This is a genomic window from Bradyrhizobium sp. USDA 4353, assembly GCF_054063215.1.
In genome coordinates, this window is record NZ_JBSSGB010000001.1 from 7246947 (window position 1) to 7584742 (window position 337796).

Annotated in this window: 299 protein-coding genes and 9 pseudogenes (1 of these 308 only partly in view); 126 read left to right on the plus strand and 182 right to left on the minus strand. The window is 66.1% G+C overall.

Translation table 11 applies throughout. The annotated features are described in order from the left end of the window. The 6 genes from ACVILH_RS32635 to ACVILH_RS32660 all read left to right on the plus strand — a co-directional run. Window positions 1-350, plus strand: the 3' portion of a protein-coding gene (locus ACVILH_RS32635) for a DNA-3-methyladenine glycosylase I (protein WP_456716564.1). The gene continues 277 nt to the left of window position 1, outside the view; only the last 350 of its 627 coding nucleotides appear in the window; its start codon lies beyond the left edge, outside the window; the stop codon is at window positions 348-350. Continuing rightward, complete coding sequence (locus ACVILH_RS32640) at window positions 347-964, plus strand: YfbR-like 5'-deoxynucleotidase (RefSeq protein ID WP_456716565.1); 618 nt, start codon at window positions 347-349, stop codon at window positions 962-964. The genes ACVILH_RS32635 and ACVILH_RS32640 overlap by 4 nt, the downstream gene beginning before the upstream one ends. A gap of 1 nt (window position 965) precedes the next feature. Further along, window positions 966-1205, plus strand: coding sequence for a hypothetical protein (locus tag ACVILH_RS32645; RefSeq protein WP_456716566.1), 240 nt, complete (start codon window positions 966-968; stop codon window positions 1203-1205). Continuing rightward, complete coding sequence (locus tag ACVILH_RS32650) at window positions 1202-1426, plus strand: hypothetical protein (protein ID WP_456716567.1); 225 nt, start codon at window positions 1202-1204, stop codon at window positions 1424-1426. Before ACVILH_RS32645 ends, ACVILH_RS32650 begins: the two co-directional genes overlap by 4 nt. A 120-nt stretch (window positions 1427-1546) precedes the next feature. Then, on the plus strand, window positions 1547-2053 hold the full coding sequence (locus ACVILH_RS32655; protein ID WP_456716568.1) for a tyrosine phosphatase family protein: 507 nt from the start codon (window positions 1547-1549) through the stop codon (window positions 2051-2053). Between the two features lie 208 nt (window positions 2054-2261). Next, the gene (locus ACVILH_RS32660; protein ID WP_456716569.1) at window positions 2262-4943 is read left to right on the plus strand and encodes a DUF2339 domain-containing protein; all 2682 of its coding nucleotides are present in this window, start codon (window positions 2262-2264) and stop codon (window positions 4941-4943) included. A gap of 10 nt (window positions 4944-4953) precedes the next feature. Here ACVILH_RS32660 and ACVILH_RS32665 read toward each other — a convergent pair whose 3' ends face one another. The 6 genes and pseudogenes from ACVILH_RS32665 to ACVILH_RS32690 form a co-directional block, all read right to left on the minus strand. Beyond that, window positions 4954-6639, minus strand: coding sequence for a methyl-accepting chemotaxis protein (locus tag ACVILH_RS32665; protein WP_456716570.1), 1686 nt, complete (start codon window positions 6637-6639; stop codon window positions 4954-4956). A 194-nt stretch (window positions 6640-6833) separates the two neighbouring features. Next, entirely contained in the window at window positions 6834-8522 is a 1689-nt protein-coding gene (locus tag ACVILH_RS32670; RefSeq protein WP_456716571.1) for a methyl-accepting chemotaxis protein, read from the minus strand. A gap of 709 nt (window positions 8523-9231) precedes the next feature. Then, window positions 9232-9465 (minus strand): DUF6894 family protein, encoded by a 234-nt coding sequence (locus ACVILH_RS32675; protein WP_456716572.1) that lies wholly within the window; start codon window positions 9463-9465, stop codon window positions 9232-9234. A gap of 181 nt (window positions 9466-9646) precedes the next feature. Next, window positions 9647-10309: a hypothetical protein gene (locus ACVILH_RS32680; protein ID WP_456716573.1), complete on the minus strand. Its 663-nt coding sequence runs from the start codon at window positions 10307-10309 to the stop codon at window positions 9647-9649. 114 nt (window positions 10310-10423) lie between these two features. Then, window positions 10424-11411: pseudogene (acuI, locus tag ACVILH_RS32685) on the minus strand (acrylyl-CoA reductase (NADPH)). A 65-nt stretch (window positions 11412-11476) separates the two neighbouring features. Then, complete coding sequence (locus ACVILH_RS32690) at window positions 11477-12724, minus strand: MFS transporter (protein WP_456716574.1); 1248 nt, start codon at window positions 12722-12724, stop codon at window positions 11477-11479. A gap of 366 nt (window positions 12725-13090) precedes the next feature. Between ACVILH_RS32690 and ACVILH_RS32695 the strand changes: the two genes are divergently transcribed. Further along, window positions 13091-14689, plus strand: a complete 1599-nt coding sequence (locus tag ACVILH_RS32695; protein ID WP_456716575.1) for an L-aspartate oxidase — start codon at window positions 13091-13093, stop codon at window positions 14687-14689. Between the two features lie 20 nt (window positions 14690-14709). On the opposite strand, the gene ACVILH_RS32700 is transcribed toward ACVILH_RS32695, so the two are convergent. From ACVILH_RS32700 to ACVILH_RS32710, 3 genes are all read right to left on the minus strand, one after another. After that, window positions 14710-16182, minus strand: coding sequence for a cell wall hydrolase (locus ACVILH_RS32700; protein ID WP_456716576.1), 1473 nt, complete (start codon window positions 16180-16182; stop codon window positions 14710-14712). Between the two features lie 744 nt (window positions 16183-16926). Continuing rightward, the gene (ppdK, locus tag ACVILH_RS32705; RefSeq protein ID WP_456716577.1) at window positions 16927-19890 is read right to left on the minus strand and encodes a pyruvate, phosphate dikinase; all 2964 of its coding nucleotides are present in this window, start codon (window positions 19888-19890) and stop codon (window positions 16927-16929) included. Between the two features lie 111 nt (window positions 19891-20001). Next, window positions 20002-20157: a DUF3096 domain-containing protein gene (locus ACVILH_RS32710; RefSeq protein WP_006613564.1), complete on the minus strand. Its 156-nt coding sequence runs from the start codon at window positions 20155-20157 to the stop codon at window positions 20002-20004. A 259-nt stretch (window positions 20158-20416) separates the two neighbouring features. On the opposite strand from ACVILH_RS32710, the gene ACVILH_RS32715 reads away from it, so the two are divergent. Next, on the plus strand, window positions 20417-20779 hold the full coding sequence (locus ACVILH_RS32715) for a DUF1236 domain-containing protein (RefSeq protein WP_456716578.1): 363 nt from the start codon (window positions 20417-20419) through the stop codon (window positions 20777-20779). 520 nt (window positions 20780-21299) lie between these two features. Here ACVILH_RS32715 and glyS read toward each other — a convergent pair. From glyS to ACVILH_RS32750, 7 genes are all read right to left on the minus strand, one after another. Next, a complete protein-coding gene (glyS, locus tag ACVILH_RS32720; protein WP_456716579.1) occupies window positions 21300-23543 on the minus strand; it encodes a glycine--tRNA ligase subunit beta in 2244 nt (747 codons plus the stop codon). A gap of 3 nt (window positions 23544-23546) precedes the next feature. Then, on the minus strand, window positions 23547-23978 hold the full coding sequence (locus ACVILH_RS32725; RefSeq protein WP_456716580.1) for an endonuclease domain-containing protein: 432 nt from the start codon (window positions 23976-23978) through the stop codon (window positions 23547-23549). A 504-nt stretch (window positions 23979-24482) separates the two neighbouring features. Next, entirely contained in the window at window positions 24483-25418 is a 936-nt protein-coding gene (locus tag ACVILH_RS32730; protein ID WP_456717146.1) for a glycine--tRNA ligase subunit alpha, read from the minus strand. 122 nt (window positions 25419-25540) lie between these two features. Next, a complete protein-coding gene (locus ACVILH_RS32735) occupies window positions 25541-25732 on the minus strand; it encodes a hypothetical protein (protein WP_456716581.1) in 192 nt (63 codons plus the stop codon). Between the two features lie 106 nt (window positions 25733-25838). After that, window positions 25839-26756, minus strand: coding sequence for a S49 family peptidase (locus ACVILH_RS32740; RefSeq protein WP_456716582.1), 918 nt, complete (start codon window positions 26754-26756; stop codon window positions 25839-25841). A 242-nt stretch (window positions 26757-26998) separates the two neighbouring features. Then, window positions 26999-27760 (minus strand): tRNA1(Val) (adenine(37)-N6)-methyltransferase, encoded by a 762-nt coding sequence (locus ACVILH_RS32745; protein WP_456716583.1) that lies wholly within the window; start codon window positions 27758-27760, stop codon window positions 26999-27001. Continuing rightward, the gene (locus tag ACVILH_RS32750; RefSeq protein WP_434857035.1) at window positions 27753-27980 is read right to left on the minus strand and encodes a putative signal transducing protein; all 228 of its coding nucleotides are present in this window, start codon (window positions 27978-27980) and stop codon (window positions 27753-27755) included. Before ACVILH_RS32750 ends, ACVILH_RS32745 begins: the two co-directional genes overlap by 8 nt. A gap of 103 nt (window positions 27981-28083) precedes the next feature. On the opposite strand from ACVILH_RS32750, the gene ACVILH_RS32755 reads away from it, so the two are divergent. Beyond that, entirely contained in the window at window positions 28084-29094 is a 1011-nt protein-coding gene (locus ACVILH_RS32755) for a polyprenyl synthetase family protein (protein WP_456716584.1), read from the plus strand. Window positions 29095-29574: 480 nt separating this feature from the next. On the opposite strand, the gene ACVILH_RS32760 is transcribed toward ACVILH_RS32755, so the two are convergent. From ACVILH_RS32760 to ACVILH_RS32775, 4 genes are all read right to left on the minus strand, one after another. After that, entirely contained in the window at window positions 29575-30687 is a 1113-nt protein-coding gene (locus tag ACVILH_RS32760; RefSeq protein WP_456716585.1) for an IS4 family transposase, read from the minus strand. 903 nt (window positions 30688-31590) lie between these two features. Next, complete coding sequence (locus ACVILH_RS32765; RefSeq protein ID WP_456716586.1) at window positions 31591-32493, minus strand: 4-(cytidine 5'-diphospho)-2-C-methyl-D-erythritol kinase; 903 nt, start codon at window positions 32491-32493, stop codon at window positions 31591-31593. Between the two features lie 181 nt (window positions 32494-32674). Beyond that, window positions 32675-34471, minus strand: a complete 1797-nt coding sequence (locus tag ACVILH_RS32770) for a tetratricopeptide repeat protein (RefSeq protein WP_456716587.1) — start codon at window positions 34469-34471, stop codon at window positions 32675-32677. 244 nt (window positions 34472-34715) lie between these two features. Further along, a complete protein-coding gene (locus ACVILH_RS32775; RefSeq protein WP_456716588.1) occupies window positions 34716-36374 on the minus strand; it encodes an electron transfer flavoprotein-ubiquinone oxidoreductase in 1659 nt (552 codons plus the stop codon). Between the two features lie 306 nt (window positions 36375-36680). Between ACVILH_RS32775 and ACVILH_RS32780 the strand changes: the two genes are divergently transcribed. Then, entirely contained in the window at window positions 36681-37496 is an 816-nt protein-coding gene (locus ACVILH_RS32780; RefSeq protein WP_456717147.1) for a uracil-DNA glycosylase, read from the plus strand. Between the two features lie 112 nt (window positions 37497-37608). On the opposite strand, the gene ACVILH_RS32785 is transcribed toward ACVILH_RS32780, so the two are convergent. The 3 genes from ACVILH_RS32785 to ACVILH_RS32795 form a co-directional block, all read right to left on the minus strand. Next, the gene (locus ACVILH_RS32785; protein WP_456716589.1) at window positions 37609-39117 is read right to left on the minus strand and encodes a glycosyltransferase family 39 protein; all 1509 of its coding nucleotides are present in this window, start codon (window positions 39115-39117) and stop codon (window positions 37609-37611) included. 205 nt (window positions 39118-39322) lie between these two features. Next, entirely contained in the window at window positions 39323-40174 is an 852-nt protein-coding gene (locus tag ACVILH_RS32790; RefSeq protein WP_456716590.1) for a ribonuclease HII, read from the minus strand. An 87-nt stretch (window positions 40175-40261) separates the two neighbouring features. Beyond that, a complete protein-coding gene (locus ACVILH_RS32795) occupies window positions 40262-41437 on the minus strand; it encodes a PA0069 family radical SAM protein (protein ID WP_456716591.1) in 1176 nt (391 codons plus the stop codon). Between the two features lie 191 nt (window positions 41438-41628). Between ACVILH_RS32795 and ACVILH_RS32800 the strand changes: the two genes are divergently transcribed. The 4 genes from ACVILH_RS32800 (at window position 41629) to ACVILH_RS32815 (ending at window position 46475) form a co-directional block, all read left to right on the plus strand. Beyond that, complete coding sequence (locus ACVILH_RS32800; protein WP_456716592.1) at window positions 41629-44046, plus strand: phosphoketolase family protein; 2418 nt, start codon at window positions 41629-41631, stop codon at window positions 44044-44046. A 190-nt stretch (window positions 44047-44236) separates the two neighbouring features. Further along, window positions 44237-44809, plus strand: a complete 573-nt coding sequence (locus tag ACVILH_RS32805) for a glycosyl transferase (RefSeq protein ID WP_456716593.1) — start codon at window positions 44237-44239, stop codon at window positions 44807-44809. A 64-nt stretch (window positions 44810-44873) separates the two neighbouring features. Continuing rightward, on the plus strand, window positions 44874-45833 hold the full coding sequence (locus ACVILH_RS32810) for a bifunctional helix-turn-helix transcriptional regulator/GNAT family N-acetyltransferase (protein ID WP_456716594.1): 960 nt from the start codon (window positions 44874-44876) through the stop codon (window positions 45831-45833). A gap of 138 nt (window positions 45834-45971) precedes the next feature. Further along, window positions 45972-46475, plus strand: a complete 504-nt coding sequence (locus ACVILH_RS32815; protein WP_456716595.1) for a hypothetical protein — start codon at window positions 45972-45974, stop codon at window positions 46473-46475. A gap of 30 nt (window positions 46476-46505) precedes the next feature. On the opposite strand, the gene moaB is transcribed toward ACVILH_RS32815, so the two are convergent. Next, window positions 46506-47066, minus strand: a complete 561-nt coding sequence (moaB, locus tag ACVILH_RS32820; protein WP_456716596.1) for a molybdenum cofactor biosynthesis protein B — start codon at window positions 47064-47066, stop codon at window positions 46506-46508. Window positions 47067-47081: 15 nt separating this feature from the next. Then, on the minus strand, window positions 47082-48005 hold the full coding sequence (gene ypfJ, locus ACVILH_RS32825) for a KPN_02809 family neutral zinc metallopeptidase (RefSeq protein ID WP_456716597.1): 924 nt from the start codon (window positions 48003-48005) through the stop codon (window positions 47082-47084). A 386-nt stretch (window positions 48006-48391) separates the two neighbouring features. Here ypfJ and ACVILH_RS32830 point away from each other — a divergent pair, with 386 nt between their 5' ends. Then, the gene (locus ACVILH_RS32830) at window positions 48392-49525 is read left to right on the plus strand and encodes a DNA methyltransferase (RefSeq protein ID WP_456716598.1); all 1134 of its coding nucleotides are present in this window, start codon (window positions 48392-48394) and stop codon (window positions 49523-49525) included. Between the two features lie 3 nt (window positions 49526-49528). Here ACVILH_RS32830 and ACVILH_RS32835 read toward each other — a convergent pair whose 3' ends face one another. The 9 genes from ACVILH_RS32835 to mutY form a co-directional block, all read right to left on the minus strand. Further along, window positions 49529-50566 (minus strand): hypothetical protein, encoded by a 1038-nt coding sequence (locus ACVILH_RS32835; RefSeq protein ID WP_456716599.1) that lies wholly within the window; start codon window positions 50564-50566, stop codon window positions 49529-49531. A gap of 427 nt (window positions 50567-50993) precedes the next feature. Next, window positions 50994-52646, minus strand: coding sequence for an EF-hand domain-containing protein (locus ACVILH_RS32840; RefSeq protein ID WP_456716600.1), 1653 nt, complete (start codon window positions 52644-52646; stop codon window positions 50994-50996). 140 nt (window positions 52647-52786) lie between these two features. Next, window positions 52787-55354, minus strand: a complete 2568-nt coding sequence (locus ACVILH_RS32845; protein ID WP_456716601.1) for an HWE histidine kinase domain-containing protein — start codon at window positions 55352-55354, stop codon at window positions 52787-52789. Then, window positions 55351-55941, minus strand: coding sequence for a biliverdin-producing heme oxygenase (locus ACVILH_RS32850; protein ID WP_456717148.1), 591 nt, complete (start codon window positions 55939-55941; stop codon window positions 55351-55353). Before ACVILH_RS32850 ends, ACVILH_RS32845 begins: the two co-directional genes overlap by 4 nt. 105 nt (window positions 55942-56046) lie before the next feature. Beyond that, window positions 56047-56667 (minus strand): glutathione S-transferase family protein, encoded by a 621-nt coding sequence (locus ACVILH_RS32855; protein WP_456716602.1) that lies wholly within the window; start codon window positions 56665-56667, stop codon window positions 56047-56049. 78 nt (window positions 56668-56745) lie between these two features. Further along, complete coding sequence (locus ACVILH_RS32860; RefSeq protein ID WP_456716603.1) at window positions 56746-57144, minus strand: c-type cytochrome; 399 nt, start codon at window positions 57142-57144, stop codon at window positions 56746-56748. Further along, a complete protein-coding gene (locus ACVILH_RS32865; protein ID WP_456716604.1) occupies window positions 57141-58610 on the minus strand; it encodes an outer membrane protein assembly factor BamB family protein in 1470 nt (489 codons plus the stop codon). The genes ACVILH_RS32860 and ACVILH_RS32865 overlap by 4 nt, the downstream gene beginning before the upstream one ends. A 237-nt stretch (window positions 58611-58847) precedes the next feature. Continuing rightward, window positions 58848-59843, minus strand: a complete 996-nt coding sequence (locus ACVILH_RS32870) for an MBL fold metallo-hydrolase (RefSeq protein WP_456716605.1) — start codon at window positions 59841-59843, stop codon at window positions 58848-58850. A gap of 959 nt (window positions 59844-60802) precedes the next feature. Next, window positions 60803-61897 carry an A/G-specific adenine glycosylase gene (gene mutY, locus ACVILH_RS32875; protein WP_456716606.1) on the minus strand — a complete coding sequence of 365 codons (1095 nt, stop codon included), beginning with the start codon at window positions 61895-61897 and terminating at the stop codon, window positions 60803-60805. Between the two features lie 115 nt (window positions 61898-62012). On the opposite strand from mutY, the gene ACVILH_RS32880 reads away from it, so the two are divergent. The 5 genes from ACVILH_RS32880 to smc all read left to right on the plus strand — a co-directional run bounded on the left by ACVILH_RS32880 (window position 62013) and on the right by smc (window position 67583). Next, window positions 62013-62297: a type II toxin-antitoxin system RelE/ParE family toxin gene (locus ACVILH_RS32880; protein WP_456716607.1), complete on the plus strand. Its 285-nt coding sequence runs from the start codon at window positions 62013-62015 to the stop codon at window positions 62295-62297. After that, complete coding sequence (locus tag ACVILH_RS32885) at window positions 62269-62589, plus strand: HigA family addiction module antitoxin (RefSeq protein ID WP_006612421.1); 321 nt, start codon at window positions 62269-62271, stop codon at window positions 62587-62589. The genes ACVILH_RS32880 and ACVILH_RS32885 overlap by 29 nt, the downstream gene beginning before the upstream one ends. Window positions 62590-62607: 18 nt before the next feature. Further along, window positions 62608-63087, plus strand: coding sequence for a DUF721 domain-containing protein (locus tag ACVILH_RS32890; protein WP_456716608.1), 480 nt, complete (start codon window positions 62608-62610; stop codon window positions 63085-63087). A 130-nt stretch (window positions 63088-63217) separates the two neighbouring features. Continuing rightward, window positions 63218-63874 carry a DsbA family protein gene (locus ACVILH_RS32895; RefSeq protein WP_456716609.1) on the plus strand — a complete coding sequence of 219 codons (657 nt, stop codon included), beginning with the start codon at window positions 63218-63220 and terminating at the stop codon, window positions 63872-63874. A gap of 244 nt (window positions 63875-64118) precedes the next feature. After that, the gene (gene smc, locus ACVILH_RS32900) at window positions 64119-67583 is read left to right on the plus strand and encodes a chromosome segregation protein SMC (protein ID WP_456716610.1); all 3465 of its coding nucleotides are present in this window, start codon (window positions 64119-64121) and stop codon (window positions 67581-67583) included. Between the two features lie 6 nt (window positions 67584-67589). Here the strand turns inward: smc and ACVILH_RS32905 are convergent, their stop codons facing one another. After that, window positions 67590-68204 (minus strand): hypothetical protein, encoded by a 615-nt coding sequence (locus ACVILH_RS32905; protein WP_456716611.1) that lies wholly within the window; start codon window positions 68202-68204, stop codon window positions 67590-67592. Between the two features lie 31 nt (window positions 68205-68235). Here ACVILH_RS32905 and ACVILH_RS32910 point away from each other — a divergent pair, with 31 nt between their 5' ends. From ACVILH_RS32910 to ACVILH_RS32935, 6 genes are all read left to right on the plus strand, one after another. Continuing rightward, window positions 68236-69225 carry a small ribosomal subunit Rsm22 family protein gene (locus ACVILH_RS32910; protein WP_456716612.1) on the plus strand — a complete coding sequence of 330 codons (990 nt, stop codon included), beginning with the start codon at window positions 68236-68238 and terminating at the stop codon, window positions 69223-69225. Window positions 69226-69402: 177 nt separating this feature from the next. Then, on the plus strand, window positions 69403-69810 hold the full coding sequence (locus tag ACVILH_RS32915; RefSeq protein WP_456717149.1) for a COG4315 family predicted lipoprotein: 408 nt from the start codon (window positions 69403-69405) through the stop codon (window positions 69808-69810). A 179-nt stretch (window positions 69811-69989) separates the two neighbouring features. Further along, window positions 69990-70547 (plus strand): LemA family protein, encoded by a 558-nt coding sequence (locus tag ACVILH_RS32920; RefSeq protein WP_434876949.1) that lies wholly within the window; start codon window positions 69990-69992, stop codon window positions 70545-70547. A gap of 33 nt (window positions 70548-70580) precedes the next feature. Beyond that, a complete protein-coding gene (locus ACVILH_RS32925) occupies window positions 70581-71774 on the plus strand; it encodes a M48 family metallopeptidase (RefSeq protein WP_456716613.1) in 1194 nt (397 codons plus the stop codon). 264 nt (window positions 71775-72038) lie between these two features. Then, a complete protein-coding gene (locus ACVILH_RS32930; protein WP_041756285.1) occupies window positions 72039-72800 on the plus strand; it encodes a P-loop NTPase family protein in 762 nt (253 codons plus the stop codon). A 56-nt stretch (window positions 72801-72856) separates the two neighbouring features. Continuing rightward, a complete protein-coding gene (locus ACVILH_RS32935; RefSeq protein ID WP_456716614.1) occupies window positions 72857-73525 on the plus strand; it encodes a hypothetical protein in 669 nt (222 codons plus the stop codon). Window positions 73526-73868: 343 nt separating this feature from the next. Here the strand turns inward: ACVILH_RS32935 and ACVILH_RS32940 are convergent, their stop codons facing one another. From ACVILH_RS32940 to ACVILH_RS32950, 3 genes are all read right to left on the minus strand, one after another. Then, window positions 73869-74408: an adenine phosphoribosyltransferase gene (locus ACVILH_RS32940; RefSeq protein WP_434868552.1), complete on the minus strand. Its 540-nt coding sequence runs from the start codon at window positions 74406-74408 to the stop codon at window positions 73869-73871. Window positions 74409-74482: 74 nt separating this feature from the next. Next, entirely contained in the window at window positions 74483-76645 is a 2163-nt protein-coding gene (locus ACVILH_RS32945; RefSeq protein ID WP_456716615.1) for an anthranilate synthase component I, read from the minus strand. Between the two features lie 739 nt (window positions 76646-77384). Further along, window positions 77385-78437: a hypothetical protein gene (locus ACVILH_RS32950; protein ID WP_456716616.1), complete on the minus strand. Its 1053-nt coding sequence runs from the start codon at window positions 78435-78437 to the stop codon at window positions 77385-77387. Between the two features lie 396 nt (window positions 78438-78833). On the opposite strand from ACVILH_RS32950, the gene ACVILH_RS32955 reads away from it, so the two are divergent. Continuing rightward, a complete protein-coding gene (locus ACVILH_RS32955; RefSeq protein ID WP_456716617.1) occupies window positions 78834-79028 on the plus strand; it encodes a hypothetical protein in 195 nt (64 codons plus the stop codon). A gap of 44 nt (window positions 79029-79072) precedes the next feature. On the opposite strand, the gene ACVILH_RS32960 is transcribed toward ACVILH_RS32955, so the two are convergent. The 4 genes and pseudogenes from ACVILH_RS32960 to petA form a co-directional block, all read right to left on the minus strand. Continuing rightward, window positions 79073-79747 (minus strand): dienelactone hydrolase family protein, encoded by a 675-nt coding sequence (locus tag ACVILH_RS32960; RefSeq protein ID WP_456716618.1) that lies wholly within the window; start codon window positions 79745-79747, stop codon window positions 79073-79075. Window positions 79748-79850: 103 nt separating this feature from the next. After that, a complete protein-coding gene (locus ACVILH_RS32965) occupies window positions 79851-80183 on the minus strand; it encodes a YnfA family protein (protein ID WP_456716619.1) in 333 nt (110 codons plus the stop codon). A 406-nt stretch (window positions 80184-80589) separates the two neighbouring features. Beyond that, window positions 80590-82660, minus strand: a pseudogene (locus tag ACVILH_RS32970) (cytochrome c1). A gap of 62 nt (window positions 82661-82722) precedes the next feature. Beyond that, complete coding sequence (gene petA, locus ACVILH_RS32975; RefSeq protein WP_085962816.1) at window positions 82723-83253, minus strand: ubiquinol-cytochrome c reductase iron-sulfur subunit; 531 nt, start codon at window positions 83251-83253, stop codon at window positions 82723-82725. A 282-nt stretch (window positions 83254-83535) separates the two neighbouring features. On the opposite strand from petA, the gene ACVILH_RS32980 reads away from it, so the two are divergent. The 6 genes from ACVILH_RS32980 (at window position 83536) to ACVILH_RS33005 (ending at window position 89035) form a co-directional block, all read left to right on the plus strand. Further along, window positions 83536-84012, plus strand: a complete 477-nt coding sequence (locus ACVILH_RS32980) for a tRNA (cytidine(34)-2'-O)-methyltransferase (protein ID WP_456716620.1) — start codon at window positions 83536-83538, stop codon at window positions 84010-84012. 2 nt (window positions 84013-84014) lie between these two features. Next, a complete protein-coding gene (gene queE, locus ACVILH_RS32985) occupies window positions 84015-84647 on the plus strand; it encodes a 7-carboxy-7-deazaguanine synthase (RefSeq protein ID WP_456716621.1) in 633 nt (210 codons plus the stop codon). 17 nt (window positions 84648-84664) lie between these two features. Beyond that, window positions 84665-85030, plus strand: coding sequence for a 6-pyruvoyl trahydropterin synthase family protein (locus ACVILH_RS32990; RefSeq protein ID WP_456716622.1), 366 nt, complete (start codon window positions 84665-84667; stop codon window positions 85028-85030). Between the two features lie 217 nt (window positions 85031-85247). Continuing rightward, on the plus strand, window positions 85248-86135 hold the full coding sequence (hemF, locus tag ACVILH_RS32995; protein ID WP_456716623.1) for an oxygen-dependent coproporphyrinogen oxidase: 888 nt from the start codon (window positions 85248-85250) through the stop codon (window positions 86133-86135). A 31-nt stretch (window positions 86136-86166) separates the two neighbouring features. Further along, entirely contained in the window at window positions 86167-86886 is a 720-nt protein-coding gene (locus ACVILH_RS33000) for an HAD family hydrolase (RefSeq protein ID WP_456716624.1), read from the plus strand. A 208-nt stretch (window positions 86887-87094) separates the two neighbouring features. Continuing rightward, the gene (locus ACVILH_RS33005; RefSeq protein WP_456716625.1) at window positions 87095-89035 is read left to right on the plus strand and encodes a diguanylate cyclase; all 1941 of its coding nucleotides are present in this window, start codon (window positions 87095-87097) and stop codon (window positions 89033-89035) included. 39 nt (window positions 89036-89074) lie between these two features. On the opposite strand, the gene ACVILH_RS33010 is transcribed toward ACVILH_RS33005, so the two are convergent. From ACVILH_RS33010 to ACVILH_RS33025, 4 genes and pseudogenes are all read right to left on the minus strand, one after another. After that, window positions 89075-89968 (minus strand): LysR family transcriptional regulator, encoded by an 894-nt coding sequence (locus ACVILH_RS33010; protein WP_456716626.1) that lies wholly within the window; start codon window positions 89966-89968, stop codon window positions 89075-89077. Between the two features lie 286 nt (window positions 89969-90254). After that, a pseudogene (locus ACVILH_RS33015) lies at window positions 90255-92496 on the minus strand (molybdopterin cofactor-binding domain-containing protein). A 12-nt stretch (window positions 92497-92508) separates the two neighbouring features. Continuing rightward, window positions 92509-92955: a (2Fe-2S)-binding protein gene (locus ACVILH_RS33020; protein ID WP_456716627.1), complete on the minus strand. Its 447-nt coding sequence runs from the start codon at window positions 92953-92955 to the stop codon at window positions 92509-92511. A 173-nt stretch (window positions 92956-93128) separates the two neighbouring features. After that, window positions 93129-94022 carry a LysR family transcriptional regulator gene (locus tag ACVILH_RS33025; protein WP_456716628.1) on the minus strand — a complete coding sequence of 298 codons (894 nt, stop codon included), beginning with the start codon at window positions 94020-94022 and terminating at the stop codon, window positions 93129-93131. A gap of 102 nt (window positions 94023-94124) precedes the next feature. Between ACVILH_RS33025 and ACVILH_RS33030 the strand changes: the two genes are divergently transcribed. From ACVILH_RS33030 to ACVILH_RS33045, 4 genes are all read left to right on the plus strand, one after another. After that, window positions 94125-95141, plus strand: coding sequence for a zinc-dependent alcohol dehydrogenase family protein (locus ACVILH_RS33030; RefSeq protein WP_456716629.1), 1017 nt, complete (start codon window positions 94125-94127; stop codon window positions 95139-95141). Window positions 95142-95152: 11 nt separating this feature from the next. Then, entirely contained in the window at window positions 95153-95605 is a 453-nt protein-coding gene (locus ACVILH_RS33035; protein ID WP_456716630.1) for a cyclophilin-like fold protein, read from the plus strand. Between the two features lie 119 nt (window positions 95606-95724). Next, window positions 95725-96120: a (R)-mandelonitrile lyase gene (locus tag ACVILH_RS33040; RefSeq protein WP_456717150.1), complete on the plus strand. Its 396-nt coding sequence runs from the start codon at window positions 95725-95727 to the stop codon at window positions 96118-96120. 135 nt (window positions 96121-96255) lie between these two features. Further along, window positions 96256-97383, plus strand: a complete 1128-nt coding sequence (locus ACVILH_RS33045; RefSeq protein ID WP_456716631.1) for a hypothetical protein — start codon at window positions 96256-96258, stop codon at window positions 97381-97383. Window positions 97384-97404: 21 nt separating this feature from the next. On the opposite strand, the gene ACVILH_RS33050 is transcribed toward ACVILH_RS33045, so the two are convergent. From ACVILH_RS33050 to ACVILH_RS33075, 6 genes are all read right to left on the minus strand, one after another. Further along, a complete protein-coding gene (locus ACVILH_RS33050) occupies window positions 97405-98181 on the minus strand; it encodes a TSUP family transporter (RefSeq protein ID WP_456716632.1) in 777 nt (258 codons plus the stop codon). Between the two features lie 250 nt (window positions 98182-98431). Next, window positions 98432-98626 (minus strand): hypothetical protein, encoded by a 195-nt coding sequence (locus ACVILH_RS33055; RefSeq protein WP_456716633.1) that lies wholly within the window; start codon window positions 98624-98626, stop codon window positions 98432-98434. Window positions 98627-98727: 101 nt separating this feature from the next. Then, on the minus strand, window positions 98728-99981 hold the full coding sequence (locus tag ACVILH_RS33060; RefSeq protein ID WP_456716634.1) for a CCA tRNA nucleotidyltransferase: 1254 nt from the start codon (window positions 99979-99981) through the stop codon (window positions 98728-98730). Beyond that, a complete protein-coding gene (locus ACVILH_RS33065; protein ID WP_456716635.1) occupies window positions 99978-100241 on the minus strand; it encodes a DUF6111 family protein in 264 nt (87 codons plus the stop codon). Before ACVILH_RS33065 ends, ACVILH_RS33060 begins: the two co-directional genes overlap by 4 nt. After that, window positions 100238-100900 carry a CoA pyrophosphatase gene (locus ACVILH_RS33070; protein WP_456716636.1) on the minus strand — a complete coding sequence of 221 codons (663 nt, stop codon included), beginning with the start codon at window positions 100898-100900 and terminating at the stop codon, window positions 100238-100240. The genes ACVILH_RS33065 and ACVILH_RS33070 overlap by 4 nt, the downstream gene beginning before the upstream one ends. Before the next feature lie 8 nt (window positions 100901-100908). Further along, on the minus strand, window positions 100909-101511 hold the full coding sequence (locus ACVILH_RS33075) for a DUF1285 domain-containing protein (protein WP_456716637.1): 603 nt from the start codon (window positions 101509-101511) through the stop codon (window positions 100909-100911). A gap of 264 nt (window positions 101512-101775) precedes the next feature. On the opposite strand from ACVILH_RS33075, the pseudogene ACVILH_RS33080 reads away from it, so the two are divergent. From ACVILH_RS33080 to ACVILH_RS33105, 6 genes and pseudogenes are all read left to right on the plus strand, one after another. Further along, a pseudogene (locus ACVILH_RS33080) lies at window positions 101776-102775 on the plus strand (AAA family ATPase). Beyond that, on the plus strand, window positions 102775-103698 hold the full coding sequence (locus tag ACVILH_RS33085) for a DUF58 domain-containing protein (protein ID WP_456716638.1): 924 nt from the start codon (window positions 102775-102777) through the stop codon (window positions 103696-103698). Before ACVILH_RS33080 ends, ACVILH_RS33085 begins: the two are co-directional and overlap by 1 nt. Next, window positions 103695-106517 carry a DUF4159 domain-containing protein gene (locus ACVILH_RS33090; protein ID WP_456716639.1) on the plus strand — a complete coding sequence of 941 codons (2823 nt, stop codon included), beginning with the start codon at window positions 103695-103697 and terminating at the stop codon, window positions 106515-106517. Before ACVILH_RS33085 ends, ACVILH_RS33090 begins: the two co-directional genes overlap by 4 nt. A 145-nt stretch (window positions 106518-106662) precedes the next feature. Beyond that, the gene (locus ACVILH_RS33095; protein WP_456716640.1) at window positions 106663-108726 is read left to right on the plus strand and encodes a hypothetical protein; all 2064 of its coding nucleotides are present in this window, start codon (window positions 106663-106665) and stop codon (window positions 108724-108726) included. 200 nt (window positions 108727-108926) lie between these two features. Beyond that, the gene (locus ACVILH_RS33100) at window positions 108927-109298 is read left to right on the plus strand and encodes a DUF2946 family protein (RefSeq protein ID WP_456716641.1); all 372 of its coding nucleotides are present in this window, start codon (window positions 108927-108929) and stop codon (window positions 109296-109298) included. Between the two features lie 160 nt (window positions 109299-109458). Continuing rightward, window positions 109459-111783 (plus strand): TonB-dependent receptor domain-containing protein, encoded by a 2325-nt coding sequence (locus ACVILH_RS33105; protein ID WP_456716642.1) that lies wholly within the window; start codon window positions 109459-109461, stop codon window positions 111781-111783. 130 nt (window positions 111784-111913) lie between these two features. Here the strand turns inward: ACVILH_RS33105 and ACVILH_RS33110 are convergent, their stop codons facing one another. The 4 genes and pseudogenes from ACVILH_RS33110 to ACVILH_RS33125 all read right to left on the minus strand — a co-directional run bounded on the left by ACVILH_RS33110 (window position 111914) and on the right by ACVILH_RS33125 (window position 115338). Then, window positions 111914-112426, minus strand: a complete 513-nt coding sequence (locus ACVILH_RS33110; RefSeq protein WP_456716643.1) for a GNAT family N-acetyltransferase — start codon at window positions 112424-112426, stop codon at window positions 111914-111916. 93 nt (window positions 112427-112519) lie between these two features. Then, window positions 112520-113687 (minus strand): annotated as a pseudogene (locus ACVILH_RS33115) (M20 aminoacylase family protein). Between the two features lie 106 nt (window positions 113688-113793). Next, window positions 113794-114726, minus strand: coding sequence for a glycosyltransferase family 2 protein (locus tag ACVILH_RS33120; protein ID WP_456716644.1), 933 nt, complete (start codon window positions 114724-114726; stop codon window positions 113794-113796). Between the two features lie 48 nt (window positions 114727-114774). Next, a complete protein-coding gene (locus tag ACVILH_RS33125) occupies window positions 114775-115338 on the minus strand; it encodes an NUDIX domain-containing protein (protein ID WP_456717151.1) in 564 nt (187 codons plus the stop codon). A 76-nt stretch (window positions 115339-115414) separates the two neighbouring features. Here ACVILH_RS33125 and ACVILH_RS33130 point away from each other — a divergent pair, with 76 nt between their 5' ends. Further along, entirely contained in the window at window positions 115415-116299 is an 885-nt protein-coding gene (locus ACVILH_RS33130) for a metallophosphoesterase family protein (RefSeq protein WP_456716645.1), read from the plus strand. Between the two features lie 5 nt (window positions 116300-116304). Here the strand turns inward: ACVILH_RS33130 and ACVILH_RS33135 are convergent, their stop codons facing one another. Both ACVILH_RS33135 and ACVILH_RS33140 read right to left on the minus strand, forming a co-directional pair. After that, window positions 116305-116853, minus strand: coding sequence for a hypothetical protein (locus ACVILH_RS33135; RefSeq protein WP_456716646.1), 549 nt, complete (start codon window positions 116851-116853; stop codon window positions 116305-116307). Window positions 116854-117095: 242 nt separating this feature from the next. Next, window positions 117096-117302 carry a DUF4170 domain-containing protein gene (locus ACVILH_RS33140; protein WP_006612464.1) on the minus strand — a complete coding sequence of 69 codons (207 nt, stop codon included), beginning with the start codon at window positions 117300-117302 and terminating at the stop codon, window positions 117096-117098. A gap of 195 nt (window positions 117303-117497) precedes the next feature. On the opposite strand from ACVILH_RS33140, the gene ACVILH_RS33145 reads away from it, so the two are divergent. Next, window positions 117498-118943 carry a helix-turn-helix domain-containing protein gene (locus ACVILH_RS33145; RefSeq protein WP_456716647.1) on the plus strand — a complete coding sequence of 482 codons (1446 nt, stop codon included), beginning with the start codon at window positions 117498-117500 and terminating at the stop codon, window positions 118941-118943. 904 nt (window positions 118944-119847) lie between these two features. On the opposite strand, the gene ACVILH_RS33150 is transcribed toward ACVILH_RS33145, so the two are convergent. Continuing rightward, on the minus strand, window positions 119848-121794 hold the full coding sequence (locus tag ACVILH_RS33150; protein WP_456716648.1) for a caspase family protein: 1947 nt from the start codon (window positions 121792-121794) through the stop codon (window positions 119848-119850). Between the two features lie 7 nt (window positions 121795-121801). Continuing rightward, a complete protein-coding gene (locus ACVILH_RS33155) occupies window positions 121802-122008 on the minus strand; it encodes a hypothetical protein (RefSeq protein WP_456716649.1) in 207 nt (68 codons plus the stop codon). A 542-nt stretch (window positions 122009-122550) separates the two neighbouring features. Between ACVILH_RS33155 and ACVILH_RS33160 the strand changes: the two genes are divergently transcribed. Together ACVILH_RS33160 and mdoH are read left to right on the plus strand one after the other, a co-directional pair. Continuing rightward, window positions 122551-124056, plus strand: coding sequence for a glucan biosynthesis protein G (locus ACVILH_RS33160; protein ID WP_456716650.1), 1506 nt, complete (start codon window positions 122551-122553; stop codon window positions 124054-124056). After that, window positions 124044-126173: a glucans biosynthesis glucosyltransferase MdoH gene (gene mdoH / locus ACVILH_RS33165; protein ID WP_456716651.1), complete on the plus strand. Its 2130-nt coding sequence runs from the start codon at window positions 124044-124046 to the stop codon at window positions 126171-126173. Before ACVILH_RS33160 ends, mdoH begins: the two co-directional genes overlap by 13 nt. Window positions 126174-126186: 13 nt before the next feature. On the opposite strand, the gene ACVILH_RS33170 is transcribed toward mdoH, so the two are convergent. Continuing rightward, entirely contained in the window at window positions 126187-127485 is a 1299-nt protein-coding gene (locus ACVILH_RS33170; protein WP_456716652.1) for a TadE/TadG family type IV pilus assembly protein, read from the minus strand. 305 nt (window positions 127486-127790) lie between these two features. Between ACVILH_RS33170 and ACVILH_RS33175 the strand changes: the two genes are divergently transcribed. The 3 genes from ACVILH_RS33175 to ACVILH_RS33185 all read left to right on the plus strand — a co-directional run bounded on the left by ACVILH_RS33175 (window position 127791) and on the right by ACVILH_RS33185 (window position 130104). Next, window positions 127791-128207 carry a hypothetical protein gene (locus tag ACVILH_RS33175; protein WP_456716653.1) on the plus strand — a complete coding sequence of 139 codons (417 nt, stop codon included), beginning with the start codon at window positions 127791-127793 and terminating at the stop codon, window positions 128205-128207. Window positions 128208-128378: 171 nt separating this feature from the next. Beyond that, complete coding sequence (locus ACVILH_RS33180) at window positions 128379-129554, plus strand: zinc-dependent alcohol dehydrogenase (RefSeq protein ID WP_456716654.1); 1176 nt, start codon at window positions 128379-128381, stop codon at window positions 129552-129554. A gap of 13 nt (window positions 129555-129567) precedes the next feature. Further along, window positions 129568-130104 (plus strand): hypothetical protein, encoded by a 537-nt coding sequence (locus tag ACVILH_RS33185; protein WP_456716655.1) that lies wholly within the window; start codon window positions 129568-129570, stop codon window positions 130102-130104. A 24-nt stretch (window positions 130105-130128) separates the two neighbouring features. On the opposite strand, the gene ACVILH_RS33190 is transcribed toward ACVILH_RS33185, so the two are convergent. Continuing rightward, complete coding sequence (locus ACVILH_RS33190) at window positions 130129-131019, minus strand: hypothetical protein (RefSeq protein WP_456716656.1); 891 nt, start codon at window positions 131017-131019, stop codon at window positions 130129-130131. 268 nt (window positions 131020-131287) lie between these two features. Here ACVILH_RS33190 and ACVILH_RS33195 point away from each other — a divergent pair, with 268 nt between their 5' ends. The 8 genes from ACVILH_RS33195 (at window position 131288) to ACVILH_RS33230 (ending at window position 137200) form a co-directional block, all read left to right on the plus strand. Beyond that, window positions 131288-131776 (plus strand): hypothetical protein, encoded by a 489-nt coding sequence (locus tag ACVILH_RS33195; protein ID WP_456716657.1) that lies wholly within the window; start codon window positions 131288-131290, stop codon window positions 131774-131776. A gap of 152 nt (window positions 131777-131928) precedes the next feature. Beyond that, on the plus strand, window positions 131929-133569 hold the full coding sequence (pgm, locus tag ACVILH_RS33200; RefSeq protein ID WP_456716658.1) for a phosphoglucomutase (alpha-D-glucose-1,6-bisphosphate-dependent): 1641 nt from the start codon (window positions 131929-131931) through the stop codon (window positions 133567-133569). Between the two features lie 112 nt (window positions 133570-133681). Continuing rightward, the gene (locus ACVILH_RS33205; protein ID WP_456716659.1) at window positions 133682-133927 is read left to right on the plus strand and encodes a hypothetical protein; all 246 of its coding nucleotides are present in this window, start codon (window positions 133682-133684) and stop codon (window positions 133925-133927) included. Window positions 133928-134124: 197 nt separating this feature from the next. Beyond that, the gene (locus tag ACVILH_RS33210; RefSeq protein WP_456716660.1) at window positions 134125-134367 is read left to right on the plus strand and encodes a hypothetical protein; all 243 of its coding nucleotides are present in this window, start codon (window positions 134125-134127) and stop codon (window positions 134365-134367) included. A 48-nt stretch (window positions 134368-134415) separates the two neighbouring features. Further along, window positions 134416-134631: a hypothetical protein gene (locus ACVILH_RS33215; RefSeq protein ID WP_456716661.1), complete on the plus strand. Its 216-nt coding sequence runs from the start codon at window positions 134416-134418 to the stop codon at window positions 134629-134631. A gap of 229 nt (window positions 134632-134860) precedes the next feature. Then, window positions 134861-136096, plus strand: a complete 1236-nt coding sequence (locus ACVILH_RS33220; protein WP_456717152.1) for a lytic murein transglycosylase — start codon at window positions 134861-134863, stop codon at window positions 136094-136096. Between the two features lie 22 nt (window positions 136097-136118). Further along, a complete protein-coding gene (locus ACVILH_RS33225) occupies window positions 136119-136349 on the plus strand; it encodes a tautomerase family protein (protein ID WP_456716662.1) in 231 nt (76 codons plus the stop codon). An 83-nt stretch (window positions 136350-136432) separates the two neighbouring features. Beyond that, window positions 136433-137200, plus strand: a complete 768-nt coding sequence (locus tag ACVILH_RS33230; RefSeq protein WP_456716663.1) for an SDR family NAD(P)-dependent oxidoreductase — start codon at window positions 136433-136435, stop codon at window positions 137198-137200. Window positions 137201-137260: 60 nt separating this feature from the next. On the opposite strand, the gene ACVILH_RS33235 is transcribed toward ACVILH_RS33230, so the two are convergent. Next, window positions 137261-138679: an ABC transporter substrate-binding protein gene (locus ACVILH_RS33235; RefSeq protein WP_456716664.1), complete on the minus strand. Its 1419-nt coding sequence runs from the start codon at window positions 138677-138679 to the stop codon at window positions 137261-137263. A 268-nt stretch (window positions 138680-138947) separates the two neighbouring features. On the opposite strand from ACVILH_RS33235, the gene ACVILH_RS33240 reads away from it, so the two are divergent. Then, complete coding sequence (locus tag ACVILH_RS33240; RefSeq protein ID WP_456716665.1) at window positions 138948-139451, plus strand: DUF1993 domain-containing protein; 504 nt, start codon at window positions 138948-138950, stop codon at window positions 139449-139451. A 144-nt stretch (window positions 139452-139595) separates the two neighbouring features. After that, entirely contained in the window at window positions 139596-140693 is a 1098-nt protein-coding gene (locus ACVILH_RS33245; RefSeq protein WP_456716666.1) for an alkene reductase, read from the plus strand. A 240-nt stretch (window positions 140694-140933) separates the two neighbouring features. On the opposite strand, the gene ACVILH_RS33250 is transcribed toward ACVILH_RS33245, so the two are convergent. Further along, a complete protein-coding gene (locus tag ACVILH_RS33250; protein WP_456716667.1) occupies window positions 140934-143309 on the minus strand; it encodes a TonB-dependent receptor in 2376 nt (791 codons plus the stop codon). Between the two features lie 308 nt (window positions 143310-143617). Here ACVILH_RS33250 and ACVILH_RS33255 point away from each other — a divergent pair, with 308 nt between their 5' ends. Next, the gene (locus ACVILH_RS33255) at window positions 143618-144253 is read left to right on the plus strand and encodes a response regulator transcription factor (RefSeq protein ID WP_456716668.1); all 636 of its coding nucleotides are present in this window, start codon (window positions 143618-143620) and stop codon (window positions 144251-144253) included. 118 nt (window positions 144254-144371) lie between these two features. Here the strand turns inward: ACVILH_RS33255 and ACVILH_RS33260 are convergent, their stop codons facing one another. Further along, window positions 144372-144728 carry an EF-hand domain-containing protein gene (locus ACVILH_RS33260; protein ID WP_456717153.1) on the minus strand — a complete coding sequence of 119 codons (357 nt, stop codon included), beginning with the start codon at window positions 144726-144728 and terminating at the stop codon, window positions 144372-144374. A 646-nt stretch (window positions 144729-145374) separates the two neighbouring features. Continuing rightward, a complete protein-coding gene (locus ACVILH_RS33265) occupies window positions 145375-145596 on the minus strand; it encodes a hypothetical protein (RefSeq protein WP_456716669.1) in 222 nt (73 codons plus the stop codon). 100 nt (window positions 145597-145696) lie between these two features. Here ACVILH_RS33265 and ACVILH_RS33270 point away from each other — a divergent pair, with 100 nt between their 5' ends. After that, window positions 145697-146593, plus strand: a complete 897-nt coding sequence (locus tag ACVILH_RS33270; protein WP_456716670.1) for a hypothetical protein — start codon at window positions 145697-145699, stop codon at window positions 146591-146593. 51 nt (window positions 146594-146644) lie between these two features. Continuing rightward, entirely contained in the window at window positions 146645-146986 is a 342-nt protein-coding gene (locus ACVILH_RS33275) for a hypothetical protein (protein WP_456716671.1), read from the plus strand. A gap of 51 nt (window positions 146987-147037) precedes the next feature. Here the strand turns inward: ACVILH_RS33275 and ACVILH_RS33280 are convergent, their stop codons facing one another. From ACVILH_RS33280 to ACVILH_RS33375, 20 genes and pseudogenes are all read right to left on the minus strand, one after another. Then, complete coding sequence (locus tag ACVILH_RS33280; RefSeq protein ID WP_456716672.1) at window positions 147038-147964, minus strand: TonB family protein; 927 nt, start codon at window positions 147962-147964, stop codon at window positions 147038-147040. Continuing rightward, window positions 147961-148386 (minus strand): TonB system transport protein ExbD, encoded by a 426-nt coding sequence (exbD, locus tag ACVILH_RS33285; RefSeq protein ID WP_456716673.1) that lies wholly within the window; start codon window positions 148384-148386, stop codon window positions 147961-147963. Before exbD ends, ACVILH_RS33280 begins: the two co-directional genes overlap by 4 nt. 3 nt (window positions 148387-148389) lie before the next feature. After that, on the minus strand, window positions 148390-149166 hold the full coding sequence (gene exbB, locus ACVILH_RS33290; protein WP_456716674.1) for a tonB-system energizer ExbB: 777 nt from the start codon (window positions 149164-149166) through the stop codon (window positions 148390-148392). Between the two features lie 334 nt (window positions 149167-149500). Beyond that, entirely contained in the window at window positions 149501-151243 is a 1743-nt protein-coding gene (locus ACVILH_RS33295; protein ID WP_456716675.1) for an ABC transporter substrate-binding protein, read from the minus strand. A 126-nt stretch (window positions 151244-151369) separates the two neighbouring features. Further along, on the minus strand, window positions 151370-151699 hold the full coding sequence (locus ACVILH_RS33300) for a DUF2160 domain-containing protein (protein ID WP_456716676.1): 330 nt from the start codon (window positions 151697-151699) through the stop codon (window positions 151370-151372). A gap of 191 nt (window positions 151700-151890) precedes the next feature. Then, window positions 151891-152697: a carbohydrate ABC transporter permease gene (locus ACVILH_RS33305; RefSeq protein ID WP_456716677.1), complete on the minus strand. Its 807-nt coding sequence runs from the start codon at window positions 152695-152697 to the stop codon at window positions 151891-151893. Then, a pseudogene (locus ACVILH_RS33310) lies at window positions 152694-153600 on the minus strand (carbohydrate ABC transporter permease). The gene ACVILH_RS33305 and the pseudogene ACVILH_RS33310 overlap by 4 nt, the downstream one beginning before the upstream one ends. Before the next feature lie 3 nt (window positions 153601-153603). Continuing rightward, window positions 153604-154683 carry an ABC transporter ATP-binding protein gene (locus tag ACVILH_RS33315; RefSeq protein WP_456716678.1) on the minus strand — a complete coding sequence of 360 codons (1080 nt, stop codon included), beginning with the start codon at window positions 154681-154683 and terminating at the stop codon, window positions 153604-153606. A gap of 12 nt (window positions 154684-154695) precedes the next feature. Then, complete coding sequence (locus ACVILH_RS33320; RefSeq protein ID WP_456716679.1) at window positions 154696-155778, minus strand: ABC transporter ATP-binding protein; 1083 nt, start codon at window positions 155776-155778, stop codon at window positions 154696-154698. Beyond that, window positions 155775-157328 (minus strand): glycerol-3-phosphate dehydrogenase, encoded by a 1554-nt coding sequence (gene glpD / locus ACVILH_RS33325; RefSeq protein ID WP_456716680.1) that lies wholly within the window; start codon window positions 157326-157328, stop codon window positions 155775-155777. Before glpD ends, ACVILH_RS33320 begins: the two co-directional genes overlap by 4 nt. Before the next feature lie 153 nt (window positions 157329-157481). Beyond that, complete coding sequence (locus ACVILH_RS33330; protein ID WP_456716681.1) at window positions 157482-158315, minus strand: DeoR/GlpR family DNA-binding transcription regulator; 834 nt, start codon at window positions 158313-158315, stop codon at window positions 157482-157484. Between the two features lie 159 nt (window positions 158316-158474). Next, a complete protein-coding gene (locus ACVILH_RS33335) occupies window positions 158475-158666 on the minus strand; it encodes a hypothetical protein (protein WP_456716682.1) in 192 nt (63 codons plus the stop codon). Window positions 158667-158898: 232 nt separating this feature from the next. After that, window positions 158899-159141, minus strand: a complete 243-nt coding sequence (locus tag ACVILH_RS33340) for a hypothetical protein (protein ID WP_456716683.1) — start codon at window positions 159139-159141, stop codon at window positions 158899-158901. A 366-nt stretch (window positions 159142-159507) separates the two neighbouring features. Then, entirely contained in the window at window positions 159508-159927 is a 420-nt protein-coding gene (locus ACVILH_RS33345) for an acyl-CoA thioesterase (protein ID WP_456716684.1), read from the minus strand. A 40-nt stretch (window positions 159928-159967) separates the two neighbouring features. Then, window positions 159968-160591 (minus strand): flavin reductase family protein, encoded by a 624-nt coding sequence (locus ACVILH_RS33350; protein WP_456716685.1) that lies wholly within the window; start codon window positions 160589-160591, stop codon window positions 159968-159970. Between the two features lie 40 nt (window positions 160592-160631). Then, window positions 160632-161240 carry a TetR/AcrR family transcriptional regulator gene (locus tag ACVILH_RS33355; protein ID WP_456717154.1) on the minus strand — a complete coding sequence of 203 codons (609 nt, stop codon included), beginning with the start codon at window positions 161238-161240 and terminating at the stop codon, window positions 160632-160634. A 23-nt stretch (window positions 161241-161263) separates the two neighbouring features. Next, window positions 161264-164404 (minus strand): efflux RND transporter permease subunit, encoded by a 3141-nt coding sequence (locus tag ACVILH_RS33360; protein WP_456716686.1) that lies wholly within the window; start codon window positions 164402-164404, stop codon window positions 161264-161266. Between the two features lie 155 nt (window positions 164405-164559). Then, window positions 164560-165666, minus strand: a complete 1107-nt coding sequence (locus ACVILH_RS33365; RefSeq protein WP_456716687.1) for an efflux RND transporter periplasmic adaptor subunit — start codon at window positions 165664-165666, stop codon at window positions 164560-164562. A gap of 252 nt (window positions 165667-165918) precedes the next feature. Then, complete coding sequence (locus ACVILH_RS33370; protein WP_456716688.1) at window positions 165919-170517, minus strand: autotransporter domain-containing protein; 4599 nt, start codon at window positions 170515-170517, stop codon at window positions 165919-165921. A gap of 205 nt (window positions 170518-170722) precedes the next feature. After that, the gene (locus ACVILH_RS33375) at window positions 170723-172069 is read right to left on the minus strand and encodes an MFS transporter (protein WP_456716689.1); all 1347 of its coding nucleotides are present in this window, start codon (window positions 172067-172069) and stop codon (window positions 170723-170725) included. 201 nt (window positions 172070-172270) lie between these two features. On the opposite strand from ACVILH_RS33375, the gene ACVILH_RS33380 reads away from it, so the two are divergent. Next, the gene (locus ACVILH_RS33380) at window positions 172271-172675 is read left to right on the plus strand and encodes a ribosomal maturation YjgA family protein (RefSeq protein WP_456717155.1); all 405 of its coding nucleotides are present in this window, start codon (window positions 172271-172273) and stop codon (window positions 172673-172675) included. Here ACVILH_RS33380 and ACVILH_RS33385 read toward each other — a convergent pair. Further along, window positions 172660-173826: a winged helix-turn-helix domain-containing protein gene (locus tag ACVILH_RS33385; RefSeq protein ID WP_456716690.1), complete on the minus strand. Its 1167-nt coding sequence runs from the start codon at window positions 173824-173826 to the stop codon at window positions 172660-172662. The two genes, ACVILH_RS33380 and ACVILH_RS33385, sit on opposite strands and share 16 nt — an antisense overlap. 73 nt (window positions 173827-173899) lie before the next feature. Then, complete coding sequence (locus ACVILH_RS33390; RefSeq protein WP_456716691.1) at window positions 173900-174130, minus strand: hypothetical protein; 231 nt, start codon at window positions 174128-174130, stop codon at window positions 173900-173902. A gap of 376 nt (window positions 174131-174506) precedes the next feature. On the opposite strand from ACVILH_RS33390, the gene ACVILH_RS33395 reads away from it, so the two are divergent. Further along, window positions 174507-175160: an OmpA family protein gene (locus ACVILH_RS33395; RefSeq protein ID WP_456716692.1), complete on the plus strand. Its 654-nt coding sequence runs from the start codon at window positions 174507-174509 to the stop codon at window positions 175158-175160. Between the two features lie 3 nt (window positions 175161-175163). Here the strand turns inward: ACVILH_RS33395 and ACVILH_RS33400 are convergent, their stop codons facing one another. Together ACVILH_RS33400 and ACVILH_RS33405 are read right to left on the minus strand one after the other, a co-directional pair. After that, complete coding sequence (locus tag ACVILH_RS33400) at window positions 175164-176762, minus strand: response regulator (RefSeq protein WP_456716693.1); 1599 nt, start codon at window positions 176760-176762, stop codon at window positions 175164-175166. A 111-nt stretch (window positions 176763-176873) separates the two neighbouring features. Continuing rightward, window positions 176874-178210 (minus strand): annotated as a pseudogene (locus tag ACVILH_RS33405) (phospholipid carrier-dependent glycosyltransferase). A gap of 327 nt (window positions 178211-178537) precedes the next feature. Here ACVILH_RS33405 and ACVILH_RS33410 point away from each other — a divergent pair. The 3 genes from ACVILH_RS33410 to zigA all read left to right on the plus strand — a co-directional run bounded on the left by ACVILH_RS33410 (window position 178538) and on the right by zigA (window position 183227). Beyond that, window positions 178538-179965 (plus strand): MATE family efflux transporter, encoded by a 1428-nt coding sequence (locus ACVILH_RS33410; RefSeq protein ID WP_456716694.1) that lies wholly within the window; start codon window positions 178538-178540, stop codon window positions 179963-179965. A gap of 253 nt (window positions 179966-180218) precedes the next feature. Then, window positions 180219-181445 carry a pilus assembly protein TadG-related protein gene (locus ACVILH_RS33415; RefSeq protein ID WP_456716695.1) on the plus strand — a complete coding sequence of 409 codons (1227 nt, stop codon included), beginning with the start codon at window positions 180219-180221 and terminating at the stop codon, window positions 181443-181445. A gap of 576 nt (window positions 181446-182021) precedes the next feature. Then, window positions 182022-183227 (plus strand): zinc metallochaperone GTPase ZigA, encoded by a 1206-nt coding sequence (zigA, locus tag ACVILH_RS33420; RefSeq protein WP_456716696.1) that lies wholly within the window; start codon window positions 182022-182024, stop codon window positions 183225-183227. A 245-nt stretch (window positions 183228-183472) separates the two neighbouring features. Here zigA and ACVILH_RS33425 read toward each other — a convergent pair whose 3' ends face one another. Beyond that, window positions 183473-183997, minus strand: coding sequence for a cupin domain-containing protein (locus ACVILH_RS33425; RefSeq protein WP_456716697.1), 525 nt, complete (start codon window positions 183995-183997; stop codon window positions 183473-183475). A 146-nt stretch (window positions 183998-184143) separates the two neighbouring features. Between ACVILH_RS33425 and ACVILH_RS33430 the strand changes: the two genes are divergently transcribed. Further along, window positions 184144-184359 carry a CsbD family protein gene (locus tag ACVILH_RS33430; protein WP_006614896.1) on the plus strand — a complete coding sequence of 72 codons (216 nt, stop codon included), beginning with the start codon at window positions 184144-184146 and terminating at the stop codon, window positions 184357-184359. A gap of 491 nt (window positions 184360-184850) precedes the next feature. Here ACVILH_RS33430 and ACVILH_RS33435 read toward each other — a convergent pair whose 3' ends face one another. Together ACVILH_RS33435 and ggt are read right to left on the minus strand one after the other, a co-directional pair. Further along, on the minus strand, window positions 184851-185318 hold the full coding sequence (locus ACVILH_RS33435; RefSeq protein WP_456716698.1) for an FKBP-type peptidyl-prolyl cis-trans isomerase: 468 nt from the start codon (window positions 185316-185318) through the stop codon (window positions 184851-184853). A gap of 1034 nt (window positions 185319-186352) precedes the next feature. Next, window positions 186353-187939 (minus strand): gamma-glutamyltransferase, encoded by a 1587-nt coding sequence (ggt, locus tag ACVILH_RS33440; protein WP_456716699.1) that lies wholly within the window; start codon window positions 187937-187939, stop codon window positions 186353-186355. A gap of 132 nt (window positions 187940-188071) precedes the next feature. Here ggt and trhO point away from each other — a divergent pair, with 132 nt between their 5' ends. Further along, window positions 188072-188851, plus strand: a complete 780-nt coding sequence (gene trhO, locus ACVILH_RS33445) for an oxygen-dependent tRNA uridine(34) hydroxylase TrhO (RefSeq protein WP_456716700.1) — start codon at window positions 188072-188074, stop codon at window positions 188849-188851. Beyond that, window positions 188838-189065 carry a SlyX family protein gene (locus tag ACVILH_RS33450; RefSeq protein WP_456716701.1) on the plus strand — a complete coding sequence of 76 codons (228 nt, stop codon included), beginning with the start codon at window positions 188838-188840 and terminating at the stop codon, window positions 189063-189065. The genes trhO and ACVILH_RS33450 overlap by 14 nt, the downstream gene beginning before the upstream one ends. Before the next feature lie 13 nt (window positions 189066-189078). Here ACVILH_RS33450 and ACVILH_RS33455 read toward each other — a convergent pair whose 3' ends face one another. Continuing rightward, window positions 189079-190989, minus strand: coding sequence for a diguanylate cyclase (locus tag ACVILH_RS33455; protein WP_456716702.1), 1911 nt, complete (start codon window positions 190987-190989; stop codon window positions 189079-189081). A 170-nt stretch (window positions 190990-191159) separates the two neighbouring features. Continuing rightward, window positions 191160-191396: a hypothetical protein gene (locus ACVILH_RS33460; protein ID WP_456716703.1), complete on the minus strand. Its 237-nt coding sequence runs from the start codon at window positions 191394-191396 to the stop codon at window positions 191160-191162. Window positions 191397-191582: 186 nt separating this feature from the next. Between ACVILH_RS33460 and hemE the strand changes: the two genes are divergently transcribed. Then, window positions 191583-192629, plus strand: coding sequence for a uroporphyrinogen decarboxylase (gene hemE / locus ACVILH_RS33465; RefSeq protein ID WP_456716704.1), 1047 nt, complete (start codon window positions 191583-191585; stop codon window positions 192627-192629). 4 nt (window positions 192630-192633) lie between these two features. Here hemE and hemC read toward each other — a convergent pair whose 3' ends face one another. The 3 genes from hemC to ACVILH_RS33480 form a co-directional block, all read right to left on the minus strand. Then, the gene (hemC, locus tag ACVILH_RS33470) at window positions 192634-193611 is read right to left on the minus strand and encodes a hydroxymethylbilane synthase (RefSeq protein WP_456716705.1); all 978 of its coding nucleotides are present in this window, start codon (window positions 193609-193611) and stop codon (window positions 192634-192636) included. A 15-nt stretch (window positions 193612-193626) separates the two neighbouring features. Beyond that, complete coding sequence (locus tag ACVILH_RS33475) at window positions 193627-195252, minus strand: GMC family oxidoreductase (RefSeq protein WP_456716706.1); 1626 nt, start codon at window positions 195250-195252, stop codon at window positions 193627-193629. Between the two features lie 93 nt (window positions 195253-195345). Next, entirely contained in the window at window positions 195346-196536 is a 1191-nt protein-coding gene (locus ACVILH_RS33480; RefSeq protein ID WP_456716707.1) for an acetate/propionate family kinase, read from the minus strand. Window positions 196537-196708: 172 nt separating this feature from the next. Here ACVILH_RS33480 and ACVILH_RS33485 point away from each other — a divergent pair, with 172 nt between their 5' ends. Further along, complete coding sequence (locus ACVILH_RS33485) at window positions 196709-197749, plus strand: uroporphyrinogen decarboxylase family protein (RefSeq protein ID WP_456716708.1); 1041 nt, start codon at window positions 196709-196711, stop codon at window positions 197747-197749. Window positions 197750-197887: 138 nt separating this feature from the next. Then, window positions 197888-198529, plus strand: a complete 642-nt coding sequence (locus tag ACVILH_RS33490; protein ID WP_456716709.1) for a hypothetical protein — start codon at window positions 197888-197890, stop codon at window positions 198527-198529. 3 nt (window positions 198530-198532) lie between these two features. Here ACVILH_RS33490 and ACVILH_RS33495 read toward each other — a convergent pair whose 3' ends face one another. From ACVILH_RS33495 to ACVILH_RS33525, 7 genes are all read right to left on the minus strand, one after another. Next, the gene (locus ACVILH_RS33495) at window positions 198533-199513 is read right to left on the minus strand and encodes a PDR/VanB family oxidoreductase (RefSeq protein ID WP_456716710.1); all 981 of its coding nucleotides are present in this window, start codon (window positions 199511-199513) and stop codon (window positions 198533-198535) included. An 11-nt stretch (window positions 199514-199524) separates the two neighbouring features. Then, on the minus strand, window positions 199525-200280 hold the full coding sequence (locus tag ACVILH_RS33500) for a GntR family transcriptional regulator (protein WP_456716711.1): 756 nt from the start codon (window positions 200278-200280) through the stop codon (window positions 199525-199527). A gap of 5 nt (window positions 200281-200285) precedes the next feature. Beyond that, window positions 200286-201329 (minus strand): aromatic ring-hydroxylating dioxygenase subunit alpha, encoded by a 1044-nt coding sequence (locus tag ACVILH_RS33505; protein WP_456716712.1) that lies wholly within the window; start codon window positions 201327-201329, stop codon window positions 200286-200288. A 182-nt stretch (window positions 201330-201511) separates the two neighbouring features. Beyond that, the gene (locus tag ACVILH_RS33510) at window positions 201512-202207 is read right to left on the minus strand and encodes a hypothetical protein (protein WP_456716713.1); all 696 of its coding nucleotides are present in this window, start codon (window positions 202205-202207) and stop codon (window positions 201512-201514) included. Window positions 202208-202294: 87 nt separating this feature from the next. Continuing rightward, window positions 202295-202903, minus strand: coding sequence for a nuclear transport factor 2 family protein (locus ACVILH_RS33515; protein ID WP_456716714.1), 609 nt, complete (start codon window positions 202901-202903; stop codon window positions 202295-202297). Window positions 202904-203770: 867 nt separating this feature from the next. Then, window positions 203771-204454 carry a hypothetical protein gene (locus ACVILH_RS33520; protein ID WP_456716715.1) on the minus strand — a complete coding sequence of 228 codons (684 nt, stop codon included), beginning with the start codon at window positions 204452-204454 and terminating at the stop codon, window positions 203771-203773. Between the two features lie 8 nt (window positions 204455-204462). Further along, on the minus strand, window positions 204463-204627 hold the full coding sequence (locus ACVILH_RS33525) for a hypothetical protein (protein WP_456716716.1): 165 nt from the start codon (window positions 204625-204627) through the stop codon (window positions 204463-204465). Between the two features lie 135 nt (window positions 204628-204762). On the opposite strand from ACVILH_RS33525, the gene ACVILH_RS33530 reads away from it, so the two are divergent. Beyond that, window positions 204763-205242 carry a VOC family protein gene (locus tag ACVILH_RS33530; RefSeq protein ID WP_456716717.1) on the plus strand — a complete coding sequence of 160 codons (480 nt, stop codon included), beginning with the start codon at window positions 204763-204765 and terminating at the stop codon, window positions 205240-205242. A 31-nt stretch (window positions 205243-205273) separates the two neighbouring features. Here the strand turns inward: ACVILH_RS33530 and ACVILH_RS33535 are convergent, their stop codons facing one another. Then, entirely contained in the window at window positions 205274-205993 is a 720-nt protein-coding gene (locus ACVILH_RS33535) for a class I SAM-dependent methyltransferase (protein ID WP_456716718.1), read from the minus strand. A gap of 575 nt (window positions 205994-206568) precedes the next feature. Between ACVILH_RS33535 and ACVILH_RS33540 the strand changes: the two genes are divergently transcribed. From ACVILH_RS33540 to ACVILH_RS33570, 7 genes are all read left to right on the plus strand, one after another. Beyond that, complete coding sequence (locus tag ACVILH_RS33540) at window positions 206569-208317, plus strand: hypothetical protein (protein ID WP_456716719.1); 1749 nt, start codon at window positions 206569-206571, stop codon at window positions 208315-208317. Between the two features lie 109 nt (window positions 208318-208426). Beyond that, entirely contained in the window at window positions 208427-209389 is a 963-nt protein-coding gene (locus ACVILH_RS33545; protein WP_456716720.1) for a PDR/VanB family oxidoreductase, read from the plus strand. Between the two features lie 5 nt (window positions 209390-209394). Next, window positions 209395-209598, plus strand: coding sequence for a hypothetical protein (locus ACVILH_RS33550; RefSeq protein ID WP_456716721.1), 204 nt, complete (start codon window positions 209395-209397; stop codon window positions 209596-209598). A gap of 267 nt (window positions 209599-209865) precedes the next feature. Further along, entirely contained in the window at window positions 209866-211500 is a 1635-nt protein-coding gene (locus tag ACVILH_RS33555) for a nitroreductase (RefSeq protein ID WP_456716722.1), read from the plus strand. Window positions 211501-211579: 79 nt separating this feature from the next. Continuing rightward, window positions 211580-212317 (plus strand): ankyrin repeat domain-containing protein, encoded by a 738-nt coding sequence (locus ACVILH_RS33560; RefSeq protein ID WP_456717156.1) that lies wholly within the window; start codon window positions 211580-211582, stop codon window positions 212315-212317. Then, window positions 212314-212631 (plus strand): hypothetical protein, encoded by a 318-nt coding sequence (locus ACVILH_RS33565; RefSeq protein ID WP_456716723.1) that lies wholly within the window; start codon window positions 212314-212316, stop codon window positions 212629-212631. The genes ACVILH_RS33560 and ACVILH_RS33565 overlap by 4 nt, the downstream gene beginning before the upstream one ends. Window positions 212632-212652: 21 nt before the next feature. Then, the gene (locus tag ACVILH_RS33570; protein WP_456716724.1) at window positions 212653-212892 is read left to right on the plus strand and encodes a hypothetical protein; all 240 of its coding nucleotides are present in this window, start codon (window positions 212653-212655) and stop codon (window positions 212890-212892) included. A 363-nt stretch (window positions 212893-213255) separates the two neighbouring features. On the opposite strand, the gene ACVILH_RS33575 is transcribed toward ACVILH_RS33570, so the two are convergent. Then, window positions 213256-213705, minus strand: a complete 450-nt coding sequence (locus ACVILH_RS33575; RefSeq protein ID WP_456716725.1) for a Rieske (2Fe-2S) protein — start codon at window positions 213703-213705, stop codon at window positions 213256-213258. Between the two features lie 191 nt (window positions 213706-213896). Here ACVILH_RS33575 and ACVILH_RS33580 point away from each other — a divergent pair, with 191 nt between their 5' ends. Continuing rightward, window positions 213897-214541, plus strand: coding sequence for a glutathione S-transferase family protein (locus tag ACVILH_RS33580; RefSeq protein WP_456717157.1), 645 nt, complete (start codon window positions 213897-213899; stop codon window positions 214539-214541). Between the two features lie 5 nt (window positions 214542-214546). Here the strand turns inward: ACVILH_RS33580 and ACVILH_RS33585 are convergent, their stop codons facing one another. Both ACVILH_RS33585 and ACVILH_RS33590 read right to left on the minus strand, forming a co-directional pair. Further along, a complete protein-coding gene (locus ACVILH_RS33585; RefSeq protein WP_456716726.1) occupies window positions 214547-216265 on the minus strand; it encodes an ATP-binding protein in 1719 nt (572 codons plus the stop codon). 25 nt (window positions 216266-216290) lie between these two features. After that, window positions 216291-217898: a flavin monoamine oxidase family protein gene (locus ACVILH_RS33590; RefSeq protein WP_456716727.1), complete on the minus strand. Its 1608-nt coding sequence runs from the start codon at window positions 217896-217898 to the stop codon at window positions 216291-216293. 135 nt (window positions 217899-218033) lie between these two features. On the opposite strand from ACVILH_RS33590, the gene ACVILH_RS33595 reads away from it, so the two are divergent. From ACVILH_RS33595 to ACVILH_RS33620, 6 genes are all read left to right on the plus strand, one after another. Beyond that, window positions 218034-218438 carry a nuclear transport factor 2 family protein gene (locus ACVILH_RS33595; protein ID WP_456717158.1) on the plus strand — a complete coding sequence of 135 codons (405 nt, stop codon included), beginning with the start codon at window positions 218034-218036 and terminating at the stop codon, window positions 218436-218438. Between the two features lie 173 nt (window positions 218439-218611). Next, on the plus strand, window positions 218612-218992 hold the full coding sequence (locus ACVILH_RS33600) for a hypothetical protein (protein WP_456716728.1): 381 nt from the start codon (window positions 218612-218614) through the stop codon (window positions 218990-218992). A gap of 2 nt (window positions 218993-218994) precedes the next feature. Next, window positions 218995-219513, plus strand: coding sequence for a hypothetical protein (locus ACVILH_RS33605; protein ID WP_456717159.1), 519 nt, complete (start codon window positions 218995-218997; stop codon window positions 219511-219513). A 92-nt stretch (window positions 219514-219605) separates the two neighbouring features. Beyond that, window positions 219606-219767 carry a hypothetical protein gene (locus ACVILH_RS33610; RefSeq protein ID WP_456716729.1) on the plus strand — a complete coding sequence of 54 codons (162 nt, stop codon included), beginning with the start codon at window positions 219606-219608 and terminating at the stop codon, window positions 219765-219767. An 82-nt stretch (window positions 219768-219849) separates the two neighbouring features. Beyond that, window positions 219850-220437, plus strand: coding sequence for a cysteine dioxygenase (locus tag ACVILH_RS33615; RefSeq protein ID WP_456716730.1), 588 nt, complete (start codon window positions 219850-219852; stop codon window positions 220435-220437). Continuing rightward, window positions 220397-222013 carry a rhodanese-like domain-containing protein gene (locus ACVILH_RS33620; RefSeq protein ID WP_456716731.1) on the plus strand — a complete coding sequence of 539 codons (1617 nt, stop codon included), beginning with the start codon at window positions 220397-220399 and terminating at the stop codon, window positions 222011-222013. The genes ACVILH_RS33615 and ACVILH_RS33620 overlap by 41 nt, the downstream gene beginning before the upstream one ends. A 73-nt stretch (window positions 222014-222086) precedes the next feature. Here ACVILH_RS33620 and ACVILH_RS33625 read toward each other — a convergent pair whose 3' ends face one another. From ACVILH_RS33625 to ACVILH_RS33760, 28 genes and pseudogenes are all read right to left on the minus strand, one after another. Next, window positions 222087-222239, minus strand: a complete 153-nt coding sequence (locus tag ACVILH_RS33625; RefSeq protein ID WP_456716732.1) for a hypothetical protein — start codon at window positions 222237-222239, stop codon at window positions 222087-222089. A gap of 14 nt (window positions 222240-222253) precedes the next feature. After that, window positions 222254-223726 (minus strand): putative sulfate exporter family transporter, encoded by a 1473-nt coding sequence (locus ACVILH_RS33630; RefSeq protein ID WP_456716733.1) that lies wholly within the window; start codon window positions 223724-223726, stop codon window positions 222254-222256. Between the two features lie 230 nt (window positions 223727-223956). Then, on the minus strand, window positions 223957-226314 hold the full coding sequence (locus ACVILH_RS33635; RefSeq protein ID WP_456716734.1) for an ATP-binding protein: 2358 nt from the start codon (window positions 226312-226314) through the stop codon (window positions 223957-223959). Then, a complete protein-coding gene (locus tag ACVILH_RS33640; protein WP_456716735.1) occupies window positions 226311-226667 on the minus strand; it encodes an Hpt domain-containing protein in 357 nt (118 codons plus the stop codon). Before ACVILH_RS33640 ends, ACVILH_RS33635 begins: the two co-directional genes overlap by 4 nt. Continuing rightward, a complete protein-coding gene (locus ACVILH_RS33645) occupies window positions 226664-227959 on the minus strand; it encodes a PP2C family protein-serine/threonine phosphatase (protein WP_456716736.1) in 1296 nt (431 codons plus the stop codon). Before ACVILH_RS33645 ends, ACVILH_RS33640 begins: the two co-directional genes overlap by 4 nt. Next, window positions 227956-228594 (minus strand): ATP-binding protein, encoded by a 639-nt coding sequence (locus ACVILH_RS33650; protein WP_456716737.1) that lies wholly within the window; start codon window positions 228592-228594, stop codon window positions 227956-227958. Before ACVILH_RS33650 ends, ACVILH_RS33645 begins: the two co-directional genes overlap by 4 nt. A gap of 6 nt (window positions 228595-228600) precedes the next feature. Beyond that, on the minus strand, window positions 228601-228900 hold the full coding sequence (locus ACVILH_RS33655) for an STAS domain-containing protein (RefSeq protein WP_456716738.1): 300 nt from the start codon (window positions 228898-228900) through the stop codon (window positions 228601-228603). 9 nt (window positions 228901-228909) lie between these two features. Further along, window positions 228910-230034, minus strand: coding sequence for a methyl-accepting chemotaxis protein (locus ACVILH_RS33660; RefSeq protein ID WP_456716739.1), 1125 nt, complete (start codon window positions 230032-230034; stop codon window positions 228910-228912). Window positions 230035-230037: 3 nt separating this feature from the next. Further along, window positions 230038-231096 (minus strand): protein-glutamate methylesterase/protein-glutamine glutaminase, encoded by a 1059-nt coding sequence (locus ACVILH_RS33665; RefSeq protein ID WP_456716740.1) that lies wholly within the window; start codon window positions 231094-231096, stop codon window positions 230038-230040. 10 nt (window positions 231097-231106) lie between these two features. Next, on the minus strand, window positions 231107-231748 hold the full coding sequence (cheD, locus tag ACVILH_RS33670; protein WP_456716741.1) for a chemoreceptor glutamine deamidase CheD: 642 nt from the start codon (window positions 231746-231748) through the stop codon (window positions 231107-231109). Next, window positions 231745-232569, minus strand: coding sequence for a CheR family methyltransferase (locus tag ACVILH_RS33675; protein ID WP_456716742.1), 825 nt, complete (start codon window positions 232567-232569; stop codon window positions 231745-231747). The genes cheD and ACVILH_RS33675 overlap by 4 nt, the downstream gene beginning before the upstream one ends. Before the next feature lie 55 nt (window positions 232570-232624). Beyond that, a complete protein-coding gene (locus ACVILH_RS33680; protein WP_456717160.1) occupies window positions 232625-234982 on the minus strand; it encodes a methyl-accepting chemotaxis protein in 2358 nt (785 codons plus the stop codon). A 56-nt stretch (window positions 234983-235038) separates the two neighbouring features. After that, window positions 235039-235569 (minus strand): chemotaxis protein CheW, encoded by a 531-nt coding sequence (locus tag ACVILH_RS33685; RefSeq protein WP_456716743.1) that lies wholly within the window; start codon window positions 235567-235569, stop codon window positions 235039-235041. After that, on the minus strand, window positions 235559-237613 hold the full coding sequence (locus ACVILH_RS33690) for a chemotaxis protein CheA (protein ID WP_456716744.1): 2055 nt from the start codon (window positions 237611-237613) through the stop codon (window positions 235559-235561). Before ACVILH_RS33690 ends, ACVILH_RS33685 begins: the two co-directional genes overlap by 11 nt. Further along, complete coding sequence (locus tag ACVILH_RS33695) at window positions 237604-237969, minus strand: response regulator (RefSeq protein WP_257169951.1); 366 nt, start codon at window positions 237967-237969, stop codon at window positions 237604-237606. The genes ACVILH_RS33690 and ACVILH_RS33695 overlap by 10 nt, the downstream gene beginning before the upstream one ends. A 1-nt stretch (window position 237970) precedes the next feature. Further along, entirely contained in the window at window positions 237971-238291 is a 321-nt protein-coding gene (locus tag ACVILH_RS33700) for an STAS domain-containing protein (protein ID WP_456716745.1), read from the minus strand. Window positions 238292-238811: 520 nt separating this feature from the next. Continuing rightward, window positions 238812-240002: a multiple monosaccharide ABC transporter permease gene (mmsB, locus tag ACVILH_RS33705; protein WP_456716746.1), complete on the minus strand. Its 1191-nt coding sequence runs from the start codon at window positions 240000-240002 to the stop codon at window positions 238812-238814. A 21-nt stretch (window positions 240003-240023) separates the two neighbouring features. Further along, the gene (mmsA, locus tag ACVILH_RS33710; RefSeq protein ID WP_456716747.1) at window positions 240024-241574 is read right to left on the minus strand and encodes a multiple monosaccharide ABC transporter ATP-binding protein; all 1551 of its coding nucleotides are present in this window, start codon (window positions 241572-241574) and stop codon (window positions 240024-240026) included. Between the two features lie 133 nt (window positions 241575-241707). Continuing rightward, window positions 241708-242778, minus strand: a complete 1071-nt coding sequence (gene chvE, locus ACVILH_RS33715; protein WP_456716748.1) for a multiple monosaccharide ABC transporter substrate-binding protein — start codon at window positions 242776-242778, stop codon at window positions 241708-241710. 125 nt (window positions 242779-242903) lie between these two features. Beyond that, a pseudogene (locus tag ACVILH_RS33720) lies at window positions 242904-243786 on the minus strand (SMP-30/gluconolactonase/LRE family protein). 2 nt (window positions 243787-243788) lie between these two features. Beyond that, entirely contained in the window at window positions 243789-244868 is a 1080-nt protein-coding gene (locus tag ACVILH_RS33725) for an aldose epimerase family protein (protein WP_456716749.1), read from the minus strand. Between the two features lie 3 nt (window positions 244869-244871). Then, on the minus strand, window positions 244872-245798 hold the full coding sequence (locus ACVILH_RS33730; protein WP_456716750.1) for a Gfo/Idh/MocA family protein: 927 nt from the start codon (window positions 245796-245798) through the stop codon (window positions 244872-244874). Window positions 245799-245801: 3 nt separating this feature from the next. Continuing rightward, window positions 245802-246731, minus strand: a complete 930-nt coding sequence (locus ACVILH_RS33735; protein ID WP_456716751.1) for a dihydrodipicolinate synthase family protein — start codon at window positions 246729-246731, stop codon at window positions 245802-245804. 9 nt (window positions 246732-246740) lie between these two features. Next, entirely contained in the window at window positions 246741-248477 is a 1737-nt protein-coding gene (locus tag ACVILH_RS33740) for an IlvD/Edd family dehydratase (protein WP_456716752.1), read from the minus strand. After that, window positions 248474-249217 carry a FadR/GntR family transcriptional regulator gene (locus tag ACVILH_RS33745; protein ID WP_456716753.1) on the minus strand — a complete coding sequence of 248 codons (744 nt, stop codon included), beginning with the start codon at window positions 249215-249217 and terminating at the stop codon, window positions 248474-248476. Before ACVILH_RS33745 ends, ACVILH_RS33740 begins: the two co-directional genes overlap by 4 nt. After that, a complete protein-coding gene (gene yjfF / locus ACVILH_RS33750) occupies window positions 249214-250239 on the minus strand; it encodes a galactofuranose ABC transporter, permease protein YjfF (protein WP_456716754.1) in 1026 nt (341 codons plus the stop codon). Before yjfF ends, ACVILH_RS33745 begins: the two co-directional genes overlap by 4 nt. Next, the gene (locus ACVILH_RS33755; RefSeq protein ID WP_434857213.1) at window positions 250239-251228 is read right to left on the minus strand and encodes an ABC transporter permease subunit; all 990 of its coding nucleotides are present in this window, start codon (window positions 251226-251228) and stop codon (window positions 250239-250241) included. Before ACVILH_RS33755 ends, yjfF begins: the two co-directional genes overlap by 1 nt. After that, entirely contained in the window at window positions 251225-252775 is a 1551-nt protein-coding gene (locus ACVILH_RS33760; protein WP_456716755.1) for a sugar ABC transporter ATP-binding protein, read from the minus strand. The genes ACVILH_RS33755 and ACVILH_RS33760 overlap by 4 nt, the downstream gene beginning before the upstream one ends. On the opposite strand from ACVILH_RS33760, the gene ACVILH_RS33765 reads away from it, so the two are divergent. Continuing rightward, on the plus strand, window positions 252774-252899 hold the full coding sequence (locus ACVILH_RS33765) for a hypothetical protein (protein ID WP_456716756.1): 126 nt from the start codon (window positions 252774-252776) through the stop codon (window positions 252897-252899). The two genes, ACVILH_RS33760 and ACVILH_RS33765, sit on opposite strands and share 2 nt — an antisense overlap. Here ACVILH_RS33765 and ytfQ read toward each other — a convergent pair. The 6 genes from ytfQ to ACVILH_RS33795 form a co-directional block, all read right to left on the minus strand. Continuing rightward, window positions 252893-253858 (minus strand): galactofuranose ABC transporter, galactofuranose-binding protein YtfQ, encoded by a 966-nt coding sequence (gene ytfQ, locus ACVILH_RS33770; RefSeq protein ID WP_456716757.1) that lies wholly within the window; start codon window positions 253856-253858, stop codon window positions 252893-252895. The genes ACVILH_RS33765 and ytfQ overlap by 7 nt on opposite strands. A 246-nt stretch (window positions 253859-254104) precedes the next feature. After that, window positions 254105-254749, minus strand: a complete 645-nt coding sequence (gene eda, locus ACVILH_RS33775) for a bifunctional 4-hydroxy-2-oxoglutarate aldolase/2-dehydro-3-deoxy-phosphogluconate aldolase (RefSeq protein WP_456716758.1) — start codon at window positions 254747-254749, stop codon at window positions 254105-254107. Beyond that, window positions 254746-255642, minus strand: a complete 897-nt coding sequence (locus tag ACVILH_RS33780; RefSeq protein WP_456717161.1) for a sugar kinase — start codon at window positions 255640-255642, stop codon at window positions 254746-254748. The genes eda and ACVILH_RS33780 overlap by 4 nt, the downstream gene beginning before the upstream one ends. A gap of 47 nt (window positions 255643-255689) precedes the next feature. After that, the gene (locus tag ACVILH_RS33785) at window positions 255690-256721 is read right to left on the minus strand and encodes an L-idonate 5-dehydrogenase (protein ID WP_456716759.1); all 1032 of its coding nucleotides are present in this window, start codon (window positions 256719-256721) and stop codon (window positions 255690-255692) included. Between the two features lie 52 nt (window positions 256722-256773). Next, the gene (uxuA, locus tag ACVILH_RS33790; RefSeq protein ID WP_456716760.1) at window positions 256774-257970 is read right to left on the minus strand and encodes a mannonate dehydratase; all 1197 of its coding nucleotides are present in this window, start codon (window positions 257968-257970) and stop codon (window positions 256774-256776) included. Between the two features lie 105 nt (window positions 257971-258075). Then, the gene (locus tag ACVILH_RS33795; RefSeq protein ID WP_456716761.1) at window positions 258076-259272 is read right to left on the minus strand and encodes a mandelate racemase/muconate lactonizing enzyme family protein; all 1197 of its coding nucleotides are present in this window, start codon (window positions 259270-259272) and stop codon (window positions 258076-258078) included. A gap of 187 nt (window positions 259273-259459) precedes the next feature. Between ACVILH_RS33795 and ACVILH_RS33800 the strand changes: the two genes are divergently transcribed. Then, entirely contained in the window at window positions 259460-260836 is a 1377-nt protein-coding gene (locus ACVILH_RS33800; RefSeq protein WP_456716762.1) for an MFS transporter, read from the plus strand. 15 nt (window positions 260837-260851) lie between these two features. Here the strand turns inward: ACVILH_RS33800 and ACVILH_RS33805 are convergent, their stop codons facing one another. The 6 genes and pseudogenes from ACVILH_RS33805 to ACVILH_RS33830 form a co-directional block, all read right to left on the minus strand. Then, window positions 260852-262267 (minus strand): FAD-binding oxidoreductase, encoded by a 1416-nt coding sequence (locus ACVILH_RS33805; RefSeq protein WP_456716763.1) that lies wholly within the window; start codon window positions 262265-262267, stop codon window positions 260852-260854. Between the two features lie 342 nt (window positions 262268-262609). Continuing rightward, on the minus strand, window positions 262610-264310 hold the full coding sequence (gene nikE / locus ACVILH_RS33810; RefSeq protein ID WP_456716764.1) for a nickel ABC transporter ATP-binding protein NikE: 1701 nt from the start codon (window positions 264308-264310) through the stop codon (window positions 262610-262612). 14 nt (window positions 264311-264324) lie between these two features. Next, window positions 264325-265185: an ABC transporter permease subunit gene (locus ACVILH_RS33815; RefSeq protein WP_434857263.1), complete on the minus strand. Its 861-nt coding sequence runs from the start codon at window positions 265183-265185 to the stop codon at window positions 264325-264327. A 2-nt stretch (window positions 265186-265187) separates the two neighbouring features. Beyond that, window positions 265188-266220 (minus strand): annotated as a pseudogene (locus ACVILH_RS33820) (ABC transporter permease). A gap of 440 nt (window positions 266221-266660) precedes the next feature. After that, window positions 266661-268280 carry an ABC transporter substrate-binding protein gene (locus ACVILH_RS33825; protein ID WP_456716765.1) on the minus strand — a complete coding sequence of 540 codons (1620 nt, stop codon included), beginning with the start codon at window positions 268278-268280 and terminating at the stop codon, window positions 266661-266663. A 97-nt stretch (window positions 268281-268377) separates the two neighbouring features. Then, window positions 268378-269793 (minus strand): NAD(P)-binding domain-containing protein, encoded by a 1416-nt coding sequence (locus ACVILH_RS33830; RefSeq protein WP_456716766.1) that lies wholly within the window; start codon window positions 269791-269793, stop codon window positions 268378-268380. 209 nt (window positions 269794-270002) lie between these two features. Between ACVILH_RS33830 and ACVILH_RS33835 the strand changes: the two genes are divergently transcribed. Beyond that, window positions 270003-270899, plus strand: coding sequence for a LysR family transcriptional regulator (locus tag ACVILH_RS33835; protein WP_456716767.1), 897 nt, complete (start codon window positions 270003-270005; stop codon window positions 270897-270899). Window positions 270900-271231: 332 nt separating this feature from the next. Here the strand turns inward: ACVILH_RS33835 and ACVILH_RS33840 are convergent, their stop codons facing one another. The 3 genes from ACVILH_RS33840 to hydA form a co-directional block, all read right to left on the minus strand. Next, window positions 271232-271993, minus strand: a complete 762-nt coding sequence (locus tag ACVILH_RS33840) for an SDR family oxidoreductase (RefSeq protein WP_456716768.1) — start codon at window positions 271991-271993, stop codon at window positions 271232-271234. Window position 271994: 1 nt separating this feature from the next. Continuing rightward, window positions 271995-272966 (minus strand): NAD-dependent epimerase/dehydratase family protein, encoded by a 972-nt coding sequence (locus ACVILH_RS33845; protein ID WP_456716769.1) that lies wholly within the window; start codon window positions 272964-272966, stop codon window positions 271995-271997. Window positions 272967-273204: 238 nt separating this feature from the next. Then, entirely contained in the window at window positions 273205-274674 is a 1470-nt protein-coding gene (hydA, locus tag ACVILH_RS33850; protein WP_456716770.1) for a dihydropyrimidinase, read from the minus strand. A 128-nt stretch (window positions 274675-274802) separates the two neighbouring features. Between hydA and ACVILH_RS33855 the strand changes: the two genes are divergently transcribed. After that, window positions 274803-275462, plus strand: a complete 660-nt coding sequence (locus ACVILH_RS33855; RefSeq protein ID WP_456716771.1) for an aspartate/glutamate racemase family protein — start codon at window positions 274803-274805, stop codon at window positions 275460-275462. 396 nt (window positions 275463-275858) lie between these two features. Here the strand turns inward: ACVILH_RS33855 and ACVILH_RS33860 are convergent, their stop codons facing one another. Both ACVILH_RS33860 and ACVILH_RS33865 read right to left on the minus strand, forming a co-directional pair. Next, window positions 275859-276785: an N-carbamoyl-D-amino-acid hydrolase gene (locus tag ACVILH_RS33860; RefSeq protein ID WP_456716772.1), complete on the minus strand. Its 927-nt coding sequence runs from the start codon at window positions 276783-276785 to the stop codon at window positions 275859-275861. Window positions 276786-277047: 262 nt separating this feature from the next. Next, window positions 277048-278277, minus strand: a complete 1230-nt coding sequence (locus ACVILH_RS33865) for an amidohydrolase family protein (protein WP_456717162.1) — start codon at window positions 278275-278277, stop codon at window positions 277048-277050. Between the two features lie 255 nt (window positions 278278-278532). On the opposite strand from ACVILH_RS33865, the gene ACVILH_RS33870 reads away from it, so the two are divergent. The 3 genes from ACVILH_RS33870 (at window position 278533) to upp (ending at window position 281897) form a co-directional block, all read left to right on the plus strand. Further along, the gene (locus ACVILH_RS33870; protein ID WP_456716773.1) at window positions 278533-279789 is read left to right on the plus strand and encodes a GTP cyclohydrolase II; all 1257 of its coding nucleotides are present in this window, start codon (window positions 278533-278535) and stop codon (window positions 279787-279789) included. Window positions 279790-279804: 15 nt separating this feature from the next. Further along, complete coding sequence (locus tag ACVILH_RS33875) at window positions 279805-281028, plus strand: URC4/urg3 family protein (protein WP_456716774.1); 1224 nt, start codon at window positions 279805-279807, stop codon at window positions 281026-281028. A 239-nt stretch (window positions 281029-281267) separates the two neighbouring features. Further along, entirely contained in the window at window positions 281268-281897 is a 630-nt protein-coding gene (gene upp / locus ACVILH_RS33880; RefSeq protein ID WP_257169913.1) for a uracil phosphoribosyltransferase, read from the plus strand. A gap of 148 nt (window positions 281898-282045) precedes the next feature. Here the strand turns inward: upp and ACVILH_RS33885 are convergent, their stop codons facing one another. The 7 genes from ACVILH_RS33885 to ACVILH_RS33915 all read right to left on the minus strand — a co-directional run bounded on the left by ACVILH_RS33885 (window position 282046) and on the right by ACVILH_RS33915 (window position 288856). Beyond that, complete coding sequence (locus ACVILH_RS33885) at window positions 282046-282675, minus strand: hypothetical protein (RefSeq protein ID WP_456716775.1); 630 nt, start codon at window positions 282673-282675, stop codon at window positions 282046-282048. A 502-nt stretch (window positions 282676-283177) separates the two neighbouring features. Then, window positions 283178-284551, minus strand: coding sequence for an amidohydrolase family protein (locus tag ACVILH_RS33890; protein ID WP_456716776.1), 1374 nt, complete (start codon window positions 284549-284551; stop codon window positions 283178-283180). Beyond that, complete coding sequence (locus ACVILH_RS33895; protein ID WP_456716777.1) at window positions 284548-285441, minus strand: polysaccharide deacetylase family protein; 894 nt, start codon at window positions 285439-285441, stop codon at window positions 284548-284550. The genes ACVILH_RS33890 and ACVILH_RS33895 overlap by 4 nt, the downstream gene beginning before the upstream one ends. Continuing rightward, on the minus strand, window positions 285428-286246 hold the full coding sequence (locus ACVILH_RS33900) for an ABC transporter substrate-binding protein (protein WP_456716778.1): 819 nt from the start codon (window positions 286244-286246) through the stop codon (window positions 285428-285430). The genes ACVILH_RS33895 and ACVILH_RS33900 overlap by 14 nt, the downstream gene beginning before the upstream one ends. 6 nt (window positions 286247-286252) lie before the next feature. Next, window positions 286253-287020 (minus strand): amino acid ABC transporter ATP-binding protein, encoded by a 768-nt coding sequence (locus ACVILH_RS33905; RefSeq protein ID WP_456717163.1) that lies wholly within the window; start codon window positions 287018-287020, stop codon window positions 286253-286255. Next, window positions 287017-287871: an amino acid ABC transporter permease gene (locus tag ACVILH_RS33910; RefSeq protein ID WP_456716779.1), complete on the minus strand. Its 855-nt coding sequence runs from the start codon at window positions 287869-287871 to the stop codon at window positions 287017-287019. The genes ACVILH_RS33905 and ACVILH_RS33910 overlap by 4 nt, the downstream gene beginning before the upstream one ends. Window positions 287872-287881: 10 nt before the next feature. Next, complete coding sequence (locus tag ACVILH_RS33915; RefSeq protein ID WP_456716780.1) at window positions 287882-288856, minus strand: N-carbamoyl-D-amino-acid hydrolase; 975 nt, start codon at window positions 288854-288856, stop codon at window positions 287882-287884. Here ACVILH_RS33915 and ACVILH_RS33920 point away from each other — a divergent pair. Both ACVILH_RS33920 and ACVILH_RS33925 read left to right on the plus strand, forming a co-directional pair. Next, window positions 288855-289010, plus strand: a complete 156-nt coding sequence (locus ACVILH_RS33920) for a hypothetical protein (RefSeq protein WP_456716781.1) — start codon at window positions 288855-288857, stop codon at window positions 289008-289010. The two genes, ACVILH_RS33915 and ACVILH_RS33920, sit on opposite strands and share 2 nt — an antisense overlap. Beyond that, window positions 289007-289993, plus strand: a complete 987-nt coding sequence (locus ACVILH_RS33925; protein ID WP_456716782.1) for a LysR family transcriptional regulator — start codon at window positions 289007-289009, stop codon at window positions 289991-289993. The genes ACVILH_RS33920 and ACVILH_RS33925 overlap by 4 nt, the downstream gene beginning before the upstream one ends. A 179-nt stretch (window positions 289994-290172) precedes the next feature. On the opposite strand, the gene ACVILH_RS33930 is transcribed toward ACVILH_RS33925, so the two are convergent. Beyond that, the gene (locus ACVILH_RS33930) at window positions 290173-290415 is read right to left on the minus strand and encodes a hypothetical protein (RefSeq protein WP_006612869.1); all 243 of its coding nucleotides are present in this window, start codon (window positions 290413-290415) and stop codon (window positions 290173-290175) included. A gap of 391 nt (window positions 290416-290806) precedes the next feature. On the opposite strand from ACVILH_RS33930, the gene ACVILH_RS33935 reads away from it, so the two are divergent. Then, window positions 290807-291241: a DUF2267 domain-containing protein gene (locus tag ACVILH_RS33935; protein WP_456716783.1), complete on the plus strand. Its 435-nt coding sequence runs from the start codon at window positions 290807-290809 to the stop codon at window positions 291239-291241. Window positions 291242-291252: 11 nt separating this feature from the next. Here the strand turns inward: ACVILH_RS33935 and ACVILH_RS33940 are convergent, their stop codons facing one another. The 6 genes from ACVILH_RS33940 to ACVILH_RS33965 form a co-directional block, all read right to left on the minus strand. Then, window positions 291253-293166, minus strand: a complete 1914-nt coding sequence (locus ACVILH_RS33940) for a VWA domain-containing protein (RefSeq protein WP_456716784.1) — start codon at window positions 293164-293166, stop codon at window positions 291253-291255. A gap of 3 nt (window positions 293167-293169) precedes the next feature. Then, window positions 293170-293979 carry an AAA family ATPase gene (locus tag ACVILH_RS33945; RefSeq protein WP_456716785.1) on the minus strand — a complete coding sequence of 270 codons (810 nt, stop codon included), beginning with the start codon at window positions 293977-293979 and terminating at the stop codon, window positions 293170-293172. Window positions 293980-294039: 60 nt separating this feature from the next. Beyond that, window positions 294040-295386 carry a cbb3-type cytochrome c oxidase subunit I gene (locus tag ACVILH_RS33950; RefSeq protein WP_456716786.1) on the minus strand — a complete coding sequence of 449 codons (1347 nt, stop codon included), beginning with the start codon at window positions 295384-295386 and terminating at the stop codon, window positions 294040-294042. 39 nt (window positions 295387-295425) lie between these two features. Beyond that, window positions 295426-295878 carry a c-type cytochrome gene (locus tag ACVILH_RS33955; RefSeq protein ID WP_257169900.1) on the minus strand — a complete coding sequence of 151 codons (453 nt, stop codon included), beginning with the start codon at window positions 295876-295878 and terminating at the stop codon, window positions 295426-295428. A 102-nt stretch (window positions 295879-295980) separates the two neighbouring features. Then, window positions 295981-296244, minus strand: a complete 264-nt coding sequence (locus ACVILH_RS33960; protein WP_456716787.1) for a cytochrome C oxidase subunit IV family protein — start codon at window positions 296242-296244, stop codon at window positions 295981-295983. 3 nt (window positions 296245-296247) lie between these two features. Continuing rightward, window positions 296248-296826 (minus strand): cytochrome c oxidase subunit 3 family protein, encoded by a 579-nt coding sequence (locus ACVILH_RS33965; RefSeq protein WP_456716788.1) that lies wholly within the window; start codon window positions 296824-296826, stop codon window positions 296248-296250. A 120-nt stretch (window positions 296827-296946) separates the two neighbouring features. On the opposite strand from ACVILH_RS33965, the gene ACVILH_RS33970 reads away from it, so the two are divergent. Then, window positions 296947-297102: a hypothetical protein gene (locus ACVILH_RS33970; protein WP_009028352.1), complete on the plus strand. Its 156-nt coding sequence runs from the start codon at window positions 296947-296949 to the stop codon at window positions 297100-297102. A 52-nt stretch (window positions 297103-297154) separates the two neighbouring features. Further along, entirely contained in the window at window positions 297155-297343 is a 189-nt protein-coding gene (locus ACVILH_RS33975; protein ID WP_456716789.1) for a hypothetical protein, read from the plus strand. Between the two features lie 5 nt (window positions 297344-297348). On the opposite strand, the gene ACVILH_RS33980 is transcribed toward ACVILH_RS33975, so the two are convergent. Continuing rightward, the gene (locus tag ACVILH_RS33980) at window positions 297349-297594 is read right to left on the minus strand and encodes a hypothetical protein (protein ID WP_456716790.1); all 246 of its coding nucleotides are present in this window, start codon (window positions 297592-297594) and stop codon (window positions 297349-297351) included. A gap of 298 nt (window positions 297595-297892) precedes the next feature. Here ACVILH_RS33980 and ACVILH_RS33985 point away from each other — a divergent pair, with 298 nt between their 5' ends. From ACVILH_RS33985 to ACVILH_RS34020, 8 genes are all read left to right on the plus strand, one after another. After that, entirely contained in the window at window positions 297893-299311 is a 1419-nt protein-coding gene (locus ACVILH_RS33985; RefSeq protein ID WP_456716791.1) for a M20 family metallopeptidase, read from the plus strand. Window positions 299312-299333: 22 nt separating this feature from the next. Then, a complete protein-coding gene (locus tag ACVILH_RS33990; protein ID WP_456716792.1) occupies window positions 299334-300893 on the plus strand; it encodes an amidase family protein in 1560 nt (519 codons plus the stop codon). A 258-nt stretch (window positions 300894-301151) separates the two neighbouring features. Next, the gene (gene modA / locus ACVILH_RS33995) at window positions 301152-301919 is read left to right on the plus strand and encodes a molybdate ABC transporter substrate-binding protein (protein WP_456716793.1); all 768 of its coding nucleotides are present in this window, start codon (window positions 301152-301154) and stop codon (window positions 301917-301919) included. A gap of 26 nt (window positions 301920-301945) precedes the next feature. Further along, complete coding sequence (modB, locus tag ACVILH_RS34000; RefSeq protein ID WP_456716794.1) at window positions 301946-302635, plus strand: molybdate ABC transporter permease subunit; 690 nt, start codon at window positions 301946-301948, stop codon at window positions 302633-302635. Next, window positions 302632-303726, plus strand: a complete 1095-nt coding sequence (modC, locus tag ACVILH_RS34005) for a molybdenum ABC transporter ATP-binding protein (protein ID WP_456716795.1) — start codon at window positions 302632-302634, stop codon at window positions 303724-303726. Before modB ends, modC begins: the two co-directional genes overlap by 4 nt. A 206-nt stretch (window positions 303727-303932) precedes the next feature. Next, complete coding sequence (locus tag ACVILH_RS34010; RefSeq protein WP_456716796.1) at window positions 303933-304796, plus strand: xanthine dehydrogenase; 864 nt, start codon at window positions 303933-303935, stop codon at window positions 304794-304796. Window positions 304797-304807: 11 nt separating this feature from the next. Continuing rightward, window positions 304808-305359 (plus strand): DUF2478 domain-containing protein, encoded by a 552-nt coding sequence (locus ACVILH_RS34015; protein WP_456716797.1) that lies wholly within the window; start codon window positions 304808-304810, stop codon window positions 305357-305359. Between the two features lie 36 nt (window positions 305360-305395). Continuing rightward, on the plus strand, window positions 305396-305818 hold the full coding sequence (locus tag ACVILH_RS34020; RefSeq protein ID WP_456716798.1) for a winged helix-turn-helix domain-containing protein: 423 nt from the start codon (window positions 305396-305398) through the stop codon (window positions 305816-305818). On the opposite strand, the gene ACVILH_RS34025 is transcribed toward ACVILH_RS34020, so the two are convergent. Beyond that, window positions 305727-306206, minus strand: a complete 480-nt coding sequence (locus tag ACVILH_RS34025) for a TOBE domain-containing protein (RefSeq protein WP_456716799.1) — start codon at window positions 306204-306206, stop codon at window positions 305727-305729. The genes ACVILH_RS34020 and ACVILH_RS34025 overlap by 92 nt on opposite strands. Before the next feature lie 21 nt (window positions 306207-306227). Next, window positions 306228-307475: a phosphoglycerate dehydrogenase gene (gene serA / locus ACVILH_RS34030; protein WP_456716800.1), complete on the minus strand. Its 1248-nt coding sequence runs from the start codon at window positions 307473-307475 to the stop codon at window positions 306228-306230. Window positions 307476-307763: 288 nt separating this feature from the next. Here serA and ACVILH_RS34035 point away from each other — a divergent pair, with 288 nt between their 5' ends. Then, the gene (locus ACVILH_RS34035) at window positions 307764-310418 is read left to right on the plus strand and encodes an alpha/beta hydrolase fold domain-containing protein (RefSeq protein ID WP_456716801.1); all 2655 of its coding nucleotides are present in this window, start codon (window positions 307764-307766) and stop codon (window positions 310416-310418) included. On the opposite strand, the gene ACVILH_RS34040 is transcribed toward ACVILH_RS34035, so the two are convergent. The 5 genes from ACVILH_RS34040 to ACVILH_RS34060 form a co-directional block, all read right to left on the minus strand. After that, window positions 310415-312313, minus strand: a complete 1899-nt coding sequence (locus ACVILH_RS34040; RefSeq protein WP_456716802.1) for an FUSC family protein — start codon at window positions 312311-312313, stop codon at window positions 310415-310417. The genes ACVILH_RS34035 and ACVILH_RS34040 overlap by 4 nt on opposite strands. Continuing rightward, window positions 312310-312765 carry a MarR family winged helix-turn-helix transcriptional regulator gene (locus ACVILH_RS34045; protein ID WP_456716803.1) on the minus strand — a complete coding sequence of 152 codons (456 nt, stop codon included), beginning with the start codon at window positions 312763-312765 and terminating at the stop codon, window positions 312310-312312. Before ACVILH_RS34045 ends, ACVILH_RS34040 begins: the two co-directional genes overlap by 4 nt. A gap of 201 nt (window positions 312766-312966) precedes the next feature. Next, the gene (locus tag ACVILH_RS34050; protein WP_456716804.1) at window positions 312967-313467 is read right to left on the minus strand and encodes a hypothetical protein; all 501 of its coding nucleotides are present in this window, start codon (window positions 313465-313467) and stop codon (window positions 312967-312969) included. Beyond that, the gene (locus ACVILH_RS34055) at window positions 313467-313814 is read right to left on the minus strand and encodes a DUF3147 family protein (protein WP_456716805.1); all 348 of its coding nucleotides are present in this window, start codon (window positions 313812-313814) and stop codon (window positions 313467-313469) included. Before ACVILH_RS34055 ends, ACVILH_RS34050 begins: the two co-directional genes overlap by 1 nt. Continuing rightward, a complete protein-coding gene (locus ACVILH_RS34060; protein ID WP_456716806.1) occupies window positions 313811-314170 on the minus strand; it encodes a phosphatase PAP2 family protein in 360 nt (119 codons plus the stop codon). The genes ACVILH_RS34055 and ACVILH_RS34060 overlap by 4 nt, the downstream gene beginning before the upstream one ends. A 130-nt stretch (window positions 314171-314300) precedes the next feature. Here ACVILH_RS34060 and ACVILH_RS34065 point away from each other — a divergent pair, with 130 nt between their 5' ends. Further along, complete coding sequence (locus tag ACVILH_RS34065; RefSeq protein WP_456716807.1) at window positions 314301-314453, plus strand: hypothetical protein; 153 nt, start codon at window positions 314301-314303, stop codon at window positions 314451-314453. 71 nt (window positions 314454-314524) lie between these two features. Here the strand turns inward: ACVILH_RS34065 and ACVILH_RS34070 are convergent, their stop codons facing one another. After that, on the minus strand, window positions 314525-315163 hold the full coding sequence (locus tag ACVILH_RS34070) for a 2-dehydro-3-deoxy-6-phosphogalactonate aldolase (protein WP_456716808.1): 639 nt from the start codon (window positions 315161-315163) through the stop codon (window positions 314525-314527). Further along, the gene (locus ACVILH_RS34075; RefSeq protein WP_456716809.1) at window positions 315160-316095 is read right to left on the minus strand and encodes a 2-dehydro-3-deoxygalactonokinase; all 936 of its coding nucleotides are present in this window, start codon (window positions 316093-316095) and stop codon (window positions 315160-315162) included. Before ACVILH_RS34075 ends, ACVILH_RS34070 begins: the two co-directional genes overlap by 4 nt. A 124-nt stretch (window positions 316096-316219) precedes the next feature. Between ACVILH_RS34075 and ACVILH_RS34080 the strand changes: the two genes are divergently transcribed. Genes ACVILH_RS34080 through ACVILH_RS34090 form a run of 3 tightly spaced genes read left to right on the plus strand, consistent with a single transcriptional unit; the run spans window position 316220 to window position 318460 of the window. Further along, complete coding sequence (locus ACVILH_RS34080) at window positions 316220-316993, plus strand: DeoR/GlpR family DNA-binding transcription regulator (RefSeq protein ID WP_456716810.1); 774 nt, start codon at window positions 316220-316222, stop codon at window positions 316991-316993. A 31-nt stretch (window positions 316994-317024) separates the two neighbouring features. Then, entirely contained in the window at window positions 317025-318257 is a 1233-nt protein-coding gene (locus ACVILH_RS34085) for an MFS transporter (protein ID WP_456716811.1), read from the plus strand. After that, window positions 318221-318460: a DUF378 domain-containing protein gene (locus tag ACVILH_RS34090; protein ID WP_456716812.1), complete on the plus strand. Its 240-nt coding sequence runs from the start codon at window positions 318221-318223 to the stop codon at window positions 318458-318460. Before ACVILH_RS34085 ends, ACVILH_RS34090 begins: the two co-directional genes overlap by 37 nt. A gap of 48 nt (window positions 318461-318508) precedes the next feature. Here ACVILH_RS34090 and ACVILH_RS34095 read toward each other — a convergent pair whose 3' ends face one another. Next, on the minus strand, window positions 318509-319471 hold the full coding sequence (locus tag ACVILH_RS34095; RefSeq protein WP_456716813.1) for a cation diffusion facilitator family transporter: 963 nt from the start codon (window positions 319469-319471) through the stop codon (window positions 318509-318511). A gap of 117 nt (window positions 319472-319588) precedes the next feature. Between ACVILH_RS34095 and ACVILH_RS34100 the strand changes: the two genes are divergently transcribed. After that, complete coding sequence (locus ACVILH_RS34100) at window positions 319589-320110, plus strand: nucleoside deaminase (RefSeq protein WP_456717164.1); 522 nt, start codon at window positions 319589-319591, stop codon at window positions 320108-320110. Between the two features lie 63 nt (window positions 320111-320173). Here ACVILH_RS34100 and ACVILH_RS34105 read toward each other — a convergent pair whose 3' ends face one another. After that, window positions 320174-321295 carry a hypothetical protein gene (locus tag ACVILH_RS34105; protein WP_456716814.1) on the minus strand — a complete coding sequence of 374 codons (1122 nt, stop codon included), beginning with the start codon at window positions 321293-321295 and terminating at the stop codon, window positions 320174-320176. A 558-nt stretch (window positions 321296-321853) separates the two neighbouring features. Between ACVILH_RS34105 and ACVILH_RS34110 the strand changes: the two genes are divergently transcribed. From ACVILH_RS34110 to ACVILH_RS34150, 9 genes are all read left to right on the plus strand, one after another. Next, window positions 321854-323422, plus strand: a complete 1569-nt coding sequence (locus tag ACVILH_RS34110; protein ID WP_456716815.1) for an ABC transporter ATP-binding protein — start codon at window positions 321854-321856, stop codon at window positions 323420-323422. Next, the gene (locus tag ACVILH_RS34115) at window positions 323406-324497 is read left to right on the plus strand and encodes an ABC transporter permease (RefSeq protein ID WP_456716816.1); all 1092 of its coding nucleotides are present in this window, start codon (window positions 323406-323408) and stop codon (window positions 324495-324497) included. The genes ACVILH_RS34110 and ACVILH_RS34115 overlap by 17 nt, the downstream gene beginning before the upstream one ends. Beyond that, window positions 324484-325401: an ABC transporter permease gene (locus ACVILH_RS34120; protein ID WP_456716817.1), complete on the plus strand. Its 918-nt coding sequence runs from the start codon at window positions 324484-324486 to the stop codon at window positions 325399-325401. The genes ACVILH_RS34115 and ACVILH_RS34120 overlap by 14 nt, the downstream gene beginning before the upstream one ends. 81 nt (window positions 325402-325482) lie before the next feature. Then, on the plus strand, window positions 325483-326562 hold the full coding sequence (locus ACVILH_RS34125; RefSeq protein ID WP_456716818.1) for a BMP family ABC transporter substrate-binding protein: 1080 nt from the start codon (window positions 325483-325485) through the stop codon (window positions 326560-326562). A gap of 150 nt (window positions 326563-326712) precedes the next feature. Further along, window positions 326713-328308 carry an ABC transporter substrate-binding protein gene (locus ACVILH_RS34130; protein WP_456716819.1) on the plus strand — a complete coding sequence of 532 codons (1596 nt, stop codon included), beginning with the start codon at window positions 326713-326715 and terminating at the stop codon, window positions 328306-328308. 108 nt (window positions 328309-328416) lie between these two features. After that, window positions 328417-329427: an ABC transporter permease subunit gene (locus tag ACVILH_RS34135; protein WP_456716820.1), complete on the plus strand. Its 1011-nt coding sequence runs from the start codon at window positions 328417-328419 to the stop codon at window positions 329425-329427. Then, window positions 329424-330335 (plus strand): ABC transporter permease subunit, encoded by a 912-nt coding sequence (locus ACVILH_RS34140; protein WP_456716821.1) that lies wholly within the window; start codon window positions 329424-329426, stop codon window positions 330333-330335. Before ACVILH_RS34135 ends, ACVILH_RS34140 begins: the two co-directional genes overlap by 4 nt. 27 nt (window positions 330336-330362) lie before the next feature. After that, window positions 330363-331391: an ABC transporter ATP-binding protein gene (locus tag ACVILH_RS34145; protein WP_456716822.1), complete on the plus strand. Its 1029-nt coding sequence runs from the start codon at window positions 330363-330365 to the stop codon at window positions 331389-331391. Next, a complete protein-coding gene (locus ACVILH_RS34150; protein ID WP_456716823.1) occupies window positions 331388-332365 on the plus strand; it encodes a peptide ABC transporter ATP-binding protein in 978 nt (325 codons plus the stop codon). Before ACVILH_RS34145 ends, ACVILH_RS34150 begins: the two co-directional genes overlap by 4 nt. A 9-nt stretch (window positions 332366-332374) precedes the next feature. Here ACVILH_RS34150 and ACVILH_RS34155 read toward each other — a convergent pair whose 3' ends face one another. Continuing rightward, window positions 332375-333721: an 8-oxoguanine deaminase gene (locus ACVILH_RS34155; protein WP_456716824.1), complete on the minus strand. Its 1347-nt coding sequence runs from the start codon at window positions 333719-333721 to the stop codon at window positions 332375-332377. A gap of 140 nt (window positions 333722-333861) precedes the next feature. On the opposite strand from ACVILH_RS34155, the gene ACVILH_RS34160 reads away from it, so the two are divergent. Further along, window positions 333862-334689, plus strand: a complete 828-nt coding sequence (locus ACVILH_RS34160; RefSeq protein WP_456716825.1) for an FAD binding domain-containing protein — start codon at window positions 333862-333864, stop codon at window positions 334687-334689. Beyond that, window positions 334686-337400 carry a molybdopterin-dependent oxidoreductase gene (locus tag ACVILH_RS34165; protein WP_456716826.1) on the plus strand — a complete coding sequence of 905 codons (2715 nt, stop codon included), beginning with the start codon at window positions 334686-334688 and terminating at the stop codon, window positions 337398-337400. The genes ACVILH_RS34160 and ACVILH_RS34165 overlap by 4 nt, the downstream gene beginning before the upstream one ends. Window positions 337401-337426: 26 nt before the next feature. Here ACVILH_RS34165 and ACVILH_RS34170 read toward each other — a convergent pair whose 3' ends face one another. Beyond that, window positions 337427-337735: a hypothetical protein gene (locus ACVILH_RS34170; RefSeq protein WP_456716827.1), complete on the minus strand. Its 309-nt coding sequence runs from the start codon at window positions 337733-337735 to the stop codon at window positions 337427-337429. Between the last annotated feature and the right edge of the window lie 61 nt (window positions 337736-337796).

Consider the following 337796-nt stretch of genomic DNA (forward strand, 5'->3'; position numbering starts at 1 on the left):
ATGCCGGCATCGTGCGCAACCGCGCCAAGATCGAGGGCGCGATCCTGAGTGCGAAATCCTGGCTCGACATCCAGGACAAGGGCCCCGGCTTCTCGAAGCTGTTGTGGGGCTTCATGGACGGCGCGCCGAAGGTGAATCAGTTCAAGACCACCGCGAGCGTGCCGGCCTCGACGCCGCTGTCGATCAAGATGTCGAAGGAGCTGTCCGCGCGGGGCTTCAAGTTCGTCGGCCCCACGATCGTCTACGCCTTCATGCAGGCGACCGGGATGGTCAACGATCATCTCGTCACCTGCTTCTGTCACGAGACCTGCAGCGGCAAGCGCCGCACTCCCCGCCTCAAGATCAAATGACGACCAAGACGCCCGACAACGGGCACGACCGCGTCTGGCAGCGCATGCTATCCGGCCGGCGGCTCAACCTCATCGACCCCTCGCCGCTCGATGTCGAGATCGCCGACATCGCGCACGGCCTGGCGCGCGTGGCGCGCTGGAACGGCCAGACGTCGGGCGCGCACATCTTCTCCGTGGCGCAGCACACGTTGCTGGTGGAGATCGTGATGCGCGCGAAGAAGCCGAACATCGATGCGAAGCTGCGGCTCGCGGCGCTGCTGCACGACGCGCCGGAATACGTCATCGGCGACATGATCTCGCCGTTCAAGGCGGTGCTGGGCGGCAGCTACAAGAGCGTCGAGAAGCGGCTGCTCGGCGCCATCCACATCCGCTTCGGCCTGCCGGCCGAGCTCGCGCCGGAGATCGAGCGGCAGATCAAGGCCGCCGATCGCGGCTCAGCCTATCTGGAGGCCACTCGTCTGGCGGGGTTTTCCGAGAGCGAGGCGAAGAAGCTGTTCGGCCGCGATCCCGGCCTGCCGGAGGCGACCGTGACGGAGTACCTGACGCCCTGGAGCGCGGCCAAGGCCGAGAAACGGTTCCTGACCCGCTTCAACCTGGTGCTGGAGTCGTGCTGAGATGCCGCTGACGCCGGACGAGCGCCGCAACGAGCGGCTGAGACTGGCGGCCAACTGGATGAACACGCTGGCGACCGCGATCGTCACCGCCGGGACGTTCGTGCCGCTCGCCCAGTTCGTCTATGGCGTGCTGCCGCCGGGCACCCCGGCCGGGCTGATCTATGGCTCGGGCGTGGTTTGCATTGCGACCGGAGTTCTCCTACATTTGCTGGGTCAGTGGATCCTGGGAGGTCTTCGATGACCACGCACCAGCTCGTTGCCCTGAGCTTCCCGCTCCTGACCGCCCTGGCCGTCGCCATGGTGGCCCTGCTCGTGCGCCGTCCCTGGGCCGAGAAGCCGATCGAGGTCGCCTCGCCGAGCCGTGAGCGCGTGCTGGAGCATCTCGAGCGCCTCAACGCCGAGATCGAGGGCAAGGCGCATCTGGTGCGGCAGGAGCTGCGGCAGCTCAAGAACACCCGCTGAGCCGCGCCGGCGCAGGAAGGCGCCGGAGCGGGACATATGCGCCCGCCCGACAGCTGACATCCAAAACGCGCTTTTGCCCTTGTGTCGCCGTTCGTATAATCGGGCGTCCAAAGGCACCTCATGATCCACGTCTGCTCACTTGCCGCTTTGCCCGAGACCGTGCGCCTGACCGGCGCCAGTCACGTGCTGACCATCATGGCCAATGTCGAGCAGGTGCAGCGGCCGGAGAGCATCCGCCCCGAGAACCATCTGCGGGTCTCGGTCGACGACATCACCGAGGAGCTGCCGGGCTTCATGGCGCCGAACGACGAGCACGTCACCCAGGTGCTGGAGTTCGTGCGCGGCTGGGACCGCGCCGCGCCGCTGGTCATCCATTGCTATGCCGGCATCAGCCGCTCCACCGCGAGCGCGTTTGCGGCCGCCTGCGCGCTCAACCCGCAGCGCGACGAGCTCGACATCGCCTGGGCGATCCGCCAGGCCTCGCCGATCGCCTCCCCCAACCGGCTGATCGTCAGCCTCGCCGACCGCGCGCTGGGCCGCCAGGGCCGCATGGTGCGCGCGCTGGACGCGATCGGCCCGGGCGCGATGATGGTCGACAGCCAGCCGTTCCGCATCGACCTGGAATGAGCTGCCCGATTCCGATGCGCCGAGTAGCTTCATACCGGCGCGGCTTGAACTTCCCTCGCGCGGTTTGACACTCAAGGAACTGCAGCCATCGTGACGGCACGCACCTGCCGTGGTCCGATTCGCTGCGCGACCGCTCCGGGCTTGCAAGGCCCTCTGTTCCCTCTCCCATGACGCCGGCGGGCGCCATCGATGTCAGGACTGCGACGGGATGTTCGACTGGCCTCTGGACTGGATTGCCCTCCTGATCGCGTTCGCGGCGCTGGTCGTGGCACGAAAAACCTCCGTTCGGCTGACGGAGGTGGAGGCCCGACTCAGCAGGCTGGAAACGGCTCCCCGCATGGCCGCGCCGGAGGTGTCGACCGCGCCGTCGCTCCATCCGTTCCAGGAGGCCGCCGCAGCCCCGTCGGTGCCGCCGCCGCTGCCCGAGGCCGCGGAGCCTGCCCTGCAGTCCGCGGCGATGACGAGCGACGCGGAGGCCGATCAGCCGCCGTCCTTCGTCCCGCCCTTGCCGCAAGCCCAAGCCGGCTTCGAGGAGACCATCGGCACGCGCTGGGTGGTGTGGATCGGCGGGCTGACGCTCGCGCTCGGCGGCTTCTTCATGGTGCGCTATTCGATCGAGGCCGGCCTGGTCGGCCCCGAGGTCCGCGTCGCCCTCGGCGCATTGTTCGCCGCAGCACTGCTGGCGGCCGGCGAATGGACGCGGCGCAGAGAGAGCATCTCGCAGATCGCGGCGCTGCCGATCGCCAACATCCCGGCGATCCTGACCGCCGCCGGCACGGCGGTCGCCTTCGCCACGATCTACGCGGCGTATGCGCTGTATGACTTCCTGGCGCCGGCGATCGCCTTCGTGCTGCTCGGCCTCGTCGCGCTCGGCACGCTCGCGGCGGCGCTGCTGCACGGCCCGGCGCTGGCCGGTCTCGGCCTCGTCGCCGCCTTCACGACGCCGGTGCTGGTCTCCACGGGCCAGCCGAACTACTGGGCGCTGTACATCTACATCGCGATCGTCACGGCGGCCGCCTTTGCGCTGGCGCGCGTGCGGCTGTGGCGCTGGCTGGCGATGACCACGATCGGGCTGTCGTTCCTGTGGACCCTGCCCGGCCTCGATGCCGGCGTCGAGACGGTGGCGCCGCACGTCTTCCACGTCGTCACAGGTTTTGCGCTGGCCGCGCTGATCGTCGTCTGCGGCTTGCTGTTCGGCCCGGCGGCCGACACCGACGAGATCGAGCCGATCTCATCAGTAGGGCTTGCCGTCTACCTGCTCGGCGCGATGCTGATCGTGCTCGCGAGCTTCCATGATGGGCTGGCGCTGATCGGCTTCACGGTGCTGATCGCGGCCACGCTCGCGGTCGCCTGGCGCGCGCCGAGCGCGACCGGCGCGGTCGCAGCAGCCGCCGGCACGGTGTTCCTGGTGTTCGCCGAATGGGCGCTGCGCGACAATCCGGAGCTGCTCGTGCTGCCTGGCGGCGCGCTGCCCGGCATGGGACCGAACCCGCTTGGCGCCTCCGTGACGTCGCATCTGGTGACGGCGGCCATCTTCGCGCTCGGCTTCGGCGGCGCCGGCTTCCTGGCGCAGGGCCGCGCGCACAATGCGGTCGTGCCGGTGGTGTGGTCGGCCGCCGGCGTGTTCACGCCGGTCGCATTGCTGGTCGCATTGTATGCGCGCATTGCGCATCTCGACCGCTCAATCCCATTCGCGATCCTCGCGGTCGTGCTTGCGGCCGCCTTTGCCGCGGCAACCGAGCTCCTGACGCGGCGCGAGGAACGGCCGGGCCTGTCGGCCTCGATCGCGCTGTTCGCGACAGGCACGCTCGGCGCGCTGGCGCTGGCGCTGACCTTTGCGCTGGAGAAGGGCTGGCTGACGATCGCGCTCGCCTTGATGTCGCTCGGCACCGCCTGGATCTTCGAGAACCGGCCGATCCCGTTCCTGCGCACGCTGGCTGCGGTGTTCGCTGGACTCGTCGTGTTCCGGATCGGCTATGACCCGCGCATCGTCGGCGCCGATGTCGGCACCACGCCGATCCTCAACTGGCTGCTGTGGGGCTATGGCGTGCCGGCCGCGTCGTTCTGGGGCGCGAGCATTCTGATGCGCCGCTATGGCGACGACGCGCCGTTGCGCGCGGTCGAGGCTGCGGCAATCCTGTTCACGACGCTGCTGGCGTTCCTGGAGATCCGCCATGCCGTCAATGACGGCGACATGCTCGCGGCGCCGTCGCTCGCCGAGATCGGCCTCGACGTGTGTGTCGCGCTGGCGCTGGCGATCGGGCTGGAGCGGCTGCGCGAGCGCAGCGGGAGCGTCGTTCACAATATCGGCGCCGTCATCCTGACCGGCTTCGCCGGCAGCGCCACTCTGCTCGGATTGCTGCTGTTCGAGAACCCGATGATCTCGGACGTCACGATCAAAGGCGGCGTGCTCAACATCCTGATCCTGGCCTACGCCTTCCCGGCCGTGCTGATGCTGCTGCTGTCCTACGCGGTCGCAGCCCGGCGTCCGCCGGCCTATGGCAACACGCTCGCCGCCGGCGCGCTGATCCTGGCGCTGGCCTATGTGAGCCTGGAGATCCGCCGGATCTATCACGGCCCGGATCTGACGAGCGGCGTCACCAGCGCAGCCGAGCAGTACACCTACTCGATCGCCTGGCTCGCCTTCGGCGTGGTGCTGCTCGGCATCGGCATCGTCGTATCGTCGCAGCGCGCCCGCCTCGCCTCGGCGATCGTGATTGCGCTGACCATCCTCAAGGCCTTCCTGGTCGACATGTCCGCGCTGACGGGCGTGTGGCGCGCGCTGTCCTTCATCGGCCTTGGCCTGGTGCTGGTCGCGATCGGCTGGCTGTACCAAAAGGTGCTGTTCCGGCGGCAGCAGCAGGCGCCGCCGGCCGAGCCGGCGGCGTAGTCGCGCGCGATTAGGCTGCGCGCACCGATTGCAGGAACGAGGCGACCTCGCGCTTGAGCCGGTCGCTGTCTGACGCCAGCGACTTGGCGGCGTCGAGCACGTGCGCCGACGCCTGCCCGGTCTCGGAGGCGCCGCGCTGCACGTCGACGACATTCGCCGAGACCTGCTGCGTGCCATGCGAAGCCTGCTGGACGTTGCGCGCGATCTCCTGGGTCGCGGCGCCCTGCTCCTCGACGGCCGCTGCGATCGCCGAGGAGATTTCCGACAGACGCTCGATCGTGCCCGAAATATCGCGGATGGCGCCGACGGACTCCTGCGTCGCGGCCTGGATGCTGCCGATCTGCTGGCCGATCTCGCCGGTCGCTTTCGCGGTCTGCTCCGCAAGCGCCTTGACCTCGGAGGCGACAACAGCGAAGCCGCGGCCAGCTTCGCCGGCGCGCGCGGCCTCGATCGTCGCGTTCAACGCCAGCAGGTTGGTCTGGCCGGCGATCGAGTTGATCAGCTCGACGACATCGCCAATGCGCGCGGCGGCCTTCGACAACTCGCCGACGCGGTCGTTGGTCTGGCGCGCCTGCGAGACGGCCTCCTGCGCCATGCGCGCGGATTCCTGCACCTGGCGGCTGATCTCGGTGATCGAGGACGACAGCTCCTCGGTGGCGGAGGCCACCGACTGCACATTGGTCGAGGCTTCCTCCGAGGCGGCGGCGACCTGGGTCGAGATCTCCTGCGAGCGCGTGGCGGTCGAGGACAATGCGCCGGCCGAATGCTCGAGCTCGGTCGAAGCCGACGACACCGTCTGCACGATCTCTCCGATCGTATTCTCGAACTGCCGCGTGATGTTGTCGACGCGGCGGCCGCGCTCGATCTTGGCCTCGGCGTCACGGGCGGCGGCAGCATCCGCATCCCGCTTGGCGATCAGCGCCTCCTTGAACACCTGCAAGGTGTCGGCCATCGCGCCCATCTCGGTCGGCTCGCCACGATGCGGCACCTCGGCCGACAGATCGCCCTGGCCGAGCGCCTGCATCGGCCTGATGATCGAGGCGATCCCGGAGGAGACGTCGTGGACAAGATAGTAGCCGACAGCAATGCCGGCGGCGACAGCGCCTAGAATGATCGAGGTCACGACCCAGAAAGTGGTGTTGTAGCCGTCGGCAGCATCGCGCGTCGCGATCTCCGCACCCTTGTCGTTATAGTCGATCGCCTTGGTTAGAATCTCCTCCTGCGCGGCCGCGGCCGCGCCGGGGAGCTTGAACAGCGCATCGACATCATCGGGCAGCTTGCCGATGCTCTTGCGCGAAACCTCGAGCACCTTGTCGGCTTCGGTGGTGTACTTGTCCCAGGCCCGCGTCCAGGCTTCATAGATCTCGCGCTCCTCGGCGCTCGATATCAGCGGCTGATAGGCCTTGATGTCCTTCTTCACCTTCTCGAGAACGTCGGCCATGCGCTTGTCGTTGTTCGCTTTCGCCTCGGGCGTCAGTGCCATGACATGGGCGCGCAACGTCAGCCGATACACGTTGATGTCAGCACGCAATGCGCCCAGCGCGCGCACGCTCGGCAGCCAGTTAGTTGCGATGTCGACGGTCCGCTCGTTGATCGCGCGCATGCTGCGGAGCGATAACACGCCCAGGCCCGACATCACGATCAGCATGAAGGCGATCACCGAGATGATCTTTAGGCGAATGGAAAGCTTTGACACGACTGATCCCTCCGAGAATTCCCGTCTCGCACCATCGGCCGTGTCGATCCGGACACAGCACCACTGCCGGGTCGGACGCCGCCGCGGCGAAACGAAAAGGCGGCAACTGCTGGGGCGCAGTTTACCGCCATGTCCGCAAAGTTCCGTTAATTGTCGAAAGTCGTACTAATACGGTGTTAGGTGATGCAGCGCGATCAGGCTGCGCGCACCGATTGCAGGAAAGATGCGACCTCGCGCTTCAGTCGGTCGCTGTCAGCTGCCAGCGATTGCGCTGCGGAGAGGACATGCGACGACGCCTGGCCCGTCTCCGACGCGCCGCGCTGAACGTCGACGACATTCGAGGAAACCTGCTGCGTTCCCTGCGAGGCCTGCTGCACGTTACGCGAGATTTCCTGGGTCGCGGCGCCCTGCTCCTCCACGGCCGCAGCGATCGCCGAGGAGATCTCGGACAGCCGTTCGATCGTCGTGGAGATCGCACGGATGGCGCCGACGGACTCCTGCGTCGCGGCCTGGATGCCCGAGACCTGCTGGCCGATCTCGTCGGTGGCCTTTGCGGTCTGCTCGGCGAGCGCCTTCACCTCGGAGGCGACGACGGCAAAGCCGCGGCCGGCCTCGCCGGCGCGCGCGGCCTCGATGGTCGCGTTCAGCGCCAGGAGGTTGGTCTGGCCCGCGATGGAGTTGATCAGCTCGACGACGTCGCCGATGCGGGCTGCCGCCTTGCTCAGCTCGCTGACCCGATCATTGGTCATGCGGGCCTGGTCGACGGCTTCGGTGGCCATGCGGGCCGATTCCTGCACCTGACGGCTGATCTCGGTGATCGATGAGGACAGCTCCTCGGTGGCCGACGCCACCGACTGCACGTTGGTTGACGCTTCTTCCGAGGCGGCGGCCACCGCCGTCGAAATCTGCTGCGAGCGCGTCGCCGTCGACGACAAGGCGCCGGCGGAATGCTCGAGCTCGGTCGAGGCCGACGACACCGTCTGCACGATCTCGCCGATCGTCGCCTCGAACTGACGCGTGATGTTGTCGACGCGGCGGCCGCGCTCGATCTTGGCCTCGGCATCAGCAGCGGCGAGCTCGTCCGCCTCCTTCTTGGCGATCAGCGCTTCCTTGAATACCTGCAACGTGTCAGCCATCGCGCCGATCTCGGTCGGCTCGCCGCGGTGCGTCACCTCGGCGGACAGATCGCCCTTGGCGAGCTCCTGCATCGGCTTGATGATCGAGGCGATGCCTTGCGAGACATTCTTCACCAGATAGATGCCGACGGCGATGCCGGTGATGACGGCGGCGGCAATGATCGAGACGACCAGCCAGATCGCGCGCGCGAAGCTGTGCGCGGCCTGCCGCGTGGCCTCCTCGGCGCCCTTGTTGTTGAACTCGATGTCCTGGACGAAGTACTTGTCGGCGTCGCGGGCGATCGCGGCTGCAGATTTTTCCAGCAGCTCGGTCGCCTCGCGCGGAATCTTTCCGACACTCTTGCTGGACTCGGCCATCACCTGCTTGACCGCGACGACATACTTTTCCCAGGCTTGCACCCAATTGTCGTAGATCGCGCGCTCCTCGGCCGAGGTGATCATCGGCTCGTAGGTCTTGCGGTCCTTGTTGATGGTTTCCAGGATTCCGTTGACGCGCTTCTCCGCCGCATCCTTCGCCTCTGCCGTTTCCGACATCACATGCGCACGCAGCGCGATGCGCAGGAGATTGATGTCGGAGCGCAGCTCGCCGATCGCGCGCACGCTCGGCAGCCAGTTGGTCGCGATGTCAACGGTGTTGGCATTGATCGACTGCATGCTGACCACCGCGAGCGCACCGAGCCCGCACATCGTGACGAGCATGAAAGCGATGACCGAAATAATCTTTGTACGTATGGACAATTTTGACACGGATGACCCCAGCTGACTACGCATTCGGCCGATTCTCGCAGCGCCAAGGACAGCCCGAACGTTCAGGTCTGCGCTGCGCGGCGTCGAGGTCAGAGAATCGGGAGCCTCCGAAACGGCGAGGTCTCATTCGGCTCTGACGGTGTCATTGGGTGCGAAACAGGCTTATCGGGAGTTAATTCCGAGCCCGTAAGACTACTGACAAATGCATATAAAATGCACACCGCGCTGACCGCGCGGTGTTCTGAAACCGATGACGATGCGCCAAGCGTAGTAAGACACCAGTCGAGGTATCGCAGGAAGCAAGACCTTCGATCTCACGCCGGGCTGATCGTTCAACTTGTGGTATGCCACAGATCTTTAAAGGCGAGTTAATCTGCAACCAGAAATCGCGGACGGCGGCGGCACACGGGATAGCAGGCAACGTTCTCAGAGCAGCACCTCATGCTGAGCTACGAACTAACAGCCCATGGCGACAGGATGCAGTTTGTTACGGTCTCCTGGCGAGCACTTAGGGACGGTGGATGGTTCGGGAGGCCGCCAGGCTGACGCTTAGAGAGGACGAGACGCCGCGTCTGGATGCAGCGGCAGTGCCGAGCTCTTCGGCCTGCTCGCATCAAGCGTTCGGGCGCGAATGCTGCAATTTAAGGGAACGCCGGCGAGGCCGCCGCGGCCAGATCAGGCCCGTGCGAATCGTCCGGCACGACGGCGATCAGGCGACCGCTTCGGACACCAGGCGGATGCGGAACACCGGCTGCTTGGCTTCGTCGAGCAGCTCCATCTGCCACTCGGCCCCCTGTTGCAGCGTCTTCGAGATTCCGCCGATCAGGTCCGAGCAGACTGCGGTCAACTCGTTCCAGGCGGTCTCCCGGTTGGCGAATTCATAAGGCTGATCAGCAGCGCCGGAATAACGGCCCTGGCTGATGCGAAAGAAGTAGAGCGACATTAACGACCCTTTCCAGTGGGCCACCCCCCCGGTCGAAAACTGCAACGTGAGTCGCTACCGAGGCATGAATCAAGCGGTCCGTACGATTACGGCGCAATGACCACTACCGTGCGCTCGATCAGGAGGAGATTGATCTATGTTAATTGCAGCGCGTTTTTCAAAAGGATACGTGAACTAACAACTAATCAGTCGACCGGCGCAGCTCCGATGCGGCATCAACCTTCGCGTTTTCGGACTTCGCGCTTTCGGACTTCGCGTTTTCAGATTTGGCGTTTTCAGATTTGGGCGCGTCGGGCTTCGCGGATTCCGCTTTCACCGGCTCGACCTTGCTGCGCTCCACGCGCGGCGTTTCCACCCGCGCGGCGACCTCCGTATGGGACGGATCGGCAGCGGCGGGCGCGGCTGCACGCGGGCCGCGTGGACGCGCAACGGCACGCGCCATCAGCATGGTCGCGCCGCCCTGGTGCTGGAAGTCACAATAGGCGAAGGCGCCGAGACCCGAGACCGAGCCGCGGAAGCTGCGCTCGTCCTTCTTGTCGAGATTGAAGCACGGCTCGAACGGCATGCCCTTGATCGAGGCGCAGACATTCTCGCCGCGGATCTGCAGAGTGTTGCCGGGCAGGCGGATGTGACGCACCGGTCCCGAGCCCGCAAACTGCACTGCGCCGGCGGCGCCCATGTCGTCGAGAAGGCGGCCCGCGCCGCGGGTGCCGTCGACGCAGGTGAATGCGAACACCTTGCCGGCCACGAATTTGCGCGCCTCGTCGGCCGTCATCGATCCCGCGATCGCGGGCGCGACCATGGCACCAACCGCAACGGTCCCCAGCAATAAACGCGCGAGCATGCTTCCAACTCCCACTTAACCCCACACAGCGGGTAAGGCGGTATCTTTACCCCATGCTTACCATACCAACCATGGCAACAATGGAGCATCATGGTTTGAAAAGTCTGAACATCCTCAGGATATCCTTACCACGGTGCGGCCGCGAACCTGGCCTGCGAGGATCTGAGGTCCCAGCGAGGCGACCTCATCCAGGGCGATTTCGTGAGTAATTTCAGACAGTTTTGAACGATCCACGTCGGTTGCGAGGCGCGCCCAGGCAGCCCTGCGGGCGGGCAACGGGCACATCACCGAATCGATGCCGAGCAGGCACACGCCGCGCAAGATGAACGGGGCGACCGAGGACGGCAGGTCCATGCCGGCGGCCAGGCCACAACCGGCAATGGCACCGCCATACTTGGTCATCGACAGCAGATTGGCCAGCGTATTGGAGCCGACGCTGTCGATGCCGCCCGCCCAGCGCTCCTTGGCCAGCGGCTTCGCCGGCCCGGACAGCTCTTGGCGGTCGATGACCTCGGCGGCGCCGAGCGATTTCAGATAATCCGCTTCGGCAGGACGTCCGGTCGAGGCGATGACGTGGTAGCCGAGCTTGGCCAGCACGGCCGTGGCCACCGAGCCCACGCCGCCGGCTGCGCCCGTCACCACCACTGGGCCGCTGGCGGGGGTCAGGCCATGCTTCTCCAGCGCGAGCACCGAGAGCATCGCAGTGAAGCCGGCGGTGCCGATCGCCATGGCGTCGCGGGCCGAGAGAGCCTGCGGCAGCGCCACCAGCCAGTCGCCCTTGACCCGGGCCTTCTCGGCGTAGGCGCCGAGATGGGTCTCGCCCATGCCCCAGCCGGTGCAGATCACGGCGTCGCCGGGCTTCCAGTCCGGGTGGCTCGACTGCTCGACCGTGCCGGCGAAATCGATGCCGGCGATCATCGGGAAGCGCCGCACCACCGGCGCCTTGCCGGTCAGCGCCAGGCCGTCCTTGTAGTTCAAGTCGGACCACTCGACCTTGACCGTGACATCGCCATCCATCAGCTCGGCTTCGTCGAACTGCGTCAGTGCGGCCGTGGTCCCCCTTGTCGGCCTTGTCGATCCGGATCGCCTTGAACGTTCCCACAGCGGCACTCCCTGCGCTTTGTTCGATTTCAGGCCATGTTTAGCGAAACGGACCGTCGGCGCAACTCAGGTTGCCGGCACCGCCCGCGCCACCGGCTTCTCGACGATCGGCAGGTTGATCAAGGCCGAGAGCACGCCGAACAGGATCGAGAGCCACCAGATCGGCGTGTACGAGCCGTAGCGCTCGAACACGATGCCGCCGAGCCAGACGCCGAGGAAGCCGCCGACCTGATGGCTGACGAAGGCGAAGCCGTAGAGCGTGGCGAGCCAGCGCGTGCCGAACATGATCGCGACCAGCGAGGAGGTCGGCGGCACCGTGGACAGCCAGGCGAGCCCCGACACCGCGCCAAAGGCGATCGAGCTGGCCGGCGTGATCGGGAACGAGATGAAGGCGAGGGTTGCCAGCGCGCGGGTGAAGTAGATGAAGGACAGGATGTAGCGCTTCGGCAGCCGGCTCTGCAGCCAGCCGACGCTGAGCGAGCCGATGATGTTGAACAGGCCGATCGCCGCGATCACCCAGCCGCCGACCTGCGCGGACAGGCCGCGATCGACCAGGAACGCCGGCAGATGCACGGTGATGAAGGCGAGCTGGAAGCCGCAGGTGAAGAAGCCCAGCACGAGCAGCACGTAGGAGCGGTGGCCGAACGCCTCCATCAGCGCGGTCGTGAACGATTGCTGCTCGGCCTCGGTCGGCTTGGCCTCGGCCGCCGGCGGCGTCGCCACCGCGAGCGACAGCGGCAGGATGAACAGCATCAGCACGGAGAACACCGTGAGCGCGCTCTGCCAGCCGAACTGGTCGATCAGCGCCACGCCGAACGGAGCAAACAGGAACTGGCCGAGCGAGCCGGCCGCCGTGCCGGCGCCGAGCGCGAGGCCGCGCCGCTCCGGCGGCAGCAGCTTGCTGAAGGCCGACAGGATCAGGTTGAACGAGCAGCCGGACAGGCCGAACCCGACCAGCACACCGGCGCCGATATCCAGCGACAGCGGCGTCGTCGCGTAGCGCATCATCAGCAATCCACCGGCATAGAGCAGCGCGCCGACGCAGATCACGCGCATGACGCCGAAGCGGTCGGCGATGGCGCCGGCGAGCGGCTGGCCGAGCCCCCACAGCAGGTTCTGCACGGCGACCGCGAGCGCGAACACGTCGCGGCCCCAGGCGAATTCGCGGCTCATCGGCTGCACGAAGAAGCCGAGGCTGGAGCGCGGGCCGAAGCTGAGCAGCGCGATCGCACAGCCGCAGACGATGATGACGAGCGGCGTGCGCCAGCCCTGCGCGCGGGAGGCCGTGCCGAGATCGCCTGCCTGTATCGACATCACTGGTCCTCCCCTGCTGCGCTGCGCATCGTCGGCGCATCCTCAGGGGTTAATGCATTTGCATTGAACTCCCAAGCTCAAAAGCAGGAACTCAGCCATGAAAAAAATCGATGACGCATCGCGTCATGACACCGCGTCATCCATGATGAGGTTCCATCGATGAAACTCATGCAGCGCACCAGTATAGCGGGACTATTTCCATCGCAATGCGCGAGTGAGCAACGACGATTCACGCTTCACGGGAGCGACCGTCAGAACGGCCGCGATTTGTCGCCAAACACCTGTAAACAGCGACCGATGTCTCTGAAGAAGCACTAACTGGTCGCTTGGTACACATACGCACCGAATGTGGAATTTGGACAGCCTATGGACCATGACCAGATCGAAACGACGGGCGACGTGGTGATCGTCGGCGCCAGCGTGGCAGGACTGTTCTGCGCGCTGAAGCTCGCACCGCGGCCGGTCATCTTGATCTCCGCGACCGCGCTCGGCGAGCCGGCGTTCGGCGCCACGATGCAGGCCGATATCGCAGCCGCCGTCTCTCCCGGCGACAGCCCCGAAGCCCATGCGGCCGACATGATGGCCGCCGGCGCCGGCCTTGTCGACGAGGTCGCAGCGCTCGAGCTCGCTCGCGACGGTCTCGCCCGAATCGAGGATCTGCTGAGTCTCGGCGTTGCGTTCGATCGTGATCCCAAAGGGGGACTGGCGACGTCGCGCGCGGCAGCGCATGCGGCGCGACGGATCCTCAGCGTCCGTGGCGATTTCACCGGACAGGCGATCGTCGGCGCGCTGACCGAGGCGGTGCGCGCGACGCCGTCGATCCGCGTGATCGAGGGACATGTCGCGGACGCGCTGCTGACCGAGGGCGGCGCGGTGTGTGGTCTGCAGTTGCGCAAGACCGGCGATGGCGCGGCCGCGCCGGTGGTGGTGGCCGCGCGGGCGGTCGTGCTCGCGACCGGCGGCGTCGGACATCTGTTCGCCACGACCACCAACCCGGCTCACGCCAACGGCACCGGCCTTGCGATCGCCGCGCGCGCCGGCGCCGTGATCGCCGACCCCGAATTCGTGCAGTTCCACCCGACGGCGATGACGACCGGGCAGCATCCGTCACCGGTGGTCAGCGAGAGCCTGCGCGGCGCCGGTGCGATCCTGGTCAACCGGCGCGGCCAGCGCTTCATGCTGCCGCGCCATCCGCTGGTCGATCTCGCGCCGCGCGATACGGTCGCACGCGGCATCCTGGCGGAGATCGCAGCCGGACGCGGCGCGTTCCTCGATGCGCGCGACGTGCTCGATGACGACGTCGCCGAGCGCTATCCGATGCTGCACCGGGCCTGCGCCGCTGCCGGGCTCGACCCGACCCGGCAGCCGATTCCGGTGGCCCCGGCGGCGCACTTCCACATGGGCGGCATCGCGGTCGATCGCCGCGGCCGCAGCTCCATCGACGGGCTGTGGGCGGCCGGCGAAACCGCGGCGACCGCCACCGATGGCGCCAACCACATTGCCGGCAACGCGCTGCTCGCCGCCTTGGTGTTCGCCAACCGGATCGCCGAGGACATCTCCGGCCGCGCCTTTGCGACCCGCCCTGCCCTGCAGCACGTTGCCTTCGCGGACCCCGCGGGCGCCGATGCCACGCTGAACGTGAAAATACTGCGCGAGATCATGACCAGCCAGGTCGGTGTGATCCGCGACGAGGAAGGGCTAGCCGAGGCCGTCGGCACCATTGCGAAGCTCGAGCGCGACAGCGTCGACCCGGCGCTGCGCAGCATGGCGACGGCCGCGCTGCTGATTGCCACCGCCGCCTGGAGCCGGCGCGAAAGCCGCGGCGCGCATTGCCGCGCCGATTGCCCGGCCGAGAATCCGAGCTTCGCGCAGCGGACCATGACCACCCTCGCCGCAGCGCGCGAGATCGCCGACGAGATCGCGGCACGGCCGACGGTGCGATTGCCGCGGTCGCTCAGCGCGTAGCGCTTGGCGCGGCAATCGATCTAGCGCCGCGTCCAGTTCGGATTGATCTCGGCCTCGCTCTTGGCGGCCTCGGTAAGCTCGGCCGAAATGGCCGCGGTCTGCTGCGGCGTACCCCAGCTCGGCGCATCGCTGCCGTCGCCCCAGCGCTTCGGGCGGTAAAAGGTGTGGACGCCGAACTTGTACATGCGCTTCATCTCGGCGACCCAGGACGGCCGCACCCAATAGGCATGGTAGTGCGTCGACTTGCCGACCTCGGGCAGCCAGATCAAGCCGTCGAGCATCGCCTTGGCGATCTTCTTGGCGCGGTCCCACATCTCGGGCTCGCGCACCACATCCGCGACGTTGTCGCAAGCGAAGGTGAACTGACAGGCGAAGTGGCGGTATTTGTTCTGGTAGACGACACCGCACACAGTGGTCGGATAGTAGCCGGAGAACGCGCGGTTCAGCACCACCTGCGCCACCGCGATCTGGCCGCGCACGGCCTCGCCACGCGCTTCGAAATACACCGCCTCTGCGAGGCACTTCTCGGACTTGAAGCGCGCCTTGTCGTTGGTGAGACCGAGGCGCTCCGCAGGCGTTCGCGCGCGCTGATTGTCGGTGTTGACCTCCCCTTTCGGCGCGACGCTTTCGCCGCCGTCGCCGGCCTTTACGACGTCCTCCGAAGGCTGCGACAGCGCCGCCATCGGCTTTAGGTCCGGATCCGGCATCACGATCAGCGGCGCCTCGCCGGGCTGCCAGGTTTCCATGCTGCCGGCGACGCCGCCGAGCGAGGTCGTGCCGAAATACAGATTGGCGGTCTTGATGTTCAGGCCGTCGGCGGTCGGCGCGCTCTCGGCCGGCAACTCGGTCGCAGGCTTGAGATCGCCCGAGGGACGCACGTCCGGCTTCGAAGCGTCGTACTGAGACAGCGGCGGCGCGCTCAACGCTTCCTGCAATTCGGGATCGAGTGCAGCGCGCGACGCCGGCGCTTCGGTCGGAGCTTCGCTTGTCTTGGCGCCGAACACCGATGAGTTCGAATCGGGCGCGGCCGGCGCTGACGGCGCGGGCTCCGTCGGTGCGCCCTCGACGGGCTCGGCGGTCTCGCTGGATGGCGCCGGCGTCGGCGGACGCACCACGAGACGATCGCCCTTCAGCGTGCGATCGACCTTGGGAAAATCCGAGGACTGATAGCGCGGCGGCACCTGCAGCGCCGGATTGCGCGGCGTCGTGCTGCCGGTGATGTCGAGGCCGCGGCCGCTGAGACTTGCCAGGCGAATGCCGCCTTGCGGCGTCGAGGTTCCGATCGGAAGCCCGAAGCTGTAGGTCGCAACCTGAACGGAGGCCGCAGCCGAGGACACACGCTTCTGCCAGCGCTCGGCGACGCCCGGCTGGCGGGCGAGCTGAGAAGCGATGTCTTGATACCCGGTCTCTGTCGGCATCAGAGCGAAGACGCAGAGACCGAGTCCGAAGGACGCAACACGCGCGCCCTTCGGCCCGGGACGCAGAACTAACATCGATACGCTCAACGCAACGCTACGCTACTCACTCGACCGAACGACAGTGCTTCCGTGCAATTCGATCTGTCATGTTCGTATCGGGTTTAGGTTGCCGAGGAGTTAACCCGCGTTGCATGTTTGAAACATGCAAGCGGCGAGGTTGTGCGGCGCGTTGCGATCGATCTGCGTGGTAAACAGCGGCGTGACGAGAGTGGTGAAGATTCTGTCAACGAACGTGGTGAATGAATTTTTGCGGCGTCGATGAGATCCGATGCGTCGCTGCGAGATGGTCGTAGGAGGAACATTGCGACGTGAGACATCGGGCGGCAACAACAGCCGAGACAATGCGTGCAAGCGCCGTGCGGCTCCTTGCTGATGTGAGCGCGCTCGTTTTGTCGAGGCGATCGCGCTTGCTGCGCGCGAGGTGTGCCCCCTCTCCCCGTTCTTCACGGGGAGAGGGTCGGGGTGAGGGGCAGCCGCACGGGCGGTGCAGCTTCTCTGCTTGGAGCTGACCTGTAAGCTCGCGGATGACGACAAGTCCACCTTAGATATCTTCGATACTGTCTCGTTTGTGCCCGTCCGATGGGCCGCCATCTGGGCGTCGTCGGTGCCATGCCCCTCACCCGGATTGCTGCGCAATCCGACCTCTCCCCGCAAAGAGCGGGGAGAGGTACACCGAGCGCGCCGCGCGGCTGGTGGCACAAACCAAACGAAAAAGGCCGGCAACTCGTGCCGGCCTTCATCAGTTCAGTTCGAACCGCATCACGCCTGGCTGGCGATCTCCTTGCCGAGCGCGGATTGGGCGGCGGCGAGGCGGGCGATGGGGACGCGGTAGGGCGAGCACGAGACGTAGTTCATGCCGATCTTGTGGCAGAACGCCACGGACGCGGGATCGCCGCCATGCTCGCCGCAGATGCCGACCTTGATGTCGGGCCGCGTGGCGCGGCCGCGCGCGACGCCGATCTTGACGAGCTCGCCGACGCCGTCGCGGTCGATGGAGATGAACGGATCGATCTCGAGGATGCCCTTGGCGACATAGGCGCCGAGGAAGCTGCCGGCGTCGTCGCGGCTGATTCCATACGTGGTCTGCGTCAGGTCGTTGGTGCCGAACGAGAAGAACTCGGCGGCCTCGGCGATCTGGCCGGCCATCAGGGCGGCGCGCGGCAGCTCGATCATGGTGCCGACCTGGTACTCCAGCTCAGCGCCGGTCTCGCGGATCACGGCCTCTGCCATCGCATCGATGCGCGCCTTGACGAGGTCGAATTCGGCCTTGGTCGCGATCAGCGGCACCATCACCTCGAGGCCGACGGCCTCGCCGGTGCGCTTCTCGGCCTCGACCGCGGCCTCGAAGATCGCGCGCGCCTGCATCTCGGCGATCTCCGGATAGGCGATGGCGAGACGGCAGCCGCGGAAGCCGAGCATCGGGTTGAACTCGGAGAGCTCACGGGCGCGGTCAGCGAGCCGGCGCGGATCGGTGTTCATCGCGCGTGCGACCTCTTCCACTTCCGCCTGCGTGTGCGGCAGGAACTCGTGCAGCGGCGGATCGAGCAGACGGATGGTGACCGGCAGGCCCTTCATGATCTCGAACAGCTCGACGAAGTCGGCGCGCTGCATCGGCAGGAGCTTGGCGAGCGCGGCACGGCGCTCCTGCTCTTCCTCCGAGAGGATCATCTCGCGTACCGTGCGGATGCGGGTCTCCTCGAAGAACATGTGCTCGGTGCGGCACAGGCCGATGCCCTCGGCGCCGAACTTGATCGCGGTGCGCGCATCCTCAGGCGTGTCGGCATTGACGCGCACGCCGGTCTCGCGCACGGCATCCGCCCAGCCCATCAAGGTGCCAAACTCGCCGGACAGCTCCGGCTCGATCATCGGCATGCGCCCGGCGAGCACCTGGCCGACCGAACCGTCGATGGTGATGACGTCGCCGGTCTTGAAGGTGCGGCCGCCGATGCTCATCGTGCCGCGGCCGTAGTCGACGCGGATGGTGCCGCAGCCGGAGACGCAGGGCTTGCCCATGCCGCGCGCGACCACCGCCGCATGCGAGGTCATGCCGCCGCGGGTGGTGAGGATGCCTTCCGCGGCATGCATGCCGTGGATGTCCTCCGGCGAGGTCTCGATGCGGACCAGGATGACCTTGCGGCCGTCGGCCTGCAGCTTGGTCGCCTCGTCCGACGAGAACACGATCTCGCCTGAGGCGGCACCCGGCGAGGCCGGCAGACCGGTCGCCACCACGTCCCGCTTGGCGGCGGGGTCGATAGTCGGGTGCAAGAGCTGATCGAGCGAGGCCGGGTCGATGCGCAGCACGGCGTCGTTCTCGGAGATCAGTCCTTCATTGGCGAGCTCGACGGCGATGCGCAGCGCCGCCTTGGCGGTGCGCTTGCCGCTGCGGGTCTGCAGCATCCACAGCTTGCCGCGCTCGACCGTGAACTCCATGTCCTGCATGTCGCGGTAGTGCTTCTCGAGCAGCGTGTAGATCCGCGTCAGCTCGTGGAAGGCTTCGGGCATGGCGACTTCCATCGACGCCTTGTCGGAGCCGGACTCGATGCGCGCGTCCTCCGTGATGTCCTGCGGGGTGCGGATGCCGGCGACGACGTCCTCGCCCTGGGCGTTGATCAGGAACTCGCCGTACAGCTTGCTCTCGCCGGTCGAGGGATTGCGGGTGAAGGCGACGCCGGTCGCCGAGGTGTCACCCATGTTGCCGAACACCATGGCCTGGACGTTGACGGCGGTGCCCCAGGATTCCGGAATGTCGTGCAGCTTGCGATAGGTCACCGCGCGCGCATTCATCCAGGATGAGAACACCGCGCCGATCGCGCCCCACAGCTGGTCGTGCGGGTCCTGCGGAAACTCCTTGCCGGTCTCGTGCGCGACGGCGTCCTTGTACTTGCCGACCAGCATCTCCCAGTCTTCCGACGAGAGGTCGGTGTCGAGCTGATAGCCCTGGCTGTCCTTGAAGCTGTCGAGGATGTCCTCGAAATGATGGTGCTCGAAGCCGAGCACGACATCCGAGTACATCGTGATGAAGCGGCGGTAGCTGTCGAAGGCGAAGCGGCGGTCGCCGGACAGTGAGGCCAGCGCCTCGACCGTCTGGTCGTTGAGACCGAGATTGAGCACGGTGTCCATCATGCCCGGCATCGAGGCGCGGGCGCCGGAGCGCACGGACACCAGCAGCGGGTTTTCCGGATCGCCGAACTTCTTCCCCGTCAGCTTGCCGATGTAGTCGAGCGCCTTGTCGACCTGCGCCTGCAGCTCCTTCGGGTAGGTCTTGTCGTTGGCGTAGAAGTAGGTGCAGACCGAGGTCGGGATGGTGAAGCCCGGAGGCACCGGCAGCCCGAGATTGGCCATCTCGGCGAGGTTGGCGCCCTTGCCGCCGAGCAGATCGCGCAGGCCGGCTTTGCCCTCGGCCTTGCCGTCGCCGAAGGTATAGACCCACTTGTTCGGCTTGATCGCGGTCACCGCGCTCTTGGCTGCCGGCTTTGCAGCGGCCTTTGCGACCGGCTTGGCAGCAACCTTGGCGGCGGTCTTCGCCGGCTTCTTCGGAGCGGTTTTCACTGGCGCTTTCGGCGCCGTCTTCGCAGCAGACTTGGCGGGCGCCTTGGCAGCAGGCTTCGGCGCCGTCTTCAGCGCCTTGCGCGGCGGGGCGAGCGGAGCGGCCTTGGCCTTACCCTGCTTGGAAGGCTTTGATTTCGCTGCGACTTTCTTAGACTTCGCTACCGCTTTGGCCATGAGATGGTTCGATCCGCAAATGGGGAGGAGAAATCGCGCGCCTTACACCACTTTGGGCGCTGCGGCGCAAGCACAGAGGTTCCCGACCTTGGGACTAGAGGCCTCTCGGGACTAGAAATGGAGCCACTTCAAGAGGCCCATGCCGATCAGGCCGTTGAGGATCAGGAAGATCGCAACGATGAAGTTCAACAGGCGCGGCATGATCAGGATGAGGACTCCGGCGATCACGGACATGATCGGCGAGATGTGGGCAACGGTCAGATGCATCGACGGACTCTGAATGGATGGAAAGACGAGCAGAAGGCGATTCGATTGCGCGGACTTTATCCCGGCCGATCGTGGCGGAATAGGAGACGCACGGCGCGGGTTCCGGTTCCCCATAAGGAGGAACTGCCGCGAAAATGCCTCGGGTTCCCCGGGGAACGATGACCACGGGCTGGCATTGGGAGGCAGGTACCGGCGCGCCTGCCGGTTGCTCATTCAGCGGATCAACATCCCGCGGATCAACTTGCAAGGAGTCCTGCTCATGCGAACCTACCTCACGCCTGCCAAGGTCACCCTTGCCGCCCTCGTGGCCGCACTCGTGATCCCCGTAGCGGCGCAGGCCCAGTCCTACACCGTGGGCCGCGGCGTCGTGGTCGAGGAAGACGCTCCGATGATCACGGTCGAGCGTCGCCCGGAATTCCGCGAATATGTCGTGCGCGAGCGCGTTCCCAACTATGTGATCCCGGATCGCGTCGTTGTGGGGACCGTCCTGCCGGAGTCGGGTGTTACATATTACGACGTTCCCGAGCGCTTCGGTGCGACACCTTATCGCTACACGGTGGTGAACGGCGAAACTGTTCTGGTCGAACCGCGATCGCGACGGATCATTCAGGTGGTTGAGTAGTTATCGAGACGCATTTGGTCGCCAACGCCCCCGCAAGCGGCCAGATGTAAAGGCCCTGCCCGGTCCCCCCCGCCGGGCGGGGCTTACTTTTTGAGGCGGTGGAGCTGATCGCGAGCGATCCCGGCTCATCGTTGCAGAGATCAAGCGCAAACAACGAGCTCGGTGCAGGTGACTGTGCCCTCGCCCCTTGCGGGAGAGGGCATGTAGGACAGTTCCGCAAGCTCGCTTAGGTGAGGGGTATCTCTCCACGAGCATCTCCGGCGGAGAGATACCCCTCACCCAACCGCGTGCGAGGATGGGCCGTACATGCCCTCTCCCGCAAGGGGAGAGGGCGCTGCATCTGGCAGCTGAAACTCATGCGTAGTTTGTAGGGTGGGCAAAGGCGCGCCCCTGCTGTCTCCACTCGCGGATCGCAGTGGCGCCGTGCCCACCATCTTGCGTCGGAGCATGCCGCCCGATGGTGGGCACGCTGCCGCCTGACGGCGGCTGCTTTGCCCACCCTACGCAGCGTGCGCGTGGCTCAGCCCTCGATCTTCGAGAAGTCCGCGACCGCACGGGTCGCGCTGCGGATCTCGTTCAGCAGCTTGAGCCTGTTCTCGCGGATCGCGGCGTCGTCGTCGTTCACCTTCACCTTGTCGAAGAACGCATCGACCGCCGGACGCAGCTTGGCCATCGCGCGCATCGCCGCGGCGAAATCCTCCTTGGCGACGGCAGCGCCAGCTTCCGCGCCGACCTCGCCGATCGCCTTCGCCAGCGCCTTCTCCTCGTCGAGCTTGTAGAGCGCCGCGTCGGCAGCGCCCTCGAACTTGCGCTTGTCCTTCTTCTCCTCGATGGCGAGGATGTTGGAGGCGCGCTTGGTGCCGGCGAGCAGGTTCTTGCCGTCGTCGCTGTCGAGGAACTTGCCGAGCGCTTCCACGCGGCGAACGACCATCAGCAGGTCATCCTGGCCGCCGAGCGCGAATACGGCGTCGACGAGATCATGGCGGGCGCCCTGCTCGCGGAGCTGCACCTTGAGGCGGTCGACCAAGAAAAGCATCAGGTCGTCCGCCTTAGGGGCAAGATTTCCAACCGGAGATGCCTCCGGCTCCCCCAACGCATGCGCCTCTTCAACCAGTCGTTTTGCTTCAGCGAACGGAGCAAGCCTCACCCGCACCGCCAAATGCTCCTTAAGGCTCGCATACGAAAATTCTCGGACGTCAGCTCCCCGCCTCTGGGCCTCCAAGATCGCTGCATGAGCAAAGATCAACGGATACATCCTGAGCCGAATGTTAGCATTGACCAGTATGCGGAGCACTCCCAACGCTGCTCTTCGTAGGGCGAAGGGATCTTTCGAGCCTGTGGGCTTTTCGTCGATAACAAAGAATCCAACAAGCGTGTCGAGCTTATCGGCAAGCGCCACCGCGACTGACACCGGATCCACCGGCACGCGATCACCCGGCCCCTGCGGCTTATAGTGCTCCTCGCAGGCGGCGGCGACCGAGGCATCCTCGCCTTGGGCTAGTGCGTAGTACTTGCCCATCAGACCCTGCACTTCCGGAAACTCACCGACCACCTCCGTCAAGAGATCGGCCTTGGCGAGCTTCGCGGCACGCGCAGTCTTCGCGGCATCAGCGCCGACCAGCGGCGCGATCTCGGCGGCGAGCTTCTCGATGCGCGCGATGCGCGCGGCCTGCGTCCCGAGCTTCTCGTGGAACACGATCTGCTCGAACTTCGGCAGCCGGTCCTCGAGCCTGGTCTTGAGGTCCGTCTCGTAGAAGAACTTCGCATCGCTCAGCCGGGCGCGGATGACGCGCTCGTTGCCGGCGATGATGGTCTTGCCGCCGTCGGTCGCCTCGATGTTGGCGGTCAGGATGAATTTCGGCGCGAGCCCGCCCGTCTTGGGGTCGCGCACCACGAAGCATTTCTGGTTGTTGCGGATGGTGGCGCGGATCACCTCGCCGGGGACTTTGAGATACTCCGGATCGAACGAGCCCATCAGCACGACAGGCCATTCGACGAGGCCGGAGACCTCGTCGAGCAGGACCTGATCCTCGACCAGCTCATAGCCTTGCGCAAAGGCGAGCTGCTTGGCGTCGGTGACGATGGTGTCCTTGCGGCGCTGCGGATCGAGCACGACCTTGGCGTCGAGCAGCTTGGCCTCGTAGTCCTCGAAGCGGCGCACCTTGAACGCCGCGGGTGACAGGAAGCGGTGGCCATAGGTGGTCTGCCCGGCCTCGATGCCGTCGATCGCGAAGCTGACGACGTCAGGCTCCTCGGTCTCCAACCCAAACGTCGCCGTGATCGCGTGCAGCGGCCGCACCCAGTTCAGCGCACCCGGTGTCTGCGAGCGCTTGCCCCAGCGCATCGATTTCGGCCATGGGAAGGTCCTGATGATCACGGGCAACATCTCGGCGAGCACGTCGAGCGTGGCGCGGCCGGGCTTCTCGATCAGCGCGACGTAGAAGTCGCCCTTCTTCGGATCGCGCTGGATCGTCGCCTCGTCGAGCGAGGACAGGCCGGTCGCTTTCAGAAACCCCTGGATCGCCGCATCGGGACCGCCGACGCGCGGACCCTTGCGCTCCTCTTTCAGATCCGCCTGCCGCGCCGGAATGCCGTGCACCGTCAGCGCCAGCCGCCGCGGCGTCGCGAACGCCTTGGCGCCTTCATAGACCAGGCCCTCCGCCACCAGCTTGTCGGTCACCAGACGGCGCAGATCGTCGGCCGCCTTGGCCTGCATGCGCGCGGGGATTTCTTCGGAGAACAGTTCGAGGAGAAGATCGGGCATGTCTCAAGCCTCTCCGCGCGAGGGGTCACCCTCCCCTGGAGAGGGAGGGTCGCCTGCCCTGGGCAGGCGGGGTGGGGTGGCCGCGAGCACGGTGTGAATGGCTTCTAGCACTGCCTCAGTCCTGGTCATGACGTCGTTGTTCCAAAATCGCAAAACGCGATAGCCTTCCGAGTTGAGCCAGCGCGTCCGAGCCTCGTCGCGCTGCATGTTTGCTTCCTCGCCGTGCTGCGAGCCGTCGACCTCGATGGTGAGGCGACGAGCCAGACAGGCGAAGTCCGCAACATAGGGACCGATGACGACCTGCCGTCTGAAGTGAGTCCCTTCGATCTCCAGACGCCGCAGATGACGCCACAGGATGTCTTCCGCCGCCGTCGTGTTGTCGCGTAGCCGCTTGGCGGTTTGGCGTTTGAAATCGCTGATCGGCCGTTTGCCCATCTCGCACCTTCACCCCACCCCGCTCGCCCGCTTCGCGCGCGATCGACCCTCCCCCTCCAGGGGAGGGTGATCTTGTCTTGGCTCCCATCCCGGCCCCAGGACCACCCTCCCCTGGAGGGGGAGGGTCGATTGCTCATGCGATAAGCATGAGCAATCGGGGTGGGGTGACAGTCTATCCATCATCAACACTGCCCGAGCCGAGAGATCACCCCACCCCGGCCCGCGTCTCGCTTCGCTCGATCGCGCGCCGACCCTCCCCCTCCAGGGGAGGGTGATCTTGTCACCCAACCACGAGCACAGGACCCACCCTCCCCTGGAGGGGGAGGGTCGATTGCTCATGCGACAGCATGAGCAATCGGGGTGGGGTGACAGTCTATCCATCATCAACACTGCCCGAGCCGAGAGATCACCCCACCCCGGCCCGCGTCTCGCTCCGCTCGATCGCGTGCCGACCCTCCCCCTCCAGGGGAGGGTGAAGAGCCGGCCTCCGCAACTAACAATGACTCAAGCCCCTGCCCCGCCCGCGTCCGTGTGCAGCCAGGCTTCGCCGCAGGCCTTGGCCAGCTCGCGGACGCGCAGGATGTAGCTTTGGCGCTCGGTGACGGAGATGACGCCGCGGGCGTCGAGCAGGTTGAAGACGTGGCTGGCCTTGATGCACTGGTCATAGGCCGGCAGCGCCATCAGGTGCTCTTTCCGATTACCCTCACGCCAGCCGGCATCGAGATATTTGCGGCAGGCGCCCTCGGCCATCTTGAACTGCTCGAACAGCATGTCGGTGTCGGCATGCTCGAAATTGTGCCGCGAATATTCCTGCTCGGCCTGCAGGAAGACGTCGCCATAGGTGACCTTCTGATCACCGTCGCGGCCGTTGAAGTTCAGGTCATAGACGCGGTCGACGCCCTGCACGTACATCGCCAGGCGTTCGAGACCATAGGTGAGCTCACCGGCGACCGGCGCGCATTCGAAGCCCGCGACCTGCTGGAAATAGGTGAACTGCGAGACCTCCATGCCGTCGCACCAGCACTCCCAGCCGAGGCCCCAGGCGCCCAAGGTCGGGCTTTCCCAGTCGTCCTCGACGAAGCGGATGTCGTGCACGGCGGCGTCGATTCCGATCGCGGCGAGCGACTTCAGGTACAGCTCCTGAAGGTTCGGCGGCGACGGCTTCATGATCACCTGGAACTGGTAGTAGTGCTGCATCCGGTTCGGATTCTCGCCGTAGCGGCCGTCCTTCGGACGCCGCGACGGCTGCACATAGGCCGCGTTCCAAGGCTTCGGCCCGAGCGCGCGCAAGGTCGTGGCCGGGTGGAAGGTGCCCGCGCCCATCTCCATATCGTAGGGCTGCAGGATCACGCAGCCCTGCTCGGCCCAGAAGCGTTGCAGGGCCAGGATGAAGCCCTGGAACGAACGTTCGGGGCGCATGTGCTGTGGCAGCGAATCCATCGTCGGCATCGGTCTTTCGCGGGTCTGAAAAGCGCGCGGACCGTATCGGCGAGGCCTCAAGGAATCAAGGCAATGGGGCGGATAAAACGGCGGCCAGAGCCGCCGTTTCGGAGCAGGCGAGGTCAGCCCGGCCGGTAGGCGCCCGTCACGGGATCACGGCGCAAAGTCTTGATCTCGGCGGGCTGCGCGACCTCGGCGGCACGCGCCATCCGCATCTCTTCCAGCTCGCGGTTGATCTTCTGAGCGGTCTTGTAGGCCCAGCGAACCGCGGCAAGCCCGCCCAGCATACCCGCGAAAGCGACGAATGGCGGCATTGGTCGATCCTTGTTCATGGAGAGCCACCCCGATTCGTATTCTCGCTGATCCCGGTTCCCCCTGCAATCCGGATTACAGGGGGCAAAATGGCGCGGCCTTGAGGCCTCAGAAGCCGAATCGGGCCCAGATCGCCCGGGTTTCAGCGGCGGAGATCAGCTCCTCGGCCAGGCCCGACCAGCCGAGGCCCCAGCCTTCCACGGCCAGGCTGCCGGCGCCGGCGGATTTGCGACCCAGCAAACCCGACAGCAGGCCGCCGGCCGGCGCCACCACCGGCATCGCGACCTTGTCGCCGAAGCGGGCGCGCAGCACGGCGCGGAGGTCGCCAATGGCATCCGCCAGGCCGAGCGTCACGGCGGTCTCGCCGGCCCAGTACTCGCCGGTGAACAGCACATCGTCGGCGCCCTTCAGCTTCGTGGTGCGGCTCTCCTTGACCAGCGAGATGAACAGCGCGTGGATCTCGCGCTGGATCTTCTTCAGCCGCGCCACGTCGTCGGGATTCTCGGGCAGGAACGGATCGAGCATCGCCTTGTGCTCGCCGGCCGTATAGAGCCGGCGCTCGATGCCGATCTTCTTGATCAGGTCCTGCAGGCCGAATGAGCCGCCGACGACGCCGATCGAGCCGAGGATCGAGGACGGATCGCAGAAGATCTCATCGCCCGCGCAGGCGATCATGTAGCCGCCGGACGCGGCGACGTCCTCGACGAACACCAGCACGGGAAGCTTCTTCTCCGTCGCGAGCTGGCGGATGCGCAAATAGATCTGGCGCGACTGCACCGGCGAGCCGCCGGGCGAGTTGATCACCAGCGCCACCGCCTTGGCGTTGCGCATCGAGAACGCCCGCTCCAGCATCTTGGCGACACCGGCCAGCGTGAGCCCTGGCCGCAATGGCGTCACCGCGCCGATCACGCCGGACAGGCGGACGACGGGCACCACCGGCGCGCCGCGCAGCCGCGCCGGCAGCAGCGCCTTCAACCGATCAAAAGGCCCTTCCGCAGCGGCAGGTTGTGTCAAAGTGTCCGACATCCAGTTACCTCGAATTTACCATTTTTTATCGCCCCGCTGCCATTCAAAGGGCTGGAACAAGCCTTGCTGTGTCCCGGGCAATTGCACGGCTGATCACGATACAGAGTGCGGCGGAGGAATTCATGAAGGTCTACCTGTTGATGCTGCTGATCGGTACTCTCTTGACGGCGATCCGTTTCACGTCGGTAACAGAACGCCGCTCCGAGGCGCAGACACACTAACGCCAGACCCCGATCAACCGTTCAGGGGGCGGCCAGAGCCAACGCCCCCTGCCCCGTCAGCACACGCGACACGTCGTCATTTGGCACACCTGCCGCTTCATTGAGCATCACCCCTGGCAGAATCCGGGTCGGTGCCCGCCCTCCCTTAACGGCCCGCACCAGGATGCGGATTGCAGGCTTTCCAGCCTGACCATGCACCGGCTGCAGCGCCAGGCTGCCGAAGCCGCGCGCCAGCGCCGCCAGCACCTCGCTCAACCCGTCGGCCCGCCAGATCAAGGTCAGCACGCCCCCGGATTTCAGCATCCGGCGCGCGGCATGCGTCCACTGCTCCAGCGTGGTCGCCGTCGCCATGTGCGCACCGGCGCGCGCGGCATCGGGCGAGGCGCGGTGATGCGCGGCGTCGTGAAACGGCGGATTCATCAGCACGACATCGACGCTGTCCGGCCCAAGGCCCGCTGCGGTAAACGCAGCGGCATCGGCGGCGATGTCCAGCACAGCCACCTCGGCCCGCAGGTCATTGGCATCCGCATTGTCGCGCGCGAGCGCCGCCAGATGCGGCTCCCGCTCCACCAGCACCAGCGCGAGGCCATCCACACGCCGCGCCAGCGCCAGTCCCGCGGTGCCGACGCCGGCGCCGAGATCGACGACGCGATCGCCCGGCCGTGCGGCGGTCGCCGCCGCCAGCAGGATCGCGTCGTGGCCGGCACGATGGCCCGAGGTCGGTTGGCGCAGCCGCAGGCGGCCGCCCAGCACCATATCCTCGGAGATGACCGCGTCACTCATCCGGGCGCAGCTCGTGCGCCAGCCCGGCCTCGGTGAGCAGCCGCCGGGCCTGCAGGTTGTCGTCCTCATGCACGAGGATTCGCCGCGGCAGGATGCCGAGTGAGCCCTCTATGATGCTCATGTTCTGATCGAGCACGAGGTGGTGGATGTCAGCGCCGTCGAGCAGCGCCCCAACCGCCGAAACCAGCACGATGTCGTTGGTCCGAACCAATTCCTTCAATCGTTATGTCTCCGTGCAGGTCAAGGTTCCGTGTCCCGCCCTTGCCGCCTGCGGCCGCAGTTTCTATTGTCGAACCCTGAAGATAGCAAAATTGGAGACCAGCGTGGCGGTTATCGTACCTTTCGAAAGTCCATCGGGCGCTTCCATCGATGGGCTGGTCGGTCTGGTCGCGGCCGACATGGAACGAGTCAACGCCACGATCCTGTCGCGCACCGGCTCTGACGTGACGATGATCCCGGAGGTCGCCAATCATTTGATCTCCTCCGGCGGCAAGCGGCTGCGGCCGATGCTGACGCTGGCGATGGCGCATCTCACCGAGTATGCGGGGGACGGCCACGTCAAGCTCGCCGCCGCGGTCGAGTTCATGCACACCGCGACGCTGCTGCATGACGACGTGGTTGACGAAAGCGAAATGCGCCGCGGCAAATTGTCCGCGCGCATGCTGTGGGGCAACGAGGCCAGCGTGCTGGTCGGCGACTTCCTGCTCGGCCAGGCGTTCCGCATGATGGTCGAGGTCGGCTCGCTGCGCGCGCTCGACATTCTCTCCGCGGCCGCCGCCACCATCGCCGAGGGCGAGGTGATGCAACTCGCCGCCGCCAAGAACACCGCGACCACGGAGGACGAATATCTCGCCGTGATCCGCGGCAAGACGGCCGAATTGTTCGCCGCCGCCTGCGAGGTCGGCCCGGTGCTCGCCGATCGACCGAAGGCTGAGCAGACCGCGTCGCGCTCCTTCGGCATGAATCTCGGTATCGCCTTCCAGTTGGTCGACGACGTGCTCGACTATGGCGGCAAGGCTGCCAAGCTCGGCAAGAATGTCGGCGACGATTTCCGCGAGGGCAAGATCACCCTGCCCGTCGTGCTCGCCTTCCGCCGCGGCAGCGACAGCGAGCGCGCCTTCTGGATCAAGTCGCTGGAGCGCGGCGAGATCAATGACAGCGATCTCGATCACGCCATCGGCCTGATGAACAAGCACCGCGCGCTGGAGGACACGATCAGCCGAGCGCATCATTATGGCGCCATGGCCGTGGACGCGCTGGCGCTGTTCCCGGCCTCGCCGATGAAGACGGCGCTGGAGCAGGTCGTGGCGTTCTGTTTGGCCAGGTCGCATTAGTTAGGTCGTCTGCTTCTCCACCGAGAGTGTTACGTCCCGCGCAGGCGGTGCCCGTGACTGCGCCCTCGCCCGCAAGGGAAGAGGGCACTGTATCGCGCAGCCGTTTCGCAGATGCTTATGAGTTATTCCGCAGTCCGTCGGGTCGCATTAGTTGCGAGACCTTCTGCCTCGTGGCCCTATGCCCACGCATGCAGTGCCCGTGATTGCGCCCTCGCCCCTTGTGGGAGAGGGCATGTAGGACAGCGCGGCAAGCGCGGTTGGGTGAGGGGTATGTCTCAACGAGCTGAGCTCGCGGAGAGATACCCCCATTGGCGCTAACTTACCAAATTATCGCTTGGTATTCTCGTTTTCTTGGCGGCTCTCGAAGATGGCGTTGAATGTTTCGCGCGGCGGCGCGCAATGTTTGCACGTCGGGCTTGGGGATGACAGCGTCGATGAGGGCCTCGACGATCAAGCGTGATAGGCGCCAGGCGCCGTTCTTCACGCGGCCTTCCGGCGGGGAGAGTCACCGAGATGTTCCGCGATGAGCGGCTCGGTCAGCAGGGCCAGCAGAAGATGGCAGAGGATGTGTGCTCTCGCGCTCCTGGGATCCTCGCCCGGTGGTCGCGCGAGGCCGATACTGCTCTTGAGATGCTTGAAGGCGATCTCGATACGCCACCGCAATCGATAGAGGCTGCTGATTGCTGGAAGTGGATATTCATCGCGATCGAGCGAGGTGATGATGATGACCCATTCGGCTGCGACCAACGTCTCGGGCTGCAGCTTGCGGCCCATGTCTCGTGCTCGGCGCGTGATCTTTTCGATCGTGGCATCGCGCGCCTGCTTGGGCTTTCGGATCGCCACCAGACGCAATGCAATAGGCTCTTTCGCCGAAGCCTTGATCCAGACGGGCCGATCAATCAATCCCTTGCCACGTGACCTTTTAAGCAGAGCAATGACATCGAGTCGGTTCGCGTCAGCGTCGAGCCAACGTGCGCCATTCCATTTGGCGCGCACGACGATATCGGCGCCTTCAGCAAGCACCTTGGCGATCCGGTCGGGCTGCAGATAGGCGCGATCGCCGACACGTATCTCGCCCGCCACGACATCGGCGCGATCGATGACCTCGCCCTCGCTCTCGTCCGTCAATTCGAAGGCGGTAAAGCGCTCGCTAGCCAGATCGAAGGCAGAATGTATCCGCCATACGCCACCGGATTCTCGATCATTGCGGCCGGCCTTTGCCACCGCCGTGGCATCGACAAGACGAACCGGTCGGCCTTTCGCTGCGGCCAGGCAGGTCTCACCTGCGCTCCCAGCGAGCAGCCGGCAGACCAGTTGTTCGAGCCAATCCGCCGAGTTGCGTAGCCGCTTGAGAAGCGCAACATTCGACAATGAGGCAAGCCCCATCGCCTCAGCCCAGGCGGCGGTCAATCGCAGCCCGCGCGTTCCCCAACAATACGCCAGCACCAGCCGCAGCTGATCAACGGCGCATTCAATCTTGCGGGCCCGTCTGAAAGCCCCAAATTGCCGAGCCTCATGCTCAAGCAGGTCAGCACCGCCCAACCGAGCGATGGTGCGCAGCCATTCGGCGTTTGAAAGCGATTCGTCAGTCACTCGACCGAAGAATCATCAGTTTCAGGCAGCAAAATGGTAAGTTAGCGCCAATGAGAGATACCCCTCACCCCACCGCGTGCGCTGATAGGCCGTACATGCCCTCTCCCGCAAGGGGCGAGGGCACTGCATCGCGCAGCCGTTTCGCAGACGCTGATGAGTTAGTCTGTAGTCCGTATGGCCGAATTAGTTGCGAGACCTCCTGCCTCGTGGCGCTATGCCCGCACATGCGATGCCCGTGAATGCGCCCTCTCCCCTTGCGGGAGAGGGCATGTAGGACAGATCAGCAAGCTCACTTGGGTGAGGGGTCTCTCGCCGCGAGTTAAGCTCGCGGAGGCATACCCCTCACCCAACCGCGTGCGCTGATGGGCCGTACATGCCCTCTCCCGCAAGGGGAGAGGGCGCTGTATCACGCAGCCGTTTCGCAGATGCTGATGAGTTCGTCCGCAGTCCGTATGGCCGCATTAGTTGCGAGACCTCCTGCCTCATGGTGCTATGCCCGCGCGTGCGGTGCCAGTGAATGCGCCTTCTCCCCCAAGGCGAAGCGAAGCTTCGCCAGGGCGGGAGAGGGCACTGTATCACGCAGCCGTTTCGCAGATGCTGATGAGCTCGTCCGCAGACCGTAGGGCCGCATTAGTTGCGAGACCTCCTGCCTCATGGTGCTATGCCCGCGCATGCGGTGCCAGTGAATGTGCCCTCTCCCCCAAGGCGAAGCGAAGCTTCGCCAGGGCGGGAGAGGGCATGCAGGACAGATCAGCAAGCTCGGTTGGGTGAGGGGTATCTCTCCGCGAGCTGAGTTTGCGGAGGCATACCCCTCACCCAACCGCGTGCGCTGATAGGCCGTACATGCCCTCTCCCGCAAGGGGAGAGGGCGCTGTATCACGCAGCCGATTCGCAGCTAATTAGTCAGCTCAGCGTGCCCGCGTGCACCCACCACTCGGGATGAGCAGCGGCGATCGCAGCGCCGGCCGCCTTCGCATCAGCCTCGCGGCCATAGATCGCAAAGCAGGTCGCGCCCGAGCCGGACATCCGCGCCAGCAGCACGCCGGTGCTCGCGCGGAGCGCATCGAGCACGGTGCCGATGATCGGCTGCACCTTTAGCGCCGGCGGCTCGAGATCGTTCTTCACCTGGTCGAGCGCGGCAACCCAATCGTTGACGGAAGCGCCGGCATTCGGCCAGGATGGCGCGGTGAGAACGTCGGTCACACCGACCAAGAGATCGCCCGGCTTCAGCCCGAGCGCCTGGAACACATCCTTTGTCGCCACCGGCACACGCGGATTGATCATCACACAAGGCAAAACCGGCAGCGCGAGCGGCTGAAGATTCTCGCCGACGCCGGTCATGGTGCAGGCGCGCGAGGGCACGCAGACCGGCACGTCGGCGCCGGTCTTCAGCGCGACCGCCTGCAAGCGCGGGTCATCGAGGGACAGTCCGTTGAGCTTCGCCAGCAGCCGCAGTGCCGCGGCCGCATCAGCCGAGCCGCCGCCGATGCCGGCCGCGACCGGCAGCACCTTCTCCAATGTGAAAGCGCCGAGCTTCAGCCCGGGCACGGCCTCGGCCAGCAGCCGCGCGGCCTTGATCACGAGGTTGTCGGAGGTGTCGCCGCAGGCGTCGGCCAGCGGCCCGGTCGTGGTCAGCGACAGCTCGGGCCCCGGCAGCAGCGTCAGCTGGTCGGCGCAGTCGGCAAACGCAACGACGCTTTCGAGATCATGATAGCCGTCGGCGCGGCGGCCGACGACGCGCAGCGTGAGATTGACCTTGGCGCGGCCCTGCTCCTGCAGCGCGCCGGTGACCGTGGACGCCAACATCGGCGCAATGCCCCCAAGCTCTCAAGTGGTGGAGATCCGGCAATGCTCTCGGCCCGGAGCCGAAACGCACGGAGCCGTCACCACGACACCTTCATCAAAATCAATCCGGGCTCCCCGGCAAGCCGAGGAGCCCGTGATGGCTTCACATCGTGATCGGTAGGACCTAACCGCCCTTTAAGATCTAACCGCCCTTGCCGTCGTCCTTCTTGGCGTCGGCCGGCGTATCCTTGGTGTCGGCGCTGGCGGCGGCCGGCGCCGGATCGTCGGTCAGGCCGTTCTGGATCTTGGCCTCGATCTTCGGCAGCTCCTCGGCCTCCGGCTTCAGGTCGCGGGCATGGGCCCACTGGAACTTGGCTTCCAGCTTGCGGCCGATCTTCCAATAGGCGTCGCCGAGATGGTCGTTGATGGTCGGATCCTCGGGCTTCAGGTCGATCGCGCGCTCGAGGTTCTTCACCGCCTCTTCGTAGTTGCCGATGCGATAATAGGCCCAGCCGAGCGAATCGACGATGTAGCCGTCGTCGGGGCGCTGCTCGACGGCGCGCTTGATCATCTTCATGCCTTCGTCGAGATTGACGCCCTGGTCGATCCAGGAATAGCCGAGATAGTTCAGCACATGCGGCTGGTCGGGCTGCAGCTCGAGCGCCTTGCGCATGTCGGCCTCGGCCTTCGGCCACTGCTTGGAGCGCTCCAGGCAGATGCCGCGATAGTAGTAATAGACGCTGTTGGCCTTGTCGTTGTTGGCGGGCAGCGAATCGACGCCGAGCGAATAGGTCTTGGCGCAGTCCGCGAACTTCTTGCGGCCGCGCTCGATGTTACCGAGCGCCATGATGGCTTCGAGATCCTTCGGATCCTGCGCGATCACGTCCTTGAGGATCTTGATCGCATCGTCGCTGCGATCGGCGCTGTCGAGATCGGTCGCGAGCTGGATCTGCGCATTGCGCTTCAGCGGCGAGCTCGCCGGCACCCGCTCATAGACCTTGATCGCCATCTGCGGCTTCTTCACCGTCTCGTAGAGATCGGCGAGCGACAGCAGCGCCAGCGGATGATTCGGCTGCAAATGCAGCGCGAGCTGCAGATAGACCAGCGCGAGGTCCTCGCCGCCGCGGCGGCTCAACGTCGCGCCGATGCCGTACAGCGCCTCGGCGGCGCCGGCCTGCGGCGAGTCGACCAGCGACGGCAGCTTCTTGCCGGCCTTGGTGTCGCGCAGGCCTTCCTGCACCAGCGGATGACGCGCGAGCTTCTTGTCGAACGCCTCATAGATCGCGGTGGCGGACGCCGCATCCTTGTTGCGCGACAGCCAGTGCGCGTAAGCCTCGGTGATGCGCAGCATCGAATCGTCGAGCTTGTAGGCGCGCTCGAAGCGGGCGCCGGCTTCCTTCTCCTTGCCGGCGAGCTCCAGGATCATGCCGGCGTGGAGGTCCTTGAACAGCGGGTACCATTCCGGACCGGTCAGCTTGTCGATGTTGGCGACCGCGCCCTTGGCATCGCCCGCGCCCGCGGTGGCCCAGGCCGACAGCAGGGTGGCGACGAGGTCAGTGATCGGGCCGCGCACCGACTGATTGATGTTGTTCTGCGCGGCGGCGTATTTCTTCTGCTTGATGTCCTGCACGCCCATCACGAGGCGGGCGATACGGTTGGACTTGTCGACCGTAAGCACACGCTCGGCGAGCTTGACCGCTTCATCGATATCGCCGTCTGCAACCGACGAGATGAAGGCGCGATCGAGCAGCTCGTTGTTCTTCGGATCGCTGCGCAGGGCCGAGCGATAGAACGCGGCGGCCGAGGCCGCGTCGCGCTCGACGCTGGCGTGGCGGGCGGCGAGATAGCTGCCCGAGGTGGTGAGCGACTTCAGGTCGACGCCGGTCGGAAACTTCGCGGCGGTGTCCGCCGGATGATCCGGCGTCTGGGCCATAACGGCACCGGGGAGCAGCAAGGCGGCAATAGCAATGGCGGTCCAGCGATTGCGAATGGATAACATCACGGTGCGCTCTGGTTGTTGGATATGGATTGGTCGTATCGGACACGAACCCGGTCGGCCGCTCGTCAAGGCGCCGACAATGCCGCGTTTGGCGGCCAACCGCAAGGATTTGCAGGATATTCGGGTCAGCCGGGAGCCCCTTTGGCCAAGGTCTCCTGCGACAAACCGCGCCAAGATGGCCGTATCGTGGCCGGCTGCCCCCGCCGGGGCAGCCGGCTCACGCAATCGTGCGTTAACGCAGGGCTTACATGGCCTCGTAGTTCGGCCCGCCGCCGCCCTCCGGAGGAACCCAGGTGATGTTGCCGTTGGGGTCCTTGACGTCGCAGGTCTTGCAGTGGACGCAGTTCTGCGCGTTGATGACGAAGCGCGGGCTGGTGCCGTCCTCCACCCACTCATACACGCCGGCCGGGCAATAGCGGTTGGACGGGCCGGCATAGACGTCGTGCTCGGAGCTTTTCTGAAGCGCCATGTCGGCGACCTTCAGGTGCACCGGCTGGTCTTCCTCGTGATTGGTGTTCGACAGGAACACCGAGGACAGCTTGTCGAAGGTCAGCTTGCCGTCCGGCTTCATCGATGGCCGCGGCTGGTGCGCCTTGGCGGGATCGAGCGTCGAGCGATCCGGCTTGACGTGCGACTGAGTGCCGAACAGCGAGAAGCCCAGCGTGTTGCACCACATGTCGAAGCCGCCGAGGACAACGCCGAGCACGGTGCCAAACTTCGACCATAGCGGCTTGACGTTGCGGACCTTGAACAGGTCCTCGCCGACCGGCGAGCCGCGCCAAGCGTTCTCGTACTCGACCACTTCGTCATTGGCGCGGCCGGCGGCCAGCGCCGCATTGAGATGCTCGGCGGCGAGCATCGCGCTGCCCATCGCATTGTGCACGCCCTTGATGCGCGGCACGTTGACGAAGCCCGCAGCGCAACCGATCAGCACGCCGCCGGCAAACGACAGCCGCGGCACCGACTGATAGCCGCCTTCGGTGATGGCGCGTGCGCCATAGGCGAGGCGCTTGCCGCCTTCGAACACGCCGCGGATCGACGGATGCGTCTTGAAGCGCTGGAATTCCTCGAACGGCGACAGATAGGGATCGTCGTAGTTCAGGTGCACGACGAAGCCGACCGCGACCAGATTGTCGTCGTAATGATAGAGGAACGAGCCGCCGCCCGTCTTCATGTCGAGCGGCCAGCCGAACGAGTGCTGGATCAGGCCCTTCTTGTGCTTGGCGGGATCGATCTGCCAGACCTCCTTGAGGCCGATGCCGAATTTCGGCGGCTCGCTCTTGGCGTCGAGTGCGAACTTCGAAATCAGCTGCTTGGACAGGCTGCCGCGCGCGCCTTCCGCAAACAGCGTGTACTTGCCGAGCAGCTCCATGCCGCGCGTGAACGAGGCCTTCGGCTGGCCGTCCTTGCCGATGCCCATGTCGCCCGTGGCGATGCCGCGCACCGCGCCCTGCTCGTCATAGAGCACTTCCGTCGCCGCGAAGCCCGGATAGATCTCGACGCCGAGCGCCTCGGCCTTGCGCGACAGCCAGCGACAGACGTTGCCGAGCGAGCCGATGTAGCAATGATGGTTGTCCATCAAAGGCGGCATCGCGAAGGCCGGCAGCGAGACCGCGCTGCTCTCGGTCATCCAGAAGAACTTGTCGACCTGCACCTGGGTCTTCAGCGGGCAGTCGTCATCGGTGCGCCAATCCGGGATGAGCTTGTCGAGCGCGGTCGGATCGATCACGGCGCCGGACAGGATATGTGCGCCGACCTCGGAGCCCTTCTCGACCACGACCACGTTGAGATCGGCATTGAGCTGCTTCAGCCGGATCGCAGCGGTCAGGCCCGACGGGCCGGCGCCGACGATGACGACGTCGAACTCCATGGATTCGCGCGCAGGTAATTCTTCGGTGCTCATCTCTCTCGATCTCAAGGCCCGGCTGATGCAGCTGGATGTGGCCCTTGCCGCCCCCTGGCGCAAGCAAAGGTCAAACCCGAGAGCTGCAACAGCGACAATGACTTAACTAGGGTTCCTCAAGGCGTTCGCGTTTCGCTGGAGGTGGGTCCTGAGGGGAGCGAAGGCGGCCGCCGGAACACTAGGGCGTTCCGTCCCTTTTTTGGGTTATTCCAAGCTCTTGTTTCCGATTTTTCGGGGCAGGACAACCACGTAAATGCATTCCGCCATGCGCCGGGACAGCGTAGACTGTCGCAGTTGACGATCATGATGACGCCCGAGCCCCTCCCCGACATCCGCCAGCTGCTCGCCTTCTATCTGGAGGCCGGGGTCGATTGCGCGTTGGCCGACGAGCCGATCAACCGGCTGGTCGAGCCTGAACCAGTGCCAGCGGCCGCGCCTGTCGTGCGGCAGGCTGCGGCGCAGTCCGGCCGCCCAGCCGCGCCAGCGATCATTCCACCGCGCGGAGAACCGCCGCCCCCGCCGGACGCGGCGATCGCCTCGGCGCGCGAGGCGGCGCGCACGGCGTCCACGCTTCAAGCATTGCGCGAGCTGTTGGAGAATTTCGACGGTTGCGCACTCAAGCAGACTGCATCGCGGCTGGTGTTCGCCGACGGCAATCCGGAGGCCCGCATCATGCTGGTCGGCGAGGCGCCGGGCCGCGACGAGGACATCGAGGGGCTGCCCTTCGTCGGCCGCTCGGGCAAGCTGCTCGACCGCATGATCGGCGCCATCGGGCTCGACCGCACGAAGGTCTACATCGCCAATGTCATCCCGTGGCGGCCGCCCGGCAACCGCACGCCGACGCCGCAGGAGACGCAGATCTGCCTGCCCTTCATCCGTCGCCAGATCGAGCTGGTCGATCCCGACGTGCTGGTGACGCTCGGCAACCCCTCGACCCAGGCGCTGCTCGGCACCACCGAGGGCATCATGCGCACGCGCGGCAAATGGCGCGACTATGACACCGGCAAGCGCACGATCCGCGCGCTCGCCACGTTCCACCCCGCCTATCTGCTGCGCTCGCCATCCTACAAGCGGCTGTCCTGGCAGGATCTGCGCGCGATCGCGGCGGTGCTGGCGGTTTGACCTCCGACCTCTCCGCGTCATTGCGAGCGAAGCGAAGCAATCCAGAGTCCCGCTCACGCCCCTCGATTGCGTCGTCGCTGCGCTCCTCGCAATGACGGAGAGTGTGGAATTCCTACTGCCCCTTCGGCCGCACAATCGCCCAGCCGATGCGCAGCACCGGCTGGCGGCCGTTGATCAGCCAGTCGAAGCTGCGCGGCACTTCGGGCACCAGGCCCGGAAAGCGCTGGACCAGGTCCGGCGGCGGCGTGCCGGCGGTGTCGGAGGCGCGCCAGACCACGATGCCGCCGCTCTCGGCGAACTTGGCCGCCGTGATCCACGGCGTCCGCTGCGGGGTGGCATCGAGGAACAGATGCGCGCGGCGGCGCCCGAGCGCGACGAGGCCGGCGAGCTGCGGATCGCCCGCGACCGCCTGTAGCCGCTGATTGGTCCTGCGCTCGAAGCTCTCGACGAAGAAGCGGGAGATGTCTCGCGCCGGCATCGAGGTCGCGACCTCGCCGTCGCCGAGCACGGGCTGCACGACGACGTTGCCGGCGACGAGCACGGCGGGCGCGGCGACCGCGGCCGCCCAGACCACGCGCAGCAGCCGCTGCCGGCGCAGATAGATCAGGTCGCCCGAGGCGACGACCAGGGCCAGTCCGACCATGCTCAGGCTGACGGCGGTGCCGCCGAGCACCGTCGGAAGACCGAACAGGCCGGAGATCAGGCTGCCGGCCAGCGCCGGTGCGATCGCGAAGCAATAGACGAAATCGCGGGCGAGCGGCGACACGGCGCGGCGATAGATGATCGGCGCATCGGTGTCGCCGCGGCTGACCCAGCTGGCGTCGAGCAGGACGAGCAACAGCATCGCGGCGATCGCGAGCAGCAATCCGCCGGCGATCGCCAGCCAGTGCCAGCCACGGGCCGACAATTGTGCCAGAATCGGCAGGACCGGCAGGCCGACGCTGTCGGAGCGCAGCACGAAGATGAGGTAGGGCAGCGCCAGCGCCAGCACGACGAGCAGCGCGAACAGCGGATCGAACGAGCGCAGCACGCGGCGGCCCTGGGCGGTCGACACCGCGAAGCCGGCCAGCAGCAGCAGCAGGCCCGCCGCGGCGGGCGTGGTCAGCAGCAGGAGGCCGGCTTCGATCGACCAGGCGAACCAGGCATTGCGCCGGCCCTGCCCGAGAATTCGCCAGCTATGCAGCAGCAGCAGCGCCCAGAGCGGACGCGCCAGCACATCGGGACCGAATTCGAGCGTGGGCGCGCCGAAGGCCGTGATCGTCATCGTGAGCAGCACGGCAAGCACCGCCTGCTGGCCGCCGACGATCGAGCGCGCCAGCAGATAGATGACCCAGAGCGCCAGCGCCGAAGACAGCACCGCGAGGACGTAGACGCCGAACAAATGATTTCCGGCGGCGCGATAGGCGATGTCGGCCAGCCAGAACGACAGCGGCGGCCCGAGATCGGTGCCGACCTGGTATTCCCTGCCGAACGCGATGGTGGTGGCAAGCTGGCCGGGCGGGCTGCGATAGAACAGCACGGCCGTGCCGAGCCACATCAGGGCCTGGCACAGCACCACGATGACGACGACCAGCCGCGGCCTTGCGCGGATCAGTTCGACAACCAGGGACGTGAAACGCATGAACGGCTGGTTCGCTTGGCTGGGTCGCTTGGGACGTCGAGGAGGCCGGCAGGACCGTCCCTCATCCGCAGCCGCGTTGTCCGGCGCCCGCAATCGATACCGCACGATTTGGGCGCACAACACCGCCCGCGCTGCGAGGAGTGACACTTCGTGCTGGTTCGCTAGCTCAAGCTTTAAGACCGCGGCGCGGTCGAGGCAACCGGCATCAGACTTGAAGGGTGATTTCGGTCGAGGTCACCACCGTGATCTCCGCGAACAGATCGGGCTCCGGCTGCACGGCCGACGGCTGATGCTTCTGCCGGGCCGCAACCACCGGCGCAAACAGGCTGCGGTGATGCACGGAGGGACCGAGCCGGTCGAGGGCCGCAAGATGCTCCGGCACGCCATAGCCCTTGTGCTGCTCGAAACCGTAGCCGGGGCAGTCCTGCGCCAGCGCGCACATCAGCCGGTCGCGCGTCACCTTGGCGACGATCGAGGCCGCGGCGATCGACATCACCAGCCCGTCGCCGCCGATCACCGCCTCGCAGTTGCAATCGACATCGATGCGGTCGCGTCCGTCGACGAACACATGCTTCGGCGCCTCCGGCAGCGCCCTCACCGCCCGCGACAGCGCCCACAGCGAGGCCCGCAGAATGTTGTCGCGATCGATTCGCGACGGCGACGCAAAGGCCACCGCGAAGGCCGAGGTCTTGCAGATCTTGTCGAACAGCGCCTCGCGCTGCTCTGCGCTCAGGCGCTTCGAATCGTCGAGGCCTTTGGGAATGCGGTTGGGATCGAGAATCACGGCAGCAGCGACCACGGGGCCGGCGAGCGGTCCGCGGCCGGCCTCGTCGCAGCCGGCGACGGGCCAGATGCCCTGCTTGAGCAGCGCTCTCTCGCGCCGGAAGCTCGGCGGCGCCACCGCGATGACGCCCTTGCCGAGCTTGGCGCTGCCTTTACCTGCCGCGCTCACCGCGGCCGACTTGGCCGCAACTTTCGCGGCAGTGCTCTTCTTTGCCGCGCCGGCTGCTTTCGCCCTGCCCGGCTTTTTCGCTAGGTCCCGAATCATGAGTCGCATCGTGCGAAACGGCCCAACCCAGCGCAACCCGAACGAACCTCAATTCCCCGCTATTCCCACCTGCATGGTTCCGAACGGAGGTTCGCGTCAGAACAAGCTCAGCTGCTGTCCGCCGCCTTTCGGCCGCACGAAATGATCCGTCGTCAGCTTCGTCCGCCGCTTGTTCAGCCCGAGCTTCTCGCAGGCGATCTCGAAGCGGCGGCCGATCATCCAGGCCATCGGTCCGGTGCCCTTCATCCGCGTGCCCCATTGCGAGTCGTAGTCGCGGCCGCCGCGCATGTCGCGGATCAGGGTGAAGACGTGGCGATAGCGGTCCGGATAATGCTCCAGCAGCCATTCGCGGAACAGATCACGCACCTCCAGCGGCAGCCGCAGCAGCACGTAAGCCGCTTCCTTGACCCCGGCATGAGCGGCGGCATCGAGGATGCGCTCGATCTCGCTGTCGTTCAGCGCCGGGATGACCGGCGCAACCATCACCGTGGTCGGAATGCCGGCCTTCGACAATGCCTGCAGTGCCTCCAGACGCTTGGACGGCGTCGACGCCCGCGGCTCCATGGTGCGCGCCAGCTTGGGGTCCAGCGTCGTCACTGATATCGCCACCTTCGCCAGGTTCTTCTTGGCCATCCGCGCCAGGATGTCGGCATCACGCATCACCAGCGCCGACTTGGTCACGATCCCGACGGGATGGCCAACCTTTTCCAGCACCTCGAGGATGCCGCGCATGATCTTCCGCTCGCGCTCGATCGGCTGGTACGGATCGGTGTTGGTGCCGATCGCGATCATCCGCGGCTCGTAGCCGCTGGCCGCCAGCTCCTTTTCCAGGAGCGCCGGCGCGTCCGGCTTCACGAACAGCTTGGATTCGAAATCGAGCCCGGGAGACAGGCCGAGAAAGGCGTGGGTCGGCCGCGCGAAACAATAGACGCAGCCATGCTCACAGCCACGATACGGATTGATCGAGCGATCGAAGCCGATATCGGGCGAGTCGTTGCGGGTGATCACCTTGCGCGAGGTGTCGGTCGCGACCGTCGTCTTGAACGGCGGCAGATCTTCGAGGCTCTGCCAACCGTCATCGAAGACAACACGGGCCTCCGCCTCGTAGCGGCCGCTCGCATTGGATTGTGCACCCCGGCCGCGGCGCCGGCCCCGTTCAATGGCGACCGCGAGCTCGGGAAAGTCCTCATGACCTGAGGAAGGCGCGCCCACCGGCTCGGAGGGCACCGTGACCGGTGGGCGCTTGAGGGCATGTGAAGATGCTCGGCTCATGACCAAGACATAGCACAAAATGAGAACATAACAAGAATAAAATAGAACGAAGATACAGGCGCGCGTCTGAGCTTGCGCAAGGCCAGCCATCACATTCCCGTTCTATGCTCGGGCTGCGCTGGAACGGGATGGTGCCGCGTTACTCTCATCTCAGCTCCCGCAGGCGCGAAGCGGAAGGCAAGCGAGGTCCCATGCAGATCAGTTCTCCCCAACAGACCAACCCGGCCGACGATCTCGATCTGCTCGACCGCTACTGGCGCGCCGCCAATTACCTGTCGGTCGGGCAGATCTACCTGCTGGACAACCCGCTGCTGCGCGAGCCGCTCAAGCCGGAGCACATCAAGCCCCGCCTGCTCGGCCATTGGGGCACCACGCCCGGGCTGAACTTCATCTACGCCCATCTCAACCGCGCCATCGCCGCACAGGATCTCGACGTCATCTATGTCTGCGGCCCCGGTCATGGCGGCCCGGGCATGGTCGCCAACACCTATCTCGAAGGCTCCTACAGCGAGATCTATCCCGACATCACGCGCGATGCGGACGGCTTGCGAAAGCTGTTCCGGCAGTTCTCCTTCCCCGGCGGCATTCCGAGCCATGCGGCGCCGGAGACGCCCGGCTCGATCCATGAAGGCGGCGAGCTCGGCTACGCGCTGGTGCACGCCTATGGCGCCGCATTCGACAATCCCGACCTGATCGTCGCCTGCGTGATCGGCGACGGCGAGGCCGAGACCGGCCCGCTCGCCGCATCCTGGCATTCGAACAAATTCCTGAGCCCGGCACAGGACGGCGCGGTGCTGCCGATCCTGCACCTCAACGGCTACAAGATCGCCAACCCCACGGTGCTCGGCCGCCTAGGCGATGCCGAGCTCAAGTGCCTGTTCGAGGGCTATGGCTATGCGCCGCTGTTCGTCGCGGGCGATGAGCCCAAGGCGATGCACCGGCAGATGGCCGACGCACTCGACGTCGCGCTCGCGAGCATCCGCTCGATCCAGCAGAACGCCCGCCAGCCGGATGCGGTGCTGCAGCGCCCGCGCTGGCCGATGATCATCCTGCGCAGCCCGAAGGGCTGGACCGGACCGAAGGAGGTCGACAGCCTCAAGGTCGAAGGTTTTTGGCGCGCGCATCAGGTGCCGATCGCAAATCCGCGCGGCAAGCCGGACCACCTCGCGCTGCTGGAAGCCTGGATGAAGAGCTATCAGCCGGAGACGCTGTTCGACGCGCAAGGCCGGCTCGTGCCGGAGCTGCAGGCGCTTGCGCCACGGGGAACGCGGCGCATGGGCGCCAATCCGCACGCCAATGGCGGGCTGTTGAAGCGCGAGTTGAAGCTGCCGGACTATCACGCCTTCGCGGTCGAGGTGCGCTCCCCCGGCGAGACCATCGCGGAAGCGACGCGCGAGCTCGGCAAGTTCCTGCGCGAGGTCATCAGGCTGAATGCTGACACGAGAAACTTCCGCATCATGGGCCCGGACGAGACCGCCTCCAACCGGCTCGACGCGGTGTTCGACGTCACCGAGCGGGTCTGGATGGAAGGCATCGAGCCCTACGACGTGCATCTCGCGCATGACGGCCGCGTCATGGAGGTGCTGAGCGAGCATCTCTGCCAGGGCTGGCTGGAAGGCTATCTGCTCACCGGCCGCCACGGCTTCTTCTCGTGCTACGAGGCCTTCATCCACATCGTGGATTCGATGTTCAACCAGCACGCCAAATGGCTGAAGGTGTCGCGCCATCTGCCATGGCGGCGGCCGATCGCCTCGCTGAACTATCTGCTCACCTCACATGTCTGGCGGCAGGACCATAACGGCTTCAGCCACCAGGATCCCGGCTTCGTCGATCTCGTCGCCAACAAGAAGGCCGACATCGTCCGCATCTACTTCCCGCCCGATGCGAATACGCTGCTGTGGATCGCCGACCACTGCCTGCGCACCTATAACCGCATCAACGTCATCGTCGCCGGCAAGCAGCCCTCGCCGCAATTCCTGTCGATGAAGGAGGCCGCCGTGCATTGCGACGCCGGCATCGGCATCTGGCCATGGGCCGGCACGGGACCCGCCGACGCCGAGCCCGATGTGGTGATGGCGTGCGCCGGCGACATCCCGACATTGGAGACGCTCGCCGCGGTCGACCTGCTGCGCAAGGCGCTTCCCGACTTGAAGATCCGCGTCGTCAACGTCGTCGATCTCATGACCCTGCAGCCGGACACCGAGCATCCGCACGGCCTCAGCGATCGCGATTTCGACAGCCTGTTCACGACCGACAAGCCGGTGATCTTCGCCTATCACGGTTATCCGCATCTCATCCACCGCCTCACCTACAGCCGCACCAACCATGCCGGCATGCATGTGCGCGGCTTCATCGAGGAAGGCACCACGACGACGCCGTTCGACATGGTCGTGCTCAACGAGCTCGATCGCTTTCATCTCGCCATCGAGGCGATCGAGCGCGTGCCCGGCCTCGCCGTGTCGGCGGCGCATGTGAAGCAGCGCTTCCGCGACGCGCTGATCGAGCACGCCCGCTACGTCCGGGCGCATGGCGAGGACATGCCGGAGATCCGCGACTGGATCTGGCCAAACAGCGCGGGCGGCACGACGCCCGCCCAGGCTGGCGACTGAGGCCTGCGACTGAGCCAGCCGAGCGCGAGCCGCCGCAGCGCCGCATCTTGAAATAGCGGCCGTTCGGGCGTTGCGCGAACGGACGGCGCTGGCCGCCTGCTGCAAAATTCTGCAGTGCAGCGGGCTGATTCAGTTATGACAAGATGATAACAAGAGAACCGGAGGTACTGCCAACGAAGATGCCAGGTTCATGCTGAGCGTGATCATTCCGACCGAAGGGGTCGAGCAGACCGCCGTGGCCACGTTGTCGGCGCTGGTGCCGGGCGCCGCGGCCGGAATCGTCACGGAGGTGCTGCTGATCGACCGCTCGGCCGATTCCAGCGTGATCGAGCGGGTCGCTGACGTCGCCGGCTGCCACTTCATGAAGTTCGAGGGCTCGCATGCCGCAGCGTTGGCGGCGGGCGCGGCGCAGGCCCGCGCGCCCTGGCTGATGTTCCTGCCGGCAGGCGCCGTGCTCGATCCCGGCTGGATCGACGAGACCATGCAGTTCGTCCAGAGCGTCGCGGCCGCCGGCCGCCCGCTGGCCGGCGTCTTCCGCTACGCCCGCTCGCCCTATGCCGCCGTCAGCCTGCGCGACCGCCTGCGCTCCGTCGCCCGCGCCCTGATCGGCCCGCTCGGCGACCAGGGCCTGCTGATCGCCCGGGAGCATTACCGGCAGGTCGGCGGCTACCGGCCGGACATCAAGCAGGCGGAGACGCGGCTGCTGCGCCAGCTCGGCCGCTCCTCCCGCACCATGCTGCGCAGCCGGATCGTGATGGTCTGAGGGTCACGCAGATACTTGCCAAAGTCAATCATTTGATTGACAATGGCAAATATCGGAGGCGCTCATGAATCCTGCTCGATCGGACAGCCAACTCGTTGACGCGGAGGTCGCGGACCATCAGGTCGCCGCCGTCCGCGCCTTTAACCGCTTCTACACCCGCAAGCTCGGCGCGCTCGACCAGCATCTGCTGGACAGCCCGTTCTCGCTCGCCGAGGCGCGCGTGCTCTATGAGCTGGCGCAGCACGCGGCGATCTCGGCCAAGGAGATCGGCCTCTCGCTCGGCCTCGACGCCGGCTATCTCAGTCGCATCATACAGAGCTTCGACGAGAAGGGCCTCATCAGCCGCACGCCGCTGCCGTCGGATCGAAGGCAGCAGCAGCTCGGCCTGACCGCAAAAGGGCGGCAAGCCTACACCCGGCTCGATCGCAGCTCGCAGAAGGAAATCGCGGCGATGCTCGCGCCGCTCGCCCCGGCTCTGCGCGACCGGCTGGTCGGCGCGATGGCGACCATCGAAGGCGCCCTGGAGCCGCAACAGCCGCAGCGCTCTCCGGTGCTGCTGCGCAGCCACCGCCCCGGCGACATCGGCTGGGTGGTCTCCCGGCACGGTGCCGTCTATACCGAAGAGTACGGTTGGAACGCCACGTTCGAGGCGCTGGTCGCCGAGATCGGCGCGCAGTTCATCCGCAATTACGATTCCACCCGCGAGCATTGCTGGATCGCGGAATTCGCCGGCGAGCCGGTCGGCTCGATCTTCCTGGTCAATGGCGGCAACGGTGTCGCCAAGCTGCGGCTGCTGCTGGTCGAGAAGAAGGCGCGCGGGCTCGGTGTCGGGCGCGCCCTGACCGAGCAATGCATCCGCTTCGCGCGCGAGACGAACTATACGACGATCGAGCTGTGGACGCAGAGCATCCTCACCGCGGCGCGCGACATCTATGCCCGCGCCGGATTCCGCAAGATCGCCGATGAGCCGCACGCGATGTTCGGCGTGCCGCTCACCGGCGAGACCTGGCGGCTGGAGCTTTAGCCGCGCGGCTCGCCGCCCATGACAATCGCCAGCATCTCGAAATCTCGTCCACAACATGCTGAAGCCGACGATTGCGAAGATCCCGCGCGCCGCTAGTATGCCGCGAAATTGGAGCGGGTGTCAGCAGTGATGGATTTGATGGTGCGATCGAGGTTTGCGGCGCTGCTAGCGTTGTCTGTGGTGTTTGGGGCCGAGGGGGGGACGGCGGCTTACGCCGCGCCGCAGGACGAAGCGGCCAAGCAACAGGCGCCCAAGCCACACGCGTCCAAGCGACAAGCGAACAAGGGACAGGCCGCCAAGGGACAAGCGCCCAAGGGCGACGCAACGGTCGAGATCACGCGGACGACCGACCTGCTCTATCTCGGGGTGAAGGCGACGGTGGAGATCAACGGCGCCGAGGTGGCGAGCCTTGGCCGCGGCGAGAGCTACAGCGCCCCGCTCGCGCCGGGCGCCACGACGATCACCGTCTCGGCCTGGTCCTCGCCGGGCTCGTCGAACATTCGGTTCGACGCCGAGCCCGGCAAGGCCTATCGAATGGTGGTCGGTCCACGCGGAAATAATTTCGGGGCCAGCCTGGTGGGCGGCCTCGTTGGCGCGGCGATCGAAGGCGGCGGCGCCTTCGAGATCGTGCCGGAGAAGTGAGCCGCTGAGGCGGCCCGAGGCCGTATCGCGTCAGGCCGTCGCACCCTGCGCCTTCGGCCGGCGCAGATGCTCGTCGAGCCGCGGCATGATCTCGACGAAGTTGCAGGGCCGCGTGCGGTAGTCGAGCTGAGCGGCGAGGATGCCGTCCCAGCCATCGCGGCAGGCGCCCGGCGAGCCCGGCAGGCAGAAGATGTAGGTGGCGCCGGCGACGCCCGCCGTGGCGCGGCTCTGGATCGTAGACGTGCCGATCTTGGCATGGCTCAGCAGGTGGAAGGCGATGGAGAAGCCGTCCATCCGCTTCTCGAACAGCGGCTCGATCGCCTCCGGCGTCACGTCACGGCCGGTGAAGCCGGTGCCGCCGGTAGTGATGATGACGTCGACGCCGGGGTCGGCGATCCATCCTTTCACCACGGCCCGGATCTTCTCGACATCGTCGGTGACGATGTCGCGCGCGGCGAGCGTGTGGCCCGCGGCGGTCAGCCGATCGCTCAAGGTGTTGCCGGACTTGTCGTCGGCGAGCGAGCGCGTGTCGGACACCGTCAGCACGGCGATGTTGAGGGGAATGAAGCTCTTGCTCTCGTCGATCGCCATCGTGACTCGCCCTCCCTAGAGCTGCGCGTTCGCGGCGAAGGTATTGCAGGCCTGCACCGTGCCCTGCTGGTAGCCGATCATGAACCAGCGCTTGCGCTGCGCGGCCGAGCCGTGCGTGAACGAATCCGGCACCACGCGCCCCGTGGCCTTGCGCTGCAAGGTGTCGTCGCCGATGGCGGACGCCGTGGTCAGCGCCGCATCGATATCGCCATCCTCGAGGAAGCCCGGCCGCTTCTTGGCCTCGCGGTTGACCCAGACGCCAGACAGGCAATCCGCCTGCAACTCGACCTTGACCTGCAGCGCATTGGCCTCGGCCTTGTTGTCCGCCTGCTGCTGCATCCGCGTCACGCGCGGCAGGATGCCGAGCAGGTTCTGAACGTGGTGCCCGGCCTCATGCGCGATGATGTAGGCTGCGGTGAATTTGCAGGCGTTGCCCGAGCAGCCGCGGAAACGGGTCTCGACCTCGCGGAAGAAATTGGTGTCGAGGAAGATCTGCTTGTCCGGCGGACAATAGAACGGCCCCATCGCCGACTGCGCCATGCCGCAGCGGCCGCCATTGGTGCTGTTGCGAAACAGTACGATCTTCGGCCCGGTGTAATTCTGCCCTGAGGACTGGAAGATCTCGCTCCAGCGGTCGTCGATCTCGCCGAGCACGCCGGCGATCATGTCGCCCATCTCGTCCTTCGGCGCGCCGCTCTTGCCCGCGGAGCGACGCTCGGTCTGATAGCTCGGTGCGCCGCCATGGCTCATCATCTCGGCGCCGCCGATCAGGATGCGCGGGTCGATGCCGAAGGCGTAGCCGATCAGGCCGAGCACGATGATGGTGCCGATGCCGAGCCCGCCGCCGCCGATCGGCAGACCCATACCGCCGCCCATCCCGCCGCCTTCGTCGCGACGGTCGTCGATGTCGTCGCTGCGACGGAAATCATCGTAACGCATGGCGGCCTTTCCTCACTGTGCTTGCGCAGCTCTGCGCGAAAATCCCAACGCGGCAAACAGGTAAAATTTCCACTGTGTTAATCAATATCCCGCCCGGCAAGTTTTGCCTAGCTCCGCCAAATAAACTGGCGCACGCGCCGCACCGCGACAGTCGCTGCTCTCATGCGGGACAGGGAAAAAGCCGTTCGCGATCGACACGTTGCGGAGCGACGGCGGCGCACCGATGAATGCCGCTTCATCGCCAGTGCGCGTGATGAACATGGTTGCAGAGATACGAAAAATTTTCCCGGTTAAGTCCATTTTTACTTTGCCCGGTCAATGTGTGGGCAGTCGGTTGTTAGGTCCCGCGTCGCCGACAGCGTCGCCTGAGTCAGAGTTCTTGAGTCATGGTAGAGTCGCGTCGCGGGGCGTCTGCAAAGGCGCCCCGCACTAAATTTCAGCCCCTTGAAGAGCACCGAATCATTGTCGGCGACTGCGTCGCCGAGATGTCGAAACTGCCGGCCGCATCCGTCGACCTGGTGTTTGCGGACCCACCGTACAATCTGCAGCTCAAGGGTGAGCTCAAACGTCCCGACGAATCGCAGGTCGATGCCGTCAACGACGAGTGGGACAAGTTCTCCTCGTTCGCCGCCTATGACGACTTCACGCGCGCTTGGCTGCTCGCCGCGCGCCGCGCGATGAAGCCGAGCGCGACGATCTGGGTGATCGGCTCCTATCACAACATCTTCCGCGTCGGCGCGATGATGCAGGATCTCGGCTTCTGGATCCTCAACGACATCGTCTGGCGCAAGTCGAACCCGATGCCGAACTTCCGCGGCCGCCGCTTTACCAACGCGCATGAGACCATGATCTGGGCCGCGCGCGACGAGAAGGCGAAGGGCTACACGTTCAACTACGAAGCGCTGAAGGCATCCAATGAGGACGTGCAGGCGCGCTCGGACTGGCTGATTCCGCTGTGCACCGGCGAGGAGCGGCTGAAGGACGGCGACGGCAAGAAGGTTCATCCGACGCAGAAGCCGGAAGGCCTGCTCGCCCGCGTGCTGCTGTCATCCTCGAAGCCCGGGGATCTCGTGATCGATCCGTTCAACGGCACCGGCACCACCGGCGCCGTGGCCAAGCGTCTCGGCCGCCGCTACATCGGCTTCGAGCGCGAGAAGGTCTATGCGGAAGCGGCCGAACGCCGCATCGCAGCCGTCGAGCCTCTGCCCGAAGCGACGCTGGCGCCGTTCATGACCGCGCGCGAGGCACCGCGGGTGGCGTTCGCCGAATTGATCGAGCGCGGCATGATCGCGCCCGGGGCCAAGCTCGTCGACTCCAAGCGCCGCTACGGCGCGCTGGTGCGCGCCGATGGGGCGATTATGCTGGGCGACAAGGTCGGATCGATCCACCGCATCGGCGCCGTCGCGCAAGGGCTGCCGGCGTGCAATGGCTGGACGTTCTGGCACGTCGAGACGAAGGGCGGCCTCAGGCTGATCGACGAGCTGCGCGCCGAGGTCCGCTCCGAGATGAGCGCCGCCTGAGGCTCACGACCTCTGGCGGGCCTGGCCGGAATAGCGCGCCAGGAGGTCCTCGACCTCGTACTGCTCGTCATAGCGCGCGTCGTCGCGCGGCACGACCGAGACCTGCCTGACCCGCTGCGGCTCGCGGCGCGCAAGCCCGGGATGGAAGCTGTCCACCGGCGGCAGATGCATGCGGTCGAGCTCCGGCTCCGCCGGCCAGCGCGACACCCGCCGCGCCGCCACGGGCTCGAGACGCAGCTGCCGCTTGGCACGCGCCCGCGCCAGCAGGACGCTGGTCGAAAATCCGGCCACCGCAACCGCGCCGAGGAAGGCAAACAGCCGCGTGCGCGCGGCGTCGTCATTGATCCCGCTAACCGACATCATCGGAGCTGCTTCGGCCACCGTTTGCGAGGTCGTGACCGGCGCAGCGGTGTCGGTCGTTGCAGCATCGCTCGTCGCGGCCGCAACGGTGTAGGACTGCGATCGCGGCGCCGGCGCGGGCTTTGCCTGCAGCGTGTCGGATGAATCGGGCCAGCGCGTCGCGACAGCCGAATCGCTCGGCGCTGCAGCGCTCGTCTCGGTCGCTGGCGCCGCGCTCATCGGCGCTGGGGCCGCAGGCGCCGCCGCGGCGGAGGGCGCCGGAGCCGGCGCAGCCGGAAATGCGGCGACCGGCGGGAACACTGCGGCGGGCCGCGTCGCCGCGCTCGGCATCGACGCCGCAGGCTTCACCTCGTCGCCGGTTTGATTCGCCGACGATTGAAATTCCGCGCGCGCATCGGCCGCGGACGACGACAGCGCCGTGCGATCCCGATGCGAGGCCAGTTTGCGCGTGGTGAGCGAGGCGCCCTGCCCCGCGCGATCATCCTCGCGAAGATACCAGCACTGCTTCTTGGTCGCGCGATCGACGCGATAGAACCAATGCTTTCCCGCCGGAGTCTCGCCAGGCTTCGCCAAACATTCGTCAGCAGCCGATGCCGGTTGAAGCTCGACTGTCACCGCAGCCGCTCCCACCAGCACGGCAGCAGCAACATACGGCAACACATTCGCCGTTCGATTCGTCATCAGTCCTCCGACGATTCAACGCGCCCCCGTTGCGCCGTTTCGGCGATGACTTCGTTCGGAATAAGGCTGCCGAGGTTCCATTTGTCGAAACAATGTTAGAACGGCGGTGTCCTTTGGATGCGTTCTAATTTTTTTGGGCTGTTTTGTCGCAGCAACAGCGGGAATAGGACGCGAAGTGCCCGCTCAGTTCGCGTCCCCGCGTTGGCGACAACACGCGGATGTGAGACGGACCGCACAAGAAAAATCATGCATGCCACTCACCGCAAGCGGCTCGCGAAAGCATTCGCGACGCACGAACGCCGATGATGACATCAAGCATCTTCAACTTGCGCCCTACGCGAAGAGAACGTTCCGCGCAGAGGTTGATGACCTGGAGCGAAGCGCAAGCGATTGCGCATCGGCTTCGTCTCGCGACGCGCGCGAGCACTCAGCGCGACCGACAGATCCCGCCCTTGCTCTCGCCGGTCTCCTCGACCACCACGCAGGAATGACCGGGATCGCCGTCGGGATAGGGCGTGCCCTTCATGACCAGGAACGTCACCGAATGCGCGCCATAGAGCCCAGCCGGAAAACGGATCTTGCTGCGCACGATATATTCGCCGCTACGGTTCTCGCTGAGCGCGCCGGACGCGAGCAGTTGCACGATGCCGGCCTGCGACGGCAGCACCTCATAGGGCATCGCGGGGGCAGAGCCGACCACGCTCTTCGGGTCGATCTCCATCACGCCGCCGGGAAAAAATCGCATCATTTCGTCGCGGGCGCGGCTCGGCCCCATCTGGATGGTGGCGTTGCCGCCGCTGCCGATGATCGTCAGCGAGCCCTCGCGCTTGCGGATGACCAGCGACCCGTCGCGCTCGTCGCGCGTCGTCTCGATCTTGCCGGATGGCGCCGAGAAGGAGCTGACGGAATATCTCGCCGCGAGCACGTCCGGCGCCTTGCCGGTCATGCGGCGGACGGCGCCTGCACTCACCAGCGAGCCACTCGACGGTGCCTCCGAGAAATAGCTGAGACAATTGGATCGCTTGAGGAAGCTGACCCGCTCCGCCGGCACGCCGGTCACGCCGGCGAGCGGTGCCGCTTGTGGATCGGAGCCGTTGGCACCGGTCTGCATGCTGCTCGCCACGATCCGCTCGACCCGCTCGACCGCGCCGGAGACCTGCCAGATCGTGGCACGATGCGTCGAAACGACGAGGTAGAGCGGCTCATTGCCGGGCTCGATGACGATGCGGCCAGTGCGCACTTCGACGTCCTGCGACTTGAGCGTGACGTTCGACAACGCCTCCGCCTCGTAGCCGCTGAACAACATCACCTTGGCGTTGTCGGAGGCGGCCGGCAGCTCGCAGCCGGCTTTTTCAGCCTCTTCCTTCTTCGCAGCGGTCGCACGGACCAGGCTTTGGCTGTAGTCGGTCGCCTCCTGCTGCGAGATCGTGCCGTTGCCGTCGGCATCGACCTTGCGGAACAGCGCTTCGCCGGCGCTGAGATAGTCCTGCAGCGTCACCTCGTCCTTGCCGGCGGCATCGAGCACCTGGCGGACGCGAGCGCTCTGGCCTCCGCTCGGCCGTTGTCCCGCGGCCGACTTTGCGGCCTCCGCGATCGAGATCTTGCCGTCCTTGTCGGCGTCGAACGCCATCAGCCGCTGAACGGTGCTGTCGATCTGCTTGTCCGGAGAATAGCTGGAATTGATTTTCTGCGACTGCGCCAGCTGAAATCTCAGCTCATAGCGCATCAGCCGGCGGATCTCGTCCTCGGTGACGAAGCCGTCACCATCGACGTCATAGCGCATCACGCCTTGCACGGCCTGGATTCGCGCCTGAGCCGCTTCCATCGTGGCGTGCAGCTCGACGTCGCGCGTGCTGAGCCGGCCGTCGCCGTCGGCATCGAGCTGCGCGAATTCGCTGCGCTGTTGCTCCAGCACATTCTCCAGCGTCGCACCGGCCTGGATGCGCGCCTGCCACAGTTGCGCTGACCAGGACGCCACGCGCTCGGATCGCGCGGGCCCGGTTACGGCCATGATCATGGCGGCGATCGTGCTGGTCATGAGCGCCGACCGAAGCGCCACTTTCTTCTGCTGACGAGACATGCGTCCTCCCCACTGGCTGCATCGCCTCCTCTAGCGCAGATCGTAAAAGCTTCGGACAACACCTCACGACATTCGCGCGCCAGCGTAAATCCGATGACGCGGGCAACATGAAATTCGCAGCCGCTGCGGTAATGATCGATTTACCGAGCGGGATCGTCGCGACCAGCGCCTCTCTGCGTCTGCATCTTCGACAGCGCCTTCTCGACCAGCTCGCGCGTATACGGCTTCTGGATCACCGGCGCCTCGGCGAGCTCGGCCGGGATCGGCGCACGCTCGCCATAGCCGGTGGCGAACATGAAGGGCACGCCGAGCTCCTTCAATTTGTGCCCGACAGGAAGACTGCTCTCCGCGCCGAGATTGATGTCGAGCAGCGCGAAGCTCGGCACCGCGCGCTCGATCGACTTCAGCGCCTGATTGACCGAGGCTGCCGTGTCGATGTGACGGGCGCCGAGCTCGAGCAGGATCACCTCGGCGCCCATCGCGATGATGAGATTGTCCTCGACGATCAGCACCGTGCCGGACAGGCGCGGCGTATCGTCGTCCTTCGTCTGATGGCGCGAGGGCGCGCCTGCCAGCGCCGGCACCATCTGCACGAAATTGGCAGGGATCACGAAGCGCGCCTGCACGCCGAGCAGGTCGAAGCGAATCTCGGCGTCGCCCTTGAGATCGAACGGTACCGAGCGCTCGATGATCGTGGTGCCGAAGCCGCGCCGCGACGGCGGCTGCACCGGCGGCCCGCCGCTCTCCTTCCAGTCGATGACGAGGCTCGATCCGGGGTCGAGCCGCCACAGCACCTGGACCTGCCCGGTGGAGTCGGCCAGCGCGCCGTACTTGGCCGAGTTGGTCATCATCTCGTGCACGACGAGCGCAAGCGTCGCGAACGCCTTGGGATCGAGCGCGACGTCGGGCCCTTCCATGCGCACGCGTCCCGCCCGCGAGCCGAGATAGGCGCCGGCCTCCGATTCGAGCAGATGACGCAGCGCCACCGGCGCCCAATTGAGATTGGTGATCTGGTCATGCGCGCGCGCCAGCGCCTGGATACGGCCGCCGAGCACGGAGGCGAACTCCTCGACCGACGTCGCGGTGTCCTTGCTCTGCGCGACCAGGCCGCGCACCAGGCTCAGGATGTTGCGGACGCGGTGATTGAGCTCGGCGATCATCAGCTCCTGCCGCTCCTGCGCGCCGCGGCGCTCGCGCGCGGCGAGCTCCGACAATTGCAGGATCACCTCCAGCAGCGTGACACGCAGGCTCTCGGCAATGCGCAAATCCGCCGCGGTCCACGGCTTCGACTGGCCGGCCACGGTCTGCTGCCACAGCTCGAAACTCTTGCGCGGCGTGAGCCGGGCGCCGAGCGGCCCTTCGGCATAGGTCTTGTTGGGATCGCCGGCCCAGTTGACCGAGCGCACCACCTCGCGGCGGAAGAAGATCAGGCAGTCGCGCGGCGTGCGCGAGATCGGGATTGCGAGGAAGCCGGCGGCGCGATCGCGGAACGCCTCGCCGGATGCATAGACCTTTGAGATCTCGGCGCTGGCGCAGATGCGGCCGGGCGAGGTGCGGTTGATGAAGCCGATGAGGTCCTGCACCTCCGCTTCCGTCGGCGTCTCGCCATCGAGCGTGATCTCGTCGTCGGACCAGATCGCGAGGCCGTCGCATTCGATCATCTGGCGATAATCGGCGACGAACTCCAGGATCGCGCGCTTGCTGTGAACTTCCGCGGCCGCGCGCTCGATCAGCCGTTCCTGGATCTGGTGCGCGCGGCTCTCATAGGCGACGTCGGTCTCGCGCTCGCGCGCCTCGAGCAGCCAGGAATACATCTGGCCGAACAGCTCGGCCGCGGTGCGCTTCTCGAAGGACAGGTGGCGCGGCGAATAATGATGGCAGGCGAACAGTCCCCACAGCTTGCCGTCGCGCAGGATCGAGACCGACATCGACGCCGCGACGCCCATGTTGCGCAGATATTCGATGTGAATGGGCGAGACCGCGCGCAGCACGCTCATCGACAGGTCGAGCAGCCCGGCATTGTGCGTCGGGCTCGACATCAGCGGTGCCGGCGTGGCGTTGATGTCGGCAATGATGCGCAGCCAGTTGCGCTGATAGAGCTGCCGCGCCTGACGCGGAATGTCTGACGCCGGATAGTGCAGGCCGAGGAAGGGCTCGAGGCCGGAGGCTGCGGTCTCGGCGATGACCTCGCCCGATCCATCCGGATGGAAGCGGTAGACCATCACGCGATCGAAGCCGGTCAACAGCTTGAGCTGCCGCGCCGCCTCCTGCGCGAGGTCGGTCATGCCGGTCGTCTTGCGGATGCGGCCGAGCATCAGCCGCACCAGCTCGCCCGAATTGACGCCGGGCTCGATCAGGCTGGGCTCGGCCTCGACGATCAGATAGGCGCCGGAGAAATGAATGGCGAGATCGAACAGCCGGCCATGGCCTTGCAGGTCGACGCCGAACACGCGCTCGACCGCGTCCGGGCCGCTGAGATAGTCGACGCGAGCGCGGATCGCCGCCGCGGCGCTTTCGGAGAGAACTGCGGCGAGCGGCTTGTGCAGCAGCCAGCCGATGTCGCCGCCGAGAAACTCCGGCGCGTTCTCCGAGGCCATGCAGATCGTGAAGTCCGATACCAGCGCCAGCAGGAAGCCGAACGGCTGGACGTGGCCCGGGACATGGATCGGCTCGCGATCGCAATTGGTGAGGTTGACCGGCTCGTTCATGCTGCTGCCATCGCCGCCGCAAAGATCGCGAACGCAGCCTGCGCGCCGGCAACCGCCCTGGCTTCGTCATCCGGCGTCATCGGCGCGCGGGCGAGTTGCGCGAGGAAGCTCGGCCAGAGCCCCTTCCCCACCCCATGACGCAGATAGCGCGTCGCGCGCCGCACCCGCGGGTCGACCGAGGCCGAGACGATGCGCAGCAGATACGCCGCGCCCAGTCGCGAGCCTTCGAGGACATACAGCTTGCCGAGCATGGCGGGCCGGTCGAGCGCCTGCATCGACAGCTGCAACGGAACGACCGCCCCGTTGAGATCGGCGATATCAGCGCGTAGCGCGTCGCTCCGCCGCCGCGAGCTCCAGTCGTCGATGAGGCCGGCCGCGCCGCTCTGCTCGAGCAGCCGCTCCAGCGGCCACAGGGCCGCGGCGCTGGCCTCGAGGAAGCGCCGATAATGCGCGGTCGTGGTGAGATCGAGCTGGCCGAGGCGCTCATCCAGTTCATGATGCGCCGAGGCAGTAGCCGCTTTCAGCCTGTCGCGAATGCCGGTGCTGGACGTGCGCAAGGGATCGTCGGAAATGGCTGCCAGCAACATCAAGGGGTCCAGGAACAGGAGATCGGCCGCAGGCACGCGCCACGGCTTCAAGCAACGTCACCGGACGACCGATGTTCCCGCCCCCTGCTCCTTTTTTATCGGCCCTCAGGCCGCCAGCTCGGCGAACGCCTTCTGCACGGCCGGCCGCTCGGCCATGCGCTTGAAGTGATCGGCGACCTTCGGAAACGCATTCACGTCGACGCCGTCGCCTTCGAGCCATTGCGCGATCGTGAACAGGTAGGGATCGCAGATCGTATACTGCTCGCCCATCACGAAGGGACCGCGCAGCATCTTGTCTTCGATCAGCGCAAAGCACGCGCCCATCGTCTCCGGCACCTTCCGCTTCATGTCGGCGAAGGACGACTCCTCGGTCGCCCAGCGATGGCCGCGCATCTTGTGCGCGTGGGCGATGTGCACGGTCGAGCAGAGATAGGCGGTGAAGGACTGCACTTGCGCGAAGGCGAAGATGTCGTCGAGCGGCGCGAGCTGCGCCTCCGGGAAGCGCTGCGCGACATAGACGAGCATCGCGGGCGTCTCGGTCAGAATGCCCTGCTCCGTCACCAGCGCCGGAACGCGGCCCTTCGGATTGATCGCGAGATAATCAGGGCTGTTCTGCTGGTTGGTCTTGAAGCTGAGCTTCTCGATTGCGTAAGGCGCGCCGGCCTCGGCGAGCGCAATATGCGTGGCGAGCGCGCAGGTGCCCGGCGCGGTATAGAATTTCAGCATGATAACCCCCGACGAATGATGCCGGACCCTAGCGGCGCCGGTCCGGGCCGTCCACCCCTGCGCACGCCCGCCCTCGCCTCAATCATGTTGTGCCGCGAGGAACTCGACCAGCGCCTGACGGTCGCCGGCATTCTTGATGCCGGGAAACACCATCAGCGTGCCCGGCACCATCTTCTGCGGATCCGTGAGATAGGTGTCGAGCGTCTCGCGCGTCCACACCAGGCCGGAGTTCTTGTTGGCGGAGGAGTAGTTGAAGCCGGCCACCGTGCCGGCCTTGCGGTCGAGCACGCCTGATAGCGACGGCCCGAGCTTGTTGCGGCCGGGCTCGAGCGAATGGCACATCGCGCAGGACTTCTTGAACTGGGCCTCGCCGAGCTCAGAGGCGGCGCGGGCCGCCGGAGCATTGCTCATGACCAGCGCAGCGCCGAGCGCACCAAGCGCGCAAGCCGTGATCGATACAGTTGCGGTCGTCCTCAATTCGGCAATCCCAGAATGATCAGCGTCGGATTGCCCAGCTCACCAAAGGTGATCCGCGACACGTTGCCGGAGGTCAGCGCGACATATTGCTTGCCGCCGGTCTGGTAGGTGACGACGCCGCCGGCGATCATGCCCTGCGTCGCCAGCGTGTAGAGTGGCTTGCCGGTCTGGCTGTCGAGCGCGAAGAAATTGCCGCCGGTGTCGCCGCCGAAGACGAGACCGCCGGAGGTCGCCGTGATGCCGCTGACCACGGGCTTGGCCGCCTTGTATTTCCATTTCACCTCGCCGCTGACCGCGTTCAGGCTGGTCACCCAGCCCGCGGCCTTGTCCGGCGGATCGAGCGTCGGCTCGCCGCCGAAGAAGAACTCGCCCGCGACATATTTCGCACCGCCCTTCTTGAAGGTGCCGCACCAGTCGACCGCGCCGAAATACAGCGAGCCGTTGACCGGATCGTAGCTGCCGCCGTTCCATTCGACGCCGCCGAGCAGGCCGGGGCAGACATGCACGCCGGCCTCGGTCGGCCGCGCCGTCACATTGTCGATCGTCGTGACCGGCACACGATAGATCGGCTTGCGCGTCGCGCGGTCGATGGCGGAGACGAAGCCATCCTTGCCGCCGAAGGCGACGATGTCCTGGATGTCGGGCGACCGGAACAAGGTCGGCGCGGCACCGAGATCATGGTCGATGCCGTCATTGGCCTTGACCTGGTGATACCATTTCAGCGCGCCGGTGCGCGCATCGAGCACCACCAGCGAGTCCGTATAGAGATTGTCGCCCGGCCGATATTCCGGGAACATGTCCGGCGCGGGATTGCCGACCGGCACGAACAGCTCGCCGGTGGTGATGTCGAGCGACAGGGTCGACCACGAGCCGCCACCGCCGGTCAGCGCCGACTTCTTGTTCTGCCAGGTCTCCGCGCCCGGCTGGTCGCCGGTCGGAATGGTGTCGAAGCGCCAGACCTCGCGTCCGGTCAGCACGTCGAACGCCATGACGCGGCCGCGCACGCCCCAGTCCGAGCCGGCCGTGGCGGTGAAGACGAGGCCGTTCCAGCCGATCGGCGCGCCCGACAGGAACTCACCGAGCAAGGAATCGCCGACCATGTTCTGCCAGATCAGCGCGCCGCTCTGCGCATCCAGCGCGAACAGATGACCATCGGGCGTGCCGCGGATGACGCGCCCGTTGATGACCGCAACGCCGCGATTGACCGGCCAGACATCCTCACGCGCGGACTCGTAGGTATGCCGCCATTTCTCCTTGCAGGTCGCGGCATCCAGCGCAAAGGTCAGCCGCGCCGTCGTCACATACATCACGCCATCGACCACCACCGGGCCGGTCTGGAACGGACCGCCCTCTTGCAGCTGCACGCGGCAGACTTCCTTCAGCTCGGCGACGTTCTTGGTGTTGATCTGCTTCAGCCGCTGGTAGCGCTGGCCCATGTAGTCGTTGTTGTAGGCGGGCCAATCCACGTCTGATCCTGCTTGCGCCAGGGTGGCGCTCGCCAGCAGGCCCAGTCCGGCCAGAGCCGCGACGCGAAGCGGAGCGCAGTTTGGAGACGTCCCAGCGATGCGCACGTGTATCCTCCTGCTTTGCAGATTTGTCGGCGACGACAGGCCGCACGCTCGCGCAAGCACCAAAGATGCGCGGGCGCGGCCTCGTCGCGATGATTTGTGTTCAGGAACAGCCGGCTTGGGGCGCGCCGCCGGTCAGATCGGCGCCACGTCCATCGTGTGTACCGCCGTCGGAAAATAGCGGAAGCCATCGCCGGCCTTGCCGATGTGCCCGATGCCCGGCCACGGGAAGTGATAGCCGAGAATCCGTGTCCGGTTGGTCGCGAGCATGTCGAGCACGCGGACGCGGGTCTTGGCGGCCTGCTTCGGATCGGTGTCGTAGGCGAACTCGATCAGCGGCTTCTCGATCAGCAGCACCGGATGATGCGAGATGTCGCCGATGTAGCAGAGCTGATCCTTGCCCGACTGGATCAGGAAGATGGTATGCCCGACCGTATGGCCCGGCGTGAACATCGCCTGCACGCCCGGCAGGAACTCCTGGCCGTCCTTGAAGAAGGTGATGCGGTCCTTCACCGGCATCAGGTTGCGCACGGCCTGCTCATAGAACGCCTTGTAGTTCGGGCCGACCTTGGCCTCGTCGGTCCAGTAGGTGAAGTCGGCCTCGGAGATGAACAGCTCGGCATTCGGGAAGCTCGGCTTGCCGTCGGGACCGATGACGCCGCCGCAATGGTCGATATGCGCATGCGTCATGACCAGCGCGTCGACGTCCTTGGCCTCGATGCCGGCCTGCTTCAAGGTCATCAGCATCTTGCCGGTGGTGTCGCCGAACAGTTTCGAGACGCCCATGCCGTTGTCGAAGATGATGATCTTGTCGCCGGTGTTGAGCACCAGGATGTTCTGCTCGAGCGTCGCCGCGCCTGTGGGCAGGAAGTTGTTGGTCAGCATCGAATCGAGATCCCCGGGCGAGATGCCGAGGAACGCCGCATGGGGATCGCCGAGCGGCAGGATGCCGTCCGAGATGATGGTCGCCTCGGCCGAGCCGAGCTTGAAGCGGAAGAACGTCGGCGCCTGCGTATTCAGGAACGGGCCCTTCGCCAGGACGGGAGAGCTGGCCAACCCCGTCAATCCATAGAGCCCAGCGGCCGCGCCGACACCCAGCAGCGAACGACGTGAGACAACAGCGTCCGTCATGCGTTCCTCCCCTTATGTGATCTTGTTCTGGCGAAGCTCGTGTTGCCGAGCCGTCGATCGAGTACTCTTTTTTGCCGGCCGGCGTGTGTTCGCGCCGCACACAAAGGATGCAAAGCGAAGCTACACAATCTCAGATTATCTACATCCGCATTCGCCGGGCAATGAAAAAGATTTAGCGCTGTGGTCACGAAACAGACACGCAGACACTTGCGTCGCGGGATCGCGCCCGCATCGCGACTGCATTCTGCTAAAAATAATCCTCTTGCTATTTATCGGAAATCATGATCAACTCCCGCCCATCCCGTCCTCATGCAAGGGGCGTAGCGCGCGATCGTCACGACACGCGAGGCGGGGATGCGGTGGCCGCGTGAGATCGCAGCGTCCTCGGCAACGAGGGCGCGGACGAACGATCTGTCGCGGACGTGAAGTCGCAGCGTCCCGACACCCCGAAGCTGGTGTCCCCCGCGCGATGCGCAAGCATTGTCGCGGCATGGTGGCCAACAAGCCGGCGCACCAGGGAGACTGCGTATAAGCGTGAAGACCATCGCGCGGGGAATGCCGGGTGTTCTCGGCTGAACCTGTGGTGACTGCCGCCTGCTTTTCTTGCTGCAGGCGGGCCATGGGTGCGGCCAGCATCCGGCATTCCCCGCGCCCTCTGCCTGTTTGCGAGGGACGAACCGATTGCAAAGCTCGGGCATGATGTGCCGCGAGAACGCGTGGTCATGTCGCCCTTTATGTTTGTCTGCACTGCCCTGCTGTTTGAAACTGTGAATCGATCCCCCCTCTTCGTCGTCGGCAAGAATCGTAGGGTGGGCAAAGCGGCCGCCGAAGGCGGCAGCGTGCCCACCGTTTCGCGGCAGACTCGCTGATGAGATGGTGGGCACGGCGCGAGAGATAGCTCGTCGGAATGAAGAACACCCGGGCGCGCCTTTGCCCACCCTACAAACTACATGCGCAGCTCATTCCCCCAACCCATGCGCCACGACCTTGCGCATCACGTTGGGCAGCGCCTCGCCATCCAGGGTCGCGATCGGGACCCAGCGCATGCCATCCGGCGCGCGCGTACGGGCTGGGACCTTCGCTGTGTAGACCACGAGCTCCAGCGGGAAGTGCGTGAAGACGTGGGTGACGACGCCGAGCTTGCGGTGCCAGCTTTTCACGCCGGCCAACTGCGGCGCCTGCGCGAGCGCATCCGCATCGTCTTGGCCGGCAAGCCATTCCGAGCCGGGGACCTCGGTCATACCGCCGAGCAGGCCCTTTGCGGGGCGCGAACGGACCAGCAGTTCGTCGCCTCTGATGACGACGAAGGCCGCACCGCGCCGAAGCTTGCCGGTCTTCTTGGCGGCCTTGCGCGGGAACGTCTCCTGGTCGCCTTGCTGGCGCGCCGCGCAATCCTCGTTCAGCGGGCACAGCGAGCACGCCGGCTTCTTCGGCGTGCAGATGGTGGCGCCGAGGTCCATCAGGGCCTGGGCACTGTCGCCGGCGCGGGATGGGCCGAGCAGGGTCGCAGCGAGCGCCTGGATCTGCGGCTTGGCCTGCGGCAGCGCCTCCTCGACCCTGAACAGCCGGCTCGTCACGCGCTCGATGTTGCCGTCGACCGGCATGGTCCGGCGGTCGAACGCGATCGCAGCGATCGCTGCTGCCGTGTACGGGCCGATGCCGGGCAGCTTGCGCAGCCCCTCCTCCGTGTCCGGGAACACGCCGCCATGCTCGCGCAGCACGGTCGCGGCGCAGGCGTGCAGGTTGCGCGCCCGCGAGTAATAGCCGAGCCCGGCCCACATCCGCAGCACATCCTCGAGATCGGCGCTGCCGAGCGCCGAGACATCCGGCCAGCGCGCCAGGAATTTCTCGAAATACGGCCCGACCGCCTTCACCGTGGTCTGCTGCAGCATGATCTCCGACAGCCAGACCCGATACGGATCCGAGCGCTGCCCGGCCGGCGCCCGCCACGGCAGCCGGCGGCGGTGGCAGTCGTACCACGCGAGCAGTTGCGCCGGGCGATCGGTGGAGCCGGCGTCGTGCTGGTGTTTTCGAAAAGCCTTGGGGTTAGCCACGCCTCTTCAATAAAGCGAAAACAAAGACTGGACCAGCGCACCAGTCTGGAAGTCCCCAGCTCAAGCAGCAACAGAATGTCCTCGCGTTCTATGACGCCGCGCGTTATAATCCGTCATGATCCAGAGCTTCGCGGATCGCGAGACGGAGCTGATATGGAGCGGCCGACGGAGCCGGAGATTGCCGTCCGACATTCAGGATGTCGCACTTCGCAAACTTCGTCTTTTGAATCAGGCCCGGGTTCTCGACGATCTCCGGGTGCCGCCCGGGAACCGGCTCGAGGCCTTGAAGGCCGACCGCGTCGGGCAACATTCGATCAGGATCAACGATCAATGGCGAATTTGCTTCGTCTGGGATGATGGAGGACCGATGGATGTCGAAATCGTCGACTACCACCGCTAGAAGCAATCTGCTGCACAATCCCCATCCCGGGGAAATCCTGCTGGAGGAGTTCCTCAAGCCGATGGGACTGAGCCAGAATGCGCTGGCACGCGCCGTTCATGTGCCGCCGCGCCGGATCAACGAGATCGTGCTCGGCAAGCGCGACATCACCGCAGACACGGATCTGCGCCTCGCCCGCTATTTTCGTGTCTCCGAAGGCTTCTTCCTTGGTCTTCAGATGGATTATGACCTCATGCAGCGGCGGCGCGAGATTGCCCCCGACCTGAAAGCGATCCGTCCGCGCGCCGCGTGACGGCAGCGAGAAAGCATCATGGCAAAGCCTGGCCGCCTCACCGCAAAGCCTCTCTCGCTGATGATGGGCGATGTGCTGACGGCTGCCTATGCCAAGCAGGGGTTTGCCGCGCGCGAGCTCGTGACGCGCTGGCCGGAGATCGCCGGGCGCGAGATCGCCGACCATGCGCAGCCGCTGAAGATGCAGTGGCCGCGGCCGGTCGAGGGCCAGCCGCAGGAGCCGGCGACCTTGATCCTGCGCGTCGAGGGGCCGATGGCGCTGGAGATCCAGCATTCGTCTGACGTGATCCTGGAGCGGGTCAACCGCTTCTTCGGCTGGCATGCGGTGGGCAAGCTGGCGCTGCGCCAGGGGCCGCTGACGCGGCCGCCGGTGAAGCGCCGCCCGCCACCGCCCGATCCGAAGAAGGTGGCCAAGGTGGCCTCGACCCTGACCGCGATCGAGGACGATGCGCTGCGCGACGCGCTGGCCCGGCTGGGCGCCGCCATCAAGCGAAATTGACGTTCGCCGTTTGATCGCAGCTTGAGGCCCGGCATTGCCTCTGACGGGGTTTCAAGCTAGCGAAAAGCCAAGTCGAAAACAGAGTTATGAGCGTTTCAGGCGCCTCGGGCGCCCACTTTGGAGCAGAGCCTTGATCATCACCCGCCGCGCCTTCACCGCTGCCCTGTCGCTGACCGGCCTCGCCGCGCTGACCGGCTTCTCGCCGCTGCGGCTGATCTCGGAGGCCTTCGCCCAGACCGCCGCCGATGTCGCCAAGCCGCAGTCGCTGCCGGACATGGGGATCGGCCCGGCGGATGCCGCCGTGACCATCGTGGAATACGCCTCGATGACCTGCCCGCATTGCGCGGCGTTCAACGCCCAGGTGTTCCCGAAGCTGAAGGCCGAATACATCGATACCGGCAAGATCCGCTACATCTTCCGCGAGTTCCCACTCGACATCAAAGCCGCCGCCGGCTCCATGCTGACGCGCTGCATCGCCAAGGACGACGCGCAGAAGTATTTCGCGGTCACCGACATGCTGTTCCGTTCGCAGAACGACTGGGTGGTCAAGAACACCACCGAGACCCTGACGCGGATCGGCAAGCAGGCCGGCCTCAGCCAGCAGCAGGTCGAGGCCTGCCTCAAGGACCAGGCGCTGCTCGACAAGATCGCCGCCGACCAGAAATACGCCAGCGATGTTCTTAAAGTTGATTCGACGCCGACCTTCTTCATCAATGGCGAGAAGATCAAAGGCGAATCCTCGATCGAGGAGTTTCAGAAGCGCATCAACCCGCTTCTCAAGAGCTGATCCGAATCACTGAGTCCTGCGAGACACAGTGCGGCCCCTTCGTGGGGCCGCTTCTGTTTGGTGGGCTGATCGAGCCGAGAAAGCCTTGGAAAAGCGGGGCGAGCGGGTTGCCCTGGGGTCCGGGCGTCGCCATTGTCCCGCCCTCAGAATGGGGCGCTAAAGGCGACTCAAGTCACTTTGACTTTGCCATCCATGGTATTGTCGGGGCTGTGAGATTCGTTTTCCGCCAACAGAGAATCTGTGCATGAAACTCACGCGTCTTCGTCTCCACGGTTTCAAGACGTTCGTCGAACCGACTGACTTCGTGATCGAACCCGGCCTCACCGGCGTCGTCGGTCCGAACGGCTGCGGCAAGTCGAATCTGGTCGAGGCGCTGCGCTGGGCGATGGGTGAGACCTCGCACAAATCGCTGCGCGCCGCCGACATGGACGCGGTGATCTTCTCCGGCTCGAACACGCGTCCGTCGCGCAACCACGCCGAAGTGGTGATGACGATCGACAACAGCGATCGCACCGCGCCGGCCGCCGTGAACGACCGCGACATTCTCGAAATCTCGCGCCGCATCGAGCGCGAGGCCGGCTCGGTGTATCGCATCAACGGCCGCGACGTGCGCGCCCGCGACGTGCAGATCCTGTTCGCCGATGCCGCCACCGGCGCGCGCTCGCCGGCCCTGGTCCACCAGGGCAAGATCGGCGAGATCATTCAGGCCAAGCCCGAGCAGCGCCGCCGCGTGCTGGAAGACGCCGCCGGCGTCGCCGGCCTGCATGCGCGCCGCCACGAGGCCGAGCTGCGGCTGAAGGCGGCCGAGACGAATCTGTTGCGCGTGGAAGACGTCATCGGCCAGCTCTCCGGCCAGATGGAAGGCCTGCGCAAGCAGGCGCGCCAGGCGATCCGCTATCGCGAGGTCGCGGCCAAGGTGCGCAAGGCGGAAGCCACGCTCTATCACCTGCGCTGGATGGGCGCGCATGCCGACCTCAACGACGCCGCGCATACACACGACGTCGCGGTGCGCGAGATGGCCGAGCGCACCCGCGAGCAGGCGGAATCCGCCCGCATCCAGGCGATCCGCTCCTCGCATCTGCCGGCGCTGCGCGAAGCCGAGGCCCGTGCGGCTGCGACGATGCAGCGGCTGAAAAACGCCCGCGACCTGCTCGACCGCGAGGAGGTGCGCGCCAAGGAGCGTGCCGGCGAGCTCGACCGCCGCCTGATGCAGCTCACCGCCGACGTCGCCCGCGAGCAGCAGCAGAACCAGGATGCGCAGGTCGCGCTGCAACGTCTTGAGACCGAAGACGCGGAGCTGAAGGAAGAGATCAAGGCGCGCGTCGAGATGCGCAGCGGCGTCGACGAGCGCGTCGCCGAGGCCGAGGCGCTGCTGACCGAAACCGAGCGCCAGTTCACCGAGCTGACGACGCAGCTCGCCGACCTCACCGCCCGCCGCAACCAGCTCGAGGCCAACGTCCGCAGCCACCGCGACCGCCTCGCCCGGCTCGACCAGGACATCGCCAATGTCCGCGCCGACGAGGAGCGGCTGGCGCAGGAGACCGCCCATCTCGGCGATCTCGACACCCTCGCCGCCGCACTCGAAGCCGCTGAGGAGGCCGAAGCGCAAGCCGAAGCCGCGGTGCAGACCAATGAGGCCGCGCTGGCCAATGCGCGGCAGAAGCTCGAAGCCTCGCGCGCTCCGCTTGCCGAGGCCGAGAAGCGGGCGCAGCGGCTGGAGACCGAGGCGCGCACCATCTCCAAGATGGTCAACAGCGAGACCAAGAATCTGTGGCCGCCGATCATCGACGGCGTCACCGTTGCCAAGGGCTATGAGAAGGCGCTCGGCGCCGTGCTCGGCGACGATCTCGACGCGCCCGTCGATGCGTCCGCGCCGATGCATTGGACCGTCGCCGGCGCCGAGGTCACCGATCCCGCGCTCCCTGATGGCGTCGAGCCGTTGGCTGCCTATGTGCAGGCGCCGCCGGAGCTGTCGCGTCGCCTCGCCCAGATCGGCGTGGTGTCCAGGGATCGCGGCACGCAATTGGTGTCGCAGCTGCGCACCGGCCAGCGGCTGGTGTCGCCGGAAGGCGACGTCTGGCGCTGGGACGGCTTCATCGCCGCCGCGCATGCGCCGACCGGCGCCGCGCGCCGCCTCGCCGAGCGTGCCCGCCTGATCGACATCGAGGCCGAGCTGGAGCAGGCCCGCGTCGACGCCGCCGGCAAGCGCCAGGCGCTGGAGAGCGCCGAGGCCGAGGTGAAGGCCGCGACATCAGCCGAGAGTGCCGCGCGCGAAGCCTGGCGCGCAGCCCAGCGCGAGGTCAATTCGGCGCGCGAGCGCCATGCCAATGCCGAGCGCGAGATCAACCGCCATTCGGCGCGCAAGTCGGCGCTGGTCGAGGCGTCCACGCGTCTGGCCCATGACCGCGCCGAGATCGCCGAGTTGCACGAGAATGCGCTGGAAGCGATCGAGGGGCTGCCGGCGACCACCGAGGCCGACGGCCGTCTGGCTGCCGTCCGTGCCGAGATCGAGACCAAGCGCCGTGCCGCCGCCCAAGTGCGCGCCGAAGCGCAGGCACTGGCCCGCGAGGCCGAGCTGGCCGACCGCCGCGTGCAGGCGATCATCAACGAGCGCAACGACTGGTTCAACCGCATCCGCGGCGCCGGCTCGCAGATCGCCACCATCGAGGCGCGCATCGCCGAGGTCAGGGACGAGCGCGCCGAGCTCGACAACGCGCCGGAGATCTTTGCCGAGAAGCGCAGCGCGCTGATCGACGAGCTCGCGATCGCCGAGGAAGAACGCCAGGTCGCCGCCGACGCGCTCGCCGAGGCCGAGACCGCGATGGGCGACACCGACCGCGCCGCCAAGGCCTCGCTCGAAGCGCTGTCGAAATCGCGCGAAGCCGCCGCCCGCGCCGAGGAGCGGCTGGAGAGCGCCAAGCGCCGCGTCGCCGACGTCGAGCGCGAGATCCACGACATGCTCGAATGCGAGCCGAATGCGGTCGCCGCGATGGCCGAGATCGGCCCGGATACGCAGCTGCCGCCGCTGCACGAGATCGAGGACAGCCTGGAGAAGCTGCGCCGGGATCGCGAGCGACTCGGTGCCGTCAACCTGCGTGCCGAAGAAGAGCTGACCGAGGTCGAAGGCTCGCACACCGCGCTGACCACCGAGCGCGACGATCTCGTCGAGGCCATCAAGCGGCTGCGCCAGGGTATCCAGAGCCTCAACAAGGAGGCGCGCGAGCGTCTGCAGTCCTCGTTCGAGACCGTCAACGACCACTTCAAGCGTCTCTTCACCGAGCTGTTCGGCGGCGGTGAGGCCGCGCTGCACCTGATCGAGAGCGACGATCCACTCGAGGCCGGCCTCGAGATCATCGCCAAGCCGCCGGGCAAGAAGCCGCAGACGCTGTCGCTGCTCTCGGGCGGCGAGCAGGCGCTGACCGCGATGGCGCTGATCTTCGCGGTGTTCCTGACCAACCCCTCGCCGATCTGCGTGCTGGACGAGGTCGACGCGCCGCTCGACGACCACAACGTCGAACGCTTCTGCAACCTGCTGCACGAGATGAAGGGCTCGACCGAGACCCGCTTCATCATCATCACCCACAACCCGATCACCATGGCGCGCATGAACCGGCTGTTCGGCGTCACCATGGCCGAGCGCGGCGTGTCGCAGCTCGTCTCGGTCGCGCTCGACGAGGCCGTGAAGATCCTCGACCAGCAGGTGGCGTGACGCCTCTCATGGCGTATCGCGCAAGGCTTTCAGCCAGCGCGCGGTGCGCTCGGACCGATCCGGGGCAAGCTTGCGGATCAGATCACGGGCGTAAAGTGCAAACGTCGCATGCGTGCCGTCGATGGCGATGACGAGAAGATCGATGGTCTCCGGCGGACGCCATGATTCATGGAGGATGTACCTTCCTCGCAGCGGATCGCCGGGAGGCATGTAGCCCGCGCCAGCGCCGGGCTCGGCCATGATGATCGCGTGGAGCCGCGCCAACAGCCTGTCTGCCGATTCGTCGAAGACCTGCGGCTCGACGTCGATCTTCTCGGCAGACCTGCAGATGGTGGCGGGACAGATCAGGAGCGACTTGCCGCGCTCACGAAACGTGCCATTGTAGAAATCGCTCGGCCGAAGGCGCACCGTATCGATCGGCTCATGCAGCAGCAGGGCGAGAACATAATAGGGGCGGTAAACTGCCGGGCCGGAATGGGTGGCATAAATCAAGGCTGATGCGATCAGCCCAAGGAGACCGATTACACTCCATCGCTTCAGCCTCGTTGCGGCAGCCGATCTAATCATTCTGCTCCGTGCCCCAGACGCAAACCAGCCTGGTCCGAAACCCACAACGCTCATGCGTCGACGTCCCGGACGACAAGAACCATAGATGATTTCTCCTGACCTGCCCGCACATCTCAAGGCCAGCCTGGAAGCCAGGCTGCACGGGCAGTCGCGCCAGGACGCAGCCACGCGCGCGGGGCGCATCTCGGCAGCCTATCGCAGCGGCGGCAATTCCGGCACGATCACGACCGAAGCCGACGCGATCGCCTATGCGACGGTGCGGATGCCCGCGACATATGCCGCGGTGGCAGCGAGCCTGAATGCCCTGGCGCAGGCGAGCCCGGACTTCGCGCCGACTTCGCTGCTGGACGTCGGCGCCGGCCCCGGCACCGCGAGCTTCGCTGCGGCAGAGGCTTTTGCGTCGCTGGCCTCGTTCCACGCCATCGATGCCAACCCTGCTCTGCGCAATTTAGCTCTCGGGCTTGCTGACGACACGATGCGGATGCGCGATCTCGCCTACGTGCTCGGCCAGGCGCGGGCGCTGCTCGATCGCGCTGACAGCGCCGATCTCGTGATGGCCAGCTACATGATCGGCGAGCTCACTGACGCCGAGCGTGCTGCAGTGGTCGCTGCGCTGTGGTCGAAGACGAGACATACGCTCCTGATCGTCGAACCCGGCACGCCGGCCGGCTACCAGCGCATCATCGCCGCGCGCGACCAGCGCATTGTGGCCGGCGCGCATGTCGCGGCCCCCTGCCCGCATGCGGCGGCGTGTCCGCTGATCGCGCCGGACTGGTGCCATTTCGTCCAGCGGCTCGCGCGGTCGCGGGCGCATCGCGAGTTGAAGGGCGCGGATGTGCCGTTCGAGGACGAGAAGTTCAGCTTCATCGCCCTCACCCGAGAGCCGGTCCCGCTCCGTCCGGCCGCGCGCGTCCTGGCACCGCCTGTGGTGACGAAGATCGCGGCGACGGCCAAGCTGTGCCTGGCCGATGGGAGCGCAGCCGCGGTCAGCATTCCCCGCCGCGACAAGCCGGCTTTCGCCGCGGCCCGGCGCTGGGACTGGGGCGACGGAGTGGAGTTGCCGCCACGTCCATAGATACCCACGCGACCCCGCATGGTTAACCTCGGGTCGACTTTGTCTCTCATTCTGTCGATTTCGCGAAACCCGAGAAAAACCTGCGTTTGCTACGGTGAGCTGCAACGGGCGCTGAAGGCGCTGCTCACAAGGGAACGCGTGTCGATGTTCAGGACGATGACGATCGCTGCAATTCTGATGGCTTCGGCAGGAACAGCCTTTGCCGGAGGGCACGGCGGAGGCCATGGATCCGAACCGCCGCCCGCGCCCAAGCAGGAAGCCGGCCCGGCGCCGGCCAAGGCCGTCGTCGGCAAGAACGGCCCGATCCTGACCGATCTCAAGGGCATGACGCTGTACTATACCGAGCGCGACGACAGCGGAAACAAGTCGACCTGCGACGGCGAGTGCGCCCAGAAGCGTCCGCCGCTGCCTGCCCCGGACAACGCGGTAGCGACCGGCGACTTCACCGTCATCACCCGCAGCGACGGCAAGAAGATGTGGGCCTATCGCTATCGCCCGCTCTACACCTCGCAAGCCGACACCGCCCCCGGCGACATCAAGGGCAACGATCCCGACCAGAAGTGGCGGGTCGCTCGCCCCTATTGAGCCGAAATCGCTCACATCAGGCCGGACGCCTGGACGACAGGCGAACAAGGTCTTGGGCCGGCGCGGCTTGAACGGGCAGCCCCCCTGCCGCGACCAATGCACGCCGGTCCACCCTGGGACCGGCGGCGTCGCCGTGCTTCGGCCGCCCCGTCCTCCTGCCCTCTCCCTCGGAGCCCGTCATGTCCGGCTGGATCGTCCTCGGCATCCTCGTCATTCTCGTGCTGTTCGCCTTCGGCGCCTACAACCGGCTGGTGGCCCTCAGCCAGCGCGTCGGCCAGGCCTTTGCCGACATCGATGTCCAGCTCAAGCTGCGCCACGATCTGATCCCGAACCTGGTCGAGACCGTGAAGGGCTACGCCGCGCATGAGCGCGGGACCCTGGATGAGGTCATCAAGGCGCGGAATGCCGCCATTTCGGCGCAGGGCCCGGCCCAGGTCTCCGCGGCCGAGGGCCAGCTCACCGGCGCGCTCGGCCGGCTGATCGCGCTGTCGGAGGCCTATCCGGACCTCAAGGCCAACGCCAATTTCCAGCAGCTCGCGGGCGAGCTCTCGGACATCGAGAACAAGATCGCCGCCAGCCGCCGCTTCTTCAACAACGCCGTCCAGGAATACAATACCGGCATCCAGCAGCTGCCCGCCGCCCTGTTCGCCGGCACCTTCGGCTTCACCCGCAAAGAGTTCTTTGATCTCGGCACCAGCCGCGCCGAGGTCGAGGCCGCGCCGAGCGTCAAGTTCTGAGCCCGCGCCCTCCCCGCTGAAGGGCCCGACGCCATGGCCGCCTACGGTCTCTACACCCATATCGCATCGAACAAGACCCGTTCGATGCTGCTGCTCGGCGGCCTGTTCCTGCTGATCTACGTGCTGGTGTTCGCCGGCGCGCTGATTGCGGAGGTGATGATCAACGGCAATGGCAGCGTCGCCTATTACATGCACGCCGCCACGCGCGACCTGATCAAGGCGCTGCCCTGGGCCACGCTCGGGGCTGCTGCCTGGATCGTGATCGCCTATTTCTTCCACCAGAAGATGATCGACGCCGTGACCGGCGGCACCGCGGTGACCCGGCAGGAGCAGCCGCGGCTGTACAATCTGCTGGAAAACCTCTGCATCTCGCGCGGCATTACCATGCCGCAGCTGAAGATCATGGACAGCCCGGCGCTGAACGCGTTCGCGACCGGCCTCAACCCGCGGCAATATTCCGTCACGGTCACGACCGGCCTGCTCGCGGCGCTCGACGACCAGGAGATCGAGGCGGTGCTGGGTCATGAGCTGACCCATATCCGCAACGGCGACGTCCAGCTGATGGTCGTCGCCGTGATCATCGCCGGCGTGGTCGGCTTCTTCGGCGAGCTGTTCTTCCGCCTGTTCACCAACATGAGCTGGGGCGGCGGCTGGGGCCGGTCCTCGTCCTCCTCCTCCTCGTCGTCGGATTCCGACCGCAAGGGCTCCGGTGGCGGCGCCATCATCGTCGTGATCGTCGCGGTGGTGCTGATCGTGCTGGCCTGGCTGCTCTCCCAGGTGGTGAAGCTGGCGCTGTCGCGGACCCGCGAATTTCTCGCCGATGCCGGTTCGGTCGAGCTGACCAAGAACCCGGACGCCATGATCAGCGCGCTGCGCAAGATCGAGGGCCGCGGCGAGCTGCCCGGCGCAACCTCCGCGGTCATGGAGCTGTGCGTCGACAATCCCCGCGAGGGCTTTGCCGACCTGTTCGCCACCCACCCCTCGGTCGATGCCCGCATCCAGGCGCTCATCAAGTTCGCCGGCGGTCACGATCCCGGCCCGTTGGCGCTGCCGTCCGACGAGGCTCCGGCGGCCGATGACGGTGCCGAGAGCGCGGATGGCACTGCACCCCCGCCTCCGCCGGATGGCCCCTGGAACCATGCCGCCGGCCCGTCCGTTCCGGCCGGCTCCGCTGCCGAGGGCGGACCGTGGAGCACGCCGACCGCAGGCCCCTGGGGCCGACACTAGGCCGAGAGGCGCTGTCCCGATTCGAAGCGCGACGTGGCAACGGGGACGATCGTCCTGCCAGTCGCTCTCAGCTTCCCCCGGACGCCAGAGGACGCGTCGGACGGATTCCTCCTGATTGCCTGACCCTGTTGCCGGAAAGGCGCAGATTTCCCCCGTGCCGTGCAGCAATGAATTTGAATTCTTCAGCGTTTCTGCCATGTTCGCGCCCAAAGCAGAATGCAATGCGCCGGCCTCCTGGCCGGCCTCAGGGCTGAAGGACTTTCCATGGCGAAACCGGCAGTGGTTGTGGTGGGCGCGGACAAGGGCGGGGTCGGCAAGACCACGGTGTCGCGGACGTTGCTCGATTATTTCAGCGCCAACAACGTCCCCACGAGGGCGTTCGACACCGAGCATCCGCGCGGCACGCTGAAGCGCTTCCACCCGGAGATCACCGAGATCGTCGACATGAACTCGACGCCGGACCAGATGAAGATCTTCGACACGCTGAGCGCGGTGGCCCCCTCGGTGACCGTCATCGACGTCCGCGCCGGCCTGATGTCCCCCACCCTCGCCGCGCTGCGCGACATCGGCTTCCTCGACGCCGCCCGCTCCGGCCAGATCACCTTCGCGGTGTTCCACATCCTAGGCTCCTCGATCGCCTCGCTCGACGAGATCGCCGAGACGGCGAGCTACATGATCGGGGCAAAGTATTTCCTGGTGAAGAACTTCATCAACAACACCAGCTTCTTCGAGTGGGACCAGTCGACCTACAATTCCTACTTCCACCGCATCAAGGATGCGACCGAGCTGACCATCCCGAAGCTGAACGAAATGGCGTTCGAGCAGGTCGAGGTCGCCTCGGTGCCGTTCCTGAAATTCGTCGCCAACAAGGGCCCGCGCGACGAGGCCGCCAACTACTCCTTCGTGCTGCGCGGCTATGTCCGGCATTGGCTGGCCAATGTCTGGAGCGAGTACGACCGCATCAAGCTGACCGACATCGTCGGCTCGACCAAGCCGGCGGCGCCGCGGCCCGCCGGGGAAAAATAGCGGCTCCGTGGATGAGGGGGCTTTATCGCCAGCACGTTTGACCTGATATAGGTCGGATGCCCGCGACGCCCGTCTACATCGTCTGCTCGCCCCGGCCGCAGTCCGGGAAGACGCTGCTCGCGCGGGTCTTGAGCGAGTTCCTGCTGCTGAAGAACGGCCAGGTGCTCGCCTTCGACGTCACCCTGCGCGAGCCGTCGCTGCTCGACTTCCTGCCGCAGATCACGGAAACCGCGACGATCGAGGACACCTACGGCAAGATCCAGCTGATGGATCGCGTCATCCTCAATGACGGAATCCCCAAGGTGATCGACCTCGGCTACTATTCGTTCGACGAGTTCTTCAAAATGTCCGAACAGATCGGCTTTTTGAAGGAGGCGGCGCGGCGGAACGTGGTCCCGATCGTGCTGTATTGCGCCGAGGGCGACCGCGTCTCGATGCGCGCCTATGACGCCCTGCGCCGGCAGATCCCGAAGCCCCAGCTCATCGTGGTCGAGAACGACCACGTGCTGCGCGAGGAGCTGCCCCAGCTCTACAGCCGCAGCAAGCATCTCAAGATCGCGGCCCTGCCCGCGTTCCTGAAGACCTATATCGAGCGCTACTCGTTCTCCTTCACCGGCTATCTGCGCCAGGAACGCGATTCCTCGACCGAGCTCTATCAATGGATCCGGCGCAACTATTATGCGTTCCGCGAGATCGAGATGGAGCTGGTGATGCAGCGCTCCTGACGGGCTGCTCTAGCGAGAGCAGATGTAATCGTGTGGAAACGCATCATGCTCCAATCGCCACGCCCCTCCGATACTCACAGCGGAAGACACCGCGATCCCAGTCTCACCCTCCCCTGGAGGGGGAGGGTCGATCGCACGCGAAGCGGGCGAGCGGGGTGGGGTGAAGCCGCGGAAACCGGTGCAAATGGAGAGATCACCCCACCCCGGCTCACATGCGCTTCGCGCATCTGAGCCGACCCTCCCCCTCCAGGGGAGGGTGGCAGCGGGGCCGATCTCCAGGCTGCGCACTGCATAATCGGGAGCGTGCGCGAGGTACGATTCCGTACAAGCAGATCATGCTCGTCTAGTGTCCCTCGAACGCGATCAGCGAGCGCACGGGAACGTCGAGCGCGCGCAGCTTGGCGGCCCCCCCGAGATCCGGCAGGTCGATGATGAAGCAGGCGGCGACCACGGTGGCGCCGATCTGGCGCAGCAGCTTCACCGCGCCCTCGGCGGTGCCGCCGGTGGCGATGAGGTCGTCGACCAGGATGACGCGCTCGCCGGGCTGCACGGCGTCGACATGCATCTCCATCTCGTCGGTGCCGTATTCCAGCGCGTAGGACATGCTAACGGTCTTGTGCGGCAGCTTGCCCTTCTTGCGGATCGGCACGAAGCCGGCCGAGAGCTGATGCGCCACCGCGCCACCGAGGATGAAGCCGCGCGCCTCGATGCCCGCGACCTTGTCGATCTTGGAGCCCGCCCAGGGATGCACCAGCTCGTCGACCGCGCGGCGGAACGCACGCGCGTCCGCCAGCAGCGTCGTGATGTCCCGGAACAGGATGCCGGGCTTCGGATAGTCCGGAATGGTGCGGACCGTGTTCTTGATGTCCAGATCGAACGTCATCGTGCTCTCATCCACTCTGTTGCTCGTCGTCATGGCGAGGCCTCGCGTTGGCGCGCCTCGCATGACGGCATTGATCACCCCGGCTGATTGAGCCGGAACGCATTCTCCACGATCCTCAACCCCACGGCATCGCCGAGCGACATCAGCGATTCCGGGTGGAACTGCACGCCGCCGACCGGCAGCGTCTTGTGCTCGATCGCCATCGCCACGCCGTCCTCGGTCGCCGCCGTGACGGTCAAGACCTCGGGCATGCTGTCGCGCTCGACGAACAGCGAATGGTAGCGGCCGATGACGATCTCGTTCGGCAGCCCCTGCATCAGCCGCCCGCCGCGCACCTGCACCCGCGACGGCCGGCCATGCGCGGGCTGGGCGAGCTGGCCGAGCTGGCCGCCGAAATACTCGCCCATCGCCTGCACGCCGAGGCAGACGCCGAAGATCGGCAGCTTCTTTTCGAGCGCCGCGTCGATCGTGGTCGAGATCTTGAAATCCTCGGGACGACCCGGCCCCGGCGACAGCACGATCAGATCCCAGCTGCGCTCGGCAAGCATCTTCAGCGCGTGAACATAGCGCACCACGGTGACGTTGGCGCCGACCTGGCGGAAATAGTCGGCCAGCATGTGCACGAATGAGTCGTCGTGATCGATCAGCAGCACGTTCTTGCCGGAGCCGGTGGCGTCCGGCGCCGTCGACGACAGCGGTTTCGGCGGATCGCCGCGCAGGGCCTGGAACAAAGCCGCCGCCTTGACCTGGCACTCGCGATCCTCCGCCGCCGGATCGCTATCGAACAGGCAGGTGGCGCCGACGCGGACCTCGGCAAGCCCGTCCTTCATCCGGATCGTGCGGATCGTGAGGCCGGTATTGATCGAGCCGTCGAAATTCACCGCGCCGATCGCGCCGGCGTACCAGCGCCGCGGCGAGCGCTCATTGTCCTCGACGAACTGCATCGCCCACAGCTTTGGCGCGCCGGTCACGGTGACGGCCCAGGCATGCGTCAGGAACGCATCGAGCGCGTCGAAGCCCGGCCGCAGCATGCCCTCGACGTGATCGACGGTGTGGAACAGTTTCGAGTAGGTCTCGATCTGCCGGCGCGCCAGCACCTTGATCGTGCCGGGCACGCAGATGCGCGCCTTGTCGTTGCGGTCGACGTCGGTGCACATGTTAAGCTCGAACTCGTCCTTCTCCGAGTTCAAGAGCTGGCGGATCTGCTCGGCATCGCCGATCGCGTCGCGGCCGCGCGCGATGGTGCCGGAGATCGGACAGGTCTCGACGCGGCGGCCGTCGGAGCGGACGAACATTTCCGGCGAGGCCGAGACGAGAAATTCGCCGTCGCCGAGATTCATCAGCGCGCCATAGGGTGACGGGTTGATGCGGCAGAGCCGCTGGAACACTTCCGCCGGCGAACGCTCGCACGGCTCGGCAAACAGCTGGCCGGGCACAGCCTCGAACAGGTCGCCGCGGGCGAACGCCGCGCGCGCCTTCTCGACCGTGGCCTGGTACTCGCCGGGCGCATGGTCGGCAAAACCCTGGCGCGGCTCTTTGAGATAGACGCTCGCGTCGGTGTCACGCGGCAGGCCGGAGGTCGACTGGCCGTTCCAGGAAAAATCGTAAGACAGCACCACGCCGCGGCCGGTGGCGCGATCATAGGCCAGCAGGCGATCGGGCACGTAGAGCACGATGTCGCGCTGGTCCTTTTCGCGCGGGCGCTTCTGTTCGAGGTCCTCGATCTGGAACACGAGGTCGTAGGCGAAGGCGCCGAACAGGCCGAGCAGCGGATCGTCATTGGCCGAGAGCGCCGCGATCATCGCGCGCACCAGCGACATCACGCTGGCGCGCCGCGTGCGCTGGTCCTCCTCGACCGGAGCGGGACCGCGGACGATGTGGCCGGCCAGCCGCGCCGGCGAGGCTTCGGTGATGACGACGCAGGGCTCCCGCAGGGTGTCCTTGAGGAACGCGATCAGCACCTCACCGCGCTTGTTCAGTGCCTGCAGGGTGAAATCGGTGCCCTTGGTCTCCAGCACCAGCGGCGGATCGGCGAAGCCGAGGTCGAAACTCTCGTAGCGGCCGGGCACGGTGGTGCCGGAGGACAGCACCACGCCGCGGCGGCGGTCGAGCAGGTCGATCAGATCGTCGAGCCGGCTGGCGCCGCCGGAAAACTGCTCGACGGCGCGCGTGATCGCGAGACCGCTCGACGTGCGGTACTCGCTGCGGGCCGGAAGGGCGAAAACGGTCCTGTTCATGGGGTCCTCTCGGGCGTCCTCTTACGGAATTTGCCGAGGAAACGCCACACAGGACCAACCGGAAGCCGCCGCTGCGTGGCGGCCCCTCTGCGATCTCATGTCAAACACATCGCACCGGCCACCTTTTACAAGGTGCGCCACCAGAGACGGGCTGGGCGGACGACGGTGCTCATGGGGCGGAAAAGACCACGCGGGACGGCCGGGGTCAAGGGCGGCGGGGACACAGGTCGGGAGTGGCTCCAAAGGCAGGCCGCTGTCTTGCGTCGCTCAGGCGCTCGGCTGTCGGACTCGTCTGGCAGTATTGGCCCGACTGCCACCCTCCCCTGGGAGGGTCGGCTCGCGGTGAGCGCAGCGAAGCGTGAGCCGGGGTGGGGTGATCTCTCCACGCGCACCGGCGTCCGCGGCCTCACCCCACCCCGCCGCACAGCGCTGACGCGCTGCACGGCGACCCTCCCCCTCCAGGGGAGGGTGAGCAGCGTGCGTCCCTCACAGTTCGGATCAACAGCGGCCTGTTCAATCATTTCAAAAAGCATCGCATGGCCGCTTGGGGACGAGAGCATTCGCTTTCGGCGTCCCGCGAAGGCGGGCATCCAGTATTCCACCAGCGGTGCGGCTCATGTCGATGGGCTGCGGCGTGCTGGATCCCCGCCTTCGCGGGTATGACACTGGAATGTGCAGCGGCGTTCTCGCGACATGGTCACATGCGATTGCAGCAGGGCTAACGCACATGCCGCGCAGCTCACAGCCCCGGCTTCACCAGCCCGAGCTCCCTGAACTTCAGCTCCGTCGCCACCACCGCGTTCTCATACACCTCGCCGCGCTCGACGAAATAATTGAAATAGCCGGCCGGCGTTTCCGGCTGGATCTCGACGAGCTCGACGCTCTTGTATTTCGGATCGGTGATGACGCCGGCCGCGATCAGATCGTTGATGCGCTTGAGCGCATCGACCTCGGCCTTGTAGCCGACCGAGAACCACATCTCGGTGGTCCAGTCCTGCACCTCGAACCAATTGGCGGGCGCCTCGCCTTGCCATCCCTGGGCGAGCGGGCGCACGGCGAAGATGCGGTCGAAGCCGTGCAGCTCGGAGACGATGCAGGCGCGGTGATAGGCGCCGTCCATCTGACCGTCGGGCAGCTTGGTGAAACCATAGAGTGACAGCCATAGCGCGGCCTTGATCGCCTCCGGCGTGATCGGGCGGATGGCGCGCTCGGCGAGCACGTCGGACGCGTAGCGCAGGTCGCGCTTCGCTGCGGAGTGCCGCGCCTTGACGGCGTGGGCGTTGCGGATCGATTTCTCCGAGGGCAGCAGCGCGCGCGCCGCGTCGTTGCCGTAGAGAAAGCCCACGCCGGTCTCGGGATCATAGGTGTTGAACACGACGCCGATCGAGGTGCCGTTCAGCGTCTCCGCGGCCTGCATGAAATCGGCCTCGCTGCGAACGGGGACATATTGCTGCGCCGGCAGCAGCCGGTCGGCCAGCACGTTGAAGGGGCCGTCGCGCCAATCGGGCCAGGACACGAACCGCGCTACCGCCTCGGCATAGGCCGGACGGAACACGCCGGGATAGCCAAACACCAGGGTGCGCAGCTGCGAGCCCGGATCGCGGGCGCGGTCGGAGGAGATCAGCTGGTCGCGCAGGTCGCGGCCCTGCAGCCAGGCCGACAGCACCAGGATCTGGCCGGAGGTCGCGGTCACCAGATCCGGTGTGACGCCCCAGGCGCGCGCGGTGTCGAGGAAGCCGGCGCCATGGGCGTTCAAGCCGCCGAGCCCGGCCAGCGCAAAGGCTGTACGCATGCTGTCTCCCCTCGCCGATACCGGACAAAATGCTACCTCAGATTGTTTTCGCAATGCAATGGGATCTCGACCAGGCGGTTCGAATGGCGAACCATGCGGCGCCTTGCCGAACGTCGCACTGGTCCGAATCGCCGAAAATCAATGGTGATTCGTGGGAATAGGAACGGCAGGACGGCTCGAAAGCTGCATCCGCCGGCTGTGACCGATGTCACAACCTCATGTTGCGCGCGTGCAACGAGGCTTATCGACCTACCGGCAGTTGCCGCCGGCCCAAAAAGTTACATAACTTGGCCGAGCGTGCGGGCAACACTGTTGTCTATCTGCAATAGTGTGGCAATGATTGGTTAACCATATTGAATTACCTTGGTTAACATGGCTCGCGGCAAACAGCCTTCCGTGTCGCATGCGCTCCCGAAGCAGCAGACGCTGCTCGATTGCTTCCTCGAAGCGCAGGCGAAAAGGACGAAACGACGGCGGCGCTCCGTCGACCAGGCGGCCGGCGCCGATACCCTGGATGCGATGGACGACGCCTCGGCATCCGAGGAGTCCGATCCCGCGTCTGCCGAGATCAAGACCGCCCGCGCAGTTTGACGGCGCGCGCCCCCCCCCCCTGGGCCGCGCGCCCCTGCTCCGGTTCAGCCCAGATGCTTGTGGAAGAACGCTGTGGCGCGGCCCCAGGCGAGCTCGGCGGCGGCGCGATCATGCACGGTCAGGCGCTGCTCGTTCACAAAGGCATGCTCGGCATCATAGCGATACAGCTCGAGCGATTTGCCGGCGGCCTTCATCGCGGACTCGAAGCCGTCCACCAGCGCCGGCGTGCACCAATCGTCGGTGTTGGCGAAATGCGCCTGCAGCGGGATCTTGACGTCGGCGGGCTTGGCCGCCTGCTCCGGCGGGATGCCGTAGAACACGACGCCGGCGGAGAGCTCATCGATCTTGGTGGCGCCGATGATCGTCACCGCGCCGCCGAGGCAGAAGCCGGTGAGGCCGACCTTGGCGCCGTTGCGGGCGAGATATTGCGCGGCGCCGCGCACGGTCTGCGTGGTCGCGTCCATGAAGTCGAGCGAGTTCATCTCGCGGCCGGCGGCATCCGTGTCGTGATACGGCACGACCGTCCCCTTGTAGAGATCGGGCGCCAGCGCGTTGAAGCCGGCGAGCGCGAAGCGGTCGGCCATGCCCTTGATCTGGTCCTGCAGGCCCCACCATTCCTGGATCACGACGACGCCGGGCGCGTCGGCCTTCGCCGCCTTGGCGAGATAGCCCTTGGCCTCCTGGCCGTCGGGGCGCTTGAAGCTGATGAGAGTGCCCATGTGGTCCTCCGTCGTTTCTGATTGCAGGTTGGGGGTGCGGTTTACCGCAAATCCCGTGACGGTGCGACAACAGGCGAGCGCGTTCGCTCGAACGTGAGCGCGCTCAGATCGGCACGGCGCGTGGCGCGAACAGGATCACGGACATGCCTAACAGGCAGATCAAGGCGCCGGCGACGTCCCAGAGATCCGGGCGGTGGCCTTCGACCAGCCAGCCCCACACCAGCGCGGCGGCGATGTAGATGCCGCCGTAGGCCGCGTAGGCGCGGCCGGCAAGCGGGCTATCGGCGATGGTCAGTAGCGCGGCGAAGCCCGCGAGCGAGGCGAGGCCGGGCAGCAGCCAAAGCGGCGAGTGGCCGAGACGCAGCCAACTCCAGAATGCGAAGCAGCCGGCGATCTCGAGCACAGCCGCGCCGGCAAAGGCGAGGAGAGATGGCATGGCGGGGCTCCTTCTCACTGGTGAGGTTGGCGTACAAGGCTCGCCATGAGCGTACCTCGTTGGCGCGATGGTGGCGGCCCGCTCGGTGCACCTCGCCCCGCCAGGGCGAAGCGAAGCTTCGCTAGGGCGGGGAGAGGTCGGATTGCATCGAAAGATGCAATCCGGGTGAGGGGGTACGGGTCCCTCCGCGCACGCTGCTCGCGCGTCTGCCCCCCGCCTGAGAGCTTTCACCATACCCACTGCCCGTGTAGTTGCCCCTCACCCCGACCCTCTCCCCGTGAAGAACGGGGAGAGGGAGCGCACCGGCCGCGCCGCTCCAGCTCTGATCCACATCAGTCTGTGTGATCGGCAACAAAAAAGCCCCCGCAGGGGCTTTTTCAAACTCTGCCGTAATGGCCCGCGCCGCTCAGTGGGCGGCGGCCCAGACGCGCTTCTTGGTGAAGTACATCAGGCCGGCGAAGATGATCAGGAAGATGAAGACCTGATAGCCGAGACGCTTGCGGGCTTCCATGTGCGGCTCTGCGGTCCACATCAGGAAGGTCGCGACGTCGTGGGCGTACTGGGACACGGTGGTCGGCGAGCCGTCGTCGAAGGTGACCTGGCCATCGGAGAGCGGCTTCGGCATCTTGATCGCGTTACCGGGGAAGTACTTGTTGTAGTACGAGCCGTCCGGGATCGTCACGGCCGTGCGGCGGGTTGTCCTCGTAGCCCTGCAGCAGCGCGTTGACGTAGTTCGGGCCCTGCTCCTGGAACTGGGTAAAGAAGTCGATCAGGAACCAGGGGAAGCCGCGCTTGTAGGAGCGCGCCTTGGCGATTAGCGACAGGTCCGGCGGAGCCGCGCCGCCGTTGGCCGCGCGCGCCGCCTGCTCGTTCGGGAACGGCGCCGGGAAGTAGTCGGCCGGGCGGCCAGGACGCTCGAACATCTCGCCGGAATCGTTCGGGCCGTCCTTGATCTTGTACTCGGACGCGAAGGCTGCCGCCTGGGCCGGCGAGTAGCCGGGACCGCCGGGCTCGGCCAAGTTGCGGAACGCCACATAGTTCAGCGAGTGGCAGTTCGAGCAGACTTCCTTGTAGATCTTCAGGCCGCGCTGCACGGCGCCGCGATCGAACTTGCCGAACGGGCCGGCGAACGACCACTTCACCGACGGCGGGGTCTCCGTGCCCTCATTGGCACGGGCCTCGCCCATGCTGCCGGCGAGCAGCGACACGGCTGCGACCAACGCGATCGCCGCCGAGACCATCGGCGCGGCGCGGCCGGACTTGGCCAGCACGTCGTCGGCGATCGAGTTCGGCAACGGACGCGGCTTCTCGATGCGGGCGAGCAGCGGCAGCACGATCAGGAAGTAGGCGAAGTACAGCACGGTCAGGATGCGGCCGAGCACGACATAGACGCCCTCCGGCGGCTGCGCGCCGAGATAGCCGAGGCCGACGCAGACCACGAAGAAGATCCAGAAGAACTGCTTGCCGAGCGGACGGTACTTGTTCGAGCGGGTTTTGGCGGAGTCCAGCCAGGGCAGGAACACCAGCACGATGATCGCCGCGAACATCGCGATGACGCCGGCCAGCTTGTTCGGCACCGAGCGCAGGATCGCGTAGAACGGCAGGTAGTACCATTCCGGCACGATGTGCGCCGGCGTCACCGCCGGGTTGGCCGGGATGTAGTTGTCGGCGTCGCCGAGATAGTTCGGCATGTAGAAGATGAACCAGGAATAGAAGATCAGGAAGCAGGTGACGCCGAAGAAGTCCTTGATGGTCGCATAGGGCGTGAACGGCACCATGTCCTTTTCGGTCTTCGGCTCGACGCCGGCCGGGTTGTTCTGACCGGCGACGTGCAGCGCCCAGACGTGCAGCACGACCACGCCGGCGATCAGGAACGGCAGCAGGTAATGCAGCGCGAAGAAGCGGTTCAAGGTGGGATTACCGACCGAGTACCCGCCCCACAGCAGGGTCACGATGCTCTCGCCGAAATACGGCACGGCGGAGAACAGGTTGGTGATGACGGTGGCGCCCCAGAAGCTCATCTGGCCCCACGGCAGCACGTAGCCCATGAAGCCCGTCGCCATCATCAGGAGGTAGATGATCACGCCGAGGATCCAGAGCACCTCCCGCGGCGCCTTGTATGACCCGTAATAGAGGCCGCGGAACATGTGGATGTAGACGGCGAGGAAGAACATCGACGCGCCGCAGGCATGCATGTTGCGCAGCAGCCAGCCGTAGTTGACGTCGCGGACGATCAGCTCGACCGACTTGAAGGCGAGGTCGGCATGCGGCGTGTAGTGCATCGCCAGGATGACGCCGGTGATGATCTGGACGCCCAGCATCAGCGACAGGATGGCGCCGAAGGTCCACCAGTAGTTCAGGTTCCGCGGCGTCGGATAGGCGATGAAGGACGAGTGGACCAGGCCGATGATGGGGAGTCGTTGCTCGAACCACTTCAAGGCGGGGTGGCTCGGCTGGTAGCTAGATGGTCCACTCATGATGCGTTCCTGAAAGAATTATCTTGCACGATCGAGCTTGAGCTTGCCGACGTAACGTCGGCTCAGCCGATCTGGATCTTGGTGTCGGAAACGAACTGATAGGGCGGGACGGGCAGGTTCAGCGGCGCCGGTCCCTGGCGGACGCGGCCGGAGGCGTCGTATTGCGAGCCGTGGCAGGGGCAGAAGAAGCCGTCGTAATTGCCTTCATGCGCGATCGGGATACAGCCGAGATGGGTGCAGATGCCGATCACGACCAGCCACTGCTCATGGCCATCCTTGGTGCGGGACTGGTCGGTCGCCGGATCCGGCAGGCTCGACACCGGAACCGCACGGACCTCCTCGACCTGCTTCTTGGTGCGATGGGAGATGTAGATCGGCTTGCCGCGCCAGAACACCTTGATGTCCTGCCCCTCGGCGACCGGGGTGAGGTCGACCTCGATCGGCGCGCCGGCCGCGATGGTCGAGGCATCGGGATTCATCTGGGAGATGAAGGGCCACAGGGCGGCCACGCCACCGACCGCTGCGGTCGCGCCCGTGGCGACGAAGAGAAAATCCCGGCGTGTCGGATGATCCGCAGTAGACGCTGTCACGATTCCAACCCTTTCTTTCGTTGCAGCCGGCGCAACGCCCCGCTCGACGTGTCAGATCTCATGCGTTGGAGATCACGTGACCGGGAGATGCCTGCCGGCGCCCGCGTCCCCCGCGGCGGCAGAAAACGGCTCGTGCTACCGCCCCGGTAGGAACAAGCCGTCCAGAATCGTTCTATTGGCACCCTTGCGATACGAGCGCAAGCCCGCTATCGGCCCCGCAGCACGCCATGCACCAATTCCCGCTTCATCAGCGGACTTTCAGCCTCATCCTTAAGACCTATTCGCATGCAGATCGCGCTCTATCAGCCCGACATTCCGCAGAACACCGGAACGATTCTGCGCCTGTGCGCCTGCCTCGGGCTCGCCGCACACATCATCGAGCCGGCGGGCTTTCCGGTGTCCGACCGTCAGTTCCGGCGCGCCGGCATGGACTATCTCGACCAGCTCGATTGGCGGCGGCACGATTCCTGGAGCGCGTTCGAGGCCTGGCGCGCCGCCGCTGGATATCGGCTGCTGCTGCTGACGACCAAGGCCGCGAACTCCTATCTCGACATGGCCTACCGCCCCGATGACATCCTGCTGCTCGGGCGCGAGAGCGTCGGCGTGCCCGCGACGGTGGCAGAGGCGGCGGATGCGCGGCTGCGCATTCCGCTGAAGCCCGGCATGCGGTCGCTGAACGTCGCCATGGCGGCCGCAATGGCCGCGGGCGAGGCGCTGCGCCAGGTTGGACATTTCGTCCAATTGCAATCTGAGGGAGCGTGAGCGTGAGCTACGCGGTGAAAGAGATTTTCATGACCCTGCAGGGCGAAGGCGCCCAGGCGGGGCGTGCCGCCGTGTTCTGCCGCTTTGCCGGCTGCAATCTGTGGAGCGGCCGCGAGGCCGATCGCGCGGCCGCAACGTGCCGGTTCTGCGACACCGATTTCGTCGGCACCGACGGCACTCTGGGCGGCCGGTATGAGACAGCGGCTGATCTCGCGGAGGTTATCGCGGGACAATGGACAGGCGGCGCCGCCGACCGCTATACGATCCTCACCGGCGGCGAGCCGCTGCTGCAGGTCGACGCGGACCTGATCGCCGCCCTCCACGCCCAAGGCTTCGCCGTGGGCATCGAGACCAACGGCACGCTCATTCCGCCTGACGGCATCGACTGGATCTGCGTCAGCCCCAAGGCCGGCGCCGAGCTGAAGCTGCGGCAGGGCCATGAGCTGAAGCTGGTCTATCCGCAAGCCGGCGCCGAGCCGGACAAGTTCGAAGGGCTCGCATTCGAGCGCTTCTCGCTGCAGCCGATGGACGGGCCGGACGCGGCCGCAAACACGGCGCGTGCGATCGATTATTGCCAGCATCATCCGCAATGGCGGCTCAGCCTGCAGACGCACAAGATGATCGGCATCAGATAGGGATTGTTAACCAAGCGATGTGGGAATTGACCAAGTCGTTTACCTTCGAGGCCGCGCATGCGCTGTCGCATACGACGCTCGGCGAGGTGAGCCAGGAGATCCACGGCCACTCCTTCCGCGCCGAGGTCACAGTGCGCGGCACGCCCGACCCGCGGACGGGCATGGTGGTCGATTTCGGCGTGCTGACGCAGCGCCTGAGCGAGATCCAGGCGACGCTCGACCACAAGTTCCTGAACAAGATCGAGGCGATCGGGCTGCCGACGCTCGAGAACCTCTGCCGCTTCATCTATGAGCGCGTCCGCTCGATCGGCCACGTCACCAAGGTCAGCGTCCACCGCGACAGCTGCCGCGAAACCTGCACCTATTTCGGTCCGCAGGATTGATCGATTGTGGTAGGACCGAACCTGTCGCGACGCGACGATCTTTACCCTCCCCTGGAGGGGGAGGGTCGGCTCACATGAGCGCAAGCGAATGGGAGACGGGGTGGGGTGAAGCCGGCAGTGACGGCTGCGGCTTCACCCCACCCCGATCGCTCATTGCATTCGCGATCGACCCTCCCCCTCCAGGGGAGGGTGAAGAACGAGTTCGGGGGAGACTGTCATGACCACTGCCGCCATCGAGGATCGCAAGGCCCGCGCCCGTGCCTGGTTCGAGAGCCTGCGCGACCAAATCTGCGCGGCGTTCGAGCGGCTCGAGGACGAGGCGCCGGCCGACCTCTATCCGCGTGCGCCCTCCCGCTTCGTGCGCACGCCCTGGGAGCGCACCGACCACAGCGGCGGACATGGCGGCGGCGGCGTGATGAGCATGATGCACGGCAGGCTGTTCGAGAAGGTCGGCGTGCACTGCTCGACGGTGCATGGCGAGTTCGCGCCGGAATTCCGCAGCCAGATTCCGGGGACCTCTGAGGATCCGCGGTTCTGGGCGTCCGGCATCTCGCTGATTGCCCATTTGTGGTCGCCGCATGTGCCGGCGGTCCACATGAACACGCGCTTCGTCGTCACCACCAAGGCCTGGTTCGGCGGCGGCGCCGACCTCACGCCGGTGCTCGATCGCCGGCGCACCCAGGAGGACCCGGATACTCTCGCCTTCCACGCCGCGATGAAGGGCGCCTGCGATGCGCATGCGGCGGTGGCGTCGTATGACAAATACAAGAAGTGGTGCGACGAGTACTTCTACCTGCCCCACCGCAAGGAGCCGCGCGGCATCGGCGGCATCTTCTACGACCACCATGATTCCGGCGACTGGGACGCTGATCTCGCCTTCACGCAGGACGTCGGCCGCGCCTTCCTCAAAGTCTACCCGGAGCTGGTCCGGCGCAATTTTGCGGCTGGCTGGACCGAGGCCGATCGCGAGGAGCAGCTGATCCGGCGCGGCCGCTATGTCGAATTCAACCTGCTTTATGACCGCGGCACCACATTTGGGCTGAAAACCGGTGGCAATGTGGAGTCCATATTGTCGTCGATGCCGCCTGAAGTGAAATGGCCCTGAAACCCTGGTTTGATTGACCCGTAAGATCGTTATGACCACCGCCCTGCCCCGCGCCATGCTGATCGACATGGATGACACCATCCTGTCGGCCTATGGCCGACCCGAGATCGCCTGGAACATCGTCGCCACCGAATTCTCCGAGGAGCTTGCGCCGCATACGCCGCACGCCGTGGCCGCCGCGATCCTCGCTTCGGCGCGCAGCTTCTGGTCGGTCGCCAGCGCGGAGTGGCGGATGAAGCTGATCCAGGCGCGGCAGGAGGTGGTGAAGGGCGGCTTCGCGGCGCTGACTGGTCCTGCCTTGCCTGTCGAATTGGCTATCCGCATCGCCGACCGCTTCACCCGTTATCGCGACGAGCAGATGTTCGTCTTCCCCGGCGCCCATGAGGCGATCGACGAGTTCAAGGCGCGCGGCGTCAGGCTCGCGCTGGTCACCAATGGCGAGGCCGGCCAGCAGCGCGCCAAGATCGAGCGCTTCGCGCTGGCACACCGCTTCGACCACATCCAGATCGAGGGCGAGCACGGTTTCGGCAAGCCCGAGGAGCGCGCCTATCTCCACGCGATGGACAAGCTCGGCGTCGGGCCTCAGGACACCTGGATGATCGGCGACAACCTTGAATGGGAGATCGTCGCGCCGCAGCGGCTCGGCATCTATTCGATCTGGATCGACGTCCATGGCGACGGCCTGCCCGAAGGCTCCGACGTCAAGCCCGATCGCATCATCCGCTCGCTGACCGAGCTGGTGCCGGGCTAACGCTGTATTAGCGCCTCGTTCACCTCTGCGGCACACGCGTCTTTAACCAGGCGCAGCGTTCGCGGCCGCCTCCGGGGCCCTACCGAACGTCCGTAACTGAATTGAAATTCGCCCAAGCGTCCCATCGGCGCGGGGCTTGGAGGGGAATGGCGCCGATCCGTGCGCGCCGCTTCGACCGATCGCAAGCCATTCATGCAGCGTCGGTGTCATGGCTCTCAATCTGCCGCAGATCTCCCTGAGCGTGTCGATCAGGAACTCGCTCCTGACCTCGGTCTTCCTGCTGCTGGCGATCCTCGGCGGCGTGTCGGTCATGGCCACGATGCGGCTGTCGGCGCTGCAGGACGCGGTCGAGGCCATCAACCGGGAGCGGTTACCGAAGATCCGCGCGCTCGGCGATCTCAATGTCAGCATCGCCCATGCCCATCTGGTCGCCATCCGCGCCGCGCTGTCGGCGGCGCCAGAGCCGCGCGCCGAAGCCGAAGGCGAGCTCAGGCGCCGCATCGTCGAGGTGCAGGCGAAGATCACCAGCTTCAAGGAGACGATCGGCTCTGATGCGCCGATGAAGATGGCGTTCGACCAGTTCGTCAACAAATGGGATCTCTATCTGAAGCAGCAAGCGGTGATGCTGGAGCCGGAGGTCGGCGCCAACCGCGAGCGGCTGGAGCATGTCGTCAACGTCGAGACGCCGCCGATCTTCCAGGCCGTGGTCGACGCGATCGCTCACAGCCTGAAGCTCGCCGGCCACCGCGCGGACAGCGCGATCGAAAGCGCAACGCTGGATGCGCAGCTGTTCCGGATCGTGCTGTGGTCGGTCAACGGCGTCAGCGTCCTGATCGGGCTGGCCACGCTGCTGTTCGTCATCCATGACGTGTCGATGCCGATCTTCCGTATCACCCGCAGCATGGAGGCGATCGCCAAGGGCGAGCTGCAAACGGAAATCCCCTATGCCGATCATACCAACGAGCTCGGCCTGATGGCGCGGGCGCTGGCGGTGTTTCGCAATAGCTTGGTCGAGAACGAGCGGCTCAATGCGGCGACGCGCACGCTCTCAGAGCTCAGCGAGTGGCTGCAATCGGCCAAGTCAGAGCCAGAGCTCTACCAGATGATCTCGACGGTGCTCGGCGGCCTGATGCCCGAATGCACCGGCGCGCTCTACATCTACGCCGACAGCCGCGACGTGCTGGAAGTCGCCGCCGAATGGAACGGCACTTCGGCGACCCGCTCGCTGCATCCGGACGATTGCTGGAGCCTACGCCGCGGCCACGTCTATATCCACGGCACCAACGAGGTCGAATTCCGCTGCGATCACGTCCATGACGATGTCGACGAGAACTATTGCTGCATCCCGATCCTGGCGCATGGCGAGACCGTCGGCCTGCTGCATGTCGAGTACAATCACCAAGGCGAGGAGAGCGACGCCGAGGCCAAGGCGCGCTTCGCGGACCGTGCCCGGCTGGGGCTCGCCTGCGCCGAGCATCTGTCGATCGCCATCGCCAACATCAAGCTGCGCGAGGGCTTGCGCGATCAGTCGCTGCGCGACGCGCTCACCGGGCTGAACAACCGCCGCTGCCTGATCGAGACCGCACGCCGCCAATTGCTGCGCGCGTCGCGCAGCCGCACGCCGGTCAGCGTCGTGACGTTGGACATCGATCACTTCAAGTCTTTCAATGACAATCACGGCCACGAGGCCGGCGACACCGTGCTGCGCCATGTCGGCGAGATCCTGAAAAGCAGCTTCACCGGCGACGACCTGCCCTGCCGCCTCGGAGGCGAGGAGTTCGTCGTGGTCATGCCGAACTGCGGGATCGAGGAAGCCGCGCTGCGCGCCGAGGAGCTGCGCGCCCGCGTCGAGGCGCTCAATATCAGCTATGGGGACGGCATGCTGCCGCGGGTCACGATCTCGGTCGGCGTCGCCGCCTATCCCGAAGCGGGCATGGACCTGACCGAGATCCTGCGCGTCGCTGACGGCGCGCTGTACCGCGCCAAGCAGAAGGGGCGCAACCGAGTCGAGCTGGCGCCCGGCGGCATGGTGCCGCCGATCGACGAGATGACAAATCGGGCCGTGGCCGCGCTCGATGCGATCGTAGCCCGCGCCGAGACCACGCCTCTGGCATCGTCCGATCCGGAGACGGGCGCGCAAGTAGCGTGAGCGGCAAGCGGCTGCGTCTTGGAGCCTTCGAGAGCCACCTCAGCGGCGATGGCGCAGCGCGTCGATCAGCAGGTCGAACGCGGCCGAGGATTGCCGGCTGACCGGATAATACAAATGATAGCCGGTCCAAGGCGCGCACCAGTCCTCGAGCAGGCGCGTCATCCGTCCGCTCGCGAGATCGGTGAGCGCGATATCCTCCGGAACGAAGGCGAGGCCGAATCCGGCCAGCGCGGCAGCGTAGACGTCGAAGATGCTGTTGAAGACCAATTGGCCCTCGACCCGCACCTTCAGCTCCTTGCCACGCCTCTCGAACTCCCAGGCATAGAGACCGCCATGTGTCGACAGCCGCAGATTGACGCAGCGATGGCGCAGCAGATCGTCGGGCGCCTGCGGCGGGGGCCGGTCGGCCAGATAGCTCGGTGCGCCGACCACCGCGAAGCGGACGTCCGGGCTGATGCGCACGGCGATCATGTCCTTCGCCACCTGCTCGCCGAGGCGCACGCCGGCATCGAAGCCATTCTCGACGATGTCGACGAGCTTGTTGTCGGAGACCATCTCCACGTTGATGTCCGGGTAGGTCGCGAGCAGCCCGGCGAGCTTCGGCCACAGCACGGTGCGCACGGCGTGATCACCGGCGTTGATGCGGATGGTGCCGGCTGGCTTGTCCTGGAAATCCCTCAAGCTCGCCAGCTCGGCTTCGATATCGTCGAGCCGGGGCGTAACCGTGTTCAGCAGGCGCTCGCCGGCTTGTGTCGGCGCGACGCCGCGCGTGTTGCGCGTCAGCAGCCGCACACCGAGCCGCGTCTCCAGCTCGCGGATGGTGTGGCTGAGGGCGGACTGCGAGATGCCGAGCTTGGCGGCCGCCTTGGTGAAGGAGCGCTCGCGGCCGACCGCCTTGAAGGCCTTGAGCTGATCGAGATAGCCGCGCTGCATCTGTCGTCTCCGCTCAAACGAGCTTGCGCCGATCGAGCAAACGCGAAGTGAAGAGCCTCGGCGCCGGGTTGTCCAAACCTCTCCCCGCTCTTCGCGGGGAGAGGTTTGGATTGCGCAGCAATCCGGGTGACGGGCATGGCACGTACGATGCGACAGTCAATGCTCCAACGGAGTCATGAGTCGGTGGCCCCGGATACACCAACCGTGCGGCTGCCTCTCACCCCGACCCTCTCCCCGTGAAGAACGGGGAGAGGGAGCGCACCGGCCGCGTGGAAACAGGGGTGCTTCAGGTACGCCCTCCCGCCTCGTCGAACTTGGCCTTCGACAGCGGCAGGCTGCGGATGCGCTGTCCCGTCAGAGCCGCGACCGCGTTGGCGACCGCCGGCGGCACGCCCGGCAGGCCGGGCTCGCCGATGCCGCCCATCGGGGCGCCGCTCTCGACGATGCGGACGTGCACGCGCGGCATGCGGTCCGGCGGCAGGATCGGATAGGCATCGAAGTTGCGCGCCTGGGGCATGCCGCCGGCGAACACGATCTCCTCCAGCAGCGCCGACGACAGCCCGAGCGCAACCGCCGAATTGACCTGCGCGTCGATGATCGCCGGATTGACGATGCGGCCGGGATCGATCGCGACCCAGACGTCGTGCACGCGCACCGCGCCATCCCTCAGCGACACCTCGGCGATGGTCGCGACCTCGCTGCCGAACGGCGAGGCCATCGCCACGCCGCGCGCCCGCTTGCTGCCGTCCGCGGCGGTGAAGGGCCCGCGCTTCCAGCCGCCGGAGAGATCGCCGACCGCCTCGAGCAGCGTCTTGTGACGCGGCTTGTCGGCGAGCAAGCGCAGCCGCAGCTGATAGGGATCCTGCCGGCCGGCATCGGCGGAGCTCATCGAAGAACGTCTCGTAGAAGAAGTCGTTCATCGAGTGGCCGACCGAGCGCCAGAAGCCGAGCACGTTGGGATCCTCGACCAGCACATGCGCCACGCGCCGGTGCGGGATCGCATAGGGCTTGTCGGCGATGCCCTCGACGGCGGAGGAATCGGCCGTCTCCGGCTTGCGCCCGAACCAGCGTGCGAGCGGGCCATCCCCCACGGCTTCGGCCTCGATCGCGATCGGGATGCCATCCTTGTCGAGACCGCCCTTGAAGCGCGCGAAGCCGAGCGGACGCATCGCGTCCGCGAAGAATTCCTCCTCGCGGCTCCAGATCACCTTGACCGGGCGTCCCACCGCCTTGGCGAGCTGGATGACCTGCGGAAATGGATTGGCCGGCGGATAGACGAAGTGACGGCCGAAGAAGCCGCCGAGCGGTGGCGAGTGCAGCTTGATCTTGTCGGGCGTGACGCCTGCGGCCTTTGCCGCCGCCGCCTGGAACATCTCCGGCGCCTGGTTGGGCAGCCACAGATCGAGCGTGCCATCGGCATTCCATCGCGCGATCGCCGAAGGCGGCTCGAGCTGGCCGTGCACCAGATACGGCGCATCATAGCTAGCCGTGACGACTCTTGCGGCGCTGCCGAGCGCGGAGGTGGCATCCCCCACGGCCTCGGCATTGAAGCCCGGCCCCGGCGTCGCGGCGAGCTGCGCCTTGCGCCCCTCGGACGAGAAATTCGCGGGCACCACACCAGGCGCACCGGCCGCAGGCTCCGTCCACGCCACCTTCAGCGTCTCAACCGCGCGACGGGCGTACCACCAGCGCTCCGCCACGACGGCCACTGCGCCGGGCAGGCGGTGGATCGAATGCACGCCGGTCATCGCCTTCACCTCCGCCTCATTGGCAAAGGCGCCCGGCTCCAGGCCGCGGCGCGGCGCGTGCTGCACGGCGGCCTGCAGCATGCCGTCGACCTTGAGGTCGATGCCGTAGCTCACCTTGCCGGTCGACTTGTCGCGCGCATCGAGCCGCGCAAATGGCTTCCCGATCCAGCGGAAGTCGTTCTCGGCGCGCAACGCGACCGTCTCCGGCACCGGCAGCTTGGCCGCATCAGCCGCGAGCTCGCCATAGGGGAGCGAACGGTTGGAGGCGGTATGGCGCACGCGGCCCGGCTCGGTCGTCAGACTGGCGACGGGGACACGCAGTCGCGCGGCAGCGGCCTGCAGCAGCATCTGCCGCGCGGAGGCGCCGACGCGGCGCATCGTTGCGTAGCTCGAGCGCACCGAGAAGCTGCCGCCGGTGAAGCGTGCGCCGTTCACCAGCAAGTAGTCCGAGCCGGGCGGCGCGCATTCCACGACGAAGGTCGCGGGATCGGCATCGAGCTCCTCGCCAACGATCTGCGCCATGGCGGTCGAGATGCCCTGCCCGCCTTCGATGAACGGGCTGCGCAGCAGGATGGCGCTGTCGGCACGGATCTCCAGGAAGGCGGAGACATTCGGCGCCTTCGCCACCGGCGCCGCGCCCTGCGCGACGACCTTGCTGCCCGGCAGATCGAAGCCGAGCACCAAAGCGCCGGCCGCAGCACCGAGAAAGCCGCGGCGCGAGGGATTCAGCGGGCGAACGTCCGACGACGCGGACGACAGGTCGCGGATCATGCGGTTCATGTGCCAGCTCCCTCAGCCCTGGGCGACCTGCCGCACGGCGGCGGCGATGGCGTTGTAGGTACCGCACCGGCACAGGTTCACCATGGCGGCGGCGATGTCCTGCTCGCTCGGCTTCGGCGTCTGCTTGATCAGCGCGGTCGCGGCCAGCACCTGGCCGGACTGGCAGTAACCGCATTGCGGCACCTGATGGGCGACCCACGCGTCGACCACACGGCGGCCGACCGTATCCTCGGAGATCGCCTCGATCGTGGTGACCTGCTGCCCCGTGACGCTGCCGACCAGCGTGACGCAGGAGCGCGTCGCCTGGCCGTCGATCAGCACCGTGCAGGCGCCGCATTGCGCGATGCCGCAGCCATACTTCGTGCCGGTCATGCCGAGCTCGTCGCGGATCACCCACAGCAAAGGTGTGTCCTCCGTCATCGTCACCTGATGACGCTTGCCGTTGATGGTCACTTCCATGGAGCTGCTCCCTCGGGATCGGCGGCGGCGCACAGCCTGCCGCGCGGACGGACTTCGAACGCGGCGGAACATCTATCGTCTGCGTCCGCGTCGCATTAGCCGTCCGGCTTCGCATGCGCCTATGAGCTGGTTCGATCAATCGAGACGACATGACGCAGGCGAGCAGCACGGGCTCACGCGCGATGGCGCAGCGCCTCGACCAGCAGCGCGAAGGCCGCCGATGGCTGGCGACGGCTGGGATAGTAAAGGTGATAGCCCGAATAGGGCAGACACCAATCCTCCAGCACGCGCGTGAGGCGGCCATTGCGGATGTAGGGCTGCGCCCACCCCTCGGGGAGGTATGCGAGGCCAAGTCCGGCAAGCGCCGCCTTCATGATCTGCGAGGTCGCGTTGTAGGTGAGCTGGCCCTCGACGCGGACTCTGAGATCGCGGCCGCCCTTCTCGAACTCCCAGGCATGCAGGCCGCCATGCGTGGGAAGACGGAGCGTCAGGCAGTTGTGGCCGATCAGGTCCTGCGGCTTCTTCGGGATCGGGTGCGTCTTGAAATAAGCGGGCGCGCCGACCACGGCGATGCGCATGTCCGGTGCGATCCGCACCGCGACCATGTCCTTCTCGACCTGCTCGCCGCTGCGCACGCCGGCATCGAACCCCTTCGCCACGATATCGGTGAGGCCGTAGTCCACCACGATCTCGACCTTGATGTCGGGATAGGCCGGTAGCAGCTTGGCGAGCTTCGGCAGCAGGATCGCCTCGGCGGCATATTCGGTCGCGGTAATGCGGATGGTGCCCGCAGGCTTGTCCCGAAGCTCTCGGATCGCGGCAAGCTCGGATTCGATCTCCTCCAGACGCGGCCCCGCGATGGTGAGAAGACGCAAGCCCGCGGCGGTCGGCGCGACGCTGCGCGTGGTGCGCGTCAGCAGCCGCACGCCGAGCCGCGCCTCGAGCTCGCGGATGGTGTAGCTCAGCGCCGACTGTGACACGCCGAGCCGGGCCGCCGCCTTGGTGAAGCTGCGCTCGCGCGCGATCGCCACGAAGGCCAGGAGATCGTCCAGTCTGCCGCCCTGCATTCATCAATCCCGTTTCTAAGTGTATGCCGATTATAGCGGCTAGGCCGGCGTCGGGGGCGCGCTAAATGGGGCATGGCGGCAAGCCCCAGAGGAGACCCGGCCATGCGCGGCGCTGTGCTTTACGGACCACGTGACGTGCGTTTCGAGGATCGCGAGACGCCTGACATCATCGAGCCGACCGACGCCATCATTCGCATCGCCGCGACTTGCGTTTGCGGCTCCGACCTCTGGCCGTATCGCGGCTTGCAGCCGGTCAACGGGCCGACGCCGATGGGCCATGAATATTGCGGCGTGGTCGAGGAGGTCGGCCGCGCCGTCCGCACGGTCAAGCCGGGCCAGTTCGTCGTGGGCTCGTTCGCGACGTCGGACAATACCTGCCCGCACTGCAATTTCGGCTATCCATCATCCTGCGTGAAGCGCGAGTTCATCAGCCGCGCGCAGGCGCCGTTCCTGCGCGTGCCGCAGGCCGACGGCACCCTGGTGCCGACGCCGGGCGTCCCCTCGCCCGAGCTTCTCGCCAGCATCCTCACCACGTCCGACGTGCTCGGCACCGGCTGGTTCGCCGCCGATGCGGCCAACGTTAAGCCGGGGGCGACGGTCGCGGTCGTCGGAGACGGCGCGGTCGGCCTGCTCGGCATTCTCTCAGCCAAACAGATGGGCGCCGAGCGCATCATCGCGATGAGCCGGCACGAGAGCCGGCAGAAGCTCGCCTTGGAGTTTGGCGCCACCGACATCGTGACCGAGCGCGGCCATGACGGCGTTGCCCGCATCATGGACATGACCGACGGCATCGGCGCCGACTCGGTGCTGGAATGCGTCGGCACGCAGGAGTCGATGATGCAGGCGATCCATGCGGCGCGTCCGGGCGGCTATGTCAGCTATGTCGGCGTGCCGCACGGCGTCGAGCTGAACGGTGAGGAGCTGTTCTTCGAGCACGTTCATCTGCATGGCGGCCCGGCCCCGGTGCGGAAATATCTTCCGAAGCTGATCGACCTCGTGATGAGCGGCGCGATCCATCCCGGCAAGGTGTTCGATCTGACCTTGCCGCTGGAGCAGGTCGCCGACGCCTATCGCGCGATGGACGAGCGCCGCGCGATCAAGGTGCTGCTGCAGCCGTGACGATGATCCGGATGTTCACCGCCACGCTGCTCGCTGCCGGCCTGATGTTGGCCCTCGCCCATGACGCCAACGCGGACGGAGCCGCAGCTCACGCACGACCAGGACAGACCATGAAGCTTCGCCTGACGATCGGCGCAAAAATCCTTTCAGCCACGCTGGTAGACAGTCCGACGACGCGGGACTTTCTCGCGCTGCTGCCGCTGTCGCTCACCATGAACGATTTGTTCGGACGTGAGAAGTTCGCGCCGCTGCCAAGGGCGCTGGCCGAAGGCGGCGAACGGCGCCGCGACTACGCGATCGGCGACGTGATTTACTGGTCGCCCGGCCCCGACGTTGCGATCTATTATCGCAGCGACGAGAAACCAATTCCGCCGCCGGGCATCATCGTTCTCGGCAGGATCGACGGCAGCGTGGAGGCGCTCGATGTCTCAGGCTCCGTCAAGGTGACGATCGCGGCGGAGTGAGGATGGGCGTGGGGCGCCGTGAGCTTCTCGTGACGATGGTCGCGGCCGTGGCCGCGTTCATCACCGACAGGGCCGGCGCAACCCCGCCTGCGACCCAGCAAAGGAGTGAGAGCATGGATATCGACATCAAGCGCGCAGGCTCACGGCCCTCGGCCAAAGGTCCGGACGATTGGTTCACCGGCGCGGTGCGCATCGATCCCTTGTTTCAGGCCGAGGAGCCGGCGCGCGCCAATGGCGCCCATGTGACCTTCGAGCCCGGCGCCCGCACGGCGTGGCACACCCATCCGCTCGGCCAGACGCTGATCGTCACCTCCGGCCTCGGCTGGGTGCAGCGCGAAGGCGGCCCGATCGAGGAGATCCGGTCTGGCGACGTGGTGTGGTTTCCGCCCGGCCTCAAGCACTGGCACGGCGCAAGCCCCACCACCGCGATGAGCCACATCGCGATTCAGGAATCTCTGAACGGCAGCCCCGTGACCTGGATGGAAAAGGTCAGCGACGCGCAATATCGGCGGTGATGGCCATCGTCGTTTCCGTCCGGGCTGCGCGCCTCGTTCATTCCGGATCATACTTGCCGAGTGCCTCGCGCGGCGTCTGACGCCGCTCGGCGGCTGACACGCGCGCGCCCCGCTCGGACGACTGCTGAGCCAGCCGTGGATCACATCCCGAGATTGTGCTATCCGTCGACCTCGCTTCGGATGCGCGAAGGCCTGCTGATGACATCACGCGAGACCTTGGTCGGCGCTCTGGTCGCCGGATCGCCAGCAAAACCCGCTGCGGTTGGCACCGGCGAGGCGGAGGCGTCGCAGCCCCCGCAAGGGCTGTGGGCCCGCTTCCTGGACTGGAATCAGAAGCTGTCGGTGGTCAAGAACCTGACCTTCATCACCATCGCCACCGGCTTCCTCGGCGGTTACTTCCAATATCTCAGCGCCTATGACGCGAAGGTCAGCGCGCTCGCCGAGGCCGACATGAAGGCGGCGACCGAGACCTTCGTGACGATCTCAAACGCCTATGCGGAAGCGCAGATGCTGCAGGAGCTGATCTTCTACAATTTCGCGGCGGCTACGTCCGCCGGCGTCGATCCTGGCGACAAGGCGCTGACGACGAAAGCGGGCAGCGAGACGTTCGCGCCCTATACCAAGGCGCGGATGGCGCTGCGCCAGAACAGCGGCATCTTCGCCCACAAGGCGGAGATCTATATCGATTGGGCCAGCGACCGCGGCCGCGATCCCGAGGCGCCGCGCGTGCTGGACCAGGATCCGCTCAACGAGGCGCTGCTCGGCGCCTATGATTTCGACTGCGATGCCGAGGCCAACATGCCGCGGCTCGGGGTGACGGGTCCCGCCATTGACGAGGCCGATCCGTGCCGGGCCGATGCGCCGCCAGCGCAACCGGCCCAGCGCATCAATCTCTGCTCCAAGCGCGAGCCCGGGCGGCGGCCGGTTACGATCGACTGGCAGAGCGCCAAGCACCATCTGCTGACGATGCATTTCTGCTTCGAGCAGTCGCACCGCCAGATCTCGACCGCGCGGGTCTGGGCCTCCGGCAATGCGGTCAGCGATGAGAGGGTGAAGGCGTTCAGGGACGATGAGGCGCGCTACCGGGCTGCGCTCGACAAGCAGGTGGTGCGGCTGAACGCGTTCATGAGTCTCACCATGGCGCGGCTGGAAAGCATTCGGGTCAAATACCGCCCTTCCGGCTTCCTCTGCCATCTGCCGCTGCTGCGCGACGCCGTCGGCCTGTTCAGCCGGGAGTGCACGCCGGTTCGCGTCAGCGGATGAGGACGCCGCCATTCGGCGCGGCTAGGCTGCCGGCAGCAGGTGCCGCACCGCCGAGGCGATCATGACGCCGCCGCCGGTGATCACGGCAGCATCGAGGATCGCGGCATGGATATGCACGGGCATGCGCGCGACGAAGGCTTTTGCGAGGAAGGCGCCGGGCACGGCGACCGCGCCGATCAGAAGCGCGAAGGCGAGCACCTGCGCCGTGACGACGCCGGCGAGGCCGAACACCGAGATCTTGATCACGCCGGTCGCGACCGAGATCATCGCATCGGTGGCGATGACGGCGGCGCCTTCGAGCCCTGCGGCCATCAGAAGCGACAGCAGGATGACGCCGGAGCCGGAGGTGCCGCCGACGAGCACGCCGTAGCCGACAGCACCGGCGGCAAGGCCGCCATTGCCGATCCGGACGTTGCGCTTGCGCAGGATGCGACGCAGGGGGACGCTCATGATCAGCATCGTGCCGATCACGAAAGCGGCGCCGGCATTGGTCAGCCGCGTGTAGCCATAGGCGCCGAGCGCCGTGGTGACCGCCGCCGCGGCGATGACGATGCCGGCGCGGGTGCGATCGATCTGGCTGAGATAGGCGCCGACGCGGCTGAGATTGGTGAGGATGGCGGAGATCGCGATGATCGGCACCACCGGCTCGGCGCCGACCATCGGCACCAGCACCAGCGGCATCAAGGCGCCGGTGCCGTAGCCGGCGAGACCACCGATGATGGACGCAAATAAAGCGACGGAGGCGACGAGCAAGAGCTGAAGCAGCGAGATATCGGCAAAGCCTGCCAGAAAATTCATGACCATCCGTCGCGATTGACGCGCGCCGCCGCCTGATCAGCGATCGCGGTCAGTAATGACCCGCTGCACCCACGCGGCGCCGACGAGCCATCCTTTGCGAGAGCCAGCTCATGGCCGAGATGCGGTTCCTCCGCAACCCCAGGCCCAGGAATCGTGTGCATCAGGCGATCACGTCGGCGCGATGAAGCGTTACGGCAACAACGCCGCCCGATGCGTGCAAACAATTCGCTCACACGCAGAGGCAGGCCGATCAGAGCTCGGTGTAATTCCGCGCCGTGTGCTCGCCGGACCAGATCTTGTCGGGATCATAGATCCGCTCGCGACGCCGCGGTCTGAAGTCGCTCAGGCGCACGACCTGTCCTGGCGCTCGGACGGCGGCCTCGACCTCGGACGACGCGTCGGACGGCCGGACGCGCCGGCTGCGGATGATCTCGGGCTGACTCACGGGGATGCTCCTGGCATCCAGGTGAGTTATGTTATAACATATCCCAAATCAAGTCGCCGCTCCCCGCACCATCTCGTGAGCCCAGATCGCAGCAGGCGGCTTCAGGTTCGTCCGTCGCGGTTGACGCGCGCAGCCGCCTGATCGGCGATCGCGTTCAGCGACGCCTCGTCGAGCGGAAAGTCGGCCGCGAGCCAGGCATCCTCGGCGAGCGTCAGCACGTGGCCGAGCAGCGGCCCCTCCGCCACCCCGCGCGCGATGAAATCGGCGGCCTTGAGCGGCAGTTTCGGCGGTGTGAAGCGCTGTGGCAGCAGCGCCCGCTCGCGCCAGCGGGGATCGCCGCGATCCTTGCCGGCGCGCGCCCAGCCGAGCAGCAGCCGGTCGCGATAGACGGTCTCGCCGAGACGATACAGCAGCCGCCGCACCCGGGCTTCGTCAGCGGACGCAAAGCGCCACCAGCGATGGCCCATGCCGTCGAGCGCCTTGGTCTCGGCATTGGACAGCTTCAGCCGGCTGCCAAGACGGCGCGCATCCTCGGTGACCGCGACCGCGAGCGCGGCGAGACGACGCACCGCGCTCGGCGGCAGCTCCAGCTCGCGCTCGATCTCGATCATCGCCGCGAACGGCCCGAGATAGGCAACGCCGCCGAGGATCGTGGTCAGCAGGCCGCCCTCGGCCATCGCGGTGAGCGCACCGACGGCGCCCTCGGTCACCACGAGCTTCAGCATCTCCATGCGCACCCGCTCGGCGGAGAGCGTCGCGAGCCCGGCGCGTCCGGCGATGCAGGCGAGATAGCCCTCACGGTCAGGCTCGCCATGGCCGAACGCCGCATGGATGCGGAAGAAGCGCAGGATGCGCAAATAATCCTCGGCGATGCGCTGGGCGGGATCGCCAATGAAGCGCACACGACGGGCGGCGATATCGGCGAGGCCGCCGACATGATCGTGCACCACGCCATCAGGCCCGACCGACAGCGCGTTGATGGTGAAGTCGCGCCGATGTGCGTCGCCGACCCAATCGCGGCCGAACTCGACCTTGGCCTTGCGGCCAAAGGTCTCGGTGTCCTCGCGCAGGGTCGTCACCTCGAACGGATGGCCGTCGAGCACCAGCGTCACGGTGCCGTGGTCGATGCCGGTCGGCACGCTCTTGATCGAGGCGGCCTTGGCGCGCCGGATCACCTCGGCCGGCAGCGCGGTCGTCGCGATGTCGATGTCGCCGATGGGAATGCCGAGCAGCGCGTTGCGCACGGCGCCGCCGACCACGCGCGCCTCCTCGCCGTCGCCGTTGAGCAGTGCGAGCACCCGCGCGGCCGCCCCCGACGAGAGCCAGGGCGCATGCAGCACCCTCCCGCCGATCACTGCTCGCTCCCCGGAACGAGCCGGCCGTTCTCGACATGCGCCGGGACGTAGGTCGAGCGAGGCGGTGCGCCGGAGAACGCGACGATCAGGAGCACACTTGCAATCACCAACACCAGCGCCGCCACCGTCAGTTTCGTCACCAAATGAAGCGGCCAGTGGGCGGGCACCAGGAGCCCCGATCTGGTCGCGAGCAAGAACAACACATAAACTGCGAAAGGAATGAGGAAGATTCCGATTTCCGTCAACACGGCTCGGATCATGACAGATAGATCCGTTCGTACAACACCCGAAGAATGCCCGCGGTCGCGCCCCAGATGTAGCGCTCGGCGAACGGCATCGCGTAATACGAGCGCTCCATGCCGCGAAATTCCTTGGAATGCAGCTGGTGATTGGCGGGATCCATCAGGAAGGCCAGCGGCACCTCGAAGGCGTCGTCGACCTCGCCCTCGTTGATCCGAAGCGTGAATCCCGGCTGCACCCGCGCCACCGTCGGCAGAATGCGAAAACCGAATGCGGTGCCGTAGACGTCGAGATAGCCGATCGGGTCGACGAAGCTGCGATCGAGCCCGACCTCTTCCTCCGCCTCGCGCAAGGCGGCATCGAGCGGCGTGGCATCCGTGACGTCGATCTTGCCGCCGGGAAAGGCGATCTGGCCGGCATGGCTCGACAGGTTCGGCGAGCGCTGGGTCAGCAGCACCGTCGGCTCGGGATGATCGACCACGGGGATCAGCACCGCCGCGGGCCGGATCGGCTGCTCGCGGGCGATGATCTCGAGCATGCGGTCGGTGCCGGAATCGCCGCTGGTCGGAATGATGTCGGGATCGAGCAACGCCTGCGGAACGTCGAAGCGCAGCCGCTCCCGGCCACGCGCGAAGAACTCGGCCGAGCTCACCCCGGCCGTCCTGGTCCTCACCACCATGGGCTCGTTCAAAGCGCCGCCCTCACCTCTTCTGCGTTGGCCATGGGGAAGAACGCACCTGACGACTCCACCCCGAACATGACCTTGCCATCGATCACCCGCTCCTCACCCATGTCAACAAGCTCATAGTAGAGCGCCCGCGTCACCTTGGCCCAGAGATCTGCGCGGACATGCAGATACGGCGTGAGGCCGCCGCTTTCGCCCGGCTCGAAGCGCAGCCGGTGCTCGGCATCGCAGGACACCCAATCGTCGACATTGGTGCGGAAGTTGAGGCGCACGCCCTGTCTGTCATGCTCCTTCCGCATTTCTACGGCCATGAAGGGGACATCATCGACGCGAATGCCGACCTTCTCGACCGGCGTGACCAGGAAATAGCGGTCATTCTCGCGCTTCAGGATCGTGGAGAACAGCCGCACCAACGCAGGACGGCCGATTGGCGTGCCCATGTAGTACCAGCTACCATCGCCTGCGATTCGCATGTCGAGATCGCCGCAGAATGGCGGATTCCACAGATGCACCGGCGGCAGGCCTTTCCCGGATGTCCCGGCCTGCGTTGCAGCCGATGTCAGCCGATCGAGTCCGTTGTCGGTGCTCTGCCCTTGCTTCGCCATGGTTTGCCCTGAGTTTGCGTTCGCCTTGGCACGATTGGTGCAAGATTTTATCGCGCTCGTCTGTGCAAAAGTTCCAGGCGGCCGTGCACGTCATGTAAGGTCGCCATATCGTGATGCCGTCAATACCCCGGAATGCCGATAATATGGGGATAGTTTAACTCAACGAATACAGCGCCTTCGCATAGATTGGCAGCCGCGTCCTGACAAACTGGAGCGGAACGCTGGCAGACAAGTTGAAGATGCGGGGCAGAAGGAGCGACGGGAATGGCTGAGAACGCGGAGAAGCTCGAGGATGCGATCGTCCGATCGGCCGAACAGGTCTCCGGTCAGATCCGCGCGGCGAAGGAGGCGATCTCCCGGCGTGATCTTCGGTCAGGACCGCGTGGTGGAAAACACGCTGGTGACAATTCTGTCCGGCGGCCACGCGCTCTTGATCGGCGTCCCCGGCCTCGCCAAGACCAAGCTCGTCGAAACGCTCGGCGTCACGCTCGGCCTCGACGCCAAGCGCGTGCAGTTCACGCCCGACCTGATGCCGTCAGATATTCTCGGCGCCGAGGTGCTCGACGAGAGCACCGTCGGCAAGCGCTCGTTCCGCTTCATCGCCGGCCCGGTGTTCGCACAACTCCTGATGGCCGACGAGATCAACCGCGCGAGCCCGCGCACGCAGTCGGCGCTGCTGCAGGCGATGCAGGAGCAGCACATCACCGTTGCGGGCGCCCGGCACGACCTGCCGAAGCCCTTCCACGTGCTCGCGACCCAGAACCCGCTGGAGCAGGAAGGCACCTATCCGCTCCCCGAGGCGCAGCTCGACCGCTTCCTGATGGAGATCGACGTCGACTATCCCGATCGCGACGCCGAGCGCCGCATCCTGTTCGAGACCACTGGCGCGCAGGAAAGCGCCGCCAAGGGCGCGATGACCGCGGACGCGCTGATCGCCGCGCAGCGGCTGGTGCGCCGGCTGCCGGTCGGCGATTCCGTCGTCGAAGCCATCCTGTCGCTGGTGCGCTCGGCGCGTCCCGGTCCCGAGGCCGGTGAGGCCGGCAAGCTGATCGCCTGGGGGCCCGGCCCGCGCGCCAGCCAGTCCTTGATGCTCGCCGTGCGCGCCCGTGCGCTGCTCGACGGCCGTCTCGCGCCGTCGATCGACGACGTGCTCGATCTCGCCGAGCCTGTGCTGAAGCACCGCATGGCGCTGACCTTCCCGGCCCGCGCGGAGGGCCGCACCATTCCGGACGTGATCCGGCAGTTGAAGAGCCGGATCGGTTGATGGCGACAGCACCGGGGCACGCCGACAAGGAGATTCTCGCGATCCGGCGTGCCGATGGCGAAAGCCGGACGCTGGCGTCCTCACTGCCGCGTCTCGTGCTCGAAGCCCGGCAGATCGCCGCCAACGTGATCCACGGCCTGCATGGGCGGCGGCGCGCCGGCTCCGGCGAAAGCTTCTGGCAATATCGCCGCTTCGTCTCCGGTGAGCCGTCGCAGCGCGTCGACTGGCGCCGCTCCGCGCGCGACGATCATCTGTATGTCCGCGAGCAGGAGTGGGAAGCCGCGCACACCGTGTGGATCTGGCCCGACCGCTCGCCGTCGATGGCGTTCGCCTCCAAGGGCGCGCGCGACAGCAAGCTCGAGCGCGCGCTGATCGTGACGTTTGCCCTGGCGGAGCTCTTGGTCGCCGGTGGCGAGCGCGTCGGCATTCCCGGCCTGCTCAATCCGACCGCGAGCCGCAACGTGATCGACCGGATCGCGCAGGCGATGCTGCATGACGAAGCGGCGCGGCCGAGCCTGCCGCCGTCTTTCGTGCCGTCGGCGCTCGCCGAGATCGTCGTGCTGGCAGATTTCTGGTCGCCGATCCCGGAGATCAGCACCATGCTCGCTGGCCTCTCTGCCTCAGGTGCGCATGGCACGATGGTGCAGGTGGTCGATCCCGCGGAGGAGACCTTCCCCTATTCCGGCCGCGTCGAATTCGTCGAACCCGAGGGCGGCGAGGTGATCACCGCTGGCCGCGCCGAAAGCTGGGCGCAGGACTACGTGGCGCGCGTCGCGCTGCATCGCGACCAGATCCGCGCCGAGACCGGCAAGCTCGGCTGGCTGTTCACGACGCACACCACCAGCCGCTCGGCGGCTGAGCTGCTGCTGTTTCTCCATGCCGGCATGACGACGAGCAAGGTTGGCGGAGGGCTGCGCGCATGATGGGGTTGCCGCTGTCGTTCGCCGAGCCGCTGCTGCTGACCGGACTGATCAGCCTGCCCGTGCTGTGGTGGCTGCTGCGGGTGATGCCGCCGCGCCCGCGGCGGATCGAGTTCCCGCCGACGCGGCTGCTGTTCGACATCACGCCGAAGGAAGAGACGCCGTCGCGTTCGCCGTGGTGGCTCACTTTGTTGCGCCTGATCGCGGCAGCGCTGGTGATCTTCGCGGCAGCCGGCCCGATCTGGAACCCGCGCACCGAAGCGGTCGGCAGCAAGGCGCCCTTGGTGCTGCTGCTCGACGACAGCTGGAGCGCGGCCGCGAGCTGGGACACCCGCATCAAGGCCGCCGACGAGATCATCGCCAATGCCGATGCCGACCGCCGCGGCGTCGCGCTGCTGCCGCTGTCGGAGCCTGCTCGTGATCTCACGCTGATGCCGGCAGGCGCGGCGCGCGTGGCGCTGCGCCAGATCGCGCCGAAGCCCTACACGACCGAGCGCGCCGATGCACTGCCGCAGCTCGACCGCTTCCTCAAGGCCACCGGTGATGCGGAGATCCTGTGGTTCTCCGACGGCGTCGATCCCGGCCGCGGCAGTGAGTTCGTCACGGGTCTCGCGAAGACCATCGGCGACCGCAGCCTGACATTGTTCGAAGGCGGCACGACCTCGCCGCTGGCGCTCGCCGGCGCCGAGAACGCCGCCGCGAAGATGACGGTGAAGGTGCTGCGCGCCGATCTCTCCGTGCCCGGCGGCATCGTGCGTGCGCTCGACGCCAAGGGCTCGCCGCTCGGCGAGGCGCCATTCAGCTTCACGGGCAATGCGCATGATGCCGAGGCGAGCTTCGATCTGCCGGTCGAGCTGCGCAACGACATCACGCGATTGGAGATTGCGGGCGAGCGTTCGGCGGGGGCCGTGCAGCTGCTCGATAAGCGCTGGCGCCGCCGCGCGGTCGGCATCGTCACGGGAGCAACCAGTGACACCGCGCAGCCGCTGCTCGCGCCGACCTTCTATCTGACGCGCGCGCTGTCGCCATTCGCCGATCTCCGGCTCGGTGATCGCGGCGCGCCGCAGCAGGTCATCACCCAATTCCTCGACCAGAAAGTGCCGATGATCGTGATGGCCGATGTCGGCACCTTGTCGCCGGAGTTGCGCGACCGCCTCAACGGCTGGATCGAGAATGGCGGCGTGCTGGTGCGCTTCGCCGGTCCGCGGCTGGCGCAAGGCGACGACGACCTCGTGCCTGTGAAGCTGCGCCGCGGCGGCCGCACGCTGGGCGGCAGCCTCACCTGGGAGAAGCCGCAGCATCTCGCCACCTTCGCCGCCGACGGCCCATTCGCTGGCATCACCGTGCCGAAGGACGTCACCGTCAATCGGCAAGTCCTCGCCGAGCCTGATGCGGTGCTCGCGACCAAGAGCTGGGCATCGCTCGAGGACGGCACGCCGCTGGTCACCGGCGAGCATCGCGGCAAGGGTCTGATCGCGCTGTTCCATGTCAGCGCCGACATGCGCTGGTCGGATCTGCCGATGTCGGGCGCCATGGTCGAGATGCTTCGCCGCATCGTCGACATGTCCGGCTACACCTCGACGCCGGGACCGGGTCCCGCGGGCGAGACCGCCAAGGCGACCCTGGCGCCGCTGCACATCCTCGACGGCTTCGGTGCCTTCGGGCCGCCGCCTTCGACGGCCAAGCCGCTGCCGGCCGATTTCAACGACAGGGCCTCCCTGGATCATCCACCCGGCTTCTATGGCCCTGCCGACGGACCCACCGCCGTGAACACGCTCAGCCCCGCCGATCGCATCCTGCAGCTCGACACCTCGGCGCTGCGCGCCAAGCGCGCCAGCTACACCACCGCCGAGCCGCGTGATCTCCGGGGCATCCTGCTGTCGACCGCGCTGCTGCTGTTCCTGATCGACGCCGTCATCGTTGCCCTGCTCGGCGGCGCGCTGGCGTCGCTGATCCGGCGCCGCCGTCCGGCTACGGCCGTTCTCGCCTTCGCCGTGCTCGCGACGGCTGCGCTGATGGCGATCGCGATGCCGACCAGCGCGCGCGCCGATGCGGCGAGCGACGATTTCGCGATGCGCGCGGTGTCGCAGACGCGGCTCGCTTACGTCGTCACCGGCAATGCCGACGTCGACTCCATCGTCAAGGCCGGCCTGACCGGGCTGACCCTGTTCCTGGCGCAGCGCACCGCGCTCGAAGCCGGCGATCCCGTCGGCATCGATCCCGCGCACGATGAGCTCGCGTTCTTCCCGCTGATCTACTGGCCGATCGTGCCCGGCGCGCCGAAGCCGCCGCAGGACGCGATCAACAAGATCGACGCCTACATGAAGCAGGGCGGCACAGTGATCTTCGATACGCGCGACGCCGTCGAGGCGCCTCCGGGAGAGAATGGCGCGCAGCAGACCCCGGGCATGCAGTCGCTGCGCGAGATCCTGTCCTCGCTGGATGTGCCGGAGCTCGAGCCGGTGCCGCGCGAGCACGTGCTGACCAAGACGTTCTATCTGCTGCGCGACTTCCCCGGCCGCTTCACCGCCGGCCAGACCTGGGTCGAGGCACTGCCGAAGGATGAGGACGAGGACAGCGCCTCCAGGCCCGCGCGCGGCGGCGACGGCGTCTCGCCGATCATCATCACCTCCAACGACCTCGCCGGCGCCTGGGCGATCCGCCCCGACGGCCAGGCGATGCTGCCGATGGTCCCGGGCGAGCCGCGCCAGCGCGAATTCGCCTTCCGCGCCGGCGTCAACATCGTGATGTACACGCTGACCGGCAACTACAAGGCCGACCAGGTCCACGCGCCGGCCCTGATCGAACGGCTCGGGCAGTGACGATGCGAGTTGTCGGTCTCGATGTAACAACAACAAAGGTCGTCATGCCCGGCCTTGAGCCGTGCATCCACGTCTCACCTTTTACGCAGAACGACGTGGATGGCCGGGACAAGCCCGGCCATGACGAAGCCAGCGAGTTTGCCTCATGAACTACGGCATCGCGTTCACGCCTCTCGTTCCCCAGGTCGTGCTGTGGCTCGCGATCGCCGCGATCGTGGTCATCGCCGCGCTGCTCTTGATCAGCCGCTCGCGCTCGGCCTGGATTCGCGTCGCTGCACTGGCCTTGATCGCGCTCGCGCTCGCCAATCCGCAGTTCACGCGCGAGGACCGCGAGCCGCTCACCTCGGTCGCCGCCGTCGTCGTCGACAAGAGCCCGAGCCAGAATTTTGGCGATCGCACCAAGCAGACGCAGGCGGCCCAGGAGGCGCTGGTCGACAGCCTGAAGAAGATCAAGGGTCTCGAAGTGCGCGTGGTCGAGGCCGGCCAGGCCGATGGCGAGACCGACGGCACGCATCTGTTCGGCGCGCTGACCTCGGCGTTGTCGGACGTGCCGGTCGATCGCGTCGCCGGCGCGTTCCTGATCACCGACGGCCGCGTCCACGACATTCCCGGCAACATGGCCGCGCTCGGCTTCCAGGCGCCGCTGCAGGCGCTGATCACCGGACAGAAGGCCGAGCGCGACCGCCGCGTCGCAATCACCGCAGCTCCTCGCTTCGGCATCGTCGGCCAGCCGCAGACTGTCAGCTTCCGTCTCGACGACCAGGGCGTCACCGGTGCCAGCGCCAAGGTCGTGATCCGCCGCGACGGCGAGGTCATCAGCGAACGCACCATGACCAGCGGGCAGACGTCGAAGATCGACGTCGACGTCAAGCATGAAGGCCAGAACATCGTCGAGATCGAGGCCTCGCCGCTCGACAACGAGCTGACACTCGTCAACAACCGCGCGGTGGTGTCGATCGACGGCGTGCGCGACAAGCTGCGCGTGCTGCTGGTGTCGGGCGAGCCGCATTCCGGCGAGCGTACCTGGCGCAACCTTCTGAAGTCGGACGCCAGCATCGATCTCGTCCACTTCACCATCCTGCGGCCGCCGGAGAAGCAGGACGGCACGCCGATCAACGAGCTGTCGCTGATCGCGTTTCCGACCCGCGAGCTGTTCCAGCAGAAGATCAACGAATTCCAGCTGATCATCTTCGACCGCTACGCCCGTCAGGGCGTGCTGCCGATCGCCTATTTCGACAACATCGCGCGCTACGTCAGGAATGGCGGCGCGGTGCTGGTCTCGGCCGGGCCGGACTATGCGTCGAACACCAGCATCTGGCGCACGCCACTGGATTCGGTGCTGCCCGCCGAGCCGGTCGGCGTCACCGAGAAGCCGTTCTACGCGCATCTCTCCGACGCCGGCAAACGCCATCCGGTCACCCGCGGATTGGAGGGCTCGGCCTCGGAGCCGCCGCGCTGGAGCCGTTTCTTCCGCACGGTCGAGACGCGCAACGCTGTCAGCCCGCCCGTCATGACCGGCGCGGACGGCAAGCCGCTGCTGCTGTTGTCGCGCTTCGGCGCCGGCCGTGTTGCGCTCTTGCTCTCCGACCACATCTGGCTGTGGGCGCGCGGCTATGAGGGCGGCGGCCCGCATCTCGATCTGCTCCGGCGCATGTCGCATTGGTTGATGCAGCAGCCGGATCTCGACGAGGAGGCGCTGCGGCTGCAGATGCAGGGCAAGGATCTCGTCGTCGTCAGGCAGACCATGGGCGACACCGTGCCGCCGGTGACGGTGACCTCGCCGTCGGGCCAGACGCGCGAACTCACGCTGGCGCAGGGCGATCCCGGCGAGTGGCGCGCGACCTTGCCGGCCAACGAGCTCGGCCTGTGGCAGGCGACCGACGGCACGTTGAAGGCGCTGATCAATGTCGGCCCGACCAACCCGAAGGAGTTCTCCGAGGTCACCTCGACCACCGAAACCCTGAAGCCGCTGGCGCAGGCCACCGGCGGCGATGCCCGCCGCATCGCCGACGGCTCCGGCATCGACATGCCGCGCATCGTGCCGGTGAAGTCGTCGACCTTGTTCAGCGGCGACGGCTGGATGGGCGTGCGGATGCGCGATGCCAGCGTCGTGAAGGGTGTCGGCGTGCTGCCGATGTTCGCCGGCGTGATCGGCCTCTTGCTGCTGCTCGGCGCGCTCGCTGCGACCTGGGTTCGCGAGGGACGCTGAGGCTCATGGCGCCCGCGCCTTCCGGCGCGGGCAGCGTGGCGCGAAGAGCACAATGGCTCCGATTCCGCGCATGCGCACCAGCGCTCGATTGACGCCGCACCACCCCGCCTGCGATGTTACATTGTAACAAATGCTGAGCTGCTCAGCTGAACGGGGTGGCCGATCGACATGAGCCAGATCGACATGAGCCAGAGCTGGCCATGAGCTGGTTTCGCGCGAACATCAAGGATGGCTCGCGGCTGGCGCTGTTCGCGCTGCTGCTGCAGTTCGCGCTCGCCTTCGGCCATGTGCATTGGCTCGCAGGCCAAACTTCGAATGACGGTCGCGCCACAACCGCGCAAATCCACTCCGGCTCCGCGCCTGTAAGCCAGGATCCCGACCAGCAGCCTGCCGCAGACGGCTGCGCGATCTGCGCCGTCATGGCGATGGCGCAAGCAATCCTGCTGTCGCCCGCGCCAGCTCTGACGCTTCCTGAAGCGATCGCCTTCCGTCTACCCGACGCGATCATCGCCTCAGTCACGGCTGTCGTCGTCGACACCGCGTTCCAGCCGCGCGCTCCTCCCCTCGCCTGATCCGAGCCAATCGATACGCCGCGACGCTGCGCTTCCGCGCATCGGCCGGCGAAGGAATGGACCCCGTCGCACGGCGACGGCAGGCGCATCCCACCAGCAGACAGACGATGTGGGACGCCTGATCAGGATCAGGAATGGAAGAATGTTGCCGAGAGCTTTGATGTCGGGCTGCAGCGCCGCAGCCATATTGTGCGTTTTGGGCGCGAGCGCGCGTGCCGATGATCCCAAGCCGGCGGCGGAGCTGCCCGAGGTCAACGTGACGGCACCGAGCCCGATCCGCGCCCGCAAACCGGTGGTGCCGCGGCCCAATCCGACGGCCCGCGTGGCCGGCCGAGGCACGCGCGCTCCGGCGCCGCCACGCGAGGCTCAGACCGCGCCGCCTCCGCCGCAGCAGGGCGTGACGCCCATCGTCACCGACCAGTTCGCGACGGTCACGGTGGTGCCGAACGAGGAGCTGCGCCGCTCCGGCGCCGCCACGCTCGGCGATCTCCTCAATTCGAAGCCCGGCATCACCGGATCGAGCTTCGCGCCGGGCGCATCGAGCCGGCCGATCATCCGCGGCCTCGACGTCAACCGTGTCGGCATCGTCGAGAACGGCATCGGTGGCGGCGGCGCCTCCGATCTCGGCGAGGACCATTTCGTCCCGATCGATCCGCTGACCAGCGACCAGATCGAGGTTGTCCGCGGTCCCGCGGCGCTGCGCTACGGCTCGACCTCGATCGGCGGCGTCGTCAGCGCCACCAACAATCGCATTCCCCAGGCGCTGCCGACCTGCTCGACGACGCCCTTCCAGACCTACGGCCTGCCGGCGAGCGCGCCGGCCGCGGGTGCCGCGCCTTGCGTCACCGCGGAGACGCGCACCTCCGTCAGCTCCGTCGATCGCGGCGTCGAAGGCGGCGTGCTGCTCGACGCCGGCGGCGGCAATTTTGCGCTCCACGCCGACGCCTACGGCCGCAAGACCGGCGACTATTCGATCCCCGGTTATCCCTATAGGTTCGACCAGACCCGTCCGGTGAACGGCCGCCAGCCCAACTCGGCCGTGCAGAACGATGGTGCCTCGATCGGCGGCAGCTACTTCTTCACCGGCGGCTTCATCGGTGCTGCGATCCAGCAGACCGATGCGCTCTACCACATCCCCGGCATCGACGGCGCCGACAGCCGCACCCGGATCGACGCCCACCAGACCAAGATCACCGCCAAGGGCGAGTACCGTCCGGACTCCGCCGCGATCGACGCCATCCGCTTCTGGGCCGGCGCGACCGACTACCGGCACAACGAGATCGGCTTGGCCGATACGACCGATCCCACCACCGACGGCGTGCGCCAGACCTTCACCAACCGCGAGCAGGAAGCGCGCGTGGAAATGCAGATGATGCCCGTCAATCTGCGCTTCGCCACGCTGACGACCGCCTATGGCGTGCAGGCCGGACACCAGGAGCTGAATGCGCCGAGCCCCGACAATCCCGGCTCGGTGTTCAACGGCCTGTTCGGTCCCAACACCAACAATCGCGTCGCTGGCTACGTCTTCAACGAGCTTGCGTTTACGCCCTCGACCAAGGCGCAGATCGCCGGCCGCATCGAGCATGTGTCGCTGAACGGCTCGACGCCGAACTTCCCGGTCGACTATCTGCCGGATGGCACGCCGCAGGCCAACATCGCGCGCAATCCGTCGTATACGCCGAAGAGCGCCAGCGTCGGCCTGCTGCAGAACCTGCCCGGCGATCTCGTGGCCAGCGTCACCGCGCAATATGTCGAGCGCGCGCCGAAGGCGGCCGAGCTGTTCTCGCGTGGCGGCCATGATGCGACGGCAACGTTCGACATCGGCAATCCGAACCTGACCATCGAGACGGCCAAGACCGTTGAAGCCGGCCTGCGCAAGGCCACCGGCCCGTTCCGCTTCGAGGCCACCGCTTACTACACGCAGTTCAGCAACTTCATCTACCGGCGGCTGACCGGCGTGATGTGCGACGGCGACTTCGCCTCCTGCGGCACGACAGGCACGGAGCTGAACCAGGCGGTCTACTCGCAGCGCAACGCGCTGTTCCGCGGCTTCGAGTTCCAGAGCCAGTACGACGTCTCCCAGCTCGGCAGCGGCATCTGGGGCATCGAGAACCAGTTCGACGTCGTCCGCGCCACCTTCCCCGATGGCACCAACGTGCCGCGCATCCCGCCGATGCGCGTCGGCGGCGGCCTGTTCTGGCGCGATGCCAACTGGCTGACGCGGATCAATTTGCTGCATGCCTTCGCGCAGAATGACGTGGCTGCCATCGCGGAGACGCCGACGCCGGGCTACAATCTGCTCAAGGCCGAGGTCAGCTACCGCACCAAGCTCGATCCGAACATGTTCGGCGCGCGCGAGATGCTGGTCGGCATGGTCGGCAACAATCTCTTGAACGAGAAGATCCGCAACTCCGTGTCCTACACCAAGGACGAGGTCCTGCTGCCCGGCATCGGCGTGCGGATCTTCGCGAATCTGAAGTTCTGAGCAACGGCGGCGGAGGGGGAGCAGCGCTCCCTCTCCGCGTCATTGCGAGGAGCGAAGCGACGAAGCAATCCAGAGTCCGGATGGGACTCTGGATTGCTTCGCTTCGCTCGCAATGACGGAGAGACCGCGATTACTTCGCGTAGTCCCAATCCGGCCGGATCTCGCCCTCGACGCCATCGAACGCGCCCTCGACCAGTTCGTTCACCAGCAGCCGGTTGTAGTCCACCGGGCCCGGCATGGTCGCCCGGCCCTTCGGCACCGGCTTGAAGCCGGCGCGGGTGTAGTAGGCGGCGTCGCCGACCAGCAGGATGAAGCGATGGCCCTGCGTTCGCGCATCCGCGATCGAGCGCTCCATCAGCATGCGGCCAATGCCGTGCTTGCGGAACGGCGGCTCGACCGTCAGGGGCCCGAGCATCAGCGCCTTGGTATCGCCGACGCAGATCGGAAGCTGCCGGACGGAGCCGACCAGCAAGGTGCCGATATGGGCGGTGAACGACAGTGCGAGCAGATGGTCGACATGCTCGCGCAGGCGGTAGGCGCTCAGCACGAAGCGGCCGGGGCCGAAGGTACGTTCATGCAGCCGCTCGATCGCTTGCGCATCGCCCGGCTTCTCGGCGGAGATCGTAATGGACAGGTCACTCATGTGGGGTGGCGGGATAGCATCCCCAAGCGGCGCGGTCCATGGCTCCCTCTCCTAAACCCGGCGGCGAGCCGACCGCCGAGTTCCGGCATCGGCTCACTCCACCGGCATCGTCTTCTCGACCAGCCGCACCCAATAGGACGCGCCGTGGCCGAGGATGTTGTCGTTGAAGCGATAGGCCGGATGATGGCAGTCCTTGCCGTCGCCCATGCCGAGGAAGACGAAGGCGCCGGGACGCGCCTGCAGCATGAAGGCGAAATCCTCAGCGCCCATCAGCGGCGGCGCGTTGTCGACGACGCGCTCGGCGCCGACGATATCGCGGGCGACATCCGCGGCGACGCCGGCCTCGCGCGCATGGTTCATCGTGATCGGATAGAGCCGCGTATACTTGGTGGTCGCCGTGCCGCCATAGGGCGATGCCGTCGGCGACTTCGGCGATGCGGCGCTCGACGAGGTCCTGCACCTCGGGATCGAGCGTGCGCACGGTGCCCTTCAGCTCGACCGTCTCCGGGATGACGTTCATCGCCTTGCCGGCCTCGACCATGCAGATCGAGATGACGGCGGATTTGATCGGATCGACGTTGCGCGACACGATCGATTGCAGCGCGGTGATAATGTGGGCGGCGATCAGCACGCTGTCGACCGCCTTGTGGACGCCGGCGCCGGCATGACCGCCCTTGCCGTGCACGGTGATCTCGAGCTGGTCCGACGAGGCCAGCATCGGACCCGGCCGCAGCGCGAACACGCCCTCGGGCACGCCAGGCGCATTGTGCAGGCCGTAGACCTCCTGGATGCCCCAGCGGGTCATCAGGCCGTCGTCGACCATCGCCTTGCCGCCGGCGCCACCCTCCTCGGCGGGCTGGAAGATCAGAACCGCGGTGCCGTCGAAATTGCGGGTGTCGGCGAGATGCTTGGCGGCGCCGAGCAGCATCGCGGTGTGGCCGTCATGGCCGCAGGCATGCATCAGCCCCGGAGTCTTCGAGGCGTAGGGCACGCCCGAGGCCTCCTCGATCGGCAGCGCGTCCATGTCGGCGCGCAACCCGATGATGCGGCCGGAATCCGTCTTGCGGCCGCGGATGACGCCGACCACGCCGGTGCGGCCGATGCCCGTCACCACCTCGTCGCAGCCGAACTCGCGCAGGCGCTCGGCGACGATGCCGGCGGTGCGGTGCACCTCGTACATCAGCTCCGGATGTTCATGAAAGTCGTGGCGCCAGGCCGCCATGTCGTCGGTGAGCGCGGCGATGCTGTTCAGGATGGGCATGGGAGATGACGTTCTCGTTGCACGACGTTGGCCGGCCCGAACCATGGCCGGAACGGCCGGCGGACACAAGCCTGGGTCCCGCGATGGCAGCCCCTCGATCCCAGCGTCAGCCTCCCGCCGGTGATTGCGACAGATACGCCAGCAGCTTCATCTCGCGGCGACCGCGCGTGACGGTGTCGAGCACCAGGCCCGACGAGGCCGACAGCAGCGCCATAATCATCAGGCCCATCGACAAGACCGCCGTCGGCAGCCGCGGCACGAGGCCGGTCTCAATGAACGTGACAAAGATGGGAATCGCGAAGCCGATCGAGACCAGGGCGAGGAAGAGGCCGATCGCGGTGAAGAAGCGCAGCGGCTTCTCCGAACGGTACAGCTTGAGGATGGTGTTGAGGATGCGGAAACCGTCGCGCCAGGTGTTGAGCTTGGACACCGAGCCTTCAGGCCGCGCATAATACGGCGTCGCGATCTCAGCCACCGGCAGCGCCAATTCCAGCGCGTGCACGGTGAGCTCGGTCTCGATCTCGAAGCCGTCGGACAGCACGGGGAAGGATTTGACGAAGCGGCGCGAGAACACGCGGTAGCCGGAGAGGATGTCCTTGAAGGCCTGGCCGAACACCTCGGCGAGGAAGCTCGTCAGCATCCAATTGCCGGTGCGATGCCCCATGCGGTAGGCGGCCTGCTCCTGGTCGACCCGCAGGCCCACGACCATGTCGAGCCGCTCGCTCACGAGCCGCTCGATCATCACAGGCGCGCTCGGCGCGTCATAGGTCGCGTCGCCGTCGACCAGCACGTAGATGTCGGCATCGACATCGGCGAACATGCGGCGGACAACGTGGCCCTTGCCCTGCCGCCGCTCGCTGCGCACCTCGGCGCCGGCCGCGCGCGCGACCTCGACGGTGCGGTCCTTGGAATTGTTGTCATAGACGTAAACGACGGCCGTCGGCAGCGCCTGCTTGAAGTCGCGGACCACGGTCGCGACCGCCGCCTCTTCATTGTAGCAGGGCACCAGCACGGCGATCCGCATCGGTTGTGAGCTCATGAACCCGTCTCCCATGGCCGGGAGAGTGCCCGCATTCGGTGCAGAATCTCATAATGGCCCGGCGCCTTCGGGCCGCCATGTCGGAATGATCTTAACGCCATCCAGCACCTCGCGCAGGCGGGACAGCGTGCCCAGCGTCGTTCCCTCGGGCAGAGCATCGAAAGCGAAGAAGCCGGTCTCGACGATCTCGCGGTTGGGCTCCGGCGGGCGATCCTGCGTAAACCTCTTGATAACGAACACGGCGACGTGGTCGCGCGGCGAGACGTGGCTGTTGAGGAAGATGCCGTGCAGCTCCGGCTCGCCGGCCAGCGCGATCCGCCCCTCCTCGAACAGCTCCCGCTCCAGCGCCTCCAGGAACGTCTCGCCGACCTCGACACCGCCGCCCGGCAGGTGCCAGCCCGACACGTAGCCATGCCGGACCAGAAACACCCGGTTCTCGGCATCCAGCACCACGCCGCGGACGCCGAGCGTCATGCCCCGGGCGAAGCGCCAGTAGAGGTGAAATCCGCGCCGGAGCACCGGCTCGAACCGGATCCGCAAGCTGCTGAGCTGTGTTGTCGTCAAATCGCGTGATCCCCGGTTGGTCTTGCGCTCGACGGCCGGGCTTGCCATGAGAGCGCCAGCATGAGGGATAGCACGACATGACCGTTGCGCGCGCACGCATCCGCCATTGGCGCCGGAACCGGTGATGGCCGCCTTCACGCTCGCCCATCTGTCCGACCCGCATCTCGCGCCGCTGCACCGGCCGCGCCTGTCCGAGCTCGCCGGCAAGCGGGCGCTCGGCTATTTCAACTGGACGCGCAACCGCTACAAATATCACCGCCGCGACATCCTCGATCTCCTGATCTCCGACCTGCACGCGCAGATGCCGGACCAGATCGCCGTCACCGGCGATCTCGTGAACTTCGCGCTGGAATCCGAATTCCCCGTCGCCCAGGCGTGGCTCAAGACGGTCGGGCCACCGGACAAGGTCACCGCGATCCCCGGCAATCACGACGCCTATGTCCGCTCGACGCGGCTGCGCTTCGCCGAGAGCTTTGCCGCCTATTTCGGCGGCGACACCGATGGCCCGGCGACGTTCCCGTCTCTGCGCCGGCGCGGGCCGCTGGCGCTGATCAGCCTGTCCTCCGCGGTGCCGTCGGCGCCGTTCATGGCCACGGGCCGGATCGGCAGCGCGCAGCTTGCAGCGCTCGAACAGTTGCTCTCGTCGCTCGCGCATGAGCCGCTGTTTCGCGTGCTGCTGGTGCATCATCCCTTGCGCTCGGCCAATCGGATGAAGCGACTGACCGATTCCAAGGAGCTGATCGCGCTGCTCGCCGGCCACGGCGTCGAGCTGGTGCTGCACGGCCACGACCATGTGCATTCGACGATCTGGATCGACGGCCCGGAGCGCAAGATTCCGGTGGTCGGCGTGCCCTCGGCGTCGTCGCTCGCGCACGGCCACTACCCCGCCGCCGCCTACAACATCTTCGCCGTCGCGCCCGAAGGCAATCACTGGCGCTGCGACATGACCGTGCGCTCGGTAAACGACGCGCGGCGCGTGCGGGAGATCCGTCAGATCCGCCTGCTCTGACAGCCTCAGAAGTAAATCGGCTTCAGGCTCTCGTAGAGCGCGAAGCCGAACAACGACGCCGCGCCCAGCACGAAGCCGAGCACGAACGGCCAGAATCGCCCGCGCCGCGGCTCGCCGTCCCCCCGCGCCTGCTCGCGCGCGACGCTGAAGGCGCGCTCGCGCTCGACCATGCGGCGGGCAACGTAGTCGGTGACAGCCTTCACGATCGCGCCGATGTCGTGCGATTCGGCCAGCACGATGCGGCCGTTGCGGGTGTCCTGCACGAAGCGGTACTGCCGCTTGTCGCGCCCCATCACGATGTGGGCGACGACGTCGATCCACAGCCGCGGCGTCTCGCCCTGGCTGATGCCGCGATCGAACAGATCGATCTGGTTGGGGATCTCGGCGAACAAGGGATCGAGCGCGTCGCTGAGGATCTCCAGCCGCGCCACTTCCGCGTCGCGCAGATCGACCACCACGCCGGTTCGGTCCGCGGCCTCCAGCCGGGCCTGGCGCAGCGCCTCGCGCAGGCGCACGGGACGGGGTTCGGTGCTGCTGTCGGGGGCCTCGGACATCACTGACGCTTTCACGGTTCGGCCCTGGTTTCGCCAGGATTTCTCCCATTAACCTATCAGTAACCCAGTATTCCGCAAACACCATTTGTCTTCAAAGGCTTATACGCACGCTGAGATAATCAGCATCCCAAAACGGACGTGGGCGGCCTCCTCCGGTGTGACCCGGCTGAGACCGCCCCGTCCTTGGGCTCTTCCTCGAGCTTTATTCAGACACCCGGCAAGGCTTCCCTTCTCGGACCGCCTCAGGCGGCCGGAGCGCGCTGCGGCTCCTCGACGATCGAGAAGCGGACGCCGGCCTTGTGGCGGTTCTCCTCGGAGACCTCGCGCCAGCAATCCTCGGCTTCCTTGCGCGACTTGAACGGGCCCTTCACCTGGGCCGAGCCCTCCACCAGCTTGTGGAAATTCATCGAGCCGAACTCGCCGCCGATCACCCAGAAATTGCTGGTCATGAGACCCTCCTTCAACCGTCACAACTTTGACAATGCATTGCGATTTGCGTGACCAGAGATAAACGCGAAACCGGCAGCTTCGTATAGAGGCCTTGTTTTTGAATGGTGATGTCATGTAACATCATCACTTGTAACAAATGTCATTTTGTAAATATTGTCACAAATCCAGGGCCGCGCGGCCCGCGGGAGAGCGCGATGGCCGGTGAGTCCGGAAAGAAGCTGTTCGTCGGCCCACGCTTCCGCCGCATCCGCCAGCAATTGGGCCTGTCGCAGACCCAGCTCGCCGAGGGTCTCGGCATCTCGCCGAGCTATGTCAACCTGATCGAGCGCAACCAGCGGCCGGTGTCGGCCCAGATCCTGCTGCGGCTGGCCGAGGTCTACGATCTCGATCTGCGCGACCTCGCGACCGCCGACGAGGACCGCTTCTTCGCCGAGCTCAACGAGATCTTCTCCGATCCGCTGTTCCGCCAGATCGAGTTGCCGAAACAGGAGCTGCGCGATCTCGCCGAGCTCTGCCCCGGCGTGACGCATGCGCTGCAACGGCTCTACGCGGCCTACGCCGAGGCGCGGCGCGGCGAGACGCTGGTGGCGGCGCAGATGGCCGACCGCAACGCCGGCGGCCATTTCGAGGCCAACCCGATCGAGCGGGTGCGCGACCTGATCGAGGCCAACCGCAACTACTTCGCCGAGCTCGAGCAGCAGGCGGAAACGCTGCGCGACGCGCTGGACGTTCCGGCCGAGGGGCTCTATGCCGCGCTCGCTGCGCGCTTGCGCGAAAAACATTCGGTGCAGACCCGCGTGATGCCGGTGGACGTGATGCGCGAGACCTTGCGCCGCTACGACCGCCACCGCCGTCAGCTGCTGATCTCCGAGCTCGTCGACGGTCCCGGCCGCACCTTCCAGCTCGCGGTGCAGTTGGGCATGGCCGAGTGCCTGCCGCAGTTCGAGATCATCATCGGCCGCGCCGGCGCGATCGACGACACCTCGCGCCGGCTCTACCGCATGACGCTGGCGAGCTACTTCGCCGCCGCCGTCATGATGCCCTACGCGCCGTTCCTCAATGCGGCGGAAGCGTTGAGCTACGACATCAACGTGCTGGCGCAGCGCTTCGGCACCGGCTTCGAGCAGGTCTGCCACCGCCTCACCACCCTGTCGCGCCCGAATGCGCGCGGCATTCCGTTCTTCATGCTGCGCGTCGACAATGCCGGCAACGTCTCCAAGCGGTTCTCGTCGGGCACGTTCCCGTTCTCCAAGTTCGGCGGCACCTGCCCGCTGTGGAACGTGCATTCGACCTTCGACACGCCGGACCGTCTGCTCAAGCAGATCATCGAGCTGCCGGACGGCTCGCGCTATTTCTCGATCGCCCAGATGGTGCGCCGCCCAGTCGCGCCGCATCCGCTGCCGCAACCCCGCTTCGCCATTGGCCTCGGCTGCGAGATCAGGCATGCGTCGCGCCTCGTCTACGCCGCCGGCATGGATCTGGAGACGGCCGAGGGCACCCCGATCGGCGTCAACTGCCGGCTCTGCGAGCGCGAAAACTGCGCCCAACGCGCCGAGCCGCCGATCACGCGCACGCTGATCCTGGATGAGACAACGCGCCGCGTCAGTTCGTTCGCGTTCAGCAATGCACGGGAGTTGTGAGGCCAACGCTCTCTCCTCCGTCATCCCCTGCACGGCTGTCGCATTTATCAATCGGTGTTTTGGGCTCGTCTGTCTCCTCGTCGTCATGGCCGGGCTTGTCCCGGCCATCCACGTCGTTCGGCATGCTGGGAGCGACATGGATGCCCGGGACAAGCCCGGGCATGACGGAGTAACTAACGAGCAGAATTGTTCGTCACAACGCCCCAAATGTCTGAGGTAAAGACCGATAAAGCGGAGACTCGTGAGAAAACCCATGCGGTCACGTTCTCGCGGCGCATCCGCGCCCGAGCCTTACTGATAGTTTGCCCCCTCGACACAGAGGGCGCAGGGAAGACCGGGAGCGCGCCGCCCCCATGGCCCCCGTGCGGAAGGAAATGCACGGGGCAGGAACCACAGGTTTGGCTGGGACATCCCGGCCTTCCCTGCGCGATGGCTTTACGACTTACTCCGTGCTCTCCCCAGGGACCGGCTGTCTTGCCCCTGTCGCCAGCGCCATCGTCGGCGCGAACTTGATCTCAGCACCGGGAGATCAGGACCACACGGCTTGACCGTGCGCACCGAGCTGTTCGTCCGCACGATCGCTCGCGCTGCAGCCCGACACGCCCATCGCATCCCACATCAACGCTCGTGACGACCGCGATACGTCCCTCAGATCGAGGCGGGACGGGCGGAAAGATGCGGCTGATTTGCCCGACGCGCCAAGCGGAATATTTTTGCGTTGGGATCTGGACAGAGATCATCTCATTGATAGAGCGGAGACAAATCGACCGTACGCGCACGGCCGGAAACGTCGCGAGATGCTGCCGGAAGCGGTGATGAAGCACGAGTTATAGCTCTGGGGGCGCAGTTCGTGCCCGGACGTGCTGTTCAGCCGTTTCGCTCCGGCGGGGACTTTGCCGGCCAGCTATCTTTTGGTGACGGTCTGCAAGACGGTGCCGATGACCTCCATCATCACCTTCTGCTGCTCGAGCTTCTGCACACGGTCCTTTTCTGCCTGCTCCAGCTTAGCGACCTCTGCCTGATAACATTGAGCTGCGCCGAGATGCCCCAGCTCCGATGCACGACGACACAGCTCCATCTTCGTCTCCGACGGATTGGCGGGCGACGCCTGGCCACGGTCGATCATCTCGGCCAGGCTCACCATGGAATCGACATCACCGACCTGCACGCCTGACCGAAACATCGAGACGGCCTGCGCAGGATTGTTCTTGTCGGTCAGATGCATCCATCCCAGATTGTCGTAGGCAGCGGGGTAACGCCTCGAGACCAACTCTTGGAACAACGTGAAAGCTCGCGTCCGATCCGAGAACTGAAGAGCACGTGCGAGCTGATATTTGAAGCGCAGTTCGTTGGCAGCCTGTCTCGTCGCAAGCTCGCATGTCTTGACGGCTTCTGAGGCCTGCGACTTCAGAACAGCGAACGAGACTCCCGCACCAGCCTTGTTCTTGTCATTCGGATTGGCCGCCAATTCGTCGCAGCGCTGGCCTGCCTCAGACGCGCGGGCCGCCTCGACCTCTCTCGACTTCCGCTCTTCCTCCTGCTTCTTCGCGAGCGCCTCTTTGGCGGCCGCATCGCGGGCCTCTCGTTCCGCTCGTGACTTTTCCAGCTGCTCCTTTTCCTTGCGGATGGCCTCCGCTCGCTCGGCATTCTGCTTGTCGAACTTCTTGGCTTCCTCGCTGCCGAAGGGCAGAAGCTTTTCGCCGGTTCTAGGGTGAAATCCAGGACCGTCGAAGAACTCATAATCGAGGCTGGCGCGGGAAAACCAGAGCAGAGGCTTCCCTGTGGCAGGATCGAACAGCACCGTATCACGCTCAAGCGTCACTCGATTGGGAATGCGGGCGCTATCGCCTCCGGGGATCTTGCGGTCCGGCAAACCGGCCTGCCCGTCTCCTCCTTTCGGAGTTGGTTCATCTGATTTTCGGGGTGAAGTCGGTGCCTTGCCGTCCCTCTTCTCCAAACGCTCCTTCTGCAAGAAAAAGAACTCACCAGCATTGTTTCGAACACTGAGCAGGTACTGCCGCGGCGACATCCGTCGCTTCATCCCTGTCGCGGAGCGATATTCGTCGATCGATCGCCCGACATCGAGCATGATCTCGCTCAGCGAGGCAACGCCGTCAGGCGCGGGCCGTCGCGTCCCGCGCGCCGCCTCGATGAAGGCCTTCGTGAACAGGCTCTCGCCTTGGCTCGCGAAGCTTTGCTCGTCCTCGACGCCTGCCGTCACCAGTTGATGCGCAGGTTGAGAGAGACGACTGATGGTCTGATCCCGGACCGTGCCTTTCGCTTGTACCGCCGCAAGCCCGCTGAAGCACGCATCGAGAATGAACAGACTATGCCGCGATTGGCCGACATTCTCCGACCATTGCATGACGCGCGGCATGTCCAGCATTTCATCCCAATCCTCCTTACCCGCGGGCTTCAGGATGAGGTATCCGCGCTTCGAGCCGCCAGCGAGCTGCCTGGTCTCTCCGTGACCGGAAAAGTACAGCAGAAATCGATCATTGGCACCGACGAGCTTCGGAAGCGTCTTCTCCATCAGCGTCTCGATCCGCGATCGAGACGCCCGCTCGTCGGTCAACGTCACGATATAGTCGAACCCAGCATCGTCGCGCAGAAAGTCGCGCATGCGCTCCGCATCCGACGCGGGAGCATCGAGCTTCGGATAGGCATCGTAGTCCCCGACCCCGATGACCACGGCGTAGCTCTTGCCGAACTCGTTGCTCCCAAAGAATTTCTGATAGGCATCCGACCACGACGGCAGCCCCGCCGGGCGGATATAGGTTTCGTCGATGCCCGCCGAGGCAACGCCGCAGCTCAGAGCCAGAATGGAAAGCGTCAGCGCTACCCTAAGCATGGGAAGATTACCCCTTGCGATGTTGGAGCACCTGATAAATGGCGGAGACTATACTCCCGATCATGGAGACGATCGACGTGACGAGTGACATGATGTTCACCCAGTCATCGCCGCCCTTCGCCTGGACCCCAGGCGGTAATTTGGTATCGTAATAGACATAGAACAGGACTGCGGCGATTAAAAACAGTCCAATAGGAAGTATCTTCTTCGCCATCTACAACTAACCCCCCGCTAAATTCGCACCGGCTGAAAATATGTGTTGCGCTCGCGCCGGTGCCCCTCTTCGGCCAGCGTCCAAGCTGCTGGCAGCTGATATCATTGCACAGATCACCTGAAATGGAATAGGAATAAGGAAGCAATCCGCGATTGAGGCTTACCACTGGGAATGATACCGGACCTGGGCAACCCTGTCCGCGCTACGTCATATTGCTGTCTCAGCAGAACAGTCGAAGTTTCCAGACACGCACGGCCATTCCAAGGGCGGGACGGGTCCCACGCGGCGCGCTGAAATTGAGCCGCGACATTTGCGCCAGTTGCGACATTGAAGGGCCGGGCCGCTGAAGAGCCTCCGCCAATACGCGTCTAAACTCTTCCATCCTCGAAGCGATCGACAATTACGAACCAGCGCCGAGCTGCCGCTCAGCGTTGGTTCATGGCGCTTCTGTCAAGCTCGGCACCGTCAAGCCTGAATTGAAGTGGAACCGCAGGCCTTCAGGAAAGTTGCTCCGCAGTTCCACACAGCAAAGCGAGACTAAGTTGAATCGCCGTCAGTTCATTCAATCTGCGGCTGCGATCCCGGTCGCTGCATCCTTGGCGCAGCGCGCATCAGCAGCGGCGCCGGCGGCGCAGCCGTTCAGCGCGGCCTCGTTGCGCGATCTCGCGCGCGCGCTTGCCGCCAAGCCCTATGCCGCACCGGACGACAAGTTGCCGGATGCGCTCGCCAAGCTCGACTACGATGCCTATCGCTCGATCCGCTTCCTGCCCGAGCATGCGCTGTGGCGGGATGAGAAGCTGCCGTTCCAGGCGCAGTTCTTTCATCGCGGGTTCATCTACAAGGACCGCGTCGACATCTACGAGGTCGTGGACGGACAGGCCAAGCCCGTGGCCTATCGTCCGGAGGATTTTGCATTCGGTCCGCAGGTGCCGGCGTTTCCGGCGGCCGATCTCGGCTTCGCCGGCTTCCGCATTCACACGCCGATGAACCGGCCGGACTACTACGACGAGGTCTGCGTCTTTCTCGGCGCCAGCTATTTTCGCGCGGTCGCCAAGGGCGAGCTCTACGGGCTCTCGGCGCGCGGGCTGTCGATCGACACCGGTGAGGCCAAGGGCGAGGAATTCCCGGTCTTCAAGGCGTTCTGGCTGGAGAAGCCGACGCAGGGCGCGACCGCGATGGTCGTGCATGCGCTGCTCGACAGCAAGAGCGCCACCGGCTCCTACCGCTTCACCATCCGCCCGGGCGAAACCACGGTGTTCGACGTCGAGGCCTCGCTGTATCCGCGCGTCGAGATCGCGCATGGCGGGTTGGCGCCGATGACCAGCATGTTCCTGTTCGGGCCGAACGACCGCAGCGACGGCGACGATTTCCGCCCCGCGGTGCACGATTCCGACGGGCTCGCGATGTTCAACGGCAAGGGCGAGCAGATCTGGCGTCCCCTGAGCAATCCGCGCGACCTGCAGGTCAGCGTGTTTAACGACCTCAATCCGCGCGGCTTCGGCCTGATGCAGCGCGAGCGCAGCTACGCCGCCTATCAGGACCTGGAGTCGCATTTCGAGCAGCGGCCGAGCCTGTGGATCGAGCCGATCGGCGATTGGGGCGAAGGCGCCGTGGTGCTGTTCGAGATTCCGACCAAGCAGGAGATCCACGACAACATCGCCGCGTTCTGGCGGCCGAAGACGCCGCTCGCCGCCAAGGGCGAGCACAACATGACCTATCGCCTGCATTGGGGCCCGGACATGCCGAAGCCGCATGCGCTGGCGCGCTTCACCCGGACCGGCGTCGCCGCGCAAGGCGAAGGACGGCTGTTCGTGCTTGAGCTTTCGGGCGACGCGCTCAAGGGGCTCGATCCCGCCGCCGTCAAGGCCGTCGTCAGTGCCGAGAAGACCGAGGTGACGAACGTGGTCGCGCAGCCCAATCCCGAGACCGGCGGATGGCGCCTGAGCTTCCAATGCGCCGCCAAGGATGCGCCTGTCGAGCTCAGGGCCGAATTGTTCGCGAGCGACAAGCTCGTCTCGGAGACATGGATCTACCGATGGACGCCGTGAGCGCACGCCTGCCGCGCCAGCCATTGGTCGAGCGTGGCGCCGAGTTCCTGCCTGCGGAGGCGCCGTGCGCGATGGCGCCCTCGCCGTTGTCCGAGCTGCCGTCCGGCGCACGGACGATCAATAGCGGCATGGGCGTTGCACTGCGCCGCGGCCTCGTGCTTGCCGCCACCGCCGCGCTGACGGGCGCGGGTTGCGCCAAGATGTACGAGGTCGTCGAGGTCGGCGGCGTGACCGTGCTGGAAGGCATGGTGCTCGTGCTGTTCACGATCCTGCTCGCCTGGATCGCCTTCGCGTTCGTCACCGCGCTGGCGGGGTTCGGCGTGATGCTGCTGCGGCCGCGGGAGACGATCCCGATCGATGTCGGCGGGCCCCTTCCCGTGCTGTCCAGCCGCATCGCAATGCTGCTGCCGACCTACAACGAGGATCCCGACGCGGTGATGGTGCGGCTGCGCGCCATGATCGAGTCGGTGGCCGCAACCGGCCAGGCGGAGCAGTTCGACTGGTTCCTGCTCAGCGACACCACCGATCCCGATATCTGGATCGGCGAGGAGGCCGCGTTCCTGGCGCTGCGCGAGGCGTGCGGCGACGCCCGCGTGTACTACCGGCATCGCGCCGACAATGTCGCGCGCAAGTCCGGCAACATCGCCGAATGGGTGCGGCGGTTCGGCGCCGCCTATGCGCACATGATCATTCTCGATGCCGACAGCCTGATGAGCGGCGACACCGTGGTGCGGCTGGCCCATGCGATGGAGCAGACGCCGCAGGCCGCCCTGATCCAGACGCTTCCGGTGATCGTCAACGGCGGCAGCCTGTTTGCAAGGCTGCAGCAGTTTGCGGGCCGGCTCTATGGTCCGATCATCGCCTCCGGCAATGCCTGGTGGTACGGCGGCGAAGGCAATTACTGGGGCCACAACGCCATCATCCGTGTGGCCGCCTTCGCGCAGGACGCGGCGCTGCCGGAGCTATCAGGGCGAAAACCGTTCGGCGGCCACATCCTCAGCCACGACTTCATCGAGGCAGCGCTGATGCGGCGCGCGGGCTGGGGCATCTACATGACGGTGAAGCTTGGAGGCAGCTACGAGGAGGTGCCGCCGTCGCTGATCGACTATGCCGCGCGCGACCGGCGCTGGTGCCAGGGCAATCTGCAGCATCTCGCGGTGCTGCCGGCGCGCGGGCTGCACTGGGTATCGCGGCTGCATCTCTTGATCGGCATCGGTGCCTATGTCACCGCGCCCTTGTGGCTCGCCTTTCTTGTGCTCGGCATCCTGATCTCGCTGCAGGCCAACTTCGTCCGCCCCGAATACTTTCCCAAGGGCTTTGCGCTGTTTCCGTCCTGGCCGGCGCAGGATCCCGTGCTCGCGGCACAGGTGTTCGGCGCGACGCTGGGCCTGCTGATGATTCCGAAGCTGCTGGCCTGTCTCGCCACTTTGTTTACGCCGTCCGTGCGCCGCGGCTTCGGCGGGGCCTTCCGCCTGTGCGCGGCGGTGCTGGTCGAAACCGTGCTCGCCGCGCTGATCGCGCCGTCGATGATGATCTTCCAGTCGGTCGCCGTGATCGAGATCCTGCTCGGCCGCGATGCCGGCTGGCAGGTGCAGCGGCGCAGCGATGGCGGCATCAGCCGCCGGGAGATCGTCCGCAAGTTCACGCTGCCGACGGTGTGCGGCCTGGTGATGGCGGCCAGCGCCTATGCCGTGTCGCTGCCGCTGCTGGCCTGGATGTCGCCTGTCATCGCCGGCCTCGTGCTCGCGATTCCACTCGGCCTGCTCACCGCCGGCCGCGGACTGGGCGCGCGCCTGTTCACGACTCCCGAGGATCGCACGCCGCCGCCGGTGCTGCTGCGCGCCAAGGCGCTCGCCGGGGAGCAGCGGCCGGAGCGACGCGCGGCCCTCGCCGAGTTGCGCGACAACGCCGCGCTACGCCGCCAGCACCTCGCCTCGCTGCCGCCGCCACGCTCGCGCGAGCCGGGTGACATCGACGTCGACCTCGCTACCGCGAGAGCTCGGATCGCCGAGGCCGGCACCTTCGCGCAGGCCACCCGCTTCCTGTCGCGCCGGGAGACGCTGGCGGTGCTCAACGACCGCGCCGCGCTGGAGCAGCTCGTCGCGCTTCCGGCGTGAGCGAGGAGACGCGTTACTTCGTCAGATGGGCCGAGGCGATCGCCTGCTGGAACAGCGCCGTCAGCGCCGCGCCGATGCTGCCGCTGGAATCGACCTCGTAATAATAGCCCGGGCTGGCGCAGGACTTCATCACGGTGCCGATGTCGTTGCGCCAGGGCGCGATATAGGTCGTGTACCAGCTATTGTTGGTGATCGCGAGATAGGTGGTGTAGAGCACCGCGATCTTGATGCCGCGCGCCTTCAGCGCGGTGCAGGTGGCGGTGTTCAGCGGCTCCTGGCAGCGGCCGCCCGAGACGGTCGTCTTGCTGCAGGTGGTCGGATAATTATAGTCGGCGACGCCGTCCGAGATGAAGAACAGCCATTTCTGCGGGCTCGTCGACGAGCCATCGCCCTGCGACGGAATCACGCCGCTCATGGCGGACATCGCGCCGTCGAAATCAGTGCACTGGTCGTTGTTGTAGCCGCTATAGGGGATGGTCATCAGATCGAGCGAGCTGAGCGACGACTTCACCGCGGACATGCTCGACGACAGGCTGGCCACGGTCGTCAGACCGAGCGAGCCGCAGTCGCTGCCGAGGCTGTAGAACGCCATGCGGTACTGATTGCTGACGACCTGGCTCGAGGTCGCGGTATCCGTGAGCGACTGCGCTGCGCTCCGGACGACGTCGATCCGCATCGTCACGCCCTTGTTCTTGGCGATCTGATAGTAGCTGTTGGTCTGCAGCGTCTTCTTCGTGCTCGACGTGTAGACGTCGTGGCAGGCGAAGGCGCATTTGTCGGAGGTCGCGTTCTGCAGCTTGGTCATGTCGGCCGTGGTCGCGCCGAGGCCCTGCGACGGCGAATTGTCGACCAGAACGTAGAAATCCATGTAGGTCGGGAACGACGCCGAGGCTGACGACGACGTCGCAATCGTCATGGTCGGATAGCCGAACATGTACATGAAGATCGTCTTGACGACGACATTGGCGCTGCCGACCACGGATCGCGCGCTCACACTGTCGGTGATGGTGATGTTGATGGCGTTCGCCGTCAGATTGTGGGCGGCCATCTGGCCGTTGAACATGTTGGTCGCCGCGGTCTTGGCGTCCGAGGCCGATCCGCGCATGGCGGCATAACCGGTCGCTGCCAGCATCGCGGCGTCCAGGGAGGCCGACAGCTTGGCCTTGGCGCGCACCGCCATCGAGTAGTCGATCGCCGAGCCGATGAAGGCGAGGATCGGCAGCAATGCGATGGCGAAGATGACGGCGATATTACCGCTCTCGTCACGACGGAACCGCGAGAGAATCGTAAGGTAAGGTTTTCCGGCCGACACGGCCACGCTCCCAACAAACAAGATCTGTTGGGCGGGATGTTGCTGGCCAAGCGTTGCATTGGAATTGATTGAATTGCAGAGAGTCGGTTACACCGTGTTTCCGATTGTCCTAAACGGTGCGGCTGCACCGTCCTGGCACCGCATGTCTGATATGCGGCGCGTCCGGCGCGGCGCAGGGCCGCTCAGGCGGGGATACGCCGCCCCCTCCTCCGGTACCACGATTGCAAAGCGAGGTCGCCGATAGCATAGTCCCGCCGCTTTTCAGCGCCGTTGCGCTGATTCTTCAGGGGTGTTTGGGGACGACGATGGCAGATGCCGATCTTGATGCCGTGATCCGGCAACTGGCCAAGCAGCAGAACAAGACCATCCTGGCGGCGGCCAAGAAGCGGAAGGACCGCTTCAACGGGCTGGCCATGAAGGCCAAGGACAAGGACGCCAAGGAGCGGTTCAAGATGCTGGCCCGCGAGGCGGTCGAGCAGGCCAATGCGGCCGCACGCCGGCTGCTGATCTCCGCCGACAACGTCGCCGACAGCTATGCCCGCGCGATGCGACAGGCCGCCGCGGCGGAGTTGCCGAAGACGCCCGAGAAGAAGGCCGACAGGCCGGCCGACGCTCCGGCGGCGAAGCCGTCAGACAAGGCGGCCAAGAAGGCTGCCAAGAAGTCCACCAATAAGCCGCCTGCCAGGGCCGCGGCGAAGAAGGCGGCGAAGGCGAAGGACTGACCCGGACGCCCCACCGAGACGGACGCCTGCCGAAGGATCACCACTCCGCGCGATGCCTCACCAGGGCGCAGGATCGCGCAGCTATTGCTGTCCCGAAAATTTTGCCGTTCCTAGCAACCATCGCCGCGTCGCCGACTTTCTCCGGAGGTCTTTTTCGACGCGGAGATGGGAATGAAGGCGCTGGTCTGGCATGGCAAAGAGGACATCCGCTGCGACACGGTCAGCGATCCCGAGATCGAGCACGCGCGCGACGCGATCATCAAGGTGACGAGCTGCGCGATCTGCGGCTCCGATCTCCACCTGTTCCACAACTACATTCCGGCGATGATGCCCGGCGACATCATGGGCCACGAGACCATGGGCGAGGTCGTCGAGGTCGGCTCCGGCGTCAACGGCAAGCTGAAGAAGGGCGACCGCATCGTCGTGCCCTTCACGATCATCTGCGGCGAATGCGACCAGTGCAAGCGCGGCAATTTCTCGGTGTGCGAGACCACCAACCGCAACAAGCACATGGCGGAGAAGGTGTTCGGCCACACCACGGCGGGCCTGTTCGGCTACACCCATCTGACCGGCGGCTATCCCGGCGGCCAGGCCGAATATCTCCGCGTGCCCTACGCCGATGCGACGCACATCAAGGTGCCGGCGAGCATGACCGACGAGCAGGCGCTGTTCCTCAGCGACATCTTCCCGACCGGCTGGCAGGCGGCGGCGCAATGCGACATCGAGCCTGACGATACGGTAGCGGTGTGGGGCTGCGGCCCGGTCGGCCAGATGGCGATCCGCAGCGCCATTCTGCTCGGCGCCAAGCAAGTGATCGCGATCGACCGCATTCCCGAGCGGCTGGCGATGGCCGAGGCCGGCGGCGCGATCACGATCAATTTCGACAAGGAGAGCGTGGTCGGCCGGCTCAACGAGCTGACCGACAACAAGGGTCCGGAAAAGTGCATCGACTGCGTCGGCCTCGAGAGCCACGTCAGCACGGCGCAGCCGGACACCCTGCTCGATCGCGCCAAGCAGATGTTCATGCTCGAGAACGACCGGCCGCACGTGCTGCGCGAGATCATCTATGTCTGCCGTCCCGGCGGCATCATCTCGATCCCAGGCGTGTATAGCGGGCTGTCGGACATGGTGCCGATGGGCGCGCTGATGAACAAGGGTTTGTCGATCAAGACCGGCCAGACCCACGTCAACCGCTGGACCGACGACCTCACGCGGCGGATCGAGGACGGTCAGATCGATCCGTCCTTCGTCATCACCCACACCGTGCCGCTGGCGCAGGGTCCTGAGATGTATCGCGCCTTCCGCGACAAGCAGGACAGCTGCGTCAAGGTCGTGTTGAAGCCATAAGGGATCGTACAGCATGTTTCATTTCTCGAATCTCGTCCGCTCCAAGGGCGATCCCAAGATCATCTCGACAGGCCCAAGCTCGCTGACATCGGCGGACCGGCTGGCGCGCGGGCTCGGCTGGTTCTCGATCGCGCTCGGCACGCTGGAGCTGCTGGCGCCGCATCGCGTCACCAACGCGCTGGGCATGGAGGGCCGCGAGGGATTGGTGCGCGCCTATGGCGTGCGCGAGCTGCTCGCCGGCGTGATGACCTTGTCGGTGGAGAAGAAGGCCGGGCTGTGGAGCCGGGTCGCCGGCGACGGGCTGGACATGGCCACGCTGCTCGGCGAGGTCAGGCCGAGCAATCCGCGCGTGGGCACCGTGATGGCGGCGCTGGTGATGGTCGGCGGCATCACCGTGCTCGACTACATCGCGGCGCAAGACGTCGCGGCCCAGCATGATCCGCGGCGCGGCCGCAAGCGGCTGTACACTGATCGCAGCGGCTTCCCGAAGGGCATCACCGCCGTCAGGGGCGCCGCTCTCCCGAAGCCGAAAAGCACCGTCGCGACCTGAGGCCGCTCGCGCGGTCGCGCGGCGCTACGGCTTCAGCGCCACCGTGAACAGGCGGAAGCCTGCGATCTTCGGGAAGGCTTCCGCGGCCTCGGGCGAGGCCAGCGCGACGACCGCGGCGCTCACCTCGCCATTGCTGAGGCGCGTGATCGCGGTCGCCTGCCCTTCCAGCAGCAGCACCTCGGACGCACCGGCCGCATTCATCGCCGCGGTGATCTTGGCGTTGGACTTGGCATAGCGCTCGTCGATGGCGATCACCTTGCCGCTGAGATCCGTCACGCCGCGGACATTGGGCCGCGCCAGCAGCACGGCGACGAGATGGCTGTCGGCCGGCCCTTCGGGCACACGTAGTGCAGTCATGCGCTCGGCCAGCTCGGCCGCCACCGTGACGGCGGCCACCATGACCTCGGTCTGGACCTTGCCCGCATTTGCCGGAGCCGCCTTTGCAGCAGCATCCTTGGACGCAGCATCCTTTGGCGCAGCGTCCTTGGGCGGGGCATCCTTGGCAGCAACATTGGCAGGGGATGGCGGCGGAGCGGCCACGGGCGTGCCATCGGCGGGAGGAATGGGATCGGGCCGCGATGTCCGAATGACCGGATCGGCCGGCTTCGGATTTGGCGTCGGATTTGGCTTGGCCTCCGACTTGGCCGCGACGGCCTGAGCCGCGGCGCGGCGCTTGGCGGCGCGCGCATGCTTGCGCTGCAGGGCCGCGCGGCGCGCCACGCCGGTTGGAGCTTTGCGGCTCGCTTTCTCCGGCTCCGCAGACGACGGCGGCTGGATGGCGACCGGACGATCCGTGCAGGGCCCGCCGCTGAGATCGACACAAGGCGAGGCGAGTTGCGGCGTCACCGGATGGCTGCAGCCCGCCAGTGACAAGGCTGATATGACGGCCAACGCGCCAAAACAAAGCGCTCTCACTTTTCCGCTCCTGACGACTTCCCCGCGCGCAACATGCGCGTCTGTCTTGGCCTCCGATCTCACCCGTGATGCGTTAAACTCAGGCTTATTCGCCGGTCGCGAGCAGGCATGTCAGCGTGGCGTGGTTAATGTCCGGCGCACGAATCGGCCATTGCTGCCGGCGACGGCCGCCTCGCACGGGGCGCGGCGCAACTGACAAGAAAGGGCGAGACATGCCGGCCCTTTCAGGTAGTAATGTCGTGGTCATCATGAGGTCGGGGGACACGCTATGAGATCGTTCCGTCGCGCCTGCGCCGCAGGGCTGGCGCTCGGCTTGCTGGCAGGCCCGGGCACGGCGCGCGCCGACACCATCGCCCGCTACGACTGCACGATCGTCGGCACGTTGGGGCTCGAGCCGATCAGCGATCGCCCCGGCCACATGCTGGTCAGCTTCCAATATTCCTGCGTCGGCACCGACGGCCTGATGAAGGGGGCGACCTACACGGCCAATGTCGCCTCCGAATGGGAAAACCAGAAGGGGACGTATCTGTATGGCGCCGGCATCCATCGCAGCCCCGACGGCCATGCGGTGGCCGTGCTGACCGAAGGCAAGGGCTCCGTGCTGATGAAGGACGGCGCGCCCGCGATCTCCGAGGCCACCGGCAAGGTCGTCTTTCGGCTGGCATCCGGCCGCTTCGCGGCGCTCGCCGGCCGCACCGTGAATTTCACCGCCCGGCTGGTCGGGCCCGGACATCTGGTCTACGAGCTCACCGATTGACGGCGCAGGCGACGGTCCGGATTTCCGTTGATCGGATCACCGGCCGCCGCCATGTTGGCCGGCATGCGCGTCGCGACGGCCGCGCTCCTCCCCGCGCCGGGGCGGAACGATCCGCCGCCGCGGTTGTTTCTCGAACTTGCGAAGGATGCTCCATGGCCAAGACAGACCCCGCTGCCGGCAAGCCGATCGCCAATGCCGCGCTCGCCAACATTCCGCGGCTGATCACGGCCTATTATGCGCTCAAGCCCGACCCGCACGAGCCGACCCAGCGGGTCGCGTTCGGCACCTCGGGCCATCGCGGCTCGTCGCTGAAGACCGGCTTCAACGAGAACCACATCCTCGCCACCACGCAGGCGCTCTGCGACTACCGCCGCCAGCAGGGCCTCGACGGGCCGCTGTTCGTCGGCATCGACACGCATGCGCTGGCCGAGCCGGCGCTCGCCAGCGCGCTCGAGGTGTTCGGCGCCAATGGCGTCGAGGTGATGGTCGACAGAGACGGCGGCTACACGCCGACGCCCGTCATCTCCCACGCCATCATCTCCTACAACAAGGGACGGACGGCGCATCTCGCCGACGGCGTCGTCATCACGCCGTCACATAACCCGCCCGAGGACGGCGGCTACAAATACAATCCGCCGCATGGCGGCCCGGCCGACACCGACGCCACCGCCGAGATCGAGCGGCAGGCCAATGTCTATCTCGCCAACGATCTCGATGGTGTCTCCCGCATCAGCTACGCCCAGGCCAAGCAGCGCGGCTCAGTGCACCCATACGACTACATCACGCCCTATGTCGCCGATCTTGCCAACGCCGTCGATCTCGAGGCAGTGAAATCCGCCGGCATCAAGATCGGCATTGATCCGCTCGGCGGCGCGGCGATCGCCTATTGGGCGCCGATCATCGAGCGCTATGGCCTCAACGCCACGATCGTCAACGATGTCGTCGATCCGACCTTCCGCTTCATGACCGCGGACTGGGACGGCAAGATCCGCATGGACTGCTCGTCGCCTTACGCGATGGCCAGCCTGATCGGCATGCGCGAGCGCTTCGACGTCGCCTTTGCCAACGACACCGACGCTGACCGGCACGGCATCGTGACGCGCTCGGGCGGGCTGATGAACCCGAACCATTATCTGGCGACCGCGATCGCTTATCTGTTCGCCCACAGGCCGAATTGGCGCGGTGATGCGGCGATCGGCAAGACCATCGTGTCGAGCTCGCTGATCAATCGCGTCGCGAACAAGCTCGGCCGCAAGCTGGTGGAGACGCCGGTCGGCTTCAAATGGTTCGTCGAAGGCCTCGGCTCCGGCAGCTTCGGCTTCGCCGGCGAGGAGAGCGCCGGCGCCTCGTTCCTCAAGCGCGACGGCACGGTATGGACCACCGATAAGGACGGCCTCATCCTCGGCCTGCTCGCGGCCGAGATCATGGCCAAGCGCGGCCGCGACCCGAGCGAGCTCTACAAGGAGCTGACATCGGAGCTCGGCGCCCCCGTCTATGAGCGCATCGACGTGCCGGCCTCGCCGCCGCAGAAGGCCGCGCTGAAGGCGCTGACGCCGGAGAAGCTCAACTTGAAGGAGCTCGCCGGCGATCCCGTCCGCGTCGTCCACACCAAGGCGCCCGGCAACGGCCAGTCGTTCGGCGGCATCAAGGTCGAGACCGACTACGGCTGGTTCGCGGCCCGCCCCTCCGGCACCGAGGACGTCAACAAGCTCTACGCCGAAAGCTTTCGCGATGCCGAGCACCTGAAGCGCATCCAGAGCGAGGCCCAGGCGGCGCTGGCGAGGGTGGCTTAGCTCCGTCGGCCACGGCGTCGAGACGCGTGTGACAGCGAGCACATACGCATCAACCACACCAAGGCATGGTCCCCGTCGAAGGCTGCGTCGGGCAGCCGAGATGAGAGGGACCATGATTATGAATCGTCAGATTGCTTTGTTCGCCGCTGCAGCCACGCTCGCTGTGAGTTCTTTGGCGGCCTCGGGCGCTTCCGCCAACCCGCTCGACTATCGCTGGGCCAGCAACCAGCCCTACGTCAACTGCATGCGGAACGCCCATACGGTGGCGATGACCTATCCGCTGTCTCAGCGCAATGACTGGTACGACAAGCTGCGCCGCGCCTGCAATCGCGGTTATTATCCGAACGGCTTTCGCTGATAGCGCCGACCGACGAGACCTTCCGGAGCCCGCGAGGCCTGCGCCTTGCGGGCTTTCGTTTGATGCAAGGCCGCCGCCGAGTGCCCTGAACGGCACGTCCTCACGCAGTGTGCGCTTCGTCACATCGCCCGGTCTGCGCTTCGGGGCATGCTCCGCTCGATCCAAGCCGCTCACATGCAGCATCAACAAGAAGCATCATGCCCATGACCACGCGCATCTCCTCGATGACCCTCGCCGTACTGCTCGGCCTCATTGCAGGCGCTCTCAGCATCACCTCGGCGAACGCCGCGACGCGCGTCGTGGCCGGCCCCACATCCATCGCCGACAGGCCGGCCAATTCGCTCGTCGTTCCCGCCATCAAGCTGCAGGGCCCCAAGACGATCGGCAAGCGACCGGCGAGGGTCTGCCGCGGCGGCTCCTGGCGCCACTGCCCGACCTGAGCGCTATCCTCGCACAAGCCACACATCCGTTTTCAGTCAGAGACCAAAATGACCAGGCACATCCTCACCCTCGCAGCCGCTCTCCTCGTCACTGCGCTCACCGTCGCAAGCTCGCTCAGTCCGGCGGCTGCGGGTCGCTTCGTCGGCGCTCGGAGCGACATCAGCAACAAGCCGGCCGCCTCCCCCAGGCTGCCGCCGCTCGTCAATCAAGGCCTGATCAAGAGGTGCCGGGAGGAGTATTACGGGCCGAAGTGCCGCCGCTGATGAATGCGAGACGCCGTGGCGTCGGCGCAGGCAGGTTGCTCGCCGCCCGTCGTATCAACAGGTCTCGCCGCGGCCGTTTCCCTTTTTGCGCCAGTTCGGATATCGATGGAGCGACAAGGGATTAGACAGCGATCGGTGAGACCGGATGCGAAGCTCTTCGACTGCCTTGCGCGTCACCTTCAGCGCGCTCGCAACCTTCTTCATGCTGGCTGCGAGCGCGTCGGCGCAAATGGCGCCGGAGGCCACGGCACCGCGGCCGAAGCCGGCGCCGCCGATGCGCGCCGCGTCCTGTCATAACGGCCAGAGCTTCGATCGCTTTCTCGCCGAGCTGAAGCAGCGCGCGGTCGCCGAGGGCGTGTCGCAGCGCGCCATCGCCGCAGCGTCACCCTACCTCACCTACGATCAGGGCATCGTCAACCGTGACCGCGGCCAACGCGTGTTCGGCCAGCTGTTCACGGAGTTCGCCGGCCGCATGGCGGCGGTCTACCGGATGCAGAACGGCCAGCAGCACATCAAGATGCATGCGGCGGCGTTCGCGCGCGCCGAGAAGGAGTATGGCGTGCCGCCGGCGGTCATCGCCGCGTTCTGGGGCCTGGAGAGCGATTTCGGGTCCAACATGGGCAATCTGCCGGTGCTGCCGTCCTTGGTGTCGCTAGCCTATGACTGCCGTCGCAGCGAGCGTTTCCAGAACGAGACCATCGCGGCGCTCAAGGTCATCGACCGCGGCGATCTCACGCCGACGGAGATGATCGGCTCCTGGGCCGGCGAGCTGGGCCAGACCCAGTTCCTGCCGACGCACTACGTCACCTACGCCGTCGACTATGACGGCGACGGCCGCCGCGATCTCTTGCGGAGCGCGCCCGACGTCATCGGCTCGACCGCCAACTACATCGCGACCGGCCTGAAATGGCGCCGCGGCGAGCCCTGGCTGGAGGAGATCCGCGTGCCCTCGACCTTCCCCTGGGAGCAGGCGGATCTCACCGTCAAGGCTGCGCGCAGCAAATGGGCCGGTCTCGGGGTGACCTATGCCGACGGGCGGCCGCTGCCGAATGATGCCTTGGAGGCCTCCGTGCTGCTGCCGATGGGCCGCAATGGCCCCGCGTTCCTGGCCTACGCCAATTTCGCTGCCTACACCGAGTGGAACAACTCGCTGATCTATTCGACCACCGCGGCCTATCTCGCCACGCGCATCGCGGGCGCGGCGCCGATGCGCAAGCCGGCAGGTCCGGTTGCTCAGTTGCCTTTCAACGAGATCAAGGAGCTGCAGCAGCTCCTGGTGAAGGCCGGCTTCGATGTCGGCAAGGTCGACGGCGTGCTGGGGCAGCAGAGCCGCATCGCGGTCAAGACGATGCAGCAGCGGCTGGGGCTGCCGGCGGATTCATGGCCGACCGCCGAGCTGCTGGCGCGGATGCGCGGCGGCACGCAACGGGCGGCCGCGCCCGCACCGGCCACGGCGTCGCGCTGATCATCAACGAAGGACAACGGCCATGCCTCACGTCATCGTCAAGCTCTATCCGGGCAGGACCGAGGAGCAGAAGCAGGCGCTGGCGAAAGCCCTCACCGAAGCGGTGACGCGCACGCTCGGCTCCAGCGAAGACTCCATCTCGGTGGGCATCGAGGACGTCGCCCCGAACGAATGGACGGCCAAGGTGTACGGGCCCGATATCATCGAAAAGGCCGGTACGATCTACAAGAAGCCCGGCTACGAGCCGCAATGAGCTGATGGTGCCATCAGCGTGCCGAGCGCGTTGAGATCGGCCGCCGCGACGCTCGCGTGGGGATAGGTTCGGAGGATCACCTCATGGCTATCGTCTTCATCACCGGCAGCACCGACGGGCTCGGCCGGGCCGCAGCGCAATCGCTGCTCGATCAGGGGCATCGCGTGGTGCTGCATGCACGGACGGCCGATCGCGCCGCGGCCCTCGGCGAGCTCGGATCGCGGGCGACCGGGATCGCGGTGGGCAATCTCGGCAGCGACGCGGAGACGCGTGATATCGCGGACCAGGTCAACGCGATCGGGCGGATGGACGCGATCATCCATAATGCCGGCGTCTATGCGCAGCCGAGCCGCGGCGACACGCCGGAAGGCCACGCAACGACGCTGGCCGTCAATACGCTCGCGCCGTACATGCTGACGGCGCTGATCGAGCGCCCGGCCCGGCTGGTCTATCTCAGCAGCGGGCTGCATCGCGGCGGCGAAGGCTCGCTGCTGGATCTCGACTGGACGAAACGCCGCTGGGACTCAGCCAAGGCCTATGCCGAGACCAAGCTGCACGTCGTGGCGCTGGCATTTGCGCTGGCGCGACGTTGGCCGCAGGTGCTGAGCAACGCGGTCGACCCCGGCTGGGTGCGCACGCGCATGGGCGGAGCCGGTGCCCCTGTCGACATCGACACCGGCCAGCGCACGCAAGCCTGGCTCGCCGTGAGTGACGATCCCGACGCCCTGGTCAGCGGACGCTACTGGCACCACCTTCAGCAACAGGAGCCGGCGCGCGAAGCGACCGATCGAGCGTTCCAGGATGCGCTGCTGGCCAGGCTGGGCGAACTGACCGGAGTTGCCCTGCCATAGCGGGCGATCGGACGTGGTCGTGCCCCAGGGCGCCGATGAGGACTCCCCGGCCCGGCGCTGCTATCGCCGCGAGGCGAGGGTTGGACCCGAGGTCCATGTCTGATCGACAGCGCCGCCCTGCAAGGTCGCGCGCTTTTCGGCCACGGCATGATTGAACAGCTCGAGGACCAGGCTGAATGCGACCAGGTCCTCCTGCTCGATGGCTCCATCGTCATAGTCCTTGAGGGTCTCGCCGATGATCGCGTCGACCTCGCGCTGCGATTTCAACAGATCGCTTTCCGACTCCGCATTGCGGACCTCCGAGACCGCCGCAAGGATGCGGTTGCGAGAGCTGTCGTCGTCGCCCAGGTCATCCCGGTTCAGATAGCGGCGCAGCCACTCAGCGGCCGACCCGATGCCGGACAGCACCAGCAAGGCGAACCAGAAATAGTCGCTGTACTTGTCCAGGAAGGTTCGCTCCGTGCCGTTGATCACCGCTGCGGCGCCTCGATGCACGGAGGGCTCGGTCTCCTTCTCCGTGTCGGGCTTGGCGATGTGCGCGGCGCCGGCGAGGCCCTGCGTGATCGTGTCGCGGACCGCGAAGAGCTGCCGAAAGAAAGCCGCCGCCTTGGCTTCGGACAGTTCCTTCTTCGCCAAAATCAGGTGATTGACGCTGATCGTGTCGACCTTGTCCTCCGGCCAGGCCGGCTTCGCGCTGAAGACGCTGGCCGGAATTTCCTCGGCATCATAGCGCGGGTGCTTCAGGGCAATGGCTTCGGAGGCATCGATGGGAAGGAACTTGGGAGCGCCGCGCGCCCTCGCCGTCGCGGCAATGGCGTCCATCGTGATCTTGCTGTCGAGCGGACCGACAGCGAGATAGGCATCGAAGGTCGGATCTTGCGCCAGCTTTTCGATCTCGTCCGTCCCAAATTGAACTGTCGCAACCTTGTCGGGCGGCACGCCGGAGCCCTCCAGAATGGCCTGGAGGACTGCGACATTTGCTCCGGTCCTCCCGATGATGCCGACCTTGTGACCGGCCAGCTCGGCAATCTCGGTGATCTTGCCGCCGGCCTTCTTCTTGGGCTCGTTGTTCTTGGCCTCGTTGCCGCGTCGCCCGGAAGGCGACCACAGGACGACATAGTTCTTGCGCAGGACGGCTAGCGTTTGCGCGTCGGGCGGCATGCTGAGGTCGCCGCGGCCGATGGCGAGATCGGTTTTGTCGGCAGCTAGCAGGGCCAGGGATTCAGCCGCTCCCGCGGTCGTGATCGGGGAGAGCCTGACCGTCCTGCTCTCCTCCGCAAAGGCGTCGGCCATCGCTTGGACGACCTTGTGGTCGTCACTCCCCGCCGGTCCCACGGCAATCCGCAGAGTCTCGGGCTGCAAGACGTAAAAAAGGGCGGCTGCAGCGGCGCCAAAGGCCAGGAATCCCAACGCCAGCACGATCAGCAACCGTCGTTGCCGACGATCGTAAGCGCTCCTGGCTGGATCGGACGGTGACATCAGCGGCCCCTCTGAGCGCAAACGCGTGTTCGCGACAACCGCGCTGGAACTTAGGCGAACTGGTGTCAGTCCCGAATGTTCCGCGATGTCTTCAGATAGGTCGGGTGGCCGACTTTGCGAGGGGCTGGCCGCCTAATCTCTTATGGAGGAACACCGCTATACGGATGTCCGCGAAACAGCAGAAAGATGCAGTTGCATTCTCTTCCGCGCCGCCCCATCTCGGGAACACGCATCATTTGCGCCGTCTCCTCCCTTTCGCGAGAGCATCATGTCCTTTTACGATTCGACCGTGCCGGCCTACCTCCAGATCCTCGGCAGCCTTTCCGGGCTGCTCAGCAAGGCCGAAGCCCATTGCGAGGCCAGAAAGATCGCCCCGGAGGTTCTGCTCGGCGCACGGCTCTACCCGGACATGCTGCCGCTTTCCAAGCAGATCCAGCTCGCCTGCGACTTCGCCGCCAAGGGCTGCGCGCGGATCACCCATAGCGAGGTCCCGACCACGCCCGACACCGAGACGAGCTTTGCCGAGTTGCGCCAGCGGCTCGCCAAGACGGTCGATTACCTCAGGACCTTCAAGCCCGAGCAATTCGAAGGCGCCGATGGCCGGGACGTCACGTTCCCGGCGGCGGGCGGCGTCAGCGTGACGCTGAAGGGCCAGGATTTCGTCAACCGGGTCTCGTTTCCGAACTTCTATTTCCACGCCGCGATCGCCCACGGAATCTTGCGCCACAACGGCGTCGAGATTGGCAAGCGGGACTTCCTCGGCGTCGCCTGAGGCGGCGTTCTGCGTTTGATCGCAGGCTCGCAAACGAGCCAGGTTCACGGCTCGTCTGCATCCTGCGGATAGCTGATGGACTTGCGGCCTCCACCGCAATGCACAACTGACCACAAGCCTCTCCTCTCTCCCAGGAAGACATCGATGAGCACATCCAAACTGTTCGAGCCGACCAATCTGGGCCCCATCACCTTGGCCAATCGCGTCGTGATGGCGCCGCTGACGCGCAATCGCGCCGTCGCGGGCCTCGCCGCCGGGCCGCTGACGGCGGAATATTATGCCCAGCGCGCCAGCGCCGGCCTGCTGATCTCCGAGGCCAGCCAGGTCTCGCAGCAGGGCCAGGGCTATCAGGACACGCCCGGCATCTATTCCAAGGAGCAGATCGCCGGCTGGCGCAAGGTGACCGACGCGGTGCATGCCAAGGGCGGCCGCATCTTCATCCAGCTCTGGCATGTCGGCCGCATCTCGCATGTCTCGCTGCAGCCCGACGGCGGTGCACCGGTGGCGCCCTCGGCGATTCCCGCCAAGACCAAGACCTTCGTCGGCGGCACCTTCGCCGATGTCTCGACCCCGCGCGCGCTCGAGCTCGCTGAAATTCCGGGGATCGTCGACGCCTTCAAGCAGGCGGCGCTGAACGCGATCGAGGCCGGCTTCGACGGTGTCGAGATCCACGGCGCCAACGGCTATCTGCTCGACCAGTTCGCCAAGGACGGCGCCAACAAGCGCACGGACTCCTATGGCGGCTCGATCGAGAACCGGGCCCGGCTGATGTTGGAGGTCGCCAAGGCGGTCTCGGCCGCCATCGGTGCCGACAAGACCGGCATCCGGCTGTCGCCGGTGACGCCGGCCAACGATATCAGCGACTCCAATCCGCAGGCTCTGTTCGACTACATCGTCGACCAGCTCAATGCGCTCAATCTCGTCTACATCCACGTCATCGAGGGCGCCACCGGCGGCCCGCGCGACGTCGCACCGTTCGACTATGCGTCGCTGCGCAAGCGCTTCAAGGGGACGTATATCGCCAACAACGGCTACGATCGCCCGCTCGCCGACAAGCAGCTCGAGGCCGGCGCCGCCGACCTGATCGCCTTCGGCCGCCCGTTCATCGCCAACCCCGATCTGGTCGCGCGTCTCAAGGCCAACGCTCCGCTCAACGAGCTCGACCGCGCCACGCTGTATGGCGGCGGCGAGAAGGGCTATACGGATTATCCGACGTTGAAGCCGGCGCAGGCGGCGGAGTAGTCATTGGGTAGGGTGGGCAAAGCGCCGCCGTCAGGCGGCGTGTGCCCACCATGCATCAGCACCAACGGACGAAATGGTGGGCACGGCGCGCGATAGAGCGGAACGTGTCGCTTGCGGATCGGCTCGCCTTTGCCCACCCTACTCGCTGAAAACAAAGAAGGCCGGGATCTCTCCCGGCTTTCTTGCCACGGTGGGGGGCGTCCGTGGCGCAGCGCGGCTGCGCCTGTGGGGTTCAGCGCCTCAGAACTTGGCGCGGATGCCGGCATAGGCCGCGAGCGGCATGCCGGGCACCATGCTGCGCGGGTCGTTCATCACAAACGCATTTCCGCCACCGGCCGTGTTGAAGCCGGCCGGATCGAACACGGTGCCGGCCGAATAGTAGCGCTGGTTGAACAGGTTCTGGATCAGCCCGAACACCTCGACGTTCTTGGTCACCTGATAGGACGTATTCAGGTTCACGACCCAATAGGACGGGACCTTCGGATAGACATTGGTCTCGTCGTGCAGCAGGTACTGGCTTCCCACGTAGTTGACGCTGGCACCGACCTTCCAGGCATCGGTCACGGCATATTCGGCACCCAGCTTCAGGCGGTGCGACGGAATGCCGGGAATGTGGTTGCCGGAGACGACGCCGACGGGAACCTTCAGGAACGGATCGTTGACGTCGAAGGCGCTGCGGAAGGTGGCGTCGATGAAGGTGTAGTTGGCGTAGGCGGTCCAGCGATTCCAGGTCAGGTCGAGCTTGGCCTCGACACCCTGGCGCAACGTGGTGCCGGCGTTCTTGAAATAGCCGCGCACCGGGTTGAGCGGATCGACGACCTGGAGGATGTCGTCGGAATTCTCGGTGCGGAACAGGCTGAGGCCCCAGCGCAGCTTCCAGCCGCCGTCGACCGCGACCGACTTGATCGGCGCCTTGCGATAGGCCGGCAGATCGGCGGCATAGGCCGAGCGGCCGCCGGAGATCTCGCCGCGCAGACCGCCTTCGACGGTGCGCGAGACGACCTGCTTCAGCGGCGGATCGGCGATCAGGAAGTTGTCGATCAGGCAGGGATTGGCCGGATCGGAGCAGCCGAGCTCGAGCGGCGTCGGCGCGCGGTTGGCCTCGGAGTAGCCGGCATAGGCGGTCGTATCAGGCGTGATCTTGTAGGTCAGGCCGACCACCGGGTTGAAGCGCTGGAAATTGTTGTTGCTGTTGAGCAGCGGTCCGAAGCCGGTCTGGTCGCGCAGATTGATCTGCGCCCAGTTGAAGCGGCCGCCGGCGGTCAGCGCCAGCTGCGAGGTGATGTCGAAGGTGTTGGTCGCGTAGATGCCGAGATAGGTGTTCTTGGCGTTCAGGTTGACGGGCGCGAGCCCGGCATTGGGCTGGTCGATATAGACGCCGAGGCCGGTGACGAACAAATTGTTATCGATGGTGCCGAGCTCGGAGGTCGCCTGGAAGTTGGTGTTGCCGTGATCGACACTGGCGCCGACGACGAAATGGTTGTCATGGCCGAAGACCTGCGTGGTCGACGTCGCCTGCAGCGAGCCGCCATAGCTGTCGGTCTTGACCGTGTTGCGGTCGATTTGGCCGAGCGCGGTATCGGCGGCCAGCGTGTTGGCGGTGGGGCCATTGCGGTTGATGTCCCACGGGGTGCCGGCGGCGTCCTCGAGGACGAACACGCCGCCGCCATCCTGCACCTCGGTGCCGTTGCCGTCGAGGCGCGACGACTTGTAGTTACGGTAGTATCCGTTGGCCTGGATCGACAGCGTGTCCGTCGGCGCCCACTTCAGGCTGGCCTGCACCATCTGCATCTGCAGCCGCAACGATTGCGGCCAGGTGTAGACGCTGGACCAGCGCCGGTTCAGCATCTCGATCGGGGTGGCCGCCACCGAGCCGAGCTTGTTGTCGGCGCCGGTGAAGGACAGATGGAATTCGGTATTGTCGCCGCGCGCGCCGAAATCGGCATACATGCGCCGGACCTGCGAGGCCGACGAGTAGTCGCGCCAGCCGCGGTCATAGGCACCCTCCGCCGCGATATAGGCCGAGTAGGTGCCGTTGTTCCAGCCATACTGCGCGCCCGACTGGATGCGGCCGAACGAGCCACCGAACAGCTGCGCTTCTCCGCCCTGATAGGTGAAGCCGTTCTTCATTTCGATCGACAGCGCGCCACCGGTGGCGTTGAGGCCGAACAGCGGATTGTTCGGCATCAAGGTCATGCGCGCGATCGCCATCTCCGGAATCAGGTCCCAGTTGACGACGTCGCCGAAGGCTTCGTTGATGCGGGTGCCGTTCTGGTAGACCGCGATGCCCTGCGGTGTGCCGAGCACCGGCGACGCAGTTTGGCCGCGATAGTTGAGGTCGCGCTGAAACGTGTTGCCGGTCTGGTCGCTCAAGGATACGCCGGGCACCGATTGCAGGATGTTGTCGAGCAGCGACGGCGCCCGGGTGTGATCGAGCTCGCGCGCGCCGATGGTTTCGACATTGGACGGGATCTTGTCCTTCGACATCTCGCTGCCCTGGACGGGCGAGACGTTGACGACATCGAAGGTCGGCAGCGCCTCCTGCGCGCACACAACATCAGGTAGCAACGCACAGGTCGCGAGTAGAGCACTCTTCAGCGCCGAGAGTCTGGTCAAGACGGCCCCCAGTTTCTTGTCGACCGGTCGGAGTCAGCTCACGCCCCTGAGCCCCACCCGCTCCAAATCCAGTCAATTCCCACAGTTTACGAACGTTAACATTGGTAAAGCAGCGGCCAATACTGTCGCAATGGGGATTATTCTTCCCTCGCTAGGGACATTCTTCCCGAATCCGGCAACTTGCGACAATGTTGCCAAATTCTCTCCCCGGCTCAGCCGCACTGCCGCACTCGGTTCTGGTTTGCAAGGGAACTCGCGTGATGGAAACAAGCCGGCACGACCGGCGCCAAGGGCGAGACCTTCAACGGATGTATCGTGTTCTGCTCGTCGATGACCATCCGGTGGTGATCACGGCTTGCCACTCGCTTCTGGCTGCGGCCGGAATCGGCTCGTTATCCGAGGCGTATGATGCCGACAGCGGCTACGAAGCCTATGTTCGCGATAAGCCGGATGCAGCCGTCGTCGATCTGCGTCTGAAGGGCGATGAGCTCGGTGGGATCGGCTTGATCGAGCGGATGCGGTCGCATGACCCTGGAGCCAGGATTCTCGTCTTCAGCATGCTGGCCGATCCGCGCATCGTCCGCGTCGCGATCGACGCCGGTGCCAGCGGCTATCTGTTGAAGGATGCCGCGCCACAGGAGCTGCCGAAGGCGCTGGAGCAGGTGCGCGCTGGCGGCACCTATCTGGATCCGCAGCTCGCCACCCGAATCGCCATGCTCCGAGCCGATGCCGAGGGGACCTCTGAGGCGTCGCTGACGCAGCGCGAACGCCAAGCGCTCGCGCTGCTTGCGCAGGCCAAATCCTATCAGGCCATCGCTGACCAGCTCGGGATCAGCTACAAGACCGTCATCAACCTGACCTATCGGCTGCGGCAGAAGCTCGGCGCGCGCAGCCTGCCCGACTTGGTGCGCCTCGCCGTGGAGATGTCACGACCGGGCCTGTGAGCTCTGCCCGACATCCCGCACGTCCCAGCGCGGGTGAAGCTCAAAACGACAAGGCCCGCGGCGGTCTCCCGGCGCAGGCCTCGTTCTTGCGTCGATCGGTCCAGTCGGGACCGCAATCCTACTTCAGCAGCTTGGCGACCGACTTCAGCTCCTTGGAGTCGAGCGTGCCGTCATTGTCGGGATCGGCGGCCTTGAAGCGTCCCTCGACCAGCGCGAGATACTCGTCCTTGGTCAGGGTGCCGTCATTGTCCGGATCAGCGGCCTTGAGGTCCTTGGCCGAGACGCGGCCACGCAGCTCCTTGGCATCCAGCGTGCCGTCGTGATCGCGGTCGAGCTTGTCGAACAGGGCACCGGCCGCGGCGCGGACCTCGTTCATGTCGGCCGTGCCATCCTTGTCGGGATCGATCGAGGTCAGCAGCTTGGAAGGAGCCGAGGCGCTCACTGCGACCGTGGACGTGCCGACGATCGCGGCCATACCGACGGCTGCCGCCGTCATCATCAATTTCAAATTCATCGAATTGATCCTTTGGCTCCGCCGTCCGATGGGGGGCGGCGATGAGGGCGCTGCAACAACTGATGCGAGTGCTGCCGGCTTGACCGGATTACGCATGTAGGAGTTGACCTAGGCGAGCCCCGGCGGTTTCGCAAGTGCAAGAACGAGACAGCCGGGAAATTAGCGCCGGGAGCATCGGGACTAGAACCTGGGCCCATGCAGGAAATATCTCCCTGGACGGTCGCGACGCGGGCCTGTGTCCTCGTCGAGCACACCTCCTCCGCCCTCAGCCCGGGCATCGACTGCAACATGTCGTCGACGCTTCCCCGCACGCTCCCGAGCCTCGGCCGCCAGCGTGACCTTGGCTCCGTCGCGGCCTCTCGCAGTCCGCGTAGCCTTGCGTCCCTTGCACCCGGGCTCGGATGCGACGCAGCTCTTTCGCGCTCTGCTCTTGCCGATTTGCGTTTCATTCCACCAGGCCTCCAGCTGATCGCGTAGCGACGCCTGGGCGACGGCGGGTCTCTCCAGCAGCACGAGCGTCGATAGCAGGAGCGCGATCGTCAATCCCAACCTCACCGGCTGAGCTAACAAGCGGTGATGCTGGCCGAGGTTCTGATGCACGGGCATATCATTCTCTGGCCGATCCGGCGATCAGCAATTCACGCTGCAACGCATGGTTTCTCCGTTCTGTGACCTCATTGTGTTTGTAACGCGCCACATTCATCGCGCCCTTGAGATTCACTTGCAGATCGTCCGCCACATTGTCCCGGTCAAAACATCCCGATCCGATTGCCAAAACATCCCTATTGCCCGGGGATGCGGCCGCGACGCTGATGATTGCGGCGACCATCAACTGATCGTTTCCCGATTGCGTCACCTTTCGGCCGAGGCCGCCGCATGTTTTCGCCCTGCCGACTCGTTAGCTGTTCATCTCAGGGGGAGCACGAGGTATGCAATCGGGCGGCATCGCGAGACGACGACACGGACCAGCGCGATGGTGCAAGGCCGCCGCTGTCCTGCTGCTCGCACCGATCAGCGCCGCGGCCGAGGAGATCCAGGGCAACGACCCGGCCTCGCCAGGTCACTTCCAGGTCGAGCAGCGCTTCGGCTATGTCACGACCTTCAATCCGCAACAGCAGAACAACGGCCGCCGTGCCACGCAGCGCGCGCTCACCGGCGAGACCGAGATCGGCTACTCGCCGACCGAATGGTACGAGATCGCGCTGACCTCGCCTTACGCCATCGCGCGCGCCAACGTGCCGATGGCCATGGGCAACGTGATGGACAATGGCGTGCCCGGCTACTCATTCCAGTCCGGCGGCGTCACCATTCGCCAGACCTTCATCCAGGGCGACCGGCTCGAGCGCACGGTTTTTCTCGGCCTCGTGTCGCGCACCATCCTGGCGCCGCAGGGCGGCCTCACGCCGGATCTGTGGGTCGCCAACAAGGCCGGCGCCGGCCAGCCGGGCGCGCCTCGCTTCGTGCAGGAGGCGACGCCGCGGGTGTCCCAGATGTTCACCCCGATCATCGGTGTCAACCTGCCCAACGACTATCAACTGATCTTCAACGCCAACATGACATTCGGCATCGACGGCGCCGGCTCGGCGTTCGAGCCGTCGGTACGTTTCGTCAAACGGCTCAGCGACCGCTGGACCGTCGGCATCGAGCATTTCTCCAATCTCGGACCGATCGGCCACATCCTGCCGTGGAATCAACAGATGCAGACGCTCTATGCCGTCGCCGACACCAAGTTCAAAGGCTTCGAGTTCAGCTTCGGCGTCGGCTACGGCCTCACCAACGCGTCGCGCGGCCTCGCGATCAAAACCAGCATCGGCAAGGATTTCTGATCTCGCCGCGCGCCCTGCTCGCTTCAACTCAACCTACCAAAAGGACTCGTCATGCGTCGCCTCGTCACCGCCTGCGTCGTTCTCCTGCTGGCCGGCTCCGCCGCCTCAGCCGAGGACGGCCCGCGCTTTCTCAACCGCACCGGGCAGACCATCGTGAAGATGTATCTCGCAGCCGCCGGAACCAAGAACTGGGGCGTCGATCAGTGCAAGAACGACGACGAAGGTATGGTCGACCACAATGAGCGCATGACCATGGTCGGCGTGAAATCAGGCCGCTACGACATCAAGCTGTCCGAACAAGGCGGCCGCACCTGCATCGCCAAGAACATCGAGCTCAAGGAAGGCGCGCAGTTCGTCGTGCGAGACACCGACCTGACGGAGTGCTCCAAGTAGAGCGCCATTTCATTCGGCCCCCCAGGCCAACGTCGCGGCTGGCCTTCTCGCTCACTGGGGCCGGACGCGGATCGGGATCACCAGCGACGTTTGAGCCTGGGTCATCTCGGCCGGAAATGGCGGGAACGGCTGGGCGCGATCCACCAGCTCGAGCGCGGCGCGGTCCACGATGGCGGAGCCGGAGCTCGTGGCGACCCGGCGCGACACGAGGCGTCCGTTGCGCGCGATGACAGCGCTGACGCTGACCGTTCCTCCCTCTTTGCCGCCGGCCGCCATGCTGTTGTAGCGCCGGAAATGAGCGATGAACTCGCTGTTCCAGCTCGCCCTGCCCTGCCGCGCGCCCTCGCTGTCGGCGCCGGAGTTCGGCGCAGCGGCCGAACGGGCCGGCCGGCTTGGCAACGCCGCAATCTGCTTCGGCGGCGCCGGCTTCTTCTCGACCTTCCTCTCGGATGGCTTGCGCTCGACGCGCTCTTGCACGGGAGCGGGCTTCGCCTCTGGCGGTCTGGCCTCGATCGGTTTCGGCGGCGGCGGAGGCGGCAGCACGACGTCATCGGCGCGCGGCGGCTCGGGCGCGAGCGCGACCTGCGGCGCGGGCTCTGGTGTGGGCATCACGTCAGGCACGGGCTGCGGCTGCGCCATGACTTGCGGCTTAGGCTCGGAGGACGGCTGCGGCACGGGCTCCGCGACGGCCTCGCGCGCAACGGGCTGCTCCTTAGCCTCCTGCTTCGGCGGCTCTACAGGCGACGGCTCTGCCTGCGGCACGTCCTGAGTAGCAGGCGCCGGCTCGCTCACGACGGCCGGCGTGAACACGACATCGAACGCCGGCGCCTCGGCGCGCCCTTGTGGCGCCGGCCGCAACAACAAATAGCCGACCGCAAGCCCGACATGCAGGCCGGCCACCGCCAAGGCGGCGACGGTCCACAGCGTCCGCTCGCGGCGGTCGTCATGATCAAACGGATCGAGCGCCAGGACGCTCACGGCGCGGCTCGATCTTCCAGCGCGACCAGCGCCACCTTGGTGTAGCCGGCGCGGCGCAAGCTGTTCATCAGCGCCATCACCTCGCCATAGGGCAGCGTCTGGTCGGCGCGCAGCAGCACGCGCTGGCCGTGATCTGAGTTGGTTGCTGCATCGAGCGTGGCTGCGATATCCCCCTGCGCCACGCTCTGGTCGCCGACGGCGAGCGAGCGGTCGGCCTTGAAGGTCACGAACACCGGCGTCTCCGCGCGCGGCTGCGGCTCGGCGGAGATGGCGGGCAGATTGACCGGAATGTCGACGGTGGCGAGCGGCGCCGCCACCATGAAGATGATCAGCAGCACCAGCATGACGTCGATGAACGGCGTCACGTTGATGTCGTGCGTCTCCTCGAAGGCGTCGGGACGCTTGGCGAGCTTGACGGCCATGGCCTACTCCGCCGGATTGGCGATCGACAGCAGCGGCGCGTCGACGGCGCGGATGGCGCTGCGCCGCGCCTCGGCCGGACCGGCATGCTGGCGGTCGAGGTCGCGGCTGACCAGGCGCAACACCGCCACCGATGCATCGGCGATGACGGCGCGATAGCCGCCGGTCGCGCGCGCGAACAGGTTGTAGATGACGACGGCGGGAATCGCCGCCGCAAGGCCGAAGGCGGTCGCGAGCAGCGCCTCGGCGATGCCAGGCGCGACCACCGCGAGGTTGGTGGTGTGGGTGTGCGAGATGCCGATGAAGCTGTTCATGATGCCCCAGACGGTGCCGAACAGGCCGACGAACGGGCCGACCGCACCGACGGTCGCGAGAATGCCGATGCCGCGTCCGATCCGCGCCACCGCGCCGGCCTCGATCCGCTCGAACTGCCAGGCCACACGCTCCTTGATGCCATCCGCCGGCAGGCCGCGCGACTTGTCGATCTCGTCCTCGGCAACCGCAAGCAGGCGCCCGACCACGCCGTCCTCGGCGGCACTTCGTCCCGTCGCATCCGACAATGAGCGCGCAGCGACGGCAACTCCGAGCGCACCGCGCGCCGTGCGCAGCGCGGAGCGTAGCTGGATCGTCTTGACCACGAGAACGGTCCAGGTCGCGACCGACGCCAGCGCCAGTCCGATCATGACCGCCTTCACGACCATGTCGGCCTGCATGAACATGGTCCAGGGCGACAACGCTTCGGGCAGCGTGCTCGCGAGACTGGCGATGTGCGCCTGATCCATGGCCGAACTCCCTCGATGGCCCCGTGATTGGTGATCACGATTGAGCGCCGATCGCATGGAGCGACGCCGGATCGTGCCGAGGCCTTGTTGTTTCGCGTCGTTGGGGCAAAGTCGCGGCGAAGACCACGACAAATCCCGATGAGGAAGAGTGCCGCCTGTCCTCATCGGCTTCAAGGCGCTTGCGCCGTGGAAGTTGTCCCAGGTGACCCGGGAAGAATTCCCGATTGGAGCGGGAGATGCTCACTTGCCGGACAAAAGAAAAGGCCGGGATCGCTCCCGGCCTTGAGGTGACTGGAGCGCCCGATCAAGTCGGGCGCTCCCTTTGACAAGATGCTTACTTGGCTTCGGCGCGCTTCGGCGGAGAGGCCGGCCACGACTTGATCAGGGTGTCGTAGTCGATCGTCTCGCCCTTCGGCTTCTCGTTCGCGAGCTTGCGCTGCGGAGCGATGTTGCCGTCCTTGGCCGACTTGTTGAACCAGAACTCGGCCGATTCCTTCTTGTTCAGCTTCGGACCGCAGTCGCCCTGGACCTTGGACTTCTCGAGACGCTCGAGGACGGAGTCCTGAGCCGCCGCGAGCGCGTCCATCGCCTGCTGCGGAGTCTTCGCACCGGACGACGCATCGCCGATGTTCTGCCACCACAGCTGCGCGAGCTTCGGATAGTCCGGCACGTTGTTGCCGGTCGGGGTCCACTGCACGCGCGCGGGCGAGCGGTAGAACTCGATCAGGCCGCCGAGCTTCGGCGCACGCTCGGTGAACGACTTGTCCCAGATGTCGGATTCACGGATGAAGGTGAGACCGACATGGCTCTTCTTCAAGCTGACCGTCTTGGAGACGATGAACTGCTGATAGAGCCAGGCCGCCTTGCGGCGGTCGACCGGGGTCGACTTCAGCAGCGTCAGCGAGCCGACGTCCTGATAGCCGAGCTTCATGCCTTCCTTCCAATACGAGCCGTGCGGCGACGGGGCCATGCGCCATTTCGGCGTGCCGTCGGCGTTCATCACCGGCAGGCCAGGCTTGACCATGTCGGCGGTGAAGGCGGTGTACCAGAAGATCTGCTGGGCGATGTTGCCCTGCGACGGCACCGGCCCCGACTCGGAGAAGGTCATGCCCTGCGCCTGCGGCGGAGCATACTTCTTCATCCAGTCGAGGTACTTGGTGATCGAGTAGACGGCTGCGGGACCGTTGGTGTCGCCGCCGCGCTCGATCGAGGAGCCGACCGGACGGCAGCCTTCCATGCGGATGCCCCATTCGTCGACGGGCAGACCGTTCGGCAGGCCCTTGTCGCCGTTGCCGGCCATCGACAGCCAGGCGTCGGTGAAGCGCCAGCCGAGCGACGGGTCCTTCTTGCCATAGTCCATGTGACCATAGACCTTGACGCCGTTGATTTCCTTGATGTCGTTGGTGAAGAAATCAGCGATGTCCTCATAGGCCGACCAGTTCACGGGCACGCCGAGGTCGTAGCCATACTTGGCCTTGAACTTGGCCTTGTAGTCCGGATTGGTGAACCAGTCGTAGCGGAACCAATAGAGGTTGGCGAACTGCTGGTCCGGCAGCTGATAGAGATGGCCGTTCGGCGCCGAGGTGAACGACGTCCCGATGAAGTCCTTGACGTCGAGCATCGGGTTGGTGACGTCCTTGCCCTCGCCCGCCATCCACTCCGTCAGGTCGACAGCCTGGCCGTAGCGGAAGTGGGTGCCGATGAAGTCGGAATCGTTGATCCAGCCGTCATAGACGTTCTTGCCGGACTGCATCTGGGTCTGGATCTTCTCGACGACGTCACCTTCCTGGATGATGTCGTGCTTGACCTTGATGCCGGTGATTTCCTCGAACGCCTTGGCCAGCGTCTTGGCCTCGTACTCGTGCGTGGTCAGGGTCTCGGAGACGAAATTGATCTCCATGCCCTTGAAGGGCTGCGCGGCCTTGATGAACCACTGCATCTCCTTCAACTGGTCGTCCTTGGAGAGCGTGGACGGCTGGAATTCGGAGTCGATCCACTTCTTGGCAGCAGCCTCGTCGGCTCGCGCAGGCGCGGTGATCGCGGCCGACGCCGCCATCAGCGCAACCGCGCTCGTCATCATCCAGGCCCTTGCCCTCGTCGCAGGCCCGTTCCTTACCGGCAGATGTCGCATGGTGTTCCTCCGTTGCAGCGACAGACTTTTTTCAGGCCCGGGTTCCCCCCGGATCTGGTCGTTCTCGTTTGCTCAGACGATGCGAAAGATCGCAGCGGCCGAGGCAAGCGAAACCACGGTTGCGAGCCACAGGCTCGAGATCTCATATCCTTCCTCGCCGACCGGCAAGGTTGCAATCGTATCGGTTCCGACCAGGGCGATCCATGCCAGATGGATGACCGCCGCCAAGATCAGCGAAATGAACAGCCGATCGCCGCGCGTGGTCGGAATGCGCAGCACACCGACCCGCTCGACCTCAGGATACCGCGCAGCGAGCAGCGTCATGATGGCAAGCGTGCAGGCGAGCGCCGCGAAGAAGATCGCCGTCGGCAAGGTCCACGCCATCCATGCGAGACTGTCCATGGCTCAAACCTTTCTGCCAGAGAGGTTGAAAACTCCAGCACCGAGCGCGGTGCGCTCCCCTCCCCCTTGCGGGGAGGGGTCGGGGGTGGGGGTCTCCGCAAAAACTGCCCGAGGGGTACCCCCCACCCCGACCCTCCCCCACAAGGGGGGAGGGAGCGCACCGAGTGCTTGGCTGCGAACTCGTCCCATCATCACACCCGTCCCAGCGCGAAGCCGCGCGCGATGTAGTTGCGGACGAACCAGATGACCAGCGCGCCCGGGATGATCGTCAGCACGCCGGCGGCGGCGAGCAGGCCCCAATCCATGCCGGCGGCGGACACCGTTCGCGTCATGATCGCCGAGATCGGCTTGGCCTCGGTCGCAGTCAGCGTGCGCGCCAGCAACAGCTCGACCCAGGAGAACATGAAGCAGAAGAACGCGGCGACGCCGATGCCGCTGGCGATCAACGGCACCAGGATCTTGATGAAGAAGCGCGGGAACGAATAGCCATCGAGGAACGCCGTCTCGTCGATCTCGCGCGGCACGGACGAGACGAAGCCCTCGAGAATCCAGACCGCGAGCGGGATGTTGAAGATGCAATGCGCCAGCGCCACCGCCCAGGGCGTATCGAACAGCCCGATCGCCGAATAGAGATTGAAGAAGGGCAGCGCATACACCGCCGCCGGCGCCATGCGGTTCGACAACAGCCAGAAGAACAGATGCTTGTCGCCGAGGAAGCGGTAGCGCGCAAACGCATAGGCTGCCGGCAGCGCCACGGCGATCGAGATCACGGTGTTGATGACGACGTATTTCAGCGAGTTGATGTAGCCGGAATACCAGCTCTCGTCGGTGAAGATGCGCATGTAGTTCGCGATGGTCGGCTGATGCGGCCACAGCGTCATGGTCGAGACAATCTCGGTGTTGGTCTTGAAGCTCATGTTGACGAGCCAGTAGATCGGCAACAGCAGGAAGACCAGGAACAGCGAGATGATGACCCGACGGCCCGGAATGGTGTTCATTTCGCGCCCCCTTCCACCGGCCGGCGCTCGGCGCCGGCATTGGTCATGATGGTGTAGAATACCCAGCAGACGATCAGGATGATCAGATTGTAGACCAGCGACAGCGCAGCGGCCTTGCCGAGATCGAACTGGCCGAGCGCAATCTTGACGAGCTCGATCGAGATGAAGGTCGTCGAGTTGCCCGGTCCGCCGCCGGTGACCACGAACGGCTCGGTGTAGATCATGAAGCTGTCCATGAAGCGCAGCAGCACGGCGATCAGCAGCACGCGGTGCATCTTCGGCAGCTGGATCGCGGTGAACACCGCCCAGCGCGAGGCGCCGTCGATCTGTGCCGCCTGGTAGTAGGCGTCCGGGATCGATTTGAGGCCGGAGTAGCACAGCAGCGCCACCAGGCTGGTCCAGTGCCAGACGTCCATCAGGATGACCGTGAACCAGGCGTCGGCATCGTTGGAGACGTAGTTGTAGTCGAGGCCGACATGGTTGAGCACATAGCCCAGCAGGCCGATGTCGGGACGCCCGAAGATCTGCCAGATGGTCCCGACCACGTTCCACGGAATCAGCAGCGGCAAGGCCAGCACAACCAGGGTGAACGCCACGGTCCAGCCCTGCCGTGGCATGGCCAGCGCAATCACGATGCCGAGCGGCACCTCGATGGCGAGAATAGCGGGCGGAGAAGATCAAATTGCGCCACAGCGAGGCGACGAAGCGGCCGCCGAGATCGGTGGAGGGATCGAGCAGCTCCTTGAACCAGCCGACGCCATTCCAGAAGAACTGGTTGTTGCCGAAGGTGTCCTGCATCGAATAGTTCACCACCGTCATCAGCGGCAGGATCGCGGAGAACGCGACCAGCAGGAACACCGGCAGCACCAGGAACCAGGCCTTGTTGTTGATGGTCTTGTCCATCACTCAGGCTCCCTCGACCAGACGGCTGTCGGCATAGACGTGGACATAGGCAGGATTGAACTTCAACCCGATTGCCGAGCCCGATGGCGAGAAGCCAGCGGGCAAGCGCGCGGCGAACTTGACGTCGCCGACACGGACGCGCGCAAAGCGGATGCGGCCGAGATCGTCGACGCGCTCGATATTGGCGTCGAGCAGGCCCGGCCCGGGCGCGGCGACATCGACGAATTCCGGCCGCACGCCGATCTCGATCTTGGCGCCGGCCGGCAGCGCGTCATAGCTGCGCGCAAGCTGCAGCGTGTGGCCGTCGATGCGAGCCTCGCGTCCCTTCACTTCGGCGGAGAGGATGTTCATGCCGGGCGAGCCGATGAAATAGCCGACGAAGGTGTGCGCGGGCTTGTCGAACAGCTCGGCCGGCGTGCCGCTCTGCACGACGCGGCCGTCATGCATCACGACGACGGTGTCGGCGAAGGTCAGTGCCTCCGTCTGGTCGTGGGTGACGTAGATCATCGTGAGATCGAGCTCGCGATGCAGCGCCTTCAGCTTCGAACGCAGCTGCCATTTCAGCTCCGGATCAATCACCGTCAGCGGCTCGTCGAACAGCACGGCGGCAACGTCGGAACGCACCAGGCCGCGGCCGAGCGAGATCTTCTGCTTGGCATCGGCGGTGAGCCGCGTCGCCTTGCGATTGAGATCCGGCGTGAGATCCAGGAGCCGCGCGATCTCGGCGACGCGCTTGTCGATCTCGGCCTTGGGCACGCCGCGGTTCTTCAGCGGGAAGGCGAGGTTCTCGCCGACGGTCATCGTGTCGTAGATCACCGGGAACTGGAACACCTGCGCGATGTTGCGCTCGCGGGTGGACGCTTTGGTGATGTCGGTGCCGTCGAACAGGATCTTGCCGTGCGACGGCGTGAGAATGCCGGAGATCAGGTTCAGGAGCGTCGTCTTACCACAGCCGGATGGGCCGAGCAGCGCATAGGCGCCGCCCTGGCGCCACGTCATCGTCACCGGCTTCAGCGCGTAGCTCTCGACGTCGCTGCCGTTGCCGTAGGAGTGGGCCAGACCTTCGAGGTCAATGCGGGCCATGCGGCATCTCCCTCAGATCGCCGGCGCCGCGACCAGACGGTCGCTGGCGTCGAACACGAACACGTTGGTGGGATCGAGCACGGCATCGAGCACTTCGCCGGGCTCGTATTCATGCACGCCGTGCAGCACGGCGACCCAGTTCAGGCCGTCGCGCTTGAGATGCACGAAGCTCTCCGAGCCCGTGATCTCAGTGACCGAGACGGTCGCCGGAAAAGCGTGGCGGCCGTGGCTGCCGTCGCCCTTGGCCAGCCCAAGCTGGTGCGGACGGAAGCCGACGCGGTAGCTGCCATCGGGCAGATCGGCATACAGCCCAATGGCGGGCGCCTTGACGCTCCCTGCGTATTCGACGCTGTCGCCGCGCTTCTGGATATCGACAATGTTCATCGGCGGATCGGAGAACACCTGGCCGACGCGCAAGGTGTCGGGACGGCGGTACACGGACGCGGTGTCACCCGCCTGCAGCGCCTCGCCTTCCCACATGCAGATGGTGCGGCCGCCGAGCAGCAACGCTTCCGACGGCTCGGTGGTGGCATAGACGAAGATCGCTCCCGACGCCTCGAAGATGCGCGGCAATTCGGTCCGCAACTCCTCGCGCAGCTTGTAGTCGAGATTGGCCAAGGGCTCGTCGAGCAGCACGAGATCGGCGCCCTTCACGAGTGCCCGCGCCATGGCCGTGCGCTGCTGCTGACCGCCGGAGAGCTGCAACGGTGTGCGCTTCAAATAAGGCTCGAGCCGGAGCAGCCTCGCGGCTTCCGCCACGCGCTTCTCGATCTCCTCGCGCGGCTTGCCCTGCACGCGCAGCGGCGATGCGATGTTCTCATAAACGGTCAGCGAGGGATAGTTGATGAACTGCTGATAGACCATCGCGACCGAGCGTTGCCGCACGTCGGCGCCGGTGACGTCCTTGCCGTCGACCAGCACGCGGCCGGTGGTCGGCTTGTCCAGGCCGGCGAGCAGCCGCATGATCGAGGTCTTTCCGGACAGGGTCGGGCCGAGCAGCACGCTCAGCGTTCCCCGCTGCAACGTCAGCGAGACGTCGCGAATCGTGGTGACGCCATCGACGACGCGCGAGACGTGATCGAGCGTGACGCTCATGCGCGTCCCCCGGCTTCACGCGCCGTCGCGGCCGCGCGCTCGCGGCTGGCGATGATCCACGCATCGAGCGCGGCGATCTCAGCCGCCGACATCCGCAACCCCAGCTTCGATCGCCGCCACACGATGTCCTCGGCCGTCAACGCCCACTCATTCGTCATCAGGTACCTGACTTCACGCTCCGTCAAGGTGCCACCGAAATCCTGGCCCAGATCGGCCGAAGATGTCGCACCCGCGAGCATGGTCTTGGCCCGCGTGCCATAGGCATGCGCGATGCGCTTCGCATGCGCGTCGGTCAGGAACGGATAGGTCTTGCGGAGATCCGCAATCAGCGCGGCGACCGCGTCGACTGACATGTCGCCGCCGGGCAGCTTTGCCTTGCCGGTCCAGCCCTCCTCCGCTTTGGCGCCCTTCAGATAAGGACCAAGGCGCTCGAGGGCCTCCTCCGACAAGCGCCGGTAAGTGGTGATCTTGCCGCCATAGATCGAGAGCAGCGGCAGGCCGCCGGGCGTATCGAGCTCGAAGACGTAGTCGCGCGTCGCAGCCTTGGCTTCGCTCGCGCCGTCATCATACAGCGGACGCACGCCGGAATAGCTCCACACCACATCGGCCGGCGTCACCGGCTTCGCGATGTACTCGCCGAGCGCGGCGCAGAGATAGGCGATCTCCTCGTCGGTCGCCTTCACCTTGGCCGGATCGCCCTGGTAGTCGCGATCGGTGGTGCCGATCAGCGTAAAATCCTGCTGATAGGGAATGGCGAAGATGATGCGGCCGTCGGCGTTCTGGAAGATGTAGGCGCGGTCGTGATCGTAGAGCTTGCGCACCACGATGTGCGAGCCCTGCACCAGCCGCACCTTGGCCTTCGCATTGACGCCGGCACCGGTCGACAGCACCTGCTCGACCCACGGCCCGGCGGCATTCACCAGCGCGCGCGCCTTGATGGTCTCGCGCTCGCCGGTCTGGGTGTTCTCGGTCGTCACGAGCCAGACGCTGCCGTCCTGGCGGATCTCGGTCGCGCGGGTGCGGGTGCGGATCTCGGCACCGCGGTCGGCGGCATCGCGCGCGGTCAGCACCACGAGGCGTGCGTCATCGACGAAGCAATCGGAATATTCGAAGCCGGTGGCGTAGCGCCCGGCAATCAAGGGACGACCGACCTCGTCGCTGCGCAGGTTCACCGAGCGCGTCGGCGGCAAGAGCTTGCGGCCACCGAGATGGTCATAGAGGAACAAACCGAGGCGCAGCAGCCAGGCCGGTCGCAGGCCGGAATGATGCGGCAGAACGAAACGCAGCGGGCGGATGATGTGGGGCGCGATCTGCCACAGGATCTCGCGCTCGATCAGCGCCTCGCGCACGAGCCGAAACTCGTAATATTCCAGATAGCGCAGGCCGCCATGGACGAGCTTGGTCGACCATGACGAGGTTCCGCTCGCCAGATCGTTCATTTCGCAGAGAAAAACGGAATTCCCGCGTCCGGCCGCATCGCGCGCGATGCCGCAGCCATTCACGCCGCCTCCGACAATGGCGAGGTCGTAGATCCGCTCCAACAGACGCATCCCCCGAGCAATCGCCTTCCGTCGGCGATTTCACTTTCGGTTTCGAGTTAAACACAAACGAAAGTGAAAGCAAATCGAAATTCGCAGGTTGGCCCCAGCTTCGGCAAAACCTGCCCAAACCGGGATCAAAGAGCCTGTAGGGGTGGCGGGGGCTCAGGCGCGGCGGAGCACGGAGGGGGAGGCGCTTTCGTTTGCCTCGGCCGCGTCATCCGCCTCGTCGGCGGGCATGGCCGAGATCACCTCGATGCCCCTGCTGTGGCAGAGGCTGGCCAATCCATCCGGCAAGGGACGGTCGGTGACGAAGGTCTGGATCTGGCTGAGATGGGCGATGCGCACCGGGGCGCTACGGTGGAGCTTGGTGGAATCGGCGACCAGCATCACGCTGCGCGCGTTGGCGATGATCGCCTGCGCGACCTGCACCTCGCGATAGTCGAAGTCGAGGAGCGCACCCTCCTCGTCGATCGCCGACGCCCCGATGATGGCGTAGTCGACCTTGAACTGGCCGATCAGCTGCGTCGCGGTCGAGCCGATCACGCCGCCATCCGAGCGCCGCACGCTGCCGCCGGCCACGATCACCTCGATGCGCGGATGCGGATAGAGCAGCATCGCGACATTGAGATTGTTGGTGATGACGAGCAGATCCTGATGCGAGGTGAGCGCGCTCGCCACCTCCTCCGTCGTCGTGCCGATATTGATGAAGAGCGAGGAGCCGTTGGGAATGCGCGCGGCCGCGATCGCGCCGATCGCTTTCTTCTCGTCCGCAGCGACGAAGCGCCGCGCCTCATAAGCGAGGTTCTCGACCCCCGAGGCGATGATCGCGCCGCCATGGATGCGGGTCAGCGCCCGCTGCTCGCAGAGATCGTTGAGATCCTTGCGAATGGTCTGCGCCGACACTTCGAACCGGCGCGACAGATCCTCCACCATGACGCGGCCGGAGGCGCGGGCGATGTTGAGGATGTCGGTCTGGCGTTGGGACAGGACGGCCATGGCAAGCTTTCGCGACAAGCTGCACCATGGTGATGCTGATCGAGTCAAGGGTCAATGCAGGAAGAGCCTGGACGCACCGCAACAATCACCGGCCTGGCGGAGGAGCATGGCCGCATCTCGCGGACGACTACGATGGCGCAGGCCGGCGCGTTCCTCGACTCAGGCGGCTGCGCTCAGCTCGCCCGTGATGATGCGCAACGCGGCGCGTTCGGCCTCACGGGCATTGCGAAACACCTGGCCCTCGAGCGCATTGAAGCGGTGCGACGCGGCGAAGAAGCGAAAGCCGCCGCGATCGCGGACGACGATTCCTGCCGCCTGAGAGCTGACCTCGATGATGTAGGTGTCGGACATTGCAAAATCCCGTCGTTCATTCCGGGGCTTATAACGGAGCGTTGAGAGGAATGTTCCCTTTGGCGCCCGCGGCTTCGGTCCATGCGGAATCTCAACAGGCGATTCTGTCCATGATGTGTTTGATCGATGCCCGGCTGATGATGAGGTGTTGTCGTTTGCGTTGTCTCGCAGCGCAAACGAATCAGCGGAGCCTGCGCCAACGAAGCATATGATGCAGCGCTGGATGCGAGCTTCAGTGTGGATCGTCCGGGACGAGCGTCGCTTTGCGATGTGACGCATCGGCTCCGCCGAGGCGGTCATGGTGGTGGCCGAGCAGTTGATAGATCGTGCGGAGATCCTGCAGCACCTCGACGTGTTGCTGACGGAACGCGTTGAGCTGAATCTCGTAGATCCCGATTCGCCGTTCAGCGTGGAGAAGCCGCTGCTGCAGCTTCTTGAGCACCTCCAAGGTCAGCTTCTCGTCGACGTCCGACATGGATTCTCTCCCACCCTGTTCGCAAGATGCCCCCCATCGTTTCCCGCGCATCATCGGCCATTTTTTCCGGCCTGTTATCGCCGCCCCCCAGCGCGCATTGAACCGTACATGCGAGCTCTCAAGGAGACTCGCAATGCGGCAGAGACGCGGCAGGGCCGCCTATCGCAACCTCAACTTGCGATCATCGTAAACGTGCCGGGCAGCCCCCCGCGCTCAACGACACCGCACGCATGCTTGCCGGCGTTCTCGCTCATGCTCTCAAGGGAACTCCGGCCGTCATGGCACGGTTCCGCGATCACCGTCGCGTCATGTGCAGCGGGAGTTAACGGACGTTATTGACGGATGGAGCATGCAGCCGCGGTGCGATCACGCCGTGATCACGCCATCGCGCTTGATCGGCTGCGGACGGCCGTCGTCATCGATCGAGACGTAGGTGAAGTTGCCGTCGGTGACCAGGATCGGCTGCTCCTCCTTGCGGCGGAGCACCCAGGCTTCGAGACGCACGGTCATCGAGGTACGGCCGATGCGCACCAGATGCGCATAGACCGACACGAGATCGCCGACATAGACGGCCTTGCGGAAGTTCATCGCCTCGATCGCGACCGTCACGGTGCGCGACTTCGCCACCTTGGCCGCGAACACGCCGCCGCCGACGTCCATCTGGCTCAGCAGCCAGCCACCGAAGATGTCGCCATTGGCGTTGGTGTCGGCCGGCATCGCAAGCGTACGGATGCAGAGATCGCCACGCGGCTCGGTCGGCGCAGCAGGGGCGGCAGATTCGGTCACGTCGGTCGGTCTCCAGTTAGCGACACTCGGCGAGAAGCGATCAGTCCGGCCTGATCATCTCGAACATGTCTTCCGGCTTGATCTCGAAATAATCGCCGCGGCGGCCGGCGCGCACGATCGGACGCGCCAGCGCGGTCTGGTAGACGCCGTCCTTGATCAGCGACTTGTCGATGTGCACGGCGACGACCTCGCCGAGCGTCAGCCAGGCCTGGGTCTTCTGGCCGTCAGCGCCCTGCAGCTGGACGATCTGCGTGACCTTGCACTCGAACGCCACGGGGCTTTCGCCGACCCGCGGCACGTTGACGTGCTTGCACGGCACCGGCGTGACGCCGGCAAGCTTGAACTCGTCGACGTCGCGAGCGACATGCGCGGCGGTCGCATTCATCTGCGTGGCGAGATCGCGCGTCACCAGATTCCAGACGAACTCGCCGGTGTCCTGGATGTTGGCGGCCGAGTCCTTCCAATGCGTCGAGGAGAAGCCGATGATCGGGGGCGTGTAGTTGAACGCGTTGAAGAAGCTGTACGGTGCGAGATTGACGTGGCCGTCCGGATCGCGCGACGAGATCCAGCCGATCGGCCGCGGCGCGATGATGGCATTGAAGGGATCGTGCTTGAGGCCGTGGCCGTTCTTGGGCTCGTAGAAGTGCAAGTCTCGCTCGGTCACGCCAAAGTCCCTTCCGTCATTGCTCGCAATGACGGAGAACTTATCTCGCAGCGCCGCGGGAACCAAGCCCCGCCAGAACGAAATCGATCATCTCGTCCACCGTCGGCCCGGGCTTGGTCGCGCATTGCGCGATCATCTGCGGATGGAAGAAGCGCATCATCGCCGTGGTTGCACATTTCGTCGCCAGCACGATGTCGCCGACGGCGAATTCGCCGGAGGCGGCGCCCTGCCCGATCACGCGGCCGATGATCTCGGTGACCAGCATCATGTGCGCCTCGCAGACCTCCCAGCTCTCCTCCATCGCGATGGCGACCATCTCGTGCAGCTTGTTGTCGCCGACATAGCGCTCGGTGTTCATGCGATGGATGGTGCCGAGCAGCTCACGCAGCCGCGGCACGGCGGGGCCGCCGCGCTCGGCGATCGCGATCGCCGCCACCTCGACCTGGCCCATCAGGGTGCGGGCGACGCCCTGATGGATCGCCTTCTTCGAGTCGAAGAAGCGATACACATTCGCCGGGCTCATGCGGAGCTCCTTGGCGATGTCGGCGACGGTCGTCTTCTGGTAACCGATCTGTCGAAACAGGCGCTCGGCAACAACCAGGATGCGTTCGCTCGTATCGGGTTCGATGTGTTCGGAAACCAGCGTCATCATGCCTGCGATCTGTTGATCCCCTACTCGGCCGCCTCGGCCAACGGCGGCGCGGGAGCCGGCCCGTCAACGTGCTGCGCTGCGGAATGATCCTGCACGGCAGCCCCGCGCTCATCGAGGCTCTTGCGGAACCATAGAGCGTACAATCCAGGCAAGTACAGCAGCGTCAGGAAGGTTGCAACGAACAAACCGCCCATGATGGTGATCGCCATCGGGCCCCAGAACGCCGAGCGCGACAGCGGGATCATGGCGAGGATCGCGGCAAGCGCGGTCAGCACCACCGGGCGGGCGCGGCGCACCGTCGCCTCGATGATGGCCTCGCGGCGCGTGAGCCCGGAGGTGACATCGTGCTCGATCTGGTCGACCAGGATGACGGCGTTGCGCATGATCATGCCGGCCAGCGCGATCAGTCCGAGCAGCGCCACGAAGCCGAACGGCGCGTTGGCGACGTTGAGGCCGAGCGAGGCGCCGACGATGCCGAGCGGCGCGGTGAGGAACACCAGCAGCAGCCGCGAGAAGCTCTGGAGCTGGATCATCAGCAGGGTCAGCATCACGATGACCATCAGCGGAAACAGCACGAAGATCGAGGCGTTGCCCTTTGCGGACTCCTCAAACGCGCCGCCAGCCTCGATCCGGTAGGCCGGCTCGAGTCGGTTGCGGATGTCCTGCAACTTCGGCGAGATCTGGCTGGTGACATCAGGCGCCTGCACACCGTCCGCCACGTCGGCGCGCACCGTGATCGCCATGTCGCGGTTGCGCCGCCACAGGATCGGCTCCTCGTGCGAATACTCGATCTTGGCGATCTGCTGCAACGGCACCGCCACGCCGTTCTTAGAGGTGATGGTGAGGTCGCCGACATGGGCGAGATCCAGCCGTTCGGACGGCACCGCACGCGCGACAACGCCGACCTTCTCGATGCCGTCGCGGATGGTCGTGACCTGCACGCCGGAGATCAGCATCGCCAGCGACTGGGACACGTCCTGCGGGGTCAGGCCGAGCGCGCGGGCCCGATCCTGGTCGACGACCAGCTTGAGGTAGGGCGACTGCTCGTTCCAATCGAGCTGCGGATCCCTGACGTTCGGGTTCTGGCGCATGACGTCGCGCACCTGGTAGGCGATCTCTCGCACCTTGGCCGCATCGGGGCCGATGACGCGGAACTGGACGGGGAAGCCGACCGGCGGTCCGAAATTGAAGCGATCGACGCGGACGCGCGCTTCGTTCAGTTCGCCATTCGCAGCCGCGGTCTCGATCTTGGTCTTGATACGCTCCCGCGCGGCGACGTCCTTGGCGACGATCACGATCTCTGCGAAGGCCTCGTTCGGCAGTTGCGGGTTGAGGCCGAGCCAGAACCGCGGCGAGCCCTGCCCGACATAGGCGGTGTAGGTCTCGATGTCCTTGTCGTCCTTGAGCAGCTTCTCGGCCGATTTCGCGGCCTTCTCGGTGACGCCGAACGCGGTGCCTTCCGGCAGGCGGAGTTGCAGGAACAGCTCGGGCCGCTCCGACAGCGGGAAGAACTGCTGCTGGACGTGACCGAAGGCGACGATCGAGGCCGCGAAGACGCCGACCGTCGCGGCGACGGTGGTGATGCGGTGATCGACGCACCAGCGGATCACGCGGCGCAGGCCGCGATACATGCGCGTGTCATAGATCGCGTGCTCATCGTGACCGTGATGGAGCTTCATGTCCGGCAGCAGCTTGACGCCGATATAGGGCGTGAAGATCACGGCGACGAACCACGACGCCACAAGCGCGATCGCGACGATCCAGAAGATGCTGCCGGCGTATTCGCCGACGGCGGAATTGGCGAAGCCGATCGGCAGGAAGCCGGCGGCCGTGACCAAGGTTCCGGTCAGCATCGGGAATGCGGTGGATTCCCAGGCAAACGACGCCGCGCGCATCCGGTCCCAGCCCTGCTCCATCTTCACCACCATCATCTCGACCGCGATGATGGCGTCGTCGACCAGCAGTCCGAGCGCGATGATGAGAGCCCCCAGCGAGATTCGGTGCAGGTTCAGCCCCATGATGTTCATGACGATGAAGACGAGCCCGAGCACCAGCGGCACCGACAGCGCGACCACGATGCCGGTGCGCCAGCCCAGCGCCAGGAACGACACGAACAGCACGATCACCAGCGCCTCGACGAACGAGTGCACGAACTCGCTCACGGCGTGCTCGACCACCTTGGGCTGATCGGCGATCTGCTCGATCTCGATGCCCTGCGGCACGGCCTTCATGAAGTCGTCAGCGGCGGCGTGCACCTGCTTGCCGAGCTCCAGGATATTGGCCTCCTTGGCCGTGACGACGCCGATGCCGAGCGCGGGCCTGCCCTCCTGCCGCACCTTGAAGCTCGGCGGATCGACGAAGCCATGGGTGACGGTGGCGATATCGCCGAGCCGGAACACACGTCCGTTGCTTTCGACCGGCGTTTCCGCGACCGCCTTGGCGCCGTCGAGCGCACCGGTGACGCGCAGCGGCACGCGCTGCGACGAGGTCTCGACCGTGCCGGCCGGCGTGACGTTGTTCTGCTTGGCGAGCGAGTCGAACAGCGCCTGCGGCGTGATGCCGAGCGTGGCGAGCTTGGCATGGCTGAACTCGACATAGATGCGCTCGTCCTGGGTGCCGTAGAGATTGACCTTGGTGACACCGGCGACCTTCAAGAGGCGCTGGCGCAGGCCTTCGGCGGCCTTCTTCAGCTGCGCATAGTCGGCGCCGTCGCCGGTCATCATGAACAGGATGGAATCGACGTCGGAGAACTCGTCATTGACGAACGGACCGACGATGCCCGACGGCAGCGATGACTGCACGTCGTCGAGCTTCTTGCGGATCAGATAGAACAGATGCGGCACCTCGGCCGGCGGCGTCGAATCCCGGAAGGTCACCTGCATCGCGGTGAAGGCCGGCTTGGAGTAGGTCTGCACCTTCTCGAAGTAGGGCAGCTCCTGCAGCTTCTTCTCGATGGGGTCGGCGACCTGGCTCTGCATCTCCGCAGCCGTCGCGCCCGGCCACATCACCGAGACGTTGACAACCTTGACTGTGAAGAAAGGGTCCTCGGCGCGGCCTAGCTTCTGATAGGAAAAGAAGCCGGCGACGCCGAGCGCAATGATGAGGAACAGCACCAGCGGCGGATGACTGACCGCCCAGGCCGACAGATTGAACCGCTTCATGCCACGCTCCCCGATGAGGATTCAGTCTTTGCAAGCTTCAGTGGCCTCATCCTTCGAGACGGCGCTTCGCGCCTCCGTGAGGATGAGGGTTTGGCTCCTCATGGTGAGGAGCGCGGCTACGGCCGCGCGTCTCGAACCATGAGGCCATCACGCCGTCAGAACGTCAGCGCCGAGACCACGCGCACCTTTTGCGCGGGGTCGATCTTCTGCACGCCGAGCGCCACGACCTTCTCGCCCTCGTCGACGCCCGAGGTGATCAGCACGTCCTTGCTGTCATACGCCTTCACCTGCACCGGCTTCAGCGTCACCTCGCCCTTGTCGTTCACCACGTAGAGCGACGGATCGCGGCCTTCGCTGAACAGCGCCGACAGCGGCAGCCGCGCGACGCGCGTCGTGGCGGGATCGGCAAGCGTCAGGGTCGCGGTCATGCCGAGCGAGACTGCATCGCCGGCGTCCGGCAGCGAGAACTTGGCGAGATAAGTGCGCGTCGCCGGATCGGCGGCGGGCGCGATCTCGCGCAGCTTCGCTGCATATTTCTTGTTTGCTTCCGACCACAGCGTGACGTAGGCGCTGCCGGTCTTGGCGCGTTCGAGCAAGGTCTCCGGGATCGCGACCACCGCCTCCTTCTCGGCGAAGCGGGCGACACGGATCGCCGCCTGACCGGCGGCCACCACCACGCCCGGCTCGATCAAGGTGGCCGTGACGACGCCGCGCGCATCGGCGACCAAGGTCGCGTAGGACAGCGAATTGCGGGTCAGCTCGACCGAGCGCTCGGCCCGATTGAGCCGCGCGCGGGCTTCATCGGCGGAGGCCTTGGCCTGGTCCATCTGCGCATCCGTGGTCCAGCCCTTGGCGCGCAACTCCTTGGCGCGGATCTCGGCAGCGGAGGCCTGCGCCAGCACGCCGGTGGCGGCGCGGAATTCGGCCTCGGCCTGCTCGGCCTGCAGCTTCAGATCGACCTCATCGAGGGTGGCGAGCGGCTGGCCGACCTCGACGGTTTGGCCGACCTCGACCAGGCGCTTGGCGACCTTGCCGGCCACGCGAAAACCGATGTCGGCCTCGATCCGCGGCCGGATGGTGCCGACGAAGCTGCGCTCGGGGGTCTCGGCCTCGTAATGGACGGACGCGACCAGAACTGGCCGGATCGGCTCGGCCTTCTGGGCGACGGTTTCGTTGCAGCCAGCCAGAGCGGCGGCCATGGTGGCCAGCGCAATGCCGGTCAACAGCTTGGAATAACTCGCGAAAATCAGGCGGATCAACATCGGACACCCTTTGCTGCGACTGCGATGGAGTGTCGACTGTTGAGTGACGACTGTCAATAATCGTCAGTGATCATGACTTCGTGACTGTTAAGACAAGTTGCCGCAGGTGCTCAGGAGACGGGCAGTCTTGATCGGCACGGCGCCTCATCGCCCCGCCATCCGCGCGAGCGACCGCTCCCGGACTGCCGGGGGACTGCCGGGAGGGTGCAACTGCTCAGCTAACGATCGCGGGGTCGCCGCGGATCGCTCGCGTCACCACGCGTAACGCACGGTGCCCTTGCCCATGTAGGAGCGCGAGACATCGGAGAACTCGCCATCGAAGGTGAGCGCGGTGGACCAGCCGTTGAGCCAGCCCATCTCGGCCGAGGCCGTGACAAGGCCTGCGTCCTTCGCCGCGGCCGCGCCGTTGACGACGAAGCTCGCACCGGGCAGCGCCTGGAACGTCGCGGCCGCGGTGCGGCTCGGATTGAAGTCGTGGGCCCAGGCGGCGCGCCCGCGCAGGGTCAGCACGCCGTCGGCCAGCGCAAACGACTTGTCGCTGCGCAGGCCGAGCTCGCTGCGCGTATCGGTGACGCTCTGACGCGTGTAGTTCAGCGCGAAGGTGCCGCTGCCCGATAGCACCTGCTCGGCATAAGCGGGCAGATCGATCCGTGTGAGCTGTGCAGCCGCATAGGGCGTGATGCCAAAGCCGAGCCACGGCGCGGCAAAGCGATAGCCTCCCTCAAGCCGGCCCGACCAGGTGTTGGTGTTGAACCGCGCGCGCAGCCGGTCCACGCCGGAGACGGTGACGATGCGATCGCTGGTGACGTCCTGCCAGCCATAGGCGAGCGCTGCCGACAGATATGCCGGACCGATCGCGTGACGCACGAAGGCGCCAGCCTGGAACAGATCGGAGCGACCGCTGCCGAGCGCGCCGACATTGAAAGTCGTGCCGCCGCCCGCCAGCGCAAAGCCGGCGATCGTGTCCGGCCCGATCAGATAGTCGAGTCCAACCGCCGTGCCGTAGATGCGGCTCGAGCTGTTGCTCGATCCGGCCGTGGCGCTGCCATCGGTCGATTGTCCGCCGCCGAAGCCGGAGGCCCACACTGCCCAGCGCTGCGCAAAGCTCGCCGGCCGCGCCTTGTCGAGCGAGGCCATCGCATCGCGCGCATCGCCCTTGCGCGAGGGCGCGTCCGCAGCATAGCCGAGCGCGCCGCCGCCAGGCGCTCCGCCGCGGCCTGCCGCGGTCGGGTCCATCAGCATGCCGGCGAACTGCCCCATCGCATCGACGGAGGTCGATTGCGGGCTCGTGCCCTGCTCGCCGGACAATTGCGTCAGGCCGGCCGCCGTCAGGCCGCCGAAGGCGCGCGGAATACGTCCTTCTTTGTTGAAGTAGTTGACGATCGTGTTGCCGACACCCTGCTGGTTGGCGTTGAAGCCTGAGCCTGACGGCGGCACGAAGGCCAGCGCGAGATCGATAAAAGCGTGGGTGGCGTCGTAGCTGAGCGAGGTCGCGAAGGTTGCAGGCAGGCTCGTCGTCACCACATCGCGTGCGAACGTGCCGGAGACGCCGCCTGCGGCCGTCACGATCGTATAGCGCTTCTCGATGTAGGTGCCGGCCGCAAACGACGCCGCGACGGTGGCGCCGCCGAGCGTGGCCGTGCCGGTCACGGTCGTCGTCGACGACGTGGTCGGATCGATCTGCACCAGATACTGCGCGCCCGACTGGAAGGCGAGATTGCCGGCCACAATCATCGATGAGCCGACGCTGCCGCTGCCCGGCGTGAACGTGCCGCCCGATGCGACCAGGAGATTGCCGACCGTGCCGGCGCCGGTCAGCGCGCCGCCGGCGCCGACGATCGTCAGACCCGATGCTGCGATGGAGCCGTCGACCTGCAGGACGCCGCCATCGATGGTCGTCGCGCCGGTGTAGCTGCTCACGCCCGACAGCACGACCAGGCCATTGCCGCTCTTGAAGACATTCCCGGTGCCGCCGAGTGCCGCGCTGACCACGCCGCTCTGCAGCGCGAACGTTCCGGCCGAAGCGAGCGTGCCGTTCGCGATCGTGCCGCCTGCGAAACTCACCCCGCCATTCTGCGTCTGCGTGGTGCCGCCGAGATCGAGCACGCCGCCCCACATCGTCAGCGCGCCGCCGGCGTCACCGAGCGTGCCGCTGCCGCTGATCTGCAACGTTCCGTCCGCAATGGTCGTGCCGCCGGTGTAGCTGTTGGCGCCCGACAGGGTCACCGCGCCGCTGCCGCTCTTGCTGAGACCGGCAGGTCCCGCCAACACCGCGCTCACCGTGCCGCTCTGCAGGTCGAAGACTGCGTTCGACGACAGCGTGCCATTGGCGATCGTGCCGCCGGTCAGGGTGACGCCGCCGTTCTGGGTTTGCGTCGTGCCGCCGAGATCGAGCGTGCCGCCGGACACCGTCAGCGCGTTGCTGGTGGCGCCGAGCGTGCCGGCGCCGGACAGTTGCAGCACGCCGTCGAGAACGCTGGTGCCACCCGTGTAGCTGTTGGCCCCTGCCAGCGTCAGCGTGTCGCGCAGGGTCTTCCGCACGCCGCCGGATCCGGTGAGCGCCGCGCCGACGCCGCCCGCCATCAGGGCAAAGGTCCTGCTCGAGGACAGCGTGCCGTTGACGATGTATCCGCCCGACAGGGTCACGCCGCCATCCTGCGTCTGCGTCGTGCCGCCGAGATTGAGCTCGCCGCCGTTAACCGTCAGCGCGTTGCTCGCGGCACCGAGCGTGCCGGCGCCGGAGAGTTGCAGCAGACCGCCGAGAACAGTGGTGCCGCCGCTATAGCTGTTGGCGCCCGACAAGGTCGTCGTGCCGCCGCTCTTGATCAAATTGCCGGTCCCGGCGAGCGCCGCGCTGATCGTGCCGCCCTGCAGGTCGAACGTCCCGGATGATGACAAGCTGCCGTTCGCGATGGTGCCGTTGGTGACGCGCACGCCGCCGTTCTGCGTCTGCGTCGTGCCGCCGAGATCGAGCATGCCGTTCGACACGGTGAGCGCGTTGCTGGTGGCGCCGAGCGTGCCGGCACCGGAGATCTGCAGCACACCGTTGAGCACGCTGGTGCCGCCGGTGTAGCTGTTGGCCCCGGCGAGCGTCATGAAACCGCTGCCGGTCGCTCGCACGCCGCCGGCTCCGGTGAGCGCTACGCCGAAACTGCCGCCGATCAGGGTGAAGGTCCTGCTCGAGGACAGCGTGCCGTTGACGATGTATCCGCCCGACAGGGTCACGCCGCCATCCTGCGTCTGCGTCGTGCCGCCAAGATTGAGCTCGCCGCCGGCCACCGTCAGCGCATTGCTCGCGGCACCGAGCGTGCCGGCACCGGAGAGTTGCAGCAGACCGCCGAGAACGGTGGTGCCGCCGCTATAGCTGTTGGCACCCGACAAGGTCGTCGTGCCGCCGCTCTTGATCAAATTGCCGGTCCCGGCCAGCGCCGCGCTGATCGTGCCGCCCTGCAGGTCGAACGTCCCGGACGATGACAAGCTGCCGTTCGCGATGGTGCCGTTCGTGACGCGCACGCCGCCATTCTGCACCTGCGTGGTGCCGCCGAGATCGATCGTGCCGCCTTCGATGGTCAGCGAGCCGCCGGCGGCGCCGAGCACGGCCCCGGTGGCGAGTTGCAGCGTTCCGCTCGACACGAGCCACTTCACCGCCGTGCTGTTGGTGCCGCTCACGGTCCAGGTGCTGGAGCCGGACTTCCCCAGCGTGCCGAAGCCCCGATACTGCGTCCCAAGGCTCGAGAGATCGAAGCTCGCATTGGTCGCGCCGCTCAGGCTCACCGAGTCGAGCGTGCTGGCGGCGACCACGTTGCCGATGATGGTACTGCCCGCCAGCAGTTCGATGCTGTTGCGGCCGCCGGTGAAGGTGATGGCGTTGGCGCGCGTCGTGCCGTCGCCCGACAGCCCGCCTGAGATCGTGCCGCTGGTGAACACCACAATATCGGAGCCGATAATGCCGGCGCCGCCCGCGCCGGCGCTGCCACCGCCGCCGCTGCCCGACGCCCCGCCATTGCCGCCGCTGATCGTGCCGGTGTTGAAGATGGTCAGACCACCGGCCGCCGCGATACCGGCCCCGCCCGCGCCGCCATTCCCTGCGCGTTCGCCATTGTCTCGGGTCTGAACGGCGCCGCCCGCGCCGCCATTGCCGCCGCTGATGGTGCCGCTGTTGGTCAGACCGTTGGAGCCGCCGGTGAAGGACACGCCGACGCCGCCGCTGCCGGCATCACCGCCGCCGGCCCCGCCGCCACCGCCATTGCCGCCTTTGCCGCCACTGCCGCCGGTGACCGCGCCGCTGCTGCTGACGACCACGCCGATGCCGTTCACGGCCGTGCCATAGCCGCCGGCGCCGCCGCCGCCACCGCCGCCGATCCAGCCGTTGCCGTTGGCGCCGGGAGGGCCGTTGCCGCCATTGCCGCCATTACCGCCGGCCACGCTGGAGAGCGCGCCTGCCGTCGTGACGACGGCGCCATGCGCGCCGCCGCCACCGCCACCGCCGGCCATGGCCCCGGTGGTCGAATCGCTGCCATTGCCGCCGTTGGCGCCCGGCGTCGCGCCGCCTGCCCCGCCAGCGGGGTTGGCTGTGCCGAGGTCAAATCCGACGCCGCCTGCGCCACCGGTGGCACCCGCGCCACCACCCCCGCCGCCGCTCGCAAAGCCATTGTCGCTCACGCCGGCGCTGCCGGTGCCGCCCGCTGCCGTCGCGCTGTCGGCGCCCCCGGCCGCACCCGTGGTCAGGCCGACGCCCGTGCCACCATCGGCGAGCGCCGGCACGACGAAGGCGAGCGAGAGAACCAGTCCGGTCGTTCCGAGAAAACCCTGCACGGCCCGGCGAGGCCGCCGCACAATCACAGCACGCATCAATCGTCTCACAGCAATCATTGATGAGACGGAGCGACGATCTCGCCCGCGTCCCGATCCGCTGCGGACGGGGTAACAATGCGTGCCGAACGCGACAACGAACGGCCCGGTCGAGGACCGGGCCGTTCGTCTCAATCACTTGATGGGTAATCTCAGGGACGTGTGATCATCAGCCGATTGCGACCGATGCGCCACAGTCCGGCCGTCATTCCGCCGGCGCCTGGCCGGCGAACTCCACCTTGCTCTCATGGCCGCCAAAGAACACCAGCAGCCCCGCGATCAACGGCAGCGCCGACAGCGCGAGCAGGCCATGCGTGGTCGAGCCGGTCGTGTCCTTGATCCAGCCAACCAGGTAGGGACCGCCGAAGCCGGCGAGATTGCCGATCGAGTTGATCAGCGCGATCGCGCCGGCGGCGGCCGTGCCCGACAGCCACGCCGTCGGCAATGTCCAGAACACGCCGAACACGCAGAACACGCCGATCGCCGCGAAGGTCAGCGCGACCATGGTCCACGTGGGATCGCCGATCTGGCTCGATGCGGCGAGCGCCACAGCGATCAGGATCATCGGCGCGCCGACATGCACGACCCGCTCCCGCGTCGCATCGGAATGCCGCGCCCACAGGATCATGGCGACGGTGCCGAACGCATAGGGAATCGCGGTGACGAAGCCGGTCTGCGTGTTGGTCAGGCCGAACGCCTTGACGATCTGCGGCAGCCAGAACTGCATGCCATAGAGGGCTCCGACGAAGCCGAAATAGATCAGGCTGAGCACGATCACCTTCGGCGACGACAGCGCCTCGCCGAGCGTCATGTGTCCGGCCGCCTGCTTGGCCGCGGTCTCGGCCTCGAGCTTGGCGGCGAGCCAGGCCTTCTGCTCGGACGTGAGCCAATTCGCATGCTCCGGCCGGTCGGTCAGGTAGAACCAGGTGACGACACCGAGCAGCACCGATGGGATGCCCTCGATGATGAACAGCCACTGCCAGCCCTGCAATTCCATCAGCCCGTGCATGCCGAGCAGCAGGCCCGACACCGGCGCGCCGATCACGGTCGAGATCGGCACCGCGACAGCGAAGGCGGCGAGGAAGCGCGCGCGATACTGCGCCGGGTACCAATGGGTGAGATAGAGGATGATGCCGGGAAAGAAGCCGGCCTCGGCGACGCCGAGCAGGAAGCGCAGGATGTAGAAGCTCCAGGGGCCGGAGACCAGCGCCATCAGCGCGGAGATGATGCCCCAGGTCACCATGATCCGCGCGATCCAGCGGCTGGCCCCGAACCTCTCCAGCGCCAGATTGCTCGGCACCTCGAAGATGAAATAGCCAATGAAGAAGATGCCCGCGCCCCAGGCGAACACCAGCGGCGAGAATTTCAGCTCGGCGTTCATGGTCAGCGCGGCGAAGCCGAGATTGACGCGGTCGAGATAGGAGAAGAAATAAGCGAGCACGAGGAACGGAATCAGCCGCCAGGAAATGGCGCGGATGGTCGAATTTTCGATGTCGGAGCGGCCGGATGCGGCGGGGCTCAAGGCGGTTGGACGCGTGGCGGATGGGCTCATCGATCTCCTCCCCGGAGCATTGCCGAATTTGGTAGTTGATGGGCGGTGTTGAGCATCGGTGATGGCAAGTCAATCGGAAAAACGTGACATCCCACAGCCCATCGGCGCATCACGGGCGCGCGGCGCAGCTTGTCCGGGACGACATTGGAGAATGGCTTGTTGCTCATCACGACGGGACTGAGTCAGCGCCGCCGCGCCGCGATGGCACTGGTGACGGCGCTGGTCGTGATCGCGCTCGGGCTCGGCTTGCGCTTCTACGGCCTCGGCGTCGGCCTTCCCGCCTTCATCGTGAAGTATGGCGGTTCCATCCTCTGGGCGATGATGGTGTACATGCTGCTGGTCGCGCTGCTGCCGCTAAGGTCATGGCGGCAGATCGGCGGGCTCGCGCTCGCCGCAGCCGTGATCGTCGAGGCGAGCCGGCTGATCCACACGCCCTGGCTGGACAGTTTCCGCCTGACGCTCGCCGGCGCGCTGCTGCTCGGCCGCATCTTCTCGCCGTGGAACATCGTCGCCTATGCGATCGGCATTGTCATCGGCATCTGCATTGACCGCACGCTCTTTGCGGCAGCATCCACGCAAGCCACGGAGCGTCAGTCTCCCAGCTGAAACCGCTGGAACCGGTGCAGCTCGTCCTCGATGATCCGCTTCAGCGCCTTGCGATGGTCGCCGCGCGCCGCCTTGCCGTGACCCACCCAGCTCCATTTCTGCATCAGCAGCCTGCCATTCTGCCGGTCGGTCTTCAGGTCCAGCGCGGCGACGATCTCCTCGCCGACCAGCACCGGCAGCGCGAAATAGCCGAACAGCCGCTTGTCCTTCGGGACATAGGCCTCGAAGCGATGGTCGTAGTCGAAGATCGCCCGCGTCCGCTTGCGCTGGATGATCAAAGGATCGAACGGAGACAGGATGTGCACGCGCGCAGGATCGATCGCGATCGCCTCCTCCAGCGCCGCCGGCGTCGCCCAATGCTCCTGCTTGCCTGCGCCTTCCACGGCGACGGGCACGAGCTCACCCCGCCGGACGCGCTGATCAATCACGCGGCGCACGTCCGCCTTGCGCGGCGCATTGAGATGGCAGAGCGAATCCAGGCTCACGACGCCCTGCGAGCGCAGGCCGCGGTCGAGCAGATAGGTTGCGATCTCGCGCTCGGTGGCGCCCTTCGGCAGCCTCTCCCAGCCGAAATGCCGCGTCGTGAGATCGTAGGTCTTGAGCATGCCGTCGCGGCCGGCGACCGTCAGCAGCCCCTCATAGAAGCCGAGCTGCAGCGCGCGCTTGGACGGCTTGCGGCTCGCCCAGGCGTGGTCCTTCTCGCGCAGCTCGTCATCGTCGATGTCACGGATCGTGAGCGCGCCGCCTTGGCGGATCAGCCGCATCACCTTGCGGCTGTCCTCGGGCTTGACGGTCTGCAGCCAACGGTGGCCCTCGCGGCGATAGCGGCGCATCGCCGGCACGAAATAGCGGAAGTCCTGCACGGGAACGTAGGATAGCGCATGCGTCCAATATTCGAAGACCGTCTTGTCCGCGCTCTGCGCCTGCCTGAGATCGGATCGGCGATAATCCGGGATGCGGCTGAACAGGATATGGTGGTGACAGCGCTCGATCACGTTGATGGTGTCGATCTGCACATAGCCGAGATGGACGACGGCCGCCGCGACGGCCGCGGGGCCGGCGCCGAACGGCGCCTCCTCATCGAGGCGCTGGGCGCGCAGCCAGAGCCGTCGCGCGGCGGTCTTGGTCAATGGAACGGGAACGGCGGGCATGACCGCGCGATCGTGCGAAATTCGGCCAGTCTCCCGCAACGGCAATTCGTGCGACGAGATCCCGGCGCGGAACTTAAGGCTTCGCCTTCTCAGGGACGCTGCCGGTGGCGATCTCGGACTTGCAGTTCGCCCGGCCGGGATCCGGCGCACGGCACTTGTAGACGCGGCCGGTCAGGCGGTCGATCAGCCACGCCGTGTCCTCCGACGGACTTTCCAGACCGACATAGCGATTGCCCACGGCGCCGATCAACGTCGACAGCAGGATGGACGCCGCGATGATCCCCGCCCCGATCAGGGTCGACATGGAACCGGTGGAGCCCGATGAATCCTGACCACCGGTCCGGTGAGATGGGTAGTCGCGCCTGGGTGATGAGTTGAACAATGCTGTACTTTTCTGTTGCCGTTTCTTGACTTCAATCGCTTGTTGCCCGCCTCGCTTCCCCTGCTTTGCGATTTTTTTCCAGCCAGGGATATCCGGTAGACCCGCATCTGGCCGATTTGTTGTTCGCAGACCGGCCAGGCGCCGAACGCTTTGCGTCGCGCGTGCAGCAGGTCGAACCTCCCGCCGGTGGCGCGGAGCCGCGGCGTGAGTGAGCCCGATCACATTCCAGGGCTTTGAACCGGTTCTATCGTCGCCGCATCCAATGGCCACGAGCCATGACCAGCCGAGGACGACGACGATGACCCCATATTTTGAACGTTTTGCAGTCCGGGCGGCGGCGTTGTCCGCCGTGCTGATGATCGGCGCAGGCACGGCTTTCGCCGGCGAGGCCGTGACCGCCGACCAGATCCTCAACGCGCTGAAGCCGAAATCGGTCACGCGCGGCATCACGGTGGGCCCGCAGACAGCCTCGCCCGTCGATGCCGCGGCGCAAGCCAAGCAGGCCGCCTTGCTCGACAGCGTGCGCAACCGCAAGACCCGCTCGCTGTCGCTCGGCGAGCGCGAGCAGATCGCGGAGTTGGCCGCGACCAAGCCGAAGATCGATCTCGAGATCCAGTTCGACTACAACTCGGCCGACATCAGCAAGAGCTCGCTGCCGGCGGTGCAGGAGCTCGGCAAGGCGCTGTCGGATCCGAACCTGAAGGGCTCCACCTTCGTGGTCGCCGGCCACACCGACGGCATCGGCGGAGACAGCTTCAACCAGGATCTGTCCGAGCGCCGCGCCGACACCATCAAGCGCTATCTGGTGGAGAAGTACGGCCTCGCCGGCCAGGACCTCGTCACCGTCGGCTACGGCAAGACCAAGCTGAAGGATGCCGCCAACCCGGCCGATCCGCTCAACCGGCGCGTCCAGGTCGTCAACATGGAGAGCAAGACCGCGGCCGCGAAGTAGACGTCACGGCGCATCCAGCACCTCGCGGATCTTGCTGCTGAGCATGGTCCGGCTGAGCGGCTTCTGCAGCAGCGCAACGCCCGGATCCAGCCGTCCCTGATGGACGATGGCGTTGCGCGAATAGCCGGTCATGAACAGCACCTTGAGCGTCGGGCGGGTCACCCGCAGATCATCCGCCAGCTGCCGCCCGTTCATGCCGGGCATGACGATGTCGGTGAGCAGCAAGTCCACGTCCAGCGGCTCGCGCGCGAGCAGCGCCAGCGCGGCAGGCCCATCCGGCGCCTCATGCACGACATAGCCGAGCTCGGCCAGGGTCTCGGCGATATAGCTGCGGACCTCCGGCTCGTCCTCGACGACCAGCACCGTCTCGCTGCCGCGGCTGCCGACCACGGCGGCCCGGCTCTCCGGCGCATCGGGCGCGGAGGCATGCGCGCGCGGCAGATAGATCTTCACCGTCGTCCCCTCGCCGACCTCGCTGTAGATGTTGACGTGGCCGCCGGACTGCTTGACGAAGCCATAGACTTGGCTGAGGCCAAGGCCGGTGCCCTGCCCCGGTTCCTTGGTGGTGAAGAACGGATCGAACGCCTTCTCCCTGATATCGCGGGGCATGCCGACGCCGGTGTCGGTGATCGCGATCAGGACGTACTGGCCGACCCGGACGTCGGCGTGCTGCCGCGCATACCCCTCGTCGATGAAGCTGTTCGAGGTCTCGATCGTCAGCTTGCCCTGGCCCTGCATCGCGTCCTTGGCATTGACGACGAGGTTGAGGATCGCGGCCTCCATCTGGCTCGGATCGACCTCGACCTGCCAGAGCCCAGCAGCCTCGACGACCTCGACGCTGATCGTCTCGCCCAGGGTTCTGCGGAAGAAGTCCGACATGCCGGCGAGCAGCTTGTTGACGTTGGTCAGCCGCGGATCGAGCGGCTGGCGGCGCGCGAAGGCGAGCAGCCGCTGCGTCAGGGTCGCGGCGCGCTGCGCGCCGTTGGCGGCATGGGAAATGGCTCGCGACAGGCGGTCACGCGCGGCCTCGCCCTGCGCGCGCAGGCTGCGCTCGGCGATCTCGAGATTGCCGCTGATGATGGTCAGCAGATTGTTGAAGTCATGCGCCACGCCGCCGGTGAGCTGGCCGACCGCCTCCATCTTCTGGGCGTGGCGCAGCATGTCCTCGGCCTCGCGCCGTTGCCGGCTCTCGACCACGAGCGCCGCCTCCGCTGCGCGCAATTGCGCCGGCGACGGGATCGCCAGGATCTTCGGCAGCAGCGGCCACAGGATGCCGGCAGTGAGGATCGACGCCACCGCGGTCATCGCCTTGACCAGCCCCTCGATGCCGTAGATCGGAACCCATAGCGTGACGATCGACAGCACATGAGTGACGCCGCAGGCCATGATGAACAGCGCGAACGCCCAGAACAGGAAGCCGAAATCCACGTCGCGCCGCTTCGAGACGAACAGCGTGAGCACCACGGGGATCGAGAAATAGGCCGCGGCGATCACGGCGTCGGACGCGACATGGAGCCAGATCAGCTCGGGCTCCCACAACAGGCAGATGCCGTGCGGCGACAAGGCTGACGAATCGAGCAGCCGCTGAAACCATCCCAACATCGAATAGCGCCCCTCCCCCAACGCTTCTTGCGAAGCGCAAGCGAAACTGGCGGTGAGCGGCCGACTCGTCAAGCAACAGACGGTTGGAACCCGGATGGAACTTGCTGGAGCTCAGATCCAGCTCTGGAACAGCATCAGCCGGGTGAAGGTGCTCATCGTCGTGCCAATGAACGCCGAGCTGATCGGCAGCATGGCGAGGAAGCCTAGCGCCGCAACCGCGACATACGCCCACATCACCTGGGCCGGCCAGCGCAGCAGCGCATGCACCAGCGCAAGGCTCAGAAGCGTTGCCGACGGCAGGTAGTAATACAGGAAGCTCAGCGTGCGCGGCAGCATCGCCCAGGGCAGATAGCAGCCGAGATAGAACGCGAGGATCAGGAACGCGGATGCGCTGCGCGTCGCGACGAAATCCCTGACGCAGAGGACGAGCGCGATCAGCGCCGGCCACAGCACCAGGGGATTGCCGAGCAGCACGATCGCGGCGATGTCGTTGTCGCTGGTCTTGTCGAACAGAAACCAGACCGGGCGGACCAGGAACGGCCAGGTCGGCCACGCGCTCATGTAAGTGTGGCCGGCGATCGCCGTGGTAATGCTGTCGGCGAAGAGATGCGGCGCTGCGCTTCGAAGATCGCCGTGACCGACAGCCCGTGCAGGGGAATGAAGGTGACGAGATAGGCCAGCATCGGGATCAGGCCGAGGCAAAGCCCGATATGCAGCCAGCCGAGACCCGGCCATTGCTCAGGTTGATACCAATCTGTCGGCTCGGCCTCGCCGAACGACGTCTGCCAATGCTGCAGCAGCTTGACGATGCCGACGATGATGAGCGCCGTCAGCAACGGAAACAGCCCGCTCCATTTGCAGGCGATGGCCAGGCCGAACAACGCACCGGCCAGCGCGAAGAGCAATTGCGGCCGCCGCTGCCGGTAGGCGAACAGGAACGCCGCGATGCCGAGCAGGCTGAAGGCGAGCGCGCCGATGTCGAGCATCGCGGTGCGCGCCTGCACGAACAGCATCTGGTTGAAGAAGGCGAGCAGCGCGGCCGCGATCGCAGGTCCCTGCGCCGCAAACAGCGCGAGGCCGCACAGATAGATCGCGGCAATGGCGAGCCCGCCGAGCACCGTGCCAGGATAGCGCCAGGCGAACGGATTGTCGCCGAACGTCCTGATCGACAGCGCGATCAGCTCCTTGGCGAGCGGCGGATGCATCGGGTTGAGCTGCGGGCTCGCCGGCGCCAGCCCGATCATCTGCCGCGCCGCCGGCACGTAGTGCACCTCGTCGAAGACGAATTTCGGCGGCGACGCCAGCCCGATCATCAGCAGCACATGCGCAATCGCGAAGACCAGCAGCGTCGTCAGCACGCAACGGCGCACCGACAGGGCGCCATCCTGCACGGCATCGCCCGCATCTTCGTCGTCGTCCTCGCGCGCCGCAGATCGCTTCATGGCCATGTGCTGGAACGGATCTGATGATGCGCCCACTAACCATCGTCGGCGCATCGAGGCAAGCTCGTGCCCATTTTATAAGAAGCGGAGGCAATCTTCGATGTGGATATGAGGCTCGCCGCCGGGCAGCTGTTGACGGCACCCTCGACCCGCAGCCGGTCGACACGACCATCCATGGCGGCGTCGGCCTGCGCATCCACTGCAAGGCCAAGCCCGCTCAAGAAATCATGAGGGACCTGCGCCGGCGTCGCCTTGACCGGCTGGTGTCCACGCCCTTATTGAATGATGATCGTCATTTCAATCGACGAGATCGCCGGGGCGCGCGGAGGCACGATGGACGTTTCGACCGATTCGATCAGCGCCGCGCCCGCGGCTCCGCCTGCCCCGCCGCCCGACCCGTCCCGCGCCAAGGCCGCGGCCACGCGTGCGGCGCTGCTGTCCGGCCCGATCCTGCCGACCCTGGTCCGGCTGGCGCTGCCGACCATGTCGGTGCTGGTGGCGCAGACCGCGGTCAACGTCGCCGAGGCCTATTATGTCGGCCTGCTCGGCACCGATGCGCTGGCCGGCGCCGCGCTGGTGTTTCCGATCTTCATGCTGATGACGATGATGTCGAATGGCGGCATCGGCAGCGGCGTCTCCTCGGCGGTCGCGCGCGCCATCGGCGCGGGCCGCAGCGCCGATGCCGATGCGGTCGCCTTCCATGCCATCGTGCTCGCGGTGATCGCAGGCTCCCTGTTCACGCTGGCGACCGCCCTGTTCGGCCCGGCGCTATACCACGCGCTCGGCGGCCGCGGCGGCGCGCTGGAGGCCGGCTTGCGCTACTCCAACTATCTGTTCGCCGGCGCGATTCCCGTCTGGATCGTCAATCTCCAGGCGGCAGCGCTGCGCGGCGCGGGCAATGTGCGGGTGCCGGCGCTGGTCACGCTGATCGGCGCGGTGCTGATGATCCCGGCCTCGCCGCTCCTCATCTTCGGCCTCGGGCCGCTGCCGGGCCTCGGCATCGCCGGCGCCGGCATCGCCTTCGGCCTGTATTATTGCGGCGCCATGCTGGTGCTCGTCCGCTATATGGCCTCGGGCCGCTCCACCTTGCATGTCCGCGTCGCGCCGCTGCAGCTCAGGCTGTTCGCCGACATCCTCAAGGTCGGCCTGCCGACCGCGCTGAACGCCGTCCTGGTCAATCTCACCGTGATCCTGGTGACCGCGCTGGCCGGTCGCTTCGGCACCTCGGAGCTCGCCGCCTACGGCATCGCCTCGCGGCTCGACTACATCATGATCCCGATCCTGTTCGGTCTGTGCACCGCGACACTGACGATGGTCGGCATCAATATCGGCGCCGGCCAGGGCGCGCGCGCCCGCCGCATCGCCTGGATCAGCGCATCGAGCGGCGCCCTGCTGGTCGGGACCATCGGCATGATGGTGGCGCTGCATCCGCCGCTCTGGCTCACGCTGTTCAGCGCGGATGCCGACGTGCTGCGCGACGGCGCGATCTATCTGCGCATGGTCGCCCCGGCCTATGCCGCGCTCGGCTTCGGCTTCGTGCTGGCCTTCGCCGGCCAGGGCGCCGGCCACGTGCTCTGGCCGTTCATCGGCTCGATCCTGCGCATCCTGATCGCGGCGGGCGGCGGCTATGTCGCGATCGTGATGCTCGGCGGCGGCATGAGCTCGCTGGCCGCGATGGTTGCACTGTCGTTGGTTGTGTACGCGCTGGTGTGCAGCCTGGTCCTGCCGGCGAGCCGGATCTGGCGCGCGCCACCGCGGTGAGACCGCACGCGAATTCCGCAATCTCACAACTAATAATCGCCCCGGCGACACCGCCGAATAAAAGCAATTTTCCGCGCTACTACCTGCGGGCGGTGCGAACGACCGGCTCTCGGCGATCCCGGGAATAGACTAATAACCTTGCACGGCCCGGTCCATCGATCCCGGTTCCTTTATGGAACCGGATTCAGATCGCAGTAATGTCTCGCCGTCACTTCCTGGTGCGGAGCCAGCACACATTCAGGAAGCGCCGCACATGACCGCATCGATCTCGCCCGCAGCTCTTCGCAGACTCTCCTTCCGCTTCTGGCGCGCCAGCGGCGGCCAGATCAGCATGATCTTCGCCATCGCCATCATCCCGATCATCATCTCGATCGGCGCCGCCGTCGATTTCGGCAAGTCCGGCGATACCAAGACCAAGTTGCAGAAGGCCGTCGATGCCGCCGTGCTCGCCGGCGTGGTCCAGCCCAGCGCGCAGCAGGTCGCGACGGCGAACGCGGTGTTCATGGGCGATTTCTCCGACCGCTTCGGCACATCGACCTCGGCCACCTTCACGGCGAACCAGGATGGCACGCTCACCGGCACCGCAACGGCGACGGTGAAGACCTCCTTCCTCAACGTGATGGGCACCTCGTCGCTCGGCGTCACCGCCTCAGCCACCGCCAAGGCCGGCGCCCAGGGCAAGACGCCGGTCTGCATTCTGCTCGTCAGCACGCTGAACTCGCAATCGCTGCTGGTCAATTCCGGCGCCCAGCTCAATGCGCCCGCTTGCGAGGTCCACGTGCTGTCGACGCAAAGCCCGGCGGCGATGTTCAACGCGACGCTGAATGCCAAGCGCATCTGCGTCAAGGGCACCACCGTCACCAAGAACGGCGGCGTCACCCCGCCGGTCGAGACCGGCTGCGCGGCGATCAGCGATCCGTTCGCCGGCAAGCTGCCCGCGGTGACGGTGGGGTCGTGCACGACCAACAACAAGGTCTACGATCCCGGCTCGGTCACGCTGAGCCCGGGCGTCTATTGCGGCTCGACCAATTTCAACGGCTCGGGCACGCTGACGCTCAATCCGGGCCTCTACATCATCAAGGGGACGATGACCTTCAACTCGGGTTGGACGGTCACCGGCAACGGCGTCACCTTCTATCTCGTCGACCAGAATGCCACCTTGACCTTCAACGGCAACGTCAACGCCACGCTGTCCGCGCCGACCACCGGCACCTACGCCAACATCCTGATGTACGAGCCGGGCGGCCTGTCGGCAACGAACCTGCCGATCAACGGCAGCAGCAGCTCGTCCTACACCGGCCTGATGTATCTGCCGAGCCGCAACGTCACCATCAACTCGGTCTCGACCATGAGCAGCAACAGCGTGACGATGGTGTTCAACACGCTGATCCTGAACCAGACCAACTGGAGCATCGCACCCGGCGCAATGGGAATGTCGGTGTCGAACGGCCCCGCCGGCACGGCGTATCTGGCGAAGTAGTTGACGCGCGAGACGTGCAGGCGATAGCCGTCCTATGCAATAAGACCGGAGCTATCACCGCAGCGGCGCTGCACTCCCTCTCCCCGTCCTTCACGGGGAGAGGGCTGGGGTGAGGGGCAGCGGAACGGGTGGTGTGAGTCCAGCATGCCCTCATGCCGAGACGCTGTAGCACCTTGAAGACGCACTCCTGATCAGTAGAGACGAGCTTAGTAGTTGGGTCTGCCCGTGCGGCTGCCCCTCACCCCGACCCTCTCCCCGTGAAGAACGGGGAGAGGGAGTGCAGCATCGCTTGTGGCCAGAGTGACGCACGTTCGCCGCATTGATCCGGCGCTTCGCGTCTTACCGGCGCGGTCATGGTCACGCAAAGAGCCCCGCCTCACGCATGGTCACCTAATCTCTGCCCCCCGCAGAAAGCGCCCTCTCCCCATCCGCCCCCACCCTCACGCCTTCGTCACCCCTCCCTCCCCTTGACACCCCCAGCCATTTCAGTTGATGTTACGTTATAACATCACAAACGAGGCCGCATGGCTGTCCGCCGGCACCGTCCCCTCCCGTTGAAGAGGCTGTTCGATCTCGATGCGCAAACTCCCCGTCACGGTCTTGTCCGGCTTCCTCGGGGCTGGGAAGACCACTTTGCTCAACCACATCCTGAACAACCGCCAGAACCTGAAGGTGGCGGTGATCGTGAACGACATGAGCGAGGTGAACATCGATGCGGATCTGGTCCGCGATGGCGGTGCCAATCTTTCGCGGACGGATGAGCAGCTGGTCGAGATGACCAATGGCTGCATCTGCTGCACCTTGCGCGACGATCTCCTGAAAGAGGTCCGCGCGCTCGCCGAGAGCGGCCGCTTCGATTATCTGGTGATCGAATCCACCGGGATCTCCGAGCCGCTGCCGGTCGCCGCGACCTTCGACTTCCGTGACGAGCGCGGCGCGAGCCTGTCGGACGTCGCCCGGCTCGACACGATGGTGACCGTGGTCGACGCAGTGAACCTGCTCAAGGACTACGGCTCGTCCGACTTCCTCGCGCAGCGCGGCGAGGCGCTGGAAGGCGATACGCGTGCGCTGGTCGATCTCCTGGTCGAGCAGATCGAGTTCGCCGACGTGATCGTGCTGAACAAGATCGACGACGCCAGCGCCGAGCAGCGCGATGTCGCGCGCAAGATCATCCGCTCGCTCAATCCCGATGCCGATGTGATCGAGGCGAGCCACAGCCGCGTGCCGCTCGAACGCGTGCTGGCGACCGGCCGCTTCGACTTCGCGCGCGCCCAGCAGCACCCGCTCTGGTACAACGAGCTCTACGGCTTCGCCGACCATGCGCCGGAGACCGAGACCTATGGCGTGACCAGCTTCGTCTATCGCGCGCGGCGGCCGTTCATTCCTGCGCGGTTCGATCAGTTTCTGCGCGAGCCGTGGCCGGGCGTGATCCGCGCCAAGGGGCATTTCTGGCTGGCGACGCGGCCGCAATGGCTGGGCGAGATCAGCCAGGCCGGCGCCATCGTGCGCACCAGCGCGCTCGGCTTCTGGTGGGCCTCCGTGCCGCAGAAGCTATGGCCGGAGGATCCGTCCTGGCGCGCGCGCCTGCTGCAGCGCTGGGACGAGGTCTATGGCGACCGTCGCCAGGAGATCGTGTTCATCGGCAGCAACATGGACGAAGGCGGCTTGAGCGCGCGGCTCGATGCCTGCCTGCTGCCGGGCAAGCCGGCGATGGATGTCGCCGCCTGGGCGCGGCTGTCGGATCCGTTTCCGGTGTGGCGGCGCGCCAACGAGGCGGCCTGATCAGCAACGATCGAGCCGCTCCTGCGAGATCAGCAACAGCGAGACACGCGCGGCAGTCGCCCCTGATCCGCGCGTGAGGAAGCGGTACAGCCGCTCCCGATCTGGCGGGGCCATCGCGAGATGGCTCCGCCATTTTCGTCGAGCATGATCCGGAAAAGGGCGTAGCGATTTTCCGAAGAGGACATGCGCAAACAACAACCTGACGCGCGATGACGATTCATCTCGATCTCATCGCGCTTCAATCGTCAGGATTTGGTCTCGGCGGGATCGCGGTGCACCGGGTCGACCCACAGCACGGTCTCCGGCTTCTCCACCGGCTCGATGTCGATGTTGATCGCCACCGCCTCGCCGTCGCTGCGCACCAGCACGCATTCCAGCACCTCGTCGGGGCTGGCATTGATCTCCTGGTGCGGCACATAAGGCGGCACGAAGATGAAGTCGCCGGGGCCGGCCTCGGCGGTGAACTGCAGCTGCTCGCCCCAGCGCATCCGCGCTCTTCCCTTCACCACGTAGATCACGCTTTCGAGATGGCCGTGATGATGCGCGCCGGTCTTGGCGTCCGGCTTGATCGTGACGGTGCCCGCCCACAGCTTCTGCGCGCCGACGCGCGCGAAATTGATCGCGGCCTTGCGGTCCATGCCCGGCGTCGACGGCACGTTGCCGTCGAGCTGATTGCCCGGGATGACGCGGACGCCGTCGTGCTTCCAGCGCTCGTCGCCGTGGTCGTGATCGTGAGAATGGCCGTGCGCGTGGTCGTGAGATCCTGACATTTTTCTTCTTCTCGGATTCGTGATGTTCGATAGGAACCGAAGCATCCTAGTCGAAATGCCGCAGCCGCGCCATTCCGGTTCCCTCAGAACCTTTTCGCAGCGCCCGCGTTGATCCCGCGCAGTTCACAGACACAAGGAGAGAGACAATGGGTTCGACCATGGACAAGATCAAAGGCGCGACCAACGAGGCCGTCGGCAAGGCCAAGCAGGGCATCGGCGAAGCCACGGGTAACGACCGCTTGCAGGGCGAAGGCGCCGTGCAGGAAGTGAAGGGCAAGGGCCAGCAGGCGCTCGGCGATGCCAAGCAGGCCACCAAGGACGCGGTGAACACCGCCGCCGGCGCTGCGAACAAGAACCTCTGAGCGAGGTGAGCGCGGCGCGGTGTTGATGCAGCGTCGCTGACCGCGGAAGATTGAGATCACAAAGCCGGCTCCTCACGGGGCCGGCTTTGTCTGTTTATTAGTTGTGATCCGTAGGGTGGGCAAAGGCGCCGAGCTGGTTCAATCAAAGCGCAGCTGCCACCCGCCGTGCCCACCATTCCGACCACCGCTGCCGATCGACGGTGGGCACGCACCCGCCCTACGGGCGCGTGTTTTGCCCACCCTACATGAACAGCCTACCGCTGCCCGATACAGCGCCCTCTCCCCTTGTGGGAGAGGGCATGTACGGCCTATCCCAGCATGCGGTTGGGTGAGGGGTTTCTGTCCGCGCATGGTGCTCGCGGCGAGAGACCCCTCACCCAACCGAGCTTGCCGATCCGTCCTACATGCCCTCTCCCACAAGGGGAGAGGGCGCAGTGATGAACACCGCGGCGATGTCCGATGCTCCGCGTGAGTTAGCGACCAGAGACCCCCTACTTCACACCCAGCAATTCCACGTCAAACATCAGCGTCGCATTCGGCGGGATCACGCCGCCGGCGCCGCGGGCTCCGTAGCCGAGCTCGGGCGGAATGATCAGCGTGCGCTTGCCGCCGACCTTCATGGTGGCGACGCCCTCGTCCCAGCCGGCGATGACGCGCTTCATGCCGATCGGGAATTCGAACGGCTCGTTGCGGTCGACCGAGGAGTCGAATTTCTTGCCCTTCTGGCCGTTCTCATACAGCCAGCCGGTGTAGTGCATCACGCAGGTCTGGCCGCGGGCGGGCGTCGCGCCGGTGCCTTCCTTGGTGTCGATGATCTGCAGTCCGGAGGGTGTGGTCATGGTCTTTCCTGTCGGTTGGGAACTGGTCTGCGCCGAGGCTCGCTGAGAGCCCAGCCAGGCGCCGGCCGCGGCAGACACCGCCGCCATCAGCGCAACTCGTCTCGTCATCGGACGCCGCATCTGTCCAGACTGCCTCTGCTTGGGTTACGGGAGCCGGGGTTTAGCGCAAGGCGCCGCGGCTGACCAGCCCGCGCCGGAGCAAGCCCCGGCCCCGCCGACCATTTCGAAAAATAAAATCTTCTTGCGCTTTATCAGAAATCGTGGTTGTATACGCGCATCCCGCCTCATCGCAGAGGGGCGTTGCGCGCGATCGTCACGACACGCGAGGCGGGGATGCGGTGGCCGCGAGAGATCGCAGCGTCCCTCGGCAACGAGGGCGCGGACGAACGATCGATCGCGGACGTGAAGTCGCAGCGTCCTGACACCCCGAAGCTGGTGTCATCCGCGCAATGCGCGCAAGCGCATGGTCGCGAGCGCGACGAGGCTTCGCCTCGCGCGGAGGTGGCCAACAAGCCGGCGCACCAGGGAGACTGCGTATAAGCGTGAAGACCACCGCGCAGGGAATGCCGGCGTGTTTCGGCTTTGCCTGTGGTACCTGCCGCCTGCATTCTTTTCCGCAGGCGGGCCATGGGTGAGGCTGTCACCCGGCATTCCCTGCGCCCTCTGCACGATTTGCGAGGGGCGAGCGATCGCAGACCTCGGGCATGAAGTGCCGCGAGATTGCGGCCTCATGTCCTCATACTGATAACTTCGCTTGCGCTGTTTGAGCCGTGAATCTGCTCCACCCACCATCGTCGTCCCGGACAAGCCGCGCCGCGCGACAGCGCGGCACGGCGCCGATCCGGGACCCATACGCCGCGGCGGTTGTAACGGGCAAAATGCCAACGACCTGCCTGCCCCAAACCGCTCCCTGGGGGGTATGGGTCCCGGCTCAAGGCCGGGACGACAGCGGAGTACGTCGATGCAGTCGGGCTCTCAGCGATAGCGCCGTAGGGTGGGCAAAGCGGCCGCCCGCAGGGCGGTCGCGTGCCCACCATCGATCAGCGAGTTCGGTGAGACATGGTGGGCACGGCGCGGGAGAGAGCGGTGCACAACTGAGACATCGTGGCGCGCCTTTGCCCACCCTACGGCGGCGCGCGACGATAACCTCCGCCTCAATACCCCAGCGCGCAGCCGTCCTTGCGCGGATCGGAGCCGCCGGTGAGCGTGCCCTTGTCCCAGTCGATCCAGATCGCCTGGCCGCCACCGAGCGGCGAGACCACCTTGGTGGTCTTGTGGCCGATCTTCTGCAGGCCCTCGACCACCTCGGCCGGCACGCCGTCCTCGAGCTGATAGACGCCCTCGTAATGCAGGCCGCGCGCCATATCGATCGCTTCCTGCACGTCGCAGCCATAGTCGAGGATGTTGGTCAGCACATGGGTCTGGCCGACCGGCTGGTACTGGCCGCCCATCACGCCGAACGACATCTGGGCGCGGCCGGCCTTGGTGGCGAGCGCCGGGATGATGGTGTGCAGCGGACGCTTGCCCGGGCCGATGCAGTTCGGATGGCCCGGCTGGATGCGGAAGCCGCCGGCGCGGTTCTGCAGCAGCACGCCGGTCTCGTTGGAGACGATCGCCGAGCCGAACGAATGCGCGATCGAGTTGATGAAGGAGCAGACGTTGCGGTCGCGGTCGACCACCGTGATGTAGACCGTCTCAGGGTTCATCGGCGGCGCGACGTTCGGCAGGTCCAAGAGCTTGTCGAGGCTGATCTGCGAGACGTACTCGTCGGCGAACTCCTTGGCGAGGATGCTGGCGACCTCGGTGGTCATGTGCGCGGGATCGCCGATATGCTGCTCGCGCATCATGTAGGCGATGCGCGCGGCCTCGGCCTCGAGGTGGAAGCGCTCGACGCTGAGCGGATCGATCCGCGTCAGGTCGAAGCGCGAGAGGATGTTGAGCATCACCAGCATGGTGATGCCCGGCCCGTTCGGCGGACACTGCCAGACGTCGTAGTCCTTGTAGACGGTGCCGATCGGCGAGGTCACCTCGGTCTGGTGGTTGGCGAAATCCTCCAGCGTGTGGAGACCGCCGATGCCGCGCAGGGTCTGCACCATGTCCTCGGCGACGGCGCCGGTGTAGAAGCCCTTCGGCCCCTCCTTGGCGATGACGCGGAGCGTCTGGGCCAGCTCCGGCTGGCGGATCACGTCGCCGGCGACCGCGGCCTTGCCGCGCGGCAAAAAGTAGCGCGCGGTGTTGGTGCCGTTCTTGAGCTTCTCGAACTGATTGTTCCAGTCGAAGGCGACGCGCGGCGCCACCACATAGCCGTCCTCGGCAGCGCGGATCGCCGGTTGCAGCAGCCGGTCGAGGCCGAGCCGGCCGTGGTCTTGCAGGATGCGGGCCCAGGCATCGATGGAGCCGGGCACCGAGACGGCGTGAGCCGAGGTCAGCGGCACCGAATGGATCTTGCGCTCGAGATACCAGTCGACGGTCGCCGCGGCCGGCGACCGGCCGGAGCCGTTATAGGCCATGATGCGGCCCTCGCCCTTCGGCTGCACCAGCGCGAAGCAGTCGCCGCCGATGCCAGTCGATTGCGGCTCGATGACGCCGAGCAGCGCGCAGGCCGCCACCGCCGCGTCGGCCGCGGTGCCACCGGCGCGCAGCACCTCGATCCCGGCCAGCGCCGCCTGGGGATGCGAGGTGGCGATCATTCCGTTCTGGGCGTGGACCGTGGACCTGCCGGGGAAATGGAAGCTTCTCATCGTGGCTCGCTGCGTGATGGTGTGGTGGCTGGAATGCCAGTGCTGGCCGGCTACATCGCATATTCCTTCCGGGCTCGGCAATGGCCGGGGATACCAGCTTTTCTATGGTCAGCTCTGCTGGTAAACGGCCGCATGCCCCTCACCGTCGCCGCCTTCTATCAGTTCGTTGCCCTGCCGGATTTCCGCGACCTGCGCGCGCCGCTCCAGGCGTTCTGCGCCGCCCACGGTATCAAGGGCAGCATCCTGCTGGCCGAGGAAGGCATCAACGGCACCGTGGCCGGCACCGAGGAGGCGATCGACCTGCTGGTGGCCGAGTTTCGCCAGGGCGAACTGTTTGCAGGGCGTCTCGACAATCTGGAGCTGAAATTCTCGACCGCCACAGCAATGCCGTTCCAGCGCCTCAAGGTCCGGCTGAAGCGGGAGATCGTGACGCTCGGCGATCCCGCCGCCGATCCCACGCGACAGGTCGGGAGCTATGTCAGTCCCGCCGATTGGAACGCGGTGATATCAGCGCCCGATACGCTGGTGCTCGATACCCGCAATGCGTTCGAGGTCGCGATGGGCACGTTCGAAGGCGCCGTCGATCCCGGCCTGCACAGCTTTGGCGAGTTCAAGGATTTCGCCGCCCGGGAGCTCGACCCCACCAGGCACAAGCGGATCGCGATGTTCTGCACCGGCGGCATCCGCTGCGAGAAGGCGAGCGCGCTGCTGCTGGCGCGCGGCTTCACCGAGGTCTACCACCTCAAAGGGGGCATCCTGAAATATCTCGAGGAGATTCCGGAGGCCGAGAGCCGCTGGCGCGGCGGCTGTTTCGTGTTCGACGAACGCGTCGCGCTCGGCCATGGCCTGCGCGAGCAGGCTGCAGCCGCCGGGCCGGCTCAGGGGGAAGGTGCGAGCGATGAGCAATTCTGAGCCGTCGAACGAGGAGCTCGGCGAGCGCATCGACCGGCTCGAGATGCGGCTGACGTTCCAGGACGACACGATCGAGACGCTCAACCAGACCATCACCGCACAATGGCGCGAGATCGACGGCTTGAAGCGGCAGATTGCGCGCTTGGTCGAGCAGTTGGAGGACGCGCAGAGCAACGCCGAGGGGCCGCGCAATGAGCCGCCGCCGCATTATTGATGGCGCAGCGATCTCAGGCCGGAACGGTCGCCGGCGCCTTGCTGGACGGCAGATCGATCACCTCGCCCGCCATCACCATGCGGTCGCGGCCGCCATCCTTCGCCGCGTAGAGCGCGCGGTCCGCGGCTTCGATCAGCGAGGCCGGGCCTGCGGAGCGTTCGAGTCCGGGCCGGCATACCGCGGCGCCGATGCTCGCTGTGACGAAGCCCGGCGGATTGTGATCATGGACGATGCGCGCATCGTGCAGCGCCCGCCGGATGCGCTCGCCGAGCCGCGCACATCCCGTGGCATCGGTGTTCGGCAGCAGGATCGCGAACTCCTCGCCGCCATAGCGGGCGACGAGGTCCGAGCTGCGCTGCGCCTCATCGGCGAGTATGCCGGCCACCGTGTGCAGGCATTCGTCGCCGGCCGGATGGCCATAGGTGTCGTTGAAGGCCTTGAAATGATCGATGTCGATCATCAGCAGCGCCAGCGAGGTCTTTTCGCGATAGGCCCTGCCCCACTCCTCCAGCAGCCGCTCGTCGAACCGGCGGCGGTTGGCGAGGCCGGTCAGGCCGTCCTCGATCGCGAGCGTCTCCAGCCGGCCCTGCAGCGTCTTCTGCTGCGTGACGTCGCGCGTCACCGCGACGAAGCCGTCGAGCGTGCCGTCGGGCTGACGGGTGGCGCGGACCGTCGCCTCGACCCAGATCTCGGATTTGTCGCGCCGGCGCATGCGGTAGGTCGCGCGGGCCTCGTCGACCACGCCCCTCTTGATCTGGTCGAGCATCTCCTGAAGTTGCGGCCGATCCAGCGGATTGACGCCGGAGAGCGCGCGCTTGCCGAGGAGCTGCGACGGGTGCCAGCCCAGCACGCGCATCGTCGAGGGCGAGACGTAGCCGATGCATTCGTCGAGCTCGATGCGCGTCACGATGTCGCTAGAGCCTTCGGCGAGCAGCCGGAAGTTCTCCTCCTTGGCGGTCAGCGCTGCGGCGAGATGCTGCCGCTGCAGCAGCTGCTTCACGAGGAAGATGCCGATGGCGACCACCAGCGCAACGAGACACACCAGCACCGACATCCGGACAATCGCATCGCGTTTCCAGGAGGCGAGGACGTCGGCTTCCGTGCGGGTGGCCAGGACGAGGAACGGATAGCGCTGTGCATGCTGGTAGAAGCCGATGCGCTCGGATTTCTCGCCGAAGCGACGCACCGACAGCGGACCCGACGCCGGATGATAGGGGACCGCTTCGATGACCGGGCGTCCGAGCTTGTTCGGATCCGGCTCGGAATTGTCGGCGAGCACGGCGCCGTCGCGGCTCAACAGACTGATCGAGCCGTGCTGCCCGACGTCGAACTGGCGATAAAACTGAGCGAAATAAGCGACGTCGATGGTTGCGAGGACGACGCCGCCGAACCGGCCGTCGGAATGATTCCAGCGCCGGGAGAGCGTGATCACCCACTGCCCGCCGGACTTGCTCTGCACCGGGCGGCCGATCAGCAGCGAGCGATCCGCCGATATACGGTGATGAGCGAAGTAGTCGCGGTCGGAATTGTTGTAGTTGGTGAGCGTGACGTCCTCGGTGGTCGCAAGCCAGTCGCCATTCTCGTCATAGGCAAAGACGCCGCGGATGCGGCCGAGGCTCGCCTTCCGGGACTTCAGGATGGTCTGCAAGCGGGGGATCGCGCCGGGCTTGCCGTCATCGGTCTCGAGCGCCGTGACGACGCCGCGCATCAAAGAGTCGGCAAGCTCGAAGGTGTCCTCGACATGCTGGGTGAGCGAGCGGGCGAGATTGCCGAGATCGATCTCGGCATTGCGCATCTCCGAGTTTCGCGAGGCCCACTCGGTCCAGCCGCTGAACGCAAGGATGGCGCCGCAGACGAGCGCAAGCCCTGCTGCCGCCCACATCGGCAAGCGGCTTCGATCGACTGTGGTCGCAATCACGTCCATTCCGCGGAACTCTCCGGACGACGGCAGAGTCCCATGGACGCGTTATTTAACTCTGAAATGAGCCGTATCCGAAGCCCTCGGAGGCGCACCGTAAGACTACGGCAAAGCCCGTACAACTACGGAATTATGCTCTGCAAGGTACGTAGCTCGCTGCAATCAGGCTTGTTAGTTCAACGCGCGAACACCGATCGCACCTTGTCCCACAACGAAGGCTCGTGCTGCTCGCGCGTGTCGCTTCCCTTCACGCGCGTCGTTGTCGGCTGCTGCATGCTGACGGGATCGGACGCCGGGAACGTGTCCATCAGTCCCTTGTCGAGCTGCGTCTTCGCCTCCCGGTCGAGACGAACGGCCTCGCGCGGATCGACCGCGTGCTTGTCGTGCGGAGCGGGGTTGAATTTCTCGGCCATGATCGATCTCCCTGTCCCACGACAACGCAGGGGTGGAGAGCGTGTTCCCGCTTCGAGAGCGTGTCGCGCTGCCGCAGTTGCGTCTGGAGGCTGTCGGCCATCCCGAACCGATCGGAGCTTGGCCGGAACCGCCCGGCCATGTATCACGGACGGTAAACTGTTCCCCCGAGGTTGCGGAGCCCCAGCGTGAGTGAGACTGCCGTGAACAAGCCTTTCATCGACGTGCTGGCCGGCCAGCGGCAGAGCGTGCCGCCGATCTGGATGATGCGGCAGGCCGGCCGCTATCTGCCGGAATACCGCGAGGTCCGCGCCAAGGCCGGCGGCTTCCTCGACCTCTGCTTCAACCCGGAGCTCGCCGCCGAGGTCACCTTGCAGCCGATCCGCCGTTTCGGATTCGATGCGGCGATCATCTTCTCCGACATCCTGGTGATCCCGCATGCGCTCGGCCGCAGCGTCCGCTTCGAGGTCGGCGAAGGCCCGCGGCTCGATCCGCTGGATACGCCGGAGAAGATCGCAACGCTGTCCGGCGAGGCCGATCTGTCCAAGCTCGAGGCTGTGTTCGAGGCGCTGCGCCACGTCCGCGGCGCGCTGCCGCCGAGCACCGCGCTGATCGGCTTTTGCGGCGCACCGTGGACGGTCGCGACCTACATGGTCGCCGGCCAGGGCACGCCCGACCAGGGACCGGCGCGGCTGCTCGCCTACCGGCATCCCGACGCCTTCCAGACAATCATCGATGCGCTGGTCGACAGCTCGATCGCCTATCTCTTGAAGCAGCTCGATGCCGGCGCCGACGCCTTGCAGATCTTCGACACCTGGGCCGGGGTGCTGTCGCCGCGCGAGTTCGCCCGCTGGTCGGTGGCACCGACGCGGCGCATCGTCGAGGGCGTGCGCAAGGCAAGACCGGGCGCCAGGATCATCGGCTTTCCCCGCGGCGCCGGCGCGCTGCTGCCGGGCTATGTCGCCGCGACCGGCGTCGATGCCGTCAGCATCGACTGGACCGCCGAGCCGGGCCTGGTGCGCGAGCGGGTGCAGAGCAAGGTCGCCGTTCAGGGCAATCTCGATCCGCTGGCGCTGATCACCGGCGGCGCGGCGCTCGACCAGGCCGTCGACGACGTCTTGGCGAGCTATGCCGGCGGCCGCCACATCTTCAATCTCGGCCACGGCATCACGCCGGAGACCCCGATCGCCCATGTCGAGCAGATGCTCAAGCGCGTGCGCGCCTACAAGGGATGACCGACTAACGCGGTCGGCTGCGCTCGATCAGCGCAGCCGCGCCGTTGGCGAGAAGCTCGAGCCCGACCGCACGGCCGAGCTCGCGGGGACGATCGGCAGGACCGGCGCGCTGGACCTCGATGAAGTGGCCGCCGTCTTCGTCGAGCACCGACGCGGTCAAGGTCATCTGACCGTTCTCGATGGTCGAAAAGCCCGCGATCGGCGAGTTGCAGTGGCCGTTGAGCACCCACAGAACCTCGCGCTCGGCATCCGCGCAGGCCCGCGCCGCCGCATCGTCGATGGTCGAAAGGATGCGCCGCGTCTCGAAGTCGGCCGCAGGGCATTCGACGGCGACGATGCCCTGCCCGGCTGCCGGCAGCATGTCGGCTGCGGGGAATTCGTAGGACGCACGGTCCGACAGGCCGACCCGCTCCAACCCGGACCGCGCCATGATCAGCGCATCCGCGGGCCCGACCGCACCGCCGTCCGGCAGCCGCTGCAACTCGCCATTGTCGAGCTTGCGGATGCGGGTGTCTGCCGCGCCTCGGAAATGGATCAGCTCGGCGTTTGGAAACAGCCGCCGCGCATAGGCCGCCCGGCGCACCGCATTGGTGCCGATCTTGAAGCCGCGGCCGCCATCCTTGCGGAAATCCTCCAGCGCCAGTCCTTTGCGCAACACCAGCACGTCCCCCGGCGGATCGCGCGACAGCAGCGCTGCGATGACGAGGCCGGGCGTCTCCTCGTTGCCCGGCATGTCCTTGAGCGAATGCATCGCCGCATGCAGCTTGCCATCCAGCATCGCCCGCCGGATCTCGGCCACGAACGCGCCACCCTTGCCGCCATGGGTCAAAAGCTTGCTGGTCTGGTCGGAATCGCCCGTCGTCTCGAACTTGACGATCTCGATGTCGAGCGACGGGATCGCGGCTTGCAGACGGCGCGCGATCTCCTCCGTCTGCGCCAAGGCCATCGTGCTCTTGCGGGTGCCGATCCGGAAACGTGTCACGAACTCATTCCTGCGTCAGCGCGCGTCCTGCAAGATCATGTCGGAGGCCTTCTCCGCGATCATGATGACCGGCGCATTGGTGTTGCCCGAAACCAGGTCCGGCATGATCGAGGCGTCGACGACGCGCAGGCCGTCGATGCCGCGCACACGCAGGCGCTGATCGACCACGGCCAGAGCATCCGTCCCCATCCGGCAGGTCGAGGTCGGATGATAGATCGTGCTGCCGGTCTGCCGGCAATAGGCCAGGATGTCGTCGTCGCTCACGACCTTGGGTCCCGGATAGGCTTCATCCGAGACATACGGCCTCAAGGCCGGCGCCGCCAGGATTTTCCGCAAGATGCGCAGGCCGTCGATATTGGCCCGCCGGTCAGTCTCGCTCGCCAGATAATTGATCCGGATCTCGGGCGGCGTCGCCGGGTCGGCGTTTCGGATCCGCAGCGATCCCCGGCTTTCGGGGCGGAGCTGGCACACGGAGGCGGTGAAGCCAGAGAAGGTGTGCAGCTTCTCGCCCATCTTGTCGGTCGAGAACGGGATGAAATGGATCTGGATGTCCGGGCTCGCGAGCCGAGGATCAGTCTTGAAGAAGGCGCCGGCAGTTCCAGCCGCAATCGTCAGCGGTCCCTTGCGGAAGGCGGCGTAGCGCGCGCCGGCCAGCACCTTGCGCACGGGATGATTGACGATGTCGTTGAGCGTGATGCGCTGGCTGCAGCGCATCACGATACGCACCTGAAGGTGGTCCTGGAGATCGTGCCCGACGCCGGGCGCATCGAGCACGACCTCGATGCCATGCTGCTTCAGCAGGTCGGCCGGGCCGACGCCGGAGAGCTGCAGGAGTTGCGGCGAATTATAGGCCCCACTCGAGACCAGGATCTCTTTCCGCGCGCGCGCGACCCGCAGCCGGCCGCGCTGGTTGAACACGACGCCGCGCGCACGACGCCCTTCAAACAGGATGCGCTGGGCCAGCGCGTCGGTCTCCACGTGCAGGTTGCTGCGGCCGAGCGCCGGCCGCAGATAGGACACCGCGCTGCTGGCGCGGCGGCCGCGCCGCGTCGTGGTCTGGAAGAAGCCGACGCCCTCCTGGCTCGCGCCATTGAAATCGGCATTGAACGGCAGCCCGGCCTCGACCGCCGCCTTCACGAAGGCCTCCGACAGCGGATCCTCATGGCGCCAGTCCGACACCGGCAGCGGACCGCCGACGCCGTGGTAGTCGTTGGCGCCACGGCACTGATTTTCCGCCCGCTTGAAATACGGCAGCACGTCGTCATGGCCCCAGCCGATATTGCCGCGCTGGCGCCAGCGGTCGTAGTCCTCGTGCTGCCCACGGACATAGAGCAGACCGTTGATCGAGCTGGAGCCGCCGAGCACCTTGCCGCGCGGCTGGAACACGGAGCGGCCGTCGAGACCGGGCTCGGGCTCCGTCTGATACATCCAGTTGACGGTCTCTTCCTTGAAAAGCTTGCCGTAGCCGAGCGGGACGTGGATCCAGAGATTCGTGTCCTTGGGACCGGCTTCCAGCAGCAGCACCTTGTGCTTGCCGTCGCTGCTGAGCCGATTGGCGAGAACGCAACCGGCCGAGCCGGCACCCACCACCACGTAGTCGAACTCCAGGTCCGCGTCACGCGACGCCACGCTGCCTTCCATCGTTCCCTGCCCGGCTCTCTTGGTCTTTCATCCTGGATGATAGCAGAACGCCGGGACATGCAAGCGGCAAATCGGCAGGTCTGGTGCTCCGTCTCAATCCTTGCGCTCGGCGAGCAGCCCTGCGGTATGCCGTGCGATCATCAGCTCCTCATCGGTGTTGACCACGAACACGCGCACACGCGACCCTTGGGACGAGATCACGGTGTCGCCGGCGTGATTTCGGCTCCCGTCCAGCGCGATGCCGAGCCAGTCGAAGCCTTCGCAGACGCGTGCGCGAATCCGCCAGGCATGCTCTCCGATGCCGCCGCAGAACACCACCGCATCGACGCCCGACAGCACCGCAGCCATGGCGCCGAGCTCGCGCCTGATCCGGTCGACAAAATAGTCGATCGCCTGCATCGCCTCCGGCGTTCCCGCCGCCTCCAATTCGCGCATGTCCTGCGACAGCCCCGAAAGCCCCTTCAGTCCCGAATGGTGGTAGAGGAGATCACTGATCGCCTCAGCCGTCATCCGCTTCTCCTGCAGCAGATAGAGCACGACGCCCGGATCCAGCTGTCCGCAGCGCGTGCCCATCGGCAGGCCGTCGAGCGCGGTGAAGCCCATCGAGGAGCCGATGCTCTGTCCGTCACGGATGGCGCACATCGACGCACCATTGCCGAGATGCATGACGACCACGCGGCCCTTCTCATCGTCGGGCGCGATCTCCCTCAATCGCGAGACGACGTACTCGTAGGACAGCCCGTGAAAGCCGTAGCGGCGGACGCCCTGCTCATACAGCTCGCGCGGCAAAGCGTAGGTGTCGTTGACCCAGGGATGGGAGCGATGGAACGCGGTGTCGAAACAGCCGACCTGCAACGCATCGGGGAAGGCGCGATGGGCGGCGCGAACGCCGGAGAGATTATGCGGCTGGTGCAGCGGCGCCAACGGATTGAGCGCCTCCAGACGCCCGACGACATCATCGGTGATGACGATGGGCTGCGTGAACTCCAGCCCGCCATGAACGATGCGATGGCCGACGGCGTCGACGGCGGAGCGCCCGACGGCGCGTTGCAGGAGGTCGATCACCACGGCCATTGCAGCATCGTGGTCGGTCGCTCTCGCCGCATCGAGGGCTTCATCAGCAAGCGTGCCGCTGCGCTGGCGGGCTTGCAGATGCGGCGTGGCGCTGCCGAGCCCCTCGATCTGGCCCCGGAGCGTTTCGACGGGGGCGGCCTGCTCTTCGAACAACGCGAACTTGATCGAAGAGGAGCCGGCATTGAGGGTCAGGATGTGCCGTCGTGTCATCTCACCTCGCATGACCTCGGAGGGGTTTCTCGCCAACTCACAAATTGGAGAAAATACCACCCATTTTCATGACGCCCCAAAGACAACCAAAACGATAGGTTGCATTGCCTTGCCAGGCGCCTCGTCTGCTAGCTTGCGACAAATCGAATCGGACCGGGGGAGGATCCTTGTGGTGAACACGCCTCGACATCTCCTGCCGACCACCGTGGTCGGAAGCTATCCGCAGCCGGACTGGCTGGTCGATCGCGCCATGCTGTCGAAATCCATTCCGCGCATCCGGCTGCAGGGCATGTGGCGCATTCAGCGCCCGCTGCTTGAGGAAGCCCAGGACGATGCCACTGTTGTCGCGATCCACGACATGGAGCAGGCCGGCATCGACATCATCTCGGATGGCGAGATCCGCCGCGAGAGCTACTCCAACCGCTTCGCCACCGCGCTCGACGGGATCGACGCGGACAATCCCGCGATCATCATCTCGCCGGCCGGCAACAAGACGCCGGTGCCGCGCGTCGTCGGGCCGATCCGGCGCAGATATCCGGTCGAGCTGCGGGACATGGAGTTCCTCCGTCGCAACACGACCCGGGCGGCCAAGATCACGCTGCCGGGCCCGTTCACCTTGAGCCAGCAGGCGCAAGATGATTTCTATCGCGACGATGAAGCGGTCGCGATGGCGTTTGCCGAGGTCGTCAATGCCGAGGCCCGCGACCTGCAGCGGGCCGGCGCCGACGTCATCCAGCTCGACGAGTCCTGGGTGCGCAGCAATCCGCAGGCGGCGCGGCGCTATGCAGTCAAGGCGATCAACCGCGCGCTTGATGATATTACCGTGCCGACCATCATCCACGTCTGCTTCGGCTATGCGGCCATCGTGCCGGGCTCGAGCAAGCCGAGCGGATATCCGTTCCTCGCCGAGCTTGCCGATTGCTGCGCGACGCAGGTCTCGATCGAAGCGGCGCAGCCGCGGCTCGATCTGGGCGTTTTCAAGGATCTCTCGGCCAAGACCATCGTGCTCGGCGTACTCGATCTCGGCGATCCCGAGGTCGAGCCGGTGAGCGTCATCGCCGAGCGCATTCGCAACGGCCTCAAAGTCGTGGCGCCGGAGCGGCTCGTGGTCGCGCCGGACTGCGGCATGAAATATCTGCCGCGCGCGACCGCCTTCGGCAAATTGAAGGCGATGAGCGCAGCCGCGGCGCGGGTGCGCGAGGAGCTCGCCTGACCGCCAATGTGGCAGATGCGGCGCATGTCGGGCAGCATCCTTCACGATCGCACCACCCTGCGACCCCATTCGCGCAATAAGGCAGGCGGGAAGCGCTCGGGGGCCGGCTTGCCCGATCCCGGCGGAATGGAGGCTCCGATGGCCGTCATCACGTCGAACCAACTCGCCTTCGCCATCACTGCCCTGCTCGGCTGCGCCGCGCTGTCCGAGCCTGTCCGCGCCGATCCACTCGACGAGGCCGTCGGTGGATTGATTCGCGACGCCCGCAGCTCGCTGGCGCGCGTGGTGCCGCTCGATCTCGTGCCTGCAATGCCCTCGTTGCAGCCTCCCTCCATCCAACAACCGGCAGCGCCGCCGGTTGCAGCACAAACGCTTCCGGCCCCGGCCAACAAGCCGACCGCAACTGACCGGACGGCGAAGACACGCTCCCCTCCGCCCAGCCCGGCTGCCGCGGCGTTTGCTGCCGCGGATGCGGCGGAGACGATCGCCGACGCCAATCTCGATGCCGCGCTGGCAGCCAACGAAAAGGCGGTGGCCGATCGTAACGCCGCCGAGGCGCTGGCGAAGGCCAATCCCAGCCCCGCCAATATCGCCGCCGCGAAGGCCGCGGCGGAGGCGGCGCATATCGCGGAGGCCAATCTCACGGACGCGCTGCTCGCCGACAAGGACGCCGATGCGCGTCTCAAAGCCGCGCGAGAGGCGCTCGCCTCCGAGCAGGCGGCGCGGAAATCATCCGCGCGACCGCAGACCCCGACCCCGGTCAGCCTGACCGGCAAATAACGCTCACACCGCGTCGACGCGCTCCAGCGTGTCGATGGTGACGACGCCATGGGCGCGCGAGACGCAGGCGCAGAGCTTGCGATTCTCGTGCTTCTGCTCGTCGCTGAAGAACACGTCGCGATGATCGATCTCGCCCTCGACATCGACGACGTCGATGGCGCACACGCCGCACTCGCCGCGGCGGCAGTCGGCCATGACCTCGTGGCCCGCCGCATTGAGAACGTCGAGCATCGAGCGATCGCGCGGCACGACGATCTCCTCGCCACTGCCGCGCAGGCGAACCTTGAACGGCTCGGTCGCCAGACGGCCAGACGATCCGAACGTCTCGTAGCTGAGATCGGCCGCCGGGCGGCCGCAGGCGGCCCACGCGCTGCGCGCCGCATCCAGCATCCGCATCGGGCCGCAGAACAGCACCGCCGTGCCCTGCGGCAGGCCGGCGAACAGGCAGGCTAGGTCGAGCCGCTGCGCCTGGTCGGCCGCGTAGACCGACAGCCTGTCGCCGAGCAGCGTCGCGAGCTCGTCGGCATAGGCCGCATCGCTGCGCGATCTCACTGCGTAATGCAGCGACACATTCGGCGTCTTGCGGGAGAGCGCCTGGGCCGCACCGACCAGCGGCGTGATGCCGATGCCGCCGGCGACGAGGCAGTAATGCGGCCGCTGCCAATCGACCTGCAGCAGCGAGGTCGGGCTCGCCACGTCGATGCGCGCGCCGGGCTGCAGCGACCACAGATAACGTGATCCACCGCGCGAATCCTCGGCGAAGCGCACCGCGATCCGATAGCCCCGCGGATCGGCCTCGCCGACCAGCGAATAGGAGCGGACATCCGGCTGCCCGCCGACGAAAACGCTCACCTTGATGTGGCTGCCGACCGGATACGGCGCACAGACATAGCCGTCGGGCCGCAGGAGAAACTCACGAATGCCGGGGGCGAGATCGCGCGTCGCCACCAGCGTCGCGGGCGCCCAATTGTCCTGGAAGCGCATGATCGTCTCTCTTAGTTCGAGCTCATCGTCTTGATCAGAACGGCGGCCGGCACGAGATCCATCGGACCGCGCGCCTTGACGGCCAGCCGCAGGTTGCGCGCGGCGAGGCGGGCATGCTCGCGCATGATGCTCTCGGCGCGGGCGCCCTCGCGGTTCTCGATCGCATCGAGGACGATGCGATGGTGCTCTTGCGCGATCACCAGGATGTGCCGCGCCTCCGGCAGGGCCGACTGCGCCATCACGAAACCGCTCGGCGAGGCGAAGGGCAGCGCGCTGGCCCGATCGACCTGGCGGATCACCGGCGGGCTGCGCGACAGCTCGGCGAGCAGCGCGTGAAAGCGGGCGTTGAGCGCGACATAGGCCGAGAACGCGTCGAAGGAGATTTCAGCCGGCGCGATCAGCTCGTCGATCTGGGCGAGGCATTCGCGCATCGGCTCGGTGTCGCGCACGGAGACACCGCGCTCGGCGGCGAGCCGCGCGGCGAGGCCCTCCATCGTGCCGCGCACCTCGATGGAATCGAGGACGTCCCGCTCGGAGAACGACTTGACCATGAAGCCGCCGGAGGGAATGGCCTCCAGCAGCCCCTCCTCCTCCAGCCGCACCAGCGCCATCCGCACCGGAGTACGTGAGACGCCCGCGGCCTCCACCGCCTGCAGCTCCGAGATCCGTTCGCCCGGGCGCAAGCCGCCGGTGAGGATCAGATCGCGCAGCGTGAGCTGCGCGCGGACGGTCTGCGACATCGAGCGATCGGTCTCACGCTCAGGCATTCCAACTACTCCGCTGCTTGGCGCAGCGGCGTTTCACGCGCGATCATCCGGTCGATGATCCGCCGTGCCCACATCGCCCCTGCATCGATGTTCAGGTTATAGAAAACACGTCCCGGGTTCTCGTCCATCGCGCGCTGCTGCGCTTCGAGGATGAGCTCGTCCTCGCGGAAGATGCCGGACACGCCTTCGCGGATCTCGGTCGTCAGCCGCTGCTCGGAGAGCTTGTAGTTGCGGGCGAAGGCCCAGAAATAATGACAGGTCTTGTCGGTCTCCGGCGTGATGGTGTTGAGCACCATGCCGTTGACGCCCTGCGAGCGGTCGCCCTCCGGCGCACCCGTGCCGGTCGGCGCGACGCCGACATCGATCGTCACCGTGCACGGCGCCTCGAAGCGGATGATCTGCCAGCGATCGACGGGGCCGGGCTTGCCGAGCTGCTTGGCCCAGAACGGCGGCGGCTCGATGCCGCGCATCCAGCGCGTCACGGTCGCAGTGCGCTCGCCATGGGTGACGTCGAACGGTGCCTCAGCCACCGCGTCGTTGCCAATGGACGAGCCGTGCACGAAGGTCTCGTGCGTCAGGTCCATCAGGTTGTCGACGACGAGGCGATAGTCGCATTTGACCTGGATGGTCTTGCCGTCGCCGGCCCATGCGGGATCGTGATTCCAGTGCATGTCGGGAATGGTGGCGGGATCGGCGAGAGCCGGATCACCCATCCACAGCCAGACGAAACGATGCCGCTCGACAGCGGGATAGGCGCGCACGCAGGCGGAGGGGTTGATGGTCTCCTGCGACGGCATGAAGGTGCAGCGGCCCTGCGGGCTGAACTTGAGACCGTGATAGCCGCAGACGACGGTATCGCCTTCCAGCCGGCCCTTCGACAGCGGCACCAGCCGGTGCCAGCAGGCGTCCTCGAGCGCGGCAATCGTGCCGTCCGCCTTGCGGTACATGACCACGTGCTTGCCGCAGATGGTGCGGGGCAGCAGGGCCTGCTTGACCTCGGCGTCCCAGGCCGCGGCGTACCAGGCGTTCATGGGGAATGAAGCAGCCATCGCGTTTCCTCGTGTCGGTATACTTCCAACTCAATCCCTGTATACAACAACGGCGCCCAGGAGCGCAAGTTGCTCCATTTTCCGCGATGATATGGCCTCGATTGTATACAAACCTCATTCGCCCCGACCCGGGCACAGCCGGTTCCATCCGCAATGTAACGTTCGATTCCTTTCTGATTCAACTATTTAGGGCGGTCGATCCGCTTCCCGAGCGCAAGCTTCCAGCCGCTCGCGTCTCGCACCAGCTCCGCCTCCTGGTCGTATGCGCCCTTCTCTGTGTTGACCTGGGCCCGCAGCTTGAGGCGTCCGTCAGCGGCCCAGCCCACGGCCTCCCAGTTTTCGTATTGCTCCGCCTTGTAACGGAACTCGAGCTTGGGCGGATCAGACTGCGCCGACCAGATGGCGATGTCGTACATGCGCTCGCAGGCGTCGTTGATGTCGATCGAGAGCAGGTATTTTCCTGAGGGCGACAGCTGGGGCACCTCGGACATGACCGTGACGTTGCCGCTGCGCCGGCTGACGAGCTGATACTCTCCGCATTCGTAGAACGACTTGGAGACGACGAACGATTCGATCGCCGGGAAGTAGCGCTGCAGGTTGTAGACGACGCAGTTCTTGACATCGTCGCCATCGCAGGCGGCCCGGTTGCCGCGATAGGCTTTCGTCTTGCCGCCCTCCAGCATCAAGGTCAGCGTATCGGCCTTGCGCGCGAACAGTCCTTTCAGACGCGTGCGGCAGTCGGCATCCTCGACGTTGTCCTTGATGGTGCATTCCACCGGCGCGGTATCGGCGCCGGCGCCCGACGGGCCTTGCGCAAACGCCGAAGGGGCCAAGGACACAACGCCGAGAAGCGCGACCGTCACCATCATCTTCGACATGCAGACCCCTTCATGACCCCGAAGCCGAGGCGCCTGTGCCCGGGCTGAACCCGTTCCGTCGCGGCAAGGTGACGCGCGGTTCAATGCTTACAGTGGCTCGCCCCGCAGCCACGCCGCGCCACGCGCGTAGAGCGCCTCGACCTCCGGCCCCTTCAATCCCGGCATGTCGCGCTTGACGGTGTAGCCGATGCGGGTCTGCAGATAAGCGAGATGGCGATAGCCGACGGGAAACTGCTCCAGCAGCGCGCGATCGAGCGCGGGCACGGCGCCGGGCGTGACCGGGTCCATGCGATCCTTCTCGTAGATCGGCTGGCGCAGCACGATGCCCCATTTGCCCTGGCGCTTGTCGAGGAAGTCGTAGAAGCGGCCGGTGCAGAGCACGTCGCACTCGACGCCCTCGACCGGGGCCCGCTGCGAGATCGTCATCTTGGTCTGCGCGATCGCGCGGCTTCCCGCCAGATCGACCGAGATGCCGCCGAGAAAATGCAGGATGTTGACGCCCTTGGCCCAGGCTGCCTTGCTGATCTCGATGAACTCGTCACCGGTGCCTTGCGTCCACGTCGCCATCATCCGCCCATCCGGATGCCACACGGTGCGAAAGCGCTCCCAGTCGCCGGCGTCGCGCCAGATCGCCCAGTTCTGCAGCAGCTCGCGGATCTGGCGGTCGTCCTCGATCTCGGCGGCGGTCTTGGTCATGGGGGGTCCTCCTTGCATTGTCGGAGTTGGATTAAGTGATCGCAGCAGCGGTGCAAAGTCGCGACTGATCATGGCTGCCCCGTAGCGCGCGTCATCATCGGTGTCGTCCCGGCCTCGAGCCGGGACCCATAGCCACCGGCGTTCGGGGCTGGGAGCGCTTGATCCACCTGTGTGCCTCAAACATCTCCCTGGGGTTATGGGTCCCGGCTCAAGGCCGGGACGACAGCAGAGAGTGTGGCTCACAGTTTCCATCACATGGCATCCAGATGCGTGATCGCCTTCCCGCGGCACGCGTCCCGGGTTGTGCATCGGTCATGCCCCTCTTGAATGACGAGAGGGCGCGGAGAAGGCCGGACCTCGGCTGAGGCCCGTGGCCCGCCTGCTGAAAAGAATGCAGGCGGCAGGTACCACGAGTACAGCCGGACAGACCCGGCCTTCCCCGCGCGAATGGTTTTACGGTGTCCTTCGTGCTCTCCCTGGGGATCGGCGTTCTTGCCCCCATCGCCCGCGCGTGCCGTCAAGCAACGACCACGAACTTGACCTCAGCGTCGAGAGGCCAGGACCACACGACTTCGCCGTCCGTGCCGGCCTGCGCTCGTCTGGCACAGCCGTCACGGCCATCGCAGCCCACCTCCACGATCGTGACGACGCGTTCGTCCCTCTGCTCGAGGCGGGTTGCACAGAGAAGAACATGATTTCGGAAAAATAGCAACAAGAATCTTTCTTGGCCTCCACGGTGACCACATTCGCTGGACCACCGAAGACCAGATCGTGGCGCGCTGGGCTCATGCGTCCCGCTCCGGGAGATAGCCCGGATCACAAACGGCGGCCGCGATAAACCGCCGGTTGCGCGATCGCCGTCCTCGGCTACTGATTGATCCGGATCGACATCACCCGTCCACCCTTGAGCTCGAAGGAGAACGGGTGCGGCGGATAGGTCCAGAGCTCAACGCCCTTCAACTCGGTCGGCTCGAGATGGCCGGCTTGGCCGAACACCTTGACGAGATCATCGGTCGTGGCGCCGAGCCCGACGCCGCTCAGCTCATAGCCCGGGGCGGTCGTAGTGCCGTCGCCGGTCACCTGGAGCGCGACGATCTTGTCGGCCACGACCGTGACCACGACATACGGATAGTGCTCGCGCTGTCCGACGAAGTAGATCCAGGCGACCTTGTCCTGCGGCTGCTTCAGGGTCCGATGCGGCTGCCCGAGCGCTGCGGTGGCGGTGGCCGCGGCATCGCCGACCACGAGAGGGCCGAGACGCATGCAGGCGCGCGCCATGACCGCGAGCAGCAACTCCTGCGACAGCTGGCGCGGCGGGGTCACGACGCAGGCAAAGCCGGCGCCGGCGCGCTTCCATTCGCCGCGCAGCTCCTTCAGATCAGCCGGAACGGCCGGTCCCGGAGGAGACGGCGCCGGACGCGCGGCAGCCGGCGGCGGTGCGGCCGGGCGCGGCGCCGATTGCGCATGCGCTGACGGCGAGAGCGATCCCGCCAGCATCGCCGCGACCATTCCGACAAGCGCCGTTCGAACCCGGCCTCCGGTCTCCACCATGTCGACGCCTACTTCCCACGCTTGCCCCGGCCGCCAAAGGCGTCGGGATCGAATGTCCTCGGATCCACCGGCTCGTAGCGCGACCATTCCATCTCGGCAATCCCGTCATATTGCTTAAGCCAGGCTGCATCGGCCTTGACATAGCCTTGCAAAAAAAATGCGTGGACGAGCAACCATCATGTCGGACGGCCAGGGCGAGCGTCGTCCTCGGATCAGCCGGACCGAGACGAGCTGGCGTAAGCATCTTCAACGGCCGTCGACCGCCGATGGAATGACGGCCAGCATTCCGAGTGGAAGGACGCCCTGCAATGGCAAAGCACAAGAACATCATCTGCCTGTGGTTCGACAAGGACGCCGAAGCCGCCGCGCGGTTCTATGCCGAGACGTTTCCGGACAGCCGTGTGAGCGCCGTGCACCGCGCGCCGGGCGACTACCCCTCCGGCAAGGCCGGCGACGTGCTGACCGTGGAATTCACCGTGTGCGGCATTCCCTGCCTCGGCCTCAATGGCGGCCCGGCCTTCACCCACAGCGAGGCCTTCTCGTTCCAGATCGCGACCGACGACCAGGCCGAGACCGATCGCTACTGGAATGCGATCATCGGCCATGGCGGCCAGGAAAGCCATTGCGGCTGGTGCAAGGATAAATGGGGCATCTCCTGGCAGATCACGCCGCGCGTGCTGACGGATGCGATGGCCGAAGGCGGCGACGTCGCCAAGCGCGTGTTCGCCGCGATGATGCCGATGCACAAGATCGACGTCGCCGCAATCGAGGCGGCTCGCCGGGGATGAGGCGTGCGCCGGAGCGCCCCGGCGCTCCGGTCTACGGGCGCAGGCAACGCAGATGCAGGAACAGCGGCACGCGCAGCCAGCGCCGGCTCGAGTCGCTGGTGACGATCGCTTCCGGCGTCGACGGCTCGCGCAACGATTCGATGAGAAAGCCTGCCTCTTCCAGCGCCGCGACATAGCTCTGCAACGGGCGGTGGGCGCTATGGAAGACCATGCTGAAGCCGTCGCGCTCGACCGCGTCGCTGTAGGTGAAGGAGTCGAGGTAGCTGCCCTGGATGACGAATGGCGCATCCGGCGTCAGGCTCGCGAACGTGCCGGCCGAGTTGAGCGGATGGACGATGGCCATGCAGAACCGGCCGCCGGGCCTGAGCACGCGCGCCGCCTCCCGGATTGCGGCGTGCATGGCATCGACGTCCTGCAAGGACATGAAGGCGATAGCGAGATCGGCGCAGGCATCACCGAGCGGCAGCGCGGCCGCATCGGCCCGCACCACCGCGATCGACGGGTCGGCCGCGCGGGCGGCCGCGATCAGCGTTGGCGAGGCATCGACGCCGATCACCCGGTGCCCTCTGGAGGTGAGATGCCGCGACAGCCGGCCCTCGCCGCAGCCGATGTCGAGCGTCAGCGCGCCGGGCGGCGGCAGCAGCGTGTCGAACTGCTCGCGATGATGCCGCCAAAAGCTGTCATGGCCCGGCGCCCTCGCCCATGCCAGCCATGACCTAGCCTGATCTTCCCACTGCTCGCGCATGGTCATGGCAATCCCTTCCCGTCATATATCTGTGTTCGAGAGCCGCGCGTCATAGACCCCCGTGCGCGCCGTGTCATGTGACGTTTTCTTTGCGCCGGCTCGGCATCGCTTGAACAGCCTTTCTTCCGTCAGGCGGCGAAAGTCATGTCTCCAGCAAATTGATACGCAGCGCCATCGAGCCGACCTCTCAACCCGGCATCGAAGACAGCGATTAGTGCGCTCGCGCGGTCACTCAACGCACGAACTTCCAACTAATAGGTCACCAGATACATGCAATTGTTTCTCATCGCTGAGCTGTCGATGTTCCGAGAGGAATGTCCTCCATGCTGCCTGCGACAGAACGCCGCAGTGCTCCACGACGACCTTTCATTTCTGCCCGCCATCCAGAAACGAACAGACCAGAACGGTGCGTCTTTGTCCTCGCGACGACGATTTCGTAACGGCGCACGGCCCGAAAGCGCAACTACACGCTCTCCCAGTCACGACCGTCGCGCGCATCTGCTCGATGCCGGTGCTCTCCGGGCTATTGCCCGCAGCACGCCGTGCCTGTCGACGGCCGTCAAACCAGAGGAGACAATCGCATGGCCACCAACTTCAACGCGACAGCGCTGGCGAACGGCACGTCCAATCTGCTGACGCGGACGAGCGCGCTCAATCTGTCGACCGATCTGGTCCAGGCCGGCGTCGTCTTCAATGATGCTGTCCGCATCTCCCTCGGACTTTATTCCGGCGCACAAGGCAGCGGAAACTCCAACACATTCCTGTCCAGCTACACGACCGACATCCACGCGGTTCAGAACGATATCGCCGCCATTCTCGCCAACCCCAATGATGTAACGATCGGCGGCCAGACCTTCACGCTGAACTCCACCGACCTCGCGGTTCTCACCAATGTCCAGACGCAGCTCGGGACCTTGCTGACGGCGGCCGGGCAGGCCACCAATGCCACGACGATGTCGGCAGCCTCCCAGACCATTCACGCGCTGCAGACGGAGATCCTGTCGGAGATCAACAACGACGCACATCTCTCTGCCGCTTTGAACAATGTCACGTTCACCGCCAACACCGGCGCGACGGACGTGGCGTTCCAGAACCTTCCGGCCGGCGCCGACGATCCGACGACGCTCGCGGCCGCCACGGCCGGCACCAGCCTGAAGGCCGTCGGCGAGGTCTTCAACGCCGCGGTCAGCGTGATCTCCGGCGGCATCAACGCCACCAACCTCACCCACGTGACCAACGACCTGACGGCGGTCCAGTCGGGCCTCACGGCGATCCTCAACAACGCCACCATGCTGGCGCAGATCGAGGCGGGAGAGACCGCGAACGCAGCGGCCACAACGACGCTGCATCTGCAGACCGTGCTCAACCAGATCAATCTGCAGCTCACGAAATACGATGCTGCGGCAGCAACCGGCAACACCACCGCGCTGCGCGGCACGACCGACAACCTGCTCGACATCATCGACATCGTCCAGAACGATACGGCGCTGAACACCGCGGCCGGGGGCAACGGCAATCCCGGACACACGGGCGGCTTCGCCGAGGATCCAGGCGGCCTCACGGGCACCGTCACCAGGTTCCAGGACAATCAAGCGCAGACGAACTTCTGGGCCACCTTCGTCGCCGAGGCCAACACCATCAACGCGCAACTGGCGGCGATCGTGAACGGCACCGGCACCGCGAGCCAGGCGCTGATCACGCAGATCCAGAACTACAACAATTTCGGCGCGAGCTTCGACGCCGCCCAGGGCGCAGTGTTCCAGGGCCGCTTCGACAACGAGCTCAACAACGGCACCTTGCAGGCGGACTCCGCCACCGCCATCAAGGGCCTGCAGGGCATCCTGAACGGCGATACCGGCGCGGCACTCACCTCGGACCTCGCGATGCTGACCGCTGCGGGCCAGGGCTTCGTCGCCGACGCGCAGGACGTCAGCGGCAACAACATCGCGATCGGCGGCGCCAGCTATGTCGGCTCGGCGACGACGGTCTCCAAAGCGACAACCGTCGCCGGTCTCGCCCAGGGGACGACGAAGGTGACGGCCAATCCCAACATCGCCAACGGCACCAGCGGGACGGCGACCGCGGCCGCCACGACGTCGGGCACGACGACCTCCAGCGGCGGAACGGCCAAGACGACCGTTACGACCGCGACGACGACCACGGGCAAGAGCACCACGGCGAATACCACCGCGACCACAACCAAGACGACGACGCACAGCTCGCATCATCACCACGCGACCGCAACGACCCACACCTCCGGTACGTCGTCCGCGCACGACTCGTCCATGACCGACCATCACCATCACGTCATGCATTCGATCTGGGGTTGACGCCTGCGTCCGTGCCGGCACGGCAAGCCACCGGCGCGGACGGCAACCGATCTGGCCTTCTCCTTGCATCGTCCTCGTCGTCAGCCGGGTTGCTAGATGGAGTTGTCAGATGTCCGACACACTGCACACGGTCGTCGTGGCCAAAAAGGCCATCGAGGCGCACAACATGGCCTCCTTCGAGCTCATTCCGGCCGACGATCAGCCGCTGCCGGGGTTCACGCCGGGCAGCCACATCGACGTGACCCTGCCGAACGGATTGACGCGGCAATATTCGCTGCTGAACAGCGCGGCCGAGCGCAACCGCTACTGCATCGGCGTGTGGAAGGATGCCAACAGCCGCGGCGGCTCCAAGGCGCTGCATCTCGACATCAACGAGGGCGACAAACTGCAGGTCAGCCGTCCGCGCAACCGTTTCAAGATTCCCAAGGACACCAAGCGCGCGCTGCTGGTCGCGCGCGGCATCGGCGTGACGCCGCTCCTGTCGATCGCCGACACGCTGAAGGCCAAGCGCATTCCATTCGAGCTGCACTACGTGTTCGCGCTGATGTCGCCGGATTCGTTCCGCGGCACCATCGAGGCGTCTCCGTTCGCCGCGGATACGAGATACTACAAGGAGGCGACCGAGGACAATCAGCTGCTGAAAGCGGCCGAGCTGCTGGCCGACCGACCTGACGACACCCAGTTGTTCATCTGCGGCGTCGACTGGTGGATGGATCCGATCATCGCGCAGGCCAAGCAGAGGGGCTTTGCCGAGGAGCGCGTTCATGTCGAGCGCTTCACCGCCAAGGCCGCGGCCGCGCTGCTCGACAAGGTGTTCGACGTCACCATCAAGAGCACCGGCGCGACGTTCAAGATCCCCGGCGACAAGACCGTGACCGCATTTCTCGAGGAGAACGGCGTCAAGATCGCGACCTCCTGCGAGCAAGGCATGTGCGGAACCTGCAAGACCAGGGTCGTCGAGGGCGAGATCGATCATCGCGACAAGCGGCTGTCCGCCGCACAACGCGCCGAGGGCTATTTCCTGCCCTGTGTGTCGCGCGGCAAGGGCGACCGGCTGGTGCTGGATCTGTAGCTGCCGTGACCACCGAGACCGATCTGTGGCAGACCGCGTGGATCATCGCCGAGCAGCATGGCCGCGACGGGCCGGCCTTCGCCGCCCGCATGGCTGACAGCTTCAAGCTCGGCCACAAGATGGACGCGCATCAGGCATGGCGCTCGATCGCGGCCAAGGTCGCGGTGCTGATCGAGGCCAACGCGTCGCGCCATGCGCAGCCGCACTGATGTCGAGAAGCGGACAGCGCCGGTTGCGCTGTTCGGAATCGGACAACTCTCGCCACGCTGTCATTCCGGCACGACGGGCAGCGGAGAGCCTGGAACTCCTCGCCAGCCGTGATCACGGATTGCGGGCGTGCGCACGAGGAGGCGCATCGGGGAATGACGAGGAGAGACAGGGGTGCGCCTGCCGGAACGGATTTTGCTCCGGCTGATATGGCCGCCCACCGACCGTCGAACACGCGCGATCTCGCCGCGCGCGCCTTGTGAGGAAGCATGTCCGCGTCACCATTCAGCGCAGCAACCATGCCGGCGGCCGCCGACATCGCGCTCGCCTACCACGCCCGCACCAAGCACAGCCTGAAGCGCTATGCGGCCGGGCCGGAGACGCTGGATTGGGATGCGCAGCCGAATCCGTTCCGCGAGTTCGCAGGCTGCAGGCGGACCGATCTGCCGCTGACCTCCGATCGCCTCGCCGCGAGCTTTGCCGAGACCTGCGACGGCACGGCGCCGGTCCGGCCGCTCACCATCGACAATGTCGCGTTGCTGCTGGAATTGTCGTTCGGGCTGTCGGCGTGGAAGGAATACGGTCCCGACCGCTGGGCCCTGCGCTGCAATCCCTCGAGCGGCAACCTGCATCCGACCGAAGCCTATGTGATCGCTGAGAATGTCAGCGGGCTCCGCGACGGGCTGCATCATTATGTCAGCCGCGATCACGTGCTGGAGCAGCGTTGCCGCCGCGGCACGGCATCGCATGGGGAGCCACGGTTGTGGCTCGGCCTGTCCTCGATCCATTGGCGCGAGGCGTGGAAGTATGGCGAGCGCGCCTTCCGCTACTGCCAGCTCGACCTGGGCCATGCGCTCGGCGCGATCAGCTACGCGACTGCCGCGCTCGGCTGGCGTGCACGGGTCATCAATGGCCTCGACAGCGCAGCGCTCGCCGCCTTGATGGGCCTCGATCGCGCCGGTGATTTCTCAGGCGTCGAAGCGGAGGATGGCGATGTTCTGGTCGCTCTCACAGCGCGCGATGCCGCGCCCGCCGGTCCCGAGTTGCCGCCGCCGTATACGATGGACGACAGCTGGACGGGCATCGCGAACCGGCTCGATCGTCATCCGCTCTATCGCTGGACGGTGATTCCCGAGGTCAGCGCGGCCACGGCCGGCGCGGCGCAGGATACGACCGCGCCACCCCTGCCCCATCCGCCGCGTACGGCGCGATCGATGGCGCGCGCAGCCGATCTGATTCTCAGCCGCCGCAGCGCGCAGCGGTTCGACTCCCGGTTCACGATGGAAGCCGACGCGTTCTATCGACTGCTCGACGCATTGCTGCCGCGTGCCGCACCTCCCTGGGACGCATGGCCTTACCCGGCACGTCTCCACCCGCTGCTGTTCGTGCACCGCGTCAACGGCCTGACACCCGGGCTCTACGCTCTGCCTCGCAGCAGCGACAGCGAGCTGCGGCGCGCACTGCGCCCGGATTTCGACTGGCGACGCGTCGCGAGCGCGCCGGATCATCTGCCGCTGTTTCATCTGCTGCCGACCGACAGCCGCGGCGTGATCCGCACCGCGAGCTGCCACCAGGCGATCGCCGGCGATAGCTGCTTTGCCGTGGCGATGCTGGCCGAGTTCGCGCCGCTGGTCGGCGACAATCCGTGGCGCTATCGCCAGCTGCATTGGGAGGCCGGCCTGATCGGCCATGTGCTCTATCTCGAGGCCGAGGCGGCCGGCCTGCGCGGCACCGGAATCGGCTGCTATTTCGACGATTCCGTGCACGAGATGCTCGGTGTCGTCGGCGACCAGTTGCAGATCCTCTATCACTTCACCGTCGGCCGTCCGCTCACCGATGATCGCATCACGCCGCTGCCGGCCTATCCGGGCCGCACACGCCATGAAGCAGGAGCTCTGCCATGAGACGATTGCCATGAGAGCGCGCATTCCGTTCCAACGCATCGACGTCGGCCACGCGGCGGAGCTGTTGCAGCGCGACGATGTGCTGCGCTTCGACGTCCGCGACCAGGCTTCGTTCAATGCCGCTCACATCGCCGGCGCGCAGCATCTCACCCAGCGCAATCTCTCGGAGCTGATCACCGGCACGACCAAACGCACGCCGATCCTGATCTACTGCTATCATGGCAATGCCAGCCAGGAATACGCCCAGACCTTCTCCGATTTCGGCTTCGTGGAGGTCTACAGCCTCGACGGCGGCTATGAGGCGTGGCGGCAGCGTTTTCCAGCAACGAGCGGCGCGGCGGACGTGAGTTCGACACTGGCGGCATGGCTCGTCGCCCAGGGCTTTCCGGCAGATGCGGTCGAGGCCACCATCGCCAACCGGACCACGCCGCTGATGAAAGCCGCGCATCTCGGCAACGTTGCCATCATCCGCGAGCTGCTCGCGGCAGGCGCCGACATCACGGCCAGGAATGCGGACGGCAACAACGCGCTGTGGCTGGCCTGCGTCGGCCGACATCTCCTCGCGATCGACGCGCTGGTCGAGGCCGGCATCGATCTCGACAACAGCAACGACAATGGCGCGACCGCGCTGATGTATGCGTCGTCGTCCGGCAAGGCCGAGATGGTCGCGCATCTCCTGGCCAAGGGCGCCGACATCGGCGCCGAGACGCTGGACGGGTTTTCCGCGCTCGACATGGCCGCCTCGCTCGAGTGCCTGACACTGCTGCGACAGGCCGCGAAGGCCAAAGAACCGCCCGCGCCCGAGGTACAGCCATGACCGTCATCGAGCATGATTTCGGCATGCAGCAACGCCAGGTCGAGCGCCGCTTCCGCACGCTGCTCAGCCTGGATGCGCTGCACGAGGCCAATGTCCGCGCCAACCCGATTCCTTATCTGGAACGCGCCAGCGAGCGCATCTATCAGCTCGAAAAGGCCCTGTTCGACGCGCTGCAGGTGGCCCCGCCAGAGGCGGATGCAGATGGCGAGACGGTCACGATCGGCAGGGCCGAGCTGCGGCGCCTGCAACAATGCCGGGCGATCGTCGAGAGCGCCTATGCGCAGCTGGTCGCAGATCAGCCCGAGACCGAATGAACCATTGAAGTGGAGAACGACATGAGCGACGGCTTCTTCGTGGACTGGGACGGCAACCTGCGCAGCGCCGCCGATCCCGGCGGCGGCTATCTCTGCGACATCGACACGGTCGCGCGCTATGTCGCGGTGACGACGAAGACCGGCGCGCTGGTGCACGAGGCGACGTTCTTCAAGACCCAAGCCGATGTCGAGAAGGCCGGCATCAAGGCCCAGCTGGTGCCGGGCAGTCATCCCTGGGGGAAGAAGGCGGACGGGTTTTGACACGAGCAGCTTGCTGGACTTGGGACGAGGCGCGCGCTGCTGCTGCGACATAACGGGTGCGCTCCCTCTCCCCGTTCTTACGGGGAGAGGGTCGGGGTGAGGGGCAGCCGCACGGGCGGTGCCAGTCTGTCGTGCAATTAGGAGCGTAAGTCTGAGGAAGCTGGACGAACAAGTAGTTAAGCACGCGGCTGACAGTTCTCATGACTAAGTCTGCCCGTGTGGCTGCCCCCTCACCCCAACCCTCTCCCCGTGAAGAACGGGGAGAGGGAGCGGACCGTTCAAGCCTCATCAGCTCGAATCAGTCTTGCACTCGAGTGGTCCAGGCGGCGGGCAATTCTTCAAGTGAGGAGCGAGCACTCCCGCTCAATCCGGGTGGATCATGATCTCCATGGTCTCGTCGAGATCGTCGAACGGATCGGGGAAGCCGACATCCTCCACCAGCGCGACTCCGCAGAGGCAGATGTCGCCGTCGATGACGGCGAGCGCGATCGGCTCGAGGCTCTGGCCTTCGCAGCCGCCGGCGTTGCAGAGGCCGGTCTCGATCTCGAAGGTCGCGCCGTGGCGGCCGCAGCGGAGCAGCGTGCGCTCGGCGTTGAAGAACTGGCCACTGCCGATGTTCAGCCATTTGCCGTCATGCGGGCAGGTGTTGACATAGCCGACGAAGCCGCCCGCGGCGGTGTGGATGATCACGATCGGAAACGGCCGCGCCTCGCCATTGTCGCCGATGCGCGACAGGCTGAACGCCTTGGCCTCGCCTTTGGCGATGCTGGAGGTCGGACAGATGACGTAGACTTCCGGCTCACGTTCCGTCATGCGCTAGTCTCCCTGATGGCGCGACGGGAGCAGCAGAACTTCAACACGTCTCCTGTCGCAAACCTGACGACAGCGGCCCGATTTGGCGAGCCACGGCGCGTCATTCCCGATCTGCCCCGATCTTTGCATGAAGCATGCCGTGAACCGGTGATGCCACGCGCGATGTCGGCTTGGAGACAATGATGGCTGCGATGAAGCTCTACATGACGCCCGGCTCGTGCTCGACCGGCATCCACATCATCCTCGAAGAGCTCGAGGAGGTGTTCGAGGCTTACATCGTCAACCTGCCGGCCGGCGACAATTTCAAGCCCGACTACGTCGCGATCAATCCGAAGTCGACCATCCCCGCGCTGGTGCGGCCGGACGGCGGCGTGCTGACCGAGGTGCCCGCGATCGCCTATTGGCTCGGCCGCTCGCGGCCGCGCGCCAGGCTGTGGCCGTCCGAGCTCGAGACCGAGACGCGGTTGCTCGAAGCCATGACCTACATCGCCGGCACCGTGCACGGCCATGGCTTCGCACGCATCTTCGCCACGCCGACCTTCAGCCGCAACCAGGCCGATCAGGAGTCGGTGCGCGCGCTCGGCCGCAACATCGTCGTGAAGGGCTTTGCGATCCTGAGCCGGATGCTCGGCGAGCAGCCTTATCTCGGCGGCGACTTCTCGGTCGCCGATCCGATCCTGTTCTATGTCGAATTCTGGGCCGACAAGACCGACATCGCCCTGCCCGCCAATCTGCTCGCGCACTACCGGCGGATGCTGATCCGCCCGGTCGTGCAGCGGGTGCTGCGCGAGGAAGGTTACAATCCGGCGACGCTGGGACAGACCGACCGCACTTAGCGGATCTACTCCGCGGCCTCCACGAGCTGCTCGTGATCGCCGAGGTCGATGCCGCGGAAGATGGCGCAGCGGCGGAAGACCGCAATCGTCGGCCGGACGCTCTTGTGGTGGCAATATTTGGCGACCAGCTTGGCCAGGCCCTTGATGTCGCGCCCCGACGCGCCGGGGAAGGTCTCCACCAGTTGCGCGATCACCGCGGTCTCGACCGTCAGCCCGAACTGATCGCACATCACCCGCCAGATCCGGCCCCGCGCCTCGGCGTCCGGCGCCTGGAACTTGATCAGCGCGATGCAGCGCGAAACGATCGCTTCATCGATGTCGTCGATGCGGTTGGTGGTGAGGAACAAGAGACCGTTGAAATATTCGAGCACGCGCAGGAACACGCCGACGACGGCGTTCATCGTCATGTCGTCCTCGCGCCGCTTGATGTAGACATCGGCCTCGTCGATCAGCATGACCGCGCCCCAGCGCTGCGCGCGCGTCAACGCATCCTTCAGCGCGCCCTCCATCGCCGCGACATTGAGACCGAGCTGGCCGGAATGCACGCGATAGAGCGGCCGGCCGATGATCTCGGCATAGACCTCTGCCGTCAGCGTCTTGCCGACGCCGGGCGGGCCCGCGCACAGCACAGTGGTGCCGCCCGACTTGCCGGCGACGATGTCGTCCATCAGCAGGTCCATCTCGGCGGTGAGGATGTCGATCAGGTCGGTCTGCTCCTCCGGCAGCACCAGCTTCTGCTTCAGCTCGGGCTGATAGGCGTAAGGCGTCATGTCGTCGGCGTGCACCCAGAGATAATGGTGCAGGTCGAGATGGAACATCAGCATGTACGGATGCACGGGAACGCGGCAGAAGACGCCTTTCGGGATCGCCGCCTTGGACTCCTCGACCTCCTGCTCGGCATCGTAGAGATTGCTCTTGGCCGCCTTGCGCAGATATTGCCCGAGGATGTCGCCGGTCACCTCCAGCGTCAGCGCACGCTCGGTCAGGATGCCCTCGTCGTTGACGAGCCGCGCCGAGCCTCCGCCGGAGGACAGCACGATGACGTCCTTGCGCGACCAGTCCATGTCGCGATGCGACGCGTTCGGATCATCCGCGAAAAAGCCGATGCCGCGGCCGGAGAACTGCGCGCCATACCGTCCGCGCCAGGCGAAGTAGCGCTCGGCGGTCTCGTCATGAGCGGCGATCAGCTCGGGCGTTTCCTTGAGAAAGCCCTTGGCGGCGAAGATCTCGGCCACGGTCCGGCCGACGATGTCGCCGACGGAGATCCGTAGCGTCGATGTCGTGATCGCGCCCTTGGCGTTGGCCTTGAGCTCGATGAAGACGCGGCCCGCCTCGTCGTTCGACGGCGCGGTGTAGTCGAGCCGGGTCACGACATAAGGCAGCGGCCGGCTGGCGACGTTGGCGGTAAACATCCAGCCGCGGATGGCGCCGGAGATCAGATAGCGTGCGATCGCCGGCAGCACCTGCTCGAGCTCGTTTTCCGCAAAGCGCGTGCCGGAATCGCTGAAGGCGCGCTGCAGGGTTGCGATATGCGCGGCGCGGGCGTGCCATTCGGGGCCCGCCTGCTGGTAGCTGTCGCGCAGGAAATCGAGCTCGGCGGTCGCGAGCTGCGCGAGGTTGACCTCGACCTTGTCGCCGAAGCGTAGCTGCTCCGTCAGCGAGGCGAGATGCGGAAAGGCGGTCGCCATCGCCTCGATGATCGGACGCTCGATCTGCAGCTTCATCGCTCGTCCCTCATCCGTGCCTCGGTCACGACGACACGCTCGTCGGCTGCCGGGCCGCCTCGCCCTTCGCCAGCAGCAGGCGATTGGCGGCGAGCGAGAACTCCTGCCAGGCGGCGGCGATGTCGCGCAGGATGGTCTGCACGTAGTCCTTCGACGGCTTGTGCTCGAACGGGAAGTTCGACAGCGCGCAGGAGGTGCGGTTGAAGGCTATGGCATCGTCGAGCAGCGACTGCATGACGTCGCGGAACGGCCTCTGGATCTCCGGCATCAGCGCCGAGCGGCCGCGCTCGACCGCGACGTCGCGCATGTCCAGGGTCAGCGCATCCAGCACCTGCAGCGCCGCCGCAAACACCTGCTCCATCGCGCCGAGCACGGCGAGCTGCGTCAGTTGCTCGCGCTGCTGCGTGGCGAGGCTGCGGTTGAGCCGCTGCCGGTAATCGTCGAAGGCCGCATCGCGTTGCGCTGTGACCCAGGAGGCGAACCAGGCGAGGCTCGTGGCGTTGCCGGACAGCCCCTCGCCGACTCCCGCCGCGCGCCCCGAGGTCTCGGTGGCAGCGCACGCGAGCGCCCGCTCGATGCGCCTGGCCGCGTTCACGGCGCCTTCGAGATAGCCGGCGGCATGGCTTGCGGTCTCGGCGCCGCCGAGATGCAGCCGTCCTTCCCACAGCGCGCGCCGCAGCATCGGATTGGCAATCTCGCTGTGCTCGCCGCGCGGCGTGGTCCGATCCAGCGCGCTGCAGGTGAAGCGCTCGGTCGCCCAATCCTGGTAGTGCTGCTCGCCGCCGTCCAGCGCCGCGCCGAACAGCTGCACCATCTGGCTGTCCATCAACATCGGCAGGCCGACGTTGAAGGCCTCGCGCAGATCGGGCGAAAACGCGAGGAAGCCGCCCAGCGCGGCGCGGTCGCCGCCCTCGTCGCAGGCGTCGTAGATCTCGCCGACCACGGCCTGCTCGTGACTGACGAAGGCGTTGCCCGACTGGCCCTTGTCGCGCCAATGCGCCTGCTGATAGGCGATCACGACCTTGGCCTGCGCGGCCATCCAGGTCTCGGCGTTGCGCATCGCCTCGAAGGTCGCATCATCGAGCGCCGGAAAGAAGCCGACATGATCGATCAGGAGCCGCGGCGGCAGCGCCAGCACGGCGCGCTTCGCCTCGATGGCGACCGACTCCGTCTCGGTGGCGAAGATCAGCCGGACATGCGTGCCGCAATCGACGATGCGCATCAGCTCATGGCCGAGATGGATGGTGGCCGGCGGCAGCTCGCGCGCCAGCGCCTCGATCAGCCGGGCCATGCCGCCGGACAGCCGGCGCGCGCCCTGGTGGACCGGTGGGCCGCTGATCTGTTCCGCCGTCTTGTCGGCCTCCTTCAGGTGAAGCACCGTGCCGTCGTCATGCTGGGCGAAATGCGACAACCCCAGCTCGGCGATCAGGCCGGTCAGCAGCGGCTGGGTCTCGGGCCAGAACCAGGTCGGACCGAGATCGAGCGCGAGCCCCGCTTGGCTCCTGGCCGACAGCACACGGCCGCCCAGGCGATGTCGGGCTTCGAACAAGGCGAACGTGCCGCCGCGCTGCTGCAGGCTGCGCGCGAGTGCCATTCCGCACACTCCGCCGCCGACAATGGCCGTTTCAAGCATGACAGGACCCCGATTGATGCGTTGCGATGTCATCTCGACGAGGTCTTGCAAGAAGCTTGCAAGTTTTTGTGAGCCCAGCGTGTGCGATTCCAAACATTGCTTGATTTTCGCAAGGGGCTGTCCCACCTCATCCCGATGAGCGACGAGAGCCAGATCCTGGCCGCCAATGCGGCCTTCTACGCAGCCTTCGCGGCCGGTGATTTCCCCGCGCTCGCCTCGCTCTGGGCCGATCGCGACGGCATCTCCTGCATTCATCCGGGCTGGCCGGCGATCGTCGGCCGCGCCGCCGTGATCGGCAGCTGGCGCGACATCCTCGGCAATCCGAGCCGTCCGCAGATCGTCTGCGCAGATCCCCACGCGATCGTCGACGGCGATCACGGCCACGTGCTGTGCATCGAGCTGGTCGACGGCGCTGCTTTGGCCGCGGCCAATCACTTCGCGCGGATCGATGGCGGCTGGCGCATGGTCCATCATCAATCCAGCCCGATCGCGCAGCTCGCAACGCCGGACGATGATACGGACGGCCACAGCCTGCACTGATCGTCGTGCGTTTGGCACGAAACTTGATCTGCTCTCCCTGACCGGCAGCAATGTCGGAGATTGTTGATTGTCGAAGCGTCGGATACGGCCGGATCTCCGTATTCGCGCGAGGTCACCGCGCGCTGCCAACAGCATCGCGCAGGCCACCGTGAGACATCGGACGGGAGACGGAGATGGCACGCGTACTGACCGCCTATTTGAAGCGCAGTGATGTGCCGGCCCGATCAGCGCTGCAGCAGGCCATCGACCGTCTGCCCTTCGCGCTCACGATCGACCATGACTATGCGCCGTTCAAGACCGACGGCTATCTGCCGTGCACGCTCGACGGCGAGGATTCGGGTTTCGATCTGCGCTTCGCAGACTGCTCCGCGCTCCGCAACGACGCGCGCGACGTCATGATGACATTCAAATGGGGCGGCGATCCGCGCGAACAGGCGGCAGCGCTCGCGGTGTGCGCCGCTCTTGCAACGGCCTTCGGCGTCATCGTCCAGCGTGACGGCGCCATACTCTCACCCGACCACTTGCTCGAACAGGCGAAGGGAGCACTGGTATGAACATGACGGCTCCACTTCAACCCACCGCGATTCATGCCGTGCCGGCCGAGTTGTGCGACTGCGGCTTCCGCGTGCTGATGATCCGGCAGTTCAATGTCGGCGCCGTGCCGCCGGCCTTCGCCATCATCGACCAGCGCATCATGCGCATGCCGCAGCGGCTCGGTCGCCACGGCGTCTCGTTCGCCGCGACGTTCCTGCCCGAGGTGATGTCCTGGTTGATCGAGCATCTCGGCCGGCCGTCGCTGCACGACGAGACCGGCCGCTCCTATCGCAATCCGCGCTGGCCGGTGGTGTGCTGGCATGATCGGGAACGCTATTGGCCGAGCGGCGCCGTCACGGTCGAGTGGTCCGCGGAGGTCGCGTTCCAGGATCACGCCTCATGGATGGCCTTCCGCACCCATTGGTCGGAGAGCCTGATGGGACGGAATGCCGCCCCCGACACGACGATCGGAGAAGCGGTGCCGCGTGACCTGCATGATGCGGAAAAAGAATTTTCCGACGCTGCGTTTCAGCGAGCATGATTTGTCAAACTGCATCCGTGCCGCGACCGGCTCTGTTCGATGACGGTCGCAGCATGTTAGCTTTTGAGTGATGCAATCGCGCGGAGACTGTGATGCGCTACGTCTCGTGGTTCGGCGTCTGGCTTGGTCAATTGCGACCGCAACGGCGGACTGGGTCCGACGCGATCCGGCGCGAGCTCATCGTCCGGCGTCCGGCCGGCGAGCTGTCGCAGGAGGACCTGTTCTACATCGCGATGCTCGGTCCCCACGTCTGAGCAGATAAGAGCGTCTGAGCGGATAGCAGCGTCCGAGCGAATATCAGCGCTCGCATCCTTCAACACCACACGAGTCCCCGACATGACCGACATCGCGCGTCTCCGCGACTTCGTCGCCGACACCGCACGCCTCGTCGCAACCACGACACAGGAGTCCGAGCTGCTGGCCGTCCTTGCTCCCAGACTGAAGGAGCTGGTCACCCATGACGACTGGCTGCCCGAGGCCTACGCCGTGGCCGACGGCCACCGCTACCGGCAATATCTGCTCTATGCCGATCCGCTGGACCGTTTCTCGATCGTTAGCTTCGTCTGGGGCCCGGGCCAGGGCACGCCGGTGCATGATCACCGCGTCTGGGGCCTGGTCGGCGTGCTGCGCGGCGAGGAGAGCTCGGTGAGCTATGCGCCGGGGCCGGACGGCCGCCTCCACGGCGAGCCGCCGGAGCGGCTGCGGGCTGGACAAACCGCCGCGGTGTCGCCAAGGATTGGCGACATCCACGCCATCTCCAACGGTCTGGCGGACCGCTCCTCGATCAGCATCCACGTCTATGGCGGCAATATCGGCCGCATCCGTCGCGCGGTGTATGATCCTGCCACCGGCGCCGCCAGCGACTTCATTTCCGGATATTCGAATGACAGCGTCCCCAATCTCTGGCCCGACCGCAACGCTTGATGACGTCGCAGTCATCACACCGACCGAGCTGCGGCGACGCTGGCGCGCTCAGGAAGAGGTGGCTCTGCTGGATGTCCGCGAGGAGGGTCCCTACTCTCTGTCGCATCCGTTCTTCGCGGTGTCGCTGCCGCTGTCGCAGATCGAGCTGCGTCTCCTCGATCTCATCCCGCGGCTGACCGCCCCGATCGTCGTTTATGATGACGGCGAAGGCTACGCCGCGCGCGCCGTGCCGCGCATCCGCGCACTCGGCTATACCGATGTGAGCGTTCTCGAGGATGGGCTATCGGGCTATGCGCGGGTCGGCGAGGTGTTCCGCGACGTCAACGTGCCGAGCAAGGCGTTCGGCGAGCTGGTCGAGGCCATCCGGCATACGCCGTCCTTGTCGGCTGACGAAGCCAAGGCGCTGATCGAGCGCGAGAGCAATCTCGTCGTGCTCGATGCCCGGCGCTTCGAGGAATACCGCACCATGAGCATTCCGCGCGGCGTCAGCGTGCCCGGCGGCGAGCTCGCCTTCCGGGCGCGCGAGATCGCGCCGTCGCCGGACACCACGATCATCGTCAATTGCGCCGGACGCACGCGCTCGATCATCGGCACGCAGTCGCTGATCAATGCCGGCCTGCGCAACAAGGTGTACGCGCTGCGCAACGGCACGATCGGCTGGACGCTCGCCGGCCATCAGGTCGAGCGCGGCAGGACCGCGCGCATGCTGGAGCGGCCACAGGCGAGCTACGCGGCGGCGCTGGCCGACGCCAAGGCGTGGGCCGAGCGCGTCGGCGTCAAGGTGCTCGATGCCGCGACCTTCGCGCGCTATCAGGCCGAGGCCGGCACGCGGACGCTGCATTGCCTCGACGTTCGCACGCCCGAGGAACATGCCGCCGGCCATCCGGCCGGCTTCGCGTCGGCGCCGGGCGGTCAGCTGGTGCAGGCGACCGACGAATGGGTCGCCGTGCGCGGCGCGCGCCTGGTGCTGTTCGATGATGACGGCGTGCGCGCGCGCATGACTGCGTCCTGGCTGACGCAAATGGGCTGGGATGCATCGATCATCGGGCCGGATGTGGTGGCCGCCACCGAGACCACGATCCGCGCGCCGCGCCGTCCGGCCCTGCCGGACATCGGCACCGCGGCGATCGATGTCGCCGAGCTGGCGGCCAACCGGCACGCGTGGACGATCATCGATCTCACGCGCAGCCCGAGCTACAAGGCCGGACACATTGCGGGCGCGCATTTCGTCCTGGCATCGCGCTTCGCGACGGATCTGGCGAAGCTGCCCGGCGACGGCCCGCTGGTGCTGACGAGCAGCGACGGTGATGAAGCCGCCTTCGCATTGGCCGACGCGCGCCTTGCGACGACGCGGCCGCTGCACGTGCTCACCGGAGGCACCCGGGCGTGGACGCAAGCCGGCCATGCGCTCGAAACGGATCGGCAGTCGTGGATCTCGCCGCCCGACGATGTCTACAAGCGCCCCTATGAGGGGACCGACAATGCCGCCGAGGCGATGCAGGCCTACATCGATTGGGAGCTGCAGCTCGTCGCCCAGCTCGCCAACGACTCGGTCTCGAACTTCCACGTCGTGTAGTTCGACAATGGAGGTGGGCACGTGCCGCCTCACGGCGGCGCTTCGCCCACCCGACGTTCAAATCGCCGTCGCGTCAGAGCTGCACCGGAAACAGGTGGTTGATCGCGACCAAGATGACAAGCAGCACGATGCCGAGGCCGAGGCTGTAGCCGATCAGCTTCTTCTCGATCGGCAGCAGCGGCTCGACCTCGCGGGCCGCTTCGGTCTTGAATTCGGATGACGACATGACAACTCTCCCGGTCAGCTGGCGAGCGGCGGCTTGAAGCCGCTGAAGAACAGCCAGGAAATCAGCAGCCCGACCCAGATCACGAAGCCGAACAGGCTCACCACATAGACCGCCGCGAGCTTGGCGAAGCCGTCCTGCCACAGCCTCCGGAAGTCGGAGAGCACGCCGATCGAGAAGAAGGTCAGGATGAAGAAGATCACCCGGAACACGTTGGCTTCGTTGGCCGCCGCCGGCAGCGCCTTGGCGACGTCCTGAGACGTTCCGGTCGCGAGCCACAGCGAGATCGCGAACACCGCGACGAAGCCCAGGATGAATTTCGGAAAGCGCTCCCAGATCTCGCCGACCTTTGCCCTGTCGCTGCGCGGCGTGATGTGGTTGGTCCAGATGTAGCCGAGGATGAAGGCCCAGATGCCGATGAAGATGTCGATGAAGACCTTCACCGTCGCCGTCGTCGCGAGGATCCATCCAGGCTGATACTTGATGCCCTCGGCGGCGGCCTTGGCCAGGATCAGCGACTCGGTGATGCCGCCACCCGCGACGGCGGCGCCGTCGGTCTTGATGGCGAGGCCCATCCAGGCTCCTGCGACCAGCGGCTCCTGCCACAGAAAGGTCTGCGCCAGGAACGGCAGGATCAGGATCTCGACCACCGCGAACACAACAACGAGCGACGACACCAGGATCGGCACCGACGGCCGCGCGCGGATGGCCCCGCCGGTGGCGATCGCCGCGGCGACGCCGCAGATCGAGATGCCCGAGGCCAGCGGCACCGACCATTCGCGGCTGAAGCCGAACCATTTGCGGGCGACGAAATACACTACCGACCAGTAGATCAGATAGGCCTCGATGATCGCGGCGACGCCGCGCAGCAGGATCGACGAGGCGAGATTGAGCCGGCCGGCCGCGGTCACCGCAATGGTCGCGCCAAGGATGACGATTGCTATCTTGATGTAGAGCTCCGGCCGGATCGCTTCCTTCAACCATTCGGCGAAGCGCGGAAACACGTTTGCAATGACGAGGCCAGAGGCAAGCGCGACGATGAAGCCGCCCTCATTGGTCAGCTTCAGCGACCAAGCGATGCCGAATTTCTGCTGATCGGCCGGTGTAACCACGGCGATATAGGCGTAGCTGCCGACGATCCAACTGGCATAGGCGATGGCGAACACGACCGTGAAGGCGAGCATGAAACGCTTGATGTTGCCACCGAGGGCCGCGACGCCTGCAGTGAGAACGACCAGCAGCGACGCGTAGGTCACGACGAGCGAGCCGAGACCGCCGAGCGCCGCGTAGCCCTTGGCGACCGGCGCCAGCGCCTTGCCGAGATCCGTGTAGACCGAGGTGGTGACCGCCCAGCCGAGCAGATCGATGCCGCCCAGGCCGAACAGAGAGAGCGCGAAGACGAGAAAGCCGAGCACCAGCGCCAGCCAGTCCTCCGTCAAGCTTCCCTTCGAGACGGCCTGCCCGGCCTGACTGATTGCAACATCCGACATCGATCTTTCCTCCCGCGCGACAAGCCGCGCGGCCAGCGCCAATGATGCCGCCATCAAAGTCGTGTCGTGGGAAAGTCGCAATCTTACAGAATTTCTTTCTTCCCAAGAACTGGAGTATAATCACATTCCGTTAGACGCCGAACGTGGCAAATTCTTGCTTTCGCGTCCGCACCTGGCACGCGAGGACGTCCGCGCCCGCGCCATCAGCACCGGCCATACTGGAAACGGTGCTAAGACACGAACATGTCGAGGCGGCCGGGCTGCAGCGGCGGGGCGTCGGCATATTGCGGCAGCGCCCAGCGGCGGATGGCGTCGAACAGCAGCGGCGGCTGGATCGGCTTGGTGACGTAGTCGTTCATGCCGGCGGCGAGATAGGTCTCGCGCTGGCCGACCAGCGCGTTGGCGGTCAGCGCGATGATCGGAACATGGCGCTCCGCGCCCGGCAGCTGGCGGATCGCCTGGGTTGCGGAGATGCCGTCCATCTCCGGCATCTGCACGTCCATGAGCACGAGATCGTAGTGTTTCTCGGAGACCGCCGCGACCGCCTTGACGCCATTGTCGACCATGGTCGGTCTGTATCCCTGCTTCACTAGCAGGCTGTGAATCAAGGTGGCGATGATCGGGCTGTCCTCGGCGACGAGAATCTCGAGCGGACGGTCCGCTGACAGCATGACCGGCTCGCCCTGGAGCAGCGGCTCCTCGCCGGGCTGGCACATGGCTTCGAACCAGAAGCGGCTGCCGCGGCCGGGCTCGCTGTCGACGCCGATGCTGCCGCCCATGATGGCGCAGAGCTGCTTGCAGATCGCGAGCCCCAAACCGCTGCCGCCATATTTGCGCGAGATCGAGGTGTCGGCCTGAACGAACGGATCGAAGATCTGGGCCTGGATCTCCGCCGACATGCCGATCCCGGTGTCGATCACCTCGATGCGGAGCACGATCGCGCCGTCGCCCTGCTCGTGATGAGCAGCACGCAGCTCGATCGAGCCCTGCTCGGTGAACTTGATGGCGTTGGCGGTCAGGTTCAGCATCACCTGCCGGATTCGCGTCGGATCGCCCTTGAGGAAGCGCGGCAGGCCCGGCGCCAGGCTGACCGTGAGATCGAGACTGCGCTTCCTGGCCTTCTCACCCATGAAAGAGGCCGCGCTCTCGACCAGGTTCGGCACATCGAAGTCGATGCATTCCGATTGCAGGCGGCCCGCTTCGAGCTTGGAGAAGTCGAGGATGTCGTTGATCACCTCGAGCAGCAGCTCCGCGGATTCCTTGGCGAGCACTGTGTAGCGCTTCTGCTCCTCGGTCAGCGAGGTCCCCCGCAACAGTTCGATCATGCCGACCATGCCGCTCAGCGGCGTCCTGATCTCGTGGCTCATGATCGCGAGGAAGTCGGACTTGGCGCGGTTGGCGGCTTCTGCGGCATCACGCGCGGCGCGCAGCTCGGCCCCGGTCGCCTCCAGTTCGCGCGTCTGCCGCTCGAGGTCGGAACGGATCGCTTCGACATAAGCGAGCTTCTGCTCGAGCTCCGCCTGGACCGTCTTGAAGGCGGTGATGTCGGTCATCAGACAAACGGTGCCGCCGTCTGAGATTCGGTGATCGACGCTCTGGATCCAGCGTCCGTTGAGCTCGCGATGCTCGACCATCCGGCTGCCGCCGAGGTGCCAGGCGCGCTTGCGCGCGAGCCAGTCCTCAAATCCGTCGCCCTTTGGACGCATCAGCCCGTGCTCATGCGCCTTGCGCAGCACGTCGGTGAACGAGATGCCGGGCCGCATCAGCGACGCCCAGCCCGGAAACATCTCCCGGAACCGCGTGTTCGACAGCACGAAGCGGTCGTCCTTGTCGAACAGCACGAATCCCTTGGTCAGCGCCTCGATCGCATCGACCAGCAGCTGCCGCGCCTGATCGGCGGCGATCTCGGCGAGCTTGCGCTCGGTGATATCCTGGACGATGCCGAAGCGTTCGCGGAAGCCGCTGCCGAGGTCATCCATCGGATCAGCTACCACGCGGATCCAGCGGATCTCGCCGTCCGGACGGACGATGCGCAGGTCCTGCTTCAGCGCGCCGCCGGTTGCGCGCGCGCGATCCCTGGCGCGGATGTAGTTGCTCACGTCCTCCGGGTGGATGATCTCGGCCATGGTGGCGAAAGAGATGCTGGGCGACGGCTCCAGGCCGGTGATCTCGAACAGCTCCTCCGACCAGACCGCGGAGTCGTCGTCCTCCACGGTCATCCAATGGCCGAGGCGGCCGACCCGTTGCGCTTCGTTGAGCAGCTTCGTCGTCTGCGCCAATTGCTCGTTCTGCCGCCGCAGGGCCTCCGCCATCGCCAGCGCCTGACGGCTGTTGCGAATCAGCATCGACGTCAGCACCACCATGATGGTGATGGCGGCGACCGCCAGCATCAGCAGCGCGACGATCCAGTCGTGTTGGAGATCTGTGATCTGCTCGACAGCCATGATGGTGAGCGAGGCGGTCACGACTGACGTGACTACCGTCCGGAGCATTGCGCGCGGCTCGGCGGCAACCGGCGCTTGCCGCTGGCCACCGGTGATATCAGCGAGGGACACGGCGCGCGTATCGTTGGAGTCTGCGGGGCTCATACGTTTTCCGCGGCTCGCGTCAGCGCATCGGTCGTGGCGCCGATGGTCTCGCCCAGGAGCGGCAGATACGCGGCAATCTCCTCGGCCGTGGCCAGATCGAGCTCGATCATCCGCGCCAGCTCGGCCAGCCGTGCGGCACCGAGGCTCGACGATGAGCCTTTCAGGACATGGGCCGCCTTGCGGACGTCAGGCAGATCGCGGGCCGCGAGCGCGGCCTCGATGGCGGCGAGCCCCTCGTCGGCGGCGGCGGGAAGTGCGGCGAGCATCGCCCGCAGCTCGGCCGGATCGAGCGCGGCTTGCAGCAGCTCGAGCTGGTCCTGATCGATCAGCGGGACGTTGGCGACGACCGTCACGTCACCGTCCTCCGCAGGACGCTCGTCGCCAGCTGCGTCGTGGCGCGATCGCGCACGGCCTCGACGCGAGGGCGCGAGCTCGCGCGCCGGTCGAGGCACACGATCGTCGTGTCGTCGGGCAGCGGGCAACTGTCAGTCATTCCGGCCGTCGCGCAGAGCCGCTGGATGACCTCCTGCGGCGTGAGCGCAGGTCCGCAAGCATCGAGCGCGGCCTGCAGGCCGTCGTCGCCGATCCGCCCTCCGCTCGCATGCGGAAACTCGGAAAGACCGTCGCTGAACAGCAGCAGCAGCGAGCCCGGCGGAAACTTGCGCCGCGAGGTGCGATAGCGCACGCCGCGCTCGACCCCGAGCGGAAAGCCGCTGCTGTCGCAGAGGCGCGCGCGACCGTTCGCTCCCTGGACGAGAAGCGCCGGCGGCGCGCCCGCGGAGGCGCATTTCAAGACGCCGGCGCGATGATCGACGACGACATACATGAACGTCGCGAATTGTCCGACGCGCAGCAGGCGGACGAGACGCTCGTTCAGCATCGACAGCAATGCGCCGGGATCGTCGTGCAGGCCCTTGTATTCATGGATCAGCGCATGCAGACGAAACGTATTCAGGGCCGCATTGATGCCGTGGCCCGTGAAATCGGCGAGAAAGATTCCGAACGCGCCATTGTTGATCGGCAGCATGCCCCAGAGATCGCCGCCAAGCTCCGAGGACGACCTGTTGTAGCTCGCGATCCGCAACTCGGCCGTGCGGGCCGCCCATTGCAGGGTGATGGGATCCGGCAGCAGCTCGACCTGCATGCGGCGGGCCGCTTCGAGCTCGCGCGAGATGCGCTCGCGATAGTCGCGCAAGGCGCGCAGCGAGTTCCAGCGCTCGAGATGCACGACGACGCGCGCGATCAGCTCCGACGGGTTGATCGGCTTGGACAGGAAATCCGAGGCGCCGGCGGAGAACAGCTCGCCCATCCTCTTGCGATCGACGGTGGCGGTCTGCACCAGGATCGGCGCATCGGCGAAATCGGGCTGGGCGCGGATCTGGCGACAGACCTCCAGCCCGCTCATATCCGGCATCTGCATGTCGAGCAGCAGCAGGTCGGGCCGAAAGCGGCGCACCTGCTCCATCGCCGACAGCCCACCCTCGGCAAACTCGATATTGGTGAACTTCTGCCCGCGCAGCACGCCGGCGACAAGGCGCCGGCACAGCGGGTCGTCGTCGGCGATCAGGATTCTTGCGTCCTCGAGCCCTTCCGGCACGACCCGCTCGTCGACCGCGGTCTCGGCCGTGTTCATGACCGGGCTCATCGGTGAAACTCCAGCCGCACCGTCGTGCCGCCGTTCAGCACCGTGACCGCATCGGAGAAGACCTGGAGAATCTCGAGCCCGCGTCCCGAGGCGCCGTCCTCGGCTGCCGGGCGCACGCCGCTGTAGTCATAGCCGTCGCCGCTGTCGCGGATCGTGATCTCGACGCAGGTTGCAGTCCAGGCCGCATCGAGACGGATGACGGCGCCGCCCATCTCAGGCGAATCCAGCCTGCTCTCGATGATCTCCTGCGCCGCGATCAGGCCATCGAGACTGCCGCGCAGCTCGCCGTCGATCCGCAGATTGCCGTGGAGCACGGCATTCATCAGTGCTTCCTGCGCCGCGCTGTAGATCCTGATCCTGAGATCCTCGGTCAGCGGCAGCCGCGTGCGCAGCGCCTCCACGAACGTCCTCACGATCGAATGGCGATAGGCGGAGCGGGTCGTGACGACCAGGCTCAGGCGATCGCCGCCGGCCGGCCCGCCGTCACGACCATCGCCACAACGATCGAGGAGGTCGGCTTCGATGCATTGCCGCACGGGAGATGCGAGCGCCGCCGTCAGCGTCTCCTCGGAGACGCCGTTCCAGCACGAGACGAGCGCATCCGCGTCAACCGGCTCATCGACCGACACGCACATCGGACGTCACTCCTCGACCTTGAAGAGCGTGTTGAACTTGGTGACCGAGAACATGCGTTTCACCTGGCCACTCGGGCGGCGGAGGATCAGCTCCCGATCGCTCTTCTTCGCCTCGTCCCGCGCCAGCAGCAGCATGCCCAGTCCGGCGGAGTCGATGAAATCGAGCTTCGACAAATCGATCACCACGGACCTGCCGGGAGACGCAAAGATCTCGGTGACCATCTGCTTGAAAGGGATATGGTCGGTGAAGGTGAACTCGCCGCTCATGGCAATCTGTCCGCCCGCCCGATCGATCTGCATCTGCATGAAAGCCTCCTAGAAGAGTTCGACCGTTCCGGTCTCGGTTTGAGCAGCGGCAACATCGCCGTGATCGACCGGCTGCTTGCCCTCGATGATCTGCGCGACGAACCGCGACCTCAGCTCGCCCAGCGTGAAGCGATCGAGCATCGCCTTCACCCACTCATTGTCGGTGGTCGTCTCGATCACAGGCGTATCGAGCGTCTCCGCCGTGGTCGTCTTCAATTCGTCGAGCGCCTCGTCGACCACGCGCAGCGTATCGACGACATGCTCGAGCCGCTGCCGCGTCCGGTCCTGGAACTGGATTCCGGTCACCATGCCGGCGACGTCGGCGGAGATCACCTCGGCCTCCCGCATCGCCTCGGCGACCACCTCGGTCAGGTTGCCGCTGCGCTGGATCAACGCATTCATCAGCACCTCGAGCCGGTCCTTGGCCATCAGGTTCTGCGACATGTCGATGGTCGCGACGCGCTGCAACGTCGCATGGCCGTTGGCGATGCCCTCGGTGACCGCCTTCAGCTCGGTGTCCATGTCGACCGACAGCCGCTGCGTCGCGCCCGAGAGCTCGCGCACCTCGCCGGCGACCACCCGGAAGGCCGCGCCCGCCGTTCCGGCCCGCTCCGCCTCGATCCGGGCATTGAGCGCTAGCATGTTGGTGATCTTGTTGATCTTGTTCAGCTCCTCCATGCAGCTGTCGACGCGGTTGACGTTCGCGTTGAGCTCGCTCAGCGCGTAGACCATCGACATGGCGTCCTTCGACAGCAACAGGATCTTCTCGACGACGTCGCTCAAGGTCTCCTCGAGCAGGCCGGCAATGCGGTCGATCGCCACCGCCTCGCCGTCGACCTCGATGCCGATCGCAAGCTTGCTCAGGCTCTCGACCCGTTCGGTCTGCTGTCCGGCGCAGACCGCCAGACGTTGAAACCGGCTGCTCAGATTGTCCGCCTCGGTCTCCACGACGGCGGAGGTGTGTTTGATCTCGCCGACCAGCGTCCTGATGACGCGCTGCTGCATCCCGGCGAACGACATCCACCGCTGCAACAGCTCGTCATGCTTGGATCCGGACTCCGGGGCCAGCGGCGCCGGCGGCTCGGGATTTGGGGGCCGTGCTGCTGCTGCGCTGCTCTGCTTCCAACCGAACATCGGCTACACCCTGACGCCGCGGCCAGCGAGCGACTCGCACCGCCTCAGCACCTGATCGGCAATCTTGTTAAGCGGCAGCTCGGTCTCGACCGCCCCGCACTCGCGCGCCGCCTTCGGCATGCCGTAGACGACGCAGCTCGCCTCGTCCTGTCCGATCGTCGGCGCGCCGGCCGAACGCATCTCCAACAGACCGACCGCACCATCCCGCCCCATGCCGGTCAGGATGACACCGACCGCGTTAGGCCCGGCCGCATGCGCCACCGACCGGAACAGAACGTCCACGGAGGGCCGATGCCCGGAGACCGCCGGCTCGTCATGAACACGGCAGACATAGTTGGCGCCGTTGCGCGCGAGCTCCATGTGAAAGCCGCCCGGCGCGATATAGACGTGGCCGGGCAGCACGCGCTCGCCGCTCACGGCCTGCTTCACCGTCACGGCGCAGAGCTGGTTCAGCCGGCTGGCGAAGGACGCAGTGAACATCGCCGGCATGTGCTGCGTGACGACGGCCGCCGGCGCATCCGAAGGGAATGCCATCAGGAGCTCCTGCAGCGCCTCGACGCCGCCGGTCGAGGCGCCGATCGCAACGATCTTCTCCGAGGAATTGTAGGAGACGCCGGGCCGCTGAATCGGCGTGACCTGCTCCCCCGGCCGGGCGCGGATCTTTGCCGTCGCCGCTGCCTTGACCTTGCTGACGATCTCGTTGCGCATGGCCGGCAGGCCCTCCACCAGGCCAATCACGGGCTTGGCCACGCAATCGAATGCGCCCATCTCCAGCGCGCGGACGGCGGTGTCGGCGCCCTTCTGCGTCAGCGACGAGATCATCAGCACCGGCATTGGACGCAATGTCATGATCTTGTCGAGAAAGGCGAGGCCGTCCATGCGCGGCATCTCGATGTCGAGCGTCAGGACGTCGGGGTTCAGCGACTTGATCATGTCGCGCGCCACGATCGGGTTCGGCGCAGCACCCACGACATCGATTCCTGGGTCACTCGACAGAATGTCGGTCAGAACCTGACGCACGAAGGCGGAGTCGTCGACGATCAGAACGCGAATGGCACTCATATGCACTGCCTCAAAAAAGCTCGACGGACCCGGCGACAGGCTCGACCTGGATCTTGGATTTGTAGGACGTCTCGTGGCGGACCAGTGCCTCGTGCTCGATGCGCGGCAGCTCGAGCAGCATCACGCGGCCGGTCGCAGGGAAATAATGGATTCGGCGCGGCAGCGAGCCGCGGAGATGGCTCGCGGCGATCGGCAGGTTTTCGGCCGCCAGGTACTCCTCGACGAAATCAGCATTGCGATGCCCGACCTTGGCGACGCCGTTGAGCACGTTGGCGCCGCCGAACACCTTGATCTCGAGCCGGCGGCGCGCGCCACCGCGCGCGAGCACATCGTTGATCAGCCGCTCCATCGCGACGTTGCCGTAGCGCATGCTGTCCGAGGCATTGCCCCAGGTGCCGAAATTCTCCGGCAGCATGAAGTGATTCATGCCGCCGACCTTGGTCTTGGGATCGCGGATGCAGGCCGCCACGCAGGAGCCGAGGATGGTGACCAGCATCTCGTCTTCGGCATCGGTGACGTAGTGCGCGCCGGGAAACACCTTGACGGCCACCGCATCGAAACGGCTGTCGCGGTAGCGGCGGCTGCCGCTGGACAGATCCTCGATCTCCGCTCCCGCCGATGATGTCTCCCGTCTGGTCCTGGACTTGGTCATCGGATCCTCCGGTAGATCGTTCGGCCGACCAGCTCGAAGCGGTCGGTGACGCCGAGCAGGTTCTCCGAATGGCCAATGATCAGCCAGCCGTCCGGCTTGAGGATATCCGCGTAGCGGTCGAACAGCCGCATCTGCGTTGGCTTGTCGAAATAGATCACCACGTTGCGGCAGAAGATGACGTCGAACGGCCCGGACATCGGCCACGGGCCGAGCAGATTGAGATTGGCGAATGTGATGAGATCGCACAGCTCGTCGTTCATGATGACATTGCCGTCGCGCATTCGCGTGAAGCGCTTGCGATGGGCGTCGGGAATGCTCGTCGTCCGATCCAGCTCATAGACACCCTCCGCGGCGTGAGCCGTCACGTTGGTGTCCAGATCGGTGGCGAGGATCTTCAGATCCCAATCCAACAGGATCCGCGGGCCCGCAGCCACGGTCATCGCGATGCTGTAGGGCTCCTCGCCCGTCGAGCAGCCGGCTGACCAGATCCGCACGCGCTCGCGATCGGCATTGTCGTGCACCAGCGCAGGCAAGATGACCCGCGCGAGATAGTCGAAATGATGCGCTTCGCGGAAGAAGTTGGTGTGGTTGGTGGTGACCGCGTTGATGAAGTTCCGCAGCTCGTCGTCGCCCTTGTTGCTTTCGAGCAGACGGCAGTATTGCGAGAAGTTGGACAGGCCGAGCGCGCGCAGCCGGCGGCCGAGCCGTCCATGAATGAAGGCCCGCTTGCGCTCGCTCAGCACGATGCCGGCAGTATCCATCACAAGCTTCGACAGCTTGCGAAAGTCCTTGTCCTCGAGCGCGTATTGTTCCTGCACCATGATCTCCCTGGCCTTCGGCGAAGCGCCCCCGTGCGAACGGGGGCGCCCCTACGGCTCAGAATTCCTTCCAATCCACATCGCCGGCACCGACGACACGTCGGCGTGACGTGTCGCCGTCCGAGTTGCGAGGCGGAGGAGACGGTGTACGCATCGGAGCGGCGGGCGCGGGCTTGGCGACAGGGCTGCGCATCGCCGCGAGCTTGTCCTTGCCGTTGCCGAGCGAGCGGTCGACGACCGGATTGCCGGTCTTGGCCGCATAGGGACGGCCGCGGTCGAACTCCGGCAGCACCATGAAGCGGCCGACCATCTCGGCCATGGTCTCGGTCTGCTCCTCCATGGACTTGGCGGCGGCCGCCGCTTCCTCGACCAGCGCGGCGTTCTGCTGCGTGACCTTGTCCATCTGGGTGACGGCATTGTTGACCTGCTCGATGCCGCCGCGCTGCTCCTGCGAGGCCGCCGAGATCTCGGCCATGATGTCGGTGACGCGCTTCACCGACTGCACGATCTCCTCCATCGTCTTGCCGGCGGTGTCGACCAGGCGCGAGCCGGACTCCACCTTGGAGACCGAATCCGAGATCAGGCCCTTGATCTCCTTCGCCGCATTGGCGCTGCGCTGCGCGAGGTTGCGTACCTCGGCCGCAACGACTGCGAAGCCGCGGCCCTGGTCGCCGGCGCGGGCGGCCTCGACCGCGGCGTTCAACGCAAGGATGTTTGTCTGGAACGCGATCTCGTCGATCACGCCGATGATGTCGGCGATCTTGCGGCTTGCATGGGTGATGCCGTCCATGGTCTGCACGACCTCGGCGACCACTGAGCCCCCCTTGATTGCGACATCGGATGCGGACGATGCGAGCTTGTTGGCCTGCTGTGCATTCTCGGCATTCTGCCGCACCGTCGAGGTCAATTCCTCCATGCTGGCCGCCGTCTCTTCGAGGCTGGCCGCCTGCTCCTCGGTGCGCTGCGACAGGTCGGTGTTGCCGTTGGCGATCTCGCGCGCTGCGCTCGACAGCGTCTGCGAGCTCTCCAGCACGTCGGACAGGATCGACGACATCGTATCCAGCAGGCCGTTGACGCCGCCGCAGAGCATCGCGATCTCGCCGCTCATGCCCTCGACCGGAATACGCTCGCGCAGGTCATTGTTCTTGGCGGCATCGACCACCGCCTGGGTCTGCCGCACCGCCGCCTGGAGCGCCTGCGACGCCTTGACCTGCTCGGTCACGTCGGTCGCATACTTCACGACCTTGAATGGCTTGCCGTCAGGGCCCATGATCGGATTGTAGCTCGCCTGGATCCAGATCTCGCGGCCGCCCTTGGCGATCCGACGATACTGGCCGGCGTCGTATTCGCCGCGCGCGAGCTTGTCCCAGAACATGCGATATTCCGGCGCGCTGCGCTGGACGGGATCGACGAAGATCGAATGATGCTGGCCCTTCACCTCGGCGAGCGAGTAGCCGATCGTGTTCAGGAAGTTGTCGTTGGCGTCGAGAATCTTGCCGTCGAGCGAGAACTGGATCACCGCCTGCGCCTTGTTGATGGCGTCGATCTGCCCGCTGTAGTCGGCGTTGCGGATCACGGCCTCGGTGATGTCGGTGGCGTATTTCACCACCTTGAACGGCTTGCCCGACTGGTCCAGGATCGGATTGTAGCTCGCCTGGATCCAGACCTCGCGGCCGCCCTTGCCGATCCGCTTGTACTGGCCGGCATCGTATTCACCGCGGCCGAGCTTGTCCCAGAACATCCGGTACTCGGGCGACAACCGATAGCTCGGATCGACGAACATCGAGTGATGCTGTCCCTTGATCTCGGCGAGCGAGTAGCCGAGCGTACGCAGGAAGTTCTCGTTGGCGTCGAGGATGGTGCCGTCGAGCGAGAACATGATCATCGCCTGCGAGCGATCGATGGCGGCGAGCTGGGAGGACTGGCTGCGGATGTCGGTGACATCAGCCCATTCCAGCATGAAGCCCTGGCTGACGCCTTGCGCGTTGCGCATCGCATTGACGTTGAGCGAGATCTTCAGCGGCCCGACCGTGATGTCGGTCTTGAACGGCAGATTGGCCGGATTGGCCAGCATCGTGCGCTGATGCGCGGGGTTGCGATGGAAAATGTCGATGCAGGTCCCGATCATCGCGCCGGGATCGAAGCTCGGCCACACCTTGCGGAATTCGGTGAGGTGCTGGCCGAACAACTGCTTCGATGCCTGGTTGAGGTAGGTGATGTTGAGATCGCTATCGACCAGCATCACGGCGCTGGTGACCTTCTCGACCACCGCGGCCATCTGGTCGTCGCGAGCGGCAGCGCGAGGCGCGGCCGCAGCGGGGGCCTTGGCGGCAGCGGGACGCGGACGGCTGCTGCGCGGCCGCGTCTTCTTCGTCGCGCCGTCTGCGGGAGCGCCGTCCGTGGTGAAGTCCTGCATGATGTTCTCCTCGAAAGTGTCGCTCATGGCGGTCTCGTCGATTCCAAAAATGAGTTTTAGGCGGCGGCGGCCGCATCGGCCGGAGCGGCCCTACGCTTGACTGACTCTGCGGACATGCCGAACAGTCCGGACAAGGACACCAGCGTCACCATCCGGTTCTGGATCGCGACCAGGCCCTCGAGGAACTGGTCTTCGACCGGCATGCCCATCTCGGGCACGTCGCGGATCTCCTTGGGATCGACGGAAATGATGTCGGAGACGGTGTCGACCAGGAGGCCGACGGTGCGCGTGCCCGCCGCCACGATGATCACGACATGCATGCTGGTCGGCACGGTCACGCCGGTGCCGAACCGGGCTCGCAGATCGAAGATCGGCACGATGATGCCACGCAGATTGATGACGCCGCGCACGTGCGGCGGCGCGTTGGGGATCATGGTCGTCTCGGTCCAGCCCTTGATCTCGCGGACCACCATGATGTCGATGCCGTACTCCTCTGTCCCCAGCGTGAAGGTGATGAACTGCTGCACGTTCTCGCCGACGGCCACGTCCAGGCCGAGATCGACGAGCGGCTTGTTGTCAGGCTGCATGGGTCAGGTCCTTTGCGAGTTCGTCTGTCGATGGCTCCGGTGCGGGCAGGCGTCCGGGCGTGCCGCGGACGTCGATCTCGTGCAGGCGTGCGACGTCGAGGATCAGCGCGACGCGCCCATTGCCGAGGATGGTGGCGCCGCTGATGCCGTCGACGGGCTCATAGTTGGCCTCGAGGCTCTTCACGACCACCTGCTGCTGGCCGAGCAATTCGTCGACGACGATTCCGACGCGGCCTGCGCTTTCGCTCTGCACGATGATCACGATGCCGCGGCAGGGATCGCCGATCGCACCGCCTATCGAGAACACGCGGTGCAGATAGACCAGCGGCAGGTATTCGCCGCGCAGCGCCAGCACATGTCCGCGACCGACGACGGGATGAATGTCGGCGGTCTGCGGCCGCAGATTCTCGACGATGGCGACGAGCGGAATGATGAAGGTCTCGCGCCCGACCGACACCACCATGCCGTCGACGACCGCAAGCGTGAGCGGCAACGACAAGGTAAAGGATGAGCCCTGCCCGAAGCGCGAGCGCACCGAGATGCGGCCGCCGAGCGCCTGCACGTTGCGCTTGACCACATCCATGCCGACGCCGCGGCCCGAGATGTTCGAGATCACATCGGCGGTCGAGAACGCGGGCAGGAAGATCAGATTGTCGATCTCGTCTTCCGTGAGACTGGCGCCGGCCGGCACGAGACCGCGCGCCCGGGCCTTGGCCAGGATCTTCTCGCGATTGATGCCGCGGCCGTCGTCCGAAACCTCGATGACGATCCGGCCGCTGCGCTGCGCGGCCGACAGATGGATCGTGCCTTGACGCGGCTTGCCGGCAGCCGCGCGCTCCGCCGGCGGCTCGATGCCGTGATCGAGCGCATTGCGAATCATGTGCGTCAGCGGATCGTTGAGCTGCTCGATGACCGTCTTGTCGATCTCGGTCATCTCGCCCGAGGTGACGATACGCACCTCCTTGCCGAGCGTGGCCGCGAGCTCGCGCACGATCCGCGGCATCCGCGCGAACACCGACTTCACCGGCTGCGCGCGGATCGCCATCACGCTTTCCTGCAGCTCGCGGGCGCTCTGAGCCAACGCCTCGATGCCCTGGATGAGTTGCGGATATTTATCCGCCGGCAGCGACAAGCCCTGCTCGGTCAGCATCGCCTGGCTGATCACGAGCTCGCCGACGAGATTGACGAGACGATCGACCTTGTCGACGTCGACGCGGATCGATTGGGCCACGCTGACGGCGGCGACCGCGGAGGCGACGGGACTGCCGGGCTCGCTGGCGACCGTCTCGACTGGACCCGACGCCGATTCGATCGGCTCGATCTCGAGATCGCAATCATCCTCGACGAATTCGAACACGTCCTGGATCGCGCCGCGCTGGACCGCCGTTTCCAGCGTGAACGTCCAATTGAAGTAGGCCGCTTCCGGATCGAGCTGCTCGAGCGCCGGCAGGCCGGAGCTGTGCACCTCGGTGGAGAGCGTGCCGAGCTTGCGCAGTTGCCTGATCAGCAGCAGCGGCTCGTTCGCCTTCTTCAGCATCTCCGTATGCGGCCGAAAGCGGATGCGATACTTCTGCTCGCCGAGCGATTTCGTCTCGGTCGCAACCGGCCCTGCCGCCACCTCGACCGCCTGCCCGGCGCCCTGGAGCGCGTCCCGCATGGCGACGCTGATATCAGCGGCAAAATTGGCGGGCAGCTGCTGCTCGAGCCGCGCTGCGTTCACGATGTCGGCGAGCGCATCGCTCGCCCGCAGCAAGAGCTGCCTGATGTCCTGGGACGCCGCGATCTTATGGTCGCGCAGGGCATCGAGCAGGCTCTCGAACGTATGCGAGAACGCGACGAGATCGGTGCAGCCGAAAGCGCCCGCGCCGCCCTTGATCGAGTGCACCGACCGGAAGATCGCATGCAGCGTCTCCCCGTCCTCCTGCCCGGAGGACAGCAGCTCGAGATTGGACTGCAATGCATCCAGCAGCTCCGCGCATTCCTCGAAATAGGTCTTGCGGAACTGCGCGACTGGGTATGCCTCTTGTTCTGACGTTACGGACATACGCGGTTGACCGTCGCGATCAGTTGCTCGGGATTGAACGGCTTCACCAGCCATCCCGTCGCGCCGGCTGCCTTTCCGTCGGCCTTCTTGGCGCCATCGCTCTCGGTCGTCAGGATCAGGATCGGCACGCCGCGATGCTGGCTGCCGGCGCGCACGTTCTTGATCAGCGAGATCCCGTCCATGTTCGGCATGTTCAGGTCGGTGATGATCAAGTCGAACTTGCTTCCGGTCAGCACGTTCAGCGCCGCCTTGCCGTCCTCGGCTTCCGCTACTTCGAAGCCGGCCTTCTTCAGGGTGAAGGTCACCATGTCGCGCATGGTCTTCGAATCGTCGACTGCCAGAATTCGCTTGGTCATGTCACTCCATCCAATCTTCAAATTCGTTCCGAAGCCCCAGCTCGGCCACCGCCGTCCGGAACAGCTCGGATGCCTGCGTGATCTTGAAGGGCTTGTTGGCCGCCTTCGCGCCGCGTGCAGCCGCGAGCAGAATCTGCACGCAAGGGGTCGACATCCGCTCGACGCCGCTCGCATCGAGCGCGATGCTGCCGGCCGCCGCGAGCCGGACCATCTCGTCGCGCAGCGGCACCGCCTGCGTCAGATCCAGCATCTGCGGCAGCGCATAAGCGACGCTGGCGGCGGCGTCGGTCGCTGTAGGATTTGTGGCGTTCGCGTCCGTCATGCTTGAAATTCCATGGAGCCTTCGTGCTCCGGCCGCGGCGCCAGTGACGTCACGGACTACAAAAAGGATCTTGAGTTCACTCGACAGACACAGCCTTTGCGCGCATCAACTCATTCAAATTTCGTGGATAGCGATTGTTGGATTGTTAAATATGAGAGCCGTATTAGTACGGCCTCTCTACCTTGGCGTGCTGCGTCCCTGATGGTTGGCTGGACCAGTCATGGCCCGTGAAGCGCGTGCGCGAGGGCCGCGTGAGGTGTTGATAGCTGGACATGCGTGATCGACCCGGCTCGTTCACCAGGCTGATAGCAACGCGAATGTTAAGGGAATCGGTTCCAACTCCCGCAGTCACGGCCCGGGAGATTACGGCCCGGTCCGCGCTTTGGCCGGGCTTCTACGGACGACTCTCGTCGTGCACGCTGATGTGCAAAGAGGCCAGCGTCGGAAACGCTGGCCTCTCTATATTCCAGATGATCGCCGTAGCAGCCGGCGGGAGGCGCCGGCGCGCGGTCGTCGAGCGTCAGCGTCGCTGATTGTAGACGTCGATACAGACGGCGCCGAGCAGCACCAGGCCCTTGATGACCTGCTGATAGTCGATGCCGATGCCGAGGATCGACATGCCGTTGTTCATCACGCCCATGATCATGGCGCCGATGACGGCGCCGCCGACCCGGCCGACGCCGCCATAGGCCGAGGCGCCGCCGATGAAGCAGGCCGCGATGACGTCGAGCTCGAAGCCGAGGCCGGCCTTCGGCGTCGCCGTGTTCAGGCGAGCCGCGAAGATCAGGCCAGCCAGCGCCGCCAGCACGCCCATGTTGACGAAGGTCAGGAACACCAGCCGCTCGGTCTTGATGCCCGAAAGCTTGGCCGCCTTGGCGTTGCCCCCGACGGCGTAGATCTGCCGGCCGACCACGGTGCGGCGCGTCATGAAGCCGTACAGCGCGATCAGCGCGACCATGATCACCAGAACGTTGGGCAGGCCGCGATGCGAGGCGATCAGATAGGTGAAGTACATCAGCACGCCGGCGAGCACGACGTTCTTGGCGGCGAACACGCCGAACGGCTCGACATCGATGCCGTGCTCGACCTCTCGCGCGCGCCCCTTGACGCTGGCATAGACCAGAATCAGCGTGAGCACCGCGCCGATCGCGAGCGACGTCGGGTTGAGATTGCCGGCGCCGGAGATCAGCTCAGGAATGAAGCCGGAGGACAGCTTCTGGAACGTCGACGGGAACGGGCCGACCGACTGTCCCTGCAGCAGCGCCAAGGCCAGGCCCTTGAACACGAGCATGCCGGCTAAGGTGACGATGAAGGAGGGAATGCCGAAATACGCCACCCAATAGCCCTGGGCGGCACCGATCGCGGCGCCGACGATCAGGCAGGCGATGATGGCGAGCGGGAAATCGATGTGGTAGCGCACCATCAGCACGGCCGCGACCGCGCCGACGAAGCCCGCGACCGAGCCGACCGAGAGGTCGATATGCCCGGTCACGATCACCAGCAGCATGCCCAGCGCCATGATGACGATGTAGCTGTTCTGCAGCACCAGATTGGTCAGATTGAGCGGCTGAAGCAGGGTGCCGTCGGTCATGATCTGGAAGAACAGCATGATGACGAACAGCGACATCAGCATGCCGTAGCTGCGCAGATTGTTCTTCAGGAAGCCGGCGTGGGGCTTCTCCTCCGGGAGTGAAACCGTCTTGTCGGTCATGGCTGGTGTCCTCCCGGCCGCTTAGGCGGCCGTCTCCTGGTTCGTGATGGCTTCGTTGCGCATGATGGCGCGCATGATCTTTTCCTGCGTCGCGTCCTTGCCTGCGAACTCGCCGACGAAGGCGCCGTCGTTCATCACGCAGATGCGGTCGCAGATTCCGAGCAGCTCCGGCATTTCCGACGAGATCACCACCACACCCCGGCCGGCATCCGCAAGCTCCTGGATGATACAGTAGATCTCATATTTCGCGCCGACGTCGATACCGCGGGTCGGCTCGTCGAGGATCAACACCTTGGGATCGGTCATCAGCCATTTCGACAGCACGACCTTCTGCTGGTTGCCGCCGGAGAGCTGGCCGGCCTCCTGGTAGACGTCAGAGCAGCGGATGCGCATGCGGCCGCGGTAGCCGGAGGCCGCCTTGAGCTCGGCGATGTCGTCGATCACGCCCTTCGGCGCGACCTGGGAAAGGCTCGCGAGCGTGATGTTCTTGCGGACGTCGTCGGCCAGGATCAGGCCGAGCTGCTTGCGGTCCTCGGTGACATAAGCGAGGCCGGCATCGATCGCGGCGGGCACGCTGGTGAGATTGACGTCGTGGCCTTCCAGTCGGGCGCGGCCCGAGATGTTGACGCCCCAGGAGCGGCCGAACAGGCTCATCGCGAATTCGGTGCGGCCGGCGCCCATCAGTCCGGCGATGCCGACGATCTCGCCGCGGCGCACCTGGAAGTCGACGTTCTTGATGACGCGGCGGTCCGGATGCTGCGGATGGAATACCGTCCAGTTCTCGACCGTGAACACCGGCTCGCCGATCTTGGGCTGGCGCTCGGGAAAGCGGTGCGCCATGTCGCGGTTGACCATGCTCTTGATGATACGGTCCTCCAGCACCGGCTCGGCGCGGCAGTCGATGCCGTCGACGCTGCGGCCGTCGCGCAGCACGGTGATGCGGTCGGCGACGCGGGCGACCTCGTTCAGCTTGTGGGTGATCAGGATCGAGGAGATGCCCTGCTCGCGGAAGGCGATGAGACGGTCGAGCAGCGCCTGGCTGTCGGCCTCGTTGAGGCTGGCGGTCGGCTCGTCGAGGATCAGGAGCTTGACGCGCTTGGACAGCGCCTTGGCGATTTCGACCAGCTGCTGCTTGCCGACGCCGAGATCGGTGATCAGCGTGTCCGGGGATTCCTTCAGACCCACCTGCGCCAGCAATTGCTGGGTCCGGCGATAGACCTCGTCGCGGTCGATGACGCCGAAACGCGACGGCGCATGCGACAGGAAGATGTTCTCGGCGATCGACATCAGCGGGATCAGCGCGAGCTCCTGGTGGATGATGATGATGCCGAGCGCCTCGGAATCGTTGATGTCGCGGAACTTGCGCTCCTCGCCCTCGAAGATGATCTGGCCCTCGTAGCGGCCATGCGGATAGACGCCGCTCAGCACCTTCATCAGGGTCGATTTGCCGGCGCCGTTCTCGCCGACCAAAGCGTGGATCTCGCCGGGCTCGACGGTGAAGCTGACGTCGCGCAACGCCTGGACGTTGCCAAAGCTCTTGCTGACGCTGCGCATTTCCAGAATTGCGGTCATCGTGTCATGTCTCTGTTCTGACGCCACTCTGCTTCTGAGCTTCTGACGCCACTCGCCCCCGCCGCGCGAGCTCCAATAAGATATCCCTCTCCCCGGACACCGGGGAGAGGGCTGCTTGTCTGTTAGATCAGGATCACTCGAACTGCGACTTCTTGTAGTAGCCGCTGTCGACCAGCACCTTCTCCCAGTTGCTCTTGTCGACCACGACCGGCTTGAGCAGGTAGGATGGAATGACCTTGACGCCGTTGTTGTAGGTCTTGGTGTCGTTGACCGGGACTTCCTTGCCGGCCAGCGAGGCATCGACCATGTCGGCGGTCACCTTGGCGAGGTCGCGGGTGTCCTTGAAGATGGTCGAGTACTGGTCGCCGCGCAGCATCGCCTTGATCGACGGCACCTCGGCGTCCTGGCCGGAGATCACCGGCATCGGCTGGTCGGCGCTGCCATAGCCCACGCCCTTCAGCGAGGAGATGATGCCGATCGACAGGCCGTCATAGGGCGACAGCACGGCGTCGACGCGCTTCTTGCCGTAGAAGGCGCTCAGCAGGTTGTCCATGCGGGCCTGGGCGGTGGCGCCGTCCCAGCGCAGGGTCGCGACCTTGTCCATGCCCTTCTGGCCGGACCCGATCACCAGCTTGCCGGAGTCGAGATAGGGCTGCAGCACCGACATCGCGCCGTTGTAGAAGAAGTAGGCGTTGTTGTCGTCCGGCGAGCCGCCGAACAGCTCGATGTTGAACGGACCCTTGCCGTCCTTCAGGCCGAGCTTGTCGACGATCGACTGCGCCTGCAGCACGCCGACCTGGAAATTGTCGAACGTCGCGTAGTAGTCGAGGTTCGGCGTGTCGCGGATCAGGCGGTCATAGGCGATCACGGTGATGCCCTTCGCCTTGGCCTGCTTCAGCACGTCGGACAGCGTGGTGCCGTCGATCGCAGCGATGACCAGCACCTTGGCGCCCTTGGTCACCATGTTCTCGATCTGCGAGAGCTGGTTCGGGATGTCGTCCTCGGCATATTGCAGGTCGGTGGTGTAGCCCCGATCCTTGAGCACCTTGACGATGTTGTTGCCGTCATCGATCCAGCGCGCCGAGGACTTGGTCGGCATCGCGATGCCGACGGTGCCCTTGCTCTGGGCCATGGCGGCGCTGGACAACGCCAGGGCGCCGAGGCCGGCCAACGCGGCGGCCATGATGGTCTTGAAATTCAGCATGCTTCACTCCCTCTTGGATTTTCGAACTCTTGGATATTCGAATTTCAATAAGACATACGCGATTGCGTACGTTGATACCAGTTAGCTGTTAGGCTGAACGACGGTCGACTTGATTGTTCCTCCTCTCAGATCGACAGCACGACGTCAGGCTCGGCGCGTCCCCGGACGCCGACGTCGAGCAGAAAGGTCTGGCCATGGCCCGGATCGGCCGCCTTGGCCGCCGCGTCCATGTCCTGCCAGGCCGAGGTGACCAGCAGGCGTGACACATCGGGGCCGACGAAAGCCGGGCAGCTCGCCTGGCTAGCCGGAACCGCAACGGAGCGCAGATGCTCGCCTTGCGGGCTGTAGACGTCGACACAACCGCCGCCCCAGCGCGCATTCCAGATCCGCCCCTCGGCATCGACCACCGCGCCGTCGAGGCCACCTGTGCCGGTATGGCGCAGCAGCACCTCCGGCTCGCCGCGCGGCAGGCCGGTCTGCGGATCGAGCGCCACGCGATAGAGCACGTTCTCGTCGGTATCGGCGAAATAGCCGGTCGCGCCGTCCGCCGAGAAGCAGATCGCGTTGGGAATGGTGACGTTCGGGAAACAGGCGGACGATCTCGCCGCGGTGCAGCGCGTAGATCGCGCCCAGCCCGCGCTCGGCCTTGCGGCCCATGGTGCCGATCCAGAACGTGCCGGAGGGATGCACGCGCGAATCGTTCGACCGCGTCGCCGGATTGTCGGCTTCGAGCGGGAGGTAGAGCGACAGCGCGCCGTCGGCCACGGTGCGGATGTAGAGCCCGTCCTCGGCGACGATCAGTTGCCTCTGGGCATCGATGCGGCCCAGCGCGCTCGCCATCTTTCCCAAGACATGGCGGCGAACCTCGCCGCTCCCGATGTTGGCCTCGAACAGCAGGCCTTCGCGGATATCGAACCACCAGGCGGTGTCGGTCGCGGGGTCATAGGTCGGCCCCTCGCCGAGATGACAGTGCTCGGCGCAGAGCACCTTGGTCGGCAGCTGCTCCATCCTCATGCGGACGCTCCCGTGGTCGAGAAGCGATACACGGTCTGGTGCTTGTAGACGTCGTCAGGCGAAAGCCTGGCGCTCGGGAAATCCGGACGGTTCGGCGTGTCGGGCCAGACCTGCGGCTCCAGGCAGAGCGCGTCGGACTGCCGGAACACCCTGCCCTTGCCGCTGACGGTCGCGTCGATGTAGTTGCCGGAATAGACCTGCAGGCCGGGCTGATCGGTGTGCAGCTCCATCACGCGGCCCGAGCGCGGCGACTCCAGCCGGGCTGCGAGGCGGACGCCATCGCCGGCACGCAGGCAGAAATTATGGTCATAGCCGCGGCCGCATTTGATCTGCGCATCGTCGGCGCGGATGCGCGCGCCGATCGCCTGCGCGTCGCGGAAGTCGAACGGCGTGCCGGCGACGGAATGCGGCGGCCCGGGCAGCGGGATCGCGGTCTCGTCGATCGCGAGATAATGGTCGGCCGCGAGCGTGAGCCGATGGTCGAGGATGCCCGTGCCGGCCGAAAGGCCGTCGAGATTGAAGAAGCTGTGATTGGTCAGGTTGACGATCGTGGTGCGGGTCGTCCGTGCCGCGAAGCTCACCGACAGTTCCATCGGCCCGGTGAGCTGATAGGTGACGCGGACGTCGAGCCGACCCGGATAGTTCGCCTCGCCGTCCGGGCTGACATAGAGCAGCGTGACCGAGGGCTGCTCGCCGTCCTCAGTCGCGACGATCTGCCAGAGCTTGCGGTCGAAGCCATCTGGGCCGCCATGCAGCGCATGCGCGCCGTCATTGGCCTCCAGCCGCACGTCCTCGCCGTCGAGCGTGAAGCGCGCACCGGCGATACGGTTGGCGTAGCGGCCGACCGTGGCGCCGAAGAACTTGCGGAGCTTGACGTAGCTCAAGAGGTCGTCATGGCCGAGCACGACGTCGTCGACGACGTCTTGCGCATCCGGCACCAGCAATGCCTGCAGCGCGGCGCCGAAGGTGATGATCCGCGCCTCGAAGCCGCCGGCGCCACGCAGGGTCACGCGCTCGACCTCGCGGCCATCAGGCAGGCTGCCAAACACATCCCTGGTGATCCGTGACTCGGCCATGTCTCAGTCCTCGAACGGCTCGACGATGTTGCGGCGGCCGAGCAGGAAGGAATCGGCCACCAGCCGCAGCGGCGCCAGGTCGACGTCACCAGCGCCAGTCTTGGTCAGCTCGACGAAGCGGCGATAGAGGCCGGGATATTCCCGCTCCTTCTCGTCGATCATCACCTGGTCATCCAAGGTCATCCGCGCGCCGCCCAAGGACAGCTTGAGCTGTCCGGCATCGGTCTCGATGCGGATGTCCCAGCTCTGCGGCCCGGTCTGGCGGAAGTCGAACTCGGCCGCGATCGGCAGCTCGCTCGCCGTGGACATCGCGAGATTGGCTGCGATCGGCGCCTGGCAGTTCGACGGGAACGACAGCTCGGCCTCGGTGACGAACACCGGCTCGGGCAGGATGCGCGTCAGGATCGACAGCGCGTTGATCCCTGGATCGAACACGCCGAGCCCGCCCGGCTGCCAGATCCAGGCCTGCCCGGGATGCCAGACGCGAACGTCCTCCTTCCAGTCGATACGGACGCTGCGGATCTGGCGCGACGCCAGCCACTCCCGCGCAGGCTCGACGGCCGGCGCATAGCGCGAGTGCCAGGTCGCGAACAGCGTGCGCTGCTTCTGCGTCGCGAGCGCGACCAGCGGATCGAGCTCGCTGACGGCGGCGCCCGGCGGCTTCTCCAGCATCACATGCTTGCCGGCCTCGAGCGCGACCAGCGCCTGGGCACGGCGCACCTGCGGCGGCGTGCATAGCGACACCGCGTCGATCTCCGGCCCGTCCCGCAGCAGCTCCTCGATCGAGCCGAAATGCGGCAGGCCGGGCAGCGAGGCGTTGCGGCTCGCCACCGCGGTCAGGGTCACGCCCTCGGTGGCGGCGATCGCCGGCACGTGCTGATCCCTAGCGATCTTGCCGAAGCCGACGATGGCGACACGAAGCTCGCTCATGGCTCAGCGTCCCCAGCGCAGCACGAGCGGATCGAGCCGGCGCGCGATCTCGATCAGGCCCGCACTCGTTGCCGGATGGATCGGCGGCTGGGGGCTGCGCAGCGTATCGTGCTTGATCACGCCGCCTTCCTTCATCAGGATCTTGCAGGTCGCGAGCCCGCACTGCCGGTTCTCATAGTTGATCAACGGTAGCCAGCGCTCATAGGCTGCGGCCGCAGCGTCGCGATCGCCTGCGAAGTAGGGATCGATGATCTTTCGGATGCCGTCGGGATAACCGCCGCCGGTCATCGCGCCGGTGGCGCCGGCGTCGAGATCGGCCATCAGGGTGATCGCCTCCTCGCCGTCCCACGGGCCCTGGATGTCAGCGCCGCCGGCCTCGATCAGCGCGCGCAGCTTGTCGGCGGCGCGCGGCACCTCGATCTTGAAATAGGCGAGGTTCTCGATCTCCTTGGCCATGCGGGCGAGCAGCGGCACCGAGAGCGGCGTGCCCGCGACCGGCGCGTCCTGCACCATGATCGGAATCGAGATCGCATCCGACACGCCGCGATAGAACTCGTAGATCGAGCTGTCGGGCACGCGGAACGTCGCGCCGTGATAGGGCGGCATCACCATGACCATCGCCGCACCCTTGTCCTGCGCGCGGCGCGAGCGCTCGGCGCAGACGAAGGTCGAGAAATGCGTGGTCGTGACGATCACCGGCACGCGGCCGGCGACATGCTCCAGCACCGTCGTCATGACGAGATCGCGCTCGTCGTCGGTCAGCACGAACTGCTCGGAGAAATTGGCGAGGATGCAGATGCCGTGCGAGCCGGCATCGATCATGAAGTCGATCGCGCGCTTCTGGCCCTCGAGGTCGAGGCGGCCGTCGGCGTCGAAGATGGTCGGCGCGACCGGGAAGACGCCCTTGTAGAGCTTTTTGGCGGAAGCGGTCATGGGCACCTCTTAGTGATTGTCGCGCGGCACCGGCGAGCCGGTGCGGCCGACCAGGAAGTCGAAATCCGCGCCGCGATCGGCCTGCAGCACGTGATCGATGTAGAGCTTCTGATAGCCGCGGTCGGCATGCGGCTTCGGCGGCGTCCAGGCGGCGCGGCGCGCGGCCAGCTCCTCGTCGCTGACATGCAGATGCAGCTTTCGGCCGGGAACGTCGAGCGTGATCATGTCGCCGTTCTTCACCAGCGCCAGCGGTCCGCCGACGGTGGCTTCGGGCGCGACATGCAGCACCACGGTGCCATAGGCCGTGCCGGACATGCGCGCATCGGAGATGCGGATCATGTCGCGCACGCCCTGGCGCAGCACCTTGGCCGGCAGCGGCATGTTGCCGACCTCGGCCATGCCCGGATAGCCCTTCGGACCGCAATTCTTCAGCACCATGATGCAGGACGCATCAATGTCGAGACTGTCGTCGTCGACAGCGTCATGCATCTCCTCGACGCTCTCGAACACGACCGCGCGCCCGGTATGGTTCATCAGCTCGGGCGAGGCTGCCGACGGCTTGATGACCGCGCCGTTCGGCGCGAGGTTGCCGGTGAGGATGGCGATGCCGGCTTCGGTCTTGAACGGCGTCTCGAACGGCGTGATCACCTCGGCATTGTAGTTCGGCGCCTCGGCGACATTGTCCCACAGCGTCTTGCCGTTGACGGTGCGCGCGTCCTTGTGCAGCAGGCCGCGCTCGCCGAGCGCGCGCAGCACGGCCGGCAGGCCGCCCGCGTAGTAGAAGTCTTCCATCAGGAAGCGGCCGGAAGGCATCAGATCGACGAGGCAATGCACGTCGCGGCAGAGCCGGTCGAAATCGTCGAGCGTCAGCTCGACACCGACACGGCCGGCGATGGCGAGCAGATGCACCACCGCATTGGTCGAGCCGCCGATCGCCGCCAGCGTGCGGATCGCGTTCTCGAACGCCTGGCGGGTCAGGATGTCCGACGGCTTGAGGTCCTCGCCGACCATCTCGACGATGCGGCGGCCGGCCATGCGAGCCAAGAGATTGCGGCGGGCGTCGGCGGCGGGAATCGCGGCATTCTCCGGCAGGCCGATGCCGAGCGCCTCGACCATCGAGGCCATCGTCGAGGCCGTGCCCATGGTCATGCAGCTGCCGGCGGAGCGGTTCATGCCGGCCTCGGCCTCATGGAATTCCTTCAAGGTGATCTCGCCGGCGCGCAGCTGCTCGCTCATCGAGATGATATTGGTGCCGGAGCCGATGATCTGGCCGCGATAGACGCCGCGCAATTGCGGCCCGCCGGAGACGCCGATCGCCGGCAGGTCGGCAGAGGCCGCGCCCATCAAGAGCGCCGGGGTGGTCTTGTCGCAGCCCATCAGCAGCACGACGCCGTCGAGCGGATGGGCGCGGATCGCTTCCTCGACGTCCATCGAGGCGAGGTTGCGGAACAGCATTGCGGTCGGGCGCATCGTCACCTCGCCGAGCGAGGAGACCGGGAATTCCAGCGGATAGCCGCCCGCATCCAGCACGCCCTGGCGGACATGCTCGGCGATGACGCGGAAATGCGCGTTGCAGGGCGTCAGCTCCGACCAGGTGTTGCAGATGCCGATGACCGGACGGCCCTCGAAGCGGTCCTGCGGCGTACCGCTATTCTTCAAGAATGAGCGATAATAGAAGCCCATCTTGTCCTGGCGGCCGAACCACGCCTGGCTGCGCAGCTGCTTGTCTGATGTGTCGTTGCTCATTCCTGGTCCGTTCGTGCAGCCGATTGCGCATGACGCCGCCGGCCGTTGTAGATGACTTCGATCATGGCTTCCGAGGCGCCCTCGGGATCTCCATTGGCGATCGCATCGATGATGCGCTGGTGCCAGACCAACACGGTGTCGCGATCGGCGATCTCGACCGGTGCGCTCAACACGAAGGACGCGCGCAGCGCCGCCTCGATGACCGCGCCGATCGAGCGCATGAAGGGATTGCCGGAGGCGTTGGCGACGGCGATGTGCAAGGCGAGATCGGCTTCGGCGAAGGCCACCGAGGTCGACGGTTCGCGCTCCATCCGCGCCATCGCCGTGCGCATCTCTGCGACATCGTCGTCGGTGCGGCGTTCGGCCGCGAGCGCGGCCGCGCGCGGCTCGATCGCGAGCCGAATCTCGGCGAGATCGGCAAGGAAGCGTTTGTCGATCCCTGCGTCGAGGTGCCACGCCAGCACGTCCGGATCGAACATGTTCCAGGCGGAGCGCTCGCGCACGACGGTGCCGACGCGCGCCTTGGTCGAGAGCAGGCCCTTGGCCACCAGCGTCTTGACGCTCTCGCGCAGCACCGGCCTGGAGACGCCGAAGGTCGCGGTCAGCTCGGCGTCGCCCGGCAGCCGCGCGCCCTCACCGAGACGGCCCGAGATGATGTCGATGCCGATGCTGCGGGCGACCTCGGCGTGGTTGGAATGCGCACGGCGCGTCGGGATCGAGACGATGTGCGACGACGTCATGTCGGCGCCCCCGCGGGCTTGATGTCAGCCGGCTTGGTCGCGACCAGCTTGGCGCCTGCCGGTTTGAGCGAGGAGCGGCGCGCGAGCGCCATCAGACCTTGCTGCAGCGCAATGAAGACGAACAACAGAACCCCCGTGGCGATCTTGGTCCACCAGCTCGACAGCGTGCCGTCGAAGTTGATGTAGGTCTGGATCATGCCCTGGATCAGGACGCCAAGGAAGGTGCCGATGACCGTGCCCTGCCCGCCGGTCAACAAGGTTCCGCCGATCACGACGGCTGCGATGGTATCGAGCTCGACACCGACCGCGGACAGCGAATAGCCGGCCGCGGTATAGAAGGAGAAGACGATGCCGGCGAGGCCCGCGAGCACGCTGGACAGCATATAGATTCGGATGGTCATCGGCCCGACCGGAATGCCCATCAGCGCGGTCGCAGCGCGGCTGCCGCCGAGGGCGTAGACGTTGGCGCCGAATCGCGTCAGGTGCAGCAAAAGCGCGCAGACGACGAGAATCACGAGCATCGCAATCGCGATCGCGGTGAGCCGCCCGCCACCGGGCAGCCTGATCGCAAAGTCCGAAACGGCGCTGTAGATCGGTGCGGTGATCGGGATCGATTCGGTTGACAGCAGGAAGCTGACGCCGCGCGCCAGGAACATGCCGGCCAAGGTCACGATGAAGGGCGGCAGCTCGAAGACATGGATGACCGCGCCCATCGCGGCGCCGAACAGCGCGCACAGCACGAGCACCATCGCGAACGCCGCGAGCGGCGGAATGCCCCAGCGCTCGATCGCGAGCGCAACGAAGACCGTCGTGAAGCCGATCACCGAGCCCACCGAGAGATCGATGCCACCGGAGATGATGACGAAGGTCATACCGGCCGCGACGATACCGAGGAAGGCGTTGTCGGTGAGCAGATTGGCGACCACGCGAGTCGAGGCGATGTTCGGGAATTGCAGCGCGCACAGCACAAAGCCGGCGACCAGCACGAAGGCTGTGATCGCAACCGAGGTCGAGGCCTTCATCACTTCGTCCTCCGCCAGCGCGCGGTGAAGCGCGAGAGATCGCCGAGCCGCGGCGACTGCGCCAGCAGCACGGCCAGCACGACGACGGCCTTGACCAGCAGATTGAGCTCCGGCGGATAGCCCGAGAGGAGAATGCCGGTGTTCATGGCCTGGATGATCAGCGCGCCGGCCACCGCCAGAACGAGACTGAAGCGGCCGCCGAACAGCGAGGTGCCGCCGATGACGACCGCGAGGATCGCATCGAGCTCCAGCCACAGCCCGGCATTGTTGGCATCGGCGCCCATGATGTCGGCGGCGGCGATGACGCCGGCGAGCGACGCGCACAGGCCGCACCAGACATAGACCGAGAGGATCATCGCGCGGGTGCCGACGCCTGAGAGCTCACTGGCGCGGGCATTGCCGCCGGTCGCCTCGATCAGAAGCCCGAGCGCGCTGCCGCGCACGACCGCTGCCGTCACCAGCAGCATGCCCAACGCGATCACGACCGGTGTCGGCAGGCCGAGCACCGCGCCGTTGCCCATCCATACGAGGTCCGGCGAGGTGAACGTAACGATGCGGCCCTCGGTGATGAGCTGCGCAATGCCGCGGCCAGCGACCATCAGAATGAGCGTGGCGACGATCGGCTGGATGCGGAGCACGGCGACGAGAATGCCGTTCCACAGCCCGCAGGCAAGGCCGACGGCGAGCGCCGACGCGAGCACGACCGGCAGGGAATGGGTGTCGGCGAGGCTCGCCGCGGTGGCGCCCGCGATGGCCATGACGGCGCCGACCGAGAGATCGATGCCGCCGGTCGCGATCACCAGCACCATGCCGAGCGACAATAGCGCCACCGGTGTGCCGCGGTTGAGCACATCGATCACGCTGCCGAACAGCCGGCCGTCCTGCAGATGCAGGTTGAAGAACTGCGGCGACACCAGGCGATCGATCATCAGGATGATGATCAGCGCCAAGGCCTGCGCCATGCCGCGGCGGGGAATGCGGAGCGTCATGATGCGGCCTCGTGCGCCGGCGCGGTGTCGGCGGCGATCGCCGCGAGAATGCTGGAGACCTCGATGGCGTCGCCCTTCAGCTCCTCGACATGCTCGCGATCACGCAGCACCACGACGCGATTCGAGTAGGTGACGATCTCGTCGAGCTCGGAGGAGATGACGAGCAGCGCCAGGCCCTGGTCGCACAGCTCGCGGACGAGACGGATGATCTCGGCATGCGCGCCGACATCGATGCCGCGCGTGGGCTCGTCCAGCACCAGCAGCTTCGGCGAGGTCGCCAGCCAGCGAGCGAGCAGCGCCTTCTGCTGATTGCCGCCGGACAACAGCCCGATCGGCCGCTCCGGGTCCGGCGGCCGGATGTCGAGCATGCGGATGTAGCGCATCGCGATCTCGTCCTGCTCGCGCCGCGACAGCGGACGGTGCAGCCCGCGCCGCGCCTGCAACGCCAGCACGATGTTCTCGCGCACGGTGAGATCGGCGACGATGCCCTCGGTCTTGCGCTCCTCCGGGCAATAGCCGAAGCCGAAGCCTGCGCCATCGCGCGGCGAATTCAGCTTGATCGGCTTGCCGTCGATCGTGGCTTCGCCGCTGTCGGCGCGCTCGGCGCCGAACACCAGCCGCGCCGTCTCGGTGCGCCCGGAGCCGAGCAGGCCGGCGAGGCCTACGACTTCGCCGCGGCGCAGCTCCAGATCGAACGGCGCGACATAGCCCTGCTTGCCGAAATTCTTGAAGCTGACGCAGACCTCGCGCGCCGTGTCGGGCTGGCTCGCTGCACGCTCATGCGTGGTCTCGGCCAGCTCACGGCCCAGCATCATGCGGATGAGATCGAGCCGCGGCAAATCGGCGATGTCGCGCGAGCCGATCAGCCGGCCGTTGCGCAGCACGGTGACGCGGTCGCAGATCTCATAGACCTGATCGAGGAAATGGCTGACGAAGACGATGCCGATGCCGCGATCCGCCAGCTTGCGCATCACGCTGAACAGGATCTCGACCTCGTGGCGGTCGAGGCTCGCGGTCGGCTCGTCGAGAATGAGCACGCGCGCCGACAGATCGACCGCCCGGGCGATCGCCGTGATGTGCTGGACCGCAACCGAGTAGCTGGAAAGCGGCGCACCGACATCGATATCCAGGCCGTAGTCGAGCAGCAGCGCACGCGCGCGCCGCTTCATCTCGCTTTCGCGCACGACGCCGAACCGCGTCGGCTGGCGGCCGAGATAGAGATTCTGCGCCACCGACAAATTCGGCAGCAGGTTCACTTCCTGATAGACGGTGGCGATACCGGCATCGACGGCGTCCTTGGCCGAGCGCGGCGCGATCTCGCGGCCGGCGAGCCGGACAGTGCCGGCATCACGCGCGAACACGCCGGTGACCACCTTGATGAGCGTCGACTTGCCGGCGCCGTTTTCGCCCAGCAGCGCGTGGATCTCGCCTTCACCCAGCGTGAAGTCGACGCCATCGAGCGCTTTCAGCGCACCGAAGCTCTTCGACAGACCGCGAATCTCCAGCAGGGCTGGACGGCTGGCCGGCGGAGCTGAAGGGTCAGACATGACGAACTACTTGACGAAGATCGGTGAAGTCGACACCCGCGCAAAGCGCGGGCGCCAAGCGATCTGCCACCGCCGCCCCGGCTTTCGCCAGGACGACGGCGACAAACACGGGCAGGCTCAGTAGCCCAGACCCTTCTTGCTGTCGTAGACCTTCATCGGCTCGTCGGCCGCCGTGTAGAGCTTCGACTCGGTCTGGATCCACTTCGGCGGAACCGTGCCCTTTTCCTTGAAGGCAACGATGGCGTCGAAGGCCGGGCCGGCCATGTTCGGCGTCAGCTCGACGGTCGCATTGGCCTCGCCCGCGGCGATCGCCTTGAAGATGTCCGGCACCGCGTCGATCGAGACGGTCAGGATGTCCTTGCCCGGCTTGAGGCCGGCTTCCTTCATCGCCTGGATCGCGCCGACCATCATGTCGTCGTTGTGGGCGTAGACGGCGCAGATCGACTTGCCGCCGTTCTCGGCCTTGATGAAGCTCTCCATCACTTCCTTGCCCTTGGCGCGGGTGAAGTCGCCGGTCTGGCTGCGCACGACCTTCAGATTGGCGTTCTTGGCGACGACGGAGTCGAAGCCCTTCTTGCGGTTGGTGGCGACGCTGGCGCCGACCGTGCCCTGCAGCTCGACGACGTTGCAGTCCTTGCCGCCGACGGCCTTGGCGAGCCACTCGCCGGCGACCGCGCCTTCATGCACGCTGTCGGAGGTGACGGCGGTCAGATAGAGGTCCTTGCCCGAGGGATCGATGTCGCGGTCGAGCAGCACGACCGGGATCTTGGCTTCCTTGGCTTCCTTCAGCACGGCGTCCCAGCCCGAGGCCACGACCGGCGCCAGGAAGATCGCGTCGACGTTCTGCGCGATGAAGGAGCGGATCGCCTTGATCTGGTTTTCCTGCTTCTGCTGCGCGTCGGCGATCTTCAAATTGATCTTGCGCTTGGCGGCTTCCGACTTCGAGACCGAGGTCTCGGCGGCGCGCCAGCCGGATTCCGATCCGATCTGCGAAAAGCCGACGGTCAGCTCCGCGGCGCTGGCTGAGGTCGCAAGCAGCAAGGCGGCCGTTGCCGAGGCCGCAAAAAGGGCTTTCAGAGTCATCAGGCGTTCTCTCCCACAAGAGTATCTGTTGTAGATGCGGCGCCGCTTGATAGCGGTGTCTTCGCACCGTTCCCGCCAGCCGCGACGGCTGACGGGCCCGTTATTCCACGGAACCTCTGGCCTGACTAGTCATATTATTTGACTGTAATACTTTTTGAGGGGTCTTTGCACAGCCCGCGCCGATGCGCAGCAGAGCACTTCCGGAAATCGGCAGCAGATCAAAATGCAATCAGAGGTAAAAGAGGCTTAACGCAGCGTCGTCGCGTCGCGCGCGCGCTGCTCGATGGCGGCCCAGGCCGCCGCCTTGATGTCCGCCGCCGGCGCGATCCAGGAGCCACCGATCGCAACGACCTTCTTGTGCGCGAGCCACTGCGCGGCATTGCCCGCATTGATGCCGCCGGTCGGGCAGAAGCGCACGTTGGGAAAAGGCCCGGCCAATGCATCGAGCGCGGCGAGCCCGCCGGCCGGGACCGCGGGGAAGAACTTCACCAACTCATAACCGCGCGTGACGCAGGCAATCAGGTCTGATGGCGTCTGGACGCCCGGCGCGAACGGCAGCGCGCCGGCATTGGCCGCATCGAGCAGCTCGATCGACATGCCCGGACTGATCGCGAACGCGGCGCCGAGCTTGGCGGCGCGCTCGTAATCGGCCGGCGTCAGCACGGTGCCGATGCCGACCACAGCGTCGGGCACCTCGTTGATGATCGCGCGCGCCGCGTCGAGCCCGGCCTGGGTGCGCAAGGTGATCTCGATGACGCGAAGACCACCGGCGACGAGCGCGCGCGCCAGCGGCACGGCCTGTGCCGCGTCCTCGATCGTGATCACCGGGATCACCGGCGCCAGCGCGAACACGGCATCGAGCTTCGCGCGCTTGTCCGAACTGCTCATCATGCCTCGCTCAGTGCCAGAATGTCCCGCGGCATCGCAGTCGCCGGGATCACCGCGCCGGGCGCCATGATCACGGCGCCGGCGAGCCGGTGTCCGGCCAACGCCGCCTTGCGCGGAGGTGCGCCCTTGATGCGTGCCGCCAGATAGCCCGCGTTGAAGGAATCGCCGGCTGCTGTGGTGTCGATCGGCTGCAGCACCGCGGGCGGCGCGATGTCGACCAGCACGCCATCGGCATGGATCAGGCTGCCACGCGGCCCGCGCTTGACCACGACCTCACCCACGCCCGCGTCCTTGAAGCGGCGCAGACAGACCGAGGCATCGGCGTCGCCAAACAGCATCTGCTCGTCCTCGAGCGTCGGCAGCGCGATGTCGACCAGCGGCAGGATCGCCCGGAACGCACGCTGAGCGATCTCGCGGCTCGCCCAGCCGCGCGGCCGGTAGTTGCCGTCGAACACCACGCGCGCCCCGCGCTTGCGGGCAACCGTGAGCAGCTCGCGCAGCTTGGCCTTGCCGGTCTCGCCATACAGCGACAAGCTGATGCCTGAGAGATAGATCCAATCGAAGCGCGACAGCCGGTCGAGCATGTCGCGATCGGCGCGGTCGAACAGCTCGCGCGCCGGCGCACGGTCGCGCCAATACAGGAAGCTGCGCTCTCCCCGGGCGTCGCGCTCGATCATATAGAGGCCGGGCACGCGGCCCTCGACCCGCAGCACCTCGGAGGTGTCGATGCCCTCCGCCTGCCATGCCGCCAGCATCATCGCGCTCAGCGGATCGTCGCCCAGCGCGGTCACGTAGGAGGTGGGCACGCCGAGCCGCGACAGGTAGAGCGCCGTGTTGAGCGTGTCGCCGCCGAAGCCGCGCCTGAACAGGCTGCCGTCCTCCTGCGCAAACTCCACCATGCACTCTCCGATGCAGGCGACTCTCATCGGCGTCAATCCCACGATCAAAACGTCAAATGAACCTTCATCGCGCGGCTTCGATCGCTGGCGAGCTCGAAGGCGGAAATTGCCTCCTGGAACGGCAGCGTGGCTGAGATCAGCGGCTTGACGTCGAGCAGTCCCTCGCCCATCAGCCGCACCGCCAGATCGAATTCACGGTCGAACCGGAAGGTGCCGCGCAATTGCAGCTCCTTCGTGACCAGCGTGTTGAGCGGCAGGGTCATTTCGCCGCCGAGCCCGAGCTGCACGATCACCCCGCCCGGCCTCATCACATCGAGCGCCGCCCGCAGCGCGGCCTGGTTGCCGGAGGCCTCGAACAGCACGTCGAACGTGCCCTTGCCGGCGCGCCACGGATCGAGCGCGGATGGCTCCGCGCCGACATTGAGGGCATGGCTGGCGCCGAGCTTGCGGGCGACCCCGAGCGGCGCCTCGGCGACATCGGTCGCGACGATCTCGGCCGCACCGCCGTAGCGCGCGACCAGGATCGACAGCGCCCCGATCGGGCCGCAGCCCGTCACCAGCACGCGCTTGCCGAGCAGCGAGCCTGCCTGATGCGCGGCATGCAGGCACACCGACAATGGCTCGGCCATCGCGGCCTCGCCCAGCGAGAGCGAGGGGCCGATCGGCACCGCCTGCGAGGCATCGACCGTGATGAACTCGCGGAAGCCGCCCTGCACGTGGGGATCGCGCATCGCGCTGCCCATGAAGCGCATGTCGAGGCACTGGTTGCGCAGCCCCTCGCGACAATAGGCGCAGTGGCCGCACGGCAGGCTCGGATTGACCGCGACGCGGGCGCCTTCGGCGAGCCCTGTCACGCCGGCGCCAACCGCGGCGATGACGCCGGCAATCTCGTGGCCGAGCGCCATCGGCTGCTTGATGCGCACGGTGCCGAAGCCACCGTGATGATAGTAGTGCAGGTCCGACCCGCAAATGCCGCCGGTCGCGATCTTGACCCGCACCTGCCCCGCCTCCGGCGCGGGATCCGGAAAATTGTCGATGCGCAAATCCTTGGGCGCGTGAATCACGACGGCACGCATCGGCCGGGTCTCCCTGTCTGGTCTTGTCCGTCGATCCTAGATCACGGCGCGCTCAGACCGGCAAGCGGTTGATGGCCGCAACCGCCGTCATCACGCCGCGGATCTCGGCGAGGCCCTTCAGGCGGCCCACCAGCGGGTAGCCGGGGTGAGTCCCGCGGCCGATATCGTCAGCCAGCTCATGACCGTGATCGGGCCGGAACGGGATGCGCCAGTCCGGATCGCCCTCGGCCTTGCGCCGGGCCTGCTCCTTGAGCAGCGTTGTCACGACCTTAACCATGTCGACATCGCCGCGCAGATGCTCCGCCTCCATGAACGAGCCGTCGAGCATCTTCGTCACGTTGCGCAGGTGCACGAAGCGAATGTGCGGGGCGAAGCGCTCGGCCATGGCCGGCACGTTGTTCTGGCCGCCGGCGCCCAACGCACCCGTGCAGAACGTGAGGCCGTTCGCCTTCGACGGGACGGCATCGACGATGAATTGCAGATCATCGGCCGACGACACCACGCGCGGCAGGCCGAACAGATCGCGCGGCGGGTCGTCGGGATGCACGCACAGGCTGACGCCGCATTCCTCCGCCGTTGGCACCACCTCGCGCAGGAAGCGCGCGTAGTTGGCGCGAAGCTCGGCATGGCCGATGCCGCGATACTTCTCCAGCATCCGGCGCAGGCCCGGCACGTCGTAGCGGTCATAGGCCCCAGGCAGTCCGGCCATGATGGTCGCCAGCAGCCGGTCCTTGTCGGCTTCCGAGGCCTGCGTCACCCATGCTTTCGCACGGTCGAGCACGTCGGCGGAGAATTCCGCCTCGGCGCCGGGGCGCTGGAGGATGTAGCAGTCGAACGCCGCCAAGCGATCCATGTCGAAGCGCAGCGCGGTGGCGCCGCCCGGCAGGCGATGCGCAAGCTCGGTGCGGGTCCAGTCCAGCACGGCCATGAAATTGTAGCAGACGGTGGTGATGCCGCAGGCGGCGAGGTTGCGCAGCGACTGCCGGTAGTTGTCGAACAGCTCCGTGAGATTCCCCTCACCGAGCTTGATGGCTTCGGAGACGGGAAGGCTCTCGACAACGCTCCAGCGCAGCCGCAGCGATGAATCGCCCTCGATCAGGCCGATGCGCTTGATGATCTCGTCGGTGCTCCACACCACGCCATAGGGAATCTGATGCAGCGCCGTTACGATCCCGGTCGCACCGGTCTGGCGCACTTGCGGCAAAGTGATGGGATCGTCAGGTCCGAACCAGCGCCACGTCTGTTCCATGTCGTCCTCCTGGCGAGCTCGCCGTCGATCGCGTGACGGCGATGTGATCTCATCGCTTTGCGTCATGAAAGGGGCTTCCGCCAATGACGCCTGGAGCCGATGTCGTCAAGCCTCGCTCCTCCTGGCTGTCAAATCCGACCTCTCGAACACCGACGGCTTGAGCTCCACGCCGAGCCCCGGCCCCTGCATCGGATAGACGTAACCGCCTTTGATCTCCGGCATCGCCGTGACCAGCTCGTTGTACCAGCCGTTGTAGAACGCACGCACCGACTCCTGGATTAAGGTGTTCGGCTGGCTGAACGACATGTGCACCGCGGCGACGAAGCCGACCGGGCCGATGCAGTCATGCGGCGCGAACGGCCGGTGATAGGTCTCCGCCAGCGCCGCGATCTTGCGCCCCTCGGTGAGCCCGCCGGTCCAGCACAGATCGGCCATCACGACGTGGACGGCGTCGCGGTCGAGCATGTCCTTGTACGGGTAGCGCGAGCCGAGCGTTTCGCTGGCGGTGACCCAGACGTCGGTCGACCGTGCGAACTCCGCCAGCGCCTGCGGCGAGTTCATCCGGATCGGGTCCTCGTACCAGGTCGGCTGATAGTCTTCGAGGACACGCGCGATCTGCTTGGCCGTCGGAAGGTTCCAGAGGGAGTGCAGTTCGACCATGATCTCCATGCGGTCGCCGACAGCTTTCCGGATCTTCTCGAACGGCGCCACTGCCGCTTTCATCTGTGCTGCCGTGATGAACAATCCCTCGTTCTCCTGCGCCGCCGGATCGAACGGCCAGATCTTCATCGCCGAGATGCCGCTCTCCAATAGATCCTCGGCAAGCGCATCGGCGCGGTTCATGAAGGCGTCGAGATCCTCATAGCGTCCCTTCGTCTCCAGGCTCCAGTTCGACACCGGGCGGATGTTGGATGAGCGCACGTAGCGCGTGCCCGCGCAGGTGTTGTAGATGCGCTGGCGGTCGCGGCACAGGCCGCCGAGCATCTGGTGCACCGGCTGGCCGCAGACCTTGCCGAACAGGTCCCACAGCGCGATGTCGATGGCGGAGGCCGCGCGATATTCGACGCCGGTGGAGGACTGCGCCATCGGCAGGTTCAGCATGTCGCGATGAAGCGCCTCGATGCGCAGCGGATCGCGCCCGAGCAGACGCGACGCCAGCGTGTCATGGATATGCGCCTCCACCGCGCCGGCGCCATAGAACGTCTCGCCGAGCCCGACGATGTCGGCATCCGTGTGCACGCGCACCCAGATGACATTGGCGAACTCCTCGGTGCGCAGCGTCTCGATGGCGGTGATCTTCATTCTCGTCTCCCGTGGCGCGGCCCACGGTTCCAGCCGCAGACCACCGATGTCGTGCGACGAGACAACGCAAGGGAACCTTGATCGATCTCAGCCGTCAAAGAAATCGGACATTGGAACGGCGACCGAACCCTCCGCGCGACCTCCGCTGCGGAAACGCTACGCGTCGCCGCAGTGAAAGGCACCCGCCATGAGCGTCGCAACGGCCACCGACATTCCCCCGCAGCGAACGACGATCGACAACGCCGTCCGCTATCTCGTCCAGAACTACAGCCCGAAGGGCAACCGCGTCGGCTGGCTGATGATGGCCTCGATCCTGGTCGAGGCGTGGGACCTCTACTCCATCGCCTTCGTGCTGATCTTCATCAAGGAGCAGTTCAACCCGGGCCCGCTGGAGCTCGGCCTCGCCGCCGCCGGCACGCAGGGCGGCGCGCTGATCGGCGCCCTGCTCGGCGGCTGGCTCTCCGACAAGATCGGACGCCGATGGATGTTTCTCGGCACCATGACGATGTTCGTCGTGCTGGCGCTGGCGCAGGCGTTCGTTCCCAACGTGGCCTGGCTGATCGTCGTTCGCTTTCTGCTCGGCCTGCCGCTCGGCAGCGACATCTCGACCGGCTACACCTACATCATGGAATCGATGGCCAAGGGCCAGCGCGAGGTCATGGGCAATCGCTGGCAGTTCATGTTCGCGGTCGGCGAGGTGCTGACGCTCGGCGTCATCGCGCTGTTCCTCATCGCCGAGATCAATCACGAGACCGTCTGGCGCGTTACCCTGGGCCTCGGCGCGGTGCCGGCACTGATCATCCTGTTCCTGCGCCACGACGTGCCGGAGACCGCCGTTTGGCTGGTGCAGCACGGCCGCTTCCGCGAGGCCAAGGAGGTGGCGCGGCAGATGTACAATGACGACCTCGCGATGCTGCCGAACCAGGACATGGTGGTGGAGAAGCCGAGCACCTGGGACTTCCTCTCCGACCTGCGCAAGGACCCGATCCGCTGGCGCGCGACGATCTACGGCTGGATCGCCTGCTTTGCGCAAGGCGCGGAGTTCGCGACCTTCGGCTTCTATCTGCCGGTGCTGTTCACGATGGTCGGCGTCTCCACCACGCTCGGCAATAATCTCGTCACGATGGCGCTGTTCTGCCTCGCCGCCGTGTCCGGCTGGGTCGGGCCGTTGCTGACACCCAAAATCGGTCATCGCGGCATCGGCATCGCCGGCTTCGCGATCGTGCTGGTGTCACTGATCGTGGCCGCCGGCGCGCTCTACACCGGCCACACCATCATCCTGCCGTTCGCCGCCGCCGCGATGCTGTGGGGCCACTATTGGGACGCCTCGAACTGCATGACGATCCCGACCATGGTTGCGCGCCCGCGCTATCGCGGCACCGCCAGCGGCTTCGCCTACATGTTCGTGAAGCTGCCGTCGTTCCTGGCGATCTTCCTGTTCCCGGCGCTGTTCACCGCCATCGGCCAGGCCAACGCGACATTGTTCGTCGCCATCTTCCCGCTGGCCGGACTGCTCGCCGCGATCTTCATCCTGCCGGAGGTGTATGGCTACGAGGCGGATTGAGATCGGAGTATTGAACTATACGTTTGGCAGCAGCTTGCCCGGGTTCATCAGCCCGTGCGGATCAAGCGTCCGCTTGAGCTGACGCATCAGCTCGAGCTCGAGCGGCGGCTTGCACAGCGGCATCTCGGAGGTGCGGAGCTGGCCGATGCCGTGCTCGGCGCTGATCGAGCCGCGGCGGCGGGTGATCTCGTCATGGACGAGGCGGGTGATGCGCGGGCCGCGCTCGTCAAACTCGGCCTCGCTCATCGCGAGCGGATGCATCAGATTGTAGTGCAGATTGCCGTCGCCGAGATGGCCGAACACCATCGGGCGGATGCCGGGCAGCGCCGCGCCGACGGCGGCGTCCATGACATCGACAAAATCGGCGATCTCGGCGACGGGCACGGCGATATCGTGCTTCAGCGCCTTGCCCTCGCGCACCAGCGCTTCCGACACGCTCTCGCGCACGCGCCAGAAGGCCTTGGCCTGGGTGCCGTCCTGCGCGATGACCGCGTCGGCGACGAGTCCTTCTGCCATGGCGTCGGTCAGCGTAGTCTCGAGTCGCGCCGTCAGCGCGGCCTCCTCGCCGATATCGCTGAGCTCGATCAGTACGGCCGCCTCAGGCAAGGCAGCGAACGGCAGCCGTGCATCGGGGATCTGCCGCGTGATCATCTCGAGCGTCGCCGCGGTCAGGAATTCGAACGCCGTGAGGCGATCGCCGCACCGGGCGCGCGAGCGCTGCAGCAGCTTGAGCGCGGCGGTGACATCAGCGACGGCGACGAAGGCGGTGGCGCGCGCGGTCGGCTGCGGGAACAGCTTCAGCACGGCGCCGGTGATGATGCCGAGCGTGCCTTCCGAGCTGATGAAAAGATCGCGCAGCGCGTAACCGCTGTTGTCCTTGCGCAGGGCGCGCAGACCGTCCCAGATGCGGCCGTCGGGCAGCACCACTTCAAGCCCGAGCGTCAGCTCGCGCATCACGCCGTAGCGCAGCACGGCCACGCCGCCGGCATTGGCCGCGAGATTGCCGCCGACCGTGCAACTGCCCTCGGAGCCCAGGCTGAGCGGGAAGAACAGGCCCGCCTCGCGCGCCGCATCCTGCACCTTGGCGAGCACGACGCCGGCGTCGACAACGATGGTTTGTCCGATCGCATCGAGCGCGCGAACCTTGTTCATCCGCGACAGCGACAGCACGATCGCATGACCGCTCGCATCCGGCGTGGCGCCGCCCGACAGGCTGGTGTGACCGCCCTGCGGCACCACGGCAACGCGCGCCTCGGCGCAGGCGGCCATGACGGCCGCGACCTCGGCCGTGGATCCGGGCCGTACCACGGCGATGGCCGCGCCGTGATACTTGCCGAGCCAGTCGCGCAGATAGATCGCCTGATCCTCAGGCGCGGTCAGGACATGAGAGGCACCCACAAGACCCTGCAAATTGGTGATCAGCTTCGTCATGACGCGCGCGGAGACCTTTGTCGGTGATCGTTTTACGATGGCCGTAAACTAACAGGATGGGCGGCATCGCCCCCAATACCAAGTTGTCCGCCGTCCATAATCGATTGTTATGGGTGGTGAGAGCCGGGCCCCATGGTTCGAGACGCGCCGCATGCGGCGCTCCTCACCATGAGGGTTTGGCACCGAAGGCGCTCCTGCACACTGACCATGAACACGCCGCGAGGCGTGTTCATGGAGAGGAGTCGGACTCGTGCAGCAAAGACCGGCCTCGTCCTGAGGAGCCCGCCGAAGGCGGGCGTCTCGAAGGACGGAGAAGGACATGCCAGCTCTTCCGCGTCCTCGTCAAACAGGACAAACCTGAAGCGCCCTCGGCGGCGCGATGTGCGGGACCGCATCGACCAGCTCGCGGGTGTAGTCGGTCTGCGGATTGGCGAACAGCGCCCGGCTCTCGCCCTGCTCGACGATGGCGCCGGTGCGCAGCACGATGGTGCGGTCGCACATCATGCGCACGACGTTGAGATCGTGGCTAACGAACAGGAAGGCGAGATTGTCCTCGCGCCTGAGCTTGTTGAGGAGCTGCAGCACCACCGCCTGCACGGAGACGTCGAGCGCCGCCGTCGGCTCGTCCAACACAAGGAGGCGCGGCTTGCAGGCGATCGCGCGGGCGATGCCGACGCGCGCCTTCTGCCCGCCTGAGAGCTGATGCGGGAAGCGCTGTAGCAGCTCGCGCGGCAGGCCGACGCGCTCGGCGCATTCCTCGACCCGCTGGCGCATGGTGTTACCCGAGCGCATGTTCATCAGCCGGTACAGCGGATGCGCGATGCAGTCGAACGCGGTGTAGCGCGGATTGAGGCTGTCGTTCGGATCCTGGAAGACGATCTGGATGTCCTTGCGCAACTCGGAGCGGTGGAAGTCACGCGCCGGAATGCCGCCGATCGACTGGCCGTCGAACAGGATCTCGCCTTCGCTCGGGTCGAGCAGCCGGCAAATCATCCGGGAGGTCGTGCTCTTGCCCGAGCCGCTCTCGCCAACCAGGCCGACGCTCTCGCCGCCGCGCATCGTCATCGAGAAATCGGCGACGCCGATGGTGCCGTCGTCGAAGCGTTTGACGATGTTCTTGACGTCGAGCAGCAGCGGCGTGCCATGCGGCGGAGGCGGCAGCGCGGTCACCTCGACCAGCGGAATCCTGTCGCCGTCAGGCACGAGGTCCTCGATGCGCGAGGTCGCGGTCGGCGACGCCGCGACCAGCCGCTTGCTGTAGGGATGCTGCGGCCGGTGGAACAAGGTCAGCGGCTCGGCCTCCTCGACCAGCCTGCCCTGCTCCATCACCACGACGCGCGCGCAATAGCGCGCGGCGAGGCCGAGGTCGTGCGTGATCAGGATCGTCGCCATGCCGCGGTCGGCCGCGATCTTGGCGAGCAGGTCCATCACCACCTTCTGCGTGGTGACGTCGAGGCCGGTGGTCGGCTCGTCGGCGATCAGCAGCGACGGATTGCAGGAGATCGCGACCGCGATCATCACCCGCTGGCACATGCCGCCGGAGAGCTCGTGCGGATACGCCGACATGCGCCGCTCGGGATCGCGGATCTGCACGGCCTTGAGCAGGTTCAGCGCCTCGGCGAGCGCCTCCTGCCGCGACAACCGTCGATGCGCGAGGATCGCATCCGCGACCTGCTGGCCGATGGTGCGGATCGGGTTCAGCGCCGCGCGCGGGTTCTGGAAGATCATCGACATCGCAGCCCCATGAAGGCTGCGCAGATCGGCGCCGCCGGCGCGGGTAATGTCCTGGCCCTTGAAGCGGATCCGGCCGTCGGCAATGCGGCCGGCTTTGTCGAGCAGATGGGTGATGGCAAAGCCTGTCACCGACTTGCCGGAGCCGCTCTCGCCGACGAGGCCGAGCATCTCGCCCGGCTGCAGCGACAGCGATACGCCACGCACCGCCTCGACGAGGCCGCGGCGCGTCGAGAAGGTGACCTTGAGGTTTTCGACTTCCAACAACGGCGCGGTCACGTGCGCATCCTCGGATGCGCCACGCTTGTTCATTCTGATATCCGCCGTCATGTGCGCATCCGGGGATCGAGAATGTCACGCAGACCATCGCCAAGCAGGTTGAAGCACAGCACCGCGCTCATCAGCGCGAGGCCTGGGAAAGCCACGAGCCACCAGCGCCCGGTCGAGATGAAGCGCGCGCCCTCGGCGACCATGATTCCCCATTCCGGCGTCGGCGGCTTGACGCCGAGGCCGATGAAGGAGAGGCCCGCGGCATTGAGGATCGCCCAGCCGAGATTGAGCGACATCTGCACCGCCATCGCCGGCAGCACGTTCGGCAGCAGGAAGCGCAGCACCACGGCGACGTGGCTCTCGCCGCAGGCGCGCGCGGCCTCGACCCAGCCGAGGTTGCGGCGGATGTTCACCTCGGCGCGCGCGAAGCGGATGTAGAACGGCAGATTGATGATCGCGGTCGCGATCACGATGTTCTCGACGCGGTTGCCGAGTGCGGCGACCATGGCCATCGCCAGCACGAACAGCGGGAATGCCATCAGCACGTCGACGAAGCGGCCGACCGCCTTGTCGAGCCGGCCACCGGCATAGCCGCAGAGCGCGCCGATGACGGAGCCGATCGCGAAGGACACGGCCACTGCGGTCACCGCAATGGTGAGATCGAGCCGGCTCGCCACGATCAGGCGGCTCAGCACGTCACGGCCGAGCTGGTCGGTGCCGAACCAATGCGCCGCACTTGGCGGCTGCAGGGCTGCGGGCACATCCGAGGCGATGGGATCGTAGGGCGCGAGCCAGGGTGCAAAGATCGCCATCAGCGCCAGTAGAACGGCGCCGCCGGCCGCGATCGCGGTGACCGGATTGCCGCGCAGCACGAAGGCGGTGTGGCGCAGGGTCGATGAAGTCTCGATCGTGGTCATGCTCATGCCACCGTCGCGCGGGGATCGGCCATGCCGTAGAGCAGATCGACCAGAAGGTTAACGATCACGAAGATGGTCGCCATCAGCAGCACGAAGCCCTGCACCGGCGCGTAGTCGGAGACCAGCAGCGCGTCGAGCGCGTAGGACGCGACACCCGGCCAGGAGAACACTTTCTCGACCGAGCACGTTCGCGCCCAGCATGGTCGAGAACACGATGCCGGCAATGGTGATCACGGGCAGGATCGCGTTCCGCAAGGCATAGGTGACGACGATGCGCCACCAGGACAGCCCGACCGAGCGCGCGGTGCGGACGAAATCGCTGCCGAGCGACACCAGCATCGAGGCGCGGGTGATGCGCGCCAGCGGCGCGATCACGAACAGCGCCATCGTAACGGCCGGCAGCATCAGCTGCCGCGCCGCCGCCCACCAGCCCTCGAGATCGCCGGCGAGCAGGAAGTCGATGATCAGGAAGCCGGTGCGTTGCGGCGGCAGGCTCGCGAAGATGTCGATGCGGCCCGTGGGATCGGGCGCGAGGCCGAACAGATAATAGAACACGTAGATCAGCAGCAGTCCGGAGACGAAGGTCGGCACGCAAACGCCGAGCGAGCAGAACAGCCTCACGCCGTGATCGATCAGCGATCCCGGCCTGAGCGCGGCGATGACGCCGAGCGGCACGGCCGAGACCAGCGCGATCAGCAGCGCCGTCAACGTCAGCTCCAGCGAGGCCGGCAGGCGATCCTTGAGATCCTTCGCGACCGCCTGCCCCGTCATCATCGAGCGGCCGAGATTGCCGCTGGCGACGTCGGTCAGATAGATCACGAGCTGGTTCGGCAGCGGCTTGTCGAGCCCGAGCTGCTTGCGGATGACCTCGATCTCCTCCTTGCCGGCGTTCGGGCCGGAGGCGAAGAACACGGCCGGGTCCCCCGGCAGCACGCGCATCAGAAGGAAGGTGAAAACCAGGACGCCGAACAGCGCCGGCAGCGACGAGACGAAGCGTCGTCCCGCCCGCAGCAGAGTTGCGCCGATCGTGTTCATGGGTCTTGGTTCTCCTAACTCGTCGTCAATAAACCGCAGCGCCCGCCGCGACTTCCACCTCTCCCCACCGGGGAGAGGTCGCGCCGAAGGCGCGGGTGAGGGGGCGCCACGGCAAAATCATCCAATGTAACCCCTCACCCGGATCGCATCTTGCGATGCGATCCGACCTCTCCCTACGGGAGAGGTGAACGGTCAGCGCCGCGGGAGTTCTTCCAATATCGATCAGCTTCTCTCATCGCAGCCTCGCCTCTCCAAACGCGACTCCCACCTCTCCCCATCGGGGAGAGGTCGCGCCGAAGGCGCGGGTGAGGCGGCGCCACGGCAAAATCATCCAATGTAACCCCTCACCCGGATCGCATCTTGCGATGCGATCCGACCTCTCCCTCCGGGAGAGGTGCGCGCGCATGCAGCGCGCGTCTACTCCAGTCGGCTCCTCAGTCCTACTTGCGGCTCAGGTTACGATAATCGACCTGCCGCGTGAACTGGTAGACGTAGCCATCCACCGTCGGCTGCATCACCGCGTCCTGCGCCGCCTGCCAGATCGGGATCTGGAACATCTGGTCGAAATGGATCGCGTTGAGTGCCTTGCCCTGCTCCTCATACTTCGCCTTGTCGGCCTCGAAGCGCGCCTCCTGCGCGATCTTCTCCAATTCGGCGTTGTCGGTGGACGAGTAGTTCCAGCGCTGCTTGCCGGTGTAGAAGTTGCGATAGAAGTAGTCGGTCGAGGGCAGCCAGGCGACGATGCCCTCGATGAAGAACGGCAGCTTCTTCTCGTTGATCGCCGTCGACATCTGCGCGTCCGGCAGCTTCTGGATATCGACCTTGATGCCGATCTTAGCCAACGATTCCTTCACCAGCGCCGCCATCGGCTCGGCCGTCGCAGCCTGGCCGACGTTGAAGCTGAAGGTGGTCGAGAAGCCCTCGGGCATGCCCGCGTCCTTCAGATAGGCCTTGGCTTTCTCCAGGTCGAGCTTGATCGGCTGCGGGATCGGATAGCCGCCGCTCGGCGGCTTGCCGTCCGCCCAGGTCGCGCCGTAGAGCGGCGCGCCGCGGCCGAACAGCGCCGCCTTGAACATGTCGTCATAAGGCAGCGCATAAGCGATCGCGCGGCGCACGTTGACGTTGTCGAACGGCGCGATGGTGTTGTTCATCGAGATGAAGGTCACTGCGTTATACTGCGGCGTCGAGATCACCTTCAGCTTGCCCTTGCCTTCGAGCGACTGCACGTCGCTGGCCTGGAGATCGATCACGAGATCGGCGTCGCCGCGCTCGACGAGGTTGGCGCGCGTCGCCGGCTCCGGCACCGACTGGATGATCAGCCGCTTGAACGCCGCCGGCTTGTCCGGCGTGCCGCGGTTCCAGGCGTCGTTGCGCTTGGCGATCACCTGCTCGCCGGGCTTGAAGGTCTCGACGATGTAGGCGCCGCTACCGGCCGCGTTTTCCTTGGTCCAGTTCAGCGCCCACGGATCTTCAGCCGTCGCATGCGCCTTGGCGAGCTTGGAGTTGATGATGATCGGATAGACGGTGGCGAGGTTCGGCAGCGCCAGCTTGTCCGGCTTCGGCAAGGTAACTTCGATCGTCAGGGGATCGATGACCTTGAACTGATCGGCCGAGGTCAGCGATCCCGTCAGCAACTGCGCCTTGCCGAGAATCGGCGCGGTGACGCAGCGGTCGAGCGACCATTTGACGTCCTCGGCGGTCACAGGCGAACCATCCTGGAACTTGGCATCGGGGCGCAGCTTGAAGGTGATCTTCAATCCGTCGGCGCTGACGGAATAGGATTCGGCGAGTTCGCCGTTGATCGTGTCGAGATCGAACACCCATTTACCATTAAGCTGCTTGCGGCCGAACGACACCAGACGGTCGTAGCTCGACATCGACAGCGCGAAGGCTTCGCGCGTCGAGCCGGGAATATTAGGATCGAGCGTGTTGACGGTCGCGCCGGTGACGTAGCGCAACGTCTCAGCGCGGCTCTGCGCATGCGCCGACGGCGCCGCGAGTGTCACCGCGAGCAACGCGGTCGCCGCGAACAACGAACGTTTGGACATCTTAAAACTCATCGCCCCTGTTCCCTCGCTAGTCTCAAAATCCGGGACTAAAACATCTGCCAGCAGTCACCGGCGCTGCCGGCTCATCTGATGCACGCGTAGCAGCAAATCACGTGCCACGACGCACCTCGGCCTGTCTCACATCATAGGCCTGGAAGTTGGCCCAATGCTTGTCGATGTCGGCCGTGAACAATCCACGCGTCAGACCATGCACGAGCTTCGGCACAGCGGTCGTCATCGCGTTGATGGATGATCCCGATGCACCGAAGCTCATCGTCGAGGCGATCGCGAACACATGGATGTCGCGGATCCACGGCGTCTCGCCCGCCTTGCGCTCGCACAACGCGTAGTCGTCGGCGAGATAGGGAAATGCACCGAGCCGATCGTTGCGCTCGCTCTCATCTGGCGTGTAGCGGTCCGACCAGCGTGCGATGTTCGCTGCGAAGCGCTGCAGCTCCGGCCGCTTGGTGAAATCCATCGAGATGCCGGTCGCGCTGATCACGAAATCCGCCGTGACCTCGCCTTTTGCCGTCTGCAGCACGACGCCATCAGCTGTCTCGCGCGCAGCGATCAAAGGCGCGCCTTCATGCAGATGGAACGCGGCGTGGCGGGCGCAGCGATCGTAGGTGTGCTGCGGAAAGCCTTCGCGCAGACCCAGGACGGCGTTCATGAAGCGCCAGCGCCAGGCATCATCGAGCTCGGAGAAGTGTCGCAGGAAGCCGCGGAAGGTCAGCCAGCGATACGGCTGGATCAGCTGGATTTCCGCGCGGCGGCACAACAGATCGACGCTGTCAGCACCGGCCTCGAGCGCAACGGCCGCGTTGTCGAAGGCGGACGCGCCAGCACCGATCACGGCGACGCGGCGGCCACGCAGGTTTTCGAAATCGATCTCGGCGCCGGAATGCGCGCATCGCGTCGCGGGCAGATGGCGCAGCGGTTCCGGGATGCTCCAATCGCCCATGCCTTCCTGGCCGGTCGCGAGCACGATCTTGCGCGCATACAGCGCGGTCTCGCCGTCCTTGCTGCGCACCGTGGCCTTGAGCAGCCCATCAGCGGCCGGCGAAATGTCGACGACCTCGCAAGCATTGCGCATGGGAAGATCGAGCACCTCGCGATACCAGGCGAGATAGTCTGCCCAATATTCGCGCGGGATCAGGTTAAGATCGCGCCAGCTGTCGCTGCCGAACTTCGCCTCGTGCCACGCCTGATAGGTCAGGCAGGGAATGTCGAGATCGGGTCCGGTGAAATCCTTCGGGCTGCGCAGGGTGGGCATGCGCGCATAAGTCATCCACGGCCCTTCGCGGCCTTCTTCGGCCTTGTCGAGCACGAGGATGTTGCTGACGCGCGAGCGCAGCAGCGCGAATGCAGTTGCAAGACCCGACTGGCCGCCGCCGACGATCAGCACATCGAGTGCAGTGCGACCATCGGGACCGGTGACGGGCGTCAGCCAGGGCATGGTGGGATGCGCGATTTTCGCAAGATCGCTGCGAACCTGGGCCATCAGTGCGGCGAGACCGTCGCTCATGCCGGCCACCGAATGAAACACGCGCCATCGCGCGCGACACGCTTGCTGTCGCTCACGCTTTCTCCACCAGTCAGTTCACCCGGCGACCGAAGCTTAGCAAAGCGAACCTCAAGCCTTCCATACCGATTTGTCCGCCGCCCATAACCGCTTGTTATGGGATGGGCGGCGCGCGTACAGTGTGGTGGCATTGCAGCGAGACAAGAGGTCGCATGCCGCTCAATCTGCGCCAGATCGAGGTCTTCCGCGCCATCATGATCACCGGTTCGATCAGCGGCGCCGCGCGACTCTTGTCGGTGTCGCAGCCCGCCATCAGCCGGCTGCTCGCCTACACCGAGGACGGCCTGAAGCTGAAGCTGTTCGAGCGCATCAGCGGCCGGGTGCAGCCGACGCCGGAGGCGAAGCGGCTGTTCGCGGAGGTCGAGCACATCCATCGCGGCGTCGCACGCATCAATGATCTCGCCGACGAATTGCGCGCCGGCGGCACCGGCACGATCCGTGTCGTGGCCAGCCCGAGCGCGGGATACGGCATGGTGCCGGACGCGCTGGCGCGGCTGCGCAGCCGCTTTCCCGATCTGCGCGTCGAGTTCGAATCGCTGACGCTGCTGGACATCGTCAACCGCGTCGGCACCGCCCGCGCCGATGTCGGCGTCACCGTGCTGCCGGTCGACGAGCCCACGGTGGCGGTGGAGACCATCGCGGAGGGCGCGCTGCATGTGATCATGCCGGCGGATCATGCGCTGGCGAAGCTGCGCAGCATCCGTCCGAAGGACATGCTGCCCTACCCGCTGGTCGGCTTCGGCCCACAGACACCTTACGGCCACATCGTCACGTCCGCCTTGGCCGGCGGCCCGGAGCCCACCACGATCGTGCGCTACACCCCCGACGCCTGCGCCATGGTCCGCGCCGGCGCGGGCCTTGCCGTGGTCGACGAGTTCGTCCTGCGCGGCCGCGCCTGGCCCGACCTCATTGCGCGTCAGCTGCTGCCGAAGACGCCGATGCGCGCGTATCTGCTGACGCCGCGATTCGAGCCGCTGTCACGCAATGCGGCGGCGCTGGCGGATATTTTGCGAGGACGCGATCGGAAGGGCGCGACGGCGAAGCGCTAATTGATCTAGCTATTAGGATCCCACCTCTCTCCGCGCAAACCGTGAGCTCCCCTCCCCCTTGCGGGGAGGGGTCGGGGGTGGGGGTCCACGAGTCCCGCTCGATGTGAGGCGCTCGAACAAGTGTCGAAGCTCGAACAGCACAGAAAGGAGCTTCGCTCTCAGCGCTCCTACTCTGGAAGAGCCTTGGACTTCAACGAAGTTCAGCGCCCGGAGACCCCCACCCCCGACCCCTCCCCGCAAGGGGGAGGGGAGCCGACCGCGATCGTGGCGAAGGCTTCGCTTCAAATCAAAATCAGGCGTCGCCTGCCAGCTCACCTCGAACTCTGCCAGCACTACGCCGCCAGCCACCCACCATCCACCGGCAGCACGACGCCGGTCGTGAACGACGCCTCGTCGCTCGCCAGGAACAGCGCCGCCGCCGCAACCTCGTCCGCCTCGCCGAAACGCTTCATCGCGTGCCGCTGGCGCGAGGCGTCGCGCACCGGCTCGGGATCGGCGTGGCGCGCAAAACTCCGGCGCAGCAGCGGCGTGTCGATCGCGCCCGGGGCCAGCGCGTTGACGCGGATGCCGTCGGTCGCAAAGTCGACCGCCATGGTGCGGGTCAAACTTATGATCGCGCCCTTGGCGGCGATATAGGCGCTGTTGCTTTTTCCCCCGGCGACCGCGAGTTGCGACGCGACAGTGATGATCGATCCCGTCTTCTGCGCTTGCATGATCGGCACCGCGACCTTCGCCCACAGCCAGGTGCCGCCGACATTGGCACGGAATACCGCGTCCCAATCGGCCGGATCGGTGGTGACGACGGTGCCGCCACAGGAGAACCCGGCCGCTGTCATCAGCACATCGAGCCGGCCGCGCGCTGCGGCCACGGCTTCAATCGTTGACCTGGCGAACTCGGCATCACCAACGTCGCCGACATGGACGCTGCCATCACCGCCCGCTTCACGCACGAGCGCGAGCGTCTGTTCGGCGCCAGCCGCATCCCGATCCACCACAGCGAGGAACGCGCCCTCGCGCGCGAACATCGCGGCGCTCGCACGGCCGATCCCGGAGCCGCCGCCGGTGATGATGGCGACCTTGTCCTTCAGCCTCATCTCAGTCCCTCCCGTACTGATCGAACCAGCGGCCGAAATGCTCGGCCGAGGCCGCGCAGTCGAACCGCGCGCGCCAGCCGAACTCCTCCGCCAGCCGCGTTGTCGACAGCCGCCCACGAACCGGCGCGAACACCGGAACCGTCGGCGCCTCGCCAGGCTCCGCGAGCCGGCACGTGAAGCTAGCCCGGCCGGTCGCGAAGGCGCGGCCCCACGCCTCGGCGGTGAAGGTCGCCTCGTTGGAGATGTTGTAGAGCGTCTGCTGCGGCTTCTCGGCTTCGAGCAGCAGGCACACGGCATCGGCGACGTCGACGGCGTAGACCCAGTCTTTCTCGCCGGGCTCGTTCAGCAGCGCCGGCCCGTTGCGCGCGCAGCAGGCGGCGATCAGCGCCTGCGGCGACGGCGTATCGCGCACGCCGCCGCCACGCTCGAACGGTCCAAACACCGCCGACAGCCGCACGCTGATGACGTCGGTCTTCCAGAGGTCGGACAGCCGCGCAGCGACGCGCTCGGAGGTGAATTTTGTGATCGCATACAGCGACACCGGCTCGCACGGCGTCGTTTCCTCCAGCACGGCAAAGCGCTGGCCGCTGGCGCCGTAGGATGCGGCGGACGACAGATTGATCACGCGCCGGACACCGCTGCGCCGCGCGGCCTGGAGGATCGGTACCTGCGCCAGCAGATTGACGGCCAGGATGCGCTCGGGATCGGACGCATCGCGTTCGGGACCGGCGGTGATCGCGGCGCCCATGACGACGGCATCGCAGCCAGAGCCGACCGCTGTCGCCACGGCAGCCGCATCGGTCACATCGCCTTTGATCACTTGCAGCCGCTCACCATGAGAAGCGAAGGCGCGTTGCGCGGCACTCGGCAGTCCGGCCGCATCGAAAACGGTGACCTTATGCCCACGTTCAAGCAGTCCTTGCGCGATGTTGAGCCCGACGAAGCCGGCGCCGCCGAAGATCAGGACATGCATGCGATAAGCCTCTCCACAGGGGCCTCATGGTTCGAGACGGCTGCTGACGCAGCCTCCTCACCATGAGGTTATGGCACCCAAGGCGGTCCTGCACACTGACCATGAACACGCCGCGAGGGGTGTTCATGGAGAGGAAAAGCAGCCTGCGCGCCGCGGGCCCTGCTCTCTCGCCTCATCCTGAGGAGGTCGCGAAGCGACCGTCTCGAAGGACGAGGCCCGTGATATCTCCCCATCAGGCTCACAGCAGCGTTGCCCCAAAGTTCTGCTCGGGGTTCATGTCCGCCACCAGCCGTCCCGTCGGCTTCGCCGCCTCGCCGCCGCTGCGCGCCAGGAACTGGCCGGAGCCGGGCTGCACCGAGACCTTGCCGTCATCGACGATGACCCGACCGCGCGACAGCACGGTCACCGGCCAGCCCTGCACGCTGCGGCCGGCGAACGGCGTGTAGCCCGCGAGGTCATGCATGCTTTCATCCGTAATCGTCACGCGCTTGTCCGGATCCCACAGCGCGATGTCAGCATCGGCGCCGATCGCGATCGCGCCCTTGCGCGGATGCAGGTTGTAGATCTTGGCCGGCGCCGTCGACGTCAGCTCGACGAACTTGTTGAGGCCGAGCCGGCCCTTCGACACCATCGCATCGAACAACAGCGGCAGCCGCAGCTCGAGGCCCGGCAGGCCGTTCGCGATCTGCTTGAAGTTCGGGTTGGGACCGGCGCGCAGCTTGCCGGTCTCGTCGAAACGATACGGCGCGTGATCGGACGAGATCGTCTGGAGATCGCCGAGCGACAGCGCCTGCCACAGCGCCTCCTGGTCAGGCGCGCGGCGCGGCGGCGGGCTGCACATCCATTTCGCGCCCTCGATCCCCGGCTTGTCCAAATCGTCGGCGGTCATGAACAGATATTGCGGACAGGTCTCCGCGAACACCTTCAGCCCCTGCCCGCGCGCGTCGCGGATCACCTTGGCGCCTTCGGCGGTCGAGACGTGGAAGATCATGATCGGCTGATCGACCAGCGCCGCCATGCCGATGAGACGATTGAACGCCTCGGCTTCCGAGAAGCGCGCATGGCTGATGGCGTGATATTTCGGCGCGGTGTAACCGCGCGCCAACAGCCGCTTCACCATCCAGGAGATGATGCCGTGGTTCTCGGCATGCGCGCACAGCATCGCGCCGCCCTCGCGCGCGGCGACGAGAATGTCGAGCAGCGGCTCGTCGTCGATCTTGAGCCGGTCGTAGGTCATGAAGATCTTGATCGAGCCGTGGCCCTGCCGGATCAGCGCCGGCAGATCGCGCTCCAAGGTCTCCTTGGTCGGATCGGCGATGATAATGTGGAACGCGTAGTCGATCACCGCGCCCTTGCGCGCCAGCGCGTGATAGTCCTCCAGCACCTGCGGCAGCTGCATACCGACATGCTGCGCGGCGAACGAGATCACGGATGTGGTGCCGCCATACGCCGCGGAGGTCGTCGCGCTCTCGAACGTATCGGCGTTGACGATGCCGGCGGCCGAGAGCTGCTCGATGTGGCAATGGCTGTCGACGCCGCCCGGCAGCACATATTTGCCGCGCGCATCGATCTCGCGCTTCGCCGGCCCGAGGCCGCGACCGATCGCCGCGATGGTCTCGCCGGAGATGGCGACGTCGGCCTCGAACGTATCCGTCGTGGTGGCGACGCGCCCTCCCCGGATCATCAGGTCATAGGCCGGCTCGGTCATCGCGATCTCCTAGTTCTGCCAGATGGAACGGCGTGGACGTGATGAGGCCGCGTCGGCCCGCTTGCGTCCGCGGTGGCATAGTGGTTGCCTGTCGGGCGACGTCAACTCCGAAGAAGCAGGTAACACCCATGTCCCGCCCGCGCATCACCGTGATCAACCCGAACTCCAACCAGGTGGTGACCGACGGCCTCGCGGCGGCGCTCAAGCCGCTGATGTTCGCGGAAGGACCGGAGATCGTCTGCGAGACGCTGAAGGAAGGCCCCTACGGCGTCGAGAGCCAGAAGGACGCCGACAGCGTTGCGCTGCCGCTGCGGCGCTTCGTCGAGGGCGACAATGCGTCGAGCGCCTTCGTCATCGCCTGCTACAGCGATCCCGGTCTGCACGTGTGCCGCGAGGCGACGACGCGGCCCGTGTTGGGCATCGCCGAATGCGGCGTGCTGACCGCGCTCACGCGCGCCGACACGTTCGGCGTGCTCGCCATCGCGCAGCGCTCGATCCGCCGCCACATCCGCTATCTCCGCCAGATGGGGCTGATGGACCGGCTCGCCGCGGAACGTCCGCTGGATATGACGGTCGCGGAGACCGCGTCGGGCGAAGGCACGCTGGCCAAGATGATCACGGTCGGCCGCGCGCTCCGGGACGAAGACGGCGCCGGCGCCATCGTCATGGGCTGCGCCGGCATGGCGCGGCATCGCAAGAATCTGGAGGATGCGCTGGGCATTCCGGTGATCGACCCGACGCAGGCTGCGGTGGCCATGGCGTTGGGTACGGTGGCGTTTGCGGGCTAAGTGACGCGAGCCTTTGACTATGCATTCCCGGGCTTGCCCGACCGACTGCCTCACACTCCGCTGTCGTCCCGGCCTCCGAGCCGGGACCCATAGCCACCGGCCGCAATGAGGCAAGCAACTACCAGCCACGTCCCTCGATAGCTTCCGCGGTATGGGTCCCGGCGTTCGCCGGGACGACACCGGTTCGTGTGGCTACGATCTCGCTGTAACCTCGCCCCGCTTGCGGGGAGAGGTCGGATTGCATCGTTAGATGCAATCCGGGTGAGGGGGGCTCTCCGCACGGTCGGTGGGCGTGGCTGCCCCTCACCCCAACCCTCTCCCCGTAAGAACGGGGAGAGGGAGCGCACTGCGCTCGGCGCAAGGGCGTTTGCCGACAACTGATAGCGCTCTAACGCCTCACTCCGGCGGCACGGCGCCGGTGCGGCTGGTGATCAGGCCGTAATGCTCCACGCGGCGATGCCGCGCGAAGTCGAAGATCGTCTGCTTGCCGAAGCGCGTCGCATCCATATCGCACGGCGCGACCAGCACCTCGTCGCCTTCCGTCACCGCTTCCGCGACGATCTCGCCGTCGGGATTGACGATCAGGCTGCCGCCGATCAGATGATGACCATCTTCCATCCCTGCCTTGGCCACCGCCACCACCCAGCACGAGTTCTGATACGCGCCGGCCTGCGCCGAGAGACGATTGTGGAACAACCGTTGCTGCAGTCCTTCGGCTGACTTCAACGAGTTCACCGACGGCGTGTTGTAGCCGATCAGCACCAGCTCGACGTCCTGCAGGCCCATGACACGATACGTCTCCGGCCAGCGGCGGTCGTTGCAGATCGCCATGCCGATGATCCCTCCGAGATTGCGCCAGACCGGAAAGCCGAGATCGCCCGGCTTGAAATAGCGCTTCTCCAGATGCTGGTGGCTGCGCTCCGGCTCGAACTCCTCGTGGCCGGGCAGATGGACCTTGCGGTACTTGCCGACGACGTTGCTGGCGCGATCGGTGAGAACGGCGGTGTTGTAGTGATGCCCGTCCGGCGTCAGCTCGGCATAGCCGAGATACATCGCGATGCCATGCTGCGCGGCGCGATCGAACAGCGGCTGCACCGCGGCGTTCGGCATCGCCGCCTCGAACCATGTATCGACCTCGGCCTGATCCTCCATGTACCAGCGCGGAAAGAACGTCGTCAGCGCCAGCTCCGGATAGACGATGAGGTCGGCGCCCTTGCGCTTGGCCTCGTCCAGCAGCGCGATCATGCGCGCGACGACCGCCTCTCGGCTGTCAGACCGCTGGATCGGCCCCATCTGAGCGGCCGCGACGTTGATGATGCGCATCATGTAGCTCCACAATCAGTCCGTATATGCGCCCTCTCCCCTTGTGGGAGAGGGCATGTATGACGTCTCGGCAAGTTCGGTTGGGTGAGGGGTCTTTCTCCACGAGCGGCATTCGTCGAAAGAGACCCCTCACCCGACCGAGTGCGCGGATGGGTCGTACATGCCCTCTCCCACAAGGGGAGAGGGCACTATATCTCACAATCGCGAGGATGACCGATTGCGCTCGCGAGTATCGAGAGCAGCGTATCCGCCCAAAATAAAATCACGCCGGCCGATGCAGCACGGGCCGCGTGCGTGAGAACGACGGGCGGCCGCGCTTGAGGCCCCATAGCGGCTGCGCCAAGGTCGCGACGGCTTCGGTCGGACCGCGCGCATCGATGCAGACGAGATCGGCCGGCGCGCCGACCTTCACGCCGTAATCCTCCAGCCGCATCAGCTTGGCCGCATCATGCGTCACCATCTCCAGGCAGCCGGCGAGATGATCCGGGCGCGAGACGTGGCAGACATTGGCGTAGAGATTGGCCATCCGGATCAGCGAGCCGTCGCCATAGGGCGTGAACGGATTGAGCACGTTGTTGGTCGACAGCGAGCAGGTCACGCCCTTGTCGCGCAGCGGCTGCAGCGGCACCACGCCGCGCGGAATCGCATGATCCTGCCGCCGCCCCATCAGGTGCAGGTCCGTCGAAGGCAGCACGGTGACTGCCACGCCGGCATTGGCGAGCTGCACGGCAACCGCGTCGAAGCGCTCCGGCGGCAGCAGCGACAGCTGCGTGACATGGCCGACGGCGACCCGGCCGCCCCAGCCATATTCCTCCGTCTTGCGGCAGACATATTCGATCTGCATGTGATCGAGCGTCTCGGCCAGGTCGAGATGCATGTCGATGTCGACGTCGTGCTCCCTAGCGATCGCGAAGATGCGGTCGATCTGCGCGCGCGGATCGGTGTCGAAATACGGTGCTGCGCCGATGGTCCGCGCGCCGCGGCGCAGGCCCTCGATCAGCAGCTCCTCGGTGCCCGGATAGTTCGTCAGACCTTCCTGCGGAAACACGCAGATCTCGAGATCGAGTGCCCAGGCATAGTCGCGCGCCAGCTCTCGGATCGCCTCGAACGCAGTGAAGCCGATGCCGGGATCGAGCTCGACATGGGTGCGCATCCGCATCGTGCCGTGGCTGACGCAGCGCTCCACGGTCTGCTTCGCCCTGGTGTAGACATCGTCAGCCGTGAAGTTGCGCTTGGCCGCCGCGGTCTCGCGCACAGCCTCCGCCACCGTGCCTTCCCGGATGGTGCAACGATCGAGAATGCAGGTCTTGTCGAGATGGATGTGGGTCTCGATGAAGCCGGGCACGACCAGGCAGTTCTCGGCATCGCGCTCCTCGCCGTCGGCCTGCAGCGCGGCCTCGATCGCCACGATCCGGCCTTTGGAAATTCCGATATCGGCGCGGAGCAGCTCGCTCCTTTGCGCCAGCACCGCGTTGCGAATGATCAGGTCCATGCCGCCTTTGCCGCCGACGAATCCATGTGCGCCAAGCTGGCGGCGCGGCGTCCAAAAGGCAAGCGCCATGCCAGCAGGCTTGGCCGCGCTGCATTGCAAGCCGGCTTCGTCACCATTCGTTTACAAATAGATGGCGCCCGGGACGCTCTTGTTTGCTGCGAAAACACTGCTATATTGGTGCATGGAAAACGTGAACGCTTTTCGCTCAGGCCCGTCGTCAAGGCGGGCCGTTGCCGTTTTGGGGGTCGCTGTCCGATGACTCGCTCGAACCGCACGGATCACATCCGCCTGACCTCGCACCCGGTGCCAGGCGCCAAGCATAATTTCCCGCTCCACTGGGGCGCCGAGACCGCGCGCGAGCGCGGGCCGATCATCGGCACAGTGTCGCGGCCGCAGGACCGCAACGTGATCGGCAGCCATGGCGGCTCCTACACGGTCTACCGCGCGCTCGCGGTGTCCTCCGGCGCGCTCGATCCGATCCGCCGCCCCGATCTCACCAACACCCATCCCGCCGCCACCATCGGCCCGTTCGGCCAGTGGCGCGATCCGGCCAAGATCGTCGCGCTCGATCCCTGGGGCCATCTGGTCGCCGAGAACTTCGGCGGCGAGATCGCCGAGGGCATCGACATCCGCCCCTCCATCGCGGTGACCAAGGCGCGCATCGAGCTGCCGGAGCTGCATGCCGCGCTCGCCGCCAAGCGCCTCGTCCATGACGGCGAGGTCGTGCATGCCAATGGCAGCGTGTCGGTGGTGAAGATCGCGATCGACCCGGTGTGGTACCTGCCCGGCGTCGCCGCGCGCTTCGGCACCAGCGAGACCAACCTGCGCCGCGGCCTGTTCGAGCAGACCGGCGGCATGTATCCGGAGCTGGTGACGCGGCCGGACCTGCAGGTGTTCCTGCCGCCGATCGGCGGCACCACGGTGTATCTGTTCGGCGACGTCACCAAGCTGAATGACTCCAGGACCAAGATCACCTGTCGCGTGCATGACGAGTGCAACGGCTCCGACGTGTTCGGCTCGGACATCTGCACCTGCCGCCCCTATCTGATCCACGGCATCGAGGAATGCGTCGCCGCCGGCCAGAACGGCGGGCTCGGCATCATCGTCTACAACCGCAAGGAAGGCCGCGCGCTCGGCGAGGTGACGAAATTCCTGGTCTACAATGCGCGCAAGCGCCAGGAGGACGGCGACGCGGCGGCGGCCTATTTCGAGCGCACCGAATGCGTTGCCGGCGTGCAGGATGCGCGCTTCCAGCAGCTGATGCCGGACGTCATCCACTGGCTCGGCATCACGCGTATCGACCGCTTCATCTCGATGAGCGACATGAAGCATGATGCGCTGGTGGGACAAGGCGTCGACATCGTCGAGCGCGTGCCGATCCCCGACGAGCTGATCCCGGCCGATGCCCATGTCGAGATCGCGGCGAAGAAGGCCGCCGGCTATTTCTCGCTGGAGCCGCAGAAGCCCGAAGCACTCGGCGACACCGTCGGTCGCCCGCTCGAGAAGTACTGAGCGCAGCGGCCGATCATGACCGACGTCTCCTCTCTCCTGTCCGCCCGCGCTGTCCGCGAGCGGGCGCATCAGATGCTTGCCGTCGGGCTCGATGACAAGCTGCCGCATTTCCGCATCGATCTCGGCAAGCTCGATACCATCGCCGACCTCGTGCGGGATGTGACGAACAAGGCGTATCCGAGCGGCGAGGTGCCGTTTCATTCACGCTGGCGGCACTTCGTAGTCGGCGGCGTCGATCGCTGGGCCGCGATCGCCGCGAGGACGCAGTGGCCGGATGCGGCGGCACGCGCGCGCGCCGAGTTCGATCTCGCCATCACCAGCGTGCTGCTCGACGCCGGGGCCGGCGCCGCCTGGCGCTATCGGGATGCCGTGACCGGCGCGAAGATCGGTCGCTCCGAGGGGCTGGCGCTGGCGAGCCTCGACATGTTCGCGAGCGGCGCGTTCTCGGCCGACGCGCGCGATCCGCTGCGCGCCGATGCGGCGAAGCTGCGAGAGCTCACCGTTGCCGAGCTCGAACGCGGATTCCAGGTGGGACCTGACAATCCGCTGGTCGGGTTGGAGGGCCGGGTCGCGCTGCTGCGTCGGCTCGGCGAAGTGGCCGCCGCAAAGCCGGAGATCTTCGGAACGAAGGACGCTCCGCGTCCGGGCGGCCTGTTCGATCAGCTCGCCGCCGGCGCCGTAGATGGCCACATCGATGCGGCTTCGATCCTGCAGAACGTGCTGCTGCAGCTCGGCCCGATCTGGCCATCACGCTTGACGCTGCAGGGCGTCGCCCTCGGCGACTGCTGGAGGCATGCCTCCCTCGTCACCGACGATGAGACCACCGGTCTCGTCCCGTTGCACAAACTATCGCAATGGCTGAGCTATTCGCTGATCGAACCGCTCCAGCGCGCGGGCCTCGTGGTCGACAACATCGACGGCCTCACCGGCCTCGCCGAATACCGCAACGGCGGCCTGTTCGTCGATGGCGGCGTGCTCGTCCTGCGCGATCCCGCCGATGCCGCGCGCGCCCATGCGGTCGACTCCCCGCTGGTGGTGGAATGGCGCGCGCTCACCGTCGCCCTGCTCGACCGCTTGGCCGCGCTGATCCGCCAGCGTACCGGCCAGACGTCCGAGCAACTGCCGCTCGCCCGCATCCTCGAAGGCGGCACCTGGGCCGCCGGCCGCAAGCTCGCCTTCGCCCGCCGCCCGGACGGCTCGCCGCCGCTCACCATCATCAGCGACGGCACGGTGTTTTAAAGGGTTCGGGCCACGCTGACCGGCCTCGCCGCTCGTCATTGCGAGCGCAGCGAAGCAATCCAGGGGCCAGGAAGAAAGTCTGGATTGCTTCGTCGCTTCGCTCCTCGCAATGACGATGCTGATCAGTTGTCCGTAGGGTGGGCAAAGCGCAGCGTGCCCACCGCTCCGGTCTGAGCTAACATCGCGGTGGGCACGGCGCGTCGCGCCTTTGCCCACCCTACGTGTCGGAGATGAAAACCATGGAAGGCGTCACGGTCGTCGATCACCCGCTGGTGCAGCACAAGCTGACCCTGATCCGCGACAAGTCGATCTCGACCAAGTCGTTTCGCGAGCTCCTCAAGGAGATCGGCATGCTGCTGTGCTACGAGGTCACGCGCGATCTGCCGCTGACCGAGGTCGAGGTCGAGACGCCGCTGGCGCGGATGCAGTCGGCCAAGATCGCCGGCAAGAAGCTGGTGTTCGTGCCGGTGCTGCGCGCCGGCGTCACCTTCGTCGACGGCATGCTCGACCTGGTGCCGACCGCCCGCGTCGCCCATATCGGCCTGTACCGCGAGCCGCAGACCTTCACCGCGGTGGAATACTTCTTTAAGGCCCCCTCCGACCTGCAGGAGCGCCTCGCCGTGGTCGTCACGCCGGTGCTGGCGACCGGCAACAGCGCCGTCGCCGCGGTCGACCGGCTCAAGGAGCGCGGCGCCAAGGACATCCGCATGGTCTGCATGATCGCCGCCCCCGAAGGCGTCGAGCGCGTCCGCGGCCTGCACCCCGACGTCACCTTGTGGACCGCCGCCATCGACGAGGGCCTCGACGACGACGCCTTCATCGTCCCCGGCCTTGGCGACGCCGGCGACCGCGCCTACGGGACGCGCTGAAGCTAATTCCGTAGTTGCAGCGCATCCTTCGAGACGCATCACTTCGCGATGCTTCCCGGGGATGAGGTCGCGTTCGTGTGGCGACTTTTGCCTAAGCCAGCACTGCAATCACCGCCGAGAGAACCATGAGGCCCTGTGCTGCCGATCATCACCTCAATCTGAAGCCATCCATCCACTGCCGATGAAAGCGCGCCTGCTGCTCGACCGTGGAGGGTACCACCGTCTCATCAGCTTCAAAGATGTTGACCATATCCGCCCTCCGGCTCGGCTCACCGAGACGCATCTTGTAGGCCAGGATCGCCGGCCCCATCTCGCGCTGCATTCCCGAGGGATAGACGTTCTGGCTGGCACCGAAGCAGCACAGCAGCGCACCGCGCTTTTCCAACTCCAGCCGCAGCTCGATCATGGCCTCGAAGAAGTCGACGTCGGATTGCGCCGTCTCGACCTCCCCGCCCTGGACGAGCGAGATGCAGTAGATCTCGCGCCCCTCGGTCATGATCTCATCGGCCGTCACGATCGCACGAACGCGCGCGCCATCGGCGAGCAGGACGTCGATCTCTCCTTGGAAATAGCGTTCAGTGCTCATTACGTCCTCAAGCATCGCGATGCCCTTCAGAAGGCAAGCGCTCCGCTGACATACACTGATTTGCCCGACGAGCAGAAGCTGTGGCGTGCGGGCCGCCCAAAATGCGCCGGTGCGGACCACAGCGCTGTGCGCCGAAAGGCCGATTTCGCGTGCAGGTTCAAATACGAGGCCGGCTTCAAGACCTTTCCGCAAAAATAATCTTCTTCCGTAAATCAGAACATTCGGTCTATCCTGCCTCCGTTCCGGTCCGGATGAGGGGCGTACGCGTCGTCACGAGACGTTGGATCGGCAATGCGGTGGACGTCGGAGCATCGGATGCGCTTGCGCGGACGAGCGGTGCTCTGCGGACGGCGAAGTCGCGTGGTTCTGATACCCCGAGGCTGGTATCAAGTCGGCCGGTGTGACGCATCGGACGATGACGGCGGCCAACGAGCCGGGCGCCGGGGAGATCGCGTATAAGCCGTAAACCATCGCGCAGGGAAGGCCGGATGCTCCGGTCCGTACCTGTGGTTCTGCCGCGTGCTTATTTGCTGCACGCGGACCATGGGTGCGATCGGCACCCGGCCTTCCCTGCGCCCTCATTATTCATGAGGGCCAAGACTTCGGCATCACCCGGGCGCACTCCGCCGCGGCAATGATGCGGCTTGCCCGTTGTTTGACAGAGTTCAACCAGATGAAGCGTCGAGGCGCATGCTCAGCCCGCGAACGCGGCCTGCGCCTCCGGGAGCGCCCAGATCTTCTCGATCGCCGCCGCACCTGCCGCCGTGATCGCCGCCTCGTCGCCATGCAGATAGCCCCCGCCGTGGATCAGCAGCCGGCCGTCGACCATCACCTGATCGATATTGGCGCGATTGGCGAGCGCGATCAGGCCACGGCGCGGATCATGCAGCGGCTGTAGATGCGGATGTGTCATGCCGACGATTGTGAGATCGGCGGTGGCGCCCGGCGCGATGATGCCGAGATCGTCGCGCCTGATCATCGCGGCCGCGGTCGCGGTCACCGCATCGATCAGCTCCGGCGCGCTCGCGGTCTCGGCGTTGCCGAGCGCGACCTTCGAGATCAGCGATGCCGCATTGAGCTCGCCGAGCAGGTCCATGTTGTAGCCGTCGGTGCCGACGGCGGTGCGTACGCCATGCGCGGCAAAGCGGCCGAACGCCGCGGTGACGCCGGCGCGCGCGAACACCCGCGGACAGTTCAGCACACCGGCGCCGCGCGCCGCCATCAGCTTCAAATCCACATCGGTGGAGGCATGGCAATGCGCCGCGAGCAGATCGGGCCCGAGCAGGCCGAGCCAGTCGAGATATTCGGCCGGCGTGCGCCCGCCATAGCGTTGCCCGATGGTGGCGACTTCACCCGGACTCTGCGCCATGTGGGTCGTGATGGGAACGTCGAGCTCGCGCGCCCGCGCCGCGGCGGCGCGCAACAGATCAGGTCCGCAGGTGTCGGTCGCATGCGGGCTCATCGCCAGGCGGATGCGTCCGTCACCCTGCCCCTGCCAGCGCTGATGCAGCGCGTTCCAGGTCGCCATGTCGGCCTCGCCGTCATCGCCGGCATAGTGAACGACACCCGAGGCATCCGCCTTGGCGTCCGACGTCGAGAACAGATAGGGCGCGCCGTAGAAGCGCAGCCCCATCTCGAGCGCCGCGTCGAACAGCTCGGGGATGGTGTTGCGAAACGGCTCCATCACCGTGGTCGCGCCGCCCTTCAGCAGTTGCAACACGCCCATGCGGCCGATCGCCAGCCGCTCCTCGACGCTCAGGATCTCCGCCCCGCGCTTGGAGAGCGGCAGCAGCACCGTGTAGACGATGCTCTTGTTGTTGCGGCGGCCGTTACCATCCTCGGTGAGCGTGCGCGCGATCGCCTCGCTGAAGATGTGGTTGTGCAGGTTCAACAGGCCCGGCAGCACGAAGCGGCCGGGCCGGTCGAACACCGCGTCGGCCGAAGGACGGACGCGCGTCACCGCCGCGATGCGCTTGCCTTCGATCAGCACCCAATGGTCGCGCAGCACATGCTGCGCGCCGCCCTTGCGCGTCAGCACGTAGCTCCCGAAGATCGCGGTCGTGCTCATGCGCCCTTGGCTTCCGCCGCCTCATGACGCTGATAGTTTGCCGCGATCTCCGCGCCGGTGCTGATCCAGACATCCTGACACGCCTTGGCGTAGTTCAGGAACTCGCGCAGCAGACGGAAGCGCATCGGCCGACCCGAGACCTGCGGATGCAGCACGGTGGTGACCATCGCGCCCCAGTCGCGGACTTCATCGAGCTCGTCCTTCCACATCGACAGCACGTGCTCCCTAGGGAAGATCGAGCGCGGCGAGAACCGCGCCGACAGGCCGTGCATCCAGTCGTCGTAGCTCGACGTCACCGGGATCTCGATCGTGCCCGGCTTGCCGGAGGCCAAGCGATGGCGATAGGGCCTGACGTCGTCGCGGAACGACGAGGTGTAGACGATGCCCTGGCGCACGAGCGCCACGCGAAGCTCCTCGCAGAACTCACCGAACGGCGCACGGTAGCCGATTGGGCGGACGCCGAGCCGACGCTGCAGCGCGTCGAAACCGCGTTCGACCTCCTCGATGATAAAGGGATCGCCGGGATCGGGCAGCAGATGATGATAGCCGTGATGACCGATCTCGTGGCCGGCCTTCAGCACCGCCTCGGCCATCGCCGGGTGCGCATCGACCGCCCAACCCGTGATGAAGAACGTCGCCTTCAGATCGAGCTCGGCCAGCAGTTCGAGCAGCTTCGGCGTGCCGACGCGGGCCTCGAAACCGCCAAAGCTCATCGTGACAAGGCGCGCGGCATGCGCGGGGTCCTTGGAGGTCCAGGCGCTCTCGGCGTCGATGTCGAACGACAGGAACATCGCCGCCTTGTAGGGCCCGGGCCACGGATACTCGGGCGCCGGCGGCGCCGTGTTGGAGGGAATCAGAGGAATGCTTGCGAGCGCCTTACTGTCCGGCATTGATCATCACCTTCTCGATCGCGTTATCGCCAAGCTTCCATTTCGACAGCAGCGCCTTGTAGCTGCCGTCGGCGATCAGCGCCTCCAGCGCGGCGCGCAGGGATTCGCGCAGCTCCTCCGCCTTCACCGGCGTCGCGAGCCCAGTATATTGGAAGGCGATCGGCGTGCCGACCGGCACGTAGGTGTTGGGCTCGAGGTCCATGATGTAGGGCAAGGTCTCGTTGCCCTGCACGGCGGCGTCGATCCGGCCCTGCTTGAGCTGCGTGCGGGCATCGGCCGAGCCCTCAGTGCCGACGAACTCGATCGGCGTGGCGCCGCAGTTCTTCTCGCTCCAGGCCGCGATGTCCTTCGGAAACATCGTGCGCCTGCTGGCGCCGACCTTCTTGCCGCACAGCGCCGCCGGCTCCTTGAACTCGCTCGCGCGCGAGGCCTGCACAAAGAAGCGGGGGCCGCTGCGCAGATAGTCGATGAAGGTCGCGGTCTCCTGCCGGCTCTTATAGTCGGTCATGCCGGTCAGGATGATGTCGAAGCGCTGCGTGGCGAGGCCCGGCATCAGCTGGTCGAAGCTGGTCTCCTGCCACACCGCCTTGACGCCGAGCTTCTTGGCCAGTGCCTCGCCGAGCTCGACGTCGAATCCCGTCAGCGTCGCGGTCGCCGGGTCCTTGAACTCCATCGGCGGATAGTTCGGCACCACCGCGATGCGCAGGCCGTTCTGCTTGATCTCGGCCGGCAGCTCGGCGGAAACGGCACCGCACACCATCGCCGCGCTCGCGACGGCGGCCAACATGATCGACTTGAAGCTCATCTGATCTCACCCCACTTCAGCTGCCAGAAATACCTTGGTCCTGGCTTCGCGCGGCGCGCGCAGCACCTCGCCGGCCGGACCGCTCTCGACGATCACGCCCTGGTCCATGTAGACCACGCGGTCGGCGACCTCGCGCGCGAAGCCCAGCTCATGCGTGACCACCAGCATGGTCATGCCGGAGGTCGCGAGCTCCTTCATCACGCCGAGCACCTCGCCGACCAGCTCCGGATCGAGCGCCGAGGTCGGCTCGTCGAACAGCACCAACCGCGGCGCCATCGCGAGCGCGCGTGCGATCGCGACGCGCTGCTGCTGGCCGCCGGAGAGTTGCGACGGGTAGGAGCCGGCCTTGTCGGCGAGCCCGACGCGGCGCAGCAGCGTCATCGCCGCGTCCCTCGCCTCGGCCGGCTTGCGCTTCTGCACCTGGACCGGGCCCTCGATGATGTTCTCCAGCGCCGTCATGTGCGGGAACAAATTGAAGCGCTGGAACACCATGCCGCAGGCCAGCCGCTGCCGCGCGATCTCGCGCTCGGACAGCCGATGCAGCCGGCCATCCTGCTCGCGAAAGCCGAGCAACTCGCCATCGAGCCAGATACCGCCGCTGTCGGCCGTGGTGAGCTGGTTGACGCAGCGGAGCAAGGTGGTCTTGCCGGAGCCGGACTGCCCGATCAAACACACCACCTCGCCTTCGAAAACGTCGAGCGACACCTGCTTGAGCGCCTGGAACTCGCCAAAACGCTTGCTGACCTGGCGGATCGCGACCAGCGGCTTCATCAGCGCCCCCGCGCGATGCCGCGCGCGAAGCGGCGTTCGAGCAGCATCTGCAGCGGCGTCAGGATCGAGACCACGAGCAGATACCAGAGGCCGGCCACGATCAGGAGCTCGATGACACGGGAGTTGGCGTAGTAGATGTTCTCGGCCGAATGCAGCACTTCCGGATATTGGATCACGCTCGCAAGCGAGGTCGCCTTGACCAGGCCGATGAACTCGTTGCCGAGCGGCGGGATGACGACGCGCATGGCCTGCGGCAGGATGATCCGGCGCAGCGCCTGCAGCCGGCCCATGCCGATCGCCTGCGCCGCCTCGTATTGCCCGATGTCGACCGACAGCAGCCCGGCGCGCATCACCTCCGAGGTGTATGCGCCCTGGTTGATGCCGAGCCCGAGCAGCGCGGCGAGGAACGGCGTCATCAACTCGACGGCGCGCGCGCTCCACAGGCCGGGAATGCTGATGGTCGGAAACACCAGCGCGAGATTGAACCAGAGCAGCAGTTGCAGGATCAGCGGCGTGCCGCGGAACAGCCACGTATATCCGGCGGCAACGGAGCGCAGCACCGGATTCGGCGACAGCCGCATGATCGCGACGACCACGCCGAGCGCGATGCCGAGCGCCATCGCCGCCACCGCCATGATCATGGTGTTGACGATGCCGCGCAGGATGACGGGCGCGGTGATGAAGCGCTCGACGAAGGACCACTCGATCTGCCCACGCGCGAAGGCGCGGCCGATCGCCACAAGAATCACGACAATGATTGCCGCCGTGAGCCAGCGGCTCCAATGCGCCTGCCGCGCGATTTTGTGCGCGGAGAGATCCGGGAAACCTTCGGCCAGCGTCTCGCTGCGGCTCATCGCGGCGCCGTCAGTCGACGGCGACCGGCTCGACCACGCCGGCACGCTCGGTGATGAGCTTGTACTGATCGGGCCGGCGATGCGCCGCGAAGTTGAACATCTTGTCCTTGCCTTGCCGGCACAGATCGAGATCGATGTCGGCGACGAGCACCTCATCTGCGAGCGTCTTGGCCTGGGCGACGATGCAGCCATTGGGATCGACGATGCAGGAGCCGCCGATCAGGCCGCTGCCGTCCTCGTCGCCGGCCTTGGCGACCGCGATCGCCCAGGTCGCGTTCATATAGGCATTGGCCTGCGCGACGAGCGTCGAGTGGAAGGTGCGCAAGGTTGCATCCTCGGTGTTGCCGCCGTTCGGATCATAGGCCGCGGAGTTGTAGCCGACGCAGACCAGCTCGACGCCCTGCATGCCGAGCATGCGCCAGGATTCCGGCCAGCGCCGGTCGTTGCAGATCATCATGCCCATGATCGCCCCGCCCCACTCGGAGCCGGCGCGCACCGCGGGAAAGCCGAGATCGCCGTACCCGAAATAGCGCTTCTCCAGCTGCTGATACTTGGCGCCCTCGCGCGGCTCGACCGAGCCCGGCAGATGCACCTTGCGGTACTTGCTGATGATCTCGCCATCGGGATCGACCAGGATCGAGCTGTTGAACCGCCGGCCGTCGGGCGTCAGCTCGGCGTAGCCGACATAGAAGCCGACGCCGAGCGCCCGCGCGCGGTCGAACAGCGCGGCGACGGAGGCATTCGGCATGCTGCGCTCAAAGTACTGGTCGAGCGCATCGCCCTCCAAAATCCAGCGCGGGAAGAAGGTCGTGAAGGCGAGCTCGGGAAACACCACCAGCTTCGCGCCCTCGCCGGCAGCCTGCTCCAGCAGTTCTATCAGGCGGGACAGCGTGTGTGCCCGGCTGTCGGCGCGCTGGGTCGGCCCCATCTGGGCGGCGGCGGCGCGGAAAATACGGCTCAAGACTGCCTCCGATCTGTGCGCCATGCCGAACGATCAGGCGAAGATCGCCGGGAGACGCGCACCGAAAGAAGGGGCCATCTTGGCGAAAGCGGCGTGGGATTTGCAATCCACCTTCGCGGCCGCGCGCTATGATATTTTGGCCGAGACCATCACCGGGGCTTATAGGGCGTTCACATGAACCTGCGACAGCTGGAGATCCTGCGGGCGGTCATCCGCCATCACACCACGGTCGCCGCTGCCGAGGAGCTGTCGTTGTCGCAGCCGGCGATCAGCAACGCGTTGAAGGCGATGGAGGCGCAGGCGGGCTTCACGCTGTTCGAGCGCGTCAACAACCGGCTGTTCCCGACGCCGGAGGCGATGACGCTGTATGAGGAGAGCGAGGCGATCTTCACACTTCATGCGCGGCTGGAAAACCGGGTCCGTGACCTGCGTGAGCAGAAGACAGGACATCTGTCGATCGTGGCAACGCCGCCGCTGGCCTACAGCATCATCCCGCCGACCTTGTCGGGCTTCCTGCGGCGCAGGCCCCAGACGCGGATGTTCTTCGACGTCCGGCGCTACGAGGGCGTCATCGAGGGCGTGCTCGGCAACGTCGCCGAGCTCGGCTTCGCGCTCGGCCTGTCCGATCATCCGGGCATCGCGCATGAGGTGGTGCATACCGGCGAGATGGTCTGCGTGATGCCGCCGCAGCATCCGCTCGCGGAGCGGCACGAGATTTCAGCGCGCGATCTCGCCGGCTTTCCATTGATCGGACTGGAGCGCGGCACGCGACTCGGCGAAGCCGTGAGGGACAGCTTTCGCGAATCCGATGCCGACTATCAGCCAACCGTCGAGGTCCGCTACTGCAACACGGCCTGCGTGCTGGCGGCAACCGGGGTCGGCGTCGCCGTGGTCGATCCGTTCTCGCCGCGGCAAGGCGGGCATGATCTCGCGGTGCGCCCGTTCACGCCGAGCACGGCGGTGTCGGCCTACGTGCTGTGGTCGGAGGCGCGGCCGCTGTCGAATCTGGCGAAGACGTTTCGAAACGAGGTGCGCAATGCGAGCCGGAGTCTTACGGAGAAAACAAACAAAATTGTTTCCGCAACGACGCTGCCCAATACAGCGCCCTCTCCCCTTGCGGGAGAGGGCATCGCCGGCGCCTCAACAAACTCGGTTGGGTGAGGGGTATCTTTCCACAAGCGCGATTCGTCGAGAGAGACCCCTCACCCGAGCGAGCTTGCTGCTCTGTCCAACATGCCCTCTCCCACAACGGGCGAGGGCACATCAATCAGCACCGCGCTTGCGGTTGAATACGCAAATGAAGTCGAGTGCTTAGCTTACATTCCTCCGCGGCCCGAACCTCACGCCCGCGCCAACTCGATGTCGTGCGTCTGCTTCGTCTCGGCGTCGTACACCTTGATCTGCAACATCGGGAAGCGACGCTTGAGGTCATGCGCGCCGTTATGCGCACCGTCCTTGGTCTTGAACTCGGTCTTGATCTGGCCATCGACCACGACGGCGTAGCCGGTCAGCGGAAGGTCGTTGCCGGATTTGTCTTGAGCAGGCTTGTTGTGGACAGACTTCTCTTGGGCAGACTTGAGCATTGCGAGCCGACGTCGATTCGTGAGTTGCGGGGGTGCCGGGTGCGCGGGTCTCCGCGTCTCCAGCGACATCGATGTAAGGTGAGTCTGTCGCGCCGAGCAAGCGAAGACGCGTTCTGCACAAGCAGGGCGATTACGGTTCAACCTGATGGCGTGACAACGCTCCGCGAACATTTGGAGATGCTTCGTTCCGACGGCCGGAACAGTAAACGCCCGAGTGTACTCTTGACCGTTCGTTTACCTCGCCGTCGGCCACAACGTTGTGATGTTGATGCAAGTCAACATTCTCGGTCCGAACGCGCCGCCTACTGCGGCCACGTCCAAGCGAATCACGTTGCGGTTCCCTGGTTCGGCGTTCCGCCAACGATCCCTGTGCATGGCCATGGAGAATCAGATGAGCGAGATCGGCGTCACCGCGCTGGACCACACCGTCCAGGAAACCAACATCTGGCTGAAGGCGATCGAGCAGCGGCTCGGGCTGGCGAGCCGCCAGCAGGCGTACAACGCGCTCCGCGCGGTGCTGCACGTTCTGCGCGATCGCCTCCCGCTCGCCACTGCGGCAAACTTCGGCGCTCAGCTGCCGATGCTGATCCGAGGCATCTACTACGAGGGCTGGCATCACACGTCGACGCCGACCAAGGACCGGCATCTCGAAGAGTTCGTGGACGATATCTTCCGCCAGCTACCGCCGCAATTCCCCGTCGATCCGCTCAAGGCCGCGCGCGGCATCTTCGAGATCCTCTGGGAGAAGCTCGATCCCGGCGAGTTCGACAAGCTGATGGGCCATCTGCCGGTGCCGCTCAGGAACCTGCGCGAACCGGCGACCTGAGAACTGCGAGCTCAATGCGCGAGCTGCCGGTAGATCGCCGGCAGCGCCGCAGGCAAACGGCGGATGTTGCCGACGATCGCGTAGCCGCCGCGGCCGAACAGGGTCGGAAAATACGACTGCGCCGCCGCATCGATAGTCACGCCGAAAACTGCCACGCCGGCGCGGCGTGCCTCCTGCACGGCCTTGCGCGTGTCCTCGATCGCGAACCGTCCCTCATAGTGATCGACATCATTCGGCTTGCCGTCGGTCAGCACCAGCAGCAGCCGCTTGCGCTCGGGGCGCTCGGCCAGCTCGCCGGCGGCATGGCGTACGGCCGTGCCGATGCGGGTGTAGTAGCCGGGCCGCAGCGCGCCGATGCGGCGCTCGACCTGCCCGCTCATCGGCTCGCCGAACGCCTTCACGGTTTCCAGCCGGACCCAGGAATTGCGCCGCGATGTGAAGGTGACGATGCTGTGGCTGTCGCCGCAGGCCGACAGACCGTGAGCGAGCACCAGCAGCGCCTCCTTCTCGACGTCGAGCACCCGCACGCCATCGATCCACGCATCGGTCGACAGCGAGACGTCGACCAGCAGGGTCACCGCAAGATCATGCGCGAGCGGGCGCATCGCGAGGTGGACGCGATCCAGCCCACCATGGCCGGCGTTGAGGTCGCTGCGCGCGCGGACCAGCGCGTCGATGTCGAGGTCATGGCCGTCGGCCTGGGCGCGCATCACTTCGTGGCGCGGCCGCAAGGTCTCGAAGCGACGCCGTACGCTGCGGATGCGGCGGCGCATCGCGTCATCCGGTGCCCAGGTCTCACCCGTCTCGGCGGCGTCGCCGGTGACGACGCGGCAATGATCTGGCAGATAGGCGCCGCTGCGATAATTCCATTCGGGATAAAGTCGCCCGCTGTCGAGCCGCGCGGTGTCCACGGCCTCGGGCGGCAGATCGAGATCGAACTTCAGCTTGCTCGCCGGCCGCCCCTTGCGCCTGGAGATCGCGAGCTCGTCGAGATCGTCCGCGGCCTTGCGGGCGTCGTCATCGTCGGTGTCGTCCGAGGGACGATCGACATTGACCATCTCCGCCATCGCGAGGATCTTCTCGAAGCGGTTGAGGATGAACGGATCGCGCTTGGTGGCATCGTCGCGCTCACGCCGCGCGAAGCGCTTGCGGGTGTCTTGCGTTTCCGACTGCTCAGCCGGCGTCTGCGTCTCCTCGTCGTCACGTTCGGCAGCAACCGCCTCACGGCTCCAGCAATCACCCCACAACGGGCACGGCAGCATCGGCCGGTAACCGGGCGGCGCGACATCCGGCAGCTCGCCGTCGGCGATCACAGCGTCCCACAAGGCGCCCTCCTGCGGCACGTCGGCCCCGAGCAGCGCCATGACGATGTGCTCGACCTGCTGCTCCAGACGCGGCAACGAACGCCGCGGCCGGGTCGCGGCCAGGGCCCGCGCGAGCTGGGCATAGGATCGGTTCAATCCGGGAAAGCGCGTGAGCACCACCATGGTCGTCTCGCGCGCCCGGCGCAGCGCGAGAAGATCGCGCCGCAGCGGATCGGCCTCCGCGATCGGATCGATCGGCATGGTCGCGAACCACGCGGCGAGCCACTGATAGAGCTGCGCATTGAGCGCGCGATCCGGCAGCAGCGCGATGCTGTCCGGAAGAAACACTGTGGCGCCGTCGCGGCCGGCCTGGTCGAGGCACTCGTCACCAAGGCCGATGCGCTGGCGCCAGCCGAGACGATGGCCGGACTTGCGCGCCTTGGCGCCCGCGATCTGCACGCCGGTCTCGCCGCCCAGCGCGCGGAACATCACCGCGATACGGCCGCTGACATCGTTCAGCGCAACCGCGTGATCGGGATGGACCGGATAGCTCGAGGTCGTGCCGACCAGGCGGTGCCACGCGCGGCCAACCGTTTCTTCCAGTTCGAGAAAGTCGAGCATGGCTCACCCGATTACAGCGTGCGCGACCTCGCGCAGCGCGGCCTTGACGTCAGCATCGTCGGTGAGCGGCTCGATCATCGCGGCGAGCACGGCATCGGCGACCGGTGTGCCGGCGGCAACCAGCGTGGCGCAATACACCAGCAGCCGGGTCGAGACGCCCTCCTCCAGATCATGGCCCTGCAGCGCCCGCAGCCGCTGCGCCAGCGCCACCAGCGGCCGGACACGGTCAGGCGACAACCCGCTCTCGGCAACGACGACCGCAAGCTCCTGCTCGGCGGGCAGGAAGCCGAACTCGATCGCGATGAAGCGCTGCCGCGTCGACGGCTTCAGCGCCTTGTGCAGCGACTGGTAGCCGGGATTGTAGGAGACGACGAGCATGAAGCCGTCGGGCGCGGCCAGCTCCTCGCCGGTGCGCTCGAGCGGCAGAATGCGGCGATCGTCGGTGAGAGGATGCAGCACGACCGTGACGTCCTTGCGCGCCTCGACCACCTCATCGAGATAACAGATGCCGCCTTCGCGCACCGCGCGGGTCAGCGGTCCGTCGGTCCACACGGTATCGCCGCCCTTGAGCAGATAGCGGCCGGTGAGATCGGCGGCGGTGAGGTCGTCGTGACAGGCCACGGTGTGCAGCGGCAGCCCGAGCCGCGCGGCCATGTGCGCGACGAAGCGAGTCTTGCCGCAGCCGGTCGGGCCCTTCAGCAGCACTGGAAGGCGATGCCGGAACGCGTGCTCGAACAGCGCGCACTCGTTGCCAGTCGGCGTGTACGGCGGAAAAGCGGGAACGGTCTCGATCGCGTGCAGCGCAGCTTTCATGATCTCTCTCCAAAATCGGGGCATGCAGGCGGCGACCGCAAGGCCGCCGCCTGCCAGCATTCACTCCGCGGGCTGCAGCGCGCCGGGGATCACGGCCTGCTTCGCGCGGCCGGGCACCAGCACGGCCCAGACGAACATCAGCGCCGAAATCGCGACGAACACGCCGGAGCCGAGCCGCACCCAGTAGAACATCGCGAGCTGATCCTGCACGTCCATGTAGCTCTGGCCGAGCACGCGCTGCAGATGCACCTGGAGGATGCCGGCGAAGGTCAGCGCGAAGGTCATCACCATCATCGCCGTGCACATGATCCAGAAGCTCGCGATCGAGAGCCACTGATTGTAGGGCGCGCGCTGGCGCAGCTGCGGCACGGCATAGGCCATGACAGCGAGGTTGAGCATCACATAGGCGCCGAAAAAGGCGAGATGGCCGTGCGCGGCGGTGACCTGGGTGCCGTGGGTGTAGTAGTTCACGCTCGACAGGGTGTGCAGGAAGCCCCACACGCCGGCACCGAGGAAGGCCATCATGGAGCAACCGACGGACCACAGCAGCGCGGCACGGTTCGGATGCTTGCGGCCGGCCTTCAACGTCATCTGCACCGTGAAGATCACCATGGTGAAGAACGGCGCGACTTCCAGCGTCGAGAACAGCGAGCCGATCCATTGCCAATAGCCGGGCGCGCCGATCCAGTAGAAGTGGTGGCCGGTGCCGAGGATGCCGGAGAACAGCGCGAGACCGATGATCACATAGAGCCACTTCTCGACCACCTCGCGGTCGATGCCGTTGAGCTTGATCATCAGGAAGGCGAGGATCGAGGCCATGATCAGCTCCCACACGCCTTCGACCCAGAGATGGACGATGTACCACCAGTACATCTTGTCGACGGCGAGATTGGCCGGGTTGTAGAACGCGAACAGGAAGAAGATCGCGACGCCCCACAGCCCAAACAGCAGGATGTTGGTCACCGTGGTCTTGCGGCCCTTCAGTGCGGTCATCGTCACATTGAACAGGAACATCAGGCAGACCACGACGATGCCGACCTTGATGATGAAGGGCTGCTCGAGGAACTCGCGGCCCTCGTGGTAGTGGAAGACATAGCCGACCACCGCCACGGCGGCTGCGCCGAAGAACATCCAGAACTGGATCTTGGCGAGCAGCGGGCTGTAGAGCTCGGTCTCGGTCTCCTCGGGCAAGAGGAAGTAGGTCGCGCCCATGAAGCCGATCAGCGACCAGACGATCAACGCGTTGGTGTGGATCATGCGGACGATGTTGAAGGGCAGCAGGACCGACAGCGTGTTCGGCAGCACGTAGATGGTGCCGGCGAGCAGGCCGAACAGGACCTGAGCAAGGAAGAGCGTCAGCGCGCCGTAGAAATACAGCATCGCGACCTTCTGGGTCTCATATCTCATCGCGGATCTCTCTCGTGGATGAAGGGCGAAATGCGGGGCTCAGCCGGCCTTGTTCGGCGGCCAGTCCTGGCGCTTGATGGTGTCGGTCCATTGCAGGAAGTCGGCGAGGTCGTTGAGCTCCTGGTCGGTCAGGTTGAACTGCGGCATCTGCCGCCGTCCCGGCGCACCCGAGGGCTGCGACTGCATCCAGGACTTCAGCATCTCGCGCGCCGCGGCAGGGTCTTCTCGCCCGCCCCAGCGGTCCCAGACATTGCCGACTTCAGGCGCGAAGTAGGCGCCCTCGCCAAGCAACGTATGGCAGTTGATGCAGGAGTTCTTCTCCCAGACATGCTTGCCGCGCGCGACGCCATCCGAGAGTGTCGACGCCTTGGTCGAGGTCGTGACCATGTAGTAGTGGCTGTGCGCGGTCAGCCCGAGGAAGATCGCAAAGAAGAAGGCCGAACCGCCGTAGAAGACGTTCCGCGCGGCCGACTTGGTCAGGCGTTCCGCCATGACACGTCCTTTCCGGTTGGTGAAGAGTCGATGTGTGGAAGCAATCTACCGGCGCGGCCGGAGGGCTCTTTGTCGGGGCGCAACGAGTGCGCCGATCAGCAGCTAGACGAGAGCCCGGATGGCAACCGCAAGCGCGGCAAAGGCAGCGAGGCCGGCGATCCAGGTGGCGAGCAGACCGCGCCACGGCGCGGGCCCATGCCGCAGCCCGAGATAATCGAGCGCGATTACCCTGCCCTTTGCAGCGGCGAGCAAGAGCACCAGCGCATCAATGAGCCATCTGTTCGGTATCAGCACCGAGGCTGCGAGCGTGGCGAGAGCGAAGCTCAGCAGTTGCAGACACGCGACATCGAGACGACCGAGGATCATGGCTCACCTCACCAGATAGAGGATCGGGAACATCACGATCCAGACCAGGTCGACCATGTGCCAGAACGCAGCCCCGGTCTCGACACCGTTGGACGAGGCGCTGCGGCCGACGATGGCGAGGATGACGATGCCCAGCGCAACGTGCAGCAGGTGGAACCCCGTCAGCAGGAAGTAGAGCGTGAAGAAAACCGAGGATTCGAGGCTGGCGCCGGACGCGATCTCGTTGCCGTACTCGATCAGCTTGATGGCTATGAATGCGACACCGAGCATCATGGCCAGCGCAATCCAGCGCCGTGCGCTACGCCGCGACTCCCCCCGCGCGGCTTCAGCAGCCCGCGCCGCGGCCCAGCCGCTCGTCACCAGCACGATCGTGTTCAACGCGGCGAGCGGTCCGTCGAGCATGGCCTGCCCGGCCGCGAACACCACCGGATGAACCGCACGCGCGACGATGAAGGCGCCGAGCAGCAGGCCGAACGCGACCAGCTCGCTGAGGATCAGCACCCACATCATGGGATCGCCGGGCAACCCGTCAAGCACGCCCCAACGCTCCTCCTGCTCCGTTTCGCATGTGAGTGCCGACATCGCGCCCTCCGGTTGGATACGCGACGCTAGTCAAGGGAGCTGAGGTCCTCTTTGTCGGTGCACAAACAGCGCGGCGTCGCACTGCGCTAGGAAGGGATGAAGCCGCCAGGAGCCCATCCCATGACCGAAGCCCAGCTCGGCCTCGTCACCGCCACGCCGATCATCATCGTGTTCGCCGCGGCGCTGCGGCGCATGGGTGTGCTGTCGACCACCGGCACCGTGTCGGCCATTGCGGCGTCGGTGGCGATCGCCACCGTCCTGTTCGTCACCCAATAGGCCGCTTGGAACCTTCGCGGCACCAGGGCGTCTCCTCGTCCGGAGGTGCCGCATGGACGACAACCGTTTCGCCGAGTTGCTCGGTAACGCCGCGATCAGCGTGTGGGGTGACATCCCCCGCGACATCCAGGAGGCGCTGTTCGAGACCGCGATGCGCGGCCACGACGATCTGCGGCATCAGCTGGCGAAGCTGCTGCACGACCGCCACCCGCGCACGGAGCATCCGCCGCGACCGGAATGAGCCGCTCAGTCCCTTGGATCTTCCGGCGTGAAATGTGACGGCTCGTCGTATCCGCGGCGGCTGCTGTAGAACAGCAGCACCATCAGCCCGATCCCCACGATCAACGAGAACACCACGCCGAGCGTCAGCGCGATCCAGCCCTCGGTCGGCATCGGATCTCCGGGCAGCGTCAGCCCCTGATAGGCGAAGACGACGGCGGCCGCGAAGATCAGCAGCAATGCAACGATGATGGTGACCGGTCCTGCACGCATGACGATCGAGCTCCTGCGAGCGAGAACGGGGGGCCGCCTCGATCGTTCCTGACCGACACGCGGTAAAGGCGCACGGCAGCAGTTCCGAAATGCGAGAATGGCCAGTGGGGAGGCGAGCACATTGCGCCGCCGAAATCACCGCGCTGCATTCAATCGCGGCATCATCTGCTCAACGGTGGCACTCGCCCACGGCTTGGCACCGGGAGCATGGCTGCTCCCGGCGGTGGTCGCTAGGCGCGCGGGAACTTAGCTGATAACCATAGCGGCTTCCTATCGGCTAAAGAGGACACCACCGGAGATGGACAACCGCAGCGAGATCTGGCGCGGCGTCGACGCGATCAAGACCCGTTTCATCGAGCTCAGCGACCGGGTGTGGAGCATGCCCGAGGTCTGCTACACCGAGGCCCGCTCCTCCGCCGAGCATCTCGCCGAGCTGAAGCATCAAGGTTTTCGTATCACCGAAAAGGTCGCGGGCATTCCGACGGCGCTGATGGGCGAGTGGGGCGAAGGCGGTCCGGTGATCGCCTTCATGGGCGAGTATGACGCCCTGCCCGGCCTTTCTCAGGAAGCCGGCGTGGCCGAGCATCGCCCGATCGAGACCGGCGGCCATGGCCATGGCTGTGGCCACAATCTCCTGGGCTCGGCCGCGCTGCTCGCCGCCACCGCTGTTAAGGACTGGCTCGCCGCGAACAAGGTTCCGGGACGGGTACGCTACTATGGCTGTCCGGCCGAGGAAGGCGGCGCGGCAAAAGCCTTTATGGTGCGCGCGGGCGCGTTCGAGGATGCCGACATCGCCATCACTTGGCATCCCTCCAGCTTCTGGGAAGTGGTGATGACGCCGTCGCTGGCCAACACCCGCGCCGACTTCATCTTCACCGGACGCACGTCGCATGCGGCGGCGTCGCCGCATCTCGGCCGCAGCGCGCTCGATGCCGTCGAGCTGATGAATGTCGGCGTCAACTACATGCGCGAGCACATGCCGAGCGACGCCCGCGTCCACTACGCGCTGCTCGACACCGGCGGCATTGCGCCGAACGTCGTGCAGGCACATGCGCGGGTGCGCTACTCGATCCGCGCGCGCGACCTGCCCGGCATGAACGAGCTGGTCGGACGCGTGCACAAGATCGCGCAAGGAGCCGCGCTGATGACCGAGACGAAGGTCGAGATGAAGATCATCTCGGCGGTGTCCAACATCCTGCCGAACACGCCGCTCGAAGAGGCGCTGTACGGCATCATGGAGGAGCTGGGACCGCCGCATTTCGACGAGACCGACCGCGATTTCGCAGGCCAGATCCAGGCGACCTTGACCGACAAGGACATCGAGTCGGTCTATTACAGCATTGGCATGGAGCCGACCGGCAAGCCGCTCGCGGATTTCCTCGTACCGCTCAACGCCAAGCGCAATCCGCAGATCGGCTCGACGGATGTCGGCGACGTGAGCTGGGTGGTGCCCACCGTGCAGGTGCACGCGCCGACTGTCGCGATCGGCACGCCGTTCCACACCTGGCAGGTCGTTGCCCAGGGCAAGACGCCGGCCGCGCACAAGGCGATGGTGCAAGCCTCCAAGGCGATGGCGGCTCTCGGCATCAAGGCGCTCAACGAGCCCGCTCTGATCGCCGCTGCGAAAGCCGACCTGAAGAAGCGGACGACGCGGACGCCCTATGTCAGCCCGCTGCCCGCCGAGGTCGAGCCGCCGCTGACGATGTCGGTCGCCTGAGACCAGAACTTGGGGGAATAACATGGCAAAGACAGCGAAGAAGCCGGCGGCAAAGACCGCCCGGCCGGTCCCGAAGCGCGCTGTGAACGCGCGGGCCAAGACGAAGCCGGTGGCCAAGGTCAAGACATCCGCCAAACCGCCGGCGAAGACAGCCGCGGCAAAGCCGCGGCTGCCGAAGGGACCGGCTTGGCAATGGTCGGCGGTCGAGACGGCGGCGGCGATCCGCTCGGGCGCGGTCTCCTCGGTCGAGGTCACCCAGGCGCACATCGCGCGCATGCACGAGATCAATCCGAAGCTCAACGCGGTCGTCGTCGATCTCAGCGAAGAGGCGTTGAAAGCCGCGCGGGCCGCCGACAAGGCGCGCGACAAGTCCGGCCTGCTGCACGGCGTGCCCGTTACGATCAAGGAGAACGTCGACTACGAGGGCCGGCCGAATCCGAACGGCGTTCCGGCGCAGATGGGCATCATCGCGCCGTCGGACGCGCCGGTCGTGCGCAACCTCAAGAAGGCCGGTGCGATCGTGCTCGGTCTCACCAATACGCCGGAGTTCTCGTTCCGCGGCTTCACCGATAACCCGCTGCATGGCCTGACGCTGAATCCCTGGGATCCGGAGATCACCTGCGGCGGCTCGTCGGGCGGTGCCGGCAGCGCCGTTGCCGCCGGCATCGGCACGATTGCGCATGGCAACGACATCGGCGGCTCGCTGCGCTGGCCGGCGCATTGCAACGGCGTCGTGACCATCAAGCCGACGCAAGGGCGTATTCCCGCCTACAATGAAAGCGCCGCGGGCGAGCGGCCGATGCTGGCGCATCTGATGTCGTCGCAGGGCCCGCTGGCGCGCAGCGTCGCCGATGTGCGGCTGGCGCTGGAGGTAATGAGCCGGCGCGATCCGCGCGATCCCTGGTGGGTGCCGGCGCCGCTCGAGGGCGACAGACCGAAGCGGCCGATCAAGGTCGCGCTCGCCAAGATCCCGGATGACATGGATGTCGATCCCTCGGTCCACGCCGCACTCCGGCAGGCCGCCGACCATCTGGAGCGCGCCGGCTACCGCGTCAGCGAGGTCGAGGTCCCCGACATTTCCGGCGTGTGGCAGACCTGGTGCGACGTCATCACCACCGAGGTCGTGGTGATGCAGGAGGCCAAGATGCTCTCCGTCACCTCCGAGGACTTCCACAAGGCGTGGGGCGGGATGCGGGCGAAGGCCGAGATCCTCGACCTCCCCGGCTGGATGAAGGCGACGGCGCAGCGCTCCACCCATATCCGCGCCTGGCAGCTGTTCTTCGAGGACTATCCGGTGGTGCTCGCACCGACCACGGTAAAGCCGACTCCGGGTCCGCGCGAGGACACCGTCAGCGCCGAGCGGGTGCAGGAGATCTTCTTCAACGAGATCCGCTTCATCTCCGCGATCAACGTGCTCGGCCTGCCCGGCGCCGTCGTTCCGGTCACGGTCCATAATGGCCATCCGATCGGCGTGCAGCTGATCGCGGGCCGCTATCGCGAGGACCTCGCGCTCGATGCCGCCGCCGCGATCGAGAAGCGTGCGGGCATGCTGGTGCGCCAGCTCTGGGAACGGCTGGCCTAGCTCTCGCGATGGCCTGGGCAACGCAATCCCCAGGCCGTCGTGTTTGCGACACGGCACCGCAGCGATTGTCGAAATCCGAACATTGACGCGGATCGCGTCGGCACGCGGCAGTCCCTCGTGTTGACGGGAACCGGCCGAGCTGTCTATTCTGATATATACGAATGGATATAGCACGGCATCCGCTCCGCCGATGCAGCGGAACGGGACTTGCAATTCACCGCAACGAACTCGCTTGGTGAATATAACGAGGACAATGTGATGAGATCGATGCGCTTCGCCACCGCCGCCCTCTGCGCGGCTGTTGCCCTTTTGACCGGCGCGAACGCCTTTGCCGGCAGCGCCAACGTCGCGGTCGCCGCCAACTTCACCGAGCCCGCCAAGCAGATCGCCGGCCTGTTCAAGGCCAAGACCGGCCACGAGCTAGTGCTGAGCTTCGGCTCCTCAGGCCAGTTCTACACCCAGATCAAGGAGAACGCGCCGTTCGCGATCCTGCTCTCTGCGGACGATGAGCGGCCGAAGAAGCTGGTCGATGACGGCCTCGGCGTCGCCGACAGCCGCTTCACCTATGCGATCGGCAAGCTCGTGCTGTGGAGCAAGGATGCGAACACGGTCAAGGGCGAGGAGACGCTCAAGGCAAATGCCTTCAACAAGCTGTCGATCGCCAATCCCACAGCCGCGCCTTACGGCGCCGCCGCTGTCGAGACACTGAAGGCGCTCAAGCTCTATGAGACAATCCAGCCCAAGATCGTGCAGGGCAACACCATCTCGCAGGCGTTCCAGTTCGTCGACACCGGCAATGCCGAGCTCGGCTTCGTGGCGCTGTCGCAACTGATGCCGAATGCCGGCGGCTCGCGCTGGCTGGTGCCGCAGAACCTCTACACCGAGATCCGGCAGGACGCGGTGCTGCTGAAGGCCTCGGCCGGCAACGAGGCGGCCACCGCCTTTCTCGCCTTCCTCAAGACCCCGGAAGCCCGTGCCGTCATCGAGAAGTTCGGCTATGCTCTGGACTCGAAGTCGGGCAGCTGAGCCCTTCGATCGATGATGCCCAAAGGATGAACCTGCACGTTTCCGCCGATATCTGGCAACCGATCCGGCTGACTCTCGAGCTCGCGGCGCTCACGACCGTCATCCTGATGCTCGTGGGCACGCCGATCGCGTGGTGGCTGGCGCGGTCACAAGTGTGGTGGAAGGAGGCGGTCGCGGCGCTGGTCGCGATCCCCCTGGTGCTGCCGCCGACCGTGCTCGGCTTCTATCTGCTGGTCGCGCTCGGCCCGAGCGGCCCCGGCGGGGCCCTGGCCTCGCTGTGGGGCGCACGCACGCTGGCCTTCACATTTCCCGGCCTCGTGATCGGCTCGGTGCTGTTCTCGATGCCGTTCGTGGTGCAGCCGATCCGCAACGCCTTCGAGGCGATGGGCGAGAAGCCGATGGAGGCGGCGGCGACCTTGCGGGCCTCGCCGTGGCTCGCGTTCTGGACCATCGCCGTGCCGCTGGCGAGCCCGGGCTTTCTCACCGGCGCCATCCTCGGCTTTGCCCACACCGTCGGCGAGTTCGGCGTCGTGCTGATGATCGGCGGCAACATCCCCGGCAAGACCAAGGTGCTGTCGGTGGCGATCTACGACTATGTCGAGACCTCGCAATGGACCGAGGCCTCGGCGCTCGCGCTCGGCATGGTCGTGTTCTCGTTTGCCGTCATTCTGACGATGATGTTGATCGAGAAGAAGATGACGAAAAGCGCCTCATGAGCACGGTCAAGGTCGACTTCCGCGGCACGCTCGGCCGCTTCGAGCTGAATGCGCGGTTCGAGGTGCCAGCCCGCGGCGTCACCGCCATTTTCGGTCCCTCCGGCTGTGGCAAGACGGCCGTCATGCGCTGCATTGCCGGCCTCAATCGCCTGAACGGACTCTGCTCCGTCGCCGGCGACGTCTGGCAGGACGAGAAGCACTTCCGCCCGGTGCATCAGCGTCCGATCGGCTACGTGTTCCAGGAAGCCAATCTGTTTCCGCATCTCTCGGTTCGCCGCAACCTGATGTATGGCCATCCCGGCAAGACCGGAGCCGGCGCAATTGGCTTCGACGAGATCGTGGGGCTCTTGGGCATCGCCAGGCTGCTGGAGCGCTCGCCGCGGCACCTGTCGGGCGGCGAGCGGCAGCGCGTCGCGATCGGCCGCGCGCTGCTCAGTCAGCCCAAGCTCCTGCTAATGGACGAGCCGCTGTCGGCGCTCGACCAGATGACCAAGGATGAGATCCTGCCCTATCTGGAGCGGCTGCACGCCGCGCTCGTCCTGCCGATCCTCTACATCAGCCACGACATCGCCGAGGTCGAGCGGCTTGCCGATCAGCTGGTGTTGATGCGCAATGGCGCCGTGCTGGCGTCGGGTCCACTGTCCAAGTTGCAGGCCGATCTGTCGCTGCCCCTCGCGCTGTCACGGGATGCCGCCGTGAGCCTCGACGCCACCGTGCTGAAGCAGGATGCGACCGACGGCATGGCGACGCTCGACGTCGACGGCGGATACTTCCTGGTGCCGGCCGAGCCGCTCACCCTGGGCACGCGCCGCCGCCTGCGCGTGCTCGCCGATGATGTCAGCCTCGCGGTCGAGGCCCCCAGCCGCAGCACCATCGTCAACGTGCTCAGGGCCAGGATCCTCGAGATCCGCAGCCAATCGGATCACCGCGTCACCGCTCTGCTCGGCCTCGGCGAGGAGGGCCAGGGCGCGCGGCTGCTGTCGCGCGTCACGCAGCGCTCGTGGAACGAGCTTGGCCTCCAGGCTGGCCTTCTTGTCTACGCCCAGGTCAAGGGCGTCGCGCTGGTCCGCCGCGAAGAGCCGCTCGCCTGAGTCGAACATCCGGCCCCGTCTCCACCATCACGCCATGTTGTATACGCGACAATATAGCACCTCGTGTTATATCCGAAACAATATAGCTTCTGAGCCGAGAGGACACAGCCTTCGCGGATTTTGTGAAAGACTTGAACGGCTTGTCCTGTCGCCTGGCTGCTGGCCCGACGCTTGCTACCTCGATCTCGCAACACGAGGTCATCAGCATGAACGCCACCGCCGTCACCTGGCATCCGAACGCGCCCAAGCCGCTGGCGTTGGTGCTGGGGACCAACGAGATCGCCTCCGCCGTCGCGGCGAAGCTCAGCCACGCCCGCTTCGCGATCGTGCTGTGTCACGATGCCTTTCCGCCGGTGATCCGCCGCGGCATGGCGTTTCATGACGTGCTGTTCGGCGAGACGCGCGAGGTCGGCGGCGTGATCGGCGCGCGCGCCGAGAGCATCACGGATGTCGTGCGGATTCACCGCGAGCCCGATCGGATCGCCGTGACAGGGATGCATCTCACCGACATCATCGCCTTCCGCTATCCCTCCGTCATGGTCGATGCGCGCATGCAGAAGCATCTGGTCACGCCGGATCTGCGCGGCGTCGCCGGCATCGCGGTGGGCATCGGCCCGCGCTTTGCCGTCGGGCACAATTGCGACATCGCGATCGAGACGCACCCGTGCGAGACCGGCGCGATCGTCGCACAGGGCACCACGCGCAACGCCGACGGCAGGGCCCGCGATCTCGGCGGCGCCGGACGCGAGCGCTTCGTCTATTCCGACCAGGACGCCGTCTGGCACACGCCGCTCGACATCGGCACACGTGTCTACAAGGGCATGCAGCTCGGCTCGCTCGGCGGCACGCCGGTGCTGGCGCCGCTCGACGGCGCACTGCGCGGCATCGCGCGTGACGGGATGCGCGTGCCGGCCAACGTCAAGCTGCTCGAAATCGATCCGCGCGGCCGCGAGGCCGCCTGGACCGGCATGGACGAACGCGGGCAAGCGATCGCCGCGAGCGTCGTCTCGGCCGTTCACCAGATCATGCAAACCGGTCGGACGGCGGGCCGCGTCTCCGCCAGGGTGTGAGGAGGATTGCCATGGGTGTCGCTCAGGTCGGGGCGTATCAGATCGTCGCGCTGCAGGGCGCTGCGTCCAGTGTGATCCAGGAGCTGCTCGGCGGTTTCGCCGTGCGCCTTGCAGAGGCGGGATTGCGCGTGTCCGGCGTTGTCGAGAGTAGCGCTGATAAGGCCAAGCCATGCAAGGCCATGATGCTGCGCAGCCTCGATGACAATAGGCTGTTCTCGATCTCGCAGGATCTCGGTCCGGGCTCGCTGGCCTGCAATCTCGACCCCGAAGGGCTGGCGCTCGCCTGTGCCGCCGTCCAGCAGTCGATCATCCGCGGCACTGACGTCGTCATCCTCAGCAAGTTCGGCAAGCAGGAAGCGGCGGGCGGCGGGCTCGCCGACGCGTTCGGCGCGGCGATCTCGGCTGGGCTTCCGATCATCACCGCAGTTTCGCCGGCGATGATGAGCGAGTGGCAAAATTATACCGGCGATATGGCCGAATACGTTTCAGCCGAAGTCGCCGGGCACGCCGATTGGTTGACGGACTGGTCTCGTCGGGTCATGACATCGCGTGAATGCGCATGACATGATCAGAGTCATGTAACTGCAGATCGGACGGACATGAAGCGCGCAGCGCAGATCGAGCTGACCATCCACTTCGGCAATGGCGGCAGCCTGTCGCCGGAGGATCTGCTGCTGATCGACTACATCCGCAGGGAGCGCTCGATCCTCGGGGCGGCGCGCGCCAGCGGCATCTCCTACCGCAAATGCTGGCTCATGGTCGATGCGCTCAACCGCACCTTCGAGACGCCGGTGTTCGAGACGCATCCCGGCCGGCGCGGCGGCGGCGCTGAGATCACGCCGTTCGGCGAACGACTGATCGCGCTGTACCAATCGATGCAACGGCGCACGCGCACCGCCACGGCGGCCGCGCTTGGCGAGCTGCAGAAGGCTACCGATCCCCGCTATCAGAAGCGGGCCAGCGGCGCGGCCGAGGCAGCTCCGAAGGCCGAACCGCGCCGGGCCCGATCGCGACGCTCTTGATCATCGCCCAGGCCGAGAGATCCGGCTCCAGCGCCAGCCGCTCGACGGATTCGAGCGTCACCAGCGCATGCAGCTTCGTTGAACCGAGATCGAAGGTGACCCGCACATAGGGCGGATCGAGCGGCAGGATCTCCTCGATCCGGCCCGGCAGGCGGTTGGTGATCGACACGTCCATCGGCCGGGACAGCGCAATCGAGACGTCGCGCGCCTCGATGGTCACGGACACGCCGGCGTCGATGTCGGCATCGACCATCGGCACGCGCAGCTCGCCATCGGCGAAGAACAAGGTCGACATGCCATATTGCGGATCATGCCGCAGCACACGCGCCGGAACGGTCGTGCTGAGCACGATGGCGGAGGCTGACGAGGATGGGGACTGTGCGCTCATCGACGTCAGCCTTCCCCCCGCTCACGGCCGGTCGTGATCGTACAGCACGCGCACGCGGATGGTGCCTTCCACTGCGCGCAGCTCCGACAGCAGCTCCTCGCCCTCGCCGCCGACGACGTCGGTTTCGAGCACGACGTAGCCCACTTCGGGGTCGGTCTGCAGATATTGCGCGAGGATGTTGATGTTGTGCCGCGCCACCGCCTCGTTGACCTGGCGCAGCACGCCCGGCACGTTGCGGTGGACGTGGATGAAGCGCGTGCCGGTCGGGCGCGCGGGCAGTTGCACCTGCGGGAAGTTGACCGCGCCGAAGGTCGAGCCGACGTCGGAATAGTCGATCAGCTTGCGCGCGACCTCGCCGCCGATGCGATCCTGCGCCTCCTCGGTGGAGCCGCCGACATGCGGGGTGAGAATCACGTTGGGCAGGCCCTGCAGCGGCGACACGAACGGATCGGCGTTCGACGCCGGCTCGACCGGAAACACGTCGACCGCGGCGCCCGAGAGCTTGCCCTCGCGCAGCGCGCTCGCCAGCGCATCGATGTCGACCACCGTGCCGCGCGAATTGTTGATCAGATAAGCGCCGTCCTTCATGTGCCGGATCTGGCGCTCGCCGATCATGTTGGCGGTCGCGGGCGTCTCCGGCACGTGCAGCGAGACGACATCGCTATTGGCCAGCAGCTCGTCCAGGCTCTCGACCGGCTCGGTATTGCCGTGGCGGAGCTTGTCGGTGAGATCGAAGTAGATCACCCGCATGCCCATCGCTTCGGCAAGGTTCGAGAGCTGCGAGCCGATATTGCCGTAGCCGATGATGCCGAGCGTCTTGCCGCGCACCTCGCGGCTGCCATTGGCGGACTTGTCCCAGCCGCCGGCATGCGCCGACACCGAGCGCGGGAAGATCCGCCGCATCAGCATCACGACCTCGGCGATCGTCAGCTCGGCGACGCTGCGGGTGTTCGAATAGGGCGCGTTGAACACGGGAATGCCGAGCCGCTTGGCGGCATCGAGATCGACCTGGTTGGTGCCGACCGAGAAGCAGCCGACAGCCATGAGCCGGTCAGCCGCCTGCAAGACATCGGCGGTCAGATGGGTGCGCGAGCGAATGCCGAGCATGTGCACGCCGGACAGCATGCGCTTCAATTCCGCCGAGCCGAGCGCCTTGGGCAGCCGTTCGACCTCGGTATAACCGCTGGCCTCGAACATGCGGACGGCCGAGTCGTTCACGCCCTCCAGGAGCAGAACACGGATCTTTTGCTTGGGCAGCGAGAGCGGCATGGGCCTGGCCTGATCAATCGTGGGTGTGGCGTAGTGTAGCGGTTGTTACAGTCGCGGTGGGTTGAAACTTGGTGAATGCACCGCGGCAGAAGCGCTTTCTGTCGCTTTCTCAGGGTCTTGTCCACTCCATCAGCGCATTTTGACCGGCGATGCAAAATCAGCGCCTTGGCTCGACGATGCAGTGCGATACCTGCAGTGCAGCAACCGGAGATGGTTACGAGCCCTAATGACAAATCTTGCGAGCAGCGCTAGCCTTTCCCTCAATCACAAAATCATCGGGAGGTCAGCATGTCAGACGGTCTGGTCGAGGCACGCGCGCAGGAATCGACTCACGGCGAACCCCAGACGGTGGATGTCGCCGTCGTCGGCGCCGGATTTGCGGGATTGTACCTGCTCCATCGCCTGCGCAAGGCGGGCTTCTCGACCGTGGCGCTGGACACCGCCCAGGATGTCGGCGGCACCTGGTACTGGAACCGCTATCCCGGCGCCCGCTGCGACATCCAGACCGTCGACTACAGCTACACCTTCGATCCCGAGCTCGAGACCGCCTGGCAATGGTCGGAGAAATACGCGACCCAGCCGGAGATCCTGCGCTATCTCGGCTTCGTCGCCGACCGTTACGATCTGCGCCGCGACATCCGCTTCGGCACCCGCGTGCTCGGCGCGTCCTGGGATGAGGGCCAAGAGCGCTGGCTGCTGACGACCGACAACGGCCCTGCCGTATCCTGCCGCCACTACATCATGGCGACCGGCTGCCTGTCGCAGCCGAAGCCGCCGGAAATCGACGGCGTGCATGACTTCAAGGACGAGATCTACTTCACGGGCCGTTGGCCGCATGATGGTGTCGACCTCCGAGGCAAGCGGGTCGCCGTGATCGGCACCGGCTCATCTGGCATCCAGTCGATCCCGATCATCGCCGAGCAGGCCGCGCAGCTGACCGTATTCCAACGGACGCCAAACTTCGCGCTACCCGCGCATAACGGTCCGCTGCCGGCCGATCGCGCCGCGCAGCTCGCACAGGATCGCGCCGGTCTCCGCGAGCAGGCGCGCTGGTCGATGACGGGCGTGCCGATCCCGCCGGCCACGGAATTCAGCTGGGCGCTGACCGAGGCCGAGCGGCGCGAGCGCTTCGAGAAGATGTGGGCATCCGGCGATCTCGTCGGCATGCTGACCCAGCTCTGGGCCGACCAGGGCGTCGATGCCGACGGCAACGCGCTGCTCGCCGATCTCATCCGCGAGAAGATACGGGAGATCGTCAAGGACCCCGAGACGGCCGAGGCGCTCACGCCTCACGATCATCCGTTCGGCGCCAAGCGGCCGTGCCTCGACACCAACTACTACGCCACGTTCAACCGCGAGAACGTGACCTTGGTGAACCTGCGCAAGGAGCCGATCGCGTCGATCACCTCTGGCGCCATTAAGACGGACAAGCGCAGCTTCGACGTCGACGTCATCGTGTTCGCGACCGGCTTCGACGCCATGACCGGCGCGATCCGCGCGATTCATCCGATCAAGGGCCGCGGCGGCAAGTCGCTCGACGCGAGCTGGGCGAACGGCCCGGAGACTTATCTCGGGCTGACCGTCGCCGGCTTCCCGAATCTGTTCCTGATCACCGGTCCCGGCAGCCCGTCGGTGCTGTCGAACATGGCGGTGTCGATCGAGCAGCATGTCGACTTCGTGGTCGAGCGCCTGGCCGCGCTACGCGACGCCGGCTTCACCACCATCGAGCCGACCGAGACGGCGCAGGCCGGCTGGATGCGCCACATGGCGGACTGTTCGACCGTCACGCTGCATCGGCTCGCCAACACCTGGTACACGGGCGCCAACGTGCCGGGCAAGCCGCAGACCTTGATGCCCTATACCGGCGGCGTCGGGCCGTATCGCGGCATCTGCAACGAGGTCGTGAAGCGCGGGATGCTCGGCTTCAAGCTCACGGGTCCGGACGGCGCCACGCAATGCAATGACGGTGAGATCGTGAAGCTGCAGCCGGATGTGCGGCTGGTGCTGAACATGCTCACCGAGATGAACCTGCCGCCGATCGAATCGATGGGCGCGCAAGGCGCCCGCGACTTCGTCGCCGAGTTCAACAAGGCCCGGCCGCCGGGCCGCCCTGTGGGCGAGGTCAAGGACGGCACGCTGCCGGGCGCCGATGGTCCCCTCGCCTACCGCCTCTATCGGCCCGCCACGCCCGGACCGCATCCGATCGTCGTGTACTTCCATGGCGGCGGCTGGGTGCTCGGCGACGAGCAGTCGGACGATCCGTTCTGCCGCGACCTGTGCCGCCGCTCCAACATGATCTTCGTCAGCGTGAACTACCGCCACGCGCCGGAGCATCGCTTCCCCGCCGCAGCCGAGGATGGCTACGCGGCAGCGAAGTGGATCTCCGAGCACGCGGCCGAGCTCGGCGGCCGCGAGGGGCCGGTCCTGGTCGCGGGCTGGAGCGCCGGCGGCAACATCGCGGCCGTCACCTGCCAATTGGCGCGCGACCGCGGCGGTCCTGCGATCGGTGGCCAGCTCTTGGTGTGCCCAGTCACCGATTGCAGCTTCGATCGTCCGTCCTACACCGAGAACGCGGCCGGCTACTTCCTGACGCGCGGGTTGATGTACTGGTTCTGGGACATCTACTGCTCGCCGGCTGACCGTACGGACCCGCGGGTGTCGCCGCTGCGCGGCCAGCTGAAGGGATTGCCGCCGGCCTATATCGTCACCTGCGAGTTCGATCCGCTGCGTGACGAGGGCATTGCCTATGCCGAGGCCCTGTCGGCTGCCGGCGTGCCGGTCGGCCAGCTCAAGGCGCGCGGCCATTTCCACTCATCCTTCACGATGGTGGACGTGGTGATCACCGGCGTCGGCGGCCGCATCCAGATGGCGGAGGCGCTGCAGGCGTTCACGCAATCGGCGGAGCACAGCAGCGCGCCGGAGATCAACGCTGCGGCGAGCTAGCGCGCGTCGGCTGCTGTCTTGCGAAAGGCTGCCGGGCGTTCGGCAAGCTTCGCCGCCGCCTGCGCCAGCACCGTCGTGCCGCCGGCCCTCTCGGCCGGCAGCCGGCGGACCATGGCGAGCAAGGCACGCGCCGCGCGCAGCGGGTCCGTGCCGATCCGGTGCAGCCTTTCCAGCGTCGCCGCGCAGCGCCGCTTGACGCCGGGTGACGGTGCGCGTGCGGCGAGTTCGCCGAGCTGCTCGATCGCCTGACCGACGGACAACAACGCCAACGCATCTTCGGCGAGGCGCGGCGTGGGATAGGAGGCGCGTTCCCCCCAATAGACGGCGAGCAGGACGCGATGGTGCAGCAGCGCGCGCCATTGCTTGCGGCGGTCCGACTGCAGGGCAGTGGCCGCGAGATGCTCGAGATCGTCGATCATCGCATATCTGACGGCCTCGTAGCGCCGGCGGCTGTCGACCGGGTAGATCAGGCTGAAGGCGATCAGCCCGACCACCGGGCCTGCGACGACTGCGAGACTGGCCATCAGCGAATGCTCGAAGGTCATGGTCTGCGGCCAACTCGGCTGCAGCATCAGCAACAGCACCATGTTGACGTCGAATGCCAGGCGCTGGGTCAGGCGATGCGCCGACAGCGGTGCGCCGAGCAGGATGAAGGGCATCATCGCCAGAACCGCCCCGAGCGATCCCCCGACATAGGGCCAGACCAGCCAGCGGCAGATCAAGGCGAGGCCCACCCCGAGCACCTGTCCGGCGAGCACGTGAGGCAGGATCGCGGCCGGCTTCTCGAAGGTCGAGAACACCGACAGCATGATCGCCGTGCCGAGCATCATGAAGCCGCCCATCTCCCAGCCGGTCACGAGCCAGACCAGGCCGGTGGCCAGCATCGCGACGAGGGCGCGCAGCATCGCGCGGCGCGCCAGCATCCAATCGCGATGTAGAAAGGGGCCTGTGCCAGGCTCTCTGTCGAGATCATCCAGGCTGCTCGTGGCTGCCGCCAGATCGTTCAGGATGGATGTCAGTGGCCCCTGCGGATGTGTGACTGTCGCGGCCTCGTACAAGCGCTGCAGCGCCAACGAGGATTGTCCAGCGTCGGATAAGTTCGTGTCCGCCACCCGGTCGACAAGCACTGCATCACTTGCGCGGCTGTCGTCCGAGCGCAGCCACAGCACGGCCGAGACCTGCGCCGCCAGGACCGCGCGGACCTTGCGAACCAGCCGGCGCCGATAACGGGAGCCGGCGCCATGCAGGTCGAGCAGGCCCTCCAGCGCCGAAATGTCCGAGAGGATCGAACGCTGCTCATTCTCCAAGACCGGCGCCGCGCTCAGCCGCGCGACGATGTCGGCGATCAGCCGGGTGTTGAGGTGCCGTACTTTCTCCAGCACCGACACATCGTCGCCGGGCGCGGCGAACAGCAGGCCGACGAGCAGCGCGGCCAGAATGCCGACGGCGACGGTGAGCACGCGGTCGGTCCCCAACGCCAGCACATGCTCGGGATGAGCTGCATCGAGCAGCGCCACCATTGCCGCCGAATAGCCGGAGAGGATCGCCGCATAGGAGGCGTAGCCACGGACGAGATTGCCGGCGAAGGCGCAGAGGCCGATCCAGAGCGAGATGCCGATCACGAGGATCATGGGGTCGCCGCGCGCGACGCGCATCAAGGCCAGGCCGAACAGCACACCGATGATGGTGCCGGCAAGCCGGGCCGCGCTCTTTTCCAGAAGATGTCCGCGCAGCGGCTGCGAGGCCGCCCACACCGTCATGCCCGCCCATTGCGGGTGCTCCAATCCGGCCAGCCAGGCCAGCATGAGCGCGAGACAGGCAGCGATCGCGGTTCGAAAGCCAAAGGCGAGCTTGGCTCCGTCGAAGCCCAGCCGTGACGCGGTTGGCGCATTCATTCCTGATCGTCCCCTTCGCTAAGGCGCTGCTCGATCCGGGCGAACACCTCAAGCGTCGCCTGCAGGCGCGTGTCGTCGATGTCCCGGAGCATCTCGCTCTCGGCCTCCCGCAGGACGCGATAGACGGATGCCAGCATTCGCCTGCCCTTCGCGGTGAGGAAGACCAGCCGCGAGCGGCGGTCGGTGGGCGAGATCCGCCGCTCGATCAGGCCGCGCTCGCCGAGAAGATCGAGCAGGCGCACCAGGCTCGAACCGTCAATGCCGCAGCGCGCCGCCAACTCATTCTGGGTGATGCCATCACCGGAGCGATCGAGATGCACCAGCGGCGGCCAGGCCGCATCCGACAGGCCGAGCGCGCCCATCCGCTCGTCGAGCGCCCGCCGCCAGCGGCGGGCGAGCCCGACGAGCGCGAATCCAAAACGCAGACGGGCGGTGGACGGAGGCGATGCCATGCGCCAATCACTTGAAGCAAAATGGTTTGAATTCAATCTATTTTTGAGGGAACCGGCGCCGAGCAGCTCCGCGTCCGACGCATGCGCACACCGCCGCGCGATCGGGAGCCCGCTCACCTCGGATCGGGCGCACGGCTATTCCGCGCGGCCGGGCGCTGCGCGTGTTCGCGCGGGTGTCGGAGGACGGCCGTTCGCCGGAGATCAGCGCCGGGGCGAGTTGGCGAGCGGCCAGCGTCGCTGGAGATTTGCGTCCGAGCGGCTCATCGCCCGGCGCGCTGCGGTGACACGGAGCTTGCGCCTGATCCACCACGCGCTCACGGAGACGGTGAGCCAGGCCGCCGTCGCCGCCACAAAAGCGACGGCGACGCCGGATGTGACAAGCGTGGAGAACAATGCAGCGAATGCAAGCAGACCGATGCTACCGAGCGCCGCGCCCGCCGTGTCGAGTGCCGCCGCTTCACGCCCGCGCCGCTCGCCGGCCAGCCGCTCGTGGCGCTTGCGCCTGATCTCGTGGGTCTCGATCAAGGTCACGCTGGCACAGAAGATCGCCGGCAGCGCGAGAAAGAGGCCGCCGATCGCCGGACCGAAGCCCTTCGCGATCAGTCCCGTCACGACGGTCGCCGCCCCGCCCAGCAAGAAGCGGACTACATATTCGTGCCACTTGCCGTCCTTGAGCGATGACGGAGAGACGCGGATGAGCATCACGCGCCTCCGGAGAAGATCACTTCAAAGCCGAGCGCGGCGACCAGCCAAACCACTGTCGCAAGCAGGCTCGCTTGGAGAGCGCGCAAGTGCAATCGCATCAGCAGCTGGCATACGGTTACGCTGTAGAGACAGAGCGCAACTGCGCCGAACATCATCGAGCGGCTCTGGACCGCGGCATAGGCCGCTCCATGCGACACCACCGCAACGCCCAGCGTTGCCAGCGCCACTGACGGGGCTGCGCCGAACAGGCCCGCAAAGCTCTTCGGGCGCAGCACGTCACCAATCATGGCGAAGGCCGAGACGATGATGCCGCCGATCAGAAAACGAATCAGATATTCGGTCATCGCCGGCTGGCTCCGTCCTGGCCGTAGCCGGTCCACAGCCGCAGCCCGCGTTCGACCAAGGCTCCGATCATAAATCCCACGGCGACATCGCTGGCCCAGTGCGCCAAGATGAGAATGCGCGTGGCGCATAGGCCGAGTGCGGCGCTCCTGATTCCAATCCGCGCGGCAGCCGGAAGCGTGCTCGCCGCCGAGTACAGCGCCCCCATATGCAGCGCGTGCCCGGACGGGAAGGCATCCTCCGCATGGCCCGACCGCTGCACGCCGTTGAGATGACCTCGCACCGTCTCACGATCCGGCCGTGTCTGGTTGAACATCGATTTCAACAGATGCGGCAGCGCCGACACGGCAACGGTCACGAGAAGTGCGTGGCTCGCTGCGCGTCGCACCGGGCGGGCTTGGCCCCGGCTGATGATCCATCCGACCGCGCTCAGCGCCAGCCAGACCTTTTCATCCGCGCCCCAGGACAGGCCGCGCCCAAGAGTCTGAATGGACGGTTTGGTGGTGCGCGCAGCAAAATCCGCGATCGTCTCATCGATCTTCGTCGGCTTCACGCGGATGGCGGCACCGAGAGCGGGACCTCTGGAGATTTTGTTTCCGATCACTCTGGGCATCGCGATGGCGTTGAAAGAACAAGAATGAGTTCCCTTTCAACGCCGCAGCCAAGCGCCAGTTTCATAAATCTGTCACGGAACCATCATGAGGCGGACGGCTCAGCCGGCTGCCACCGCCGCGTCATAAGCGTGGACCGAGGCCGAGGCGGTTTCCCGCACGTCGCTCGCCGTCATGCCCGGCTTGTAGAGGCTCGAGCCGAGGCCGAAAGCGGTCACACCGACCGCAACGTAGCTGGCGAGATTTTTCTCGGAGACGCCCCCGACCGCACCGACCACGACGCCCTTCGGCAGCACGGCGAGCTGCGCCGCAATCCCAGAAGGTCCGAGCACCGAGGCGGGAAAATACTTCAACGCCGACGCGCCGGAGCGCAAGGCGAGGAACGCTTCGGTCGGTGTGAATACGCCGGGCATCGTCACCATGTCGTAGGCTTGCGCTGTCGCCAGCACTTCAGCATCGACATTCGGGCTGACCATCAACCGCCCGCCGGCCTCCGCCACGCGCACGCAATCCGGCGCATTCACCACCGTCCCGGCACCGATCAGACAGGTGGTGCCGAACCGTTTCGCCAGCCGCTCGATCGAGACGAACGGATCGGGCGAGTTGAGCGGCACCTCGATCATCTCGAAGCCCGCCTCGATCAGCACGTCGACGATCCCCTCGGCCTCATCGGGCTTGATGCCGCGCAGGATCGCCACGAGAGATCGCTTGACCGGCGGCCAGGCAACGGACTGTGTCATGAGAAACGTGCTCCCCAGATCTGCCGGGCTGCCTTGACGAGGCCGCGGCGGGACGCCTGCTCGGCGTCGCATTCGGTCACGGTGAAACCGCTTGCGGTCAACGCAGCGCGATAGAGACGGCCGAGCCGGCCGGCTCCGATCAGCCGCAGCGGACGATCTGCGCCGAACTGCGCGCGAGCGTCGGCGATCTCGTTGCCGATCAACAGGCCGGACAAACGCGCGGCCCCGTCGGATCGTTGCTCGAAGCCAAGCAGTTGCGCCGCACGGAGTCGAAAAAGGGTGCTGCTGAGCGCAGTCGGAGCTGCCTGCGCTGTCGCAAGACCGGCGCGGAACGCCGAGCCGTCCGCGGCATCTGCGCTATCGGGCGCAACGGCGTGCGTCAGAATGCTGTGCTGGGACAGTACGGCGAACAGCTCGCCGGTCATGTAGGTCGCGAAGTCGACCACGGCACCCGCCTCGATCCGGATCCATTTGCTGTGGGTGCCGGGAATGCAGACGATGCCGGAGAATTCCGGCTCGGTGACGCCGAGCAGCTGGGTTTCCTCGCCCCGCATCACATCGGGCCGATCGGCGCGCGCCTGGGCGAGCCCGGGCAGGATGCGGACATCGCCGTCCGTGGTCACGCTGATAGCACCGTCGTGCAGCGCATCGAGCCGGGTCGGCGTGTGCAGATAGGGCGCCTCGACCCAGCCCTGCCGCGCTCCGGCCATGCCGCAGATCAGAACGGGCAGCTCGGCGGCTGCGCCGAGCTTGCGGAGATGATCGTGCAGCACCGGCGCGAAGCCCGACGTCGCACAATGCAACATGCCCTCGCTGCCGCGCGTTTCCGCAAGCTCCGTTTCGTCCGCGGCCATCAGCCAGGCCCGAAAGCTGGAGGTTCCCCAGTCGACGGCAACGAAGGCCGGCGGGGCTGACGAATAGGCGGCGGTCACATCCTGCTCCCGGTCACTTCAACACCCACGCAATGGCACGCTCGGCCGCCGACGAAAACAACAATCTGCACGATACACGATTATGCATGTTTTACTTCTTGTTCTTGCATGCTAGAGAAGAGGCATGTCAGACCTTCCCCTCGCGCGCCGCGATCAGATTGCCGGCCGTCTCTCTGCCGGACAGGCCGTCATCGCAGCCGCTCTCGCGACCGAGTTCGGTGTCTCGGAGGATGCGATCCGGCGCGATCTGCGCGCGCTCGCTGCCGAAGGACGCTGCCGCCGGGTGTATGGCGGCGCCTTGCCGATTGCCGGCGGCATGACACCGATGGCGGCGCGGATCGGCAGGGATCGCGACCGCAAGCTGGCGCTCGCACGGACCGCCGCACGCAATATCGCGCGCGGCGAATTTCTGTTCATCGACAGCGGCAGCACCAATCTCGCGCTGGCCGAAGTTCTGCCCGAGGATTTCGATCTCATCGTCGCGACCAACGCCATCGACATCGCCGCAGCCGTGCTGCACCGGCAGGACCTGCAATTGATCGTGATCGGCGGCTCCGTTCACCCGGCCGTGGGCGGCTGCGTCGACGCCGATGCCCTCCTGCAGGGGCAGCGCTTGAACATCGACCGCTGCTTCATCGGCGCCTGCGCCCTATCAGCACAAGCCGGTCTCAGCGCCATTGATCCGGCCGATGCAGCCTTCAAGCGCACCCTGCTCTCGCGGAGCCGCGTGAGCGTCGCGATGGTCACCAACGAGAAGCTCGAGACCCGAGCGCATCACCGCGTTGCCGCCGTCAAGACGATCGGCCAGCTCGTGGTCGAGCATGATGCGCCGGCGGCCCGGCTGGCTTTGCTCAAACGGGCGGGCGTCCCCATCGTCACGGCCGCATCGCCCGGTTGACGGCGCCTTCCACACATCCAGGAACCTGCAAATGAGTTCAGACAATCGCGCGGCGCAGCTCGCGACACGCCTCGCCTTTTTCGTCGCCGGCTTCGGCATCGCCTGCTGGGCGCCGCTGGTGCCGTTCGCCAAGCAGCGGCTGGCAGTGGACGATGCCACGCTCGGGCTGCTGCTGCTGTCGCTCGGCGTCGGCTCGGTCGCATCCATGCTGGCCGCGGGGGTGCTGAGCGCGCGCTATGGCAGCAAGCCGGTTGTGATGGTCAGCGGGTTTGCCCTCGCTCTCCTGCTGCCGCCGTTGACGATCGCCACGACGCCGCTCACGCTTGCGCTGGCGTTGTTCGCCTTCGGCGCCGCGCTCGGCTCGCTCGACGTGTCCGTGAACATCCAGGCGATCGAGGTCGAGCGGCTGAGCGACCGGCCGCTGATGTCCGGCTTTCACGCGCAATTCAGCATCGGCGGCTTCGCCGGCTCCGGCGTGATGACGGCGTTGCTGGCCTTCGAGATCGCGCCATTGCCGGGCACGCTCGCCTGCGCCGCGCTCGCGTTGGCCGCGATGATGCTCGCGGCCCCACGGCTGCTCGCGGGCAAGCCGGCGCAGTCCGGGCCCCTGCTCGTCCTGCCTCACGGCGCCGTGCTGCTGCTGGCAGCGCTGGCCGCGATCATGTTCCTCGTCGAAGGCGCCATGCTCGACTGGAGCGCGCTGCTGCTCAGCGGCTCCGGGCGTTTGCCGGCTGCGCAGGCCGGGCTCGGCTACATCATGTTCTCGATCGCCATGACGGCTGGCCGCCTCGCAGGGGACGCCGTCGTCGCGCGGATCGGCGATCGCGCCACCTTGCTGTGGGGAAGCGCATTGGCGCTCCTGGGCTTCGTGGTGCTGCTCGTCATTCCCTCGGTGATCGCAGCGCTTACGGGCTTTGCCCTGATCGGCCTGGGCGCGTCGAATCTGGTGCCGGTCCTGTTCCGCAGGGCCGGTGCACAAACCGTCATGCCCGTCGGCCTTGCCGTTGCAGCCGTGACCACCGCCGGCTATTCCGGCGTGCTGCTCGGCCCCGCCGGTATCGGCTTCGTTGCAGCCGCCACCAGCCTGACCACAGCCTTCTGGGCGCTCGCTGCCCTGCTCGTCATCGTGCTCGCGAGCGCGCCTTTGGTCGCAAGGGCACCGCAATGGGAACGAGCCGCTTGGCGCCGCTTTGGTCCGCATCATCGCCTTGGCCAAGGAGCAGAACCATGCGGGCACTCAACATCATCACTCTTCTTCTCGTGATCGTCGGCGGATTGAACTGGGGCCTCGTCGGCCTGTTCGACTTCGATCTCGTGACCGCCATCTTCGGCAACGGGGCGGCCGAGACTGCGACCTCGTCGCCGATCGCGCGGATCGTCTACATCCTCGTGGCGCTCTCGGCGATCTATCAGATCGGCATGCTGGTGCGGCTGTCGTCGGCGCGAACCGACGTCGTCTATCGCTGATCACAATGGATGCCGTGCCGGCGACAGCCCCTCGATGGACCCTCGGGGCTAGGCCGGTGCGGAGCGGCCCTGCAACTGGCGCTCGCTGACCTCACGAAAGCGACTGCCAGTCTGCGGCTTGACGAACAGCGTCGCGATGACGGGATGGCGGGCACGCAGCTCGGTCTCGATCGCGACGACGGCGCGCTCGATATCGTCGGCGCGTAGCTCATCAGCGAACTCGATGCTGAGCGCGACCACGACCTGCTGCGGCGACAGTTGCACCGTGAGCAGGCCGTTGGCCGCGCGCACGCCTGCCGATGCCCGCGCGATCTCCAGCACCGAGTGCGCCAGCTCGGGATCGGCGGGCTCGCCGATCAACAGGCTCTTGCTCTCCCGCGCGAGCACCATGGAGGTTGCGGCCAGCACCAGCCCGATCAGGATCGAGCCGACGCCATCCCACGCCGGCTCGTCAAACGTGACGGCCGCAGCGGTCGCCGCTGCCGCGATGATGATGCCGATCAGCGCGGCGCTGTCCTCGAACACCACCATGAAGGCGGGCGGATCCTTGCTGCGCCGGAAGGCCTCCACATAGGACAGTCCCGGGGCGGCGGCGCGAAAGCGCTTCACGGCCACCCACCACGAGGCGGCTTCGAAGATGAAGGACAGGCCCAGCACGACATAGCTCACTGCGGGATTCTCGATCGGCTCCGGCTGCATCAAATGCGCCACGCCCTCATACAGCGAGACCCCGGCGCCGAGCGCAAACAGCAACAGCGCAACGATGAAGCTCCAGAAATACAGCTCACGGCCGTAGCCCAGCGGATGGCGGGGATCGGGCGGACGGCTGGCGCGGTGAAAGCCGTAGAGCAGCACAAGCTCGTTGGAGGTGTCGACGACCGAATGGATCGCCTCGCTCATCATCGCCGAGCTGCCGGTCCAGACCGCGGCTTCGATCTTGGTGCAGGCGACGAGCAGATTGCCGGCGAGTGCGGCGTACACCGCGACCTTCGAATCCGTGTTCGCCGCCATTGCCCCGCCTGCCTGCTCGTTGCCGATGCCGCGTGAACGCGGGCTCGGCAACATCGGTTCCCTTGCGCGTTCCGGCGCCAGAGCGCAGCATTGGAGATCGGGTGCAGCGGAGGGATGATGGTGAGCGGCGACAGTCCGACGAACGAGACCAGCCCTGGTGATCGAGACGAACGCGATGCGCATTTCCTGCGCCACAGCTTCGCCGTCGCCCGGCAATCCCTGGCGCATGGCAATCATCCGTTCGCAGCCATTCTGGTCGATGCCGACGGCCACGTGCTGATCGAAGCCGAGAACGGCTACATGCCCTCACGTGATGCCACGGCGCATGCGGAGCGGCTGATCGCGACGCAGGCCTGCACTACGCTCAAACCGCAGATCCGAGCAACCGCCACGCTGTATTCCTCAGCCGAGCCCTGCGCGATGTGCGCCGGCGCGATCTACTGGGCCGGCATCGGCCGCGTCGTCTATGGATTGAGCGAGCATCGGCTGCGCGATTTCACCGGCAACCATCCGGAAAATCCGACGCTGGACCTGCCGTGCCGGGACGTCTTCGCCAGCGGGCAGCGCGCGACGGAGGTCGTCGGACCGCTGCTGGAGGACGAGGCCGCCGCGCTGCATGTCGGGGTGTGGGACAAATAATCCCTCAACAAAGAGAAGGCGCCGCAGCCGAAGCCGCGGCGCCCTTTTTGGCTGGCGAGCTGATCAGAACTTGACGGTCACGCCCGAGTACAGCGACGACTCGGTGCACGCTCCGGTGCTGATGCGGGTGCCGTTGGCGCCGGCGACGGAGCAGCCGGCCGCATTGTTGTGGTCGTTGCCGAATTTGTTCTGCCAGTAGCGATAGGCCACCCAGACGTCGATCATGTGGCTCTGCTTCTCACCCCACAGCGCCTTTGACGCATCGAAGGTCAGACGGATCGGCTCCGAGTTGAACTCGACCTTGGTCGGATACACGCCGTTCGCGACGCTGGCCGGCAGCGGCTCGGCATCCGAGCCCTTCTTGCCGTACCAGCCGGCGCGGCCCGAGATCGAGAAGAACTGCATGTTCTCGGGCAGGAAGCCGAGGTCCATGTAGTAGTTGGTCTCGACCGCCCAGGTCGGCTTGAACGAGGTGTTGCCGTCGGCGATGCAGGGGTTCGACCAGCCCGCGCCGCACTGCGAGAACGAGTTGTGGTTGGCGAACTCCCAGTACATCAAGGGAGCGACGTTGAAGTAACCCTTATACGGCAGGTTGAACGCGAACTGCAGACCGGCGACGACGTCACGCTTGGCTGCACCGAAATAGCGGTTCTCGGTGTTGGCATCCATGCCCACCTCGAACGAGATGTTCTGCAGCGGGCCCATCGTGAAGGCCTTGGTGTTGAAGATCTGGTTCCAGCCGAAGGTCGAGCGGAACAGACCGTAGATCTCAGTCGCGCCGGCGCAGCTCGCCGGCGTGAAGGCGAAGCCCGCGGCGGGCGACACGATGCCGCCGGTCTGCGTGCACGGACCGGCCGGGTCGTTGCGATCCGACTTGAACAGCGAGATGGTGAAGAAGTTGGTGCCGTAGCCCCATACATCGAAGTGGGTGAACGAATAGACCTGCTTGGCCGTGTTGGCGTTGAAGCCGGCGTTGGCGTTGCCGGTCCAGGCACCCGGCTGGCGGGCATTGAAGATGTAGGAGAAGCTGACGCGATTATCGACGACGAGGAAGAACGGCAGCTCCGCAGGAGCCTTCTTCGCGATCGCCTTGGCCGGCAGATCGGCCGCGCTGGCCAGACCAGCCGACGCGAGAACAGCCGCGCCGAGCGTCAAGGCAGCAGCAATGGTTTGACGAAACGACATCTAATACACCCCCAGTTAACAAGCGCCGATTCCCGACTTGCATGCACAATTGCGCCGTTGCCTGCATGCGAGAAGCCTCAACTTTCTCCAGGTCTTGCCCGCGGTTTGACCAAAGTTCCGCTGCATTGAACTGCGGCGCCGCCGCCCGGACATCCTTGCCGTGGGACGATTCGTCGCGCCGCCTCGGCTGCCAAATCCCATCTTCGCGCTTCACATTGCTGCGTTTTTCCGAAATCGCGCGGTGCGAGATCAGAAGCGCTTCCGCATCCTGCGGACCGGGAGATCAGGTCTCCAGCGCCGATGGCATGACGCTGCTCATCCAACGGGCAGACTGCTGCGGCCTAATGGAATTCCAACGACTGTCGCAAAAGTGCCACATGTTAGTTTCGGCGAGCAGCGCAACGAGTTGCGCGAAGCCGACGTCGCAACCGCATGCGTCGGCAAGATCCGGCTTCGAAGGCTGGGCAAGAGTTGGGCACAAGATGGCGCTTTTCGCCTCTTACGCGCCGCCGCAAATTAGCTCACAATTGAGGCAGTTCCATTTCTGCCCAGACGCACATGCTTGACCCCGCGCCGGCCACGCCTCAGACCTCGCACCCGCTGCTGCAGACGGTCGGACTGACCAAGCGCTACGGCGACTTCGTTGCCAACGACAGCATCGACATCGAGATCTTTCCGCGGGAGATCCACGCCCTGCTCGGCGAGAACGGCGCCGGCAAGTCGACCCTGGTCAAGACCATCTACGGGCTGGTTCAGCCCAGCGCCGGGCAACTGCTCTGGCAGGGCTCGCCGATCAAGCTCTCCGGGCCGGCCGAGGCACGATCGCTCGGCATCGGCATGGTGTTCCAGCACTTCTCGCTGTTCGACAATCTGACCGTCGCCGAGAACGTCGCGCTCGGGCTCGACGGCAAGGAGCCGTTCAAGGCGATCTCGGCGCGGCTCGCCGACGTCGCCCGCGACTACGGTCTGCCGCTCGATCCCAAGCGCGAGGTCTGGCAATTGTCGGTCGGCGAGCGGCAGCGCATCGAGATCGTGCGCGCGCTGATGCAGAATCCAAAATTCCTGATCCTGGATGAGCCGACCGCCGTGCTGACGCCGCAGGAGGCCGATCAGTTGTTCGTCGTGCTGGAGCGGCTGAAGGCCGAAGGCCGCGCCATCCTCTATATCAGCCACAAGCTCGACGAAGTGAAGCGGCTCTGCGACACCGCCACCATCCTGCGCGGCGGCAAGAAGGTCGCGACCACAAATCCGAAGCACGAGACAGCGGCGTCCCTCGCCCGCATGATGGTCGGCACCGAGATCAAGGAGGTCAAGCCTCCGGCCGAACGGCGCACCACCGTGCCGCGCCTCGTCGTCAACGATCTGAACCTCGCCCCGAGCGAGTTGCACGGCGTCAGCCTGCGCAACATCTCCTTCGAGCTGAAGGGCGGCGAGATCCTCGGCATTGCCGGCGTCGCCGGCAACGGACAGGACGAGTTGTTTGCCGCGCTCTCCGGCGAGCGCCTCGTCAGGGAACCGGGCACGGTCATCATCGACGGCCTGGCCTGCGGCCATCTCTCGATCACCCAGCGGCGCAAGATGGGCGCAGCCTTCGTGCCGGAGGAGCGGCTTGGGCACGGCACCGCGCCGCGCATGCGATTGTCGGAGAATGCGCTGCTGACCGGCCACGCGGCCAGCGACATGGTCCGACATGGCTTCATCAACGCTGCCGCGACCTTGCGAACCGTGGATCTGACAACCGAGACGTTCGACGTCCGCAAGGCGAAGCGCGATCCGGAAGCCGCGAGCCTGTCCGGCGGCAATCTGCAGAAGTTCGTCGTCGGCCGCGAGATCCTGCGCGGGCCGGCGGTGCTCGTCGTCAACCAGCCGACCTGGGGCGTCGATGCCGGCGCGGCTGCGATCATCCGCCAGGCGCTGATCGATCTCGCCAGCGCCGGCGCCGCGGTGCTCGTCACCAGCCAGGATCTCGACGAGCTCATCGAGATCGCCGACCGCATCGCGGTGATGTTTCACGGCCATCTCTCGGAAGCGCTGCCGCGCGCGAAGGCCACGCGCGAGAAGCTTGGCCTGCTGATGGGCGGCGCCAGTCTCGACCAGAAGGAGGCCGCGCATGCAGTTGGTGCTTGAGAAGCGCGCCGAGCGCTCGCGCACCATCGCCCTGGTGTCGCCGCTGATCGCGATCGGGCTGACGCTCGTCACCATGAGCGTGCTGTTCGCTCTCCTGGGCAAGAACCCGTTCACCGCGCTCGGCGTCTATTTCATCGCGCCGCTGACCGACGGCTATTCGCTGCAGGAGATCGCGGTCAAGGCGACGCCGCTGGTGATGATCGCGATCGGCCTCTCGCTTTGCTATCTCGCCAATGCTTGGAATATCGGCGCCGAGGGCCAGTTCCTGATCGGCGCAGTCGCCGGCAGCTGGATCGCCGTGAAGACTCAAGGCACCGACGCCGGCCAATGGGTATTGCCGGCCATGCTGGTCGCGGGCGCCGTTGCCGGCGCCGTCTATGCGCTGATCCCGGCGCTGTGCCGGGTGAAGTTCGGCGCCAGCGAGATCCTGACCAGCCTGATGCTGGTCTATGTCGCCGATCTCCTGCTCGACTATCTCGTCCGCGGCCCCTGGCGTGATCCGGCCGGCTTCAACTTCCCGACGACCGCGGAGTTCGACCCGGTTGCCACCGTGCCGGTGCTGATCGAAGGCGGCCGCCTGCATCTCGGCAGCATCATCGCGCTCATCGTCGTCGCCTGCGCGTTCGTGCTGCTCGACCGCACCATCAAGGGTTTCGAGATCCGCGTCGTCGGCGTCGCGCCGCGCGCGGCGCGCTTCGGCGGCTTCAATGCCAATCAGCTCATCCTCCTGACCTTCGCCGTGTCAGGCGCCTTGGCCGGTCTCGCGGGGATCATCGAGGTCGCCGGGCCGATCGGGCATCTGCAACCGGGCATTTCGCCGGGCTATGGCTTCACCGCCATCATCGTGGCCTTCCTGGGCCGGCTGAACCCGGTTGGAATACTCATTGCAGGGCTTTTCCTCGCACTGACGTTCATCGGTGGAGAGCAGGCCCAGATCACCATGAAGATTCCGCTCGACGTCACCAAGGTGTTCCAGGGCATTCTGCTGTTCTACGTGCTCGCCTGCGATTCCCTCATCCTCTACCGGTTCAAGCTCGTCTCCGCCGCGCGGCAGGTGCAAAGTGCTGCTCGTTGAAGCCATCATCCTGTCGGTGCTCGCCGCATCGACGCCGCTGCTGCTGGCCGCCACCGGCGAGCTGGTCACCGAGCGCGCCGGCGTGCTCAACCTCGGCGTCGAGGGCATGATGATCGTCGGCGCCGCCTGCGGCTTCGCCGGCGCGTGGATGTCGGGATCGATCATCATCGGCGCGCTCTGCGGCATCGTTGCCGGCATGCTGATGTCGCTGATCTTCGCGGTCATGACGCTCGGCCTTGCGGTCAACCAGGTCGCGACCGGCCTCGCGCTGACCATCCTCGGCATCGGCCTCTCCGGCCTGATCGGCGCCCGCTTCGTCGGCGAACGCATCACAACGGCACCCAAGCTCGCCGTCCCTGTTCTAACCGATATCCCTCTGCTGGGCCGTATCCTGTTCGGCGAGGACGGCTTCGTCTATCTGTCGATCGCCTTGATCGTCGCCGTCTGGTGGTTCCTGTACCGCACCCGCACCGGGCTCGTGCTGCGCGCCTGCGGCGACAATCATGTCTCCGCGCATGCGCTCGGCTATCCCGTGCTGCGCATCCGCATGCTCGCAGTGCTGTTCGGCGGCGCCTGCGCAGGCCTCGCCGGCGCCTATTTGCCGCTCGCCTACACGCCGTTCTTCATTCCCGGCATGACCGCAGGCCGCGGCTGGATCGCGCTGGCGCTCGTCGTGTTCGCATCCTGGCGGCCGGGACGGTTGGTGATCGGCGCCTATCTGTTCGGCGCGGTCACGATCCTGCAACTGCATGCGCAGGGCGCCGGCGTCGGCATTCCCTCGCAGTTCATGTCGGCGCTGCCTTACCTCGCCACCGTGATCGTGCTGGTGCTGCTGTCGCGCGCCCGCACCGGCGGCTCGACGGCGCCCGCCGCGCTCGGCACGGTGTTCGTGCCCGATCGCTAGAGACTTCATCCCGAGCGCCTGCGATGGGGCGCGACGCTTGGGCTCACCGGTTATTCCCCTGGCTGTTTGGAGAGATTGACCATGATGAAAAGGCTTTTGGGAGCTGCCGCCGCGCTGGTGCTGGCGGGAAGCATTGCCGGCGTGGCGCATGCCGCCGACAAGCTAAAGGTCGGCTTCATCTATCTCGGCCCGATCGGCGATCTCGGCTGGACCTATCAGCACGAGCTCGGCCGGCAGGCGCTGGTCAAGGAGCTCGGTGACAAGATCGAGACCACCTATCTCGAGAACGTGCCGGAGGGCCCGGACTCCGAGCGCGCCATCGAGCAGCTCGTCCGCGCCGGCAACAAGCTGATCTTCACGACCTCGTTCGGCTACATGGATCCGACCTTGAAGGTCGCCAAGAAGTACCCGAACGTGCATTTCGAGCACGCCACCGGCTACAAGCGCGACAAGAACATGTCGACCTATTCGGGACGCTGGTACCAGGGCCGCTATATCCAGGGCCAGATCGCGGCCAAGATGTCGAAGGCCGGCGTGCTCGGCTATATCGGCTCGTTCCCGATCCCCGAGGTGGTCTCCGGCATCAACGCCACCATGCTCGGCGCGCAGTCGGTCAATCCGAACATCAAGGTCAAGATCATCTGGGTCAACACCTGGTTCGATCCGGGCAAGGAGGCCGACGCCGCCAAGGCGCTGCTCGACCAGGGCGCCGACATCATCATGCAGCACACCGACAGCCCGGCGGCGATGCAGGTCGCGGCCGAGCGCGGCAAGCTCGCCTTCGGCCAGGATTCCGAGATGATCAAGTTCGGCCCGAAGGCGCAGCTGACCTCGATCCTCGACACCTGGGGCCCCTACTACATCGCCCGCGTCAAGGCCGAGCTCGACGGGACCTGGAAGTCCGAGGACACTTGGGGCGGCCTCGACTCGAAGATGTTCGAGATGGCGCCCTACACCAACATGCCTGATGACGTGAAGAAGATGGCGGAGGAGACCCAGGCCGCGATCACCTCGGGCAAGCTGCACCCGTTCAAATGCCCGGTCGTCGGGCAGGACGGCAAGGAGGTCGAGTGCAAGGGCGGCGATCATCTCGCCGACGGCCAGATCCTCGGCATGAACTTCTACGTCAAGGGCGTCGACGACAAGCTGCCGGGCAAGTAAGCGAACGGACCGTTGGCCACCCTGCTGCCTGCGGCAGGGTGGCCCTATTTGTTTCGGACCTGGTACTTTTGTTACGGATGATGATGCGGTAGATCGTATCCCGGTAAGGTCGTGTGGTATCATCGACAATCGTAACCGGGAGTTCCAACCGTGAACAGATCAATCCTGCTCGCTGCCGTCTGCACCGCGGCGCTTCTGACAACCCCGGCCGCGTTTGCCAAGACCCTGGTGTTCTGCTCCGAGGGCAGCCCGGAGAACTTCTATCCCGGCGTCAATACGACCGGGACGTCGTTCGATGGCAATGAGCCGATCTACAACCGGATCGTCGAGTTCGAGCGCGGCAGCACCCAGGTGGTTCCGGGCCTCGCCGAAAGCTGGACCATCTCGCCGGACGGCACCACCTACACCTTCAATCTGCGCAAGGGCGTGAAGTGGCACTCTTCGAAATCGTTCAAGCCGACGCGCGACTTCAACGCCGATGACATCCTTTTCTCGATCGAGCGGCAATGGAAGGAGGACAATCCCTATTTCAAGGTGACCAGTCCGAACCATTCCTATTTCGGCGACATGGCCATGCCGAAGCTGCTGAAATCGGTCGAGAAGGTCGACGACTACACGATCAAGGTTACGCTCAATCAGCCGGAAGCCCCGTTCCTCGCCGATCTCGCGATGCCGTTCGCGGCAATCCAGTCGAAGGAATATGCGGATGCGATGCTGAAGGCCGGCACGCCCGAGAAGATCGATCAGGATCCGATCGGCACCGGTCCGTTCTATCTGGTCCAGTATCAGAAGGACGCCGTGATCCGCTACAAGGCGTTCCCGCAATATTGGGGCGGCAAGGCCAAGATCGACGATCTCGTCTATGCGATCACGCCGGATTCCTCGGTGCGCTGGGCCAAGCTGCAGAAGGGCGAATGCGATGTGATGCCCTATCCCAACCCCGCCGATCTCGACGCGATCCGCAAGGATCCGAACGTCACGGTGCTCGAGCAGCCCGGCCTCAATGTCGGCTATCTCTCGTTCAACACCCAGAAGAAGCCGTTCGACGACGTGCGCGTTCGCAAGGCGATCAGCATGGCGATCAACAAGAAGGCGATCATCGACGCCGTCTACCTGTCGACCGGCATCGCGGCCAAGAACCCGATCCCGCCGTCGATGTGGTCCTACAACGATGCCGTCAAGGACGACCCCTATGATCCGGAGGCGGCCAAGAAGCTGCTCGCCGAAGCCGGATTTCCGAACGGCCTGGAGACCGATCTGTGGGCCATGCCGGTGCAGCGGCCCTACAATCCGAACGCCAAGCGCGTCGCCGAGCTGATGCAGGCCGACCTCGCCAAGATCGGCGTCAAGGCCGAGATCAAGTCGTTCGAATGGGGTGAGTATCGCAAGCGGCTGCAGGCCGGCGAGCACCAGATGGGCATGCTCGGCTGGACCGGCGACAATGGCGATCCCGACAACTTCCTGCACACCTTGCTGGGCTGCGCCTCGGCCCAATCCGGCGGATCGAACATCGCCAAGTTCTGCTACAAGCCGTTCGACGATCTGGTCTTGAAGGCCAAGACGGTGAGCGATCAGGCCGAGCGGACCAAGCTCTACGCCGAGGCTCAAATCGTATTCAAGGAACAGGCGCCCTGGTTCACTATCGCCCATGCCGTGCAGCTCAAGCCCATCAGCAAGCGCGTGATCGACTTCAAGCTGTCGCCGTTCGGCCGCCACAGCTTCTACGGCGTCGACGTCAAGGACTAGTCGAGGACGGTGCGGAGCGGCACGGCCGCTCCGCACCTGATCCATTTCGACGGGCGCGGCGATGACCAGACGATTGACATCTTGCGATCGAGGACCACAGAGCAAGGCATGCTTCGATTTGCTTTGACCCGCCTGAGTCTCGTGGTTCCGACCTTCATCGGCCTCACTCTGCTTGTGTTCGTCTTGATCCGCCTGATCCCGGGTGATCCGATCGAGACCATGGCCGGCGAGCGCGGCATCGACCCGGCGCGGCTGGCGCAGTTGCGCAAAGATTACGGCTTCGATCAGCCGGTGCTGGTGCAATACGGATTCTATCTGGCGCGGCTGGTGCACGGCGATCTCGGGCGCTCGATCGTCACCCATGAGCCGGTCATCTCGGAATTCCAGAGCCTGTTCCCGGCCACTGTCGAGCTATCGGTTTGCGCCATTCTATTCGCGCTCTGCGTCGGGCTGCCGGCCGGCATCATTGCCGCCGTCCGGCGCAACTCGATCTTCGACCACGGCGTGATGGGGATTTCGCTGACCGGCTACTCGATGCCGATCTTCTGGTGGGGCCTGCTGCTGATCCTGCTGTTCTCGGTCCAGCTCGGATGGACGCCGGTATCGGGCCGGATCGCCGTGCAATATTTCATCGAGCCGGTCACCGGCTTCCTGCTGATCGATACGCTGCTGGACGGCGATGTCGGCGCGTTCAAATCGGCGCTGTCGCATCTCATATTGCCGACCATCGTGCTCGGCACCGTGCCGCTCGCGGTGATCGCGCGGATGACGCGGTCGGCCATGCTGGAGGTGCTGGGCGAGGACTATATCCGCACCGCCCGCGCCAAGGGCCTGCCGCGCTTCCGCGTGATCGCGATCCACGCTTTGCGCAACGCGCTGATCCCGGTGGTGACCGTGATCGGGCTGCAAGTCGGCGTGCTGTTCACCGGCGCCATCCTGACCGAGACGATCTTCTCCTGGCCGGGCGTCGGCAAATGGCTGATCGAGGGCATCAACCGCCGCGACTATCCGGTGCTTCAAGGCGGCACCTTGCTGATCGGGGCGATCGTCATGACCGTCAATCTGCTGGTTGATATCGCCTATGGGCTGATCAATCCGCGCATCCGGTACACGCGATGAGCAGCGAAAGCCTCGAGACCCGCATCGTCGCGGCTCCGGCCGGCGCCCCGCCGTCGCCGCTCATGGAATTCTGGCTGGATTTCAGGAAAAACGCCGGCGCAGTCATGGGTCTCGTCGTGATCGCGATCCTGATCCTGCTCGCGCTGTTGGCCGATGTCGTGGCGCCGCATTCGCCGGTGCTGACCAACAATGCGGCGTTCCTGAAACCGCCGTTCTGGCAGCAGAGCGGATCGCTCACCTACCCGCTGGGCACCGATGCGATCGGCCGCGACATCCTGTCCCGCCTCATCCACGGCTCCCGGCTGTCGCTGCTGATCGGGATCGCGGTGGTGGCGCTGTCGGTGATCTCGGGGACGATCCTCGGCCTTGTCGCGGGCTTTCTTCGCGGCGCGACAGAGGTCGCCATCATGCGCCTGATGGACATCACCCTGACCTTGCCGAGCCTGCTGCTGGCGATCGTGATCGTTGCGATCCTCGGGCCCGGACTGATGAATGCCATGCTCGCGGTCGCGATCGTGCTGCTGCCGCATTATGTGCGGATCGCCCGCGCCGCGGTCATCAGCGAGGTCTCCAAGGACTATGTCACGGCGGCCAAGGTTGCCGGCGCGGGGCGGCTGCGGCTGATGTTCAAGGAGGTGCTGCCGAATTGCGCGGCGCCGCTGATCGTGCAGGCGACGCTCGGCATTTCCACCGCAATTCTGGATGCAGCCGCGCTCGGCTTCCTCGGCCTCGGCGCGCAGCCGCCATCTCCGGAATGGGGGACGATGCTGGCGGATGCGCGCGAATTCGTGCTGCGGGCCTGGTGGGTCGTCACGCTTCCGGGCCTTGCGATCCTGCTGACCGTGCTCGCCTTCAACCTGCTCGGCGACGGGCTGCGCGACGCGCTCGACCCCAAGCTCAAACGATGATGCAGACAAGGCCTTAAGGGCGATCCGATGCCGCTTCTCGAGATCGAAAATCTGTCGGTCGCCTTCCCGTCGCGCAACGGCATGGTGCGGGCCGTCGACGGCGTCAGCCTCACGCTCGACGCAGGCGAGGTGCTCGGAATCGTCGGCGAGTCCGGGTCCGGCAAGAGCGTCGGCATGCTCGCGCTGATGGGCCTCGTTCCCCATCCCGGACGCGTTGACGCCGACAAGCTGCTGTTCGAGGGCCGCGACCTGCAGCGCTTGTCCGACCGCGAGCGGCGCGCGCTGACCGGCAAGGACGTCGCGATGATCTTCCAGGAGCCGACGACCTCGCTCAATCCCTCCTTCACCATCGGCTATCAGTTGGCCGAGACCTTGCGCATCCATGAGGGCATGGACCGCAAGGCGGCGCGACGGCGCGTGATCGAGCTCTTGGAGCAGGTCGGCATTCCCGCCGCGGAAAGCCGGCTGTCGGCCTATCCGCACCAGCTGTCGGGCGGCATGAACCAGCGCGTCATGATCGCGATGGCGATTGCCTGCAATCCCAAACTCCTGATCGCCGACGAGCCGACCACGGCGCTCGACGTCACGATCCAGGCGCAGATCCTGGATCTCTTGCTGTCGCTGCAGCGCGACCGCGGCATGGCGCTGATCCTCATCACCCACAACATGGGCGTGGTCGCGGACACGACCGAGCGGGTCGCCGTGATGTATGCTGGCCAGATCATGGAGCAGCGTCCGACCGAGAGCCTGCTCGCAGCCCCCCAGCATCCCTACACGGCCGCCTTGCTGGCTGCGCGCCCAGAGGTCAGCGACGGCGGGCGTCTCGCCACCATTCCCGGCGTGGTGCCCGGCGTCTACGACCGGCCGCGCGGCTGTCTGTTCAGCCCGCGTTGCGCCTATGCGACGCCGGTGAGCGACGACATCCGTCCCGAGCTGCGCCCCTGGCGCGATGGCCTGATCCGTTGCCATTATCCGCTCGGTGATCCCACGCGGGAGCAGCGCCTCGCCGCCGATCGCGATCGTGCCGGTGCTCGCGCGCACGAGGCTTCGTCATGACTGCGCTCGTCACCGCCCGCGATCTCAAGCAGAGCTACGAGGTCAAGCAAGGCCTGTTCCGCGCGCCGGCGCATCTGCAGGCGGTCGGCGGCGTCTCGTTCGCCGTCGATGCCGGCAAGACGCTGGCCATCGTGGGCGAATCCGGTTGCGGGAAATCGACCCTCGCCAGACTCGTCACGCTGATCGAGAAGCCGACCGCCGGCACGCTCACGCTCGATGGCCTCGACGCCGTCAATCCCCCCGCCGGCGCGGCGCAGACGTTGCGTCGCACGGTGCAGATCGTCTTCCAGAATCCCTATGGCTCGCTCAACCCGCGCAAGCGCGTCGGCGCCATTCTCGAAGAGCCACTGATCATCAATACCAGTCTGGGCCGCGGCGAGCGGCGGGAGCAGGCCCTCGACATGATGGCCAAGGTCGGCCTGCGTCCGGAGCAGTATGGCCGCTATCCGCACATGTTCTCCGGAGGCCAGCGACAGCGCATCGCGATCGCCCGCGCCCTGATGCTGCGGCCGAAGCTCCTGGTCGCCGACGAGCCGGTCTCTGCGCTCGACATGTCGGTGCAGGCGCAGGTGCTCAATCTGTTCGCAGACCTGCAGCGCGAGCTCGGCCTCGCCTACCTCTTCATCTCGCACGATCTCGGCGTGGTCAGGCACATCGCCGACGACGTGCTGATCATGTATCTCGGACTGGTGATGGAGCACGGGCCGAAGCAGCGCATCTTCGCGCGGCCGCTGCACCCCTACTCCCAGGCGCTGGTCGATGCGACGCCGGGTCTTGGGCGCAAACGTCAGCGCATCGTCCCCAAGGGCGAGCTGCCGTCGCCGCTCAACCCGCCCGCAGGCTGCGTGTTTTCGACGCGCTGCCCGCATGCAACCGATCTGTGCCGCACGCAGCGCCCGCCCCTGCGCCCGATCGACGGCCGCCTCGTCGCCTGCCATTACGCCGAGCGCTTCCTGGAGACGCAAGGGACCTGACGACCGCATTCACCCGGCCTGCATACTCTTGGCTGCTGCGCTGTGCCGGCCGATCAGACCGGCAACATCGAGCCCGGGGATGGCCCCATCGAGCACCGTCCAGCGGCCGCCGACCATCACGCGATCGGCGCGATGCGCGCCACAGAGCACCAGCGCGGCGATCGGATCGCCGGCTCCGGAGAAGCGCAACTCGTCGAGCTTGAACAGCGCCAGATCAGCGGCCTTACCGACCGCGATCTCTCCAAGCTCAGGTCGTCCCACGCAAGCCGCCGAGCCCTTCGTCGCCCACCGCAAGGCATCCTTGTGACTGATGCGGGTGACACCGTAGCGCGCCCGCTGCAGCAGGAAGGCGGCGCGCACCTCCTGCATCAGGTTGGAGCCGTCGTTGGACGCGGAGCCGTCGACGCCGAGGCCGATGCCGACGCCCGCCTCCTCCATCTCGCACACCGGGCAGCAGCCCGACGCGAGCAGCTGGTTCGAGCAGGCGCAGTGGCTGATGGTGGTCTTCGCCTTGCCGAGTCGCTTCATCTCGTCGGCATTGAAGAAGATGCCATGCGCGAGCCAGGTGCGCGGGCCGAGCCAGCCGTTCTGCTCGAGATAGTCCAGCGGCCGGCAGCCGAACATCGCCTCGCAGAAGCGGTTCTCGTCCTCGGTCTCCGCCAGATGCGTGTGCAGCCTGACGTCGAGCTTGTCGGCAAGCTGAGCCGTCTTCTGCATCAAGGACCCCGTCACCGAGAACGGCGAGCACGGCGCCAGCGCGATCTGCACCATCGCATCCGGTCCGCGCTCGTGATAGGTCGCGACCACGCGTTCGCTGTCGGCCAGGATCGTCTCCTCGTCCTGCACCACGCTATCCGGCGGCAGGCCGCCGTCGCGCTCCGACAGGTTCATCGAGCCGCGCGTCAGCAGCACACGGATGCCGAGCCGCTTTGCGGCTGCGACCTCGATGCCGACGGCATCCTCGAGACCGGCGGGAAAGACGTAGTGATGGTCCGTCGTTGTCGTGCAGCCCGACAGCATCAGCTCGGCCATCGCGAGCGTGACAGCGGCATCGAGCGATTCCGGCGTCAGCTTCGCCCAGATGGGGTACAGCGCCTTCAGCCAAGGGAACAGCTCGCGGTCCATCGCCGCCGGCAGCGCCCGCGTCAGCGTCTGGTAGAAGTGATGATGGGTGTTGATCAGGCCCGGGATCACGACATGGGCGCTCGCGTCGAACGCGACCGCTCCTTCTGTCACGGGCTCTTTCCCGGCGGCCACCAGCTCGACGATGCGGCCGTCCTTGACGACGACACCGCGCGCGGCGTCATCGGCCAGGATGGCGAGCGGGTCCTTGATCCAGATCGGCGTCGTGCTCATGGCTGTCTCGTCTCGCTGATTGCGCGGTCGTCTCGCTGACTGGCCTGCAAGCGCAGGGCCAGCGTCATGCTATTGCCAGTTGGCGTCGGTCTTGCAAGGATTTGACCTGCGATCCGCTGTGCGAACGAGCTTGCGTCACCATGGACCTGAACACCATCACCGAGGTCGTGCGCCCACGAACGCGGGCCGAGTTGCCCGCCTGGAAGGCAGGCGATGCCTGGCTGGCCGGCGGCACCTGGCTGTTCTCGGAACCGCAAGCGCAGCTGTCGCGGCTGATCGATCTCCGCGATCTTGCCTGGCCGCCGCTGACCATCAGCGATGACGGGCTCTGCATCGCCGCGACCTGCAGCGTCGCCGAACTGGATGCGCTGCCCTGCCCGGCCGACTGGATCGCGGCGCCGCTGATCGACCAATGCTGCCGGGCATTCCTTGCCTCGTTCAAGATCTGGAAGACCGCGACCGTCGGCGGCAATCTCTGCATGTCGCTGCCGGCCGGCCCGATGATCTCGCTGCTCGCGGCGCTCGAAGGCGTCTGCTTGATCTGGAAGAATGATGGTAGCGAGCAGCGCATGGCGGTCGTGGACTTCGTCACCGGCAACAACAGCAATTCGCTCGCGCCCGGCGACCTGCTGCGCCAGATCGACATTCCACTGACCGCACTGAAGCGGCGGACCGCGTTCCGCCAAATCGCGCTCAGCCCGGTCGGCCGTTCCGGCGCACTGCTGATCGGCACGCAAGGGCGCGACGGCGATCTGCTGCTCACCGTCACAGGCTCCACTGTGAAGCCCTTTCAGCTCCGCTTCGGTACCATGCCGGACGAAGCCGCGCTGCGCGCCAGCATTCTGAGCGACATTCCTGATGCGGTCTATCATGACGACGTCCATGGCAAGCCCGCGTGGCGCAAGGCGATGACGCTGCGCCTCGCCGAGGAGATCCGTGCCGAGCTCGCAGAGAGCGCGCGGCCATGAGCGTGATCGTCGACGGCAAGACCATCGAGTCTGCGCCCCGTCCCGGACAGTGCCTGCGCACATTCCTGCGCGACACCGGCCATTTCGGCGTGAAGAAAGGCTGCGACGCCGGCGATTGCGGCGCCTGTACCGTGCTGCTGGACGGCGAGCCAGTGCATTCTTGTTTGATCCCAGCGTTTCGCGCCGAAGGCAAGTCCGTCACGACGGTCGAAGGTCTCGCAAGCGAAGATGGCCTGCATCCGATGCAGCAGGCCTTCCTCGAAGCGCAGGCGTTTCAATGCGGCTTCTGCACCGCGGGCATGATCGTCACCTGCGCCTCGCTGAATCAGGCGCAGAAGAAGGACCTCGACGCGGCGCTGAAAGGCAATCTGTGCCGCTGCACCGGCTATCGCGCGATCGAGGATGCGCTGCTCGGCCGCGTACATGTCGAGGACGTCGCCGCCGGCGAAGCCTTCGGCCGCAGCCTGCCGGCGCCGGCGGGGCCGGATGTCGTGCGCGGCTTGGCGCGCTACACCTTCGACACCGCGATCGACGGCCTGCTGCACATCAAGCTCCTGCGCTCGCCGCATGCGCATGCGCGGATCATCGGCATCGACAAGGCTCACGCGCTGGCCGTGCCCGGGGTGCATGCGGTGCTGACGCATGAGGACGCGCCAGAGACGCTGTTCTCGACGGCGCGTCATGAGCAGAACTGGATGGATCCGGCCGACACCCGTGTGCTCGACGACACCGTTCGCTTCATCGGCCAGAAGGTCGCGGCGGTCGTCGCGGAGTCCGAGGCCGCCGCCGAGGAAGGTTGCAGGCGCCTGGTGGTCGACTACGAGATCCTGCCAGCCGTGATCGATCCCGAAGCGGCGATCGCGCCGGGCGCGCCGATCATCCACGCTGGTCGTGGCAGCGAGCATCGCATCGCCGATGTCAGCCGCAACATCGCCGCCAAGACCCATGGCGAATTCGGCGACGTCGCGGCCGCGCTCGCGTCGTCTGCCGCGACCTATGAAGGGACCTTCACGACCCAGCGCGTGCAGCACGCGGCGCTGGAGACCCATGGCGGTCTCGCCTGGCTCGACGATGACGGCCTGCTCACCGTCCGCTCCAGCACGCAGGTGCCGTTCCTGACGCGGCGGGCGCTGTGCGAGATCTTCGCGCTCGCGCCCGACAAGGTCCGCGTGTTCTGCGCGCGCGTCGGCGGCGGCTTCGGCGGCAAGCAGGAGATGTTCGTCGAGGACATCTTGGCGCTCGCGGCGCTGAAGACGGGCCGCCCCGTGAAGCTCGAATTCACCCGAGAGGAGCAGTTCATCGCGACTTCGACCCGGCATCCGATGCGCGTCACCGTCAAGGCCGGCGCCGACAAGGATGGCAAGCTGACCGCGCTGCAGCTCGACGTGCTCTCCAACACGGGCGCCTACGGCAATCACGCCGGGCCCGTGCTGTTTCATGCCTGCGGCGAGTCGATCTCGGTCTACAATTGTCCGAACAAGAAGGTCGATGGCCGCGCCGTCTACACCAACACGGTGCCGGCCGGCGCCTATCGCGGCTACGGACTGCCGCAGACCACTTTCGCGGTCGAGGCCGCCATCGACGAACTGGCGCTGCAACTCGGCATCGATCCCTACGAAATGCGCCGTCGCAACATCGTCAAGCCCGGCGATCCCATGCTGACGCCGCCCGGCTCCGACCACAGCGACGTGCTGTATGGCTCCTACGGTCTCGACCAGTGCCTCGATCTCGTCGAACACGCCATGGCCAAGGCCACGCCGACGCCGGACCTGTCGGACGAGTGGCTGACGGGCGACGGCATCGCACTGACCATGATCGACACCGTGCCGCCTGACGGTCACTTCGCCGACGCCACCATCAGCCTGTGCGACGACGGCGGCTTCACGCTCACTGTGGGCACCGCGGAGTTCGGCAACGGCACCAGCACCGTGCACCGCCAGATCGCCGCGACCGTGCTCGGCACGACGGTCGATCGCTTCACGCTCAAGCAATCCGACACCGCGCATGGCGGTCACGACACCGGCGCCTATGGCTCGACCGGCACCTTCGTGGCGGGGCGTGCGACGCAGGCTGCGGCCGAGGCGCTGGTCGAGCGAATCAAGAGCTTCGCCGCGGATCGCTGGACGGTCGATCCGGCTGACTGCCGGATCGCCGATAACGCTGTCAGTTGCGGCGCGCAGCGGCTGTCCTTTGCAAGCATCGCCAGCCTCGGCGGAGACCGCCTCACCGCAACCGGCAACTCGCAGGGCACGCCGCGCTCGGTCGCCTTCAACGTCCAGGGGTTTCGCGTGGCCGTGAACAAGCACACCGGCGTAGTCAGGATCCTCAAGAGCGTGCAGGCGGCGGATGCCGGCCGCGTCGCCAATCCGATGCAGTGCCGCGGCCAGATCGAGGGCGGCGTCGCGCAGTCGCTTGGAGCTGCGCTCTATGAAGAGATCGTCATCGACGACACCGGACGCGTCATCAATCCGCGCTTCCGCGACTATCATTTGCCGTCCTATGCAGACGTGCCGCGCACCGAGGTGCTGTTCGCTTCGACTAATGACAGCATCGGTCCGATGGGCGCGAAGTCGATGAGCGAGAGCCCTTATAATCCTGTCGCCGCCGCGCTCGGCAACGCCATCCGCGCCGCGACCGGCATCCGCTTCACCGCCGTGCCGTTCAAGCCGGACCGGCTGTTTCCACGTTTGCAGGAAAAGTTCGGCGGTTGAGCCGGGAGGGCAAGAACGTGGCTGCGCTATTGCTTGGGCCTGCGGTCGTAGGACCACCCGAACAACCCGCTGCGCTGGGTCTCGGGCTCCGGCTCGGCCGCCGGCTCCGGCACGGGTTGAGCGGCCGCCTGCGGCGGCGACACTGGCGCGACCGGCTTCGGAATGCTCTCGCACTTCATCGAATAGACGAGCTTGCCGTCCTCGGTGCGCCCAATCGGTGCGCAGGCATCAGCGCGCTTGGCGGCGGTCTTCGGTACAGGCGCCGACTGCGCCCAGGTGGCTTGCGTCAGGGCGGACTGCACCGCCACCAGAATGATCAGGCCCGATCTCTTCATCACAACTGCCTTGCTTTGCTGTCGGTGCCATTGAACGCAATCGTGTCGAGGAAGTCTATCG

Coding starts and splice junctions, on each gene's coding strand:
- ACVILH_RS32640 (WP_456716565.1), top strand. CDS start 347: ATGACGACCAAGACGCCCGACAACGGGCACGACCGCGTCTGGCAGCGC.
- ACVILH_RS32645 (WP_456716566.1), top strand. CDS start 966: ATGCCGCTGACGCCGGACGAGCGCCGCAACGAGCGGCTGAGACTGGCG.
- ACVILH_RS32650 (WP_456716567.1), top strand. CDS start 1,202: ATGACCACGCACCAGCTCGTTGCCCTGAGCTTCCCGCTCCTGACCGCC.
- ACVILH_RS32655 (WP_456716568.1), top strand. CDS start 1,547: ATGATCCACGTCTGCTCACTTGCCGCTTTGCCCGAGACCGTGCGCCTG.
- ACVILH_RS32660 (WP_456716569.1), top strand. CDS start 2,262: ATGTTCGACTGGCCTCTGGACTGGATTGCCCTCCTGATCGCGTTCGCG.
- ACVILH_RS32675 (WP_456716572.1), bottom strand. CDS start 9,465: ATGTCGCTCTACTTCTTTCGCATCAGCCAGGGCCGTTATTCCGGCGCT.
- ACVILH_RS32680 (WP_456716573.1), bottom strand. CDS start 10,309: ATGCTCGCGCGTTTATTGCTGGGGACCGTTGCGGTTGGTGCCATGGTC.
- ACVILH_RS32690 (WP_456716574.1), bottom strand. CDS start 12,724: ATGTCGATACAGGCAGGCGATCTCGGCACGGCCTCCCGCGCGCAGGGC.
- ACVILH_RS32695 (WP_456716575.1), top strand. CDS start 13,091: ATGGACCATGACCAGATCGAAACGACGGGCGACGTGGTGATCGTCGGC.
- ACVILH_RS32700 (WP_456716576.1), bottom strand. CDS start 16,182: ATGTTAGTTCTGCGTCCCGGGCCGAAGGGCGCGCGTGTTGCGTCCTTC.
- ppdK (WP_456716577.1), bottom strand. CDS start 19,890: ATGGCCAAAGCGGTAGCGAAGTCTAAGAAAGTCGCAGCGAAATCAAAG.
- ACVILH_RS32710 (WP_006613564.1), bottom strand. CDS start 20,157: ATGCATCTGACCGTTGCCCACATCTCGCCGATCATGTCCGTGATCGCC.
- ACVILH_RS32715 (WP_456716578.1), top strand. CDS start 20,417: ATGCGAACCTACCTCACGCCTGCCAAGGTCACCCTTGCCGCCCTCGTG.
- glyS (WP_456716579.1), bottom strand. CDS start 23,543: ATGCCCGATCTTCTCCTCGAACTGTTCTCCGAAGAAATCCCCGCGCGC.
- ACVILH_RS32725 (WP_456716580.1), bottom strand. CDS start 23,978: ATGGGCAAACGGCCGATCAGCGATTTCAAACGCCAAACCGCCAAGCGG.
- ACVILH_RS32730 (WP_456717146.1), bottom strand. CDS start 25,418: ATGGATTCGCTGCCACAGCACATGCGCCCCGAACGTTCGTTCCAGGGC.
- ACVILH_RS32735 (WP_456716581.1), bottom strand. CDS start 25,732: ATGCCGCCATTCGTCGCTTTCGCGGGTATGCTGGGCGGGCTTGCCGCG.
- ACVILH_RS32740 (WP_456716582.1), bottom strand. CDS start 26,756: ATGTCGGACACTTTGACACAACCTGCCGCTGCGGAAGGGCCTTTTGAT.
- ACVILH_RS32745 (WP_456716583.1), bottom strand. CDS start 27,760: ATGAGTGACGCGGTCATCTCCGAGGATATGGTGCTGGGCGGCCGCCTG.
- ACVILH_RS32765 (WP_456716586.1), bottom strand. CDS start 32,493: ATGTTGGCGTCCACGGTCACCGGCGCGCTGCAGGAGCAGGGCCGCGCC.
- ACVILH_RS32770 (WP_456716587.1), bottom strand. CDS start 34,471: ATGTTATCCATTCGCAATCGCTGGACCGCCATTGCTATTGCCGCCTTG.
- ACVILH_RS32775 (WP_456716588.1), bottom strand. CDS start 36,374: ATGAGCACCGAAGAATTACCTGCGCGCGAATCCATGGAGTTCGACGTC.
- ACVILH_RS32780 (WP_456717147.1), top strand. CDS start 36,681: ATGACGCCCGAGCCCCTCCCCGACATCCGCCAGCTGCTCGCCTTCTAT.
- ACVILH_RS32785 (WP_456716589.1), bottom strand. CDS start 39,117: ATGCGTTTCACGTCCCTGGTTGTCGAACTGATCCGCGCAAGGCCGCGG.
- ACVILH_RS32790 (WP_456716590.1), bottom strand. CDS start 40,174: ATGCGACTCATGATTCGGGACCTAGCGAAAAAGCCGGGCAGGGCGAAA.
- ACVILH_RS32795 (WP_456716591.1), bottom strand. CDS start 41,437: ATGAGCCGAGCATCTTCACATGCCCTCAAGCGCCCACCGGTCACGGTG.
- ACVILH_RS32800 (WP_456716592.1), top strand. CDS start 41,629: ATGCAGATCAGTTCTCCCCAACAGACCAACCCGGCCGACGATCTCGAT.
- ACVILH_RS32805 (WP_456716593.1), top strand. CDS start 44,237: ATGCTGAGCGTGATCATTCCGACCGAAGGGGTCGAGCAGACCGCCGTG.
- ACVILH_RS32810 (WP_456716594.1), top strand. CDS start 44,874: ATGAATCCTGCTCGATCGGACAGCCAACTCGTTGACGCGGAGGTCGCG.
- ACVILH_RS32815 (WP_456716595.1), top strand. CDS start 45,972: ATGGTGCGATCGAGGTTTGCGGCGCTGCTAGCGTTGTCTGTGGTGTTT.
- moaB (WP_456716596.1), bottom strand. CDS start 47,066: ATGGCGATCGACGAGAGCAAGAGCTTCATTCCCCTCAACATCGCCGTG.
- ypfJ (WP_456716597.1), bottom strand. CDS start 48,005: ATGCGTTACGATGATTTCCGTCGCAGCGACGACATCGACGACCGTCGC.
- ACVILH_RS32830 (WP_456716598.1), top strand. CDS start 48,392: ATGGTAGAGTCGCGTCGCGGGGCGTCTGCAAAGGCGCCCCGCACTAAA.
- ACVILH_RS32835 (WP_456716599.1), bottom strand. CDS start 50,566: ATGACGAATCGAACGGCGAATGTGTTGCCGTATGTTGCTGCTGCCGTG.
- ACVILH_RS32840 (WP_456716600.1), bottom strand. CDS start 52,646: ATGTCTCGTCAGCAGAAGAAAGTGGCGCTTCGGTCGGCGCTCATGACC.
- ACVILH_RS32845 (WP_456716601.1), bottom strand. CDS start 55,354: ATGAACGAGCCGGTCAACCTCACCAATTGCGATCGCGAGCCGATCCAT.
- ACVILH_RS32850 (WP_456717148.1), bottom strand. CDS start 55,941: ATGTTGCTGGCAGCCATTTCCGACGATCCCTTGCGCACGTCCAGCACC.
- ACVILH_RS32855 (WP_456716602.1), bottom strand. CDS start 56,667: ATGCTGAAATTCTATACCGCGCCGGGCACCTGCGCGCTCGCCACGCAT.
- ACVILH_RS32870 (WP_456716605.1), bottom strand. CDS start 59,843: ATGACGGACGCTGTTGTCTCACGTCGTTCGCTGCTGGGTGTCGGCGCG.
- ACVILH_RS32880 (WP_456716607.1), top strand. CDS start 62,013: ATGATCCAGAGCTTCGCGGATCGCGAGACGGAGCTGATATGGAGCGGC.
- ACVILH_RS32885 (WP_006612421.1), top strand. CDS start 62,269: ATGTCGAAATCGTCGACTACCACCGCTAGAAGCAATCTGCTGCACAAT.
- ACVILH_RS32890 (WP_456716608.1), top strand. CDS start 62,608: ATGGCAAAGCCTGGCCGCCTCACCGCAAAGCCTCTCTCGCTGATGATG.
- smc (WP_456716610.1), top strand. CDS start 64,119: ATGAAACTCACGCGTCTTCGTCTCCACGGTTTCAAGACGTTCGTCGAA.
- ACVILH_RS32905 (WP_456716611.1), bottom strand. CDS start 68,204: ATGAGCGTTGTGGGTTTCGGACCAGGCTGGTTTGCGTCTGGGGCACGG.
- ACVILH_RS32910 (WP_456716612.1), top strand. CDS start 68,236: ATGATTTCTCCTGACCTGCCCGCACATCTCAAGGCCAGCCTGGAAGCC.
- ACVILH_RS32915 (WP_456717149.1), top strand. CDS start 69,403: ATGGCTTCGGCAGGAACAGCCTTTGCCGGAGGGCACGGCGGAGGCCAT.
- ACVILH_RS32920 (WP_434876949.1), top strand. CDS start 69,990: ATGTCCGGCTGGATCGTCCTCGGCATCCTCGTCATTCTCGTGCTGTTC.
- ACVILH_RS32925 (WP_456716613.1), top strand. CDS start 70,581: ATGGCCGCCTACGGTCTCTACACCCATATCGCATCGAACAAGACCCGT.
- ACVILH_RS32930 (WP_041756285.1), top strand. CDS start 72,039: ATGGCGAAACCGGCAGTGGTTGTGGTGGGCGCGGACAAGGGCGGGGTC.
- ACVILH_RS32935 (WP_456716614.1), top strand. CDS start 72,857: ATGCCCGCGACGCCCGTCTACATCGTCTGCTCGCCCCGGCCGCAGTCC.
- ACVILH_RS32940 (WP_434868552.1), bottom strand. CDS start 74,408: ATGACGTTCGATCTGGACATCAAGAACACGGTCCGCACCATTCCGGAC.
- ACVILH_RS32945 (WP_456716615.1), bottom strand. CDS start 76,645: ATGAACAGGACCGTTTTCGCCCTTCCGGCCCGCAGCGAGTACCGCACG.
- ACVILH_RS32950 (WP_456716616.1), bottom strand. CDS start 78,437: ATGCGTACAGCCTTTGCGCTGGCCGGGCTCGGCGGCTTGAACGCCCAT.
- ACVILH_RS32960 (WP_456716618.1), bottom strand. CDS start 79,747: ATGGGCACTCTCATCAGCTTCAAGCGCCCCGACGGCCAGGAGGCCAAG.
- ACVILH_RS32965 (WP_456716619.1), bottom strand. CDS start 80,183: ATGCCATCTCTCCTCGCCTTTGCCGGCGCGGCTGTGCTCGAGATCGCC.
- ACVILH_RS32980 (WP_456716620.1), top strand. CDS start 83,536: ATGCAGATCGCGCTCTATCAGCCCGACATTCCGCAGAACACCGGAACG.
- ACVILH_RS32990 (WP_456716622.1), top strand. CDS start 84,665: ATGTGGGAATTGACCAAGTCGTTTACCTTCGAGGCCGCGCATGCGCTG.
- hemF (WP_456716623.1), top strand. CDS start 85,248: ATGACCACTGCCGCCATCGAGGATCGCAAGGCCCGCGCCCGTGCCTGG.
- ACVILH_RS33000 (WP_456716624.1), top strand. CDS start 86,167: ATGACCACCGCCCTGCCCCGCGCCATGCTGATCGACATGGATGACACC.
- ACVILH_RS33005 (WP_456716625.1), top strand. CDS start 87,095: ATGGCTCTCAATCTGCCGCAGATCTCCCTGAGCGTGTCGATCAGGAAC.
- ACVILH_RS33010 (WP_456716626.1), bottom strand. CDS start 89,968: ATGCAGCGCGGCTATCTCGATCAGCTCAAGGCCTTCAAGGCGGTCGGC.
- ACVILH_RS33020 (WP_456716627.1), bottom strand. CDS start 92,955: ATGGAAGTGACCATCAACGGCAAGCGTCATCAGGTGACGATGACGGAG.
- ACVILH_RS33025 (WP_456716628.1), bottom strand. CDS start 94,022: ATGCAGGGCGGCAGACTGGACGATCTCCTGGCCTTCGTGGCGATCGCG.
- ACVILH_RS33030 (WP_456716629.1), top strand. CDS start 94,125: ATGCGCGGCGCTGTGCTTTACGGACCACGTGACGTGCGTTTCGAGGAT.
- ACVILH_RS33035 (WP_456716630.1), top strand. CDS start 95,153: ATGTTCACCGCCACGCTGCTCGCTGCCGGCCTGATGTTGGCCCTCGCC.
- ACVILH_RS33050 (WP_456716632.1), bottom strand. CDS start 98,181: ATGAATTTTCTGGCAGGCTTTGCCGATATCTCGCTGCTTCAGCTCTTG.
- ACVILH_RS33065 (WP_456716635.1), bottom strand. CDS start 100,241: ATGATCCGAGCCGTGTTGACGGAAATCGGAATCTTCCTCATTCCTTTC.
- ACVILH_RS33070 (WP_456716636.1), bottom strand. CDS start 100,900: ATGGTGGTGAGGACCAGGACGGCCGGGGTGAGCTCGGCCGAGTTCTTC.
- ACVILH_RS33075 (WP_456716637.1), bottom strand. CDS start 101,511: ATGGCGAAGCAAGGGCAGAGCACCGACAACGGACTCGATCGGCTGACA.
- ACVILH_RS33085 (WP_456716638.1), top strand. CDS start 102,775: ATGGCGACAGCACCGGGGCACGCCGACAAGGAGATTCTCGCGATCCGG.
- ACVILH_RS33090 (WP_456716639.1), top strand. CDS start 103,695: ATGATGGGGTTGCCGCTGTCGTTCGCCGAGCCGCTGCTGCTGACCGGA.
- ACVILH_RS33095 (WP_456716640.1), top strand. CDS start 106,663: ATGAACTACGGCATCGCGTTCACGCCTCTCGTTCCCCAGGTCGTGCTG.
- ACVILH_RS33100 (WP_456716641.1), top strand. CDS start 108,927: ATGAGCTGGTTTCGCGCGAACATCAAGGATGGCTCGCGGCTGGCGCTG.
- ACVILH_RS33105 (WP_456716642.1), top strand. CDS start 109,459: ATGTCGGGCTGCAGCGCCGCAGCCATATTGTGCGTTTTGGGCGCGAGC.
- ACVILH_RS33110 (WP_456716643.1), bottom strand. CDS start 112,426: ATGAGTGACCTGTCCATTACGATCTCCGCCGAGAAGCCGGGCGATGCG.
- ACVILH_RS33120 (WP_456716644.1), bottom strand. CDS start 114,726: ATGAGCTCACAACCGATGCGGATCGCCGTGCTGGTGCCCTGCTACAAT.
- ACVILH_RS33125 (WP_456717151.1), bottom strand. CDS start 115,338: ATGGCAAGCCCGGCCGTCGAGCGCAAGACCAACCGGGGATCACGCGAT.
- ACVILH_RS33130 (WP_456716645.1), top strand. CDS start 115,415: ATGGCCGCCTTCACGCTCGCCCATCTGTCCGACCCGCATCTCGCGCCG.
- ACVILH_RS33135 (WP_456716646.1), bottom strand. CDS start 116,853: ATGTCCGAGGCCCCCGACAGCAGCACCGAACCCCGTCCCGTGCGCCTG.
- ACVILH_RS33140 (WP_006612464.1), bottom strand. CDS start 117,302: ATGACCAGCAATTTCTGGGTGATCGGCGGCGAGTTCGGCTCGATGAAT.
- ACVILH_RS33145 (WP_456716647.1), top strand. CDS start 117,498: ATGGCCGGTGAGTCCGGAAAGAAGCTGTTCGTCGGCCCACGCTTCCGC.
- ACVILH_RS33150 (WP_456716648.1), bottom strand. CDS start 121,794: ATGCTTAGGGTAGCGCTGACGCTTTCCATTCTGGCTCTGAGCTGCGGC.
- ACVILH_RS33155 (WP_456716649.1), bottom strand. CDS start 122,008: ATGGCGAAGAAGATACTTCCTATTGGACTGTTTTTAATCGCCGCAGTC.
- mdoH (WP_456716651.1), top strand. CDS start 124,044: ATGGACGCCGTGAGCGCACGCCTGCCGCGCCAGCCATTGGTCGAGCGT.
- ACVILH_RS33175 (WP_456716653.1), top strand. CDS start 127,791: ATGGCAGATGCCGATCTTGATGCCGTGATCCGGCAACTGGCCAAGCAG.
- ACVILH_RS33180 (WP_456716654.1), top strand. CDS start 128,379: ATGAAGGCGCTGGTCTGGCATGGCAAAGAGGACATCCGCTGCGACACG.
- ACVILH_RS33185 (WP_456716655.1), top strand. CDS start 129,568: ATGTTTCATTTCTCGAATCTCGTCCGCTCCAAGGGCGATCCCAAGATC.
- ACVILH_RS33195 (WP_456716657.1), top strand. CDS start 131,288: ATGAGATCGTTCCGTCGCGCCTGCGCCGCAGGGCTGGCGCTCGGCTTG.
- pgm (WP_456716658.1), top strand. CDS start 131,929: ATGGCCAAGACAGACCCCGCTGCCGGCAAGCCGATCGCCAATGCCGCG.
- ACVILH_RS33205 (WP_456716659.1), top strand. CDS start 133,682: ATGATTATGAATCGTCAGATTGCTTTGTTCGCCGCTGCAGCCACGCTC.
- ACVILH_RS33210 (WP_456716660.1), top strand. CDS start 134,125: ATGCCCATGACCACGCGCATCTCCTCGATGACCCTCGCCGTACTGCTC.
- ACVILH_RS33215 (WP_456716661.1), top strand. CDS start 134,416: ATGACCAGGCACATCCTCACCCTCGCAGCCGCTCTCCTCGTCACTGCG.
- ACVILH_RS33220 (WP_456717152.1), top strand. CDS start 134,861: ATGGCGCCGGAGGCCACGGCACCGCGGCCGAAGCCGGCGCCGCCGATG.
- ACVILH_RS33225 (WP_456716662.1), top strand. CDS start 136,119: ATGCCTCACGTCATCGTCAAGCTCTATCCGGGCAGGACCGAGGAGCAG.
- ACVILH_RS33230 (WP_456716663.1), top strand. CDS start 136,433: ATGGCTATCGTCTTCATCACCGGCAGCACCGACGGGCTCGGCCGGGCC.
- ACVILH_RS33235 (WP_456716664.1), bottom strand. CDS start 138,679: ATGTCACCGTCCGATCCAGCCAGGAGCGCTTACGATCGTCGGCAACGA.
- ACVILH_RS33240 (WP_456716665.1), top strand. CDS start 138,948: ATGTCCTTTTACGATTCGACCGTGCCGGCCTACCTCCAGATCCTCGGC.
- ACVILH_RS33245 (WP_456716666.1), top strand. CDS start 139,596: ATGAGCACATCCAAACTGTTCGAGCCGACCAATCTGGGCCCCATCACC.
- ACVILH_RS33255 (WP_456716668.1), top strand. CDS start 143,618: ATGTATCGTGTTCTGCTCGTCGATGACCATCCGGTGGTGATCACGGCT.
- ACVILH_RS33260 (WP_456717153.1), bottom strand. CDS start 144,728: ATGGCCGCGATCGTCGGCACGTCCACGGTCGCAGTGAGCGCCTCGGCT.
- ACVILH_RS33265 (WP_456716669.1), bottom strand. CDS start 145,596: ATGGTCGCCGCAATCATCAGCGTCGCGGCCGCATCCCCGGGCAATAGG.
- ACVILH_RS33270 (WP_456716670.1), top strand. CDS start 145,697: ATGCAATCGGGCGGCATCGCGAGACGACGACACGGACCAGCGCGATGG.
- ACVILH_RS33275 (WP_456716671.1), top strand. CDS start 146,645: ATGCGTCGCCTCGTCACCGCCTGCGTCGTTCTCCTGCTGGCCGGCTCC.
- exbD (WP_456716673.1), bottom strand. CDS start 148,386: ATGGCCGTCAAGCTCGCCAAGCGTCCCGACGCCTTCGAGGAGACGCAC.
- exbB (WP_456716674.1), bottom strand. CDS start 149,166: ATGGATCAGGCGCACATCGCCAGTCTCGCGAGCACGCTGCCCGAAGCG.
- ACVILH_RS33295 (WP_456716675.1), bottom strand. CDS start 151,243: ATGACGAGCGCGGTTGCGCTGATGGCGGCGTCGGCCGCGATCACCGCG.
- ACVILH_RS33300 (WP_456716676.1), bottom strand. CDS start 151,699: ATGGACAGTCTCGCATGGATGGCGTGGACCTTGCCGACGGCGATCTTC.
- ACVILH_RS33305 (WP_456716677.1), bottom strand. CDS start 152,697: ATGAACACCATTCCGGGCCGTCGGGTCATCATCTCGCTGTTCCTGGTC.
- ACVILH_RS33315 (WP_456716678.1), bottom strand. CDS start 154,683: ATGGCCCGCATTGACCTCGAAGGTCTGGCCCACTCCTACGGCAACGGC.
- ACVILH_RS33320 (WP_456716679.1), bottom strand. CDS start 155,778: ATGAGCGTCACGCTCGATCACGTCTCGCGCGTCGTCGATGGCGTCACC.
- glpD (WP_456716680.1), bottom strand. CDS start 157,328: ATGCGTCTGTTGGAGCGGATCTACGACCTCGCCATTGTCGGAGGCGGC.
- ACVILH_RS33330 (WP_456716681.1), bottom strand. CDS start 158,315: ATGGCCGTCCTGTCCCAACGCCAGACCGACATCCTCAACATCGCCCGC.
- ACVILH_RS33335 (WP_456716682.1), bottom strand. CDS start 158,666: ATGTCCGACACCTACATCATCGAGGTCAGCTCTCAGGCGGCAGGAATC.
- ACVILH_RS33340 (WP_456716683.1), bottom strand. CDS start 159,141: ATGTCGGACGTCGACGAGAAGCTGACCTTGGAGGTGCTCAAGAAGCTG.
- ACVILH_RS33355 (WP_456717154.1), bottom strand. CDS start 161,240: ATGACGCTGGTTTCCGAACACATCGAACCCGATACGAGCGAACGCATC.
- ACVILH_RS33360 (WP_456716686.1), bottom strand. CDS start 164,404: ATGAAGCGGTTCAATCTGTCGGCCTGGGCGGTCAGTCATCCGCCGCTG.
- ACVILH_RS33365 (WP_456716687.1), bottom strand. CDS start 165,666: ATGTTGATCCGCCTGATTTTCGCGAGTTATTCCAAGCTGTTGACCGGC.
- ACVILH_RS33370 (WP_456716688.1), bottom strand. CDS start 170,517: ATGCGTGCTGTGATTGTGCGGCGGCCTCGCCGGGCCGTGCAGGGTTTT.
- ACVILH_RS33375 (WP_456716689.1), bottom strand. CDS start 172,069: ATGAGCCCATCCGCCACGCGTCCAACCGCCTTGAGCCCCGCCGCATCC.
- ACVILH_RS33380 (WP_456717155.1), top strand. CDS start 172,271: ATGGCACTGGTGACGGCGCTGGTCGTGATCGCGCTCGGGCTCGGCTTG.
- ACVILH_RS33385 (WP_456716690.1), bottom strand. CDS start 173,826: ATGCCCGCCGTTCCCGTTCCATTGACCAAGACCGCCGCGCGACGGCTC.
- ACVILH_RS33390 (WP_456716691.1), bottom strand. CDS start 174,130: ATGTCGACCCTGATCGGGGCGGGGATCATCGCGGCGTCCATCCTGCTG.
- ACVILH_RS33395 (WP_456716692.1), top strand. CDS start 174,507: ATGACCCCATATTTTGAACGTTTTGCAGTCCGGGCGGCGGCGTTGTCC.
- ACVILH_RS33400 (WP_456716693.1), bottom strand. CDS start 176,762: ATGTTGGGATGGTTTCAGCGGCTGCTCGATTCGTCAGCCTTGTCGCCG.
- ACVILH_RS33410 (WP_456716694.1), top strand. CDS start 178,538: ATGGACGTTTCGACCGATTCGATCAGCGCCGCGCCCGCGGCTCCGCCT.
- ACVILH_RS33415 (WP_456716695.1), top strand. CDS start 180,219: ATGACCGCATCGATCTCGCCCGCAGCTCTTCGCAGACTCTCCTTCCGC.
- zigA (WP_456716696.1), top strand. CDS start 182,022: ATGCGCAAACTCCCCGTCACGGTCTTGTCCGGCTTCCTCGGGGCTGGG.
- ACVILH_RS33425 (WP_456716697.1), bottom strand. CDS start 183,997: ATGTCAGGATCTCACGACCACGCGCACGGCCATTCTCACGATCACGAC.
- ACVILH_RS33430 (WP_006614896.1), top strand. CDS start 184,144: ATGGGTTCGACCATGGACAAGATCAAAGGCGCGACCAACGAGGCCGTC.
- ACVILH_RS33435 (WP_456716698.1), bottom strand. CDS start 185,318: ATGCGGCGTCCGATGACGAGACGAGTTGCGCTGATGGCGGCGGTGTCT.
- ggt (WP_456716699.1), bottom strand. CDS start 187,939: ATGAGAAGCTTCCATTTCCCCGGCAGGTCCACGGTCCACGCCCAGAAC.
- trhO (WP_456716700.1), top strand. CDS start 188,072: ATGCCCCTCACCGTCGCCGCCTTCTATCAGTTCGTTGCCCTGCCGGAT.
- ACVILH_RS33450 (WP_456716701.1), top strand. CDS start 188,838: ATGAGCAATTCTGAGCCGTCGAACGAGGAGCTCGGCGAGCGCATCGAC.
- ACVILH_RS33455 (WP_456716702.1), bottom strand. CDS start 190,989: ATGGACGTGATTGCGACCACAGTCGATCGAAGCCGCTTGCCGATGTGG.
- ACVILH_RS33460 (WP_456716703.1), bottom strand. CDS start 191,396: ATGGCCGAGAAATTCAACCCCGCTCCGCACGACAAGCACGCGGTCGAT.
- ACVILH_RS33475 (WP_456716706.1), bottom strand. CDS start 195,252: ATGGAAGGCAGCGTGGCGTCGCGTGACGCGGACCTGGAGTTCGACTAC.
- ACVILH_RS33480 (WP_456716707.1), bottom strand. CDS start 196,536: ATGACACGACGGCACATCCTGACCCTCAATGCCGGCTCCTCTTCGATC.
- ACVILH_RS33490 (WP_456716709.1), top strand. CDS start 197,888: ATGGCCGTCATCACGTCGAACCAACTCGCCTTCGCCATCACTGCCCTG.
- ACVILH_RS33495 (WP_456716710.1), bottom strand. CDS start 199,513: ATGCGCTTCCAGGACAATTGGGCGCCCGCGACGCTGGTGGCGACGCGC.
- ACVILH_RS33500 (WP_456716711.1), bottom strand. CDS start 200,280: ATGCCTGAGCGTGAGACCGATCGCTCGATGTCGCAGACCGTCCGCGCG.
- ACVILH_RS33505 (WP_456716712.1), bottom strand. CDS start 201,329: ATGGCTGCTTCATTCCCCATGAACGCCTGGTACGCCGCGGCCTGGGAC.
- ACVILH_RS33510 (WP_456716713.1), bottom strand. CDS start 202,207: ATGTCGAAGATGATGGTGACGGTCGCGCTTCTCGGCGTTGTGTCCTTG.
- ACVILH_RS33515 (WP_456716714.1), bottom strand. CDS start 202,903: ATGACCAAGACCGCCGCCGAGATCGAGGACGACCGCCAGATCCGCGAG.
- ACVILH_RS33520 (WP_456716715.1), bottom strand. CDS start 204,454: ATGGTGGAGACCGGAGGCCGGGTTCGAACGGCGCTTGTCGGAATGGTC.
- ACVILH_RS33530 (WP_456716717.1), top strand. CDS start 204,763: ATGGCAAAGCACAAGAACATCATCTGCCTGTGGTTCGACAAGGACGCC.
- ACVILH_RS33535 (WP_456716718.1), bottom strand. CDS start 205,993: ATGACCATGCGCGAGCAGTGGGAAGATCAGGCTAGGTCATGGCTGGCA.
- ACVILH_RS33540 (WP_456716719.1), top strand. CDS start 206,569: ATGGCCACCAACTTCAACGCGACAGCGCTGGCGAACGGCACGTCCAAT.
- ACVILH_RS33545 (WP_456716720.1), top strand. CDS start 208,427: ATGTCCGACACACTGCACACGGTCGTCGTGGCCAAAAAGGCCATCGAG.
- ACVILH_RS33555 (WP_456716722.1), top strand. CDS start 209,866: ATGTCCGCGTCACCATTCAGCGCAGCAACCATGCCGGCGGCCGCCGAC.
- ACVILH_RS33565 (WP_456716723.1), top strand. CDS start 212,314: ATGACCGTCATCGAGCATGATTTCGGCATGCAGCAACGCCAGGTCGAG.
- ACVILH_RS33570 (WP_456716724.1), top strand. CDS start 212,653: ATGAGCGACGGCTTCTTCGTGGACTGGGACGGCAACCTGCGCAGCGCC.
- ACVILH_RS33575 (WP_456716725.1), bottom strand. CDS start 213,705: ATGACGGAACGTGAGCCGGAAGTCTACGTCATCTGTCCGACCTCCAGC.
- ACVILH_RS33580 (WP_456717157.1), top strand. CDS start 213,897: ATGAAGCTCTACATGACGCCCGGCTCGTGCTCGACCGGCATCCACATC.
- ACVILH_RS33585 (WP_456716726.1), bottom strand. CDS start 216,265: ATGAAGCTGCAGATCGAGCGTCCGATCATCGAGGCGATGGCGACCGCC.
- ACVILH_RS33590 (WP_456716727.1), bottom strand. CDS start 217,898: ATGCTTGAAACGGCCATTGTCGGCGGCGGAGTGTGCGGAATGGCACTC.
- ACVILH_RS33595 (WP_456717158.1), top strand. CDS start 218,034: ATGAGCGACGAGAGCCAGATCCTGGCCGCCAATGCGGCCTTCTACGCA.
- ACVILH_RS33600 (WP_456716728.1), top strand. CDS start 218,612: ATGGCACGCGTACTGACCGCCTATTTGAAGCGCAGTGATGTGCCGGCC.
- ACVILH_RS33605 (WP_456717159.1), top strand. CDS start 218,995: ATGACGGCTCCACTTCAACCCACCGCGATTCATGCCGTGCCGGCCGAG.
- ACVILH_RS33610 (WP_456716729.1), top strand. CDS start 219,606: ATGCGCTACGTCTCGTGGTTCGGCGTCTGGCTTGGTCAATTGCGACCG.
- ACVILH_RS33615 (WP_456716730.1), top strand. CDS start 219,850: ATGACCGACATCGCGCGTCTCCGCGACTTCGTCGCCGACACCGCACGC.
- ACVILH_RS33620 (WP_456716731.1), top strand. CDS start 220,397: ATGACAGCGTCCCCAATCTCTGGCCCGACCGCAACGCTTGATGACGTC.
- ACVILH_RS33625 (WP_456716732.1), bottom strand. CDS start 222,239: ATGTCGTCATCCGAATTCAAGACCGAAGCGGCCCGCGAGGTCGAGCCG.
- ACVILH_RS33630 (WP_456716733.1), bottom strand. CDS start 223,726: ATGTCGGATGTTGCAATCAGTCAGGCCGGGCAGGCCGTCTCGAAGGGA.
- ACVILH_RS33635 (WP_456716734.1), bottom strand. CDS start 226,314: ATGAGCCCCGCAGACTCCAACGATACGCGCGCCGTGTCCCTCGCTGAT.
- ACVILH_RS33645 (WP_456716736.1), bottom strand. CDS start 227,959: ATGAGCCCGGTCATGAACACGGCCGAGACCGCGGTCGACGAGCGGGTC.
- ACVILH_RS33650 (WP_456716737.1), bottom strand. CDS start 228,594: ATGTGCGTGTCGGTCGATGAGCCGGTTGACGCGGATGCGCTCGTCTCG.
- ACVILH_RS33655 (WP_456716738.1), bottom strand. CDS start 228,900: ATGCAGATGCAGATCGATCGGGCGGGCGGACAGATTGCCATGAGCGGC.
- ACVILH_RS33660 (WP_456716739.1), bottom strand. CDS start 230,034: ATGTTCGGTTGGAAGCAGAGCAGCGCAGCAGCAGCACGGCCCCCAAAT.
- ACVILH_RS33665 (WP_456716740.1), bottom strand. CDS start 231,096: ATGAGTGCCATTCGCGTTCTGATCGTCGACGACTCCGCCTTCGTGCGT.
- cheD (WP_456716741.1), bottom strand. CDS start 231,748: ATGACCAAGTCCAGGACCAGACGGGAGACATCATCGGCGGGAGCGGAG.
- ACVILH_RS33675 (WP_456716742.1), bottom strand. CDS start 232,569: ATGGTGCAGGAACAATACGCGCTCGAGGACAAGGACTTTCGCAAGCTG.
- ACVILH_RS33680 (WP_456717160.1), bottom strand. CDS start 234,982: ATGCAGGACTTCACCACGGACGGCGCTCCCGCAGACGGCGCGACGAAG.
- ACVILH_RS33685 (WP_456716743.1), bottom strand. CDS start 235,569: ATGCAGCCTGACAACAAGCCGCTCGTCGATCTCGGCCTGGACGTGGCC.
- ACVILH_RS33690 (WP_456716744.1), bottom strand. CDS start 237,613: ATGTCCGTAACGTCAGAACAAGAGGCATACCCAGTCGCGCAGTTCCGC.
- ACVILH_RS33695 (WP_257169951.1), bottom strand. CDS start 237,969: ATGACCAAGCGAATTCTGGCAGTCGACGATTCGAAGACCATGCGCGAC.
- ACVILH_RS33700 (WP_456716745.1), bottom strand. CDS start 238,291: ATGACGGACGCGAACGCCACAAATCCTACAGCGACCGACGCCGCCGCC.
- mmsB (WP_456716746.1), bottom strand. CDS start 240,002: ATGACCGACAAGACGGTTTCACTCCCGGAGGAGAAGCCCCACGCCGGC.
- mmsA (WP_456716747.1), bottom strand. CDS start 241,574: ATGACCGCAATTCTGGAAATGCGCAGCGTCAGCAAGAGCTTTGGCAAC.
- chvE (WP_456716748.1), bottom strand. CDS start 242,778: ATGCTGAATTTCAAGACCATCATGGCCGCCGCGTTGGCCGGCCTCGGC.
- ACVILH_RS33725 (WP_456716749.1), bottom strand. CDS start 244,868: ATGGCCGAGTCACGGATCACCAGGGATGTGTTTGGCAGCCTGCCTGAT.
- ACVILH_RS33730 (WP_456716750.1), bottom strand. CDS start 245,798: ATGAGCGAGCTTCGTGTCGCCATCGTCGGCTTCGGCAAGATCGCTAGG.
- ACVILH_RS33735 (WP_456716751.1), bottom strand. CDS start 246,731: ATGACCGCTTCCGCCAAAAAGCTCTACAAGGGCGTCTTCCCGGTCGCG.
- ACVILH_RS33740 (WP_456716752.1), bottom strand. CDS start 248,477: ATGAGCAACGACACATCAGACAAGCAGCTGCGCAGCCAGGCGTGGTTC.
- ACVILH_RS33745 (WP_456716753.1), bottom strand. CDS start 249,217: ATGACGTCGTCGCACATCGTCTCGATCCCGACGCGCCGTGCGCATTCC.
- yjfF (WP_456716754.1), bottom strand. CDS start 250,239: ATGAAGGCCTCGACCTCGGTTGCGATCACAGCCTTCGTGCTGGTCGCC.
- ACVILH_RS33755 (WP_434857213.1), bottom strand. CDS start 251,228: ATGACGCTCCGCATTCCCCGCCGCGGCATGGCGCAGGCCTTGGCGCTG.
- ACVILH_RS33765 (WP_456716756.1), top strand. CDS start 252,774: ATGACGAACTACTTGACGAAGATCGGTGAAGTCGACACCCGCGCAAAG.
- ACVILH_RS33760 (WP_456716755.1), bottom strand. CDS start 252,775: ATGTCTGACCCTTCAGCTCCGCCGGCCAGCCGTCCAGCCCTGCTGGAG.
- ytfQ (WP_456716757.1), bottom strand. CDS start 253,858: ATGACTCTGAAAGCCCTTTTTGCGGCCTCGGCAACGGCCGCCTTGCTG.
- eda (WP_456716758.1), bottom strand. CDS start 254,749: ATGATGAGCAGTTCGGACAAGCGCGCGAAGCTCGATGCCGTGTTCGCG.
- ACVILH_RS33785 (WP_456716759.1), bottom strand. CDS start 256,721: ATGCGTGCCGTCGTGATTCACGCGCCCAAGGATTTGCGCATCGACAAT.
- uxuA (WP_456716760.1), bottom strand. CDS start 257,970: ATGGAACAGACGTGGCGCTGGTTCGGACCTGACGATCCCATCACTTTG.
- ACVILH_RS33795 (WP_456716761.1), bottom strand. CDS start 259,272: ATGAAGATCACCGCCATCGAGACGCTGCGCACCGAGGAGTTCGCCAAT.
- ACVILH_RS33800 (WP_456716762.1), top strand. CDS start 259,460: ATGAGCGTCGCAACGGCCACCGACATTCCCCCGCAGCGAACGACGATC.
- ACVILH_RS33805 (WP_456716763.1), bottom strand. CDS start 262,267: ATGACGAAGCTGATCACCAATTTGCAGGGTCTTGTGGGTGCCTCTCAT.
- nikE (WP_456716764.1), bottom strand. CDS start 264,310: ATGAACAAGCGTGGCGCATCCGAGGATGCGCACGTGACCGCGCCGTTG.
- ACVILH_RS33815 (WP_434857263.1), bottom strand. CDS start 265,185: ATGACCACGATCGAGACTTCATCGACCCTGCGCCACACCGCCTTCGTG.
- ACVILH_RS33825 (WP_456716765.1), bottom strand. CDS start 268,280: ATGAGTTTTAAGATGTCCAAACGTTCGTTGTTCGCGGCGACCGCGTTG.
- ACVILH_RS33830 (WP_456716766.1), bottom strand. CDS start 269,793: ATGAGCGACGGTCTCGCCGCACTGATGGCCCAGGTTCGCAGCGATCTT.
- ACVILH_RS33835 (WP_456716767.1), top strand. CDS start 270,003: ATGCCGCTCAATCTGCGCCAGATCGAGGTCTTCCGCGCCATCATGATC.
- ACVILH_RS33840 (WP_456716768.1), bottom strand. CDS start 271,993: ATGAGGCTGAAGGACAAGGTCGCCATCATCACCGGCGGCGGCTCCGGG.
- ACVILH_RS33845 (WP_456716769.1), bottom strand. CDS start 272,966: ATGCATGTCCTGATCTTCGGCGGCGCCGGCTTCGTCGGGCTCAACATC.
- hydA (WP_456716770.1), bottom strand. CDS start 274,674: ATGACCGAGCCGGCCTATGACCTGATGATCCGGGGAGGGCGCGTCGCC.
- ACVILH_RS33855 (WP_456716771.1), top strand. CDS start 274,803: ATGTCCCGCCCGCGCATCACCGTGATCAACCCGAACTCCAACCAGGTG.
- ACVILH_RS33860 (WP_456716772.1), bottom strand. CDS start 276,785: ATGCGCATCATCAACGTCGCGGCCGCTCAGATGGGGCCGATCCAGCGG.
- ACVILH_RS33865 (WP_456717162.1), bottom strand. CDS start 278,277: ATGGACCTGATCATTCGCAACGCGGTGCTGGCGCAAAGGAGCGAGCTG.
- ACVILH_RS33870 (WP_456716773.1), top strand. CDS start 278,533: ATGACTCGCTCGAACCGCACGGATCACATCCGCCTGACCTCGCACCCG.
- ACVILH_RS33875 (WP_456716774.1), top strand. CDS start 279,805: ATGACCGACGTCTCCTCTCTCCTGTCCGCCCGCGCTGTCCGCGAGCGG.
- upp (WP_257169913.1), top strand. CDS start 281,268: ATGGAAGGCGTCACGGTCGTCGATCACCCGCTGGTGCAGCACAAGCTG.
- ACVILH_RS33890 (WP_456716776.1), bottom strand. CDS start 284,551: ATGAGCACGACCGCGATCTTCGGGAGCTACGTGCTGACGCGCAAGGGC.
- ACVILH_RS33895 (WP_456716777.1), bottom strand. CDS start 285,441: ATGCCGGACAGTAAGGCGCTCGCAAGCATTCCTCTGATTCCCTCCAAC.
- ACVILH_RS33900 (WP_456716778.1), bottom strand. CDS start 286,246: ATGAGCTTCAAGTCGATCATGTTGGCCGCCGTCGCGAGCGCGGCGATG.
- ACVILH_RS33910 (WP_456716779.1), bottom strand. CDS start 287,871: ATGAGCCGCAGCGAGACGCTGGCCGAAGGTTTCCCGGATCTCTCCGCG.
- ACVILH_RS33920 (WP_456716781.1), top strand. CDS start 288,855: ATGCCGAACGATCAGGCGAAGATCGCCGGGAGACGCGCACCGAAAGAA.
- ACVILH_RS33915 (WP_456716780.1), bottom strand. CDS start 288,856: ATGGCGCACAGATCGGAGGCAGTCTTGAGCCGTATTTTCCGCGCCGCC.
- ACVILH_RS33925 (WP_456716782.1), top strand. CDS start 289,007: ATGAACCTGCGACAGCTGGAGATCCTGCGGGCGGTCATCCGCCATCAC.
- ACVILH_RS33930 (WP_006612869.1), bottom strand. CDS start 290,415: ATGCTCAAGTCTGCCCAAGAGAAGTCTGTCCACAACAAGCCTGCTCAA.
- ACVILH_RS33935 (WP_456716783.1), top strand. CDS start 290,807: ATGAGCGAGATCGGCGTCACCGCGCTGGACCACACCGTCCAGGAAACC.
- ACVILH_RS33940 (WP_456716784.1), bottom strand. CDS start 293,166: ATGCTCGACTTTCTCGAACTGGAAGAAACGGTTGGCCGCGCGTGGCAC.
- ACVILH_RS33945 (WP_456716785.1), bottom strand. CDS start 293,979: ATGAAAGCTGCGCTGCACGCGATCGAGACCGTTCCCGCTTTTCCGCCG.
- ACVILH_RS33950 (WP_456716786.1), bottom strand. CDS start 295,386: ATGAGATATGAGACCCAGAAGGTCGCGATGCTGTATTTCTACGGCGCG.
- ACVILH_RS33955 (WP_257169900.1), bottom strand. CDS start 295,878: ATGGCGGAACGCCTGACCAAGTCGGCCGCGCGGAACGTCTTCTACGGC.
- ACVILH_RS33960 (WP_456716787.1), bottom strand. CDS start 296,244: ATGATCCTCGGTCGTCTCGATGTCGCGTGTCTGCAACTGCTGAGCTTC.
- ACVILH_RS33965 (WP_456716788.1), bottom strand. CDS start 296,826: ATGTCGGCACTCACATGCGAAACGGAGCAGGAGGAGCGTTGGGGCGTG.
- ACVILH_RS33970 (WP_009028352.1), top strand. CDS start 296,947: ATGACCGAAGCCCAGCTCGGCCTCGTCACCGCCACGCCGATCATCATC.
- ACVILH_RS33975 (WP_456716789.1), top strand. CDS start 297,155: ATGGACGACAACCGTTTCGCCGAGTTGCTCGGTAACGCCGCGATCAGC.
- ACVILH_RS33980 (WP_456716790.1), bottom strand. CDS start 297,594: ATGCGTGCAGGACCGGTCACCATCATCGTTGCATTGCTGCTGATCTTC.
- ACVILH_RS33985 (WP_456716791.1), top strand. CDS start 297,893: ATGGACAACCGCAGCGAGATCTGGCGCGGCGTCGACGCGATCAAGACC.
- ACVILH_RS33990 (WP_456716792.1), top strand. CDS start 299,334: ATGGCAAAGACAGCGAAGAAGCCGGCGGCAAAGACCGCCCGGCCGGTC.
- modA (WP_456716793.1), top strand. CDS start 301,152: ATGAGATCGATGCGCTTCGCCACCGCCGCCCTCTGCGCGGCTGTTGCC.
- modB (WP_456716794.1), top strand. CDS start 301,946: ATGAACCTGCACGTTTCCGCCGATATCTGGCAACCGATCCGGCTGACT.
- modC (WP_456716795.1), top strand. CDS start 302,632: ATGAGCACGGTCAAGGTCGACTTCCGCGGCACGCTCGGCCGCTTCGAG.
- ACVILH_RS34010 (WP_456716796.1), top strand. CDS start 303,933: ATGAACGCCACCGCCGTCACCTGGCATCCGAACGCGCCCAAGCCGCTG.
- ACVILH_RS34015 (WP_456716797.1), top strand. CDS start 304,808: ATGGGTGTCGCTCAGGTCGGGGCGTATCAGATCGTCGCGCTGCAGGGC.
- ACVILH_RS34020 (WP_456716798.1), top strand. CDS start 305,396: ATGAAGCGCGCAGCGCAGATCGAGCTGACCATCCACTTCGGCAATGGC.
- ACVILH_RS34025 (WP_456716799.1), bottom strand. CDS start 306,206: ATGAGCGCACAGTCCCCATCCTCGTCAGCCTCCGCCATCGTGCTCAGC.
- serA (WP_456716800.1), bottom strand. CDS start 307,475: ATGCCGCTCTCGCTGCCCAAGCAAAAGATCCGTGTTCTGCTCCTGGAG.
- ACVILH_RS34035 (WP_456716801.1), top strand. CDS start 307,764: ATGTCAGACGGTCTGGTCGAGGCACGCGCGCAGGAATCGACTCACGGC.
- ACVILH_RS34040 (WP_456716802.1), bottom strand. CDS start 312,313: ATGAATGCGCCAACCGCGTCACGGCTGGGCTTCGACGGAGCCAAGCTC.
- ACVILH_RS34045 (WP_456716803.1), bottom strand. CDS start 312,765: ATGGCATCGCCTCCGTCCACCGCCCGTCTGCGTTTTGGATTCGCGCTC.
- ACVILH_RS34050 (WP_456716804.1), bottom strand. CDS start 313,467: ATGCTCATCCGCGTCTCTCCGTCATCGCTCAAGGACGGCAAGTGGCAC.
- ACVILH_RS34055 (WP_456716805.1), bottom strand. CDS start 313,814: ATGACCGAATATCTGATTCGTTTTCTGATCGGCGGCATCATCGTCTCG.
- ACVILH_RS34065 (WP_456716807.1), top strand. CDS start 314,301: ATGGACGGTTTGGTGGTGCGCGCAGCAAAATCCGCGATCGTCTCATCG.
- ACVILH_RS34070 (WP_456716808.1), bottom strand. CDS start 315,163: ATGACACAGTCCGTTGCCTGGCCGCCGGTCAAGCGATCTCTCGTGGCG.
- ACVILH_RS34080 (WP_456716810.1), top strand. CDS start 316,220: ATGTCAGACCTTCCCCTCGCGCGCCGCGATCAGATTGCCGGCCGTCTC.
- ACVILH_RS34085 (WP_456716811.1), top strand. CDS start 317,025: ATGAGTTCAGACAATCGCGCGGCGCAGCTCGCGACACGCCTCGCCTTT.
- ACVILH_RS34090 (WP_456716812.1), top strand. CDS start 318,221: ATGCGGGCACTCAACATCATCACTCTTCTTCTCGTGATCGTCGGCGGA.
- ACVILH_RS34095 (WP_456716813.1), bottom strand. CDS start 319,471: ATGGCGGCGAACACGGATTCGAAGGTCGCGGTGTACGCCGCACTCGCC.
- ACVILH_RS34100 (WP_456717164.1), top strand. CDS start 319,589: ATGGTGAGCGGCGACAGTCCGACGAACGAGACCAGCCCTGGTGATCGA.
- ACVILH_RS34105 (WP_456716814.1), bottom strand. CDS start 321,295: ATGTCGTTTCGTCAAACCATTGCTGCTGCCTTGACGCTCGGCGCGGCT.
- ACVILH_RS34110 (WP_456716815.1), top strand. CDS start 321,854: ATGCTTGACCCCGCGCCGGCCACGCCTCAGACCTCGCACCCGCTGCTG.
- ACVILH_RS34115 (WP_456716816.1), top strand. CDS start 323,406: ATGCAGTTGGTGCTTGAGAAGCGCGCCGAGCGCTCGCGCACCATCGCC.
- ACVILH_RS34125 (WP_456716818.1), top strand. CDS start 325,483: ATGATGAAAAGGCTTTTGGGAGCTGCCGCCGCGCTGGTGCTGGCGGGA.
- ACVILH_RS34135 (WP_456716820.1), top strand. CDS start 328,417: ATGCTTCGATTTGCTTTGACCCGCCTGAGTCTCGTGGTTCCGACCTTC.
- ACVILH_RS34140 (WP_456716821.1), top strand. CDS start 329,424: ATGAGCAGCGAAAGCCTCGAGACCCGCATCGTCGCGGCTCCGGCCGGC.
- ACVILH_RS34145 (WP_456716822.1), top strand. CDS start 330,363: ATGCCGCTTCTCGAGATCGAAAATCTGTCGGTCGCCTTCCCGTCGCGC.
- ACVILH_RS34150 (WP_456716823.1), top strand. CDS start 331,388: ATGACTGCGCTCGTCACCGCCCGCGATCTCAAGCAGAGCTACGAGGTC.
- ACVILH_RS34155 (WP_456716824.1), bottom strand. CDS start 333,721: ATGAGCACGACGCCGATCTGGATCAAGGACCCGCTCGCCATCCTGGCC.
- ACVILH_RS34160 (WP_456716825.1), top strand. CDS start 333,862: ATGGACCTGAACACCATCACCGAGGTCGTGCGCCCACGAACGCGGGCC.
- ACVILH_RS34165 (WP_456716826.1), top strand. CDS start 334,686: ATGAGCGTGATCGTCGACGGCAAGACCATCGAGTCTGCGCCCCGTCCC.
- ACVILH_RS34170 (WP_456716827.1), bottom strand. CDS start 337,735: ATGAAGAGATCGGGCCTGATCATTCTGGTGGCGGTGCAGTCCGCCCTG.